Here is a 447,707-nt window from a genome sequence, read left to right on the forward strand (position 1 = left end):
CACGAACGTGCCGATCGGAGACCCGGCTGCCGCCACGACGCGTCCGACGTGCGGGACGTCCCACAGGACGCGGTCGACGCTGCCCACCGTGTAGGCCTCGGCATCCGGCGTCGCGTTGGCATCACCCTGCAGCGCCAACGAGACGGAACCACCGACCTGTCCCACCGCGACCACGCGGTGCGTCACCCGCACGCCGTCGGCCCCGATGACGCTCACGACGTCACCCTTCTCGACCTGGGTGGCGGGCACCTCTCGCGCCAGCGCGAGGGCACCGGACTCGATCGCCGGCGACATGGACCCTGAACGGAACACCAGCGGCTTCACGTCAAAGGCGAGCGCGGCGACTGTGGCGACGATGCTGAGGACACCGAGGACAGCACCGATCCACAACGCCACCTCACGGACGAGGCGGCGCTTGGTCCCGCGGCGGGTCCCGGTCACGGCGCACCGACCTGCTTGGCATTGAAGACGACCAGACCCGTCGCGGTCGTGTTCTGCAGCTCGTTCGGCGCAGCGGCAGGCAGGCTGACCCTGATGCAGATGTTCTGGCTGCCGCCCGTGGCGATCGTCTGCGCCGTGCCGATCACGGTCGTCGATGTGCCGCCCAGCACGGCCGGTGCGTAGGTCTGGGAACCGCTGCACGTGCCGAGTCGATTGCCGCCGGCCTCGGTCCCGGAGTTGGTCGCAGATCCGCTGGTGAAGACATTCCACTGCAGACGGTTCGCCGACGTGACGGGTGCCGTGTTCAGCGTCGCCAGGGTCCCGCTCGCCGTAGCGGAGGCCGTGTACGTGAGCGGGGCTGTGCCGCGGTTGTTGACCTTGACGGTGAAAGCGATGCTCTCTCCCGGGACCAGGCTGGGGACCGCGATGCTGGAATTGAGGTAGGACCCCCCGGGACCGTCGAGGAACGTGTCGTCCAGACCGATGTCCAGCTCACCGGCGCTGATGCTGCCCGTCGACATCGTGGCTGTGTCGGTCCAGTAGGCCATCGTCCCCACGGCACCCAGACCGAGCACCGTGCCGAGCGCGAGCACCGCGCGGATGCGGCCGCTGTGCCGAACCTGAGCTCGGCGAGAGCCCGTGCGCTGACGTCGGGGGGCGGCGTGTTCAGACATGGGTGCTCTCGCTGACGAAGGTCCATCGTCGCACCACGATGGCGCCACCGATCACGCTCGCCCCGAGGGCCAGCGTGAGGGTCCAGAAGCCGACCTTCGCACCGGTGCCGGGCAGGAGCCCACCGCCCGTGCCGTCGCCCTCGAGTGCCTCGGCGAGGGTGACGGTGAACGTCAACGGGAGCCGTCTGGTCTGCGACTGGTTGGTCGCGTCCGGGTCGAACGTGGCGTTGACCTGAACCTCCACCACGTCGCCGCGGGCGATGCTGCCCTGGGTGAGCGGTCCGGTGATGACACCGTTGTCGAGCGCGACCCACGACCCACCGGCCACGCGGGCCTGCAGGTCGATGTCGTCGTCGGCAAGCAGCTCGTCGGTGTCGGCGCTCCGCGCCTCGATCGTCATGAGTGCCGCGGACGGCCCGTTGTTGCGGACGAAGAAGGACGCGGTCTGCGAGTCACCCGGAACCCAGCGGAACGCCGGGTCGAAGACGGGGTCTGGGAGGGAGGAGGACCACGCGGCGCCGTCATCGCTGAACTCGACCTCGTCAGCCGCCTGCGCGGCCGACGGCGCGAGCACGGCCGAGGCCGCAACTGCGGTGACGATGAGGGCGCGGAGCGTCATCGGGACACCTCCTCCTTCCTTCGTTTGCCATTGTCGTGCGATGTGCTGCCTCGGACTGCTCCGAGGAACATCCAGGTTGCGTAGCCCAGCAGAGCTGCTGCGACGACGACGACCGCCGTCTGGCGCTGACTGCCGGTGAGCGCGGTGTTGACGTGTCCGAGGTACGGCACGGAGTACCACAGCTTTCCGCGGATCTGCTCGGGGTTGCGGACGTCGCCGTCGGGAACGTCGTTGGCATCGCCCTGGGTCGTGAACGAGAGGTCGCCGTCGAGGCTGGTGCCCACCGCCACGACACGGTGGGTCACGAATCCCGACTTCCCGGACTCGAGCTGGATCGTCACGACGTCCCCTGTGCGGAGGTCCTCTGGATCGACGGGCTTGACCACCACCAGAGTCCCCGGTGGCAGGTCGGGCTCCATCGAGCCGGTGAGCACCGTGTAGGGCGTCGCCCCCGCGAGGCGGGGGACCACGACCGCGACGACGATCACCAGCACGCACCCCACGATGGCGGCCCAGGCGATGACCTGGGCCGTCCACCGCAGCGGAGCTACCGTGTCGGAATGACGCGACCTCATGGCGACCTTCGCCACCCGGGGTCCTCGCAGGGCGAGGTCCGAGCAGCCGAGGCGATCAGTTCGGGTTGACCTGGGTCAGGGTGACCGTGATGTCGTCGAACTCCGCCAGCAGGCCCTGCATGTCGTTGCCGTTCACGACCGGCACACCCGTCTCGTCGGTGCCGAACGGGATCGTGACATCGATCGTGACGGTGACGGTGGAGCCGTCGTCGTCGGAGGTCACGCTGTCGCCGTTCGCGATCACCCGGTCGTTGGCAACGACTCCCCCGGCGATCGCGAAGGCACCATCGACCTCGAACTCAGCCGAGGTGGCAGCAGGCGTCTCGGTCGGCGTGAAGGTCGTCGGAAGCGCGATCGTGGCCTCCAGGTTGTCGCCGGTCGCCTCGAGGTCGAAGGTGCACACCTTCGAGACGACGTCGCCCGGGACGAACAGCTCGACGGCGTCTCCGGCCGAGGCGCTGCCAACGGCGTAGACCCAGTCATCGCCGCAGTCACCGTCGGTCAAGGTCAAGGTGCCGGCGGTGATGGATCCGCCGTCGGCGTCGCCGTCGGCGGTCCAGTAGGCGAGGGTGCCGGCTCCGCCGAGCAGGAGGACGACCGCAGCGCCAGCGGCGAGTGCGCCCTTGGTGGACTTCTTCATGAGGTGCTCCAGTGAGGTGAGGAATTGGCACGTCGAGGTGACGTCACACCAGTGGAACGGGGAATCAGCCCAGATATGACGCGAGTTCCCGGCACAACCTCCCTCGACATGTGATGCAGCTCATGTTCCGCACCCGCGCCTCCCCCGGACCGCGGAAAGTCAGGGCCACGGGCGCAGGTCCGGTCGGCCGCAGAAAGAACGACGGCCCGCCTCCCCGAAGGGAAGCGGGCCGTCGGTGCTGGAGGTTGCTGCCTACCAGCCGCGGGTCTCGAGGCGGTGGGGTTCGGGGATGTCGGAGACGTTGATGCCGACCATCGCGTCACCCAGGCCACGGGAGACCTTGGCGACGACGTCGGGGTCGTCGTAGAACGTCGTGGCCTTGACGATGGCCTCGGCGCGCTCGGACGGGTTGCCCGACTTGAAGATGCCCGACCCGACGAACACGCCCTCCGAGCCGAGCTGCATGACCAGCGCGGCATCGGCCGGCGTCGCGATGCCGCCGGCGGTGAAGAGGGTGACCGGGAGCTTGCCGGTGGTCGCGATCTCCTTGACGAGGTCGAACGGCGCCTGGAGCTCCTTGGCGGCGACGTACAGCTCGTCGTCGCGCAGGCCCTGGAGGCGACGGATCTCGCCGGTGATCTTGCGGATGTGGGTGACGGCATTGGAGACGTCGCCGGTGCCGGCCTCGCCCTTGGAGCGGATGAACGCCGCACCCTCGGTGATCCGGCGCAGCGCCTCGCCCAGGTTGGTGGCTCCGCACACGAACGGAACGTTGAACGCCCACTTGTCGATGTGGTTGGCGTAGTCGGCCGGGGTCAGGACCTCGGACTCGTCGACGTAGTCGACGCCCAGGGACTGCAGGATCTGCGCCTCGGCGAAGTGGCCGATGCGGGCCTTGGCCATGACCGGGATCGAGACGGCCTCGATGATGCCGTCGATCAGGTCCGGGTCGCTGGCGCGGGCGACGCCGCCCTGGGCCCGGATGTCGGCCGGGACGCGTTCGAGCGCCATGACGGCCACGGCGCCCGCGTCCTCGGCGATCTTCGCCTGGGTCGCGTCGACGACGTCCATGATGACGCCGCCCTTCAGCATCTCGGCCATGCCGCGCTTGACGCGCACGGTGCCCGACTCCTGGGGTCCGACCTCACTGGGGGTGCTGGTGCTCTGTTCGGTGCTCACGACGCGAGTCTATCGAGCGGCCCTCGCCGACCTCACGACGTCCACCATCGTGAGACGGTCGACGACCTTGCGGCGCGGGCGTCCCTGCTCGCGTCCGGCCCGGCGCTCGTGGGCGTCCAGGAGGAGCCAGTCGGCCCGATCCATCGACGCTCCGTCGGTCAGGACAGGCCGCGCACGACCGGCCGGGGCGATGCGCCCCGTCGCCACGTCGGCGAGCAAGGCGTTGACGGTCTCGAGCGAGCACGACTTGTTGGTGCCGATGAAGCCCGTCGGTCCGCGCTTGGCCCAGCCGACGACGTAGGTCCGCGGCAGGAGGTCGCCGGCCGGTTGGGCCAGGACCCGCCCGGCCACGTTGGGGATGCGGTGGAGGGCGGGATCGAACGGCACCCCGGGGATCGGGGTCGACCGGTAGCCCACCGAGCGGAGGACGCTGGTGGTCTCGATGACCTCGCACTCCCCGGTGGGAACGGCCACGACGGTGCCGTCGGGCCTCGTCTCGAGCGCCGTGCGCACGACACGCAGCCCTTCGACCGCGTGCTCGCCCACGACGGCCTCCGGCGCGGCCAGGAAGCGCAGCACGACGCGTCGCCGGGTCGGGTCGATCGCGGGGACCGACCCGTCGCGCAGCAGCGCGGACTTCTGGTCGTCGCCGTCCAGCAGCTCACGCTGCTCGACCACGACGTCGATGTCGGGATGCTGCAGGAGGCCGACCATCTCGGGGACCGTGAAGGCGGCCTGCGCCGGACCGCGGCGGGCCACGAGGACGACCTCGCGGACAGCGCTGGCACGAAGGGCGCTCAAGGCGTGGTCGGCGATGTCGGTGCGTGCGAGCTCGTCCGGCTCACTGAGAACGACCCGGGCGACGTCGAGGGCCACGTTGCCGTTGCCGACCACGACGACCCGCTCGGCCGAGAGGTCCAGCGGCGCCTCCACGTGGTCGGGGTGGCCGTTGTACCAGGCCACGACCTCGGTGGCGGTGGCCGTGCCGGGCAGCTCCTCACCGGGCACGCCGACCTGCCGGTCGGCCGGCGCACCGGTGGCGTAGACCACGGCGTCATGGCTGGCCAGGAGCTCGTCGTGGGTCACGTCGCTTCCGACCTCGACGCCGAGGCGATACTCGAAACCCGGCTGCGCCTCGATCTTGGCGAACAGCTTGCCGATGTCCTTGGTGTGCTGGTGGTCGGGCGCGACGCCAGCGCGCACCAGGCCGTGGGGCGTGGGAAGCCGGTCGAGCACGGTGACCCGTACGCCGTGCTGCTTCAGGAGCTCGTCGGCCGCGTAGAGCGCGGCAGGGCCGGCTCCCACGATCGCGACGTCGAGCGCCGTGCCCTCAGGCACCCGCACGACGGGCGGGACCGGAGCCTGGGCCCGCCGCGTGGCCGACTCGAGGCCGTTGCCCGCGTCCGAGTCGGCGTGGAACAGCGCGTTGAGCTCCAGGAACACGAGCTCGTCGTCGCCCAGCTTGGTGTGCGGCTTGATGGCGCCGACCGGGCAGGCCTTGACGCAGGCACCGCAGTCCACGCACGACACCGGATCGATGTAGACCATCTCCGCCGTGGCGAAGTCGGGCTCGTCAGGGGTCGGGTGGATGCAGTTGACCGGGCAGGCGAAGACGCACGAGGCGTCGCCGCAGCACGGCTGCGTGACGACGTGGGGCACGTCAGGCGGCGCGGGAGGAGACGGCGTCGATCAGTGCGGCCGGCGGCTCGCTGCGGTAGCGCGAGGACCGACCGTCGATCTTGAGCCAGCGCCACATCCGACGCGAGGACCGCGTCATGAGACCGGACTCCTCGGCCAGCATCCGCACGTCGCCGAAGAGGTCGGCGAGGAACTCGCGCGACTGGGGCGAGTCCCAGTACAGCTCGTCGAGCACCTTCTTGGGCACGCCCAGCTGCGTGCGCATCTCCTTCGGCGGGACCAGGATCGCGTCACCGAGCACGCGCATGATGACGGGGTACAGCATCGCGATGACCCACCGCTCGACGCGGCCGAGCCTCGGACCGTTGCGCATGATGAACGCGTGCGCGAACGAGATGTGCCGCGCCTCCTCGGCGACGTGGATCTGCATGATCCGGCCCAGCACGGGCGGGAGCTGCTGGGAGCCGCGCAGGATCTGCTTCTGGGTGTGATCGATCGGCTCCTCACCCGCGAGCACGCCGATGAAGAAGCCCACGGGGAACCGCGAGGCCACGAGCGGCAGGAAGCCGGAGATCGCGCGCATCCAGCGGCGCATGCCCGGGACATCGGCACCGATGCGGTTCACGCACTGCTGGAACATCTGGGTGTGGTGGCACTCCTCGGTCGCCTCGTGCGTGAGGTACCGGAACTCCGCCGAGCCGTTGGGCTGGGTGAAGACGTACTGCATGATGCCGCGGATCAGGATGTTCTCGAACTGCAGACCGACCTTGAGGATGTTGGCCTGGCGCCACATCCCGATCTCGATCTGGCGCTCGACCGGCAGCGCCTTGTACCAGGCGTGCGAGCCGAGCGGGTCGATGCCGTCCGGCAGGATCCAGCGCTCGTCGGTGTGATCGACCTGGAAGTCCGGGTGGTCCCACGGGATGTCGATGAAGGCGTTGAAGTGACGGTCGACCGACGCCTGCGAGAGCTGCTGCAGGGTCTGCTCGTACTCCGCCTTGCTCAGGGTCGGGAGGTCGTCCTGGGTCTGGTCGAGGTCGTGCGCGTCAGTCACGGTCATACCGACAGTATGTGCACGCCACGACCTATGTGTCAACGTTAATGGCACATTCAACGTGCGGCGTGTTGCGACCCTCGTGACCTGCGACGATGCGAGGGCGGAGTCCCCACCACTCAGCCCAGACCGGGGTTCTGGACGGCCTGACGGTGCACGATCGCCATGCGCTGGAAGACCGTGACGAGGCTCGCCACCGCGAGGACCCACAGGGTGATCTCGGTCAGGAAGTCCCAGCCCAGCAGGCCGTTGAGCCCGGTCATGACGAGGATCGCCACGAGGCGGTCGGCGCGCTCGGCGATCCCGCCCTTGGCCTGCATCCCGAGGCTCTCGGCCCGCGCCCGGGCGTACGACGTGAGGTTGCCGAGGACCAGGCACAGCAGGCTCAGGTAGAAGTACCAGCGGATCTCCCCCAGGTCGGCCTCCGCGTGCACCGACACGTAGTAGACCGCGAGCCCACCGAAGATCGCCGCGTCGCCCACCCGGTCGAGCGTGGAGTCGAGGAACGCACCCCACTTGCTCGACGTCCCCAGCTGGCGGGCCATGTACCCGTCCATGAGGTCGCTGAACACAAAGGCGGTGATGAACATGACACCCCAGAAGAGCTCTCCACGGGGGAAGAAGAACAGCGCGCCGAACACCACGCCGACCGTGCCGACGATCGTGACGTGGTCGGGCTTGACGCCCCACTTCAGCAGCAGGTTCGCCGGGTGCGCCAGGATGTTGGTCCAGAACTGGCGGAAGCGTTCGAGCATGGTGCGGTGTCCTCCCGGGACGTCGTGGGTGGGACTCAGGCGTCGTCGGACCAGGCCGCGGCGAGCAGGTCGCGCGTGTCCTCGAGCAGCTGGGGCAGCGTCTTGGTCTGTCCCAGCACGGTCATGAAGTTGGCGTCACCGGACCACCGCGGCACGACGTGCTGGTGGAGGTGCTGCGACAGCGACCCGCCCGCGACCCCGCCCAGGTTCAGGCCCAGGTTGAAGCCGTGGGGCTGCGAGACCCGGCGGATCGCGCGCAGCGCGTGCTGGCTGAGCGACGCGACCTCGGCGGTCTCATCAGCACTCAGCTCGGTGTAGTCGGCCACGTGCCGGTTCGGCACGACCATCAGGTGCCCCGGGTTGTAGGGGTACAGGTTCAGCACGACGAAGCACGAGTCGCCGCGGTGAACCACGAGCTCGGACTGCGCTCCCCCGGCCGCGATCCGGCAGAAGGGGCACGCGGGGTCAGCATCCGCGGCGAGCGCGAGCTCACCCGCGTCGGCCTCGGACTCCTCGCCCCGCACGTACGACATGCGGTACGGCGTGTAGAGCCGCTGCAGCCGGTCTGGTCCCTCGGTCACGTCGGCCACCCTAGTGCGTGGCGGACGCGAGCCGGCGACCCGGAGCGGTGAGCCAGCAACGTTTCCCCAGGGGCGAGTGGTTGCCTGCTCACCGCTTCGATCGAGCGACGGTGAGCCAGCAACCTTCTGGTACCGCCGACAGGTTGCTGGCGCACCGCTCGTCGGACGCGTCCCCAGCCCGAGGCTGTCCCCAGGCGGGCGGGCCTCTCTTTCCCGGGACGTCGGCGTGGCGTGGGCTAGGGACATGCCTCGAGCTCCGCGGATCCCCGACCATCTCCGCCACCGACCGTTCACACGCTCCGAAGCCCTCGAGGCCGGCATGACGTCACGCCAGCTGCAGGGTCGCGAGCTGCGACGGCTGCACCCCGGCGTCTGGGTCTGGACCCGGCACGAGCTGACGCATGGTGACGAGATCGCAGCCGCCCGGCTAGCGGTCCCGAACCGGTCGCGAGTCAGCCATCTGACACGCATCCATCAGCTCGGACTGGACCACGGACCGCCGCGTCCGATCCACCTCTCGATCGTCGGCGACCACCACCTCGACCTCCAAGGCGTGTTCCTGCATCGCACCGAGGTGATGCCGCCGTGTGACGAGGTGGGTGTGATCGGATCCGCGGCGTTCCTGGGGTACGCCGCGTCGGCCCGGGTCATCGACCTCATCGTCGCTGGCGACTGGTTGCTCCATCACGGTCACATGACGCTGGCCGGGCTCCGGGAACTCGCCTGGCGCGACCGTTGGCGACCGGGAGCACGTGAGGCGCTGTGGGTGGCGCCGTACCTCGACGGCGGCGCACGCTCACCGGGCGAATCCGAGACCCGGGTCTTCCTGCAGTTCGCCGGCCTCCCCCGGCCGCACGTGAACGTCCGCCTGGCCGATGAGCCCCACGCGCCGACGTCCGACCTCTGGCTGCCGGAATGGCGCACCGCCGTGGAGTACGAGGGCTCTCAGCACTTTCTCGACCCGGACCAGATCCGCCGTGACATCGGGCGCTACGCCTGGATGCGGTCGCGGGACATCGCCTACCTCCAGGTCACCGGCGCGATGCGTGCACAGCCGAGGGCCATGGTGGTCTCCGCGCACGCCCTCCTGGTCGAGCGCGGCTACCGCGGCAACCCACCTGGGTTCGGACCGATGTGGCGCCTGCTCTTCGGTCGCTGCCCCCGGAAGGCGGTGAGCTGGCAACCTCACCCGGACCTCGAACGGTTGCCTGCCCACCGCCCATCGGCGTGAGCGGTGAGCCAGCAACCTTCAACGGCGGTGAAGGGTTGCTCACTCACCGCTCAACGCCGTCAGACCTGGGTGCGGGACTCCACCGCGGCGACGATGCGGGCCACGGCGTCGTCGAGCGGCACCCCGTTCTCCTGCTCGCCGCTGCGGAAGCGGAACGAGACCGCGCCACCCTCGACGTCGTTGTCGCCCGCCAGGAGCATGAACGGCACCTTCTGGGTCTGGGCGTTGCGGATCTTCTTCTGCATCCGCTCGTCGGACTCGTCGAGCTCGAAGCGGATGCCGGCCGCCTTCAGCCGCTCCCCCAGCGCGCGCAGGTGCTCGGTGTGCCGCTCGGCCACCGGGATGCCGACGGCCTGGACGGGCGCGAGCCACGGAGGGAAGGCGCCGGCGTAGTGCTCGACGAGGACACCCATGAACCGCTCGATCGAGCCGAACTTGGCCGAGTGGATCATGACCGGCTTCTGGCGCGAGCCGTCCGGTGCGATGTACTCCAGGTCGAAACGCTCGGCCGACGGCATGTTGAAGTCGTACTGGATCGTCGACATCTGCCAGGTGCGACCGATCGCGTCGCGCGCCTGCACCGAGACCTTGGGGCCGTAGTACGCCGCTCCGCCAGGGTCGGGCACGAGCTCGAGGCCGGTCTCGAGGCAGACGTCCTCGAGCACCTTCGTGGCGGTGGCCCAGTCCTCGTCGGACCCGATGAACTTGTCGGGCTTGGAGTCGTCACGGGTCGAGAGCTCGAGGTAGAAGTCGTCCATGCCGAAGTCGCGCAGCAGGCTCAGCACGAAGTTCAGCAGGTGCCGGATCTCGTCCGGGGCCTGCTCGGGAGTGACGTACGAGTGCGAGTCGTCCTGCGCGAAGCCACGCACGCGAGTCAGACCGTGGATCACGCCGGACTTCTCGTTGCGGTACACGTGCCCGAACTCGAACAGGCGCAGCGGCAGCTCGCGGTAGGAGCGCTGGCGCGACCGGAAGATCAGGTTGTGCATCGGACAGTTCATCGCCTTGAGGCGGTACGGCTGCCCGTCGAGGTCGAGCGGCGGGAACATGTTCTCGCCGTAGTACGGCAGGTGGCCCGAGGTGTAGAAGAGCTCCTCGCGGGACACGTGCGGGGTGCCGACGTACTCGAAGCCTTCCTCGATGTGACGACGGCGGACGTAGTCCTCCATCTCCCGCTTGATCACGCCACCCTTGGGGTGGAAGACCGGCAGTCCCGAGCCGATCTCGTCGGGGAAGCTGTAGAGGTCGAGCTCAGTGCCGAGGCGCCGGTGGTCGCGACGCTGCGCCTCCTCGATGCGGTGGAGGTGCTCCTCGAGGGCCTCCTTGGTGGGCCACGCGGTGCCGTACACGCGCTGGAGCTGCTTGTTCTTCTCGTTGCCGCGCCAGTAGGCCGCCGCCGAGCGCATGAGCGTGAAGGCCGGGATGCGCTTGGTGGTGGGCAGGTGCGGGCCGCGGCAGAGGTCCTTCCACGCCAGCGATCCGTCGCGCTTGAGGTTGTCGTAGATGCTCAGTCCGCCGTCGCCGACCTCGACGCTGGCCCCCTCGGCGGCGTCGCCTGCGCTCGACTTCAGGCCGATCAGCTCGAGCTTGTACGGCTCGTCGGACAGCTCGGCCCGGGCCGCGTCGTCGTCGATCTCGCGACGGGAGAACTTCTGGCCCTCCTTGACGATCTTGCGCATCCGGGTCTCGATCTTCTCGAGATCCTCGGGCACGAACGGCTCGGGCACGTCGAAGTCGTAGTAGAAGCCGTCGGTGATGGGCGGACCGATGCCGAGCTTGGCCTGCGGGAACAGCTCCTGCACGGCCTGCGCCATGACGTGGGCGGTGGAGTGCCGCAGGATGTCGAGGCCGTCGGGCGAGGCGATGTCGACCGGCTCGACGCTCTGGCCGTCGACCAGATCGGTCGCGAGGTCGCGCAGCTCCCCGTCGATGCGCGCGGCGATGACGTCGGGCGTCTCGCTGAACAGCTGCCAGGCCTTGGTGCCGGGGTCGACGACCTTCGGCTCACCGTTGACGACGACGTTCAGGGACATGACGATCTCCTCGTTCAGCTGGGCCACCCCCACGACTGGGCAGCGCTCTTGGACGTCAGCCTAGCCGCGGACGCCGATCCGTGGAATCGGACCCGGGTGGACGCGGGAGACCCCTAGGATCACTCCGCAGACGTCCAGCACGCCGTTCCCTCTCGGGCGGCCGAACCAGGGGGAACACGTGATCACCTTCTACGTGATCGGCGGCATCGGGATCGCGATCCTGCTGCTCTCGATCGTGCTGGGCGACCTCTTCGACGGGGCGCTGTCCTTCCTCGACGTCGGTGGCGACTTCTTCTCGAGCGCCGCCCTCGGTGGCTTCCTGGGGGCGTTCGGCTTCGCCGGTGCGATCGGGCTCGACGCCACCGACAACGTCACCGCGGCTGTGGGCATCGGCTTCGTCGCCGGCCTGGCGGTCGGCGCCGGGGCCGGACTGGTCTCCGCGCAGCTCCAACGCGGCGGCGACGAGTCCAACGTCCGCACGAGCACCCTGACCGGTCGGACCGCGACGGTCATGAACGCCATTCCCGACGACGGCTACGGCGAGGTCACCATCGGCGTCTCCGGCCACATCACCAAGCTCAACGCCCGGGCCGCCGAGCCCATCCCGGCGGGCACCCCCGTCACCATCACCGCTGTGCTGTCCGCGACCTCCGTCCTGGTCGCCCGTCTGGAGGCCTGACCCGTGATCCTCGACTCCCTCTCCCCCCAGCTGCTGGGCACGATCGGCCTGGTCGTCGTCATCGCGCTGCTCGCAGCCCTGATCACGACCCGCTACAAGGTCGCCGGGCCCAACGAGGCCTTCATCGTCACGGGCCGCGGCGGCAAGTCGGTCCGCAACGTCGAGACCGGCGTCTCCTCGACCGACATCTCCGGCCAGAAGGTCGTCATGGGCGGCGGCGTGTTCGTCATCCCGTTCGTGCAGAAGCTGCACGTCCTCGACCTGTCGTCGCGCCGCATCATGGTGCAGATCCGCGGCGCCGTGTCGGGCCAGGGCGTCAAGCTCAACCTCGACGGCGTCGCGATCGTCAAGGTCGGCGGCAACGAGGACTCGATCCGCGCGGCCGCCCAGCGCTTCCTCTCCCAGCAAGGTGAGATCGAGACCTTCACGCAGGAGACGCTGGCCGGCTCGCTGCGCTCGATCGTCGGCTCCCTCTCGGTCGAGCAGATCATCCGTGACCGCGCGGCCTTCGCCCAGCGCGTCGCCGACGAGTCGGAGAGCTCGCTCACCGGCCAGGGCCTGGTGCTCGACACGTTCCAGATCCAGGACATCACCGACGACGGCACGTACCTGTCCGACCTCGGGCGCCCCGAGGCCGCCAAGATCGGCCAGCTCGCCTCGATCGCCGAGGCCAACGCCCGCCAAGCGGCGGAGCAGGCCCGCATCGTGGCCGAGCAGGAGATTGCGATCTCGCAGCGCCAGCTCGCGCTGAAGACCGCCGAGATCAAGGCCGAGACCGACGCCGCATCGGCCCAGGCCGCCGCGGCCGGGCCGCTCGCCCAGGCCGACCGCGACCAGGCGATCCTCGCCGAGCAGGAGAAGGTCGCCGTCCGTCAGGCGGCGCTCAAGGAGCGCCAGCTCGACACCGAGGTCCGCAAGCCGGCCGATGCCGAGCGGTACCGCGTCGAGACCGAGGCCGAGGGCCGGCGCAACTCGCAGATCTTCGACGCCGACGCCCGCAAGGCCGCCGCCATCGCGTCCGCCGAGGCGGAGGCCGAGGAGGCACGCCTGACCGGTGAGGGCGAGAAGTCCCGCCGTTCCGCGCTGGCCGAGGCCGAGGCGATCGAGGGCGCCAAGCGTGGTGAGGCCGAGAAGGCCCGTCGTGTGGCCGAGGCCGAGGCCCTTCGCGAGGAGGGCAGCGCCGAGGCGTCCGCGATCCTCGCCAAGGGTGAGGCCGAGGCCGAGGCGATGAACAAGAAGGCCGAGGCGTTCGAGCAGTACAACGACGCCGCCGTGCTGCAGATGCTGATCGAGATCCTGCCGAAGCTGGCTGCCGAGGTCGCCGGGCCGATGGCCGCGATCGACAAGCTCACCGTCATCTCCACCGATGGAGCCGGCGAGCTGCCCAAGCAGGTCACCGGCAACGTCGTGCAGACGTTGGAGCTGCTCAAGAACACGACCGGCGTCGACCTGCAGGCCCTGATCAGCGACTTCGCCGACCGGAGCCCGGCCGGCACACCGGCTGCCCCGGCCAAGCCCGTCGCGGAGTGACCCCGCTCGGCGCCTGACTCGACCTCAGGCGTCGACGGTGTCGGCCGGTCGCACCCGCGGCATCGGCAGCAGGAGCGCGGCGGGCGCCCCCTCGGGCACCGCGGGCGCCACGGGGGCGACCGGGTCCACACGCTGGTAGGGCTGGCCGGGCGCCGGACGCCGGTCGGCCTCGCCCTTGTTCGGCCACAGCGACATCGCCCGCTCGGCCTGGGCCGTGATCGTGAGCGAGGGGTTGACGCCGAGGTTGGCCGAGATCGCCGAGCCGTCGGCGACGTGAAGCCCGTCGTAGCCGTGCATGCGCTGGTAGGGGTCGATGACGCCCGTCTCGGCCGTCTCGCCGATCACGCAGCCGCCGATGAAGTGGGCCGTGAGCGGCACGCCCACGAGCTCGCCGACCGAGCTGCCCGGGTGCCCGCCGATCGCGGCGGCGACGTCCTTCGACACGCGGTCGGCCACGGGGATCCAGTCGGGGTTGGGCTCCCCTGCGCCCTGCTTGCTCGTCAGGCGGGAGCCGAACAGACCACGCTTGCGGAACGTCGTGATCGAGTTGTCGACCGACTGCATCACCAGGATCACGATCGACTGCTCGGCCCAGCGCCGCGGAGAGTGCAGCTTGAGCGTGCCCTTCAGGCCCAGCAGGCGGTACCCGCGCAGCACCGCGCGCAGGCGCCCGCCCGGGCCCGGCCGGTCCGGGAGCGCCATGTTCATGAGGCTCAGGGCGCCCGAGCCACGGCCGTAGCGCACCGGCTCCACGTGGGTCACGGCGTCGGGGTGGAACGACGAGGTGATCGCGACGCCCTCGGTGTAGTCGGCGTCCTTGGCCGCCGAGCGTGCCGAGAGGACCGCCTCGGAGTTCGTGCGGCTCAGGGCGCCGAGCTGCTCCGACAGGTGCGGCAGCGAGCGCTCCTTGAGTCGGTGCAGGAGGTCCTGCGTGCTCAGGGCGTTCCCGGCGAAGACGACCTGCTCGGCGGTGAACGTCTTGCGGCGCAGGGGGTTGCCGGTGCGCCGGGTCCGGACCTCGTAGCCACCCGTGTCGAGGGTGCGCACGTCGTGCACCGTGGTCAGCGCGTGGATGTCGGCGCCGTTGTTCTCGGCGAGGTACAGGTAGTTCTTGACGAGGGTGTTCTTGGCGTTGTGGCGGCAGCCGGTCATGCAGGCCCCGCAGTCGAGGCAGGCGTTGCGGTCGGGTCCGGCGCCGCCGAAGAAGGGGTCGCCGAGGTTCGCGCCCGGCTCCTCGCCGAACAGCACGCCCACGTCGGTGGGGTGGAAGGTGTCGCCCACGCCGTAGTCGCGGGCGAGCTGCTCCACCAGGTCGTCGGCCGGGGTGCGGCCGGGGTACGTCGTGACGCCCAGCATCTTCTTGGCCTGTGCGTAGTGCGGAGCGAGCTCGTCGCGCCAGTCGGTGATGTGCGACCAGTGCGGATCGGCGTAGAACGGCTCGAGCGGCTCGTAGAGCGTGTTGGCGTAGACGAGCGACCCGCCCCCGACGCCGGTGCCGCTGGTGATGAGCACGTCCTTGAGCAGCGTGATGCGCATGATGCCGAAGCAGCGGGCCCACGGCGCCCAGAGGTAGCGGCGCAGCTTCCACGACGTCTCGGGGAACTCGTCGTCGGCGAAGCGACGGCCGGCCTCCATGACCCCGACGCGGTAGCCCTTCTCGGTCAGGCGCAGGGCCGTGACGCTGCCACCGAACCCGGACCCCACCACGACGACGTCGTAGTCGAACTGATCAGTCTTCTCGCGCATGTGGTGCACGTTACACGCGCTATTGACACTTTGCCAATAGGGTCGCCAGACTGTCCCGGTGACCATCCCCGCGCCAGCTCCTGCGCGCAGTCCCGCGCACGCTCCCGCCCGTAGCCGGCTCGAGCCGGACGAGCGCCGCCACCAGATCATCGAGGCGGTGCGACCGCTCTACCTGGCGCGCCCCTTCAACGACGTCTCCACGGCCGAGCTCGCCGCCGCCGCGGGCGTCGCCCGCGGCCTGATCAACCACTACTTCGGCTCCAAGCGCGACCTGTTCATCGAGGTCATGCGCTCGTCGATCCGCATGCCGGAGTCGGAGCTGCCCGATCTCTCGCACCTGCCGCTCCCCGAGCGCGTCCGCCTCACGATGGACTGGATCCTCCAAGCCGCCGAGACCTACGGGCAGGCCTGGGTCAGCGTCTCCGGCGCGGCCAACCTGCACGGCGACTCCGACCTCCAGGTCGTCGTGGACGAGGCCGACGACCACGCCGCCCGCCTCACGCTCGATGCGATCGGGCTGCCCGACGACCCCCACCTGCGCGCCCGGCTCCGCGCCACTGCCGCCCTCGTCAAGTCCGTCTGCCGCGAGTGGCTGCAGCGCGGGACGCTGACCCGCGACGAGGCCCTCGACCTGCTCACCGACACCGTCCTGCTGTTCGCCACCAAGGAGAAGACCTCATGACCTCGATCGGGATCATCGGCTCGGGCTTCGGCGCCATCGCCACCGCCGTCGAGCTGACCCGCCACGGACACGACGACGTGCGCCTCTGGGAGCGCTCGTCCGAGCTCGGCGGGGTGTGGCGCGACAACACCTACCCGGGCGCGGGCTGTGACGTGCCATCGCCGCTCTACTCGTTCTCGTTCAACGTCAACAAGGACTGGAGTCGCCGCTACGCCCTGCAGGCCGAGATCCTGGAGTACCTGCGCCGCACCGCCGAGGAGTTCGGCGTCACGCCGCTCGTGAAGTTCGAGCACGAGATCGTCTCGGCCCACTGGACTGAGGACGACCGGCAGTGGGAGGTGGGCTTCGCCTCGGGCGCGACCGAGCGGGTCGACGTGCTGATCAGCGCCGTCGGTCAGCTGTCGCGCCCCAAGCTGCCCCCCATCCCGGGCATCGACGACTTCGCGGGTGAGCAGTTCCACTCGGCCCAGTGGCGCCACGACCTCGACCTCACCGGCAAGCGCGTCGCAGCGGTCGGCGTCGGCGCGAGCGCGATCCAGTACGCCCCACACCTGGCGGAGGCCGCGGAGCACCTGACGCTGTTCCAGCGCTCGGCCAACCACATCTTCCCCAAGCCCGACTCCGCCATCCCCCGCTGGTGGCGCCAGGCGATCCCGTGGGAGCGCGGCGTCTGGTGGTTCTTCGGCGAGCAGTTCTCGCGCGGGCTCGACCTCGGCACGCGCACCGGCCGCGCGATCGCGAAGGTCTGCGACCAGCACCTGCAGCGGTCGGTCACCGATCCCGAGACCCGCGCGGCGCTCACGCCCGACTACCCGCTGGGTTGCAAGCGCATCCTGTTCTCGAACAACTTCTACCCGACCGTGAACCGTCCCGACGTCACGCTGGAGTCCGCGGCGATCACCCGGGTGACCCCGGAGGGTCTCGAGACCGCCGACGGCACGGTGCACGAGGCCGACGTCATCGTCTACGGCACGGGATTCGATGCCCAGGACTTCCTGGACTCGATCGACATCACGGGTCTCGGCGGGCGCAAGCTCGCGGCGCAGTGGGCCGATGGCGCACACGCCTACCTCGGCATGTACGTCCCGGGCTTCCCCAACCTGTTCGTGTCGTACGGACCGAACACCAACCTCGGCGGCGGCTCGATCATCTACATGCTCGAGGCGCAGGCCCGCCACATGCGCCAGGTCCTGGACCGCCTCCGCGCGGGCTCGTGGGAGACCGTCGAGGTCACCGAGGAGGCCGAGCGCGAGTTCGACGAGCGGGTCCAGGAGCGCCTCGGCCTGTCGGTCTGGGGCCAGTGCGACAACTGGTACCGCCACCCGTCCGGCCGCATCACGTCCAACTGGCCCGGCTCGACCAAGCCCTTCGAGCGCGCCACCCGCCACCTCACACCGGAGCACTTCGCATGGTCCTGAACCACGTCGAGACCGAGCCCGACGAGCTCGCGTACCCCGCCGAGCCCTGGGACCTCCACGGCCACGCCCAGGTGGGCGTGTGGCTCGTCCCCAGGCGGGCCGCTCCCCCGCCGCACCACCCCGGGTCGCGACAGATCCGCCTGTTCGGGCATGTGCTGGTGGGTGCCGCGTTCTTCCGCTACGACGACCCCAGCCCGCTGACCTACGACGAGATCATGGCGACCCAGCTCGTGCTTGACGGCTGGCGTCCGCGGGTGTCGATCACGCACATCTGGGTCGACTCCCCCGCGTCCATGGCCGGAGGCCGCGACCTGTGGGCAATCCCCAAGCACCTGGCGCAGTTCGAGCGGGTCACGAACCGCGCCTACACCGCGCGCGGGATCGGCACGCTCACGCTCGCGCGCTGGAAGGCGCTGCCGTTCCGCCTGCCCCTGGGCTTCCGCATCGCCCAGGACCGCGACGGAACCCTGCTGGTGTCCCCCGTGAAGGGATCGGCACGCCTCGGGACCGGGAAGGGCTTCTGGACCTTCGACACCGACGGACCCCTGGCCTTCCTCGCGGGCCGCAAACCCCTGCTGACCCTGACGATCCAGCGGTTCCGCCTGTTCTTCGGTCGGCGCTAGCCACCTCTTCCGGCGGGTGCGGGGTCCGCGAGCGACTACGGCAGCCAGCGCCGTCCGCAGGAGCACGTCCAGTGGGTCACACCCAGCACGGAGGCGGGGCCGAGCTGATGTCCGCGGAAGCGGTGCCACGTCTTCATGACATCCACCATCGCCTGAGGACGTCGCCGGCGCACGTCCGGGGGGGGTCCTAGATCCGCTCGCCGCCGAGAATCTCGACGACCTCCTCGCAGGAGGTGTCGAGGCACTCCACGCCCCAGTTGTCGCCGAAGACCACCCCGGACTCGCCCGGCAGCACCTCCCCGGCGTCCTCGGAGTAGGCGGTCACGTTCTCCGCAGCCGTCCGATACTCCTGGAGCGTCTCGTCGTCGGTGAAGTACACGATCCGGTAGCCATTGCCCTCGACGGTGCAGGTGACGGTCTCGCCGTCCTCCGAGCTCTCCTGGGCTGCGTCCTCGCAGCCCAGCTCGCTCGCAGCCGCCTGCGCCGACTCGACGCTGTCGCCACCGCAGCCGGCGAGCAGCAGGACCAGGGCCAGGGCACCGACGACGAGGGGACGCATGCCCCCATCATGGACGGAGCACCGGGCGCCCGCGTATACCGTCAGGGATCCCCGGCACGGCAGAAGGGCAGAACGTGAACCTCACGGGCGACAGCGTCAGAGATCGACTGCGGCGGCTCAACGACGGCATCCGGGTCCCACCCCACTCGGTCTGGTTGCCGTTCTTCGCGGCCACCGAGGGGGGAAACGTGATCGCCGAGATCGGCGAACGAGCCGACCTGCCTGACGGTGGATCCAGCGTGGCCTACACCGCACTGCTGCCGAAGCGGATCGTCCGGGTCGTGGCGACGGGCACCGGACGGTGGGAGGACCCCCTGAGCGGCGCGCCGGACGACGTCACGGTGCGATCGATCCCGATCGAGGGAGCACTCCTGGAGCTCGAGGGCACCTCCACCGAGCGGTCCGAGCTCGGCAGCGACTTCACGATCCGGACGACCGCACGGCTGACCGTCGACGGCAGCCCGATCTCGGTGCCGTGCTTCCCCGCCTCGCTCCGCGACGACGCCGGCCTCGTCGATGCCTTCACGGGTGCCGTCATCGCGGAGGTCAACCGGGACGCCTCGGCACGTCTGGCCTGAGCCACTGGACGTGAGAAGCCCCGGAGGCCTGATGGCCGTCCGGGGCTTCCCTGCGGGTGGAGCTACTGCATCGTTACTCGAACCTTCAAGTCGAAGTTGATACCAGTGAACTGGTCGAGCGGATCAGCGCTTCACCACGTCCAGCCGACCAGCCTTCCAATAAGAAACCTCAGGCCCCAAAGCTCACTGAAGTTCAGAAGCAGGAGATGGTGACGCTCTACGAACAGGAACTATCGACAGCTGCCTGAATCGCCCCGGCGAGTCCGGAGACTCTGTTCCTTGGGAAGGATGGGGTCATGTCAGGAAGAACGTCGAGGAGGTACCCGGTCGAGCTGCGTGAGCGGGCGGTCCGGATGGTCACCGAGGTCAGGGGTGAGCACGAGTCGGAATGGTCGGCGATGACGAAGGTCGCTGCACTGTTGGGCATCGGGACGCCGGAGACGGGGCGGCAGTGGTGCCGTCGTGCCGAGGTCGACGCTGGAGCGCGTCCCGGTGTGACGTCAGATGAGGCGGCGGAGCTGAAGCGGTTGAAGCGTGAGAACGCTGAGCTCAAGCGCGCTAACGCGATTCTGCGGAGCGCGTCGGCTGTCTTCGCGGCCGAACTCGACCGGCCACAGCGTTGATCGTGCGGTTCATCGACGAGCACGTCGGGAACCGCGAGGACGAGGGTCTGCGATGGGGTGTCGAGTCGATCTGTGCCGTGCTCACCGAGCTCGGCGCGAAGATCGCCCCTGCGACCTACTACGAGCATCGGCGGCGGCCGGCGACGCGACGGGAGGTCCGTGACGCCGAGCTGAAGCCGGCCATCGTCAAGGCCCACGCGCAGAACTACGGCGTCTACGGGGCTCGGAAGGTCTGGCTGACCCTGAACCGCGAACGTGCCATTGGCGCGGACCCGATCGCCCGGTGCACGGTCGAACGGCTGATGGGTGAGCTCGGACTGGCCGGGGCGGTCCGCGGGAAGGTCAAGCGCACCACCACGAGCGATCCGAGGACGCCCAAGCCGCTGGATCTGGTCGGCCGGAACTTCCGGCCGTTGGCGCCTGACCGGCTCTGGGTCGCCGATTTCATCTACGTCTCAACGTGGTCGGGCTGGTGCTACACCGCGTTCGTGATCGATGCCTACGCCCGGCGGATCCTGGGCTGGGCTGTCTCGACCAGCATGACCAGCCGGTTCGTCGTCGACGCCGTTGAGCAGGCGATCTGGACGCGCGGACGCGAGGGCCGAGACCTGACTGGGCTCATCGCCCATCACGATCACGGCGTTCAATACGTTTCGGTCGCCTACGCCGAGCACCTCGCCGCGGCCGGGATCAAGCCCTCGACCGGTGCCGTCGGCTCGTCGCACGACAACGCCCTGGCCGAGTCAGTGATCGGGCTCTACAAGACCGAACTGATCAAACCGCGGCGACCCTGGAAGGGCCTCGATGACCTCGAGATCGCCACCGCCGAATGGGTCGACTGGTTCAACCGCCGACGGCCCTACGAGTACTGCGATGACCTCACACCCATCGAGGCCGAGCAGGCTCACTACGCTCACCACCAGGCACCAGCAGAAGCTGGAGTCTCAAACTAGAAAGTCTCCGGACTCGCCGGGGCGATTCAGGGCAACTGAGGCCGGCGACAAGATGCGCGCAGCGGCCAAGGAAGCGGTTGGGCTCGGCAGCGAGATTCTCAACATCCCGTCCAAGAAGGACGTGACGGTCAGCATCTGGGAGCGCACGATCCGCACCGTCGAGAGCGCCAACATCGAGTCCAAGCGCGACGCTGCAACCGCGAGTCGCGGGTCCGGTCAGAACGCGTTGGGAACTCGCAACTGGCGCGGCGGTCCCACCTGGGTCGGTGAGCAGGGGCCTGAGGTGCTGGACGTTCCCCGCGGCGCGAAGATCCTGCCGAACCACAAGCTCAACGAGCCGAGCACCTGGGCCGGCTTCGGCATGCCGGCGGCGATGGGAGCGCCGGGGCCGTCCACTGCGGTCGACATGTCCGCCGTGGCCTCCGCTGTTGAGCGCGCCGCAGAGAACGGCATGGTCCGAGGATTCGGACACTTCGGCGTCTACTCCGGTCAGAAGTTCCGACTCGTCCTCGAAGGGTGACGGTCTGCCGTCACCGACCAGACAAGAGGTGTCGAATGTGGTGGGTCTCAGCGACCAGGATATTCGGGCGCCCATCCAGGGAGCCGGGGCCATCACCCTGGATCGACACGGCCGAGAGTGCGACGCCGGCATCGAGCAGCTTGGCGATCCGCCCTGCATTCAGTTTGTTCGCGTACCCGGCCTTGCTCGCGGTCCTGGTGGCGCACACGGCAACGGCGTTCGGATCGAACTTGTTGTCCACCTCTCGGACCAGATGCACCATCGTGCCAGGAGTGAAGTCTCCGTCGCGGGCGGCGCGTTCGAAGTAGCTCGTCCCGCGCAGACCGAACGCGAAGATCCCGTGGCGGTAGAGGTGTCGCGACCTCATATTGACGAGGCGATCGTTCACGACGAGGACTAGCTGCCCCTGGTACAGCGACAGCCTGCCGTTGATTCGGCCTCCCGCATCGACGGTAATCGCCGCCGCCTCCTCATCTGCCGTCATGTACTCGGAGCGAGAGATCGAAGCCGATGCGACTGTGCGACCTCGGGTCGGCTCGATCGCTTCGGCGTCCACGTCAGAAGTCTCGGAGCGCGCATCGATCGGAGTCGATTCCGAAGGTGCTGGCGAAGCGAACATCCACCGGATGACCGCGCCAATCATCACGGCCCCAATCACGACAGCCAGAAGGACGAAGGACTCCATCGCCGAAGCCTAAGTTGCGCGACGGTTTCCGTCTGGGTTATCACCTTCATAGGCGCATCGAACGCATGTTCTAATCATCTGATGGAGGTGCCCGACGGAACCCGAGCCGGCTACCCGGCCGTCGAGAGCGATGGTCCCGGCATCGACGTGCCCATCGTCCCCAAGCACGCGCACGTATGGGTCAACCTCACCGAGTACCGCTCCAAGCAGCAGGTACTCGAGTATCCAGGGCTGATCCTCGGGTGGCGACGCGGCGTGAAGGGCTGGGAAACGCACGTCGTCTGGTCCACGCCGCTCACTGACGGCTCGGGGCGAGTCACGGCCCACCTGGCGTGGCTCGGGGCTCATCAGTTGCGGCCGGCATGAGGTTTGTCGAGTTTGCCGAATCGCAGCCGTGCGTCACGTGTCCGTGCCACCATTCCGAGATGACCAGCCTCCCGCCACCGCCTCGACAGTCGCCGCTTCAGGGAACGACGCCTCCACCGATGCCTTCGATGCACAGAGCCGGACCCCCTCAGGAGAACACCGGCTCAAAGGGGGTTCCCGTGTGGGCATGGGCTCTGGGTGCCGCGCTCGTTGGACTCGTGCTTGGTGGCGTACTTGGCGGCGTGATTGGTTACGGAGCGGCATCCGAAGAGATCGAGCAGGCTAAGTCGACTCAAGGATCCACAGCCGCCGAGTTGAATGCCACAGAGTCCGAACTCGAGTCGCTGTCCGGTGAGCTTGACGACCGCTCATCCGAACTTGACCAGCGATCCGCCGACCTCGACACGCGAGAGCAGGAGCTCGTAGCGACTGAGCAGCAGATCGAGGCAAACACCATTCCGGGAGACGGGACCTACCTCGTAGGTACGGATATCCAGCCCGGGCAGTACCGAAGCGAAGGCAACAGCTTCTGCTACTGGGAGAGGACCAGTGGCACTAGCGGTGAGTTCGGCGACATCATCGCGAACGGGACCGTTGAAGGTCAGGGACTCGTGACAGTCGATTCCGGTGACGTCGCCTTCAAGAGCCAGGGTTGCAGCGACTGGATCAAGATCGGCTAGGCAACAGCACGACGCCCCGGCCAGTTGGGAACCCGTCGACCGCAGTTGTTCGTGACGCAGAGCGCGCGAGATGACCTCGACAACCTCGCTTTACGATTAAGGTGCGGGCATGCAGGCAAAGATCGGCTTCTGGGTCCTCGGCGTGCTTCTGCTCGTCGCGGCGTTCTACTTCGGCGTCACGCAGGTCGAGATCGTGGTTCAGGGCGACGTTCTGCAGTGTGGGAATGCCATCGGCACAACGCCAGGCGTCGCTCCGCTCGCCGGGCTTGAGCCGTGCCAAGACGCCGTGATCGACCGGCGCGTCCTCGCCGGATTCATAGCCGCAGGGGGCGCGATGTCGACGCTGTTCGGATTCATCGCCATGCCGAAGCGCGACGAGGATTAACCGATCCCGCGGACAGTAGGCCGGCCGGCCACTAGCCTCACGCCATGCGCCGCACCATCTCCGTATCGCTGCTCGTCATCCTTGCCTTGGCGGGTTGTGGTGGTGGCTCGTCGTTCAGTTCGGCAAAGCAGGCTGCGACGGCCGTCGGTTGTGACGGCGTCGAGGAATCCGAGGTGTTCGGTTCGGACGATGCCGTGCGTTGTGACCTCGGCGGCGACTCCGTCAGGATCGCTCACTTCGACAGCGGCTCTGAGATGGACTCCTACCGCCAGATCGCTGACGCAGCCGAGGATTCGGGCCTCACTGAGGGCGAGATCCTCTACGGCGAGAACATCGCGATCGAGTGCAACGAATCTTGCGACGACGTGCGCGAGGCCATCGACGTCGAGTGACAGGTCGACCCGCGAAGTTCCCTGCGCAACGCGAGCCAGTAGTCCCGGATCCGGGACTACGCTCCGATCCATGCGCGCACAGATCAAAGACACATCCATCACTTTCGACCTCATCCAGACGACCGTCGAGATCGGCGAGCTGACGAAGCTCGCGACGAAGCTCGGGTACTCAGTTGTCGTCGAACCACTCGACGGCCGGAATGACTACGCCGTTCGAATGCTTCGAGTGCACGAGGTGTCGCTCGAGGATGAACTCGTCGCGCTTGCGATCCTCCAGGCCTTCCACGAAGGACAGTCGGGCAGTCTGATGCTGTCGAGGCTGCAGTCGCGACTCGAGAAGCGGCACTTCCCGCTCGATAGGTCGATCCAGGACGTCATGGAAATCGGCGGCGGTCCCGAGCACGAGGGCCACGAGCACGACTAAGCCCCGGTAACGGAGGATTCTCCGTTACCGGGGCCGGTCGCCGTTGCAACCGTAACGGTCGAGGCGTGTCTACATTTGTAGGCGTCGGAAATTTCCGACACTGACATGTCCGCAATTGCGGACGTTGTCAATTGACAACAGCCATCCGCCCTTTCCCTCCATCGCCTTCAGGCGATCCCTGATCACGGTCAGCCCGTCGATCGCCTGCGTCAGGTCCGCCACGCGCGAGTCGCTCTCGATCGTCACGAGGTCGGCACCGACTCGCTCGAAGTCCAACTCAACGACGATCGTCACGGACGCGCTGGGGTTGTTGGGCTTCGCGTTCGGGTATCGACCCGCAAACAACTTCTCCCCGATGCTCCGGTCCACCTCGAAGCGCAGCTCCGACTCGTTGGCGAACAACGCGAACGCGTCCACCTCGATGGCCTGCCAGGGCGCTATACTTCCGCCAGCGGAAGTGACGGATCTGTCACTAATGGGAGATCCCCCAATACCGGCGCTCGCGACTTCGGCTCCATCGCCGAGATCGCAACCTCGAGCGCTCGCCGCGCGTCCACAAGTTGCTCGTACAGACCGTTCCGTGGGCGCAGGGTGCCCTCGGGCCAGTTCGGGGCGTCGGTGGCGATGACGTCGACCGGTTCGCCGTCGATCACAAGAAGGATCAGAACCGTGTCGTGCTCGAAGCCAACGTCCCGCACGCCGGCGTCCTTCAGGACTGCCGACATGTCGGGGCGGCACTCGACATGAACCCGCCACTGCTCATCTGTCGCAGACGTCGCCCGGAAGGATGTCACGTCGAACAGGTCCGCTGCCCCGCTCATGAAGCATCACCCTTCAGTTCGGCCAGCCCGTCGAGCTGGTCCGCCGCCCGGATGAGTGCCGCCGCAAGCGATCGGGCAGCGCCAGACTTCAGGTGTGCGGATCCATCGACCTCGGTTCCGTTGCCATCGTCGTGCTGGAGCTCGATCAACGGCGTCAGGTGAAGCGAGCTCACACCACGCGGGTAGACGCCGTGGAGGTACGCCGAGATGAGGTTGACGGCCACGTAGCTGCCGCGTCCGTCTGAAGCCTTGGACAAGACGCCGTGGCCGACCGCCCCGCGACAGGTGTGCTCTCCGCAGTGCTCCTCGAGCGTGTTGCCGCTTCGACCGTTCGGAAGGACGAAGTCGTTGGCCGTGGAGCACCACGACGGGCAGTGCCCCCAGAGGTCGATCGTGTCGTCTTGGGACTCTGAAACGAGTCGCTGCCGCGCGCCGTCGAAGGTGCCCCGCAGCGGCGTCGGGAACAGGGGGTGGATCTCCACGGCGCTCATGCGACCCTCACCAGATCGGCCAGCGAGACGCCGAGCGCCTGCGCGACCAGATGTACGTCGGCGATCGGCATGCCGGAGACGTCCAGCGCGGTAGTGGACGACGTCCCAACCGAGCCCGCACGCCTCCCCCAGCTCCTTGTAGTCCCAGTCGAGCCGGGTCATCTCGCGGGCGATGTTGCGGGCGACGGTCTCACCGATCGAGGCGTCGGTCGCGCTCGAAAGTGCTGCCATTGCAGTGCTCCTCAGGGGTGAGGAAGCGCTGGCCATTGGACACGTGATGGACACGGTCTGGAATGACAAACGCCTCTGATTCCAGTTTTTCCCTGGAACCAGAGGCGTAGTCGCGGGTGGGCGATACTGGGTTCGAACCAGTGACCTCTTCGGTGTGAACGAAGCGCGCTACCACTGCGCCAATCGCCCGCTGTGCGACAGTCACCTTAGCCCAACGCCGCGGGCCGCCACGAATCCGGGGTCAGCACACGCCACCCCCCAGGCTGGGTCAGCCGTCGAGGCCCCACAGGCCCGGGCTCTGCTCGCTCCCGCGCGCCCACACGTCCTGCAGCTGCCGGGTCAGCGGACCGGGCGCCGCGAGCTCGCGGTCGTCGACCTGCTCGATGGCCTGCACGTCGCGCGTGGTGCCGACGAGCATGACCTCCTCGGCCGCGCCCAGGACCTCGATCGGGTGGTCCTCCTCATGGATCTCGACCTCGCCGGCAGCCCACTCGAGCAGCAGGCCTCGGGTGACGCCGGCCAGGGGCCCGGCCGCCAGCGTGGGCGTGACCACGCGACCGTCGAGCACGTAGACGAGGTTCGATCCCGTGCCCTCGCAGACGTCGCCGCGGGTGTTCGGCATGACGGCCTCCGAGGCCCCGCGAGCGCGGGCCTCCTCGACCATCAGCGCGTTCTCGCCGTACGAGGTCGTCTTGAGGCCCGCGAGGGCGCCTCGCTCGTTGCGGGGCCACGGCACGGTGACGATGCGGCTCACGGGCGGCGGACGGTCGCACGGCTCCGTGACGACGACCAAGGTCTGCGGGCCGTCGCCACGCGGCGATCCCAGCGGTCCCCGCCCCGACGTCACCGTGATCCTGATCCGGCCGAACGGCAGGTCCTGGCCCTCGAGCGTCGCGGCGACCCCGGCGCGGATCGCCGCGGCGTCGGGCGCGCCGATGCCGAGCCCCGTCGCCGAGCTCGACAGGCGCTCCAGGTGGGGCGTGAGCGCGAAGGGGCGCCCGTGCTCGACCTTGACCGTCTCGAACACGCCGTCACCCACGACGAGACCGTGGTCGAGGACGCTCACGGCGCGTTCGTCCGGCGATTCCAGCACCCGTCCGTCGATCCACACCCGCATGCCGTCACGGTACGTGACCCCGGTTTGGGATCGGTGAGGCGTGTGGGCTAATGTTTCCTCTCGGCCTCGCAAGAGGCCAGTGCGGACATAGCTCAGTGGTAGAGCATCACCTTGCCAAGGTGAGGGTCGCGAGTTCGAATCTCGTTGTCCGCTCGGAATCGGGTTGCGGCCCATCCATCGGTGGGTTGGCCGAGAGGCGAGGCAACGGACTGCAAATCCGTGTACACGGGTTCAAATCCCGTACCCACCTCGATGACACAACTGAACACCCACGGGCGATTGGCGCAGCGGTAGCGCGCTTCCCTGACACGGAAGAGGTCACTGGTTCAAACCCAGTATCGCCCACAGCAAGACCCCCGGATTCCTCGCCGATTCCGGGGGTCTTGTCCTTTCCAGGGAGGACGTCGTGAGCTCACGCTGCCCGTGCACCAGCGGTCTGCCGCTCGACGCCTGCTGCGGTCGCGTGCTGGCCGACCACGCCGCCGCAGCGACGCCCGAGCAGCTCATGCGCTCCCGCTTCAGTGCGTTCGCCCTCGGCGACGCCGCGCACCTCCTGCGCACCTGGCACGCCTCCACCCGGCCCGCGACGCTGACCCTCGACGACGCGGTCCGCTGGACGCGACTCGACGTCGAGCGGACTGACACCGCGCTCGTCGAGTTCACCGCCTTCTACCGCGGGCCCGGCGGACCCGGCAAGCAGCACGAGGTCAGCCGCTTCGTGCGCGAGGCCGACCTGTGGTTCTACCTCGACGGCGTGAGCCCGCTCTAGCGTCACCCGCTGAGGGCGGTGGGGCGCACCGCCTGCAGGTCAGGTCGCCGTCGCCGTCCCGGCGGGCCCGGTGGCGGGCCCACCCTCCGGAGCGACGCCGGGCACGCCGACGGGATCGCCATCCGGCTGCTCCTCGGGATGCCGGATCTCGTCGTACGCGGCGTTGATCGCCGCGCCGATCAGCACCGAGATCGACAGCACGTACAGCAGGAGCAGCACCGCGATGGGGGCGGCGAGCGGACCGTAGATCGACGATCCTCCGCTGCTGAAACCCAGGACCCAACGCACGAAGTACGCACCGAGGATCCACATCGCGAGGGTGAAGAATGCCCCGGGCAGCCCCGAGCGCCAGCTCTTCCGGATCGGGACGGCCAGGTGGTAGAGCGAGCACAGGAAGCCGACCGACAGCAGCAGGACCGTGGGCCAGTAGAGCTGGGTCAGGATGTCGACGCGGTCGGGAACCACCGCTTGCACGACGTCGGGCCCGGCGAGCAGCAGGGGGACCAGGACGATCCCGAGGACGAGGGCCACGACGTAGAGACCGAACGACAGCGCCCGCGTCTTGACGATGCCACGGTGTCCGCCGAGCCCGTACATGATCGTGATCGTGTCGATGAACACGTTGAGCGCCCGCGAACCTGACCAGAGCGCGAGCAGGAAGCCGATCGACACGACGTCGAAGCGTCCGCCGCGCAGCACCTCGTCGAGCGTCGGCGTGATCACGGCCTCGACCGTGCTGTCGGTCAGCGCTCGCGACGCGAGATCGATGACCCGGTCCTTGAGCACGTCGACCTGGGCGACCTGGTAGCGCTCAGCGATGAAGCCGATGGCGCCGGCGAGCCCGAAGACCAGCGGCGGCAGGGACAAGATGGCGAAGAACGCCGCCTCCGCCGCGAGACCGGTGACCCGGTTGCGGAAGCAGTTGCTGAAGGCATGGGCCGAGACGCGCGGCACCTGCCTCACGGAGTCCGGCCAGCCTGTGCGGGAGGCCGACATGCGCTCCACCGTATCGGCACCGACCCGCCCGGACCGGGACCTCGGAAGCGCCGCGTCCGGCGGTGCTCGCACGGGTGACTTCGGTACGCTCCCCCGAGGCCCGACCGGGCGGCGATCGTCGCCCTGGCCACCCCGACAGGAGCCTGCCGTGCGCACTCTCACCTCCGCCGCCCTCCACGGCGCGATCATCACGCTCGCCGCCATCGCAGCGCTCCGCGGGACCGACCCGGTCCTCACGGTCGCGGTCGTCGCCCTCGTCGTGGTCCTGCTGACGTGGTTCGCCGCGCTGGCCGGCGACGAGGACGCGAGCAGGGTCGATGCCACCGGGACCCTCGCCGGCCTGACCCTCGCAATCGTCGGTCGGTCGCCGTGGGGCAACCTCCTGCCCGTCCTGGCCGTCCAGGCCGTCGTGGCGGTGGCGATCGGCGGGGCCGCGAACGCCCTCGCCGACCAGCTGGGGCCGACCCTCGTGATCGGCGAGCCGTCCATGGCCGCGGCGGCCATCGCCGCCGCCCTCGCCGGCCTGACCCTGGCGTGGGTCGTCCTGGCCATCGACGGCGCCGCGCCCGCCGCCCTGGCCGGTGTGCCCGCGGTGGTCGCCGGCGGCGTCGGTCCGATCGCCCTGGTCGTCGTCTTCCACCCCGCCGCGACGCTCGGACTGGCCACGGCGGGCCTGCTGCCGTGGGACGTCGCCGCGATCGCCCTCGCGGCGTCGGGTGTCGGCACGGTCATCGGCGCCTATGCGGTCAGCACGCTCCTGCCGGCCACCGACTGAGCCCAGGGCGTGACCCACGCCACACACGGGTGCGCGGTTCCAGTGCCCCGCGGGAGCGCGTCTCACCATCTGGATGGTACGTCCGAATCGTGGGACATTTGTTTGGCGGATCACGCCGGCGCGGACAAACTCGTGCCATGAAGTCCGCACATCCCGTCTGGCTCGTGGAGCGTCTCCACGTCGACCTGGGCCGTGCGCGCTCCTCGATGTGTCGCTGATCCAGCGCCCCCGTTGACCGTTTGATCGTCCGGGCGCGCGGCAGCCGCCGTGTTCCGAGGCCTCGCCGTGCGCTCCTCCCGTGAGGAAGTCCATGGCTCAGTCCGACACCGCCGCATCCCGCCGTCCCCGCCCCAAGCGCGGCGAGGGCCAGTGGGCGCTGGGGTACCGCGAGCCGCTGAACGCCAACGAGCAGTCCAAGAAGGACGACAACCCCCTCAACGTGCGGGCGCGCATCGAGAACATCTACGCGCACCGCGGCTTCGACAGCATCGACCCTGGCGACCTGCGCGGCCGCTTCCGCTGGTGGGGGCTCTACACGCAGCGCAAGGCCGGCATCGACGGCGGCAAGACCGCGACGCTGGAGCCGGAGGAGCTCGACGCCGAGCACTTCATGCTGCGGGTGCGCATCGACGGCGGTCAGCTGAACCTCGAGCAGCTGCGCACGATCGGCGAGATCTCCACGACCTACGCCCGCGACACCGCCGACCTCACCGATCGCCAGAACGTGCAGTACCACTGGATCGACGTCCGCGACGTCCCCACGATCTGGGAGAAGCTGGAGTCGGTCGGACTCTCCACCCAGGAGGCCTGCGGCGACTGCCCCCGCGTCATCCTCGGCAGCCCGGTCGCCGGGGTGTCGAACGACGAGATCATCGACGCCCGTCCCGCGATCGACGCGATCGAGAGCCGCTACATCGGTGACCGGGAGTTCTCGAACCTGCCGCGCAAGTTCAAGTCCGCCATCAGCGGCCACCCCGGTCATGACGTCGTGCCGCAGATCAACGACATCGCCTTCATCGGCGCGGTTCACCCCGAGCACGGCGCAGGCTTCGACGTCTGGGTCGGCGGCGGGCTCTCGACCAACCCGATGCTGGCGCAGCGCCTGGGCGCCTGGGTGCCGATCGACGAGGTGCCCGAGGTCTGGGAGGGCATCGTCAGCATCTTCCGCGACTACGGCTACCGCCGTCTGCGCGCCCGTGCCCGCCTGAAGTTCCTCGTGGCCGACTGGGGCATCGAGAAGTTCCGCGAGGTGCTCCAGACCGAGTACCTCGAGCGTGAGCTGATCGACCTCGACGCGCCCGAGGTCCCGGCCACGCCGGTCGACCACGTCGGCGTGCACCGTCAGAACGACGGCCGCTACTACGTCGGCGTCGCCTCCGCGGTGGGACGCATCTCCGGCACGCTGCTGACCCAGGTCGCCGACGTCGTCGAGGCGCACGGCTCACAGCGGGTCGCCACGACGCCGATGCAGAAGCTCGTCGTCCTGGACGTCGAGGAGGACCGCGTCGAGTCGCTCGTGAGCGCACTGGCCGAGCTGGGCCTCCAGGCCCGGCCCTCGGCCTGGCGCCAGAACACGATGGCCTGCACCGGCATCGAGTACTGCAAGCTGGCGATCGTCGAGACCAAGCAGCGCGGCATCGACCTCGTGAACGAGCTCGAGCAGCGCGTCCCCGACCTCGACACGCCGATCACGGTCAACATCAACGGTTGCCCCAACTCGTGCGCCCGCATCCAGACCGCCGACATCGGCCTGAAGGGCCAGCTCGTGCTCGACGAGAACGGCGACCAGGTCGAGGGCTTCCAGGTCCACCTCGGCGGCGCCCTCGGTCTGCAGGCCGGATTCGGTCGCAAGATCCGGGCCCACAAGGTCACCGGGGCCCAGCTGCCCGACTACGTCGAGCGACTGACCCGCGGCTTCCTCGCCGAGCGCACCGACGGCGAGTCCTTCGCCGGCTGGGTCGCCCGGGCCGACGAGGAGGCCCTGCGATGACCGATCGCGAGATCAGCCCTGCGATGACCGATCGCGAGAACGGGGCAGAGCGATGACGATGCGCGCCGTGCCGTTCCACTGCCCCTACTGCGCCGACGAGGACCTGCGTCCGCACGGCGAGGCGCACGGGGCCTGGGAGTGTCGCAGCTGCATGCGTGCGTTCAAGCTCTCGTTCATCGGCCAGCTCAACCCGACCACGATCACCACCCACGCCCAGCCCTCCACCCCGGGGGCCGAGCACCACGAAAGGGGGACATCATGAGCGCACCTGCACTCATTGCCCTGGCGCACGGCAGCCGCGACCCGCGGTCGGCCAGCACCATCACCGCCCTGACGGAGCTCGTCGCGTGCCTGCGTCCTGACCTCCGGGTGGCCCCCGCGTTCCTCGACCACTGCGACCCGAACCTCGACAGCGTCGTGGACCGGCTCGTGGCCGAGGGGCATTCCGAGATCGTCGTCGTCCCGTTGCTGCTGACGGAGGCCTACCACGCCAAGTACGACGTGCCCGCCGTCGTGGCGGCCGCAGCCCGGCGTCACGAGGGCCTGCGGATCGAGGCGACCGACGTGCTCGGCATCGAAGGTGCCCTGTTCCGCGTGCTCGACCTCCGGCTCCGTGAGGCGCTCAAGGACCGTCGCGTCCGTGAGCTCGACGCCCTCGTGCTGGCCGGTGCGGGATCCACCGATCCCGTGGCCAACGCGGCCATCGCCCGGGCCGCCCGCGCGTGGGGCGCCCACCACAAGCTGCCGACCATCGCGGCGTTCGCGTCGAGCGTGCCACCGGCGGCCGGCGAGGCCGTCCGGGCCCACCGGGCCGACGGACGTCGCCACATCGCCGTGGGCATGCTGTTCCTGGCGCCCGGGGTGCTGCCTGATCGCGTCCGCGAGCTGTCCTACGAGGCCGGGGCCGTCGCCGTCGCCGAACCGCTCGGCGTCAACGAGGAGATCGCCTCGATCATCCTCGCCCGCTACGCCGTCGGTGCCGTTGCCCTGGTGTCGTTCGACCATCTGTTCGCCGGCGCCTGAGCACCTGGCTCACGACCCGGTCGCCGACTCCTCGCCGTCCAGGCGGGCGAGCTCGGTGGCCGGGTCGAAGTCGGCCCGGGGCCAGTCGAGCTCGAGCGATCGCAGCGCCTCGATGAGCACCGTCGCGACGGCCCAGTTGCGGTACCACTTGCGGCCGGCAGGCACCACGAGCCAGGGCGCCGCTGGGGTCGAGGTCCGCTCGACGGCGATCTCGTACGCCCGGCGGTAGTCGTCCCACAGCGCGCGCTCATCGAGGTCGGCCGGGTTGTACTTCCAGAACTTGGTCGGGTCACCGAGCCGAGCGCGAAGTCGTTTGGCCTGCACGTCGCGGTCGATGTGGAGCAGGCACTTGACGACCAGGCCACCGGAGTCGACGAAGCGCTGCTCGAGGTCGATGATCGCCCGGTACCGACGCTCGATCTCCTCGGCCGACGCCAAGGCCCGCACGCGGCCGATCAGGACGTCCTCGTAGTGCGACCGGTCGAACACCCCGAGCTGGCCGACCTCCGGCAGGCGTGCCTCGACGCGCCACAGGAAGTCGTGGGCGAGCTCCTCGGCCGTCGGCTTCCCGAACGACGACAGCACGAGCCCCTGGGGCTCGATGAGTCCACCGACGGCTCCGATCGTGCCGCCCTTGCCCGACGTGTCCATGCCCTGGAGCACCAGCAGGACCTTGCGGGGCGTCGAGCCGGCCCGTCCGCCCGCGTACAACCGTTCCTGCAGGTCGGCCAGCTCCGGACCGAGAGCCGCGAGGGCGGACTTGCCGTCGGCCTTGTCGCCGTCGAACCCGGGGGTCGACCTGGCATCGACGCTCGTCAGGTCGATCGGTCCCGTGGCGGTCAGCAGGGTGCGCAGCTCGGTGGCCATGGAGGCAGTATGTCCGCGCTGATGCCGAACCGCCTGCTCACGGGCGGCGACGGAACTGGGATCACGGTCGTAGGCTGGGGGCATGTACCCCGTGGCCCTGCTCGTGGAACGGGCGCTCAACGACCTCGATGCCGACCAGCTGGTCGCGCTGCACGAGGGATTGGACGAACCCGTCACCTACCACCTGGTTCTCCCGGTCGAGAGCTCCTCGGCCGCGCTCGCCTCGTCGCTCAGCTCGCTCGGCGCGGGCGAGATCGCTCCGGCCGTGGCACCGGAGCTCGTGCTCGACGCGGCCGACGAGGTCCGACGCCAGGGCGCCGACGAGCTCGAGGCCAGTGCGGCGCTGCTGCGCACCCGCGGCCAGGAGGTCGTGCCGCTGCTGACCGAGGAGGACCCGGTCGACGAGCTCGTGCGCGTGGTGCGCGAGCACGCGGCGGCCGAGGCCATCATCCTCACCGAGCCCCATTTCGTGAAGGCGTTCTTCGGGCTCGACTGGTCGGCGCGCGCCAAGCGTGCGCTCGACGTCCCCACCCTTCACCTGATCGAGCACGTTCCCTTCGACGGACAGGCACGCTGACATGAGCAAGCAGGACACCGACCGCACGTACGACGTCGCCAAGACCGACGACCAGTGGCGCCAGGAGCTGAGCTCCGCGGAGTACCACGTGCTCCGCCAGGCCGGCACCGAGCGGCCCGGCTCCAGCTCGTACGAGGCCGACCCGACCGTCGGCGTCTACGCGTGTCGCGCGTGCGGCGCCGAGCTGTTCCGCAGCGAGACCAAGTTCGACGCCCACTGCGGATGGCCCGCGTTCTACGGCCCCCTGGCCGGCGACAGCGTCGAGTACGTCGAGGACAAGTCGATGTTCCGCACCCGCACCGAGGTGCGGTGCGCGACCTGCGGCTCCCACCTCGGCCACGTCTTCGAGGGCGAGGGCTTCGACACCCCCACCGACCAGCGGTACTGCATCAACGGCATCGCGCTGCAGCTGCGCCCCGACGAAGCCTGAGCGCTGCGGTCAGGCGACCGCTGACCCTGACCCACCGCCCCGGCCGCGGGCCGAGCGGAGCGAGGCAGGCGCCCGGGCGAAGCCCGGCCGCGACGAGGACCGAGTCGCGCGCCCTCAGGGCCAGAGCTGCGCCAGCTCGTCCCACGTGCGCTTGCGGCCCGTGTAGAACGGGACCTCCTCGCGCACGTGGCGCCGCGCACGGCTCGCGCGCAGCTCACGCATGAGGTCCACGATGCGGTGCAGCTCGTCGGCCTCGAAGGCCAGCATCCACTCGTAGTCGCCCAGGGCGAACGACGCCACGGTGTTGGCCCGCACGTCCGGGTAGGGGCGCGCCTGCATGCCGTGCTCCTTGAGCATGTCGCGACGCTCGTCCTCGGGCAGCAGGTACCACTCGTAGGACCGCACGAACGGGTAGACGCACACCCAGTCGCGGACCTCCTCGTCGGCCATGAAGGCCGGGATGTGCGACCGGTTGAACTCGGCCGGGCGGTGCAGCGCGGTCTGCGACCACACCGGTGCCATCCGGCTGCCGAGCGCCGTGCGACGGAACGCGTTGTAGGCGGCCTGGAGCGCCTCGGCGGTCGACGCGTGCCACCAGACCATGAGATCGGCGTCGGCACGGATGCCACTGACGTCGTAGCTGCCCCGGACCACGACGTCGTCCTCGGCGAGTCGGGCCACGAGAGCGTCGACCTCCGCCGCCTCGGCGGCACGGTCCGCGTCACCCAGCACGCGATCGAGCCGGAACACCGACCACATCGCGTAGCGGATCGTGTCGTTGATCTCCTTGGCCAGCTTGCCCTGGTTCGGCACGCGCTCAGTCATGACGTCAGTCTCCCAACTCGTCCAACAACCTCGACACGGCGGCCTGGGCCCCGGCCACGACCGCCGCGATCCCGACACCGTCGTAGGCCGCGCCACACACCTCGAGACCCCGGACACCCGAGACGGAGGCACGCACCGTGGCGACGCGGTCCAGGTGACCGACCTCGTACTGCGGGAGGGCCCCGCCCCACCGCTGGACGTGCGTGTCGGCCGGGGCCGGCAGGGGGCCGAGGGCCTGCGTCAGGTCGGCCAGGACGCGCTCGACCATGTCGACGTCGCCGGTCTGCAGGGCGACCGACTCCCCCGCCCGGCCGACCGAGGCGCGCAGGACCGTGCGACCCGAGTCGGCGACCCAGGCCCACTTGTTCGAGCTGAAGGTCGCGGCCTTGACGAACCTGCCGTCGACGGGAGGCACCAGGAAGCCGGACCCGGGCAGCTCGACCTGCTCCTGGAGCACCAGCGTGACGAGCGCGACGCTGGCGTAGTCGATGCCAGCGAGCGCGAAGGCGGCGTCGGGCGCCACCTCGGCCAGCAGCCGCGACGTGGCCGGTGCGGGGGTCGCGACGACGACGGCGTCGGCGAGCACCTCCTCCACGGCTCCGACCGGACCCGCCATGAGCCGCCAGCCCTCGCCGGACCGCTCGACGAGGCGCACGGTGGTACCGGTGCGCACCTCGGCACCGGAGCGCTCGGCCAGGACCTGCGGCAGGGTGCCGACTCCCCCGACGATGCCGGCGAACACCGGAGCGACCGGCGTCCCGGACGCCGCGGAGCGGGCCGCGACCGCCGCGCCGACCGGGTCGTCGCCGAGGGCGAGGACCTGCGGCGCCGCGGCGCGGAGCGAGATCGCATCGGCGTGACCGGCGTAGACGCCCCCGAGCAGCGGCTCGACGAGGCGCTGGAGCACCTCTCGGCCCGCGCGCGCCGTGACGAACTCGCCGACCGAGACGTCGTGGGACGGCACCGGGACGGCCTGCGGCAGCACGTCTTCGACGATGCCGCTCGCCGCCAGCGCGTCGAGGTCGGCGGGGACGCCGAGCACGGTGGGCGGGAGCGGGCGGACCTCGCCGCGGGTCCACACGCCGGCGCTGGTCGTGACGGGGTTCTGCACCCGGTCGGTCAGCCCCACCGCCTCGATCAGACCCACCGCCTCAGGACGACGGGCCAGCACCGACTCGGCACCGAGGTCGAGCTGCACGTCACCGACGTCGCCCGTGAGCAGCTTGCCCCCGATGCGGTCGGCACCGTCGAGCACCACGACCTCGTGCCCACGACGGGCGAGCTCCCAGGCCGCAGTCAGACCCGCGACGCCGGCACCGACCACCGCGACGCGCATCAGCCGGGCTCGTGGGCGTGCACGACGTCGACCAGGCGCGTGAGCGCGTCGGGGTCGGTCTCGGGCAGCACGCCGTGGCCGAGGTTGAAGATGTGGCCGCGAGCCGCTCGGCCCTCGTCGAGGACGCGGCGGGCCTCGCGCTCCACGACCTCCGGCGGCGCGAAGAGCAGGGTGGGGTCGAGGTTGCCCTGGACCGCGTGGTCCGGGCCGATGCGCCGGACCGCCTCGTCGAGCGGGATGCGCCAGTCGACGCCGACGACGTCCGCGCCGGCATCACCCATCGCGCCGAGCAGCTCGCCCGTCCCGACGCCGAAGTGGATCCGCGGCACGCCGAGATCGGCCACGGACGCCAGGACGGCAGCGGCGTACGGCTGCGAGAACGTGCGGTAGTCGGCCAGGCTCAGGGCGCCCGCCCAGGAGTCGAAGACCTGGACCGCCGAGGCGCCGGCCTGCACCTGAAGGCGCAGGAACTGCCCGGCGATGGCGGCGATCCGGCTCATGAGGTCGTGCCAGAGATCCGGATCGGTGTGCATGAGCGCCTTGGTGTGGCGGTAGTCGCGCGACGGTCGGCCCTCCACCAGGTACGAGGCGAGGGTGAACGGCGCACCGGCGAAGCCGATGAGCGGCGTCGAGCCGAGCTCCCCGGTCAGGGCCGTGACCGCGGCCAGGATGGTCGCGACGTCGTCGGGCTCGAGGTCGCGCAGCTGGGCGAGCTGCGCGCGCGAACGGATCGGCTCGGCGATCACGGGTCCGACCCCCGGCACGATGTCGAGATCGACCCCGATCGCCTTGAGCGGGACCACGATGTCCGAGAAGAAGATGGCCGCGTCGACCCCGTGCCGTCGCACGGGCTGCATCGTGATCTCCACGACGAGATCGGTCGTGAAGCACGAGTCGAGCATCGCGATGCCCTCGCGCAGCTTGCGGTACTCCGGCAGCGACCGACCGGCCTGACGCATGAACCAGACGGGCACGTGGTCCGGGGTCTCGCCGCGGCAGGCACGCAGGAAGGGGCTCTCCGAGAGCGGTGTCGTCACCCGGCCAGTCTCTCAGGCGAGTCCGAGCCCGAGCCGCGAGCCCCGTGCTCCCGGGCGACTCCGCGCGCCCGGTTGCGGAGTGTCGACCGGCCCACACACCTCGAGCGCCCTACCATCGCGATGTGGGTGCCCACAGTGAGCTCGGCGGGACGCCGAGCCAGTTCACCGCCGCCGTCGACCAGCTCAGGTCAGCCGTCGTGCGGCCCGAGGTCGTGGTCGACGAGATGCCCGCGCCCACCCGCATCGCCCCGTTCGCGCATGCGATGAGCGGCGAGATCGTGGTGGCCGACGAGGAGCTCGCGGGCGGTCGTTTCATCCTCCTGCACGACCCGGCCGGCCACGACGCCTGGAACGGCACCTTCCGCTGCGTCACGTTCGCCCGCGCTGACATCGAGGGCGACATGGCCGCCGACCCGGTCCTGCCGGCCGTGGGCTGGAGCTGGCTGGAGGACGCCCTGGCGGCGCGGGGCGCGGAGGCCACGGCCGTCGGCGGCAGCGTCACGGTCGTGCACACCGAGGGTTTCGGCTCCATGGTCGAGGACGCGCCCCAGTCGCAGGTCGAGGTCCGGGCGTCGTGGACGCCGCTCACGGGCGTCGGCGACCACCTCTCCGCGTGGGGCGACCTGCTCGCGGCCGTCGCCGGCCTGCCCCCGCTCACCCCCGACGTCGCCTACCTGCCCCGCCGTGGTCAGCGCGGCTCGAGCCTCGGCGGCCGCCCGTGACCTCCTTCGAGCCCGAGTTCCTCGTGCCCCGCTCCCCCGATCCCGGTGAGCAACCGGGAAGGCCCGAGCCGTCCTCCGGCTCGCCATCCGCTGACCAGAAGCCCGCAGACCAGAAGCCCGCTGACCAGAAGCCCGCGCAGGAACCGGCGGCCCCCGATCCCGGCCTCCCGCCCCTGACGCTCCGCGACCCGCTGCCGCCCGTCGTCGACACCGTCGACGCCTACCGCGAGACGTGCCGGGCGATCGCCAGGGGTACCGGCCCCGTGGCGATCGACGCAGAGCGCGCGTCGGGCTACCGCTACTCCCAGCGTGCCTATCTCGTGCAGCTGCGCCGGGTCGGGTCCGGCACGCACCTGGTCGACCCCGTGCCGTTCGACGACCTCACCGACCTCGACGACGCGATCGGCGACAGCGAGTGGATCCTCCACGCCGCCACGCAGGACCTCCCGTGCCTGACCGAGGCGGGCATGCGCCCCCGGGCCCTGTTCGACACCGAACTGGCGGGCCGGCTCCTGAACCTGCCCCGCGTCGGCCTCGCGACCCTCGTCGAGCAGTTCCTCGGGCACAGCCTCGCGAAGGAGCACTCCGCGGCCGACTGGTCCACCCGCCCGCTGCCCGATCCGTGGCTGCTCTACGCCGCACTCGACGTCGAGGTGCTGGTCGAGCTGCGCGACCTGCTGGAGGTCGAGCTCGAGAAGGCCGGCAAGCTCGACTGGGCCCACCAGGAGTTCGAGGCACTGCTCACGTTCACCGGCCCGGCGCCCAAGACCGACCGCTGGCGCCGCACCTCCGGGATGCACCGTCTCCGCGGGCGTCGGAACCTGGGCCTCGTGCGCGAGCTGTGGGAGATGCGCGACGAGATCGCCCAGCGCCGCGACACCACCCCCGGTCGCGTGCTCGCGGACGCCGCGATCGTCGAGATGGCCACGGCCGCCCCCACCGACGTCGACGAGCTCAAGGGCCTGCGCACGATGCGCGGTCGCGGCGCCCGACGCCACCTCAACGACTGGCAACGGGCCATCGACACCGCACTCGCGCTGCCGGAGGACGAGCTCCCGCGCTCCAGCATGCGCGGTGACGGTCCGCCGCCCCCGCGGGCGTGGGCCGAGAAGCACCCGGACGCCGCCGACCGGCTCGCCCGGTGCCGCGACGTCGTGACGACCCTGGCCGACCGGCACGACCTGCCGGCGGAGAACCTCATCTCCCCCGGCCTCGTGCGCGAGCTCGCGTGGGAGCCCCCGGCAGAGATCTCGCCCGACACCGTCGGTGCAGCCCTCGCCGCCCGGGGCGCCCGTCCCTGGCAGATCGAGCTCGTGGGCGCCCTGCTCGCCGAGGCACTCACCGGCTGACACGTATCGTCGTTCGGCATGGGTGACTTCCACCGGCCGGCGCTCCCCGGTCCCAAGGCGTTCCGTGACGTCGTCGGCACGCCCGACCACGCGGAGGCCACCGCCGCGGGCCACCGCATCGCGCACCTGCTGGTGCGCGGCACCGACGGAGCGGCCGACGAGGCCCTGGTCGAGCGGGTCGTGCACCTGGTCGACACCGAGGGCCTCGGCACGCTGGCCGACCTCTGGGCCTCGTGCCCTGCCGACACCGTGGCCGGGTGCCTGTGGCGCCTCTACCTCGTCCACACGTGGGTCCACCGCCAGCCGGACCAGGCGGCGCGGGAGTACGCCGCGGGCGTCGCCCACGCGCCGGTCCAGAACGCCCTGGCGGGTGTCGTCGAACCCCCCACCCCGGACGACGTGGTCCGCCTGGTCGACGCCGTCCTCCGGGGGGTGGTCCGCTCGGACTTCGACGTCACGCTCGACCGGGCCGCGGCGTTCGCCCACGTGGCCGCCGTGGGCCGCGGCCAGCTCGAGAACGGCGATCCGATGAGCGCCGCGCGCCTGTTCGACCTCGCCAAGCAGCTCCGCCACTCCGCCGCCGTCGAGCGTTCGGGGCATCTGTCCTGACACGCTCGCCGCGGGTTGATGGGGTCGTTAGACTGAGCGGGCGCCGGGCTGAGGTAGCCCCGGGTCTCAACATCAGCCGCTACGAGCGGCCACGCGCCGTGAGGCGCTCCCAGCCCGGCGCACCCCCTCGTCCCAGCACGGCGGCAACGGCCCTGGGCCGGGTGTAGCGTCGCCTCGTGCACATCGTCATCATGGGGTGCGGACGCGTCGGTTCGTCCCTCGCGCGCAGTCTCGAGGAGCGCGACCACACGACCGCCGTGATCGACTCCAACGCCGAGGCGTTCCGCCGGCTCGGGCCCACCTACGGCGGCCTCACGGTCACCGGCATGGGCTTCGACCGCGAGGTGCTGCGCCAGGCGGGCATCGAGCGGGCCGACGCCTTCGCGGCGGTCTCCAGCGGCGACAACTCCAACATCATCTCGGCCCGCGTCGCCCGTGAGCTGTTCGGCGTCACGAACGTCGTCGCCCGCATCTACGACGCCGGCCGCGCCGAGGTGTACGAACGACTCGGCATCCCCACGGTCGCCACCGTGCCGTGGGCGGCCGACCAGGTCCTGCGCCGGCTCCTGCCCGCAGGGTCCGAGCCCCAGTGGCGCGATCCCTCCGGCGAGCTGCGCCTCGACAGCGTCTACGCGCCGTTCGGCTGGATCGGTCGACCGATCGCCGAGCTCGAGGAGGCCGCCGGCGTCCGGGTCGCCTTCGTCACACGGCTCGGCAGCGGTGTCGTGCCGAAGGCCACCATGACGATCCAGGAGGGCGACTACCTCAGCGTGTTCATGCGCGACGACCGCGCCGAGGCCGCGCACGCCGTGCTGACCGCCGGACCCGACGCAGGAACCGAGGCCCACTGATGCGTGTCGCCATCGCCGGAGCGGGCGCCGTCGGCCGCTCCGTGGCCACCGAGCTCGTCGAGAACGGCCACCAGGTCCTGCTGATCGACAAGTCACCGGGATCGATCCGGTCGGAGGCCGTGCCCGGCGCCCAGTGGCTGCTCGCGGACGCCTGCGAGCTCTCCTCGCTCGAGGAGGCGCGCCTGGAGACGTGTGACGTCATGATCTCCGCCACGGGTGACGACAAGGCCAACCTCGTGATCAGCCTGCTCGCCAAGACGGAGTTCGCCGTGCCGCGCACCGTGGGACGGGTGAACCACCCGTCGAACGAGTGGTTGTTCGGCGAGTCGTGGGGCGTCGACGTCGCGGTGTCGACGCCGCGGCTGATGGCGGCCCTGGTCGAGGAGGCCGTGGCGGTCGGCGATCTCGTGCGCCTGTTCACGTTCCGCCAGAGCAACACCAACCTGGTGGAGCTGACGATGCCCGGCGACTCGCCCCTCGTCGGCACCCGGGTGGCCGACGTGCCGTGGCCCGGTGACGTGCTGCTCGTGGCGATCCTGCGCGACACGTCGATCCTGAGCCCGGACCGCGACCGGGCCCTCGAGGCCGGCGACGAGCTGCTGTTCGTGACGCAGACCGACGCCGAGTCCGAGCTCGCCGCCCTGCTGGCCCCGAAGGCCTAGCTGAAGGGGTCGGGCCGACCGATCGGGCCGAGGAGCTCCTTGGCCTGGGTCAGGTGCCGGTGCTCGACGAGCACCTCGTACCGCGTGGCGACGACCGTGCGCACGCTGCTGAAGTCGCGACGCCCTCGGGTCGCGGCGTAGCCCAGCAGGCCCCACACGGCGCCGAACCCCGCTCCGACGAGCGCGCTGGTGGCGAGGATCTGGAACAGGCCGCTCTCGGAGGCGAACAGGCCGATGAGCAGGCCGACCAGGACGCCGAGCCACAGGCCGGACAGCGCCCCGGCCAGAGCGACACGTCCGGTCGTGAGGCGGCCGGTGACCCGCTCGACCTGACGTAGGTCCGTCCCGACGATCAGGAGGTTCTGGACGGGGAACTCGGCATCGGAGAGCGAGTCGACGGCCTTCTGCGCCGCGGCGTAGTCGTCGAAGGTCGCGAGGCTCTGCGGGAACTCGAGGGAGAAGATCGGGGACACGTGGACGAGCGTAGTCCGGTCCCCGTGAGGTGCGCGGCTGGCCGGCCCGTCAGGACTGGTCGCTCGCGAGCGGTCCACCCGGCGGCTGGTCGAGGTCGTCGGGGCGGAACGGCGGTGGCGGCGGGGTGGGGTCGACCGGGACCGTCACGGGCGTGGAGTCCCGGCGGAGCACCCACGCCATCAGCAGCAGGGTCGCCACCTGCAGGGGCCAGCCCATCACGACCTTCGCGGTGCCGAGCAGCGCCACCTCGTCGGCGGCGTACAGCGGGTACTGCACGACGACACGCAGGATGCAGGGCAGGGCGAGCAGCCACGTCAGGCGCGCGCACAGCCGCACGAGCCCGCGGTCGCGTCGCCACCCGGTGACGTCGCCGCTGAGGCTGCCGACCAGGAACCCGACGACCGGCCAGCCGACCACGATGCTGCCGATCAGCGCGATCCCGTAGGCGCCGTTGTAGAGGATGCCCGGGAGGAAGACGTCGCGGGCCTCGCCGGAGCGCGAGGCCAGGAATGCACCGATCGCGATCACGACGAGCGCGTTGACGACGAACTGGGGGGTGCTGCGCTGCACGAGGCGCACCGCGAGCAGCACGAGGGCGATGACGACCGCGATGACGATCGACTGACGGAGGTTGTCGGTCACGAGGTACGCCACCAGGAACGCCACGCTGGGCACGGCGCTCTCGACGACGCCTCGCAGGCCACCGAAGGCCTCGGACAGCTGCCGCCGGACGAGCTCCTCGACGGTCTCGACGGTGGGCTCAGGCATCGAGCTCGTACGCGGGGTTGTGGACGACCTTGCGTCCCCCACGGGTGCCGAGCCGGCCGCGCGCCGTGAGCGAGCGTCCCGTGGCGACGCCGGTGATGCGCCGTCGCCCGAGCCACACCAGGGTCACGCTGTCGGATCCGTCGTACAGCTCGGCCTCGAGCGTCGAGATGCCGTCGACGGACCGCTGCGTCACGCTGCGCACGACGCCGTGGATCGCGACCCGCTCGCGCTCGACCGTGTCGGCCATGTGGCAGCAGCCCGATCGCTCGGCGTCGTCGCGGAGGTCGGCGGCGTCGCGCTGCTCGGTCGTGAACCGGTCGAACGCACGGCTGAGGATTCCCGGCATGCCCCGATCCTACGTCGCGTCCGCGCCGGCGTCCGACGTCTCGTCCGGGGCGCTGCCGGCCGCTGGGGCATCGGCCTCCCGCGCCCCGGGCGGGAGCGTGAGGGGCAGCACCTCGCCGGACCGTCGCGCTTCCGGACCCCGCACCACGACGACCCCCCGGAAGACGTCCATGAGGTCGCCGTCGTCGCGGGGATCCTTGGCGACCGGGCCGAGGAACGTGCCGCGGACCGTCCATCGCGGACCGTCGACGCCGACGACCCGGCTGGGCTGGACGGCGGGACCGCCGTCGGGGGTCTTCACCGGGATGACGCACCGGACCTCCGGGCCGAACGGGCCCTCGATCTCCTCGGCCGTGCCGTCACGCTCCTGGACCTCCCGCACGACGTCGGCGCGCAGCTCGTCCCACAGGCCACCGTCACGCGGTGCCGCGAAGACCCGCAGGCGCAGCGCGCCCTCCGGTCCTCGCAGCAGGACCACCGGGACCTGGCCGTCCACATCGTTCGCGGGCCGCTGCACGACGTACCCGGGCGGGACCCTGAAGCGCAGCGTCCCGAAGTCGATCCGTCCCCCCAGCTCCGGCTGGTCGAGGTGGTCCCAGGGGCCGCCGCTGCTCTCGGACTCCCGCTGGGCCGCCGCGACCTCCTGGTCGCGCGCGGCCTGCGCCTCGGTGTCGGTGCCGGTGCCGGTGTCGCGCTCGGCGCCTCGGCGGCGCGGCGAGAAGATCCCCATCAGACGTCCTTCCGGTGCAAGCTCTCGTGTCCCCCGGTCGACCCGTAGCCGCCGGCCCCCCGCTCCGTCGCGTCGAGCGTGTCGACCTCCACGAATCGCGCGGTCTCGACCCGCTGCACGACGAGCTGGGCGATCCGGTCACCACGGCTGACCGTGAACGGCTCCCGCGGGTCGTGGTTGACCAGGACGACCTTGATCTCACCACGGTAACCGGCGTCGATCGTGCCGGGGGTGTTGACGATCGACACGCCGTGCCTCCACGCCAGCCCCGAGCGCGGATGGATGAACGCGGCGTGGCCCTCGGGCAGGGCGATCGCGACGCCCGTGGGCACGAGCTCGCGCTCGCCCGGCGCGATCGTGACGTCGATCGTGCTGACCAGGTCGGCGCCGGCGTCCCCGGGGCGGGCGTACGTCGGGAGCGGGACCTCCGCGTCGAGACGGGTCAGGGGGATGGAGACCATGGCGCCGACCCTAGACTGAGCGGATGAAGCACCGCGAACGACTGACCGCGCCCGTCGGGTGGTGGCTCGGCGCCACGGGCTTCGGCATCACGTGCGGGTGGCTGGTGTTCGTCGCCACCACGCCGGTCTTCGCCACCGTGGCGACGATCGTCGCGGCCGCGATCGGCTACGGGTTCGTCGGCGCCTACGGGGCGCTGCGGGTCGCGGTCGGCAACGAGCTGCACGCCGGACGCGCGCACGTCACCCCGGAGTTCCTGGGGCAGGTGGAGGTGCTCGACCGCACCGCGTACCGCGAGGTCATGGGTCCGCGGGCCGACGTCCGCGCCTGGCTCGCGACCCGGCCGTGGATCGACACCGGTGTACGCGTCACGATCGACGATCCCGCCGACCCGCACCCGTACTGGCTGCTCGGCAGCCGCCGCCCCGATCGTCTGGCTGCCGCCATCGAGGACCTGCGGCAGACTGGGCGCCGCACCACCGCCGGTGGCACACCCCAGAAGGGATCCTGACCGTGGCCAAGAAGCGTCGTCAGCGCACGAAGAACGCGACCCCGTCGACCACTCCGTCGCCCACGCCGAAGCAGGGCCGACGGTCGAAGACCGCGTGGAAGCTCATGGACCGCTCCACCACGCTGGCCGCCACGGTCGCTGCACCGGTGCTCGCCGGCGGGGCCTGGCGCCTGGTGACGGGCCGCAAGCCCCCGACCTCGTCGGACAACCCGGAGGTCGAGATCCGCGAGGCGATCGGCTGGGCCATCGTCGGCGGTGCGCTGGTGCAGGTGGTCAAGGTGGCCGTGCGGCGACAGACGGCGCAGTACTGGGTGGCCTCGACCGGCCACCTGCCCCCGGGCATGAAGGCCGTCAAGGGCGACCTCATGGCCAAGGAGGTCGCCGAGGCCAAGGCCGAGCACACGGCGAGCACGCGCAAGAAGAAGCAGAAGAAGCGCTAGCGCCGAGAATTGCGCCCAGATGTGTGGTCTGACCGCGGTCAGAACGCACATCTGGGCGCAATTCTGGGTGAGAATCCGATCAGAACGGTGGGGCGGACTGCGTCAGTAGGCGCAGTCGCGGCAGATCAGCTGCCCGTTCTTCTTCTCCTCGGCGAGCTGGCTGCGGTGGTGCACCAGGAAGCACGAGCTGCAGGTGAACTCGTCGAGCTGCTTGGGCACGACCTGGACCGCGAGCTCCTCGTGGGAGAGGTCGGCTCCGGGCAGCTCGAAGGACTCGGCCGCCTCGACCTCGTCCTCGTCGACCTTGCCGGAGTTCTTCTCGTGGCGGCGCGCCTTGAGCTCCTCGATGGAGTCCTCGGACTGCTCCTCCTCGGTCTTGCGGGGAGCGTCGTAGTCGGTGGCCATGCGTGTGTTCCTCCAGCGTCAGGCGTACCCGGGTGTGTGGGCTGTCAAGCGACGTCGCGGCCCCCGACCTCGGGTGTGGGTCGAGCGTCCGGCCGGGTGATTGTTGCACACCGACCCCAGCACTGCGTGCGATGCGGCGTCAGAACCCACAAGCGCGCACGAGCGCGAAATATTCCGGTGCGACGTCGGGGTGCGCACCCATGACGAGGCGACGGTCAGGCGGGCCGTCCAGGCCGGACAGCACGGCTCCTGCTTCCGTCGCCACGAGACCGCCCGCGGCGAGGTCCCAGGGGTGCAGACCCTGCTCCACATAGGCGTCGACGGTGCCCTCCGCGAGGGCGCACAGGTCGAGGGCGGCAGCCCCGATGCGACGGACGTCACGGACCTGCGGCAGCAACCGGGTGACCGCCTCGCCCTGCGCGGCGCGAACCTGCGGGTCGTACCCGAACCCGGTCGCGACGAGCAGGTGGGTCAGCGGCGGCGGGGCCGGCGTGGTGATGCGGTGCGGCGTGCCGTCGAGGCGGAACGCCCCGCCACCGAGGGTCGCGCCCCACTCGCGGCCGTCGGCCACGTTGACGACGAACCCGGCCAGGACGTCGTCGCCTCTCCGGGCCGCGATCGAGACGGCGTAGGCCGGCACGCCGTACATGAAGTTGACGGTGCCGTCGATGGGATCGACCACCCACTCGACGCCGCTCGTGCCGACGAGCGTGTCCCCCTCCTCGCCGAGGAAGCCGTCGTCGGGTCGCGCCGCGGCGACCCGGGCCCGGATGAGCTCCTCGCTCGCCCGGTCGATCGCGGTGACGGGGTCGGTCGCGCTCGACTTGGTGTCGGCGACGGGCACCCGACCCTCCGGACGGAGGCGCCGCACGAGAGCCGCGGCCTCCCGACCGACCTCGACGGCCAGGTCGAGCAGCGCCTGCGGCTCCGCGGTCGCGGGACTCACACCAGGGCCGTGCGGGTGGACCGGGGGTTGAGGCAGCAGTTCGCCGCGCAGTGGTCCGTCCACGGCGCGAGCTCCCCCACCGTGACGCGCTCCGGGGACTCCTCGCGCAGCGCAGCCGCACGCTCCACGGTGAGCTCGCGCACCATCTCGATGAAGGCGGGGGCCGTGTCGGGAGTGTCGACGCGGACATAGGCCAGACCCAGCCGCTCGGCCGTGGCCGACGCCTCGGTGTCGAGGTCGAACACCACCTCCATGTGGTCGGAGATGAAGCCGATCGGGACCACGGCGACCGAGGTCACGCCCCGCTCGGCCAGCTCCTCGAGGTGGTCGTTCACGTCCGGCTCGAGCCACGGCACCTGGGGCGGCCCGGAGCGCGAGCAGTAGACGAGGTCGTGCTCGGCGTGCCCGACCGCCTCGCTCACCAGGCGGGCGACCTCGCCGTGCTGGCGCTCGTACGCGAACGCACCGGGACCGCCGGAGGCCTCGTTCATCGAGGTGGGGATCGAGTGGGTCACGAACACCAGGCGCGTGTCGGCCGGCGCCGAGTCGAGGGCGGACCGCACGGCGTCGGTGATCGGTCCCACGAACCCGGGGTGGTTGAAGTAGTGCCGCAGCCGGTGCAGGCGGACGTCGAGGCCCTCGGACGCCTCGAACAGGTCCTCGCGGTACTGGCGGCAGCCCGAGTAGGAGGAGTAGGCGCTGGTGACGAAGCACGCGATCTCGCGATGTCCGTCGGCCGCCATCTGCTCGAGCGTCTCGCGCAGGTACGGGTCCCAGTTCCGGTTGCCCCAGTAGACCGGCAGGTCGATGTCGTGGGCCTGCAGGTCGGCCTCGATGCCGGCCAGCAGGGCACGGTTCGCGTCGTTGATCGGCGACCGGCCGCCGAAGCCGAAGTAGTGCTCACCGACCTCGACGAGTCGTTCACGCGGAATGTCCTTGCCGCGGGTCACGTTCTCGAGGAACGGGACCACTTCGTCGGCGTGCTCGGGGCCCCCGAACGAGACCAGCAGGATCGCGTCGAGCGGTGCAGTGTCACCCATGGCCCCATCGTGTCACCCCCGTCCTCGGACCGCTCTAGAGTGGCCCCCGACCAACAGGAGGACGACCCGTGGCTTCGCCGTACCGCGTCGTGCTCGCGCGCCCCGGCGCCCTCGCGTTCAGCGCGACCGGGCTCGTGTCGCGCCTGCCGCTCTCGATGCTGGGGCTGTCGATCGTCGTGGTCGTCGCGGCACGCACCGACTCCTACGCCTTCGCCGGCACCGTGTCGGCCGCCTACGTGCTGGCCGCCGCGGCGACCGCACCGCTCCAGGGTCGCCTCATCGACACGTGGGGGCAGTCGAGGGTGCTGACCATCTGGGCCCTCGGCTTCGGCACCGGGGTCACCCTGCTCGTCCTGGCGATCGCGGGTGACGCGGCCACGCCGCTCCCCCACCTGGCGGCGGTCGTCGCCGGCGCCGCCACGCCCCAGACCGGCAACATGGTCCGTGCGCGGTGGTCCCACCTGCTGGGCAACCCACGGACGAGCGACCCGAGGGAGCTGAACCCCCGAGAATTGAACACCGCCTTCGCCCTGGAGGCCGTGCTCGACGAGGTCGTCTTCATCGTGGGTCCCGTCCTTGCGACCTGGGTCACGCTCCAGGTCCACGAGTTCGCCGGCATCGGCCTGGCGGGCGTCGCCGGCACGCTCGGCAGCCTCGCCCTCGGCGTCCAGCACGCCACGGCTCCCCCGGTCGTGCGGCGCGCTCCGGGTCCGCGGGTGCCGCTGGACCGTCGCGTCCTCGTGCCGGTCGTGGTCGCCAGCATCGGGATCGGCATCATCTTCGGCGCCGCGGAGGTCGTCGTCGTCGCGCTGACCGAGGAGCAGGGCCGTCCGGGCCTCGCCGGGGTCATGCTCGCGGTCTGGGCCGCCGGCAGCCTGGGCGCCGGTCTGGTCATCGGCCTGCTCCCGGCACCCGAGGACGTCGTCGGTCGGCTCCGCACGTCGCTGATTGCCCTGACGCTCTCGTTCGTGCCGCTCGCCGTCGTCCCGCAGCTGCCGTGGGCCGCGGTATGCCTGTTCGTCGGCGGCGCCGCGATCTCCCCGACCCTCGTGGCGGCCGTGCACCTCGTCCGCGCGAGCGTGCCCGAGGCCCGCCTGACCGAGGCGCTGTCATGGACCACGCTGGGCCTCTCGGTCGGCGTCGCCCCCGGCGCGGCACTGTCCGGATGGGTCGTCGACCACGCCTGGAACGCGTCCGCCGGCTTTCTCGTCCCGCTCGTCGCGGGGGTCGTCGCGACAGGTGTGGCGCTCAGCTTCCGGCTGCCGGAGCGGAGCGACGCCGTCCGGCACTAGGCTGGGGGCGCCATGACCGACGCCCAGCACCTGCCCGCGCGCGCCGTTGACCTGGCGCGCTCCTGGGTCGACTCCTCGCCGCGCCGTGGCCGGGTCGATCCGTCAGCCCGACGCCTGGCCGAGCTCCTCGCCGACGCCGACGGCCTGCAGTTCACGATCGACTTCGTCGACCGGGTCATCCGCCCCGAGGACCACGAGGTCGCCGCCGCCAATCTGCGCCGCCTCGCCCGCCGCCCACCAGGCTTCCTTCCCTGGCACCAGCGCTCCGCCCTCCGTTGGGGTGCCCGCGTGTCACGCGTCGCTCCGGGCTTCGTCGTCCGCACGGCCACGAAGGTCCTGCGCCGACTCGTGGGTCACCTGGTCGTCGATGCGAGGCCCGAGCCGCTCGGCGCCACCATCACCCGACTCACCAAGGGGGGCCACCGGCTCAACCTGAACCTGCTCGGCGAGGCGGTGCTCGGCGAGGGCGAGGCCGCTCGGCGGCGCGACGCGGTCGTCACCCTGCTCGGCCGGTCCGACGTCGACTACGTCTCGGTCAAGGTGTCGTCGGTTGCCAGTCGCCTCTCGCTGTGGGGCTTCGACGCCACCGTCGAGCGCGTCGTCGACCACCTCCGGCCGATCTACGCGGCCGCCGCCGCCAGCGACGAGCCCAAGTTCGTCAACCTCGACATGGAGGAGTACCGCGACCTCGACCTCACGATCGCGGTCTTCACGCGCGCGCTCGAGGCGTTCCCCGACCTCACGGCCGGCATCGTGCTGCAGGCCTACCTGCCTGATGCGCACGATGCCTACGAGCGTCTGCACCGCTGGGCCTATGAGCGCCGCCTCCGGGGCGGGGCTCCCGTCAAGGTGCGCGTCGTCAAGGGTGCCAACCTCGCGATGGAGCGGGTCGACGCCGAGCTCCACGGATGGCCGCTGGCCACCTGGGGCTCGAAGGTCGAGACCGACGCGTCCTACAAGCGACTGCTCGAGAACGCCCTGCGCGCGGACCGCGTCGACGCCGTCCGCGTGGGCGTGGCCGGGCAGAACCTGTTCGACATCGCCTGGGCCTGGCTGCTGGCCGAGGAGCGCGGCGTCACCGAGGCGATCGACGTCGAGATGCTGCTCGGTATGGACGCGGGCCCCGTGCGGGCCGTCCGCGAGACCGTCGGTCGAATCCTGCTCTACACGCCGGTCGTGCACCCCGACGAGTTCGACGTCGCGATCGCCTACCTCATCCGGCGCCTCGAGGAGAACGCGAGCAGCGACAACTTCCTCTCCTCGGTGTTCCGCCTGACCGACGCCGCCACGTTCACGCGCGAGGCCGACCGCTTCCTCGCCTCGATGGACCTGGTGCACCGTGACGCTCCCGCCAGTCACCGGGTGCAGGACCGGCGCCAGGAGACCTTCTCGACCGACGTCGCGACGTTCGGCAACACCCCGGACACCGACCCGGCCGTCGCGGGCAACCGCGCCTGGGCGCTCGAGCAGCTCGAGCGCAGCGTGTACACGACGATGGGCGAGGGCACGATCGAGGAGGCGCGCATCCACGGGCCGGCCGGCCTGGAGACACTCGTGCGCCAGACGCGCTCGGCCGCTCGCAAGTGGCAGGAGCGCGACGTCCAGGTCCGCAGCTGGCTGCTGCACCAAGCGGGTCACGCACTGGCGCACCGCCGCGGCGACCTCGTGGCCGTCATGGCCGCCGAGGCCGGCAAGACGGTGGCCCAGGCCGACGTCGAGGTCAGCGAGGCGGTCGACTTCGCGCACTACTACGCCGAGGCACTGGTGCGCCTCGACGCCGTCGACGGCGCGAAGTTCGAGCCGTCGTCCCTCACGGTCGTGACCCCGCCCTGGAACTTCCCGGTCGCCATCCCGGCCGGCTCGGTGCTCGCCGCCCTGGCCGCCGGCAGCGCCGTCATCATCAAGCCCGCACCCCAGACGCCGCGAAGCTCGGCCGTCGTGGTCGAGGCCCTGTGGGAGGCCGGCATCCCACGCGACGTCCTGCGGCTCGTCACGGTGCCCGAGGGGCCGCTCAGCAAGGCTCTCGTCGCGCACTCCGACGTCGACCGCGTGATCCTCACGGGCGGGTGGGAGACCGCGCGCCTGTTCCGCTCGTGGCGCCCCGACCTGCAGCTGCACGCCGAGACGAGCGGCAAGAACGCCCTCGTGGTCACCCCGAGCGCCGACCTCGACCTCGCCGTCGCCGACCTGGTCCAGAGCGCCTTCGGGCACGCCGGTCAGAAGTGCTCCGCCGCCAGCCTGGCGATCCTCGTCGGGTCGGTCGGCGAGTCGGAGCGCTTCCGCCGCCAGCTCGTCGATGCCGTCAGCTCGATCCACGTCGGGCACCCCACCGACCCGTCGGCCGAGATGGGCCCGCTCGTGGAGCCCCCGGGCGAGAAGCTCCGGGCCGGGCTCACCGAGCTGGGTCAGGGCGAGACGTGGTTGGTCGAGCCCCGTCCGCTCGACGACACCGGGCGCCTGTGGTCGCCGGGCGTGCGCGACGGCGTCCAGGCCGGGAGCGAGTTCCACCGCACGGAGTACTTCGGCCCGGTCCTCGGCGTGATGCACGCGCCCGACCTCGCGACGGCGATCGCCTGGCAGAACGCCACCGACTACGGCCTCACCGCAGGCCTGCACTCGCTCGACCCCGACGAGATCTCGACGTGGGTCGATTCCGTCGAGGCCGGCAACCTCTACGTCAACCGCGGCACCACCGGCGCCATCGTGCAGCGCCAGCCGTTCGGCGGCTGGAAGCGATCGACGGTCGGTCCGACCACCAAGGCCGGCGGGCCCAACCACCTCGTGCGCCTGGGCGGGTGGGCACCGCGGCCGGTCCGCCGCGTCCCTGACGTCGAGCTCTCCGACCGCGTCCTGCAGCTCCTGCAGATGCACGGGCTGACCGACCTGCCCCGCGAGGACCTGGCCTGGCTCGACGTCGCGGCCCGGTCCGACGAGCTGGCCTGGCGTCGTGAGTTCGGCCTGACCAAGGACGTCTCGCGGCTGGCCGCCGAGCGCAACCTGCTGCGGTACCGACCCGTGCCGGTCGTGGCCCGGGTCGAGGGTTCCCGTCGCGACGTCCTGCGGCTCGTGCTGGCCGCCGTCCGCACCGGCGCGCCGCTCGTCGTCAGCAGCGACGTGCGCATGACCGTCACCGGGGCGGAGATCCACGTGGAGGACCACGACGCGTGGCTGGAGCGCCTCGACCGCACCCGGCCCGCGCGCGTACGGCTGGTCAGCTCCTCCCGCGTCGAGGCCGCGCGGCTCGTCGAGGGCGACCCGGACGTCGCATTCATCGAGGGGCCTGTGACCCAGTCCGGTCGCGTCGAGCTGCTGACGTTCCTGCACGAGCAGTCGATCTCGATCACCCACCACCGGTTCGGCAATCCCGTGCCCTCGCTGGCGGGACTGCTCCCGCGCGGACCCCGGGCGTGAGCCACGTGTCGGTGCCGGGCCTTGGGCGGCAGATGAGCCCGGCAGGGGTGCCGGGCCCTGGGCGGCAGATGAGCCCAGCGGCGCGTCCTCCCCGGATCCGCGACGGCCGGGGCGACAATGGCGGGACAGCAAGGAGGCGACATGCGTGAGCTCGGACCGGACCGCTTGAGTGACGACGGCAACGGCCTCGTCGCTCGGGACCCGGCCTCCGGCGAGGAGTTCCGCGTGCCGATCGACGACCGACTGAGCCGCTTGGTCGCCCTCGCCGAGCAGCGCCGTCCGTCGGGCCAGGCCGCCCGCGAGACCACCAGGCCCAGGGAGACCACGATGTCGAACGAACCCCGGATGCAGAGCGCCCGGACCGAGAGCGCCCGGACCGAGAGCGCCCGGACCGAGAGCGCCCGGACCGAGAGCGCACTGAGCCCGCGCGAGATCCAGACTCGCATCCGACGCGGCGAGACCGTGTCGGAGGTCGCCGATGCCGCGGGCGTCCCGGCCACACAGATCGAGGGCTTCGCGACTCCCGTCCTGGCCGAGCGGGCCTACATGGCCGAGCAGGCTCGCGCCACGCCGCTGCGTCGCAAGCACGTCGGCGGCGCGCCCGTCGCGCTGGGCGAGCTGGTCGACGGCTGTCTGGCCGCCACGGGCTTCGTGCCCGACGACGCCGCCTGGGACGCCTGGCGCCGCGAGGACGGCCGTTGGGCGGTCATCGTCACGCCGCGCGGCGAGCCGGCGGCGCACTTCGTGTTCGACGTCAAGAGCCGCTACGTGCTTCCCGCCGACGATGGCGCCCACGGCCTCGTCGGTGACGTCGCCCACCCCGACGAGTCCTCCGACATGGCCCTGGCCGATGCGGTGCGCTCGGGCGAGGTGCGTGCGGACGACGAGCGCTCGGGCGAGGAGCCCGTCCTTCCGGCGGCGCAGGTCGTGGCCGAGGACTACGCGATCAGCGCTCCCGTCGCCTCCCTGAAGGAGGCGCGCGATCGTCGCGCCCTGGAGCAGATGGCCCAGGCCGGCCCCGCCTCACCGGGGTCCGACCACCCCACCGACCAGCTCGACTTCAGCGACCTCGAGGACGAGCACGCCGAGGAGGCCCGCGCCTCGACGGCTCAGCCCGCACCGGAGGAGTCCGACCACCAGTCCGGGCCCGACGCGGAGCCGGAGCCCGAGGCCGAGGCCGAGACCTCCCGGCCCGAGGACCGTCGCAAGCACGAGCGGCGTCGGGTCCCGAGCTGGGACGAGATCATGTTCGGCGGACGCGACGCCTGAGGCCCGGCGCCGGGGTCGTCCTGGGTCGCGTGCCGCTCAGTCGAAGGGCAGGACGTCGGGCGACATCGCTGCGGCCTGCGCGGCTGCGGCCGTCATGCGCCGGCGGTGGTGCCGGCGGCACAGCACCTCGTAGCCGACCTGCGGCGCCGGACGGTCCGGGTCGTCGACGTCGCCCACGACGATGACGTCACCCTCGGTGACCATGATCCCGTTCTCGGTCCGGGCGTTGTGCGTGGCACGCGAGCCGCACCAGCACAGGGTCTCGACCTGCAGGGTCATGACCCGGTCCGCGAGCTCGACCAGGCGGGCCGAGCCCTCGAAGAGACGGGTCCGGAAGTCGGTGAGGATGCCGAAGCAGAACACGTCGATGTCGAGCTCGTCGGCGATGCGGGCCAGGGTGTCGATCTGGTGGGTCGTGTAGAACTGCGCCTCGTCGGCCACGATGTAGTCGATCCGCTGGGCGTGCGTGAGCTCGTGCACCACGTAGCCCCAGAAGTCGAAGGCGGCGTCGACCTCGATGGCCTCGACCGACAGCCCGAGGCGGCTCGAGATGACCCCGGCACCGGCCCGGTCGCGGGACGTGAAGACCCGTCCGTGCCGCGCCCGGGCCCGGTGGTTGTGGTCGACCTGCAGCGCGAGCGTGCTCTTGCCGGAGTCCATCGTGCCGGAGTAGTACGTCAGGTCAGCCATGTCGCCCTCATCCGATCAACCTCATCCGATCAACAGGGGGATCCGGGTCTCGGCGTCGCTCGTGGAGCCGTGGAACCCCGCCATCTCCATCTCCCGGGCGAACTCCCGCGAGCTGAAGACGGCGAAGTCGCCGAGGGCAGCGACGACGACATCGCCGAAGCGGCCGGCAACGGCCGGGTCCAGCGGACCGAACCAGTCCTCGCACTCCGCGCGCAACCGGACCTCGGCGCGGTCGCCCAGCAGCTCGCGCCAACGGGCGGCGACCTGCTCGGGCTCGGCGGTGTGCACGTGGCGGAACCGCGCCTCGCCCGCGATGAGCTCGACGCCGTCGAGCAGGCGTGGGTGCTCGTCGACGTCGAACCGCCCCTCGCGCGGGAGGTCGATCATGCCGTGGTCGGCCGTGACCAGCAGTCGCACGTCGTCCGGCAGATCGGCCCGCAGCCGGGCCAGGTCGGTGTCGATCCGACGCAGCTCGTCACGCCACTCCGGGGACGTGCACCCGTGCTTGTGGCCCGTGTGGTCGAGGTTGGACTCGTAGGCGTACACCGCCGGCCGACCGTCGGCCTCCGCCAGGTCGAGCAGGACGTCGTGGCGCTCCCAGCTCGAGGTCACGCCGTGGTACGGGATGTCGCGCTGGCTGCACTGCGTGAGGCCGGAGCCCTGGAACCGTGCCTCGTTGACGGCGGCCGCGGCCACGCCCTGGCGAGCCATGCGTTCCAGCACCATGGGGTGGGACTGCCAGGCACGGGGGTCGAGCGGCTTGTCCCAGGCGATCGAGTTGAGGCGCTCCCCCGTCTCGGGCACGCGCACGGTGTAGCCCGCGACGCCGTGCTGCCCGGGAGTGACCCCGGTGCCCAGCGAGGTCAGGCTCGTGACGGTCGTGGACGGGATGTTGCTGCGGACCTCGGGCACGGAGTGCAGCCCGGTCAGGAACGGCGCGTGCTCGGCGTTGGCGCGGAGGTTGGCCTCCCCCAGCCCGTCGACCAGGAAGAGGACGTACCCCCGCGCCTGCGGCAGGCCCACGACGTCGACGAGTCCGTCGACCCCCATCGCTGCGCCCACGGACGGCCACAGGTCGTGGATGCGGACGGACACGGGGCTGGACAAGATGGGTCAGCCGCGGCCGAGGGCCGAGGGGCGTGAGGTGACCGACGAGAGGTGGCGGGCGAAGTCGAGCAGCTCCTCGACGGCCTGCCCGCCGTCGCCGGCGCTGGCCAGGCGCAGGGAGAAGTCGTCGCTGCTGACCGATCCGGTGTAGCCGTGGTCGGCCTCGCACTCGGGGTCGTCGCAGCGCGCGGGCTCGAGGTCGACGCGCGACACCGCACCCCAGCCGATCGTCAGCACCGCCTCCTCGAGCTTGCCCGCGGTCGACACGATGCGAGTCACGACGACCGACGCGATGCGGTCGAGACCGACCGCCTCGGACGTCGTGGACGTGTAGGGCCGGGGCACCAGGTCGTCGGGCGGGTGCTCGTCGGTGTGCAGCAGCACGACACGGGTGTCGGTGAGGACGAGCACCGTCATGTGGCGGCGGATCTCGTCGCGGTCGAACGTCGGCTCGTGGTGCGCGACGAACGCCCAGACCTCCTCGCCCGCGAGTGCGTCACGGAGCCCGTCGGCGACGATGTCGGGGTAGTAACCGCTGCGGGAGATCGCGGCGTACAGCTCGCCGGTGCGGTCGTGGGCCATCAGGCCAGCGTATCGCCCAGCGCACCGGCCGGGTTGAGTCGACGGGCGTACCACTCGCCGCGGCGGTCCTGCGTGGGCACGACCTTGGCCCGGGCGCTCAGCACCGTGATGCCGTCGGGGCGCACGACGACGGGCTCGAGGTCGAGCTCGGACACCTCGGGGAGGTCGTCCTTGAGCGCGGCGATGCGCAGCAGGACGTCGTGGATCCGGGGCACGTCGACCGGATCGGAGCCGCGGTAGCCGAACAGCAGGGGCGCGGCCCGCAGGTCGGTGACCATGGTCGAGACGTCGACGTCGGTCAGCGGCGGGATCCCGTAGGTGCGGTCGCCCAGCAGCTCGCTGGGGGCACCGGACAGGCCGAACGACACGAGCGGACCGAACAGTCCGTCCTCGGAGGCGCTGAAGGCCAGCGGGACACCGTCGGAGACCGTGCGCTGCACGTAGAAGCGGGTGTCGGCGCGGACGCCCGACCAGCGCGACATCTCGGCCCAGGCCCGCCGCATGTCGTCGGCGGAGTGGATCGAGCGCCAGATGTGCGCCAGGTCGGGGCGGGCACGCAGGTGCTCGCTGCCCGCCTTCAGGACGACGTCCCACCCGAGCTGCTCGCCGGCGGCGACGGCCTGATCGGCGTCGTGCACGTTGATCCAGGTCCACATGTCGATGCCGTAGCAGTCGAGCAGCTCGTGCACCTGCTCGGTCGACAGCACGGCGCCCCGCGGCGCGAGCTCGAGCACCTGGTCGATCAGGGCACGCGCGTCGCCGGCGCGGATGTCGTCGAACTGGGCGAAGTCACCATGCTCGCGTGAGGCCCACTCGGCGTAGTTGACGACGCGCGCCAGCGCGCGGACCGCGGACTCCGGCGCCGAGTACGACGGCACCGAGCCACGGCCCGCCGAGCCTCCGGCGACGTCCGGGACGCGCAGCAGCTCGGGCACGCCCTCGCTGCCGAGGAAGGTCGACACGATGGGCTTGTCCGACTGCTCGCCGATCGCCGCCAGGACGTCGGCGACCTCCTCGCCGCTGGTGTTGAGCGGCGGGATGTAGACCACGACGAGGGCGTCGACGTGCGGATTGGCCAGCGCGCTCTCGATCGCGGCCTCGAAGTCCTCGGCGTCGGCGGACGCGCCCAGCGAGACGGGCTTGAGCACCTCCAGGCCGGCGGCACTGCCCGCGTCGGCCACGAGCAGGGCCATGGCGTCGGAGTTGCCCACGATCGCGACCCGGTTGCCGCGCGGCAGCGGCTGGTGCGCCAGGACCTGCGCGACGTCGAACATCTCGTCGAGCGTGTCGACCTGGATGACGCCGGCCTGACGGAACATCGCGTCGACGGCGGCCTGCGGCGCGGAGCTGCGACGGACGGTGTGCCCGACCGGCACACCCTGGGTGGATCGACCGGACTTCACGGCGACGATCGGCTTGGTGGCCGCCACGCGACGGGCGATGCGCGAGAACTTGCGCGGGTTGCCGATCGACTCCAGGTAGAGCAGCACGACCTCGGTCGCGTCGTCCTCCTGCCAGAACTGCAGCAGGTCGTTGCCCGAGACGTCGGCGCGGTTGCCCGCGGAGACGAACGTCGAGAGGCCGAGGCCGCGGCGCGACACGGTCTCGAGGATCGCGGTGCCGAGGGCTCCGGACTGGCAGAAGAAGCCGACGCGCCCCTGCGGCGGCATGGCCGGCGAGAGTGAGGCGTTGAGCTGACGGTGCGGCGCGGTATTGATGACGCCGAGGCAGTTGGGTCCGATCAGGCGCAACCCGTAGGAGCGGCACAGGCCGAGCAGGGCGCGCTGGCGCTTGCGTCCCTCGATGCCTTCCTCGGCGAAGCCCGCGGAGATCACGACCAGCCCGTGCACCCCCTTGGCGGCGCAGTCGAGCACGACGTCGGTGACGGACTCGGCCGGCACGGCCACGATCGCGATCTCGACCTCGTCGGGGATGTCCTGGACTGAGGCGTACGCCGGCAGGCCCGACACGGCCTCGGCGCTGCTGTTGACGGCGTAGACCGCGCCGGAGTAGTCGCCCAGCACGAGGTTGCGCACCATGGCCTGGCCGATCGAGTCCTGGCGACGGCTGGCGCCGATGACCGCGATGCTGCGCGCGTCGAAGATGCGGGCGATCGAGGCGGCCTCGGCACGCTGCTCGCGGGCCCGCATGACGCCGACCGCCGTGTCGGTGTTGTCCAGCGGGAAGGTCAGCTGCTGCACCCCGTCGGCGAGCTCGGCCGTGAGCGAGTAGCCCATCTCACGGAAGACCTGCAGCATCCGGGCGTTGCTCGGCAGGACCTCGGCGTGGAACCGCTCCAGCCCGCGCTCGCGACCGGCCTGGGCCAGGTGCTCGAGCAGGAGCTGGCCGATCCCGCGACCCTGGTGCGCGTCCTCGACCAGGAACGCGACCTCGGCCTCGTCGTCGCTCGTGGCGTCGTAGCGACCCACCGCGATGATCTGGCCGTGCAGGGTCATGACGAAGGCGACCCGTCGTTCGTGGTCGACCACGGTGAACCGGCGGACGTCGCGAGCCGACAGGGTCGGGTACGGCGCGAAGAACCGGAAGTACTTGGACTCCTCGGAGACGCGGCCGTAGAACGCGATGAACTCGTCGGAGTCGGCCGCGACGATGGGCCGGAGCTGGGCCACGCGCCCGTCGCGCAGCAGGACGTCGGCCTCCCACTCGGGGACCGGGTGGAGATCCTCCACTTCGGGCGCTTCGGTCACGCGGTCAATCTACCGCCTGCGCCGCCTGGATGGACTCGTGCCGGATCCGCCCGGCGTGGCAGGTGTCGCCTCGTCGGCGCGGACCGCCACAATGGTGGGCGGTCCCGAGCCGCGGGGCGGCAGTGGGAAGGACGGCATGGCACGCAGGACGAGCACGGGCACCGAGGTCGACGACGACTTCGAGGAGCACATCGTCGACACCGACATCCGCGAGGAGATGCGGTCGAGCTTCCTGGAGTACTCCTACTCGGTCATCTACTCGCGCGCCCTCCCCGATGCGCGCGACGGCCTCAAGCCCGTGCAGCGCCGGATCCTCTACACGATGGACGAGATGGGCCTGCGGAGCGACCGCGGCCACGTCAAGTCCGCCCGACCCGTCGGTGAGGTCATGGGTCGGCTCCACCCGCACGGCGACAGCGCGATCTACGACGCCCTCGTCCGGCTCGTCCAGCACTGGTCGCTGCGCGTGCCGCTGGTCGACGGGCACGGCAACTTCGGCTCCCCCGACGACCCACCCGCCGCGATGCGCTACACCGAGTGCCGCATGGACCCGGCCGCCGAGGCCATGACCGCCTCCATCGAGGAGGACACGGTCGACTTCCGACCCAACTACGACGGTCGCGAGACCGAGCCCGTCGTGCTCCCCGCCGCGCTGCCCAACCTGCTCGTCAACGGTGCCTCGGGCATCGCCGTGGGCATGGCCACCAACATCGCGCCGCACAACCTCGTCGAGGTCGTGCAGGCCTGTCGGCACCTCATCAAGCACCCCTCGGCGTCGCTCGAGGACCTGATGCGTTTCATCCCCGGGCCCGACCTGCCCACGGGCGGCAAGATCATCGGGCTCGACGGCGTGCGCGACGCGTACGCCACGGGCAACGGCTCGTTCCGCATGCGTGCCACCGCGCGCATCGACCAGGTCGGCCGCCGCAAGGCCGTCGTGATCACCGAGCTGCCCTACAACGTGGGCCCCGAGAAGGTCATCGAGGCCGTCAAGAAGCTCGTGCAGACCAAGAAGCTGCAGGGCATCGCCGACCTGAAGAACCTCTCCGACCGGCACTCGGGGCTCGAGATCGTGATCGAGGTCAAGAACGGCTTCGTCCCCGAGGCGATCCTCGAGCAGCTGTACAAGATGACGCCGCTCGAGACGTCGTTCGGCATCAACGCGGTCGCGCTGGTCGACGGCCAGCCACGCACCCTCGGGATCAAGGAGATGCTCGAGGTCTACCTCCAGCACCGCTGTGACGTCGTCCGGCGCCGCACCAGCTTCCGGCGCGCCAAGGCCGCCGCGCGCCTGCATCTCCTCGAGGGCCTGCTGCTGGCCCTGGTCGACATCGACGAGGTCATCCAGCTGATCCGCAGCAGCGAGAACCGCAGCGAGGCCCGCGAGCGCCTGATGAGCGTGTTCGACCTGTCGACGGAGCAGGCCGAGTACATCCTCAACCTCACGCTGGGCCGACTGACGCGGTACGACCGCATCGCGGTCGAGAACGAGATCGACGAGCTGCGCCGCACGATCGAGGAGCTCGACGCGATCCTGGCCGACGAGATGCTGCTGCGTTCTGTCGTGGGCGACGAGCTGGCCGCCATGGCCAAGCAGTTCGGCACGCCGCGGCGCACGATCCTGCTGGCGTCGGCCGGCCAGACCGTGACGGCCGCCACCCCCGTCGAGGTCGCCGACGACCCGTGCTGGGCGTTGCTCTCGGCCACGGGGCTGCTGGCGCGCACCGCGGACGCCAGCCCTCCGGGGCCCGCGGAGTCGCGGGCGGCGCACGACGTCGTGGTGGCGGCGGTGCGCACCACCGCCCGCGGCCAGATCGGCGTCGTCACGAGCGACGGCACGGTCCGCCGCGTCTCGGTGCTCGACCTCCCCGCGCTCCCTCCCACCGCGGGTGCACCGTCGGTCCAGGGCGGGGTGCCGGTCGGTGAGCTCGTCGCCACCGACGCTCGCACCGTGACCCTCATGACCTTCGGCGAGGACCAGCCCGGCATCGCCCTGGGCACGCGTCAGGGCACCGTCAAGCGCGTCCGGCCCGACCACCTCAAGGGCCGCGACGAGTGGGAGGTCGTCAGCCTGGCCGCCGGCGACGAGGTCGTCGGCGCCGTCGACCTCGTCACGGGTCACGAGCAGCTCGCCTTCGTCACCTCCGACGCCCAGCTGCTCCACTTCCCGGCCGACCTCGTGCGTCCGCAAGGACGTAGCGGCGGCGGCGTCGCCGGGGTCAAGCTCGCGGCGGGCCAGCACGTCGTCGCCTTCGGGGCGGTGCGCGACCCGGAGGCCGCCCATGTCGTCACGATCGCCGGCAGCAGCGACGCGCTGCCGGGCACCGAGACGGGATCGGCCAAGGTCACGCCGATGTCGGCCTACCCGGCCAAGGGGCGCGCCACCGGTGGCGTGCGCTGCCAGCGGCTGCTCCGGGGCGAGGACGCCCTCGTGGTCGCCTGGGTCGGCGACGGCCAACCCGTGGCCTGCGCCGCGAGCGGCTCGCCCGTGCCACTGCCCGAGGTCGACCCACGCCGCGACGGGTCCGGCACACCCCTGGACCAGCCCGTCCTGGCCGTCGCCGGACCTGCGGGGGCACTCTCGCCCGTGTCAGACTGACGACGTGCGCTCACCCCGACTCGTCGTCCTCGGCGTCCTGCTCCCCGCCCTCCTGCTGGCCGGGTGCTCCGGCTCCGGGGACGCGATCGATCCCGACGAGGCTGCGGGCCGTCTCGACACGGCCGCCGCGGCGCTCGGGGAGGCCGAGCGCATCGACTTCTCCATCGCGGTCGACGGCAGCCTCCCGAGCGGGGTCCGGGGCCTGGAGTCGGCCAAGGGCTTCGGCAACCGCACGCCCGCCTTCGAGGGCGACGTCACGATCGCGGCCGGCGGCACGAGCCTCTCGGCCGAGGTCGTCGCGGTCGACGGGCAGCTGTGGGCCAAGCTCGGCTTCTCGCCCGACTTCTTCACGATCGACCCCGCCGAGTACGGCGCGCCGGACCCCGCCACCCTCATCGGCCTGCCGGGCGAGGGCGTCGTGTCGCTGCTGAGCGACGTCGAGGTCGAGTCGACGAGCCAGGAGCGCGACGGCGAGACCGTCCTCACCGCCATCACGGGGACCGTGCCGGGCGAGATGGTCGCGGCGCTGATCCCCTCGGCCGATCCCGACGCGGACGTCGAGGTCGTCGTCCGCCTCACCGACGACGACGAGGTCCAGGACCTCACCTTGACCGGTGCGTTCTACCCGGACGCCGACGAGGTCACCTACGTCGTCACCGTCACGGCGTCCGACGAGTCGCCCACGATCGAGGCGCCGACCCGCACCGGCGGGGCGTGAGCGGCACGGGATGAGCGATCCCACGGTCCGGGTCGCCACCCGCGGCCTGCTGACCCTCGCGGCCGTCGCGATCGGGTTCGCCGCCGCCGACACCTACGTCGTCGTCCTGGCGCTGCCCGACATGATGTCGGCCGTCGGCCTGGACATCGACGAGCTGCAGCGGGCCGCCCCCGTCGTGTCGGGCTTCCTCCTCGGCTACGTCGCGGTGCTGCCCCTCATCGGGCGGATCGCCGACGTCCGTGGCCGACTCCCGGTGCTGACCGGATGCCTCGTCGTCTTCGCGATCGGCTCGGTCGTCACGGCAGCGGCCTACGACCTCGAGTCGATGGTGGCCGGACGGTTCGTGCAGGGCCTGGGCGGCGGCGGACTCATCCCGCCGACCCTGGCGCTCGTGGCCGACGCCTGGCCACCCGAGCGCCGCGGACTACCGCTCGGCATCGTCGGCGCCGTCCAGGAGCTGGGCAGCGTCATGGGTCCGCTGTACGGGGCCGTCGTCCTCGCGGTCGGCGACTGGCGCGACATCTTCTGGCTCAACGCCGCGGTGGGAGCCCTCATCGGTGCGGCCATCCTGAGCCTGCGCACGGGCGACGCCCCGACCGAGTCCCTGACGGAGGCCCCGACCGAGTCACCACCGGTCCGCGCGGGGCACCGTGACTGGATCGGGCTCGTCCTGGCCCTCGCGGCGCTCGTGGTCCTCGTCGTGGTGATGCTCGAGCCGGCGTCGCTGGCCCGCGGCATCACGTCCGGGCTGGCGTTCATCCCCGTCGTGGGCGAGTCGCGATGGCTCACCCCCCTCGCCCTGGCGCTCTACGCGATCGTCGTCGTGTTCGTGCTGCGCCAGGTCACCGCACGGCGCCCACTGCTCGTGGTGCGCGCCTGGCCCTCGGTGGCCCGGGAGGTCGATCTCCTGGGCGCGGCGCTCATGGCGGTCGCGCTCGGCACCGTGATCGTCTCCTTCGCGTCCGCCGACCCCGAGCAGCAGGCCATCTCCGAGGACGCACCGGTGCTGCTGGCGATCGGCGGTGTCGCGCTGGTGGCGTTCGTGGTTCGCCAGCGCACCGCCCGCCAGCCGCTCATCCCCCGAGCGGCGCTCACGGCGCGGCAGGCCTGGGGCGCCGTGGCCGTGTCGTTCCTGATCGGCGCCTCCCTCATCGCCGCCCTGGTCGACATCCCGCTGTTCGCCCGCCTGACCGTGTACCGCGACTCCCAGCTCGACGCCGCGCTCGTGCTGGTGCGGTTCCTCGTGGCCCTCCCGGTCGGTGCGGTCCTGGGCGGCTTCCTGCTCCGCCGCGTCTCCCCCGCACCGCTGACGGCCGTCGCCATGCTCATGTCGGCGGGCGCGTTCTGGCACATGTCGACCTGGGACGCCACCTCCCTGGAGTCCCCGATCGAGACGCTCTCGCTGGTCGTCGGTGGTCTCGGCTTCGGCCTGGCGATCGCTCCGGTCAACGCGGCCCTGCTCGACCACACGCGTGACGCCGTGCACGGCATCGCGAGCGCGCTGCTCGTCGTGGCCCGCATGGTCGGCATGCTGATCGGCATCTCGGCGCTCACGACCCTCGGCCTGAGGTCGTTCTACGCCGAGGCCGGCGGCATCGACTCCCCCGCCGACGTCTGCGGCGCGACCACGCGCTGCCAGGCCTACGACGACCTCCTCCTCGACGCCGGCATCGCCCAGCTCCACACGGTCTTCGCCGCCGCGGCGGTGCTCGCGCTCGCCGCGGCCGTGCTGGCCCTCGTCGTCCTGCGGAGACCCGCTCGGTAGAGTTTTCCCGATGTCGTGGATCCCAGCGCTGCGCCGCAGCGCCGTGCCCGACCTCGCGCTCGCGGCCGTCGCCGCCTATCTCGTCGTCTGGCTGATGACCACGCCGATCCACGAGGTCGCCGCCGAACGAGGCGTCGCCACGCACGACATCCTCGACGACGCCGTCGGGCTCGGGCTGGTGTGGCTGCTCGTCGCCCTGCTCCTCGTCGTGACCCGGCAACGATGGCTCGTGCTCGCCGCGGTCGTCGGGATCGCGGTCGCGGGGCACGTCGCCCAGCGCGAGAAGCTCACGGTGCTCGGTGAGCCGCTGCTGCCGACCGACCTCGGCTTCCTGTCCAACCCCGACTTCCTGTCGTCGCAGACGAGCACGGCCACGATCGTCCTGCCGCTCCTGGGCGCGGGCCTCGTCATGGCGCTGGCCGTCTGGGCCGACCGGCGTCGCCGACGGCACGTCGCGGGCGCGTCCGAGGCGGTACGCCGGCGCCGCCGGCTCGTGAGCCTCGGACTCGCCCCGGTGCTGGCCCTGACCGTCGCGGTCGCGCTCGACTTCAACCGGCCCGGCAACCCGCTGCGTAGCCTCTACGCCGGGAGCAGCGTCGGCTGCTGTCCGTGGGGTCAGCTCGAGAACTATGCCGCCAACGGCTTCGTGGCCGGGTTCCTGACCAACGTGCCGGGCCTCGCGATGCAGGTGCCCGACGGCTACAGCCGCGAACGGATCGAGGAGATCGTCGCGCGCTACTCCGAGGACCTGCCCGACCGGGACGGGGACACCCCGAGCCTGGCCGACATGGACGTGGTCGTGGTGCTCTCGGAGAGCTTCTCCGATCCGACCCGACTCAGTGGGCTCTCGATCGAGCGTGACCCCCTGCCGCAGCTCCGCGCCCGCGGCGGCGAGGGATGGTCGGGCCAGACCGTGGCGTCCTACTACGGCACCGGCACCTCGACGATGGAGTACCAGGTGCTCACGGGGCAGTCCATCGGCCTGCTCGAGCCGCAGATCTTCTCGCCGTACCAGTCGTTCGTCGCCGGCAGCCGAACCTTCCCGTCAGCGGCCGGCTGGCTCACCTCCCACGGCTCCGAGGCCGTCGCGGTCCACCCGTTCAGCGCATCGATGTACCAGCGTCGGTCGGTGTACGACGCCTTCGGGTTCGACGAGTTCCTCGACGAGGACGACTTCGCGTCGGTGGATCCGCTCGGCGGCAACCCGTTCATCTCGGACGCCGAGGCCTTCGGCCGCACGCTCGAGGTGCTCGACGATGCCACGGCACCAACCCTGGTCAACCTCGTCACGATCCAGAATCACTCACCGTTCTTCGGCTGGTACGCCGGCATGCCCGGGGTCGAGGGGCTGGTCGGCGACGACGACGAGCGCGTCCACCTGGCGACGTGGATCCGCGGGCTGGAGCACAGCGACGCGGCGCTCGACGAGTTCCTTGCCGCTCTCGCCGAACGGGAGCGACCGACGGTGGTCGTCTACTACGGCGACCACTACCCCGGTGTCCTCCCGGCCGACCTGCGGGAGGCCAACGAGCCGATCGGGACGCTCTTGACCCCGGTCCTGCTGTGGTCGAACCTCGACGTCATCGACCCTGGCCGCGACATCGGCGTCGTCGACGCGACCGGCCTGCTGCCGATGGCCGCAGAGATGGTCGGCGCTCCGCTCCCCCCGTACTACCGGCTCCTGCAGCACGTGCAGGACGAGATCGGATCGGTCGGCCGGGGCTTGATCGTGGCCGGAGACGGCACCCCCGTCGACGAGGAGGACCTGTCCGAGGACCAACGTCGCCTGCTCGAGGACTACCGGCTCGTGCAGTACGACTTCTCGGCCGGGAAGGGCTACGGCGTCGAACCCCTCTGGTACGACTGGGTCCCCTGAGCGCGGACCCGGTCGCCAGCGATAATCTTGGACCATGGCCTTCGATGATCTCCTCGCCGCCAATCGCACCTACGCCGACGACTTCCAGAACGGAGGGTTCGACGGCATCGCCAAGGCCGGTGTGGCCATGGTGACGTGCATGGATTCACGCATCGACCCCCTGAAGATGATCGGCCTCGAGCCGGGCGACGCGAAGATCCTGCGCAACCCCGGCGGCCGCGTCACCGACCAGGTGCTCGTCGCCGTCGTGCTCGGCGTCACGCTCCTCCAGGTCCGCCGCGTCCTGGTGATCCAGCACACCCGCTGCGCGATGGCCTCGGCGCCCGAGGCCGAGCTGCAGGCCCGGGTCGGAGCCGCCACGGGCACCGACGCGAGCTGGATGAGCCTTGGCGCAATCACCGACCAGGAGTCCACGATCCGCGCCGACGTGCACAAGATCGAGAGCCACCCGCTCGTCCCGGACGAGATCGAGGTCGGCGGCTTCGTCTACGACGTCGACAGTGGTCTGCTGACGCCGGTCGCCTGAGCCGCCGACCAGGACTCAGTACTTCGCGAACACCTGCACGAAGGTGCGGGGGTGGCCGCACGGCGAGCTCTCGACGAACCCGATCCCCAGGTGGGTGAAGTCGCCGAGCAGGTTCGCCCGGTGCCCTGGGGAGTTGATCCAGGCCTGGACGACCTCGGTGTACTGCTGGCCGCGAGCAATGTTCTCACCCCAGGCTCGCCACCCGCCCGGGATGAGCTGGCCGACGCTCGAGTTGTGCGCGAACACGCAGGTGGACGACATCTGCTGGGCCCAGGCTTGGGCGACCGAGGAGATGGGCGCATTGAGCTGCAGCGGAGCACGACCGTTCGAGGCTCGGAACTGGTTCGTGTCGGTCAGGATCCGCTGGACGACGACGTCGAGGGGCGACGCCGTCACGGCGCCCGTGGCGGCGCTCGTGCGGACCGATGCTGCGGCTCCGGGACGGTTCGCGGTCGCCCGGAACGACAGCGTCGCCCCCAGGTCGCTCTGCCGGACGGTGTAGCCCAGGGACGTGGCGCCCGAGATCGGTGTCCCGTTGCGGAGCCACTGGTACGTGACCGAGGCGGGCTGCGGCGTCCACGTGCCGGGGACACCCCGCAGCCGCGAGCCCACGTAGGCGTTGCCGCTGACGGTGGGCGTCGGCGCCGACGTGAACGGGCCGGACGCAGCACCGTCGCCGCCGCCGAACTGGTCGTCGTACCGGAACAGGAAGGCGGCCATCTGCTCGCGGAGCACGGGCTGCGACGGCCGGAACGACCCGTCGGGATACCCCGTCGAGATCCCCGAGCCGCTGAGCCACTGGATCTGGGTCCGGAACGTGCTGCCGGTCGGGACGTCGCTGAACGATCCGGAGCCACCGCTCGGCGCCGCCTCGAGCGCGCGGAACCGCTGCAGGAACGCCGCCATCTGCTCGCGGAGCACGGGCTGCGACGGCCGGAACGTGCCGTCGGGATACCCCGTCGAGATCCCGGAGTCCGCGAGCCAGACGATCGCGCGGTAGAAGCCGTGCGACGTCGGGACGTCGACGAACGGGCTCGAGGCGGGCAGGTCGCTCACGGCGGGCTCGCCCGCCTGGCGCCACAGGAACACCGCCATCTGCTCGCGCAGCACCGAGGCGCCCGGCCGGAACGACCCGTCGGGGTACCCGGTCGTGATTCCCGTGCCGGCGAGCCAGCCGATCTCGTCGACGAAAGTGTGGGCGTCGGGCACATCGGTGAATCGGGCCGCCGAGGCGGGCGCGGTTCCGGTGGCGACGACGAAACAGGCGGTCAGCGCGACGGTCAAAAATCGATTCAGCATGGTGACTCCTCCCAAAGTCACCTCGACCGTAACCTCCGGGAGGGTCAATCGTTACACCGCGGTTGTCAGCCGCCGGAAGTCGCGTCCTCGGCCTCCGGATCGAGGTCGCCGTCGACCTCCCGCGAGTCGAGCCACCCCTCCGGGACCACGACCCGCTTGGGGGTGCCCTGGCGCCCGCGGGGGCGCCCGAGCTCGGCCGCGGGGAACGGCTCGTCGGTGTCGAGGTCGGCCAGCAGTGCGTCGAGCGCGGCGTAGGACGACACCTTGCCGAGGCTGCTGCGCACGACCGAGCCGGCCGCGAACCCCTTCAGGTACCAGGCGACGTGCTTGCGGAACTCGATGCAGCCGCGCTCCTCACCCATCCACTGCCCGAGCAGCTGGGCATGGCGACGCATGACCGCGGCGACCTCCCCCAGGTTCGGCGTGGTGAGCACCTCGGTGCCCGTCAAGGCCGCGGCGAGGTCGCGGAACAACCACGGCCGGCCCAGGCAGCCGCGGCCGACGACGACGCCGTCACACCCGGTCTCGGCCATCATGCGGACCGCATCGGACGCCTCCCAGACGTCGCCGTTGCCGAGCACGGGGATCGAGGTCGAGGCCTTCAGCTCGGCGATCGCGTCCCAGTCGGCGTGGCCGGAGTAGTGCTGGACAGCGGTGCGGCCGTGGAGGGCGATCGCGGCGCACCCGGCGTCGGCCGCGATCCGGCCCGCGTCGAGGTACGTGAGGTGGTCGTCGTCGATGCCCTTGCGGGTCTTCATCGTGACCGGCACCCCGTAGGGCTGCGCGGCCTCGACCGCGGAGGTGAGGATCCGGCCGAGCAGGTTCGCCTTCCACGGGAGGGCGGCACCACCGCCCTTGCGGGTGACCTTGGGGACGGGGCAGCCGAAGTTGAGGTCGACGTGCTGGACCCCGTGCTCGTCGCACAGGATCGAGACCGCGCGGCCGATGATGTCGGGGTCGATGCCGTACAGCTGCACGGACCGCACCGACTCCGCCCCCGAGAACGTCAGCATCGACAGGCTCGTGCGGTCGCCCTCGACGATGCCGCGGGACGTGATCATCTCGCACACGTACAGACCGGCGCCCTGCTCGGCGCAGAGCTGGCGGAACGCGGCGTTCGTGACCCCGGCCATCGGCGCCAGCACGACCGGGACGGGGACCTCGAGGTCCCCGAGGCGCAGGGGCGCCGCCATGGTCGAGGTGGTCATCCTCCGATTGTCCCACCCGGCGCCGTCAGGTCGGGCGCAGCCACCCGGGGCAGCACGTCACGGCGACCAGGTGATCGCCGAGTCGTCGCCGTCGGGCTGCAGGTCGACCGAGACCAGCGCCTGGCCGGCGGGCACCAGGTAGACCAGGCACAGGTTCGCCGACTCCCCCGGCAGGAAGCTCTCGGGCAGCTGACCGGACGGGCACGGCGCGAAGCTGCCGACGATCGGCGTCGGCGGGAGCAGCATGTCGGAGTCGTCACGGGCGAACACCGGCAGCGCCGCACCTCCGAGCCCGGCCGGACCCTCGTTCACGACCGTCAGGTCGACGTAGAACGGCGAGGAGGCCAGCTGGTCGGGCGTGAGCGAGAAGAAGCGGAAGTCCTCGATGACGCCCCGGCGGACGTTCGCGATCGTCACCGTGATGGCACTCGCGGCCTGCTCATCGACCTGGTAGACCACCGTCGCGGTCTCGCCCGGCTTGCGCTGGGCACCGGGCTTGCTGATCGTGACGCCGTCGGGCACCTCGAAGCCGGCCGGGACCGACGAGACCGGCTTCGGGTCGTCCTCGCCGCCGCCACACGCGGCCACGGGCACGAGCAGTGCCAGGGCGCACAGGACCAGACGAAGACGGCGACGCGACGAGATCACGCCGAGATTGTCACCCCGCGCAGGGTCAGCAGCCGGGGAGGCGCGCCGCGAGCCAGTCACGAACCTGGCTGAGGGCGACGCGCTCCTGCTGCATCGTGTCGCGCTCGCGGATCGTGACGGCCTGGTCGTCGAGCGTCTCGAAGTCGACCGTGATGCAGAACGGCGTGCCGATCTCGTCCTGGCGGCGGTACCGACGGCCGATCGCCTGGGCGTCGTCGAAGTCGACGTTCCAGTAGCCGCGGAGCTCCTTCGCGAGGTCCCGGGCGGCGGGCGACAGCGCCTCGTTGCGCGACAGGGGCAGCACCGCGGCCTTGACGGGAGCCAGCCGGTGGTCGAGCCGCAGCACGGTGCGCACGTCGACGCCACCCTTGGTGTTGGGCGCCTCGTCCTCGGCGTAGGCATCGACGAGGAAGGCCATCATCGAGCGGTTCACGCCGGCTGCGGGCTCGATGACGTACGGCGTCCAGCGCTCGCCCGTGGCCTGGTCGTGGTACGACAGCTCGCTGCCCGAGTGCTGGCTGTGCGTCGACAGGTCGAAGTCGGTGCGGTTGGCGACACCCTCGAGCTCGCCCCACTCCGATCCCTGGAAGCCGAAGCGGTACTCGATGTCGACGGTGCGCTTGGCGTAGTGCGAGAGCTTCTCGGCCGCGTGCTCGTAGAAGCGCAGGTTGTCGGGCGTGACGCCGAGACCGGTGTACCACCCCATGCGCTCGGCGAGCCAGTACTCGTGCCACTGCTCGTCCTCGCCGGGCTTGACGAAGAACTCCATCTCCATCTGCTCGAACTCGCGCGTGCGGAAGATGAAGTTGCCCGGCGTGATCTCGTTGCGGAAGCTCTTGCCGATCTGGCCGATGCCGAACGGGGGCTTCTTGCGGGCGCTCGTCATGACCTGGCCGAAGTTGACGAAGATCCCCTGGGCGGTCTCGGGACGCAGGTAGTGCAGGCCCTCCTCCGACTCGACGGGGCCCAGGTAGGTCTTGAGCAGGCCGTTGAACATGCGCGGCTCGGTCCACTGGCCCTTGGTGCCGCAGTTGGCGCAGACGATGAGGTCCATCGCGACGGTGTCGGGGTCGATCTCGTCCTGCCCCGCCTGTCCGCCCTTCGCCTTCTTCTCGACGTAGGCCTCCTGCAGGTGGTCCTGCCGGTAGCGGCGGTGGCAGCTCAGGCACTCCACGAGCGGGTCGACGAAGGCCGCGAGGTGCCCCGAGGCCTCCCACACGCGGGTGGGAAGGATGACCGAGGAGTCCAGGCCGACGACGTCGTCGCGTCCCTGCACCATCGATCGCCACCACTGGCGCTTGATGTTCTCCTTGAGCTCGACGCCGAGGGGCCCGTAGTCCCACGCCGACTTCGTGCCGCCGTAGATCTCGCCGCACTGGTAGACGAAGCCGCGACGCTTGCAGAGGCTGGTGACGGTGTCGATCGTGGACGCAGGCATAGGTGCAGTTCTCCCGGCTGGATGTCGGCGGGGCGCGCGGCCGTCGTGACGGACCGCTCCCGTGGATCGGGCCAGCGTATCGAGACCGGCGTGACCAGCGGCACCTGCCGTCAGTTTGACAATGGTTCCCATCCGCGTGAACGATAGGGGCATGCGCCGTGCCACCCTGATCGCCCCTGCCCTCCTGCTCTCCCCCCTCCTCGTCGCGTGCGGCGCCGGGGGTGGCGACGGCGGGCCCACCGTGGTGACCTCGGCCTACCCGTTCCAGTTCCTCGTCGAGCGGGTCGCCGGCGAGCACTACACGGTCGAGAACCTGACGCGTCCCGGCGGCGAGCCGCACGACCTCGAGCTGACGCCCCGACAGGTCGCCGACGTGCAGGGCTCGGACCTGGTCGTCTACGTCGACGCGTTCCAGACCGCGGTGGACGAGGCCGTGGAGCAGGCCGACCGCGAGGACGGCACCACGCTGGACCTCGCGAGCGTCGTCGACCTCATCGAGTCCGAGGACGGAGGCCACGACCACGAGGGCCACGACCACGCCGAAGGTGAGGAGCACGCCGAGGACGAGGAGCACGCCGAGGACGAGGAGGGCCACGAGGGCCACGACCACGGCGGCGTCGACCCGCACTTCTGGCTCGACCCGCACCGCATGGAGCTCGCCGCCCGGGCGATCGGCGACCGGATGGCCGAGGTCGACCCCGAGCACTCCGACGACTACACCGCCAACGCCGATGCCCTGGTGACCGAGCTCCAGGACCTCGACGCGGACTACACGGTCGGCCTGCAGACCTGCGAGCTCCGCACCATCGTCACGGCCCATGCGGCGTTCGCCTACCTGGCCGACGCGTACGACCTCGTCCAGGTGCCGATCGCCGGCCTCGAGCCGAGCGCCGAACCGTCCTCGGCCCAGCTCGCCGAGATCAGTGACCTCGTGACCTCCCAGGGCATCACCACGGTCTTCACCGAGCAGCTCGTGGACCCGGCCGTGGCCGAGACCGTCGCGAGCACGACGGGCGCCACGACGGCTATCCTCGACCCGATCGAGGGTCTCAGCGACGCCACCGCGGACGAGGACTACCTGTCCCTGATGCGGAGCAACCTCGACGCGATCCGGGAGGCCAACAGGTGCCAGTGAGCCAGGGCGACCGTGCCGTGCTCGAGGCGCGCGGTGTCACGGTCGACCTCGGCGGCCGGCCCGTGCTGTCAGGGGTCGACCTCGTCGTCGGCCGGGGCGAGGTGGTCGCCGTGCTCGGCGCCAACGGCTCCGGCAAGTCCACGCTGGTGCGGGCCGTCATCGGCCTGGTGCCCCGCCGAACGGGCGAGGTCAGCCTCTTCGGCACCCCCATCGCGCAGTTCCGCGACCGCGCCCGCCTGGGGTACGTGCCCCAGCGCAGCGTCAGCGCAGCCGGGGTGCCGGCCACGGTGCGCGAGGTCGTGCTCAGCGGACGCCTCGCCCGGCGCCGACTCGTCGGTCCCGCGCGGCGCGCCGACCGTGAGGCCGCCGACCGCGCCATCGACCTCGTCGGGCTCACCGACCTGCGCCGGCGGCCCGTCACGGAGCTCTCCGGCGGTCAGCACCAACGCACCCTGATCGCCCGGGCCCTGGCCTCCGAGCCGGACCTGTTGGTCATGGACGAACCCCTGGCCGGGGTCGACGCCGCCAGCGGCCAGGGCCTCGCGCGCACCGTGGCTGATCTCGTCGCGGCGGGCACCGCCGTGCTGCTGGTGGAGCACGACCTCGGCCCCTTGACGGACGTCGTCGACCGGGCCGTCGTGATCGATCACGGCCAGGTCGTCTACGACGGCCCCCCGCAGTCGGCACCCGCCGAGCACGTCCACCACCACCCCCACACCGGCGAGCCCGGTCGGATCGAGCCGCTGCCGCACGAGGGGGTGCTCTGATGCTGGAGCTGTTGAACTACGACTTCATGCAGCGAGCCCTGCTCGCGGCGCTCATCACCGGCATCACGGCGCCGGCGATCGGCACGTTCCTGGTGCAGCGCCGTCTGGCGCTCCTGGGCGACGGCATCGGCCACGTGGCGCTCACCGGCGTCGCGGCCGGGCTGCTCACGGGCACCGCACCGCTGCTCACCGCGGTCATCGCCGCCACGCTCGGAGCCCTAGCGATCGAGCTCATGCGCACCTACGCCAAGACCTCGGGCGACGTCGCGCTCGCGATGCTGTTCTACGGCGGCCTCGCCGCGGGCGTCCTGCTGATCAACCTCGCCGGCGACAGTGCCTCGACCCTCAACAGCTATCTCTTCGGCTCGATCGTCACCGTGACCTCCGACGACCTGGTCGTCGTGGGGGTCCTCGGGGCCCTGGTGCTGGCGGTGGTGGTCGCGGCCACGCCGCAGCTGTTCGCGGTGTGCCAGGACGAGGAGCACGCCCGGGTCAGCGGTGTGCCGGTGCGCCTGTACGGGATCCTCATCGCGGTGCTGGCCGCCGTCACCATCACGGTCGCGATGCGCACCGTCGGGCTGCTGCTCGTGTCGGCGCTCATGGTCGTTCCCGTGGCGGCCGCCCAGCAGGTCGCCCGGAGCTTCCGGGGCACGCACCTGCTCGCGATGCTGCTCGGACTCGTCGCGGCGATCGGCGGGGTCGTGGCGAGCTTCGAGATCGACACCCAGCCGGGCCCCACGATCGTCCTCACCGCGATGCTGTGCTTCGCCGTGCTGGCGGCGGCGCGCGGGGTCATGACGCTCAGCCGACGCTGGAAGAGGCGCCCACTACAGTTGGGCTGAGGAGGATCGAGAGCATGGTCAGCACCCCCCGCAACACCCGTCAGCGTCGCGCCGTCGCCGCGATCCTGGAGGACCTCGACGGCTTCGCGAGTGCTCAGGAGATCCATGATCTGCTGCGCCACCGCGGCGAGTCGGTCGGCCTGTCGACCGTCTACCGCAACCTGCAGGCCCTGAGCGACTCCGCCGAGATCGACGCGCTTCGCAACGACGACGGCGAGACCCTCTACCGGCAGTGCAGCACGGGTCACCACCACCACTTGGTGTGCCGTGCGTGCGGGCGCACGGTCGAGGTCGCCGGCCCCACGGTCGAGCGCTGGGCCGACTCGATCGCCGCCGAGCACGGCTTCGTCGACGTCGCCCACACCCTCGAGATCTTCGGGACCTGCGGCGACTGCCCCCGGTGAGCACTCCCCCATGAGCCCGGCCCCGGCGTCTCGCACCGTTGAGTCCAGCCCCGTGATCGTCCTCTCTCGGGAGGAGTGGTCTCCACGCGCGCAGGCCCATCGCGAGCGCGCCGAGCACTGGACCGTCCCACACCTGCGCCGCCGGGCCTCGGGCGAGGACCACCCCGTCGAGGACTTCCTGTTCGAGTACTACAACTTCTCCCCCGGCGCGCTCGCACGCTGGCACCCCGGCCTCGGCGTGGGGCTCGTCGATTCACCCGACCACGCGGCACTCGGTGCCTACGAGACCGAGGACGGCGTGTCCCGAGTCGATCCGGGGCGCCTGGAGCGGCGTCTGCCCGGCCTGCGATGGACCCATGCGCTCCTGTCGCGCACCCGCGACGCCGAGCCGCGGTGGAGCTGCTTCGGCCTGCACGAGTGGGCCATGGTGCACGGCGCGGCTCAGCAGCGTCGCCACGGCGACCAGCCCCTCCGACTCGGCGCGGCCGGCACCGACGAGGTCGTCCGGTCGCACACGCTGCAGTGCACGCACGTCGACGCGTTCCGGTTCTTCACGCCCGAGGCAGCCCCACTCAACGCCCACCAGCCGACCCGCGACGACCAGCTGCAACTCGAGCAGCCCGGCTGCGTGCACGTCACGATGGACCTGTACCGATTGGCCTTCCGTCTCGTGCCGTTCATCGAGCCCACGGTCGTCCTCGACACCTTCGAGCTCGCGCTCGACGCCCGCCAGGTCGACATGCGGGCGTCGCCCTACGACGTCACCGACCTCGGCCTCGAGCCCATTCCGGTCGAGACGGCCGACGGCAAGGCGGCCTACGTGCAGGAGCAGCGCCGCCTCGCCGGGCTGGCGCAGCCGCTCAGGGAGCGGCTGCTGGGCGCTGTCGGCGAGCTGCTGGACCACGGTTCAGCGCCGTCCGGAGCCTGACGAACCTGGGACCGACCGACATGCAGCCTGACCGGCGAGTTCTCCACAGCACGCTTCCCGATCTCATGGGCTTGTCGGTGGGTGGGTGTTGGGTTTGAGTCATGAGCAGCAACCGGCCGGGTCTGGAGGACCTGAGTGGCATCGCGCGTGACCGCGCGATGGCCGAGGCCTGCGAGTGGCTGGCGATGCTCGACTACCGCGACGGCGAGCTCGACCGCATCGAGGCCTCCGACGCCAGCCCGATGCGCAAGGTCATCGAACGGTCCACCATCGCGGTCGAGATCGGGCTGCACCTCAACCTCTCCGAGGGCCAGGTCATCGATCGACTCGCCGCCGGCGACCGGCTGCGCTGCCAGACACCACGGGTCTGGTTGATGTTCCAGCGCGGGGTCCTCGACGCCGCCCGCGTGCGTGAGATCTCCCTGGCCGTGCGCCGACTCGAGCGCCCCGAGTCCTCCGACCGTCTCGACACCCAGGTCGTGTCCTACGCGGCCACGCACACGCTCACCGAGCTGCGCTCCTGGCTGCGCCGGTTCGTCTCACGGGTCGAGGCCGACCTGGCCGTCGAGCGCGCCAACGCCGAACGCGAGCTGCGGCACGTCGACGTCGTGCAGGCCGACGACGCCATGGCCTGGCTCAACGCCTACCTCCCCGCCCACGAAGCAGCCGCGATCGCCACCCGGCTGCGCAAGGCCGCGAAGGCCGCCCGCGCCGCCGGTGACGAACGCACCCAGGCCCAGCTCCAGGCCGAGCTGCTCACCGAATGGACCCTCACCGCTGAGGAGTCCCAGACCGCCCGCGGCCGAGGGCTCGCGATCGACATCGCCGTCACCCTCGACGCGAAGGTCGCCGCCGGCGCCGAGCCCGGTCACGCCGAAGCGGCCGACGGGTCCTGGGAGGTCCCTGCCGAGTGGCTGCTCGACTCGGCCGTCGAGGGCGACGCCCTCTGGCACCGATTGCTGATCGAACCGATCACCGGCAACACGCTGGCCCACTCGTGCAGCTGCCTCAGCCAACCCTCAGCCACGGGGCGGGCGAAGCCCGCCTGCCGGGCCGTGGCGAGCTCCAGCGAGCTACGGGTTGAGCGCGAGGAACGAGCGCGGCCCGGCACCACCGAGAACCCTGGCCCGACGGACCCACGTCGGGCGACAACCTCGATCCCCGCTGCCGCGGAGACCATGCCCGCAAGGGCCATGGCGTGATCGACGACGTCCTCCGACGCCTCCACCAGATCGAGCAGACACCACCGAACCGACACCGGCTCGCGCCCTACCGACCCGACCCGGTCGCCAAAGAGCTCGCGCACCGCCTCGCCCACCGCACCGACGACGACCTCCTCGCCACAGACAGCGAACTCGCCGCTTGAGCGGGGCGCTCAAGACCGTAGGCTGAGCCGGTGCCGAGCCTCCACCTCACCGACGGCAGGTCACTGACCGGTGCCGAGGTGCACGCGATCTGGACCATCCGCGACCTCGTCTTCAACGTCGAGCAGCGCTGCGAGGACGCCGACCCCGACGCGGTCGACCTCGAGCCGACCACGACACACCTCTGGTACGCCGACAACGGAGGCATCACGAGCTACCTGCGCACCTACGTCACCGCCGACGGGGTGCGCCACGTGGGTCGCGTGTGCACCCGGCGCGACGCCCGCGGCGCCGGGCTGTCGGGCAGCCTCCTGCGCGAGGTGCTGGACCGCTGGGGCCACGCCAGGATCGATCTGGGCGCGCAGGCCTACCTGCACGACTGGTACGCCGGCTTCGGTTTCGTCCAGGACGGTGAGCCCTACGTCGACGCCGGCATCGACCACGTGCCGATGACCCGCGTCCCCCGCTGACCCAGACGCGGCAGGGGTGCCGGGCCCCGGGCGGCGAGGTCGAGCCCGTTCAGCTCTCGGTGAGCTCTTCCGCCGGGTCGCCACCGCCGGACTCGCCGTCCTCGTCCTCGCTGTCGTCGTCGGAGCTCGACTCCTCCAGGTCCTCGTCGGCGCCGAAGGACTCGACCGCGGACGACAACGCGTCCTCCTGGGACGACTCGGCCTCGTTGAGGGCCAGCTCGGCCGCGCCGTACTGCTCGGTGAACTCGAAGGAGTACGACTGGCCGCCGTCGAGCGACGCCGCCGTCTGGTTCAGGTTGTCGAGCACGAACTGCAGCGCGGCGGACGTGAGCTCCGCCGCCTCCTCGTAGCCCTCCGGCACCTCGACGGCCTCGAAGGTGTCCTTGACCGCCTGCATCCCCGGGATCGAGGAGTCGCGCACGGGCTGGCCGCTCGAGAACGGACCCGGACCCAAGAGCTCGCCCGGCGTCCCGCGATCGAGCGCGACGGCGACGGCGTCCTGGAACTCGGTGGCTGCCAGGCGATCCTCGGCCAAGGACTCCAGGACGTCGAGGTCGTCGGAGATCTCCTGCTCGACCTTCGCTGCCGCGGCGTAGTCGCCGGAGTTCTCACGCCCGTACTCGGGCGCGTCTCCGATCGACGGCACGGCATCCTTCGCCTCGGCGATCGCGTCGAGGACGGACTCGTCGTCCGACAGCTCGTCGTCGATGACCGACGCCTGGTCCTCGCGGAAGGTCGCGACCTCGGCGAGGTAGTCGTCGGCGGCACGGTCGGCCGCAGCGATGTCGTTCTGGTGGTTCTGGTGGATCACGAGGACCGCGGTCGTGACCGCGATGCCAGCCAGGACGACCACTCCCAGGACGGAGAAGAGGATGATCTTCGCGCGCGTGCTCATGGCAGAACGGTGGCCGGACGCTCAGGTGGTGTCAAACTCAACCGGCGTCCCGGGGACCTCTCCCCATCGGCGGTTCGGCACTCGCCGGGTCCGACCCTCACGCGGGCAGCACGGCGTCGACCGCGGTCGCGAGCTCGGCGTCGACCGTGAGTCCGTACAGACGAACCCCTTCGGCGGCGATCGCCAGCTGCTCGCCGTAGCTGAACGAGTAGTTCTGCCCCAGTGCCGCGAACGCCACCAGCAGCTCGCACTGGTCGATCACGTTCTGCACGGCAGCCGTCACGGTCCGGGCCAGCTCCTCCTGCCCGCCCGGGACCGGAACTGCCGCGAGGTCCGCGAGCGCGTCCTCGTAGGCCGGGATCACCTCGCGCTCGACGACCGCGGTGTCGCGGATCGTCGACGACCCGGTGATCGTCTCGATGCGGAGGGCCAGTGCCGTGTCGGCGGCCGCGATGAAGGTGCGGGCCACCGCGACGCGGCCGAGCACGTCGACCAGCTCCACGTACGGGTCGGCGAGCGTGGCCTCGAGGTACTGGGCGTCGCGGTACTCCGACGACAGCTCGGCACCCTCACCGTCGACCGGGGGAAGGCGCGGTGGGTCGTCGAGCCGCGCCTGCACCTGGGCCTGGAGGTCGGCGGGCGGGCCGTCGCGTCCGGCCAGGACGATCTCCGCCAGCTCGCCGCGGTAGCGCTCGACCTGCTCCACGAACTCGGCGGCGACCGCGTCGGCCTCGTCGCCGGCCCGCACCTGACGCTGCTGCTCGACGATCACGAGCGCGCCCACCACCGCGACGACGAGCACCGTCACGATCACCGGCAGGACGATCGCGAGCCGTCTCCATCTCGTCATGGCCGTCTCACGCCGAGGCCGTCACGAACCCGCAGGGGCCACTCCGTGCGCCCGCAGACCGTAGGTCAGGGCGTCCGTGAGGGCGATCCAGGAGGCCTCGATCATGTTGGCGCCGACGCCGACCGTGACCCAGGAGTCCTTGCCGTCGGAGGTCTCGATGAGCACCCGCGTGACGGCGTCGGTGCCGTGACCCTGGTCGAGGATCCGGACGCGGAAGTCGGTCAGGTGGAACTGCACGACGTCCGGGTACACCTGCTCGATCGCCAGGCGCAGGGCGTGGTCGAGGGCGTTGACGGGGCCGTTGCCCTCACCGATCACCGCCAGCCGCTGGCCTCCGGCGACGATCTTGACGGTGGCCTCCGCCAGCGCGCCCTCGCGCAGCCCACTCGACTCGGCGATGACCCGCCAGGACTCGATGTCGAAGTAGCGCGGCCGGGCTCCCTCGACCTCCTCGACCAGCAGCAGCTCGAACGAGGCGTCCGCCGCCTCGAAGGTGTAGCCGGACTGCTCGAGCTCCTTGACGCGGTCGGTCAGCCGCGCGAGCCGCGCGGGGTCGTCGGTGAGGTCGAACCCCAGCTCGCGTCCCTTGAGCTCGATCGTCGCGCGTCCGGCCATCTCCGAGACCAGCAGTCGCATGTCGTTGCCGACCAGGGCCGGGTCGATGTGCTGGTACAGGTCGGGGTCGACACGGATCGCGCTGGCGTGCAGGCCCGCCTTGTGCGCGAACGACGAGACGCCGGTGTACGGCTGGCGGGCGAGCGGCGGATAGTTGGTGATCTCGGAGACGGCGTGCGCGATGCGCGTCGCCTCCGCGAGCCGGCCCGCCGGCAGCACCGGTCGCCCGAGCTTGAGCTCGAGATTGGCGACGCACGTCACGAGGTCGGCGTTGCCCGTGCGCTCCCCGTACCCGTTCAGGCAGCCCTGCACGTGCGTGACTCCCGCGAGGACCGCCGCCATCGAGTTGGCGACCGCGCAGCCGGTGTCGTTGTGCGCGTGGATGCCCAGCCGGGCGCCCGTCGCGGCCAGCACGTCGCCGACCACGTCGGTGACCTGGTGCGGCAGCATGCCGCCGTTGGTGTCGCACAGCACGGCGACCTCGGCGCCGGCCTCCGTGGCGGCGCCGACGACCTCCAGGGCGTAGGCGCGGTTGGCGAGGTAGCCGTCGAAGAAGTGCTCGAGGTCGACGAAGACCCGCTGCCCCTCCGCCCGCAGGTGCGAGACCGTGTCGCGCACCATCGCGAGGTTCTCCTCGAGGGTCGTGCGCAGGGCCAGCTCCACGTGGCGGTCGTGGCTCTTCGCCACCAGGGTCACGACCGAGGCGCCGGACTCCCGCAGTGCCGCCACGAGCGGGTCGTCACCCGCCACCGCTCCGGCTCGACGCGTGGCCCCGAACGCGGCGAGCGTCGCGTGCTGCAGCTCGAGCTCCTTGGCCGCCAGCGCGAAGAACTCGGTGTCCTTGGGGTTCGATCCCGGCCAACCGCCCTCGATGTAGCCCACGCCGAGGTCGTCCAGGTGCCGCGCGATGTGCATCTTGTCCTGCACGGAGAGGTTGAGACCCTCCTGCTGGGCGCCGTCGCGCATCGTCGTGTCGTAGACGTGGAAGGTGGGATCGGGAGCGTGGGGGTCGGGTGCGGCGGTCATGGTGTTCCTTCGGCCAACAAAAAAGCCCCCCGGGGATCGGGAGGCGGCGCGCTGGTTCCTGTCGGTCAGGACCCGGCGCGCCCGGCAATGATGATGACGGTGGTCGTCGTGGGGCTCGTCACGGTTCCTGAGTCTAGACTTCGAGCCGATGCTTGCCAAGACGGGACCGAACCGATGACCGTGCCTGTGCCCGACGTCCGTCACAGCGTTCACGCGGTGGTGACCGCCGTGCCGCTCGAGCCGGTCGAGCCGGTGCCGGTGCCCCTGCCGACCGTCGCGCTCCTGCGGCGCTTCGGTGCCGACGCCGACCAGCTCGCCGCGTTCGAGGCGCGGACGCACGCGCGGGTGCTGCACCGGTCCGGGTCGGTCGCGTCCGCCCGGGCCGACGCCGTCGCCGCCCGTCTCGAGGCGCTCACGCTGGCGGCGCAGCACGACGGGCTCGTCGTCGACCTCGCGGTGCCCCGCCTCGTCACGCACACGGTCGACGAGACCGACCCCCACGCACCTCGTCAGTGGGTCGCGCTCGACGTCGACGACGTCCGGGCCACGGGATCCGACGTCGTGTCGCACGGGCTGGCCACCTTCGGCCTGCCCGAGATCCGATGCGCCGACGTGCCGCTCATCGCGCTGGCGGCGACGATCGCGGTCCTGACGGGCCTGACGCACCGGTTGCTCGCCGAGTGGCCGGACAACGACCCGGTGGGTGCCGCCACGGTCACCCTCGCCGACGTCGCCGATGCGCTCGGCGAACCGGCCCCTCCGCGCGACCCCGCGGCGGAGGGCGGCTACGGCGTCGACGTCGCGCTCGCGCTGGTGGGCGACGAGCTCGTGGTGACGATCGAGGGCGACGCCGTGGCCCTCTTCACCTGACCGGCGGCTTCGGGCCCAGGTTCGCCAGCGTCTCGGGCCGCAGGATCCGCTGGAGCTGCTCGGGCGGGAGCAGACCCTTCTCGAGGACCAGCTCCGCGACACCGCGCCCCGTCGCCAGCGCCTCCTTGGCCACGAGCGTCGCGGCCTCGTAGCCGATGAAGGGGTTGAGCGCCGTCACGAGGCCGATCGACCGCTCGACCTCGGCACGCAGGTGCCCCACGTTCGCCGTGATGCCGTCGACGCACCGCTCGGCGAGCACCTCGATGGCCTGCTCGAGCCGGGAGATGCCGGCGGCCAGCGAGAAGCAGATCACCGGCTCGAACGCGTTGAGCTGCAGCTGCCCGGCCTCGGCCGCCATCGACACCGTCACGTCGTGGCCGATGATCTGGAAGGCCACCTGGTTCACGACCTCGGGGATCACGGGATTGACCTTGCCCGGCATGATGCTCGATCCCGCCTGGACGGCCGGCAGGTTGATCTCGCCGAACCCGGCTCGCGGTCCCGACGACAGCAGGCGCAGGTCGTTGCAGATCTTCCCGAGCTTGACCGCGACCCGCTTGAGGGTGCCGGACACCTGCACGAACGCCCCGCAGTCCTGCGTCGCCTCGATCAGGTCGACTGCCGTCTCGAGCGGCAGGTCGGTGATGACGCGCAGGTGGGAGCACGCGATCTCGACGTAGCCCACCGGTGCGTTCAACATCGTGCCGATCGCCGTGGCGCCGAGGTTGATCTCGTGCAGCAGGGCCACGGCCTCCGACAGCCGCGCGCGGTCCTCGGTCAGCATCTGCGCGTACGTGCCGAACTCCTGACCGAGGGTCATCGGGACGGCATCCTGCAGCTGGGTTCGGCCCATCTTGAGCACGTCGTGGAACTCCAGCGCCTTGCGGGCGAAGGACTCCTCCAGCCGCGCCATCGCGGCGAGCAAGTCGCGTGCGGCCAGGATGATCGAGATCTTGACGGCCGTCGGGTACACGTCGTTGGTCGACTGACTCAGGTTGACGTGCTCGTTGGGGTGCAGGACGTGGTGGTCGCCCCGGGCGTGGCCCATGATCTCGAGGGCGCGGTTCGCGATGACCTCGTTGGCGTTCATGTTGGTCGAGGTCCCCGCACCGCCCTGGATCACGTCGACCACGAACTGGTCGTGCCACTGGCCGGCCCGGATCTCCTCGCAGGCATCGCGGATCGCCTCGAACCGGGCGTCGTCGAGCAGCCCGAGCTGGTGGTTGGCGAGCGCGGCGGCCTCCTTGACCGAGGCCAGCGCCTCGACCAGGTAGGGGCTCTCGGAGATCGGGATGCCGGTGATGGGAAAGTTCTCGAGGGCGCGCAGGGTGTGCACGCCCCAGTAGACCTCCGCCGGCACGTGACGCTCCCCGATCAGGTCGTGCTCGAGTCGCGTCACCGGTGCCTCAGGTGTGATGTGCGTCATATCTCGATCAGACCACAGGTCCGAACCACTGCCACGACCCGACACGGGAACAGGCCCGACACGGGAACATCGGGGCCGCACGGCGCCTCTGACTCCATGACCATCCCAGACCGGAGGCTTCACATGTCGCACCAGACGCCCACGCCCACCAAGGACACCACCCGCATCGCCCTCGTCGTGGGCATCGCCCTGACCGCCCTGCTCCTCGTGGGTGTCGGCGTCGTGGCCCTGGTGCTCGCCCTCGGCGGCGGCGACGGCGAGAAGGACGACGACACCTCGGCGGGCCAGACCCCGGAGGACGCGATGCGGGGGTTCATCCAGGCCACGAACGACGCGGACTGCGAGGTCCTCGTCCTCCATCCGGTCACTGACCTCGACTCCGTCGAGGACTGCGAGTCAGAGCTCGACGACGCCCGCGACGAGGCCGACGAAGGCGGCTACGACTTCGACTCGTTCACCCTCGAGGTCGACGACCTCGAGGTGGCCTCCGAGACCGACACCGAGGCCACGATCACGATCGAGGCCACCCAGACCTTCGAGCTCGACGGTGACCCCGAGGAGTACTCGGCCACCTACACCTACGAGCTCGAGAAGGACGGGGACAGCTGGCTCGTGACCGACGTCGAGACGGAGGGAGTGGACGCACCCGAGCCGCGCAGCACCGACGAGGACTGAGCCACCGGCCTCAGACGAGCTGGGTCATCCAGCCGTGGCGGTCCTCGGCCCGGCCGTACTGGATGTCGACCAGGGCTGCACGCAGCTCGGCGGTGACCTTGCCGATCTCGCCCTGGGCGCTGTCGACCTCGCCACCGGCCCAGGCCAGCCGGCCGACCGGGGTGACCACGGCGGCGGTGCCGCACGCGAACACCTCGGTGATCTGGCCGCTCGCCACCCCGTCGCGCCACTCGTCGATCCCGACCTTGCGCTCGACGACCTCGTGGCCGAGGTCGCGGGCGAGCGTCATGATCGAGTCCCGCGTGATGCCCTCGAGGATCGAGCCGGTCAGCTCGGGGGTGACGATCGAGCCGTCGGCCTGCACGAAGTAGAGGTTCATGCCGCCGAGCTCCTCGACCCACCGGTTCTCCACCGAGTCCAGGAAGGCGACCTGCTCGCAGCCGTGGGCGAAGGCCTCCTGCTGCGGCAGCAGGCTGGCGGCGTAGTTGCCCCCGCACTTGGCCGCGCCGGTGCCGCCGGCACCCGCGCGCGTGAAGGTCTCCGAGAGCCAGATGTCGACCGGCTTGAGGCCCGCCCTGAAGTACGCCCCGGCAGGCGAGGCGATGACCGAGTAGGTCACGTGCTGCGACGGCCGCACCCCGAGGAAGACCTCCGAGGCGAACATGAAGGGACGCAGGTAGAGGCTGCGCTCCTCGCCGGTCGGCACCCAGGCGCGGTCGGCCGTGACGAGCTCGCGGATGGAACCGAGGAACCAGTCCTCGGGCAGCTCAGGCAGCGCGAGTCGATGGGCCGAGCGGGCCAGCCGCGCGGCGTTCGCCTCGGGACGGAAGCCCCACACGGAGCCGTCCGCGTGGGCGTAGGCCTTCAGCCCCTCGAAGATCTCCTGCGCATAGTGCAGGACCGCGGTGGCCGGGTCCAGCAGGAGCGGGCCGTACGGGACGACCCGGCCGTCCTGCCAGCCGGCGTCCGGAGTCCACTCGGCGAGGAACATGTGGTCGGTGAAGTGGTTGCCGAACCCGGGATCGGCGAGGACCGCCGACCGCTCGGCGTCCGTGCGCGCAGCGGAGTTCGAGGTGAACGTGCTGGCGAACGGCCCGGTGCTGGAGGACGGAGTGGTCATGAAGGTCACGGTAGTGCTTTCGACGAGGGCGGGACAGGGTGGACGGTCAGCCCACCGATACGCCCGCGGCCAGCAGCGAACCGATGGCCTCCCCCACCTCCTGCGTGGAACGCGCGGCCGTGCCGGCGCCCGAGCGGGCGGCGATGTCGGCCTCGACGGCGGCCGTGATCTCGGCGGCTGCAGCCGGGTGCCCGAGGTGCTCCAGGAGCAGCCCGGCGGACAGGATCGCGGCGGTCGGGTCGGCCTTGCTCTGACCGGCGATGTCCGGGGCCGAGCCGTGGACCGGCTCGAACATGCTCGGCGAGCTGCGGTCGGGGTTGACGTTGCCGCTGGCCGCGAGGCCGATGCCACCGGTGATGGCAGCCGCGAGGTCGGTCAGGATGTCGCCGAACAGGTTGTCGGTGACGATCACGTCGAAGCGTGACGGGTCGGTGGCCAGGAAGATCGTGGCGGCGTCGACGTGCAGGTAGTCGACCGTGACCTCCGGGAACTCCGTCGCGACGGCGTCGACCGTGCGGCTCCAGAGGTGGCCCGCGTGCACGAGCACGTTGTTCTTGTGCACGAGCGTGAGCTTGCGGCGGGGGCGGGCCTGGGCCCGCGCGAACGCGTCGCGCACGACCCGCTCCACGCCGAAGGCCGTGTTCAGGCTCACCTCGGTGGCGACCTCCTGCGGGGTGCCCACGCGAATGGCGCCGCCGTTGCCGACGTACGGGCCCTCGGTGCCCTCCCGGACGACCACGAAGTCGATGTCGCCCCGGTCGGTGACATGGCCGGCGAGCGGCGTCGGGACGCCCGGGAACAGCTTCGAGGGGCGCAGGTTGACGTAGTGGTCGAGCTCGAAGCGCAGCTTGAGCAGTAGGCCCCGCTCGAGCACGCCCGACGGCACGCTCGGGTCGCCGACCGCGCCCAGGAGGATGGCGTCCTGGCCACGGATCTCCTCCAGGACGCCGTCGGGCAGGGTCTCGCCCGTCGCGTGCCACCGCCGCGCCCCGAGGTCGTACTCGGTGCGGGCGAAGGCGAGGCCGTGCCCGGAGGCCACCTGGTCGAGGACCTGGAGGGCCTGGCCGGTGACCTCCGGGCCGATGCCGTCGCCGGGAACGATCGCGAGGTTGTAGGTCTGCGTCATGAACTCATCCTAGGACGACCGGTCTCAGATGCTGAAACCGGCATCTCGCCTTTTGGTCGACGGTCGGATCGTCAGTTGTCGTCGGGACGGTCGGCGTCGGCGAACGCGTCCAGCAGCTCGCTGGCGTCGTCGCGCAGGTGCGCAGGTCCCCACTCGATCACAGGATTGGACATGATGATGCTCCTTCTCGGTTCTGATGGTCAGCGGTCTGACAGACAGCTGGTCCGCGGAACCACTTCGTCGGGGTGACCGACGCGAGAAGGAGCAGATCAGGGTGGTGATCGATGCGATCCTGCAGCGGCTCAGCGGTCCAACGCTGGAACTCCGCGGCAGGAGGTCGGACCTTTAGGAGACCCTGCCGCGGCAAGCGATGGATACGAGCTGCTTCCGCATGGGCAGGACTGTACCCCACCGCCCCAACACCTGCCGACCGATCGGCAACGACTGCGGTCCCGGCGTGTCGGCACGCCGCTTGACGCGTGACAGACTGACGCGGTGTCCTCTCCATTCGACGTCCCGGCGCTGGTCGGACGCACCCTCGACCTCGCCCGCCAGCGCGGGTTCATCACGTCGACGCGCCACGAGACCGGCCGCCTGCTCGCGACCCTGGCCGCCGCACGGTCCGGCACGCTCGCCGAGCTCGGCACCGGCACCGGCGTCGGCTCCGCGTGGCTGTCGAGCGGCGCCGCCGAGGGCACCCGCATCGTGAGCGCGGAGCTCGACCCGTCGCTGGCCGAGGACGTGCAGAAGATCTTCAGCGACGTCGCGAACGTCGACATCGTGTCGGGCGACTGGACCACGCTCGAGGAGTACGCGCCGTTCTCGTTGATCTTCGTCGACGTCCGTGAGGTCATGGCGGAGATCGACCACCTCGCGGCGCTCCTCGAGCCGGGGGGCATCGCGGTGCTCGACGACTTCACCGCCTCAGCGCACTGGCCGCCCATCGTCGACGGCCAGGTCGACACCGTCCGCGAGCAGTGGCTGACCGACGAGCGGTTCGTCGCCGTGGAGCTCCTGATCGACGCCGACGCCAGCCTGGTCATCGCCACGCGGCGCTGACGCACCGCGGGACCCGTCGAGCAGCACCAGGAACACCTGCACGAGCGGACCGATCAGCACGGCGTAGAGAACGGTGCCGACGCCGACCGTGCCGCCGAGCGCGAAGCCGACCGCCAGCACCGTGATCTCGAGCGAGGTCCGCACGACGCGGATGCTCAGCCCGGTCCTGCGGACGATCCCGCTCCACAGACCGTCGCGCGGTCCCGTGCCGAAGTCCGCACCGATGTACAGGGCGCCGGCGAGGGCGTTGCCCACGATGCCGATCGTCAGGAACGACACCTGGACGCCGAGGTGGTCGGGCGTCGGCAGCCACGCCAGCGTGACGTCGGCCGCGATGCCGATCAGGATCACGTTGAGCAGGGTGCCGATGCCCGGACGCTGGCGCAGCGGGATCCATGCCAGCATCACCACGGCCCCCGTCAGGATCACGACCTGGCCGAATGTGAGCGGCACGATGCCGGCGACGCCCTCGTGGAACACGTCCCACGGGTCGAGCCCCAGACCGGCCTCGACCAGGAAGCCCATCGTGGCGCCGTAGAGCCACAGGCCCACCAGGAGCCGGACGAACCGGCCGGCCGGGCTCGTGGGGATCAGGCGCGCCACGGCGCGACCCACTCGTGGTCGTGGCTGCGCGGCGGCGGGACGTCGCCCCGACCGTCGGTGCGGACGAGGACGGCGGTGCGCCAGGTCGTCCAGGACACGAGTGCGAGAAGTGCGACGATCAGCAACATGCCTCCATCGTCGCGCAGATTGGCCTTGCGCTAAATATCCAATTGGGGGAAGGTGGCTTCATGGCAGTGGTCATCTCCGCACGGCGTCTCGCGACCGTCATCGGCGAGCTCGATGACGATGGTCCGGCGTACCTCGAGATCAGCGACCGCATCCGGGTCGCGGCGATGGACGGGCGACTGGCCGACGGCACCCGCCTCCCGAGCGAGCGTGAGCTGGCCTCCGCCCTGCGGGTGAGTCGCACCACGACCACGCGGGTCTACGCCGAGCTCCGCGAGGCCGGGCTGGTCGAGTCGCGTCGTGGCTCCGGCAGCACGATCGCGCTGCCCATGCAGGCCTCCTCCGCCAGCACGCTGATCGGCATGCACGACGACACCGACACGTTGGCCTTCACCTACTCGGCGCCGGTCGGGCCGCCCGGCATGGCGCGGGCCTTCGAGCGCGCATGCGAGAAGCTGCCCGGCCTGCTGGCCACGAGCGGCTACCTGCCCGACGGGCTCCCGGTCCTGCGCGAGCTGGTGGCGCAGTACTACGCCGACCGCGGGCTCCCGACCGATCCTGCACAGATCATCGTCACGAACGGGGCCATGGGCGCGATCTCGCTGCTCGCGCGCACCCTGCTCTCCCCCGGCGACCGGGTCCTCGTCGAGGGCAGCAGCTATCCCCACGCGCACGACGCCTTCGTGGCCGCCGGTGGTCGCCTCTCCCCCCTGCCCGTCGGCGGCTCCCCGTGGGACAGCGAGGCCATGTCGACCACGCTGGCGGCCGGCCGGCACCGACTGGCCTACGTGATCCCCGACTTCCACAACCCCACCGCGGCCGTCATGTCCGGTGAGGAGCGGGAGCGCTGGGCGCGCGAGCTGCGACGCCACGGGGTGACGGCGATCGTCGACGAGTCGATGCGCGAGGTCAACCTCGACGGCATCGACCTGCCGCCCAGCCTCGCCGAGCTCGACCCGTCGGCCGTGGTCCTCGGTTCGTCGTCGAAACCCTTCTGGGGCGGGCTGCGGGTCGGGTGGATGCGCGTGCCACGGTCGATGGTGATGGGCCTGGTGCAGGCCCGCATGATCGACGACCTGAGCTCGTCGGCCTTCGACCAGATGGTCTTCGCCGAGCTCCTGACCGACGGTGGCCAGACGGCAGCGGCCGGGCGAGCGGCCCTGCGTACCGGGCGCGACCACCTGCTCGCCGAGCTGGCCACGCACGTCCCGGAGATCACCGCGCCGTGCCCGGCCGGTGGCCTGAACCTGTGGGTGACGTTGCCCGGCCGCCTGTCGACGCGGCTGTGCGCGGCCGCCGAGCGTCGCCGGCTGCTGCTCACGCCCGGACCGCGGTTCTTCTCGCACGGCGGCACCGCGGGCGAGCGACACCTGCGGCTGCCCTACGCCCACTCCCCCGACCGGCTCACCGAGGGCGTGGCGCGGCTGCGCCTGGCCCTCGACGACGTCCTGGAGGGCCGGGCCGCCGGCTCCTCGCGGGCCACCCCCATCGACCTGATCGCGTAGAGACACCGCTGGGAGTGGCCCCGGTGCGAAACCGAGTGCCACTCCCAGCGGAGCAGTGAGGTCAGTGCTCAGCGAGCGGCGGAACCCTCGACGTAGTCGGAGTCGGTCTGCTTCCACGCGAAGTGCGAGCGCAGGTCCTTGCCGGTGGCCTCGATGGCGTGCCCAGCCTCCTTCTCGCGGAGCTCGAGGAACTCCTTGCCACCGTTGTCCTGGTCGGCGATGAAGCGCTCGGCGAAGGCCCCCGACTGGATGTCGGCGAGGACCTCCTTCATGCGCTCCTTGACCGAGCCGTCGATGACGCGGGGACCGGAGACGTAGTCGCCGTACTCAGCGGTGTCGGAGATGCTCCAGCGCTGCTTGGCGATGCCGCCCTCCCACATGAGGTCGACGATGAGCTTGAGCTCGTGGAGCACCTCGAAGTACGCGATCTCCGGCTGGTAGCCGGCCTCGGTCAGGGTCTCGAAGCCCGCCTGCACCAGGTGCGAGACGCCACCGCACAGGACGGCCTGCTCGCCGAAGAGATCGGTCTCGGTCTCCTCGGTGAAGGTCGTCTTGATGACGCCGGCGCGCGTGCCGCCGATCGCCTTGGCGTACGAGAGCGCGAGGTCCCACGCCTTGCCGGTGGCGTCCTGCTCGACACCGATGATGTCGGGGATGCCGCGGCCGGCGACGAACTCGCGGCGCACCGTGTGGCCGGGGGCCTTGGGGGCGACGAGCACGACGTCGACGCCCTCGGGCGCCTCGATGTAGCCGAAGCGGATGTTGAAGCCGTGGCCGAACACCAGGGCGTCGCCCGCGACGAGGTTCGGGGCGATGTCCTCGGCGTAGACCGTGCGCTGGACCTGGTCCGGCGTCAGGATCACGATGACGTCGGCCTCCTCCACGGCCTCGGCGACGGAGAGGACCTTGAGGCCCTCGGCCTCGGCCTTGGCGCGGCTCGACGAGCCGTCCTTCAGGCCGACGCGGACGTCGACGCCCGAGTCACGGAGGTTGAGCGCGTGGGCGTGGCCCTGGCTTCCGTAGCCGATGACCGCGACGTTGCGGCCCTGGATGATCGACAGGTCGGCGTTGTCGTCGTAGAACAGCTCGGGCACGAGAATCTCTCCTTGGGTGGGGTGGTTCAGCCGGCCTGGGTGCCGGGGACGGCGCGCAGGCTGCGGTCGGTGATGGAACGGGCGCCTCGGCCGATCGCGACGCGACCGGACTGGGCGATCTCGCGGATGCCGAAGGGCTCGAGGACCTTGAGCATCGCGTTGAGCTTGCCGGAGTCGCCGGTCGCCTCGATCGTGACGGCGTCGGTGGCGACGTCGACGACCTTGGCACGGAACAGCTGCACGGTCTCGAGCACCTGGCCGCGCGTGGCGGGGTCGGTCTTGACCTTGATCAGCATGAGCTCGCGCTCGACCGCGGAGTCGGAGTCGAGCTCGACGATCTTGAGCACGTTGACGAGCTTGTTGAGCTGCTTCGTGACCTGCTCGAGCGGCAGCTCGTCGACGTTGACAACGATCGTCATGCGGCTGATCTCGGGGATCTCCGTGGGTCCGACCGCGAGCGACTCGATGTTGAAGCCGCGGCGCATGAACAGGCTCGAGACGCGCGCGAGGACACCGGGGGTGTTCTCGACGAGGACGGAGAGGGTGTGTTGTGTCGTCATGCCGACACCTCCGTGTGAAAGGCAGAGTACGAAGACGTCGTCATGACATCTGGACTGGTCACTCGCTGGCGCTCGCTCATCAGAGGTCGTCGTTCTCCCACTCGGGCGCGAGGTCACGCGCGATCTTGATGGCATCGTTGCTCGTGCCGGCGGCGACCATGGGCCAGACCATCGCGTCGCGCTCGACCACGAAGTCGATCACGACGGGACGGTCGGTGATGGCCATGGCCTTCTCGATCGTGGCGTCGAGGTCCTCGACGGAGTCGCACCGGAGCCCGACGCAGCCGTACGCATCGGCGAGCTTGACGAAGTCGGGGATGCGGCGGGCGCCGATGCTCTCCGGGCCGGTGTTGAGGTCGGTGTTGGAGTAGCGGCCCTCGTAGAACAGGGTCTGCCACTGCCGCACCATGCCCAGCGAGGAGTTGTTGATGACCGCGACCTTGATCGGGATGCCCTCGAGCGCGCACGTGGCGAGCTCCTGGTTGGTCATCTGGAAGCAGCCGTCGCCGTCGATGGCCCAGACGACACGATCGGGATCGGCCACCTGCGCGCCCATCGCGGCCGGGACCGCGTAGCCCATCGTGCCGAGGCCGCCGGAGTTGAGCCACTGGCGCGGACGCTCGTAGTCGACGTAGTGGGCCGCCCACATCTGGTGCTGGCCCACGCCCGCGGCGTAGATCGCCTCGGGACCGGCGATGGCACTCAGCCGCTCGATCACGGTCTGCGGGGCGAGACCCTCGGCGGGCGCGTCGTAGCCGACCGGGTACTTGGTCTTGACCGCACCCATCTGCTCACGCCAGGCGGTGTAGTCGCCCTTCTCGCCGTCCTCGGCCAGGGCCGCCAGGACCACGAGCAGGTCGCTGATGACCTCCCGGCAGTCGCCCACGATCGGGACGTCCGCGTGGCGGTTCTTGGAGATCTCAGCCGGGTCGATGTCGGCGTGGATCACCTTGGCCAGCGGCGCGAAGGAGTCGAGGTTACCGGTCACGCGGTCGTCGAACCGCGCACCGAGGCTGACCAGGAGGTCCGACTTCTGGAGCGCGGACACTGCGGCGACCGTGCCGTGCATCCCGGGCATGCCCAGGTGCAGCTCGTGGCTGTCGGGGAACGCTCCGCGGGCCATCAGGGTCGTCACGACCGGGATGCCGTAGATCTCGGCGAGGCGCAGCAGCTCGGCGGACGCCTCGGCCTTGATGACACCGCCGCCGACGTAGAGCACGGGGCGCTCGGCGTCGATCAGCAGCCGGGCCGCCTCGCGCACCTGCTTGCCGTGCGGATGCGTCGTGGGCCGGTAGCCGGGCAGGGCCAGCTCGTTCGGCCAGTCGAACGTCGTGGTGGCCTGCAGCGCGTCCTTCGCGATGTCGACCAGGACCGGGCCGGGGCGTCCCGTGCCGGCGATGTGGAAGGCCTCGGCGATGACGCGCGGGATCTGCGACGCGTCGGTGACGAGGTAGCTGTGCTTGGTGATCGGCATCGTGATGCCGCGGATGTCGGCCTCCTGGAAGCCGTCGGTACCGATGAGGCTCGACGAGACCTGGCCCGTGATGGCCACGATCGGGATGGAGTCCATGTAGGCGTCCGCGATCGCGGTGACCAGGTTGGTCGCCCCGGGGCCCGAGGTGGCCATGCACACGCCGACGCGGCCGGAGGCGGACGCGTAGCCCTGGGCCGCGTGTCCCGCGCCCTGCTCGTGGCGCACCAGGATGTGACGGATCGAGGAGTCGAACAGCGGGTCGTACGCCGGGAGGATCGCGCCGCCCGGGATGCCGAAGATGACCTCGACGCCGGAGTTCTCGAGGGCGCGGACGAGGCTCTCGGCACCCGTCAGCGTGGGCGTGCTCGTCTCGATCGACGAGAGGTTCGTCTGGCCCGTCATGCGATGTCCCTTTTCGGTCGTGCGGGAGGTGTGGTGCCCGCTTGTCCTGTCACATAAAAAAACCCCTCGGCCGGAACGGCAGACGAGGGAGACGTGCGCCCGGGGAGGGCGGTCACGTCATACGGATACGAGCAGGAGCGCGTGCACGCGACCAGTGTGTCCCGCAGGTCAGGCGTGGTCAAGTTGCGAGACGACCGGTACCACCATGTGGAACGCCAGTCCGGCAGATTCATGCCCGCGCGGACCCCGCCGCACCTACGATGCCCGCATGCCCTCGTCCCGTGTCCGCGTCGCCGGCGCCGCCCTGGTCCCCGTCCTGCTCCTCACGGCCTGCTCCGCCGGCCGCGCTGCGACCGAGGACGTCGAGTCCGGGCTCACCGCGAGCGGATCGCACTTCCCCGTCGCCGAGCAGCAGGCCGCCTGCGCCGCGAAGATCCTCGTGGCGTCCGACCTCTCCGACGAGGACCTGCAGGTCGTGGCCGATGCCGATCCGAAGGCCGAGCTGTCCGCCGATGCCGCCTCGATCCTCGCCAAGGCCCAGGTGAAGGTGCTCCAGGACTGCGCGGTCTGACGGATCCCGCGGTCGCGGGATCGGCGTTCTCGCACTTGAATGGTGCCGCACGACAGCGCGTCGTGTCCTGAACCAGGGGGTTGTCCAGATGAAGAAGACCATGGCCATGGCCACGTCGGCCGCACTGCTCGTGTTCACCGCTGCCTGCGGGGGCGGAGGTCGTCCGTCGGTCGACGAGCTGTCCGAGGCCCTGACGAGCGAGGACAACGTCTTCGGCGCCGTGCTCGACGGCGACCAGGCCGACTGCGCGGCCGAGGCCCTGGTCGACTCCGACCTGTCCGACGACACCCTCCAGGCCATCGTCGACGGCGACGAGGACTACGAGGGCTCGGACGACGAGCAGGACAAGCTCGACGGCCTCTCGACCGACCTGGGCGCCTGCGTCTCCGAGTGACGCAGGCCCGTGGGTCATGGGTCATGGGGAGCGGTCCCTATCGCGGACGGGACCGTCCTCGGCTTGACTGGGCGTCGCGGGCCGATCCGGTGGCCGGTGGGCGTCGTTTTCCGACCCGGCCGACCGGCCACGGGTCACCTGCAGGTTGAATACCGCACAGAAGCGTGGCAGGGGTCCGCGCCAACACCCAGGAGTTCCCATGAAGAAGCTCATGACGGCCGCCGCCGTCTCCGTCATCATCGTGACCTCGGCCTGCGGCGCGGGTCGCCCGAGCGTCGACGACCTCCAGGCCTCGATCCTGGAGCAGGGCGAGTCGCTCGGCATCACCGAGGAGTCGGCCGAGTGCATCGCCGAGAAGGTCCACGAGTCCGACATCTCCGACGACACCCTGAACAAGATCGTCGACGGTGACATCGACGTCACGGGCGTCTCGGCCGTTCCGCAGGACGACGCCGACGCGTTCGAGGCCCTCACCGACGACGTCACCAGCTGCGTCACCGGCTGACACCACTCACGCCAGCCGGCACGAACTGGCCCGGGATCCGCCTTGGATCCCGGGCCAGTTCGCTCTGCGGGGGCCCGTCCGATTGAATGTCGGTGCGCGGCAGGAAGCTGCGACCGACGAAGGGCACTACCTCATGAAGAAGACTCTGGCCACCACCGCGGCCGTCTCGATGCTCGTCCTCACGGCCGCGTGCGGCGGCGGTGGCGATCGCCCGTCCGCCGACGACATCGCCGACGCCATCAAGAGCGACGACAGCTTCAGCAGCGAGGACGCCACGGACGAGCAGGTCGACTGCGTCGCCAAGGCGTACGCCGACTCCGACCTCTCCGACGAGGCCCTCCGGGCCCTGGTCGACGGTGACGAGGACTACGACGCCTCCGACGAGGACGAGGGCGCCGTCGAGTCCCTGACGCCCGCACTCGCGGAGTGCATCGGCGGCTGACGCCGCCCCGTCGCTTCGGCGTGCTGCCGTCTCACCAGGGCGACGGTGCGTAGTCCTTGAGGAAGACGCCGAACAGGTCCTCGCCCGCCTCGCCGCGCACGACGGGGTCGTAGACCCGGGCCGCGCCGTCGACGAGGTCGAGTGGCGCCTTAAAGCCCTCGTCAGCCAGGCGCACCTTCGTCGTGTACGGGCGCTCGTCAGTGATCCACCCCGTGTCCACCGCCGTCATGAGGATGCCGTCGCTCTCGAGCATCTCCTCGGCACTCGTGCGCGTCAGCATGTTGAGCGCCGCCTTGGCCATGTTGGTGTGCGGGTGGCCGGCCCCCTTGTACCGACGGCCGAACTGACCCTCCATCGCCGAGACGTTGACGACGTACGTCCGGCGGGCCGGCGACGCCGCCATCGCCGGTCGCAGACGGCTGACCAGGATGAACGGCGCCACACTGTTGCAGAGCTGCACCTCGAGCAGCTCGAGCGCGTCGACCTCCGAGACGGTCTGCACCCAGCTGTTGGTGTCGACGACGTCCGGCAGCAGACCACCGGCGTCGATGCGGTCGACGTCGGCCGAGCCCGCGGTCAGCGCCAGCGAGGTCAGGGCGTCCGCGGTGGCGGTGTCCCCCGCCAGCACCGGGTGGGCCGACACCGAGCCCACGAGCGAGGCCGGGTGGGCGTCGCTCGTGTGGCCGAACGTCACGAGCTCGACGGGCGACCCCGCCGGCAACGGCGCCGACTCCGCGTCCGAGATCGCCGAGTAGGCGCCCGGCTGCCGCTTGACGGTCTGCGCGGCGTTGTTGATCAGGATGTCGAGCGGTCCCGCCGCGGCCACGTCGTCGGCCAGGCCGATGACCTGCGCCGGGTCGCGCAGGTCGATGCCGACCACCTTGAGCCGGTGCAGCCAGTCCGCCGAGTCGGGCATCTGCGTGAAGCGGCGCACCGCGTCACGCGGGAAGCGCGTCGTGATCGTGAGGTGCGCGCCGTCGCGGAGCAGGCGCAGGGCGATGTACATGCCGATCTTGGCGCGCCCACCGGTCAGCAGGGCGCGCCGACCCGTGAGGTCGGTGCGCGCGTCGCGCTTGGCGTGGCTGAACGCCGCGCACGTCGGACAGAGCTGGTGGTAGAACGCGTCGACCGTCGTGTACTTGGTCTTGCACATGTAGCAGCCGCGCGGCACCAGCAGCTCCCCCGCGGTGGCCCCTGGCGCGTTCGAGACGAGCGGGATCCCGGCGGTCTCGTCGTCGATCCGGCTCGCCGAGCCCGTCGCGGTCAGCTCGATCACGGCACGGTCGGCCGCGTTGACCTCGTCGCGCTTGGACTTGCGGCGCTCGCGCTTGGCGGCCTTGAAGAACCCGCCCGTCGCCCGTCGCAGCGCGACGTACGAGGGGTCGTCCTCGTCGAGCGCGCCAGCCTGGTCCAGGACGCGGAGGGCGGTCGCGAGGTCGTCGTCGGTGAAGTCGGGCACCGGCGAATTCTACGCGGCCGGTCAGCCGGTCATCGCCCCCGGCCGGTCAGCCGGTCATCGCCCCCGGGCGTCAGCCCGTGATGGCCCCCCGGGCGTCAGCCCGTGATGGCACCGTGGGCCGCCGAGCTCACGAGCTTGCGGTACTTCGCGAGCACGCCCGAGGTGTACTTCGGCGGCAGGGGCTCCCAGCCGACCTTGCGGGCGTCGAGCTCGTCGGCGTCGACGGCGACGTCGAGCCGCTTGTTGGCCACGTCCAGGGTGATCTGGTCGCCGTCCTTCACGAAGGCGATCGGCCCGCCGTCGACGGCCTCGGGAGCGACGTGGCCGACACACAGGCCCGTCGTGCCGCCCGAGAAGCGTCCGTCGGTCATCAGCAGGACGTCCTTGCCGAGCCCGGCTCCCTTGATCGCGCCGGTGATGGCGAGCATCTCGCGCATGCCCGGCCCACCCTTGGGACCCTCGTAGCGGATCACGACGACGTCGCCGGCCACGATCGTGCCGGCCTCGAGGGCGTCCATCGCCTTGCGCTCGCCGTCGAAGACGCGGGCCGTGCCGGTGAACACGTCGGAGTCGAAGCCGGCGCTCTTGACGACGGCTCCCTCGGGCGCCAGCGTTCCGTGCAGGATCGTGAGCCCGCCGGTCCGGTGGATCGGCCGGTCGATCGCGCGGATGACGTCGCCGTCGATGCGCTGCTCGATGTGGGCCAGGTTCTCGGCCATGGTCCTGCCGGTGACCGTCAGGCAGTCGCCGTGCATCAGGCCGGCATCGAGCAGGGCCTTCATGATGACGGGGATGCCGCCGACCTTGTCGACGTCGTTCATGACGTAGCGACCGAACGGCTTGAGGTCGCCCAGGTGCGGGACCTTGTCGCCGATGCGGCTGAAGTCCTCGAGCGTCAGGTCGACCTCGGCCTCGCGGGCGATCGCCAACAGGTGCAGGACCGCGTTGGTCGATCCGCCCAGGGCCATGACGACCGTGATGGCGTTCTCGAACGCCTCCTTGGTCAGGATCTGTCGGGCGGTGATGCCCTGACGGAGCATCTCGACGACGGCCTCGCCGGACTTGATCGCGTACTCGTCGCGACGGCTGTCGATCGCCGGCGGGGCGGACGAGCCGGGCAGGCTCATGCCGAGCGCCTCGGCGGCCGACGCCATCGTGTTGGCCGTGTACATGCCGCCGCACGCGCCCTCGCCGGGGCAGATCGCGCGCTCGATCTTGTCGACCTGCTCGCGTGACATCTTGCCGGCCAGGCACGCACCGACTGCCTCGAAGGCATCGATGATCGTGACGTCCTTGCCGTCGACGTTGCCGGGCATGATCGAGCCGGCGTAGACGAAGACGCTCGCGAGGTCGAGGCGCGCGGCGGCCATGAGCATGCCGGGCAGGCTCTTGTCGCAGCCGGCCAGCAGCACCGAGCCGTCAAGGCGCTCGGCCATCATGACGGTCTCGACCGAGTCGGCGATGACCTCGCGGCTGACGAGCGAGAAGTGCATGCCCTCGTGGCCCATCGAGATGCCGTCGGACACCGAGATCGTGCCGAACTCGAGCGGGTAGCCGCCACCGGCGTGCACGCCCTCCTTGGCGCGCTTGGCCAGGCGGTCGAGCGACAGGTTGCAGGGCGTGATCTCGTTCCAGCTCGACGCCACGCCGATCTGGGGCTTGGCCCAGTCGTCGTCACCCATGCCGACCGCACGGAGCATGCCGCGGGAGGCGGTGGCCTCGAGACCGTCGGTGACGGTGCGGCTGCGGGGCTTGATGTCGGGCGTGGTGGGGTTCGCGGGGCGATCGTCGGCCATGAGGCCAGATTACGTCGGGCTACGGCCCGAGCTCGGGCGGGGCCGGAACCCCGGGGACCGCCGGGCAGTCGCCGGTTCCCTCGTCGGCGCGTTCGACGACGTGCCGGCCGAATCCCGGCAGGGTGAAGCGCAGCCTGCCGCGGCCGGCCTCCTCGACGATGCCCTTGTCGATCAGACGGTCACGGGGCACGCCCAGCTTCTCGGAGGCCATCTCGAGGATCCTGGCGATCTCCCCGCGGGCCACGACGGGCTCGCCGGTGCTGGCCATCGCCACGATGAAGCGACGCTCGGCCGGGGAGGCCGCCTGCCAGCGGGCCTCGTACATCTCGGTGACCTGGTCGCTGACACCGACCAGGCCGTGCTCGACGTGGTCGACGGTGATGGTGTCGCCCCGGGCCGGGTCGGCGGCCTCCCACGCGTGGGCCGCGATGAGCTGCAGGAAGTACGGGTGCCCGCCCGCCTGCAGCGCCACGAGGTCGAGCGCCGCCGAGTCCCAGCCGACGCCGAGCTGGGCCGCCGGCTCCAGCACCAGCTCGCGCGACGGGTCCGGGTCGAGCTCACGCAGGCGGACCCATGCCGTGCGCTCGGCGAAGGTCGCCGCCCTGGTCAGCGTGCCCACGACCGAGGGCAGGCCGGCACCGACGACCGCGAGCGGATTCTCCTCCGGGCGACCGCCGAGGGCCTGCACCGCGTTCAGCAGGACGCTCGTGTCGCTCTCGCGGCCCGCGTGCCACTCGTCGACGAACAGGACCAGGCCTGCGCCACCGGAGGCACGGATCCGTGCGGCCGCTTCGTGGAGATGACGTCCGACGGCGGCGACCGACGCCTCGGGCGCCTCCTGGTCGGCCGCGCTGGACTCGACCTGGGCCGTGACCTTGAGGCCGGGCAGGCCCACCTCGGCGCCGAGCGTGCGCCGGCCGGTCGACCGCGACGCGGGCGACCCCGCGAGCGCGGTCCGCGCCAGTCCCTCCCGCACCGCCGCCTCGAGGTCGGGCAGGTACGGTGCGGCCTTCGCGCAGGCGACCCAGGCCGTCACGAAGCCCAGCGCCTCGGCCTCGCGCTGGGCGTGGCGCAGGAGCGAGGTCTTGCCGAGGCCCCGGACCGCGTGGAACACCGTGGGAGCGCCGGCGAACTCGCCGTAGGCGACCACGGGAGCCAGGAAGCGACGGATGCGACGGATCTCGCCCTCGCGCCCGGCGAGGTGGCGCGGCAGGGCGCCGGGCGTGTAGGGCTGCAGGTCCACGGCGCCGCTCCTGACTGTCTGTTACTGACGCTTCTTCAGTAACAGACAGTAACGGCGGCCACCGACAGTCACGGTTGTGACAGCATGCGGTCCATGACCCGCCTCGCCTGGGTGACGGGGGTCGGATTCGCGGCCGCCGACGCCGACCTTCCCCTCCTGACCACCGCAGCCGACCGGGCCGGACTCGCCAGCGAGATCGTGGTCTGGGACGACCCGGACGTCGACTGGGCCTCCTTCGACCTGGTCGTCGTGCGGTCGTGCTGGGACTACGTGCCGCGTCGCGACGAGTTCCTGGCCTGGGCCGACGCTGTCCCGCGCCTGGCCAACCCCGCTGGCGTGCTGCGCTGGAACACCGACAAGACCTATCTGCGCGAGCTCGAGGCCGCCGGCGTCGCGATCGTGCCCACGGCGTGGTCGGTCGAGCACGCCGAGGACCTGCCGTCCGCCGCCGAGTGGGTCGTCAAGCCCACGATCTCCGCCGGCTCGGCCGACACGGCCCGCTGGAGCGATCCCGAGCGCGCTCTCGAGCACGGCCGCTCGCTCCTCGCCGCGGGCCGACCCACGATGACCCAGCCCTACGTCGACGCGGTCGACAGCGAGGGCGAGACCGGCCTGCTGCTGTTCGGCGGCCGGTTCTCCCACGCCTTCCGCAAGGGCGCACTCCTGACCACGGGCGACGATCCTCGCGAGCTGCCCGAGCTCAAGGAGGACATCCGGGCCCGCGAGCCGTCGGCCGAGCAGATCGCCTTCGCCGAGCGCACGGTGACCGTGGCCGCCGAGATCCTCGGCTCCGAGCCGCTCTACGCCCGGGTCGACGTCGTGACCGATGCCGACGGCAGCCTGCGACTCATGGAGCTCGAGCTCGCCGAGCCGTCGTTCTTCCTCGATCACACCGACGTCGGCGCCGACCGGCTGATCCAGGCTGCGCTCGACCTGTTCCGCCGCCCCTAGGCCAGCGGCCGACCGGCGCGGCGCTCGATCCACCGCTGCGCCGCCGCGAATCCGTCGTCGTACAGCGACTGCTGCTGCGCAGGCGTGATGTCGAAGTCGGTCCACCCGACGCCACGCGGCTTCGCGAAGATCGTGCGCTCGGCGTCGCGCGGGTCCTCGACGTGACGGATCTGCGTCGAGTCGACCGTGGTGTGGATCAGGCTGCGGAGCATCGAGATCGGACCGGTCACGGGGACCGCCGGCGCGCGCTCGCTCGCCGGAGAGCTGAGTCGCACCCCGATCGTGGGCCAGCGTGGTGCCGCACCGTCGTCGCGGTCGAAGGCGGCGACCGGAAAGGTCTCGAGCAGGGAGCCGTCGGCCAACGTCGACTCCCCGTGGGCGCCGCGCAGCCGCACCGGCTCGAACATGAAGGGGATCCCGGCCGAGGCCCGCACCGCCGTCGCGACGTCGACGTCGTCAGGCCGCACCCCGTAGGACGGCAGGTCCCACGGGATGCGGAGGACCCGCTGCCGCGAGAGGTCGCTCGTGGACACGACGAGCCGGTACCGCTGGCGCAGATCGGTCGCGCCCGGGTCGAGCAGCAGGTCACCGAACGTCCGCACCCCCAGATCGCCCAGGACCCCGCGGAGCCACTGCGTCAGGTACTCCCCCGGATGCATGCCGAGGTGGAACAGGATGCCCCAGGCGTCGGCCGCGCGCGGCCACCACTGCAGCCACCGCAGGCCGGGCCGGCGGTCCTGCATCAGCGTGTAGTCGAGCGTGCGCATGATGTCGTCGGCGCGCGCCATCGGCTCCCCCGCGTGCCGCATCGCGGCCATCACCGCGCCCACGACGGCCCCCGCGGACGAGCCCGCGACCCGCTCGAACCGCCACCCGGCGTCGTCGAGCGCGACGGCGGCTCCCACCAGGGCGATGCCCTTGACCCCGCCGCCCTCGAGGACGAGATCGGCGGATCCGTGTCGCGCGTCGTGGGGTTCGCCTGCCATGGTCCGACTGTAGAGCCGTGCCGCCGGTGCGAGCGCGTGACAGGATGCTCGCGTGATCCAGCCCGCCCTCGTCCGCTTCCACGACGTCCGCAGCGCCGACGGCACGGTGCTTCGCGCCTGGGGGAACGGCGGATCAGGTCCGGCCGTGCTGATCTCGAACGGGCTGGGCACCAACCCGTACGCCTGGCCCGCTCTCCTGCGCCCCGACAACGGGATGCGGGTGCTGGGGTGGAACCACCGCGGCATCGGCGGTTCGGAGCGCCCCGAGTCGGGCCGCGTCGACATGGATGCCCACCTCGAGGACATGGCGGCCGTCATGGACGATGCCGGCGTCGATTCCGCCGTCGTGGTCGGCTGGTCGATCGGCGTGAACGTGGCTTTCGAGTTCGCCGTCCGGTATCCCGACCGCGTCAGCGGGATCCTGGCGGTCTGCGGCGTCCCGGGCGCCACGTTCTCGACGATGCTCGAACCGTGGCGGGTGCCCCCGATCGTGGCGCAGAACCTCATGGTCGGTCTGGCCCGGCTCTCGACCGTGACCGGTCACGGCCTGGCGCCCGTCACCAGCCGGATCCCCTGGACCCGGTTCTCGGTCAACCTGCTCAAGATGGCCCGCGTGTTCGCGCCGAGCGCCGACGACACGGTGCTGCGCGCCGTCGTGCAGGAGTTCTTCACGTCCCACCCCGCCTGGTACGCCCAGCTGGCGCTGGAGGCGGCCCGGCACGACCGGGTCTCGCTCTCGCAGATCACCGTGCCGACCACGCTCGTGGCCGGCACGAAGGACCTCCTGGCCGGTGCCGGGGCGATGCGCTCGGCCGCCGAGCGCATCCCCGGTGCGCGCTACCGCGTCGTCGAGGGCACGCACTTCCTGCCGATCGAGTGGCCCGAGGTCGTGCTCGAGGAGCTCGAGTGGCTCCTCGAGCGCGTCAGCTGAGCTTCTCGAGGATCAGCTCGCGGACGCGGCCGGCGTCGGCCTGACCGCGCATCTCCTTCATGACCGCGCCGATCAGCGCGCCGGCGGCCTGGAGCTTGCCGTCGCGGATCTTGTCGGCCACGTCAGGGTTGGCCTCGATCGCCCGGTCGACCGCGTCGCCGAGGGCGCCGTCGTCGGAGACGACCTCCAGACCACGGGCCGCCACGACCTCCTCGGGCGTGCCCTCACCGGCGAGGACGCCGTCGAAGACGTCACGCGCGAGCTTGTCGTTGATGCGTCCGGCGTCGATGAGCGCCTGGACCCCGGCGACCTGCTCCGGGGTGATCGGCAGGTCCGCCAGGTCGACACCCGTGTCGTTGGAGCGCCGGGCCAGCTCGCCGAGCCACCACTTGCGTGCGGCCTGGGGCGCGGCGCCCGCCGTGACCGTCGTGGCGACGAGCTCGAGGGCCCCCGCACCGATCGTGTCGCGCATGTCGAGGTCGGAGAAGTCCCACTCCGCCTGGAGCCGCTTGCGACGCTCCGAGGGCGGCTCGGGCAGCGTGCCGCGCAGCTCGTCGACCCACTCGCGCGACGGGGCGACGGGCGCCAGGTCGGGCTCCGGGAAGTAGCGGTAGTCCTCGGCGTCGGACTTCTCACGTCCGGGCGACGTCGTGCCGTCGGACTCGTGGAAGTGACGGGTCTCCTGGACGACCTTCTGGCCGGCGTCGAGGATGCCGGCGTGGCGGCCGACCTCGTACCGGACGGCGCGCTCGACGGAGCGGAAGGAGTTGACGTTCTTGGTCTCGCTGCGCGTGCCGAGGGTGCTTGAGCCGACCGGCTTCAGCGAGAGGTTGACGTCGGCGCGGAGCGAGCCCTGGTCCATCCGGGCGTCCGAGACCCCGAGGGCCACCATCAGGTCACGCAGCTGGTTCACGTAGGCGCGGGCGACCAACGGTGCCTTGTCGCCGGGCACCTCGATCGTGCGCGTGACGATCTCGATCAGCGGGATGCCGGCGCGGTTGTAGTCGAGCAGCGAGTGGTCGGCACCGTGGATACGGCCCGTCGCGCCGCCCACGTGGAGGCTCTTGCCGGTGTCCTCCTCCATGTGCGCGCGCTCGATCTCGATGCGGTAGACCTCGCCGTCGCCCCCGTCTTCAGAAGGCAGAGTGACGTCGGTGTAGCCGTCGAACGCGATCGGCTCGTCGTACTGCGACGTCTGGAAGTTCTTCGGCTGGTCCGGGTAGAAGTAGTTCTTGCGGGCGAACCGGCACCACTCGGCGATCTCGCAGTTGAGCGCGAGTCCGATGCGGATGGCCGACTCGATCGCCTTGGCGTTGACGACCGGGAGCGCGCCGGGCAGGCCCAGGCACACGGGGCAGACCTGGGTGTTGGGCTCAGCGCCGAACTCGGTGGCGCAGCCGCAGAACATCTTGGTGTTCGTGCCGAGCTCGACGTGGACCTCCAGGCCCATGACCGGCTCGTAGCGCGTGAGCGCCTCGTCGAACGGCACCAGCGGGGTCTTCGTCGCGGCGTTCATCGGGCGACCTCCTCGAGGACGGGGGCGGGCACGAGGCGCTCGAGGGCAGCGCCCGCGTTGTACAGACGGTCGTCGGCCTGGGCCGGAGCGAGGAACTGCCCACCGACGGGGAGGCCGGAGTCGTCGGCCAGACCGATCGGCACGCTGATGCCGGGCACACCCGCGAGGTTGGCCGGGATCGTGCAGACGTCCTCGAGGTACATCGCCAGCGGGTCGTCGGACTTCTCGCCGAGACGCCACGCCGTGGTGGGCGCGGTGGGCGAGAACAGCACGTCGACCTGTCCGAAGGCGGCACTGAAGTCCTGGGCGATCAGCGTGCGGACCTTCTGCGCCGAGCCGTAGTAGGCGTCGTAGTAGCCGCTCGAGAGGGCATAGGTGCCCAGGATGATGCGGCGCTTGACCTCGTCGCCGAAGCCGGCGTCGCGCGTGGCGGCCATGACCTGCTCCGCCGAGGGCGACGGGTTGCCCTCGGGCGTGACGCGCAGGCCGTAGCGCATCGCGTCGAAGCGGGCGAGGTTGCTGGAGACCTCGCTCGGCATCACGAGGTAGTACGCCGCGATGCCGTGCTGGAAGCTCGGGCAGGAGACGTCAACGATCTCGGCGCCGGCCTCGGCGAGCTTGGCGACCGCCTCGTCGAAGCGGCGCTGGACGCCCGGCTGGAAGCCCTCCCCACCGAACTCGCGGACGATGCCGATGCGCAGACCGGCGACGTCGCCGCGGCGCGCGGCCTCGACGACCGAGGGCACCGGGGCATCGATGCTGGTGGAGTCCCGCGGGTCGTGCCCCGCGATGACCTCGTGCAGCAGGGCCGCGTCGAGCACCGAGCGCGCCATGGGACCGACCTGGTCGAGGCTGCTCGCCATCGCGATGACGCCGTAGCGCGAGACGCCGCCGTAGGTGGGCTTGACGCCCACGATGCCGGTCATGGCGCCGGGCTGGCGGATCGAGCCGCCGGTGTCGGTGCCGAGCGCGAGCGGGGCCTCGTAGGCGGCGACGGCCGCGGCCGAGCCGCCGCTGGAGCCACCCGGGATGCGGCCGGTGTCCCACGGGTTGCGTGCAGGCCCGTAGGCGGAGTGCTCGTTGGACGAGCCCATCGCGAACTCGTCGAGGTTGGTCTTGCCGAGGATCGGCAGTCCGGCGGCACGCAGGCGCGCGACGACGGTGGCGTCGTACGGCGGGATCCAGCCCTCGAGGATCTTCGACCCGGCCGTGGTGGGCTGGCCCGTGGTGTTGATGAGGTCCTTGACCGCGATCGGCACACCCGCGAGCGTCGGCAGGGTCTCCCCCGCGGCACGGCGCGCATCGACGTCCGCCGCCGCCGCCAGGGCACCCTCGGCATCGACGTGCAGGAAGGCGTTGAGGTCGCCATCGACCATGGCGATGCGGTCGAGCTGGGCCTGGGTCGCCTCGACCGAGGTGACGCTGCCGTCGGCGAGCTGTGCTGCCAGGTCGGAGGCGTGGAGGCGGGTGGTCATGCCTCCTCCCCCAGGATCTTCGGGACCAGGAAGCGGTCCTCCTCGGCTGCCGGGGCGCCGGCGAGCGCCTCGTCGCGGGACAGGCCGGGGGTCGGCTCGTCGGCCCGGAACACGTTGGTGATCGGCACCGGGTGGCTCATGGGCGCGACGTCGGTGCCGGCCGACTCGACGACGCCCTGCACGGCGGCGACGTGGTCGAGGATGGCCGGCAGCTCGGCGCCGAGCCGGTCGAGCTCGGCGTCACTGAGGCTGATGCGGGCGAGGCTCGCCAGGTGGGCGACGTCCTCACGCGAGAGGGGCGACGACATGCGTCTCCTGGGTCGTGGGGTCAGTACCGCGCCATCCTAGTGACACCCGCGCCCTCACCTGACGCGTCACCGGCCGTTCACCCGGCACCCCTACCGTCCGTCCGTGCCCGAGACCCTGCAGATCGATCGGCTCGACGGATTCAGCGTCGACGACTCCGACGACGACGACCCCGTCCTGCTCGACGCCTCCGGCCTCCCGGTCGACACCTGGCGGGAGGGCTACCCGTACGACGAGCGGCTCGACCGCACGACGTACGACCTCGAGAAGCGGCTCCTGCAGATCGAGCTGATCAAGCTGCAGAGCTGGGTCAAGGACACCGGCCAGCGGATCGTGCTGGTGTTCGAGGGACGCGACGCGGCCGGCAAGGGCGGCACGATCAAGCGTTTCACCGAGCACCTGAACCCGCGTGGTGCCCGGGTCGTCGCGCTCGTGAAGCCCACCGACCGCGAGCAGAGCCAGTGGTACCTGCAGCGCTACGTGGCCCACCTGCCGAGCGCCGGGGAGGTCGTGTTCTTCGACCGCTCCTGGTACAACCGGGCGGGCGTCGAGCGGGTCATGGGGTTCTGCACGCCCGACCAGTACACGGAGTTCCTGCGGCAGGCACCGGCGTTCGAGAAGATGCTGGTCAACGACGGCGTGCACGTCGTGAAGTTCTGGTTCTCGGTCTCGCGCGCCGAGCAGCTGACGCGCTTCACGATCCGCCAGATCGACCCGGTGCGGCAGTGGAAGCTCTCGCCGATGGACCTCGCGTCGCTCGACAAGTGGGACGCCTACACGCAGGCCAAGGAGGCGATGTTCCGCAAGACCGACACGCGGCACTCGCCGTGGACCGTCGTGAAGAGCAACGACAAGAAGCGGGCCCGGCTCGAGGCGATGCGCCACGTGCTCCACCGCTTCGACTACCCGGGCAAGGACCACGACGTCGTGCGCACGCCCGACCCGCTCGTCGTGGGCGCTGCGGCGGACCTGTTCGACCCGGACGACGCCGACGTCGACTGACCGGCGAGCGGGACGGCGGACAAGAGATGATGCATCGGGGTCGCCGGGGCAGCCCGGATGCATCATCGCTCGTCGGCCCGCCGCCTGGTCCGTGGCCGCTTGTCCGAACCATCCCGGGGCGGTCAGGTGGTTGGTGGTGGGACCTCAGGCGCGGGCGCGGTTCTGGGCGAACAGTCGCGCGGCCAGCACCAGGATCGTGACGCCGAGGACGATGTCGGCCACGACGTGGGCCTGACGCCACAACGGCATGTCGAGCGCACCCGGGACGGTGTAGTGACCGATGCCGATCAGACCGCTCACCGAGTAGACGGCAAGCCCGACCACGGCAGGCACGACCCGGCCGCGCACGAGGTTCCAGACGCCCCAGGCTCCGAATGCCGTGAAGACGAACCACGCCAGCCCGACCACGGTGTCGCTCGGTGTCGGGATCGTCGCATCGGGTCCCGGGGCGGGGAAGTCGTCGTAGTTCACGTAGTTGTCGACGTAGTGCACGACCGACACCACCACGGCCAGGGCGACGACCAGCAGGATCGCGCGGGTGCCACGCAGCACCGAGGTGCCTCGCGGCGCCGTGGGGTCGGACATGGGGCTCATGCTGCCCTGCCGTCGCCGACCTGACCAGTGGCTGCTGACCCGTGCCTACTGGCCCGTGCGGCCGTCGATCGCCTCGCGCAGGAGGTCGGCGTGCCCGCAGTGGCGGGCGTACTCCTCGATCATGTGCACCAGCAGGTCGCGGATCGTGACGACCTCACCGCCCCGGCGACGGATGACCAGCTCGCGCCCGAGGTCGGACTCCGGCACCTGCGCGAACCACTCCTCGGCCCGGGAGACCTCGGCACGCCACCGGTCGAACGCCTCGGTCACGCAGGCGTCGGTGGGCTCGGCACCGACGAAGTCGAGATCGGCCACCTCGGCGTCACGGAACGGCTGGGGCTCCTCCAGGCCCAGCCCCACCTGAGCGAACCAGAACTGCTCCACGCTCGCCAGGTGCCGCACGAGGCCCAGCAGGCTCATGGTGCTGGGCAGCACGCTGCGGGTCGCGAGCTGCTCGGCAGAGAGCCCCTCACACTTCAGCACGAGTGTGTGGCGGTAGATGCGCAGGTAGTCGGCATAGGTGGCCTTCTCACCGACCGGCTGCTCGCCGTCGCGCGGGTCGGGACCGGACGTGAGCCACAGGTCGGCCATCAGTGCGCGCCGCAGTTCTCCGCGAGGACCCGGACGCGCGACACGCGTCCGGCGGCCAGCCGCGAGGGCGAGGGGACCGGACGGCGCACGAGCTCGCCGCCGCAGTTGGGGCACACGCCGTGCAGCACGTTCTCGGCGCACTCGCGGCACCACGTGCACTCGAACGAGCAGATCAGCACGTCGGTCGACTCCGGGGGGAGGTCGCGGTCGCAGCACTCGCAGCTCGGGCGGATCTCCAGCACGTCAGGACTCCTCGGTCTCGTCGTCGCTCGTCTCCGGCTCGGCCGGCGCCGGAGGGCCTTCGTCGAGCAGCTTCTGGAAGCCGGCCTCGTCGAGGATGGGGACGCTGAGCTGTTCGGCCTTGTCGGCCTTGGAGCCGGCATTCTCGCCCACGACGACGTAGTCGGTCTTCTTGCTGACCGAGCCCGCCGCCTTGCCGCCGCGCTCGATGATGGCCTCCTTGACGGAGTCGCGCGTGTAGCTCTCGAGCGATCCGGTGACGACGATCGTGAGGCCGTCGAGCACCCCGCCGGTGACCGCCTGGCCCGGACCCGGGTGACCGGGGATCTCGAACGGCACGCCAGCCTCGCGCCAGCTGCTGAGGATCTCGGCGTGCCAGTCGACCTCGAGCCAGGCCTTGACCGACTCGGCGATGATGCCGCCCACGCCGTCGACGGCCGACAGCTCCTCGACCGCGGCGTCCTCGATGGCCCTCAACGACCCGAAGTGCTGCGCGAGCGCGCGAGCGGCGACCGGGCCGACGTGGCGGATGTTGAGGGCGACCAGGAAGCGCCAGAGATCTTTGGTTTTGGCCTTCTCGAGCTCGTCGAGCAGCTTGAGCGCCTGCATCGAGAGGATGTGGGTCTCGCTGCCGTCGAACTCCCCGTCCGGGTCGAACGGCGGGTCGTCCTTCTTGCGGCGCAACCGGCGGAACGGTGAGCGCGTGTCGGTGGTGCCGTCGTCGTTGACCCGGGGCGCCCCGGTCTCGGGGTCGCGGACCTCGACGTCGATCCCGAAGAGGTCCTCGGCCCCGAGCGCGAACAGGCCCGCCTCAGTCACGAGCGGGGGCACCTCGGGTCGCGTGGGCCGCGTGAGGGCCGCGGCGGTGACCTCGCCCAGCGCGTCGATGTCGAGCGCCCCGCGCGAACCGATGTGCTCGACCCGACCCCGCACCTGGGCCGGACAGGACTGCGCGTTCGGGCAGCGCAGGTCGATGTCGCCCTCCTTCATGGGGCGTAGCTCGGTGCCGCACTCGGGGCACCCGGTCGGCATCTCGAACTCGCGCTCGGTGCCGTCGCGCAGCTCGACGACCGGACCGAGGACCTCGGGGATGACGTCGCCGGCCTTGCGGAGCACGACGGTGTCTCCGATCAGGACGCCCTTCTCGCGGACGACGTCCTTGTTGTGCAGCGTGGCCTGGCGCACGACGCTGCCCGCGACCAGCACGGGCTCCATCTGCGCGTACGGGGTGGCGCGACCCGTGCGCCCGACCGACACGATGATGTCGACCAGCGTGGTCTGGACCTCCTCGGGCGGGTACTTGTAGGCGATGGCCCACCGGGGCGCCCGGCTGGTCTCGCCGAGCTCGTCGTGCATCGCCAGCTGGTCGACCTTGACCACGACGCCGTCGATCTCGTGGACGATCGAGTGCCGACCCTCGCCCAGCTCGGCGATGCGCGCCGCGACGTCGTCGACGCCTGCGTACACGCGGCTGTTGGGACTGATCGGCAGGCCCCACGACCCCAGGAGGTCGTAGACCTCGCTCTGGGTGTCGACCGGCGGGTCGGGCCAGGCACCGATGCCGTGCACGTAGAGCGACAGCGCCTCGATGCGGGCCAGGCCGGCCTCCAGCTCGAGGCCGGACTTCTTGTGCAGGAGCTGGCGCAGGCCGCCGCTGGCGGCGTTGCGGGGGTTGGCGAAGGCCGGGAACCGGCGTCCGGCACTGATCGCGGCGCGATCGCGGTCGACGCCCCGACCCACGGCGTCGGCCGTCGCGCGCTCGCGCAGGTCGGCCTGGAGGGCGTTGAGCCGGTGGAAGGCCTCGACCGCGATGAACACCTCGCCCCGCACCTCGACCAGCGGCGGGTGCCCCTCGCCCGAGAGCCGCTCGGGCAGCGAGGCGAGCTTGACCGCGTTGGTCGTGACGTCCTCACCGATGCGCCCGTCGCCCCGGGTGGCCGCCGTGACGAGCACGCCGTCCTCATAGCGCAGGGAGATGGCCAGCCCGTCGATCTTGGCCTCGGTGAGCCAGGCGACCGTGCGCGCCGTGGCCGCCTCGGTCTTGGCGCACCAGGCGCGCAGCTCGTCGGCGGAGAACACGTTGTCGAGGCTGAGCATGCGCTCGGCGTGCTCGATGGGGGCCAGGTCGGAGCTCGCCGCGGCGCCGACCCGCTGCGTGGGCGAGTCCTGGCCCTGCAGGGCCGGGAACAGCCGCTCGAGCGCCTCGAGGCGCTGCAGGTCGGCGTCGTACGTGGCGTCGTCGACGAGCGAGGCGTTGCGTCCGTAGTAGGCCTCGCGCGCGGTCTCGATGCGCTCGACCAGCGACTGGACCTCGAGCCGGGCGTCGTCGAGGCTGACCTCAAGGGCCTGTTCCGGATCGGAAGTCTCGGGCGTCGCCGGGGGCGCCGCCCGCGCGCCCTTCTTCCGTGGACTCATGGTCCGAGACTAGTGGCGGGCACCGACGTTCGCCGCGAGCGCGAGGGCCTGCCGGGCCCAGGCCGGGGTGGCGCTGGCGAGCCCGCAGGACGGACTGACGACGACGCGGGGATCGGCCGTCTCCTCGTCGAACCCCAGGCGACCGAGGAAGGACTCGACCCGTCCGATCAGCACCGACGAGGTGGGCACCGTCGCGGGGTCGACCGATGGCACGACGCCCATCCACAGGTCGAGGCCCGCCTCGAACGCCTCGCCCCAGGCATCACTCGGCGGCGTCAGCGCGAGGTCGAACCCGACCGCCGCGAACCCGGCGCCGTGCAGGAGCGCGACCGGCACGTCGCTGGCACAGACGTGCACGACCGGCGTGGCACCCGCGTCGCGCACGACGTCGGTGAGCAGGCGCAGGTGCGCGTCGGCCTCCGGCGGGTGGATCGTGCGGTGGCGACCGAACCCGCTGGCCGTGGGGATCCCGGCGTCGAGCACCGCCGGGAGCGCCGGCTCGTCGACCTGGACCACGAGCTGGGCCTTCGGGAACCGCCGCTTCAGGTCGCCGAGGTGCTCGGCGAGGCCGGCCGCGAGCGACTCGGCGAGGTCGCGTCGGGCGCCGTGGTCGACCAGGATCTTCTCGCCGCGGGCGAGCTCGGCAGTGGCGGAGAGGGTCCACGGTCCGGCGAGCTGCTGCTTGAGAGGTCCCTCGTGATCGGCGCCGAGCTCCTCGAGGGCGTCCAGGTCCTGCGCGAGGAGCGACTCCGCCAGGCGGTGGTCACGCCCCGAGCCGACCCCGACCCGCCAGCCCGCAGGCTGCAGGTCGGCCTGGAGTCCGTCGAGCAGCGCCAGCGAGCGACCGATCATGGCCGCGTGGACGCCGCGGGCCGGCAGCTCGGGCACGAACGGCAGGTCGAGCCCGCCGAGCGACACCTTGGCCCACTCCCGGAAGTCCTCGCCCGGAACTGACCCGACCCCCGTGGCACGCATGGTCTCACCCTAGGGGCGGAGGTGGCGGCGCACTGCGACGGCTGCGGTGCGGCCCGCGCGGTTGGCGCCGATCGTGGACGCCGACGGCCCATAGCCGACGAGCTGCACCCGGGGGTCGACGACGGACTCCGTCGCGGTCGCGCGCGTGGCCCCGAGCTGGATCCCCCCGCGCGAGGAACGCAGGTGCAGCGGCGCCAGGTGCTCGACGTCGGGGCGAAAGCCCGTGGCCCACAGGATCACGTCAACCGGCTCGAACGAGCCGTCGTCCCAGCGCACGCCGTCGGGCTCGACCCGCTGGAACATCGGCCGGCGCTCGTAGGCACCCAACCGCTCGGCCTCCGCCTCCTGCGGCCGCAGCATCAGTCCGGTGACACTGACGACGCTGCGGGGTGGCAGGCCCTGCTGCACCCGTTCGGCGACCATCGCGACGGCCTCGCGCCCCGCCTCGGGGTCGAACCTCCCGGTGCGCCACACCGGCTCGCGCCGCGTGACCCAGAGCGTGTCGGTGACCGGCCGCAGCGCCCCGAGGAACTGCACGGCCGACGCCCCACCCCCGACGACCAGCACGCGCTTCCCGCGGAAGTGCTCGCGGCCGGGGTAGCCCGCGGTGTGCAGCTGCTCCCCCGCGAACACCTCCTGGCCGGGATAGCGCGGGATGAACGGTCGCCGCCACGTGCCGCTGGCGTTCACGAGCGTCCTCGTGCGCCAGGTCCCTCCGCCGGAATCGACCAGCAGGAGCGCCGGGTCGTCGGGGTCCTGCCGCACGTGCTCGACCGGGACGGGTCGCTCGACGGGGAGTCCGTGGTCCTGCTCGTACGCCGCGAAGTAGGCCGGGACGAGCTCGTTGGCCCGCTCCGGCCCGACCGCCGCCGGCAGTGGGGCGTCGGGCAGGTCGGCCACACCGTGGACGTCGGCCATCGTCAAGGCGTCCCACCGGTGCTGCCAGGCTCCGCCGGCAGCGTCGTTCGCGTCGAGGACGACGTGGTCGATCCCGAGCCGGCGCAGGTGGAACGAGGACGACAGGCCGGCCTGGCCGGCGCCGATCACGAGGCTGTCGAGCACCGCCTCGGTCGCCGGGTCCGTCGCCGGGGTCACGCCGGACTCGTGGACCGCCGCCGCGTCCGGGAGATCGTGGCCGAGCCGACGACCCGGGTGCCGTCGTAGACGACGCACGCCTGGCCGGGCGCGATGCCCTCGGCCGGGTCGAGCAGCTCGACGTGGACGGTGCTCGCTCGGTCGTCGTCCACTCCGGGATCACGATCGACACGGACCCGCGCCCGGTGCTCGGCACCGTGGGCGCGCAGCTGCACCGTGCACGTGATCTCGCGGGTCGGCGCCGCGGTGCACCACAGCGGCGAGACGCCGTCGAGCGCGTCGACGAGCAGCTGGTCGCGCGGCCCCACCGTGACGGTGCCCGACACGGGCTCGATGTCGAGCACGAACCGCGGCTTGCCGTCGTCGGCCGGCACGCCCAGGCGCAGGCCGCGGCGCTGTCCGATCGTGAAGGCGTAGGCACCGTCGTGCTCGCGCAGCACCTCGCCGGACTCGTCGACGATCGTGCCCGGACGAGGACCGATCTTCTCGGCCAGCCAGCCCGCGTTGTCGCCGTCAGCTACGAAGCAGATGTCGTGGCTGTCGGGCTTGCTCGCGACCTGCAGGCCGCGCTCCTCGGCCTCGCGGCGCACGTCCGGCTTGGTCGAGTCGCCCAGCGGGAAGTGCGACCGGCTCAGCTGGTCCTGCGTCAGCACGCCGAGGACGTAGCTCTGATCCTTGGCCATGTCGACCGCGCGATGCATCTCGACGAGTCCGTCGTCGCCCGTGCGCACCTGCGCGTAGTGACCTGTCACGACCCCGTCGAACCCGAGGGCGAGGGCCCGCTCCAGGACGGCCGCGAACTTGATCTTCTCGTTGCACCGCAGGCACGGGTTCGGAGTGCGACCGGCCTCGTACTCGCTGACGAAGTCGTCGACGACCGCCTCGGCGAACTCGTCGCTCATGTCCCAGACGTAGAACGGGATGCCGATCGCGTCGGCGGCCCGGCGCGCGTCGTTCGAGTCCTCGATCGAGCAGCAGCCACGCGCACCCGACCGGTACGACTTGGGGTTGCGGCTGAGCGCCAGGTGCACGCCGGTGACCTCGTGGCCGGCGTCGACCGCGCGCGCCGCGGCAACGGCGGAGTCGACACCGCCGGACATCGCGGCGACGAGTCGCAGCCGCGCGCCCGTCATCCCCGCGCCCGTCATCCCCGCGCCCGTCATCGCCGTGCCCGTCATCGCTGCCTCACCGCCCGCGCCGCGCTCGCGCGGTCATGGACCTCGGGCAGGACGGCCAGCACCCGGTCGATCTCGGCGTCGGTGGTGGTGCGGCCCAGGCTGAACCGCAGCGACCCGGCGGCGGCGTCCTCGTCGTAGCCCATCGCGAGCAGGACGTGGCTGGGCTGCGGGACGCCGGCGGTGCAGGCCGATCCGGTCGAGACCTCGATGCCGTGGGCGTCGAACAGCATCAGCATCGCGTCGCCGTCGCAGCCCGGGAACGTCACGTGGGCGACGTGCGGGAGGCGCTGGTCGGGACCTGACGGACCGTTGACCACGGCGTCGGGCACCAGGTGGAGGATGCCGGCGACGAGTCGGCCGCGGAGGGCCTCGAGGCGCTCCGCCTCCGCCGCCTGCGACCGGACCGACACGTCGACCGCGGCGGCGAACGAGGCGACGAGCGGTGCACCGAGGGTGCCCGACCGCACGTCGCGCTCCTGACCACCGCCGTGGAGCAGGGGCATGAGGTCCAGCTCACGCACCGCGAGGAGCGCCCCGACACCGACCGGGCCACCGAGCTTGTGGGCCGTGACGGTCATGGCGTCGAGCCCGCTGGCGCCGAAGTCGATCGCCAGGTGACCCGCCGCCTGCACGGCATCACTGTGCACGGGGATGCCGTGCTGCTTCGCCAGCGCGACGACCTCGGAGATCGGCTGGATGGAGCCCATCTCGTTGTTGGCCCACATCGTGGTGATCGCCGCGACGGCGCGCGGGTCGACGTCGATCGAGTCGCGCAGGTCGTCGAGCCGCAGCACCCCGTGACGGTCGACCGCGGTCGTGACGATGTCGGCCCCCTGCTCCTTGCCGAGCCAGACGACCGGGTCGAGCAGGGCGTGGTGCTCGATCGCGCTGAAGAGCAGGCGGCGGCGGGCCGGATCCTGCGCGTGCCGCGACCAGTACAGGCCCTTGATGGCCAGGTTGTTGGCCTCGGTGCCACCGGACGTGAACACGACCTCGCTGGGACGTGCGCCGAGTCGCTCGGCGATGAGCTCGCGCGACTCCTCGACGACGCGCCGCGCCGCGCGTCCGGAGGCGTGCAGCGACGACGGGTTGCCCGTGTGTCCGAGCTGCTCGGTCAGGACAGCGATCGCCTCTGTCACCATCGGCGTGGTCGCCGCATGGTCGAGGTACACCGGAGGGTGCTGCTCGGGGCTGCGCTGCTCGTGGCTGCGCTGCTCGGGACGGGGGACGCTCATGGTCGTTCCAGCGTAGACCGCACGTTCACGCGCCGGGATCAGGCACAGACCTCGACCACCGCGCGGGCCGCGTCATCGAGCTGGGCGGCGGTGACGGCCGCCCCGAACGTGAAGCGCACGGCGGTCTGCGCGACCTCGCGCTCCAGGCCCATCGCCGTCAGCACGTGGCTGGGCTCGTCGCTGCCGGCGTGGCAGGCCGATCCGCTGGACACGACGACGCCGCGCCGCTCGAGGTCGAGCAGGATCGACTCCCCCGAGCGCCCCGGGAACACGAAGGACGCGCTGCCCGGCAGCCGGTGGACGCGATGGCCCGTGAGCCGGGCCGTGGGCGCGCCCGCGAGCACCTGCTCGACGAAGCGGTCGCGGAGTGCGGCGACGCCCGACGCGTCCGGCCGAGCGGCGCGGACGGCGGCCGCCAGGCCCACCGCCGAGGCGACGTTCTCGGTGCCGGACCGTCGACCGTGCTCCTGGCCGCCCCCGTGCAGGAGTGGCTCGAACCGGACCCGCCGCGCGACGAACAGCACGCCCACGCCCTTCGGGGCGCCGAGCTTGTGGCCCGAGAGGCTGAGCGCCTGCACCCCGAGGCGCGCGACGTCCAGGTCGAGCCATCCGGCGCCCTGCACCGCATCGGTGTGGAAGGGGACGCCCCGCTCGGCCGCGACCGCCGACAGCGCGGCGACGTCCTGCACCGTGCCGACCTCGTTGCTCGCGAGCTGCACGCTCACGACGGCAGTGTCGTCGCGGAGCGCGGCGGCGAGCTCGTCGGGCGCGACCCGCCCGAACGCGTCGACGCCGATCTCGGTGACCTCGAAGCCCTGGCGCGCGAGCCAGGCGGCCGACTCCAGGACGGCCGGGTGCTCGATCGCGCTCACCACGACGTGGCGACCGCGGGTCGAGGCGAGGGCCAGGCCCTTGACCGCCGCGTTGTCGGACTCGGTGCCGCCCGAGGTGAACGTGATCTCCCCCGGCCGCGCGCCGAGGAACGTGGCGACGTCGCGGCGCGCGTCCTCGAGGGCGCGGCGGGCGAGCTCTCCGGGCTCGTGCGTGCTGGAGGGGTTGCCGAACGTGCCGGTGAGGTACGGCCACATCGCCTCGAGCACGTCACGCCGCACCGGGGTGGTGGCGGCTTCGTCCAGGTACACGGTGCTCATTCCCGCCCAGGGCCCGGGACCCCTGCCGGCACCCATCCCCGCCCAAGGCCCGGGACCCCTGCCGGGGTCACCGGGTGATCCTCATGTCGAGGCCCAGGTCGAGCGCGCGGACACCGTGGGTGAGGGCGCCGACGCTGATGACGTCGACGCCGGTCTCGGCGATCGCGCCGACGCTCTCGAGGTTGACCCCGCCGCTGGCCTCGACGATGGCCCGGCCGGCGACGACCTCGACCCCCGTGCGCAGGTCCTCGAGGGCGAAGTTGTCGAGCATGATCGTGTCGACGCCACCGGCGAGCACGGGCTCGACCTGGCCCAGCCGGTCGACCTCCACCTCGAGGTGCATCGTGTGCGGGATCTGGGCCCGGGCGGCCGTGATGGCGGCGGTGATGTCGTCGGTCAGGGCGAGGTGGTTGTCCTTGGCCATGACGGCGTCCGAGAGCGAGAAGCGGTGGTTGTGCCCACCCCCGCAGCGCACGGCGTGCCGCTCGAGGACGCGCAAGCCGGGCGTGGTCTTGCGGGTGTCGACGACGCGCGCCCGGGTGTGGGCGACCGCCGCGACGTACTGCGAGGTCAGGGTGGCGATGCCGCACATCCGCTGCAGGAGGTTCAGCGCGATGCGTTCGCCGCGGAGGATGGCGCGCGCCGGCCCGCTGATCGTGGCGAGCACGTCACCCGCGGCGAACTCCTCCCCGTCATCGATGTGCAGCACGACCTCGACGGTCGGGTCGACCTCGTCGAACACGACCTCGAGCACCTGCACCCCGGCCATGACACCGGGCTCGCGCGCGACGACGTCGGCCGTGGCGACGGCGGCGGCGGGGACGAACACCTGCGACGTGACGTCCCCGGAGGGGGCGTCCTCGGCGAGCGCCGCCACGACGACGGGTCGGATCTGCGCGGGCTCAAGCACGTCGCTCCCCAGCCGCGGTCACCACGACACCGCTGTGGACGCCCGGACCGTCGCCCGGCTCCGGGAAGTCGATCCGGAAGTGCCCACCCCGCGACTCCCGCCGCGCCAGTGCGCTGGCGACGACGGCCTGGGCGACGACGTGCAGGTTGGCGTCCTCGGCCGACTTCGCGTCGGTGGCAGCAGGCACGGACCAGCGCGCGAGCTCGGCGGCGGCGGCGGACAGCCCAGCACCGTCGCGCGTCAGCCCGGCCGCGTCCCACATGAGCTGCTGCAGGTCGGCCCTGCTCGAGAGCACCCCGCCGCTCGGCAGGTGCACGACGATCGGTTCGGCCCACTCCTCGTCGAAGACGTGGTCGGGGACCCCCGCCGGGTCCAGGGCCGCGTCGACGACACGGCGGCCGTAGACGGCGCCCTCGAGCAGCGAGTTCGACGCCAGCCGGTTCGCGCCGTGCAGGCCGTTGCAGGCGACCTCCCCGACGGCGAAGAGCCCCGGCAGCGACGTCCGTGCCCAGAGATCGGTGCGCACGCCACCCATGAAGTAGTGCGCCGCCGGGGTGACAGGGATCGGGTCGCGGTCCCACGCGAACCCCCGCGCGCGCACGGCCGCGTCAATCGTGGGGAAGCGCTTCGCGAGGAACTCCGCGCCGAGGGCCGTGGCATCGAGCCGCACGGGCGCACCCCCCTGCAGCGCCATCTGGGCCGCGATCCCACGAGCGACGACGTCGCGGGGAGCCAGCTCGGCATCCGGGTGGACGTCGACCATGAAGCGGCGTCCACCCGCGTCGACCAGCACGGCGCCCTCACCTCGCACCGCCTCGGACACCAGGTGGTTGCCCGGAGCCGCCAGGGACGTCGGGTGGAACTGGTAGAACTCCAGGTCGGCCGCGACCGCGCCCGCCCGCAGAGCCATTGCCAGGCCGTCGCCCGTGGCCACCGCCGGGTTGGTCGTGTACGGGTACAGCTGGCCGGCCCCGCCCGTCGCCAGGACGACGGCATCGGCGTCGATGCGGTCCCCGTCGAGGAGCGTGACGCCCACGACCCGGCCGTCCTCGACCACGAGGTCGACGGCGGTGGTGTTCTCACGGACCACGACCGACGAGTCACGCAGGCGGTCGATCAGCGCCGCCGCGATCGCCGCACCCGTGGCGTCGCCGCCCGCGTGCAGGATGCGCTCGTGCGAGTGCGCGGCCTCGAGCCCGCGGGCCAGGACGCCGTCGTGCACGTCGAACAGCACGCCGCGGTCGATCAGGTGCTGCACGGCCTCGGGCCCCTCAGCGCAGAGCACCTCGACGGCCTCGTCGTCGGACAGGCCGGCGCCGGCGGCCAGGGTGTCGGCCACGTGCTCGCCGACCGTGTCGTCGCTCGAGGTCACGACCGCGACGCCGCCCTGGGCGAACCAGGTGTTGGACGACTCGAGCGTGGCCTTCGTGAGCAGCGTGACCGAGACACCCGGGCGCCCGTCGGCGTCCAGGGCCGCGGTGAGTCCCGCGACACCGCTGCCGACCACCAGGAGATGAGTCATGAGGAGCTCCTACTTCGGCAGCGCCGCGAGCATGCGCTCGAGCGCGACCTTGGCGTGCGTGGCGACCTCGTCGTCGACCACGATCTCGTTGCGGACCTCGCCCTCGAGCAGGCCGTCGAGCACCCACGCGAGGTAGCCGGGATGGATCCGGTACATCGTCGAGCACGGGCAGATGACCGGGTCGAGGCAGAAGATCGTGCGGTCCGGGTACTCGGCGGCGAGCCGGTTGACCATGTTGATCTCGGTGCCGATCGCGATGACGTCGCCGGGCTCGCTGGCCGCGACGAACTTGCGGATGACGTCGGTCGACCCGGCGGCGTCGGCGGCGTCGACGACCGGCATGGGGCTCTCCGGGTGGACGACGACCTTGACGCCCGGGTGCTCGGCCCTCGCACGGTCGATCTGGGCCACGGTGAATCGCTTGTGCACCGAGCAGAAGCCCGGCCACAGCAGGACCCGGGCGTCACGCAGCTCCTGGGGCTCGACGCCCAGCCCGGGCTTGCGCGGGTTGATCATCGGCATCTGCTCGAGCGGCACGCCCATGGCCTTGCCGGTGTTGCGGCCGAGGTGCTGGTCGGGGAAGAACAGGACGCGCCGCCCCCGCTCGAAGGCCCACTCGAGCACCGTCGCGGCGTTCGACGACGTGCACACGATGCCGCCGTGGCGACCGCAGAACGCCTTGAGCGCCGCCGAGGAGTTCATGTACGTGACCGGGATGACGGAGGCTCTACCGTCTGCCGCCCCCGGCCCGGCACCCCCGCCGGTGCCGTCCGCCGCCGCGTCCTCGTCGGCGTAGAGCTCCATGAGCTCCTCCCACGCCGACTCGACCGAGTCCTCGTCGGCCATGTCGGCCATCGAGCAGCCGGCCGCGAGGTTGGGGAGGATCACGTGCTGCTCGGGAAGCGCCAGGATGTCGGCGGTCTCGGCCATGAAGTGCACCCCGCAGAACACGATCGTCTCGGCCTCCGGCTTGGTGAGCGCGGCGTTCGCCAGCTGGAACGAGTCGCCCACGAAGTCGGCGTGCTGCACGACCTCGTCGCGCTGGTAGAAGTGCCCCAGGATCACGAGCCTGTCGCCCAGCGTCTCCTTGGCGCGGACGATGCGGGCGTGCAGCTCGGCCTCGTCCATGCGCTGGTAGGCCACCGGCAGCTGACCGGGGCGCACGACGGGATCGGGGATCACGTCGTCCTCCGAGGCGCCCGGGCCGTAGCCCGGGCTGAGGTCGAAGGCCCATGGCCCTGCCGCGAGATCGGCGTCGCAGCTGGCCTCGGGCGAGGTAGTGATGAGCTCGTCGACGGAGAAGGTGGTCATCGGGACTCCCTTTCGAAGGACAGGGTGGTGCGGGACGTGGTGGGGTCGTGCCGGTAGAGGGCCGGGGGGCGGTGGCTGAGGCCTTCCAGGCAGCGACCCGTGGCCTGGAGCCGCCCGCGCATCTGGCGGCGGAAGTTCGCCGGATCGAGCTGGCGCCCGAGGACCGCCTCGTAGACCTCCCGCAGCTGCGCGAGCGTGAACTCGTCGGGCAGGAAGCCGTAGGCGATCGGCGAGTAGGTGATCTTGGCCCGCAGGCGGGCGAGGGCGTACTCGACGATGTCGTCGTGGTCGAAGGCCAGGCCCGACACCTCGTCGGCGACGAACCACTCGACGTTCGGGATCGGCACGACCTGGGCATCCTCCTCGGCGCGCACGAGGGCCCAGTAGACGATCGAGACCACCCGGTCGGGCGAGCGGTCGACCCGACCGAAGGCGTAGAGCTGCTCGAGGTAGTGGGGCGCCAGGCCCGTCGTGCGCTCGAGCGTGTGGCGCGCCGACGACGCGAGGTCCTCGTGCGACTCGAGCGGGCCGCCGGGCAGCGCCCAGCGACCCTCGAAGGGCTCACGGATGCGGCGCACGAGCGGCAGCCAGATCGTGGGACTCCCGGTGACGGGGTGGGGACGCAGCGCGAAGATCACGGTGGACACCGCGAGGGCCACCCGCTCGTCGGTCTCGGCGCCGGAGTCACGGGTCGCCGCGAGGTCGGACTGGAGCGTCATGCGTCACCTCCTTCAGGTGCGACTGACTCTAACCCCCACTTAGAGTCAGGTCAACACTAAGTCGGTGACAGGTGTTCACGCGTCCGTCACCCGCGCGCCGGCCGCGTGTTCACCCGCGCGCCGGCTCCCTCGCCGAGCGTCGCGGCGTGTCCGCCCTCACGCACGCCCTGAGCCGCCCCGTCACCCGCAGGTTCCTGGTCGGCGCCGTGCTGACCGCGGCGATCATCGCCCTGGTGGCCGTCCGGACCGGCGGCGGCAGCACGGCATCAGCGACCGACGACGGCACCGCCACGGCACGTCCGGACCGCATCATCCTGAACCCGACGACGGACGCGGCGACGAGCCAGACCGTCACCTGGCGCACCGACGAGGCCACCGAGGACGGTGAGGTGCAGGTGGCGCCGGCGGACGACCCCGACGCGGTCCGCACCGTCGAGGCCGACGAGAGCATCGCCGAGCGCCTCCCCCGCTCCCGCCTGGTCGCACGTCACCACAGTGCGACCGTGACGGACCTCGAGCCCGCGACGGCCTACACCTACCGCGTCGGCCAGGGGGACGACTTCTCCGCGTGGACGACCTTCACCACGGCACCCGCCGCCACCGATGTCGACCCGTGGACGTTCCTGTACTTCGGCGACGCACAGTGGGGCCTGGACGCCGGATGGTCGAGCGTCGTCGACCAGGCCTTCACCCAGCACCCCGCTGCGACACTCGCCCTGACCGCGGGCGACCAGGTCAACGACGGCAACGACGACCACCAGTGGGCGCAGTGGTTCGACGCCGTCGCCCCGTGGGCGGCGACGCGCAGCTTCCTGACCGTCGCCGGCAACCACGAGCTGTACGGCGACGAGGAGATGCTGCGCTACCGCAGCCAGGTGCAGTACCCCCGTAACGGTCCCGAGGGACAGGAGGACCTCACCTACCGCGTCGACGTCGGCGACGTCCGCTTCATCACGCTCGACGGCAACATCACCGACGGGCTGTCGGACCCGACCGACAACGGTCTCGGCGCGGTGCAGGCCGCCTGGCTGGAGGAGCAGCTCGCCGACAACCCGCGCACGTGGACCGTCGTCACGATCCACCAACCGATGTTCTCGGCCTCGAAGCTGCGCGACAACCTCGCCCAGCGCTCATCGTTCCTGCCCCTGCTGGAGGAGCACGGGGTCGACCTGGTGCTGCAGGGCCACGACCACGCCTACGCCCGCGGCCACCTGGCGGAGAACGACGTCACCGGCGGCTACGCCGGCCCGACCTACGTCGTCGCGAACGCGGGCGACAAGTACTACGACCTCGATCCGGCGGACCGCAACAACTGGACGATCAACGATGCCGTGCGCGACGTCGCCGCCGACAAGATCGCGACCTACCAGTCGGTGCGCGTGGAGCGCGACCGCCTGGTGTACACCTCCTACGTCGGCACGGTCGGCGACCCCGGAACGGGTACGGGACCATCGCCGCTGGGCCTCGCGCCCGGTGACGTCCTGGACACCCTGACGGTCACGAAGGACCCCGGAGGCCGACCTTTCGTCCAGCAGTGACGCAGGTCACCGTTGCCAGACGATGAAACGACCCCGTACTCTCCTGATGGAACGAAACGGTTTCGTACCATCGAACGAAGGGCATGCGGGTGGCACCCGACGACGACTCCACCGCCCGGCCCCGGGTCACGGGCGACCGTGAGCTCGAGATCCTCGACGCCACGATCGACGTGCTCGCCGAGGTCGGTTACGACCGGCTGACGATGGACGCCGTGGCCCAGGCCGCCAAGGCGTCGAAGGCCACGCTCTACCGGCTCTGGTCGAGCAAGGCCACGCTCGTCCTGGAGGCGCTGCTGGCGCTGAAGGACCCGCCCGCCGCCGAGCTCGACACGGGCTCGCTGCGGGGCGACCTGCTCGCGACGCACTGTGGCCGGGGCCGGCTGACGGATCCTCGGCTGCGGGCCGTCTTCAGCAGCATCATCACGGCGCTCGGCCACGACGAGGAGTTCGCGGCGGGGTTCCGTGAGCGCTTCATCGGCCCGAAGATCGCCCACTCGCGCGAGATCTACCGGCGCGCCGCCGAACGCGGCGAGCTCCGTGACGGGGTCGATGTCGACCTCGTCGCTCCGGCGCTCGCCGGCATCATCATGCACCGCGAGTTCCTGCTCGGACTCCCCCCGGACGTCGAGGCGATCACCGCCGTCGTCGACCAGATCATCCTTCCGGCCGCCCTGCGGCCCTCACTCCTCCAGGAGAACGCATGACCACGTCCACCCCCGCGAGCGAGACGGGCTCGTCCGAGCCGCAGACCGCGACGCACCAGAACCTGGGCATCGCGCTCGTCGTGATCTGCCTGGCGCAGCTCATGGTGGTGCTCGACGCCACGATCGCCAACATCGCGCTGCCGTACATCGGTGACGACCTCGGCATCGCCCAGAACAACCTGCAGTGGGTCGTGACCGGCTATGCGCTGGCGTTCGGCGGCCTGCTGCTCCTCGGCGGACGCCTCGGTGACCAGTTCGGACGCCGCCGCGTCTTCATGATCGGCCTGATCGTGTTCATCGTCGCCTCGGCGATCGGCGGTCTCGCCCAGAACGAGACCATGCTGCTGTCGTCGCGTGCCCTGCAGGGTCTCGGCGCCGCCCTGGCCTCGCCCGCGGCCCTCGCGCTCATCACGACGACCTTCCCGGCCGGACCGCAGCGCAACCGCGCATTCTCGATCTTCGCGGCCCTCGCCGGCATCGGCGCCGCCTTCGGCCTGGTGCTCGGCGGCTGGCTGACCGGCATCGAGAGCGACACGATCCAGGGCTGGCGCCTGACCTTCCTGATCAACGTGCCGATCGGCCTGGTCGCGGTGCTCCTGGCGCCGCGCTACCTCGACGAGAGCCGCCCGCGCCGGGTCGCGCTCGACGTCCCGGGCGCGATCATCGGCACGGTCGGCATCGTCTCGCTCGTCTACGGCTTCTCCCGCGCCGGCGAGGAGGCCCACGGCTGGAGCGATCCCTTCACGCTCCTCGCGCTCATCGGTGGCGCGGCGCTGCTCGTGGCGTTCGTGCTGGTCGAGCGCACGGTCCGCAACCCGCTGATGCCGCTGAGCCTGTTCGCCGACCGGGCCCGCTCGATCGCCTTCGTGACGATGTTCATCACCCCGGCCGCGATGTTCGCGATGTTCTTCTTCATGTCGCTCGTCCTGCAGAACGTGTCGGGCTGGTCGCCGCTGCACACGGGCCTGGCGTTCCTGCCGTTCACGGTCGGCATGATCGGCGGCGCCACCCTGGCGTCGAACCTCATCACGCGCCTCGACCCCCGCTACATCGTGGGCGCCGGCACGCTGATCTCGGGCTTCTCGTTGCTGATGTTCTCGCGGATCTCGGTCGACGACAGCGCGTCGAACATCCTGGCGGTCGCGTCCGGCGACGCCGGTTTCGCGAGCGACATCGACTTCTGGGTCAAGATCGCTCCGTTCATCGTCACGATGGCGCTCGGCATGGGCCTGAACTTCGTCACGATGACGCTCGTCGCGGTGCACGGCATCCCCGCGGAGGACTCGGGCATCGGCTCGGGCGTGCTCAACACGATGCAGCAGGTCGGTGGCGCCGTCGGCCTGGCCGCCCTCTCGACCGCCGCCGTCCACTTCACCCGCGACAAGGCCGAGAGCATCGGCGCCTCGCTGCAGTCGATGGGCGGCACGCCCCCCTCGGCGGCGGCGCAGAAGGCGATCGACGAGGTCGTCGGCCAGGCGGCGTTCACGGAAGGTGCGTCGCAGGCGTTCCTGATCGGCGCCTTCATGATCTTCGGGGCCTCCGCGCTGGTCTGGGCCTTCATGAACACCAAGCACACCGACCTGCACGCCGACGAGCTCGAGGGCGTCCACGTCGGCTGAGCCCACCTAGCCGAGGACCTCGAGGAACGCCCGCGCCGCCGGGCCGGGGTTGAAGTCACTCCAAGCGAGGTACTCGGTCCGCAACGGACCGTCGACGACCGGGATCACCACGATCCCGGTCGTCGTCGTCATGGCTCGGGCGGGCAGGAGCGTGATCGCAAGCTGGCGGCGGACCAGGTCGCGGAGCAGGTCGATCGCCATGACCTCGAAGGCGACGTCACGGCTGACGCCGGCGGCCCTGAAGGCGAGATCGCTCTGGGCCCGGCCCGGCGTCCCGGCCGGGAAGTCGGCGAAGGTCTCACCCTCGAGGTCGGTCAGCCGCAGCTCGGCGCGACCGGCGAGCCGGTGGCCACGGCCGACCACCGCGACCAGCCGGTCGCCAGCCAACCGCTGCCAGGCGACGCCGCGCGGCTCGCGGTCACCAGGCAGGCCGAGCAGACCGACGTCGACGCGGCCGGAAACGATTCCCGCGATGATCTCGTCGCTGCCCGCCACCTCGAGCGACACACGCACCTCCGGATGCAGTCCGTGGAAGGACGCCAGCTCCGCGGGCACGTCGACCGCCGTCACGGTCGGGATGACCGACACTGTCAAACGACCTCGGACCTCGCCGACGGCCGCTGCGGCCTCGACGACGGCTCGGTCCGCCGCCGCGAGGCTCGCCCGCGCCCCGGGCAGGAACGCCTCGCCCGCGGCCGTCAACGCCACACGGCGACTGGTGCGGGCGAACAACGGAAACCCCAGCTCCTGCTCGACGGCCTTGATCTGGTGGCTCAGCGCCGACTGCACGACGAAGCACCGGACCGCAGCCCGGGTGAAGCTGCCCTCCTCGGCGACGGCGACGACGTACCTCAGTTGCTGGAGCTCCATTGATCCATCGTGGAACATGATCGATGAGATGACAAACATGTATTGGACTCATACATCGGATGCGCCGACGCTGGGATCATGACGTCAACGGCCACCTTCCCCGCAGCTTCCGCGACCTCCGCACCTCCCGGTCGCGCCGGCGTCACCCTCATGACGGCCGCGGCCCCGGCGGTGTGGGGCACGACGTACCTGGTCACGACCGAGCTCCTGCCCGGGGGGCACCCGCTCTTCGCCGGTCTCGTGCGAGCACTTCCCGCCGGGCTGCTGGCCCTGGCGCTCGCCCGCGCTCTGCCCCACGGTGTCTGGTGGTGGCGGACCACGGTGCTCGGCACCCTGAACATCGGCCTGTTCTTCCCGCTCCTGTTCGTGGCAGCCGAGCGTCTGCCAGGAGGGGTCGCGGCGACGCTGGGAGCCACACAACCGATCGTCGTGGCCCTCCTCGTGGTCGTCGTTCTCGGGGAGCGACTCTCCTGGTGGCGTCTGGGTTGGGGGCTGATCGGTGTCGCGGGGGTCGCCCTGGTCGTGCTCGGACCGGCCCGGACGCTCGACCCCGTCGGCGTGATCGCCGGCCTCGGCGGAGCCGCGTCGATGGGCCTCGGCGTCGTGCTGACGAAACGATGGGGACGTCCCGACGGCGTCTCCGCTCTGGGCCTGGCCGGGTGGCAGCTCACTGCCGGCGGTCTCGTGCTGCTGGCGCCGACCCTCCTCGTCGAGGGCGTGCCGTCCGACATCGACTCGGCCGCCGTCACCGGCTACCTGTGGCTCGGGCTCGTGGGCGGGCTGCTGACCTACACCGTGTGGTTCGCGGGGATCCGAAGGCTCCCCGTGACGGCGACCGCGCTGCTCGGCCTGCTCGCCCCGCTCGTGGCGGCGGCCCTCGGCGCACTGGTCGTCGACGAATCGCTCTCAGCCCTGCAGATCGCCGGCTTCGCTCTGGCCCTGTCGGCCATGCTAGCCGGCCAGCTGACTCCGTCGGCGCGGGTCCGCGGGAGGGTCGCATGAGGATCTCGGTGCTCGGCGCCACCGGGATGGTGGGACGCGAGGTCGTCGCCGAGGCCCTGTCGAGGGGCCACGCTGTCACGGCCGTCTCGCGTCGACCGACGGATCTCGCGCTCCGCGGTCGGCTCGCCGTGCAGCGTCGCGACCTGACCGACCGCTCGACCTGGATCGAGCTTTCAGACGTCGACGTCGCCGTCCTCACCGTGCGACTCGCTGCGGGCGACGAGGAGCTGCTCGGTCCGCTGACGGGTCGGGTGCTTGACGCGGCAGCGAGCAGTGGAACCCGAGTGGTTGTCGTCGGGGGCGCCGCGCCTCTGCTCTCCCCTCACGGGGCGGATCTCCTGGTGGCCGACGACCCGGCCTTCGTGCCGGAGGCATGGCGAGCGGTCGCCGCAGCCAGCCTCGCGCAGCTGGAGGCGTGCCGGCGACACGCGTACGAGGCCTGGACGTACGTGAGTCCGCCCGCCCACCTCGAACCGGGCCCCCGCACCGGACTCTAACGCCGTGGGACGACGCACCTGCTGACTGATGCCGCCGGCGACTCCCGGATCACCCCGCCTGACCTGGCGGTCGCCATACTCGACGAGGTCGAGAACCCACGAGACGAGCAGCACGTCACTGTGGCCGCCGTGTCCTGACGCGGGCAGGATGGGGTCATGAGCACCCGGGTGAGCCCCCTCGACGTGATCGACTGGGCGGCGGTCAAGCCGTTCTGGATCGAGGCGTTCGGTGCCGGTGACGACGAGAGCCCGCCCGGCCCGGGCCGTCACGTGTGGCGGGTCGACTCCGGTGACGAGGTGGTCGCGCTCGGCGTCGACCGCGAGTTCGAGACCTGGCTCGGCGACCGACGGGTGCCGACCGCGGGCATCGCCGGCATCACGGTGCCTGCTGAGCACCGAGGCGGCGGCTACCTGCGGCCCCTGTTCGAGACCCTCCTCGGCGCCGCCCGCGAGCGGGGCGCCCTGCTCAGCGGCCTGTACCCGACCTCCTCCGGCATCTACCGCAGCCTCGGGTACGCGCCGGTGGCGAACCTGGACGACATCGCCGTGCCGACCCACCTGCTCGGTGCGCGTGGCGATGCCGCGCCGGTGCGCCGCGCCGGTGCCGGCGACCTGCCTGCGATCGCTGCGGCGTACACCGCCTGGGCCCAGCAGCACCGCGGCCCCCTCACCCGTGACGGCATCTCCTTCCCGGACCCGGCGAAGGCCTACACCGACGGACTGACCGGCGTGACGCTCGCCGAGTCGAGCCCGGGCCAGGTCACGGGCTACGCCGCCTGGGACCGGGGCAAGGGGTACGGCGATGGCGCGGTGCTGACGGTGCGCGAGCTCGTGGCCCTCGACCGACCCTCCCTCGTCGGGCTGCTCCGCACCCTCGGCTCGTTCGCCTCGGTCACGCCGACCACCGTGATCCGCACCAGCACCGCCGACGAGTGGACCGGCCTGCTGCGATCCGACGACTCCCGCGTGCAGTCCCGGAGCACCTACATGGTCAAGGTGCTGGACGTCGTGGCCCTGCAGGCCCTCGCCCCGACGACAGCGATCACGGCCGAGCTGCCGTTCACGTGGCAGGGCACGGCCTACGTGGCCTCGGTGGCTGACGGGCGGGTGGACGTCGCCGAGACGACCTCGGCCACGGCGTCGCGCGAGCTCGACGACACCGCGATCGTGCAGACCCTGTTCGGGGCGGCGGACTCGCGGACCCTCCGCCGCCTCGGCCACCTCACGGGCGACGACACCGACGACGCCATCTGGGACGCGCTCACCGCCGGCCCCAGGCCGGCGATCGCCAACTACTACTGAAGATACTCCTCCAGGTTTGCGCGCAAACTCGGCTCGGGAGGCTCCTTTCGGCGGAGTTTGCGCGCAAATCTGGAGGCGGCATGTCCGTTGGTCGCGCGGAGCCTGCGCCCATCACCTCCGGTCCATGCTGCGTGTCCCGCGCTGTCCGCCGAGCCGCAGATCTAGCGCTCACTGGAAGTCCCTGCTGCGGTGGCGGGCCGACAGCGGGCCGGCTCCGGCGCGGGCGGCGCTCGGGTAGCGGGTCTCGATGCGGTCGACGACCTCGGCGACGAGGTTGACGACCCGTTCGTCGGTGACCTCGACGCGACCCCGGATCACGACGCCAGCGGCCGAGCGGAAGATCCGCTTGTGCCGCTCCCACACCGAGCCGAACACGACGACGTTGAGCATGCCGGACTCGTCCTCGAGGTTCAGGAACGTGACGCCGCCGGCCGTGCCCGGACGCTGACGGTGGGTCACGAGGCCGGCGACCCAGATGCGACGGCCGGACTCGACGCGCCCCTCCTCCTCGGCCAGTCCCTCCTCCTCCGCTCCCTCGGGCCGGGTGGCGAGCACCTCGCCGACCGAGCGCACGCCCTCGGCGGCCAGCAGCTCACGCAGGTGCTCCATCGGATGACGATCGGGGGTGATGCGGGTGGCCCACTGGTCGGCGAGGGTCTCCTCGACCGCCGAGAGGTCGGGCAGCACCGGCGGCGGCGACCACGCTCCGGTGCCCGGCAGCATGTCGGGTGCGTCGGTGAACCCGGCGTTCCACAGGGCCTGCCGCCGGCTCAGGCCGAAGCCGTCGAACGCCCCCGCCGTGGCCAGCGCCTCCATCTGCGCCGACGACAGACCCGTGCGCCGGGCGACGTCGGCCATGTCGGCGAACGGCCGCTCCGCCCGCGCTCCGGCGATGCGGTGGGCCACCTCGAGGCCGATGCCCCGCACGCTGTCGAGACCGAGCCGCACCGCGAAGTGGCCGTCGCGGCGGTGCACGGGCGTGGGATCGGGACCGTGCGGGTCGAACGGACCGGGCGTCGGCTGCTCACGCTCGGCGCACGGCGCGAGCCCCGTGACGCCGGTGACACCCTCGACCAGCGGCTCCAGGTCGGCCTGCGCCGCGGACCGGGCGATGTCGGGGCGCAGGGTCTCGACCCCGTGCCGCCGCGCGTCGCCCACGAGCGAGGCCGGCGAGTAGAAGCCCATGGGCTGGTTGCGCAGCAGCGCGGCGAGGAAGGCGGCGGGGTGGTGCAGCTTGAGCCAGCTGCTGGCGTACACCAGCAGCGCGAAGCTGAGTGCGTGGCTCTCGGCGAAGCCGAAGTCGGCGAACGACTTGATCATGACGTAGATGGCCTCGGCCTCCTCCCCCACGATCCCCTTCTCGGCCATGCCCTCGAAGAGACGCGCCTCGAGCGACTCGATGCGCTCGATGCCGCGCTTGGACCCCATGGCCCGGCGCAGGAGATCGGCCTCGTCGCCCGTGCAGTCGCCCAGCACCATGGCCATCTGCATGAGCTGCTCCTGGAACAGCGGCACGCCGAGGGTGCGCTGCAGCACGGGCTCGACGGCGGGGTGCGGGTACGTGATGGTCTCGTGCCCCGTGGCCCGGCGGATGTACGGATGCACCGCGCCGCCCTGGATGGGGCCGGGCCGGATCAGGGCGATCTCGATCGCGAGGTCGTAGTACCGCCGCGGGCGCAGGCGCGGGAGCGTGCCGATCTGGGCCCGGCTCTCGACCTGGAACACCCCGACGCTGTCGGCCCGGCAGAGCATGTCGTACACGCCCGCCTCGTCCTTGGGGATCGTGTCGAGGCCCCACGACTCCCCCAGGTGCTGCTCGATCAGCCGGAAGCAGTGGTCGAGGGCGCCGAGCATGCCCAGGCCGAGCAGATCGAACTTGACCAGGCCCATCCACTCGCAGGCGTCCTTGTCCCACTGCAGCACGGTGCGGTCGGCCATGCGCGCCCGCTCGATGGGACACACCTCGCCGATCGGCCGCTCGGTCAGGATCATGCCGCCGGAGTGGATGCCGAGGTGGCGCGGGCGCCCGAGCAGCTCCTGGGCGAGGTCGCGCACCGGGGCGGGCAAGGTGGCGTCGGCGTCGATCTCGCGCCACCGCTCGACCTGCGCCGAGAACGCGTCCTGCTGCCCGGCGGAGTAGCCGAGCGCCTTGGCCGCGTCGCGCACCGCCGACCGGGGCCGATACGTGATGACGTTGGCGACCTGGGCGGCGTTGCGGCGGCCGTAGGTGTCGTAGACCCACTGGATGATCTCCTCGCGCCGGTCGGAGTCGAAGTCGACGTCGATGTCGGGCTCCTCCTCCCGGGTGGCCGCGAGGAACCGCTCGAACGGCAGGTCGAAGAAGATCGAGTCGACCGCCGTGATGCCGAGCGCGTAGCAGAGGGCCGAGTTGGCCGACGAGCCCCGGCCCTGGCACAGGATGCCGCGCCGCTTCGCCTCGGTGACGATGCCGTGGACGATCAGGAAGTAGCCCTCGAAGCCCTTCTCGGCGATCACGGCGAGCTCGCGGTCGATGCGCGCCTTCGCGATCTCGGGGGCGTGGGCGTACCGCGCACGGATGCCCTCGTCGGCGAGCTGGCGCAGGTACTGGCGGTCGGTGAGGCCGTGGGGGGTCACGACCGGGAGCCGTGGGGTGACGGCACGCAGGTCGAAGGCGAGCTCGCCGGCCAGCCGCGCCGACGTGGCGACCGCACCGGGGTACCGGGCGAACCGCGCCGCCATCTCGTCGCCGGAGCGCAGGTACGCCGTTCCCGACGGCGGCAGCCAGCCGTCGATCTCGGCCAGGCTGCGCCGTGCGCGCACGGCCGCCATCGCGGCGGCGAGCCGGCCGCCCCCGGGCGTGGCGTGGTGCACGGCCTGCGTGGCCACGACCGCCAGGCCGTGGCGGTCGGCGAGTGCGGCGAGGAGGTCGTTGCGGGCCGAGTCGTCCGGCAGCCCGTGGTCGGTGAGCTCGACCACCACGCCCTCACGCCCGAAGCGCTCGACGAGCTCCAGGAGGGCCCGCTCGGCCGCAGCCGGGCCACCCGCAGCGAGCTCGGTGCGCACGGCGCCCTTGCGACAGCCCGTCAGGACGACCCAGTGGTCGCGTCCACGCCGGGTGAGGTCGTCGAGGTCGTACGCGGGGCGCCCCTTGTCGTCGCCGCCCAGGTGCGCCTCGGTCATGGCCCCCGCGAGCCGGTGGTACCCCTCGGCGCCCCGGGCCAGCACCAGCAGGTGGGTCCCCTCCGGGTCGGCGACCCCGCTCTGTGGACGCTGCAGGCCGAGCGAGAGCTCGGCGCCGTAGACCGTGCTGAGCCCGTGCAGCTGGGCTGCCTCGGCGAACGCCGGCGCCCCGGCGAAGCCGTCGTGGTCGGTCAGCGCCACCGCCTCGAGGCCGAGTCGCACCGCCTCCTCGACCAGGGCGTCGGGATCGCTGGCTCCGTCAAGGAAGCTGAAGCTGCTGTGCACGTGCAGCTCGGCGTAGGGCACCGTGCTGCCGGACCGCTGGATCGTGCGCTCCGGCGGACGCCGCCGGGGCCGCGACATCGGGGCGTCGCGGATGACGTCTTCGGCGCTGATCGGCTTGCCCGACGCGGTGCGCCCGCTGAGCCGTCGCTCGAGCTCTCCCCACGGCAGGTCGGGGTTGTTCCACCCCATCAGCGCCGGCCCGATGGTTGAGGTGCGAGGGCGCCCAGCGCCGGAGCCTCGAAACCACGTCTGACGGTTCCGATGTCCTTTCGAGGCTCGCTCGTTCCTCGCTCGCACCTCAAGGACCGGCTGGGTGGCGGCTCAGTCATAGCGGGCCTCGGTGAACCAGGTGTCGCCGTCGAGGACCAGCAACCAGGCCCGGCCGTCGACGCCGACGACCTGGAAACGGGCGACGCGGCGAGCGCTCGCCTCGTCCCACCACCGCTCGTCGGCGGGCCAGGGGCCCGCCCAGGCCGCGACCTGCTGCCAGGGCTCGGCCGCGGAGACCCGGAACCGCGACGGGTCGGCCGAGACCGCACCCCGCGCCGTGACGAGGATGCGCTGCCCCTCCGCCCCGGCGACGGCGGCCTGGTTCGGTGAGGCGAAGACCGTGGCCGGCGCCGGGGCCGGGATCTGACCGGGCCACGGCCGCTCGGCCGGGCGCGCGACCGGGACGCGCTCGCCCCACGGCGCCGCGTGCACCTGGTCGCCGGGGCCGCGCCCACCCTGCGGGCGCAGCACCTGCACCGCCTCAGGACCGGCCAACGCCTGCACTCGCGCTGCGCCGGCCTCGACCTTGGCGTCGGGGCCCGAGCCGAACAGCGTGTCGGCGTGCTCGCCCACGCTCGAGGTCTCCTCGGGCACGAAGCGCACCGCGCCGATGCCCTCGCGCCAGGCCGATCGATCGTCACCAGCAGCCGCGAGCTGCCAGCGCAGGCGGTCGAGGAGCGCCGGGGCGTCGAACCAGGCGGGGTGGCGCCACGTGCGGGACTGGACCGTGGTGTCGCCGGAGTCGACCTCGATACGCACCGCCGTGACCACGAGTCCGTGCTGGGCGAGCGTCTCGACACACTGCTCCGCCGTGGTGCGCAGGCTGAACACCGCGGCCTCGGAGGTCTCGAGGGGCGGTTCGAACGCCGTGCCGGTCACGAGCTCGGGCGGTGCCTGGCGACGGGCCACGGGCTGCGGGTCCTCGCCCCGGGCGAGCCGGTGCAGCAGTGCGCCGGTGTCGCCGAAGCGGGTGCGCACGTCACCGGGCGCGAGCCGGGCGAACGCGCCGAGCGTGCGAACCCCCAGGCGACGCAGCAGGTCGGCGAGGGCGACGTCCTCGACGACGTCGATGCCGAGCTCGCCCACGAAGTCGGCCGATCCGCCCGGCGGCACGATCCAGACGTCCTGGGTGAGGGCCCGGCGGGCCGCGTGCTCGGCGGCGAAGACGCCGTCGGCGATGCCGCACCGGACGTCCCACACCCCCAGCTCGACGATCCGCTCGGCCAGGACCGCGGCGGTCTCGCGCTCACCCCCGTAGTAGCGCGGGGGCACCCGCAGCGCGCACAGTCCGGGACGGATCGGGGCGACGCCAGGCGTGAGCTCCTCGAGCGCCTCGAGGACGTCGTCGAAGCGCTGCGCCTCGACCTGGGGAGCACGCTCGACCAGGCGCAGCTCGGGGCACCGCGCCTGGGCGTCGCGTCGACGCATGCCGCGCCGGACCCCGGACGCCCGTGCCGCGGGCGAGCAGGCCAGCACCTCCCCGCCGGCGAGCACCGCCGCCGGCACGGTGGCCGGCAGGCCGGCTGCCACGACGGGCCAGTCGGGGCACCACACGACGAGGGTCCTCACGAGGCACCGCGCAGGAGCTGCAACGCGGGCTCTGCCTCGTCCGCCGCCCACGGCCCGGTGGTTCCTGAGGTGCGAGCTTGCGAGCCTCGAAGGGCACCCCCGCCATGAGCAGCGTCCGCCGCCCACGGCCCGACGCCCCCGCCGTGACCCGGGTCGCCGGGGAGCCAGACCTCGCGGCGCTGTGAGACCGCGACGGCGCTGCGCGCCTCGATGACGGCACGCCGCGAGCGCAGGTGTCCGTGCCCGTGACCGACCCCCGACCACTGCGAGGAGACGAGCGAGAGCCGCCCGTCGCACCGGGGCCACTCCCCCCACACGACCAGCACGCACTGCCGGGTGCGCAGGCGCGCCGCCAGCCGGGCGGCGTCGCGCGCCGGGACCCGGGCCGGCGGACGCACCACGACGAGCGCGAGGGAGTCGACCAGTGCCGCCACGACCTCCCACCAGAGCTCGGCGGCATCGGGCACCACCACGAGACGGTCGGTGTCGATGCCGGCCTCGCGGGCCGCTGTCAGGCCGAGATCGGGGCACTCGACGACCCCGCACCACGCACCCGCCGCCGACGGGCCCGAGGCGAGCGTGAGCGCGAGGCTCGCGGCGTCGACGCCGTAGACCCCGCCGACCCGGGGCGTCAGGAGCCCCGCGAGGGCCGGGTGGACCGGGACCGTGGCCGTGTCGACGGGACGCCCCTCGAGGCGTGCCACTCGTCGCCTCAGCTCGTCCAGGTCCACTCGCCCATCATCGAACACTCGTTCGAACAGGTCAAGTCGCGTTTGACCACTTCTGTCACGGCTGGCATGGTCGTAGGGCTCACGATAGCTACGTCTAAGGAGTTGTTCATGGCCACCCCCACGGCCGAAAAACCGTCCTCGACACCCGAGCGGAGGCCGTGGTACTCCTCGGTCGCACCAGGGGTCTTCTACCCCTCGGTCGCCATTCTGCTGACCGTCGTGCTGGCCAGCATCGTCTTCCCGGACAAGACCGGGGAGGTGCTCTCCTCGGCCCAGTCCAACGTGGTCTCCGGCATCGGCTGGTACTACACGCTCGCCGTCAGCGGGTTCGTCGTCTTCGCCGTCTGGATGGGCATCGGTCGCTTCGGTGACATCACGCTCGGCAAGGACGGCGAGTCCCCCGAGTTCAGCCTGAAGGCCTGGTTCGCGATGCTCTTCGCGGCCGGCATGGGCATCGGCCTGGTGTTCTGGGGTGCCGCGGAGCCGCTGACGTTCTACAACGACCCCAAGCCCGGCGTCGACGGCAGCGACGCGGACATCGCGAACGCCGCCATGACCCAGGTGTTCCTGCACTGGGGCTTCCACGCGTGGTCCATCTACGTCGTGGTGGGCCTGGCGATGGCCTATGCGATCCACCGCAAGGGACGTTCGGTCTCCTTGCGCTGGACCCTGGAGCCGATCTTCGGCGACCGGGTCAAGGGGCGGCTCGGCGACGTCGTCGACGTCATCGCCGTGGTCGGCACGGTGGCCGGTGTCGCCACCTCGCTGGGCCTGGGTGTCCAGCAGATCACCGCCGGCATGGCCCAGCTGGGCATCATCGACGCGCCCACCGATCCCATCCGCGTCATCGTGATCGTCGCGATCACGTCGGTGGCGATCGTCTCGGTCGTCAGCGGGGTGGGCAAGGGCATCAAGTGGCTCTCCAACGCCAACCTGACGCTCGCGGCCGTCTTCCTGGTGCTCGTCGCCGCCCTCGGCCCGACGCTCTTCCTGCTGCGCGACTTCGTCCAGAACATCGGCAACTACCTCATCGGCATCGTCCCGCTGAGCTTCGAGACCGGTGCGCTGACCCAGGGTGGCCCGGAGTTCCAGGCCGCCTGGACCACGTTCTACTGGGGCTGGTGGATCAGCTGGGCGCCGTTCGTCGGTGTCTTCATCGCCCGCATCTCCCGCGGACGCACGATCCGTGAGTTCGTCGCCGGCGTGCTGCTGGTGCCCACGATCGTCACCGCCCTGTGGTTCACGGTGCTCGGTGGCACGGCCATCATGCGCGAGATGAACGAGGGTGACCTGGCGGGCGGAAGCTCCGAGAACGTCCTGTTCGAGCTCCTCGACAACCTGCCCGCCGGCGGGCTGCTGTCCGGCATCGCGATCGTGCTGGTCACGATCTTCTTCATCACGTCCTCGGACTCCGGTTCGCTCGTGGTGGACATGCTGGCCTCGGGCGGCGACCCTGAGCCGCCGACGTGGAGCCGGGTCATGTGGGCCGTCATGGAGGGTGCGGTCGCGATCGGGCTGCTCCTGGCCGGCGGCCTGAGCGCCCTGCAGACGGGAGCGATCCTCACAGCGGTCCCGTTCAGCGTCGTGATGATCGCCATGGCCTTCGCGACCTACAAGGCCTTGAAGACCGAGCACCGAGAGATCACCCGCCTGGCCCGTCGCGCCCGTGAGCGCGAGTGGCAGACCGAGCTGGCCGGTCAGGTCACGGAGGAGCTCGTCGACAACTTCGACGACCACCTCGGCGATCCGGTCGACGTGCGGATCAAGCGCGCGATGCGCCGGTCCGACAAGAGCGGGCGCTAGCACCGAACGACGAGGGGCCGTGAACCATCTGGTTCACGGCCCCTCGTCGCGTCTGCGTCACCTGCTGGTCAGTCGTCGACGCCCACCTCGGGCAGGTCGTCGCCGGCCTCCACGGCACCGAGCGGGATCGAGCCGCCGGGGATCGCCTCGAGCAGCGCACGCGTGTAGTCCTGCTGCGGCGAGCTGAAGACCTGCTCGACGGAAGCCGCCTCGACGACGCGCCCGTTCTGCATCACGACGACGTCGTCGGCGATCTGCCGCACCACCGCGAGGTCGTGGGTGATGAACAGGTAGCTGAGGCCCAGCTCGGCCTGCAGGTCGTTGAGGAGCGTCAGGATCTGCGCCTGGACGAGCACGTCGAGCGCCGACACCGCCTCGTCGCAGATCACGACCTCGGGCTCGAGCGCGAGGGCGCGGGCGATCGCGACGCGTTGCCGCTGACCGCCGGACAGCTCGTGCGGGAAGCGCCGCATGACGCTCGTGGGCAGCGCCACCTTGTCGAGCAGGTCGCGGACCTTGGCCTCGCGCTCCTTCGAGGTGCCGATGTCGTGCGTGCGCAGCGGCTCCTCGATCGACCGGTAGATCGTGAACTGTGGGTCGAGCGAGGCGTACGGGTTCTGGAACACGGGCTGCATCTGACGGCGCAGGCGCAGCTGGTCGGCCTTGCTCTCGATGCTCTCCACGTCGACCCCGTCGAACCTGACGGTTCCTGACGTCGGCTCGAGGAGGCCCAGCACCATGCGGGCGACGGTGGACTTGCCCGATCCGGACTCCCCCACGATCGCCGTGGTGGTGCCGCGACGCAGCGAGAACGAGACGTCGTCGACCGCCAGGAAGTCGGACCGCGAGAACGGGCTCTTGCCGGGCAGCTTGAACACCTTCGAGAGGTTCTCGACCGTGATGACGTCGTCCGCACCCGGTCCGGGCGACTCGGCACCATCAGCGACCCCGGAGGCCGCCTCGCCGGCGGCCTGGAGCGCCTGCTCGCGCACCTCGGCCCGGTGCTCGAGTGACGAGAGTCGTTGGGACGCCAGCGAGGGGGCGGAGGCCACGAGCCGCTGCGTGTACGGGTGGTGCGGGTCCTGCAGGATCTCCAGCGCCGGCCCGGACTCGACGACCTGGCCCTTGTACATCACGACGAGATGGTCGGCCCGCTCCGCGGCCAGCCCGAGGTCGTGCGTGATGAGCAGCACCGCGACCCCGAGCTCGTCCGTGAGGGTGTCGAGGTGGTCGAGGATCTGCTTCTGCACCGTGACGTCGAGCGCGCTGGTGGGCTCGTCGGCGATCAGGAGCTTGGGCCGTGCCGCCAGGCCCATCGCGATCAGGGCCCGCTGGCGCATGCCCCCGGAGAACTCGTGGGGGAACTGCCGCGCCCGACGCTGCGCCTCGGGCAGACCCGCCTCCTCGAGCAGCTCGACGACGCGCTGGTCGGCCAGCTTGCCCGAGGCGATGTCGTTCGCCTTGAGCGACTCCTTGATCTGTGCCCCGACACGCCACATCGGGTTGAGGTTCGACATGGGGTCCTGCGGCACGAGGCCGATCGAGGAGCCCCGCAGCGCGATGATGTCCTTCTTGCGCGCCTGGGCGATGTCACGGCCCTCGAACAGGATCTGCCCGCCGGTGACATGCCCCGTGCCGGGCAGCAGCCCGATGATGGCATGCGCGGTCGTGGACTTGCCCGAGCCGGACTCCCCCACGATCGCGACGGTCTGCCCGGGGTACACGGTGAGGTTGGCCCCTCGGACCGCCGGGACCTCCTCCTTGTCCACCCGGAAGGCGACGTCGAGGTCGCGCACCTCCAGCAGCGGTGTGGGCGTCGGCGTCTGCGTCATGACTTGCCCGCCTTCGGGTCGAGGGCGTCGCGGACGGCGTCGCCGAGCAGGATGAACGCGAGGACCGTGAGGGCCAGCGCGCCGGCCGGGACGAACATGACCGAGAGGTCCTGACCGGACCGGACGAGGTTCTGCGCCGCGGAGATGTCGTTGCCCCAGGACACGACGCTGCTGGGCAGCCCGAGACCCAGGAACGACAGCGTCGCCTCGGTCGTGATGAACACGCCGAGCGAGATCATCGCCGTGACGATGACCGGCGCCAGCGAGTTCGGCACGATGTGGCGCATCAGGTTGACGCGCGGCGTGGCGCCGATGGCCTTCGCGGCGTCGACGAACTCCAGGTTCTTGACCTGCAGCACCGAGGCTCGCATCTGACGGGTGATCTGCGGCCAGGCGAACAGGGCGAGCGTGAGCACGATCGCGAGGCTGCCACCCCAGAACCCACGGTCGGGGTTGAGGTTGTTGATGATCGACAGCGTGACGATCGCGGCGAGCAGCAGCGGGATCGCGAAGAAGATGTCGCCCAGGCGCGAGATGATCGCGTCGAGGAAGGTGCCGTAGAAACCGGCGATGGCGCCGGTGACGATGCCGATCAGCGTCACGAGCAGGGTCGTGAGCACCCCGACGAGAACCGACGCACGCGCCCCGTAGAGGGTTCGGGACCAGACGTCGCAGCCCTGCTTGTCGAAGCCGAAGGGCGAGCCTGCGCGAGCATCGGCCAGGCTGTCGGTCAGGACGCAGTAGGCCGGGTCTGCGTCGGTGAACAGTCCCGGCACGGCGAGCACGATCACGAGCAGCGTCAGCAGGCCGGACGAGATCCAGAACAGCGGGTTGCGGCGCAGCCGCTTCCAGGCCTCCTTCCACTGGCTCTCCGGCGCGGCCTCGGTGTCGACGGCGTCGACGTCCTTGAGCGGGGTCTCGGCCACAGGAGCGACCCAGCGCTCTTGGCCCGGGTAGACGTCAGGCATATCGGATCCTCGGATCGAGAACGGCGTACAGGAGGTCGACGAGCAGGCTCGTGGCGACGTACACGAGCACCATGACGGTCACGACCGAGACGACGGTCGGACTCTCGCCGGTGCGGATCGCATCGTAGGCAAGGCCGCCGACACCGTTGATGTTGAAGATGCCCTCGGTCACGACCGCGCCCGCCATGAGGGCACCGAGGTCCGTGCCGAGGTAGGTGACGACCGGGATCAGCGAGTTGCGCAGCACGTGCCGCCGCGTCACGGTGCCCTCGGAGAGCCCCTTGGCGCGGGCGGTGCGGACGTGGTCGGCCAGCAGGTTCTCGGCGACGGCCGAGCGGGTCAGGCGCAGCACGTACGCGAACGACACCAGTCCCAGCACGGTTGCCGGCAGGAGGAGGTTCGTAAAGCTGTCGTTGTTGCCCACCGTGGGCGGAACGAGGTCCCACTTCACCCCGAAGAACAGCTGCATCACGAAGCCGAACACGAAGATCGGGACCGCGATGACCAGCAGCGACGCCACGAGCATCGTCGAGTCGAAGAGCTTGCCCTTGCGGAGTCCGGCGATCGTGCCGGCCAGGACACCGAGGACGAGCTCGATGAACAGCGCCATGAAGGCGAGCTTGATGGTGGTCGGGAAGGTGGTCGCCAGGAGCTCGTTGACCGAGCGGCCCGTGTAGGACTGACCGAAGTCGAAGACGAGGGCGTCCTTGAGGAAGAGCAGCCACTGCACGAGGAACGGCTTGTCGAGGTTGTACTGCGACTCCAGGGCGGCGCGCGTGGCCTCGTTGACCGGCTTGTCACCGAACAGGCCGACGATCGGGTCACCGGGTCGTAGGAAGACCAAGGCGTAGATGATGAAGGTCGCGCCGAGCACGACGGGGATCGTCTGCAGGACACGCTTGGTGATGTACCACCACACGGGTGCCTCCGGGGGTTGGAGTCAGGTCAACATGGGGACGGCTCCCCCGGGTTCGCCGGGAGGGTGCCGCGTGAACGCGTCCTGGTGGGACTGCGCCGGGCGGACCGCGCCTGTGGGGCGACGCCAGGCGTCGCCCCACAGGCGCGATCTCGTCGATCAGCTCGCGAGCGTCAGTTCTTCCACTCGCTGATCGCGTTGGCCTCTTCCCACAGCTCCTTGGCCTTCTCCGGGTTGTACTGGAGGACCTCGTTGCCGGCGATGGTGCCGTTGTAGCCGGGCATGACCGGGGAGCTGAACTCCGTGGCCGGCGTACGGGTGCCGTTGAAGATCTTGTCGCAGATCTCCTCACGGTTGATCGCCATCGAGATGGCCTGGCGACGCAGGCGGCCCTCCTCGCCCTCGAAGTGCGGCGCGTCCTGCGGGATGGTGAAGGACTGGAACACCGAGCCGGGCGAGTTGAACGCCTGGACCTTGTCGTCGGTCTCGAAGGTCGACAGCGCGCTCGCCGGGACCTGCTCCATCACGTCGAGGTTGCCGGCCTGGAGATCGGTGTAGGCCGGGTCGGCGCTGTCAGCGTAGAACTTGAAGGTCAGGCCGGCGTTGGCCGCCGGGACCTCACCCTGGTAGTTCTCGTTGGGCACCAGTGCGATCTCGACGTCGTCCTGCCAGGCGTCGGCGGAGGCCAGCTTGTACTGACCGTTGCCGACGGGGTTGCGCCCGAACGCCTCGAGGTCGTCCCACGCCGATGCCGGCACCGGGTAGAACGCCGAGTAGCCGAGGCGGTCCGGGAAGCTGGCCTCGGGCTGGTTGAGCTCGATCGTGAACGTCTGGTCGTCGACGACCGTGAGGCCCGAGAGGCTGTCGGCCTCGTCGGCCTGCGCCTCGTCGAAGCCCTTGATCGGGTAGAAGAAGTACGAGTTGAGCTGCGAGTTCGCGCCCACCGCACCGTAGTTCCAGGGCGTCACGAACGACTCGGCGTTGATGGGCTCGCCGTTGGAGAACGTCAGGCCCGGCTTGATCTTGACGGTCCAGGTGAGGTTGTCCTCGGACGTGATCGACTCGGCCACGGCGTTGACCGCGGTGCCGTCGTTCTCGTAGCGGACCAGACCTTCCCAGAGCTCGTCAATGATGCGGCCGCCGAGGTTCTCGTTGGTCGCGGTCGGGATCAGGGGGTTCTGCGGCTGTCCGCCGTAGGCCAGGATCGGACCGCCCGCCGGCTTCGTGATCGCACCGAAGTCGGGCATGTTCTGCCACGTGAACTCGACGTTCTCGACGTTGGTCGACGCCGCCCCGGAGTTGTTGGAGTACCACAGCGGGATGGCCGGCAGGTCCTCCAGGAGGATCTCCTGGGCCTGGTCCTGCAGCGCGAACGCCGTGGTGTCGTCCTGCGCGGCGCTGACCTGCTCGAGGAGGTCGTCGAACTCCTCGTCGGAGTAGTCGCCGTCGTTGGATCCTGCGTCGGTGCCGTACAGCGGGCCGAGGTAGTTGTAGATCGACGGGTAGTCGGGCTGCCAACCGGTGCGGAAGGACGTCTCGATCGTGCGCTCGGTGACGTCCGTGCGCAGGTCGTCGAACGTCGCGTACGACTGGCCGGAGGCGTCGATGCCCAGCACGTTCTTGATCTGGTTCGCCGTGGCGTCGGCCCACTCCTTGTGGCCGCCGTCGCCGTTGTAGGCGATGCGGAAGGTGTCCTTGTCGGACCCACCTCCGCCGCATGCGGAGAGCACCAAGGCGCTCGCGGCCACCAGGGCAACGCCCGTGTGGCGGACTCGTCGTGTGAGTCGCATCCATTCCTCCTGTTGATGGGTGGCCCGTGCGGTGGCACGGGCCAGCCGATGAATCCACCATGAGTATCACCAACGGACCACGTCGCAGTAGTCCCGACGGGCTACTTCATCGAATCGACACCGAACCCGCGGTGGACGCGCGTCGACGTCGAACGGTCGCGGACATGACCAGACCCCCGGACCACGAGGGTCCGGGGGTCTGGTGTCGAGCAGGTCGTGCGGTGTCGCTCAGGGGCGAGGATCAGCCCTTGCGCGCGACGATGGCCTCGGTGGCCTGCGGCAGGACGGCCTTGAGGTCGCCCACGACGCCGAAGTCGACGAGCTCGAAGATCGGCGCCTCCTCGTCCTTGTTGACCGCGATGATCGTCTTGGACGTCTGCATGCCGGCGCGGTGCTGGATCGCACCGGAGATGCCGTTGGCGACGTACAGCTGCGGCGAGACGACCTTGCCGGTCTGGCCCACCTGGAACGAGTGCGGGTACCAGCCGGAGTCGACCGCGGCGCGCGAGGCGCCCACGGCGGCACCGAGCGAGTCGGCGAGCGCCTCGACCTCGGAGAAGTCGCCACCGGTGCCACGGCCGCCGGAGACCACGATCGCGGCCTCGGTCAGCTCGGGACGGCCCGAGGCCTCCTTGGGCTTGCTGGAGGTGATCTTGGCGCCCTTGCCCGCGTCGGTGACGTCGAACGAGACGGCCTCGACGGTACCGGCGGCCGAGGCGGCCTCCGGGGAGGTCGAGTTCGGCTTGACGGCGATGACCGGCGCACCCTGGGTGACCTTCGCGTCAACGGTGAAGTTGCCGGCAAAGACGCTCTGGGTGGTGGTGATCGTGTCACCGTCGACGGAGACGTCGACGGCGTCGGTGATCAGACCGGACTCGGTGGCCAGCGCCACGCGGGCGCCGATCTCCTTGCCCTCGGTCGTGGCGGGCACGAGCACCGCGGCGGGGCTCTTGTCGGCGACGAGCTGCGCGAGCGCCTCGGCCTTGGGGGCCACGAGGAACTCGCCGTAGACGGCGTCGTCGAGCTGGTAGACCTTCTCAGCGCCGTACTCGGCGAGCTGCGAGGGGACCTCGGAGCCGAAGACGACGGCCGACGGCTCGCCGATGCGGCGGGCGATCGTGAGGAGCTCCAGCGACGGCTTGGTGACCTTGCCCTCGGGGGCGTCGATCAGCACGAGAACTTCAGACATGTCCCGTTCCCTTTCAGACGAACTTCTTGGAGGCGAGGAACTCGACGAGCTTGGAGCCGCCGTCGCCCTCGTCGGTCACGATCTCGCCGGCGGTGCGCGGCGGGCGGGGCTCATAGGACTCCACGGCGGTCCAGGCGTTGCCCTGACCGACCTCGGAGGCCTCGACACCCAGGTCGGCGAGCGACCACTCGTCGATCGGCTTCTTCTTGGCCGCCATGATGCCCTTGAAGGACGGGTAGCGAGCCTCACCGGTCTGGTCGGTGACCGAGACGACGACCTTGCCGGTCGCCTCGATCTCCTGCGTCGCGGCGTCGCCGTCGCGGCGGATCTTGACCGTGTCGCCGTCGACCGTGATCTCGGACGCGAACGTCACGGCCGGCAGACCGAGGCGCGCCGCGACGAGCGTCGGGACGACACCCATGCTGGCGTCGGTGGAGGCCATGCCGAAGAACACCATGTCGTAGTCGAGCTTCTCGATGGCCTTGGCGAGCACGAGCGAGGTCGCGAACGCGTCGGAACCGGCGATGGCGTCGTCGACGACGTGGACTCCGGCCGAGGCGCCCATCTGCAGCGCCTTGCGCACGGCGTCAGCGGCGTCCTCGGGGCCGACGGTCACGACCGTGACCTCGCCCTCGCCGGCCTCGACGACCTGCAGCGCCTGCTCGACCGCGTACTCGTCCAGCTCGGACAGCAGCCCGTCGACACCCTCACGGTCGACGGTGTTGTCGGACGTGAAGGTTCGGTCGGCCGTCGCATCCGGGACGTACTTGACCGCAACAACGATCTTGGTCACGGGGACCCTCCTGGAAGGTTCGGGATTCACGGCGCCGGGATCGGCGTCGCGGCCACCGGTTCGGTGACACCTGGGGACACTGTGCCACTGCGAAACCAGCGACAGTGAGGCGACCCTCAGCAACCTGCATGTTACCCACTCGTAGCATTCGGGGCGACCGGGGCGCGGCATCGACTGCGTCACACCGGCCCGGCTCCGTCAGTCGTCGTCGGTGCGGGACCGGAGCACGGACTGGGCTCCGAGGCCGATCGCGAGGTACACGATGGAACCCAGGCCCCAGGCCACGAGCGCCTCCTTCTGGGCGGCGTTGGACCCTGAGAAGTCGACCAGACCACCGAGCGGGGCGGTGAGCCCGTCGCAGATCGTGGAGACGACCGAGTAGAACGTGCCGGAGTCCGTGCCGAGCGCTGCGAGCATCGCTCCGACGGCCAGCAGGACCGACAGGATCAGGCCCCCGGCCCCGACGACGGCGGCGAGCACCGTGAGCGGGGACGTACGAGCCGAACCGCCGGCCACGTCGGGAGGCTCGGGCACATCGTCGATGTCGCGGGACTCGTGCCGCGCACGCTGCTTCTCCAGCTTCGCGGCTGCCTTCGCCTCGATCTTGCGCTGCCGGTCTGACGCCTTCTGCTCGCGGGCCGTCGCTCGGGCCGAGACGGCCACGGCCGCCTCGGTGGCACGTCGCTCGACGTCCTCCCAGTCGACCTCCGGCTCGGCGGAGACCTGCTCCTCGACACCAGGCACGTCCTCGACACCAGGCACGTCCTCGGCACCGGGCTCGTCCTCCGGCAGCGAGTCGGTCCGGGTGTCGGCGAGCGCGGCAGCAGCGGCAACCCGCTCGGCCTCCACACGCTCCGCCTCGGCCCGCTCGGCCTCCACACGCTCCGCCTCGGCCTGCTCGGCCGCCAGCTCCTCGGCGATGAGTCGCTCGACCTCCAGGCGCTCCGCCTCCAGGCGCTCGGCCTCCAGCCGCTGGGCCTCGAGCTGCTCCGCCTCCGCCCGCTGCGCCTCCAGGCGCTCCTCGGCCGCGGCCGCGGCGGCGACCGCGGCGAGCTCGGTCGGAGCGTCGTCTGCGGCGAGCTCGCGATCGATCTCGTCCGGCTCCCGATCGCGGGTGACATCGTCGTGCTTCTCGGGCGCCGGCTCGACCACGTCGTCACGGCGGCTCTTCGCCTCGGCGCGCGCCTGCCGGCGCTCGGCGGCAGCGGCACGGCGGGCGTGCTTCGCCGCGGTGCGACGTCCGCGACGGTCAGGCCGCGGGGCAGCGGCCGCAGACGTGTCCACGACCGACAGGTAGCCGTCCTGCGCCGCGTCGACCTCGGGGGTCGGCGGGAGCTGCTCGTCGACCGTCTCGGACTCGGCCGAGCGCTCAGGTGCCGCAGGCTCGACATCGGCCTGCGAGCCCTGTCGTGCGGCCGCACGAGCCTCGCGGCGCGCTTCCTTGGCGGCGGTGCGGCGCGCGCGGACGTCGGAACGCGGCGCGGCGACCTCGGGGGCCGGCACGAGCTGGTCCTCGGGCACCTCGGCGGCGTCCACGGGCGCGGCGGGCTCCACAGCGGTCTTCGGGGCCTGTCGCGCCGACCTGCGGGCCTCGCGGTGCGCCACCTTCTCGGCACGACGCGCCTCGCGCGCCTCGGCCTTCCGCTGACGCGCCAGCTCGCGGGGCGTCGGCTCCGCGGGCTCGTCAGGAGCGGCGTCGGACACCAGGTCGACGGCCGCGGCGGAGTCGTCCGCGTGGTCGACCTCGGTGTCCTCGGTGTCCTCGGTGTCCTCGGTGGCGAGCGGCGGCTCGTGCCGCTCGGCGGACGCGCGCTCCTCGGCCTCGGCCTGTGCGGCCCACTCCCCCGCAGTCGTCAGGCCCGCGAGGGCACGCTGCAGCGGACTCGTGCCGGCGACCGTGCGGCCAGCGACACGTCGCTCGAGACCGTCCGAGTCGGACGGTTCCCGAGGTGCCTCACTTACGTCGAACGACTCTTTTTCTGGTCGGGGAGGTAAGGGCCCCCGACTCACCGCTCACCTCCTGGAGCGATTCGTCCGAGTCGTCGTCGACGGCGTCCCCGCCGTCGTCGATGAACTCGGACGCCGTCGGCGCGGACGGCGCCAGTGGCGTGCCCTTCGCGACCTGGTTCGCCATGACGATGTGCTCCTGGGCGACGCGCTCGGCCTCGGCCTCGGCGGCGGCGACCCACTCCATCGCGGTGCGCTCGGCCTCCTGCAGCTTCTGCTCGGCGGCCTCACGGGCGGCAGCGACAGCCTGGCTCAGGCGCTCCTGCGCCTCACGCTTGGACGCGATCGTGACGCGCTCGGCCTCGGACTGAGCCTGCGCGATCCGCCGCTGGGACTCCGCCTCGGCCGCGGAGGCGACCCGACGGGCCTCCTCCTGCGCAGCGGCCACCTTCTCGGCCGCGGACCGCTCGGCCTCGGCCACCTTGTGCTCGGCGTCTCGGCGGGCCTCCTCGGCAGCCAGCGCCTGCTGGCGCTCACCCTCGGCACGGGCCTGGGCCGCCACACGGGCGGCCTCCGCGGCCTCCGCGGCGACCCGCTCGGCCTCGGCCTGGGCCAGACGCACGCGTTCCTCGGCGATGCGCTCCGCGTCCGCCAGCCGCTGGGCGGCCTCGACGCGCTGTGCCTCCGACTCCTCGGCCAGGCGGCGCGCCTGGGCCTCGGCCTCGGCGACGAGGGACTTCGCCTCGTCGCGCTCGCGAGCGAGCTCGGCCGCAGCCGCCTCGTGCCGGGATGCGGCCTCGGAGGCGAGGCGCTCGGCCTCGACCTTGGCCGCGACGAGCTTCTCCTCGGCGGCGCGCTCGGCGTCAGCGACCCGGACGGCGATCGCGACACGCTCGGCCGCGACCTCCTGGGCGTACTTCTCGGCCTCACCCTTCGCCGCGGCGATGTGGTTGGCCGACGTCTCCTCGGCGTCCCGCACGATCTTGTCGGCCTCGGCCTTGACCTCGGCGAGGCGGCGGTCGGCCTCCTCGCGCTCGGCGGCGAGCTGGGCCCGGGCCGTCTCCCGCTCCTGCGCGGCCTGGCGCGCGACCTCGTCGGCCTTGGCCTGGGCGGCCTGGATGCGACGCTCCGCATCCTCCTCAGCAGCCTTCAACCGCTCCTGGGCCGTGCGCTCGGCCTCGGCCTCGGCCTCGGCGATGCGCTTCTCGGTGTTGCGAGCCGCCTCGTCCTCGGCCGCCTGCACGAGACGGTGCGCCTCGGCCTCGGCCTCGGCGATGCGAGCGGCGGCGGAGCGCTCGGCCTCGGTCTTCGCCGAGGTGACCCGCTCGTCGGACTCGCGCTGGAGCTGAGCGATGCGGGCCGCAGCGGCGGCACGTTCGCTCTGGATGTCACGGTTGACACGCTCGGCCTCGGCCCGGGCCGCGGCGACACGCTCCTCGGCGGCTTCCTCGGCCGCCTGGAGCTTCTGGGCGGCTGCCTCACGCTGACGGATCTCGTCGGCCTCGAGCCGAGCCTCCAGGTCGGCCCGCTCGCGAGCCGCCTCCTCCATGAGCCGGGCCGCCTCGGCCCGGGCCGCGGCGACGCGGCCCTGGGCGGCAGCACTGGCCGCGGCGAGCTTCTCGGCGAAGGTCGGACCGGCCGCCACTGGCGCCGGGGCGACGTAGAGCTCGGACGCCGGCTCGGGCTGCGGCTCGGGCTCGGGCTCGGGCTCGGGGGCACTCTCGGCCACCGGCTCAGGCTGCGGCTCAGGCTGCGGCTCGGGCTCGGGCTCGGGCTCGGGCTCGGGGGCACTCTCCGCCACCGGCTCAGGCTGCGGCTCGGGCTCCGGGGCACTCTCGGCCACCGGCTCAGGCTGCGGCTCGGGCTCCGGGGCACTCTCGGCCACCGGCTCAGGCTGCGGCTCGGGCTCCGGAGCACTCTCGGCCACCGGCTCAGGCTGCGGCTCGGGCTCCGGAGCACTCTCGGCCACCGGCTCAGGCTGCGGCTCGGGCTCCGGAGCACTCTCGGCCACCGGCTCAGGCTGCGGCTCGGGCTCGGGCTCGGGCTCCGGGGTACTTTCTGCCGCCGGCTCCGCGTCCTTCCTGTCCTCCGCGGCCAGCTCGCCGGCGGTGGCGGCGCTCCACAGGCGACCGAACACGGACTCCCGCGGTCCGTCGTCGGCCAGCTCGCGGTCGGCGTAGGGCGACGGGTCGGTGAGCGGGTCGGTGAGCGGGTCCGGGCGGGCCGCGACCTCGGGCTCCTGACCACGCTGGATCTCGTCGGAGATCTCGTCGCGGCTCATCTCGCGCGTCGACTCGCTCGTGTCGTTGCGCTGCGCGGCGGCGTGGCGTGCCGCCTCGAGCTTCTGGGCGAGGGTCTGCGGCTCGGCCGGGGCCGGGGTGGCCTCGACCTCGGCGGAGACCTCCTGGACCTCGGGAGTCTCGTCATCGGACGACTTGCGGGACGTGCGCTCGTCGCGGCGCCGCTTGGCGGCCTCCAGACGCGCCGCCTTGGCTGCGGCACGTCGCTCCCGCGCGGACAACGGCCGACCGGCGGAGCCCGTCGAGGCCGCAGAAGCTCGCTCGTCACCGGAGTCCTCGATCATCTCTGCCGCGACCCGCAAGGGGTCGGAAGCAGCGCTACCGGTCGTCGGCTTCTCGTCTGAGTCGCTCATGACTCCCTTTCCTCGCGGGCATGGTGGGTCACGTCCGCATCAGTATGCCTCAATAGTCACTCGCGTCCATGCAATTCCCGAGCGGGACCCCGGGACGCATCAGGGGTGCTCGAGGCGGGTCACCGCCCGGTGAAGGTCGCCTGGCCCGGACCGTTCTCGACGAACGACGTCATTCCGGCGGTGCGGTCGTCGGTGGCGAAGAGTCCGGTGAACTCCACGCGCTCGATCTCGAGCCCCGACTGCAGGTCGACCTCGAGGCCGCGGTCGACCGCGGCCTTGGCAGCCCGCAGGGCCAGCGACGCACCGCCCACGAACTGGGCGGCCCAGGCGACGGCCTCGGCATGGACGTCCTCGGCCGGAATCACCCGATCGACCAGGCCGATCGCGAGCGCCTCGTGCGCGTCGACGAAACGTCCCGTGAAGATCAGGTCCTTGGCGGTGGACGGTCCGACGAGTCGGGCGAGTCGCTGCGTGCCGCCGGCACCGGGGATGATGCCCAGCAGGATCTCGGGCTGGCCGAGCTTGGCGTTCTCCGCCGCGAACCGCAGATCGGTGCTCAGCGCCAGCTCACATCCTCCGCCGAGCGCGAAACCCGTGATGGCCGACACCGTGGGCTTGCCGATGGCCGCGATGGCCCGCGTGAAGTCCTGGAGCAAGTGAGCATGCCGCACCATCTCCTGGTACGTCATGTCCGCCATCTCCTTGACGTCAGCACCGGCGGCGAACACCCGCTCGCCGCCGTAGACCACGACCGCGGCGACGTCGTCGCGCGTGTCGGCCTCGCGGGCGACCTCGATGAGCTCACGCTGCACCTGGGCGTCGAGCGCGTTCATCTTGGGACGGTCGAGGCGGATCGTTCCCACCCCGTCGGCAACCTCGAGCCGCACGAACTCTCCCACGTCAGTCTCCTCGCCCGCGGCCCTCGAGCCGCTCGTCACGTCGCGGCCCGGGTGGCCCGTCTCGTCGATGTCGCCGAGCATAGGGCGCACCGGCGCGACCGCGTACGGTGGTCGGGGCCCGCGACCCGGGGGCCGCACGAGAGGCAGGCATGGACGCACGCGAGATCGCCGACGACACCGTCACCCTGCGCCCCGAGCGCTCCCAGGCCGAGTTCGACGGCTACAGCGTCTGGGCCGACGGCGAGCGGGTGGGTTCGGTCGCGCTGCGCAAGGAGTCGCGGGCGGGCTGGTCGATCCGGTGGAACGTCGGCACCGGCGACTCCTCCATGCGCTGGGCCCTGCACGCGGTGGGTCTGGCGGTCGACCACGTCCTGGGCGAGCTGGGCGCGGGCCGGGTGGAGGCGCGGATCCCGGTCGACCGGACTGCCGACGTCCGCGCTGCCTCGATCTGCGGTCTGCGTCGCGAGGGCCTGCTGCGGGGGGCCGAGGGCGAGCCCGACCGGGTGCTCATGGCGCGCCTGGCCACCGATCCGCCGCCGCGGTCCCGCGACGGATTCATCGCGATCCTCAACGCCGGACTGCCGACCAAGCGCGTCATCGCCCAAGGGCTCTGGCGCGACCACACGGGTCGTGTCCTGCTGTGCGAGCTGACCTACAAGCAGGAGTGGGACCTCCCCGGAGGTGTCATCGAGGTCGGCGAGTCGCCCGCCGTGGGCCTGCGTCGCGAGCTGCTCGAGGAGCTGGGCCTGGACGTCGAGGTCGGTGACCTCGTCACCGTCAGCTGGCTGCCGGCCTGGCGCGGATGGGACGACGCCTGCATCTTCCTGTTCGACCTCGGGGTGGCCGACGAGTCGATCACGGCGACCATGACGCTGCAGCCCACGGAGATCGCCGCGGTGCACTGGTGCGACGTCGCGACGATCCGCGAGAGGGCCACCAGTGCGGCCATCGAGGTCCTGGCCTCGGTGGAGGCCGGCGTCGACAGCTATCGCGAGGCCCCCCTCGCCCCTGAGTAGGTGACCAGCACGCTGACCTGACGGCGTTCCGCGCTCCCGGACAAGCGGCATGGACCAGAGGGGGGGCGGTGAGCCAGCAACCTTCTGGACGTCAGGTGAGGTTGCTGCGCCACCGGCGCCCATGGTCAGCGGTGACTCACCAACCTCCTGCCCCCGGGAACGGTTGCCTGCTCACCGCGCCAACCCGTGGTGCGCTCCGTGGCCGCTTGTCCGCGGCCACGGAGGGCCGACGGCTCAGCGGGCGCGCCTCACTCGACGGCGACGACGCCGCCGAACTGGCCCAGGACGCGGACGTCGCCCTGACCCGGCGGCACCAGCAGCAGCACCTGGTGGTCGAAGCGCACCGTGCCGGTGCCGGTGATGCCCTCCGGCGCGAGGGCCTTCTGCACGGTCCCGTCCGGGTACGTGACGGTGCGCCCCGTGGTGACCTGGAACTGGTCGGCACGGTGCAGCGTGGCGAAGACCAAGGCGCCTCCGTCGGCCGTGCGCACCGCATACTCCACCGGATCGGCGGTCCACGCCTGGCTGAACGCGACGTCGGCGAGTCCCTGGCTCTGTCCGAACGCGTCGCGCATCTGCTGCAGGAACGCGTCGTCGCGCGCCACGCCGTCGCCGGCCTGCTCCGGCAGGATCGACAGGGTCGAGACGTACGCGTCGACCGCCGCCTGGGGCGACAGGGCCATGCCCCGGTCGTCGTCCGGCGTGACGGCGACGGCATTGGCGTCGCCGCTGGCCCGCAGCTCCGGGAGCACCGCCTCGGCGACGATCTGCGGACTGGCGACGAGGGCCCACGTGTCGACCGAGCTCGCCCGGCTGAACACCTGGACCCGTCGCTCGTCGCCGTCGTCGGTGGAGGCGACCGCCATGAACCACAGCGGATAGGCGCGGAACCGCGGAATGGCGACCTCGTCCGCCCGTAGCGTCGTGGTGCCCGCCCCTCCGTCGACCTGGAAGGCGGCGGTGTCGATGTCGAGCACGCTCCCCCGCTCGACGACCGAGAGCGGCTGGGCCGAGGCGATGTCGACCGCGGCGTTATAGACCTCCCGGTAGCGGGCGTAGACGTCATCGACGTCGGACTCCTCGATGGCGGGCTTGCTCGCCTGGGTGTCGTCGCGCTGGTGCGGCACCATGCAGGCCACGAGCGCCAGGCACGAGATCAGGGCCGTCAGGACTCGCGTGGCTCTCATCGTGACTCCTCGTCCGGCTCGTCGTCGACGACCTCGAACTCGTGCAGCTCGTCCTCGGTCACCTCGTGCTCCACCCCGTCGTCGTCGACCCAGACGTACACGGCCGTCACCTCGTCAGGAGCCGGCTCCGAGACGGCCGCGATCTCGGGCCCCGGGTCCGGGTTCGGGCTGGCGACCGGTTGGGGCGGCTGCTCGTCGACGACCTCGAAGCCGTCGAGCTCGGCCGGGTCGATCTCGTGCTCCACCCCGTGCTCGTCGACGTACACGTAGACCTCGACCTCCTCGACCTCCTCCGCCAGCAGCACGTCGTCGACCGGCTGGTCGACGCGCCACACGTGGCGCCGCCGCAGCAGCACACCGAACCAGGCCAGACCGATGCCGAGCAGGGCGATGCCGGCGCCGCGCCCGAAGCCGCCGCGGATCCCGTAGGCCATCGTGACCTCCAGGCCCGAGAGGTTCGTCGAGCCCACCGCGACGACCGCGATCGAGAGCGGCTCGTCCGGGAGGGTCAGGCTGATGTCGGCCCCGCCGAGGCCGGCCTGGGCGACGAACCACCAGTCGAGCGCCGTCGGCGCGGAGGGGAGGTTGGGCTGACCCTCGACGTCGCGCGTCTCGATCGTCCAGGGCGCCTCGTAGGACGTCACCTCGACCCGGGCGGTGTCCTGCAGGTAGTCCTGGACGTCGACGGTGTTGCCCACGCCCACGAAGACAGGCTTGTCGATCGGGACCTCCACCAGGAGGTCGACCTGCACCCCGACGATCGAGACGACGCCGGGGGCGGTCACCACGGCGGCGGCGTCGGTGTCGATCGCGTGGGGCCCGGTCGTCACCCGACCGTCAGGTCCGAGCACGACCATCACGGCGATGCCGGCGACGGCGATGAGCACGCCGAGCACGGTCAGTGCCCACGCCCCGACCTTGCGCCCCATCGCGCGCACCGTCCCTCCCAGCGAGCCGGCCCGCCCTCGCTGGACCGCTCGGCCGACCCTACCGGCGCGGAGGTGCCTGGAGGTGCGACGCGCGGTCAGGCCGGGCGGATCTCGGACCTGGCTCGGCTCAGAAGAGGGCCGTGGCGAGTCGGCGACGTGCCGTGGCGACGCGCGGGTCGTCGGCTCCGACGACGACGAACAGCTCGAGCAGGCGCTCGCGCACGCGGTCGCGGTCGGACTCCGTGGTGCGTGCGACGAGCTGGATCAGGCGGTCGAAGGCGTCGTCGACGTGTCCCCCGCTGACGTCGAGGTCCGCGACGAGCAGCTGGGCGTCGACGTCACCCGGGACGTCCGCGGCGGCGGTGCGGGCCTGCTGCAGGTCCGCGCCCTGCGTGCGGGCCATCAGGCGCACGCCCGCGAGGCGCTCGGCGACCTCGGCGTCGCCGGGACTCTGGGCAGCGAGCTTCTCGTAGACCGCGATCGCACCGTCGAGGTCGCCGGCGTTGAACGCGGCATCGGCCTCGGCGAACCGCGGGTCGTCCTCCGGCTCCTCCGGCGTCTCGGCCGCGACACCCGGTGCGGGCGCGCGCCCCGTGACCCCGTGCTCGGCGCCGAGCCGGATGAGCTCCTCGAAGTAGCCGCGGATCTGCTCGTCGGGCACCGCGCTCTGGAACAACGGCACGGGCTGGCCCTTGACCAGTCCGACGACGAGCGGGACCGCTTGCGCGCCGAGGGCCTGGCCGATGCCCGGGTTGGCGTCGACGTCGACCTGCACGAGGAGGATCTGACCGTCGTACGTGTTGGCCGCCGCGGCCAGCCGGGCGTTGAACTCGGCGCTCTCGGGCGCGCGGGGCGACCACAGGCTCAGCACGACGAGGTGCTGGAGCGACCCGTCGAGCGCGACCTGCTGGAAGTCGGCCTCCGTGGCGTCGACGACCCAACCACCGGAGGTGGATCCGCCCTGCCCTGGGGCAGGTGCGGCGGGTCGAGCGAGGGCGGACAGATCGAGGGCACCCGGGCGCGAGAAGCTCATGCACCCATCCTAGAGAAGGTGGTGAGGCGGTACTCCCCCGCGCGGTCCGCGCAGGCCCGCACGCTGCACGACACGCTGGATCGTGAGGTCGCGGCGGTCGGGGTCACCGATGAAGCGGATGTCACGCAGGCCCTGCGCCTGGGCGGCCGACTCGAACACGAAGTGGCCGTAGCCGAGCAGGCGACCCAGCAGCGGCTTGTCGACCGTGATGTCGAGGATGCGCGTGATCGGCATCGTCGCGATCTTGACGTTGAAGACGCCCGAGGCTCGGAACACCCGCATGTTGGTGATGACGAACACGTCCCGGCGCTCGCGCGCCGTGACGAAGACGGCGTGGGCCAGCAGCCCGAAGGAGAGCAGCAGGAAGACCCAGCCCCACGAGATCGGGCCGAACAGGGCCAGCAGCCACAGGGCGCCCACGCCGACCAGCTCGACGCTGGGCAGGGCGTAGACGATCGCGTGGTGCCGGACGAGGTCGACGACGTGCTCGCCCTCGTCGGCGAGCAGGTGGCGGTCCACCTGCTGCTCGGGGACGCGCGCGGCCAGCGCTCGGATCATGGACGACCCGCTACTCGAAGAGCTCCTGGACGAAGACCCCCACGTTGCCGAAGGCGTCGATGACGGCGTTGAACGCGCCTTCGACCGCGTCGGCCGCTTCGGTCGGCGCGGTCAGCAAGTAGTAGACGGCAAACCCGATCACGAGCAGCGCCAGAGCCTTCTTCACCACGGGATCATTTCTAGGCCATCGAGCCCGCCGAGCGAGGGAGGCGCGCCGGGCCCGTCAGATCTGGTCGAGGACGACCTCGGCCGCCCGGTACGGATCGGTGGTGCCGCCGAGGACGTCCGCCGCGAGTCCGTCGAGCCGGGCGTCGCCGGAGAGGTGGCCGAACCGGCGGGTGACCTCGCCGAGGGCGATCGCCTCGATCTCGCGGCGCGCCCGTGCGAGGCGCCGGCGGCGGCCCTCCCCCGACGACTCCAGGTGCTCGCGGTGGTCGTCGATGCCCGCGAGCAGCTCCTCGATGCCCTCGCCCGTCGTGGCGACCGTCAGCACGATGGGCGGCTTCCAGGCCCCGTCGGCCCGATCGGTCATCGAGAGCATGCCGCGCAGCTCCCGCCGGGTGGTCGTGGCGCCGTCGCGATCGGCCTTGTTGACGCAGAACACGTCACCGATCTCCAGGATGCCGGCCTTGGCGGCCTGGATGCCGTCACCCATGCCGGGCGCGAGCAGGACCAGGCTCGTGTCGGCGAGGCCGGCGATCTCGACCTCGGACTGCCCGACGCCCACCGTCTCGACCAGCACGACGTCGCAGCCCGCGGCGTCGAGCACCCGCAGTGCCTGGGGGGCGGCTGCGGCGAGGCCGCCGAGGTGCCCCCGGCTGGCCATGGACCTGATCATGACGCCCGGGTCGGTCGCGTGGTCGGACATGCGGATGCGGTCGCCGAGCAGCGCGCCGCCGCTGAAGGGCGACGAGGGGTCGACCGCGAGCACGCCCACCGTGCGCCCCGAGCGACGCAGTGCCGCCACGAGGGCCGACGTCGAGGTGGACTTGCCGACCCCCGGCGATCCCGTCAGTCCGACGACGTGGGCGGAGCCCGTGTGGGGCACGAGCTGCTGGGCCACCTCACGGAGCTTCGGTGAGTCCACCTCGACCAGGGAGATCAGGCGGGCGACGGCCCGGGCCTTGCCCGGACCGTCGCCCCGTGCCGTCTCGACGAGCGTGGAGACGTCGTCGTCACGGCGCATGGTTCTGCTGACCGAGGTCAGGACGGTGCCGTCAGGACTGGGGCACGCGGATGACCAGGGCGTCGCCCTGACCGCCGCCACCGCAGAGGGCGGCCGCGCCGACGCCGCCGCCACGGCGCTTGAGCTCGAGCGCGAGGTGCAGGACCACGCGCGCGCCGCTCATGCCGATGGGGTGGCCCAGCGAGATCGCGCCGCCGTTGACGTTGACGATGTCCTCGGAGATGCCGAGCTTCTTGGTCGAGGCCAGGCCGACGGTCGCGAAGGCCTCGTTGAGCTCGACGAGGTCGAGGTCGGAGGCCGACAGGTCGGCCTTGGCCAGGGCCGCGGCGATGGCGTTGGCGGGCTGGTCCTGCAGGCTCGAGTCCGGGCCGGCGACGTTGCCGTGCGAGACGATCTCGGCGAGGATCGGCAGGCCGAGCTCCTCGGCCTTGGCCTTGCTCATGACCACGACCGCGCACGCGCCGTCGGAGATCTGGCTGGCGGTGCCGGCCGTGATCGTGCCGTCCTTGGAGAACGCCGGGCGGAGCTTGCCGAGCGACTCGGCGGTCGTGTCGCCACGGACGCCCTCGTCGGTGCTGACAACGACCGGGTCACCCTTGCGCTGCGGGATCTCGACCGGGACGATCTCGTCGTCGAAGACGCCGTTCTTCTGGGCCGTCGCGGCGAGCTGGTGCGAGCGGGCACCGAACGCGTCCTGCTCCTCGCGGGTGAACGTCTCGACGTCGACGTTGCGCTTCTCGGTGAGCGAGCCCATCGCCTGGTTCGTGATGGCGTCCCACAGGCCGTCGTACTCCATGTGGTCGAGCATCGTGGTCTTGCCGTACTTGAAGCCCTCGCGCGAGCCGGTGAGGAGGTGCGGCGCCTGCGTCATGGACTCCTGGCCACCGGCGACGATGACGTCGTACTGGCCCGACTGGATCAGTGCGTCGGCCAGGGTGATGGCGTGGATGCCCGACAGGCAGACCTTGTTGATGGTCAGGGCCGGGACACCGAGCGGGATGCCGCCCTTCTCGGCCGCCTGGCGCGCGGGCACCTGGCCGGCGCCGGCGCCGAGGACCTGGCCCATGATCACGTAGTCGACCTGGTCGCCGGTGACACCGGCCTTCTCCAGGGCGCCCTTGATGGCGACGCCACCGAGGTCGGAACCGGACTGGGTCTTGAGTCCGCCGAGGAGGCGGCCGATCGGGGTGCGGGCCCCGGAGACGATCACGGTCTGAGTCATGGATGAGCTCCTTAGAAGGCGGTCCCCGGTGCAGCGGTGCCGAGGACGGTGCGGCCACTTTACCCAGAGGTAACGTGCCGCCGTCGCGGGGCGTGGCTCGGATCACGCCGGCGACGGGTCCCGACCAGCGCCTCCTGGTCGAGGGCACGGCCCACAGAGCGATCCGGATCGTCGGCCGACCCCGCCGGGCGGTTGCCACGACCTGCTCTACGCTGCCCCCATGTCTGCGACCGAGCCCCTTGTCCCCGCACACCTGCTGATCGCGATCGACCACGTCGGCATCGCCGTCCCCGACCTCGACGAGGCGATCAGCTTCTACTCCTCCCTCTTCGGGCTGGAGTCGGTCCACGAGGAGACCAACGACGAACAGGGCGTGCGTGAGGCGATGCTCGCGGTCGGCGACTCCGGCTCCTTCATCCAGCTGCTCGCGCCGCTCTCGCCCGACACCACGATCGGCAAGTTCCTGGCCAAGAACGGCCAGGGCATCCAGCAGCTCGCCTATCGCGTGAGCGACCTCGACGTCGTCTCGGCGACGCTGCGCGAGCGCGGCGCCCGCCTGCTGTACGACGAGGCACGCACGGGCACCGGCGGGAGCCGGGTCAACTTCGTGCACCCGAAGGACGCCGGCGGCGTCCTCGTGGAGCTCGTCGAGCCCGCGACCGACGGCGGCCACTGACCCCTGCGAGACCCGCGTCACACGGAACTCCGTGGCGCGCCATGTTTCCCGCGGGTAACATCGCCGCGACCTACACGACCCTTGGAGGCTCTTCGTGCAGCACATCCTGGACGCGATCATGGCCGGCGACACCGCCGGTGAGGACTTCGCGAACCTTGACGTCCCCGACCACTACCTCGCCGCGACCGTCCACAAGGACGAGGTCGACATGTTCGAGGGTGTCGCCAGCCGCGACAAGGACCCGCGTCAGTCGATCCACGTCGAGGACGTGGCCCTGCCGGAGCTCGGTCCGGGCGAGGCCCTCGTGGCCGTCATGGCCAGCGCGATCAACTACAACACGGTCTGGACCTCGATCTTCGAGCCCGTCTCGACCTTCGGCTTCCTGGAGCGCTACGGCCGCCTCTCGCCGCTGACCAAGCGCCACGACCTGCCCTACCACGTGGTCGGCTCCGACCTCGCCGGCGTCGTGCTGCGGACGGGCCCGGGCGTCACCAAGTGGAAGCCCGGCCAGGAGGTCGTCGCCCACTGCCTCTCCGTCGAGCTCGAGGCTCCCGACGGCCACGACGACACGATGATGGATCCCGAGCAGCGCATCTGGGGCTTCGAGACCAACTTCGGCGGCCTCGCGCACGTCGCGCTCGTCAAGTCCAACCAGCTGCTGCCCAAGCCCGACCACCTGACGTGGGAGGAGGCCGCCTCCCCCGGTCTGGTCAACGCCACCGCCTACCGCCAGCTCGTCTCCAAGAACGGCGGCAACATGAAGCAGGGCGACAACGTCCTGATCTGGGGCGCCTCGGGCGGCCTCGGCGGCTTCGCGACGCAGTACGCCGTCAACGGTGGCGCCAACCCGATCTGCGTCGTCTCCAACGAGGAGAAGGCCAAGATCGTCCGCAGCATGGGCGCCGAGCACGTCATCAACCGTTCCGAGGAGCAGTGGAAGTTCTGGAACGAGGACGGCACCAAGCAGAACCCCAAGGAGTGGCAGCGCCTCGGCAAGAAGATCCGCGAGCTCACCGGCGGCGAGGACATCGACATCGTCTTCGAGCACCCGGGCCGCGAGACCTTCGGCGCCTCGGTCTATGTCACCCGTAAGGGCGGCACGATCACGACCTGCGCGTCGACCACGGGCTTCATGCACGAGTACGACAACCGGTACCTGTGGATGAACCTCAAGCGCATCATCTCGAGCCACTTCGCCAACTACCGCGAGGCGTTCGAGGCGAACCGCCTGATCGACCAGGGCAAGATCCACCCGACGCTCTCGCGCACGTACAAGCTCGAGGACGTGGGCCAGGCCTCCCTGGACGTGCACCACAACCTCCACCAGGGCAAGGTCGGCGTGCTCGCCCTCGCTCCGGAGGAGGGCCTCGGCGTGCGTGACCACGAGAAGCGCGAGCTGCACCTCGACAAGATCAACCGCTTCCGGGGCATCTGAGCCGGACGTTCGATCCAGCAGTTCTCACCGGAGGGCGTGGCCGTGGGCCACGCCCTCCGTCGTCGGTACAGTGGGCGCTGCCCGCCTTTCGTCGTCCTATCCCGCGAGGAACATCCATGTCCGATCAGTCCGGATTGTCGATCTTCGATGCCAGCAAGTCACCGTCGTCGGCCTCGTTCCCGCCGGCGCGCCGGGGTGGCTACGACCCGGACGCGGTCGACGCCTGGGTCCGTTCGCAGTCGGCCGAGCTGTCCAAGGCGGCCAAGGCCGTGCAGGAGGCCAACCGCAAGAACGCCGACCTGACGAAGCAGCTGGAGCAGCTCAAGGACCGGGTGGAGGCCGTCGAGCGCCCCACCTACACCGGGCTCGGCAACCACGCGGCGCAGCTGCTCGGCCTGGCCGAGCAGGAGGCCGACGAGGTCCGCGCCAAGGCGCGCCGGGAGGCCGACGAGACCGTCACGAAGGCCCGCGAGGACGCGACCCTCATGGTCGCCGCCGCGAAGCAGGAGAGCGAGGAGCTGCGCTCCCGCACCACGAGCGAGATCGAGACCAAGCGCCGGGCGCTCCTCGACGAGGCCGAGACCAAGAACGCCGAGGCCCAGGCGTACGCCGCCGACCTGCGCGACCAGGCCGAGCGTGAGGCCGAGCGCCTGCGCGTCGCGGCCGAGCAGGACGCCGAGTCGATGCGCCTCACCGCGACCCGCGAGGTCGAGCAGGCACGGGCCGCCGCGGACCGCGAGGTCTCCGAGGCCCGCCGCGTGCTGGCGGTCGAGAAGGAGCGCCTGGCTCGCGAGGCGTCCGAGAACCACGAGAACGCCGTCGCCAAGACCTCGAAGCTCGTCGCCGACGCGGAGGCTCGGGCCCAGGCCGCCGACGACCGTTCGCGCGAGGTCCTCGGCAACGCCGCCAAGGCTCGCGACGACGCCAGCCGTGAGTCGGCTCAGCTGATCGACAACGCGCGCACCGAGGCCGGCAACATCGTCGCTCAGGCCAGCGCGGAGGCCGAGAACGTGCGCGTCACGACCACCACCGAGGTCGAGCGCCACACGCGGGCGCTGCGCCAGGAGGTGGCCGACCTCGAGCGCAAGCGCGACGGGATCGTGTCGCAGATGGGTCAGCTCCGTGACATCGTCGCGACCTTCGCCCCGTCGGCCGCCCCCGCGGCCGAGGAGGCAGAAGCGGCCGAGTCCTCCGAGCCGCGTGCCGAGGAGCCGTCCACCGACGAGGTCGACGACGTCGAGAAGACCGAGACGGCCGATCCCCAGACCGATCGCCCGGAGGCGCAGCAGGGCTGAGTCAGGCCTGCTGCCCACCGGGGGGCGGGGCGCTCCTCAGGAGCGTTCCCAGCACGGTGTGTGCCAGTGGCGCCGCTCGTCGAGCGCGGAGGCGCTGAGCAGCGCGGCGACCGCCGGCCACACCACGACGTGCCCGGTGCCCGCGGGGATGGGGCGGTGGCATCCCGGGCACGTGTACGGCTTCCCGGAGGTCGCGCCGGTCAGTCGACGGACGTGCCACTCGCGTCCGGCCCGGACCTCCGTGGTCTGGCCCACGACGAGGCGTCGTCCGACCTGGCGGGGCGGTCGTCGGCGAGGCACCCCCCGATCCTAGGCCGGTGCGATGACCTCGGCCGGAGCCGGCACCACCGGGGAGCAGTACCAGCGGACCCATCCGGCGCCGGAGCGTGAGGCCTCGAGCGCCTCGTCGAACGAGACCAGGTCGACCGTGCCGTCGAGCCGCTCGAGCACGATGCTGTCGGCCAGCGAGGGCGCCCGGGAACAGCTGAGTCCACGGGCCTCGACGTCGGCCACGGCCGCCGTCACGAGGTCGGAGGAGCCCGACGGCGACACCGTCAGCTCGCGATCACCCGCGGACTGACGTCCGGCGTCGAACATCGCCAGCGCGACGGCCATCACGAGAGCCGCCGTCGTGACGGTCAACGTGGCACGCCGTACCCACATCGCGACTCGGTGCAGAGTCGTCACGCGCCACCGTCCTGTCTTCCCCTGTCATGACAACGAGGCCGGTACCCCTGGGGTTACCGGCCTCGTCGTACGACGTGGGAGCAGGTCTCAGTAGGTGTGGAAGCCCACCTTGGTCTTGCGACCCAGCTTGCCCTCGGCCACGAGCTTCTCGAGCGTGGGTGCCGGGGCCCAGCCCTCGTGCCCGAACGCACCGACCAGCGTCTGCTCGATCGCGAGCGAGACGTCGTTGCCCACGACGTCGAGCAGCTCGAACGGACCCATCGGGAGCTTGGCGTTCTCCTTGATGGCCGTGTCGATCTCCTCCAGCGTGCCGCCGCCGGCCTCGTGCAGCTTGATGGCGTCGTTGAGGTACGGGAACAGCAGGGCGTTGACGATGAAGCCGGCCCGGTCGCCGCAGGACACGGGGTGCTTGCCGACGTTGAGGCTCAAGGCCTTCGCCGTCTCCGACACCTCGGGCGACGTGGTCTCGGCCGAGACGACCTCCACGAGCTTCATGATCGGCGCCGGGTTGAAGAAGTGGATGCCCACGACGTCGCCCGGACGGCCGGTCTGGGCCGCCAGGTCAGCGATCGACAGCGACGACGTCGTGGTGGCCAGGATCGCGCCCGGCTTGGCGATGCGGTCGAGGTCGCGGAACAGCTCGCGCTTGATCTCGAGATCCTCGGCGATGGCCTCGACGACGACGTCGACACCGCCGAGGGCCTCGCGCTCGGTCGACCCCGTCAGGCGCTCGAGCACCGACGACTTGCCGTCCTCGTCGAGCTTGCCCTTGGCCACGGCCCGATCGAGGTTCTTGGTGATGTAGGCGATGACACCGTCGAGCTTGTCCTGCGAGCGACCCACGTAGGTGACGTCGTAGCCGGCCTGGGCGAAGACCTGCACGATGCCCGAGGCCATCGTGCCCGTGCCGACGACGCCGATGCTCGTGACGTCGTGACGCAGCTGCGGCGTGGGCTCCTCGGCAGCGGCGGCGCCCGCGATGTCGGCCAGGATCGGGGCCGGCACGTGCAGCGGGTCGCCCGTGCTCGCGTGCAGGTCGTTCAGGCCGTCGATGACGGTCTGGGCGCCCAGGCCCTCGATCAGGGCGATGGGTCCGACCGGGTAGCCGCAGCCGAACCGCATGCCCGCGTCGATGTCGGCGCGGGTCGCGTAGCCGCTCTCGAGCATCGTCGCGGCATGGTTGAGGTACGGAAGGACGAGGGTCCGCGCGGTCTCGGCTGCGGGGTCCGAGGCGGTCAGACGGTCGACGATCTCCTGCATGTCTACTCCTGGGTAACGTGAGGGGTCGTGACACACTAGCGTGTGTTTTCCGCCTGACGGACAAGCCGCCGAGGAACTGATCGAGAGGGAGCGGAAGTTGTCACGAACGCAGATCTGGACCACCGGTGCGGCCCTGGCCGCGTGCCTCGTGCTGACGGCGTGCGGCGACGACCAGCCCGATCCGGAGTCCTCCTCGACCCCGTCGCCGACGTCGTCGGCCGAGTCGAGTGACCCGGCGCCCACCGACACCGCCTCCGCGCTCCCCGAGACCGCGTCCGACCTCGTCGGCACCTGGCGCGACGACGCCGCCGACTGGACCGCGTACTTCGAGGACGACGGCACCTTCACGTGGGACTACCAGGGCAACGTCGACTTCCTCACGGGCAGCTACACGCTCGAGGACGGGGTCGTGACGTTCGCCGGGCTCGACGGCAACGACCTCGTCGGCCAGGTCACGCCCGAGGGCCTCGTGTTCGACCTCGGCACCCTCACGCGCCGGTGAGGCAGCACCGCTGATGCGTCTGGTCGTCGCACGCTGTCAGGTCGACTACGCCGGCCGCCTGACCGCCCACCTGCCCCTGGCCACCCGCGTCATCATGGTCAAGTCGGACGGGTCGGTCCTGATCCACTCCGACGGAGGCTCCTACAAGCCGCTCAACTGGATGAGTCCGCCCTGCACCCTGCGCGAGGGCGTCGCTGACGACGGCGTCGCGGAATGGACCGTGTCGGCCACGAAGTCCGACGACACGCTCCGCATCCGCATCGAGGAGGTGCTGCACGACTCCGCGCACGACCTCGGGATCGATCCGGGGTTGCAGAAGGACGGGGTCGAGAAGCACCTCCAGGAGCTGCTCGCGGAGCACACGGCGACGTTCGGCGACGGCATGAGCCTGGTACGCCGGGAGTACATGACCGCGATCGGCCCGGTCGACCTGCTGTGCCGCGACGCAGCGGGAGCGGCAGTGGCCGTCGAGATCAAGCGGCGCGGCGACATCGACGGGGTCGAGCAGCTGACCCGCTACCTCGAGCTCATGAACCGTGACCCGAAGCTGCGACCGGTGCGCGGCATCTTCGCGGCCCAGGAGATCAAGCCGCAGGCCCGCACGCTCGCCACCGATCGTGGGATCGAGTGCCTGGTCGTCGACTACGACGCCCTCCGCGGCATCGACGACCCCAGCCTGCGGCTGTTCTGACGTCCCGGGCCACGACCGGGCGGAGCTTCGCTCAGGCGGCCGTCCCGCCGAGTGCGGACTCCCTCCGGCCACGCCTCGACGACGCGGAGTGCCGCAGGAGCAGGTAGGCCGCGAAGCCCGTGGCGACGCCGGGGACGATCCCCAGGACGAGGCACACCCAGCCGTGCCGCACCTGCAGCTCGCGGCGATCGACGACGATCCAGATCGCCAGGACGGCCCAGCAGCAGAGGACGTCGAGCGAGTACCCGCTCGAGTACGGGTTGACGAAGCCGGCCGCCAGCCCGCCCACGACGTCGCCACCATCGCGGACCAGAGCAGGAACGACGATGGCGGCGAACGCCAGGGCGAAGCCGGCGCCGACGACGGCGATGAGGGTGTAGCCAAGGCGGACAGGGGCCATGGTGAGCTCCGGGTGGTCGCTGGGTCTGGGCCCCGGAGTCTAGTTCGCCACCGCCGCTCCGTCCCGGTTCCGACCGAGGAAGGTTGCGCGGACACGGGGCATCGCGTTGTCTGGGGCCATGGCCGACCTGACTGCGCTCCACCCGGTCCTGGGCCACTGGCGGACGTCCGGTCAGGTGCTCGACGAGCACGGTCACGTCGTGGTGGAGATCTCCGGGAGCGACACGTACACGCTGCTGCCGGGTGGCACGTGGATCGCGCACGAGGTCGACGTCGCGATGGGCGACGGGCACCGAGCCCTGACGCACGAGGTCATCGGCGGCGAGCACCCGGAGGGTGGCTGGCAGATGGTGGCGTTCGACACCGCGTCCGCGCCCAGCACGATGCGTCTGACGCTGGAGGAGCCGGGTCTGCTCCTGCTCCACGGTGTCGGCGTGCGCAGCTGGTTCCGCACCGATCACGGCACCGACCAGATGTGCGCACGGTGGGAGCGTCAGGTCGAGGGTGCGTGGACGAGCTGGATGGACCTGACCTTCGACCGCCTCCCCACCCCCGAGCAATGAGTGCCGCGCCAGACCCGAGTCGGGGGGCCGGGGACGGCGCAGCCCCCGGGGCCACCAGGGCTCCGGGGGCTGCGTGTGGATCGGGTCAGGCGCCGGCCTTGCGGGGCGCGGTCGGGTCGTCACTGACGCCGCTGTCCTCGCGGGCGACCCAGTCCTCGATGCGCTCGTAGTCGCTCGCCGAGCGAGTCACGACGGCCAGCAGGTCGCCCATCTTCGCGACCTCCTCGACCTGCTCCTTGACGAACCACTGCATGAACTGGTCCGACGCGAAGTCGTTCTCGTCACGGGCGATGCGGGTGAGCTCGTTGATCTGGTCGGTGACCCGCTTCTCCTGGTCGAGCGCGAGCTTCACCGGCGCGATGACGTCGGCGAAGCTCATCTCGGGGGCCTCGAGGGCGGGGATGCGGATCTCCGCATCGGCGTCCAGCAGGTACTGGACCATCATCATCGCGTGGTCGCGCTCCTCGGTGGCCTGCTTGTAGAACAGCGCGGCCATCTGCGGCATCGTCAGCGCGTCGTAGTACGCGGCGATCGCGACGTACTGCTGGTGGGCGCCGAACTCGTAGCCGAGCTGCTCGTTGAGTCGTGCGACGAAGGCGGATGAAGCCATGGTGGTGGTCCTTTCCGAAAGGGTCGACCTCGACCGTGCGGTGTACGGTGAGGCGGTGGGGAAGAAGGGCAAGAAGCCGAAGGACAAGTGCTGCGTGAGCAAGCCGCGGTGCAAGCGGTGCCCCATCCAGATGCTCAAGGACGGGACGCTCCCGGACGGTTACACCGTCAAGAAGCGCAAGCTCGTCAAGGTCTCGAAGGGCACGTCGAAGAAGTCGGGCAAGAAGTTCGCCGCAGCCTGATCGTCCCTCTCCTCCTCCCGTGGTCGTCGCCGATCGTCCCATCCGGCGACGCCGTCACACTACTCCCGGCGAAGCCTGCGATTCCAGCAAGGAATGGCTGACCTGCCGAAGGTTCGGCTTGCCTTCTCGGTGTGCTGTGCAGCAGGTGACGGCCCGCGTTACCGTCATGCCATGACCGACATCGCCGCACGCGCCCACCGCCTCCTCGATCTCCACTCCTCCCCCGAGCTCCTGACCGTCGTCAACGTCTGGGACGCGATCACCGCCACGATCGTCTCCGAGGTCGACGGCATCGAGGCCCTCGCCACCGCCAGCCACTCGATCGCCGCGATGTACGGCTACGAGGACGGCGAGAACATCCCCGTCGACCTCATGATCGAGGCCGTCGGCCGCATCGCCGCCGCCACGGACCTGCCGGTCACGGCCGACCTCGAGGCCGGCTACGGCAACCCGGGCGAGACCACCCGCAAGGCGATCGACGTCGGCATCGTCGGGGCCAACCTGGAGGACCAGGTCAAGCCCCTGGCCGAGGCGGTCGCCGCAGTGGAGGCCGTCGTGAAGGCCGGCGAGGCCGCCGGCATCCCCTTCGTGCTGAACGCCCGCACCGACGTCGTCGCGAAGGCCGGCGACCGTCCGCACGACGAGGTCATCGCCGACGCGATCGAGCGTGGCAAGGCCTTCCTCGACGTCGGCGCCCCGGTCGTGTTCGTGCCGGGCCCGCTCTCGGAGGACGACGTCACGCAGCTCGTGGAGGCCTACGGCCCCCAGCGGCTCACGACGATCGGCTACCCCGGGTCGATCCCGCTCGCCCGCCAGGCCGAGCTCGGCGTGGCTCGCGTCTCGTACGGCCCGTTCTCGCAGTCCGTCGCGCTCATGGCGCTGCAGGACCTCACGAAGGACATCGTGGCCGGCGGCGGCCTGCCGTCGAACTTCCGCGTCCTGAACTGACCACTTCTCCCGCTGGCTGTCCCCCTACGACTCCGTCGTGGGAGGTGCCCCCAGTGCGAGTGCGCTCTGGCGCGCGAGCCTCGAAGCCACCAGAGGTTTCGAGGCTCCTCGCAGAGCTCGTCACACCTCAACCAGCGGGATACGGCCTCCCTCAGTCGAGGTCGTTGGCCTTGCGGATCTCGTCGACGACGCGATCCATGATGTCGGTGATGCCGAAGTCCTTCGGCGTGAACACCGCGGCGATCCCGGACTCCTCGAGACGGCGGCCGTCGGAGTCGGGGATGATCCCGCCGACGATGACCGGGACGTTGGTGAGGCCGGCCTCGGCCAGGCCCTTCTGGACGTCCGGCACGAGCTCCATGTGCGAGCCCGACAGGATCGACAGCCCGACGACGTCGACGTCCTCGGCCACGGCGGCTGCGACGATCTGGGACGGCGTCAGGCGGATGCCCTGGTAGATGACCTCGAAGCCCGCGTCGCGCGCGCGCACCGCGACCTGCTCGGCACCGTTGGAGTGACCGTCCAGGCCCGGCTTGCCGACGAGGAAGCGCAGGCGCCCGCCCAGCTGCTCACCGGTGGCGGCGACCTTCTCGCGGACGGCCGTGAGCTCGGCTCCGGCCTCGGCCACGCCGACGACACCCGAGACCCCCGTGGGGGCCCGGTACTCGCCGAACACGCCGCGCAGCGTGTGCGCCCACTCCCCCACGGTGGCGCCGGCGCGCACCGCGGCGAGCGTGGCCTCCATGAGGTTGGTCGTGGTCTTGGCCTCGGTGGCGACCCGCTCGAGGGCCTCCTCGACCGCAGCACGGTCCTGCTCGCTGCGCCACTGCTGGACGTCGGCGATCGCGTTCGCCTCGGCCTTCGGGTCCGACGCCATGATGGCACCGTCGAGATCGGCGGTCAGGGGCGACGGCTCGGTCTCGGTGTACGAATTGACGCCGACGACCTTGAGCTCGCCCGCCTCGATGCGCGAGCGACGCTCGGCGTGCGACGACACGAGGGCCTGCTTCATGTAGCCGGTCTCGACCGCGGCGACGGCACCGCCCATGGCCTGGACTCGGTCGATCTCGGCCTTGGCGCCCTCGACGAGGTCGGCGACCTTGGCCTCGATGACGTGGCTGCCCTCGAAGATGTCGTCGTACTCCAGCAGGTCGGACTCGAAGGCCAGGACCTGCTGCAGCCGCAGCGACCACTGCTGGTCCCACGGGCGCGGCAGACCGAGGGCCTCGTTCCAGGCCGGCAGCTGCACCGCGCGGGCGCGGGCGTTCTTGCTGAGCGTGACGCCCAGCATCTCCAGCACGATGCGCTGGACGTTGTTCTCGGGCTGGGCCTCGGTCAGGCCGAGCGAGTTGACCTGCACGCCGTAGCGGAAGCGCCGCATCTTGGGATCGGTCACGCCGTAGCGGTCGCGGGTGATCTCCTCCCAGAGCTGGCCGAAGGCGCGCATCTTGCACGTCTCCTCGATGAACCGCACCCCGGCGTTGACGAAGAAGGAGATGCGGCCGACGACCTTCTCGAAGTCGGCCTCGTCGACCTGGCCGGAGTCCTTGACCGAGTCGAGCACGGCGATCGCGGTGCTCATCGCGAAGGCGAGCTCCTGGACGGGCGTGGCGCCCGCCTCCTGCAGGTGGTAGCTGCAGATGTTGAGCGGGTTCCACTTCGGGATGTTGTTGACCGTGTACGCGATCATGTCGGTCGTGAGCCGCAGGGAGGCCTCGGGCGGGAACACGTAGGTCCCGCGCGACAGGTACTCCTTGATGATGTCGTTCTGCGTCGTGCCGGCCAGGCTCTCGGGCGGGGCGCCCTGCTCCTCGGCGGCCACCTGGTACATGGCGAGCAGCCACATCGCGGTGGCGTTGATCGTCATGGAGGTGTTCATCTCCTCCAGGGGGATGTCCTGGAAGAGACGGCGCATCGAGCCCAGGTGCGGAATCGGGACGCCGACCTTGCCGACCTCGCCGCGGCTGAGCTCGTGATCGGGGTCGTAGCCCGTCTGCGTCGGCAGGTCGAAGGCGACCGAGAGGCCGGTCTGTCCCTTCGCGAGGTTCTTGCGGTACAGCGCGTTCGACTCGGCCGCGGAGCTGTGGCCAGCGTACGTCCGCATCACCCAGGGCTTGTCCGGAACGATCTTGTCAGGCATGGGGGCAGATTACCGCGCGGTAAACCGGAGGGACACCGCACGAGCGTGATGCGAGTCACCCGGGGGCACTGCCGGCGTCTCACATCGACCTCCCGTCGACTGCGAGGAAGACGTAACAGGACGCGTCCTCGCCGCGACGCCGGCGGTAACGGGACGCTCCTAGCGTCGAGGCCGTCGCCGTCCGACCGCCGGTCGGTACGTCCAAGGAGGAGCCCGATGACCCGCACGTCGCGCGAGGCCGGCCGCCCGCTCCCCTATCCTCGGGGGACGTTCGGCGCGCGGCAGACGCGCCCCATCGAGGACATCGTGGAGGTGCGACCGCGGTGAACCCCACCGGAAGCCGTGGCGGCACGCCGAGCGGGATGGTGCTGACCGGCACCCGCATCCTCGTCACGGCGCAGCGCCGGGCCGCCGACCTCGCGATCGCCCTCGCGCGCCGAGGCGCCGAGGTCGACGTGGCAGCCACCCTGGGTGTGCAGTCCCACTTCGACGAGGAGACCCTGCTCGCCCGCACACGAGCCGTCATCGCCAGCCCCCCGGACCTCGTGGTCATCACGACGGGCATCGGCTTTCGCGGGTGGTGGGAGACCGCGGAGGCCGCTGACCTCACCGAGGACCTTCACGCGGCCCTCGCGCAGGTGCGGCTGGTCGCCCGCGGCCCGAAGGCCCGGGGCGCGCTGCAGACGGTGGGCCTGATCGCCGACTGGGTGGCCGAGTCGGAGACGTCCGCGGAGATCGGCGAGTTCCTCCGAGCTGAAGGCGTCCAGGGGGCTCGCATCGTGATCCAGCACCACGGCGCCGGCGACGACGGGCTCGAGGACGTCCTGGTCGAGGGTGGCGCGCAGGTCACGAGCCTCGTGATCTACCGCTGGGGTCCGCCGCCCGAGCCCGCCGCGGTCGAGCGCGCGGTGCGTGACACCGCGAGCGGCGCGTACGACGCCGTCGCCTTCACCTCCGCGCCCGGCGCGTCCGCCTGGCTCTCAGCCGTCAGAGAGCACGGGGCGAAGGACGCGACCCTCGCGCTCCACCGCGCGGGCCGACTGTCGCTGGCAGCGGTCGGTCCAGTCACGGCCGAGCCGCTCCTGCGGGCCGGGTTCATCCCGCTGGTGCCCGATCGCGGCAGGCTGGGCGCCCTGGTGCGCGCCATGATCGTCCACCTGGGCCATGAGGGCGGCGGTATCCCCACGCCCGCGGGCCGCCTCCGGGTGCACGCGGCGTCCGTCACGATCGACCACGAGCTCGTCCCGCTCTCCCCCACCGGGGTGTGCGTCCTGCGTCGCCTCTGCGCGGATCCCGGTGCCGTCGTCTCGCGCGGTGAGATCTTGACCGCCCTCCCGGGCGAGTCCACGGACCCCCACAACGCCGAGGTCGCGATCGCCCGCGTGCGTGACGCGATCGGCCCCGGCGCCCCGATCCGTACCGTCGTCAAGCGGGGGTACCGGCTCGACGTCCTCGACACGAGGCTCGATTCTGGTCCCGGTTCCGGGCTCGATCCGGGGGTGACCCGATGAACCCGGCCCTGGTCCTGTGCAGCCACGGAACCGCTGACCCCGCCGGCCAGGAGGTGATCCGTCGCGTCGCGGCGGCCGTCCGGCGGGCGGCCCACCCGTTCGAGGTCCACGAATCCGTCGTCGACGTCGAGGACCACCGGCTCGGCGGCGTGCTGGCCGACCTCCGCCGCCCCGCCGTGGTCGTCCCGCTGCTCCTCTCCGGCGGCTTCCACCTCCACCACGACATCACCGAGGCCGTCGCCGACCACCCGGCCGCCGTCGTGGCGCGGCCACTCGGCCCGGAACCGGCGCTCGCCGCTCTCGGAGCACGCCGTCTGCACGACATCGGCGCCACGCACGACGACGTCGTCGTGCTCGCCGGCTCGGGCTCGAGCGACCCGCGGGCCCTGCAGGACGTCGACTCCGCCGCGGCGCTCCTGCGGGCCCACTGGGGCGGAACGGTCCGGGTCGGACACCTCGGGCGCTTCGGCACCCCCGCGGCCGAGGTCGTCGCTGCGGCCCGCCAGGACGGCGCCCGACGCATCGTGGTCGCGTCCTACCTGCTCGCGCCCGGGTACTTCCAGAACACCCTGCTGGCCGTGGGAGCCGATCTCGTCACGGCGCCCCTGCTCAGCGCCTCGCCCGACCACGAGGTCGTCGACCTGGTGGTCCGGCGCTTCGAGCGGGCCGCACGCACCCTGAGCTGGGAACCCCCTTCGACGTTCGACAGCGCCGCGACGGGTTGACGACCGTGTCCGCCACCGGCGGCCACCACTGAGCTTTCTCCCGACCCGGCCCCGCGGCTACTGTCACGACATGGTCAACCTCACTCGGATATACACGCGCACCGGCGACGACGGCACGACCGCACTGGTCGACATGAGCCGCACCTCCAAGAACGACCTGCGGCTCGTGGCCTACGCCGATGTCGACGAGGCCAACAGCCAGATCGGGGTGGTGCAGTCGCTCGGCGAGCTGCCCGACGACGTCGCGACGGTCCTGACCCACGTGCAGAACGACCTCTTCGACGTGGGCGCCGACCTGGGCGCGCCGATCGTGGCGAACCCCGAGTACCCCCAGCTGCGCGTCGAGCCCGACTACGTCGAGCGGCTCGAGCAGTGGTGCGACACCTACAACGAGCAGGTCGAGAAGCTGCGCTCGTTCATCCTTCCCGGAGGCACCCGCGCGGCCGCCCAGCTGCACGTCGCCCGCACCGTGACGCGTCGCGCCGAACGTGCGGCGTGGGCCGCGATCGACGAGCACGGCGAGACCATGAACCCGCTCACCGCGAAGTACCTGAACCGGCTGAGCGACCTGCTGTTCATCCTGGGCCGTGTGGCCAACCACGCGGCGGGCACGGGCGACGTCCTGTGGGTGCCCGGCGGCGAGCGCCAGGCCTAGGCCCTCACTCCGGCTGCGCCGCGCGTCTGGCCAGGACGCGCCCCACGGCCTCGATCGCGTCGACGAGACTCGCGCCGCGACCGACCGCGACGCCCACCAGGAACGTCGTGAGCGGCGCCGCAGGACGCACGACCGCATGCGCGGCGTCGCCCGCGAGGTCGAGCACGGCCTCGACGTCGACCTCGAGGTCCAGGCCGAGCTCGCGCCCCACGTCGGCGGCCCAGGACGCGAGCACCGTGGCCTGGTCGGTCACAGCTCGATCCCGAACCGGGCGGCGTCCTCGCGGCGGTCGACGTCACTGACGTCGACCTGGACCTCCCGCACGTCCAGGCCCTCGACGAGCTCCTGCATGCTTCTTCCCTCCTGCGCGCCGCGCTGCGCGCGCGCCTTCAGCTCGGGACCGGGGTACAGCGCCAGCAGGTGCTGGCGTCGCCCGGTCGTGTCGATCGCCACCGCAGGCCCACCGAGCACACGGAGCTGCGCGAACGCCGCCACGATCTCGGGCACGTCGCTCGCGAGGACCGCCACCAGCGGAGCCGGGTCGACCAGCGTCGCGAGCCCAGACGCCACCGCCGCGGCCGGACCTGCTCCGGGCGGGTCCTCGACCGTGTGAAGCGTCCCGTCGACCGGCGGACGGTCACCGACCACCACGACGCGCCGGGCGTCCGTGACGGCCTCCAGTGCGTGCTCAAGCAGCGTCGAGCCCCGGTGCACCAGCGCGGACTTGTCGATGCCGCCCAGGCGCGAGCCCCGGCCGCCGGCCAGCACGATCGCATCGAAGGTCGGAGGTGTCATGATGCTGATCATGCCGGACCCGTCACGCACGATCGCACCGTCATGACCCCGGGCACCCCCGACGGGGCGGGTCCGGTGACGCCCACCAGCTCCTTGGTCGAGGTCGACGAGCACCAGGAGCGGATCCTGCGCGCTGCGGCTCGGCTCGCCTCCGAGCAGGTCGACCTCCGCTCCGCAGCGGGACGCACGCTGGCCGCCGACGTCGTGGCCGCCCGCGACGTGCCGACGTTCGACAACTCCGGCATGGACGGCTTCGCGGTGCGGTTCGCCGACGTCCGCGATGCGGCGCCCGGGCGGCCCGTCGCCCTGGACGTCGTGGCCGACGTGCCTGCCGGTTCCTCGCTCGATCCCGACCTGCTGCCGGGGCAGGCGGTGCGCATCATGACCGGCGCGGCGATCCCGACGCAGGCCGACACCGTGGTGCCGTTCGAGGACACGCGGGAGGGCCTGGACGCCGGCGTGGAGCGCATCACCGTGCTGTCGGCGCCGTCCGGGCATGGCCGCCACGTCCGTGGCCGCGGCGAGGACGTCGCCACGGGCGACCTCCTGATGCACGGCGGCACGCGCCTGGGGGCGATGCAGGTCGCTGCGGCCCTGTCCGCGGGACACGTCACCGTCGAGGTCAGCCGCACCCCTCGCGTCGCGATCCTGTCGACCGGTGACGAGCTCGTCACGGACGGTTCGGACCTGGCGCCCGGACAGATCCCGGAGTCGAACGGCCCCATGCTGGCCGAGCTCGCGCGAGCCGCCGACGCCACGGTCGTCGAGCTGGGGTCGACCGGTGACGACGACGCGGCGCTGCTTGACCTGATCCGGGAGCTGTCCACGAGGGCCGACGTCATCGTCCTGACGGGCGGGGTCGGCACGGGGGCGCACGACGTAGTGAAGTCGGCGCTCGGTGGCGCGGGACTCATGGACTTCCTCCGGGTGCGGATGCAGCCCGGCAAGCCGCAGGGCTTCGGCGTCACCGCCTCCGGGCAGCTGCTGTTCGGGCTGCCCGGCAACCCCGTGAGCGCTGCCGCGTCCTGGGAGGTCTCCGTCAGGCCGGCACTCCTCGCGCTCCAGGGGCGCTCGGGCCCCGCCCACCGGACGATGCGTCTTCAGGCAGCCACGGGTTGGCCCTCACCGCCGGACCGGCGCCAGTACGTCCCGGTCGTGCTCGACACGACCGACCCGGCCGCCTGGACCGTCCGGCCGGCGTCCGCCGGCCACTCCGGGTCCCACCTCGTGGGGTCCCTCGCGCACGCCGACGCCTGGGCCGTGGTTCCCGCCGACATCAGCCGCGTCGAGGCGGGGATGCTCGTCGAGGTCATGCTCGCCCCCTGAGCCGTCGGCGTTGGCGGGCCGACACGTCACGCGGGAGCGATCTCGACGTGCACCACCCCGTCACGCACCACGACCGGATGCACGGCCACTCGCACGGTCTCGTCGTCGAGGCACACCCCCGTCCGGAGGTCGAACACCTGCTTGTGCAGGGGCGACGCCACGACATCGCGGTCGCCGCGTGTGCCCACGATGCCGCGCGACAGGACCGAGGCACGACCGAACGGATCGTAGTTGTCCAGGGCGAGCACCTCGTCGGCGTACGTGCGGAAGACCGCGACGACCTCCCCACCGACCAGGGCCGCGACCCCGCCCTCGGGGTCGATGTCGTCCAGACGGCAGATCGCGACGAGCCGCTGCGTGGACGGGGCGGTCACGGCCGACCCACCGGGATCGAGCTCCCCAACGAGACCGGGCCCGTGCTGGCCTCCGGCACGATCTGGTCGCGCGTGCTGCCGAAGCTGATGTTCGGGTCGGGGGTGTCGGGCGCGTTGATGAACGAGACGAACCGGCGCACCTTCTCCGGGTCCTCGATCGTGGCCTTCCACTCGTCGACGTAGGTATCAACGTGACGCGCCATCGCCTCCTCCAGCTCGGTGCCCAGTCCCAGGGCGTCGTCGACGACGACCTCGCGCACACGGTCGAGCCCGCCCTCCAGGCTGTCGATCCACGTCGACGTGCGCTGCAGGCGGTCGGCCGTGCGGATGTAGTACATGAGGTACCGGTCGATCAAGCGCACGAGCTGGTCGTCGTCCAGGTCACCGGCGAGCAGCTGGGCGTGGGCCGGCACGGCGCCCCCGTTGCCGCCCACGTAAAGGTTCCAGCCCTTCTCGGTCGCGATCACCCCAAAGTCCTTGCCGCGCGCCTCGGCGCACTCCCGGGCACATCCCGAGACGCCACCCTTGAGCTTGTGCGGCGAGCGGAGGCCGCGGTACCGCAGCTCCAGTGCGATCGCCATCGCGACGGAGTCCTGCACGCCGAAGCGGCACCACGTCGACCCGACGCACGACTTCACGGTGCGCAGGGCCTTGCCGTACGCGTGCCCTGACTCGAAGCCGGCGTCGACGAGCCGTTTCCAGATCGCAGGCAGCTGCTCCGTGCGGGCGCCGAAGAGGTCGATCCGCTGCCCGCCGGTGATCTTCGTGTAGAGCCCGAAGTCCCGGGCCACCTCACCGATCACGATGAGCTTCTCCGGCGTGATCTCGCCCCCCGGGATGCGCGGCACGACCGAGTAGGTGCCGTTGCGCTGGATGTTGGCCAGGAAGGCATCGTTGGTGTCCTGCAGCGTGCGCCGCCCAGGGGCCAGGACGTGACCGTTGAGCTGGCTCGCCAGCACGCTGGCGACGACGGGACGACACACGTCGCACCCCCGGCCGCGTCCGTGCGCCTGCACGATCTCGTCGAACGTGCGGTAGCCGTGGACGAGCACGACGTCGAAGAGCTCGGACCGTGTCATCGCGAAGTGCTCGCACAGCGAGCGGTCGACGACCTTGCCCTGCGACGCGAAGTAGTCCTCGACGATCTTCTTGACCTGCGGCTTGCAGGAGCCGCAGGTCGACCCGGCGGTCGTGCACGTCGTGACGCAGGCCGCGGACTCGCAGCCACCCTCGACCGCGCCCTCGATGTCGCCCTTCGTGACGGTGTTGCAGGAGCACACGACGGCCTCGTCCGGCAGCGCGATGGCGGGCGCCCCGCTGGAGGCGGGGAGGATGAGCTCCTCGGGGTTCGCCGGCAGCTCGATCCGGCTCGACACCATGGCACGGAGGGTGCCGTAGGCGCTGGCGTCCCCCACCAGCACGCCGCCGAGCAGGTGGCGGCCGTCGCCGCTGATGACGAGCTTCTTGTAGATCCCGGCCACGGCGTCGGAGAACACGAGGTCGATGCTGCCGTCAGTGGTGCCGTGGGCGTCGCCGAAGCTCGCCACGTCGACCCCGAGGAGCTTGAGCTTGGTGGACATGTCGGCGCCCGTGAACGTGCCTCCGCCGTCGAGCAGTGCGTCGACCGCGATCTCCGCCATGGTGTAGCCCGGCGCCACGAGACCGTACATGCGACCCTGGTGCGCCGCGCACTCGCCAATGGCCCAGACGTGCGGATCGCTCGTGCGGAGCTGGTCGTCGACCGCGACACCGCCACGCTCGGCCACGACGAGCCCGGCCTGCCGCGCGAGCTGGTCGCGGGGCCGGACGCCGGCGGAGAACACGACGACCTCGAGCGGCACGGTCTCGCCACCGGCGAACGTGATGCCCGTGACGCGCTCCTCGCCCTCGACGCGCCCACCCTCGATCCGCTCCGTCGCAACGCCCGTGTGGATCGTGAGGCCGAGCTTCTCGACGTGGCGGCCCAGGATGCGCCCGCCGGCCTCGTCGACCTGCGCCGACATCAGGCGCGGGTTCATCTCGACGACGTGGGTGTCGAGGCCGAGCTGGCGCAGTGCGTTGGCGGCCTCGAGACCCAGCAGACCGCCGCCGATCACGACGCCGGTGCTCGCGCCGGCTGCCGCGTCCCGGATGGCCTCGAGGTCCTCGATCGTGCGGTAGACGAACGCACCCTCGAGGTCGTGGCCCGGCACGGGTGGGACGAAGGGTGCCGATCCGGTCGCGAGCACGAGCTCGTCGTAGCCGACCGTCTCCCCGTCGTCGAGCGTGACGGTGCGAGACTCGAGGTCGAGCCCGGCGACGTTCGCGCCGAGCCGCAGCGTGACGCGGGGGTCCTCGTAGTCGCCGGACGGCAGGAGGCTGAGGCTGTCGGCCCCGACCTCGAAGAACGACGTCAACGCGACACGGTCGTAGGCCGCACGCGACTCCGCGCCGAGGACGACGATGTCGTACGTCTCGGACAGTCCGCGTTCGACCGCGGCTTGCACGAATCGGTGGCCGACCATTCCGTGGCCGATCACGACGAGGCGCTTGCGCAGGTGTGGACTCATCGGTTTCATCCCTTCACCAGTTGAGACAGGAGGTTCGTGCAGGTCGAGAGGCAACCACCGCAGCCGGTCGTGGCCCGGGTGCTCTCGCGCAGCTCCTCGAGCGAGGAGCACGCCCGGATGCGGCCGACGCTGACCCCGGCGCACGCGCAGACCTCAGCGTCGTCGGGCAGCTCGGGTGGCGCCGAGGGGCGGGGGGTCATCAGGAGCTCGCCCGGCTCGCCCGCCGCGAGGACCGTGCGCTGGTCGAAGGCTTGCGTGATCAGGCCGATCCGGGAGAGGTCACCGACCAACGTCGCCGCGACGATGACTCCCCCGTCGACGACGAGCTTCTTGTGCGTGCCGGTCACCGGGTTGGACACCTGGACGACCTGGCCCTGGGCGGTCTCGGGCTCCCCCAAGACCGCGACGTCCAGGTCGGTCGCCCGCAGGCGCGCGACGGTGCGGTGACCCGTGTAGGTCGCGGGTGAACCGGCGAACCGGTCGCCCAGGATCCGGGCCTGCTCCCACGCGGGCGGGACGAGACCGGGGGTGCGGCCGGAGTGCTCGGCGCAGTCACCGATCGCGAAGATGTGCGGGTCGGACGTCGCGAGCGTGTCGTCGACGACGATGCCACGCCCCGTGACCAGGCTGGCCGCACTGGCCAGGCGGATGCGGGGGCGGCTGCCCGCGGTGAGCACCACGAGATCGGCGTCGAGCTCGTAGCCGTTGTCGAGCCGCAGCCCGGACGGGGTCAGCCGGGTCGCGCGGACGCCGACGTAGACCGCCGTGCCGAGCTGCTCGAGGCTGCGCGCCAGGATGCGGCCGGCCTGGGAGTCGACCTGGTGGCGCAGGACGTGGTCGCCGACCTCGACGAGCTCGGCGCGCATCCCCCGGACGCCGAGCGCCCGGGCGACCTGAAGTCCGAGCAGGCCGCCGCCGACGATCAGCGCACTCGAAGCACTCGACGCGGCCGCGATCAGGCGGTCGCAGTCGGCCAGGGTGCGGAACGCGTGCACGCGCTCGTCCATCACCCCGTCGGCATCGACCAGGCCCCGGATCGGCGGGAGCTCGGGGATGCTGCCGATCGCCAGCACGAGCCGGTCGTAGGGCACCCGCTCGCCGTCGGTGAGCTCGACCTCCTGCGCGCTCCGGTGGATCGCGACGACGCCGGCGCCCAGACGCAGGCCGACGGCGTGCGCCGCGTACCAGCTCGGGCTGCGCAGCGAGATCGCCCCGGGACGGTGGGAGCCCTCGAGCACCGCTGACAGCAGGATGCGGTTGTACGGAGAGCAGGTCTCCTCGCCCAGCACGGTCACGCCCGTGACACCGTGCTGGACGAGCCGTTCCACGAGGGCCACGGCCGCCATCCCGTTGCCGACGACGACGGTCCTCATGTCGTCACCTCGGCGGCGCACACCTTGAACTCGGGCATCCCGCTGGAGGGATCGAGCGCGTCCGACGTGAGCCGGTTGGCACCGACCCAGTGGAACGGGACGAAGACCGTGTCGGGTCGGATCGTCTCGACGACCCGCGCCGGGGCCCGCAGGACGCCGCGCCGCGTGCGGACCGAGACCGGGTCGCCGTCGTGAGCACCGACACGAAGGGCCAAGAACGGGTGCAGCTCGACGAACGGCCCCGTGTCGGGCAGGTCCTTGATCCGCCGCGTCTGCGCTCCCGACTGGTACTGGGCCAGCACGCGCCCGGTGGTCAGGTGCACCGGGAACTCGCCGTCGACCGGCTCGACGGGGCCCGTGTGGTCGACCGCGACGAAACGGGCCAGGCCGTCCGCGTGGAAGAACGACTCCTCGAACAGGCGCGGGGTCCCGGGATGGTCGGCATCGGGGCACGGCCAGAAGACCCCGTCCTCGGCGCGGATGCGCGCGTAGCCGATGCCCGCGTAGTCGGCCCGGCCGCCGGCACTCGCCCGGCGGAGCTCGTCGAAGACCTCCTCGGGGTCGGTCGACCACGTCGACGCCGCGCCGAGACGCTCGGCGATGCCGGCCATCAGCTCGAGGTCGGACCGCACGCCATCGGGCGGCGTGACGGCCTGCTGCCGCAGGATGACCCGGCCCTCGAGATTGGTCATGGTGCCGGTCTCCTCGGCCCACTGCGTCACGGGCAGCACGACGTCGGCCAGGGCTGCGGTCTCGCTCATGACGATGTCGGCCACGACCAGCAGGTCGAGGGCCGCGAGACGCTCGGCGACGCGCGCGGTGTGAGGCGCCGACACGGCAATGTTCGAGCCCAGCACGAGCAGGCTGCGCGGCCCGCCGTCGGTGCCCAGGCTCATGAGCAGCTCGTACGCCGAGAGCCCCTTGCCGGGCAGGCTGTCGGCCTCGACGCCCCAGACACCGGCAACGTGGGCCCGGGCGGCCGGGTCGTCGATCATGCGGTAGCCGGGAAGCTGGTCGGCCTTCTGGCCGTGCTCACGGCCGCCCTGGCCATTGCCCTGGCCCGTGAGGCAGCCGTACCCCGCGAAGGGCCGCCCCGGAAGTCCCAGCGCGAGCGAGAGGTTGACCCACGCGAGCACCGTGGCGGTGCCATCGGCGTGCTGCTCGGCCCCTCGGGCCGTCATGACCATGACGCGGGGCGAGCTCATGAGGAGAGTCGCGAGCTCTCGCAGCTGCGCGACGGCGATTCCGGTCACGCGCTCGACACGCTCGGGCCACCACGCCGCCGCTGCGGAACGAACGTCGTCGAAGCCCGACGTCCGTGTGGCGACGTACTTCTCGTCGACTCCCCCGGCGGCGTCAACGAGGTGCAGCAGCCCCAAGGCGAGCGGCAGGTCGGTGCCCGGCACGGGCTGCACGTGCATGTCGGCGCGATCGGCCGTGAGCGTCCGCCGCGGGTCGACCACCACGACGTGCGCACCGCGCTCCCGGGCACGGTCGAGATGGCGCACCGCCGGCGGCATGGTCTCGGCGATGTTGGATCCCACGAGGACCACGACGTCGGCCTGCTCGACGTCGGCCAACGGGAACGGCAGCCCTCGGTCGACGCCGAACGCCTGATTGCCGGCGCTCGCGGCCGACGACATGCACCAACGGCCGTTGTAGTCGATCATCCGCGTGCCGAGAGCGACCCGTGCGAGCTTGCCCAGCTGGTACGCCTTCTCGTTGGTCAGTCCCCCGCCGCCGAACACCGCGTTCGCGTCGGCGCCGTGCTCGTCGCGGATCACCGCGAGCCGGCCCGCCACCACGTCGAGGGCTTCGTCCCACGACACGGCCGTCCACGCGTCCGTGGCCCGGTCCCGCACGAGCGGCGTCGTGAGCCGCTCGCGCGAGCTGCGGAGCCCTGTCGCGGTCCAGCCCTTGCGGCACAGCGCACCCTCGTTGACCGGGAAGTCCTCGCGGGCCTGCACCGCCAGGGTGCGCCCCTCGCGGACGAGGGTCATGCCGCACTGGAGGCTGCAGTACGGGCAGTGGGTGTCGGTCACTCAGACGTCCCGGTAGAGCGAGGCGGACCTGCGCAGGAAGACCGCCCACGTCACGGCGGCACACACGACGTAGAAGGCCGTGAAGATCCAGAAGGCCGTCTTGGTTGCCGAGAGCGGGTCGCTGACCCAGGGGCTGTTGAACGTGATGGGGATCAGGAAGCCCCCGATCGCGCCGATCGCGCCGACGATGCCCAGGGCCGCCGAGGAACGCTTGCCCTCTGCACGGAGGGCGACGTCACGCTCCGGCGTGCCCGGGCTCGTCGCGTGCTCGGCGTCGCGGCGGAAGATCGACGGGATCATCTTGTAGGTCGAGCCGTTTCCCATGCCGCTGAACACGAAGACCAGCAGGAACGCGGCCAGGAACCAGGGGAAGACGGCGGCATTGGTCTCGACCGCCGACCGCACCGCGTCGGGAAACTGGAACGCCGCAGGATCGGCCGCGATCGTGGCGAGCTGGTCCGGTGTCGGTGGCGCGGGCAGGGTCTGCAGGCGACTCAAGGTCACCAGGACCAGGAGCGTCGACGCGATGATGCCGATGAATGCGACGAGCGTGACCCGGGCTCCACCGAACCGATCGGCCAGCCGACCGCCGATCGGCCGGGTGGCCGAACCCACGAGCGCCCCGAGGAAGGCGTAGAACACGAAGTTGATGCCGATGCCCTCGACGCCCGGGACGGGCTGCCGCCAGAAGTTGAGCTTGATCAACAGCGGCATCGCGGCGGAGTAGCCGATGAACGAGCCGAACGTGCCGATGTAGAGCAGCGACATGACCTGGATCGGACGGTGCGTGATGACGCCGAGCTGCTCGCGGGGACGCGACTCGACACCCTCGAGATTGTCCATGAAGAAGAATGCGCCGAGCGTCGCCACGACCGCGAGGGCGGCGTACAGCCACGCCGCACGCTCCAGGTGAATGCCGCCCTCGCTCGCTTTCACGAGGCCGAAGATCCCGGCACCTCCGACAATGACGGGCAGCAGGAACTGGATCAGGGCGACACCCAGGTTGCCGCCAGCCGCGTTGAGGCCGAGGGCGGCACCCTTCTTGGCGGGCGGGTAGAAGAAGTTGATGTTCGCCATCGAGGACGCGAAGTTGCCGCCGCCGATCCCGGCCGTCGCCGCGATGAGGCAGAACGCCCAGTACGGCGTGCCGGGCTGCGTCACGGCGTAGGCGAACCCGAGAGTGGGCACCAGGAGCAGAGCCGCGCTGACCATGGTCCAGTTGCGCCCGCCGAACCTCGGCACCGCCAGCGTGTACGGGACCCGCAGAAGCGAGCCGACCAGGTTCGGGATCGCGACCAGGAAGAACAGCTGCTCAGGTGAGAACGAGAAGCCCTGCGACACCAGGAACGCCGAGCTCACGCTCCAGATGAGCCAGACGGAGAAGCCGAGGTGCTCGGCGAAGATCGACCACGCGAGGTTGCGCCGTGCGACACGGGCGCCGGTCGACGACCAGAAGGTCTCGTCCTCGGGTCTCCAGTCTCGGATCCACCGCCGTCGCAAGGGTGCGGTCGACGACGCGGTGTCGGTCACGGGGGGCTGTTGCTGGATGGCGGTCATGCGGGCTCCTCGGGGCGAATCGGTCGTACCGATCCTCGGAACCCGCCGTGTCGCCAGTCGTTCCCCCGCGTGCCAGTTGCGTCAAACCTTCCTCACGCGCCCGCGCAGATGACTGTGAGCAGAACGGGCCCGCACGCAGCGACACCCGCCTCCCGGAGTCGGGAGGCGGGTGTCGGAGTGCAGGTGTCAGTGCCAGTCGATGGCCTGGGTGACGACGCCACCCGGCTTCTTGGGGGCGGCGTCTGCCGGGGCGGCGACGCCCAGGACCGGAACGACCGCGACGACGGCGGCGACGATGAGCTTCTTGACCATGCGACTTCTCCCCCAGCTGGAACGAGTCGTCGGTGTCCCGACGATCTGACGATCCTGCCTCGACCGGCGAGAAGTCGTCAAGGACCCGCGTTCAGAGAACGGTGTTGATGCCGCGACCGGGGGGTGACGACTCCAGCCACGACAACAGGCCCGTGAGAGCCGGGGGCGCCAGCGAGAGCCGGAGTCGGCCCTCGGTGCTCACCAGATCGACCACGATCGTCCCGGGCGCGAGCACGTGCGACTCGGCCGTGTCGGGATGGCGGCGACCCGTGATCTCGACCCCGCGTCGCGGCAGCACGACCGACGGCCGCCACGCGAGCGAGAAGGTGCGGTACCACTCCAGGTGGTCGTCGTGGTAGACCGCGGTGCCGATCGACCAGCCTGCCGCGCCCGAGGCCCGGCGGCTGATCGTGAGCTCGAACGCGCCGGAGCGCCGCTCGATCGAGCGACGCCGCACGACCACGAGGGCCAGCAGCACGATGACGAGCAGGAGGGAGTCGACCAGCCACAGCCAGAGCGGCATGTGCGCCTTCTCCCTCCCGCGTCGTCGTCAGGAACGCTGCAGCACGCGCAGCTTGGCCTCGGCGCGCTGGGCGGCGAGGTCGTCGCCGTCCGACTTCGCCTGTTCGAGCTCGGCGCGCGCGTCGGACTCCACGATCTCGTCGGCGAGGAAGGTGTCCTCGCTCAGGATCGACACGCGGTTGTCGGCCACCGAGAGGAAGCCGTCGCCGACGGCCGCCCGCAGGCGCTCGCCGCCGGTGGCCTCGATCTCGACGACGCCCGGCACGAGCACCGACAGCAGCGGCGCGTGGTTGGCGAGCACACCGAGGTCACCCGAGGCGGTGCGGGCGAGGACGCGCACGGCCTCGCCCGACCACACGACGCGGTCGGCCGCGACGAGCTCGACCTGCAACGTGCCTGCCATCAGAAGCTCTTCTGGATCTCGGCCCACTTCGCGTCGACGTCTTCCAGACCGCCACACATGAAGAAGGCCTGCTCGGCCACGTGGTCGTAGTCGCCGTCACAGATCTTCGTGAAGCCGTCGATCGTCTCGTCGAGCGGGACGGTCGAGCCCTCGATCCCCGTGAACTGCTTGGCGACGTAGGTGTTCTGGCTGAGGAAGCGCTGGATGCGACGGGCGCGCGAGACGATCGTCTTGTCCTCCTCGCTGAGCTCGTCGACACCGAGGATCGCGATGATGTCCTGGAGCTCCTTGTTGCGCTGCAGGATGCTCTTGACGCGGTTCGCCGTCTGGTAGTGGTCGTCGGCGATGTAGCGCGGGTCGAGGATTCGCGACGTCGACGTCAGCGGGTCGACGGCCGGGTAGATGCCCATCGACGCGATCTCACGGTTGAGCTCGGTCGTGGCGTCCAGGTGCGCGAACGTCGTGGCCGGCGCCGGGTCGGTGTAGTCGTCGGCCGGCACGTAGATCGCCTGCAGCGAGGTGATCGAGTGACCACGCGTCGAGGTGATGCGCTCCTGGAGCACACCCATCTCGTCGGCCAGGGTCGGCTGGTAGCCCACGGCGGACGGCATGCGGCCGAGCAGCGTGGAGACCTCCGAGCCGGCCTGCGTGAACCGGAAGATGTTGTCGATGAACAGCAGCACGTCCTGCTTCTGCACGTCGCGGAAGTACTCCGCCATCGTCAGCGCGGACAGGGCGACGCGCAGACGCGCTCCCGGCGGCTCGTCCATCTGGCCGAAGACCAGCGCCACCTTGTCGAGGACGCCCGCCTCCTCCATCTCGGCGATGAGGTCGTTGCCCTCACGGGTGCGCTCACCGACGCCGGCGAACACCGACACGCCGTCGTGGTCCTTGGCGACGCGGGCGATCATCTCCTGGATCAGCACGGTCTTGCCGACTCCGGCACCACCGAACAGGCCGATCTTGCCGCCGAGCACGTACGGCGTCAGCAGGTCGATGACCTTGATGCCGGTCTGGAACATCTCGGTCTTGGCCTCGAGCTGGTCGAAGGCCGGAGCCTTGCGGTGGATGCCCCAGGTCTCGCCGACCTCGAGCTCCTCACCCTCCTCCAGGTTCATGACCTGACCGGTGGTGGTGAACACCTTGCCGAGCGTGCGGTCGCCGACCGGGACCGAGATCGGTCCGCCGGTGTCGATGACCGGCGTGCCGCGCACGACACCGTCGGTGGGACGCAGGCTGATCGCGCGGACCAGGCCGTCACCGATGTGCAGGGCGACCTCGAGCGTCAAGGTCTCCTTGGTGCCGGCGACCTCGGTGTCGACCAGGAGGGCGTTGTAGATCTCGGGCATCTGGTCCGAGGGGAACTCGATGTCGAGGACCGGGCCGATGACGCGCGCGACCCGACCGGTGGCACCCGTGGCGGGCGTGGTCTTCTCTTCAACGGTGGCAGTCATGTTCTCTCACTCCTGACCAGCGGCGGCGTCGGCGAGCGCGTTAGCGCCACCCACGATCTCGCTGATCTCCTGGGTAATGCCAGCCTGGCGGGCCTGGTTGGCAGTTCGGGTGTACTTCTCGATGAGGTCCTGCGCGTTGTCGGTCGCGGACTTCATGGCCTTCTGGCGGGCCGCGAGCTCGGAGGCGGCCGCCTGGAGCAGGCAGTAGTAGATGCGGCTGTTGACGTACTTCGGCAGCAGCGCGTCGAGGACCTCGTGGGCCGAGGGCTCGAACTCGTACAGCGGAAGCAGCTCGTGCTCCTCGGGGGCCTCCGTGCCCTCGACGACCTCGAGCGGGAGCAGACGGATCACGTCGGGCTCCTGCGTCAGCATCGACTTGAAGCGGGTGAAGACGACGTGCAGCTCGTCGACCGGTCGGACCTCGACCTCGCTGTGGGCGTCGGACTCGATGTCCTCACCCTCGGCGAACGCCTGGACGAGGGCCTCGCCGATCGTGCGCGCGTCCTCGTACTGCGGCTTGTCGGAAAAGCCCGTCCACGACGTCACGTGATCGATGTCGCGGAACTTGAAGTAGGCCACCGACTTGCGACCGGCGAGGTAGAAGTCGATCTCCTTGCCCTCACCGCGCAGCTTCTCCGCCAGGCGCTCGGTCTCCTTGAGCACGCTCGAGGAGTAGGAGCCGGCCAGGCCGCGATCACTCGTGATGACGAGCACCGCGGCGCGGGTCGGGTTCTCCTTCTCGGTCGTCAGCGGGTGGTCGACGTTCGAGAACGTCGCCACCGCCGAGACCGCCCGGGTCAGCTCACGCGCGTACGGCGCTGCCGCCGCCGCGTGCTGCTGCGCCTTGATGATGCGCGACGCGGCGATGAGCTCCATGGCACGCGTGATCTTCTTGGTCGCCTGGGTCGACCTGATCTTCGCGCGTAGCTCTCGTACCGACGCTGCCATGGGTCAGCCCCGCTTCTGCTTGACGATCTGCTCCTGCTCGACGTCCTCGTCGTCCAGGGCCTCGACGTCCTGCGAGCCCGGCTTGATCGACTGGCCGTCGCTCGTCTCGAACTGGTCGAGGAAGGAGGTGTAAGCGTCCTCGAGCGACGAAGCAGTGTCGTCCTCGAACTTTCCGGTCTCCCGGATCGCGTCGAAGATGCCACTGTGCGAGCGCTTGATGTAGTCGAGGAACTCGGTCTCGAAGCGGCTCACGTCGTCGATCGGGACGTCGTCGACCTTGCCGTTCTGCACGGCCCACAGCGACACGACCTGCTGCTCGACCGCGAACGGCTGGTACTGGCCCTGCTTGAACAGCTCCATGATGCGCTGACCACGGGCCAGCTGGGCCTTGGACGCCGCGTCGAGGTCGGAGGCGAACATCGCGAATGCCTCCATCGCGCGGTACTGCGCGAGCTCGACCTTGAGCGAGCCGGTGACGGCCTTCATCGACTTCTGCATCGCCGCGCCACCGACGCGCGACACCGAGATGCCGACGTCGACCGCGGGACGCTGGTTGGCGTTGAAGAGGTCCGACTGCAGGAAGATCTGGCCGTCGGTGATCGAGATGACGTTGGTCGGGATGTAGGCCGACACGTCGTTGGCCTTGGTCTCGACGATCGGCAGGCCCGTCATCGAACCGGCACCCAGCTCGTCGCTGAGCTTGGCGCAGCGCTCGAGCAGACGCGAGTGCAGGTAGAAGACGTCGCCGGGGTAGGCCTCGCGGCCCGGCGGGCGACGCAGCAGCAGCGACACGGCGCGGTACGCCTCGGCCTGCTTGGACAGGTCGTCGAACACGATCAGGACGTGCTTGCCGGCGTACATCCAGTGCTGGCCGATGGCCGAGCCGGTGTACGGGGCGAGGTACTTGAAGCCGGCCGAGTCGGACGCGGGCGCCGCGACGATGGTCGTGTACTCCAGGGCGCCGGCCTCCTCGAGGGCACCGCGGACGCCGGCGATGGTCGAGCCCTTCTGACCGATCGCGACGTAGATGCAGCGCACCTGCTTGCTCGGGTCGCCCGACTCCCAGAACTCCTTCTGGTTGATGATCGTGTCGATCGCGATCGCGCTCTTGCCCGTCTGGCGGTCACCGATGATCAGCTGGCGCTGACCGCGGCCGACCGGGGTGAGCGAGTCGATCGACTTCAGACCGGTCATGAGCGGCTCGTGGACGCTCTTGCGCTCCATCACGTTGGGCGCCTGGAGCTCGAGGGCACGACGGCCGTCGGTCTCGATGTCGCCGAGTCCGTCGATGGGGTTGCCGAGCGGGTCGACGACGCGGCCGAGGTAGCCCTCGCCCACGGGGACCGAGAGGACCTCGCCCGTGCGGCGGACCTTCTGGCCCTCCTCGATGCCGGCGAAGTCGCCGAGGATGACGACACCGATCTCGCGGACGTCGAGGTTCAGCGCGAGGCCGAGCGTGCCGTCCTCGAACTCGAGGAGCTCGTTGGCCATCGCCGAGGGCAGACCCTCGACGTGGGCGATGCCGTCACCGGCGTCGGAGACGATGCCGACCTCTTCGGTGCTGGCCGCGCTGGGCGTGTAGTCGGCCACGAACTTCTGCAACGCGTCCCGGATCTCTTCCGGACGAATCGAGAGCTCCGTCATGGTGTGCCTGCCTTACTGGGTGGGATGCGAAGACTTCAGCCCGCGAGCTGCCGGCGGGCAGCCTCGAGGCGACTGGACATGGTGCCGTCGATGACGTCGTCGGAGACGCTGACCGCGAGGCCACCGATGACGGACGGATCGACGACGACGTTCAGGTGGACGTCGCGGCCGTAACGGGCCGTGAGCGCCGCGGCGAGCCGGTCGTGCTCGGTCTGGCCGAGCTCGTGCGCGGTGCGCACCTCGGCGAGGAGGCGACTGCGACGCGCGGCGACCAGGTCGGCGAACGCCCCGAGGGTGCGCTCGAACGACGCGGATCGTGCGCGGGCGGCCTGGCGGACGACCGCGACGGTGGCCGGCTGGGCCTTGCCGTCGAGGATCGAGCCGACGAGGTCGGACTTGCCGGCCCCGGGGACCGTGGTGTCGGACAGCGCCGACCGCAGCTCCGGGGTGGAGGTGACCAGGTTCGCCACCGAGAACAGCTCGTCCTCGAGCACATCGACCTGGCCGGCGGCGGCCGCACCCTTGAGGATGGCGACGACGCCGGCGACCTCGAGGCCGTCGGTGAGGTCACGCCCCACACGCCACCGAGCGCCGACCGCGGTGCGGACGACCTCGAGGGTGGCGGCCGAGACGGCCTTCCCGAACACCGACGAGGCGAGACCGCGCTTGGCCTCGTCCTCGGTCGACGGATCGGTCAGGACCCGACGCAGTGCCGGCGAGGAGTCGAGCGAGGCGACGACTCCGAAGAGCTGCTCGCCGAGCTCCGCACCCGAGTCACCGCTCGCGTCGACCGCGGCCAGGACCGTGTCGAGCGAGGCGGCGGAGGCACCGCGGAGTTGCGTGGTGGACATCAGTTGGCCGACTCCTCTTCGAGCTCGGCGATGAAGCGCTCGACGGTGCGCTGGCTGCGCGCGTCGTCGGTGAGCGCCTCGCCCACGATGCGGCTCGCGAGCTCGGTGGCCAGCGTGCCCACCTCGCTCTTGAGCTGCGCCACGACCTGGGCACGCTCGGCCTCGACCTGCGCGTGCGCGGCCGAGGTGATGCGCTGCGCCTCGGCCTGGGCGTCGGCCCGGAGCTCGGCGAGGATCTGCGCGCCCTGCTCCTTGGCCTCCTCGCGGATGCGAGCGGCGTCGTGACGTGCCTCGGCGAGCTGAGCGTTGTACTGCTCGAGCGCCGCCTGGGCTTCCTTCTGCGCCGCCTGCGCCTCCTCGATGCCGCCCTCGATCTCGGCCGTACGCGCTGCGTAGGCCTTCTCGAAGCCCGGAACGACGAACTTGACGATCAGGAAGAGGAGCAGGAGGAAGACGACCGCGCTGAGGACGATCTCCGCGGCGTGCGGGATGAGGGGGTTGAGCTCCTCACCCTCGGTGGCCGCGACGAGTCGAGTCGAGATCATGCGTGAGCCTTCTGTCGGAGTCGGTGGCTGGGGCTACGGACTAGAGAACGAACGCGAGCGCCAGGCCGATGATGAAGAACTGCTCGGCGAGGACGAAGCCGAGGATCGCGAGCTGACGCAGCGTCCCCTGGGCCTCGGGCTGACGGGCGACGCCCGACACCAGCGCGGCGAAGATGAGGCCGACGGCGATGCCGGGGCCGATCGCGGCCAGGCCGAGGCCGATCATGTTCAGGTTGCCGTCCACGGCATTTCCTTTCGTCGTCGGCACGGTACGTCCGTGCCGAAGTTTCGGGTCTGGATGTGAAGTTGTGCCGGTGAGACACCGACGAGCCGATCCGGGTGGATCAGTGCTCGTCGGCGAGCGCCTCACCGATGTACATGGAGGCGAGCAGCGTGAAGACGTACGCCTGGAGGAACATCACGAGGATCTCGAGGAAGCTGATGCCGACGAACAGGATCGCCGACGCGATGCCGGCCGGGATGGCCAGCGTGTTCTCCGAGTGGAGCAGCAGGTACTCCGCGCCGAGCGAGAAGAGCAGCAGCAGGAGGTGACCGGCGAACATCGTGGCGAACAGACGCAGCGTGAGCGTCACGGGACGCAGCAGGATGTTGGAGAGGAACTCCAGCGGCACCAGCAGGATGAGGATGGGGCCCGTCATGCCGGCGGGGACCGTCTCGTGCTTGAGGTAGCCGACGAATCCGTGGCGGGCGATGCCGGCGCCGTTGTAGACGATCCAGGTGATGGCCGCGAGCGCCAGCGGGAAGCCGATGTGCGACATCGACGGGAACTGCACCACCGGGATGAGGCCGTAGTAGTTGTTGACGAACACGAAGGTGAAGATCGCGAACAGGAACGGCACGAAGCGTTGGAAGTCGCTGCTGCCGATGTTGTCGCGCGCGACGCCGTTGCGGACGAATCCGTAGACCATCTCGCCGGCGAACTGGAGGCGGCCCGGGACGACGGCCGCAGGACGCGCGGCGGCGGCGAACAGGGCAGCGATGAGCACCGCGGAGATCGCCAGCAGGATCATCGGCTTGGTGACCTCGAGCGCGCCGACCTCGAAGATCGCCGGGAGGTTGAAGTCGGCCGGGCCGGGGCTCGGGGGGCTCGATGCGGCGGAAAGGCCGGAGGCGAGGGACACTCGGTCTCCTTCTCAGATCATGGCGCGGTCGCGCGACCATGAGTCGCGATCCGGGCGTACGGCCAGCGTCATTGCGAGTCGCAGATCACGTCCTTGACTCGCTGCGGGAAGGCTATCAGGCCCCCTCGGCGAACTCCTACTCGAGGTCGTAGATCGGGGTGCGCGACCGACGGAGGGTCATCAGGTGCAGCCCGATCCACGCCATCGCGGTCACGACCATGGCCGCTGCCACGGCCTGACGCTCCAGGTGCTGGCCGATCCCGTCCTCGTCCAGCAGCACCGCCAGCACGACGATCGCGGCCACCGCCTTGACGGTGAAGAAGCCCAGCGCGATCGGCAGGGACGCCATCGGGTTCTTCTTGGCCAGCGGGTCGAGCAGGCCCGGGCTGGACCCCAGGAACGCCACGACCAGGACCCCGCCGACCAAGGCCCCAGAGAGGGCCTCCCGGCCTCCGATGAAGCCCGCGACGACCGCGGTCACCGCGATCAGGACGAGGCACGGCACGACGACGCGGCGCAGGATCTGCATGGGGCCATGCTCCCATCCCGGGGCACTACCGGTTCCCCGAGGTGGCGAGGTCCGGTTCATCGGATTGACAAGCGGCACGGACCGGCGAGGTGTGCCGTGGGTCAGGCCGCCCTCCGCCTGATCGCTCCCTCACCCGCCCCCTCCCCAGATTTGCTGCCGTATCCACCGAACCATTGAGGAAGAACGGTGGATTCGCGAGCAAATCTGGGCCGGAGTGCCCCCTTGCCGAGGTTTGCAGTTACGGACCGACCTTGGAGCTGAGCTTGGGGGCCAGGATGATCGCGATGCCGCTCAGCACGAGCAGGACCAGGAACGCCACGATCGACTGCCACCCGCTCAGCAGGCTGACCACGACGCTGCCGAACGCGAACAGGCCCGCGACCGCGTACATCGAGAGGACCGCCTGCGGGTGCGAGTGCCCCATCTCGAGCAGGCGGTGGTGCAGGTGCATCTTGTCGGGGCTGAACGGCGAGCGGCGCTCGCGGGTGCGGCGCACGACGGCGAGCAGCATGTCGACGAACGGGATCGCCAGCACCATGAACGGCAGGATCAAGGGCAGCAGCGCCGGCAGGAAGCTCGCGTCGGCGTCGCCGACGCCCTGCGCGAGGCTGCTGGGCGGGAACTGACCGGTGAGGCTGATCGACGAGCACGCCATGACGAAGCCGATCAGCATCGACCCGGAGTCGCCGATGAACATCCGCGCCGGATAGAAGTTGTGGGGCAGGATCCCCAGGCACACGCCGGCCAGGGCGATCGTCAGCATGGCCGCCGCGATCGCACGGGTCTCGCCGTTCTCGACCGCGAGGATGAAGGCGAACACGAAGAAGGCGATGGCCCCGATCGCGACGATGCCGGCCGCGAGGCCGTCGAGGCCGTCGACGAAGTTGACCGCATTGGCCGACCCGACGATCAGCACGATCGTCAGCAGCATCGCCTGCGCCTGGTCGAGCCCGATGAAGGTTCCCGGCAGGGGCAGGTACACGAACTGCACGCCGAGGGCCACCACCACGACGCTCGCGAGCACCTGCCCCGCGAACTTGGTGAGCGCGTCGAGCTCGATCAGGTCGTCGACGACCCCGACGGCGCAGATGAGCGCTCCGCCCGCCAGGATCGCGCGCACGTCGTGGAACACCGTCGCGTCGGCCGAGCCGAGGAACGGGAGGCGCTCGGCGAGCAGCGTGGCCGCCACGAGGCCGCCGAGCATCGCCGGCCCTCCGAAGTACGGCGTGGGGACGGCGTGGACGTCGCGGTCGCGCACGCGGGCCTGGGCGCCCACACGCACGGCCACGAGCCTCGCGATCGAGGCCAGGAGGTACGTGACGCCGAGGGCGATGCCGAAGACGGCGAGGTACTCACGCACCGGCTGGTCCCCCCGCCGGTGCCGTGCCCGGGGCGGGCTCGATCGTGTTGTTGAACCGGTGCAGGTCGGCGAGGTCGACCGCGCCCTGGCGCAGGACCCGGGGCGTCGGCCCCGTGACGTCCAGGATCGTGGACGGGACTCCCCCCGGCGAGGTGCCACCGTCGAGGTAGACCGCGACCGAGTCGCCCAGCTGCTCCCGGGCCTCGGCGGCCGTCGTCGCCGCCGGCTGTCCCGTGCGGTTGGCGCTGCTGACCGCGAGGGGCCCCGTCGCACCGAGCAGCTCGCGGGCGACCACGTCGTCGGGCACGCGCACCGCGACGGTGCGGTGGGTCTCCCCGAGGTCCCAGTCGAGCGAGGCCTGCTGGTGGCACACGACCGTGAGCGCACCGGGCCACATCTCCTCGGTCATGCTGCGGAGCCAGCCCGGGACCTCGGCGACGAGCGCCTCCAACGTCGACGTGGCTCCGATCAGGACCGGCGGCGGCATCGTGCGGTCGCGGCCCTTGGCGTCGAGCAGGCTCTGCACGGCGGCGGGCGAGAACGCATCGGCCGCGATGCCGTACACGGTGTCGGTGGGGACGACCACCAGCTCGCCGGCACGCACGGCGGTCCGCGCCGCCTCGACGCCGTCGCGTCGCTGCGCCTCGTCACGGCAGTCGAAGATCATGGGATCACCTCACCCGAAACAGCAGGGTAGTTCGGCGATCCCATGAGAGAGCCATCGGTGCCCTCGCTGCGCTCGATCACTGGGATCACCTCACCAGAAAGAGCACGGTAGTTCGGCGATCCCATGAGCGAACCGTCGGTGCCCTCGCTGCGCTCGATCACGATGTCACCTTAAGGCGTCAGTCTGCGAGGTCGGTCAGACGAGGCCGTGGGCCGCACCGGCGATCAGGACGAACCTTCCCGCGCGGCCCACCAGGACCGATGCGGCGAACACGACGACCCGCATCCTCGAGGCCCCGGCGAGCACGGCGACGGCGAGCAGCGGCGGGATGCCGATGAAGGCCGACGCGAGCACCGTGACGACGGCGCGGATCGGATCGTCGAGCCACCCGATCAGGACCGCGCCGACACGCTGCACCCCGCGAGCCAGGCGGCCGGTACGAGGCTCTCGTGGCGGCCGGCGGCGACTCAGGTCCCGCCCGGCCCGGGCCGCCTGGAACAGGACCACCTTGCCGACCACGGTGCCGATCGAGAGGAACACGACCATCCAGACGACGTCCATGCCGTCGAGGAGCAGCGCCGTCGCGGCGGCGTACGCCTCGGCGTTCAGGACCGGGATGAGGGCGGAGCCGATGCCGTAGGCCAGGGCCGCCAGCACCACCGCGGCCGTCGTCACACGGCGACCTCGCGGCTCGCCTCGAGCTCCCGGATGCGACCGACGACGCGATGGGCGCTCCAGGCCTTCACGGCGACCTGGGCGATCACGATGACGAGGGCCAGCGGCAGGTTCCCGACGACGACCGCCACGATGATGCCGATGTTGTTGAGCGCCTTCGCCGGGTGCGACCAGTTGAGCTGGTAGACCAGCTCGTCGACCACGGCGAAGTAGTTCGGGCTCACGATGGGCCAGAGCAGGAACGACAGCGACAGCAAGCAGTCGAGCACCATGAAGTTCAGCAGGAAGATCCCCACCGGCACCGCCAGGTCGGGCTGGAGCAGGATCAGGTTGGTCGCGCATACCGCGGTGCACAGGCGGTCGCTCAGGATGTCGTGCACGGCCCCGGCCCGCGTCTCCTGGCCCAGCAGTCGGGCGGCGAGGCCATCGGCGCTGTCGCCGAGGTAGTACACCAGGTAGGCCGCGATGACCCACGGCAGGCGGTCGTCGCTCTGGAGGGCGACGAGGGCCAGACCGAGACTGACGACGGTGCGCACGACCGTGATCGCGTTGGGGACCGTGAGGATCGGGCCGATGCCATCGGCGACCACGGGGGTGCGTGCCACACGAAGACCCTACGCCGCACGACGCCGGCGTGGCGGGACGCGGTACCCGTTCAGGACACGGCGTGGTGGAGCACGAACGCGATCGCCAGGTACTGCAGCGTCCGGCCCGTGAACACCATCAGCGAGAAGAGCCACATCGGCTGCCGGGAGGCGCCCGCCAGGATCGAGACGATCGCGAGCGGAGGGACCATGAACGCCGAGGAGACGAACACCGTCGTGGCCCCGAGGTAGGGCCGGTCGAGCAGGCCGAGCAACCAGTCGCTGAAGGCGCGCACCCGAGCGGTGAATCGGTTGCGGGGCGGCCGGGGCTCGCGGTCGCGCTTGGCGAGTCGTCGTCGCCCCTTGCGCGCGAGGTCGAAGACCACGACCTTGCCCAGCACGGTGCCGACGCTCAGCGACATGATCAACCAGAACAGGAACACCGGGCTCTCGGTCAACGTGCCGAGCACGATGACGTAGGCCTCGGCGTTGAGGAACACCGGCAGGATCGACGAGGCCACGCCGAAGGCGAACGCCGTCGCGACCAGCGCGAGGTCTCCCATGACGGGCAGGTTATCGGCAGCGTCGCGCGGGACTCAGCACCGCACCGGCACCGGCGCTCGCCACGAGATCACGACCGGGCCTCAGCACGGGACCGCGACGGGCTCGCCCGGCGCCTCGAGGTCGTCGACCAGCCAGGCGTCGTCGGCGCGCAGCATGGTCAGCACGATCGACGACAGGACGCAGGTCGTGGAGGCCGAGGAGCCCTGCGCGACGCTCTGCTGCGCGTACAGGGTGACCTCCACCTCGTCGGCGGAGACGGCACGGGGTGACGACGCGAGCACGGAGCCGCTCGAGGAGGCGACGAGCGCGCCGTAGGTCTCGCGCAACCCGTCGATGATCGCGGCGTAGTCGTCCTGGAACGACTCCGTGGCGCCGTCGTCGGCCCAGGCGGCGTCGTCGTCGAGCGTCGTGGCCTTCCACGTCAGGATCTGGGCGGTAAGCTCCTCCGCCACCTCGCGCGCGTCCTGCTCGGCGCCGTAGCGCTGCGCGTCGCCCCGCCACTGCCAGCCCACGACTGCGAGAGCCACCAGGGCCAGGACCAGGCCACCGGCCAGGGCGAGCACGAGGGGTGAGCGTTCCTGGCGACGCAGGCGACTGGCCACCGAGGCCGCGACGGACCGCTCGTCCCGGCCGCTCACGGAGCGAGCACCCCGACCGGACCGGGCGCGTTGGCCGAGCCGCGCTGCTGCAGGCCGAAGTCGGCCGAGCAGCCCCGGGACGTGTCGACCGCGAGCCGCGTCGGATCGGTGGGCACGGGGTCGGGCGCGTAGCGGCAGACCGCCTCGGCGAAGGGCCTGGTGTCGACGAGCATGACGGCGTTGAGGAAGCCACCGTTGATCGTCGACGCGAACTCCGTGAAGCCCTCCGGCAGGTCGGCCAAGAGCTGCCACAGATGGGGCCGGTACGGCAGGGTCATGTCGGTGAACTCGCCCATCGCCGTCAACATGGCCGGGAGCTTGAGCCCCACGGTCGACGTGAAGGAGCGGAGCTCCGTCACCCGTGCCGGGGTGTCCTGCAGCATCGTGCGCAGCTTGGGATCGTAGCCGGCGAGGAACTGGGTCAGGCTGAGAGCGGCGGGCGCCAGCGTGCGCAGCTGCGGCTCGAGCTCGACCCCGGTGCGCAGCACGGTGCCCGAGTTCGCGATGATCCGCTCGGTCTCGGGCCAGTAGGCGTCGAGGGTCTCCAGGATCTGCTGGCTCGAGTCGACGACCGTCGCCAGGTCGTCGGGATCGGCGAACGCGACGCTGAGCTCGTCGAGCGTGACCTGGAGGTCGGCCGGTTCGACCTGCGACATCAGCGTGTCGATCGCGTTCAGCGACTCCGCGATCGTCGTCGGCGTCTCGGTGCGGTCCAGGGCGATCGTGTCGCCGTCGGCGAACACGGAGCCGGACTCGCTCTCCGGCTGGAGGTCCAGGAACTGCTCCCCCGCCGGCGACAGGTTGCGGACGACCGCCCGCGAGGACGCCGGGACCTCGATGCCGGGGTCGAGCGCGAGCTCGGCCTCCACGCCCGTCGCGGTGGTGCGGATCTCGGTGACCTGCCCCACCTTGACCCCGCGGTAGGTGACCGACGAGCGCTCGAACAGTCCGCCCGTCTCGCTGAGCTCCACCGTGACGGTCGTGGGCCGCTGCGCGATCGATCCCCCCAGGAACGACTGGTAGACGTACACGGTCGTCAGGACGAAGACGGCCAGCAGCGCCACGGCGGGGGCCATGAGGCTCAGGGGCAGACGCTTCACGAGGCACCTCCGGTGAGTCCCTTGAGCAGGTCGTCGAGCGGGTTGCCGCCCGGCGCGGTGGCCCCGGGAGCCGGGCTCGAGCCCGGGGTCGGCGCGAGTCCGGTCAGCGTGCTGATGAGCGGCAGCTGGTTGAGGTCCTGGACCAGGTCGGGAGCGATCTCGGGCAGCGGGGAGCCGTCGCTCGACGGAGCGATCAGGCTGAGATCGCCGATGCCGAGTGATCCCCGGAGCGCGAGGTGGGTGTTGAGGAAGGAGCCCGGCACGCCCGACTGCATGCCGGCCACGAAGGCGAGGATCTGCTCCACCCCCGCGTCCAGACGCGGCTCGACCGAGGCGACCTCGGCGAAGATCGGCCCCGCCTGCGCGGCGATGGCCGCGATGTCGTCACGGGTCTGCGCGATCGTGGGCACCACGACGGCCCCGAGCGCATCGATCGACGTCAGGAGGTCGACGAGCGAAGCGGTGTTCTGGTCGAGCACCTGCGCGGCCGGTGCGATCTCGGTCAGGGCCCGGTCGATCGTGCCCTGACGAGCCGCCAGGACGCCGGAGGCCTCGGCGACGGCGGCGAGTGCCGCGTCGATGTCGGCGCTCATGTCGGTGACGGTGGACGCGGTGGAGGTGATGCGGTGCAGCACGTCACGCACGGTGTCCTCGCGACCGCCGATCGCGAGGTTCGTCTCGTCGACGATGGTCTGGATCTGGCTCAGCCCTCCGCCGTTGATGAAGAGCGAGGCCGCCGAGAGCGTGTCCTCGACCGTGGGGGCGGCCGACGACCGGTCGGGGTCGACCCGGGCCCCGTCCTCGAGCAGGGAAGCACCACCGGGAGCTGGGTCGGTCGCGGCTGGGTCGGTCGCGGGTGCGGCCGCAGCAGGGTTCTCCACGACGTCGACGAAGAGCTCGCCCAACGCCGTCGTCGTCCGCAGGCGGAAGTCGGCCGTGGTGCCGATCCGGGTGTCGGTGGCGATGTCCATCGAGACGACGGCCTTCAGGTCCTCGACCCCGATCTCGACGACCCGACCGACCACGACGCCATTGACCTTGACGGAGGCGCCCTGCGCGAGGTTGAGCGCGTCGTCGAACGTGGCGGAGACCCGGTAGGTGTCGCCCGGCATCGACGTGCCGGGCAGCGGGAGGTCGGCGGCGGTGGTGCCGCAGCCCGCCAGGCCCGCGCCGAGGACCGCGACCACGGCGACGCCGACGAGACCCGTCCTGAGCCGGTTCACTGGCGCTCCCCTCGCAGCAGGTCGAGCAGGTCGAAGAGCGAGGCGTTCTCGAGGTCGATGGTCTCGCAGAGGGTCGCTGCGGACTCGCAGACCTCGTGCGCCGTCGAGCGCCCCGGGATGAGGTCGGCGGGCCTGGTCAGGAAGCGCAGTCGTCCGCGGTCGTCGATCGCGTTCGGCAGGTTCTGCGTCACGAGCGGTCCGTTCCTGAGCAGCTGGGTGATGTCCTGCTCATGGGCCACGAGCTCGTCGGACAACGCCACGAAGTCGTCGATCTGGGCTGCGATCTGGTCGCGGTGCGCTGCCGAGAAGTCCGTGAGGCCCTGGAGCATCGCGGTGATCGCGTCGAACGTGGCCTCGATCTGGAGCTTCTGGCCGTCGAGCATGACCGTCGCGTCGGTGACCTGCGTGACGAAGCTGCGCACGAGCGCGTCGTTCGACGCCAGGGTCTGGGTCAGGGTGTCCACGTTGGTCAGGTTCTGCTCGACGGCCGGCATCGTGCCCGACAGCGAGGACAGGACCGTCGCGAGGTCGGAGAGACCGCTGGCGATCGTGCCACCGTTGCCCTGGAGGTTGGCGGCGCTCGCGGACAGCAGGTCGTGGAGCGGCCCGTCGGACCCGCCTGCGCCTCCCTCCGGAGTGCCGAGGGCCGCCGAGACGTCCTCGAGCGATCCGAGCAGCTGCTCGAACTCGACCGGCGTCCTGGTGCGGTCGACCGCGATCACGGCGCCGTCCTCGACCTCGGGGCCGGACGTGTAGGCCGGGGTCAGCTCGACGTAGCGGTCGGTCGCGACCGAGCGCGAGACGATGACGGCTCCGACGTCCTTCGGCAGCTTGACGTCTCCGTCGACCACGATCTCGACGTCGACGTAGGCGCCGGCCGGGGTGATCGACTCCACCGTGCCGACGGTGACGCCCCGGATGCCGACGTCGTTGCCGTGGAACAGGCCGGTCGCGTCCGAGAACTGGACCGTGAGACGGGTCTGGTCCTGGCCGAGGGCGGCGCAGCCCCCGAGCAGGGGCAGGGCCAGCACCAGGGCGAGGATCGGCCGGACCAGGCGTCCGGGCATCGCGCGGCTCATGAGCACTCCCGGCTGGGGCTGAGGCAGAACAGGTTGTCCGGGATCGCCGACGGCACGTGCAGGTCGACCCACGGTCCGTTGCCGGACGCGTTGGCGAGGTACACCGTCATGCTCGACAGGCTCGTGACCGTGGCCAGCACGGTGTCGCGCACCTCGTAGAGGTGGTCGAGCGACGCCGTGAGGTTGACCATGAGCGGGTCGAGGTCGTCAGCGGTGTCGCTCAGGATCCCGCTGACCTCGGTGGCCAGGCTCTGCGCGTCGACGAGGAGCGCGTCGATCGCCGCCTGCCGCGACGTCAGCGCGTCGAGGACCAGGGCCGACTGGTCCAGCAGCACGAGGATCTCGTCCTGCTGGTCGACGAGCGTGCCGGTGAACGACCCGGTGGCCTCGAGCAGCGCCTTCAGCTCGTCGGTGCGCTGGACCGCGGCCGAGGAGAGCGCGGCGACCCCCTCGACGGCGGCCTTCGTCTCCTCGGGCGTGCGCCCCAGGACGTCGGCGAGCACCGTCATCGACTCCGCGAGGACGTCCTCGTCGAGTGCCTCGAGCTGGGTCTGGGCGCCCTCGATGACGTCCTGGAGGTTGTAGGGCACGCGGGTGCGCTCGAGCGGGATCGTGTTGTCGGCCAGGGCGCCGGTGCCCGACGGCGTGACCTCGAGGTAGTGCGTGCCCAGGAGCGTGGCGACCTTGACCGCCGCCGAGGTGCCGCTGCCGATCGCGACGTCGCTGTCGATCGTGAACTCGACGGCCACGGCCTCTTCGGTGAGACGGATCTCGGTGACCTCGCCGACCCCCACGCCCGCGACCTGGACCTCCTCGCCGACCCGGAGGCCCGCGGTGTGCTCGATGATCGCCGTGAGGTGCCGCTTGCCGAAGGTGGCGCTGCTCAGGCCGATGACGAGCAGGCCGAGGACCACGACGCCGATGACGCCGACGAGCCCCACGGCGCGCGGCTCGCGCCACAGTCCGCGCGTGGACCGGGTCATGAGCACACCTCCGAGTACGGGCCGGCCTGGTTGCCGAGGTAGAGGGAGGTTCCGGGCACGACGTCGACCGAGATGATGCAGATGTACATGTTGAGCCAGGTACCGGTGTTGGTGGGCCGGGCGAAGGAGTCGAACCCGAGGGGTGCGGCCTCGAACAGCTCGTCGAGGGCGGCCTGGTGGCCCACGAGGGTGTCGGCGACGTCGCGCAGCGAGGCGATCGTCGTGTCGAGGTCGGGGCGGATCTCCTGCGTCAGCGAGGCCGCGGCCTGCGCCAGCTCCGACACGCCGTCGAACGAGCCCGTCAAGGCGTCGCGCTCGGCGGCGAGCCCGGTCATCAGCGCGGAGAGCTGGTCGACGGTGTTCGTGAACGCCGCCTCCTGGGCCGTGAAGTTCTCGAGCACCGGCGTCAGGTTGGCGAGGACCTCGCCGATGACGTCGTCCTTGGCGGCGAGGTCCTGGGTCAGCGCGGCGGTCTCGGCCAGGAGGGCCTCGACGGTTCCCCCCTCCCCCTGCAGCACGGCGACGATCGAGGTCGCGAGCCGGTTCAGCGCCTCCGGCTCGAGCGTCTCGAACAGTGGCTCGAAGCCGTTCAGCAGCGCCGTGAGGTCGAATCCCGGATCGGTCTGGTCGGTGCCCACGACGTCGCCCGGCTCGACCTCGGCGCCCGCCTGCTCGCCCGGGATCAGCGAGAGGTACCGCTGCCCGAGCAGGTTCTGGTAGCGCACCGAGATCACCGTGGTGTCGGTGACGGCCTGGTCGGCGCCCAGGGTGAACTCCACGCGGGCGCGGTCGGTGCCCTCCAGACGGATCTGCTCGACGCGGCCCACCCGGACGCCGGCCGCGCGGACGTCATCGCCCGGGCGCAGGCCCGAGACCGAGGTGAACTCCGCCGTGTAGCGGGTCGACTCGCCGTTGACCTGGTTCACCATCGTGTTGTAGATGACGAGCATGATCGCGAGCGCGACGGCCGCGAAGACCGAGAACTTGATCCGGACGCCCCAGTTCATCCCTGGTCACCTCCCACGAATCCGCGGGTGAGCAGGTCGCCGATGCCGTTCGGGTCCGCGTCGGCAACCGCCTCGAGCTGGGCCAGCAGGCCCTGGATCTCGGCCACGAGGCCGGTGTCGCCCGTCGGGCCGGGCCCCGGGGCGGACGTCGCGCCGCAGTTCGGGCCGTACGCGCGGTACTCCTCAGGACCGAAGACGGCGCAGTCGGCGCCCGTGTACGGCGGGTCGGTGTTGACGACGATGTCGACCGTCGTCTCGAGGAACCCGCCCGAGGTCGCCCCCGCGTCGGGGTCGGTGAATGACGTCGCGCCGATCGTCGACAGCTCGACGAGCGAGTCGAACGTCTTCGAGAAACCGGCCCGCCGGTCGAACATCGTCTCAACGATCGGCGCCGACTGGTCGAGCGCCTTGATCAGCGCCTGCTGGTTCCCGGCCACGAGGAGCTGCGTCTCGTCGACGAGCGCGTCGCCCCCGGTCAGCACCGTCGCGAGGTCGGCCTGTCGGTCGACGATCGTGCGGGTCGTGACGAAGGAGCTCTCGAGCGAGTCCAGCAGGTCCGGGGAGACGTCGGCGATCGTGGAGAGGTTGGTGGCGAGCAGCTGGAGGTCCTCCCGGACCTTCGGCAGCTGCGGCTCGAGCCGTTCCAGATAGGAGTCGAGGGTGACGAAGGTCGAACCCAGGGACTCGCCGCGACCGTCGAGGGCCTCGGCGAACGCCCCGAGCGTCGTGGCCAGGCGCGCCGGCTCCACGGCCGTGAGGATCTCGTAGCTCGTGTCGAGCGCGTCCTGCAGCTCCCGGGTCTCGGTCGAGGGGTCCTGCGGGATGACGGCACCGGCCCGGAGCGTGTCGCCGGCCGCGCCGCGCTCGGGCGGCACCAGGTCGACGAAGGACGTGCCGAACACCGTGGCCGGCAGGATGCGAGCGGTGACCTCCGCCGGGAGCCGGTCGGCCTCGTCGGGGTCGATCGACAACCCCAGCCTGACCCCGCCGTCGCGGGCGTCGATCGACGTGACCCGACCGACGATGGCCCCCCGGATCTTGACGTCGTTGCCGACCACCAAGGCGCCACCGATGTCGTCGACCTGCGCGGCGACGTCGACCCGGTCGCTGAAGAGTCCACCCTGCGCCGCCACGAAGCCGACGACCGCCAGGCCCAGCACCACGAGCGTCGCGATGCCTCGCTGCACGAGACTGCCCCGGCGGTGCTCGAGGTCGCGTGAGATGTACGCCGCCGTCATGACGTCACCGCGTGGAAGAACGCCACGATACGCGGCACCGCCATGACCCGACCCGGAATGTTCACTCGCTGGCGCTCGCTCATGACGTCACCCCGAGATCCTGACGCCGGGGTCGCCGCCCCAGAAGAGCAGCGTCATGACCATGTTGAGCAGGACGACCACGACGATGCTGGCGCGGATGGCGCGGCCCGTGGCCTCGCCGACGCCCTCGGCGCCACCCTTCGCCATGAAGCCGTACCAACAGTGGATGACCGCGACCGCGAAGGCGAACACGACGATCTTCACGACCGAGAGCAGGACGTCCGACAGGGCGATGAACGTGCCGAAGTAGTGCTCGTAGGTGCCGCTCGGCTGGCCGAACAGCACCGTGACCGCCATCTGCGACGCGAGGTAGGACCCGGCCAGCCCGATCATGTAGAGCGGGAGGATCGCCATCATCGTGGCGATGATGCGGGTCGTGACGAGGTACGGGATGGCCGGCACGGCCATGACGCCGAGCGCGTCGATCTCCTCGCTCGTGCGCATCGAGCCCAGCTGCGCCGTGAACCGGCACCCGACCTGCGCCGCGAGGGCCAGCGCCGCGACGAGCGGGGCCAGCTCGCGGGTGTTGACCACGGCCGACACGAAGCCCGTGAGCGGCGCGAGCCCGATCGTCTCGAGTCCGTTGAAGCCCTCGATGCCGAGCGACGTGCCCGCCGAGAGCGCCAGCAGCACCATGACGCCGACCGTGCCGCCGCCGACGAGGATCGCGCCGGTGCCCCAGCTGATGTCGAGCAGGATCCGGAAGGTCTCGGCCCGGTAGTGCCGCAGGGTCGTGGGCACCGCGGCCACGGCGCGGACGAGGAATGTCGTGAAGGTGCCGATCGTCGCGATCTGGTCGGTGGCGGCGTCCGACGCGCGCCCGACGACCCGGCTCGCCGCGCGGGGGCGACCCACCCGCTCGGTGGTCATGCGATCCTCGCCGGCACGAGCATGACGTAGCCCTGCGTGATCGCGACGTTGACGACGGCGAGCACGATCACCGCGATGACGACGCACTGGTTGACCGCGTCGGCCACGCCCTTCGGGCCTCCGGAGGCGTTGAGGCCCTTGTAGGCCGCGATGACCATGGCGAGGAAGCCGAAGATCACAGCCTTGCCCTCGGCCAGGATCAGGTCGGTCGGCTGCGCGAAGGCGATGAACGACGAGAGGTACGCGCCGGAGCTGACCGAGCCCCCGCCGACGTTGATGACGTAGCCGGTGAGCATCGCGGTGGCCGCGACGACGATGTTGAGCAGGAAGCCGACCGCCATCGCCGCCGCGACCCGCGGGGCGACGATGCGCTGGACGGGGTTGAGGCCCATGACCTTCATCGCGTCGACCTCCTCGCGCACGGTCTGGGCACCGAGCTGGGCGCAGACCGCCGAGCCGACCGCCCCGGCCATGAGCAGCGAGGTGACCAGCGGCGCGGCCTGGCGCAGGATGCCGATGCCGTTGACGGCCCCCGTGAACGAGACCGCCCCGATCTGCGACGCGACCGCGCCCACCTGGATCGCGATGATGATGCCGAACGGGATGGCCACCAGCACGGTGGGCAGGAACGCGACCCGCGTCATGAACCAGGACTGGTCGAAGAACTCGCGCCAGGAGAACCGCCGGAGCACGATGTCAGTGGCGAGGAAGCGCAGCGAGCCGAGGCCCAGGATGACCATGGCCCCGAACGTGTCGATCCCACCCCAGAACTTGCCACCCGCAGATCGCACGAGACCGGACGTCCGCGACGGCTTGCGCCCCACGGTCACGCCGCCCTGCCGTCCCATGCGTCCCCTTCGCGTCGATCCTGCGCTGAGTCACTGTAAACGCGGGTGACCCGCGTCACAACGACTTTGTGCAGAGTGTCCGTCGGAAAATTTGGACGAATGTACCACTCAGGGTCGGTGGGCCGTGACGAAACGCGGCCGCCCGGCCAGATCCGTCCGGTCGCGCACACCGCTCCACCGCTCCGCGAACACCGCCGGAGCCGACTCACCCTGGGCGTCGGCGTGCTCGACAGCCAGGACGCCGCCACGGCGGAGCAGGCGCCAGCTGACCTCCTCGACGACGCGCATCGCGTCGAGCCCGTCGAGGCCCGACCACAGCGCCAGGGCCGGGTCGTGGTCGCGTGCCTCCGGGGCGACGCTCTCCCACGCGTCGAGCGGGATGTACGGCGGATTGGCGACGACCGCGTCGACCGCACCGTCGAGCTCGGGGAAGGCGCCCGCCATGTCGCCCTGCCGCAGGTCGACACCGGTGCCCGCGAGGTTGCGGAAGGCCCACTCCATCGCGCCCTCGTCGAGCTCGACGGCGTGCACCCGGGCCTGGGGCACCTCGTGGACGATGCTGAGCGAGATGGCGCCCGAGCCCGCACACAGCTCGACCACGACGGGCGCCTCCAGGTGCTGCACCTGCTCGATGACCCACCCGGTCATGACCTCGGTCTCGGGCCGCGGCACGAACACGCCCGGCCCGACCTCGACGTCGACGTAGCGGAAGGCCGCGGTGCCGGTGATGTGCTGCAGCGGCACGCGCCGGGCCCGGGCGTCGATCATCTCCAGGAAGGTGCGGCGCTGCATCTCCTGCACCGGCGCGCGTCGGACCATGGCCCGGGGGACGCCGCACACGTGCGAGAGCAGGAGCTCCGCGTCGACCTCGGGCGACGCGACCCCGCCGGCCTGGAGCGTCTCGACGGCCTGCTCGAGGAGACGCTCGGCCTGGCTCCGGACGCTCATGTCGCGTCCGACGCGAGGGCTGCGAGCCGCTCGGCGAGGTCGGCCTCGACGAGGGACGTGATGACGTCGCCCAGCGCGCCGTCCATCACGGCGTCGAGGTTGTACGCCTTGAAGCCGGTGCGGTGGTCCGACACGCGGTTCTCGGGGAAGTTGTACGTGCGGACCCGCTCGGAACGGTCCATCGTGCGGATCTGCGAGCGCCGCGCCTGTGACGCCTCGGCATCGGCCGCGGCCTGGGCCGCCTCGAGCAGCCGGGAGCGCAGGATGCGCAGCGCCTGCTCCTTGTTCTGCAGCTGGCTCTTCTCGTTCTGGCAGCTCACGACGATGCCGCTGGGCAGGTGCGTGATCCGGACCGCGGAGTCGGTCGTGTTGACGCTCTGTCCGCCCGGACCCGACGACCGGAAGACGTCGATGCGCAGATCGGCGTCGTTGACCTGGACGTCGACGTCCTCGGCCTCGGCGAGCACCAGGACCCCCGCCGCGGAGGTGTGGATGCGGCCCTGCGACTCCGTGACCGGGACCCGCTGCACACGGTGGACCCCGCCCTCGAACTTCAGCAGCGCGAACGGAGCCTCGCCCGGATCGGTGGCCTTGCCGGACTTGACCGAGGCCGTGACGGACTTGTATCCACCCAGCGCGGTCTCGGTGCTGTCGAGGACCTCGACCTTCCAGCCACGCGTCTCGGCGTAGCGCGAGTACATGCGCAGGAGGTCGGCGGCGAAGAGCGCCGACTCGTCGCCCCCCTCACCGCCCTTGATCTCGACGATGACGTCCTTGCCGTCGGCGGGGTCGCGTGGGACGAGGAGGCGCTGCAGCCGCGCGGCGAGCCCGGCGACCTGCGGCTCGAGCTCGGCGACCTCGTCGGCGAGCTCCAGCTCGCGAGCCGCCTCGAGGTCGTCGGTGGCCTCCTGCAGCGCACGGTGGGTGCGGACGATGCCCCCGAGCTCGGCGTAGCGCTGCCCGACGCGCTTGGCGACGGCCGGGTCGGCGTGCACCGCAGGGTCCGCGAGCCGGTGCTCGAGGTCGGCGTACTCCTCGAGCAGGGTCGTGACGGCGTCGAACATGCGGGCTCCTGGCGGTGCGGTGCGTGGACCTACGGCGGGGACGGCTGGACAGACGACGACGCCGGTCATCCCCAGACGGGGATGACCGGCGTCGCGGAGCAGCTACTTCTTGCCGTAGCGCTTCTCGAACTTGGCCACGCGGCCACCGGTGTCGAGGATCTTCTGCTTGCCCGTGTAGAACGGGTGGCAGGCCGAGCAGACGTCGGCGCGGAGGGAGCCCTCGGGCGCGGTGCTCTTGGTGGTGAACGAGTTGCCACAGGTGCAGGTGACCTGGGTCTCGACGTACGCGGGATGGATGTCGCTCTTCATGGTGTCCTCTCAGTGACGCTGGGTCGTGCGCAGGGCTGCGTACGTGAACCAGGGCCGACGTCCTATTCTGCCACTCCCCCGGGCCGAAACCAAGCGCAACGGGTCCGTCCGGGCCTCAGGGTGGCGGGCGACACGCGAAGCTCAGGCGGGAAGCAGCTTCTCGATGTCGCCGGCGATCTTGGCGGGCGCCGTGGTCGAGCCGTAGCGCTTGATGACGTTGCCCTCGGTGTCGACCAGGAACTTCGTGAAGTTCCACTTGATCTTCGAGGGGCCGACGCCGCCCTTCTCCTTCTTCAGCCACTGGTAGAGCGGGTGGGCGCCGTCGCCGTTGACCTCGATCTGGGAGAACAGCGGGAAGGTCACGCCGTAGTTCTTCTCGCAGAACGACGCGGTCTCGTCGTCACCGTCGGGGTTCTGGTGGCCGAACTGGTCGCACGGGAAGCCCAGCACGACGAGGCCGCGGTCGACGTAGGTCTTGTACAGCTCCTCGAGGCCCGTGAGCTGCGGGGTGAACCCGCACTGGGTCGCAGTGTTGACGACGAGGAGCACCTTGCCGCGGTAGTCGGCGAGGTGCCGCTCGGCGCCGTCGATTCCGGTGGCGGAGAAGTCATGAGCAGTGGTCATGCCGACCACCCTAGGGTGGACCGCCGAACGTGGCAGATGAGTGTCCACCGCCGAGTAGTTCCAACGGACCAGGTCGAAAGTCCCGCCGGGAACCGCTCCGATGGACCATCCATCGGTAGGTCGGACGGCTCTAGACTCGAGGAGCGACCGGTCGGACCATCTGCGGACCGACCAGGGAGGGTCGTTGAGGGAGAGCATCATGAAGTCCTTTGCCTGCGGGGACGTGGTCCCCGGCTGTGACGCCACCTGGGTCTGCGACACCGAGGACGACGTCCTCCATGCGGTCGCGATCCACGCCCGCGCCGACCACGGCCTGATCGAAGTGCCGGCCGACCTGGTGGACGCCGTCCGGAGCCAGATCCGCGACGTGGCGTGAACGTCTCGCCGGGTTTCACCGACCAGGCGCTCGACCTCGCCGTCGCGGGGCCCTCGGTCGGTCTGCGACCCGTGCTCGACGTCGCCCGGCGGACCGCGGCCGGGTTCGAGGTGGTCCCGCGTGCCGACCTGGACGCGGGCGACGCCACGCGCGCCGGACTGGAGGCGCGCGCCACACTGCCGCCCCACACGTTCCTGACCGTCCCGGTGGCTCCGGACGACCTCGCGGACCCCGCGTGGCCGGACCTCATGACGAGCTCCGGCGACCTCGGTGGTGTCGTGGTGCACCTGGACCGGCCCGAACGGCTCGGCGTGGAAGCCCGCCGTCACCTGCAGGCTGTGCGTGACGCGGGCGCCCTCCTGTCGACCGGGAGCCGCCTCGAGGACCAGCCGTCGCTGAGCACGATCGCCGAGCTGCGACCGGCCATCCTCCGACTGGGCCGCTCCTGGGTGCGTGATCTCGACGTCGACCGCACCAAGCAGGGCGTGCTCGCCGCGATCGGCCGGCTGGCGTCGCAGCTCGACGCGTGGATCCTGGCCGACGACGTCGCGACGGGGGCCGAGCTGGCCGCACTCGCCTCACTCGAGGTCCCCCTGGCGCAGGGTCCCGTCGTCGGCGTCGCCGCGTGGCCGTGGCCCTCGGTCTCGCGCGAGGCGCACCGGGCGCTCCGGAGATCCGCCGACCGCGGCTCCCCTGACCTCACGCTGCGTCACCTCGTGCAGCGCGCCTTCACCGTCCGCGGCGACACCGAGCTCGAAGCACGCCCCGCCGAGCAGGCGGGCCAGGACCTGACCGTGGTCCTCGACGACCGCGGGCGTCCCGTGTCGCTGCTGGTCCGGCGCGCCGGCCGGTGGGCCGCCGAGCGCCCGTTCACGATCCACGTCGACACCACCCCCGAGCAGGCACTCGAACGCGCGCTGCACCGGGTCCCCGGACACGACGACGCCCCGCTGGTCTGTACCGACACAGCGGGGCGCTTCTGCGGGATCCTGCAGCAGGACCGGCTCGTCGCCCACGTGGCGACGAACCGGTCCTGAGCGGTCAGACGAGTCGGCGGACGACCTCGGCGTTCGTGGTGGCAGAGCCGAGACGCTCCAGCACCGCGGCGACAGCGGCCGAGGGGGCCAGCTCCGCGAGCTCGCGACGCCACGCCCGCGCAGCCGCGAGCTCGTCGGCGGACTGCAGGAGGTCGTCGTGACGCGTGCTCGACGCGACCGGGTCGATCGCGGGGAACTGACGCTTCGAGGCGGCGTCCGCGTCGAGCCGCAGCTCGGTCGTGACGGTGCCCCGGACCTCGCCGAGGATGAGCTCGTCGATGCGTGAACCGCTGTCGACCAGCGCGGTGGCCAGGATCGTCAGCGAGCCGCCGTCCTCGAGATTGCGCGCCGCGCCGAGCAGTCGCTTGGGCGCGAACAGCGCAGAGGCGTCGATGCCGTCGGCGAGCACACGGCCCTGGCCGGCAGCAGCCTGGTTGTAGGCACGACCGAGACGCGTGATGCCGTCCACCAGGACCACGACGTCGTGACCGAGCTCGACCAGGCGCTTGGCGCGCTCGATGGCGAGCTCCGCGACGGTCGTGTGGTCGCCCGCGGGGCGGTCGAACGTCGAGGAGATGACCTCGCCCTTGACCGACCGCTGGAACTCGGTGACCTCCTCGGGACGCTCGTCGACGAGCACGATCATGAGGTGACACTCGGGGTTGTTCGCCGTGACGGACGCGGCGAGCTGGCGCAGGACGCTGGTGTTGCCGGCCGCCGGCGGGGCGACGAGCAGGCCGCGCTGGCCCTTGCCGATCGGCGCGAACAGGTCGACGACCCGGCCCACGACGTTCTGCTGGTCGGTCTCGAGGCGAAGTCGCTGCGTCGGGAAGACCGGGGTGAGCGCCTCGAACTCCGAGCGCGCCTTGGCCTCCTCGAGGGTCATGCCGTTGACCGAGTCGACCCGGACCATCGGGTTGAACTTCTCCTTGCGCTCGCCCTCGCGGGGCTGGCGCACCTGACCGACGACCGCGTCGCCACGACGAAGGCCCCACTTGCGGACCATCGACAGGGAGACGTAGACGTCGTTCTCGCTCGGGAGGTAGCCGGTCGTGCGCACGAAGGCGTAGTTGTCGAGGATGTCGACGATGCCGGCCGCGGGGACCAGCACGTCGTCCTCGGCGACCTGCACGTCACCGTCGGCGGCCCGACCGCTGCGGCCGCGGCCGCGACGGTTGCGGCGGCGTCCGCCGGCCTCGTCGTCGTCCTGCGGGCCCTGGTCGGCGGACCGGTTCTGCTGGTCGCCCTGACCCTTCGGGTCGTTCTGGTTCTTCTGGTCGTTCTGGTTCTTCGGGTCGTTCTGGTTCTTCTGCTGCTTGGACTGGCCGCCGTTGTTGCCGCCGCCGTTGTTGCCGCCGCCGTTCTGCTGGCCGCGGCCCTGGCCGCGCTCGGCGCGATCGGCGCGATCGGTCGAGTCCTGGTTGTCGGTGCGGTCCTGCTTCGGGCCGCGGTCCTGCTTGGGTCCACGATCCTGCTTCGGCGCGCGGTCCTGCTGCTCGCCGTTGCCGGCGTCGGCCTGCTTGGCCGCCTTCTCCTGCTTGGCCGGGCGCTCGCCGGCGTCCTTCTTCGGGCCACGGCCGGAGCGGGCCGACTTCGGCGCGTCGTCGGCGGACCCGGTCTCGGGCGCGGGAGTCGTGGTGGCGGGGGCCGCCTTCGGGGCGTCGCCGCGGGCGGCCTTGATCGCGTCGATCAGCGCACCCTTGCGGAGCGTGTTGGCGCCCTCGATGCCGAGCTCGGCCGCGATCTCCTGCAGCTCGGCGATGACCTTGCCGCCGAGCGCTCCACCGCTGGTGCGGCGGGCGGGGCGGGTGGCGGGTGCGTCGTTGGTGGGCTCCTGGGGAGCCTGGGTCGTGTCAGTCACAGATGGGTTTCCCTCTAGACGATGGTCTCGCCACGTCCGCGCGACGGCGGTCAGAGATGAACGAACCGGAAGGTAGGTTCCCGTGGCGTGCCGGGGAGTGTGTTCTCGACTCCGGCGTCACCACCGTATCACCGGACGACGGCGCCCCCGGCGTCGACATCCAGATGGTGCAGGGTCCATCCGTCCGGCAGCGCGTCGTCGATGCCGCGGGCGAAGGCCAGGACCGTGGGCCCGGCGCCGGAGATGACGGCCGGGACGCCCTCGACGCGCAACGAGCGCACGAGCTGGTACGACTCGGGCATCGCGACGCTGCGGTAGGTCTGGTGCAGCCGGTCCTCGGTGGCGGAGATGAGTCGGTGCGGAGCGTGGAGCAGCGCGGCCACGAGCAGGGCCGAGCGTCCGGCGTTGAACACGGCGTCGGCGTGCAGGACCGTCTCGGGCAGCAGGCCCCGCGCCTGCGCGGTCGAGACCGCCGTGGGCGGCACGAAGACCGTGACGGGCACCTGGCAGTCGAGGCGTTCGACGGCTGCCGCCGCGCCGTCGACCCACGAGATCGTGAGACCCCCGAACAGGGCCGGGGCCACGTTGTCGGGGTGACCCTCCAGGTCGGTGGCGAGCTGGAACAGCGCCGCGTCGTCGAGCCGGTCCTCACCCTGCACCAGGGCGCGTGCGGCCACGAGGCCGCCGACGATGGCCGCAGCGCTCGAGCCGAGGCCGCGCCCGTGGGGCACGACGTTGCGGCACGTGAGGCGCAGGCCGGACGGCTGCTCGCCCAGCAGGTCGAAGGCCGCCTGCATCGAGCGCACCACCAGGTGGGTCTCGTCGAGCGGCACCTCCCCCTGGCCGGCTCCGGTCACGTCGATGTGCAGGCCGGAACCGGTGGCCTCGACCTCGATCTCGTCGTACAGGTCGAGCGCGAGCCCGAGCGTGTCGAACCCGGGTCCCAGGTTCGCGCTGGTCGCCGGCACCCGCACGGTGACGGGGCTCGTGCGCACGCTCACCGCAGGCCGGCGGTCTCGGCCGCCGCGTCGACGTCGACGTCGATGACGGCGTCGATCAGGTCGCCCCGGTGCGCCATCGCGGTGTCGATGTCCTTGAGCCCGTGGCCCGTGACGGTGACGGTGATGGTGAGACCGGGCTCGACCTCGCCGGCGGCCGCGGCCGCCAGCAGACCGGCGACCCCGGTGGCCGACGCCGGCTCCACGAAGATGCCCTCGCGCGCGCCGAGCTCGCGCTGGGCCGCGAGGATCTGCTCGTCGTCGACCATGTCGATGCGCCCGAACGACTCGTCGCGGGCGTTCTCGGCGAGGGTCCAGGACGCCGGGTTGCCGATGCGGATCGCGGTGGCCACGGTGTCGGGCTCCGGAACGACCCGCCCGAGCACGATGGGCGCGGCGCCGGCGGCCTGGAAGCCCCAGACCCGCGGCCGGCTCGAGGCGACCCCGGCGGCCTCGTACTCGACGAAGCCCTTCCAGTACGCCGTGATGTTGCCGGCGTTGCCGACGGGCAGCACGTGCAGGTCCGGGGCCCGGCCCAGCACGTCGACGATCTCGAACGACGCCGTCTTCTGGCCCTCGATGCGGATCGGGTTGACCGAGTTCACGAGCGCGACCGGGTACTCCTTGGCGAGCCCGCGCGAGAGGTCGAGGCAGTCGTCGAAGTTGCCGCGGACCTGGATGATGTCGCCGCCGTGCATGACCGCCTGGGCCATCTTGCCGGCCGCGATGCGGCCGTGCGGCACGAGCACGATGGGCGTGAGGCCCGCCCGCGCCGCGTAGGCCGTCATCGACGCGGACGTGTTGCCGGTCGAGGCGCACACGACGGCCTTGGCGCCCTGCGCGACCGCCGCGGAGATCGCCGTCGTCATGCCGCGGTCCTTGAACGAACCGGTGGGGTTCTGGCCCTCGACCTTGACGAAGACGTCGCCCTGGACGACCTGCGACAACCACGCCGAGTGCACGAGCGGCGTGCCGCCCTCACCCAGCGTCTGTGCCACGACGCCGGAGTCGAACGGCAGCCACTCGCGGTACTCCTCGATGACGCCCCGCCACGGCCTGGCCATCACTGACCTCCCTCGACGCGCATGACCGACGAGACACCGCGCACCACGTCGAGGCCGCGCAGGCCCTCGACCGTCGCGGCGAGCGACTCGTCCTCGGCCTCGTGCGTCACGATGACGAGCTGGGCGTCGGAGTCGTGACCCTCCTGGCGCAGGGTGCGGATCGAGACACCGAATCGCGCGAACTCCTGGGCGATCGTGGCGAGCACGCCGGCACGGTCGTCGACGTCGACCACCAGGTGGTACTGCGTGCGCGCCCGGCCGATCGGGACCAGCTCGACGTCGGCGTGCGAGGTCTCGCCCGGCCCGAAGACGTCGCTGACGCGGTTGCGTGCGACCGAGACGACGTCGCCGAGCACCGCACTGGCCGTGGGGGCACCCCCGGCGCCCGGCCCGTAGAACATCAGCTGACCGGCGGCCTCGGACTCGACGAACACCGCGTTGAAGGCGCCGCGGACGCTGGCCAGCGGGTGCGACAGCGGCACCATGGCCGGGTGCACCCGGGCACTGACGGCGGGGCCGTCGGGGGTCTCGATCTGCTCGCAGATCGCGAGCAGCTTGACGACCGATCCCATCTCCGAGGCCGAGCGCACCGCCTCGGCGGTGACCGAACGGATGCCCTCGCAGTGCACGTCGTCGAGGGTCAGGTTGGTGTGGAACGCCAGGCCGGCCAGCAGGGCCGCCTTGGCCGCGGCGTCGTGGCCGTCGACGTCGGCCGTCGGGTCGGCCTCGGCGTAGCCGAGACGCTGCGCCTCGGCGAGCGCCTCGTCGAAGCTCTGCCCCAGGGTCGACATCTGGTCGAGGATGTAGTTCGTCGTGCCGTTGACGATGCCCAGCACGCGGCTCACGCGATCGCCCGCGAGCGACTCACGCAGCGGGCGCACGATCGGGATGGCGCCGGCGATGGCGGCCTCGAAGGACAGGTCGCGCTCGGCCTTCTCGGCGACCGCGAACAGATCGGCTCCCTGGTCGGCCAGCAGCGCCTTGTTGGCCGTGACGACCGAGGCGCCGTGGTCGAGCGCGGCGCGGATGAGGTCACCGGCGGGCTCGATGCCGCCCAGGACCTCGATCACGATGTCGAGGTCGCCCGAACGCACCAGCGCCTCGGCGTCGTCGGTGAACAGCTCCGCCGGCACGTCGAGGTCGCGCTCGCGGGCCACGTCGCGCACGGCGATCGCGACGAGCTCCAGCGGCACCCCGACCCGGCGCGCGAGCTCGTCGGCGTCGCGCGTCAGGCGTCGGGCCACTTCCGTGCCGACGACGCCGCACCCGAGCAGTGCGACGCGCAACGGGTGGTCACGAGGGGGACGATCGACGGAGTTCACGAACACCAGCCTATCGGCGGCCGGCCACAGGTCGTGCGCCGCGCTCCGTACCCCTGGGACGTCACCGCTCGTTGTAACATCGGCCGTCGCACTGGGTCTGTTCACCGGGTCCGATCACGGGCCCGTCCACCGGGGGACTCGAGAGGAGCACGCATGGCAGCCGACAGGTGGCGCAGGGTCCGCAGGTGGGCCCACCGCCGGCGCAAGGCGCTCCTGATCGGCGGGGTCGCGCTCCTCCTCGTCGCGATCGCGGCCTACCTGATCTACGACGCGGCGACCGAGCCGGTCGTCGGCGAGGGCGAGGGGTCCGCCGGAGACCCCTTCGCGATCCCCTCGGGCACACCGACCCTCCCCCCGCCGGGATCGACCGGGCTCGGCAGTCTCGACCCGGCGGACTTCGGGCTTCCGAGCGGCGGCTTCTCGGCCGGGTGCGACAACGAGACGTTCACGATGGGGTTCACGTCGGACGCGCCGATCGCGATTGCGGGCTACCTCACGTCCGGTGGTGAGATGGACTACTACCCCAACGAGTCCACCGGTTCGGTCTCGGTCGTGCAGTGCTCCACGGACCCGTCGGTCCTGATCATCGCCCAGGCCGGCCCCCGGGCCTCGACCATCACCTGCACGACGACCCGCTCGGGTCGGACCGTCGAGTCCAGGACCGCGCCGGGCGCCAACGGCATCGTCTACTGCTACGGCTGAGGTTCAGACGACGTCGAGGGCGAGCAGGTCGTCCTCGGTCTCGCGTCGCACGATGACGCGGGCCTCGCCCTCGCGCACGGCGACGACCGCCGGTCGCGGCACGTGGTTGTAGTTGCTCGCGAGCGAGCGGCAGTACGCACCGGTGCCGGGGACCGCGAGCAGGTCGCCCGGCCCCAGGTCGGCGGGCAGGTACTCGTCCTTGACCACGACATCACCCGACTCGCAGTGCTTGCCCACGACGCGGCTGAGGACCGCCGGCGACTCCGACAGGCGCGAGGCGAGGGTGGCGGAGTAGTCGGCGCTGTAGAGCGCCGGTCGGATGTTGTCGCTCATGCCGCCGTCGACCGCCACGTACCGGCGCGAGGCGCCCCCGTCGAGGGCGACCTCCTTGGTGGTGCCGACCGTGTAGAGGGTGAAGGTGGACGGCCCGGCGATCGCCCGGCCGGGCTCGATCGACAGCTTGGGCACACCGATGTCGAGCGCGTGGCACTCGTCGTCGACGATCTTGGTGATCTCGCGAGCGAGGTCGTCGGGAGCTCGCGGATCGTCCTGCGTCGTGTAGGCGATGCCGAAGCCGCCGCCGAGGTCGAGCTCCGGAAGCGTCACCCCCAGCTCGCGCTCGATCTCGGCGTGCAACCGCAGGACCCGGCGGGCCGCGACCTCGAAGCCGTCGGTCACGAAGATCTGCGAGCCGATGTGCGAGTGCAGGCCCAGCAGCTGCAGACCCGTCGTGCTCGTGATGCGTCGGACCGCCTCGAGCGCCTGGCCGCCCGCGATCGAGAAGCCGAACTTCTGGTCCTCGTGCGAGGTGGAGATGTACTCGTGCGTGTGGGCCTCGACGCCCGCCGTGACCCGCACCATGACCCGGACCGTGGCCCCCAGCTCGTCGACCAGGCGGGCGAGGCGGTCGATCTCGTCGAACGAGTCGACGACGACCCGGCCGACGCCGACCTCGATTGCCCGGCGCAGCTCGGACTCGGACTTGTTGTTGCCGTGGAAGGCGATGCGGGCGGGCGGGAACTCCGCGCGGAGCGCGACGGCGAGCTCGCCGCCCGTGCACACGTCGAGGTTGAGCCCCTCCTGCGCGACCCACCGGGCCGTGGCCACGCAGAGGAACGACTTGCCGGCGTAGAACACGTCGGCCTCGGCGAAGGCGTCACGGAACGCGCGCGCCCGCTGCCGGAAGTCGTCCTCGTCGACGACGTACAGCGGCGTGCCGTGCTCCGCCGCGAGCTCGGTGGCCGACTCCCCCGCGACCGTGAGGACCCCATCGCTCTTGGCCGCGTGACGCGACCAGAGGTGGGTGACGAGCTGGTTGACGTCGTCAGGGCGGTGCAGCCAGGCGGGACCTCGGTCGCCGGCCTGGCCGTGCAGGGCGCCGGCCTCGTGGGAACGCATGGTCACATCCTGTCGCATCACATGCGGTCGGGAGCACCCACACCGAGCAGACCCAGACCGTTGGCCACGACCTGACGCGTCGCCGCCACCAGCACCAGCCGGGAACGGTGCACGTCCGCGACCTCTTCGTCGCCCATCGGCAGGACCCGGCAGACGTCGTAGAACTTGTGGAACTTCGACGCCGTGTCCTCGAGGTAGCGGGCGACGCGGTGCGGCTCGCGCAGCTCCGCGGCCCGGGCCACGAGCCGCGGGTACTCGGCCAGCGCCCGCAGCAGGTCGCCCTCCTGCGGGGTGTCGAGCAGCTCGGGCACCAGCACGTCGACGTCGGGCGTGATGCCGAGGTCGCCCGCGTTGCGCACGATCGACGACAGCCGCGCGTGGGCGTACTGCACGTAGTAGACGGGGTTGTCGCTGCTGCTGCTGGCCCAGAGGTCGAGGTCGAGGTCGATCTGGGAGTCGGTCGAGTAGCGCGCCAGCGCGTACCGCGCGGCGTCGACACCGATCGCTCCGACGAGGTCCTCGAGCGTGATGACGGTGCCGGCGCGCTTGCTCATGCGCAGCGGCTCGCCGTCCTTCAGCAGGTTGACCATCTGGCCGATCAGGATCTCGAGGTTGACGCCCGGCTCGTCACCGAACGCCGCGCACATGGCCAGCATCCGCGAGACGTACCCGTGGTGGTCGGCGCCGAGCATGATGATCGCGCGGTCGAAGCCGCGCTCACGCTTGTCGAGGTAGTAGGCCAGGTCACCGGAGATGTAGGCCGGCTCACCGTCGGACTTGATGACGACCCGGTCCTTGTCGTCGCCGTAGTCGGAGGTGCGCAGCCAGCGCGCACCGTCGCGCTCGTACATCTTGCCGAGCTCCTCGAGGCGGCCGATCGCGCGATCGACGGCTCCGGACTCGTGCAGGTCGTTCTCGTGGAAGTAGACGTCGAAGTCGACCCCGAAGTCGTGCAGGCTCTGCTTGATCTCGCCGAACATCCGCGTGACGCCGTCGGCCCGGAACGTCTCCGTGGCCTCGGCGTCCGGCAGCTCCTCGGCGCCGGGGTGCTCGGCGAGCACGGCGTCGGCGATGTCGTGGATGTACTGGCCGCCGTAGCCGTCCTCCGGGGCGGCCTCGCCCCGGGCCGCAGCGAGCAGCGACCGGGCGAAGCGGTCGATCTGCATGCCGTGGTCGTTGAAGTAGTACTCGCGCGTGACCTCGGCACCGATGTTCTCGAGCAGCCGGCCCAGTGAGTCGCCGACGGCGGCCCAGCGCACGCCACCGATGTGGATCGGACCCGTGGGGTTGGCGCTGACGAACTCCAGGTTGACCTTCTGGCCCGCGTAGACGTCGCTTCGCCCGTAGGCCGCGCCCGCAGCGAGCACCTGGGCCGCGACGACGCCCTGCGCACCGGCTGCGACGCGCACGTTGAGGAAGCCGGGACCCGCGACCTCGACGGCCGCGATCCCGTCGTTCTCCGCGAGCACGTCGGCGAGGTCCTGCGCGAGCTCGCGCGGCGGTCGACCGGCCTTCTTCGCGAGCTTCAGCGCGATGTTGGTGGCGTAGTCGCCGTGCTCCTTGACCTTCGGGCGCTCCACGAGCACCTCGGTGGGCAGCGGTTCCGACGAGCTCAGGCGCCCGTCGTCGGCCAGGCGGCCGAGGGCGGACACGATCACGTCACTGAGCTGCTCGGGAGTCACCCGCGGAGTCTATCGACGCCCGTTCCGGACCAGCTCCGCCACGGTCGCCACGAGGTGGTCAGGGTCGAAGGGCTTGACGACGTACTCGTCGACGCCGGCGTCCCAGCCGCGCTGGACCGAGGCCGGGTGACCCTGGGTCGTCACCATGATCACGGTGAGGTCGCACAGCGCGGGATCGGCGCGGATGGCCTGCGTCGCGGCGATGCCGTCCATGCGCGGCATCATGACGTCGATCGTCACGGCGTCCGGCAGGGACGGTGCGGACCGGAGGATCTCCAGCGCGTCGATGCCGTCGACCGCCTCGTCGACCTCGAAGCCGGCGAGCTCGAGGTTCATCCGGATCAGGAACCGGATCGAGGCGGTGTCGTCGACGACCAGCACACGCCGGCCCGTCCCGACTCCCGTGAGCTCCTCCACCTGTCTCACGGTATCCGCGGTCCGGTAGGCTCGGCGCGGAAACGGACGGTCCGGTGCACGCTGCCGGACGCCGGGCCCCCGTAGCTCAGGGGATAGAGCGCCGCCCTCCGGAGGCGGAAGCGCAGGTTCGAATCCTGCCGGGGGTACTCGCTGGACAGGCCCGGACCCGAGCGGTCCGGGCTTTCTGCGTCTGGTGGGTACTCCCCCGACATGACCGACGAGGACGCCCGCTGGCTCGTGATCGACGGACGCCGGTGGCGGCGCACCGACCCGTCACTGCCGGACGACGTCGTCGAGTCGCTGAAGTCCCACCTCGGACGCGCACGATCCGCGGTCAAGAAGGCGAAGTCGGACGCCGACGAGACGGCGATCCAGGCCGCTCGCGATCGGGTGCAGCTCGCGAAGACCGGGCTCGGCGAGCGAGGCCCGTACTGGTGGGAGGTCGACGAGGCCGACCGCCTCGCCCAGGCCCGCGAGGCACTCCGCCAGCTCGCCGACTGAACCCGCCTCGCGCTGCTAGGACTCCAGGAACTCCAGGACCTGCTGCGCGAAGACGTCGTTGTCGTCGCCCGCGACCATGTGACCCGCCTTGGCCTCTCGGACCACGGCGTGCGGGATGAGCCGCTGCAGCTCGTCAGCGCCCTCCGCCGAAACGACGTCGGACTGGGTCCCGCGGACCAGCATGGTCGGCACCGCGACCTGCGCGGCGGCGGCCCGCAGCCGGTCGCGCCGTGTCGCCCGGCTGGGCTCGTCGCGCACCCCGAGGAAGGCCGGGTCCCAGTGCCAGTGCCAGCGTCCGTCGTCCCACTGGCGGACGTTCTTCCTCAGGCCGTCGAGGTTCGACGGCCGCGGACGGTGCGGGTTGTAGGAGGCGATCGCGTCGGCGACCTCCTCGAGCGACGCGAAGCCGTCGGGCGCCGAGGCCATGAAGTCCAGGATGCGTTGCACGCCGGCCGCCTCGACCTGGGGCGCGACGTCGACCAGCACGAGGGCCCCGGCCTCCACGGCCGACTCGCCCACCGCCAGCAGCGAGGTGATGCCGCCCATCGACGCGCCGACCAGCACCGGCGCGACGTCGAACCCGTCCACGACGGCGGCGAGATCGCCCACCAGGGCGTCCATCGAGTAGTCGCCGTCGGGCGCCCAGGCGCTGTCACCGTGCCCGCGGGCGTCGATCGCGATCGTGGTCCAGCCGGACGCCGCGAAGCGGGCGCCGCTGCGGTGCCAGGAGTGCCGCGTCTGCCCGCCCCCGTGGAGCAGCAGCACGACGCCGCGCTCCTCGGCAGCCGACCACCGGTCGGCGGCCAGGTCGCCGGCCTGGCCGGTCAGGACGAGCTGCTCGGGTCCCACGTCTCCCCCACTCCATGACGAACGGCACGGACCGTCGGGCGGTCACTCACGACGTCTCGCAGGCTAGCCGACACGCACGCGTCCGCGTGGGCCGCACCGGCGGGGAGGGCGGAGACGGCGAGTCGGGCTGATCAGCCTTCGGACGCGAGGTGCTCCGCCAAGGTCACGGGCACGCGGCCGGTCAGGTCGAGCACGTCGCTCGAGAGCACGTCCTGCTCCCCCGACGCGATCGAGGTGTAGGTCGAGACCCAGGCGTCGACCTGCCAGTCCGGAGCCCCGTAGGGCGCGCGCGACGCGTGGGCCTCCGCCACCGTCTCGTCGTGGAACCTCACGGCGGACCCCGTGGCCGCCGCGATCGTGGCGGCCACCTCGGCCATCGTCAGCGACTCGCGCCCCGTGAGCTCGTAGGTGCTGCCGCGGTGGGCCGCGGGATCCTGCAGCACCGTGGCCGCGCACCGGGCGACGTCGGCCCGCGCCACCGGGGCGTAGCGACCCTGCCCCGCAGGACCTCGGATGACGCCGTCGTCGCCGACGAGGTGGGGGGCGAAGTCGAGGTAGAACGAGTCGCGCAGGAACGTCCAGTCCAGGCCCGAGCCTCGCAGGTGCTCCTCGGTCGCCCCGTGGTCGCGTGCCAGCGTGAACACGGCGTCGGGCCCTGCTGCGTGGAAGGACGTGTAGACCACGTGCCGCACCCCGGCCCGGGCCGCGGCGTCGATGAAGGCCCGGTGCTGGTCGACGCGGTCGGCGGTCTCGTGCGCCGAGACCATGAAGAGCACGTCGACGCCCTCGAGCGCCGCGGCGGAGGAGGCGGCATCGGCGTACTCGGAGGCGCGGACCTCCGCGCCGGGAAGTGCCGGCGCGCGGTCGGGCGAGCGGGCCAGGAGACGCTGCGACGCACCGGCATCGGCCAGCAGCCGGGCAACTGCGCCGCCGACCGCACCGGTGCACCCGGTCACGGCGATGACGGGACGGGTCACGCGCTTCCTCCTCGGTCGGGCTGTGCCCGCCACCCTAGGCTGGCGACATGTCGCGCGCCCGAGTCCCCGTCGTCGTCGCGGCCGTGGTGCTGCCCGTCCTCGTCCTCGTCGTCCTGGTGCTGCGGCCGGTCCCCACCGACCCCGAGGGCGCGACGATCGCCCTCACCGCCGACCCCGTGGTCACCGAGGCCGTCCTCGACTCCGTGGCCGCCAACGGCTCCGGCACGCTCGACGTCATCGTCGGCGCTTCGCCGGAGGGCGCTCGTGCGCTGGTCGAGGACGGCACGCTGATCGCCGCACTGTCGGTGGACTTCGAGACACCCAGCGACACCCTGTACCTCGCCGGTGCGAACGGATCGCGCGTCAACGCGGCGGTGGTCGCCGCCGTCGAGGACTCGCTGGCCCCGTTCGACCGCACGATCGCGGTGCAGGACGTGCACCCCGCCGACGTCCCGCAGCACCTCCCCGGGTGGATCGTGGCCGTCGGGCTGCTGGCCGGTGCCGTCCTGGTCCTGGCGCGACGCTGGGCCGGCCGGTTCCTCCGAGGATCCCGACCGCCGCGGCACCTCGCCGAGCAGATCGGCACCGACGCCCTCCTGTACGGCGTGGTGCTCGGCGCCGCCTCCTTCCTGGCCGGGCTGCCCGGATCACCCCCGTCGTGGATCGCCCTCGGGTTCTTGCTCGTCGCGATCTCCGCCGCCGTCACCAGCGCTGCCGTGCGCGTGATCGGCGTCTGGGGTCTCGGCGTCGTGGCGGCACTGTTCGTCCTGCCCACCTGGGTACTGGCTCGGGCGCCGCACCCGCTGCTCCTGCCGACGCCGATCGAGACGGTGGGCAGCTGGATGCCGCACGGGGCGGCTGCCGAGATCGCCGGTCGTCTGGCGCTCTTCGGCGACGGCGCGGGCGGGCGTCCGTGGCTCGTCCTGCTGGGCTGGGCGGTCGGCGGCGTGCTCGTGCTGGCGCTCACGCACCGGCTCACCGCGCCGCGCGCCTCCACGGAGCCTGCGGCGATCGAGGGCTGAGCCGGTTCCCTACAGGAGCCCTTCGCTCCTGAGCCACGCCTCGACCCGCACCATGCCCTCGGCGAGGTCGACCTGCGGCTCGTACCCCAGGAGACGTCGGGCCTTCTCGATCGAGTAGGTCCCCGTGCGGCAGAAGTACCGGACCGAGACGGTGCTGATCTCGGTGCCGGGATCGACCAGGCGTGCCGGCACCGCGGCACCGCCGGCGATCGCGAGGGCGAGCGACGTCGGCAGCAGCACGAGGCGACGATCGAGCATCCGGGAGTAGTGGCCGAAGAACTCCGCCGTCGGCACGCCGACACCCCCGGCCAGCGTGAAGACCTGACCGACCCCCTCGGGCCGGAGCGTCGCCCGGCTGATGCCGTCGACGAGGTCGTCGACGTAGACGGGGCTGTGGATGCCACGACCTCGGGCCGGCAGGAAGAACTGGCGCTTGCGGATCATCTCGACCGGCAGCACGGTCCACGGCCGCGAGGCGGGCCCGTAGACGTCGCCCGGACGGACGATCGTGACGTCGATCTGACCCGCGGCATGGGCCTGGAGCACGACCTGCTCGGACGCGATCCGCGTGTCGACGTAGGGATTGCCGTCGGGACGCACCGGGTGGTCCTCGGTCACGCCGTCGGGGAACCCCAGGTCGGAGAACACTCGGATCGACGAGAGGTGCACGAACCGGGAGACGCCTGCAGCGACGGCAGCGTCCAGCACGTGCCGGGTGCCCACGACGTTGACCTGCCAGGCCTGCTCGAGGGTCGGCGAGTTCGACACGAGGGCCGCGGTGTGGATGACCGCGTCCACCCCCTCGAGCTGGTCCCGCCACCCGTCCGGCTCGCCGACGTTGCCGGCGACGACACCTCGTCCAGGGTCCGCGGCCAGGTCGATCCCCCGGGTCTCGTGGCCGTCGGCGGCGAACCGCTCGATCAGGTGCCGTCCGATGAAGCCGTTCGCGCCCGTGACGAAGATCCGCATGGGGACAGTGTGACGGCAACGAGGCCATCTGACAGTCGATCCGGTCAGATGTTCGGCCTATTCTCCTGACGTGGACCGCACCCGGGAGCTCGCCCTCGTCGCAGCGGGCGGTGCCATCGGCACGCTCGCGCGCTACGGGCTCGACGAGTCGGTCGGCGTCGTGCGGGACCTGCCGCTGTCCACGCTCCTGGTCAACCTGGTCGGGTCGCTCGCGCTCGGGCTGCTGGTCGGGCGCGGCGTGCCCGAACGCCTGCGCCTGATGCTCGGCACCGGCCTGATCGGCGGGTTCACGACCTACAGCGCGTTCGCCGTCCAGGTGCAGGACCTCGGCACGGGAGGCGACATCGCGCTCGGTGCGGCCTACGCCCTCGTGACCGTGCTGGGCGGCTTCGCGCTCGCCGTGGTCGGCCTCCGGTGGGGACGACGATGACCGGGTTCACGCTCGCCCTGGCGGTCGCCGTCGCCGGCGGCGCTGGCGCTGCGCTCCGCCACCTGGTCGACCAGCTGGTGCCGCGACGCGACCGGTTCCCCTGGGCGCTCCTCCTGGTCAACGCGACCGGCTCGTTCTGCCTGGGCCTCCTCGTGTCGTCGACCGCCGACCAGAGCTGGCACGCCGCGGTGGGCACGGGTCTGCTCGGCGGCTACACGACCTTCAGCTCGGCGAGCCTGGACGCCGCGATCCGATGGGTCGACTCCGGCCGGGCCGACGCGATGCGATCGGCCACGGTGATGGCCCTGGCCTGCATCCTCTCGGCGGTCACCGGGGTCGCGATCGGTCGTTGAGCCGTCGCGCTCGCCCGACCGCCGTGTCGGTAGCGTGGGGGCCATGACGACGGAGCACCCCGGCGCCCACGCCTTCGGACTGGCCACCCTCACGGAGGACGGCACGGTCCTCGACGTCTGGTACCCGGAGCCGCGCCTCGGCGCCCCCGGCGACCACGACCACGAGCCCGAAGCACTCACGGCCGCCGGCCGCGACGACGCCGTCCGCGGCGTGCGGGTCCTCGTGGTCCACACCGTCATCGACGACCTCACCCAGGCCCCGGGAGACGCGTACGACGTCTACCTCCGCCTGCACCTGCTCTCGCACCGCCTCGTCCGGCCGCACGGCCAGAACCTCGACGGCATCTTCGGCCTGCTGGCCAACGTCGCCTGGACCTCGCTCGGCCCGGTCGCCGTCCCCGACGTCGGCGCCGCGCGGGCCAGGGCCCGTGCCCACGGCCACCACCTCGCGGTCACGAGCGTCGACAAGTTCCCGCGCATGACCGACTACGTCGTGCCGTCGGGGGTGCGCATCGCCGACGCAGACCGCGTCCGGCTCGGCGCCCACCTGGCCGAGGGCACCACGGTGATGCACGAGGGCTTCGTGAACTTCAACGCCGGCACGCTCGGCCACGCGATGGTCGAGGGCCGCATCTCGGCCGGCGTGGTGGTCGGCGACGGCAGCGACGTCGGCGGTGGAGCCTCCATCATGGGCACGCTCTCCGGCGGCGGCGCGCAGGTCATCAGCATCGGCGCCAACAGCCTGCTGGGCGCCAACTCGGGCATCGGCATCAGCCTCGGCGACGACTGCGTCGTGGCGGCCGGCTGCTACGTCACCGCCGGGAGCAAGGTCACCCTGCCGGACGGCACCGTGGTCAAGGCCCTCGAGCTGTCCGGGCAGGACGGCCTGCTGTTCCTGCTCAACTCCGAGACCGGTCGCCTCGAGGCGCGCCCCCGCGGCGAGCGGGCCGGCATCGAGCTCAACGCCGCCCTCCACGCCAACTGAACCGGAGCACCACCACCTCGTGAAGCTGCGCTGGCTGCTCGCCGGAGCCCTGGGCCTCGCCACGATCACGGTCGCCGCGACCCTGAACGACCGCGAGCCCAACCGCGCCGAGTACTGCGTCGCCGACGTCGAGGGCACTCGTGCCCAGGTCGACCTCGAGCAGGCACGGTGGACGTCCCTCATGGCCGCCATGGCCCAGAACCGCGGTCTGCCGCCGCGGGCCACGACGATCGCGATCGCCACGGCGTACCAGGAGTCGCGGATCCACAACATCGACTACGGCGACCGCGACTCCGTCGGCCTGTTCCAGCAGCGTCCGTCCCAGGGCTGGGGCACCGTCGAGCAAATCATGCAGCCGCCCTACTCGATCGGGGAGTTCTACGACGGCCTGGTCAAGGTCGCCGACTACACCACGCTCGAGATCACGGCCGCGGCCCAGGCCGTGCAGCGCTCCGCGTTCCCCCAGGCCTACGCCCAGCACGAGCCCGCCTCGCGGTCGCTCGCGTCGTCACTGCGGGGGTACAGCCCGGCCGCGTTCACGTGCCAGCTCAACGAGACCGGACGTGGCAGCGCGAGCGCCGTGCTCGCCGACGTCGACGCCGCGTTCGGCAGCCTCGGCGGCGTGGTCCAGGGCGACGACGTCGTGACCCGCTTCACCGGGGCGGCCGAGGACACGCGCATCCGCGGTTGGGCGCTGGCCCACTACGCCGTGGCGAACGCCTCGCACCTCGGGATCACCAGCGTCTCGTTCGACGGTCGCCGCTGGAGCGTCATGGACTCCCCCGACGGCTGGGTCGCGTCGGAGGCCGCGATCGACACCGTGGTGATCCGCACCCGCTGAGCCCGGCTCAGCCGATGTCGCGGCGGAACGTCGTGAGGCGTCCGACCACGGCCAGCACCACGATGTAGGCGACCATGACGACGGCGCCACCCCACTGCGGCAACAGGTCCACGCCACCCCCACCGCCGAACGAGCTGAAGAAGCTCGAGCCGAGCAAGGCATCGGCCGCCGCACCCGGGAGGTACTTCGAGACCTCGCTCGTGGCGTCGAAGGCCCCGAGCGCGACCCGTGCGATGGGCTCGATGAGCTGGGTGAACGCCAGCACGACCACGATGGCCGCCACCTGGTTCGTGAGCACGGTGCCGAAGGCGACGCCCATCATCGTCCATAGCGCCATGACCACGATCGACAGGACCAAGGTCTCGATGACCTCGCTGTCACCGAGGAAGGCGCCGTCACCGGCGAGCGCGAGCACCGGCGCTCCCGCGGCCACGACGGTGGCCGTGGCCAGGACCCCGTAGGCCAGACCCATGGGGATGCTCGACACCAGCTTCGCAACCACGAACAACGTCCGGCGCGGCTCCACGAGCAGGCTGCCCGTGACGGTCTGGTGCCGGAACTCCGATGTGACCGCGAGGCTGCCGATGATGAGGGGGAAGACGTAGCCGATCGGGCTCGTGAGCGCGTAGATGCTCTGCGCGATCTCCTTCGGCGACAGGAACGACGACGGCTGCGTGTCGGAACCGGTGTCGACGGTCAGCGAGAAGCCGAAGACGCCGGCGATGAACGCCAGGTACACGACCATGGCGAGCGCCAGGATCCACCACAGGCGGGTGGAGAAGAACTTGCGGAACTCCGCGACGAGGGCGGCGGTCATGAGGCTCCTCCTGCCGTGGGTGCGGTCGGCGGCGGCGGTGGCGTGGGGTCGACGGGCGGGGGCGGTGTGACCGCTCCGTGGCCCGTGAACTGGCTCGTCGGGGCGTCGGACGACTCGGTGAGCCGCAGGAACACGGCCTCGAGGTCGGCTCCGTGGTCGGCCAGCTGGTGCACCTCGAGGCCCGCACGGTGCAGGGCGGCACCGATCTGGGCGGCATCGACGTCGTGGACCACGTGGTGCTCCAGGTGCGGGTCGACGCGCCAGCCCTGCTCGCGCAGCACCCGGTCCGCAACCTGGTAGTCGACGGTGCGCACGAGCACGTCGTGCGAGGCCAGCTGCTCGAACTCGGCGAGCGTCGAGGCGTGGATGAGCCGGCCGCTGCCGATCACGACGACGTCGTCGACCGACTGCTGCACCTCGGCCAGGACGTGGCTCGAGACGAGCACGGTGCGACCGTCGGCCGCCAGGGCGCGCAGCAGGCCGCGAAGCCAGGCGATGCCCTGCGGGTCGAGGCCGTTGGCGGGCTCGTCGAGGATGATGATCGAGGGGTCGCCCAGCAGCGAGGCGGCCAGGCCCAGGCGCTGTCGCATGCCCATCGAGTAGCCGCCGACGCGCCGCTTCTTGGCGCCGTCGAGACCCACGAGCTCGAGCACCTCGTGGCAGCGCGAGTCCGGGACCCCGGCCTGCGGCGCCAGGGTCCGGAGGTGGCCCAGCCCCGTGCGGCCCGGGTGGAAGCTCGAGGCCTCCAGTGCCGCCCCGACCAGCTGGGCCGGGCGGCGGATGTCGCGGTAGTCGCGCTCCCCGACGATGGCGCGACCCGAGGTGGGCTGCATGAGACCCAGCAGCATGCGCAGGGTGGTGGTCTTCCCGGATCCGTTCGGGCCCAGGAAGCCGGTGACCCGGCCCGGTGCGACCGTGAACGACAGATCGTCGACGGCCGTCACGGCGCCGAAGCGCTTGGTCAGGTGCTCGATGGTGATGGCAGGTGCGGTCACGACTCCCCCGTCGTCGGCATGTGCTCGTGAGCGACCCTATCGAGCCGACGCACCTGGACGCACCTCGACCCGCCCCGCGATGCGAGACGGGTCGAGGTGGCCGATCAGGGGACGGTCAGCCGGCCGAGCCGTGCGGAATCGTGACGCCCACCGCGCGGTTGGCGGCGGACACGACGGCCTCGAGCGAGGCCCGGACGATGTTCGCGTGGATGCCGACGCCCCACACGATCTCGCCGGCGATCTCGCACTCGACGTAGGCGGCGGCGTGGGCGTCGCCGCCGGCCGAGAGCGCGTGCTCGGAGTAGTCGAGCACGCGGATCTCGGCACCGGCCTGGCGCATGCCGTCGACGAAGGCGTCGACGGGTCCGTTGCCCTCGCCCTTGAACGACTGCGTCTCGCCACGGACGACGAGGTCGACGACCTGCTGGTCACGACCGTCGTTCGAGGTGGTCGAGCTGAACGAGGTGAGCGTGTACGGCTCGGTGCGCTCCAGGTACTCGCCGCGGAACGTCGACCAGATCGTGCTGGCGTCGACCTCGCCCGCGTCACCCTCGGACAGGTTCTGGATGACGCGGCTGAACTCGATCTGCAGGCGGCGCGGCAGGTCGAGCTGGTGCTCGGACCGCAGGATGTAGGCCACCCCGCCCTTGCCGGACTGGCTGTTGACGCGAATGACCGCCTCGTAGCTGCGACCGACGTCGTGCGGGTCGATCGGCAGGTAGGGCGCCTCCCACGCGATCTCCGAGACGGGCACGCCCTGGGCGGCCGCCTCACGGTCGAGCGCCTCCAGGCCCTTCTTGATCGCGTCCTGGTGCGAGCCGGAGAAGGCGGTGTAGACCAGGTCGCCCGCGTACGGGTGGCGCGGGTGGACCGGCAGGTTGGTGCAGTACTCGACCGTGCGACGGACCTCGTCGATGTCGGAGAAGTCGACCTGCGGGTCGATGCCCTGGCTGAACAGGTTCATGCCGAGGGTGACCAGGTCGACGTTGCCGGTGCGCTCGCCGTGGCCGAACAGGCAGCCCTCGACACGATCGGCTCCGGCCATCAGGCCCAGCTCCGTGGCCGCCACCGCGGTGCCGCGGTCGTTGTGCGGGTGCAGGCTGATCGCGACGTTGTCGCGCCTGCTGACGTTCCGGCTGAACCACTCGATCTGGTCGGCGTACGTGTTGGGCGTGGCCATCTCGACCGTGGCGGGCAGGTTCAGGATGATCTCGCGACCGTCCTCGGGCTGCCAGACGTCCATGACGGCCTCGCTGACCTCCAGCGAGAACTCCAGCTCGGCGCCCGTGAAGATCTCGGGGCTGTACTGGTAGCCGAACTCCGTGCCGGCCATGTTCTGCTCGGCGTGCTTCATGACGAGCTCGGTGCCACGCGTCGCGATCGCGCGCACCTCGTCACGCGAGGCGTTGAACACGACGCGGCGGAACATCGGGGCCACGGCGTTGTAGAGGTGGATGTTCGCGCGCTTGGCGCCGGCCAGCGACTGGGTCGTGCGCTCGATCAGGTCCTCGCGGGCCTGGGTCAGCACCGAGATCGTCACGTCGTCGGGGATCAGGTCGCCCTCGATCAGCGAGCGGATGAACTCGAACTCGGTCTCGGACGCCGACGGGAAGCCGACCTCGATCTCCTGGTAGCCCATGCGGACGAGCAGGTCGAACATGCGGCGCTTGCGCACCGGCGTCATGGGGTCGATGAGTGCCTGGTTGCCGTCGCGCAGGTCGGTCGAGAGCCAGCGCGGCGCCTGCGTGATGACCTGGCTGGGCCACGTGCGGTCGGGCAGGTCGATCGGCGGGAAGGCCCGGTACCGCTCGATGGGCATGGCGGACGGGGTCTGCGGAGAGACGATGTTGTTCTTCATGGTCGAAATCCTCGAAAAGTGTGCGGTCTCAAGCGATCGGCGATGGCGAGACTCCGCGGCGAGGTGTCCGACCTGATCAGACCTCGACGCGGCAGCGAAGGAGGAGGTTCGCGATACGCATGTCCCGGCTAGCGTAGCAGCATGACGACCCCCACCTCCGCGGACTCCGACCGCTCCACCTCCGGCGCCTACGTCACCGCAGGCGCGGAGTTCGACCGCGACATGGACTACATCCCCGACCGCATCACGCGTGACTCTGACCAGTGGCCCGTCGAGCCGGGGCGCTACCGCCTCGTCGCGGCCAAGGCCTGCCCGTGGGCCAACCGCGCCATCATCGTGCGCCAGCTCCTCGGTCTGGAGGACGTCATCAGCCTCGGTCTGGCTGGGCCCACCCACGATCGGCGCAGCTGGACCTTCGACCTCGATCCCGGCGGCGTCGACCCCGTGCTCGGGTACGAGCGCCTGCAGGAGGCGTACCTGGCCCGCTTCCCCGACTACCCCAAGGGCATCACGGTGCCGGCCATGGTCGACGTCCCCACGAAGCAGGTCGTCACGAACGACTTCCCGTGGATCACGCACGACCTGTTCTTCGAGTGGCAGGAGTTCCACCGCCCCGACGCACCGAACCTGTGGCCGGACGACGTGCGCGAGGAGATGGAGACCGTCATGCAGCGGATCTTCACCGAGGTCAACAACGGCGTCTACCGCTGCGGCTTCGCCGGCTCGCAGGAGACCTACGAGGCGGCGTACGAGCGTCTCTGGACCGCGCTCGACTGGCTCGAGGAGCGTCTGGCCGACCGCCGCTACCTCATGGGCGACGCGATCACGGAGGCCGACGTGCGCCTGTTCACCACGCTGGCGCGGTTCGACGCCGTCTACCACGGGCACTTCAAGTGCAACCGCAACAAGCTCACCGAGATGCCGAACCTCTGGGGCTACGCGCGCGACCTGTTCCAGACGCCCGGCTTCGGCGACAACACCGACTTCGAGCAGATCAAGGCGCACTACTACGTCGTGCAGACCGACATCAACCCGACGCAGATCGTGCCGCAGGGGCCCGACCCGGCCGTGTGGCTGACCCCGCACGGGCGCGAGGGGCTCTGAGCCGCCGACCGCAGGTCAGGCGCCCAGGCGCTGCGTGATGCGTGCCGCGGCGCGCGCGACCTGGGTGCCGAGGTCGGGGAAGCGGCCCGGCTCGATACGAGTCGACGGCCCGGAGATCGAGACCGCGGCGACCGGGGCACCGGTGCGGTCGAGGATCGGCGCACCGACCGAGCTGATGTGGCTCGTCAGCCCGCCGACGTTGACCGAGTAGCCCCGCTCACGGATGTGGGCCAGCTCGGCCCGGATGTCGTCGGGGTCGACGAGGGTGTCGTCGGTGCGCACCTCCAGCGGTCCGCCCAGGTAGCGATCGACCTGGGTGCGGTCCCAGGCGGAGAGGAACGCGAGCCCCGTCGCCGAGGCGTGCAGCGGGATGCGGGCGCCGAGCGGCAGGAAGGCGCGCAGCTGGTGCGAGGTGTCCAACCGTTCGAGCAGCACCAGCACGTCACCGTCCGGTGCGGCGAGATGCACGGTCTCGGTCGTCGACAGCTGGAGCTCGTTCATGACGGGCACCGCGATGTCGCGCAGGCTCTCGCGCGCACCGAATCCCCCGATCACCGAGAGGGCGCGGAGCGTCATGCTCCAGCGCGTCGGCGCGCTGGCCGACGACTCCGCCCACCCCACCTCCTGCAGCGTGAGCAGGCACCGCTGCACGGTGCTCTTGGGCAGCTCGACCTCGCGGGCGAGCTCGGACAGGCCCACGGGCTGCAGCCGCGCGACGCCCTCCAGCACCCGGAACGCGGAGACGACGCTCGTCGTGGCCATGGCTTGCCTTTCGTCCGGGGTGTGTCCTAGGTTACAGCAACGGTCCATCAGTCAGACCATTGTGCCACCAGTTGGACCGATTGTCACGCACCCTCATCCCCGGGAGACGACCCCATGCTCGAACAACTCATCGCGCTCGCGATCTTCGTCGCGGTGTTCGCGATCGCGGCCGTGCGCAACGTCAACATCGGCATCGCGATGTTCCCCGTCGCCTGCGTCGTCGGTCTCTGGATCGCCGACATCGCGCTCGAGGACGTCGTGGCCGGCTTCCCGCTGAGCATCCTGGTGCTGCTGGTCGGCGTGACCTACTTCTTCGGCATCGCGCACAGCAACGGCACGATCGACTGGCTCATCGAGGCCTCGCTCGCGAAGGTCGGCGACCGGGTCGCCCTGCTCCCCACGGCGTTCTTCCTCCTGACCGCGCTGATCTCGGCGATGGGCGCACCGCTCGGCGGCCTCGTCATGGCGCCGATGGGCATGAGCGTCGCGCACAAGCGCGGCATCGACCCCATGCTGATGGCCCTCGCGATGGGCTGCGGTCTCAGCGCCGGCGCCTTCGCGCCGACCAGCCTGTTCGGCATCATCACGTGGGGCACGGCCGACTCCGCCGGCATCGAGCTGAGCCCGCTGCTGCTGTTCGCGGTCGCGGTCGTCACCAACGTCGTGCTGCTCGCCGTCGCTCACCTGCTGTTCGGACGCGGTCGCCGCTCGGCCACGACCCCGGAGTTCGCGAAGGCCATGGTCGCCGGAGGTGAGGCCCGGAGGAACGCCCTGCCGACGTACGGCCAGTCGTCGCTGGACCTCGACACCGGTCGCGCCTCCGACGACGAGCGCGGTCCGGTGGGCCGGCCGACCGGGCTGCAGGCGCTCACGCTCGGGTCGATGGTCGTCCTCGTGGTGCTGGTCGTCGTCCTGGCCCTGCGCGACGCCAACCCCGACATCGGCGTGATCGGCTTCGCCCTCGGCGCCGCGCTGGCCCTCATCGACCCGAGGGCCGGCAAGGCCGCGATGTCGCGCATCGACTGGGGCTCGGTCCTGCTCGTCGGCGGCATCATCACCTACGTCGGCGTGCTGACCCAGATGGGTGTCATCGACCTGCTCGGCGAGAAGGCGGCCGACATCGGCGCACCCGTGATCGCCGCCCTCATGCTGTGCGCCGCCGCCGGGCTCATCTCGGCCTTCGCGTCGACCACGGGCATGCTCGCCGCGCTCGTGCCGCTCGCCCTGCCGCTGATCTCCGAGGGCGGCATCCCCGGCTGGGCCATGATCTGCGCGATCGGTGTCTGCGCGTCGATCGTGGACGTGTCACCCTTCTCCACGGTCGGCGCCACCTACGTCGCCACCACCGTCGACGAGGAGCAGCGACCGCGCATGACGACCCTGCTGACCCGATGGGGCCTGTCGATGGTCGTGGTCGGTCCCGTCGCCCTGACCCTGACCCTGATCCTGCCCGGGATGGCCTTCTCATGACGTTCCTCGCCGCGCTGCGCGACACCACCCGCCCCGACGACGACCAGGCGATCCGCATCGACCAGGAGTCGATCTCGTGGTCCGGGCTGCGGTCGGCGGCGTCGGCCTTCGCCAGGACCCTGGACGGGGCCGGGCCGGTCGCCGTGTGCGCCGAGGCGACGCTCGAGACCGTCGTCGCGGTGACGGGCTGTCTGCTGGCCGGGGTCCCGGTCGTGCCGATCGCCCCGGACTCCGGTCCGGCCGAGCTCGCGCACGTGCTGGACGACTCGGGCGCGACCAGCTGGGTCGGGCCGCACCGCGACGGCGTCTCGCACCAGGTCCGCACGGCCGACGTCCGCCCCGAGGTCGATGTGCCGCTGCCACCTGCGGTCGACGAGGCGACGCTCGCGACGATCCTCTACACGTCCGGGACCACGGGCGCCCCCAAGGGCGTGCTCATGAGCCAGCACGCCCTGCGCGTCGGCATCGAGGGGCTCGCCGAGGCCTGGGGCTGGACCGACGCCGACACCGTCGCGCACGGGCTTCCCCTGTTCCACACCCACGGACTCGTCCTGGGCGTGCTCGGCTCCCTCCACATCGGCTCACGGGCGCACCACACGGGCAGGCCGACGCCCGAGCGCTATGCCGCTGCCGGTGCGTCGATGTATTTCGGCGTGCCCACGATCTGGGGCCGCATCGCCCGCGATCCCGAGTCGGCACGTCAGCTGGGCTCCGCCCGCCTGCTGGTCTCGGGCAGCGCTCCCCTGCCGGTGCCGGTGTTCGAGCGGTTGCGGGAGCTCACCGGCCAGTCGCCGATCGAGCGCTACGGCATGACCGAGACGCTGCTGACGCTCAGCACCCGCGCCGACGGCGAGCGCCGTCCCGGCTGGGTGGGCGTGCCCGTCGCGGGAGCCGAGACGCGCATCCGCACCGACGACGGGGCAGACGCCCCCGCCGACGGCGAGACCATCGGCCGGCTCGAGGTGCGCGGCGACATGCTCTTCGACGGCTACCTGAACCTGCCCGAGGTCACGGCCGAGGTCTTCACCGAGGACGGGTGGTTCGTCACCGGCGACCTCGCCGTCGTCGACAGCGAGGGCTTCCACCGCATCGTGGGTCGCGAGTCCGTCGACCTCATCAAGTCCGGTGGCTACCGCATCGGCGCCGGCGAGATCGAGGCGTCGCTCCTCGCACGCCCCGAGGTGCTCGAGGTCGCGGTCGTCGGTGCGCCCGACGAGGACCTCGGCCAGCGGATCGTGGCCTACGTCGTGGCCGAGTCCGCCGGTGCGACCGACGAGCTCGCCGCGGCCCTCGTGGCCCACGTCGCCGACGACCTGTCCTGGCACAAGCGTCCCCGCGAGGTCATGTTCGTCGAGGCGCTCCCCCGCAACCACATGGGCAAGGTCCAGAAGAAGCAGCTCCTGCCGGGGTGAGTCAGGAGGCCGACCGCGTTAGCGTCGAGGCATGAAGCGCCTGCTCGTGGTCCAGCACACGCCGACCGACAACCTCGCCGCGATCGCCGACGCCGCCCTGGCCGGGGCGAGGCACCCGGACCTCGAAGGCGTCGAGGTGCAGGTGCTGCCCGCGCTGGAGGCGGGGATCGAGGACGTCCTTGCGGCCGACGGGTACCTGCTCGGGACGCCGGCCAACTTCGGGTACATCTCGGGCGCGATGAAGCACTTCTTCGACACGGTCTACGACCACGTGCGCGAGCCGACCGCCAAGCGGCCGTTCTCGTACTGGATCCACGGCGGCTACGACACGACCGGTGCCGAGCGGGCGATGGAGCAGATCACGACGGGGCTCGGCTGGAACCTCGTCGCCGAGCCGCTCGTGTTCACCGGCGAGATCTCGGCCGACCACCTCGAGAACGCCACCGAGCTCGGTGGCACCGTCGCCGCGACGGTGGCTGGCTGAGCTCCCGACGACGGAGGTTTCGAGGCTCGTCGCCGAGAGCTCCTCGCACCTCAACCACCGGTGGTTGAGATGCGAACGCCGCCTGCGGCGTGAGCCTCGAAACCTCCGTCAGCCAGCGGCCGGGCGGAGTGTCGCGCGCTCGGCGGCCATGAGGTCGGCGACGCAGACGCTGCCGGCCATCGAGCCCGCGCCGATCGCGTTCGCGACCGTGGCCATCGCCATGGGCAGCTCACGGTGGTGGGCGGCGTCTCCGGCCGCGTAGACGCCCGGCACGCTCGTGCGACCGACCGCATCGACGAGGATCGAGCCCAGCGGGGAGACCTCGAGCCCGAGCTGCTCGGCGAAGGGCGCCGCCTGGTGGATCGTCGGTGCGACGAACACGCCGTCGAGCCGCACCGGCGCGGCACCGGCCAGGTGCACCAGCACGCCGTCACCGTCCGGCGTCACTCGTTCGACCGCCGCCTCGTGCACCGTCGCGCCGTAGGCGCGGAGCAGGGCGAGGGTCTCGGCGTCGAGGTCCGAGCCGCGCGAGAATGCGTCGAACGTCCGCGAGATCCGTGTGAAGAACCCGGCGAGGTGCAACAGGTGGCCCGGGACCGTGCCGATGACGCCGGCGGCGCCGCCGGCGAGCTCGTTGCCGTGGCAGAACGGACAGTGGGCGACGCCCCGCCCCCAGAGCGCGGCGAGGCCGTCGATCGCCGGGAGCTCGTCGCGGACCCCGGTCGCGAGAACGACGTGCCGCGCGCGATGGATCGAGCCGTCGTCGAGCGTCGCGACGAACTCGCCGGCCCCACCGGTCAGCGTCTCCACCCGGGCCGAGCGGCTGGTCACGGTGTCGTAGTCCGCGATGTCACCGCGTGCGGCAGCACGCAGTGCGTCCGGAGCCTGCCCGTCGTGACCGATGAGGTTGTGCACGTGCCGCTCGGCGGCGTTGCGGTAGACGCCCGAGTCGACGTGGAGCACCGTGCGGTGCACGCGAGCGAGGCTCAGCGTGGCCTGCAGTCCGGCCGGGCCGCCGCCGATCACGAGGGCGTCGAAGGTGGTGGTCATGGGTGTCTCCTCGAGGTCGAGCTTGTCGTCGGGCCCCACTCTGTGACTTCATGTCGACATGAAGTCAAGTGAGACCTGGAGCATCGGCGACACCGCCGCGAAGTTCGGGCTGCCGACGCACGTCCTGCGTCACTGGGAGGACATGGGGCTGCTGCGTCCGGTCCGCGACGGCGGCGGTCGGCGTCGCTACGACCACCAGGACGTCGTGCGCATCGCGGTCGTGGTCCGCAACCGCGAGGCCGGGATGGGGCTCGACCAGATCCGCGTCCTCCTCGACGAGGACGCGCCCGACCGTCACCAGGTGCTGCTCGACCACGTGGCCGACCTGGACCGGCGCATGGCCGAGATGCAGCGCTCGCGCGACATGACCATGCACGCCTTCGACTGCACGCAGCACGACATCACGAGCTGCCCGCAGTTCGCCGGCTTCGTGGCTGACCTCGTGGGCTGAGCCCGGCCGCTCAGCGCCACCTTGCGAGCGAGGCCGGCAGCAGGCGCGCCCGCCGACGTCGGCCCCGCGGAGCTGACGCGAGCAGGTCGTCCACGACGGCGACGGCGTCGTCGCGGGCGGTGGACTCACGCGTCAGCAACCGTCCCTGGTGCGGTCCGTAGCGCCGCTCCTCGAGGACCGAGCGCAGCCGCGCCAACGACTCCCTCGTCTCCGGACGCACGTACCGGTCGAGCACGGCGACGTGCGCCGCCACCGTGGTCGAGGTCTCGGCCGGGACACCGAGGTCCTCGGCCGTGGCCACCACCTCGCGCCACCAGTCGTCGGCCGTCGCGGAGGCACGGAGCCGGCGACGCCGCAGCGCCAGCCGGATCGTGCCGGGCGCGAGGGCCAGCACGAGCAGCACCGCCCCGAGACCCAGCAGCACCTCGCGGCGCAGCTCCTGCACCTCGGCCTGGGCCGCGGCGACGTCGGCCGGGTCCTCGAGCGCGTCCGGCGCAGGCTCGGCCGTGGCCGCCTCGGGCTGGGGCTTCGGCGCAGCGGCCGTCGGCTCCGGCGTCCCGCCGTCAGCGTCCGACGTGCCCTGGCCGTCGACGATCCCCGGCGTGGGCTCGAACTCGATCCACCCGACGCCGTCGACGTAGATCTGCGGCCAGGCGTGGAGCTGGTCGGCCGTGACGCGGTAGCGCTCCTCGTCGTCCTGGCTGTCGGGCCCCGGCTCCACGAGCGAACCCGGCGCGTAGCCGACCATGATGCGGGCCGGCACCCCGAGCGAACGGGCCATGACGGCCATGGCGGACGAGAAGTGCACGCAGTACCCGCTGCGCTCCTCCAGGAAGCGGTCGAGGACCGCCATGCCGTTGCCGTCGTACTCCCCGTCGACCGGGGCGGTCTCGGAGTACGCGAAGGCGCCCGAGCGGAAGAACTGCTGCAACGCCTGGGCCTTGGCGTACGCCCCGACCGCGCTCCCAGCGACCAGCTCCGCGGTGTCGCTGATGGACCCCGGCAGGTCGTCGGGCAGCTCCAGGTACGGATCGAGCCGCGTCGGATAGGTCTCAAGCGCGGTCGCGAGCTGTTGCGCCGTGGGCTGGCGGTCCAGGCTGGTCACGGTGTAGGTCTGGCCGCGCGAGTCGCCAGAGTCCGACCCCAAGGTCAGGCCGGCGCGGTTGGCGTCCCAGTCGCCGACGAGGCCACGCACGTCCACCGCGGGGTACGGGACGGGGAGCATCGTCGTGCGGAGGTCCCGGATCTCGACCTCGACGACCTGAAGATCGACCTCCACGCCCTCGGCGAGGTCGGCTCGGCCCTCCGCGGGACCCGAGGAGTCACGCTCGACCGGCTCCCACGTGTCGCCCGTGAAGTCACGCAGCATCGCGACCGACAGGTAGGGCGGCGGCCCGTCGGTCGTGTACTCGAGGGCCAGTGCGGTCGAGGGGCTCCGCAGATCGTCGCCGAGGCTGAGGATCGGGTTGATCCCGTCGTTGAACGGACCGCTCTCGATGTCGTCGGCGACACCGGTCAGCGAGGAGGTGTCGGGCAGGACTGGCGCCAGCGCGAAGGCCAGGACCACGGCCCCCAGACCCACCGTCAGGGAGGCAGGACCGAGGAATGGCGCCCGGGACCCCGCGCGGGACCCCGCCCGGTCCGCGACGGCCGGCCGCTCCGAGCGGTGCAGGAGAAGCAGCCAGGCCGCGGCCGGAACCGCCAGCACGACGAAGGACGGCACCTCCTCCACGACAACGGCCGGGACCAGGTAGAGCACCAGAAAGAGCACACCGATCAGCGGCACGCCGCGCCGGCGTTGCAGCAGGAGGTCGCCGGCCAGCGCGACGAGCGAGAAGGATCCGGCGGTCACGAGGGTGATGGCGGTGGTCGCATCGACCGGCGGAGCCTGCTCGGCCACGACCGTCCGCGCCCGCGCGAGCAGGTCGACCATCGTCGTCAGGCTCGAGGGCGTGGGGACGAAGCCCAGGGCCAGGGACGCCGGCGCGAAGCCCCACAGCAGGGCGATCACCGCGGTCACGACTCCGGCCGCAACAGCCCCCCGGAGGGCGAGCGCGCGGAACGCGCCGGTGACGAGCAGCACGATCGCGGCGTAGCCGACCACCGTGACCCACCACCACGTGCCGCTGAGCACCGGCACGAATCCTCCGGCGAGCACGGCCATCGCGCCGAGCAGCACCAGGCGCTCGACCAGGAGCCCGCTCCGCGTCACCTCGTCACGCCTTCTCACGACCGACCTCCCGGCCCAGCGCCGTCCAGGCGGTGACGACGTCATCGGTCTCGTCCCAGGCCACGACCCGCCACCCCGCCGACTGGAGCACGTCGAGCACGGCGTCGCCGCTGTCGCCCGCCACCAGGGCCAGGACCTGATCCGACCTCGTCAGGGCGGCCACCCACTGGCGGGCGCGCGCGACGTCGATGACGCCGACCACGGCCAGGACCGGCCGCCGGTCCTGGAGTGCACCCTCGATCGGTCCTCCGCGGCGAGGCGACAGCTCCGCGAGCGCCACGAGGGCGGCCTGCAGCGAGTCGCCTCCGGTCACCACCGCCGGCGACTCGGAACCGGGGACGAGCGTGGCGACCGCGTGGCCGTCATGGGCGAAATGGCTCATCGCCGAGGCGGCAGCGACCAACGCCCACTCGGTCGGACCCGGGTCGGAGCCAGGGTCGACGGCCACCGCCACCTGGTCGACCGTGACGGACTCGTCCTGCCGGACCATCAGCTCGCCCCGGCGGGCCGTGGTGCGCCAGTCGATGCGCCTGGGGGCGTCGCCGGGCTGGTAGGTCCGCGAGACCACGTCGTCCTCACCGTCACCGCGGCGCCGGGCCGTGGCGCGCCCGGACCGCGCCGCGACGGAGCCGTGGACCGCCGACAAGCGGGGCAGCGGCACCCGCCTCGGGAGCACGACCACGTCGACGTCGTCGTCGACCCGGCGCCGACGGACCATGACACCGAACGGGTCCCGGGCCTCGACCACCAGGCGGCCCAGCGCGTGCCGTCCGCGTGACTCCCCCCGCACCCCGACCGCGGCCTCGGCCGAGGCCGTGGACGAGCTGGCCGGACCCACCGATCCGAGCTCGCCCTCCGCCGGTCCCCCCAGCGCTGCGGGAAGGTCGGCCCGCCATCGCAGGTCGAGGCTCTGCAGGGGCGACCGGTTGACGACGGCGACCCGCGCAGTGACGACGGCTCCGTGGTCGAGGGTCCGGGTGGGCGCCGACCGCTCGACCGAGAGCCGGCGGGGCACCAGCAGGACGGCGACGGTCGCGAGCAGCAGCAGGCCGAGCAGCAGGCCCGCCACCGGCCGCAGGGCCTCCACCCGCCAGCGGCCGGCCACGAGCAGCGCGACCAGCGCGATCGTCAGCAGGGCAAGCCCCCGCCCCGTGGGCCGTACGGCCCCCATCAGCGCTGGTGGCGGGCGCCGGCCGGCACCGGGGTGGCCGCGAGCACCCGCGCCACCGCGTCGTCGCCCGTGCCGCGATGCGTGGCGATGCGGTGGGCCAGGACGGGCGAGGCGAGCGCCGCGAGGTCGTCCGGCAGCACGAACTCGCGCCCGTGCACGTAGGCCCGGGCCTTGGCGGCGCGCACCAGGTGGAGTGCGGCGCGCGGGCTGGCGCCCAGGCGGACGTCCGGATCGCTGCGGGTCGCGCGCACCAAGGAGACCCCGTACTGCTCGACCGCGCCGGACGCGTGCACCGCTCGCGCCGCGGCAATCATGGACCGCAGTCCCTCGGCGGTGGTGACGGGCATGATCGCGTCCATGGGGTCGCCCGCGTCGCGGTCGCGCATCATCGCGAGCTCGGCGTCCTCGTCGGGGTAGCCCATCGAGATCCGCGCCATGAAGCGGTCGAGCTGCGCCTCGGGAAGCGGGTACGTGCCCTCCATCTCGACGGGGTTCTGCGTCGCGATGACCGCGAACGGCGAGGCCAGCGGGTGCGTCGTGCCGTCGACCGTGACGTGGCGCTCCTCCATCGACTCCAGGAGGGCCGACTGCGTCTTGGGCGAGGCCCGGTTGATCTCGTCGCCGATGACGACGTTCGCGAAGACCGCGCCGGGCTTGAAGACGAAGTCACCCGACTGCTGGTCGTACACCGCCACGCCCGTGACGTCGGACGGCAGGAGGTCGGGCGTGAACTGGATCCGGCTCACCGAGCACCCGAGAGTCCGGGCGAGGGCCTTGGCGAGCACGGTCTTGCCGACACCGGGCACGTCCTCGATCAGGAGGTGGCCCTCCGCCAGCAGGACGACGAGGGCGGTCTCGACGGCTTCGGACTTTCCGTCGATGACGCGTTCGACCCGCTCGACGATGCTGCTGACCTGGCTCATGCACGTTCCTCACACTTGGGTCTCCATGATGGCCTCCCTCGGTCAACGCTGCCGGTCGACGAGAGGTTCCCCGCGCCAGGATCAGCGCTTCGCGTGCGTCCAGGCGAGCAGGCGGTCCACGGGCCAGGTCGTCACGACCCGGTCGAGCGGCACGTCGGTACCCGCGACGCGAGCGCACCCGTGGTCCAGGAAGTCGAGCTGTCCGGGCGCGTGCGCGTCGGAGTCGATCGACAGCAGGCAGCCCAGGTCGACCGCGAGGCGCAGGAGGTCGTCGGGCGGGTCCGCCCGCTCGGGTCGGGCGTTGACCTCGACCGCGACGTCGTGCTCCGCGCACGCCGAGAACACCGCCTCGGCGTCGAACTCGCTCGGCGGGCGGGTGCCCCGCGAGCCCGTGACCAGCCGCCCCGTGCAGTGGCCCAGCACGTGGGTGTGCGGGTCCTCGACGGCGCGCAGCATCCGCCGCGTCATCACGCGGCGCTCCGAGCGGAGCTTCGAGTGCACGCTCGCCACGACGACGTCGAGGCGGTCGAGCATCGCGGGCGTCTGGTCGAGCGAGCCGTCCTCGAGGATGTCGACCTCGATCCCGGCCAGCAGACGGAAGTCATCGAGCTCTGCGTCGACCGCGGCGACCACGTCGAGCTGCTCGGCCAGCCGGTGGGCCGACAACCCGTTCGCGACCTTCAGCCTCGGTGAGTGGTCGGTGAGGGCGACGTACTCGTGCCCGAGCCAGCGGGCCGTCCGCGCCATGACGTCGATCGGCGACCCGCCGTCGGACCAGTCCGAGTGCACGTGCAGGTCGCCGCGCACAGCCTCTCGGACCGCCTCACCGCCCTCGACGAGCGGGCCCTCGCCCTGCACGCGCAGGTCAGCCAAGTACTCCGGCACGTCCCCCGCCAGTGCCTCGGTGACCACCGTCGCCGTGCGCTCCCCGATGCCCGGCAGGTCACGCAGGCGGCCCGACGCCGCGAGCTCACGGACCCTGGCGGCACTGCGTCCATCCAGCTCGCGCGCCGCCTTCCGGAACGCCTCGACCCGGTACGACGACGCCCGGCCGCGCTCGAGCCAGAAGCCGATCTCGTCCAGTGCCTCGACCGGGTCCATGGACCCATCGTCACCCGACCTCGTCCGGGCCGCGCGCCTAGATGTACTCAGCAGAGACGTTGGTGACGGTGGGGTCTTGTGAAAGGTGAGGACCTCCGGGCTTAGTGGAGATGTCGAAGTCGCCCACAGGCCCAGGAGGTCCTCGTGTCCCACGCTAATGCCCGTTTGAACATTCATGGTCGTCGTCTGCTCGCCAGGCGGGTGATCGATGACGGCCGGCCGGTCGCCCATGTCGCGAAAGAGCTGGGGGTCTCACGGCAGTGCGCGAGCCGGTGGGTCAATCGGTTCCGCACCGAGGGCGAGGCCGGGCTTCGCGATCGGTCGTCGCGTCCGCGTCGCCAGCCGCGGCGAACACCAGCGGTGATCGAGGCCGCGGTGTTGACCCGTCGCCGGACTCATCGTGAGGGCCCCGACGTTCTCGGTCCCGAGCTGGGTGTCCCCGCCCGGACGGTCGGGGCGATCCTGGCCCGTCACCGGGTCCCGCTGCTGCGCGAGTGCGACCCACTGACCGGAGACGTCATCCGCGCCTCGAAGACCACGTCCCGGCGTTATGAGCGCGAGTTCCCGGGCGATCTGATCCACATCGACGTCAAGAAGATCGGCCGGATCCCCGACGGCGGCGGCTGGAGAGCGCACGGTCGCCAGATGGGATCGACCTCCGCGGCCAAGAAGGCCCGCATCGGATTCGACTACGTCCACGCCGCCGTCGACGACCACTCCCGGTTGGCCTATGCCGAGATCCTGCCCAACGAACAAGGACCCACCTGCGCAGACTTCCTGCGCAGAGCCGGCGAGTTCTTCGCCGCGCACGGCATCACGATTCGTCAGGTCATGAGCGACAACGCCCTGAACTACACCCGCTCGAACGACTTCGCCGCCGCCATCGAGGAGCTCGGCGCCAAGCACATCACCATCCGACCGCACTGCCCCTGGCAGAACGGGAAAGTGGAGCGCTTCAACCGCACCCTGCAGGTCGAGTGGGCCTACCGGCAGGTCTTCACCAGCAACACCGCCCGCACCGAAGCCCTTGCACCCTGGCTCGAGCACTACAACAATCAACGACGCCACTCAGCCCTCGGAGGACGACCCCCGATCAGCCGACTGTCATGAACGTGTCAGCCGAGTACACCTAGAAGCCGAGCTTGCGCAGCTGCTTGGGGTCGCGCTGCCAGTCCTTGGCGATCTTGACGTGCAGGTCGAGGTACACCGGCGTGCCGATGATCTTCTCGATCTGACGACGCGAGGTGGCCCCGATCTCCTTGAGCCGGGCGCCCTGCTTGCCGATGATGATCCCCTTCTGGCTGTCACGCTCGACGTAGACGTTGACGCGCACGTCCGTGAGGGGCTTGCCCTCGGGGCGGTCATCGCGCGGCACGATCTCGTCGACCACGACGGCCAGGGAGTGCGGCAGCTCGTCGCGCACGCCCTCGAGCGCCGCCTCGCGCACGATCTCGGCGACGAGCGTCTCGGCCGGCTCGTCGGTCAGCTGGCCGTCGGGGTAGAGGGGCGAACCGTCGGGCAAGGTCGCGATCAGCAGGTCGCGCAGCAGCTCGACCTGACTGCCGTCCTTGGCGCTGACGGGGACGATGTCCTGCCACCGCAGTCCGGCCTCCTCGCCGGCGGCCTGGATCGACATCAGGTGCTGGGCCAACCGGTCCGGCGAGACGAGGTCGGTCTTGGTGGCCACGGCCAGGACCGGCTTCTTGCGCAGGCCGGCGAGCTCCTTGACCAGGTACTTGTCACCCGGCCCGACCTTCTGGTCCGACGGGAAGCACATCGCGACCGTGTCGACGTCGGTCCAGGTGGCGCGCACGAGGTCGTTGAGCCGCTGCCCCAGCGTGTTGCGCGGGCGGTGCAGGCCCGGCGTGTCGACGAGGATCAGCTGCGCGCCCTCGGTGTGGACGAGACCACGGATCGCGTGCCGCGTGGTCTGCGGCTTCGACGACGTGATGGCGATCTTCTCGCCCACGAGGGCGTTGGTCAGCGTGGACTTGCCCGCGTTGGGCCGGCCCACGAAGCAGGCGAAGCCCGATCGGAACCGCGGGCCCTCGTCGGTCGCCTCGGGAGCGGGCATCAGGTGTGCTTGACGGCGTGCACCGTGCCGTCGGGGGTGGCCGAGTAGACCGGGGTCTCCTGGCCTGCCAGCTCGCGGAACGCGTCGAGGTTGACGATGCGGTCCTCGGGACCCACGACCGCGCCGGCCTCCAGGCCCGTGGCCCCCGACGAGACGGCCATCGCGACCGCGAGGTCGAGCGCCTCGAGCTGCAGCACCTCGAGCTCGACGGTCGAGGCGGTGTAGGTGCGGCCGTCCTGGTCGCGGACCGCGGCCCCCTGGGCAGCGCTGGTGCGGGCGCGGGACGCCCGGGCCAGGGTGACCAGCTTGGCGTCCTCCGCCTCGAGTTCGACGCTGTGTTCGTGGCTCATGAGCCTGAGGCTACCGACTCGTCGACCTCGGTGAGTCGCGTCACGCGGACGTGGCCCACCTTGTTGCGGCGACCGGTCGTGCCCTCGGCCAGCAGGTGCAGGCCCAGGGCCTCGGTGTGCGACCCGGGGAGGGGCACCTCGCCCAGGTACTTGGCCAGCAGTCCGCCGACGGTGTCGACCTCCTCGTCCTCGAGGTCGTCGATCCCGGTGAGCTCGGCGAGGTCGTCGATGTCGAGCCGCACGCTGACGCGCCACGAGCCGTCGGTGAGGGCCTCGACCTCGTCGGGCTCGGAGTCGTACTCGTCGGTGATCTCGCCGACGATCTCCTCCAGGATGTCCTCGATCGTGACGAGGCCGGCGGTGCCGCCGAACTCGTCGACGACGATCGCGATGTGGGTGCGGCTGGCCTGCATCTCGCGCAGCAGGTCGTCGACGGGCTTGGTGTCGGGCACGAACAGGCAGGGCCTCATGATCGTGGCGATGCGCTCGACCTGCTCGGCCGTGTGGTTGTCGAACACCCGCTTGGTGACGTCCTTGAGGTAGGCGATGCCGACGACGTCGTCGAGGTTCTCCTCCACGACCGGCAGCCGCGAGTAGCCGCTCTGGAGCGACAGCGACATGACCTTGCGGAGGGTCTTGGTGTGCTCGACCGAGACGACGTCGGTGCGCGGCACCATGACCTCGCGCACGATCGTGTCGCCGAGCTCGAAGACCGAGTGGATCATCTTCGACTCGTCGGTCTCGATGAGCGACGAGGCCGCCGCGAGGTCGACCATCTCGCGCACCTCGACCTCGGAGGCGAACGGCCCGTCGGTGAACCCACGGCCCGGCGTGAGGGCGTTGCCGAGGACGATGAGCCCCTTCGGGATGGGCCCGAGGACCCATTCCAGCGCCATGACCGGCCAGGCGGACCACACCGCGACCGCCTCGGCGCGCTGGCGCCCGAGCGTGCGCGGACCGACGCCGATGAACACGAAGCTGACCAGGCCCATCACGAGCGTCGCCACGACGAACTGCTGCCAGAGGCCCTCGATCTCACCGGCGACGAAGATCGCGGCCAGCACGACCGAGGCCGTCTCGGCGAGGACCCGGACGAGCGTCAGGCTGTTGAGGTAGGGCGCGGGGTCGTCGAGGATCCGCATGAGGCGGGCCGCGCCAGCACGCCCCTCGTCGTCGAGCTCCTCGGCGCGGGCGCGCGAGAACGACGACAGCGCGGCCTCCGTGCTCGTGAGCAGGCCGGCCACGAAGGCCAGAACCACCGCGATGACGGCCGGGGTCCAGCTGGCGGGATCGAACATCGAGGTCAGGGTCCTTCGGGGTCGACGCCGAGCTCGGCCCGCTGCCACTCGACGAGGAGTCGGCCCTGCAGGCCGAACATCTCCCGGTGCTCGTCGGGCTCGGCGTGGTCGTAGCCGAGCAGGTGCAGGATGCCGTGCACCAGCAGGAGGTCGACCTCGTCGGAGGTGGAGTGGCCTGCGGCGGGCGCCTGCTGCTCGGCGATCTGCGGGCACAGCGCGATGTCGCCGAGGTAGCCCTCGGGCGCCTCCTCGTCGTCACGGCCGGGCGTGAGCTCGTCCATCGGGAACGACAGGACGTCGGTCGGACCCTTCTTGCCCATCCACTGCTCGTTGAGCGTGGCGATCGTGTCGGGCTCGACGAGGCGGACCGTGAGCTCCGTGGCCGGGTGCAGGCGCATGCGCCGCATGACGAAGCGGCAGAGTCGGGTCAGGGCGACGACATCGACGCCCGTGCCGGACTCATCGAGGACGTCGACGTTCACTGCGCTCCAGCTCCTCCGCACCGTTCTCGAACTGGTCGTAGGCCGCGACGATCCTGCCCACGAGGCGGTGGCGGACGACGTCCTGTGCCGTCAGCTGGGAGAAGTGGATGTCGTCGATGTCGTCGAGGATGCCCTGGATGATCCGCAGTCCGCTGCGCTGGCCGGTCGGGAGGTCGACCTGCGTGACGTCACCGGTGACCACGACCTTGGAGCCGAAGCCCAGGCGGGTCAGGAACATCTTCATCTGCTCGGCCGTGGTGTTCTGCGCCTCGTCGAGGATGATGAACGCGTCGTTGAGCGTGTTGTGCGTGACGATGAAATCGTCCGTCACGTACAGCGAGTCCTGGGCGCCGACCGAGATGCACACGGTCTCCGATCGACCTGCTGGCTCGATCGACTCGACGAACCGCATCGGACGCCCGCCGCCTGCGAGGTCGTACTTCGCGACCTTCCTCGAGAGGCGGAAGGGCTGGACTCCGGCGGGCAGCCGGATGTCGAGCACGTGCGCGTCGTGGACGTAGCCAACGTCGCGGCCGTTGGCATGACCCGGCTTGCGACCAGCGGCCGGTCTCGTGCGCGCGTACGCGACTCCGCCGAGCGAACGGACCAGATACGTGACGTCGTCACGAAGGCGCTGCGACGTGGTGGTGTACTGCACGCGGCACGTGCGACCGCGCTGCGCCACAGGGCCACCATCGGTGTCCAGCAGTCCCTGCAGGACGGCCAGGCGCACCTCACGGGAGTTGTGCAGGTATACGACGGGGACGAACTTCGTCGAGGACGTCGTGTGGGCCAGCCCGAGCTGACGAATCACCGTGGTGACCGGGTTGGCGGTCCGCAGACCGCCTCGGCCGCCGTCGACGTGACGCAGGACGTAGTCGTACCGGCCCTTGTGCTTCAGCTCGATGCCGGGCAGGCGTCGCTCCAACTCGTCGACCAGCTCGGGGTCGGTCGACGTGAACGACGGTGTCGTTGCGGTCGTGATGCATCCGTCGCCGAGAAGGAGTCCGAGGGCGTAGGGGTCGATCGGGACGTCCTGCGCCTCCATCTCGACCGGGCCGACGACGGGCAGCTCGTAGCGTCGGGCGTGCATCCGGCGCAGGTTACCGACCATCTCCGACGTCTGGAGCGTGCGCGACGTCCCGCGGCGGCGGTCGTCGATCGTGCGGACGGTCCACAGGTGCTCACCGCACGCCAGCGTCGATGCACCGTCCTGCGCCGTCACACGGAACACGTCTCGCTCACCCTGCGGGTAGACCCCGAGGACCGGAGTGGGTCGTCCGTTGCTGCCGGTCACCAGGTCGCCCACCTGCAGCGAACCGATGCGCCGCCAGCCGGTGGGGGTCATGACGGCCCGATCGACCGGCTGCGCGCGGCCACGCATGTACGCCAGGGGCGCCACCTCGATGACGCCGGCCGTCAGGAGCTTGGGGATCGCCTCGGGATCCATCATGTCGTGCAGCGCGTCGTACAGCGGGCGCAGGTACGGGTCGATCTTCTCGCTCAGCGTGCCCGGGAGATAGCCGAGCCGCTCCCCCGCCTCGACCGCAGGCCGGGTCAGGATGATGCGGCTGACCTGCTTGGACTGCAGCGCCTGCACGGCCTTGGCCATCGCGAGGTAGGTCTTGCCGGTGCCGGCCGGGCCGATGCCGAAGATGATCGTGTTCTCGTCGATCGCGTCGACGTAGCGCTTCTGGTTGAGCGTCTTGGGGCGGATCGTGCGGCCGCGGTTCGACAGGATGTTGAGGCTCAGCACCTCCGCGGGCCGCTCCTGCGTCTCGGTGCGGAGCATGCCGACGGTGCGCTCGACGGTCTCGCGGGTCATGCCCTGGCCCGTGCGGACGATCGTGGTGAGCTCGTCGAGGAGCCGCTCGACCAGCGCGACCTCGCCGGGCTCGCCGGTGACGCTCACGCGGTTGCCGCGGACGTGGATGTCGGCCTCGAAGTCGCGCTCGATGAGGCGGAGGAACTCGTCGCCGGCTCCGAAGAGCGCGACCGCATCGATGCTGCTGGGGACCGTGAAGGTGTGGGTGGGGTGCTCAGTCATGGGTAGTTCCAGTCTACGACTCGAATCGCAGACGTCGAGTTCGCGGGCGCGCGCTGATCGAGACTCCGCTAGGACCGGCCGATCCACGGGCCGAGCCGAAGGCGAGGCAGGCGCCCGGGCGAAGCCCGGCACCGGTGAGGAACGAACCGGTGAGACGGCGAGGGACGAGCCGTGCGCCCTAGCCCGGGGGCCAGGTGAGCGAGCGACCCGACAGCACGTGCCCGTGGCAGTGGAAGACCGTCTGGAAGGCGTCGGCGCCGGTGTTGAAGACCAGCCGGTACGAGCCGGTGCCCAGCTCGTCGGCGATCCGACGCGTGTGGGTGATGAGGTCGACGGTGGCCTCCGGGTCGGCCGCGGCAAGGCTCGCGACGTCCGGCTCGTGCCGCTTGGGGATCACCAGGACGTGGGTCGGCGCCTGGGGGTTGATGTCGCGGAAGGCGATCGTGTGCTCGGTCTCGCCCACGACGTCGGCCGGGACCTCACCCTCGACGATCTTGCAGAACAGGCAGTCGTCACTCATGGTCCAGTCCTACCGCACCGGGGACGAGGTCACTCGCCGGCGGCGCGGAAGGCGCTCTTGATGCGACCGAACACGCTGCGGTGCGTGGCACCGAGCCGGGCCTCCGGCCGTTCCTCGCCGCGCAGCGTGGCGAGCTGCTGCAGCAGCTCGCGCTGCTCGTCGTCGAGCTTGTCGGGCGTCTCGACGACGACCGTGACCCGCAGGTCGCCCGCGCCGATGCCGCGCAGCCGGGGCACGCCCTCGCCCCGCACCACGACGACCTCGCCGGACTGGGTGCCGACCTCGACGTCGACCGTGATCGCGTCCGGGCCCTCGTGCTCCTCGAGGTCGGCCCGCAGCGACGGCAGGTCGAGCGTCGTGCCGAGGGCGGCCGCCGTCATGGGCAGCGTGACGTGGCACTCGAGGTGGTCACCCGTCCGCGAGTAGACGGGGTGACGACGCACCTGGATCTCGACGTAGAGGTCACCGGCCGGGCCGCCACCGGGGCCGATCTCGCCCTCGCCGGTGAGCTGGATGCGGGTGCCGTGGTCGACCCCCGCCGGGATCGTGAGCGTGAGGTTGCGACGCGAGCGCACGCGACCCTCGCCGTCGCAGGCGCGGCAGGGGTCGGGGATGACCGAGCCGAAGCCGTGGCACGTGGGGCACGGGCGGGCGGTGCGGATGTCGCCGAGCAACGAGCGCTGCACGTGCTGGATCGCGCCCTGGCCGTGGCAGGTTCCGCACGTGACGGGCTGCGAGCCCTCCTCGGCGCCGCTGCCGTCACACACCTCGCACACGACCGCGGTGTCGACCTTGAGCTCCTGCGTGACGCCGAAGACGGCCTCGGCGAGCTCGACCTCGAGCCGCAGCAGGGCGTCCTGGCCCCGCTGCACGCGCGAGCGCGGCCCGCGCTGCGACGACTGGCCGAAGAACGCGTCCATGATGTCGTCGAAGCTGAAGCCCTGGCCGAAGCCGCCGCCACCGCGCTGGCCGCTCATCGGGTCGCCGCCACGGTCGAAGACCTGGCGCTTCTGCGGGTCCGACAGCACCTCATAGGCCTGCGAGACCTCCTTGAAGCGCTCGGACGCGTCCGGCGCGTCGTTGACGTCGGGGTGCAGCTGGCGCGCGAGACGCCGGTACGCCTTCTTGATCTCCTCGGGGGTCGCAGAGCGGTCCACGCCGAGCAGCGCGTAGTAGTCGGAGGCCATGAGGTGCTTTCGGGCTGGGAGTTCGGTACAGGGTCGGGAGGGCCGTCAGGCGTCGTCGAGCATGCGGCCGACGTAGCGGGCCACGGCCGCGACGGTGGCGATCGTGCCGGGGTAGTCCATGCGGGTCGGGCCCACGGTGCCGAGGGTCGCGCGGCTGCCGTCTCCACCGTAGGCCGACGCCACCACGGCGGTGCCGGCGAGGGTGTCGAGGCCGGTCTCGCCGCCGATGCGGACCGTGACGCCGCCGGACGCCTCGCCGAGGAGCTTGAGCAGCACGACCTGCTCCTCGAGAGCCTCGAGCACGGGGCCGACCGTGGTGTCGAAATCGGCGCCGAACCGGGCGAGGTTGGAGGTGCCGCCCACGACGATGCGGGCGTCGGACCGCTCGTCGGAGAAGGTCTGCGCGAGCGTGGCGACGACCGTGGCCACGACCGGCTGGTCCTCGGGCTCGAACGCCGGGATGAGGTCGGCGACCTTGACGGCGGCGTCGGACAGGCGCACGCCGAGGACGACCGGCAGGATCCGGGCGCGCAGGTCGGCCAGCAGTCGGTCGCCGAGCGGCGACGGGAGATCGACGGTGCGCTGCTCGACGCGGCCCGAGCTCGTGATGACGACGACGAGCACGCGGTGCCCGTCAAGGGCCACGAGCTCGACGTGACGGACCGTCGAGCGGGTGAGGCTGGGGTACTGGACGACCGCGACCTGGCTCGTGAGCTGGGCGAGCACACGCACGCTGCGCTGCACGATGTCGTCGACGTCGACCGACTCCGACAGGAAGCGCTCGATCGCGCGACGCTCGGCCGGCGACAACGCCTTGACCGTGGCCAGGCGGTCGACGAACATCCGGTAGCCCTTGTCGGTGGGGATGCGTCCGGCCGAGGTGTGCGGCTGGGTCAGGTAGCCCTCGTCCTCGAGGACCTTCATGTCGCCCCGGATCGTGGCCGACGACACCCCGAGGTGGTGGCGCTCGACCAGGGCGCGCGAACCGACGGGCTCCTGCGTGGCGACGTAGTCCTCGACGATGGCCCGCAGGACGTCGAGGCGACGGTCGTCGGACATGGGACCTCCCCCTTCGGCGCGTCGCTGGCACTCTCGGTGCTGGTTTGCCAGTCTAGCGTGATGGACTTCAGGCCATGAGGCAGATCGCGCGCACCGCGGACACGATCGTGGTGCCCGGGCGCGACCGCGCCCTCACCTACCGGTCCCGCCGGGTCACCCTGGACGACGGCACGTGGGTCGCGCACGAGTCGCGCGGCGGCTCGCTCAGCTCGGTCTGGGCGGTCGACCTCGGGGACCGCTTCGTCGAGGTCGTGCACCTCGGCGGCGGTCCGCTCGGCGGCGAGCTCGTGGTCGTGGTGCCCGATGCCGACACGGTGCTGCTCGGCGACCTCGTGAGCGAGCCCGCGGGCGAGGTGCCCCCGAGCTGGCCCGTCGCGGTCGACCTCGCGATCGGGCTCACCGGTCCCGGCACGACCGTTCTGTCCTCGACCGGCGAGGTCGCGCGCGAGGACCTCGCCGAGTTCCACCAACGCCTGCTCGGCCTGCTCCACCCGGGATACACCGGGCCCGGCGGCACGGGCGACGGCACCGGGCACGACCATGTCTGACCGGTACGGGCAGGACGTCCTGTCGGGCGACTGGAAGCGCCCGCCCAAGGGACGGTCGACCGACCTGCCCGTCGAGCTGGGGCTGGTCGTCGAGGACGTCACGAGCGGATTCGTCGGCGAGGTCGTCACGATCGACGCCCAGATGGGCATGGTCGTGCTCGAGGACCGCCGCCTGAAGCGCCGCAGCTTCACACTCGGCCCGGGGTACTGGGTCGACGGCAAGCCCGTCACGCTGCGCCCACCCGTCGTGGCAGCCGCCGCGCCGCGCCGCACGGCCTCCGGATCCGTGGCCGGCCCCCGTGAGCGGGCCAAGGTCGCCCAGCCGAGCCGCATCTGGGTCGAGGGCCGCCACGACGCCGAGCTCGTCGAGAAGGTGTGGGGCGACGACCTGCGCCACGTCGGCGTGGCCGTGGAGTACCTCGGTGGCATCGACGACCTCAAGGGCGAGGTCGACGCCTTCGACCCCGGTCCCGGCCGCCGGCTCGGCATCCTCGTCGACCACCTCGTCACCGGCTCCAAGGAGTGGCGCATCGCGCAGACGCTCTCGAAAGAGCCGCACGTGCTGGTCGTCGGCCATCCCTACGTCGACGTGTGGCAGACGGTGAAGCCGAAGCGCCTCGGGCTCGACGCCTGGCCGGTCATCCCCCGCGGCGTCGAGTGGAAGCACGGCATCTGCGAGGCGCTCGGCTGGCCGCACGCCGAGCAGGCCGACATCGCCCGCGCCTGGAAGAAGATCCTCGGCAGCGTGAGCACCTGGACCGACCTCGAGCCGGTCTTCCTCGGCCAGGTCGAGCAGCTCATCGACTTCGTCACCGCCGACGGCCCGGCGTAGCCCGAGCCCCTCCAGATGTCTGCGCGAGCTCGGCTCTGAGCCACCGAACGAGCCGAGCTCCTGCACACATCTGGTGGGTCAGGTCAGCTCGCGGACGACGTGGTCGGCGAGGAGGCGGCCCTTTCTCGTCAGGACCAGACGATCCTCGACCGGCTCCAGGAGTCCGGAGGCGACCAGGTGGGTGTGTGACGGGAGGCCACGCGGGTCGAGGCCGGTGCGCAGGCGGGTGCGGAGCATGACGTCCTCCATGCGGGACGCGTCGGCGTCGATGTCCTCGCCATCGGCCTCGGGCGACTGGCCTGCGTCGAGCCGCTGGGCGTAGGCCGCGGGGTGCTTGACGTTCCACCAACGTCGGCCACCCAGGTACGAGTGGGCGCCGGGACCTATGCCGAGCCACTCACCGCCGGTCCAGTACAGGACGTTGTGGCGGCACTGCGCCGCGTCGTCGCGCGCCCAGTTCGACAGCTCGTACCAGCCGAGTCCGGCCTCCTCGAACATCGCGTCGGCCAGCAGGTACTTGTCGGCCGTCTCGTCGTCGTCGGGCATCACGACCTCGCCGCGGTTGACCTTGCGGGCGAAGGCCGTGCCCGCCTCGACGATCAGGGCGTAGGCGCTCACGTGGTCGGGCTCGAGCGAGACCGCGTGCTCGACCGTGCGACGCCAGTCGTCCATCGACTCCCCCGGCGACCCGTAGATCAGGTCGACGCTGACCTGCTCGAAGCCGGCCTCGCGGGCCCAGCGCACGGCCTCCGGCACGCGCTCGGGGGCGTGCGTGCGGTCGAGCACCTTCAGCACGTGGGGCACGGCCGACTGCACGCCGAACGAGATCCGGTTGAAGCCGCCGGCGCGCAGGATCGCCAGCATCGCGGGGTCGACGGAGTCGGGGTTCGCCTCGGTCGTGACCTCGACATCCGGCGCGAGGCCCCAGGCCTCGTCGATCGCACGGAGGATGCGCACGAGGTCGTGCGCCGCGAGCTGCGTGGGGGTGCCGCCGCCGACGAAGACCGTCTGCACGGTCCGCGGACCGGTCTGCTCGGCGGACCGACGGATCTCGGCGATCGCCGAGTCGGCGTACGTCGCGCGGGTGGCCCCGTCGCCGAGCTCGTCGGCGGTGTACGTGTTGAAGTCGCAGTAGCCGCACCGGACCGAGCAGAACGGGACGTGGACGTACACGCCGAAGCCGGCTGAGGATGACACCCGCCCAGCCTAGGCTGAAGGGTCTCCGGCCCCGACACCCCAGGAGCGACATGGTCCGCTACGCCTACGACGTGCCGGGCTTCGAGGGTCAGGCGCTCGAGGTCGAGGTCACCACGATGGGCACCAAGCGCCTCTTCCTCGACGGCGTGCCCCCGCCCCGCCAGGGCAGCTTCACGCTGACGCGTGACGACGGCACACAGGTCGACGCCCGGTTCAAGGCCGTGAACCTCGGGCTCGACGTCCCGGAGCTCCTGGTCGATGGCCAGACCTACGCGGCGATCGAGCCGCTTCCGGAGTGGCAGGTCGCGTGGGCCGCCGCCCCCGTGCTGCTCGGGTTCGTGAGCTGCCTGGTCGGCGTGGCGGTCGGCGTGCTGGTGGGCTTTGCGAACATCCAGATGTTGCGCCGCATGGAGTCGCGGCCGCGGGCGCTTCTCGCCACCGGTGCCGTGAACGTCGTCGTCATCGGCGGTTGGCTGACCGCCGCCAGCCTGCTGCTGGAGCTCTGACGCCACGCCCGACGGGCGCCGACGGAACGAGGGGGACGGCCGTGGCCGTCCCCCTCGTCTCCTCGTCGAGCCCTGCCGGTCTCAGGACCCGGCGTAGAACCCCTCGAGAACCTCGCGGTAGTTCTGCTCGACGACCTTGCGCTTGACCTTGAGGCTCGGCGTGAGCTCACCGGACTCGATGGAGAGGTCCTGGGGCAGGATCTTCCACTTCTTGATCGTCTCCCAGCGGTTGAGCTTGGCGTTGAGCTCCTCGACGTAGCCGGCGACGAGCTTCTCGATCTCGGGCGACTGGACGACCTCCGTGTACGACTGACCCGACTTGCCGTGGCTCTCGGCCCAGGCCGCGATCGCGTCGGGGTCGAGCGTGATGAGCGCCGAGACGAAGTTGCGGTCGTTGCCGTGCACGATCATCTGGCTGGCCAGCGGGCAGACGCCCTTGAAGACACCCTCGACGTGCGACGGCGCGACGTACTTGCCGCCCGACGTCTTGAAGAGGTCCTTCTTGCGATCGGTGATGCGCAGGAAGCCCTCGGAGTCGAGCTCGCCGATGTCGCCCGTGGCGAGCCAGCCGTCGGCGTCGAGCGTCTCCTTCGTGGCGGTGTCGAGGTTGTGGTAGCCGTTCATGATGTTCGGGCCCTTGATCAGGACCTCGCCGTCAGCGGCGATCTTGATCTCGACACCCGGGAACGGGATGCCGACCGAGCCGAGCTTGAGGTGGTCCGGGTGGTTGACCGTGGAGCCGGCGGACGTCTCGGTCAGGCCGTAGCCCTCGAGAATGATGACGCCGGCGGAGTGGAACCACTCGGCCACGTCGGACGACAGCGCCGCCGAGCCCGAGATGAAGAAGCGCACGCGGCCGCCGAAGCGGTCGCGGACCTTCGAGAACACGAGCTTGTCGGCGAGGCCGTGCTGGAGCCGGAGACCGGTCGGGACGGGCTTGCCCGAACGCACCAGGCGCGAGCGCTCGAGGCCGACCTTCTCGGCCCAGCGGAAGAGCTTGAGCTTGGCGCCGCCCTCCTCCTCCATCATGCCGACGACCCGGCCGTAGGCCTTCTCGAAGATGCGCGGCGCAGCGCCCATGAACGTGGGCTTCACGACGGCGAGGTTGTCGACGATCTTGGTGACGCGACCGTCGATCGCGGCGGGGAACCCGATCTGGAGCTGCGTCATCATCAGCACCTTGCCGAAGGAGTGCGCCATCGGCAGCCAGCGGTACTCGAGGTCGTCGACCGTGAGGATGCCGTTGGCCTGGATGGCCGCACCCTCGAAGACCCAGCCGTCGTGGCTCAGGCGCACACCCTTCGAGCGGCCCGTGGTGCCGGAGGTGTAGATCAAGGTGGCGAGGTCCTCGGGCTTGATCGCCGAGACGCGGTCCTCGACCACGGTCGGGTGGTCGCCGAGGTGGGCCTCACCGATCTTCTCGAGGTCGGCCAGGCTGATGACCCAGTCGCCGTCGGTCGCGCCGTCGAACGTGATGACCTTGGAGATGTCGGGGAGCTCGGACTTCTTCTCGACGAGCTTGGCGATCTGCTCGTCGTCCTCGGCGAACACGATGACGCTGCCGGAGTCCGAGAGGATGTAGGCGACGTCGTCGGAGACGGTCGAGGGGTACACCGTGGTGGTGGCGCCACCGGCGGAGTTGATCGCCAGGTCGGCGAGGATCCACTCGACGCGGGTGCCGGAGGCCACCGCGGCGCGGGCCTCGGGCTCGAGACCGAGGGAGACCAGACCGGCCGCGAGCTTGGTGACCCGCTCACCGACCTCTCCCCAGGAGAGGGAGTGCCAGCGCTCGTTCGCGTCGGGGTAGCGGAAGGCCTCGCGCTGCGGCGTCTCGGCGACGCGGTCGAAGAAGAGGCGGCCGATGCTCGGGGCTCGATCGTCGATCTGGGCCTGTTGCTGCGGGGTCAGAACAAGGGGGCTCATGCGGTCCTCACAGGGCATGGGGGCGTGTGGTGCGGATCACCCTAACGTACCGTCTGCGCAGGTCATCCATGGTTGCGCCCGGCACGTACCGGCGGATGGGCCCGCCTGACACGTCATGGCTCAGGACGGGCCGTCGCCCGTCGAGAGTGCGGCGATGAAGGCCTCCTGCGGCACTTCCACGCGACCAACCATCTTCATCCGCTTCTTGCCCTCCTTCTGCTTCTCGAGCAGCTTGCGCTTGCGGCTGATGTCGCCGCCGTAGCACTTGGCGAGCACGTCCTTGCGGATCGCGCGGATGTTCTCGCGGGCGATAACGCGTGCGCCGATGGCGGCCTGGATGGGCACCTCGAACTGCTGGCGCGGGATGAGCTCCTTGAGCTTGCCCGCGAGCGCCACGCCGTAGGAGTACGCGTTGTCGCGGTGCACGATCGCGCTGAAGGCGTCGACGATCTCGCCCTGCAGCAGGATGTCGACCTTGACCAGGTCGGCGGCCTGCTCGCCCGACAGCTCGTAGTTGAGCGAGGCGTAGCCCTTCGTGCGGCTCTTGAGCGCGTCGAAGAAGTCGAACATGATCTCGCCCATGGGCAGCGTGTACCGGATCTCGACGCGGTCCTCGGACAGGTAGTCCATCGCGACGAGCTGGCCGCGACGCGCCTGGCAGAGCTCCATGATCGTGCCGATGTACTCGCTCGGCGCGAGCACCGTGGCGGACACGACGGGCTCGAAGACCTTCGCGATCTTGCCGGCGTTGGGGTACTCGCTCGGGTTGGTCACGGTGTGGACCGATCCGTCCTCGAGCTCGATGCGGTACACGACGTTCGGCGCGGTGGCGATGAGGTCGAGGTTGAACTCGCGCTCGAGCCGCTCGCGCACGATCTCGAGGTGCAGCAGGCCCAGGAAACCGATGCGGAAGCCGAAGCCCAGCGCGCCGGACGACTCCGGCTCGTAGACCAGGGCCGCGTCGTTGAGCTGCAGCTTCTCGAGCGCCTCGCGCAGCGTCGCGAAGTCGTCGCCGTCGATGGGGTACAGGCCCGAGAACACCATCGGGTTGGGGTGCGCGTAACCACCGAGCGGCTCCTCGGCCGGGCGACCGTTGGCCGTCACGGTGTCGCCCACGCGCGACTGCCGGACCTCCTTCACGCCGGTGATCAGGTAGCCGACCTCGCCGATGCCGAGGTGATCGGCCTTGACGGGCTCGGGCGAGATGACACCGACTTCGAGCATCTCGTGCACCGCACCGGTCGACATCATCTTGATCTTGTCGCGGTGGCTGAGCTTGCCGTCGAACACGCGCACGTACGTGATGACGCCCCGGTAGGTGTCGTAGACCGAGTCGAAGATCAGGGCGCGCGGCGGGCCGTCGGCGTCGCCCGTGGGGGCCGGGACCTCGTCGACGATGAGGTTGAGCAGCGCCTCGACGCCCTGGCCGGTCTTGGCCGAGACCCGCAGCACGTCGTCGGGCTCGCCGCCGATGATGCCGGCGATCTCCGCGGCGTACTTCTCGGGCTGCGCGCCGGGCAGGTCGATCTTGTTGAGCACGGGGATGATGTGCAGGTCCGCGTCCATCGCGAGGTAGAGGTTCGCGAGCGTCTGGGCCTCGATGCCCTGCGCGGCGTCGACCAGCAGGATCGCGCCCTCGCAGGCCTCGAGCGATCGGCTGACCTCGTACGTGAAGTCGACGTGACCGGGGGTGTCGATCATGTTCAGGACGTAGGCCGTGCCGGCGTCGTCACCGTCGGACTTGGTGAACGGCATGCGCACGGCCTGGCTCTTGATCGTGATGCCGCGCTCACGCTCGATGTCCATCCGGTCGAGGTACTGCGCACGGGCCGCTCGCTCGTCGACGACCCCCGTGATCTGGAGCATGCGGTCGGCGAGCGTCGACTTGCCGTGGTCGATGTGGGCGATGATGCAGAAGTTCCGCAGCAGCTCCGGGGCGGTGGAGCCGGGCTGCGGCAGCTTCGTGGCAGGCGTGGGGGGCGTCATGGAGTGGTCACCAGAGGTAGGCCAGGCCCACGTTGACGACGACGAGCGCCGCCACGACGTGGGCGAAGGGGTTGGGGTCGGGACGCTTGCGCGTGCCGTGGGCCAGGCCGACGGCGACCGTGGCGATCACGAGCTTCACGGCCACCTTGGCATGGTTCGGGTCGGCCACGTCATCACTCGCCGACGCGATCGCGACGAGGACGATGCCGAGGAGCCACGCGGCACTGAGCCCGTGGGCCATGAGCCCGTTGATCTTCGGAGACGACAGCACGAGCACGTAGCCGAGCAGGACCGCTGCCCAACTGGCGATGTGCACCCACACCAGCACGTCGTAGAGAGTCTCCATGAGGGCCGATCGTAGTGACCTCCATGGATTTGGGAGGCACCGGAGGCCGGTGGTAGGGTTGGCGGTCGCGCGCCGCGGCGCGCCACCAGACTTCTCCTCCTGCACGTCTCCATCGAAAGAACAGGTACGCCCCGTGGCGAACATCAAGTCGCAGATCAAGCGCAACCGTCAGAACGAGGCGGCTCGCGAGCGCAACAAGTCGGTCCGCTCGGCCCTGAAGACGGCCGTCCGCCGCTTCACCGAGGCTGCCGACGCCGGCAACACCGACGAGGCCAAGAAGCTGGCCAATGAGGCCAACCGTCGCCTCGACAAGGCGGCCTCGAAGGGCGTCATCCACAAGAACCAGGCGGCCAACCGCAAGTCGGCCATCGCCAAGAAGGCGTCCGCTCTCTGAGTCGTTGACACCTCGCACGACCTGACACGACCCCGGCCCCACGGCCGGGGTCGTGTCACGTCCGGGAGGTTTCCGCGGGAGCCGGTCGGACCGGCCATCGCCGGGCGGTGCTGACCCAGCGCACGAGTGCCTCGAGCGGGCCGCGCGCCGCGATGAGCCGCCACAGGAACGCGAGCACGACGAGCAGGAGCACCTGCACCCACCACTCGCTGTAGTAGCCGCCGGTGAACGCGGCGTCGAGCTCGCGATTGGCCCAGGTGAGCACGACGTGCATGACGTAGAGCGTCAAGGTCATCGACCCGGCCGCGCGCAGGGGCGACACGACGCGGGCCGCGACGGCGCTGCGGCACAGCCACAGGCACAGGCCGATCACCAGCACGGCCGAACCGGCCGATCCGATGACGTTCAGGGGCGTGGAGGTGTGCTGGCCCGCGGCCCAGAACCAGGTGGGGTCGAGCGGGTCGTAGGCCGAGCGCGACAGGAACAGCTGCTCCAGCCGCGGCTCGCCCGTGGCGTCGCGGAAGGCCCCGAGGAACAGGGCCGATGCGGCGATCCAGAGGGCCGCGACCGTGGTGACGGCTCCCCCGACCACGAGGCGACGGACGACGACCGCGCTGCGCAGGTCGAGGCGGGCCAGGGCCAGGCCGACCAGGACGTAGCCGAACCAGACGACGGCGGGGTAACCACCCCACAGGAGCAGCGACACCGGCAGCTCCGCGAGACCACCTCCGAACGACGGCTGGATCACGGCGCTGACCGGCTCGTCGACGACCTGGCGCACCGCGTAGAGAACCGCCGGGGACAGGACGCACCACGCGCCGGCGAGGACCAGCAGCGCGCGGGTCGAGAGCCCACGCACCGCCACGGTGGCCGCGATCAGCACCGCGTAGCAGGGCAGGATCACGAGGATCCTGAGGTCGGGCAGAGCGGCGAGCCCCAGTCCGATCACGAGCAGCGCGACCGCACGGCGCACGACGGCGGACCGCGTTCCGACGCCGTCGGGATCGAGCCGCGTCATCAGGCCGATGCTGAGGCCGGCCAGCACGGCGAACAGCGGGGCCGCGCGCCCGGACGCGAGCCACTCCGACACCGGGGGCGTGCCGTAGCCCGTCCAGGGCGGGCCCAGGTGCGCCAGCATCATGCCGAGCAGGGCCAGGGCCCGCGCCAGGTCGATGCCGACGAGGCGGCCGGGCCCCTCGCGCAGGCCCGTCACGCGATCATCCTCGACTCGGGCGCAGGCGCAGCGATGCCACCCGCAGCACCATGCGCTCGGTGGCGTACTCGGCGTCGGCGGTGGCGCCCTTGACGTCGAGGTCGGCCTGGGCCACGGCGGCGAGGGCGCCCTGCAGCCCGGCCGGGTCCCACTGGTTCAGCTGGCGGCGCATGCCCTGGATCTTGAACGGGGGCGCGCCCACGTGCTTGGCGAGCTCGGCGTCGCGCAGGCCCTGCGGTGCCGTGGCGAGGCGCACGAGCTGGCGCAGGCCGGACGCGACGGCCGAGACGATGACGACGGGCGAGGTGCGGGCCGCGAAGGCCCAGCGCAGGCGCTCGATCGCGATGTCGAGGCGGCCGTCGAACACCGCGTCGGCGATCTCGTAGCCGCGCACCTCCGCACGCCCGCCGAAGTAGCGTCGCACGATCTCGACCGAGACCTCCTCGCCCTCGGGCACCGACGCCACGAGCTGGTCGGCGGCGCCGGCCAGGGCGCGCAGGTCGAGACCGATCGCGGTGACCAGGGTGCTCGCGGCCGGCTCGGACATGGAGGTGCCGAGCTGGCGGACCTCCTGCCGCACCCAGGCGGCGTGGTCGCGCTCGTACTTCGGCGGCTCCTGCTTGGCCTCCGACACGATCGAGATCTTGCGGAGCTTGTCGAGCAGCCCGCGTCCCTTCTGGCCACCCCCGTGCACCAGCACCAGCGCGACCTCGGGGGCAGGCTCAGCGGCGTAGGCCAGCAGCTCGGCCTGCACGTCGTCGGCGAGGTCCTGGACGTCGTGGACCACGACGGCGCTCGAGGCACTGAACAGCGAGGGGCTGGTGATCGTGAGCAGCTCACCCGGCACCAGCTGCCCGGCGACGGCCTCGGTGACCTCGCACTCGGGCTCCTGGGCGAGCACCGCGGCGACGGCCCGGCGCCGGGTGCGGTCGGCGAGGAACTCCGAACCGCCCGTGATGAGCAGGATCCTGCCGAAGACCGAGGGCACGGGCCGAGTCTAGTCGCGCGTCAGGACACGCAGCCGACCGTCGCGCACGACGACGCCCAGGTCGCCCTGCAGGTCGGTGCGCCACCACGAGGCCCCGAGACGGGCGAGCAGGTCCAGCGTCGAGGGCGCCGGGTGCCCGTACGGGTTGTCCCGACCAGCACTGAGCAGCGCGACGTCGGCCCCGGTGGCGGCGATGAAGTCCGGGTCCTGGTGGGCGCTGCCGTGGTGCGGGACCTTCAGCACGTCGGCCCGCACGTCCACCCCCGCACGCAGGATCGCGCGCTGGGCCTCGGGCTCGACGTCGCCCGTCAGCAGGAACTCGATCCCGTCGACCTCCAGGCGCAGCACGAGACTCAGGTCGTTGCGGTCCTCCCCCGGCTCGGCGTCGCGCTGCAGCGGCCACACCACCTCGAGCCGCACCTCACCGACCTCGATGACGTCACCCGCCGCCGCCGTGACGACCGGGACGTCCGGGACCTCGGGACCGCCCGACGGACCGGTCACCACCGCGTCGACCTGGCGCCCGCGGACCACACCGGCCCATCCGGCCACGCGGTCGGCGTCCGCGTGCGTCATGACGAGCGCGCCCACGTGCTGGGCGCCCAGGGCGCGCAGGCACCGGTCGACGGGTCCGGGCTCCATGCCGGTGTCGATCACGACGACCCGACCGTCGCCGGCGTCGACCACGAGCCCGTCACCCTGACCGACGTCGCACGCGACGAGCACCCAGTCGTCCGGCGGCCACCCGGGGCTGGGCGGGCGCCACACGAGGACCACGAGCGCCAGGACGACCCCGACCGCCACCGCGGGGCGTCGGAGCATCCACCACAGCACGACGACGCTCACGGGCAGTGCGACAAGGCTGAGCCACCACGGCCCCTCCCAGTCGACCGCGGCACCCTCGAGCCCGCCGGCCGTGCGCCCGACCGCCACGATCCACCGCGCCCCGAACGCCGCCACGGTGCCGGACATCGACCCGAGCGGCTCCCAGACGAGCCACGCCAGGCCCCCGAGCAGACCCGCGACCGTCGTGGGGGCGACGGCCGGTCCCGCCACCAGGTTGGCCAGCACGGCGACCAGTGAGACCTCGCCGCTCAGCGCCACGAGCGCCGGCGTGCACGCGACCTGGGCGGCGAGCGGCACCGCCAGGGCCACGGCGACCCAGCGAGGGCACCATCGCATCCGCTCGACGAACAGTGGGGCGAGCACGACGATCCCGGCCGTGGCACACACCGAGAGCACGAAGCCGGGCGAGCGACCGAGCCACGGGTCGATCGCAAGGAGCCCGATGACGGCGACCGACAACGCCCGGACGCCCCCGGCCGCGCCGATGCCGAGGGCGACGACGCCCACGATCCCCATGGCGGCGGCCCGGAGCACGCTCGGCTCCGGCCGCGCGACCAGCACGAAACCCACGACCGCGAGCACCGCGAGGAGTGACCACCAGCGTCGCCGCACCCCCACGACGCGCGCGACCGCGAGGACGGAAGCCAGCACGATCGTCAGGTTGGTGCCCGAGACCGCCAGCAGGTGGGTCAGACCGCTGCGGCGGAAGTCCTCGTCGAGGTCGTCCGGGATCGCCGCGTCGTCACCGTCGACCAGGGCCGGCACGAGGGCGCGCGGCTCGAGCGGCGCGTGCGACACGGCACCACGCACCCCGGCGCGGACGTGCTCACTCATGCCCCACCACCACGGGACACCGGGCAGGAGCTCCAGGTCGACGACGCGCAGCACGGCGACCTCGTCGGTGTCGTCGGAGCGTGACGCCCGGGCGGAGACGAGCACCGACCGGCCCACCGTCAGCTCGCCGGCCTCGACGCCGGCGGCTGCCTGACCCGACAGGAAGAGCGTGACGGCACCCCCGTCAACCACTCGCCCCAGGCGCGAGCTCGCCTCGCGGACCGAAGCGCTCAGGACGATGCCGTCGCCACCGGGTGCTCGGTAGGTGCGAGCGTCCGTGGTGACCGCGACGACGGCCTCGACCGTGACACCCTGGCCGGCCCACTCCCTCAGCGGAGAACCCTCGACCGCCGCCAGCTGCCACGCGGTCGACGCCAGGACGACCCCCACGAGGCAGGTCGTGACCACCACGACCGGGTGCCGGGCGACGATCATCGCCGTCAGCACGCAGACCCCTGTCGCGCCCAGGGCGACGGTCGACGCCTCTCCGGCAGTCCACGCCGCGAGCGCCCACGCCAGCGCTGCCGCCGGGACCAGGCGCGCGTCGTGGCGTGGCCGCAGTGGTGGCGCGCGCCTCGCGGTCTCGTCAGACGGTGACGAGGTCACGCAGGTCGCCCAGGGTGCCCTCGCCGATGCCGCGCACCTCGAGCAGGTCGTCGACGCTGCGGAAGGGACCGTTGTCGGTGCGCCAGTCGATGATCGACCGGGCCGTCACGGGGCCGACCCCCGGCAGCTCGTCCAGGTCGTCGACCGTGGCGGTGTTGAGGTTCACCGCCCCGCCCGCCGATCCGGTCTCGCCGGCCGGCGAGACCGGCGCGATGCCGACGAGGACCTGCTCGCCGTCGACCAGCTTGCGGGCCAGGTTCAGCGAGGTCGTGTCGACGACCCCGGCCAAGCCGCCCGCTGCCTCGATCGCCTCGTGCACCCGCGACCCGGCCGGGAGCGTCACGATGCCCGGTCGGTGGACGTGGCCCGCGACGTCGACCACGATCTCGCCGGTCTCGACCGGACCGCCCCCGCCCGAGGCGGGGCCGTCGGCCGGGCCGGTCGAGAGTCCGGCCACGGAGGTGCCGGGCGTGCCGGCCGGCGCCGACTGGGGTCGCCCGGACAGGACCGACCAGGCGAGGAGCACGACCACGGCGACCACGACCGCACCGACCACCCGCACGTGGAGCTGCGTGACACGACGCCGGACGTGCGAGCGAGCGGGGTCAGGGCGAGCGGGGTCAGGGCGAGCGGGGTCAGGGCGAGCGGGGTCTGGGCGAGCGGGGTCTGGGCGAGCGGAGTCCGTGGCAGCGGTCGGCACGCCCTGCGCGGCGGAGCCACCGGGGGCCGGGGGCACGTGGTCCTCGAACGACGCCACGAGCTGGGCCAGCCGGCGCCGGGCGATCTCGGCCCGTGTCTCCTCGGTCTCCACAGGTCGACGCTAGGCGCGACTGAGGCCCTGCGGAGGCACGACGACGCCGCCTGTGGACGACGGAGACCGGTGGACGGAGCTGGGCGGAGAGGTCAGTGCGCAGAGTCAGCGCGGAGGAGTCAGTGCGAAGGAGTCAGTGCGGCGTGACGGTGACCGCGACCGTGCCCGGGCCCACGTGGGCGCCGATCACGGCGCCCACCTCGTCGACCGGCAGGGACTCGAGGTCGAGCCGCTTGGCGAGGCGCTCGGCCAGCTGCTCGGCGACCTGGGCGTTCGCCAGGTGCTGCACCCCGATGTCGAACGCGGCGTGCTGCTCGGCGGCCTCGGCGGCGAGGGTCTCCATGCGGGCGATGGCCTTGCCGGAGGTGCGCACCTTCTCGAGCGGCACCACGAGGCCGTCGGTGATCGTGAGCAGGGGCTTGACGGCGAGGGCCGATCCGATCAGGGCACCGACCGCGTTGACGCGGCCGCCCCGGCGCAGGTACTCGAGGGTGTCGACGTAGATCAGGGCCGTGGAGTCCTGGCCGGCCACGCGCGCGACCTCCGCGACGTCCTCGGCACTGACGCCCTCGCCACGGGCCCGGGCGGCCAGGCCCGCTGCGAAGCCGGTGGCCAGACCCACCTGACGCGAGTCGACCACCGAGACCGGCACCGGTGACCGCTTGGCCGCCAGCGTCGCCGAGTCGAGCGTGCCCGACATCCGGCTGGACAGGTGGACCGAGACGATCGCGGTGGCCCCCTGCTTCGCCAGGGCCTGGTAGACCTCCGCGAACTCGTCGGGGTTGGGGCGCGAGGTGCTGACGGGCACGAAGTCCTTGAGGGCGGCCGCGATGATGTCGGCCGAGGCGTCGGCACCCTCGGTGTACGTGTCGGCACCCACGATGACGCTCAGCGGCACGACCGCGATGCCCTCGCGCTCGGCATCGTCCGGATCCAGGGAGGCCGTCGAGTCGGTCACGACCGCGACGCCCCCGGGGAACGCCGCGGACTTCTTCGTGCGTCGCTTCCCGGCCATGGGAGAACCGTACAGCGGGACGTGCCGCCGGCTGGTCGACCGGCGGATCCACGACCGAGCCGAAGGCGAGGCGAGCGCCCGGGCGCAGCCCGGCACCGGTGAGGAACGAACCGGTGGAACGGCGAGGTACGAGCCGTGCGCCTCAGACCACGATGTTGACGAGCTTCGGCGCGCGAACGATGACCTTGCGGACCTCGCGGCCGTCGATCGCCCGCTGCACGTTCGCCTCGGCGAGGGCCAGCTCGGTGAGCTCCTCCTCGGTCGCCGTGGCCGACACGTCGAGCTTGGCTCGAACCTTGCCCTGCACCTGCACGACGCACAGCACGGTCTCGTCGACCAGGTGGGCGGGATCGGCCACGGGGTACGGAGCACGGACGATCGTGGCATCGTGACCCAGTCGGGCCCAGATCTCCTCGGCCAGGTGCGGCGCGAAGGGGGCCAGCATCAGTGCCAACGGCTCGACCGCGGCGCGCGCCGTGATCTCGGCCTTCGTGAGGTGGTTGGTCAGCTCGATGAGCTTCGCGATCGCGGTGTTGAACCGGAGGCCGTCCATGTCGGCGGCGACGCCGTCGATGGTCTTGTGCAGGACCTTGAGCGTCGCGTCGTCGAGCGGGTCGTCGGTGACGAGGGTGCCGCCCGTCTCCTCGTCGGCGACGAGGCGCCAGACCCGCTGCAGGAAGCGCTGCGCGCCGACCACGGCCCGGGTCTCCCACGGTCGCGAGACGTCGAGCGGTCCCATGCTCATCTCGTACACGCGGAACGTGTCGGCGCCGTAGGCGTCGTACATGTCGTCGGGCGTCACGACGTTCTTGAGCGACTTGCCCATCTTCCCGTACTCGCGCTGGACGGGCTGGCCGTCGAACGTGAACGTCGACTCGCCGCTGTCCGACACCGTCTCGACGACCTCGTCGGCCGGCACGTAGGTGCCGCGGGCGTCGGTGAAGGCGTACGCCTGGATGTAGCCCTGGTTGAAGAGCCGGTGGAACGGCTCCTCGCTCGAGACGTGGCCGAGGTCGAACAGCACCTTGTGCCAGAAGCGGGCGTACAGCAGGTGCAGCACCGCGTGCTCCACGCCGCCGACGTACAGGTCGACGCCCCCGGTCTGGCCGGCAGCCTTCGGGCCCAGCCAGTAGGCCTCGTTCGTGGGCGAGGCGAGCTGGCCGGCGTTGGTCGGGTCGGTGTAGCGCAACTCGTACCAGCTGGAGCCGGCCCAGTTGGGCATCGTGTTGGTCTCGCGACGGTAGGGCTTCGGGCCGTCGCCGAGGTCGAGCGTGACGTGGACCCACTCTTCGGCGCGGCCCAGCGGCGGCTCGGGCTCGCTCGTGACGTCGTCGGGCTCGAAGGTGCGCGGCGAGTAGTCGGGCACCTCGGGCAGCTCGACGGGCAGCATCGAGTCGGGCAGCGCGATGGGGTGGCCGTCCTCGTCGTACACGATCGGGAACGGCTCGCCCCAGTACCGCTGGCGGCTGAACAGCCAGTCGCGCAGGCGGTAGGTCGTGGTGCCGGTGCCGTGGCCGTGCTCCTCGAGCCACGCGATGATGCGCGTCTTCGCCTCCTCGACCGCGAGGCCGTCGAGGCTCACCTCGGCGTTGCTGGAGTTGACCAAGGTCTCCCCCTCCAGCACCTGCACGCTCGGGAGGCCGAGGACCTCGGCGAACTCGGCGTCGCGGGCGTCGCCGTCGGGGACGGCCATGATCGCGCCAGTGCCGTAGCCCATCAGGACGTAGTCGGCCACGAGCACCGGGACCTGCTCGCCGTTGACGGGGTTGGTCGCGGTGCTGCCGGTCAGCACGCCGGTCTTCTGCTTGTCGGCCTGGCGATCGACGTCGGTCTTGGCGGCAGCGGCCTCGCGGTAGCTGGCGACCGCCTCGGCCTGCTCGGACGTCGTGAGTGCGTCGACCAACGGGTGCTCGGGCGACAGCACCATGAAGGTCGCGCCGAACAGCGTGTCGGGCCGGGTCGTGAAGACCCGGATCGCGCCGGCCGACGAGGAGAAGTCGACGTGCGCGCCGTGCGAGCGCCCGATCCAGTTGCGCTGCATCTGCTTGACCGGCTCCGGCCAGTCGACGCGGTCGAGGTCGTCGATCAGACGGTCGGAGTAGGCCGTGATGCGCATGTTCCACTGGCGCAGGTTGCGGGTGAACACCGGGAAGTTGCCCCGCTCGGAGCGTCCCTCCGACGTGACCTCCTCGTTGGCCAGCACGGTGCCCAGGCCCGGGCACCAGTTGACCGGCGAGTCCGAGACGTAGGCCAGGCGGTGCTGGTCGATGACCGCGGGGTCGTCGGTGCCCAGCTTCTCGATCAGCTCGCCGATCGGCCGCGCCTTCTGCAGGTCGGGGTCGAACCACGAGCCGAACAGCTGCAGGAAGATCCACTGCGTCCAGCGCACGAAGTCGGGATCGATCGTGGCGAACGAGCGCCGCTCGTCGTGCCCCAGGCCCAGGCGCCGCAGCTGGCGGCGCATGTTGACCATGTTGGCCTCGGTGTTGACCCGCGGGTGCTCGCCCGTGGAGATCGCGTGGATCTCGGCGGGGAGGCCGAACGCGTCGTAGCCGAGGGCGTGCAGCACGTTCTTGCCGAGCATGCGCTGGTGGCGCCCGACGACGTCGGTCGCGATGTAGCCGAGCGGGTGCCCGACGTGCAGACCCGCACCCGAGGGGTACGGGAACATGTCCATCAGGAAGTACTTCTCGCCCGGCTCGCCGGCACCGGGATCCGCGAGGTCACCCTCCGGGTTGACCGCGTGGAACGTGCCCTCGGCCTCCCAGCGGTCCTGCCAGCGCTGCTCGATGTCCGCCGCGAGCGCAGCGGTGTACCGGAAGCTCACGCCTGGCTCGCGGGCGTGACGTCGTTCAGGGCGGGCATGAGCTCGGGCAGCTGGTTGTCGAACATCGACAGCGCCGCGCCGATCGCCATGTGCATGTCGAGGTACTGGTAGGTGCCCAGACGGCCGCCGAACAGGACCTGCGGCTCGGCCGCGGTGCGCTCGCGGTACGCCAGGAGCATCTGGCGGTCCTCGGGGGTGTTGACCGGGTAGTACGGCTCGTCGTCACCCTCGGCGAAGCGCGAGAACTCCCGCATGACCACGGTCTTGTCCTTCGGGGCGTCCCGCTCGGGGTGGAAGTGACGGAACTCGTGGATGCGGGTGTAGGCGGTGTCGGCGTCGGCGTAGTTCATGACCGGGGTGCCCTGGAAGTCGCCGACCGGGAGCACCTCCTGCTCGAAGTCGAGGGTGCGCCACGAGAGACGGCCCTCCTCGTAGTCGAAGTAGCGGTCGACCGGACCGGTGTAGACGATCGGCAGCTGACCGAGCGTCTGCGCCTTGCTGGCGTCGTGCGAGTCATCGAAGAAGTCGGTGTCGAGGCGGATCTCGATGTTCGGGTGGTCGGCCATGCGCTCCAGCCACGCGGTGTAGCCGTCGACCGGCAGGCCCTCGTGGGTGTCGTTGAAGTACCGGTTGTCGTACGTGTAGCGCACGGGCAGGCGGCTGATGATCTCCGGCGGCAGCTCCGTCGGCGAGGTCTGCCACTGCTTGGCGGTGTAGTCACGGATGAACGCCTCGTAGAGCGGGCGGCCGATCAGGCTGATGCCCTTCTCCTCGAGGTTCGACGCCGTGGCCGACTCGAACTCGCCGGCCTGCTCGGCCAGCAGCGCGCGCGCCTGGTCGGGCGAGTGCGCCGAGCGGAAGAACTGGTTGACCGTGCCGAGGTTGATCGGCAGGGGGTACACCTCGTCCCGGTGGACGGTGTAGACGCGGTGCACGTAGCTCGTGAACGCGGTGAAGCGGTTGACGTACTCCCACACGCGCTCGTTGGAGGTGTGGAACAGGTGGGCGCCGTAGCGATGCACCTCGATGCCGGTCTCCGGCTCGAACTCGCTGTACGCGTTGCCACCGAGGTGGGAGCGCCGGTCGATGACGACGACCTTCTGACCGTGCTCGGCCGCACGCTCGGCGATCGTGAGTCCGAAGAAGCCCGAACCGACGACGAGCAGATCAGCATTCACCACGGAAGTTCCTTTGTCGTTGGAGGACGTCGAGCGTGCGAGGCGCAGCCGTCAACGTTACCGGAGGCCGCGGGCTACACTCGCTCCGACCATCAGGGCGCCGCCGGTGCCGGAGCGCATGAGGAGAGCAAGTGTCGGTTCGCACGGCTGATCCGGTGCCCGAGATGGTCGACCCGGGTCGCGGACGCGGCCTCGTCGACGTCGCGCGACGCCGTTATCTCCTGCACCTGCTGACCCGCAAGGACGTGCAGGTCCGCTATCGCGGATCGGCGCTCGGCTGGGCCTGGTCGTTCGTCAAGCCCGCGGCCCTGTTCACGGTCTACTTCCTCGCCCTGGGCGTGTTCCTGCGGCTGAACGACTCGATCGAGCGGTACCCCGTGTACCTGTTCTCGGGCCTGATCCTGATCAACCTGTTCAGCGAGGCCTTCATCAACTCCACCCGGTCGCTGGTCGACAACGGTGCGCTGATCAAGAAGATCTACCTCCCGCGGGAGCTGTTCCCCGTGGCCACGATCTACGTCGCGATCGTGAACTTTCTCCCGCAGGTCGTGATCCTGCTGGGGGTGTGCCTCGCGGTCGGGTGGTCGCCCTCGATCGTCCAGGTGCTGGGTGTCCTCCTCGCGATCGTGATCGTCACGGTCTTCGCGCTGGGCCTCGGCATGCTGTTCGGTGCCGCCAACGTGGCGTTCCGCGACGCGCAGAACTTCGTGGAGCTCATCGTGATGGTGGCGCCCTGGGCCTCCCCCGTGCTCTACCAGTGGGACATGGTCAGGAACGTCGTCCCCGACTGGCTGTTCACGCTCTACCAGCTCAACCCGCTCACGTCCGCCGTGAACCTGATGCACCACGGCTTCTGGCAGCCCACGACCGACGGCGGCCGCATCGCTCCCGACGTCTGGCTCTACGCCGGCATCGCCCTCGTCACCTCGATCGCCACGCTCGCCCTGGGGCAGCTCGTCTTCCGCCGACTGGAGGGTCGCTTTGCCCAGGACCTCTGAGGGACCCACCCGCGTCACCGAATCCACGGCGATCGTCGTCGAGGACGTCCGCAAGACGTTCCGCCTGCGCCACACGCACTCGCTCAAGGAGGCGTTCGTCGCCAAGCTGCGCGGCAAGGTCGTCACCTCGACGTTCGACGCGCTTCGAGGCGTCGACTTCACCGTCGAGGCCGGCGAGTCCGTCGCGCTGCTCGGGTTCAACGGGTCCGGCAAGTCGACGCTGCTCAAGCTCGTCTCCGGCGTGCTGCGTCCCGACGCCGGCTCGATCCGCACCCGCGGCCGCATCGCCGGCCTGATCGAGGTCGGTGCCGGGTTCCACCCCGATCTGTCCGGTCGCGAGAACGTCTACCTCAACGCCGCGATCCTCGGCATGAGCCGCGACGAGATCGACGCGCGCTTCGACGACATCGTCGAGTTCAGCGAGATCGAGAAGTTCATCGACACCGAGGTCAAGCACTACTCCTCGGGCATGTTCCTGCGCCTGGCGTTCTCGGTTGCGATCCACACCGAGGTCGACATCCTGCTGGTCGACGAGATCCTCTCGGTCGGCGACGAGCCGTTCCAGAAGAAGTGCCTGGCCCGCATCCGTGAGCTGCACGAGGCCGGCCGCACGCTGGTCGTCGTGAGCCACGACCTCGACATGGTCGCCCGCCTGTGTGACCGCGGCATCCTGCTTTCAGGGGGCGAGGTGAAGTTCGACGGGCCCGCCACCGAGGCCGTCAGCCGCATGCGCGACGCCGCCCCGACCTTCACCGACGTGCCGACGTCACACCCGTTCTTCAGCCACATCGAGTGGGCGTCCTCCGAGGGCGTCGCCACCGGGTGGACCGTCGACGGCCAGCGCGAGTTCCGCCCGGCCGAGCCACTCGACCACGCAGCCCTCGCCGGTTTCCTCAAGCACTTCGGCGGCCCGTCGGGCCATCGAGCCACGGGCGCCGGGGCACTGGAGGCCGTCTCCACCGACGCCGGGGCCACCGCCGACCGCGCCGCCTTCGCCGCCCTCGTCCACGAGCTCGCCGGATCCCCCGCGGTGGCGTTGCCGAAGAAGCCGCGGTTCATCGACGTCGCCCCCGATCACGAGCACGCCGTCGCGATCGAGTGGCTCGCCGCCACCGGCATCACCGCCGGGTGGTCGGTGCCGGCCGGCATGGAGTTCCGGCCCGAGACCGCGCTTACTCGTGAGGCGGCCGTGGTGTTCCTGCACCGCTACCGCGACTGGGCCGCGCGCCAGAAGGACGTCCGCGCACCCGACCCGACCTGAGCTTCGCGAAGTCGGGGCGTCAGACGTCGCCGCGGTCTCGCAGGAACGTGCTGTCGTAGGGGGTCTCGAGACCGGGCACGAGCGGGGAGTCGGTCGTGCCGATCGAGACGAACCGACCGTCGCCCGAGATGGCCCCGCCGCCGTGACGACCGTTGCCCTGCGCGCCCGCCGTCGTGACCGACACGCGCTCGGTGACGCCGGTCCGACGATCGTGCACGAACACGTCCTCGCGGTTGTTGGTGTCCCCCGCCACGAGGTTCGGCCGGTAGGACGTGAACATCACGTAGCGTCCGTCGTCCGAGATCGCCGGGGCGAAGCCGCCCGCGGAGCCACCGGGCTGGCCGGGCGTCGCCGGGGCGAGGCGCGCCGTCACGCCCGTCCTGATGTCGTGCGTGAACAGGTCCGAGTCCGCGTTCGTGTCGCCGGGGACGAGGTTCGCGCCAGTGGAGCCGAAGACCACCAGGCCGGAGTCCGAGATCGCGACCTCGCCCGACTGGCCGCCGTAAGCGGGCGTCTGCGCGCCGCCGGTCGACACCGACACCCGCTTGGTCACCCCGGTGGTGCGGTCACGCACGAAGACGTCATCGGCCTCGTTGGTGTCGCCCGGCACGACGTGGGCCGCCTGCGTGACGAAGGCGACATACCGGCCGTCGGCCGACATGTCGAACTGACTGACCTGCTGGTGGCCCGCTGGCTGGCCCACGGTGGAGACGGACGCCAGCTCCGTCACCCCTGCCTGTCGGTCACGGACGTAGACGTTGTTGCCCGCCCCGGAGCGGTTCGTGTCAGGCGGCAGGAGGTCGGCGAGCGAGTGGAACGCGACGTACCGTCCGTCGTCGGAGACCACCGACCCGAAGAGGCTCGAGTCGGAGGGCGACTGCTCCTCGTTGCTCTTGACCGACACCAGCTCCGTGACCCCGGTGGTGCGGTCGTGCAGGAAGATGTCCTCCCTGGCGTTCACGTCGCCGGGCACGAGGTTGCTCGCCGGCGACGCGAACGTCACGAACCGGCCGTCGGCCGACATGTGCGGCGCCCCGTAGCGACTCACGTCGGTGTTGCCCTGCACGCCCGTGCTCGAGACCGACACCCGCTCCGTCCGGCCGGTCCACGTGTCGCGCACGAACACGTCCGACGCCTGGTTCGTGTCACCCGGCACCAGGTCGGTGCGCGTCGACGTGAACAGGACGAGGCGTCCGTCGGTCGACATTGCGACGGCGCCATCGGTGCCGGCGAACGAGGTCCTCACCGCGTGGTCGAAGCGGAACATGAAGGCGGCCATCTGCTCCCGGAGCACGGACTGCGTGCCGCGGAAGGTCCGCGTGCCGCCGGGCTCCGCGTAGCCCGTGGTGACCTCGGTCGTCGCGAGCCAGCGGATCTCCCGCTCGAAGGTCTCACCCGTGAACACGTCCGTGAACGAGGAGGTCGCTCCCGTGGGCACGGGTGGCTTGGCGCCGTCGTCCTGCCAGGTCCAGAACCGGTAGAGGAACGCCGCCATCTGCTCGCGCAGCACCGGCTGCCCTCCACGGAAGGTGACGGTGCCGTCCGTCCCGGTGTAGCCCGTCGTCACCTGGGTCGACTGCAGCCAGACGATGGCTCGGTAGAAGGCGTGCGTCGTCGGGACGTCGGCGAACGGGGACTCCGAGGGCAGCGTGACGTCGGGCTCGCCCGCCAGGCGGTAGAGGAAGGCGGCCATCTGCTCACGCAGGACGGGCGCCGACGGGTCGAACCGTCGTGCGGGCGGCGAGGTGTACCCGGTCGTGATGCCCCGCTCGGCAAGCCAGGAGATCTCACGGTAGAACGTGTGCTGGCGCCCCGAGCTGGGTCCTGGAACGTCCACGAACGGCGACGTGGGCGACGGCGTGTAGGCCGTCGCGGCGTCGATCCCCGACGCGGAGCCCGCCGGGAGCACTCCGAGCAGAACCGCGCACAGCAGCACCACTCCCGATACGTTCAGCCGCCCGATCATGGCCACATCAAAGCGCACACGAGGCTCACAGGAGCCTGATTTGGGCGATGTGCACCCGTCGCAGGACGGACGCCTCGCGTCAGTCGGCGAGACGGAAGTCGGCGAAGTCGAAGCCGGGCGACACCAGGCAGCTCACGAGGGCGTCGGCGTCGGACGCCACGGTGCGCTGCCACACCCCGGACGGCACGAGCACCTGCGGCTCGGCCTCGACGGCGCAGGTGCGCCGCTCGACGTGGGCACCGGGCTGCTCCCCCGCGCCGGCGAGCTCGAGGCCGACCGCTCCGGACTGGGCGATCCAGAGCTCGTCGGAGGCCACGACGTGCCAGGCCGACGACTCCCCCGCCGGCAGGAAGAAGTGGATCAAGGTGGCCGTCGCGCGAGTCCGGCCGTCGGGCAGCGTGACCTCGACGGGCGAGCGCCAGGTCTCGCGGAACCAGCCACCCTCGGGATGCTGCTCCAGGCCGAGCCGCTCGATCTCGCTCACGAGAGTGCCCCTTCGATGTCGGGACGGCGCTCGCGGAACGCCGCCAGGCGGTCGCGCGTGCGCTGCGGCTCACCGCGCGTCTGCAGGTTGAGCATGCCCGGGTCGCCGCGCTCGATGCCGGCGGCGATCCGCTCGGTCGCGGTCGTCATGCGGCGCTCCACCGCGTCGAGCAGGGTCATCGGGCCCCACTCGGCGTAGGCGTCGACCACCAGGTCGAGGCGTCGCGCGGTCTCGGCGGCCCCGATGTCGCGGTACAGCGGGATGCCGGTCCAGCACAGGAAGGCGAGGTCGTCGATCGGGTCACCGGGACCGGCGAGGTCCCAGTCGATCATCGCGACGAAGTGGCCGCTCTGGATGATCCAGTTGTAGGCGCCCGGGTCGTTGTGGCAGACGATCTGGCCCGGCTCGAGCGCGACCGGCTCGGTCCCCGTCTGCCGCCAGACGCGCGGGCCGTCGGGGCGGTAGGAGTCGACCAGGTCGTGGAAGTCGCGCAACCAGCCCACCGCCTCGACCAGGACGCCGTCGAGCACGACCTCGTCGTCGACGGGCACACCGCGGCCCTCGACGTAGGAGAGGATCTCGCGCCCGTCGTCGTCGACGCCCCCGACGTGCGGGATGCCGCCGAGGCCCTCGGCCGCAAGCCACTCCAACAGCTCGTGCACGGCCGGCGTCCAGGGGCCGGTGGGCCGCCGGACCGTGCGGCCGACCTTCCAGACCCCGCCGGAACCACCGGGCAGGTGCTCGGGAACGGGGTCGACCGGCGTGGGTTCTCCGGACGGGGCGACGTCGCGTGGCACCCTGTCATCGTGTCACACAGCCACGGTCACGGACCCGTCGACAGCGGGCCCGCCCGCCCCCAGCTCGCCCGCACACTCGGAGGTGTCGTGGCCGCCATCGCGGTCGCCACGGGCATCGCGATGGCCATTCTGTGGCCGTCGTCGGACGACGTCCCTCGTGACATCGACCCGTTCGGCGGCGAGGGCGTCTCGACCGTCGAGGCCACCGTCACCTCGCTCGAGCCGTTCGACTGCGGCAGCACCGGCCAGGTCGACATCGACAGCACGCCGACGGTGGCCGGCAGCTGCGCGAACGTCACCGCCGAGGTGAAGAGCGGCGACGCGACCGGCCAGACCGCGGAGTTCCAGCTCAACTCGACCAACTTCGTGGCCGGGACCGTCTCCGAGGGCGACCAGGTCCGGCTCGTCCAGTACGAGATCGAGGACGGGTCGTTCGGCTACGAGTTCCGCGACTTCGTGCGCGGTTTCCCCCTGGCCGCGCTGGCCATCGTCTTCGCGGTGCTGGTCGCGCTGATCGGCCGCTGGCGCGGCCTCTTCGCCCTGGTCGGCATCGGGGTCACACTCGTCGCACTGGCGACGTTCGTGCTGCCCGGCATCCTCACCGGCCAGTCACCACTCCTGATCGCGGTCGTGGGCTCGACCGGCATCATGATCGCGGTCCTCTACCTCGCGCACGGCATATCGATCCGCACCACCTCGGCGCTGTTCGGCACGCTGTTCGGCATCGCGTTCACGGCAGCCGCGGGTGCCATCGGCACCGACTGGTCGCACCTCACCGGCCTCACGTCGGAGGACGACGCCCTCCTGCTGGCCACCGCGCCCCAGCTGCAGATGCAGGGGATCGTCGCGGCGAGCATGGTGATCGCCGGGCTCGGCGTCCTGAACGACGTCACCGTCACCCAGGCCAGCGCCGTGTGGGAGCTCCGCGCCCTGCAGCCCTTTGCATCGGCGTGGGAGCTGTTCCGGTCCGCGATGCGCATCGGGCGCGACCACATCGCGTCCAGCGTCTACACGCTCGTGTTCGCCTACGCCGGTTCGGCCATGACCGTGATGCTGCTGATCACGGCCTACCAGCGTGGCCTGGTCGACGTGCTCACCAGCGGTGAGATCGCCCAGGAGGTCGTGCGCACGCTCGTCGGCGCGATCGGGCTGGTCCTCGCGGTCCCGGTCACGACCGCGTTCGCCGTCTGGCTCGCGCCGCCGGCGCAGGAGGAGCCGGAGGAAGCCGGGAGGCGGGTGCGACGCCCGGAGAACGCGTAGGCTTTCGACATGTCCTGGTTGGAGCCCGTCCTCGTCATCGGGGGCATCCTCGTCGCCGGGTTCCTCGCGGTCTGGCTCTTCCAGCGCTCGCTCGACCAGCCCGGTGGTCGCGCCGGTCTCGGCACCGGCGGCAACGGACTCGGCCTGGTCGAGAACATCTTCAGTCCCGGACGTGGCGATGCCCGCGAGGACCTCGAGAGCCAGAAGAAGGCCGGCGCGGTGCTCCCCTCCGCCGACGACGAGAAGCCCCGCACCGACGCGGTCTTCGACGACGAGGGTCAGCTCCGCAGCGTCACCCTCCGCCGGGTGCAGCCCCCCGCCGAGGACTGACTCAGCCCCACCTGACTCAGTCCCACGAGAGCCCGGCGGCCTCGATCGCCTCGCCGAGCAGGCGCAGGGCCCTCGGGCCGACGCCGTGCAGCGCGCCGATCTCGGCCCGCGAGCGTGTGGCCAGCTCGGCCAGCGTGGCGATGCCGGCGCCGTGGAGCGCCGCCGTGGCTGGTCGGCCGATCGACCGCGGGAGGTCGCCGTCGACCGACACCGTGTGGGCCGAGGTCGGGGTGAGCCGGTCCGGAGCACGGTGTGCCCAGGCGCGCCCGATCACGGCGTTGGCCTGCATCCCGTTCATCGCGTCCAGTGGAATGACCACTCCGACCGTGCGGGATCCCGCCTTCACGAGGCTCGATCCGGGGATGTCGACGAGCACGTTCTCGGCGTCATCGGCCGGCAGGTGCAGCTCGATGGCCGAGCGGTCCGCGGCGACGGCCAGGAACTCCTGGCCGTCGACCGCGAACGACTCGACGCCAGCTTCGGTCCGCGACACCTCAGCCAGCCGCTTCACGGCGGTCCGCACGTGGGCGAGCGTCGTCATGCAGTCGAAGATATCGATGTCGGCACCGCAGTGACGATGACGGAGTCGCGGAACCCGCGCCGGCCAGCGGTCTCGACGACGGGGCCGGTGCAGGTCACGATCGTCAGGCGCCGCTCGCCCGTGGTGGTGAAGTAGTCCGGCTCCATGGCCTTGTCCCGCGAGGTCTGCAAGGCCGTGACGACCCACTCCCGGAGCGTGCCGGCCTCGTCACGCGTGAAGATCCTCGACCCTGGCGGGATGCGCGCGAGCTCGTGCAGCGCACCGTCGACGCCGCCGGCCTCGACGTGACCAGCGAGGAAGGTCGAGCCCTCGGTGGCCCCGAGGGCTGAAGAATGCTCGTCCCACCCCACGACAGCGGGGTCGGTGGGGATCTCCAGCGCACCGTCGCTGACGCCCACCGGGCTCAGCGCGGCGTACACGTCGAGCGCCGGGATGAAGATCGTGCCCGGCTCGAGGTCGTGCGGAGCCGTGGACCTCGTCGTCCGCGGACCCTGCGGGTGGGCGTTCGGGGCCGTGAACGCGCTGACGGGCTCGGGGCGGTCGTCCGGCCAGCCGAGCACCACGAGACCAGCACCGACGAGGACCGCGACGAGTGGCCCGACGAGCAGACCACGCCGGACGAGCCGCTCACGCATCGGACGCCACGCCTCGCCGCAGCTGCCAGATCGACGTACCGGCACCTCCGGTCATGAGCAGCAGTCCGAGCACGAGCCAGATCGGGACCGACGCGTCGGTCGGGCTCCCCGCCGGGACGGCCGGGGTGTCGGGCACGAACAGGATCGTCTCGGCCGGGAGGCCGGCCTCGTCGACGGCCGCGGCTCCGATCAGCTTGTCGTGCACCGGGGTCCACGCGACGACGAAGGTGGCGCACAGCGCCTGACCCCCGTCGATCACGGTGGCGCTCGACGTGTGCACGCCGTCGGTGACGGTCGGGATCGGCTCGATCTGACCGGTCTTGGTCGCCTGACCCCAGTCGACTGCGGTGCAGGCGCCGTCGACCGGTGGTGCCGTGAGGACGTCGCCCGTGATGGTGCCCGGCATGTCCTGCGTGCCCGAGACCGTGATGACGTCGCTGAGCTCGCCCCCGAGGTAGGTCGTGCTCGCCTGGGCCACCGTGGCGATCGCCGGCTCCGCGACGAGCCCGGTCTCGGTCTCCAGACCGGGCGGCGAGTAGAGCTCGGTACCCGGTGCGTCGTCGAAGGCGAAGATCTCCGACCACGTGTAGCACCCGAGCTCGGTCACGGTGACCGGCGACGTCACGACCGCACCGTCGCCGGTGAACGCCATCGCCTGGGTGCTCAGCTCCTTCGCCTCGTTGGCAGCGATGAGCTCGGACCAGCGCTCCGTGCCGAGCCAGCAGCCGAGCTCCGGGTCGGGTGCGACCGGCCCCCACAGCGTCGCCTCGAAGGTGCCCGTGGCACCCGCGGTCCCGGAGATGTCGACCGTGTCGTGGAAGGACCCGCCCGGGGCGACGACGACGGAGCTGATCTGCGTGACGGCCTCGGGGGTGCGAGCGACGGTCGTCTGCTCGATCCGGCCGGCTGCGTGGTCGACGCGGTAGATCTCCTCACCTTGGCTGTTGGTCGCGACCAGGGACTCGCCGTACGAGTAGCAACCACCCTCGCGAGGAACGAACTCCCCCACGCCGACGAGCTGCTGCTGCCCCTCGGAGACGGTGATGGGTCCGAACTCGTGGGCGATGGGCGCCGCGCTCCAGCTCACGTCGCCGCACCTGCCGTCGACCGGGGCGACGGGGCCGTGGACCCGGCCGGTCAGCACGGTGCTCGTCGGCCCCAGCCCGTCGTGGTCGTACACGGTGCCGACGACCGTGACGGTGTCACTGATGGGTTGTCCGACCATGACCTCCTGACGACTCACCTCCGTGACGACGTCGGGCGGCGGTGCGACGAGCGAGGTCTCGGTGCCGACCCCGTAGCGGCCTCGGAACCCGAGGTTCCGTGGACTCGGCGCGTCGTCGGGCTCGCCGTCGATCTCCTCCTGCCACACGAAGTAGCCCGCCGCCGGCAGGGTCAGCGCGGGAGTCTCGACCGTGGCTGATCCGGCCTCGTCGACCGTGACCTCGTACTCCGCCGTGCCGACGACGGGGGTGCCCTCCGGCGCCTCCGCCGACTCGGTGGGCTTCTCGGCCAGGGGCCCGTAGAGGGTCGAGCGCCCCGTCACGGTCGACGACGGACGGGCGCCTGTGATCGTGATGCGGTCGTGCACCTCGGCGCCGGGCTCGGCCACCGTGACCACGCTGGTGTTCGTGACCGCCGAGGGGCGGTACTCGAGCACCGCGAGCTCCGCGCCGGTCGAGCCGGTGAGCGGCTCGTCGCCGACACGCGTCGTGATCATCTGGTGCCCCGGGCTCTCGGCCGGGTGCGAGTGCACGTCGTTCGACGGGACGGTGGTCGACGCCGTGACCGTGAACTCGCCGTTGCCGGTGCTGCGCAGGTTGAGGGTCTGGGGGGCTCCGGTCGACGTGATCGTGATCGTGCTCGTGCCGGTGGCCTCGAAGACGACCGGTCCGGAGATCGCGAGGTCGATCGCCCGGCTGGGCATCCAGGCACCCGGAGCCTGGATGCCCACGCCGGTGAGCTGCCAGGTCTGCCCGGGTGTCGGCGAGCTGGAGGCGACGCTGAGCGGGATCGAGCGCGCCCCTGCGTAGGCGGTGGCCTCGGCGACGATCTGGTCGACGCGCGCACGGACGCCGACGTCCGGTGTGGCGTTCTTGTGGTTGTTCGGGACGGCGGGGTCGTTCTTCACGATCGTCGCGATCGCCGCGCCGGTGGTGTCATCCAGTCCCGAGCCGTCGGGACCGGCCACGTGGAGCGCCCACGCCGCGAGCGGCGCGTGGACCCGGCTCGGCGGGGTCGTGACCGTGGGTGCGGCGCGCCCGTTGCCGGTGCACACGCCGATGACACCCTCGAACGTCTCCACGCCGACGTACGTGGCGGCGTGGGCCTGACCCGCGACCCTCACGCCGGCCTCGGACGCGGAGCCGGTGACCACCAGGCCCGCTCCCACGACGAGGCACGCGAGGAGACCTCGCATCGCGTTATTCCATGACGATGGTGATGACGTCCCGTTGGCGTTGTTCCGGTGCTTGCTCATCATGTGGCCTCTCGTCCGCTGGAGCACTCCGACGGACGCTAGGGCGGGAGCACCTGGCTCCGCGCCCGACCTGAAGCCGCCTGTGGACGAGTTACGCCTGTGGACATCGACTCCCCGGGCGCGAGGCCGTCGGACGGCAGCGCGGCTCAGATTCGCAGGTCACCCACAGGACAAGCACAGGGCTCACCGACACGGGCCATGTCCTATGGGTGTCGCCCCGCACCCACCCGTTCCCCGAATGTCAAAGGACCCCCATGTCTGTGTTCGCTTTCATCGCCGCCGATCTGGTCGCGATCGGCCTGATGGTCTTTGCGTTGTACTTCCCCCGCCACCGCCGACGCGACCTGATCGTCGCATTCCTGTCGATCAACGTCGGCGTCATGGGAGTCACCTACGCGATGGCCACGGCTGAGCTGTCGCTCGGTTTCGGTCTCGGCATCTTTGCTGTGCTGTCGATCATTCGCCTGCGGTCCACGGAGATGGACCACGCCGAGATCGCCTACTACTTCACCGCTATCGCGCTCGGTCTCCTCGGCGGCTTCCCCTCGATCTCACCGCAGGTGAGCTTCACGCTGATGGCCGTGCTCCTGGGGGTCATCGCGGTGGGCGACAGCCCTGCGCTGCTCCCCCGCACCCGTCAGCAGACGATGGTCCTGGACCGTGCCGTGACCGACGAGGCAGTGGCTCGTGACCTGCTTGGCGCCATCCTGAGTGCTCGCATCGACCGCGTGACGCTGCGGAAGGTCGACCTCATTTCCGAGAGCACCGTGTGCGACGTGCGGTTCACCCTCCCCAGCGCGAGCACGGCCCTCGACACTGCTCCGGATGCTCGCGTGGGCTCTGACTCCCCCGCGTCCACAGCCGTCACCACGTCCGGGGCTCTTCAGTGACGACCTGGCTGGACACCGTGCGGGCGCTGCCAACCCTGACGCTCGGCGAGGTGGAGGAACAAGCTGCCCTGCAGACCAGGGTCGACCGCAAGTACGTCGTGACGGCCGCCGCGTGGGGCAACGCTCTGGCCTCGCTGGGCCACGAGCCGAGGGTGCTCCACATCGAGGGTCGTCGCAGCTTCCGGTACTCGTCGACCTACTACGACACGGCCGACCTGGACAGCTACCGGGACGCAGCTCGCGGAAGGCCGCACCGCTACAAGGTGCGCACCAGGCGCTACCTGGACACTGGCGGGAGCGCAATCGAGGTGAAGATGCGCTCGGCCTCGGGCACCACGGTCAAGAGTCGGCAGTGGCTCGACGCGAGCACGGTCCCGGACGGGAACCTGCTGCCGGCTGAGGCCGCCACCTTCGTCGGCGGGTTCGATCGGATCGGCGAGGCGGCCTACCGAATGTCGGAGGTACTGACCACGTCCTACCACCGGGTGACCTTGGTGACCGACGACGCGCGGGTCACCGTGGACCGCCAGGTTACGGCGACCGACTGCCGTGGTCGCCACATGGACTACGGCGACCTGTTGATCGTTGAGTCAAAGGCGGCCGGCGCGGCCGGCGCGGCCGATCGTGCCCTGTGGGCCAGCGGCTCTCGTCCCTCACGTATCAGCAAGTACGGGACGTCCCTCGCCGTCCTGCGTCCAGAGCTCCCCTCGAACAGGTGGTCGCGGGCCATCCGCCGAGACCTGCCCGCTCCCGCACCACTCGCGGCCGTCTGAAAGGCCTGACATGAACCAGCACCACAGCCCCTTCCTCGCTGGCCTCGTCGTGACCGCGACGCTGATCTTCAGCGGCTGCAGCGCCGGCACCTCCGAAGCGGCCGACACCGCTTCATCGGTGACGGGCCCGGTTGCCGAGGTGAGCTACGACGACCTCGGCATCGACGATGCGGACCTGTCGTTCGACCTGACCGAGGCCATCGACGTCACCCTCGACGACGGCGCATCCGCGGCCGGCAACGGCGTGAGTGTCGACGGCGACACCATCACGATCGATACTGCCGGAACCTACCGGCTCCACGGCACGCTGACATCGGGTTCGATCACGGTCGACGCCGGCGAGGGGGTCGTCAGCCTCATCCTCGACGGCGTCGACATCACGGCCGCCGACGTGGCCGCGATCAACGTGGTCGAGGCAGACCACGTCGTGGTCTGGCTCGCCGACGGCAGCGACAACAAGCTCGCCGATGCGGACGGGACCACGGTGGACGAGACAGCCGAGGACGCACCCAATGCCACGCTGTTCTCCCGTGCCGACCTGTGGCTTGCCGGGACGGGATCACTGTCGGTGACCGCCCATGCGGCCGACGCGATCACCTCCAAGGACTCCCTCGTGGTCACCGGCGGCGACGTCACGGTCGTCGCGGCGGACGACGGTGTACGAGGAAAGGACCATCTGGTGATCACGGGCGGAAGCCTCTCGTTGAACGTCGAGGGCGACGCCCTGCGCTCGGACAACGAGGCAATCACCGACGATCCGGATGCAGCGGTGGGTGTCATCTGGATCGACGGAGGAAGTCTCGACCTCGTCGCCGGCTCCGACGCGATGGATGCTGCACGTCAGGTCACGGTGCAGAGCGGCACGGTGAAGGTCGCCGCGGGCGACGACGGCATTCACTCCGACAACGTGCTGCGCATCGCGGGCGGCGAGATCGCCATCACCGAAAGTGTCGAAGGCATCGAGGGCGCGTACATGTACCTGTCCGGTGGGACCGTGACCGTGGTGTCCAGCGATGACGGCATCAACGTGTCCGGTGGCGTGGAAGAACTCACCGACTCGACCGAGGAAACCGCCGATCGCGCGGCCGTCGGACCCGACGCGGCCGTCGGACCCGATGCGGCCGGTGGGCCCCCGGGCAGTGGCCCACAGGTCGACACCCAGGACCCCACAGCGGAACCGGCCTCCGATCTCGCGTCAGTCACGGTCGCAGCGATGGACGGCAGCGGCTTCGGAGGGCCGGCCGAAGGTGACAACGGCGACCGCTTCCTGGAACTCAGCGGCGGAACCTACGTGATCGACACGACCAGCGACGGCGTGGACGTCAACGGCTCCCTGGTCATGACGGGCGGCACCCTGGTGGTCTCCGGCACCGAGGACGTCCGCAACGGCGCCCTCGACGTCGACGACTCGTTCACGATCTCCGGCGGGACCCTGGCCGCCAGCGGGATGGCCACGATGGCGGTCGCACCGGGTCAGGACTCCACCCAGGCGACTCTCGCACTGACGTTCGGCGGTACGGTGCCGGCCGGCACGCTGATCACCATCGCCGACGACGCCGGGACGCAGATGGCGTCCTTCACCACCCCGAAGGCATCGAACTCATACATCTACTCCTCCGATGACCTCCGGGGCGGGAACGGCTACACCATCTTGGTCGGCGGTCAGGTCACGGGGACGGCGACCGGGTGGTTGGTGCTTGGCGGCACGGCATCCGAGGGCTACGGGATCGGCACGGTCGTCGCGAGCGGGTAGGTGCCCCGTTTCGGCGCCCGTGAGCGCCCGATCGGTCCCGCTGGGAGGATGGCCTGATGCGTCACGCCACAGCACCGCTGCTCGCCGTCACGGTGGGTCTGGTGCTCGCCGACTCGGCGATCGTGACGCTCGCGCTGCCGGAGATCCTGTTCCGTCTCGACGCCACGGTCGGCGAGGTCGCCTGGGTCCTGATCGCCTACAACCTGGTGCTCGCGCTCGGCGCCGTGCCCGCGGCGTACGCGTTCTCCCGGGCGCAGCCGCGCATCTTCACCGCGATCGGCATCGCCGTGTTCGCTGGCGCCTCGGCCTGGTGCGCCTTCGCCGACTCGATCGAGGTGCTGATCCTCGCGCGGTGCGTGCAGGCAGTGGGCGGCGCGCTCGCGCTGGTGGGCTGCCTCGAACAGCTCGTGGTCGAGCGTGGGGAGCGTCGCGGGGTCGCGTGGTGGGTCGCCGCCGGCGTGATCGGCACGGCGGTCGGCCCCGTGGCGGGCGGACTCCTGACTCAGGCGATCTCGTGGCAGGCGATCTTCGTGGTCCAGGTGCCGTTCGCCGTGCTCGCGGTGCCGGCGGCCCTGGCGGTGCGTTCGGCGCCGACGCCGGTGCTGGAGCGGCACCGCCCGGCGATCCGCGCCAACCTGACCCTCGCGCTGCTCTCGGCGGCGCTCACGGCCGCGTTGTTCCTGCTGGTGCTCCTGCTCGTCGAAGGCTGGGGCCGCTCCCCCGCCACGGCAGCGCTGACCGTCTCGGTCGTGCCTGTCGCGGCACTGGCCGCGCGTCCTCTGGCCCGGCTCTTCCGCCCGCCGCCGCAGGTCGAGATCGCGGTCGGGTGCGTGCTGGTCTCCGGTGGCCTCGTCGCGCTGGCGATCCCCCCGTCGTCGAACCTGATCTGGAGCGTCGCGCCGCAGGCGCTCGTCGGGCTCGGGCTCGGCATGACGGTCGACCAGCTCACCTCACGGGCCATGGAGATGCGCCTGCCCCGGGCCGACCACGCGGCATGGACGATCGGCGCGCGGCACGTCGGCGTCGTGCTGGGGCTCGCGATCCTCACGCCGGTCTTCACCGCCGACCTGCAGGACGCTCAGGAACCCGCCCAGCAGGCCGTCACGTCGCTCGTGCTCGACTCCCCCCTCCGGGCGCAGGACAAGATCGCGGTCGCCGAGGCCCTCGGTGGCGCGTTGACCGACCAGCAGGGGCAGGTGCCGGACCTGGCACCCGCCTTCGACCGTCTCGATGTCGACCCCGGTGAGCAAGCCGCGGTCGACCGGCTCGAGCGGGACCTCGACGACCAGCTCGAGCGCGCCGCGACCCGCGCCTTCCGCGACTCGTTCCTGATCGGCGCCGCTCTGGCCCTGGCGGCACTGCTGACTCTCGTGCCCCTGCGCCGCCGGAGGGCCGCATGAACCCGGCGGCGCGGTGGGCCGGTCTGCCGGTGCTCGCGTTCGTCCTCGTGACTGCCGTGATCGGCGTGCAGGTGGCCAACGGCGGCGGGTCCTACGAGCCGCTACGTCCCGCCGATCCGTGCGCCGAGCGCGAGGTCACCTCTCGCTCAGACGGGGTGGAGGGCCTCACCGAGCAGCTGGTGCTGATCGCCGTCGACGAGGCGGCGTGCACCCTGCAGGTCAGCCGCGAGGAGCTGACTCTGCGGCTCGCTCAGCCCGGCGACCGCACGGATGCCGAGATCGACGCGCTCCGCGATGGGCTCACAGCCGCGGTCGCGCGCCTGGAGGCCGACGAGACCCTGCCCCCGGCGTCGAGCCTGGTCGACGAGGTGCTCGACTCGGCGGACCTCAACGGCTTCCTGAAGTCCGCGATCCGCGCGCTCCCGGACGGCGTGATCGACACGGCCCTGAAGACCGACGACGTCCTCACCCGGGCCATCGCCGACCTCGACATCCGCGACCTGCTGGAGAACCTGACCGACCAGGACGACCTGGAGCGCCAGGTCGGCGTGGCCGTCGAGCAGGCCGTCAAGGACTCGCTCGTCGATCGCCTCCGCGACGTGTTCTGAGGGTCGACCTCCGCGGCCAGCACTGGTTGACTCGACCCATGAAGGTCGAACGCGTCGTCCCGAACCTCCTGGTCGACGATCTCGCCGCAGCGGTCCGCCAGCACACCGACGTGCTCGGCCTGCACGTCGTGATGGACCACGGCTGGATCGTGACGCTCGCCGATCACGACGGCCACCAGCTCAGCCTGATGACGAGCGACGCGACGGCCCCGGTCAGCCCCGACGTGTCCGTCTTCGTCGACGACGTCCACGCGGCGCTCGCCGCAGCCGGGGAGGCCGGCGTCGAGATCGTCCATCCGCTGACAGCAGAGCCCTGGGGCGTCACGCGCTTCTTCTACCGCGACACGTCAGGGCGGGTCGTGAACGTCGGTTCGCACACCTGAGCCTGCTCGCGGGAGCCGCACTCAGTCGATCGGTGGGTCGGACGGCCCCGCCTCGGGCGGCCGTGGCTGGTCCTCACGGTGCAGGCGGACGGCTACGAGGGCGACGTCGTCCTCGGGGCGACCGGGCAGCATGCGGCGAAGCACCTCGTCGCACGCGCTCTCGAGGTCGAGCCCCTCGGCGACGAGATCACGCAGCACGCCGGCCAGGCGCGCGATGCCCTGCTCCACGCCCTCACCACGGCGCTCGACGAGCCCGTCGGTGTAGAGCAGCACGGTGGCGCCGCGCGGCAGGCTGACGACACTCTCGGTGCGCGGGGCGTCGGGGAAGAGCCCCAGCAGCATGTTCGTCTGGTCGGCCCACAGCTCCCGCACCTCGACCGCGGTCTCAGGCACGGGGGCGGCGAGGTCGGCCGGGTCGACCACCCCCTCGTCGCCGCGCACCATCACGACCAGGGGCGGCGGGTGGCCGGCATTCGACCACCGCATCCGGGTGACCCCGTCGGCGCGCTCCTGCTCGGTCTGCTCGAACCGGGCCACGACGGCGCTGGCCGAGGAGTCGACGCGCAGGCCGTCGATGACCGCGTCCATGCGGCGCAGAACGTCGGCCGGCCCCTCGTCGGTCGTCATCGCGATCCCGCGCAGCAGCGACCGCATCTGCCCCATCGCCGCGGCCGAGGCCGTGTCGTGCCCGATCACGTCGCCGATCACGACGTTGGTGGCACCACCGGGCTGCAGGAACGAGTCGTACCAGTCGCCGCCCACCTGCACGGCCTCGGCTGCGGGCTCGTACCGCACGACGACGTGGAGGTGGTCGGGCTCGGGCGGCGCGGTCAGGAGGCTGCGCTGCAGGGCCTCGGCCATGTCGCGCTGTTCCACGAACGCTCGGGCGTTGCCCAGGGCCAGGCCGGCCCTGCTGCCGATGTCGGCCAGGACGTCGAGGTCGTCACGGTCGAACGGGGCCCGCCCAGCGGCGCGGAACAGCGTGATCAGTCCCGTCGTGCGCCCGTGTCCCCGCAGGGCCATGATCACGGCCGACTCCGGCGCGAGTCCGCGGTAGACGTCTCGCGCGGGACCGGGCTCGAGCACGGCGGAGATCCGCTCGGTCGCGCCCGACTCGATCAGGACCGGGTCGGCCCCGCGGAGCACGGCGAACAGGAAGGCGTCGTCCTGCAGCGCGGGCAGGCGCGACGCGGCGTACTGGTCGACGGCCGGCTGGAGGTCGGGATCGGCGTGCCAGGCACCGATGTCGCGCAGCTGGCGTCGAAAGCCGGACGACCCGGGCTCGCCGTCGACGATCGTGACGAGGCACCAGTCGCACAGCTCGGGGACCAGGAGCGCGGCGAGGCGCGCGACCCCGGCCTCGGGATCCATCGTGTCGTTGAGGGCCCCGGAGACGGCCGCGACCAGGGAGCTGCGCCGGGCGTGGCGCTCCAGGGTCTCCTGGGCCGCACGGCGCTCGGTGATGTCGAGGAAGTAGACCGACAGGCCGTCGGGCGTGGGCCACGCCCGGACCTCGTACCAGTCGTCGAGCGGCGGCGGGTAGTACGCCTCGAACGAGACCGACTCGTGATGGGCCGCCGCGCGACGGTAGCTCCACTCGAACTCGGTGCCCAGTGCGTCGGGGAAGAGCTCCCAGATGTTCTGGCCGACGGGATCGGAGCTGATGGCACCGAGCAGCCGCTGGGCGACCGGGTTGACGTACGTGAACCGCCACTCGCGGTCGAGGGCGAAGAAGGCGGTCGGCATCGCCTCGAGCACCTTGAACGCCCGTGTCTCCTCGTCGGTTCCGGCTCCGCTGTCGATCGCGGCACCGACGACCCGGGCGGCGGTGCCGTCGGTGCCCGCGAGGGCGCGGCCGCGCGCACGGATCCATCGCAGGCGTCCGCTCGGCAGGGTGACTCGGTACTCGGCCTCGTACTCCCCCAGGGACGCGATCGCCACGGAGAGGGCGCGACCGACGCGGTCGCGGTCGTCGGGGTGGACGTACTCGTTGAAGGCCTCGATCGTGCCCGCGAACGCGGCGCGGTCGCGCTCGAACAGGTCGAGCAGCTGGTTGTCCCAGCGGAGCTCACCGGTCGCGAGGTCCCAGTCGAAAACCCCGACGCCGGCGGCCTCGACCGCGAGGGCGAGCCACGGCGCGTCCTCGGCGTCCGACGCCCCGAACGGGGTCAGCCCCGCTCCCGCCATGGTGTGTCCCGTCTCGAGGTCGACTGCGACGACGGGAGAGAACCGTGGCGACGTCACCGGGTCGCCACCGCCTCTCCCGGAGCGATGTTCGACGTCGATCCTATCGTCCGCCCACGTCGTCCACCGACGTCCGCACCACGGCCATGCTCCGACGCGCCACGTGCGCCGATCAGGCCTAAGGTGACGACGGTGCGGGGGTGAGCGCCCCGCGGACGAGGAGGACGGCGTGGCAGCGACGGGCGTGATGCAGCTGCCTTTCGCCTCGCGATCCTTGCGCACGGCCCGCCACGAGCTGATGACCTTCCTGGCGCAAAACGGCGTCCGTGCGATGGTCGCCAACGACGCCCTGCTCGTGCTGGGTGAGCTGGCGGCCAACGCCGTCCGGCACGGGGCCCCGCGGCCTGACGGCACCTTCGAGGCCCGGTGGGCGCTCCGCGACGACGGCCTCCTGCTGAGCGTGCAGGACGGCGGCGACAGCGGCACGGTGCACGTCATGCACGTCGACGAGTCGGCCCTCTCCGGCCGCGGGCTCGCCATCGTCGACCTGCTCGCCGACCGTTGGTGGATCGAGCGCGACAGCGGAACCCGCATCAGCGCCGTGCTGAAGCTCTGAGACGGCGCCGACTCAGGACGGCCGATCGACCAACGCCCTATCGTTCCTGCATGGAACAGGAGCCGCGCCGCCAGGAGATCGACTGGCGCACGACGCTGATCTTCTGCTTCTGGATCACCTCCCCCGTGCTGCTACTCGCGATCTACCTGCTGGGAGTGGAGTTGCTCACGATCGTCGCGTTCAGGAACTTCGGCGAGTAGCCGCTCCCGCTCCGGGCGACATCCCGCCCTCGACCGTCCGAGTCGTTCAGGCGCGGACGGGCCACCCGATCTCGGTCACGCCCTCGCCACCGGGCACACCCGCGAGGTAGGTCTCGCGGATCGGGCCGTCGAGGCTCACCTCGTACTGCGCCACATGTGCTCCGAGCTCGGCGTAGACCTGCCCGATCGTGGCGTCTGACCCCGAGTGGGTGGCCACCGCCAGCACCGTCGCCGGCAGCACCTCGTACTCGACCCGACCCATGGCGACGACATGGTCGACCGCTGCGATGGGACGGAACAGCGCCACATCCCCGGCCTCGTCGCGGATCAGCTCGGTCGACCACAGACCGCCGAGCGCGCCCGTCGGCTCCAGGCCGGAGCTCTCGACAGCACGGTCGAGCTCGATCTGGGCGGCCGTGAACCATTCGCCCAGGTCAGTCAGGTCGATCACGTCGCGCACCACCAGCGCCGGTGTCGCGTCGACGACGCGGCGCTCCACCGCGGCGGCGGGCGACCCGGACGCCAGCAGACTGCGCAGCGCGGTCACGGCGTCGCGGGTCTCCGCCAGCCGTTGCTCCATGCGCTGAAGGTGCGCCCCGATGAGCTCGGACCGCACCGACTCCTCGGCGGACAGCACCTGCGAGATGACGTCGAGCGGCATCTCCAGCGAGCGGAAGTGCCGGATCAGCTGGGCATCGGCGACCTGCTCCACGCTGTAGGACCGGTACCCCGTGAACGTGTCGACCTCAGCGGGTTCGAGCAGCCCGAGCCGGTGGTAGTGACGCAGCGCCTTGGCGCTCAGGCGCGTGGCCCGGCTGAAGTCACCGATCGTCATGGTCGAGGTCACGACCCCATCCTTGACCCTCCCCCTGGGGGAAGGTCCATCGTGGGCCCCACGGCGCTCCCGAACGCCGTCAGCTCCATCGACGTCTCGCCACACCAGGAGGAACCATGACCGCTCCCACCACCACCCTGCCCACCGCCGTCAGCGACTACTTCGCGCTCTCCGAGGGCACCGACCGCGCCGAGACCATCCGCGTGTTCGTACCCGATGCTCACGTGACCGACGACGGCCACGACTACCGCGGACGTGAGAAGGTCCTGGCCTGGCTCAACGGTCCGGCCAGCGAGTTCGAGACCACCTCGACCCGACTCTCGGCCGAGTCCACCGGCGACGTCACGACGGTGACGGACCGGTTGACCGGCAACTTCCCCGGCGGCCAGGTCGACCTGCGGTTCGCGTTCACCCTCGACGGCTCCGGGCTCATCCAGCGCCTGAGCATCAGTGTGTAGGCCAGAGCCTCGTCGAGCATCCCGATTCGCGCCTTGAAATGGGACGCCCCCGACCGGAGTCCGCTCAAGCGCCGTCCTCCGCCAGTGCCGCAACCGGCAGCCAGTCGGCGCCCAAGAGGTGAGCGAGGTCGGTCAGCCCGGTGGTGTCGCTTCCTGCCGTGTCCGAGGCGGCGGCGATCCGCTCCACCATGACCTTGCCGACCTGCTCCTCCACCGTGCCCTCCGCGTACGCGATGTGCCACGGGGAGACCTGGTGGTCGCGGTGGGTGCGGCCGGTCACCTGGCGTCCGGCGATGCCGGAGAACCGTGCCTGGTGGAAGATGCCGACCCGCGGATCGGTGCTCGCGGTGCGGCCGCCGGGCAGGGTCTCGCCGGCATGCAGGCTGATCGAGGCGACGGTGGTGAAGACGCAGACCTTCGCCTCGCCGGTCTGGAACCGGAGCCGCTCGGCCTCGACGTCGAACCGGTCGCGGCCGTAGATCGTGGCGACCTCGATGCCGGACTCACGCAGCCGGTCGGTGATCGGGTCGGCAGCGGTCGCGACGAACTCGACCGAGCACGCGACCTGACGTTCGGCCTGCACCTGCTGGTCGATCCAGGCGACGGTCGAGTCGACCCGGATCAGTCCGGCCTTCTGCCGGAAGCGCAGCAGCGCCGACCGGCCCTTGGCGACGTTGCGACCGCGTCGGGCGATGTCCATCTCCCGACAGAACTCACCCCACTCGGCCTCGTAGGCCGTGCGCTCCGCCGGGGTGAGCGTCACCGGCATGCCGGAGATCTGCACCGGCCCCCACGGCGCCGCACGGTGCAGCATCGCCGGGGGGCGCTCGTCGGCCAGCCAGCCGCGCACCAGGGTGAGGTCGGCCCCGCGGCGCGCGGGGTCGGCGGTCCACGCTGCCCCGTAGCGCCCCTTCTCCACCCCCACGCCGTGGCGCTCGAGCGCAGCGGCGAACGCGGTCCCGGGCTGCGTCGCCGAGGTCCACTCCCGCATCGGCTCGCCGAGCACCTGCGCATAGGCCGGAGCGAGGTAGGGCAGCTCGAGCGGCGTGTGCCCGGGCGTCGCCGTCGTCGCGATGACGAACGGCGCCGCGTCGTGCGCCTTCCCGTGGCCCGAGATCCGCGCCCAGTGCTTCCACCGCTTGGTCGTCGTCCGTCGCAGCGCGTGTGCCTCGTCGGCGATGATCACGTCCCACGTGCCGGTGATCTTCTCCAGCCGGTCCCACGTGATGACGACCCACTCCAGGCCGCCGTCCCCCAGGGCCGAGATGGTGCGGCACCAGTGCCCGATCGTGATCGCGGCGGGCCGGTCGGCGACCACCAGAACCCGTCGGGCCCCGCGGAGGTCGCCCACCGCGAGCGCGCCGAGGACGGCCGAGATCGTCTTGCCGACGCCGGGCTCGTCGGCCAGCAGGAACTGCCGTCCCCCCGCCGCGGCGCGCGCCGCGATCGCGTCGGCCGCCTCGAACTGGATCCGCCGGGGCTCGAGCGGTTCGGACGGCTCGGGGTCGGGAGGCGTGGGGTCGTCGGGATTGAGGGAGTTCTCGATGAACCGGCCGAGCGTGTGGGGCCCCGGGGCGTAGGGCGCGAGGTGCGCCGGCAGCGCGCGGCCGACGTGCAGGTGGGTCTTGACCACCGGGTGCCAGGTCGCCCCGTCGACCTGAGTGCCGTACGGGACGTCGAGCACCCACACCCGCTCCCCCGGGCCCGCGGTCGGCACGGGCCGCGCCGGCTGGCGCGTCCCGCCGCGGCGCGACGACCCCCGTGAGCGAGCACCGCCCCGGCGAGCACCGGATCGACGAGGACTGGCCACCCCCGGACGCTACCGGGGTGGCCGGCCCGAACCGTGCCGCCTCGCCCAGGGCTCAGCGCCGAGCGCGGGGCGAGTTGACCCGCCGCGTGGCCGGCGCGCTACGCGGGTCGTCGGGCCAGGCGTGCTTGGGGTAGCGCCCGCGCAGATCGGCCCGCACGCCCGGGTAGCCGGTGTCCCAGAAGGAGTCCAGGTCCGCCGTGATCGCCGCCGGGCGCCGGGCGGGTGACAGCAGGTGCAGCAGGAGCGGGACCCGGCCGCCCGCGAGGACCGGCACGGTGTCCCAGCCGAAGACCTCCTGCAGCCGGACGGCCAGCACGGGCTGCTCCTGGGCGTAGTCGATCCGTACGCTCGAGCCGCTGGGGACCTCCACGCGCTCCGGGGCCAGCTCGTCGAGGCGACCCGCCTGGGGCCACGGCAGCAACGCCCTCAGCGCGGCGCCGACGTCGATGCGGCGCAGGTCCTGGGCCGAGCGCACGCGCGCCAGCTGCGGTCCCAGCCACGTCTGCAGGTCCTGCGTCAGTGCGGCGTCACCCACGTCGGGCCACGGGTCGCCGAGAGCCCGGTGCAGGAAGTCGAGCCGGGCCCGCAGCGCCGTGGCCGACTCCGACCACGTGAACAGCTCGATCCCGTCAGCCTCCACCGCCTCCCGGATCGCCGCGGCCACGGCCAGCGCCGGTGGATCGCTGATCGGGACGGAGCCCAGCTCGATCGCACCGAGCAGCGTGCGCCGCCGCGCGAGCACCCGCCCGCCGGTCCAGCTGACGTCGTCCACCTCGGTCCACGACGAACCCGCTGCCTCCAGCGCCAGGTCCTCGGTGATCGGGGCTGCCGCGCGGATCCGGGCCTCACGCTCCCCGGGGCGCCGATCGGCGTCGCCGATCGCGAGCCACTCCAGGCCGGCCATCGGGCCCGGGTCGCGCCGGTCGAGGGCGGCACCCGTGCCGGACGTCATCAGGTAGCTCGAGCCACCGGGGCGCTTGCGCGCGATGCGATCCGGGTGGGCCAGGGCCACCACCAGGCCCACGGCCACATCGTCGGTCAGGGTTCGGGGGTCGTCCCGCGATCCGCCCTCGCCACGCTCCGACCTCGCGATGGCCTCGAGCCGCGTGACCTGGCTGCGCCAGGAGCCGGCCCGCCGGTCGCCGCGCAGCGACCGGAGCGCGGCCACCAGGTCGGCACCGGGAGCACGGACGTCCTCGCTGAGCATCGCGACCACCTCCGCGGCCCGCGTGGCGCCGACGAGACCGGCACCGTCGATCAGGGCCCGGGCCAGCCGGGGGTCGACGGGCACGGCCGCGATCACCCGTCCCCGCGCGGTGGCGCGGCCGTCCTCGGTGATCGCTCCCAGGTCCGTCAGCACCTGCCGCGCCGCCGCGACCGCGTGCACCGGTGGCTGGTCGAGCAGCGTCAGGTCCCGCGCGTCGCCGCTACCCCAGCACGCCACCTCCAGGGTGAAGGCCGTGAGGTCGGCGGTGGCGATCGCCGGTGCCGGGTGGGGCACCAGGTGCGCGTGCTCGGCCTCCGACCAGCAGCGCAGCACGGTCCCCGGTCCGAGACGACCGGCGCGCCCCGCTCGTTGCTCGGCCGCGGCCCGGCTGACCGCGACGGTCACGAGGGATGCCAGTCCGCGGCGGTGGTCGGTGCGCGGCTCCCGCGAGAACCCGGCGTCCACCACGACGCGGACGCCGGGAACCGTCAGCGACGACTCGGCGATCGCGGTCGAGACGATCACGCGGCGCCGCGGTCCCTCACTGAGCGCCCGGTCCTGCTCGGCACCGGGGAGCCGTCCGTGCAGGGCGTGCACATCGGCGTCCACACCGGCCAGGCGACGCCTGACCGCCTCGACCTCACGGACGCCCGGCACGAAGACCAGGACGTCGCCCCCGTGCTCGGCGATGGCCCGGCGCACCGTCGCGGCGACGTGGTCGTGGAACGCCGGGGTGATGCCGCGGTCGTCGGTGCGGCGGGCCCCCGGCGGAAGCGGGGACCAGACGGTGGCCACCGGGTGCAGGGCGCCCGGGACGCGGATCACCGCAGCGCCCCCGAGCAACGAGGCCGTGCGCTCGGCCTCGATCGTCGCCGACATCGCCACCAGGGCCAGGTCCTCGCGCAGGGTGGCCCGGACGTCGATGAGCAGCGCCAGGGTGAGGTCGGCGTCGAGATGGCGTTCGTGCACCTCGTCGAGCACGACGGCACCGACGCCGGCCAGCTCGGGGTCGTGCTGGAGCCGCCGGAGCAGCAGGCCGGTGGTCACGACCTCGACCCGCGTGCGGCCGCTGGTGCGCCGGTCGCCGCGCACCGAGTACCCGACCGTCTCCCCCACCGGTTCATCCAGCAGGTGCGCCAGCCGGCGAGCGGCAGCGCGGGCCGCGATGCGACTCGGCTGGGTCACGACGACCCGTCCCTCGACCACGCCTGCGACCGCGGGCGGCACCAGGGTCGTCTTGCCGGTGCCGGGTGGTGCCTGGACCACCGCGACGCTACGGGTCCGGAGCGCGTCCTCGAGCGCCGCCAGGCCCGCCGTGACCGGCAGGTCAGGGGGCGCGGCGAGCAGCCTGCTCAGCGGGTCGGACACTCCTGCAGTCTGCCCGACGCGCCACGCAGGACGGCGATGTCGACCTGGGTCATCATGGGACGCATGTCGTCGATCCCCGAAGACCTCGCCGTGTGGCGTCGCCTCCAGGACGCCAGGCAGCCGAACCCGCTCTCGGAGAGCCTGCGCTTCCCGGCCGACGGCGAACGGCCCGCAGCCCTCGACACCGGGTACCTGACCGACGAGGACCGCGCGAACCCCGACATCGCCGCCAGCACCCGGGCGATGGAGGAGACGACTGCGCTCATCACCTGGGTCGCCGAGAACGTCGAGGAGGGCGTGGCCTTCGGCTACTGGCGCGGCCCGGGCGGCCTCCCGCTCGACGCCGCTCCCGTGGTCGCGCTCGACACCGAGGGGCAGCTCGAGCTGCTGCGCGGCGCCACGCTCAGCGAGGCCCTCGTCGACGAGTACGGCCAGTGGTCGCACGAGGACTACACCGCCCTGGTGGCGGAGTGCCGGTCGCGGGGTGTCGCGATCAGCGCCGACGACCCCGACGACCTGCTCGAGCCCGATGTGACGCCCACGCCCTCGGAGCACCACGAGGCCCGCTACCGGGAGCTGCTCGGCGGCGACTGACGCGTCAGTCGAAGCGCGGACGCAGGTGCTGGCGCATCTCCTGGAAGTTCGACGGCCGGGTCTTCCACCGCTCCTCGTCGGTCTCCTCGAAGGTGACCTCGCAGCGGCCCGTGCTCCGTTCCAGCTGCACGAGGAACGCCACCGGCCGCGGCTGCCCCGCTGCGACGTGGCTGGCCAGAAAGGCGTTCACGGCCGCACCGATGGCCCTCCAGCTGCAGGCCACCGGCGACACCGACCCGTCGGACGCGTACGCGTAGCCCGACGCGTTGCGATAGCCCTCGCCGAGCTCCAGCACGATGGCCAGCGACTCCCAGTCCCCGACCTGGCCGCGCAGCTGCGTTGCCAGGGACGGCTCGTCGATGGCCCGGGCCAGCGCGCGAAGCAGTGCAGCGGTGACGTCGTCGGACACGGCGTTGCTCAGCTCCCCAGGACGCGACGGACACGGACGGACGTTCGTGCGCCCGGGCGATCGCGGGCTGGTCACCCTCAGCATCGCACGCACGTCCATGCGAGGTCCCCCGCAGGATCCGTCGGAGCGCTGCCGCTACCGAGCGGCCGCCAGCAGGTCCTCCGAGACGTCCCAGAGGCGGCGCGCGTCCTCGGGGTCCAGGGCGTGCGGGAGGACGCCGTGGATGCCGTCCAGCTGGTCGACGACGGCGGCTTCGTGGCAGTCCTCGAAGTAACGACCGCCCACGCCCTCCACGAGCGGCGAGACCGCGAGGAACACCGAGGTGGCCGCACCCTGCTCGGTGGTCTTCATCCGGAACAGCCCGGCGGCCTGGGCCTGCTGCGCCTGCTGCTCGGCAGCGGCTCGCTTCTCGGCCGACCAGTGACGCTGCAGGGGCGTCCAGATGCCACCGGGCATCAGCGCGTTGGCGGTGATCCCGTCCCCCGCCCACCGCCGGGTGGCCTCGACGGCGAAGAGCGAGTTGGCCGTCTTGGACTGGCCGTAGGCCAGACCGGGGTCGTAGTCGCGGCGCTCGAAGAACAGGTCGTCGAAGACGATCGGGGACGCCGCGTGGCCACTGGACGAGACCGAGACGATCCTCGCCCGGTCGGCCGCAGCGAGCGCCCGGTGGAGGCCGGTCGCGAGGGCGAAGTGACCGAGGTGGTTGACGCCGATCTGCGTCTCCCACCCCTGGGCGGTGACGCCGAACGGGGTCTCCATGACGCCGGCGTTGTTCACGAGGAGGTCGAGCGGTCCGGTCCAGGCGCTCGTCAAGGCGTCGACCGAGGCCAGATCGGCCAGGTCGAGCGCCACCACCCGGACGTAGGTCCGCCCGCTGGTGCCAGCGATGTCGGCGGCCACGCGGCCCCCTGCCGCTTCGTCGCGCACCGCCAGGGTGACCTGGGCGCCGGCGTGCGCCAGGGCCCGAGCGGTCTCGACGCCGATGCCGGACGCCGCGCCGGTCACCAGCGCGCGACGGCCCGTGAGGTCGACGCCCTTGACGACCTCGAGGGCCGTCGTGGTGTCGTCGAACGGGCTGCTGATCAGGTCGGAGGAGGCCATGCCAAAATCGTACCAACTAGTTGGTTGGTCTTAGGGTGGACCCATGCGCAGAGACGGGGACGCGAGCCGCCGACGACTCCTGGCCGCGGCCACGGAGGAGTTCGCCACCCATGGGCTGGCCGGCGCGCGCGTCGACCGCATCGCCGGGACCGCCAAGGTCAACAAGCAGCAGATGTACGCCTGGTTCGGGTCCAAGGACGGCCTCTTCGACGCCGTCTTCGCCGCGCAGCTGCACCGCATCGTCGACGCGGTCCCGTTCACCGCGGACGACCTCCCGGGCTACGCCGTCGCCCTCTACGACAGCTACCTCACCGATCCGGAGATCATCCGCCTGGTCGGCTGGAACCGGCTCGAGCGCGTCCCGGTCGGCGACCTTCTGGCCGGCCACGGCGCCCTCACCGAGCCCAAGCGGGCCGCGCTCGAGCAGGCTCAGGCCGACGGGCTGGTGGTCGACACCGTCACCCCGGACCTTCTCTACGCCATGGTGATCGGCATCGCCGGTTCGTGGTCACCACTCAGCGGCACCCTCACCGCCGCCCCGGACGACGACGAGGGCGCCCACCGTCACCGACGCACCGCCCTGCGCGAGACCGTCGCCCGGGCCTTCGTGCCCGACCGCGGCTAGGCGTCGCGGACGTCGCCGGCGTCCCCTCGGCCCGCGCGGCGCTACGGTGGGCGTGCCCGGTTCACCGACCACGTCGAGGATGACCACCATGTCGCACGTCGCTCCCCAGAAGGTCGTGCTCCACGGACACGAGCTCTCCTACGCCGACAACGGTGAGGGTCCTGTCGTGCTGTTCATCCACGGCATCCTCGGCTCGCAGCAGCAGTGGTCGCACCTGGTCGACCGGATGGACGATGACCACCGCGTGGTGCTGCCCGACCTGTTCGGTCACGGCGAGTCGGCCAAGCCCGTGGGCGACTACTCGCTCAGCGCCCACGCCGCCACGATGCGCGACCTGCTGGACCACCTCGGCGTCGAGCGCGTCACCCTCGTGGGGCACTCCCTCGGCGGCGGCATCGCAATGCAGTTCTTCTACCTCTTCCCCGAGCGGGTCGAGCGCCTCGTGCTGGTCTCCAGCGGCGGCCTCGGCCGCGAGGTCAACGTCGTCCTGCGCGCCGCGACCCTCCCGGGCGCCGCCCAGGTGCTGAGCGTCGCGGCGTCGGCGCCCGTGCTCTCGCAGGTGGAGGCCTTGGGCAACCTCGCGACGAGGGCCGGCTGGCGGCCCGGTGCCGACATCAGTGCGATCTGGAAGGGATTCAGCTCCCTCGGCGACCGCGAGAGCCGCCGCTCGTTCCTGGCCACGACCCGTGCCGTGATCGACATCGGCGGGCAGAGCATCAGTGCTCACGACCACCTCGAGGACTCGCTCCCCATCCCGACGCTGATCGTGTGGGGCTCGAAGGACCACATGATCCCCGCCTCCCACGCGCGCAGCGTCGAGCAGTCGCTGCCGGAGTGCCAGGTCGAGATCTTCGACGGTGCGGGCCACTTCCCCCACCTGGACGACCCCGACCGGTTCGCCCGGCTGCTGCGCGACTTCATCGCGTCCGGTGGGACCACCGACGGCTCGACGCGCGCCGACTGATCAGACGTCGAGCGTGCGGACCCTCCGGGTCACGTGCGTACCGACCTTCTCGAGGAAGACGATCTCCCCGAACTCGAGGGTCGACCAGTCGTCGACCTCCTCGGTCAGGGGCTCGGAGGCGAAGACCGCGGCCGTGGCCTGGTCGACCGAGCACGTCCGGAAGCCGTAGGTCGTGTCGTCGTGCTCGAAGTCACGACCCATCAGCAGGTACATCGGCTCCAGGAGCATGCCGAGCGCGAACTCGTCCGTGCCCGGCTCGGCCTGCCGCAGCTTCCGCCAGTCACCCTCCGGGTCGCTCTCGCCGCGCAGGCCCGTCCCGGTGTTGACGCCGATGACTCGGCCGGGCGAGACGAGGGCCATCTTCAGCTTGGCGAGCCCGCCCAGGTCGAGGTCCTGCATGGCCTGCACGACGAGCCGTACCAGCTTCTCGACCGCCCGCTGGACGTCGTCGTCGCTGTCGCCCTCGAGCAGGGACAGCAGCAGGACGTAGAGGAACTCAGTGTCAGTGGTGCCGCTCATCTGCTCCAGGTACCGGTCCTGGCAGTGCGCCAGCAGCTCGCGCTGCAGCAGCTTCCAGCTCGGCAGGTCGCCGTTCTGGGCGACGATCCACGGCGTCTCGCGATAGGAGAACGGATGACAGTTCTCGTCGGCCAGGACGGTGAGCGAGTTGTAGTCGGCCGCCCGCACGTGGGCCAGCAGCGTACTGGCCTGCAGGCTGGGCACGATGGTCTCGACGTTGTCGTCGTAGAAGGCCGCCATCGGCCGGTGGTAGAGCAGCGGCTCCTCCGGCTTCAGGAGGTGCTCGCTCCAGATGCCGAAGCCCCACCCGGCGAGCTGGAGCTGGGGATGCCGCTCCGAGTCGAGGGTCTGGTTGACGAGGCTGTTCTCCGGCTTCAGGAGGAGGTTCTCGAGCGGGATCTCCGGTCCGATGTAGGCGAGAACTCGGCACATGCGCTTCCCTCACTGACGATGGTCTGGGGCGGGGACGTCGCCGCAGGTGCTGCCCGCTGCCGCCTCTCCCGGCGGTCGCGCCCCGAGACTACTTCTCGGACTCGCGGACCGCAGCGAGGGCGCCGCACACCGTCAGCACGGTGACCGCCGCGCACGCCAGGAACGTGCCGAGCTCCCCACCGCGCACCGACACGAAGGCCCCGAACGCCCCGGCCGCCGCGCACACCGCCAGCACCACGGCGTTGGCGCGCAGCGCGAAGCGCGCCCACGGGGGTCGTCGTCGCATCGGCACGGCCTCACCTGCTGTCCTCGTCCACGAGCAACCTAGACGCGCCCCGGCCGATCCGCAGGCGGACGAGCGGCGTCACCCCCGCCCGCTTAGCCTGAGGCATGGGCATGAAGAAGAGGGCCGGAGCACTGGGTGTCGCCAAGATGGTCTACGACCAAGCCCGCAAGCCCCAGAACCAGGCACGGATCAAGCGAGCGGTCGAGCAGGTCAGGTCCCGGCGAAACCAGGGCCGGCCGCGCTGAGGTCGAGCCGCTCCCGACTCGCCGCGAGCCGCGCCAGCGACTCGCGCACGGCGGCCGGGTCGTCGTCGAGCCCGCGCAGCTGCTCCTCGAGCGCGTCGAGCTGCCGCCCGAGCTCCTCGTGCACCCCGCCCTCGTCCGTGCCGTACGCCAGCTCGTCGATCGCCTGCAGGAATCGCGCCACCAGGGCCGGGCTGTCGGCGCCGTGATGGCGCATCGGCGACAGCGACGCGTGGATGCGGTCAGCCGGTAGCACCTGCGCCGTGACAACGCGCAGGTCGCCCGCCTCGTCGGCCAGACCAGCCGGAAGCTGCGCCATCGCCGCGGTGCGCGCGGTGATGGCACTCAGGTGGCCGAGGGCGTGCACGGCCGTCGTCGGGTCGTTCACGCCGGGCGAGAGGGCCCGGAGGGCGATGTCGAGGATCTGCTGGACACCGAAGTCGACGTCCTCCGAGGCCGTGCGCTCGTACCCGACCACGTGGGCGCAGCGCACGGCGTCCTCGATCGCCTCGACGGCCTCGTGATCGGGCGCCGGCGCCTGCGCACTGCTCCACCAGTAGGCCAGCGGCGTGCCTGCCACCACGTTCTCGCCCACGAGCCGGGCCTCCTGGATCACGATGCGCCGCTCCGTCGCCGACTCCAGGAGTGCGAGACGGTCGCGGCTCGTGACGAAACCGCTCTCCGAGGCCGTCACGGCGTGGCGGTCCGACGGCACGAGGATCACCCCGTCGAAGGCGACCGCCGCGCTGTGCCGCTCGGACTCGCGATCGATCACGTCCTCGGTCTCGGCATGGATGTCCTTGAGGATGGTCTCGACCCGCAGCTGCGCCGCGAGGTGAGCCAGGAACAGCACGAGCATGACCATGCTCACGAGCGTCAGGACGAACGCCAGCGTGACCGAGACGCGCGGCACGAACTCCGCCACCGAGTCGTCCTGGGACCGGATCGTCCGCAGCACCGTGATCGCGAACGCGAACGTGCCGAGGAAGGTCGCGAGGGTCCAGTGCACGTGTCGGTCGCGGGCGAACATCCGCAGCACCCGCGGCGACGCCTGGCTGCTGGCCAGCTGCAGTGCCACCACGGTGAGCGAGAAGGTCAACGACGTCGCCGTGATGAGCGATCCCGCGATCGACGACAGCACCGAGCGTGCGGTGTCGGCACCGCCGTTGAACACGAAGGAGTCCACGCCCAGCGGCAGGGCCTCGTCGACCAGGAGGTCGATCCGCGGCAGCGCGAGGCCCACCGCGACGGCCACCAGGATCACCGCGACCGGGATCGGCCACAGACGTGACTCGACCGACTCCGACAGACGCGCCCAACCACCCCGCCTCCTGGCGCTGGCAGCACGTTGTCCCGACGTAGGCCGACTCACGACACCCGACTTCCCCTCAGACGTTGAACCTGAACTCCACGACGTCGCCGTCGGTCATGACGTAGTCCTTGCCCTCCATGCGCACCTTGCCCACGGACTTGGCCGCGTTCATGCTGCCGGCCTCGACGAGGTCGTCGAACGAGACGATCTCGGCCTTGATGAAGCCGCGCTCGAAGTCGGTGTGGATCACGCCGGCGGCCTGCGGGGCGGTGGCGCCCTTCGGGATCGTCCAGGCCCGCGACTCCTTGGGCCCGGCCGTCAGGTAGGTCTGCAGGCCGAGCGTGTCGAAGCCGACGCGGGCGAGCGCGTCGAGCCCGGGCTCCTCGACGCCCATGTCGGCCAGCATCTCGGCGCGCATCTGCTCGGCGTCCTCGTCGTCGCCCAGCTCGACCAGCTCGGCCTCACCCTTGGCGTCGAGGAAGATCGCCTCGGACGGCGTGACCAGGGCCCGCATGCGGTCCTTGAGCTCGTCGTCGGCCAGCTCGTCGGCGTCGCAGTTGAAGACGTAGATGAAGCGCTTCGAGGTCATCAGGTGCAGGTCGCGCAGCAGGTCGAGGTCGAGCCCCGCCTTGAGCACGCCGGTGCCGGCCTCGAGCGACTCCTTGGCCTTCTGCGTCTCCTCGAGCACGGGCACGAGCGACTTGTCCTTGCGCGACTCCTTGTCGAGGCGCGGCAGGGCGTTGTCGACGGTCTGCAGATCGGCCAGCACGAGCTCGATCGAGATCGTCTCGATGTCGCTGCTGGGGTTGACCTCGCCGTCGACGTGCGTGACGTCCTCGTCGCGGAACACGCGGGTGACCTGGCAGATCGCGTCGGACTCGCGGATGTGGGACAGGAACTTGTTGCCCATGCCCTCACCCTCGGAGGCGCCGCGCACGATGCCGGCGATGTCGACGAACTGCACCGTGGCCGGGAGGATCTTTTCCGAGCCGAAGATCTGGGCGAGCTTGCCGAGCCGCTCGTCGGGCACCCCGACGACGCCGACGTTGGGCTCGATCGTGGCGAACGGGTAGTTCGCGGCGAGCACGTCGTTCTTGGTCAGGGCGTTGAAGAGCGTGGACTTGCCGGCGTTGGGCAGGCCGACGATGCCGATGGAGAGAGCCACGAGGAGCCAGCCTACTGGGCGTGCTGCGACCGGCCGAATCGCCGCCGGGTCAGGACGTGGCGAGACGGAACGCGCGCAGCGAGGAGTTGTACCAGTCGTCGCGGATGCCGAGGTCGGTCATGCCCAGGCGCCGGCACACGGCCTGCGACGCCTCGTTGGCCGGATCGGTGACGGCGTGCACCTCGCCGATGCCGCCGGCGGCTGCCCGCTCGACCAGCGCCCGAGCGGCCTCGGTCGCGTAGCCGCGCCCCTGGACCTCGGGGAACAGGTGCCACCCGATCTCGACGTCCTGCCGATCCGATCCCGAGCTGGGTGGCAGCGGCACGAGCAGGGCCACGCCCACGGGGTGGGTCTGCCCCTTCGGCACGATCGCCAGCATGGCCGTCGAGGGATGGGTGCCGGCACGTCCGGGCTGGTTGGCCAGGCCCTCGCGCACCTCCTCGCGGGCCCGGGGGCGGCGGGGGCCGCTCCAGCGCGCGACCTCGGGCCGCGACCACAGGTCGGCCAGCACGTCGAGGTCGTGCCGCGTGAACCGGCGCAGCACGAGCCGCTCGGTCTCGACGTGCGTGAGGTGCTCGGAGCGGAGCCGGAAGTGGTGGCCATCGCCGCCGTACCAGGGGTCGGGTCCGATGCCGAGGTCGTCGGCGCCGAGCCGGACGGCCACCGCGGCCGACGGCTCGTTGTGGGGGTACATGCCGATCACGAGCTCTTCGTGGCCCGCCACGAACGCCTGCGCGGCGAGGAGGCGCGCGGCCGCCGTGGCGTGTCCGCGACCGTGGGCGTCGGGGTGCAGGTGCCAGCCGAGCTCGTACTCACCCACGAAGCCGCCGTCGAGGCGCGAGCACCGCGACACGAGCACGCTGCCGACCACGCGGCCGGACGCCGCCTCCTCGATCGCACGCCGGGCGGCCAGCGGGTCGCCGGCCTCCTCGGCGAGGTAGCCGTCGATCCGTTCCCGCGCCTCGGCCTCACTGGCCATGAGCCGGAACGGCGGGTTGTCGAGCCACCTGACGACCTCGAGCCGGGAGTGGATCGCCAGCACGTCGGCCGCGTCGGCGTGCTCGAAAGGGCGGAGCCTGAAGCGGTCGGTCGTGACCTCGGGATACCAGCCCCGCTGCTCCTGGTCGGGCTCGTCCGTGGTCGACACGGCCCCAGTCTGCCTCTCGCGTCCGACGAACCGTCCGACCCGGGGCCTACGGTCGAGACATGGCTGGAATGGCAGCGCCCGCTGCCCTCGCGCAACGCGACCTCACCCTCGTGGGTGCGGCGTGCGGTGCGGTGCTCCTGATCGGGGCCGCCGCCCTGCTCGACCTCACCGACGGCCGCGTCGGCGTCGTCACCTCGATCGGCGTCGTGCTGGCGTCCCTCACGGTGCCGCTCGCCGTGGCCCCGCACCAGCTGTGGAACACCCTGTTCGCGCCACCGGTGCTCCTGATCGGCACCCTCGTGGTCGTCGCGATCGTGGCGCCGGGCGCCATCGCCCCCGAGGGCATGCCGGATTCCGCAGGCCCGGCCGGCCGGGTGCTCGCCGGCACCGTCGCCAGCGGCGTCACCCTCGCGCTCGCCGAGGTGCTGGCCCTGGCCGCCATCGGTCTGCGCCGCCTCGGCCTGCACTGAACCACCCGGCTGAGTGGTTTCGAGGCTCGCGCGCCAGAGCGCGCTCCCACCTCAACCAGCGGGGTTGGCGGACGTCCGCCCCTTGAGGTGTGAGCGAGGAACGAGCGAGCCTCGAAAGGGGTTCCTGCACCACCGGGTGACCTAACCGGTCTCCTCGTCGACGAAGCACCAGCGCCACGCCTCGCCCGGCTCGAAGCTGCGCATGACCGGGTGCCCGGTCTCCTCGAAGTGCCCCGTGGCGTGCTTGCCCTCCGACGAGTCGCAGCACCCCACGTGCCCGCACTGCATGCAGATCCGCAGGTGCACCCACGTCGCCCCGTCGCGCAGGCACTCCTCACACCCGGTGGGCGTCAGCGGCGCGGGCACCTCGCACGCCTCCCGCAGGTGCTCGCAGGCACCGGCCGGGTCGTACGTCGACCGCAGGTCGACCTCCCGGTCGACGGTCGACTCGTCCTCGGCCAGGCGGTCGAGAATCGACTCCTCCACGTCGAGGGCGTTGAGCACGCGCTGCAGCACCGACTGGTCGACGGTGCCTTCGCCCCGGATGCGGATGAGCTCCTGGCGCTCACGTGCGAGCGTGGCCGCGCGCGCCCGGCTGTACTGCGCCGCCGGGGTCTCGGCGCTGCCGAGCCGCTCCCAGATCGCGTTGGCACGGTCCTGGGCTCGGGTCCGCAGGCGTTCCAGCACGTCGTCCGAGACGGTGCCGGCGATCTCCTCGTCGAGGTAGCGCAAGCCGGCGTTCGCGGCTGCCTGGTGCACCGTCGCCTCGGTGAGGTGGTCCTCGTGCCGGTCGGGACCCTGCACCCCCAGCACCCGCACGAGCAAGGGCAGCGTCAGGCCCTGGAGCAGCAGGGTGCCCACTGTCACGACGAAGGCGATCATGACGAGCACCTCGCGCTGCGGGGTGTCCTCGGGCAGCAGGAACACCGCCGCCAGCGTGACCACGCCGCGCATGCCGGCCCAGCCGATCAGCAACGGCACGGTCCAGTGCGGCGCCGGGTCGGCCCGCCGCACCGCCGGGATGAGACGGGGCAGGTAGGTGGCCGGGAAGACCCACACCAGCCGCGTGCCGATCACGGCGGCCAGGATGACCAGGCTCACCACCGCCACGCGCCCGGCCGAGAGCTCGCTGTCGCCCACGTCAGCCACGATCGACTGCACCTGCAGGCCGATCAGCAGGAACGTCGTGTTCTCCAGCACGAACGAGATCGTCGCCCAGTTCATCCGCTCGAACAGGCGCGACGTGGCCGACTGGATGATCGGCGAGGTGTGACCGATCAGCAGTCCCGCCACCACCACAGCCAGCACGCCCGACGCATGCGCATCGGTCCCGGCCCAGTGGATCTCCTCGGCCGTCACGTAGGCCAGCCAGGGGGTCAGCAGCGAGAGGGAGACGTCGGTGAGGTCGTCGGTGATCCGCCGGCGCACCTGAATGACCACGAACGCCACGACCACGCCGATCAGCACGCCACCCAGCGCCGAGACCAGGAACTCGACGCCGATCTCGAACAGGCTCACCGAGCCCGCGATCGCCGCGATCGAGGTGCGCAGCAGCACGATCGCCGTGGCGTCGTTGACGAGGCTCTCGCCCTCGAGGATCGTGACGACGCGGCGCGGCAGACCGATGCGGCGGGCGACGGCGGTGGCGGCCACGGCGTCGGGCGGCGCCACGACCGCACCCAGCGCGAATCCCACGGCCAGGGGCACGTCGAGGAGCGCACTCGCCAGGAACCCGATGACCGTCGTCGTCACGATGACCAGCGCGATGCTCAGCAGCGCGATGGGACGACGATTCGCGCGGAAGTCGACGAGCGGCGTGCGGATCGCGGCCGCGTAGAGCAACGGCGGCAGCAGGCCGACGAGCACGATCTCCGGCGTCAGCTCCACGTCGGGGATGAACGGCACGTACGAGCCGGCGATACCGAACACGATCAGCACCAGCGGCGAGGCGACGGGCAGTCGGCCCGCGAGGGTCGAGACCGCCACGGCCAGGCTCACGGCGACGACGATGGTCAGGGCGGTGTCCACGAGAGACATCGTGACACCGACCCCATCACCCGCGGGAGATCAGCGGCGAATCGGGATCCTCAACCGATTCCGGAGGCCTCCGTGGCGAAGCGGTGAGATAGCGACCCCTCCCTCCGGCCGGCGGTGGATGAGTGACCTCAAGCCGGCCGCAAGAGGTTACTCACTCACCGCCCGGCGTGGGGAAAGGTCACTCACTCACCGCCACCCCGGGCGGGAGGTCACGGACTCACCGCCCGCCCGCCTGACAGGATCGGTCCCATGACCGTCATCAAGATCAACGCGATCACCGTTCCGCAGGACTCCGGCGACGAGCTCGCGCACCGCTTCGCCGCGCGTGCGGGTGCCGTCGACGACGCCGAGGGGTTCGAGGGCTTCGAGCTGCTCAAGCCGACCGACGAGCGCGACCAGTGGCTCGTGCTGAGCCGGTGGCGCGACGAGGAGAGCTTCCAGGCCTGGGTCGCCTCACCCGCCTTCGCGCACGGGCACCGCTCGGCTGCCGAGCGCAGCGGCGGCGAGGCCCCGAAGCCCGTGTCGACCCACAGCGAGATCTGGAGCTACGAGGTCGCCGGCGGCTCTGAGGGCTGAGCCCTCGGGGTCGGTCAGGCCTTGGTGGAGATGCCGGCCGACTTCATGTCGCGACGCAGCTCCGGCGGGAGCGCGAAGATGAGGCTCTCGTCGGCCGTGCGGATGGCACGGGCGTCGCCGATGCCCCGCTCGGCCAGGTAGCCGAGCACGTCCTGCACGAGGTCGTCGGGAACCGAGGCGCCCGACGTGACGCCCACGGTCGAGACGCCCTCGAGCCAGGCGTCGTCGATCTCGGAGATGTCGTCGATGCGGTACGACGCCGCGGCTCCGGCCTCGAGCGCGACCTCGACGAGGCGCACCGAGTTGGAGCTGTTGGCCGAGCCCACGACGATCACGAGGTCGGCGTCCTTGGCGATCTCCTTGACCGCGACCTGACGGTTCTGCGTGGCGTAGCAGATGTCGTCGGACGGCGGGTCCTCCAGCTGCGGGAACTTCTCACGCAGGCGGCGGACCGTCTCCATCGTCTCGTCGACGCTGAGCGTGGTCTGCGAGAGCCACGACAGGGCCGTGCCCTCGGGGAACTCGAGGGCATCGACGTCGTCGGGGTGCTCGACGAGGGTGATGTGGTCGGGTGCCTCACCGGCGGTGCCCTCGACCTCCTCGTGCCCCTCGTGGCCGATCAGCAGGATCTGCTTGCCCTCCTGCGCGAAGCGCCGGGCCTCGTGGTGCACCTTCGTGACGAGCGGGCACGTGGCGTCGATCGTCTTCAGGCTGCGGTCGGCGGCCTCGGCGTGCACCATCGGCGAGACGCCGTGGGCCGAGAAGACGACCGTGGCACCCTCGGGCACCTCGTCGAGCTCCTCGACGAAGATCGCGCCGCGGTCGGCGAGGTTGTTGACGACGTGCTTGTTGTGCACGATCTGCTTGCGCACGTAGACCGGTGCGCCGTAGAGGTCGAGGGCCTTCTCGACGGTGATGACCGCGCGATCGACGCCAGCGCAGTAGCCGCGCGGGTCCGCGAGGAGCACCTGGCCGCCGAGAGCGGGCATGCCGAGGGATACCGAAGAAGACATGTCACCATCCTAACGGCCCGGTGGCGAGCGGACCTCGTCGTCGGAGGCTCCCTCTAGGGTGGCCGCCATGGCCCTCGACACCAGCGCGGACTCCCCCGCCCCGCTGCGCACGATCTCGCAGGCCGTCGGCGAGTACATCGGCCGCCTCGGAGCGGTGTGGATCGAGGCCGAGGTGGCGCAGATGAACCGCCGTCCCGGCATGTGCTTCCTCACGCTGCGCGATCTCGAGGCCAAGGTGTCGATGGGCGCCAAGTGCCACGTGAGCGTGCTCGACGCCTGTGCCGCACCCGTCACGGCCGGTGCTCGCGTCATCGTGCACGCCAAGCCCACGTTCTACGGCCCCAACGGCAGCCTGTCGCTCGACGTCCGCGAGATCCGCCCCGCCGGTGAGGGCGAGCTGCTCGCCCAGCTCGAGCGCCGCAAGCAGCTGCTCGCCGCCGAGGGCCTGTTCGAGCCCCGCTGGAAGAAGACGCTCCCGGTGCTGCCCGGCGGCATCGGCCTGGTCACGGGGCGCGAGTCGGCCGCCGAGCGCGACGTCCTCGAGAACGTCCGGCTCCGCTGGGACGCCGCACCAGTCCGCGTCATCCACGCGCTGATGCAGGGTGCCGAGAGCGCTCGTGCCGTGATCGCCGCCGTCGCCGAGCTCGACGCCGACCCCACCATCGACGTCATCGTCGTGGCCCGCGGTGGCGGCTCGGTCGAGGACCTCCTGCCGTTCAGCGACGAGGCGCTGGTGCGGGCCGTGTTCGCCTGCACCACCCCGGTGGTCTCGGCCATCGGTCATGAGCCCGACACCCCGTTGCTCGACCTCGTCGCCGACCTGCGCGCCTCCACACCCACCGACGCCGCCAAGCGCATCGTCCCCGACGCCCGGCTCGAGCGCGAGGCCGTCGCCTCGATGCAGCAGCGAAGCCACCACGCCGTGCGCCAGATGCTCGAGCGCGAGAGACACGGTCTGGCGGCGATCCGCAGCCGGCCCGCGCTGGCGCGCCCCACCACGCTGGTCGACGCCCAGGCCGAGCTCGTGCTCACCGCGCGCGACCGCTCCCGCCGCGCCCTCGAGCAGCGGCTCGACCGCGCTCGCGACGAGGTCGGCCATCATCTGGCCCGGGTGCGCGGGTTGTCGCCGCTGGCCACCCTCCAGCGCGGCTACGCCGTCGCGCAGACCACCGAGGGGCACGTCGTCACGTCGGTGCACGACGTGCCCGAGCGGCTGCACGTGCGCCTCGCCGACGGGCACGTCTCCGTCGTGCGCACCTCCGTCCACCCCGACCCGCAGGAGAACGTCGATGACTGACCAGCCCGAGATCAGCTACGAGCAGGCCCGCGACGAGCTCATCGCCACGGTGCAGCGTCTCGAGACCGGTGGCACCACGCTCGAGGAGTCACTCGCCCTGTGGGAGCGCGGCGAGGAGCTGGCCCGCATCTGTCAGACCTGGCTCGACGGTGCTCGCGAGCGGCTCGCCGCGGCCAGCGGCACCGCGAGCGACGCCGAGACCGACTGAGTCAGCTGGTCGTCAGGCGACGCACGAAGTCCTCGACGTCCTCGAGTGGCGCCGTGCTGGTGGTCACCAGGGTCGTCACCTCGGGCGTCTCCTGCACCAACGTGACGGACTTGCCCGGACCGTCGAAGCGCTGCCACACGACGCCGTCGATGTCGAGCGTGCCCGCCTCCTCGGCGCCCTCGGCGTGGGTCTGGACGAGGTCGTCGACCGACTCCTTCTCCTGCTCCAGCCCGATGTACCGGTCCTCGTCGGTCAGCACGCCCAGGTGCCACGCCTGGGTGCCGGTCGGGGCGAACCTCACGCCGTTGACGCGCCAGTCGTCGGGCAGGTTGGCCGGGGCGAGCAGCCCGTAGGTCGCGACGTCGCGGGCGCTCTCGGCCGTGGCGGCGTACGGCACGCTGTCGCCGATCGGGTCCTCGGGGGTGTCGGTCTGCAGCAGCCCGAACACCCAGATGCCCAGCACGATGATCGAGAGCACGACGACGCTGCGGACGACGTCGCCCATCGACGGGTTGCCCCGTGACCGCTTCGGTGCCGGCTGACGCTCGCTCATGCCGTCACGCTCAGTCGGTCTGGCCGCTGCGACGCCAGCGGATGCCGGCCTCGATGAAGTCGTCGATCTCGCCGTCGAGCACGGCCTGCGTGTTGCCGCTCTCGTGCTCGGTGCGCAGGTCCTTGACCAGCTGGTACGGGTTCAGCACGTAGTTGCGCATCTGGTCGCCCCACGAGGCATTGGCGTCGCCGCGCAGCTCGTCGAGGTGAGCCCGCTCCTCCGCCTTCTTCAGGGCGAGGAGCTTGGCCTTCAGGATGACCATGGCGCTGGCCTTGTTCTGCAGCTGGCTCTTCTCGTTCTGGCAGCTCACCACGGTGCCCGTGGGCAGGTGGGTCAGGCGCACGGCCGAGTCGGTCGTGTTGACGCTCTGGCCGCCGGGCCCGCTCGAGCGGTAGACGTCGATGCGCACCTCCTCCTCGGGGAGGTCGATCTCGTCGGTCTGCTCCAGCACCGGCACGACCTCGACCGCGGCGAACGACGTCTGTCGGCGGCCCTGGTTGTCGAACGGCGAGATGCGCACGAGGCGGTGCGTGCCCGACTCGACCGAGAGCGTGCCGTAGGCGTACGGGGCGCGGACCGCGAACGTGGACGACTTGATGCCAGCGCCCTCGGCCCACGACGTGTCGTAGACCTCGACGGGGTACTTGTGGCGCTCGGCCCAGCGCGTGTACATGCGCTGCAGCATCTCGGTGAAGTCGGTGGCGTCGTCGCCGCCGGCGCCGGAGCGGATCGTGACGATCGCCTCTCGCTCGTCGTACTCGCCCGAGAGGAGCGTGCGGACCTCGAGGCTCTCGACCGCCGTCTGCAGGCGGCGGATCTCGTTCTCGGCCTCCGTCAGGGAGTCGGCGTCGCCCTCCTCGCGGGAGAGCTCCACCAGCACCTCGGCATCGTCGAGGCGCTGACGCAGGGACTCGACCCGCTCGACCTCGGCCTGGAGCACCGACAACCGGCCGGTCACCCGCTGCGCGTTGGCCTGGTCGTCCCAGAGGTCGGGGGCGCCGACCTGCTCCTGGAGCTCGTCCATCTCCATCCGGAGCTTGGGCAGGTCGAGGACCTTCTCGATCGACGTCATCGTCTGATCGAGTTCCTTGATGAGCTCGGAGAAATCAACGGCAGCCACGTGCTGAGGCTACCGCGTGGGGTCAGATGCTCTTGCGGCGGAACTCCGGCGACTGCGTGGGACCGTTCGCGCCGTGCGACTTCTCGCTGCCGTCGCGCTCGGCGCTCTCAGCCGTCGCGTGGTGCTTGTCCTTCTTCTTCTCCAGCGCCTCGCGGAACTTGGCCTTCATGTCGGACTTGGGGTCGTTCTGCGCTGATTCGGCCATGTCCGCACCCTAGACCCCCCCAGCAGGACAGAGCCCTGATCAGGACGGGGCCTTGCTCAGGACAGGGCCTCGGCCACGATCGCCATGGCGTCGGCGATCGCTGCGTCGACCGTGCCGGCGTCCTGCGCGTCGCGCGAGGTCAGGATCGCGACCACGATCGGCGCACCTCCCGGCGGCCAGACCACGGCGATGTCGTTGCGCGTGCCGTAGGACGCGGAACCGGTCTTGTCGGCGACCTCCCACCCGGCGGGCACGCCCGCACGGATGACGGCGTCACCGGTCGTGTTCCGGCGCATCAGATCGAGCAGGGTGTCGCGGGCGCCCTGGTCCGCCTCGCCGAGCGTGTAGTGCTCCAGCGTCGCGACCATGGCCCGGGGCGTGCTCGTGTCGCGATCGTCGCCGGGCACGGCCTCGTTGAGCTCGGGCTCGGTGCGTGAGGAGCTCGTCACGTCGTCGCCCGTGGCGCGCAGGGCCTCCTGGAGCCCGGGCGGGCCGCCGACCAGGCCCAGGAGCGGGTTGGCCGCCGCGTTGTCGCTGAATCGCACCGCGCCGTCGGCGAGCTCGCCGACCGTCATGGTGGTGCGCCCCTGCGCCAAGGCGTCCTTGACCGTCGGCGCGTACTCCTCCAGGTCGTCCGTCGAGATCGGCACCTCCTGCTCCAGGACCCTCGTCGACTCCTGCTCGAGCAGCGCACCCACGAGGAACGCCTTGATGGTCGAGGCGAAGGCGAAGCGCTCGTCGGGCCGGTGCTCGACGCTGTCGCCCGATCCGGTGTCGAGCGCGCAGACCCCGAGTCGCACGTCGTGGGTCTGCTCGACCGCCACAAGGTCGTCGGAGCGGTCGATCACCGAGCCGGCGGACGTCTCGTTCGTCGCGGGCCGCGGTTCCGGCGATTCCTCCCCGCCGCTGCACCCCGACGCCGCGATCAGCAGCACCAGCACCGTCGACACCACCCCGAGCCCCCGCATGGCACCACTCCACCACAACCAGGGACGCTCCCGGCGACGCCGCACGACCCCCACGGCTCGCGGGATGGGTGCGTGATGCACCAAGATGGTGGCCCAGGAGCGGGAACATTCCTCGCGATGGGCCTCTCTGACGTTCGAACCGTCCCCGAGCCGAAGGCGCGCCCATGTCATCCCAGGTCCCCGGCCCTCCGCCGTCCGAGCCCAGCCCGCAGGGCGCTCCGCTCCCCCCGGCTCCCGGCCAGAGCCCGCCGGCTCCGCAGTACGGAGCGCCCGCGCCCCAGTACGGCGGTGGTGGCCACGGCGGTCCCGGCGGATTCCCGCAGCAGCCCGCTCCGGGCGGTGGCGGCGGCGGAAGGACCGGACTCATCATCGCGATCGTGGCGGCCGTCGTGCTGCTGGTCGCGGGCGCGGCCACGGCCCTGATCATCCTGCTCACCGGCGGCGATGACGAGGGCGACGACACCGACGACGACACCTCGCAGAACGACGACGAGGCCTACGTGACGACGGTCGAGGACTACTTCGCCGCCTACGACGACGGCGACTGCGACACGATCCTGGACCTCTACCCTGACCAGTTCGACGACGTCGAGGAGTGCGAGGACGAGTACCCGTACACCGATCCGGACGATGTCGAGATCGAGATCAGCTCGCTCGAGGCCACCGACGTCGACGACGACGCCGACCCGACCGAGGCCACCGTCGAGGTCTCGTTCACCGAGTTCGACCTCGAAGATGACGACGAGGACGACTACACCGTCGAGTTCACGCTCGAGAAGGACGGCGACGACTGGATCATCACCGAGTACGACTCGGTCTGATCGCGGCGCGACGACCCTTAACCCCACACCCCGAACAGAAGGAACGGCGTCACCACCATGAGCAACGATCCCAGCATCCCGCCCCCGCCCGGCGCGAACACCCCTCCCGGCCAGCCGCTTCCGGGCCAGCCGACTCCGCCACCGGGCCAGGCCACGCCGCCACCGCCCGGCGGCTACCCGCCGGCCGGCTTCCCGCCGCAGGGCAACGCGACGCCTCCCGGAGGCGGCGGAGGCAAGAAGACGGGTCTGATCATCGGTGCGATCGTCCTGGCCCTGCTGCTCATCGGCGGCGCCATCACGACGGTCCTGCTGCTGACCGGGGGCGACGACGACGATCCGGATCCGAAGCCGACGAACACGACCTCGGAGGACCCGGACGACGAGCCCACCGACGATCCCGACGACGACGAGGTCGACCTCGACGACGGCCCGTGGGTCGACACGGTCGAGGACTTCACGACCTCCTACTACGACGGCGACTGCGCCACGCTCCTCGAGCTGGCCCCCGACAACTGGCCCGACGAGGCCGCCTGCCTCGCCGAGATCATGCCGGGCACGTTCGAGCTGCTGGACTACGACATCGAGACGACCGATCTCGATGACGAGCAGGATCCGACCGAGGCCACGGTCGACATCGACTACACCATCGAGCAGATCTCGACCGGTCAGACGCAGTCCTACGTGACGACGTTCACGATCGAGGACGTCGACGGCGACTGGGTCGTCACGAACTTCCAGACGGACTGATCGACCTTCGCCGGACCGAGCTCACCCGGGCTCGGTCCGGCGAAGTTGTCCGGACGCCTCAGCCACGATCGTGGTGGCCGAGGTCAGGCCTGGTGGGGCGAGCGGCAGCGTGATGTCACGCTCCAGACGCACCGTCACGGTGTCGCCGTCGAGTCGCACCGCGACCACACGGACCCCGGTTGAGCCGGCCACGTGCTCGGCCACCCGGGCACGGGCCGCGTCAGGGTCGATGACCGTCACCCCCGCGGTGTAGAACGCGTCGAGGTCGAGCGCGTCCGCCGCCGCCACCACTGCCCCGTCGGCGAGGCCGTTGAGCCGCTGACGTTCGAGGAACGCATCCGACGCGTTGACCACGACGACCGCCAACAGGCCGACCACCGCGAAGAACCCGATGGTCACGAGCGTGATCTGGCCGCGGTCAGACCTGGTTCGTCGCGCACTCATCGCCGACCCTCGCGGAACGTTCCGTAGGCATGAGTGTGCGTGGCGTCGACCGAGATGACGCCGAGGTCGTCGCCCAGCACGGTCGGCAGCAGCGGCAGCGGTTGGTCGACCGCCACCACGACTCGCACGCTCGAGCCGGGCAGCAGACAGTCGGCCGGGGTGGGCAGGCAGACGACGTCGATCACAGCCCCGGTGACGCCGTGGTCGGCCAGCGCCACCCGCGCGGCCTGGTCGGCGCGCACCTGGGCCGTGGCGACGTCAGGCGCCCGCACGAACGCGCGCCCCGCCGCCTGGCTCGCGGACGACACCGCGAAGGCTGCCCGTTGTGCCTCGAACACCGACAACAGCACGTAGACGAGCGGCACGAGCAGCAGGACCGTCAGCCAGACGAACTCGACCGTCGCCGCACCGCGCTCGCGGCGGCGACGGGAGCTCACGGTGCGACCTCGCTGACCGCGTGACCGGTGACCTCCACCGTCATGCCAGGACCCAGAAGACCGAGCGCCGGCACCTCGCTCACGACGGTGACCTCCACCCCGGGCGACCCGGCCACGGTCGTGGGTGCCACCGCGATCGAGCGGACGAAGCGTTCGCCGATGCCCGCCTCCACCTGCGTCCGTGTCCGTTGCTCCCCCGCACCCGGTGGCGCGTCGAGCGCGGCCTGGGCGCGGGCGCCCTCGGCCGCTGCCGCCGTCGTGACGTTGCGTACGTGCATCACCAGGGCCACCTGCATGATGCCGAGCACCAGGGGGATGACGACCAGCATGACCAGCACGAAGTCGACGACGGCGGCACCCGAGTCGTCGCACCTGCCGCGCTGCTGCTCAGCCACCGACTGAGGCGAGCGCCTGCTCGAGGATGCGCGCCAGCTCGGGGCCGGCGATGGCCGTCAGCAGTGCCACGATCCCGGCACTCATGACCGTGATCATGACCCAGCCCGGTACGTCGCCGGCGTCGTCGTGGCGACGTCGGCGGACGAAGTGGTGCACGACGGTGCGAGGCCGGACGATGGGGTGTCTGGTCATGGTGTTCCTCTCAGTTTCCGGACGTGAGCTGCAGGCCGACCACGCCGGGATAGAACGCGAACACCACCGTGACCGGAAGGATCGCGAAGACCACCGGGACCATCATCAGGACCTCGCGGCGCCCGCCGGACTCGATCAAGGAGCGACGCGCGGACTCACGTGCGTCGGCCGCCTGGGCGTGCAGGACGTCGACCAGTGGGGTGCCGCGCTCGACGGCACCGGCCAGTGCCTCGGCGAACCGGGAGATGCTGCCGACCCCGGTGCGAGAGGCCAGGGCGTCGAACGCCTCGGCGACCGTGCCGCCGGCGTGGACGTCGGCCATGACCCGGCGCAGCTCATCGGCAAGCTCGCCGTGGGCGAGGGCCGAGACGCGCTGCACCGCGACGGTCGGGCTCTCGCCGGCGGCAACGGCCAGCGCCAGGAGATCGGCGATGGTGGGGAACTCCTGCTCCATCGCGCGCTCACGCTCCACGACGCGACGCGTCAGGTCGCGATCACACCACCAGGCGGCGGCCAGTGCGCCCACCCAGCAGAAGACGAGGAGCGCCACTGGCGCAGTCGGGCGACGCGCGGCGACGAGGAGGCTGATCGCGATGCAGATGCCCGAGGCCGCGCCGACCCACCGGAGCTGACGGAGCCGGAAGTCCTCGACGCGCACCGCGGACCCGAGGCGGTCCAGACGCCGTCGGACGTCGTCGTCGCCTCCGATCGCCGTGACGACGGCCGTGCCGATCGCTCGCAGGCGGTCCGGGAACGACACCGACACGGAGTCGTCGGCCGGGATCGGCGACACGTCACGGACGTAGGGCGCGACTCGGTCGAGCAGCGCCGGACGGCGGGTGCCCGCCCACCCGGCGCCGAGCAGCACCACCCCGAGGGCGAACGCCCCGGCCATCGCTCCGCCCGTCGCTGGCGTGATCACGCGAACACCCGCCGCTCGCTCGGCAGTCGGCCGATCCGCATCATCAACCGGTACGCCACGACGCACACCACGGCCCCGCCGACGACGATCAGCCCACCGGTCGGCGTGGAGTAGCGGTCGACGACGTCGGATCGCCCCGCCATGCTCAGCAGGACCAGCCACGGCGCAGCCACCGCGAGCCGCGCTCCGTTGACGGTCCACGACTGCCGCGACTCCAGCTCGCCACGGGTGCGAAGGTCGTCGCGGAGGAAGCCGGAGAGCGAGCGCAGGACCCGGCCGAGGTCCCGGCCGCCCACGTGACGGGTCAAACGCAGCGCCTCGACGACCCGGTCGCCGGTGGGATCGGCCAGGCGCGACTTCAACCGGTCGAGAGCGTCGTCGAACCGGCCCGACGAGGCGTGGTCTCGTCCGAACTGCGCGAAGTACGGCCGCAGCTGCTCCGGGCCGCGCCGACCGAGGGCCGCCACGGCCTCGGGCAGGGACATGCCCGCCCGCACGCCGGCGGCGAGGTGGTCGACGACATCGGGCCACGCGGCCCTCCGCTCCCGCAGCAGCCGTTCGCGTCGGCCACGCCGGACGGCGCCCGGCAGCACCGAGGCGAGCTGGCCCACACCGAGCCCGATCGTGGGTGAACCAGTCAGCCCAGCCGTGACGACCCAGGCGCCGGCGGCGCACCCCGCACCGGATCCGATGCTGCGCCACGCCACCGGAGACCGTCGGGCCGAGACTCGGCGAAAGCGTCCCGGATTCGGCGTGGACCACCACGAGACGATCAGCGTGAGCCCGAGGCCGACCACCAACCCGATCAGAACCCCCACGAGCCACCTCCGAGCAGGGAGTCGAGGTCAAGCCCGGCGCGCTCGAAGGCGTCGCGGCGGGCGGGCCGCCCCACGGCCCGAACGAGGTCGCCGGAGCGTCGTTCGAAGACCGGTTCGCTCTCGACGCTGCCGGACTCGACCCGGCCCGTGACGGCGACGACCTCCTGCACGGCGCGACGGCCGGAGGAGTCCATCGCGGTGTGGACCACGAGATCGACCGTGCTGGCGACGGTCGGCACCACGAACCCCGCACCGATGTTCTCACCGGCGAGCAGCGGGAGGGTGCTGAGCTTCATCAGCGCCTGGCGCGCGGAGTTCGCATGGATCGATGCCAGTCCCGGCAGCCCGGAGTTCAGCGCCAGGAGGAGGTCGAGGCACTCCGCCGCCCGCACCTCGCCGATGATGAGGCGACTCGGGCGCATGCGCAGCGACTCCTTCACCAGCGCGCGGAGGTCGATCTCGCCGTTGCCCTCGAGCCCGGGTGGACGACACTGGAGCTGGACCCAGTCGGGGTGGGTGATCTGCAGCTCGTAGACCTCCTCGGCCGAGACGACACGTTCGTGTCCCGGGATCGCCCCAGCAAGGCAGTTGAGCAGCGTGGTCTTGCCGGCCTGGGTGGCGCCGGAGACGACGATGTTGAGGCCAGCCACCACGCTGCCGCGCAGGAACCGGGCCGTCGCGGTGTCGAGGGTGCCGAGGTCGACGAGTGCCTCGAGGTCGTGGGCCCGGGCGACGAACTTGCGAATGTTGACCGCGGTGAAGCCATTCGAGATCCCGTCGAGCACGACGTGGAGGCGATGTCCGCCGGGGAGGTTGGCATCGACGAAGGGCTGGCTCACGTCGAGGCGCCGGCCCGTGGTCGACAGCATCCGCTCGACCAGCTCGCGCACCCCGTCGGCCGTGAGGATGATGCTCGTCAGCTCGTGCCGACCGCCGCGGGCCACGAACACCCGGTCCGGCGCGTTGATCCAGATCTCCTAGGGCGTTGCTACCGGCTCCGTTCACGCCACGTCGGAGGTCGTCCACCCTCGCGCCAGATCACGAGTCGGAGATCAGCGAGAAGCGCAGTAGTGGCCGCAGCGTGCGCTGCAACAGCATCGCGCGCGATGTGCTTCTTGTGAAGGAGAGCATCGGTGATCGTCACGAGCGTCCGGTTGGCGCGTGACATCGCTTCGTCGATGCGTTGGGCTTCCTCGAGCGTGAGCCACTTCTGCCCGGGGAAGTCTGGAGCAGGTTCGGCCACGTAGGGCTCGTCCGCGTTAAGCCGACCCTCGCGGCGTCGCGCCCGCATTCGACCCGTCCAACGTTTGCGCATGGCTCTGTGGAAGATGCATCGCGGTGAACGACCTTCGGCCGGGCGACTGGTCGCGTCGGGGAACAGCGAGCAATCAACACACTCGCGGTAGTCCTGCTCATCGTTACTCACGCTGTTTACGCCTGCAGGCAGATCGCTCAGCACTCGCTGTAATCACGGCACGATCCTATGTATCCCTACCGTCAACCGTCTGCCGTGTGCACTGCATTAACGCTGATTAACGCAGTTTTGGTCCCTGCGGCGTGTCGACTGGACTCGTCCGGCGGTCGGACGGGAACGTCCGGTCATGTCGAGCCGCCACCACAAACACGTCTACGGACTGCGCGGGCTTCGAGCCCTTCTGAGAGACGGACGGTTTGTGGTGGTCGCTGGGTATGGCGAACGACCCCGTGAGATGCCGCACCTTGAGTGCTCTGCCCTAGACCGATGCGCCAACCCAACAGGCTCGGAACCCACAGGAAGGAGAGGTCCTTGACCTCACCGGCCAGCACTGCGTTAGCAGTCCCGAGCCGCCGTCACGAAACCGCTTCAGATCTCCCGCACCGTGAGTGCTTCGTTGAGAGCGCGGGTCGTGTCGGTCGCTGGAGGCTGCTGAAACGGCCATGTGAGATGTCGTGCCCTGAGCACTGATTGACGTAGGTCGCCGCCAGTGGCCTCCACCCTTCCACCGGCGACTCCACACCCGCTGAACCACCCACAGAACGGAGATACACCCATGCCCGCATACGTCGGAATCGACTGGAGTGAGTCCTACCAAGACTGGGCTGCTGTCGACCACGAAGGCACCAAGATCGAGGGAGGACGGTTCCTCGAGACACCGGACGGCTTCGATGACTTCGAGGCCCGCATCAGGGCTCTCGCTGACCCCGAGACCGGCACCCTGCCCACGATCGCGATCGAGACCGAGAAGGGCCTGACGGTCGCCAACCTGCGTCGTCGGGGCTACGCCGTCTACGCGATCAACCCGCTCAAGGTCTCGAACTACCGCACGCGCAAGGCAACGAGCCGCGGCAAGAGCGACAAGGGCGACGCGATGATGATCGCCAACATCGTCCGGACAGACCCCGACGACCACCGTGCGCTGCCGAACATCACGCCGAGCGGTCACGCGATGACCGTGCTGTCCCGCGCCCATCAGGACGAGATCTGGCGTGTCACGTCGATCGCGGCCGAGATGCGCAGCGTGCTGCGTACCTACTACCCGACCGCCCTCGAGGTCTATCCCACCAAGACCCTCGTCAGCGACGAAGCGCGCACCGTCCTCCGGGCCCTGCCCACTCCGACGGCTGCGGCCGCGAAGCGCGCCGCCGGGTGGAAAACTCTGCTCCGCGACTCAGGTCGGGTGAAGTACATCGACCGAGACGCCGCCCGCCGCATCGAGTCATTCCGGGCGCCGACCCTGCGGGTCGACCCCGTCGAGGAGGCCGCGCTCGGCGCCCGACTGCAGGCCCTCATCACCACGCTCGACGGCGCCGTCACCGCGCAGCGCACCATCGAGGAGCAGATGATGAACGCCGTCCGCCAGCACCACTACTACCCGCTGCTGCAGCCGATCGTCGGCATCGGGGACACCATCGCCGCCCGACTCCTCGGCGAGATCGGCGACGACCCCTACCGGTTCGACAACAAGAACTCGATCCGTTCCTACGCGGGGACGGCGCCCATCACTCGAGCGTCCGGGAAGTCCATGGTCGTCAACCGGCGCCGCGTGAAGAACAACAGGCTCAACAACGCGATGTACATGTGGGCCTTCAGCGCCGCCCGCTTCTCTCCCGGCGCAAAGATGCACTACGGCGTTCGCCGGGAGCAGGGCGAGCGCCACGCGGCCGCTCTGCGCAACCTCGGGAACCGACTCATCGGCTGCCTCTGGCACTGCATGACCACCGGCGAGGTCTGGGACGAGCACCGCGTCTGGGGCCACCGCTACACCCTGCCGCCCGCCATGCCCCTCACCGTCGACCTCGACAGCGAGGAGATGCGTCTCGAGACCACTCTCGAGGGCTTCGACGCGGCCATGGAGGCCGCCGCCGAGACCGCGTGACCCGACACGACGCGAAGGACCCCAGCACGAGCAATCGTGCTGGGGTCCTGTTCGCTGAACCACCACTGCCGCAGCGTCCAATGAGTACTCGAGGCACAAGCCCTCGGTGTCTCCACAACACCTCGGGAACCTCCTCGCGGAGGCGGACACTTCAAGCGGTCAAGCGGAGTCGGAATGAGTCTAGTCCCAGCCCTTGCCGGTCACAATCAACACGGACGGTCAGCCTGCCGTCAGAGTGCGGTGGCTACGTGAGATGTCTCGACCGACGGGTCATCGACCAACGGCTGCAGCACCCCGAGCCCGGCGACGTCGGCGACCAGTCGAGCGACCTCGACGTCGGTCTCGTCGAGCGTGCGCACCGCCCCGGTCAGGCTGGCCCGCTCGTGATCGGCCACGACGTCCTGGGCCGCCTGCCGCACCGCGGCCGGATCGGCACGCGGGTCGATCCGGCGCTCCCGCACCAGCTCACGGACGCGCGTCGTCAAGGTCGTTGCAGGATCCACCCCAGATCCCTTTCCTCGGAAAGTCGTGCCGACGAGACTGGCCCGACCCCCGCAAACCCTGCAACCACCCGAGACGGGGGCTGTGGACAACGAGGTCAGGGTAGGTCACCGGACCGAGTTTTCGAGGCTCGCGCCGTGGGCGGCACTCACACCTCAACCGGAGGTGGGGTCTCGATCAGACTCTCGCCCGGCTGATGACGAATCGGTGGACTCCGAGTCCCGCCCACCAGGCCGCGATCGCCACCCATCCCCAGCCCACGTACGCCTCACCGTCAGAGATCGACCACACGCCGAGTCCCGCGAACGCAGCCCCGAACAAGAACGCCCCCACCACTGAATCACCGAAGCGAGCATCTTCCGTTGGTCCGCGTGACCCAGACACTCCGCCGTCCGGGTGATCCGGGCGCCAGGACTTGTAGATCCAGTACACCGCCGCCATCCCGGTCACGGCAGCCCAGAACCCATACAGCCAGAAGATGTCCCCCGCAATGACCTGCATCCCGACCAACAGGAAGGTGAGGACCGCGTAGCCCCATGCCCTGGACCGCGACGACGGGCCTCCGCGTCGCAGATAGTCCTCGAACACCCTTGGCTCCTGTTCGTTCCGTCCTGACAGAAATGTAGGACGAACGTGTCAGTTCCGCACCAGCGCCGAAGCCACGTGCTTAGGCTCTCGCCCGTGCAGTTCCTTGCCCACGTAGCCATCGGCGCTGCGATCGCCCTGCTCGCACCGTGGCTCGAGCGCACGTACCGGGCCCGCTACGGCAGTGACGATGGCGACGGGGAGACGAAGTTCCTGGTCGGCGCCGGAGTCTGGTACCTGATCTTCGAGCGATAGAGCGCGTGCGGCGCCACGGGAACACCGACGTCGACTGCTCCGCCGCTCGAGGTCGACGACGAAGGGGTGTCTCGAAAGGGCTCCCTCAGCCCATCACCCGACCGAGGTTTCGAGGCTTGCGCCGCAGGCGGCGTTCGCACCTCAACCACCGGTGGTGCAGGAGCGCCGCGGGCGGCCTCCCCCGCTCGACCAGCGGGGACGGTCAGGCGTCGAGGGCGTCGTCGACGGTGTCGAAGACCTGGGGGGTGTAGTCCTCGGACGGGGTGTCGTCACCGGGCTCGCTGACGTCGACGTCGGGGTCGGGCAGGAGTCCGTCGGGGTCGACGAGTCGCACCTCGTGCCCGTCGATACGCAGGCGACGGATGCCCTCCAGCAGCATGCGCCGTGCGACGTCGTGCACCCGGTGCACGCGGTGCAGGTCGATCACCACCACGCCGTCATCCTCCGGCTCGGCCTCCAGGCCGCGCAGCACGCGCTCGGCCTCGATGAAACGCAGGTCGCCCGCCACCTCGTGCACCGAGGGCGCGTCGTCGGCCTGGGCCTTGGGCACCCGCACGACCGACCGGGCCGACTCCGGTGCCTCCATGAGGTGGAGGCCCATGTCGGCCGAGAGCTTCTCGAACGTCCGCACGCCCCGGCTGCTGTTGCCGTGCTCGTCGAGCCGCGGCGAGAACACCGCGATGCCGACCTGCCCGGGCAGCACGCCGATGAGCCCGCCGGCCACGCCACTCTTGGCCGGGATACCCACCGTGGTGAGCCAGTCGCCCGCCGCGTCGTACATGCCGCAGGTCGCCATGACGCTGAGCACCTGGCGGGTCACGCCGGGCTCGAGCACGCGAGTGCCGTCGGGCGCCACGCCGTTGGCGGCGAGCACCGACGCCATGCGCGCGAGGTCCTCGACCGTCACCGAGACCGAGCACTGGCGGATGTAGCCGCGCACCACGTCGGCCGGGTCGTCGGTCAGGGTCCCCACCGTCTTGAGCATGTACGCGATCGCCATGTTGCGGTCGGAGGTCGAGAGCTCGGACTCGAACACCTGCTCGTCGACCGACAGGTCGCGGCCGGCCAGGCGCGAGTACAGGTCGACGATGCGCTCCGAGCGCTTGTCGGCGTCGTCGCCCGCCACCAGGGCGTGGGCCGCGATGGCACCGGCGTTGATCATGGGGTTGCGCGGCCGTCCGGTCGACGGCTCGAGCGAGATCTCGTTGAACGCGTCACCCGACGGCTCGACGTCGATCCGCTCCAGCACTCCCGCGAGGCCCTGGTCGTGGATCGCCATGGCATAGGTGAACGGCTTGGAGATCGACTGGATCGTGAACTCCACGTCGGCGTCACCGGCGCTGTACACCTGACCGTCGAGCGTCGCGATCGCCACCGCGAAGCGGTCGGGGTCGGCGCCCGCCAGCTCGGGGATGTAGTCGGCGACCGCCCCGTCGTCCTCGCCGCAGATCTCGAGCAGCTCGGCCAGGTAGTCGTTCATGGGCGCCTTCATGCCCCGATGCTGTCACGGGCTTCGGCAAGGATGACCCCATGAGGTCCGATCTCGCGCCCTGGCGCCTGGGTCCGCAGCTGCTGGCCGCCGACCCTCCGGGTCGCCCACGGCCCGACACCCCCGCCGGACCTTCGGGTCGCCCACGGCCCGACACCCCCGCCGGTGTCGTACGGCACTTCGGCGCCGTCCAGTCGCAGGAGCACCTCTGGGCCCCGTGGGCGGTGGGTCGCCGGTGCGGAGCCACGTTCACCGAGGTGCTCGACGGGCTCTGGCCGGCCGGAGTCGTCCGCACGCACGTCCTGCGCACCACGTGGCACTACGTGCACACGGCCGACCTGCCGTACGCCATCGCCGCCACCTCCGACCGCGTGATGCGCCAGGTCCTCGCCACCATGCGGCGGGCCGGCCTCGACGAGGCTCGACTCCTCGCAGCCAGCGAGGTCGTCACCCAGGCGGTGCGCGAGAGGCCCGGTTGCACGCGTGATCACATCGCCGAACGCCTCCGGGAGGCCGGGTACGAGGAAAAGTCCAGCCGGCTCGCTCACGTCGTGATGACCGCTGAGCTGCGGGGCGAGATCGGGGGCGAGCGTCGCCCCGGTCAGCACGAGTACTACCCGCTCGAGCTCGCCCCGCTCCCCTCCTTCGACGACTCCCTCGCCTGGCTCGCCCGCACCTACGCGCGCGGTCACGGACCGTTCACGGCCCACGACCTCGCCTGGTGGTCGAGCCTCACGGTCTGCCAGGCACGCACCGCGATCGAGCTGGCCGACCTCCGGCCCGCCACGGTGGCCGGTCAGGACCTCTGGTCGCTCGGCGAGCCCGTCCTCGTCGACGTGCCGCCGGTGCTGCTGCTGCCCAACTTCGACGAGGTCATCTCCCACGTCCGCGACGCGACGGTCAGGGCCGACGTCGGCCCCGGCTACGACGAGGCCATGTTCGCCACCGGGCTGCTGTTCCTCGACGGGCGCCTCTGCGGCCACTGGCGTCGCACCGTCACGGGCGACCAGGTCGCGGTCGAGACCACCGCGAACCGTGATCTGACCACGTCGGAGCGTCGTCATCTGACCGCCGAGATCGACCGCTTCCGCGCGTTCGTGACGGGCTGAACCAGGCGCCGCGCGACCTCGACCGCAGGCCGCCGACACCGTCTACTCGTGGGTAGTTCCCACACGGTCGGGCCGGCGCGCGCGAATGTCGTCACGACACTGTGAACCCGGGAGTTCGGCCGAGGTCCGGCGCGTTAGGGTGAGCACACATCCCCTGTGTTCACCGCGCTATTCGGAAGAGGCGATCTGGGCCGTGGCCGAGTCCTCCACCACTGACAACTCCAACTCCCCCCAGCCTGACTTCGGGCCCAATCAGTGGCTCGTGGAGGAGATGTTCGAGCGCTACCAGGCCGACCCGAAGTCCGTCGACGGCGAGTGGGCCGACTTCTTCGCGAAGGGCGGCACGCCCGACGGCGGATCCGCCGCGACCGCCACGAACGGCGCCACCCCGGCCAAGACCCCCGCGAAGGCCGCTGCGGCCACCGCGAGCGCGAACCAGTCCACGGCCGCCACCGCGCCGAAGGCCGAGCCCACGGTCGTCACGCCCACCAGCACCACGCCGGCCGTCTCCAACGGCACGGTGCCCGACGGATCCAGCAAGTCCCCCGTCGCCAAGGCCTCGCCCACCGTGGTGAAGTCCACCACCGCCGCCACCGGTGTCGCGCCCGCCACCACGCCGCCCACCGACCCCGGCGAGGTCGAGAAGGTCGTGCTGCGGGGCGCCGCCGCCCGTACCGCCCAGAACATGGACGCCAGCCTCGCGGTGCCCACCGCGACCTCGGTCCGCTCCGTGCCGGTCAAGCTGCTCTTCGACAACCGCACGGTCATGAACAACCACCTCGCCCGCGCCCGCGGCGGCAAGGTCTCGTTCACGCACATCATCGGCTACGCCGTGGTCCGCGCCGTCGCCTCGCTGCCGGAGATGAACACCGGCTACGAGACCAACGACAAGGGCAAGCCGGTCCAGCTCAAGCCCGAGCACGTCAACTTCGGCCTCGCGATCGACCTCCAGAAGCCCGACGGCAGCCGCCAGCTGCTCGTGCCGAGCATCAAGGCCGCCGAGACGATGAGCTTCGCGCAGTTCTGGCAGGCCTACGAGGTCATGGTCAAGAAGGCCCGCGACGGCAAGCTCGAGGTCTCCGACTTCCAGGGCACCACGGTCTCGCTCACCAACCCCGGTGGCATTGGCACCAACCACTCCGTACCGCGTCTGATGGCCGGCCAGGGCGTCATCGTCGGTGTCGGCTCGATGGAGTACCCGCCGGAGTTCCAGGGCGCGTCCGAGCACACGCTCGCGCAGATGGCGATCAGCAAGATGATGACGCTGACCTCCACCTACGACCACCGCGTGATCCAGGGCGCCCAGTCGGGTGAGTTCCTCAAGCGCGTCCACCAGCTGCTGATCGGCGGCGAGGGCTTCTACGACGAGATCTTCCGCGCGCTGCGCATCCCCTACGAGCCCATCCGCTGGGCCCAGGACATCGCCGTCAGCCACGACGACGACATCGACCGCCAGGCCCGCGTGCTCGAGCTCATCCACGCGTTCCGCGTCCGTGGTCACCTCATGGCCGACACGAACCCGCTGGAGTACAAGCAGCGCAGCCACCCCGACCTCGACACCGCGTCGCACGGCCTGACGCTGTGGGACCTCGACCGCGAGTTCCCCACCGGTCCGTCGTTCGGCGGCGAGCGCCGCTACATGAAGCTGCGCGAGATCCTCGGCATCCTGCGCGACTCGTACTCGCGGACGATCGGCACCGAGTACATGTACATCGAGGACCCGGCGGAGCGTCGCTGGTTCCAGGAGCGCCTCGAGCGCGGCTACACCAAGCCGCCGCGCGAGGAGCAGCTCCGCATCCTGGCCAAGCTCAACGAGGCCGAGGCCTTCGAGACGTTCCTGCAGACCAAGTTCGTCGGTCAGAAGCGCTTCAGCCTCGAGGGCGGCGAGACCACGATCCCGCTGCTCGACGAGATCTGTGAGGAGGCCGCCGGCGACGGCCTCGAGGAGGTCTGCATCGGCATGGCCCACCGCGGCCGCCTCAACGTGCTGGTCAACATCGCTGGCAAGAGCCCCGGCGCGGTCTTCCGCGAGTTCGAGGGCAACATCGACCCACGCACCGTGCAGGGCTCCGGCGACGTCAAGTACCACCTGGGCGTCGAGGGCGAGTTCACCTCTGAGCACGGCGACACGATCAAGGTCTCGGTCGCGGCCAACCCGTCGCACCTCGAGGTCGTCGACCCGGTGCTCGAGGGCATCACCCGCGCCAAGCAGGACGTCCTGAACCGCGGCGAGGAGTTCCCGGTGCTGCCGGTCCTCGTGCACGGCGATGCCGCGTTCGCCGGTCAGGGGGTCGTGGCCGAGACGCTCAACCTCTCGCAGCTGCGTGGCTACCGCACCGGTGGCACGATCCACGTCATCGTGAACAACCAGGTCGGGTTCACCACGAGCCCGTCCTCGTCGCGCTCCTCCACGTACTGCACCGACGTCGCCCGCATGATCCAGGCGCCGGTCTTCCACGTCAACGGCGACGATCCCGAGGCCTGCATCCGCATCGCGGCGCTCGCCTACGAGTACCGCAAGACGTTCCACAAGGACGTCATCATCGACCTCATCTGCTACCGCCGTCGCGGCCACAACGAGGGCGACGACCCGTCGTTCACCCAGCCGCTGATGTACGACACGATCGAGAAGAAGAAGTCGGTGCGCAAGCTGTACACCGAGGCCCTCGTCGGTCGTGGCGACATCACCATGGGCGAGGCCGAGGCGGCACTGGCCGACTACCAGGCCCGACTCGAGCGCAACTTCAAGGACGTCAAGGACGCCGAGCACTCCGACCTCGACTACACGCGCACGCCGGACTACCCGGAGAAGCCCGAGCTGCCCGGCGCGCTGCAGACAGCGATCACGCCCGAGGTGCTCAAGGCGATCGCGGACTCGTACACCAACGTCCCGGAGGGCTTCACGGTCCACCCGAAGGTCCTCCCGCAGCTGCAGCGTCGCGCCGCGTCGATCACGGCCGGCCCGATCGACTGGGGCACGGGCGAGATCCTCGCGATGGGCTCGCTGCTGCTCGACGGCCGTCCGGTCCGCATGGCTGGTCAGGACTCGCGTCGAGGCACCTTCTCGTCGCGCTTCGCCACGATCATCGATCGCCAGAACGCCGACGAGTGGACCCCGCTGTCCAACATCGCCGAGGACCAGGCGCCGTTCTTCATCTACGACTCCCTGCTGAGCGAGTACGCCGCGCTGGGCTTCGAGTACGGCTACTCGGTCGCTCGACCCGAGGCACTCACGATCTGGGAGGCCCAGTTCGGCGACTTCATCAACGGCGCCCAGTCCGTCATCGACGAGTACCTGTCGTCGGGCGAGACGAAGTGGGGCCAGAAGTCCGGCGTCGTGCTGCTCCTGCCGCACGGCTACGAGGGCCAGGGCCCCGACCACTCGTCGGCCCGCATCGAGCGCTTCCTGGCGCTCGCGGCGAATGACGAGATCACGATCGCCCAGCCGTCGTCGCCCGCGTCGTACTTCCACCTGCTGCGCAAGCACACGCTGGAGGCCGAGCACCGTCCGCTGGTCGTGCTCTCGCCGAAGTCGATGCTCCGCAGCAAGGCCGCGGCGTCGCAGCCCGACGAGTTCACGAGCGGCACGTTCCGCCCGGTGATCGGCGACGACAAGATCGATCCCGAGCAGGTCGAGCGCGTGCTGCTCGTCACCGGCAAGCTGACGTGGGAGCTCCTGGCCGAGCGCGAGAAGCGCGAGGACACCCGCACCGCGATCGTGCGGGTCGAGCAGCTCTACCCGCGTCCCGCCGCCGAGCTGGCCGCCGAGCTCAGTCGCTTCCCGAAGCTCAACGAGGTTCGCTGGGTCCAGGACGAGCCCGAGAACCAGGGCGCCTGGCCGCACGTCAAGCACCACTTCACGGGCGCCTTCGACGGCGCACCGCTGAAGGGCGTCACGCGGCCCGAGTCCTCCACGACGGCCGTGGGCTCGCACCCGCGCCACGTCGCCGAGGCGCGCGAGCTGCTGGACCGCGCGTTCGCCTGAGCCGACGGAGCACGCATGTACTTCACCGATCGTGGGATCGAGGAGCTGCAGTCGCGCCGGGGTGACGAGACCGTCACCCTGGCGTGGCTCGCCGACCGGCTGGGCGAGTTCGTCGACACCAATCCCGAGTTCGAGGTCCAGATCGAGCGCTTCGCCACCTGGCTAGCGCGCCTGGACGATGACGATGACGAGGTCTGACCGAGCTCGGCGAGGGAACGGCCGAGTCAGGTCGAGTGATCCACAGCCGAAGGCCGTCTGACTGTCGAGGCCCGGTCGGCTGAGGCACCCGTCAGCCGACCGAGGTTTCGAGGCTCGCGCGCCAGAGCGCACTCGCACCTCAACCACCGGTGGCGGGGCAGACCTCAACCACCGGTGATCGGCTCAGCCGACGCGTCGCGCCAGCAGCGTCGCGTCCTCGATCTCGACGCTCTTCCCGTCGCGCTCCACGACCCGCGGCCGCTCCTCGACGACGAGCACCTCGACGTCCTCCGGCAGCGCGGGGAGCAGGTCGGCCGCGTGCCACATGGCGTCGTGCTGCCTGCGGGAGAGCTGCTCGAACACCTCCGACGGCGCGTGACCCACGACGAGAAGGTGGCCGCCGGGCGCCACCGCTCCCGCCAGCCGGCGGACGACATCGACCATCGCGGCTCCGGGATGCAGGAAGTGGGTCGTCACCAAGTCGAACGAGCGCCCCTCGGCCTCGAACGCACGCGCATCGACCTGCCACCAGTCGGTGCGGTCGGCCACGCCGGCCGCGGCCGCGTGCTCGGCGGCGCGGGCCAGGCCCTCGGACGAGAAGTCGGCGCCGGTGACGGTCCATCCCTGCTGGGCGAGCCAGATGACGTCGCCACCCTCGCCGCATCCGAGGTCGAGTGCGGTGCCCGGCTTCAGGGTCGAGATCTCGGTGACGAGCTGCGGATTCGGCTTGCCGCTCCAGATCTTGTCGCCGGTGGAGTACCGCTCGTCCCAGCCCGGGACCTCGAAGTAGTCGGCGGCGTCGCGGTCGTGGGCGTTGTCGTGCTGATGCTCGGTCATGGGTCCAGCCTTCCGGCCGGGCCCGGTCGTGGCAACTTCCTTTGCCGTTGTGGCAAGATCGCGGCCATGGACGACCAGATCGAGCAGGTGCTGGACGGCGTCGGCCCTCGCCTGCGTGCCCTGCGGGTCGCGCGCGGGGCGACACTCGCCGATCTCGCCACCGACACGGGCATCTCGGTCAGCACGCTGTCACGGTTGGAGTCCGGGCAGCGCCGTCCGAGCCTCGAGCTCCTGCTGCCCCTGTCGCGCGTGCACCAGGTGCCGCTCGACGAGCTGGTCGACGCCCCGGAGACCGGCGACCCCCGCGTCCGGGCCAAGCCGGTCGTGCGTCACGGTCGCACGTTCATCCCGCTGACCCGCCGCCCCGGCGGGTTGCAGGCGTTCAAGATCATCATCCCGCCGCATGACCCGCCCGAGCCCTACGCACCGAGGGTGCACGAGGGCTACGAGTGGATCTACGTCCTGTCCGGGCGACTGCACCTCGAGCTCGCCGGCCAGGTCACGGACGTCGGTCCGGGTGAGGTCGTCGAGTTCGACACCCGAACGCCGCACGTCGTGGCGAACCGGGGCGACATCCCGGCCGAGATCCTCGGCCTGTTCGGCCCGCAGGGCGAGCGGATGCACGTCCGTTCAGGGCAGTAGACCCGCGGTCAGCGCGTCAGGACGATCTTGCCGAACAGCGAGCCGTCGATGACCTTGGCCAGGCCGTCGGCCGCCTGCTCCATCGGGATGACCGAGTCGATCAGCGGACGCAGGCCCGTGACGTCGAGGAACTGCGCGAGCCGGTGCAGCTCGTCGCGGGTGCCCATCGTGGAGCCGTGCACGCGCATCTGCTGGAAGAAGATCCGCGTCAGCTCCGCCGGCGGGGCATCGCCCGAGGTGGCTCCGGAGATCACGATCGTGCCGCCGGGACGCATCGCGCGCACCGAGTGCGACCACGTGGCGGCGCCGACCGTCTCCATCACCGCGTCGACCTTCGACGGGAGACGGGCCCCCGACTCGAAGACCTCGTGCGCGCCGAGCTCGAGCGCCTTGGTGCGCTTGTCCTCGTCACGGCTCGTGGCGTAGACGCGGAATCCTGCCGCGGCCGCGAGCGAGATGAGCGCCGTCGCGACACCGCCACCGGCACCCTGCACGAGGACCGTGTCGCCCTGCTTCAGGTCCGACTGGGTGAAGAGCATGCGGTACGCCGTGAGCCACGCCGTCGGCAGGCACGCGGCCTCCTCGAACGACAGGCCGGCCGGCTTGGCGATCACGTTGCGACGCGGCACCGCGACCTTGTCGGCGAAGGTGCCGGCGTGCCGCTCCGACAGCAGCGACCGCTTCGGGTCCAGCGTCTCGTCACCGCGCCACGAGGGGTCGCTGATGACCGAGTGCACGAGCACCTCGTTGCCGTCCTCGTCGTACCCGGCGGCGTCGCAACCGAGGATCATCGGCAGCGACTCTGACTTCAATCCCACCCCGCGCAGGCTCCACACGTCGTGGTGGTTGATTGAGGCGGCCTTGACCGTGACCGTGGTCCAGCCGTCCGGCACCTCCGGATCGGGGCGCTCGCCGACGACGAGTCCGGCCAACGGGTCGTCGGGATTGATGGATCCGGCGTAGACGGCGAACATGCGTGAGCCTTTCAGTACGGGCGGCGCGCCACGCCCTCGCGGCGCGCGGTGTCGGTGACGGCGCGCGACACGGCCTGGGCCACGCGCGGGTCGAACGGCGACGGGATCACGTAGCCCTCGTGCAGGTCGTCGCCGACCAGGTCGGCGATCGCCTGGGCGGCCGCGAGCTTCATGCCCTCGGTGATGCGGGTGGCGCGCACGTCGAGCGCACCTCGGAAGATGCCCGGGAAGACGAGGACGTTGTTGATCTGGTTCGGGAAGTCCGAGCGGCCCGTGGCCACGACGCGGGCGTAGCGCTGCGCCACCTCGGGGTGCACCTCGGGCGTCGGGTTGGCCATCGCGAAGATGATCGCGTCGGGCGCCATCTGGGCGATGCCCTCCTCGGGCGTGGTGCCGCCCGAGACCCCGATGTACACGTCGGCGCCGTGCAGGGCGTCCACGATCGTGCCCGGGCGCGCGTACTCGGCGGACTGGTCGGCGATCCACTGCTTGGCGACGTTCAGGTCGCTGCGGCCCCCGTGGATCACGCCGGACCGGTCGGTGACCTGGATGCGACGCACGCCCGCGGCCTGCAGCATCTTCATGATCGCGGCGCCGGCGGCGCCGGCCCCCGAGATGACGACCTTGAGCTCGGTCATGTCGCGCTCGGTGAGTCGCACCGCGTTGATGAGTGCCGCGAGCGTGACGACCGCCGTGCCGTGCTGGTCGTCGTGGAAGACCGGGATGTCGAGGCGCTCGATCAGGCGCTGCTCGATCTCGAAGCAGCGTGGTGCCGAGATGTCCTCGAGGTTGATGCCGCCGAAGGACGGTGCGAGCCGGGCCACGGTCTCGACGATCTCGTCGACGTCGGTCGTGGCGAGCGCGATCGGGATGGCGTCGACCCCGCCGAACTGCTTGAACAGGACGGCCTTGCCCTCCATGACCGGCATCGACGCGGCCGGACCGATGTCGCCCAGGCCCAGCACCGCGGTGCCGTCGGTCACGACGGCCACGGTGTTGGAGACCCACGTGTACTCGTGCGCGACCTCGGGATCGGCGTGGATCGCCTCGCACACGCGGGCGACACCTGGCGTGTACGACATGGAGAGGTCGTCGGAGTCACGCAGCGGGACCGTCGCGGCGATCTCCATCTTGCCGCCGCGGTGCAGCGAGAAGACGGGGTCGTCGGGGTCGAGGGGCGTCGTGATGTCGATGTCGGTGGCAACCATGTGTGCTGTGGGGCTCGAGTCTTGGGAGAAGGGAACGACTGAGGTCGTGCGGCTCGGGACACCGGAGGGATCGAGCCTCGGCGGAGCAGGTGGCGCGGAACGCCCGGAACGGGGGCAGGTCGTGCCCGTCATCCATCGTGCCACAGGCCCCTGTCAGGGCTGGTCAGGACCCTTCGCTCGCCGCGCGCTCGACGATCGCTCGGTTGACCGGGGGCGCAAGCACGCAGACCAGCACGACGAGGGCGGCCAGACCGGCGCCCAGCGGCAGGTAGCGCACCGCCAGGACATCGCCGTCGACGTTGCGCAGGCTCCACGCGATCAGGAGCTGCAGCAGCTGCGTCATGACGATCGGTCCTCGCGCGCCGTGGCGACCCCGCAGCAGCAGCACAGCGGCCACGAGCTGCGTGCCGCCGTAGAGGAGGAAGAAGACGGCGACGCCCACGCCGACCGCCACACGTTCGCCGTTGATCGAGCCGAGATCGGCGACGGCCAGCGCGATGACGGCCAGTGCCTCCACCGTGACGACGGCAGCCGCGACCGTGAGAAGGCGGCGGACGGTCGGAGGCCAGGTGTCGGACACGGCGCCAGCCTACGGAATGGCAGCAGAACGAGGAGTGAGGCAGGCCTGTGTGACGGATCGAACACGATCTGAATTGCTACATCCTTGTAAACAGTCCGGTTTGTTGAAATCATCATGAACAAGCGCGTTCACGAGGGATTTTCCTTCCAACATCTGGACAAGAGCCCTCGCGCCACACTTTACTTTTCACATCGCTACCCGAAGTTCTCGGGAAGGAGCATCCGCCATGGATTGGCGCCACAAGTCGGCCTGTCTCGACGAGGACCCGGAGCTCTTCTTCCCGATCGGCAACACCGGGCCCGCGATCATGCAGATCGAAGAGGCCAAGCTCGTGTGCCGTCGGTGCGACGTCAGCGACCAGTGCCTCACCTGGGCCCTCGAGTCCGGTCAGGACCACGGCGTCTGGGGCGGTCTGAGCGAGGACGAGCGTCGCGCTCTCAAGCGCCGCAACGCTCGCGCCCGCATCCGCACCGCCTGAGCCGCGCCCCCGCTACGCGTCGAGCGTGATCGACACGGTCGTCCCGCCACTGGGGCGCCGTTCGAACGTGAGGGTGCCGTCGAGCTCGGTCTGCACCAGCGCGGTCACGATCGACAGCCCGAGGCTGTCGCCGGTGCGGAAGCCCTCGGGCATGCCCACCCCGTCGTCACTGACGCGCAGCCGGATCCGGTCACGGATGCGGTTCGACGCCACCGTGATCTGACCTCCGCCGTCGCCGAACGCGTGCTCGGCGGCGTTCTGGATCAGCTCGGTCAGCACCATCGACAGCGGGGTGGCGACCTCGCCCGAGAGCTGGCCGAACGACCCGATCCGGGTCGCGACGATCGACCGCTCCCCCGCCACGTCCAGCACCGTGCGCAGGAGCCGGTCGGCGATGTCGTCGAAGTCGACCACGTCACCGAACGACTGGCTCAGCGTCTCGTGGACCAGGGCGATCGAGCCGACCCGTCGCTCCGCCTCCTGGAGCGCGTGTCGCGCCTCGTCGGTCGACATCCGCCGAGCCTGCAGGCGCAGCAGCGCGGCCACGGTCTGCAGGTTGTTCTTGACCCGGTGATGGATCTCGCGGATCGTCGCGTCCTTCGTCATCAGCTCACGCTCGCGAAGGCGCAGCTCCGTGACGTCGCGCAGCAGGATGAGCGCGCCGGCCGGACGTCCCGACGACGTGAGCGGGATGCGTCGGACCCGCAGCGAGGCCGCCGCGTTCTCGAGCTCGCCTGAACCGCCCTCCAGACCCACCAGCAGGCCGGGCACGGCGTGGCGCGGGGTCCGGCGGTCCATCAGGCCGGCGGTCACATCGACCATGCGGGTGCCGATCAGGTCCCCGACGAGGCCGAGCCGGCGGTACGCCGAGAGCGCGTTCGGGCTCGCGAAGCGCACGAGCCCGTCGGGCCCGGTGCGGACGAAGCCGTCGCCGACCCGGAGCAGGTCGACGACCGTGGAGCGGTCGGCGGACTCCGGGAACTCGCCGGAACGGATCATCTCCAGCAGGTCGCCGGCCACGTCGAGGTACGCCGACTCCAGCGCACCGGCGCTGCGGAGGCCCGGTGCCTCGCGGCGGCGCTCGACGACGGCGATGATCCGCCCGTCGCGCCGCACCGGCACGAACTGCGTGGAGCGACCCGCCGCGTCGACCTCGCCGTCGACCGTGACACCTCGGACGAAGGCGCGCTCGACGAGCGGGGCGGACCCCGACGGCAGTGAGACCCCGACGACGTCCTCCAGCAGGGCCGTCGGTCCGGTCGTGGGCCGCACCTGGGCCACGGCACACACGGCGGACTCCTCCGCCTCGGGCACCCACAGGACGAGGTCGGAGAACGCGAGGTCGGCGATGAGCTGCCAGTCGGCGACGAGGGCGTAGAGCCAGCGGGCGTCGTCGACGGACACGGCACTGCGCGAGCGCGTCATGTCCTCGAGCTGGCCCACGGGGTCACCCTACGTGGCACGATGGGAGCGATGACCGAGTCGACCTGGCTGTCCGTGCGCACGACCGGCATGGACGTGCCCGCCGACCGACCGCTCGACGCGATGACGGCCGAGCTGGTCCAGATGCTCGGCGACCCGTCCCCGCGACTACGCGAGGAGCTGGCGTACCCGATCCTCACGGCGTGGCTGCAGCGCGGCGTCTACGACGACCTGCTCAGCGGGCTCGGCGACGGGATCGTGTCGGGCCTCGGGTACGGCCTGGGGCGCGACGGCACCCCCGACGAGGACGGCGCCGAGGACTCCTCGGTGATCCGTCGCTCGTACAGCGCCCTGATGCTGGCCGAGATCGTCGGCCGCGACAACGACGTCCACCTGGTGCAGGCCGCGTCGGTGCTGGCGTGGGGCGACGCCGCCACGAGCTGGTACGTCCGCGAGCTCGACCACCGGGGCTGGATCCCGGAGATCGGCTGGGCCCACGCGATCGCCCACGGCGCCGATCTGCTCGCGGCGTTGGCGCGCTCGCGTCACTTCGGGGCCCTCGAGCTCACGGTGCTCCTCGACGTCGTGGCCGACCGCGTCCTGGCACCCACGGCCTACGCGTGGCGCCACGGCGAGGACGACCGACTCGCCTTCGCCGTCATGACCCTGCTCCACCGCAACGCCCTGGACACCTCGCTCGTCGAGCCCTGGCTCGCCCGGCTCGGCGCCGGCCTGCAGCCACCCCGGACCCGTGGACACCTCGACGCCGAGTGGCCCACCACCGAGGCGCGCAACACCTCCGCGTTCCTGCGGGCCCTGCACCTGCAGCTCGCCCTGGGCGTGCAGGGCCGCTCGGACCTGCGGGGTGATGCCGACCTCTTCGCCGAGCAGCCCGCCGGCCGGGCCGACCTGTTGCTCGCGGTGCTCGACCAGATCCGTTCCGAGAGCCCGTGGCTCTACCGACCCACCTCACGCACGCCCGTCCCGCCGGGCCGATCCGCCACCTTGTAACCTCCGTCACATGACTGACGAGCCGGTACACGGTGGAGTGATCGCGACCGAGGTCGCCCGGGCGCACGGCGTCGAGGCGATGTTCACGCTCTCGGGGGCGCACGTGTTCCCGATGTACGACGGGGCCGTGAAGGCGGAGCCGCCGATGCCCATCATCGACGTCCGCCACGAGCCGTCGGCCGTCTTCGCCGCCGAGGCCATCGGCAAGCTCACCCGCAAGCCGGGCCTCGCCGTGCTGACCGCCGGCCCCGGCGTCACCAACGGCGTCAGCCCCATCGCGCAGGCGCAGTTCGCCGGTTCCCCGCTCGTCGTGATCGGCGGCCGCGCACCCGACAACCGCTGGGGCCAGGGCAGCCTGCAGGAGCTCGACCACCCGCCGATCCTCGAGACCATCACGGCGCTCTCCACGACGGCCCGCACGACGGCCGACATCGGCCCCACGGTCGACGACGCGTTCCGCGTCGCGGGGTCGTCGCACCGCGGTCCCGCGTTCCTCGACGTGCCGATGGACCAGTTCTTCGGCACCGCGTCCCGTCACACCACCGCGGGCGCCGTCGACCCGATCGAGCCCGACGCCGACGCCTTGGCCACGGTCGCCGACCTGCTCGCCGGTGCCCAGCGCCCGCTGCTGATCCTCGGCACCGACGTGTGGGCCGACGGCGCCGAGGAGGCGGCGCTCCGCCTCGTGACCGAGACCGGCATCCCCGTCATCGCCAACGGCATGGGGCGCGGCATCGTGCCCGGCGGCCACTCGCAGCTCGTCACCAAGGCCCGCTCCGCCGCGCTGAACGGGGCCGACCTCGTGATCGTCGTGGGCACGCCACTCGACTTCCGTCTCGGCTACGGCGTGTTCGGCGGCAAGGAGGACACCACCCCGGCGCGGGTCGTCCACCTGGCCGACTCCCCCGCCCAGGTCTCGACGCACGCCGAGCTCGCCGCGAGCGCCTCCGGCGACCTGACGCGCGTGCTCGACGGCGTGCTGTCCGGTCTGCAGTCCACGAGCGGCGCCAAGCCCGACTGGTCGGGGTGGCTCGCCGACCTGCAGGACCAGGTCAAGGCCGGGGTCGAGCGCGACAACGCCCTGCTCACCGCCAGCGCCGACCCGATCCACCCCGCCCGCATCTACGGCGAGCTGCTCCCCCGACTGGCCGATGACGCCGTCGTGATCGGCGACGGCGGCGACTTCGTGTCGTTCGCCGGCAAGTTCGTCGAGCCGAGTCGTCCGGGCGGATGGCTGGACCCGGGGCCGTACGGCTGCCTCGGCGCCGGCCTCGGCGCGGCCATCGCCGCGCGCATCGCCCGCCCGTCGAGCCAGGTCGTGCTGCTGTTCGGCGACGGTGCCGCCGGCATGTCGCTGATCGACGTCGACACGCTGGTGCGCCACAACCTCCCGGTCGTCATGATCGTCGGCAACAACAGCGCGTGGGGTCTCGAGAAGGGGCCCATGCAGATGCTCTACGGCTACGACGTCGCGGCCGACCTCGCCCCGGGCACGCGGTACGACCAGGTCGTCACGGCGCTCGGCGGTGGCGGTGAGCTCGTGACCGACCCGAAGGAGATCGGCCCGGCCATCGACCGCGCCTTCGCGTCCGGCATCCCGTACCTCGTCAACGTGCTCACCGACGTCGACGCGGCCTACCCCCGGGCCACGTTCGGCATCTAGTCAGCCGCGAGAGCCACCAACAAAGTCGCTCCTCGCCACCAACAAAGTCGCTCCTGACCACCAACAAACTCTCTCGCGAGGGGAACGTCAGCGGCGGGTGGTGCGGACGGCGGTGGTGCGCTCCTTGCGCCAGTAGCCGGCGATGTCGCACGTGCCGCGGGCGTAGCCGTGCGCCCGCGCCCAGCGACGGATCGGCTTGAGCACCCCGGCCTCGCCGGCGGCCCAGAGGAACACCCGACGGTCGGCCGGGAGCACCAGCGCATCGAGGTGACGACCGAGCACGTCGTCGCCGGCAGCGGCGACGTCCGGATCGTCCAGGTGCAACCACGTCACCGACACCCCCGGGCGCAGCGCGAGCTCCTGCTCCTCGGCCGCGTCCGGCACGAGCACCGCCACGAGGGCTTCGGTCCCGTCGGCGAGCTCCTCCAGCCACCGCGCCACGGCCGGCAGGGCCGTGTGGTCGGCCAGCAGGACGAGCGTGTCGGCATCCGGCACCACCTCGAGCGACGACTTCGGCCCGGCGACCCAGAGGGACTCGCCCGGCTCGGCCCGCTGGGCCCAGTCCGAGGCCAGGCCGCCGGGGTGCACCACGAAGTCGACCCACACCTCAGCAGCCACCGGGTCGTACCGGCGGATCGTGTAGTCACGGTGCGGCGGGAACGGTCGCGGCCAGTCGAGCGTCGCACCGTCGGCGGCCAGCACCGGCGGGCGGATCGTGCCGTCGGCGTCGGGGAACACGAGCTTGACGTGCTCGTCCGGGACGCCGCTCGAGAACCCGGCCAGACTGGGGCCACCGAGGACCACCCGCACCATGCGCGGCGTCACGATCTCGCGCCGGATCACCTCGAGCTCGCGGACACCGCGGGTCTGATCAGCACCTGGCACGGACCCATTCTGCCCCCACCCAGAAGGTGAGGGTAGCCTCATCTGGTGGGGACGGGGAGCAGGACGACGCCGGCGACGGTGCGCACCTCCCGCCAGATCCTCTTCGGCCCGATCACCCACCACCGCCGCCTGATCGCCAGTGGCACCCCCCTCATCGTCCTGTGGCAGATGTGCGAGGCCCTGGTCCCGGTCATGATCGGCGTGACGATCGACGTCGGCATCGAGACCGGCGAGCTCCGGCCGTTCCTGCTCTCGTGCCTGGCGATCGTCGTGATCTTCACCTTCCTCAGCTACGGCTACCGCTTCGGCGCGATCTTCATGAACCGCGCGGTGCAGCTCGAGTCGCACCGCATCCGACTCGAGATCGCCGACAAGGCCGTGCAGCCGGCCGACGACCCGAAGCTCGCCGGTGAGTGGCTGTCGCTCGCCACCTCCGACGCCGACAAGGTGTCACTGCTGGTGCGCCAGTTCGGCTTCACTGTCGCGTCCCTCGTGACGGTGACCGCCACCGCGGTCTACCTCACGCGCACCGACATGACCCTGGCCCTGGTGATCCTGTTCGGCCTGCCCATCACGGTCGGGATCACCCAGCTCGTCTCCCCCGTCGTGGCCCGCCGCACCGACCGCGAGCAGTCAGCGATCGCGCGCGTCGCCGGCCTCGGTGGCGACCTGGTCGCAGGCCTGCGCCCCCTCAAGGGCATCGGTGCCGAGGACGCGGCGAGCCGCCGGTACCGCGGCGCGAGCCAGGCGGCCCGGACCTCCAGCATCGTCACCGCCCGGTCCTGGGGCTACATGTCCGGACTCACGACCCTGGTCTCCGGACTCTTCCTGGCCGTCGTGGCGTGGTTGGCCGGCTCCAAGGCCATCGAGGGCGACCTGACGCTCGGCGAGCTCGTCGCGATCGTGGGCCTGACGCAGTTCCTCGCCGAGCCCATCTCGATGCTGGGCGCGCTCTCGGCCCAGTTCGCCGCCAGCACCGCGTCGGCCCGCCGTCTCCACACGGCCCTCGCGACCCCGGTGCGGGTCCGGGACGGTCCCGACCACCTGCCGCCGGGCGTCCCGCGCGACCTGAGGTTCGACGGCGTCACGACCCCCGCCCTGACCGGGGTCGACCTGCGCTGCGGTCCCGGCCAGCTCGTCGCCGTGGCCTGCGACAGTCCCGACAGCGCCGACTCCCTCGTGGCCCTGCTCGACGGGTCGGCCGCCCCGAGCGGCGGCTCGGTCTCGATCGCCGGCGTCGACCTGCAGAACCTGGCGGGCGTCGACCGCCGCGCGACCCTCCTGGTGGTCCCGCACGAGGCCAACCCGCCGGAGGGCACGATCCGGTCGGCGATCGACCCGGACGGCACCCTCGATGCCACGACCCTCGACGAGGTGCTGACGGCGTCGGCGGCGCACGACGTCGTCGCGGCCCACCACGACGGCCTGGACCACGCGGTCCGGTCCGGCGGCAGCAGCCTCTCGGGCGGCCAGCGCCAGCGCCTCACGATCGCGCGCTCGCTCGCCGTGTCCCCGCCCGTGCTCGTGCTCCGCGACCCCACGACCGCGATCGACGCCGTGACCGAGCAGCAGATCGCCCGCGGGCTGCAGGGCCGGCTGGGGCGCGAGACCGCGACGCTCGTCGTCACGACCTCACCGACCCTGCTGGCCGCTGCCGATCACGTCGTCTGGATCCGGTCGGGACGCGTCGCCCGCGTCGCCCCGCACCACGTGCTGCAGGAGGATCCGGAGTACCGCGAGGAGGTGCTGCGATGAGCGCCCCGATCCCGGCACGCGAGCTTCTCCCCGTCGCCACCGGACGCGACACGACTCGCCTGGTCGCCCGCCGGTTCCGCCGACGTCCTGGCGCAGTGGCGCTGGCGGTCGCGGCGTTCCTGCTCACGGGAGCCGCCGGAATCGTCGCCCCGCGCGCCCTCGGCGAGATCGTTGACCTCGTGCAGACCGGCGGTGACTCCGGCGACCTGATGCTGCCCGTCCTGGCGATCGTGATCGCCGCCGTGGTCGGGGCGATCGCCGCCTCGGCCGCCGTGGGCGCTCTCGCCCAGGCCACGATCCCGGTGCTCGCGGAGCTGCGCGAGGACGTCCTCGACCGTTCTCTGCACCTGGACTCGGGGCAGCTGGAGAAGGCCGGCACAGGCGACGTCATGGCCCGGGTCGGCGACGACGTGCGCACCGTGACCGACTCGCTCGACGAGGCGGTCCCGGTGCTGCTGACCTCGCTCATGGCGATCGTGTTCACGGCCGGTGGCCTGTTCGCGCTCGACTGGCGACTCGGGCTCGCGGGCGCACTCGCGGTGCCCGGCTACGTCGCTGCGCTGCGCTGGTACCTCCCCCGGTCAGGTCCGGTCTACCGCGCCGAGCGCGTCGCGCAGGGCGAGCGCGCCGAGGCCCTCATGTCGACTCTCGAGCACGCACCGACGATCCGCGCGTTCGGCCGGGAGGGACCGGCCCTGGGCGAGATCGACCGCACCTCGGTCAACGCCCGCGAGCTCGCGCTGCGGACCTTCTGGGTGCTGATGCGCTACGGCGCGCGCATGAATCGTGCTGAGGCGATCGGTGTCCTGATCATCTTGACGGCCGGCTTCGTCCTCGTGCGCGAGGACGTCGTCACGGTCGGTGCCGCGACGGCCGCCGCCCTGTACTTCCATCGCCTGTTCAACCCCATCGGCGGCGTGCTGTTCGTGTTCGACGACGTGCAGTCCGCCGGGGCGTCGCTCACCCGACTCGCCGGCGTCGCGCTGCTGCCCGAGCAGGACGACCGCGTCGGGGCCCTCGACGGACCGGCCCGTCTCGAGCTGCGGGGCGTCGGGCACGCGTGGGAGCCGGGCACCCCCGTGCTGCACGAGGTCGACCTCGTCGTCGAGCCGGGTGAACGGGTCGCCGTCGTGGGCGCCAGCGGCGCCGGCAAGTCGACCGTCGCGGCGATCGCGGCGGGGCTGACCTCCCCGACCTCCGGTCGGACGTTCCTGGCCGGTCGCGACGTCGACGACCTCGGCACGGCCACCGTGCGCCGGCACGTGGCGGTCGTGAGCCAGGAGGTGCACGTCTTCACCGGGACGGTGCGCGACAACCTGTCGCTGGCCGACACCGAGGCCGACGACGACGCCCTGCTCGCCGCGCTGGAGGTCGTCGGGGCGCGTCGCTGGGCCACGGCACTGCCCGAGGGTCTCGACACCCGGGTGGGCAGCTTCGGCCACGCCCTCACGAGCGCGCAGGCCCAGCAGCTCGCCCTGGCCCGAGTCGCCCTCCTCGACCCGCCGTTCGTCGTGCTCGACGAGGCCACCGCGGAGGCCGGGTCGTCCGGCGCCCGCGACCTCGAGATCGCCGCCTCCGAGATCGTGCGTGGCCGGACCGCGCTCGTGGTGGCTCACCGGCTCACCCAGGCCCAGAGCGCCGACCGCGTCGTCGTGATGGACCACGGACGCATCGTCGAGGTGGGCACCCACGACGAGCTCGTCGCCGCCGGCGGCCAGTACGCGACCCTCTGGCACGCCTGGTCGGGTTCGTAGACTTCCCCCATGGCCGTCCTGACCCGCACCGTCACTGCCGACGACACCGCCCTTGCCGTGGGGAGCGGCGACCTGGAGGTGCTCGGCACGCCGGTCGTGGTCGCCTGGTGCGAGGCGGCGACCTGCGCGGAGCTGGAGCTCGAGGCTCATCTCACGAGCGTCGGCACCCACGTCGACGTCCGACACCTGGCCCCGTCGCCGATCGGGACGATGGTCGAGGTGCACGCCGACGTCACCGAGCGGACCGACCGGGTCGCCACGTTCGCCGTCGAGGCGCGCGACGGTGACACGGTCGTCGCCCGCGGCACGGTCGTGCGGGCGATCGTGGACCGGGAGCGATTCCTCGGCCGCCTCTGACGTGTGCGACCATGGGGGGTCAATTCTTCGAGGAGGATCCCATGGGCAAGACCGGACGCAAGCGCCGCGCACGCCGCAAGAAGGGCGCGAACCACGGCAAGCGCCCCAACGCGTGACTTCTGCGTGAGACACGAAACCCCCGCAAAAATGCGGGGGTTTTGTCGTGTGGCACCACGGGCGAGCGAAGCTCGGTGCCTCACTCGATGATGCGGGTCTCGGTGATCGTGGTGCGCGTGACGCGAGAGCCATCGATCTCGACCTGCACGGCGCGGATCGACTGCAGCACCTTCTGGCGCAGGGGCTCGGGCGCCGCCTCCTGGCAGGAGCGCGACACGAGACTGCGCACGACCTGCTCGAGGTCGTACTCGGTCAGGCAGTCGCTGCAGCTGTCGAGGTGCGTCTGCACCTCCTCGCAGGAGGCGTCGTCGATCTCGCGGTCGATGAACAGGTAGAGGTTCTGCAGCGCGTCGCCGCAGTCGGGTCCGTCACAGCTCATGACGTCACCTCCGCCGTCGCCGGGGCCGCGCCCGCCATGCCGCGGTCGCGGGCGTAGTCGGCGAGCAGCTCGCGCAGCTGGCGACGCCCTCGGTGCAACCGTGACATCACGGTGCCGATGGGCGTGTCCATGATCTCCGCGATCTCCTTGTACGGGAAGCCCTCGACGTCGGCGAGGTACACCGCGTAGCGGAAGTCCTCCGGCAGCGCCTGCAGCGCGTCCTTGACGTCGGAGTCGGGGAGGTGCTCGAGCGCCACCATCTCGGCCGACTTGAGGCCGGTCGAGGTGTGCGCCGCGGCCGCGGCGATCTGCCAGTCCTCGATGTCCTCGCTGACCTGCTGCGGCTGGCGCTGCTTCTTGCGATACGAGTTGATGTAGGTGTTGGTGAGGATCCGGTACAACCAGGCCTTGAGGTTGGTGCCGGGACGGAACTGGTGGAACGACGAGAACGCCTTGGCGAACGTCTCCTGCACGAGGTCCTCGGCATCAGCCGGATTGCGCGTCATCCGCAGTCCGGCCGAGTACAGCTGGTCGAGGTACGGCAGCGCGTCGGTCTCGAAGCGCGCCTGGCGCTGCTCCGGGCTCTCGTCGGCACTGGTCGTGTCGGCCGTGCGGTCGATGTCATCCATTGGGGTCGATCGTACCGGCCGAACCGTGGATGGTGCTTCGCAGACGGGCATGAGTCCTCCTTCCCGATCGTCAACGACGACCGTCGGGGACCTATTCCGCGGGAAGCGGCCGCAGCAGCTCCGGTCCGTTGTTACGCACGTTGTTGACCGCGGTCGATACCGGCCAGGCCTGGAGCCGCCCCGGCGTGGCCGGCTGGAGGAGGGCGAACAGCTCGTGCTTCGGGTGCGGGGCCGGGTCGAGCCAGGCGTCGAGATGCTCGGTCGGCACGAGCCAGGGCGCGCGATCGTGCAGGCGCCCGTCCTCGCCCTCGGCCGCGGTCGTGAGGATCGTGAAGGTCACGAGCCACTCGGCCTCATCGCCGTCAGGCACGTCGGCGTCCTTCGGCTTCCAGAACTCGTAGAGCCCGGCGACGCCCAGGCCCTCGCCCCCGCCGTCCGGCGTGCGGCCCGTGATGAAGAAGGGCTGCTTGGGCGGCTTGCCGGCCCCGGTGTCGGGGCCCTGGTACCACTCGTAGAAGCCGTCCAGCGGGACGACGGCGCGACGCTTCGCGAACGCCCGCTTGAACGACGGCTTCTCGTCGACGGTCTCGGACCGGGCGTTGATCATGCGGTTACCGATCGAGACGTCCTTGGCCCAGCTCGGCACCAGTCCCCACTTCGCGGTGAGCAGCTCTCGCGTGGTCGCAGCGGAGTCGTCGGCGGTTCGCGCGATGACGAGCGGCGCGCGCTTGGTCGGCGCCATGTTGAAGTCGGCGCCGATCTCGTCCGCACCCGCGGCGAGGTCCGCCCCGAAGTCGTCACTCAGCTTCTGGGGGGTTCGGGTCGTGGCGTAGCGGCCGCACATGCTGCCAGCGTGGCAGACCGGCCCGCTGCGGACCACCCGCTGCGGAGCTGCTCCGTGCAGAGCTACTCCGTGAGTCGGGACAGCAACCAGGTCACGGCGTCGGCGTCGACCGGCAGCCGCTCGACCCACACGCGCGGCTCGGGCTCTCCCGCCAGGCCCTCGCGCAGGAGGCGTGCCAGCACTGCCAGTCCGACGGCGTCGGCGTCATCGGCGTGCGTGAACGCGGTGAACCGGTCCGGCGCGAGCCGGGCGACGGTCTCGTGCGCCGGGAACGCCACGGCGAGCGCGTGCCCGACCTCGAGTCCCCAGAGGTCGTCCTCGAGCGCATGGGCCCCCCGACGCCCCAGCTCGACGACGACCAGCACGTGCGACACCGCGGGCTCCCATCCGCGATGTCCTGCCTGCCGGTACACGTCATCGAGCCGGGTCCGCAGGTGCGGCACCGACGTGAGTGCCGTGAGCGGATCATGACAGTCCGCGTCGGCGGCGGGAGACGGAGCGCTCCCTGTCCACGCCTCCACCACCGAGCGAACTGCCACGTAAGGGGGTTCGCGACCAGGACTGAGGTCGGCCATCGTCTCGATCGCCTCCACCAGCGAGATCCCGTGCGACGCTGCACTCGCTCCCACCACGAGTGCAACGTCGACCAGGGACTCCCGATCACCGAGAACCGCACGGGCGAACGCGGCGGTCGCGACGTCGTAGTCGTTCATCCGGCCCTCCCTCGATCGTGCTGTTCTCATCAGGGGAACGGCGCCGGTCCACGGTCGTGACGCGACTTCGCGAACATTTTTTCCCGCTCGCTCGAGGACCCACGCCGTGGGACCTTGGTCCCTACTTCGCCCAACCGCGTGACATGGACCCTCCATCAGTCGTTGAATGTTGGGGAGAGAGGGAGGCGCGTGAGCAATTCCGGGAGCGGAGCCGCAGCGGTCGACGACGTCGTCGACCCCGCGAGCATGTCCGACGCCGCTCTCATCGCCGCCGTGCGCTCGGGCGACACCGTGGCCTACGGCACCCTCTTCGAGCGTCACCGCACGGCCGCCAATCGCCTCTCCCGCCAGCTCGTCTCGGGACCCGGCGCCGACGACCTGGTGTCCGAGGCGTTCCTCAAGGTCCTTGGTGTCCTGCAGCGCGGGGCCGGGCCCGACGAGGCCTTCCGCGCCTACCTCCTGACCGCCGTGCGCCGCCTCCACATCGACGGCATCCGCTCCGCCAAGCGTGAGCGCTCCACCGACGACGAGGCCGAGCTCGACCGGGCCGTCGAGTTCGTCGACCCCGCCGCCATGGAGTTCGACCGGGGCGCCGCCGGCGAGGCGTTCCGCTCGCTGCCGGAACGCTGGCAGCTCGTCCTGTGGCACCTCGACGTCGAGGGTCAGAACCCGGCCGAGATCGCACCGCTGCTCGGCATGGCCCCCAACAGCGTCTCCGCCCTGGCCTACCGCGCCCGCGAGGGCCTGCGCCGCGCGTACCTCCAGCAGCACCTCGCGCCCACGCTCGACGCCGAGTGCCGCGATGCCACGAGCAAGCTCGGGGCGTACGTCCGCCACGGCCTGGCCGCCCGGGACACCCGCAAGGTCGAGACCCACCTCGACACGTGCGCCCGTTGCACCGGGCTGCACCTCGAGCTGCGTGAGGTGAACTCGAGCCTCGCGGCCGTCCTCGGCCCCGTCGTGCTCGGCGCCGCGGCCACGGGCTACCTCGGCACGGCCGTCTCCATCGGCGGTCTCGGCGTCCTCGGCGCCGGCACGGCTGCCGGACTCGCGATGTCGACCAAGACGATCATGCTCGAGACCGCCCGCGTCGCGTCAGCCCCCGCCCGGCTCGCGGTCGGCACGAGCCTGGTCTCGTCGACCCCGGCCGCCGTCGCCACGGTCGCCCTGGCCGGCGCCGCCACGGTCGGCGTCGTCGCCACCACCTCCGCCGTCACGGACCCGGCCACGATGCCGGTCACCGCACCGATCCAGGACACGTCGCCGGTCGTGCTCGACGACGGCATCCGGATCACCCAGCCCACGCCGAGCCCCACGCTCCCGGCGCCGACCGCCACCGAGCCGGTGTCGGAGCCGGAGGAGCCCGACGAGACGGACCAGCCCGACGAGACCGACGAGTCCGAGCCGACCCCCGAGCCGACCCCCACGCCGACCGCCGACGCCGACCTCGACAACGACGAGGACTCCCCCGGCGAGGGCGAGGGTGAGACCGAGCCCCCCGCCCCGCCGCCCCCGCCCGTCGTCGGCACCGACTTCGCGCTCGGCACGCCATCGGTCGCGAACGACCGCATCGGACTCCAGCGGACCATGACGGTGCCCGTCACCGGCACCACGACCGGCGGCGTCCCGGCCGACCGTTCGGTCTCGGTGCGGGTCGACTTCGACCGGACCGTGCAGCTGCGCGCGGTTCCTGCGGGCTGGACCTGCTCGGGCGCACCCCGCACCTGGGTCTCGAGCGTCACGTGCTCCACGACGGTCGCCGCGGGCGGCGACGCACGGTTCGCGCTGTCCTTCGCGGGCATCCGACCGGCCGGCACGGTCACGCTCGTGGCCGACGAGGACCCCGACTCCGGCAACAACACGGGCGCCTTCGTGAGCCCGTCGATCCTGCTGCTGTTCTGAGCCGCGCCCGCGACGGGTTGCCGGTACGCCGTGATGCGGTAGACAAGGACCATGACAGTCCTGCGCACGGTGGCCCGTCCGATGCTCGCCTCGATGTTCGTCGTGGGGGGCATCAACTCCCTGCGTCATGCGAAGGCGCTCGCGCCGGCCGCACAGCCCGTCTCCGACGCCCTGGCGCCGCTCGCGCCGCAGCTGCCCGTGACCCCCACGAACGTCGTGCGGGCCCACGGTGCCATCAGCCTCCTGGGCGGTCTCGCGCTGGCCACGGGCCGGTTCCCCCGCCTGGCCGCGCTCCTGCTCGCCGGCAACCTCGTGCCCACCACGGTGCAGGGCCACAAGTTCTGGACCGAGTCCGACCCGGCCGCCCGGTCGAACCAGCAGGTCCACTTCTTCAAGAACCTCTCGATGATCGGTGGCCTGCTGATGTCGACGCTCGACCCCGACCCGCACAAGAAGATCCTGGTGCGCCGCGCCAAGGACAAGGTCGTCGAGGCCAAGGACACCGTCGCGGCGCAGATCTCGCGCTGAAGCCTCGAGATCGTCCGCTGCGGCACGGCAGCCGTCGCGGACGCTACGCTGGCCCGCGATGACTGAACCCCTGCCGTGGCTGGCTCCCACACCCCGTGAACCCGTGGTCGGCCAGATCATCGTGCCCGGTTCCAAGTCGCTGACCAATCGTGCGCTCGTGCTTGCCGCGGTCGCCGAGCGCCCGTCGGTCCTGACCCGCGCCCTCGGCTCCCGCGACACGAACCTGATGATCGGCGCCCTCACGGCCCTCGGCGCCCGCGTCGACCGTGACGGCATCGACTGGACCGTGCACCCGATCGACCCGTCGCTCGAGGCGCCCGTCACCGTCGACTGCGGCCTGGCCGGCACCGTCATGCGGTTCGCCCCCGTGCTGGCCGCGCTCGGTTCGGCGCCGGTCACGTTCGACGGCGACGAGCGGGCACGGGAGCGGCCCATGGCCGTCACGATCTCGTCGCTCCGCGCGCTCGGCGTCAAGGTCGACGAGCACGGCGACGCCGGCCGGCTGCCGTTCACGGTGCACGGCACGGGCCGGGTCGAGGGCGGGCCCGTCACGATCGACGCCTCGGCGTCGAGCCAGTTCGTCTCCGCCCTGCTGCTCGCCGCGCCGCGCTTCGCCCACGGCCTGGACCTCACCCACCAGGGGCCGCCCATGCCGTCGGCCCCGCACGTCGCCATGACGGTCGAGCAGCTGCGGGCCCGAGGCGTGCAGGTCGACACCCCCGGCGGCCACCGCTGGACCGTCGCCCCGGGACCGGTCGCCCCGCTCGACACCGAGATCGAGCCCGACCTGTCCAACGCGGGCGTGTTCGTGGCCGCGGCCCTGGTCACCGGCGGCGAGGTGCGCGTCCGCAACTGGCCCTCCTCGACCGACCAGGCCGGCGACGCCTGGCGCGACCTCGCCGTGGCCTTCGGCGGCTCGGCGGAGCTCGACGGCGACGACCTGGTGGTGACCGGGCCCCGAACCCTGTCCGGCGTCGACCTCGACCTGGGCGACGTCGGGGAGCTCGCGCCCGTCGTGGCCGCTGTCGCGGCCCTCGCCGAGACCCCCTCGCGCCTCACCGGCATCGCGCACCTGCGCGGCCACGAGACCGACCGCCTCGCGGCGATCGCCACGGAGTTCAACCGGCTCGGCGGCGACGTCGAGGAGCTCGACGACGGTCTGGAGATCAGGCCTCGCCCGCTCCACGGTGACGTGTTCCGCACGTACCACGACCACCGCATGGCCCACGCCGCCGTCGTGCTCGCCCTGCGCGTGCCGGACGTCTTCGTCGAGAACGTCGTCACGACGGTCAAGACGTACCCCAACTTCGCCCCTGTCTGGGAGCGGCTGGTCGACGCATGAGTCGACGCGACGACGACGAGCACGCGCGCTTCGAGCGGCCGCGACGACGCACCCGCCCCCGCACGAAGGACCGGCCCGATTACTCGGGTCTCCCGCTCGGACGGGTCGTCACGGTCGACCGCGGCCGGTACACCGTGCAGGTCGAGGAGGCGCAGGCCGACGGCAGCCAGGCCGATGTCGGGGCCGCCGTCACGGCGTCGAAGGCCCGCAGCATCCGCGGTGTCGTGGTGGGCGACCTCGTGCGGCTCGACGGCGACGTCTCGGCCGACGAGGGCACGCTGGCCCGCATCGCCGAGGTCCTCCCGCGCACCACGGTCCTGCGCCGCACCGCCGACGACGACGACCCGATCGAGCGCATCGTCGTCGCCAACGCCGACCAGCTCGTCGTCGTCACCGCCCTGGCCGACCCGCCACCCCGACCAGCCCTGGTCGACCGCTGTCTCGTCGCGGCGTACGACGCCGGCATGGACCCACTCGTGATCCTGACCAAGTCCGATCTCGCCTCGCCCGACGACATGATCGCCGCACTGTCCCCACTCGACGTGCCGGTGCTGGTGATCGGCCCGGGGGCCGACCTCGATCCCGTGCGCGCGGCCCTGGCCGACCGCACCAGCGTGCTGCTGGGACACAGCGGCGTGGGCAAGTCGACCCTCGTCAACCAGCTCGTGCCCGACGCCCTGCGGTCCACCAGCCACGTCAACGCCGTCACGGGCCGCGGGCGCCACACGTCCAGCTCGGCCGTCGTGCTCGACCTGCCCGGCGGCGGACGCATCGTCGACACCCCCGGATTCCGCTCGTTCGGGCTCGCCCACGTGCAGGTCGACCAGATCGTGCGCGCCTTCGCCGACCTGAACGCGCTGACCCGCGACTGCCCGCGCGGCTGTCACCACAGCGGCGATGACCCCGAGTGCGCGCTCGACGTCGCGGTCGCCGAGGGACACCTCGCCCCGGCACGACTCGCGTCGTTCCGACGCATCCTTCAGAGCCGCGAGCAGGTCTGACCACTACCGTGGCCCTCATGGCCCACTCGTACGCCGACGACCTGCGTCTCGCGCACGTCCTCGCCGACTCCGCCGACAACCTGTCGATGGATCGATTCGGGGCGATCGACCTCGAGGTCTCGACCAAGCCCGACATGACCTGGGTGACCGAGTCCGACCAGGCCGTCGAGGAGGGCATCCGGCGCACGCTCCGCACGGCCCGCACCCGCGACGCCGTGTTCGGCGAGGAGGGCGGGGCCCAGGAGGGTGCCGCCTCGTCGTCGCGCCGCTGGATCGTCGACCCGATCGACGGCACCTCCAACTTCGTGCGCGGCGTCCCCGTCTGGGCCACGCTCATCGCGCTCGAGGAAGAGGGCGAGATCGTCGCCGGGGTCGTCTCGGCACCGGCCCTCGGGCGCCGGTGGTGGGCGCACAAGGGCAGCGGCGCCTTCACGGGCAAGTCGGTCATGAACGGTCGCGAGATCCGCGTCTCGCGCGTCGGTGACCTCGCGAGCGCGTCGCTGTCGTTCAGCTCGGCGCCGAGCTGGGAGGACATCGGCAAGGCCCAGGCCTTCGCGGCCCTGACCCGCCAGTGCTGGCGCACCCGCGCCTACGGCGACTTCTGGTCGTACGTCCTCGTGGCCGAGGGCGCGGTCGACATCGCGGCCGAGCCCGAGCTGAACCTGTGGGACATGGCCGCGCTCGACGTCATCGTGCGCGAGGCCGGCGGACGGTTCACGTCCCTCGCCGGTCGCGACGGGCCGTGGGGCGCCAACGCGATCGCCACGAACGGTCGCCTCCACGACGCTGCTATGGCCTACCTCGGGCACTTCCCCGACACCGAGCCCCACGGTGACGGCTGGGACGACGAGGCCGAGCCTGAGGTCGACCGCCAGCGCGATCTCGGCAACGTCCTCGACTTCGATCGCTGAGCCGGGTCGTTCGCCCACGGGCTCGGCTCCACTTGTCGTCGATGCGTTAGCGATATATCGTTAACGCATCACCCATGCATCGTCGATGGCGTCGACCCGCCGCGCTCCGCGGCGCCCGGGTCCGTCTCGACCCAGGACCGGAGGCCTCCCGTGCACCCGCACCACCAGCACCCCGAGCACGACCACCAGCACCCGTTCCGGACCGACGGGCATCGCGAGGCGGGCGCCCGCCGCGGCGGCCCGCACCCCCGAAGCGACTTCGCCGGACTCGGGGAGTTCCGTGACCTCGGCCGGGGCAGCGGGCGCGGTCGCCGTCGCCGTCGCGGCGGCGACGTCCGCGCCGCCGCCCTCCTGCTGCTCGCCGAGCGGCCGCGCCACGGCTACGACCTGATCCAGGAGATCAAGGAGCGCAGCGACGGCATGTGGTCACCGAGCCCCGGCTCCGTCTATCCCGTCCTGCAGCAGCTCGAGGACGAGGGCCTCGTCGAGTTCGACCGTGTCGACGGCCGCAAGACGGCCTCGCTCACCGCAGCCGGACACACCTACGTCGAGGAGCACGCCGACGACCTCGGCACGCCCTGGGCCACGGCCAAGGCCGGTAGCGAGGGCGTGCCCGAGCTCGGCCAGGCCCTGCGGTCCCTGATGGGCGCGTTCCGACAGGTCACGTCCGACGGCACGCCCGACCAGCGGCGCCAGGCGGCGACCCTCCTGGAGGACACGCGGCGGGGCCTGTACCGGATCCTGGCCGGCGACCAGGCCTGACCCGACTCACCCTCGGCCGTGACCTCGATCACCGGCCGTGATCCTGCCTGACGGTAGGATACGATTGATCCGTCAGGCAGATCCATCGGCACGAAGTCGCGTCCGCTGGTACCTCGCCTGGCGCGTGCGGTGCGCGCACACGGAGGAGCAGTACCGCTGACGATGATGGTCCGGGACCAGGACGATGCGACAGCCCGGGGTCGCGCAGGTCGCGATGCGGTCGCGACCACCTCGCCGCACCAGGTCGATGCAGTCGGCGGCGACGATGCCCAGCCACGACTCGACGCCGGGTCCCCACAGCCGTCGCCTCACGTGCAGCTCGCCTCGCCCGTCGAGGTCCAGCCCCCAGGACGGCGCGGATTCGGTCTCGTGGCGGTTGACCACCGCGAGCGACGAGGCCCGGGGCCGCGCGAGGAGGATCTGCTCGACCGCGCCCCGCATCTCGCGGAGGGCATCCATCCGCTCACCGTCGACGGCCAGGTCGTCGCCCAGCTCACCCCGTGCCGACGTGGCCGCCACCGCCACGAACCACGCAGCCGCCGACGCCACCTCCGCGAGGGCGTCGCGCTCGTCGGGCGCGGCGACCACGGAGTTGACCAGCACGAGGGACGGGCGGACCTCAGCCGCGTCACGCGGCACGTCGAACTGCATGCCGGACGCTAACATGCCGCTTGTACCGTCGCGTCGATCAACTGAGACATCTGCCTCGTTCCACTTCCGTGCGGCGCCCTGTCGCCGTACGGTGGAATGTCGTCTCCCCGATCCGAGGTCTGTCCCATGCTCCTCACGAACCGGCTCACCAGGCTCGTCGTGATCACCGTCGTCGCCACGCTGAGCGTGGCGGCGATCATCACCTTCGCCTTCACGTCCGACGCGATCGGCGACCGCGGCCCCCGCGCCGAGGCCAAGTCCGACCGACCGACGGTCTCGGTGACGCCCACCGCCGGTGCGCCGGCCTCCGCCGCCGTCACGGCCGAGGCTGCTCCGCGGCCGGCCCCCGAGCCGGACGAGACCGCCGCGCCCACCACGCAGGCTGGCTCCGGCGCCGCCTCACCGCAGCCCGGCAGCGACCGCCCCGCGACACCGGCCAGCACGCCGGCACCCACGGCAGCACCGAAGCCCCCCACCAACGCCACCCCGGCACCCACGACGCCGGCGCCCACGGCGCCGCGCCAGTGCTACCTCCTGGTCCTGCCGATCCCCTGCAGCTGAGACCTCACCCCTGGGGCAGAGTGGGTCCGTGCTCGAGATCGTCCTGACCGCCGTGGCCGTGGTCCTCGTGGCCGTGCTCGCCGTCGTCGCCCTCGGCGCCTGGCGCTTCCTGCGCGCCACCCGCAGCGCCCGTCGCCGTCTGCGGCAGCTCGGTGGTCATCGGGAGGTCGCCGTGCTGCTCGGGCGTGCCTCCGTGGGGCGGGACCAGAGCCCGACCGTCGGCACGCTGGTGCGCACCGACGACGTGGTCGTCCTCGTGCCCGCCACGGCGGGCTCGGAGGTCCTCGTCGCCCGCGACGACCTGACGGCGGCCTCCACCACCACCAGCTTCCTGGGGCGCTCGTTCGGCGAGCCCGTCCTCCTCCTGACGTGGGAGGAGCACGGGCTCGGCGACGCCGTGGCGCTGCGCGTCGGTGACCCGCAGACCTGGATCACGGCGCTGACGCGTCCAGTGGCCTAGCCAATAGGTCAATGTGACGAACGTCAATACGATGGCGTCATGTCACGCCTGGAATCGCCCCGCCTCCAGCAGCTCAAGCCCGTGCAACGCCCGCGGCTGTACGAGCAGGTCGCCGGCCAGATCACGGAGTGGATCACCACGAACGGGGTCCGCTCCGGCGACCGGCTGCCCCCCGAGCGCGAGCTCGCGACCCAGCTCGGCGTCAGCCGCGCGACGATCAGCCAGGCCCTCGTCGCGCTGGAGGTCGTCGGGGCCGTCGTGGTCCGCCACGGCGACGGCGCGATCGTGACCGACGTCGCCGGCACCCCGCGGATCGTCGAGGCGATCCGCGCCCACGCGAACCGGCTGCCCGAGATCATCGACGCCCGCGACGCCCTCGAGTCGAAGATCGCCGCACTCGCCGCCGAGCGTCGCACCGACGCGCACCTCGCCGAGATCGACGCGGCGCTGGACGCCATGGAGGCCGACATCGACGCCGGCGGCCGCGGCGTCGAGGGTGACGAGCTGTTCCACGCGGCCGTCACGGGCGCAGCGGCGTCCGGGCTGCTGTCGAAGATGATGCGCGAGATCGGGGAGCTCGTGCTCGAGACCCGGATCGAGTCGCTCGGGCAGCCCGGCCGGCCGCGCGAGTCGCTCGCGGCCCACCGTCGCATCGCCGACGCCATCCGCGCCGGGGACCCGGCGGCCGCCGCAGCCGCGATGCACGCCCACGTCATGCGGGTCAGCGACGTCGCGATCCTCCACGACGAGGGGTAAGTCCCCCTCGAGCTGCTGGCCGTCTCAGACTCCGTCGCCCGCCACGCTGTCTCGTCCGTGGCTGCTGGTCCGAGCAACCACAGCTGCCGCTAGCCGGGCTCGATGGCGTCGGCGCGACGCGTCACCGACTCGATGCGGACCGTCAGGTCCTGCAGCTCGTCGAGGATCGCCGTGGCGGTCCAGAGCCGCTGGCTGCGGCGACCCTTCGCGGTGAGCACGCCCGCCGCCTCCAGACGGTCGATGCCGTGACGCAGCTCGGCGCCGGTGTAACCCGTCTGCTGCGACGCCAGCTCGGTCGTGAGGATCGGCTCGGCGACCAGCAGCCGAAGGAGCCTGGACTCCGGGCTGCCGACCACGACACCGCCGAGGGCGTCCTCCCACTCGCGGCCGATCTCGTGCAGGCTCGAGGCGGTGCGGCGCGACTCGTGGCTCGCGATCAGCGTGGCGTTCGTGAGCATGCCCACGAGCGGCCGGGCGTGCCCCCGGCGGTAGGCGCCCAGCGCGTCGAAGTAGCGGTCGCGGTGCGCCACGATGCCCGAGGCGATCGGCACCGTGAGGTTCTTGGTGGCAAGGCGCCGACGCAGCACGGCATGGATCAGGGTGCGTCCGATCCGTCCGTTGCCGTCGACGAACGGGTGGATCGACTCGAACTGCGCATGCACCACGGCCGCCTGCACGAGGACCGGCACGTCGTTGCGGTTGGCGTACGCGAACAGGTCGTCGAGGAACCCGGTCACGGAGTCCGGCGGCGGCGGCACGAAGAGCGCGTTGCGCGGCGAGTAGTCGCTGCCCCCGATCCAGTTCTGGACCGTGCGCAGCTGGCCCGCCTTGGGCGCCATGTCGGGATGGCGACGGAACAGGGCGTGGTGGGCACCCAGCATCGCCTCCTGGCGCAGGGTCCCCGTGCGCCCGGCGTCGGCGATGACGTCGGCGAGCGCGTGGGTGGCCGCGGCCATCGAGACCGCCGAGGCATTGGCTCTCTTGCCGTGCATGGCCTTGGCGTAGTCGCCCAGGCTCGCCTCGATGTTCTCGATCTTCGACGACGACACCGACTCGGTGCGCAGCAGCAGCTGGTTCAGCGCCCCGAGCTTGCGACCGTGCGTCAGGTCGAGCTGGGCGAGGCCGGCCAGCGCCGAGTCCATCGTGACCTTCAGCGAGCGGTCGTACGGAAAGTCCAGCTCCGCGATCAGGGGCGGACGCTGCACGACGATCTCGCGCACCGTGCGGTCGGCCTTCGGGCCCTGCTGCACGGTCTGTGACCACGGCACGACCTCGTCGGCGTGCGGGGCCCAGTCGAGAGGCAGGTCGGCGTCGGGCGTCACGGGACCAGTCTGGCAGCCCGCTCCGCGGCCGCGGCCAGGTCGCCGCGCCACGGCAGGCCGTGTCCGGGCACCACGAGGTCGGCCTCGAGCCTCCCGAGCCGCTGCAGGGAGTCGCGCGCTGCCGGTCGGTCGTGGTCGAAGAACTCCGGCAACAGCTGGGGTCCGGAGCGGTTCGAGAGCGGGTGTCCGGTCACGAGCGCGTCGCCCGTGACCACGACACCGGCCTCGGGCAGCAGGTAGGCCGTGCTGCCCGAGGTGTGACCCGGCAGGTGCACCGGGACCGGTCCGCCCGGCAGGTCGAGCGGCCCCTCGCCGGGGAAAGGCTCGGCGTGCGCGACGAACGGAGGTTGCGTGGCACCGGCGCGGCTGATCGCGAGCGACCAGCGCAGCACGGCCGGTCGCCAGGCCCGCGTGAGCACGTCGGCGGTCGTGGCGCTCTCGTGCCGCTCCCCCGTGGCGTTGGGCACCTCGTCGGCGTGCATGAGGGCCGGTGTTCCGAAGTGCTCGTGCAGGTGGTTCAGGCCACCGACGTGGTCGACGTGCGCGTGCGTGACCAGGGCGGCGCGCACGTCCTCGGGCCGGTGCCCGATCGCCGCGATCGACGCCAGGAGGGTCTCGAGGTCCCCGGGGTAGCCGGCGTCGATCAGCGTCAGCTCACGACCGTCGCGGACCAGGACCCAGTTGACGGCGGTCCCCTCCGCGCAGAAGACGTCCCTCGCCAGCCGGACGATGCTCATCGGTGGGCCAGCAGCCACGGCAGGAGGTGCTCGGCCGCGAGTGGAGCCAGGGGCAGGTCGCCCGGCGCCGCGGGATCGACCCAGCGGGACTCCTCGATCTCGGCCGCCACGCGGTGATCGGCCGACGCGAGCTCGAGCAGGAAGACGTGCGCGACCAACGCATGGCCGGGCTCGTTCGCCGCGTCCGTCTCGAACGTGCCGAGCGGCTGGAGCGCCGTGCTCTCGACGAGCAGCCCGATCTCCTCCTGGAGCTCGCGCACCAGCGCGTCCCGCTGCTCCTCCCCCGCCTCGGGCTTGCCGCCGGGGTTCATGAACGCCGCCGTGCCGCGCTTGCGGACGAGCAGGGTCCGGCCGTCGGGACGCACCACGACGGCCGCGACGACCTCGATGAGCGGAGGGGGGACGACGGGCGACGGGCTCACGGCACCATGATGGCCCCATGACGATCGGCACCCCACTCAGCCCGAACGCGACGCGCGTCCTCCTTCTCGGAGCCGGTGAGCTCGGCAAGGAGGTCACGATCGCGCTGCAGCGGCTCGGCGTCGAGACGATCGCGGTCGACCGCTACGCCGACGCCCCGGCGATGCAGGTCGCGCACCGCAGCCACGTCGTGGACATGACCGACGCGGCAGCCGTCCGGGCCGTGGTGGAGACCGAGCGCCCGCACCTCGTCGTGCCCGAGATCGAGGCCATCGCGACGGACGCCCTGCTGGCGATCGAGGCCGACGGCCTGGCCACCGTGATCCCGACGGGTCGGGCGACCTCGCTGACGATGAACCGCGAGGGGATCCGCCGGCTCGCCGCCGAGGAGCTCGGACTGCCGACCTCGCCGTACCGCTTCGCCGACTCCGCCGAGGAGCTCGCCGCCGGCGCGGAGGCCGTGGGCTTCCCGTGCGTCGTCAAGCCCGTCATGTCGTCGTCGGGCAAGGGCCAGAGCCTCGTGCGCGGACCGGGCGAGGTCGCGGATGCCTGGGCGCACGCCGCGACGGGCGGCCGGGTCGACTCCGGACGCGTCATCGTGGAGGGCTTCGTCGACTTCGACTACGAGATCACCCAGCTCACGGTCCGCGCCGTGGGCCCGTCCGGCGACGTCGAGACCTTCTTCTGCGACCCGATCGGCCACCGCCAGGTCGACGGCGACTACGTGGAGTCCTGGCAGCCGCAGGCCATGACGCCGGCCGCCCTGGCGGGCGCGCGCGACGTGGCAGCCCGCATCACCGCCGCGCTCGGCGGACGGGGCCTGTTCGGGGTCGAGCTCTTCGTGCGCGGTGACGAGGTGATCTTCTCGGAGGTCAGCCCGCGACCGCACGACACGGGTCTGGTGACCCTCGCGACGCAGCGGCAGAACGAGTTCGAGCTGCACGCCCGCGCGATCCTGGGCCTGCCCGTCGACCCGACGCTACGCCGGCCGGGCGCCTCAGCCGTCGTGTACGGCGGGGTCGAGGGCGTCGGCGTCGCGTTCGAGGGCGTCGCAGAGGCCCTCTCCGTCCCCGAGAGCGACCTGCGCCTGTTCGGCAAGCCCGAGAGCTTCGTCCGCCGGCGCATGGGCGTCGCGGTCGCCGGCGCCGACACCACCGACGAGGCCCGCGCCCGGGCCACCGAGGCGGCGTCGAAGGTGCGTCCCGTCAGCTGAACGAGCCGTGGCGGCCCTGGCCGCCGGCGAACCGGGACGCGCCCTCGGTCGCCTCCTGGAGGGAGACCAGCCCGTGCTCCCACTCGCGGTCGATCGCGCCCGGCAGGTCCAGGCCGTCCTGCTCGTAGGTCGAGAGCCGGTCGCGGCGCAGGCAGGTCTGCGGGAACGCGGCCAGCTGGCCCGCGAGCTCCACGGCCGCGTCGAGGACGCCGCCCGGCTCGCTCACCCGGTTCGCCAGACCGATCGAGAGGGCCTCGTCGGCCTCGACCGACCGCCCGGTCAGGACGAGGTCGAGCGCGCGGGAGTGGCCGATCAACCGCGGCAGGCGCACGGTGCCGCCGTCGATCAGGGGCACGCCCCAGCGGCGGCAGTAGACGCCGAACACTGCGGCGGGGTCGACGACGCGGAGGTCGCACCACAGCGCGAGCTCGAGCCCGCCCGCGACCGCGTGGCCGTCGACCGCGGCCACGACCGGCTTGCCCAGCAGGAGCCGGGTCGGCCCCATGGGCCCCGGGACGTCGTCTCCCCCGGGCGGCTCCACGTGCATGCGTCCGGCGCTCACCGCACCGAGGTCGGCGCCCGCGCAGAACGTGCCGCCCGCGCCCGCCAGGACCGCGACGCTCGCGGAGTCGTCCGCGTCGAACGCGCGGAACGCGGCGTGCAGTGCGTGGGCGTGCTCGGTGTCGACCGCGTTGCGGACCTCGGGTCGGTTGATGGTGACGACCGTGACCGGTCCCCGGCGTTCGACGTCGATGCTCATGACGGCACCTTTCCAGAGAGACCTAGGCTCGCACCATGGCCACCCTGATCCTCGTCCGCCACGGCCGGACGACCGCCAACGCGTCAGGCGTCCTCGCCGGTCGCACCCCGGGCGTCCTGCTCGACGAGACCGGCGAGGAGCAGGCCGCCCGAACGGGCGAACGGCTCGCCGTCGTGCCGCTCGCGGCGATCGTCTTGAGCCCGCTCGAGCGCTGCCGCCAGACGACCGAGGAGATCCGCCGCCGCCAGGCCTCGCCCCCCGAGGTCACGGTCGAGGAGGCCATCTCCGAGTGCGACTACGGCGACTGGCAGGGCCGGTCGCTGGTCGACCTGGCCGGCGAGGACATGTGGGAGACCGTGCAGCGCCATCCGTCCGCCGCGGCGTTCCCCGGTGGGGAGTCGATCCACGCGATGCAGTCACGCTCGGTCGCGGCGGTCCGTGCCCACGACGCCGCCGTCGAGGCCGCGCACGGCACCGGCGCGGTGTGGGCCGCGGTGAGCCACGGCGACATCATCAAGGCCGTCGTCGCCGACGCCTACGGTATGCACCTCGACCTGTTCCAGCGGGTCCAGGCCGACCCCGCCTCGGTCACGATCATCCGGTACGGACGATCGCGCCCCCACGTGATCAGCGTCAACACCCACGCGGGTGACCTCGCCTGGCTGGCCCCGACTCCCGGGGCGGACGGGCCCGAGGAGGACGCCGCGATCGGCGGCGGGGCCGGGCCTGCGGCGACTCCAGGGGGACGCTCCTAGCATGGGAAGCATGTCCCCCACCGTGCATGCCTTCGACTGGCCGGACCGCTTCGTGGTCGGCACGGTCGGCGAACCCGGTCAGCGCACCTTCTTCCTCCAGGTCAAGACAGGCCTCGACGTCCTCAGCGTGTCGCTCGAGAAGCAGCAGGCGGCAGCCCTGGCCGACCGCATCGACGAGGTGCTCGACACCCTGAAGGCCGAGGAGGGCAACCCGTTCAGCGTCCCCGACGGCACCCCGGTCGAGCTCGACGACCTCGACCCGCTCGACGAGCCGGTCGACGAGCTGTTCCGCGCCGGCACCATGAGCCTCGGCTGGGACCCCGCGACCTCGCAGATCGTGATCGAGGCCTTCGCGATCGCGGAGATCGAGCTCGAGGACCTCGCCTCCCAGCTCGACGCCGAGGTCGTCGAGCTCGATCTCGAGCCCGACGAGCTCCTGCGCGTCAAGATCCCCGTCGGCAGCGCGCGGGCGTTCGCGAAGCGGGCCCGCGACGTCGTGGGGGCCGGCCGACCGGTGTGCTCGCTCTGCGGCGAGCCCATGGAGGACGGCCACGTCTGCGAGCTTCCCGACGGGTTCCGGTGAGTCCCGACCTCGCCCATGACGAGCTGACGCTCACGGCGCAGATCCGCTCCGCGTCGAACGTGACCCTGGCCGGACGGATCGGCGAGGGCGAGGGCGCCGTCGACGTGGCCTACAAGCCCGTGACCGGCGAACGGCCGCTGTGGGACTTCCCGGACGGCACGCTGGCCGGCCGTGAGGTCGCCGCGTACCTCGTGTCGGAGGTCATGGGCTGGGATCTCGTGCCGCGCACGTGGCTGCGTGACGGTCCGCTCGGACCCGGCATGGTGCAGCTGTGGCGGGAGTCGGACCTGACCCAGGAGGCCGTCACGATCGTCCCGGCCGGGCAGCTCCCGGACGGCTGGCACCATGTCTTCGACGGTCTCGACGCGCAGGACAACGTGGTCTCCCTCGTGCACGAGGAGTCCGTCGTCTTGCGTCGCATGGCGGTGTTCGACGTCGTGGTCAACAACGCCGACCGCAAGGGTGGTCACGTGCTGGAGATGCCCGACGGCCACCGGCACGGCATCGACCACGGGCTGACGCTCCACGCGGAGCCCAAGCTGCGCACGGTGCTGTGGGGCTGGGTCGGCGAGCCGCTCACCGACGAGGAGCTCGCGGGCGTCGACCGCGTCCGGGACGCGCTCGTCGGCGACCTCGGCGCAGCCCTCACCGAGCACGTGACCGCCGAGGAGGTCGAGGCCCTCGCCGCACGGTGCGACCACCTGCACGCGACGGCCACCTTCCCCACGCCGAGCGGCCCCATGCCGGCCGTCCCCTGGCCGCCGTTCTAGGTCGTGCGGATCCGCGCCGCCGTCACTGAGGCGAGCAGGGCCACACTGGCCGCGAGACCGACGAGCAGGGCCGCTCCGGCGACGGGTGCGGAGTCGACGAAGCCGGCGAAGACGACGCTGCCGACCGCGAGCACGGCGCTCGCCGCCAGGTAGTCGTTGAGCTGCAGCGCCGACGCGCTGACGCCGTACCTCCCGTCCACGGACGCGTCGAGCACGAGCACCGAGATGGTCGAGAAGGCCATGCCGATGCCCAGCCCGGCGACGCCCCACGCCGCGATGGGGAGCACGAGCGGTACCTCCGGCACGGCGGCCAGGATCGACCCCGCGACACCGATCGCGACCAGGCCCGCACCGAGGCGGACCCGCAGGATCTTGTCGGCGAGGCGGTCCCACCGCGCCGAGAGGACGGCGCCGACGCACCAGGTGAACGCCCCCGACGTCAGCACCGCGCCGACCGCGACGAGCGGCAGGTCCCGGCCGAGGACCAGCAGCAGCGGCAGGTTGACCTCGGCGAGCGTGAACGACGCACCGACCGCGCCGCGCGTCCCGATCATGCTGGGCACACCTCGAGCACCGCTCCAGGCGCCGCGCGGCAGGAGACGCACGCCTGCACCGATCGCCACGGCGAGCCCGCCCCCCACGAGGATCGGCCAGGCAGCGAGACCGCGTTGGCCTCCCGCACTGACGGCCAGCACGCCGCTCGCCGCGAGCGACGCCAGCGCGATGCGCCGGCCCGACAACGGGTTCGTGCCACCCGGCTGGTGCACGACGCCGGCGGAGCGGACGAGCCACCAGGCCCCGATCGCGAGGACCGGGACGCCGAGGAAGACCCACCGCCACCCGACGGTCGCGGCGATCCCCGCCGCGATGCTCGGGCCGATCACGGCCGGCAGCACCCACGCACTCGTGAGGATCGCGAAGACCCGCGGCCGCATCACGCCGGGGTAGGCCTCGGCGATCACGACGTAGAGCGCGACACCGAGCGCACCACCACCGGCGCCGTGCAGCAGCCGCCCGGCGATGAAGAGCGGCATCGACGGTGCCAGCCCGGCGACCAGCACGCCGGCACAGAACACGACGAGGCCCACGTTGAGCACCGGCACCGGACCGACCCGGTCGGCCGTCGGTCCGGCCACGACCAGCGCGAGGATCGACGTGGCCAGCGGCGCTGCGAACGCCACCGCGTAGAGCGACAAGCCGTCGAGGTCGCGCACGACCTCGGGCATGACGGTCGCGACCGCGAGGGCCTCGAAGGCGAACAGGAACGCCAGCGAGAAGACCCCGAGCGTCACCCCGGCGTGCTGACGGCCCCACGGGGAGTCCACCACGGGGCGAGCGTCCTCGACGGTCACCGCTCCGCGCCCACCGCGAGCACGACCTTGCCGGTCGTCCGACGCTCCTGGAGGGCCCGGTGTGCCGCGGCAGCTCCGGCCAGCGGAAAGGTGGTGACGAGTGGCACCCGGGAGCCGTCAGCAGCCGCGTCGAGCGACTCGCGCTCGAGCTGGGGCAGGCGGGCGAGGAGCGTCGGACCGAGCACGTCGACGACCGGTCGGTCAGGGTCGTCGTACGCGTTCTCCTCGCCCGAGGACCACCCGTAGCGGACGATCCGTCCGCCGGGCGCGAGTCGCTCGTAGAGCGCCTGTCCGACCGGCCCGTTCACGGCGTCGAGGACGATCGTCGGCTCCGGCACCAGGTCGACCCAGCCGTCGGCCAGGTAGTCCACGGTCACCTGGGCGCCCAGCGTGCGGACGAGCTCGACCTTCGCGGGACCGCCGGCGAGCCCGACGACCTGAGCACCTGCCGCCACGGCCGCCTGCACCAGCAGCACCCCGAGACCGCCGGCGGCGGCCGTCACGGCGACCACGTCGCCCGGCCCGAGCTCCGCCAGGTCGAGGATCGCGGTCGCAGTGCGTCCGGTCCCGATCGCGGCGACCGCGAGCTCGGCCGTCAGGCCCGCCGGGATCGCGTGCGCCCGGTCGGCAGCCACGACGGCCTGCTCGGCGTACCCACCGCCCGTCGGTCCGAGGTGGGCGACGACGCGCCGACCCAGCCAGGCCGCGGACACGCCCTCCCCCACGGCGTCGACCGTGCCGGCGACCTCCCGCCCCGGCACGGTCGGCAGGTCCGGTCGCGCCATCGGCCCGAAGGACTCCCCTGACCGGATCGACGTGTCGAGGAGGTGCACGCCGACCGCCTCCACCTGGACGCGGAGCTGACCCGGGGCGGGTCGCGGGTCGGGGACCTCCTCGAGCACGAGGACGTCGGGAGGGCCGAACTCATGATGTCTGATCGCTCGCATGGACTGATGCAACAACCTCAACTAAAGTTGAGGTCAAATGACCACGACACGCCACCTCATGACCCCCGGAGACGTCGCGACCCGATCGGGTGTGGCGATCTCGGCGCTGCACTTCTACGAGCGCAACGGGCTCATCGAGAGCGAACGCACGACCGGCAACCAGCGCCGCTACCGCCGCGACGTGCTGCGCCGCATCGGGTTCATCCGGGTGTCGCAGCGCGTGGGCATCCCGCTCGCCGACATCGCCGCCTCCCTCGCGACCCTGCCCGACGGCCGCACCCCCACCAAGCAGGACTGGGCCCGGCTGTCACGCACGTGGCGCACCGAGCTCGACGCCCGCATCAACCGGCTCGAGTCGCTCCGCGACGACCTGGACGGGTGCATCGGGTGCGGCTGCCTGTCGCTGCGCTCGTGCACGCTGTACAACCCCGACGACGTCCTGGCCGAGCGGGGCACCGGAGCGATCCGGCTCGACCGGGATCAGGACTCCGGTGGTCGCGGCCGGTAGACGAGGGTCACCAGCACGACCGACACGATCATCAGCAGGAACCAGGCCACGAACTTCGTGAGGGGCACGAGCTCCCAGCCGTCGAGCTGGCTCGGGTAGAACCACGCCCCTGCCGCGGTCGCGACGTTCTCGGCGACCCAGATGAAGAACGCCACCAGGCCGAACGCCACGACGACCGGCATGCGGAGCACGTGACGGTGCACGCGGAAGTGCATCGTGCAGCGTCCCCACAGCAGGACCACCGCGGCGAGAAGCACGTAGCGACCGTCGAGCACGTAGTGGTGCGTGAAGAAGTTGACGTAGATCCCGAGGGCCACGAGTGCCGACGCCCACACCGGCGGGTACCGGTCGAAGCGCAGGTCGAACAACCGCATGACCCGCACGAGGTACGACCCGACCGCGGCGTACATGAAGCCGCTGTAGAGCGGGACCGACCCCAGGTGCAGGACGCCGCCCGCCTCGTAGCTCCACGAGCCGACCGAGGTCTTGAACAGCTCCATGCCGGTTCCGGCGACGTGGAAGAGCACCACGACCCAGAGCTCGCGAGGTCGTTGCGGTGGAGCGCGGCGTCGTCCGGCCAGGTCAGCGCCGTGACGACGAGCACGAGCAGCAGCAGTGCACCGAACACACAGGCCCAGGCCTGCTTGACGCCGAAGACGAGGAGCTCGACGACGTACCCGCGCCACCCGGTCGACGGCGCCACCTCGAGGTGTGACCGCGCCCAGCGCAGCAGGCGCCGCTCCAGCGAGGTCGCGTCGCCCCCGGCCCCCTCCAGCATCGGCCCAGCCTACGAGAGGGGGGTCACGAGCTCGCCGCGCTCGAGGAACGCCGCGACGTTGGCGAGCACCAGGTCGGCCATCGCTCCACGCGTGTCGTGGGTGGCCGAACCGACGTGCGGGGCCAGGACGACCGAGTCGAGCGCTCGCAGCTCCCGTGGCACGTCCGGCTCGTCGGCGAAGACGTCGAGTCCGGCGCCGGCGATGGTGCCCGCCGTCAGTGCCGCGATCAGCGCGGACTCGTCGACCAGGCTGCCGCGGCCGACGTTGACCAGGTGCCCGTCGGCGCCGAGCGCCTCGAGCTCGGGCGCACCCACGAGCGGGTCCCCGCCACCGGGGGCCGCCAGCACCAGCACGTCGGCCCACTCGGCCAGGTCGCGGACCGAGGAGAACCACGGATACGCGACGTCGGCCTCGCGCCGGTTGCGGTAGCCGATCTCGCAGCGGAACGCGGTGAGCCGGTCGGCGATCGCCTGCCCGATCCGGCCGAGTCCGACGACGCCGACCCTGCGCCCCGTCACGTGACCCGTGAGCGGGTACGTGCCGAGCGTGACCCAGCTGCCGGCCCGCACGTAGCGGTCCGAGTCGCTGATCCGCCGCACCGAGTCGATCAGCAGACCGATCGCGAGATCGGCCACCGCGTCGGTCAGGACGTCCGGCGTGGTGCTCACCACGATCCCGCGCTCCCGGACGGCGTCGAGATCGATCGAGTCGTAGCCCACACCGAAGCTCACGATCGCCTTCAGGTCCGGCAGCTCACCGATCTGCTCCGCCGTCAGGCCGTGGGCGGAGGTCGTGACGGCCACCGTGACTCCCCGCTCCGGCTCCGTCACGGCCCCGTGACGGAGCACGAGTTCGTCAGCGAGATCGGACTGCAACGGAGCGGCGATCAGCACGGGTGACGACATTCCTCGACGCTAGCAACGGTGACCACGACGCCGACCCCCGGCGGCGGGAATGCCCCGCTGACCTAGCCTGACGGCATGTCGCTCAGCATGTCCCTCGCCCGTGCCGTGCTCGCGCGCCGGCCCAAGACCCTCACCTCCGTCGAGTCCGCGCAGAAGCGCGTGGCCGAGCGTGAGGGCCCGGCCGAGGTCTCACGCCGGCTCCGCAGCACCTGCGACGTGACGACCGAGACGGTGGGCGGGTTCCCGGTCATCACGCTGACGCCCCGCGCGAAGGGCACGGGGACCGAGCTCGTGTACCTGCACGGCGGTGCCTACGTGGCGGCGATCATCCCGGCGCACTGGGCGTTCCTCGGCAAGATCGTCGCGCGGACCGGTGCCACCGTCACGGTGCCGCTCTACGGCCTGGCACCCGAGCACACGGTCGACGACGCGTTCGCGTTCGTGCCGCCCGTGCTCGAGGCGGTGCGTCAGCGTGCCGCGGGTCGGCCCGTGTACCTCGGCGGCGACTCCGCCGGCGGCGGGCTCTCGGTGAGCCTGGCGCTGCACGGCCAGCAGGTCGACGGTCTGGTGCTGATCGCCCCGTGGCTCGATCCCTCGGCCTCCAACCCGGTGGCCCCCGGTCTGGTCGAGGTCGATCCGATGCTCGACATCCCCGGGGCCGCGTGGGCCGGACGACAGTGGGCCGGCGCGCGCGAGGCCACCGACCCACGGGTGAGCCCGATCTTCGCCGACCCAGCCGGCCTCCCGCGCACCCTCGTGCTCCAGGGTGGGCACGACGTGCTGCTGGCCGACTCGCTGAAGTTCTGCGAGCGCGCCCTCGACACGGGCGTCGACCTGACGTTTCACGTCGAGCCCAGCGGTTTCCACGTGTACCCCGCGGCGACCTTCACTCCAGAAGGCCGCCGGGCCGTCCGCCTGATCGCGGACTTCATGCGTCGCTGAGTCAGTCGCGCTCGAGCGGCCGCGACGCGTCGGACGTCCAGGCGGTCATCGAGCCGTCGTAGATCGCGACGTCGCCGCGACCCAGGCCCTGCAGCGCGAAGGCGACCGCGGTGGCCGCGATGCCGCCGCCGCAGTACGTGACCGGTGCGACGTCGGGGTCGAGCGCTCCGACCGACTCGAACAGCGGGCGCAGCTCGTCGGCGGCGCGCAACCGACCGCTCTCGTCGACGAGCTCGTCGAACGGGACGTTCACGCTGCCCGGGATGCGGGCATCGGCGAAGGACTCACGCGCGAGCGAGTTGATCAGCAACGTCGACCGGTCGTGGGTGGCTGCCTCGACGTCCGCGGTCGTCACGACGCGCTCGGATCGACGTGTCGCAGTGAACGTCGCCGCCGGGTAGCTCGCGCCGCCGGCCGCGACCGGCAGACCTGCGTCCTTCCAGGCCTGGAGACCTCCGTCGAGCACCACGACGTCGTCATGTCCCTCGAGGCCGAGCTGCCACCAGAGGCGCGTCGCCCAGATGCCGTTGACGTGGTCGTAGACGACGACGGTGTGGTCGTTGCCGATGCCGAGCCCGCCGACGACCTCGGCGAAACGCTCCGACGGCACGGCCGCGAACGGCGCCTCACCGTCGTGCTCGGTCAGGTCGAGGGCCTGGTCGGCGAACGTGGCACCGGGCACGTGGGCCTCGCGGTACGTGTCGCGACCGGACTCGGTGTGGGCCCCGTTCTCGTCGAACGTGAGGTGCACCGTGGCGTCGACGACGCGGATCGTGGGGTCGTCGAGGCGCTCCTGGAGCCACGGGGCGTCGACGAGGCGGGGGTGTGCAGCGGTCATGTCTCGAGCCTGGGGATCGTGCGGGCCGGTCAGTGCAGGACCTCGACGACCTCACGGGCCACACCTGCGGCGGACTGCGGGTTCTGGCCCGTCACGAGGCGGCCGTCGACGACGACGTTCTCGGTGAAGTTCGGGCCGGTCTGCACCGTCGCACCGAGCTCGGTGAGCCTCGTCTCGAGCAGGAACGGGACGGCGTCGGTGAGGCCCGCCGCCTCCTCCTCGTCGTTGGTGAAACCGGCGACCTTCTTGCCGGCGACGATCGAGCGACCGCTGCCCAGCGTGATGCCGGTGAGGGCCGCGGGCCCGTGGCAGACCGCCGCGACGACGCCGTCGTTCTCGTAGATCGTGCGAGCCACGGACCCGACGCTGGGATCGCTCGGGAAGTCCCACATCGCCCCGTGGCCGCCCACGAAGTAGACGGTGTCGTAGTCGGTGGCGCTGATCTCGGAGAGGCGCTTGGTGTCCGCGAGCTGCTTCTTCACAGCGTCGTTCTCGAGGAACTCGACCTGGATCGGATCTTCCTCGTCGCGTCCGTCCTCGGGCGGCTGGCCGCCGGCGATCGAGACGAGGTCGACGTTCCACCCGGCGTCGGTGAAGACCTTCCACGGGTGCGCGGCCTCGCCGACGAAGTAGCCGGTCTTGCGCACGCCACCGAGGTCGTCGTGGCTGGTCAGGACGAGCAGTGCGTTGCGAGAGGTCATGACTCCACGCTAACCACGCCGCCTGACGACGCAAGACGGCATGATTCAGGCGCGGGCGGTGAGCAGGCAACCCCTCGAGTCACTCATGACGTTGCCCACGCACCGTCGGATCCGCCCCGTCGTCAGTCGTCCGCCGGAACGGGCTCGTCCCGGACCCGGCTCAACGCCACCGCGGCGAGGGCCGTGGTGATCGGCACCGCGGCGATCAGGCCGAGCGTGGCCACGAGGCTGCGCACGATCTCCTGCGCGAGGAACTGGTCCGTCACGGCCTCGGCGAGCGAGCCGTTGTCGGCCACCACGAGCACCAGCACCGGCAGCGACGACCCGGCGTACGCGAGGATGATCGTGTTCACGACCGAGGCGATGTGGGCCCGCCCGACGCGGTTCGCGGAGCCGTAGAGCTGCCGGAAGCCGTACCCGGGATTGGCGCGGGCGAGCTCACCCACCGTGGCCGCCTGCGTCACCGTGATGTCGTCGAGCACGCCGAGCGAACCGATCACGATGCCGGCGAGCAGGAGCCCGCGCATGTCGATGTCGTAGTTCGTCCCGACCGCCTCCGACAGGTCGTCCGTCACGCCCGTGAGGTGCAGGCCCGCCACCGCCACGTACGCCAGCAGACCGGTCAGGACGAAGCTGGCCACGGTGCCGAGGAGCGCCACCGTCGTCGCCAGCGTGAAGCCGTGCGTCAGGTAGAGGACCGAGAGCATGATCGCGGCCGAACCCACGAGGGCCACCAGGATCGGCGACTCCCCGTCGAGGATCGCCGGGACGATGAACCACAGCAGCACCGCGAAGGTCACGACCAGGCCGGCGAGGGCCGTGATCCCCCTCCACCGTCCGAACGCGAACAGGGCCAGCGCCGAGGCGAGTACCAGCAGCCACAGACCCGTGCCGCGCTGCAGGTCGACGACCGAGTACACGTCCCCGTCGGGGGTGTCGCTCACCAGCACGACGACCGAGTCGCCCTCGCCGATCTCGGGCGCACCGCTGCCGTTGGGCAGGTCGACCTCCACGTCGCGGCCCGCGGCGTCGCCGTCGAGCAGCCGCACCTGTGCCGTGCCGCACCCGTTGGTCTCCCCCGTCAGGCCGTCCTCGCACGACACGCGGTCAATCGAGGTGACCTTGCCGGCGACCTGCGTGCCGGCGGCGTCCTCGGCCCCCTGCGTGTCGCCCGACGGCCACAGCCACACCATCGCAGCGAGCGTCAGGAGCGCGATGGGCGCGATGACGAGCAGCGCGATGGTCCGCAGACGGCGGGACTCGGGGGCGGCGTGCGCGTGGCCTCCGGTCATGCGCCCACGCTAGACGACCCGCAGTGGCCCCTGGGTCACGCGCCACTCAGCCGCCGATCTTCGTCGGCAGGCCGCTCGACACGCGCGCCCCGGGCCGACGGGTCCGCCATCGACGAGGCGGACTCCCCCACCGTGTGAGGAAGTCCGCCTGCCGAGTCGGTCGTGCGCTGGTTCAGCCCAGGACGTCGGACGCGGAGACGTCGCCGTCCGCGTCGTCGATGGCCTTCGCCAGGCGGTCGACCTGGTCGCCGTCGAGCGTCACGCCGGCCTCGTCGAGGCCCTTGCGCAGCTCCTCGGCCACGGTGCCCTCGGGGGCGCCGTCCTGGTAGTTCGCGACGCGGTCGACGACGTTCTGGATGGCGGTCAGCTGTTCATCGGTGAGAGTGCTCATGGTGGCGATGTACCCGCGTCACCGTCCTCCATGCGTGAACCGGCACGGGGCGGGTACCTCCTGTCCATGAGCACCCCCTCGCACCCCGACGCCGGCCCCGGCACCGACGGGCACGCACCGGTCGACCCGAAGACCTCCCCGGACACCGAGCCGGACACCGACACGCCCCCGACCCAGCCGTCCCCCGACGCCTCCGAGGTCGAGGACGGCAAGCCCGAGAAGCCGCTCGAGCCCGACGCGGGCTCCGACGACGACGGCCCCGACGGCGCGCAGACCCTGCCCCCGGACCCGACCGGCGAGCCGTCGACCTGACCCGATGTGGTGCGTCGCTGCGGAGATCGCGGTTGACTGAGGCATGCGAGCCATCTGGAAGGGCGCGATCAGCTTCGGTCTGGTCTCGGTGCCCGTCAAGGTCTACAGCGCGACCTCGTCGCACGATCTCCCCCTGCACCAGGTGCACGCCGAGGACGGCGGGCGCATCAAGTACCAGCGTCGGTGCGAGGAGTGCGGGAAGGTCGTGCCGTACGAGGACATCGACCGCGCCTACGAGGAGGGCGGCCGCCGCGTCGTCCTGAGCGACGAGGACTTCGACCTGCTCCCCGCCGAGCGCGACCACGAGATCGAAGTCGTGCAGTTCGTGCCCGCCGACCAGGTCGAGATCCTCCGGCTCGACAAGGCGTACTTCCTCGAGCCGGAGGACAGGGCCCTCAAGCCGTACACCCTCCTGCGACGCGCGCTCGAGGACACCGACCGCACCGCGATCGTCCAGTTCGCCCTGCGGCGCAAGACCCGTCTGGCCGCGCTGCGGGTGCGCGGCGACGTCCTGGTGCTGCAGACCATGCTCTGGGACGACGAGGTCCGGTCGCCGGCGTTCGACGTGCTGGGCACCGCCCCGAAGCTCTCGCAGCGCGAGCGCGACATGGCCTCGCAGCTCGTGGAGTCCATGTCGGACGACTTCGACCCGGGCGCGTTCACCGACGAGTACCAGGAGCAGCTGCGCGACCTGATCGCCCAGAAGCTCGAGAAGGGCGACGACGCCGAGGTGCTCGTCACCGACGACAGCGGGGACGACTCCGGCGACAACGTGATCGACCTGATGGAGGCGCTGGAGCGGAGCCTGTCGACGAAGTCCGCCGCGAAGAAGGCGCCCGCGAAGAAGGCAGCCGCCAAGAAGACTGCGGCCAAGAAGTCGGCGGCCAAGAAGGCCACGGCCAAGAAGACCGCCAAGAAGGCCCCCGCGAAGAAGACTGCCACCAAGAAGACTGCGGCCAAGAAGAAGTCGGCGTGACGTGGCACCTGCCGTCACGACGGAGATCGGCGGTCGTCAGCTCCGGCTGACCCACCCCGACAAGGTGCTGTACCCGGCGAGCGGGACGACCAAGGCCGACGTCATCCGGTACTACGTCGAGATCGCCCCGTACCTGCTCCCCCACGTCACCGGGCGCATCTTGACCCGCAAGCGCTGGGTCGACGGGGTGGGCACCGAGCGCGCGCCCGGCGAGGTCTTCTTCGAGAAGAACCTGCCCGACTCCGCTCCCGAATGGATCCCCCGGGTCGAGATCGCCCACCGGGACCACCGCACCCGGTACCCCCGCTTCGAGGAGCCGGCGGCGCTCGCCTGGGCGGGTCAGGTCGCGGCACTCGAGCTGCACGTCCCGCAGTGGCGCGTCGGTGCCGACGGCGCGCACGAGAACCCCGACCGCCTGGTGCTCGACCTCGACCCCGGACCGGGGGTCGGGCTCCCGGAGTGCGTCGAGGTCGCGAAGCACGCCCGCACGCTGCTGAAGGACATCGGACTCGACCCGTATCCCGTCACCAGCGGCAGCAAGGGCCTCCACCTCTACGCCGCGCTGGACGGCTCGAACGACTCTGACGCGATCAACGCCTTTGCCAAGCGTCTGGCCCAGGCGCTCGAGGAGCAGTTGCCGGACCTCGTGGTCTCGTCGATGCGCAAGACCGACCGCCAGGGCAAGGTCCTGGTCGACTGGAGCCAGAACAACGGCAACAAGACGACCATCGCGCCCTACTCGCTGCGCGGTCGCGACGAGCCCTACGTCGCGGTCCCCCGCACGTGGCGCGAGCTGAACGACCCCGACCTCCGCCACCTGCGGATGGACGAGGTGCTGGCCCGCATGAAGCGCCGCAAGGACCCGATGGCGGCCCTCGGCCACGCCGTGGGAGCCGGCGCCGGCGACGAGACCGACCTGCTGCGCGAGTACCGGTCCAAGCGCGACGCCCGCCGCACGCCCGAACCGGTCCCGGCCACCCCGGCCCCCGCGGGTTCCGGCGAGGGCCGCCTGTTCGTCGTCCACGAGCACCACGCGAGCAGCCTCCACTGGGACCTGCGCCTCGAGCGCGACGGCGTGCTGCGGTGCTGGGCGCTGCCCAAGGGCATCCCCGACGACCCGAAGCGGAACCGGCTCGCGGTGCCCACGGAGGACCACCCGCTGGAGTACGCGACGTTCGAGGGCACGATCCCGCAGGGCGAGTACGGCGGCGGCGAATCGCTGATCTGGGACACCGGCGAGTACGACACGGAGAAGTGGAACGACGGCGAGGTCATCGTGACCCTGCGCGGCAGCCGCGACGGCGGTCTCGAGGGGCAGCCTCGACGGCTCGCTCTCGTGCGCACGGGCAAGAAGAACTGGCTCGCCCACGTCATGGACCTGAAGGGGTCGTCCAACCGGGGCTCGCTGCGCGAGGCCGCGGTCGAGCCGATGCTGGCCACGCTGGGCTCGGCCGCCGATGTCGAGCACGACGGCGACTGGGCGTTCGAGCTGAAGTGGGACGGTGTCCGCACGATCGCGGTCCTCGAAGGGCGCGACGTCGCCCTGTTCAGCCGCTCGGGGCGCAAGGTCGCCGCGACGTATCCCGAGGTGACCGAGGGCCTCGGCAAGCTGCGACCGGATCAGTCCCTCGTGCTGGACGGCGAGATCGTCGCACTCGGCCGGCGCGGCGCGCCGGACTTCTCGCTGCTCCAGCACCGGATCCAGCTCACGGGCGACGCCGAGATCGCGGCCGCCCGCGACGAGGTGCCGGTGAAGTTCCTCGTGTTCGACGTGCTGCGGGCCGGAGGCAAGGACCTCACGGGATCCGGTTACGCCAAGCGCCGCGGGGTCCTCCAGGAGCTCGGCCTCGACGACCTCGATCACGTCGAGGTGCCGCCCGCCGTCGAGGGTGATCTCGACGCCGCGACTCGGCTCAGCCGGGACCGGGGACTCGAGGGGGTCGTGGCCAAGCGCCTCGGCTCCCGCTACCTCCCGGGACGGCGGTCCGGGTCGTGGATCAAGATCAAGCACCTCTCGGCCCAGTCGGTCGTGATCGGTGGGTGGCGACCGGGTCGGGGCAGGCGCTCGGGCTCGATCGGGTCGCTCCTGCTCGGCGTGCCCGAGGACGGCGGGCTGACCTACGTCGGCCGGGTCGGGAGCGGATTCGACGAACGCACGCTGCGTGACCTCGAGCGGAGGCTCGGTCGGTCCGAGCGCAAGACCTCACCGTTCGCCGACGTCCCGAAGGACGCCGCGAGCGACGCCCGGTGGGTCACGCCGCGGCTCGTCGGCGAGGTCACCTACGCCGAGCTGACGCCGGCCGGGCACCTGCGCCACCCCGCCTGGAAGGGCCTGCGGACGGATCTGGAGGCCGCCGACGTCGCGTGGGAGGCCCCCGCCACCTGACCGAGGCCTCGCAGTGCGGGCGGAGCCCCGCCCCTTGAGGCGCGAGTGAGGAACGAACGAGCCTCGAAAGGGGTACCCGAGCCCACCACCTGACCGAGGTTTCGAGGCTCGCGCGCCAGAGCGCACTCACACCTCAACCACCGGGCGAGGGCGGAGCCCCGCCCCTTGAGGTGCGAGTGAGGAACGAACGAGCCTCGAAAGGGGTACCCGAGCCCACAACCTGACCGAGGTTTCGAGGCTCGCGCGCCAGAGCGCACTCACACCTCAACCACCGGGCGAGGGCGGAGCCCCGCCCCTTGAGGCGCGAGTGAGGAACGAACGAGCCTCGAAAGGGGCACCTCAGCCCCAGGGCGGTGTCAGCCGCCGACGACCTCGGCGATCTTGGCGTTGAACGCCTCCAGGTCGTCGGGGTTGCGCGAGGTGATGAGGTCCCAGCCGCGGCCCGGGCAGTGGAAGACGGTCTCGTCGACCCAGGTGCCTCCGGCGTTGACGATGTCGGTCCGCAGCGTCGGGAACGACGTCAGCGTCTTGCCGGGCAGCACCCCGGCCTCGACGAGCGCCCACGGTCCGTGACAGATGGAGGCAATGGGCTTCTTCGCCTCGGCGAACGCGGTCACGAGCGCAACCGACGCGGCGTCGCCGCGGACGTGGTCGGCGTTGACCGTGCCGCCGGGGATGACCAGCGCGTCGAAGTCGGCGACGTCGACATCGGCCACGGTGGCGTCGGGATCGAACGTCGCGTCCTTGTCGGTGTCGCCCACCATGGACTGCACCGGCTCGAGCTTCGGCGCGACGTGGACGGCGGTTCCCCCGGCCTCGCGGATCGCGGCGATCGGCGACTCCAGCTCGGCCTTCTCCACGCCTTCCTGCGACGTGAGGACGGCGATCTTCTTGCCCTGCAGCGTGCTCATGCGAGCTCCTCCCGGATCGGGTGCATCGATTGCGTCACGATCGACGCTAACCGTCCGGGCCCAGCGCGCACGTCGGCGCGGCGAGGGCATGAAAAAAGGAGCCTCGCGGCTCCTGCTACTTCAGGTTATATCCCGTCCGGGGGCTTGCCGCAAGGCCCCGCGGACCCCCCAGAATGGCCGACCGTGCCGGGATACCGGCCGTCCTGAGGGGGAATTCATGGGTCATCGTCCGACGTCCGTCACGAGTCCGTTCGCGCTGCCCGACCGGCTGGCCGCCAAGTCGGTGCCGTCGCTGATCGGGGCCGACGAGGTGCACCTCGCTGGCATCGCGACCAGCCTGGCCGACCAGGTGGGGGAGCTGTCCGAGCAGCTCGACCAGGCGCGTCGGCTCGTGGCGCGGGAAGGAACGGCCGCGGTCGAGCGCGACCAGGAGGTGCACCGGCTGACGGCCCGCCTGCGCACGCTGCGCCGGTTCGGGCTCGACCTCTGCCTCGGTCGCATGGTCGCCGAGGACGGCACAGCGACGTACGTCGGACGGCTGGGGCTCACGTCGGGCACCGGTGAGCGGCTGCTCGTCGACTGGCGCTCACCCGCGGCCGAGCCCTTCTTCGGTGCGACCCACGGCCACCCCATGGGTCTGGCGAGCCGCCGGCGCTTCCGCTGGACGCGCGGCCTCATCACCGACTACTGGGACGAGGTCTTCTCACCCACCGGCCTCGGGAGCACCGCTTCCCTCGACGACCGGTCGGCGTTCGTCGCGAGTCTCGGCGCGAGCCGGTCCGACCGCATGCGCGACGTGCTCGGCACGCTGCAGGCCGACCAGGACGCGATCATCCGTGCCGGGGCCGCCGGTGCGCTCGTCGTCGACGGAGGTCCCGGCACCGGCAAGACCGTCGTGGCCCTGCACCGCGCCGCGTACCTCCTGCACGCCGACCCACGCCTGCGGCCGGGACGCGGCGGCGTGCTGGTGGTGGGGCCGCACGAGCCGTACCTGGCCTACGTCGACGACGTGCTGCCCAGCCTGGGCGAGGACGGCGTGCGCACCTGCACCGTGCGCGACCTCGTGCCCGAGGGGCGCGACGCGAGCCCCGAGCACGACCCGGAGGTGGCGCGCCTCAAGGCCGCCGTCGAGCTCGTGCGGGCGATCGAGCCTGCGGTGGCGCTGTACGAGGAGCCGCCGACCGAGCCGCTGGACGTCGAGACGCCGTGGACCACGGTGCGCCTACGCGCCACGGACTGGGCGGAGGCCTTCGGCGCGGCCGACCCCGGGACACCCCACAACGAGGCGCGCGACCAGGTCTGGGACGCGCTGGTCGAGATCCTTGCCGACCTCCACGTCACGGGCGGGTTCGACGAGGACGGGGTCGAGGACGAGCGACCCCCGATCGAGCCGCTGCGTCGCGCGCTCGAGCGGAACGCCGCCCTGGTCGACGCGTTCGACCGCGCCTGGACCGTCGTCGAGCCTGCCGATCTCGTCGCCGACCTGTGGTCGGTGCCCGCCTACCTGCGTCACTGCGCTCCCGGTCTCACCGCGGACGAGGTGAACCTGCTGGGACGTGACGACCCGTACGCGTGGACGACGTCCGACCTGCCCCTGCTCGACGCCGCGCGTCGACGCCTCGGCGACCCCGACTCCTCGCGGCGCCGGCGCGAGCGGGAGAGGACCCTGGCCGCGGAACGTGCGCAGATGAACCTGGTGGTCGACGAGCTCATCGCGAGCGACGACTCGGAGCTGCTGCTGATGCGGACGCTGCGCGGTGACGACATGCAGGTGTCGCTGGAGGACGAGGCCGCGGTGGACGCCGTCGACCCCGACACGCTCGTCGGCCCCTTCGCCCACGTCGTCGTCGACGAGGCGCAGGAGCTCACGGACGCCGAGTGGCAGATGGTGCTCGCGCGGTGCCCGTCGCGAAGCCTGACGATCGTGGGCGACCGCGCCCAGGCACGCCACGGCTTCGCCGAGTCGTGGCAGGAACGCCTGGCGCGCGTCGGGGTGGACCGAGCCAGGGTCGCGTCGCTGACGATCAACTACCGCACCCCGTCGGAGGTCATGGAGGAGGCGGAGCCGCTCATCCGCGCCGCCGTCCCGGACGCCAACGTGCCGACGTCGGTCCGCGCGTCGGGCGTCCCGGTCGAGCACCGGCCGGTGTCCGACCTCGCCGCGGTCCTGCGCGACTGGCTGGCGTCGGGCGACGAGGGTGTCGCGTGCGTCATCGGCTCGGCGGCTCCCGCGCTCCCGGTCACGTCGGAACGGGTTCGATCACTCACGCCCGCGCTCGCCAAGGGCCTGGAGTTCGATCTCGTCGTGCTGATCGACCCGGAGAGGTTCGGGACGGGCACCGAGGGTGCCGTCGACCGGTACGTCGCGATGACCCGCGCGACCCAACGACTCGTGGTCCTGACGTCGTCCGCTGGCTGAGAACCCCTGTCGAGGCTCCTCGTTCCTCGTCGCACCTCACGGGGCGGAGCTCCGCCCGCCACCCGTGGATCCACGGGCCGAGCCGCAGGCTCGCCTTGCCGGGTTTGCCGGGCCGTGGTTCCGTGGAGGAACAAGTCAACGCTTCACCGGTTGAGCCTCCAGCCGTTTCCCTTCCTCGAGAACGGAACGTGCCATGTCCTCTCACACCACGCTTGACGAGCAGTCGAACCTGCTCCTCGCCCAGGCCCGCGACGAGCTGTCGCCGCGCCGCGAGGCCCTCCAGAACGAGGTCCTCGAGAACAATCTCGCGCTCGCTCGCCGCCTCGCCCGCCGGTACAACGGTCGCGGGGTGGCCTCCGACGACCTCGAGCAGGTCGCACGTCTGGGCCTGTTGAAGGCCGTCCGACGCTTCGACGCCGACCGGCGCTCCTTCACCGCCTACGCCGTCCCGACGATCCTCGGTGAGCTCCGTCGCCACTTCCGCGACAGCGCCTGGGTCGTGCGGCCCGGACGCCACCTGCAGGAGGTGCAGGCCGCTGCGAACGTGGCCCGCGAGGACCTGCGCAGCGAGCTGTCGCGGGACGCCACGCCGGCCGAGGTGGCCGAGCGCATCGGCGAGAGCGAGGGGTCGCTGCGCGAGGCCGACTCCGTGATCGGCGCGTTCTCGCCGCGATCGCTCGACGCCCCGGCGCCGGGTGACAGCACCCCCTTCGGGCACACGATCGGCTCGATCGACCGTCATCTCGAGCGCGCCGAGGACCTGCAGGCCGTCGGGCCGAGCGTGCGCCAGCTGAGCCTGCAGGACCGGCGCCTGCTCGGCATGAGGTTCGTCGAGGGCCGGACGCAGGCCGACATCGGCCGCGAGCTGGGGATCTCCCAGATGCAGGTCTCGCGACGCCTCAGCGCCGTGATCGAGCGCATCCGCGACGACATGGGCCTCACGCAGCTGGCCAGCTGAGCCACGTTCGCGCGGACATCGTGCATGAACCGCCCACAGCGGGGTACTCCCCCGACGACCTCGATGGAAGGAACGACATGACCGTCGCACCGCCTGAGCCTGACCAGCCGGTCAAGCCCGTCGAACCGGGCATCCCCGGAGCCGAGCCCGTGATCGAGCCGGGACTCCCCGGCCCCGCCGATCCGGACGTCGCGCCCGAGCCCCAGACCGAGCCGCGTCCCGACGGACCCGCCGCTCCCTGAGACCCCCGCATCACGCATGCGGGGAAGGCCCTGACCCGATCACTCGGGTCAGGGCCTTCGTTCATCCGCGGTCGGGAGCTTCAGAGACGGTTGAGCACCGTGACCATGTCGTCCTCGGTGTCGCTGCCGATCTTCTCGAAGACCAGCTTCACCACCGGAGCGGCGAGCTTCGCGGCCCCACTCATCTCGATGACGGCGGTGTAGGTGATCTCCGAGCCGTCGCCCGACGCCACGACCTCGATCGTGTCGGTCGTGTCGGCGGTCTCGTTCGTGCCGTGGAAGACGACCTTGGCGTCGGTGAGCTCGGTGAGCTCGTAGACCAGCTCGGTCGAGACGCCGGCGATCTTCGAGGTGTTCTTCCAGGTGCTGCCGACGGCGACCGGGCCGTCGTCGAGACGCACGCACTTCTCGGTGCCCGGGTCCCAGTCCTCGGCGTTCGCGAAGTCCTTGAGGTAGTCCAGCATGACGGCAGGACGGGGGTCGACGGTGAACGTTCTGCTGATGGTGGTCATGGTCAGGGAGTACCCGCCGAGCACCGGGCTCAATCAGCTAGAGGCGTCGCCAGGCGACGACGATCGCCGCGGCCGTGACGGCCAGCACCGCGAGCTGCGGCCCGCGGGCGACGACTCCGTCCTTGGCCTGCGCCGCCACGTGCGACGGTGCCAGCCGGTCGCCGAGCTCGTCGATCGTGTCGGCCAGGTGCTCACGGGTCCGCTCGATGTCGGCCTCGATCTCGGACGCGGACGCTCCCGGTCCGGGACGCTCGGTGGCGCTCATGCGTGCTCTCCCTTGGCTGCGGCGATGTCCTTCTTGACGTTCTCGGCCGTGTGCGGCGGTCCGACCTCCTGGATCTGCTTCACGCCCAGCATCGCCCCGGCGCCAGCCGCGACGAACAGGACGCCCGCGACGATGAGCGCCGCGAGCCACACCTCGACGACCAGGGCGAGCGCGGCGACCGCGGCGGCGACCAGGGTCCCGAATCCGAGCACGGCCAGCAGGCCGGTGGCGCCGAACAGGCCGGCTCCGAGGCCGGCATGCTTGACGCTCTCGCGGATCTCGGCCTTGGCCAGCTCCACCTCGTCGTGCACCAACCGGCTGGTCTGCTCCGTCAGCTGGACCGCGAGCTCGCCGACCGTCGCGTCGTGGAGCGGGTCACGATCAGCCATGGTCGGCCTGCGTGGAGTTCTCGGGCGAGCTCGACAGGGGGTCGCCGTGCGACTTCGGGGTGGTGCCGCTCGGAGCACCCGGCACCGAGGTGTCAGGACCGGTGGCGTCGTCGGAGGAGACGACGTCCTTGACCTTGTCCCGAGCACCGGCGGCGGCCTCCTGGGCCTTCTCCTTGACGACCGGCACCTGCTCGGCCGCGTAGTCCTGGGCCTGGGCGGCAGCCTTCTGCACCCGCGGGTTGGCCTTCACGCCGTCGACCGCGGACACGATTTGCTCGTACCGCTCGCGCCCGGCGCGGCTGCCGAGCACGTAGCCGATGCCAGCGGCCGCCAGGATCGTGGTCTTCCTCAGCATGGTTCCTCCTGGAATGAGACGGCGGACCGACTGCCCGCCGATTGGTGCACCCGTACCCGCTGGTCCCGGGACCATGCGCGGGTGACGCCGCTCACGCCTCTGACAGACTGATGAGCAGTCAACGAAAGGTGCATCACATGCAGCAGGTCAAGGCCGTCATCGCGCGCGCGAAGGGGGCTCCGGTCGAGCTCGTGACGATCAACGTGCCCGATCCCGGTCCGGGCGAGGCCGTCGTGCAGGTCCAGGCGTGCGGGGTCTGCCACACCGACCTGCACTACCGCGAGGGTGGCATCAACGACGAGTTCCCGTTCCTGCTCGGCCACGAGGCCTCGGGCCTGGTGGAGGCCGTCGGCCCCGGCGTCACCGACGTCGCGCCCGGCGACTTCGTGGTGCTGAACTGGCGGGCGGTGTGCGGCGACTGCCGTGCCTGCAACCGTGGTGAGCCGCAGTACTGCTTCAGCACGTTCAACGCGACCCAGAAGATGACGCTCGAGGACGGCACGGAGCTCTCCCCCGCGCTCGGGATCGGCGCCTTCGCCGAGAAGACCCTCGTCGCCGCCGGCCAGTGCACCAAGGTCGACCCGTCGGCGCGTCCTGCCGCCGTCGGCCTGCTGGGTTGCGGCGTCATGGCCGGCATCGGGGCCGCGATCAACACCGGCGGCGCCACCCGTGGCCGGTCCGTCGCGGTCATCGGCTGCGGAGGCGTGGGCGTGGCGGCGGTCGCCGGCGCCGCGCTCTCGGGGGCGAGCCCGATCATCGCCGTCGACATCGACGCCAACAAGCTCGAGACGGCCCGCAAGCTCGGCGCGACCCACACGGTCGACTCCTCGAAGGTCGACCCGGTCGAGGCGATCAAGGAGATCGCGGCCCAGACGTACCCGGGCGCCGAGGGTGCCGACATCGTGGTCGAGGCCGTCGGCCGCCCCGAGACCTGGAAGCAGGCCTTCTACGCCCGGGACCTCGCCGGCACCGTCGTCCTCGTCGGCGTGCCCACCCCGGACATGACCGTGCCGGAGCTGCCGCTGATCGACGTCTTCGGACGCGGCGGCTCGCTCAAGTCCAGCTGGTACGGCGACTGCCTGCCGAGCCGCGACTTCCCCATGCTCGTCGACCTCTACCAGCAGGGACGCCTCGACCTCGACGCGTTCGTGACCGAGGAGATCGCGATCGACGGTGTCGAAGCCGCGTTCGAGCGGATGCACCACGGCGACGTCCTGCGATCGGTCGTGGTGCTCTGATGGCCGCGCGCATCGACCACGCCGTCACCAGCGGCATCTTCAGCCTCGACGGCGAGACCCACGAGGTCGACAACAACGTGTGGGTCGTCGGCGACGACACCGAGTGCGTCGTGATCGACGCCCCGCACTCGGTCGACGACATCCTCGCGCTCGTCGGCGAGCGCACGCTGACCGCGATCGTCTGCACCCACGCCCACGACGACCACGTGCGCGTGGCCCCGGAGCTGCGCGAGCGCACCGGTGCACCGATCTACCTGCACCCCGACGACCGTCCGGTGTGGGAGCTGACCCACGGCGACGCGATCATCTGGGACCACGACCTCGCCGACGGCCTCACGATCGAGGTCGCCGGCACGTCGCTCACGGTGCTGCACACGCCCGGCCACGCGCCGGGCGCCGTCTGCCTGTCCGCCCCCGAGCTCGGTGCCGTGTTCACCGGCGACACCCTGTTCAACGGCGGCCCCGGCGCCACCGGCCGCTCGTTCAGCGACCGGCCCACGATCGAGGCGTCGATCCGCGCGAAGCTCTTCGCCCTGCCCGACGAGACCGTGGTGCACACCGGCCACGGCGACGACACCACGATCGGCGCCGAGAAGGCCAACCTCGACGGCTGAGCGCTGGACTCCCCCCAACCGGTCGTTGAGGTGCGAAGGCGCTCTGGCGCCTGAGCCTCGAAACGCTGGTCACATCGATCTTCGATGGTCACCACAGTCGTTGTGCTGGCCGAGGTCTCGCCCTTCGAGGCTCCTCGCAGAGCTCGTCGCACCTCAGGACCCAGCTCGCGCGCCAGAGCGCGCTCACACTGGGGGCACCTCCCACGACGGAGTCGTAGGGGGACAACCACCGGTGGGTGCGTCCGCCTCCGGGTCGACGACCACGCCGTCACTGCGCTGGGCGATCTCGGTCTCGGAGGGGTCGGAGTGGAGGCGGACCTCGTCAGGAACGGCGTTGACCGCGAGGGCGTCCTCCGGCGTCCAGTCCTTCGGGTCCTTCTGGCTCGGGTCGATGGGAGTCATGGCGTCGGGGTACCCGCTCGACCCCGGTTCACGCGAGAGCCAGCTGCTCGATCCGACGCAGCGCGATCAGCACGACCGGCGCGTAGGCCGGAGCCCAGACCGGGATGCCCATGCTCAGCCGGGTGCCGGCGCCGGACGCCTCGACGGCGTGGGTCGTGGCGGGCACACCCGCGACCTTCCACGACCACCGACGTCCCGGCACGACCGTGGTGAGCTCGAACGGCAGGGCCGGGCCGACCGCGGGCCAGACCCGACCCGTCGCGCCGGTCACGAACTCCCCGTCGATCTCGGCCCGCCTCACGGTCGGCCCCCAGAGCGGCCACGCCGCCAGGTCCGTCAGCAGGTGCCAGACACGGTCGGGGTGCGCGGCGACGTCGCGAGAGAGGATCAGCACCCCTCCAGCATCGCCGCCGCGCACCGATCGCGCGCCCTGACGCTCAGACGCTCGCCGTGACCTTCTCCGCGTCGACGGTGCGCGCGAGGTGCGGCCGGTGCAGGTTCTCGCCCTCGATGTCGACGTTTGGCAGGATCTTGTCGAGCCACTTCGGCAGGTACCAGGCCTTGTCACCCATCAGGTACATCAGGGCCGGGATCAGCACCATGCGGATGACGAAGGCGTCGAAGATGACCGCCGCGGCGAGCGCGAAGCCCATCGACTTGATGATCGGGTCGTCCATGAAGATGAACCCGGCGAACACCGCCGTCATGATCAGCGCGGCCGCCGTCACGACGCGGGCGCTGTTGCGGAACCCGTCGACGACCGCCTCGCGGTACGTCGCCCCGTGCACGTAGGCCTCGCGGATCCGCGTGACGAGGAAGACCTGGTAGTCCATCGCGAGCCCGAACACCACGCCGACCAGGAAGATCGGGATGAAGCTCACGATCGGCTGGCCCGGGAACAGTCCGAAGAGGCCTTCCTGGAACAGCGCCACGGTCGCCCCCAGCGTGGCCATGATCGAGAGCAGGAAGCCCAGCGTCGCAGTGAGCGGCACGAGGATCGACCGGAACACGATCATGAGCAGCAGGAACGCCAACCCGATCACGATCGCGAGGTAGATCGGCAGGGCGTCGGCCAACTTCTCCGACACGTCGGTCTGGATCGCGGTCAGGCCCGTGACACCGACCGTCGTGCCCGTCTCGGACTCGATCTGGGCCTCGCCGTCGCGCAGCGACTGCAGGAGGTCCTCGGTCGCGGGGTCCTCGGCACCCGAGGAGGGCTCGACCAGGACCATCGCGCCGTTCTCGTTGCTCGTGACGACCATCGCGCTGGTCACGTCGTCCTGACCGGCGGCCCAGGCCGCGACGGCCTGGTACCCGGCCTGCTGCTCCTCGGGCGAGGCGACGTCGCGGGCGTCCACGACGACCAGCATCGGCGAGAGTCGACCGGGGCCGAACGCCTCGGTCACCAGGTCCGAGGCCTCGCGCTGGGTCGTGCCCTCGGCGGCGGTGCTGTCGGTGGGCAGCGCCAGACGCATGTCCTGGATCGGGAACGCGAGGGCCCCGAGGCCCGCCACCACGACGAGCACCGCGACGATCGGCGCCTTGCCCACCGCCCGGGCCCAGCGGACCCCGTTGTTGAGGATCACGCCGCCGGCCTCACGAGCGGGTCGGTAGCGGCGGAACGTGCCGCCGAACGACTTCGACTTCAGCATCCCGAGGATCGCGGGCAGGAGGGTCAGCGCCACGAGGACGGCGACCGCCACGGTCACTGCCGCGCCGATGCCCATTGCGGTCAGGAACGAGATGCCGACGACGCTCAGCGCGACGAGCGCGATGATCACGGTCAGACCGGCGAACACCACGGCCGACCCGGCAGTGCCGACGGCGACGCCGATGGCCTCCTGGCGGTCGTCGGTGTGGTCGAGCTCGCCGCGGAACCTCGCCAGGATGAACAACGTGTAGTCGATGCCGACGGCCAGGCCCAGCATCACGGCCAGGGCCGTCGTCGTCGACGGCACCTCGATCACCGCGGTCATCGCCGTGATGCCGGTGACCCCGACGGCCACGCCGATCAGCGCGGTGATGATCGGCATGCCGGCCGCGACGAGGGAGCCGAACGTCAGCGCCAGCACGACGATCGCGAGCGCGATGCCGATGAGCTCGGCGGACGCACCACCGGCCTCCATGACCTGCATCGCGGGGCCGGACACCTCGACGGTCAGACCCGCGTCCCGCGCGGTGTCCATGAGTTCGAGGACCTCGTCCTGCATCTCGGGCGTCACCTCGAGCTGGGTGGGCTCGTCGAAGGTGAACGAGATCGTGCCGATGCGGCCGTCGTCGGACAGCGGGGTCGCCGAGGCGATCTGTGCCTGCGCCGCCGCGAGCGCGGCGTCACGGTCGAACGGCTGACCTGCGGCGGTCGCCTGCGACTCGGCCTCGTCGATCCCGGCCGTGACCTGGGCCTCGAGGCCCGCCGCACCTTCGACCGGACCGACGACGCCCTCCACGACGGTGTCGAGCGAACCGAGGTCGGTGACCAGGGTGCTCACGGCGTCCGCGTAGGGCTCGTCGGCGAGGGTGCTGCCGTCGGGGGCGGCGACGACGATCGTCGCGGACGGGGCGTCCACGGCGGCCGAGTCGGGAAAGAGCTCCTGCTGGAGCTCGGCCGTGTCGACGGACTCCACGCCCGGGATCGAGAAGGTGTTCGACATCGGCTTGGACAGCAGTCCGGCGCCGGCGCCGAGGGTCACGAGGGCGATGACCCACGCGGCGAGGAAGAGTGGCCAGCGCCGGTAGGCGGTCTTGCCGAGTCGGTAGAGCAGGGTGGCCATGTCAGGGATCTCCTGGGTAGGTGGCTGATGGGGGGAAAGCTCAGGGGCGGGTGACGACCATGGCGGCCTCGAAGACCCGGGCGTAGTGCTGGGCGAGACTGATGCTGTCGTCCGCGAGGGACTGGTCGAGCGCGATGTCGAACAGGCTGAGTGCGAGCGTCGCGACCAGGCGGACCGTGAGCGGTTCGACGTCCTCCCCCTCGCGTTGGGCGATGCCGTCGGAGAAACGCTCCATGACCTCGGCGAACCGCTCGTGGACGGCGGCGTGCAATCGGGCGTCGGAGCGGATGAGCCGACGGACCTGCGCGACCTCGGCCGGCGTGGGGCCCTCGTCGTCGAGCAGCACGACGATGAGCTCCTTGACGTCGGTCAGGAGGTGACCCGTGGGACCGCCCCGCATGAAGGTCTCGACGAGCTCGGACTCGGGCGGCTCAGAAATCCCCAGGACCGCGTCGACCTTGCCGGGGACGTAGTTGAACAGGGTGCGACGAGACACCCCGACGCTCTCGGCGAGCTGGTCCATCGTGAAGCCGTCCAGCCCGTGCTCGTCGGCCAGGCTGCGGGCGCAGGACGAGATGGCACGCAGCGTGCGCTGCCGCCGCACCTCGTTTGCACTCTTCGCCATGTAGTGCAGTCTTGCACTCTGATGGCTGGAGTGCAATCGGCCGGAGGTGTGAATCACGTCTCCCCCTCGCGGACCGAAAAATGTCGCGCAAGGATGTCGAGAACCGACGAACGGCTCCGACCCCGGGGTGAGAGCGACCATCAGGTCGCCGCACACAAGGAGAAGATCATGGCCAAGTACCTGCTGCTGAAGCACTACCGCGGCGCACCCGCCGCCAGGAACGACGTGATGATGGACCAGTGGTCGCCCGAGGAGGTCTCGGCGCACATCCAGTACATGAACGACTTCGCCGCCAGGCTCGAGGGCACGGGTGAGTACGTCGACGGCCAGGCCTTGGCGCCGACCGGGCTGTGGGTGCAGTACGACGGCGAGGGCAAGCCCCCGGTGACTGACGGTCCGTTCGCGGAGACCAAGGACCTCATCGCCGGATGGATGATCATCGACGTCGACACCCCGGAGCGAGCCGTCGAGCTCGCCGGCGAGCTCTCCGCCGCACCCGGCAAGAACGGCGAGCCGATCCACGAGTGGCTCGAGGTCCGCCCGCTCTACGGCGAGCCGCCGCTCGTGCAGGACTGATGGAGCCGTCGTTCGACCCCGCCACCATCCGGGCGCTGGCCCCGCAGGTCCTGGCGATCCTCGTCCGCCGCGGAGCCGGTTTCGCGGCGGCCGAGGACGCCGTGCAGGAGGCGCTCGTCGAGGCGTGGCGCTCGTGGCCGGACGATCCGCCGCGCGACCCCAAGGGCTGGCTCGTCACGGTCGCCTGGCGACGCCACCTCGACGCCGCACGGTCGGAGATCTCCCGCCGCCAGCGGGAGGAGCGGGTCGACGCCGAGCCCGAGCCAGGACCGGCCGCACCGGCCGACGACTCGCTGCAGCTCTACTTCCTGTCCGCCCACCCGTCGTTGACCCCGTCCTCGGCGGTCGCGCTCACCCTGCGCGCGGTCGGGGGACTCACGACCCGGCAGATCGCGGACGCCTACCTGGTGCCGGAGGCGACGATGGCCCAGCGCATCGTCCGCGCCAAGCGCACCGTCTCGAGTGTGCGTCTCGACGAGCCCGGCGACGTGGGCACCGTGCTGCGCACGCTCTACCTGGTGTTCAACGAGGGCTACTCCGGCGACGTCGACCTCGCGGCCGAGGCCATCCGGCTCACCCGCCAGCTCGCCGTCGCGGCCGACCACCCCGAGGTCTCCGGACTACTTGCGCTCATGCTGCTGCACCACGCCCGACGCCCGGCGCGTACCGCGTCCGACGGCTCGCTCGTGCCATTGGCCGAGCAGGACCGCACCCAGTGGGACACCACCTCCATCACCGAGGGCGTCGCGATCCTGCAGCTCGCCCTGTCGCGCGACCGCCTCGGCGAGTTCCAAGCCCAGGCGGCGATCGCCGCGCTCCACGCCGACGCCCCCACGTTCGAGGAGACCGACTGGGCGCAGGTCGTCGACTGGTACGACGAGCTCGTCAGCCTCACCGACAATCCGGTCGCGCGCCTGAATCGGGTGGTCGCCCTCGCCGAGGCCGACGGGCCTCGGGCCGGACTCACGGCGCTGGCGGAGCTCGACGCCTCGCTCCCCCGGTACACGGCCGTGGCCGCGCACCTTCACGAGATGGACGGCGCCCTCCCCACCGCGGCACGGCTCTACGCCGAGGCGGCGACCCGCGCGACCAGCACGGCGGAACGCGACCACCTCACCCGTCAGGCCGCCCGGCTCAACACGACGACCCGATGAGGACACTCAGGCGCCGACCGCCTCGTCCAGGCCCGCCGCCGGGTCGGCCAGCAGGTCGAGCAGGATCTCCTGGACGACCTCCAGCACGTCGGCACCCGGCGCGACGCTCGCCGCGAAGCCCGACAGGTACAGCAGGTTCTTGAAGAACAGCACGAGGTCCTTGGGCATGCGGAAGCCGTTGCGGGCCAGGACCTGAAGCAGACGCCCGAGCGTGATGCCGAGCTGGTCGAACGTCACGGCGCCACGCGACCGGTCCTGCAGGAGGTCCAGCTCGACCTGGAGCTCGGCGACGAGGGCGTCGATCTCGGCGTCCTTCGCGATCGCACCGAACGACTGCATCGCGGTGATCTGCCCGGCCGCGTCGTTCATGGCCCACGCCGTCAGGTACTCGACCAGGCCCGCACGCTGGGCCGGGTCGAGCCGTCCCGCGATGCCGAAGTCGACGAGCGAGAACGACCCCGTCGCCTCGTCGACCAGCACGTTGCCCGCGTGCAGGTCACCGTGGAACACGCCGTGCTTGAGGGTCGCCTCCACGACGCCCTTGATGCCCAGGTGCAGCAGGCGGTCGCCGTCGAGGTCCGCCGACGGGTCGAGGCGCGAGTACGAGACGCCCGGCAGGAGCTCCATGACGAGGACCCGCTCCGTGACCATGCCGGGCAGCGGTCGCGGGGCGTGCATGTGGTCGGCACCGAGGGCCTCGAGCACGGCGCTCGAGTCGACGAGGTTCGCCGCCTCCAGACGGAAGTCGAGCTCCTCGAGCGCGAGCTGGGCGAACAGCTCGACGAATCCCGTGAGGTTCGCGGCCCGGGTGCCCTCGTGCAGCTTCTCGGCCGCGGCCGCGGCGATCGCGAGGGTCTCGATGTCGGCGCGGAAACGCCGGCGCAGGCCAGGACGGCGCACCTTCACGACGACCTCGGTGCCGTCGACCAGCCGACCGCGGTGCACCTGGCCGATCGAGCCCGCCGCGAGCGGCGTCTCGTCGATCCACTCCAGCTGGGAACGGGTCGGCCCCAGCTCGCGCTCGACGACCTCGAGCGCGACCCCGGGCGGCAGTGCGGGTGCCTCGTCGCGGCACCAGGCGAAGGCCGTGACCCACTCGTCGGGGAGCAGGCCGTCGGCGGTGGCGATGAACTGGCCGAGCTTGACGTACGTGGGCCCACCGGCCCGCACCAGGCGTTGCGCGCGCTCGAGCGTGCCCGCACTCGCGTTCGGCGGCTCGACACGCAGGCCCACCGCGGCCGACGCGGCACCGAGCAGCTGGATCGGCACGTCCGGTGCCGCGGTCGTGACGATCCGCCACCCCATCGAGAACAGCGACCCCAGCGTGTCGGGCCAGAGCCGGGGCGTCGCCAGACGCTTCGCGTCGCGGGCCACGACCGCGCGCTGGTCGACCGCGTCGTGGTGCCACTGCAGGGCCTGCTGCGTCAGCCCGGGCATCGCGGCCAGCCGCTCCGACCGGCGGATCAGGACGTCGATGCTGGGCGGCGGCGGGAGGATCATGACATCGACAGTGACACATACCGACGGTATGGCGCGAGACATGTCGGGCGTGCGTCCGGTCACGCGTCGGGCGTCACACCGGTCAGGCGGCAGCCGCGCGCGCCGCCAGGACCTTGGCCATGTTCTGCTCCGCCCACATCTTGAGGTCGTGCACGACACGCTGCAGGTCCTGCCCCAGCTCGGTGAGCTCGTAGTCGACGCGGACCGGCACGGAGGCGGTGACGGTGCGCGTCAGAAGTCCGTCGCGCTCCAGCTCGCGAAGCGTCTGCGTCAGCATCTTCTGGCTCACCCCCACGATGGCCCGGCGCAGCTCACTGTGCCGCTTCGGGCCGTCGGCCAGGGCCGTCAGGACCAGGCACACCCACTTGTTCGCGATGACGTCGAGCAGCTGGCGGGACGGGCAGCTCGCCAGGTACGCGTCGAACTCGACCTTCGCCTCCGCGCGGCGCTGGGCCGCGGTCGTCGTCGCCATGGGAACCCCTTCGTGACCTAGGCACTTTTAGGTGCCTACTTACTTCTCGTTCCTTTGCTTCCTACGGTGACAGGACCGGAACACCACGTCAAGAACGGAGAGCATCATGCGCATCGTCATCCAGAACACCCTCGGCGGACCCGAGGTCCTCGAGGTCGTCGAGACCAGCAGCCCCGTGCCCGGCCCCGGCGAGGTCCGCGTCACCGTCGGAGCCATCGGGGTCAACCCCGTCGACGCCGCCGTCCGCGCGGGCCACTTCCCACTCCTCGGCGAGCCGCCGTTCACGGTCGGCTGGGACGTGGCGGGTCACGTCGACGCCGTCGGCGAGGGCGTGACCGGGCTCGCGGTCGGCGACCGCGTCTTCGGCATGCCGCACTTCCCGAGCTCGGCCGCTGCCTACGCCGAGCAGGTCGTGGCTCCGGCGGACGAGCTGGTCAAGACACCCGACGGCACCGACGACGTGCATGCCGCAGCCCTGCCCCTCGCTGCCCTCACGGCCTACCAGGCACTGGTGGAGGTCGCGGACGTCCGCGCCGACCAGCGCGTGCTGGTGCAGGCCGGAGGCGGTGGGGTCGGACACCTCGCGATCCAGATCGCGAAGGCGCGGGGCGCCGAGGTCGTCGCGACCGCCAGCCCGGCCAAGATCGAGGCGGTCACGAGATTCGGCGCCGACCAGGTCGTCGACTACACCTCGGCCGACTTCACCGAGGTCGTCGCCCCGGTCGACGTGACGATCGACCCCTTCGGCGGCGACAACATCATCCGCTCGCTCGCCGTGACACGCAGCGGTGGCGTCGTCGCGTCCCTGCTCGACTTCGACGACGCGGCCGCCGCCACTGCCGCGGAACGAGGGGTTCGACTCGTCCGCATCGGGGTCGTTCCGAACCGGGAGTCACTGAAGGCGATCGCCGACCTGGTCGCCGACGGTCGACTCTCCGCCCACGTCCCCGCCACCTTCCCGATCGAGAAGGCCGGCGACGCCCACGCGGAGCTGGCGAACGGTGTGCTGGGCAAGCTCGTGCTCCTGCCCTGAGGCCCGGGGCTGTTCAGGGACCGGCCCGGTCCGTCGTCAGGCGAGCTCCTCCACACGGAGGTCGAAGGCGTTCACCAGCGCGCGGGCCAGGGCCGGCTCCTGATGCTCGAGCAGCATCCCGACCCGGCGGCCGAGCTGCGCGACATCGACGGTCTGGATGTTGTCGCACGAGATGACGCCGGCCGCATCGAGACCGTTGGCCGGTCCCACCGCCACCTCGGTGGAGAGTCCTCGCACGATCGACGTGACCGGCGCGACGGTGATCGAGGTCATCGCGCCCAGCGCGATCTCGCGCGTCAGCACCACGGCCGGTCGGGTCTTGTCGAGTTGCACGAGATGGATCGAGCGCATCAGTCGAGGATCGGGTAGACCCGACCGTCTGCGTTCGGCCCGGACCACGCAACCGGCTCCATCGTGCGATAGATCTCAGCATCGTGCTCCGCGGCGACCTGTCGCTGGTACCGACGCAGAGCGCGTGTGGTGACCGCGGCGCGGGACCCACCGCCCGCGGTGACCTGCTCGTCGAGCCAGGCCACGAGCTCATCGGGCAGGCGAACGGCGATCTGCGTGCTCATGGGACCGACGGTACCAATCTGGGATGCACCTGTCATGGGTCAAGCCTGTCGTCGTCATGCATCCGCGTCCACCGGGCTTCCCCAGGCGAGTCCTACCCCGGCAGAACTGTGGAAACCGGTACCTGTCCGGGCCGGCTCTCCCCCGACACTGCCGGAATGACACCTGATCTCGAACGCCCCATCCGAACCGTGCGCGACCTCGCGAAGGTCTGGGAGTTCATCGACGGAGGCCATGGCTACGACGCCCCGCAGATGTTCGCCGTCTACATCGACGCCGAGGACCGCCTCCTGCCCACCGTGGTCCAGATCTACGACGACGAGCTCGAGGACGGTCCCGACGAGGAGGCGATGCGGCAATTTCTCGGTGTCCACGACGCCGTCCTGTGCGGGGGCGAGTCGGGCGCGTCGGTCGCCGTGATGCGTGCCCGCCCTGGAGCGGCCGGCCTCACCAAGGACGACCGTGCCTGGTGCGCCATGACCCATCGCCTGATGAGGGACCTGCGGTGCGGCGCCAGGCCGTTGTTCTTCGCGACCGACCGGTCCGTCGGCACCGTGCCTCCCGACGCCCTCGTCGGCGGATGATCACCCGAGCCGGGGGTACTCCCCCGACATGAGCACCTCTGACATCGACCGCCTGGTGGAGCTGACCCAGGACTCCCGCTCCTGCATGCTGACCACCGTCGACTCCGGCGGCACCCTGATCAGCCGACCGATGGCCCGCCAGGACGTCGACGTCTCGACCGAGCTGTGGTTCATCGCGACGCGCGACTCCCGCAAGGTCGGCCACATCCAGGCCGACCCGACAGTGTCGGTCACCGTCAGCACCGACAGCTCGTGGGTCTCCCTGGCGGGCAAGGCCGAGGTCGTCGACGACCTCGACACGCTCCGCGAGCTCTGGAGCACGTTCGCCGAGGCCTGGATCCCCGAAGGACCCGAGGACCCCAACGCCATCCTGATCCGCGTCGACGTCGAGTCGGCCGAGTACTGGGACAACCCCGGTGGACGCGTGGCCACGGTCATCAGCCTCGTGAAGTCCAAGATCACGGGCGAGCCCTATGACGGCGGCGACCACGCGAAGATCGCTGACGTCTGAGGCCTCGCGGTCGTACCCTGACTAGGTGCACCGGATCTTCACCACGGCGGTCAAGGACGTCTACCCCCACTACGTCACCAAGGTCGAGCGCAAGGGCCGATCGAAGGCCGAGCTCGACGAGGTCATCACGTGGCTCACCGGGTTCGACGACGCCGAGCTCCAGCAGCACCTGGACGACGGGACCACGTTCCTGGACTTCTTCGACGCGGCCGACCTCAACCCGAACACCGCCCTCATCACGGGGTCGGCGTGTGGCGTGAAGGTGCAGGAGGTCGAGGACCCCCTGATGCAGAAGATCCGCTACCTCGACAAGCTCGTCGACGAGCTCGCCAAGGGCAGGGCCATGGAGAAGGTCCTGCGGAGCTGAGGGCGACAGCGCTCCCGGTCGACCCGACCAAAGGCCGCGAATGTGCTGCAGTGCCAGTGGAAAAGTCTTGTCCTCGAACGTCTGTTCAAGTACAATGGACTCATGGCCTCCTCCTCGTTCCCGACGTTGCGCGACCTGCGTCGTGTCACGCGGGAGCGGGCGAAGGCGGAGGCTGCGGAGTGGGCGGCGATGGTCGGGTACCGCGATGGTGCGCTGACCCGGTTGCGCCGTGATGCCACGCCGATGCGGCAGATGCTGGAGCGTTCGGCCGTCACCCTGCAGATCGCCGCCGAGACCGGAATGTCGGAGGGGCAGGTCGTCCACCGTCTCGCTGCGACCGATCGGGTCATCGAGCACGGGCCGAAGGTCTGGGTCGCGTTCGGTCGCGGACACCTCGACGCCGGCCGGGTGCGGGAGATCTCGCTGGCGATCGAGAAGCTCGAGCGCGACGACTCACGCCAACGTCTCGACGACGAAGCCGTCCCCTATGCCCGCACCCACACCGTGGCCGAGCTGCGCCGCTGGTTGCGCCGGTTCGTCGCGCGGGTCGAGGCCGACCTGACGGGCGAGCGGGCTGAGACCGAACGGGCCAAGCGGCACGTGCGGGTCGAGCACACCGACGACGGCATGGCCTGGTTGCAGGCCTACCTGCCCTCGCACCAGGCCGCAGCGATCGAGACCCGCCTCGAACGACTCGCCAAGACCCACCAAAGCACCGACAAGGCCGACGGCATCAAGCGGTCCCATGCGCAACGCCGTGCGGACCTGCTGGTCCACGTGCTGACCTCGGCCCCGACCGACCACCTGCCCGGCACCCCCCGGCCTGCGGTGCGACATCGCGGTCACGATCGACGCCGCCGTGCTCACCGGGGCCGTCGACGGACCCGTCGAGGCCGCCGACGGGTCCTGGCAGGTCCCCGCCGACTGGCTCCTGGAGTCAGCGTTCGCCGGCGAAGCGTTCTGGCACCGCATGCTGCTGGACCCCATCACCGCCGACGTCCTGGCCCACGAGTACACGGGCTACAGCCCACCGGAGATCCTCAGACGGGCCCTGACCTTCAGGTCCGGAGTCTGCACCACACCCGGATGCCTCACCCCGGCCGAGAAATGCGAGCTCGACCACCACATCCCGTGGCCCGAAGGCCCGACCCGGGGCAGCAACCTGCGATGGCGATGCAAACCGCACCATGCCTACAAAGGCCACGACATCACACCCGCACTCCTGGACCACCTCCGCGACACCGGACCCGGACGCGCCCTCACGATCGAGCTCAAGCTCGACGACGCCGCCTAGCTCTTGGCGCTGCCCTCGACCTCGTCAGCAACCGTCGTGCTGGTGTCAGGACCCGTGCTGTAGGCCAGGACTTCTTCGACCTCGACGTGCTCGGGCTCGTCGGCCGGGCGGCTGGCGCGGGCGGCGACGTCGGCCGGCGTCGGGACCGCACTCGGGGCGGCCTTCTTGGCAGCGGACTTCTTGGCGGCCGGTGCCTTCTTCGCAGCCGGAGCCTTCTTGGCGGCCGGTGCCTTCTTGGCGGGCGCCTTCTTCGCGGCAGGCTCCGGGGCCACCTCCACCTTCGCCGCCTTCGGCGCGGTGCGCGGCGGGGCCGGGTTGGGCGCCGGGACGGGCGAGCTGTCGCCTCCGCCTCCGCCGCGGACGGCCGAGATGACCGAGGCCACCGTGTTCAGTCCGGTGTGCACGACACCGAGGGCGGTGTGCTGCACGATTCGGGCGGGGCGGGTCAGGACCGAGCGAAGCATCGAGGAACCTTTCGAGGGGGAACAGATGACTCAGCCGTACCCCGCCCACGGCGTCTCACCCCTCCAGGCGCCGGGGGTTTCGTCACACCCGGCGCCTGAGCCTGGGCAACCTCAGAGGATGTTGCCCAGGAACGGCAGCACGAGCTGGCACGGCACCGGCCGGGGGTTGGCCGGGTCGAGGGCGTTGAGCACCAGCGCGGCAGCCACCGGATCCGCGACGATCTGGAAGTGCTCGCTCAGGTCGAGGGCGCAGTAGTCCTGGACGATCTGGTTGGTCATGCCGGGCTCGATGCCGCTCGTGAACGGGATCACGAGCTCGTCCAGCCGGGTCACGATGTTGGTGTACGTGATGCCAGGCACCGCAGGCCCACCACCGGAGCGCATCTTCTCGATGAACGGGGAGCCTGTCAGGAGCTGCGGGCCCGCCGCGAAGAGCGGCTGGAGGGCGGCGTTGATGACCGGCGTGACGCCGAACGGCGTGCCGAGCAGGCTGAGCGTGGCCAGTCCGGCGACGTCAGTGCCGTGCCACAGCGGCGCGATCGAGACGTACTTGCCGATCTTGGCGGCACCGTCGAGGAACTTGGCGTAGTAGTTCGGCATCAGCGTGCCCTCGGAGTGGCCCAGGATGTCGACCTTCTCCGAACCCGTGGCCGCCAGCACCTGGTCGACGAACACCGACAGCTGCTCGGCGCTCTCCTCGATCGCCCCGAAGCCGCCGAAGACCTGGTCGTAGGGCGGCGAGACGACGTTCTTGACCTGGCCGTAAGTCAGCGCATAGACGCAGTAGCCCTCGTTCGCGAGCAACGGCGCGTACGTCTGCCAGTTGGTGGCCTTGCTGCCCGTCAGGCCGTGCACGAGCACGACCGGGGTGGGGTGCTCGGCCGACGGCTGGCAGGACCAGTCGTTCGCTCCGGGCGGATCGGCGTCCAGTCCGAGGCCGGCGATCACGGCCGGCAGGAGGAACGAGTACGGCACGGGCAACGGCGGCTCGGGCGGTGCGGCCTGGGCGGGCGAGGCGGTGAGCCCCGCAACCAGCGCGAGCGGGGCGAGGATGGCGCCCAGGATTCGGGGTGTGCGCATGACGTGGAGCCTCCGTGTGAGATCGGTAACACGAAGTTACACCACGAGAGCCGGACCGGCCGACTCGTGCGCTTGGCCCTCCGCTGCCAGGTGCCTCAGGAGCCGGCCGGCGAGTCGCTCGCCGTGACGTTCGCGCCCGTGGCGGTGGCTCGCACCGCCCACGGACGAACGGCTCACGTCGTTCAGCGCCTGGCGCACAAGTCTCAGGATCACGTGACCTCGGAGCGACGCAGGGAGAGCAGCCCGACGACGAGGGGCACGACGATCCAGATCAGCGTGGTCGAGCCGAGCATCGCCCACTCGCGGGCGCTGTCCATGGCGCCCTCGAGCAGCGCCACCTGCGTCTCGTTCCAGTCGACCCACGGCTGCAGCTCCTCGAACCACGGGCGCAGCTGGGCCAGGAGCAGCAGGACGCCCGGCAGCACCAGGGAGACGACGAAGTAACCCACGATCGCTGCCGCGGAGCTCCGCAGCACGACACCGAGCGTGAAGCCGATCGCCATGCCGATCAGGTTGAAGAGCACCATCTGCAGCGCCATGGTCACCGAGATGTCCCAGACGATGTCGACGCCGGCGAGCGCCGACCCGATCACGTTGCCGAGGGCGCCCACCACGAAGGCGAGGGCCACGGACCCGAGACCCACCACCAGGGTCGCGGCCGCCTTGGCACCGATGACGCGTCCGCGACTCGGCACGAGCGTGAAGGTCGTGAGGCCGCTGCGCTGGCTCCACTCGCTCGTGACGGCCAGGATCGCGATGATCGGCAGGATCAGCGACATCGGGAACCCGCTCGCCCTCGTGAAGCTCTCGTAGGTGACGTCGCTGTCGGGAGCGAGGACGACGACCGAGCCGGCTGCGATGGGCGTCAGGAGGCCGATGCTGACGAGCAGCCAGAATCCCGAGCGGGTGCTGAACATCTTGCGGAGCTCGACGCGGGCGAGCCGGGTGGCAGGGATCGTCGTGGCGTTCATGCCGCCGCCCCTTCGCGCTGGGTGTCGGCCGTGAGCGACAGGAACATGTCTTCGAGCCCGGCCCCCTCGGCGGACCGGAGCTCGGTGAGGGCGATGCCGGCGGCGAGGGCCACGGCTCCGATCCGGGCAGGATCGGCGTCCGTGCGGAGGGCCCCGTCGCCGGCGATCGTGCTGGGGATCCCGGCTCGTTCGAGGGCGTGAGCGAGGTCGTGCGGCTCCGTCGAGCGGACCAGCGTCCCGGCTGCCGCCAGGAGCTCGTCCTTGCTGCCGGAGGCGACGATCCTGCCGTGGCCGATCACGACCAGGTCATCGGCGATGACCTCGATCTCGTGCAGCAGGTGCGAGGACAGCAGCACCGTGCCACCACGGCCGGCGAAGTCCGTCAGGAGGTCACGCATCCACCGGATCCCGGCGGGGTCGAGACCGTTGGCGGGCTCGTCGAGGATCAGCACCCGTGGGTCGCCGAGCAGCGCAGTGGCGATGCCGAGACGCTGACGCATTCCCAGGGAGTAGTTCCGCACACGGCGCCTGGCTTCCGTGGGGGTCAGGCTCACGAGCTCGAGAATCTCGTCGACCCGGCGGCGGGGCAGGCCCATCGTGTCGGAGGCGATGGTGAGGATCTCGCGACCGGTGCGACCGGCGTGCTGGGCCGAGGCGTCGAGGAGGACCCCGACCTCGAGGCCGGGGTTGGGCAGGTCGACGAACCGGACGCCGTCGATGGTGGCCGAGCCGGACGTCGGAGCGGTCAGACCCACCACGAGGCGCATCGTGGTGGACTTGCCGGCGCCGTTCGGACCGAGGAACCCGGTCACGCGGCCCGGCCGGGCGGTGAAGGAGACGTCGTCGACGGCGGTGAAGCCGGCGTACCTGCGGGTCAGGGAGTCAACGGTGATCATGGGGTCAAGCCTCGCGACATCGCGACGTGCGCGTATCGGTTGATCGACCGGTCTTGACCTGACCGAAAGTACGAGCGGCCGCTAGTCCCGCACCCGGCCGGTCTCGTAGCCCCACATGGCGATCTCCACCCGGTTCCGCGCACCGAGCTTGGCCATGAGGCTGCCGATGTGGGTCTTCACCGTGCTGAGGCTGATGTGCAGCTCCGCGGCGATCTCGGCATTGGTGCGACCCCGCGCGATCGTGAGCAGCACCTGCTCCTCACGATCGGTGAGCGGGTCGATCGGCTGCGCGGGAGGTGCGGCCTGGCCTGTGCGCGCGAACGTCGACAGCAGCCGGCGCGTGATGCTGGGCGAGATGAGCGAGTCACCCCGGGTGGCGGCGCGGATCGCCTCGCCGAGCAGCTCGGCTCCGGCGTCCTTCAGCAGGAACCCGGTGGCACCGGCCGCCAACGCACCGTGCACGTACTCGTCGAGGTCGAAGGTCGTGATCACGACGACCGCGACGGGGTCCACCACGCCCGGGCCGGCGAGGAGGCGGGTCGCCTCGACGCCGTCGAGGAGGGGCATCCGGATGTCCATGAGGCACACGTCGGGACGGAGCTCGCGGGCCAACCGCACCGCCTCCTGCCCGTCGCGGGCCTCCCCCACGACCTCGATGCCGTCCAGGGTGCCGAGGATCAGCCGCAGTCCGGTGCGCACGAGGTCCTGGTCGTCGGCCACCAGCACCCGGATGGTCATGCCGACACCCGCAGCGGCAGCGTCGCGCTGACCGACCAGCCGCGACCCGGGCCCGGGCCTGCCTGGCACACCCCGCCCAGGAGCAGGGCACGTTCGGTCATCCCGGTGAGTCCGAACCCCGCCTCGGGGTCCGGGCCGGCGGGAACCGGATCACCGTCGTCGTGGACGAGGAGGCTGACCGAGGACCGGTCGCCGGTGACGCGCACGTCGACCACGCTCGCGTTCCGGGCGTGCCGCAGCGCGTTGGTGACCGCCTCCTGGGCGATGCGGAAGACGGCCGCGTCGAGCGCCGCCGGGAGCGCGGCCACGTCGCCCGAGACCGTCACCTCCACGCGCGGGCCGCCGGGCGCGACCCCGGACAGTCGATCGAGGTCGGCCAGCCCGGGCTGGGGGGCGTAGTCCACGGGAGCCTCGTTGCGCAGGACACGGACCATGGACCGCATCTCGGCCAGCGTGCGCGTCGCCTCCACCTCGATCACCTCCAGCGCCTCCAGCGGTGCCAGCGGACTGGTCGCCGCGAGCGCGCGCCCGGCCTGGGCGTGGATGGCGATGGCCGAGACGTGGTGCGCCACGGTGTCGTGCAGCTCGCGCGCCAGCAGGATCCGTTCCTGCGACTTCACCTGCTCCAGCCGTCGCTCGCGGACGCCGTGCTGGGAACGCACGGCCCACCCCAGGGCGACGGCGGAGAGGAGCACCGCGAACCCGCCGATCGCCTCGGCGAACCCGGTCCAGCTGACGAAGATCGCCAGGGTGGCGGGGACCAGGATGATCCCCAGACCTGTCACCGCCTCGCGACCGGAGCCCCACCGGAACACCGAGTACGGCAGCAGCAGGACGTAGAGCATCGTGTACACGTCGAGCGCCGGCGCGTCGGCCACGACCAGGCCGATGTCCACGAGCGCGATCAGGCCGAAGGTGGTGGCGACCACGGCGAAGGGGTGTGCCCGTCGCGACAGCAGGAGCGGCGCCAGGCCGACGGTCAGCACCACCGAGAGCACGGGGACCGGCATGTCCTGCCTCAGGACACCCTCCAGCACTGCCAGGACCATCACGGACACCACCAGTGCCCAGTCCCGCCGCAGCCGGACCGGCGGGGCCAGGGGCCGGGGCTCGGCCAGCAGGGAACGCAGTGGAGTGCTCACCCGCTCAGCGTAGGGACGCCAGGCCCCCGGCGGACCATCCGAAAGTCTGATCCAGGAATGACGAAGGCCCGGGCCCCAGTTTTCACTGGAGACCCGGGCCTCACTGGTAGCGGGGACAGGATTTGAACCTGTGACCTCTGGATGTGATCAGAAGCCTGTCCCGGACTACTTCAACTCTCGGGTCCCCTTGGAAAACCTCGGGTTCTTGAGGAGGTTCCCCATCGGACGCCTCCAACTGTATCGGAACGTCTCGGGACAGTTGCCTATCGTTTCTGATGATCTTCTGATGACGTGTTGAATCTCTGGCCGGCTAGGATCGCTCGACTCAGACCGACAACAACGGCGCCGTATACGTACATGGCTGGTGCTTCCGACCCGTCGTTGACTCGGGTTTCAGCCCGAAGGTGAGATCCGGGGATGCGGCTCAGCAGGGCATGCCGTCCCAGCCGCTGGCTCCGTGATGCATTCCGGGATTGTGGTCGCGGGACTGCCCCGAGTTTGGTTGACACTCGGGGTTTGTGCTGATTAGGCCGCGGTTGCGGTCGTGTAGATCATCTCAAACTCGGTCGGGGTGAGCTTGCCGAGGGCGCGTTGTCGGCGTCGTCGGTTGTACTTGGTCTCGATCCAGCGGACCATCGCAAGGCGGAGTTCGTCGCGGGTGTCCCAGCGGCGGGTGTTGAGGACGTTCTTCTGCAGGAGGGCGAAGAAGCTCTCCATGCTCGCGTTGTCCCCGGCGCCGTAGGAGCGGCCCATCGAGCCGACCAGCCCATGGTTGGCCAAGAGGGCCTGGGTGCGTTTGGCCCTGAATTGACCGCCCCTGTCCGAATGACACACCGTGGCCTCTGGTGCGCGCAGCGCGATCGCGTTGCGCATCGCCGACTGCGCCAACGATGCCTTCATCCGGGTGTCGATGGAGTAGCCGACGATCCTGTTGGAGAAGACGTCCTTGATTGCGCAGATGTAGAGCTTGCCTTCGCGGGTGGGGTGTTCGGAGATGTCCCAGAGCCAGACCTTGTTCGGGGCGTCGGCGACGAACTCGTGCCGGACGACACCGTGCTCGTCGACCACGGCCAGAAGGTCGTCGTGCGGCGGCGGCCCGGTGCTGCCGGCCTTGGACCGCTTCTTGTGGTGCGAGGCGGTGATGCCAGCGACCTGACAGAGCCGGTGGACGCGGTTCTCACCGACAGTGATGCCGTGCTCATCGGCGAGCTCGTCGGTCAGGAACCGGTAGCCCAACGTGGCGTCGTCCTCGTGGAGGTCGTAGAGCACGTCGATGAGGTGCGCGTCGTCGAAGTCACGCTGGCTGACGGGGTCCTTGAGCCACTTGTAGTACCCCTGGGTCGAGAGCCCCAGGACCCTGCTCGCCACCGCGACCGGCACCCGAACAGGGGCGCCGGCCGCGGCCATCTCGCGGACGAGCGGGAAGGCTATTTTCCCGGCAGATTAGCCTGCGACAGATACGCCGCAGCCCGCCGCAGGACCTCGTTTTCCTGCTCGAGCAGCCGGATCCGCTTCTTGGCCTCACGCAGCTCGGCACGGTCGGCCTCGGTCAGCCCGGGCCGGTGACCGTCCTCGATGTCGGCCTTCTTCAACCAGTTCGACAGGGTCCCTTCAGAGATCCCGAAGTCCTTGGCGATCTGCGACAACGGAGCCTGGCCCTGACGGGCCACAGCCACGACATCGTCGCGGAACTCCTTGGGATAGGGCGCTGGCATGGCGACATCCTCTCCTGCGAGGAACGAATCCTCACACGTCAGGTGTCAACCAAACCGGGGGCAGTCCCCGCCGCTAAGTCCCATGGTCTGAGCACAGGTGGATACGTGTTGGCCGAAGTTCCCCGACCCTGGATCCGCCTGCGCGGCGCTCGGCAGAGCGATGAGCAGGCCGATTGCGAACGGAAGTGCGACGAGGGTGGTCTTGGTCATGTCTGATGTCCTTCGATACCCGAGAGAGGCCGACTGCCCGCTCTCGTTGAGGTCCGCTCGCGACTTATGCCGCGAGAACGTCGCCGGCTCAGCGTTTGCTACCGAGCAGGACGGCCTTACGTGCTTCGTACTCCTCGTTCTCGAGCTCGCCGCGGGCGAAACGCTCGTCGAGGATGTCCATCGGGTCACGGTGAGCCGTCTGGTTGATCGGCGCGCTGTTGCGGTCGCCGCGACCGTTGCTGGTGCCTCGGAAGATCATGATGCCGGCGAAGATCACGGCGCCCCAGAACAGGCTCATCATCAGGATCATCGCGATCCAGTTCCCGGTGTCCATGCCTCCGTTGTTGTACCAACCCATCATTGTGCTCAGCTCCTTGGTTGTTCGTTGTCTCCACTGTGCTCTCCGGACCACGGCTGCCCGGTCGTGGTTCTGTGAAGGTTCACTGAAGAAGTGGTCCACTGCCGTGCAGGGCGTGATCCCAGCTGCTCTCGGCTGGCACCATGAAGGCCATGTCCAACCCCAACGCTGCCGAGCCCACGGTCCAGGTGGCGGAGGCGACGGCGTCGTCCCAGCGGCCACCATCTGGCATGCGGGCCTTGGTGGTGGAGGACGAAACCTCGTTGGCGAACCTGATCGGTAGCTACTTCGAGCGCGACGGGTTCGAGGCCTCCATCAGCCACGACGGCCTACAGGCGGTGGCGCTTGCCCGCGAGGTCGATCCCGACGTCGTTGTCCTCGACCTGGGGTTGCCGAGCCTGGACGGGGTCGAGGTCTGTCGTCAGATCCGGACCTTCTCGGATGCGTACGTCGTGATGCTCACCGCGCGCAGCGACGAGATCGACACCCTGATCGGCCTTTCTGTCGGCGCCGACGACTACCTGACCAAGCCGTTCAGTCCCCGCGTATTAATGGCACGGGTGCACGCGATGCTGCGCCGTCCCAGACAGTCACGAGAGCTCGCCGACCCCGGTGACCCCCTGGCCGAGGTGCGGACATTTGGCGCCTTGAGCATCGATACCGACGGGCGCGATGTCTGGCTCGACGGCGTACCCGTCGCTCTCACCCGGACCGAGTTCGACCTGCTGGCGGCATTGTCGGCCCGCCCCCGGATGGCCTTCAGCCGGCGCCAGCTCATCGACGACGTCTGGGGCCCCTCCTGGGTCGGGGACGAGCACCTGGTCGACGTCCACATCGGCCACCTGCGCCGCAAACTTGGCGACGACGCAGCGGACAGCCTCTACGTCCGCACGGTGCGCGGCGTTGGCTACCGGATGGGAACTGGCCAGTGAGCGCCGAAGGCCGAGTGCGGTGGGGTTTCGCCTCGCGCCTCCTCTCGGCCCAAGCCTTGGTGCTCGTCGCTGGAGCCGTGACGACGTGGGTCGTCGCGTCATTCGTTGGGCCGAGCATCTTCCGTGACCACCTGCACCGGGCCGGGGTCTCACACACGTCGGCCGAGGGCCGGCACGTCGAGGAGGCCTTCAGGGCTGCCCTGCTGATCTCGATCTCGGTCGCGCTCCTGGCCGCAACCATCACCGCGCTGGCAGTGACGTGGTACTTCACCCGCCGCGTGAAGCGTTCGATCGGCCAGGTGGCCTCGGCGGCCTCCGAGGTCGCTGCCGGACGCTACGACGATCGGGTTGCCGACCCCGGTCTCGGAGTCGAGTTCGCCACGCTCGCCGACAGCTACAACTCTCTGGCCCAGCGGCTCGGGAACGTTGAGGGGATTCGGCGGCGGATGCTTGCTGACCTCGCCCACGAGATGCGGACCCCCCTGGCGACCGTGGAGGCACATCTGGAGGCCGTCGAGGACGGCGTCCGCAGCCTTGATGAGGACACCCTCACCGTGATCCGCCTCAGCACCCGCAGACTCGGCCGACTCGCCGAAGACATCGCAGCGGTCTCCCAGGCAGAAGAGGGCACCCTCGACATCCACCGACAAGCCATCGAGGCAAGCGCCTTGGCCTCGGCAGCATCCGAGGGTGCCCAAGACCGCTTCACGGCGAAGGGCGTCCATCTCGGCACCCACCTGAACACTCACGACTCGGTGCTGGCTGACCCGGACCGCATCGGCCAGGTCCTGAGCAACCTGCTCGACAACGCCCTGCGTCACACCCCGACCGGGGGCAGCGTCACGCTGGGCTGCCGCCGCCACGACCGATGGGTCGAGTTCGTGATCGCCGACTCCGGGGAAGGCATCGCACCCGAGCACCTGGCCCATGTCTTCGACCGGTTCTACCGGGTCGACACAGCCCGGGATCGCAACCGAGGCGGCTCTGGAATCGGGCTGAGCATCAGCAAGGCCCTCGTCGAGGCGCATGGCGGCACCCTCACCGCGCTCAGTTCCGGCCCTGGACACGGCGCGACGTTCACTGTGCGGTTGGCCCCGGCCAACCGGTAGCCAGCGCGAGTTCGACCCGACGCCGGGCGCCGCTCTTCAGCGAATCTTCACAAGATCTCCGCCGGATCCCCGGGCCACGCACGTCAGGCTTTGAAGGCCGAGCGAACAGTTCGGCGCGCACCTGACATGTCGCCGGGATCCACAGCTCTGGCGGCCGAACCCGACCACTCAGCAGGAGACACCTCGATGAAGAAGGCGCTCGGCGTCACGGCTCTCACCGTCGCAGTCACGCTCGCCCTCGCCGGATGCGGGAGCAATGACACGACTGGCTCCAGCGCCAGCACGGGTGGTCACAACCAGCAGGACGTCGCGTTCGCGACTGACATGATTCCGCACCACCTGCAGGCCGTGCAGATGGCCGAGATGGCTCAGACCCAAGCCTCATCGAACGACGTGAAGACCCTGGCCGATCAGATGAAGGCCGCCCAGGGCCCCGAGATCGACACCATGACGCAGTGGTTGAAGAGTTGGGGCGAGGACGTCCCGGATGAGTCGATGGGTGGCATGGACGGCATGGACTCGGGAAGCAACGACAGCATGCCGGGGATGATGTCGGACCAGGCCATGAGCGAGCTCGGCGCCGCGACCGGCGACACCTTCGACCAGATGTGGCTCGAGTCGATGATTGCCCACCACGAAGGCGCCGTGCAGATGGCCGACACCGAGATCGCCGACGGCAAGGACCCCGATACCGTCGCTCTCGCGAAGTCGATCAAGGCTGCACAGACGACCGAGATCGCCACGATGAAGAAGATGCTCACGCCCTGACCGTTGAGCGAACCGCTGCACCCTGTGGACCTTCGTCAGATCTTCACCAAACCAGGGTCAGAAGTCGAAGCGAACAAATCACGATGGTGGGTGTGGTGATCCGGCTTCCATGAGGGATCCGGCGTCGACTTGGAGGAAACCCATGCAGGAGATCTCGCGCCGCGGTCTGTTCCTCGGCGGGCTGGCGGTCGCCGGGACCGGCGCCCTGGCCGCATGCTCAAACGGGCCCGGGACAGCACAGACGAACTTCGCCACACCCTCACGCCTGCGGCCTCTCGCGGGCCAACGAGTGGTGCAGCACCAGCTGACCGCCAAGGCGACATCGCTGGACCTGGGCGGCACCACGGTCGACACCTGGGCGTTCGGTGACACCGCACCAGGGCCGCTGATCCGCGCCACAGCTGGTGACATGTTGCGGATCCAGGTCGACAACCAGCTTCCGACTGACACTACGGTGCACTGGCACGGCATCGCGTTGCGCAACGTCGCGGACGGGGTTCCTGGCCTGACTCAGGATCCGATCGCTGCCGGCTCGTCGTATCTCTACGAGTTCACTGCTCCGGATCCCGGCACATATTTCTACCACCCCCATGTCGGAGTCCAGCTCGACCGCGGCCTCTACGGACCGCTGATCATCGACGACCCCCACGAGCCGGGCGACTACGACTTGGAGTGGGTGGTCGTACTCGACGACTGGGTCGACGGCACCAGCCGCACCCCCGACGACGTGCTGGCCGACCTCACCGGCATGTCCGGAGACGACACGGGCTCCATGGGCGGGATGGACATGGGCGGGATGTCGATGGGCGGCGACCCGCCCTTCGGTGACGCCGGCGACGTGACCTATCCCCACTACCTGATCAACGGCCGCGTCCCGACCTCCCCCGACGTGCTGCGTGGCAAGCCCGGACAGCGGGTCCGACTACGGATCATTAACGCCGGTTCTGACACCATCTTCACCCTCGCTCTGAGCGGTCACCGTCTCACCGTCACCCACACCGACGGGTTCGCGGTCCAGCCCCGGGACGTCGGTGCTCTCTACCTCGGGATGGGCGAACGGTACGACGCCACCGTCACCCTCGGCGACGGCGTGTTTCCGCTCATCGCGGCGCCGTACGGCAAGGAAGGCCAAGCCATGGCGCTGATCCGGACCGGATCCGGTGCCGCACCAGACCCCGCCATCCAGATCGCCGAGCTAACCGGCCCCATCCTCCAGGGCGCCGACCTCCAGCCAACGCAGGCGTCACGACTCTCAACCAGGGAACCGGACTCCACCCAGATGGTGCATCTGAGCGGCCAGATGGCGCCGTACCGGTGGGCCATCAACGGAGCCCCCTACGGCGAGAACGACCCCCTCCTGATCAACGAGGGCGACCGGGTCCGCCTGGAGCTGATGAACATGACCCAGATGACCCACCCGATGCACATCCACGGCCACACGTTCGCGCTGCCCAGCGGGCTGAGGAAGGACACCGTCCTGATCAAGCCGATGTCCTCGCTCGCGGTGGACCTGCAGGCCGACAACCCCGGCAACTGGATGACCCACTGCCACAACATCTACCACGCCGAGGCCGGCATGATGATCGCCCTCAAATACCGGACCTGACCCCGATGTTGGCAATTGGGCCACCAACCACATAGGGGCATGCTCATCTCATGACCCGTGACACCGAGGACCGGACAATGAACCCATCGCCTCAGCTTGTGAAGGACCCCGTTTGTGGCATGGACGTGGACAGTCTGACGACCGAGCACAGTCTGGAACACGAGGGTTCGACGTATCACTTCTGCTCGGCGCACTGCCGGGCGAAGTTCGAGGCGAACCCGGGTGACTTCCTCAACCCGCCGACCGTGCCGACAGCCCCGGACGCTGAGGCGGACGGCGCAGTGGACGGAGCCGTGGAGTACACGTGCCCCATGCACCCGGAGATCCGGCAACCTGGACCGGGCGCGTGTCCGATCTGCGGTATGGCGCTTGAACCCGTCACGGTGACTGCCGACACCGGCCCCAGCCCCGAGTTGGCCGACATGACCCGGCGGTTCTGGATCGGCCTGGTCTTGTCGGTCCCGGTGCTCATCCTCGAAATGGGCGCCCACCTGGTTCCGGCGCTGGACGACCTGGTCAGTCCGACGGCCTCGACCTGGATCCAGTTCGTCCTGGCGACCCCGGTCGTGTTGTGGGCCGGCTGGCCGTTCTTCACCCGGGGATGGACCTCGGTACGCACGATGCAGCTCAACATGTTCACCCTGATCGCGATCGGCACCGGTGTCGCCTGGCTCTACAGCGTGGTCGCCACGTTCGCGCCGGGCGCCTTCCCCGAGGCGTTCCGCAGTATGGGCGGCACCGTCGATGTGTACTTCGAGGCCGCCGCTGTCATCACCGTGCTGGTGCTGCTCGGCCAGGTTCTGGAGCTGAGGGCCAGGGAGCAGACCTCGGGAGCGATCAAGGCCCTCTTGGACCTCACCCCCAAGACCGCGCACCGGATCACCGATGACGCTGGCGAGGAGGACGTGAGCCTGGAGGTGGTGCAGATCGGCGACCGACTGCGTGTCCGCCCCGGCGAGAAGGTCCCCGTCGACGGCATCGTCGAGGACGGTCGTTCCTCCCTCGATGAGTCCCTGGTCACCGGGGAGTCCATGCCCGTCACCAAGACCACCGGCGACACCGTCATCGGCGGCACCCTGAACCAGACCGGGTCCCTGGTCGTCCGAGCCGACAAGATCGGCCGCGACACGATGCTGGCCCGCATCGTCCAGATGGTCGCCGAAGCCCAACGCTCCCGCGCACCGATCCAGCGGATGGCAGACCGAGTCGCAGCCTGGTTCGTGCCCGCGGTCCTCGGTGTGGCCCTGCTCGCGTTCATCGCCTGGGCCGCCATCGGGCCGGACCCCCGCCTGGCTCACGCCCTCATCGCCGCCGTGTCGGTCCTGATCATCGCCTGCCCCTGCGCACTGGGACTGGCCACACCGATGTCGATCATGGTGGGGGTGGGCCGAGGAGCCGGCGAAGGTGTCCTGATCAAGAACGCCGAGGCGCTCGAACTCATGGAGAAGGTCGACACCCTGGTCGTCGACAAAACCGGCACGCTGACCGAGGGACGCCCCTCGGTCACTCAGATCGTCGCGGCCCCAGGCTTCGACCGCGACAGTCTGCTCAGACTCGCCGCGGGCGTCGAGAGCGCCTCAGAACACCCCCTCGGCAGAGCAGTCGTGGAAGCAGCAAACGCCGCCGGCCTCACCATCCCAGAGGTCACCGACTTCGACTCCCCCACCGGCAAGGGCGCCCTCGGCACCGTCGAGAGCCAGCAGGTGGTCCTGGGCAGCGCGGGGTTCCTATCCAGCCACGACATGGACGCCACGTCCATGACCGAAGAGGCCGATGAACTCCGCGCCGATGGTGCCACCGCCATCTTCATGGGCGTTGAGGGGACCGTGGCTGGCATCTTCGCGATCGCCGACCCCATCAAGGACACCACCGCAGACGCCCTGGCCGCGCTGCGGGACGAAGGGATCGAGGTGGTCATGCTGACCGGCGACAACCGGGTCACCGCTGAAGCGGTCGGACGACGCCTGGGCATCGACCGGATCGAGGCCGAGGTCCTCCCCGACCACAAGAGCGACATCGTCAAGCAACTCCGCGACGAGGGACGAGTGGTCGCGATGGCCGGCGACGGCGTGAACGACGCCCCCGCCCTGGCAGCTGCCGACGTCGGGCTGGCCATGAGCTCGGGGACCGACGTCGCGATGGAGAGCGCCGGAGTAACCCTGCTCAAGGGCGACCTGATCGGGATCGTGCGCGCCCGCAAGCTCTCCCAAGCCACCATGTCGAATATCCGCCAGAACCTCGTGTTCGCCTTCGCCTACAACACGGCCGGCATCCCCGTGGCCGCCGGAATCCTCTACCCCACCTTCGGGATGCTGCTCTCCCCGATCATCGCCGCCGCCGCCATGTCGCTGTCCTCGGTCAGCGTCATCACCAACGCCCTACGCCTACGAACGCGCAATCTGGGATAGGCGACTCGCCCAGCTCAGGCTGAGGGCTGTTCGTCGGACGCACAGTCCCCGACCCGGTCTCAGCTGGAGGTTCGATCGCGCCCGGGCGGCTGAGGCTTTCCGCCGGGGGCCGGCGGCGGTCATAGTCCGAGGTCCTTGCTTGAGGTCGTGGCGAGCGCCTCCATGGGTCGGATGTAGCGGTTGACGAGGACGGAGATGTCTTTGTGGCGAGTTTGGGTGGCGATCCGGTGGAGTGGGACACCCGCGAGTGCTGCTTTGGTGGCGTGTCCGGCGCGTAGGGAGTGGGCGGTGATCCGGGTTCCATCGAGTCCAGCCGCGATGGCGCGTTCTCGGAGCATCCGGGCCACGACGTGGTTTCCGAGCGGCTGGTCGCTGATGCGGCTGCACCAGATCCGCGAGAACAGCGGGCCTGGCTGGTGGCCTCGGACCCTGAGCCACGCGCCTAGTGCGGCGACGGGGTCGGTGGCCGCGTGGCTGCCGTGGGCCACGGCCACGACCTGACCTTGACCCTCCTGGTCGGTCTTGGAGTGCCGGATGCTGAACAGGATGCCGCCCGGTTTGGTCTCGACGTCGGCCAGGGTGAGGGCGACCAGTTCGGAGCCGCGCATGGCTGAGGCGTAGCCGAGCAGGATGATCGCGGCGTCGCGTGCTCCGATGGGGGTGCTGCGGTCGATCGCGGTGATGATCTGGCGGATCTCGGGGACGGTGAGCGGCCGCGCGAGGCGCCGCGGTGCGGTGCCATAGGTGCGGCGCAGGCCGAGGCGGACCTGGCGGACGAGCTCGTCCTCGGCTGGGTTGGCCAGGTCGCGCTGGCGGTGCATGTGCCGGATGGCGGTGCAGGCCATGTTGAGGGTGGCCACCGCGGTGCCGGTGGCGGCGCGTTCGACCAGGTAGGCGGCCAGCGCATGGGGGTCAGCCGGGAGCGCAGGGATACCTCGGCCTGCGCACCAGCGTTGCCAGACCCGCCAGGTGTGGGCGTAGAGGATGCGGGTGGATTCGGCATGGGCGGCGTCGAGCGCGGCAGCGATCCGCACTGCGTCGTCCACGGTCAGACCAACTGGGAGATCCTCCGAACGGCGTGAGGAGGACACGGTCACGGTGCGTGCGAGGGCGAGGGTGGTGGTCATGGCCGGGTTGTACCGGCGGACGTCGCACTCCCCCGGCCCGGACCAGGAGGACGGCCAGAAGCGCGGCGCTGGTGCTTACGTCGGTAAGCGCTGACTTTTCGATGACGCGTCAAATCCGAGCACCGATCAGGCCGAGTCCCGCCGCCTTGGCCCGGACATGGACGGCGCGCCTCGGAGGGCCCGAGACGTCGGCTCCGACCGTGTAGCGATGAGACTACAGTCGTCCGGATGGGATGGATGATCAGCTCGGCTGGCCTGTTCGTTGTCCTGGTAACACTGTGGGACATCTTCCACACCCTGTGGCACCCCGGCGGGTTCGGCCGGCTCTCCCAGTGGGTGTTCCAGCTCGTGTGGCGGGTCACCAAGCACGTGGTGCCCAGCCTCACGCGGCAGCTCGCTGGGCCCATCGGCATCCTCGGGGTCGTGATGCTGTGGACCGGTCTGATGGTGATCGGCTGGACGCTGGTCTATCTACCCCACATGCCCGAGGGCTTCTACTTCGGATCCGCACTCAGCCCCGAGCAGTCTTCCGACGCGTTGGCTGCGCTGTACCTGTCGTTGGTCACCCTGGCAACGCTCGGCTTCGGCGACGTCACCCCGGCTGACCCTGGCCTGCGCCTACTGACACCCTTCGAGGCCTTGCTCGGGTTCGTCCTCTTGACCGCCGCCATCTCCTGGATCCTGCAGGTCTACCCCGCCTTGGGCAGGCGCCGTTCAGTCGCGAAGCGGTTGAGCATTCTGCGCTCCGGCCAAGCGACGGACGTCGTGGCCGGCGGAGAGCCCTGCGTCGCCAGCCGCATGCTGGAAGCCGTGACTGAGGGCGTGATCCAGGTCGAGACAGACCTCCTGCAATATGCCGAGTCGTACTACTTCCTCGAGGAGGAGGAAGAGATGTCGCTGGCCGCGACCCTCCCCTACGCGCTGGAGATGGTGGACGCCGGAAGGGCGTCATCCTCGCGGGAGGTGCGCCACGCAGCCGAGATGCTCGCTGCGGCCGTCGAGAGCCTCGCAGGGAGGGTGGACCGCGCCTACCTCGGGACCGGGTGCCCGACCCCGGAGGTGCTCGCGTCCTACAGCTCCGACCACGGGTTCGGTCGGCACGCATGATGACGGAGGCTCCGGGAACGGCTCTTCCATGACCCTCGATGTGCTGCTCATCGCGGTCGGTGCGCTCGGTGTGCTGGTGGCAGCCTTGTCTGCGCGCATCAGGCGGCTGCCGCTGTCCGAGCCGCTCCTGGCGTTGGTGGTAGGCGTGTTGCTCGGCCCCGAGGTGTTCGGTGCCTTGCCTCTGCCACCGATCACCGCCGAGCAGGGGGTCGTTCACGACGCGACCCGGGTCCTCCTGGTGATCTCGGTGATCGGGGTCGCGCTGCGCTACCCCTTCGGTTCGGTGCGCTCACAGCTGCGGCCGGTCGTGATCCTGCTGTTGGTGGCACTGCCGGCCATGGCTCTGATCTCCACGGGCCTGACCGCCGGCATCCTCGGAGTCGCGCTGGGAGCTGCGCTGATGCTCGGTACGGCGATCTGCCCTACCGACCCGGTCCTGGCATCCAGCGTGGTCACGGGCAAGCCCGCCGAGGAGGACCTGCCCTCACGTGATCGGCAGATCCTCTCCTTGGAATCGGGCGCCAACGACGGTCTCGCGCTGCCGTTCGTGCTCGCCGCTGTGGCCCTCGCGGGACCCATGACCGCGGGGGAAGCCGTGGCCGAGGCGCTGTGGCAGGTGCTGGGCGCGGTCGCCCTCGGGGTGCTCGCCGGTTGGCTCGGCGGTCGCGCCTTGCGGGCCGGCGAGCAGCATGGGGCGACGTCCCACGGCCCGATGCTGCTGTTCACCGTCCTGCTCGCCCTGCTCGTGCTAGGCCTGTCGGGCGTGCTCCACCTCGACGGTGTCCTGGCCGCCTTCGTGGCCGGTCTCGCCTTCAACCTGACCAGCACCGGCAGCGAGCGGACGGCGGACCTGGAGATCGACGAGGCGGTGAACCGGTTTGCGGTCCTTCCGATGTTCGTCCTGCTAGGCGCCACCCTTCCGTGGACTGCGTGGGACGAGCTGGGCTGGGCCGGAATCCTTCTCAGCCTCGCCGTGCTCCTGCTGCGTCGAATCCCCGTACTGCTACTGCTCAAGCGTCCGCTCCACCTCGGCTGGCCGGACGCGCTGTACCTGGGTTGGTTCGGACCGGTCGGTGTCTCGGCCGTGTTCTACCTGACCCTCGAGGCCCAGGAGCTCGATCTACCCGACATCGTCCTGGGCGCCGGGATCATGATCGTGGTCGCGAGCACCGCGGCCCATGGCCTGACGTCCACGGACGGACGCCTGCTCTACCGACGCCTGACGAGCGAGACCACAGCCGGGCAGGAGCACCAGGCATCCGGGTGAGGGCGCTCGTGCCAAGATCGGGGACATGGCTATCGACCCGCGAGGCGCCGACCTGAAGCGCTATCTCCAGGAGGACGCCGGCGGACCGGTCGTGATGCTGAATCTGTTGCGGTTCGCCGAAGGCGGTCGCGACCTATACGACCAGTACGCCCGAGCTTTGGAGACGACGTTCCTCCCGCGATACGGCGGTGAAGTCCTCTTCGCGGGCGATGGGTCGACGTCGCTCGTCGCCGAGACGGGACAGAGCTGGGACGCCGTCCTGCTAGTGCGCTACCCCTCGCGAGATGCGTTCACCCGGATGGTCGCCGATCCGGAATACCAGGAGGTGACTGACCTCAGGAGCCGAGCGCTGACCGAGGCGGTTCTTCAGTCGACGACTCCATGGGCCTGAACCGCTGCGGGTGCGGTTGACGACTCCCGTGCGACCCCGGCGGGTTGGGACGGCCCCTGGCTCAGGTGATGATCTGCCACAGCAGTCCTGCGCCGATGCCGAGCAGGACGCTGAGGAGCGCTGTGACCGCAGCCGCGGATGCTGAGAAGACCTTCGGCGCGAAGACTGTGCGTTCTCCGGACTCCGCAACCTCGCCGGACGGTCGTTGGCTATAGACCGGTGCGATCCAGCGCAGGTAGTAGAACAGGCTGGCCACGGTGTTGACGAAGACGGCTACGACGAGCCAGGGATGGCCCGCGTCCCAGGCGGCGGCGGTCGTGGTGAGCTTGCCCGCGAAGACGATGGTGGGCGGGGTCCCGACCAGTCCGAGCAGGGCGACCACCAACGACGCTCCCAGCCAGGGATGCGTCCGACCCATGCCCCGGTAGGAGTCGAGGTCTCTGTGCACGGGCAAGGCAGTGGTGACTGCGAAGGCGGACAGGTTGGTGATCGTGTAGCCGGCGAGGTACAGCAGCAGTGACGGGAGCGCGAGGTCGGTGCGGCCGGCGACTGCGACGGGGACGAGCAGGTAGCCGACCTGGCTGACGGTGGACCAGCCGAGCAGCCGTCGGGGGTCGGTCTGCCAGTAGGCGGCGAGGTTGCCCAGCGTCATGCTGGCCACGGCCAGCAGCCCGACCAGGAGCGGCCAGGGCAGGGTGTCCGGGAGCGTTGCGACGAGTCGGTAGGCGGCGATCACGGCGCCGATCTTGGGAATGGTGGTGAGGAAGGCGGCGACTGCTCCCCCGGCACCTTGGGCCGCGTCCGGCACCCAAAAGTGGCCGGGGACCCCGCCGGCCTTGAACATCAGCCCGCCCAGCACGGCGACGACACCTGCGGCCACCGCCCCGGCCGGGGCGTCAGCGAGACGACGTGTGAGGTCGGCGTACGAGGTGGTGGCAGTAACGCCGTAGAGGATGGTGACGCCGGCCAGGAGCAGGATGCCGAACAGCGCACCGATGAGGTAGGTCTTCAATGCTGCCTCGGCGGCCTGCGGGGTGCGCGCGATGCCGATCAGCCCGTAGAGCGGGATGCTGGCGAGCAGGAACCCGACGGCCACGATGAGCAGGTCGTCAGCGCCGGCGAGGATGAGCGTGCCGGTCGTGGCGAACAGCATCAGGGCGTAGGTCTCGCTCTCTCGGGGCGAGCCATCGATCTCGTCGGAGGCCAGGACCAGGACAACGAGGGCGCCGAGAGCGGCCACGATCCGTGCGACGCCCGTGGTCACATCGACCGCGAAGGTGCCTTCCATCGCCATCTCCGCCGGACCCGCGAAACTGGTGGCAGCCGCGGTCGCTGCCGCGAGGAGGGCCACCGCCGCCACGACACGCGTGACCCACTGACGGTCGCGCGCGAGGAAGGATCCACTGAGCAGCACGACGAGCCCGCCGAGGAACAGGATGATCTCGGGCAGGAGCAGCAGTGGCCGCATCTCCATCGAACCCAAGGCCGGTTACCTCCCTACCAGGTCGATGAGTACCTCGGAGGCCGGTTCGATGACGTCGAGCAGTGGTCGGGGGAACACGCCGATCAGCACCGAGAGCAACAGAAGGGACCCCACTGACCAGAGCTCGGCGGGATGCAGGTCGCCGAACCCGGTGGACTGTCCGCGGGTTTGCCCGGTGAAGATGCGCTGCAGGGCGCGCAGGAACAGCGCGGCGGTGATCAGGATGCCGACGACCGCGATGGTGGTCACCGGGGCGGCGGCGATGCTGCCGGTAAAGATCTGGAACTCGGCGATGAATCCGGAGAAGCCGGGAAGGCCCAGCGAGGCGAAGGCGCCGAGCGCGAACAGTGCGGCGAACCGGGGCGCCGGCGCCGCCAGCCCGCCGTAGGCGTCCATGTCGTAGCTGCCGGCGCGGTCGTGCAGGACACCAGCGAGCAGGAACAGCGCACCGGTGATCAGGCCGTGGCTGACCATCTGCGTCACGGCGCCGGTGACGGCGATCGAGCGTGCTTCGGCGGTGTCCCCGGCGACCAGGCCCGCTGCGCCGACGGCGAGCGCGATGTAGCCCATGTGGTTGACCGAGGTGTAGGCGATCATGCGTTTGAGGTCGGTCTGCGCGAGGGCGACCAGGGCGCCGTAGATCACCGAGACGATGCCGACGACGATGATCACCCAGGCCCACGCCCGCCACGCATCGGGGAGCATCGGCATCGCGATCCGCACGAACCCGTAGGTGCCCATCTTCAGCAGCACCCCGGCCAGCACTGCCGAGCCGACGGCGGGGGCGTCGGTGTGGGCGGGTGGCAGCCAGGTGTGGAAAGGGACGGTCGGCGTCTTGACTGCCAGGCCGATCAGGATCGCGGCGAGCACCAGGCCCCCGGCGGGCGAGGAACCGGCCAGGGGTGTCTGCTCGGACAGTTCGACCATGTCGAAGGTGTGGGGGTCGGCGGCGATGTAGAGGCCGATGAAGCCGACCAGCAGCGCCAGGGAACCGAGGAAGGTGTAGAGGAAGAACTTCAACGCCGAGCGGGCGGCGTCGCCGTGGCCCCAGCCGGCGATCACGAAGTACATCGCGACGATGGACAGGTCGAAGAAGACGAAGAACAGGATCAGGTCGGCGGAGACGAACAGGCCCATGCTGACCGACTGCAGGAAGAGGAAGAGCGCCGCCTGCAGGCGTGGGCGGTCGGTCTCGCGAAGGGCGTAGACCGCGCAGGCCACAAAGATCACCGCCGTCATCGCGATCAGCGGCAACGACAGGCCGTCGACCCCGATGTGATAGCTGCTGTTGACGCCCGGGATCCACTCGGCCCGCTGCTCGAACGCCAACTGTCCCTCTGCGGGGGTCTCGTACTGCCACCACACCACGACCACCAGGGCCAGGTCGACGGTCGCGACGGCCACCCACGACCACCGTGCGGCGGCGTCACTGAGCCGGGGCAACAGGACGAGTGCCAGGGCCGCGGCCAGGGGCAGGAAGACGATGAGACTGAGCACGTTCACCTCACTGTGAGGAGGAGCAGGACGCCGATCGCGAGCACCGCGACGGCTTGGATGTAGTACTGGTGCAGCTGTCCGGTCTGCGGGCGTCGGGCGAGTCGGCCCAGGCCGCGTGTCCAGGAAGCGACGCGCTCGACCGTTCCGTCGAGCCACCGGTTGTCACCGCGGGCGCTGCGCTCGGCAGCGCTCATGGATCCCCGCGAGACCGCCTCGACACTTCCGTCGACGACCGTGTCGTCGAAGGCGGCCATGCCGCGGGCCGCGGTGAGGGCGCCCGTCGCCGACCGGGTCACCACCCGGTCGAGCACGTGGTCGTCGAAGCGCGCCAGCCGCTCGGCGATCCGTACGGTCGGGCGTACGACGACCACGTGCGCGATGTGCTCGAGTCCGAGCCACCCCAGCGCCCAGCGCGGCTCTGGAACACGACGGCGCCACCACACCAACCCGACCACGGCCAGGGCGATCAGGGCCGAGACGGCGAGTTCCAGCGGTGCCGGGTGAAGCGGCTCCTCCGCCATCGTCCGGGCGACCGTGTCTCCGACAGGCGGGAGGGCGAGCACTCCCAGGACGAGGGCGCCGAGCGCCAGCACGACGAGCGGCGCCTGCTCCAGCGGACCGACGTGGCGGGTGCCCTGCTGCTCCTCGTCGTGGTGCCCCTCGACCTCGGCATGCTCCTCCAGCGGCACCGGCCGCCACACGACCATCAGGATCTTGCCGGCGTACGCGGCCGAGAGCGCCGCGGCTGCGAGCCCGACGGCGTAGAGCAACGGCGACTCCTCGAGCGCCGCAGCGAGCACGGCGTCCTTGGTGGCCCAGAGCGCCAGCGGGGCCACTCCTGCCAGCGACAGTGCGCCGGCCGTGGCAGTGACTCCGAGCAGCCGCCAGCGACGCGCGGCGCCCCGGAGCCCGGCGAGGCGTTTGGTGCCGAGCGCGGTGAGCCACGCCCCGGCAGCCAGGAACAGCAGCGCCTTGGTCGAGGCGTGCGCGACGAGGTGCGCGGCTCCCCCGCTCACCGTTCCCAGGCCCGCGGCCATCACCACGAAGCCCAGCTGGGCCGCGGTCGATGCCGCGAGCAGCTGCTTGAGGTCGCGCTGCGCCACCGCGACCGCGCCGAGCAGCAGAGCCGTCGCGGCGCCGATCCATGCGGCTGCGCCGGCGGCCCACCCGGTTGCCGTCAGGAGCGGCTCGACGCGGAGCAGGAGGTAGCCACCCATGGCGACCATCGCCGCCGAGTGCAGCAGGGCCGACACCGGGCTGGGGCCCTCCATGGCCCGCGACAGCCAGAATGAGAACGGCAGCTGCGCCGCCTTGCCGAGCGCCGCGACCAGCAGCCCCGCTGCGATCACGTGTCGCCAACCCGCGCTACTCTCCGCCAGGTCGGCCAGCGCCAGTCCGGATCCGCCCGCCACCGCCGCTCCCGCAGCGACGTACATCCCGACGTCGGCCGTGCGGGTGGTCACGAAGGCGGTCACACCGGCCGAGACCCGTTGGTCGTCTCGCCACCAGAAGCCGATCAGCGCGAACGACGTCGCGCCCATCACCTCCCACGAGAAGAGCAACGCGGGCAGGCTCTGCGCCGTGGCCGTCACGAGCGCGGCGGCGGCGAACAGCAGCATCAGCCCGTGGAACCGCGCCTGCGACTCGCGGATCTCGCCAGCGGAGAAGATCACGACCAGCAGCGTGACCACGGCGACCATTGGCACCACCAGCGCGGAGAGTGCGTCGACCCCTAGCGCGAAGTCGCTGCCGGCCATGAAGGGCACCGATACCTCCGGGCGGGCGAACGCCACGATGAGTGCCAGCACCGCGGTGAGGGTGCCGGTGACCAGCGAGACGACCGCGGCGGCGCGTTCGAGCCGTGACAGCGCCAGCGCGGCACCGATGACGGCGGGAAGCAGGACGAGCAGCCACAGCGCGCTCTCGGTCAAGGTGCGTGTCACCGGCGGCTCACCCCGAAAGATCCGCGGCCATGTCGGTCATGTCCGAGTGCCGTTCCCGGTGCAGAAGGGTGGCGACGGCGAACCCCATCGCCATCTCCAGCGTCATCGCAGCGATGATCACGAGCAGCAGAACCTGACCGGTGGGGTGCGGTGCGAGGAACCACCAGAAGCCACCCGCGGCGAGGATGAGCGCGTTGATCATCAGCTCCAGGCCCATCATCACCATCACCACGACCTGCTGGGAGATCGCGCCGTAGAGGCCGATGGCGAAGAGTGCCGCGGCGATGAGCAAAGTCGCATCCAGCGTCATCGGCCCACACCCCCCGGCTGAGGGTCGTCGGTCGGCCGCCGCTTCAGGTCGTCCCCGAGACGGTCGTAGCGCGTGCGGTGCGCAGCCAGCACCACCCCAGCGACGATCGTGGCAACCATGACCGGACTGATGACCGCCATCACCAGCATCTTCGGCCCCATCAGCTCCTCACCGAGAGCCATCGTGACGTCGGCTGGTGGGCTGCCACGGCGCTCTGGCCAGTCGATGAGCAGGATGCCGGCGGCGAGCCCGACGAAGGTCGTGAGGGCGACGGCAAGTGCGGTCTTGTTGCCGTGCACCATGCTCATCGGCATCAGCGCGGGGTTCATCCCCATGAACATGACCATGTAGACGGCCATGATGGCCATCTCCATCACCATCATCAGGATCGTCACCACGCCGACGTAATTCTGCTGCAGGAACAACACCAGCACCCCGACCGCTACGAACGAGAGCGCGAGGGCGTACGTCGCCCGCGCCATCGAATCGACGTAGAAGACGGCAGCGCCTGCGAGGACGGCCACGATGCCCAACCCCCAGAACGCGATGTCGACGACCATGCTCATCCCCTTCCCGCTGCGACGACGGCAACGATCAGGTCCTGCACGAGCACCGCCGGCAGGAGCACTAGCCAGCCGACCTCCGTGAACTTGTCGGGCCGCAACGCCGGCACACGGCGGCGGACCCACACCAACACCGTCAGCAGGACCACGGTCTTGAGCAGCACCCAGGCCCAGCCCGGCAGCAGCGGGCCGGCGCCACCACCGAGGAACATCGGCACCGCGAACGCGGCGCCCGCCGCCAGCAGCGCATAGCGTCCCGCCTCGAACACCAGCCGGTCGACGCCGGACAGCTCGGCGCGCACACCGCCAGCGATATCGGTGCCGATCGCCGGCGCGAACGGCCCGCTCACGGAGAACGCGACGACACCGAGCAGGTAGACCAGGAACGCCACCGGCATCCACACCGCGAACCAGAGCTCGGCTTGTGCCCCCGCGACCTGTCCGACGTTGAGGCTCCCCGCCGCGATCGCCGGGGCGACCAGCGCGAACATCAGCGGCAGCTCGTAGCCCAGGCCATGTGCCAGGAAGCGGTAGCCGCCCACCAACGGGTACGCCGAGTTGGCCCCCCATCCGGTCAGCCACACCACCGCCCAGGCCAGGACGTCCATGGCGTTGAACCACATCACGCCGACGTCTAGGTCGAAGATCGTCCACTCCCCCAGCGGCACCACCGTCACCATCAGGGCCGCAGTCACGAGCAGTCCCGATCCGCCGGTCCGCCAGAGCAGGTTGTCGGCCTCGACGGTCGTCCGGCGTCGCTGGCGCAACAGCCGTGCGGTCTCCCCGAACGGCCGCCCCAGACCGCCCGCCACGCCACTGACTCGCGCGGACAACGCACCATCGAGGGCTGCAGCGAAGAGCGCCAACGAACCCAGGATCAGCAGCGCCAGGATCGCCCAGCCGCCGGGAACCACCGTCACCCCGGGGGTGATGGCCCCGGCCGCGAGCGTCCACTCAGACATGCGAGGCCCCGCGCTCCGCTGCGCCGGACTGCAGCTCATGAAGGTCCAGGCTGGCGAGGACCAGTCGTGCGGTGGCCAGGTCGAGACCGGTCACCAGTCCACCCAGCTGGTCAGTGGAGGCGCGCTCGCCGCCCACGTCGGTCTCCGCCTCCTCCAACATGCGCAGCAGGCGGTGATAGGTGTCGCCAGCCAGCGTCGTCGGGAGCCCGTGCTCGCGAAGGTCCTCCTCGCTCAGCGGCCGGACCCCGCGCAACGACCAGCGCAGCACCCGCGACCGGCGGATCCGACGGACCAGACGAGCGGTTCGTGCGGACGCTTCGGCGTCTGGCCCGCCGCCGAGCAGGCAGTCGCGGATCACACGGGCCTCCGCAGCAGCGTCCCCCCATCCGGCTAGCGCGAGCAGGGCGACGATGTTGTCCATCCGGCGCGCCGTGGCATTCCGGGGTGACACGGCGTGCGACATCCCGGCGTCGAGGAACTCTGCCTCCGCCTGGATGACGACGTCACCCTGCAAGGCGCAGCACAATACGAGGCCGGCCGGCCAATGCGGCAGAACCGGGCCGAGGCGCACGTTCAGCACGTCCATCTCCAACCCGTCACGGTCCTCACCGCCCTCGGCGAGAGGGATGCCACCAGGCGACATCTCCATGTCGCCGTGGTCCATGTCGCCGTGGTCCATGTCGCCGTGGTCCATGTCGCCGTGGTCCATGTCGCCGTGGTCCATGTCGCCGTGGTCCATGTCGCCGTGGTCCATGTCGCCGTGGTCCATGTCGCCGTGGCCCATGTCGCCGTGGCCCATGTCGCCGTGGCCCATGTCGCCGTGGCCCATGTCGCCGTCGGTCAGCAAGTCCTGGGCGGCCGGGCGGCTCTGTGCATCGCTGCGATGATGGGTCGTGTCGAGCAGACCGGCGTAGGCGTCGTCGAGACGCGTCAACGCCTCGTCCCGATGCCACACCTCGACTCGCACGCGGGGGCCTGGCAACTGGTGCCACACCTGCTCGACCGCCTCGGCGAGCCGGGGTCCCATCTCTCCGCAGACCGCCAAGACGTCTGCGTCAGCTGGAGAGGAGGCAAGCGTCCAGCCTCGCTCGATAATGGCCCGTTCGACCGCTGCCCGGGTCTGCCAGTGTCCCGGCGCCTCGACCACGAGTACGTGTGCGTTCCTGGCTGCGCGCCGCTCGAGCTCGACAATCAGACCCATCGCAGCGCGCCCTCCCGCCACGCCCACACAACCGCGACGAACAACGCGGCGAGGAAGAGGAACATCTCGAGGATCGCCGTGCTCCCCAGCTCTGCGACAACTACGGCCCAGGGATACATGAAAAGCATCTCCACGTCGAAGGCGAGGAACAACAACGTGGCCAGGTACCAACGGACGTGGTACCTGGACAGCGCGTGCTCATTTGGCTGCCAGCCCGACTGGTAGGGAAGAACGACCAGCGGATCCTTCGAGACCGCGACCAGCCGGTGCACCAGGTACGCCATGAACACGACCAGCAGCACACCAGTCGCCAGGATGATCAGCCCCGTGTACATCGCGCTCCCCTCTGTGACCTCTCCGGAATGTTGAACTCAGGATGGTTTGCAGACCTCGAGATATCGAACCCCGGAACCGGTCAGCGCTGCGGCTCGATCCCCAACAGACCGAGCGCCGCCAACATATGGTGGAGTTTGTCGAGGTCGCCGGAGGCGCTGCCCTCGAAGTCCGGAACGGGACGCTGGCGGGCTTCCTCCTGCGTGGTGGCCGGGCCATTCTCCTCGATGTCCTCGACCAGCCAGTCCATCTCCTTGATCTCCTTGCGCTGGGCCTTGATGATCCCGTCGGCCAGCTCCCGGACACGTACGTCGTCGATGTCGGCCCGCTCGCTGGTCAAGATGGCGATGGAGTGGTGCGGGATCATCCCGTTCATGTAGGCCTGGTCGTCGACCAGGACCTGGGACCGGGAGAGGTAGAGCCCACCGGCACCGAGCAGCAGCGCGACTGCGACGAGCACGACGTTGTAGGCGCGGTTCTTGTACATCATGCTGCGCATGAACGCGAACATCACCAGCGCCATGGCGCCAGCCATGAGCAGCGCCATGTAGAAGCGCTCTTCGCTCCACCGCACATGGTCGAGAGCGAAGACGTTGGAGTACATCAAGACGAACATCACCGCCGTGGAGGTGGTGATCATCAGCCCGAACCGCACATACATTCGCCGCTCGTGAGCCTTCCGCTGGTTCTCGTTCTCGCCTTCGTTCGACTCGGTTGCCTCGGACGGTTGCTGGGGGTGCTGCGATGACATGGGATGCGTTCCTTCCGTTTGTGGGACGGGTCTGCGGTGGTCGCTTGTCGGGTGGGAGTCAGCCCTCGTCGTCGACCGGAGCACGCGACATCTCGATGAGCTGACGCAGGCAGTGCTGTCGAAGCGGTTCGGGGAACCCCTCGGCCAGCCGGTAGTAGACGACCCGACCGTCCTTGCGCCGCGTCACCAGTCCAGCGGTGCGCAGCACCCGAAGGCCGTAGGAGACCGCGTCCTCGCTCACCGACAGCGCCAGGGCCAGGTCGCCGACGCAGAGCTCCTCGACCACGTCGAGGGCGTACAACAACCGTGCGCGTGTGGGATCGGCCATCAGCGACAGCACGCTGGTGAGCCGGTCCCCCTCCTCGGCCGAGGGCAGACGCTCGCGCGCCATCGCTACCCGCTTGGGGTCGACCGGATGCTGGTGGCGCATGCCACCTCCGCCGCTCGAGTCGGGATGCTTACCCGACGCCGTCGCGTCCACGTCAGTCATGCCGGTGACAGTACCCACATATCCGTGTGGCCATGCGGATATATCTCGGCAGCTGGGTAACCCCACGGGTCTGCCCCGCCACAACGGCGGGCTAAGGAGGCGAGAATGGGGCTCGACCCTTGACCCTCGTCGGTCTCGCCCTCGTCGCGTGCCTCGGCGCCTTCATCGGTGTGGGTCTCTTCGACACCCGGTTCTGAATCCCCTGGTTCTTCTCCACGCTCACGCCGATCCCGAAGACCGCGGTCGACAGCAGCATCAGTCACGCGATCAGGGCCGCTACCCCGTCGGGGCGTGCTCATGCGTCGGCGCCGGGCTTTCTGGCCGAGAGCTCGACGCCGACCGGTCCCACCTCCGTCGCACAGGACTCTCGGCGCTGCTGACGTCGCTGATTCCCGACCGCCAGTCCCCACCCGGCGCACGCATAATGAACCGAGGACTACTCGATGACGGGTCGATTCTCTCGACGTCGGTTATCGCAGGGTCAGGACGATCTCTTGGTCGGGCTCGAGGCGGAGGTCAGCCGGGTTTCCCGTGACCTTGGCGCCGTTGCTGGTGAGCTGGACCCGTTGCCCGGGCTCCGCGCGTACGCCGCCGATCTGTTGTGGGGTCAGTGCCACGCCCCACTGGGTGAAGAGCTGGGCGAGCGTGAACACCTCGCCCACGGAGTCGGCCTCGATGTGGATCGTTCCGTCGCCTTCGTGGGTGTGCAGCGCTGACATGGCACCCGTGGTCGGGTCGACGCCGATGTTGGGCGGAATCGGTACCTCGGCGCCGTCGATGATGACGCGGAGTCTGGGGTGGTAGTGCTCGGCGGTGCCCATCGGGCCCAGGTCGAGTCCGGCGGCTGCCACTCGTTCGGCAACGTCAACGGGGGCCGGCCAGGGCGGAACTGCTGCATCGTCCGGTGTCGGAGTGCTGTCGGAGTTCGGCGTCGAGATCGCCGGATCCGCGCTCGGGTCGTTGCGGTCGGTGTCGCTAGCGCAACCGCTCAGGCCGACGACGGCGGTGAGTGCGAGGGCTGCGTACGAGCGGCGTTTCATGCAGACGGCTTCCTATCTGGGAAGGATCGAGGGCTCAGCCACCGGGGCGTGGTGGCAACGTACTGGTCCCAGTCCGCACCGAACTTGCCGGCCATCGCGCGTTCCTCGGCTTCGATCTGTGCCTGGTTGATGAGGAGGACGAAGCCGGCTGCCGGGAGCAAGCCGAGCGTCGAGCGGCGGGCCACGGCGTTGGCCACGAGGACGCCGGCCATGGCGACGTACATCGGGTTGCGGGTGAGCAGGAAGGGCCCGTCGCTGACCAGTTGGCTGGCGCGCTCCGGGGCGAGGGGGTCGACCGTGGTCTCGTGGTGTCGGAAGGCCCTGACGGCCCAGGCAAGGAAACCGAGACTCGCCGCCAGGATCATGCCGGCCAGGCCGCGTGATGTCCGGCTCGGGCGACGACCCCTGGGAAGCCCCCGCTGCGCCAGAAGTCCGGCGGCAAGCCAGCCGAGTGGCGGAACTCGCTGAGGCTCACCAGCCGAGTTCATGGCATTGCTTCCCTTTGACGGCTTCGACCTGCAGAGTCGCGTGCTCAATGTGGTGGCGCTCGGCAAGGGCGCGCTGCGCCGACACCAGCACCGTCTGTGCACTCGCACCGTCGTCGACGACCAGGTGAGCGGTGGCGACGGCCATCCCGGAGGTCAGCGTCCAGATGTGGAGGTCGTGGATGTCGGCGACTCCGGGCACGGATTCCAGGTCGGCGACGACGTCCTCGAGTTCCATTCCCTCCGGGATGTGCTGACCAAGGACCGCGAGTACCTGGCGGCCGAGGACGACGGCGCGTACGGCGACGAAGATGCCGATGGCCAGCGCGACGATCGTGTCCCACAGGCCGTTGCCGGTCCCTGCGACCAGGAGCCCGGCGACGATGACGCCCACGCTCCCGGCGGCATCGGAGACCACCTCGAAGTAGGCGCCCTTGACGTTCAGCGACTCCTTGGACCCCGCGCGCAGCAGCATCATCGTCACCACATTGATGGCCAGGCCGATCACGCCGACGACGAGCATGGCGGTCGAGCTGACCTCAGCGTCTGCGTTGATACGTGCGACCGCCTCGACCACGACGTACACCGAGACGCCGAGCATGATCACCACGGTCAGGCCGGAGGCGAAGACCTCGGCTCGGTAGGAGCCGTAGGTGCGACGACCGGTCGAGTCTGGTCGGGTGGCGATCTTGGTGGCCACCAGCGCGGCACCGAGGGCGACGACGTCGGCGGCCATGTGGCCGGCATCGGAGATCAGCGCCAGCGAGCCGGAGATCACACCGGTGACGAGTTCGATGACGAAGAAGGCCGCGACCAGGACGAACGCGGCGGCCAGGCGAGTCCGGTAGCGACCGCCGGTGTGACCGGCCGGCGACCCGTGCGAGTGTCCCGCGCCCATCAGCGCTTCTCGTCGTCGCAACAGCCGTCGTTGCAGACAGCCTCCTCAGCGGCCCCGGCCGGAGTCGCGGCGCAGCAGTTCTCGCCGCGCCACGCCTCGCGGCCCTCCTTCACCGCGACCGCGGCGATCACGAGCCCGGCGATGGGGTCGGCCCAGGACCAGCCGAGCGTGGCGTTGAGGACCAGGCCGACGAGCAGAACCGCGGACAGGTAGGTGCACAGCAGTGTCTGGGTGGAGTCGGCAACCACCGCGTTGGAGCCGAGCTCGCGTCCGGTGCGCCGCTGGGCCCAGGACAGGAACGGCATAACCACGAGCGAGAGGGACGCCAGCGCGATGCCGACGGGTGAGGCGTCGGGTTCTGCGCCGGTCACGAGTGCCCGCACCGACTCGAAGCTGACGTAGGCCGCCAGGGCGAAGAACGAGACCGCCATCAGCCGCAGCGCGGTCCGCTCGCGCGACTCGGGCAGGGCGTGGCGGAACTGCCACAGGATGATCAGGCCGCTGCTGACCTCGACGACCGAGTCCAGCCCGAAGCCGATCAGCGCGATCGACCCGGCGACCACTCCGGCGGTGATCGCGATGACGGCCTCGACGACGTTCCAGGTGACCGAGGCGCCGGCGAGCAGCTGGGCCCGGCGACCGAGCTGCTTGCGTCGACCGGGGTCGGCGGTGAAGGTCGGCATCCCGAGATTGGCGCTCACCGCGCGGCTCCCTCGCCGTAGACGGGGCAGAGCGTGACGGCGTCGCCGGTGGCCGCAAGCAGCTCCTCGGCGGCCGCGAACACCTTGAGAACCGAGTCCGGATGGGTCAGGGAGAACATCGACGAGCGTCCCACCGGCCGCGACTCGACCAGTCCGCAGTCGCGCAGGCACGCGAGGTGCTTGGACACCGTCGACTGGGCCAGCCCCAGGTGCGCGGTCAGGTCGGCGACCTTGTGCTCTCCGAGCAGAAGGTGCCGCAGGATCGCCACCCGCGAGGCGTCGCCCATGCCACGGAAGAGGCACGCTGCCGCGCGCGCCGCAGCGGTTTCGTCGATGCCCGCAGCGAGGGAGTCACTACCAACTTTGATCGCCATATGACGATGATAGCGCCGGTGGCGACAGAGCGGTCAAATCTTTGCTGCGAGGGGACTGGACGGTGCGCTGCAGGCGACGCTCGGTCGGCCGCTTCCTGGCCGCGTGCGGCGTGACGCTGATCCAGTGGAGCTGGCGTCACAGTCCGAGGTCCCTGCTGGAGGTGTTCTCCAGGGCCTGGATGGGCCGGATGTAGCGGTTGACGAGGACGGTGAGGTCCTTGTGGCGGGTCTGGGCGGCGATGCGGTCGAGAGAGACGCCGGCCAGCGCTGCGGTAGTGGCGTGCCCGGCGCGCAGTGAGTGGGCGGTGATGCGGGTGCCGTCGAGTCCGGCGGCTTGGGCGCGGGCGCGGAGCATCCGTGCGGGCACGTGCCCCGAGAGGCGCTGCGAGCTGATGGTGTTGCCCCAGATTCGCGTGAACAGCGCGCCGGGCTCGTCGCCGCGGACAGTGCGCCAGGCATTGAGTGCGGCAACCGGGTCGGTCAGTGCGCGCTGGCCGTGCGCCACGGCTACCTGCTGACCGTGCCCTTCGGGATCGGTCTTGGATTGCCGGATGTTGAGCAGTAGCCCGGCGGGGTTGTGCTCGACGTCGGCCAGGTCAAGGGTGACGAGCTCGGCGCGGCGCATGGCGGAGGCGTAGCCGATCAGGATGATCGCGGCGTCGCGGATGCCGTGCGGGCTGGTCCGGTCGATGGCGCCGACGATCTGGCGGATCTCCTCGACCGAGAGCGGTCGGGCGAGCCGCCGAGGTGCGGCGCCGTACGTGCGGCGCAGGCCGCGGCGGACCTGGCGGACGACCTCGGAGGCGATCGGGTCGGCGGCTCCGGTGGTTCGGTGGACATGTCGGATGACGGTGCAGGACATGTCGAGGGTGCCGGTGGCGCGGCCGGCTTCGGCGCGTTCAGTCAGATAGGCGCACACGGCGAGTGGGTCGGCGGGCACGGCGGCGACGTCCCGATCGGTGCACCAGCGTTGCCATTGGCCCCAGACCACGTCGTAGAGGCGCCGGGTGCCGTCGGTGCGGGCGGCGGCGAGGGCCTCGCCGATGCGTGCGGCATCGACGGGCGTGATCCCGGCGCGCGTCAGGTGAGGGTCGTCTGTCGTCGTGGAGGCGAAGGTGGGGCGGGCGTTGGCCGGCAGCGCGGCGAGCATGAGCGTGTTCATCGCCCTGTCGTAGCGGCGCCGTCGAAGCCACCGGCGTGGGGGCTGGGCCGAGGAGGCGCGCATCGCGAGCGCGTTGGTCACATAAGGCTGACTTTGTGATGACCGAGTCAAGTTAGAAAGCTTTCAGGCTCGGTTCCCCAGAGGGAACCGAGCCTGAATTTTGTAGCGGGGGCAGGATTTGAACCTGCGACCTCTGGGTTATGAGCCCAGCGAGCTACCGAGCTGCTCCACCCCGCGTCGCTCGCTCCACTTTACAGACCGGTGACGGGAGAGCCAAATCGGGGTGCCTCCGATACCGTCGGGCGAGTGATCGCAGAACGGTACGAGCTCGAGGAAGAGATTGGCCGCGGCGGCATGGGCGCGGTGTGGCGCGGCCGTGACACCCGCCTCGGACGGATCGTCGCGCTCAAGCGCCTCGGCGAGATCGGCACGGCCGACGGCCCGGGACGCGAGCGCGCGCACCGCGAGGCGCTGCTGGCGGCACAGCTCAACCACGCCAACATCGTGTCGGTGCACGACCTGGTCGAGGATGACGAGGGCTGGACCTGGCTCGTCATGGAGCACGTGTCCGGCATCACGCTGTCGCAAGCCATCGCGAAGGGCTCGCTGCAGACCGCGGCGATCGCGCGGATCGGCCGTCAGGTCGCCGAGGCCCTCGCCGCCGCGCACGCTGCCGGCATCTCGCACCGCGACGTCAAGCCGTCCAACATCCTGCTGACCGGCGACGGCACGGCCAAGCTCTCCGACTTCGGGATCGCCCGGGGCGAGGGCGACGCCGCGATCACGCGGACAGGGCAGGTGACTGGCTCTCCCGCCTATCTGCCGCCCGAGGTGGCGCGAGGCAGGAACGGCGGACCGGCCGGCGACATGTGGTCGCTGGGCGCCACCCTGTTCCACGCCGCGAGCGGCCACACCCCGTACGCCGGCGAGGGCGACGGAGTCGCGGTGCTGTTCCGCATCGTCCACGAGCCCGCGCCCCGCCTCGCCGACCGCGGGGGCCTGACCGACCTCGTGGCCGAGCTGATGACCCACGATCCCGAGGCACGACCCGACGCCGCCAGCACTGCCATCGCCCTGGCCGTCCTGGCCGGCGACTCCCGCTCGGAGGCCACGCAGGCCATCAGCCCGCTCGCCGGCGGAGCCGCACCCGACTCCGAGGCGACCTCGGTGATCGCCGCTGCCGCGGCGGCCCCGGAGTCCGCGACGGCCGCGCATCCCGTGGTCGAGCCGGAGCCCGTGGACCGTCGGGCCCGGAAGAGCTCGACGCCGTGGATCATCGCCGGCGTCCTGGCGGTGGTGCTGCTGCTGATCGGCGGCCTGGTCATCGGTCTGGGCGGAGACGACGACACGCGAGCCACCAGCTCGGTGACCCAGGCGGAGCTCGACGCCTTCGGGCGCGAGTTCGTGGAGACGGCCGCCTCCGACCCCGATGCGGCGTTCGAGATGCTGACGCCCGAGGCGCAGGCCGTGGCGGGTGGCATCGAGGCGTTCCGTGACTCCTGGGAGCCGGCCGCAGGGGCTTCCGTGACGGAGGTCGTGTCCGACGCCACAGCCGGGACCGTGTCCGTCGCCTGTCAGTGGACGGTGGAGACGAGCCGCTCGGCGTTCACCATCCGGTCCAGCACCGCCGACGAGGCCGTCGAGCCGCCGGACCCTGCGCCCACCACGACGACACCGTCACCCACGCCCACCCCGACGCGCAAGCCGACCCCGACGCCCACGCCCTCGCCGACCCCGACGCCGACGCCCACGCCCGAGGAGGAGGAGACGCCCGAGCCTGAGCCCGAGGCCGAGACCGTCACCCGTACGGTCACGCTGCACGTCGTGCGCGACGGCGACCGCCTCGTGGCCGACCAGTACTCGCAGCGCTGACGTCGGGTCTCTCCGCTACCGTCGGACGCGTGATCGCAGGACGCTACGAGCTCGAGAGCGAGATCGGACGTGGTGGCATGGGCGCCGTGTGGCGCGCGCACGACACCCTGCTCGGTCGCACCGTCGCGCTCAAGCGCCTCGGCGGTGTGGGCACCTCCGACGGCCCCGATCGCTCCCGCGCCCACCGCGAGGCCACGCTCGCGGCCCGGCTCAACGAGCCCAGCGTGGTCGCGGTGCACGACCTCGTGGAGGACGACGAGGGCTGGTCGTGGCTCGTCATGGAGCTGGTGTCCGGCCACACGCTCTCGCACGAGGTCGCGGCGCACGGCGCGCTGCCCGCGACCCAGGTCGCCTCGGTCGGCCGCCAGGTAGCCGATGCGCTGGCCGCCGCCCACGCGGCGGGGATCGTGCACCGGGACGTCAAGCCGTCGAACATCCTGTTGACCCCCGAGGGCACCGTGAAGCTCTCGGACTTCGGCATCGCCCGCGGCGACGGCGACGACGCGCTGACCCGCACGGGCCACGTGAGTGGCTCTCCCGCCTACCTGCCGCCGGAGGTCGCGCGTGGCGAGCGCGGCGGACCCGAGGGCGATCTCTGGTCGCTCGGCGCGTCGCTGTTCCACGCCGCGAGCGGCCGCGCGCCGTACGCCTCCCCCGACGGCGAGGCCTCGAACGCCGTCGGCACCCTGTTCCGCATCGTCCACGACGACCCGCCGCGCCTGGACGGCAACGGGCCACTCGCTGCTCTCGTCGCCCGGCTCATGAGCCAGGACCCGGACCGTCGGCCCACTGCCGCCGAAACGTCGACCGCACTCTCGCTCGTCACGGCTGAGGCCGACCCGGACGCGACGCAGGCCCTGGTCCCGCCTCCCCCGGTGTCGGACGGCGGAACTGCCGTCATGGGGCTGCCTCCGGTCCCGATGCCGACTCCCGACCTCCCCCAGCCCCCGCGTCGTGGGTCCTCCGGCCGGGGCCGTCGCCGGATCGTGCTGCCCGCCGTGGGGGCCCTCGCGGTGGTGCTGCTCGCCGCCATCGCGCTCAGCCTGGGCGGCGACGACTCGGCGGACGTCGCCGACGCGAGCGAGAACGGCACTCCTCCTCCTGCTCCCACGGCAGAGGAGATCGACGCCTTCGTCCGTCAGTACGTCACGACGTCGGCCGCCGACCCGGGCGCAGGATTCGCCCTGCTGACCGAGGACGCTCGCGACGGCGTCGGCGGCTTCGAACCGTTCCAGGCCTCATGGGTCTCGATGCCGGGAGTCACGGTCGCCGCGATCACGACCGACCCCGCCACCGGAGGCGCCGCCGTCACGCTCCAGTACACCGTCACCTCGACCGTGGAGGTGCCGGTGGAACCGGATGACAAGAAGGGCAAGAAGAAGGACGACGAGGACGACGACGACGAGGACTCCGGTCCGGGCACCCGGACCGAGACCGTGTCGGAGACGTTCACCCGCTCCCTGCAGGTGACGGTGACCCGCGACGGCCCGGACCTCAGGATCGACCGCAGCTCGATCAGCTGACGACCGCGCTGCCGATCACCGAGTTCGGCCGGAACGACACCGGACCGCCACGCTGGGTGGGGCGCACCAGGTCGAACCCGGCCGTGGTGACCACGGTCCACTCCGACGGCGCCTCGGCGTGACCCAGCACGGCCCCACGAGGCGCGTGCTCACGCACGGCGCCCTCCGCACAGGCCGTGTGGCACGGCGGGAAGAGGAACTCCCCCGCCGTCGCCTCCTCCGTGGATCCGAGGAACGCGATCGGCCGGGTCAGGACCTCGGCGCAGATGCCACAGATGCGACTCAGCGAGCACCGGATCGCCCGCGCCTTCACGACCGTGTCGTGGCGGCCGCCGTCCGCGTCGTCGACGCAGGCGAACGGCAGGCGCACGCCGTCGACGACGGGCCGGTCCAGCCCCTCGATGACGCTCACAGGATCGAGGCTGCGGCGTTGGTCCACCGCCCCAGCTCGGACCGGCGATCGGGACGCTCGTCGTCACGCAGACGACCCTTGCGCGCCGGCGACGGCGGCGGGGTCGCGTCGTCCTTGGTGCGGCGGTTCGGCAGCGACAGCTTCAGGATCGTGCGCATGACCTGGCCGTACTGCTTGTGCAGCGGACCCGTCGTGTACGGGATGCCATAGCGCTCGCAGATGTCCTTGACCTTGACCGAGACCTCGGCGTACCGGTTGCTGGGCAGGTCGGGGAACAGGTGGTGCTCGATCTGGTAGCCGAGCTGACCGCTCATGAGGTGCAGGAGCTTGCCGCCCTCGAAGTTGGCCGAGCCGAGCATCTGGCGCAGGTACCACTCGGCGCGCGTCTCGTCCTCCAGCTCCTCCTCGCTGAAGTGCACCGCACCGTCGGGGAAGTGGCCGCAGAAGATGATCATGTAGGACCAGAGGTTGCGCACCACGTTCGACGTCGCGTTGGCCGTGAGCGTGTGGAAGAACGCCGGGCCGGTCAGCGCCGGGTAGACGACGTAGTCCTTGAGCGCCTGACGGCCGACCTTGTCGCCGATCTGCTTGAGCTGCTTCTTGAGCAGCTTCGGGTCCTTCTTGCCCTTGCGGATCGCCTCGATGTCGAGGTCGTGCAGGGCCACGCCCCACTCGAACAGCAGCGCCAGCAGCGCGTTGTACACGGGCTGACCGAGGTTGTACGGCGTCCACTTCTGGTCGCGGCTCATGCGCAGGATGCCGTAGCCCACGTCGTTGTCGTGACCGAGCACGTTGGTGAACTGGTGGTGGATGTAGTTGTGCGAGTGCTTCCACTGCTCGGCGGGCTGGGTCGTGTCCCACTCCCAGTTGCTGGAGTGGATCTCCGGATCGTTCATCCAGTCCCACTGGCCGTGCATCGTGTTGTGGCCGATCTCCATGTTCTCGAGGATCTTGGCCGACGACAGCATGACGGTGCCGAGCAGCCAGGCCGGCGGGAACATGCTCGCGAACAGGGTGATGCGTCCGGCGACGGCGAGGCGACGCTGCAGCGTGATGACGCGCAGCACGTAGTCTCGGTCGGCCTGGCCGCGGGAGGCCTCGACCTCGGCGCGGATCTCGTCCAGCTCGCGCCCGATCGCGTCGACCTCGTCGTCGGTCAGATGGGTGTACTCACGCACGTCGGCATAGGCCACGGTGTGCTCCTTCGGATGGTGAGTGGATCAAGGTTCTAGAGGGACAACGTGCAGTCGCCGACGGCGACGGACACGCAGGTCTGGATGTACTGGCCGGGCTCGCCGTGCTCGTCGCCATTGCGCAGGTCGCGGACGCGACCGGCAGCCAGGGGGACGTCGCACGTGTGGCAGATGCCCATGCGGCAGCCGAACAGCATGTTGACGCCAGCCCGCTCCCCCGCCTCGAGCAGGGTCTCGGCGCCGTCGACCTCGACGGTCGGGCCGCCCACGCCGAACGTGGCCGTGCCACCGGCGTCGCCACCGTCGACCCGCTGCAGGGTGAAGCGCTCGACGTGGATGTTCTCCTCGAGCCCGGCCTCGGCGTAGTGCTCGGTGAACGCGTCGAGCATGGGGCCGGGACCGCAGGCCCACGTCTCACGCTCGCGCCAGTCCGCGCACACGTCGTCGAGCTGCTCGGCGGTGAACATCCCGTCGGTGTCGGTGAACCGCTCGTGGAACGTGAACGAGGGGTACCGCAGGGCGAGGACGCGCAGCTCGTAGAGGAACATCATCTGCTCCTCGTTGACGGCGGAGTAGACCAGCTCGACGTCGGGCATGTGGTCACGGCGATCGAGCGTGCGCAGGATCGACATGACCGGCGTGATGCCGCTGCCGCCGACGACGAAGAGCATCTTGGCCGGCGGGGGCTCGGGCACCGTGAAGTCGCCCTGGGGGGCCGCGAGGCGCACGATCGTGCCCGGCTCGACGCCCTCGACGAGGTGGTTGGAGAGGAAGCCCTCGGGCATCGCCTTGACGGTGATGCTGACGGTCTTGCCCTCGACCAGGGGCGGCGACGACAGCGAGTAGGAGCGCCAGTGGTACTTGCCGTCGACCTCCATGCCGATGCCGATGTACTGGCCCGGCTTGTGGTTGAAGGTCCATCCCCAGCCCGGACGGATCACGAGCGTGGCCGACCGGTCGGTGACCGGTTCGACCCGCTCGATCCGGCCGCGCAGCTCGCGCGCGGACCACAACGGGTTGACCAGACTGAGGTAGTCGTCGGGGTGCAACGGGGTCGTCAGCGCCTTGCCCACGCGCCGGACGCTGCGCAGCACCCGGGACCTCTCGATCAACGAGTCCGCCACGTCGACACCCCTTCGCCCAGACCGATGTTTCCGCCACTGTGACACCCGGTTACATCTCGGGCAAGCCGAAAATTGACGCCGCGACAACGCCGCAGGTCAGAGGGGGTCCGCGTGCGCGACGTCACGGCGCGAGGCACGGTGGTCACGTCACGTCCACTTCGACGAAAGGTCCCTCGTGCCGACTCTCGAGTCCAACGACATCACCCTCAGCTACACCGACTCAGGCGGCGACGGCCGGCCCGTCGTCCTGATCCACGGCTGGCCCCTCAGCGGCGCGTCGTGGTCAGAGCAGGTCCCGGCCCTCACCGCTGCCGGGTACCGCGTCATCACGTACGACCGCCGAGGCTTCGGCGAGTCCGACAAGCCCGACGGCGGCTACGACTACGACACGTTCAGCGAGGACCTCGCCGGAGTGCTCGACCACCTCGACGTCGCCGACGCCACGCTGGTCGGCTTCTCGATGGGCGGCGGCGAGGTCGCGCGGTACCTCGGTGCCCGCGGTTCGGAGCGGATCAGGTCGGCCGTGCTGGCCGGTGCCGTGCCTCCGTTCCTGCTCAAGACCGACGACAACCCCGACGGTGGTCTCGGCGACGAGGACGTCGACGGCATGAAGAAGGGCGCCACGGACGACCGCGCCGGATTCCTCGACGGATTCCTGACGAACTTCTTCAGCGCCGACGGCGACCTCAAGGTCACCGAGGAGCAGCGTCAGGAGGCACTCGCCCTCTCCGCGCCCGCGCGGGACGAGGCGGTCGTGGCCTGCATCGACGCGTTCGGCCGCACCGACTTCCGTGCCGATCTGGCGAAGATCGACGTTCCCGTCCTCGTGATCCACGGCGACGCGGACGCGATCGTGCCGTTCGAGGTCTCCGGCCAGCGATCGGCGGAGTCGCTCGCGAACGCGACCCTGCACGTCGTGAAGGGCGGCCCGCACGGCTTCAACGTGAGCCATGCCGACGAGCTCAACACCGCGCTGCTCGACTTCCTCCAGAAGTAGTCGGCCGGAAGCACCGGCACAGCACGACGAAGGCCCCCTGGATCTCCAGGGGGCCTTCGTCGTTCGAGCGTCTAGGACGCCGGCTGGTCCAAGGACGCGGTGGCCCCGGTGATCGCCGTGTTCACCTCGGCGAGCCTCGCCTGGTAGCCCGCGAGGTCGCCGGCAGCCAGCGCGTCCTGGGCCGCGTTGTAGGCCGCCGAGGCCTCGGCGAGCCACTGCGCCGTGGTCTTCGTCCCGGGCTGGGCCGGCGGCTGGTCGGTGTCGCCGCCGTCGTCCACGCCCGGGTCATCGACCGGGATGTCGGGCGCCTGCAGACCCAGCGCGTTGGCCAACGCATCCTCCAGGGTCGTGCCGAAGCCGACGTCCTCGCCGAACGAGACCGCCACGAACTGCAGCACGGGGAACGAGCCGTCGCCCGCGCTGCGCTGGATGTAGACCGGTTGCACGTAGAGCAGGGCTCCGCCCACGGGCAGCGTCAGCAGGTTGCCGCGCAGGATGCTGGCCTCGTTCGACTGGGCGAACGGCAGCAGGGCCTGGGTCACGGCGCTGTCGGTCTCGAACTGGTTGGCGATCTGGGACGGACCCGGCACCTGCGTGTCGCTCGGCAGCTGCAGGATCTGCATCGTGCCGTAGTCCTCGCTGGAGGCCTCGGAGTTGACCGACACGAACGACGCCAGGTTCTGACGGCTGTTCGGCAGGAACACGCTCGTGAGCGAGAAGTTCGGCGTCTGGTCGGCGCCCGGACGGCTCATCGTCAGGTAGTACGGCGGCTGCAGCACTCCCGAGTCACCGCTCTGGGTCGGGTCGCTCGGCACACGCCAGCGCTCGCCGTCCTCGTAGAACGTCTGGGCGTCGGTCACGTGGTACCGGGCGAGCACGTCGCGCTGCACCTTGAACAGGTCGACCGGGTAGCGCAGGTGGCTCATCAGGTCGTCGCTGATCTCGGACTTCTTCTCGACCGAGTCGGGGAAGACCTTCATCCACGCCTCGAGGATCGGGTCCTTCTCGTCCCACTCGTACAGCGCGACGCTGCCGTCGTAGGCGTCGACCACGGCCTTGACCGAGTTGCGCATGTAGTTGATCTCGTCGGACGGCAGTGCCGCCTGGGCACTGTTCTGCGTCAGCGTGTCGGCCGTGGCCGTGCGCAGCGACCGGTGCTCCGAGTACGGGAACGAGTTGCTCGTCGTGTAGCCGTCCACGATCCAGACCACGCGACCGTCGACGACGGCCGGGTAGACGTCGCCGTCGACCGTGAGCCACGGCGCGACCTTCTCGACGCGCTGACGCGGCTCGCGGTCGTAGAGGATCTTGGACTCGGAGTTCACGCGGTCCGACAGCACGATGTTCGGCTCGTTGAACTTGACCGCGTACAGCACCTGGCGGAAGAGGCCGCCGATGCCGACGCCACCGTCGCCGTCGTAGGTGTTCTGCGTCGCCTGCGCGTCGCCGTCGGTGCCGGCGTCGTCGGCGGCGTCACTGGAGCTGCCACCACGCGGGATGTCGACCTCGATCGGATCGGCGCCCTCGGGGCGACCGACGATCGAGTAGCTCGGCGAGTTCTCGCCGAAGTAGATGCGCGGCGGAATGTCGGTCTCGATCTGACCGACGGGCGGGATGTCCTGCACGGCCCACACGGGCTCACCCTGCTCACCGCGCTGGTTGCCGTACGCGGCGATGACGCCGTAGCCGTGCGTGTAGACCGTGTGGTCGTTCGACCACGTGCGCTGGCTCTCCTGCAGACCGGCCAGGTCGACCTCGCGCGCGGCGATGATGACGTCCTGCGGGACGTCGCTGCCCTCGAGGAGGTAGCGGTCGACGTCGAGGGTCTGCGGGACGGTGTAGTAACCACGGACCTGCTGCAGCTGCTGGAACGCGTCGGAGATGAGCGTGGGGTCGAGAAGGCGGCTGCTGACCCGGGACTCGGCCGATCCCGCGAGCTCCTCGGGCGTCAGCTCGGTCTTGGCCGTGTAGTCCTCGGTCTCGGAGTCGGCCACCCCGTAGGCCTCGCGCGTCGCGTCGATGTTCTTCGCGATGTACGGGCCCTCACGGTCCGGCTCGGACGGGCGGACCTGGAACGACTGCATCGCGTACGGCCAGATGCCACCGATCACGATGGAGGCCACCAGCAGGCCCGCCAGCCCCAGGCCGGGCAGGACCCACGACTTCAGGAAGATCATCGCGAAGAACAGCAGCGCCACGACGATCGCCACGATCGCGAGCACGTTGCGCGCGGGGATGCGGGCCATCGCGTCGGTGTAGCCGATGCCGTCGAACAGCGACGAGTTGCCGACCGCGTACCCGTAGCGGTCGAGGTAGTAGCTGAAGGCCCGCAGCAGCAGGCCGATGCCGACCACGACCGACAGGTGCACCTGAGCGGCGCGCGAGACGTGGATGCCGCCGATGACCCGGATGCCGCCGAAGACGTAGAGCGTGAACGCCGTGACGATGAACGCCACGACGACGGTCGTGAACCCGAACGTCGACAGGAAGCGGAACCACGGGTAGTCGAAGACGAAGAACCCGATGTCGCGCGAGAAGTGCGCGTCGGTCACGCCGAACGAGCCGCCCGCCCGCCAGAGCTGGAACGTCTGCCACTGGCCCTGGGCGACCGAGCCCGCGAACGCCGCGAGCACCAGCGCGCCGACGATCGTGATGGGACGCAGGATCGGCGACAGCGCCTGGCGGTACCGGAACGCCGGGTCGTCACGCCGGATCGGCGGGTTCTCGGGGCGGAAGCGCCACGCGAGGTAGGCGCTGCCGACGACGAACAGCGCGAACAGCAGACCGAAGGCCGCGAACATGCCGATGCGCGTCAGCAGCACCTTGGTGAAGACGTCGGTGTAGCCGACGGACTTGTACCACAGGCGGTCGGTGTAGATGTTCGTGAAGATCGACCCGAGGAAGATCAGCACGGCCACCGTGACGAGCGTCGGCACCAGCACACGGCGGCGTCGCTCCGGGGCGTTCTGGACGGGCTGGTCGGGGGTACCGAAGATGTCGCTCACAGCGTCACTGGGCTCCTGCGTAGGGATGAGTCCGTGGATCCCGAACTGTACGTCACGCGTCCCCAACGAGGGTCTGGCCGAGCAGCGCCACCAGTCCGGGGACCAGGTCAGGGCCCTCGAGCAGGTCGGAGTCGGAGTCCTCGTCGGGCGCACCGCGGCCGCGCACGGCGCTGTGCGAGGTCCCGCCGCGGAGCACCGCCGCGACGAGCCTGACCTCCTGGCGGTCCGGGTGGGCCGCCAGCACGGCCGCAGCCTCGGCGGGGTCGTCGGGCAGGCCCTCCTCGGCCTCCGGCGGGACCATGAACCGCTCGATCACCGCGGCGCAGCCGTGCACCTCGTCGGGCCAGGTCAGCCGGGTCAGGGCCGACTCGAAGTCGTCGGCGGGCACGCCGTCCTGCTCGATCGGCGTGAAGGAACCGTCGGAGCCGTCGCCGACCTGGTCGGCCAGCGCCGGCTGCTTCGCCACGAGCTCGGCGGTGCGGACCAGCGCGAACAAGCGGGGTGGCTGGTCCCAGCCCGCCTCGGCGACGTGCTGCTCGATCTCGAGCGCGGCGCGGCGCAGGGGCGAGTCGGGGTGGAGCTCGAGGACCCCGTCGTCGCCAGGGAGATCACCAGCGGGAGGCAGTGTGGTCATGAGCAGCTCGGGACCTTCGCGTCGGGATCCTCGGCGAGCGTCTCCAGCGAGGCGATCGCGTCGTCGAGGTCGGTGATCTTGACCAACGTCATGCCGAAGTCGTCGCCGTCCTCGGCCTCGGCGCAGTTGTCGGCGGGCACGAGGAAGACCTCGGCACCGTCGGCGTTCGCGCCTGCCATCTTCTGGCGCACCCCGCCGATCGGGCCGACCACGCCGTCCGGGGAGATCTCGCCCGTGCCGGCGATCCGCCGGCCGCCCGTCAGGCTGCCGGGAGTCAGCAGGTCGTAGATCGCGAGGGCGAACATCGTGCCGGCGCTGGGCCCGCCGACCGAGTCGCCCACGTTGTTGTCGATCTGCACGGGCAGGTCGAACCGCGAGGCGAGGCTGACGCCGATCCGCGGGACCTCGGGGTCGTCCGCGGCGGGCTTGGTCGTGATCGCGACGTCCTGCGGCGCACCGTCACGCTCGACCGAGAGCGTCACGACGTCACCCGGCGTCACGGCCGAGACCGCCTCGACCGCCTGCTGGGGCGTGGCGACGGCCGAGCCGTCGACCGCGACGACCACGTCGCCGCTCTCCAGGAGGTCGACCGAGGCGCCGTCCTCCGCGACCTCGCCGATCTCCACCTGCTCGGGCACCTCGTAGCCCAGCGCCCGAAGGGCCGCGACCGTCGAGTTGTCCTTGGAGGACGCGAGCTGCGCGGCCGACTGGGCGTCGGACTCCTCGGCGGTCTCGCCCTCCGGGTAGAGGAAGTCCTTCGGCACGACCCGGACGTCGGAGTCGAAGTAGGCCAGCAGGGCCTCGCTGAACCCGACCTTGCCGTCCGGACCGGTGACCGACACGGTCGTGAAGTCGAGCGCGCCGTCGGTCGGGTACGTCGCCACACCGCCCTCGACGGCGAGCATCGGCTCGCCGTTGAACTCGCCGAGGGTGTCGAACACCGGACCCGGCTGCAGGGTCGCGTACGGCACCGGCAGCATGAACGCGACGATCGTCAGCAGGATCGTGGTGACGGCGGCCACCACGACCGTGACGTAGCGGCGGCTGACGGAGGGTTCGAAGCCGATCCAGGGATCGTGATCGGGCTGTGGAGGGGTCAGGGACACGGGCCCACGATAGGGCCGCACTGGTTGGGGTGAGCCGGATATCGTGGCTCCATGTCAGACCATGACGCAGACCGCCCCGACGACTCCGGCGACGACACCCCGCAGAACCCTTTCGCGGGCACGCCGTTCGAGGCCCTCTTCTCGCAGTTCGGCATGCCCGGACAGTCCGGCGCAGCCGGCCCGTCCGGATTCCTGCCGAACGGTCCGTCCGGGGGTGCGGCACCCGACCTCAATGCCCTGATGGCCCAGGTCCAGCGGATGTTCCAGCCCCACGACGGCACGGTCGACGCCTCGGTCACGCTCGAGGTGGCTCGCCACACCACGGCGGGAGCCGGACCCGATCCGTCGCCCACCGCCGCCGAGCAGGCCGCCGTGGCCGACGCGGTGCAGCTCGCTGAGATGTGGCTCGACCACGCCACCGAGCTGCCGCGCGGCGCCACCACCGCGGCCCCGTGGAGCCGTGCGGAGTGGATCGAGCACACCGCCGACACGTGGCACACCCTGGCCGAGCCCGTCGCCGAGCACGTCGTCGAGGCGATGAGCCAGGCCATGCCCGACGAGATCAAGGCCATGGCTGGCCCCCTGATCGGCATGCTGTCGCAGGCCGGGAGCGCCATGTTCGCCCAGCAGCTCGGACGCGGCCTCGGTGAGCTCGCCGGCGAGGTGCTCAGCTCGACCGACATCGGACTCCCGCTCGGACCCACCGGCGTCGCCGCCGTGCTGCCGGCCAACCTCGCCGCGTTCGGCGACGGGCTCGAGCTGCGCACCTCGGACGTCCTGCTCTACGTCGTGCTCCGCGAGTGCGCCCACCACCGCCTGTTCGCGGCAGCACCGTGGCTCAAGGGCGCCCTCGTGACCGCCGTCGAGGAGTACGGCCGCGGCACCCGGATCGACCTGGAGGCCATCGAGCGTCGGGCCGCCGAGTTCGACCCGTCACGACCGCAGGAGATCGTCGACGCGCTGCAGAACGGCCTGTTCGACCCCGAGCCCACTCCCGACCAGCAGCAGGCGCTCGCACGGCTGGAGCACCTGCTGGCCCTCGTCGAGGGCTGGGTCGACGAGGTCGTCACGCAGGCCACGCACGACCGCATGCCGGCCGCCGTCGCGCTCGCCGAGACGATGCGTCGCCGTCGCGCCAGCGGCGGACCCGCGGAGCAGACCTTCGCCAGCCTCGTCGGGCTCCAGCTGCGGCCGCGGCGTCTGCGCGACGCCGTCAACCTCTGGGCGGCCGTGCGCGACCGTCAGGGCGCCGAGGCCCGCGACCGCTTCTGGCAGCACCCCGACGTGCTGCCCGGGCCTGCTGACCTCGACGACCCGCTGGGCTTCGCCGAGCCGCGCTCCACGGAGGACGGCGCCGACCCGTTCGACGACGAGCTGCGTCGCCTGCTCGACGACGACGCGTGACCGAGGACCTCCACGCCGACGCCGTCGCGACGCTCACGGCGTGGCGGGCCCCCGACCACGAGCAGGAGCGCCTCCGCCAGACCTACCTCGCGGTGCTGGCCGAGCGCGACGACGCGATGTACCGGTCGAGCCGCCCCGACCACCTGACGGGCAGCGTCCTGGTGTTCTCGGCCGACCACCGGCAGGTCCTGCTGACGTTGCACGGCAAGGCGGGTCTGTGGCTCCAGACCGGCGGCCACTGCGAGGAGACCGACACCACGCTCGCCGGTGCGGCCCGGCGCGAGGGCGTCGAGGAGTCCGGCATCGACGACCTCGCGATCGACCCCGTCCCGGTGCTCCTGTCCCGGCACGCGGTGCCGTTCTGCGTGCCGGGTGGGCACCACCTCGACGTGCAGCTCGTCGCGGTCGCGCCCCAGGGCGCCACGGCGGTGCGGTCCGAGGAGTCCGAGGACCTGCGCTGGTTCGGCGTCGACGACCTGCCCGCCGCCACCGACGACGACGTGCGACGCCTCGTCAGCGCTGGTGGGCGACGCCTTCGAGGAAACCCCTAGCGCGTTCGGCCCGCGGAAAGCGACCGAGCTCCTGCCAGAACTCGGGCGTGTGACCGCCGGGCACCACGAGGTGCACGAGCTCGTGGAGCAGGACGTAGTCGACGACCCATTCCGGCAGGTCGCGCACGTGGTGCGAGATCCGGACCTCGCCCGTGGACGGGGTGCACGACCCCCAGCGGGCGTGCTGGTTGGTGACCCAGCGCACCGAGGAGGGTCGGGCCCGGCCGTCGAGGTACCGCGCCGACAACCGTGCCGCCCGACCCAGGAGGTCGTCGCCGCTCAGGACCTCTCGCTGCTCGCGTGCGGTGACCTTGGCGACGAGCGAGTCGACGAGCCGCTGCTCCTCGGTGGGGTCGAGCCCGGCGGGCACCATGACGACGAGACGGTCCCCCTCGCGCCGCGCCTGCACGGTGCGCCGACGGCGGGCCGAGCGCCGGATCTCCACGTCCTCCACGACGCCGAGGGTACGAGGTGGGACCGACGGCCGCCGCCACTTGCCCACACCGTGTCCACCGGTGCGTCCACACCGCACGCGGCGATTCCCCCAGGCCGTCCCCAGGTTTATCCACAGCGGTGGACAGAGATTTCCGGAAACGCTTGACGCATTGCCTCCCCCGTCGTAGGCCTCGCTGACCCTATGCTCCCATGTGACCGGCGTCACAACGACGTCGGCGAACGAAGGAGTCGACCATGTCGGAGACCTGGAGCGGTGAGTTCTACTGCGTGAAGTGCCGCGAGAAGCGCGAGGCCAGCGGCTCGATCGAGGTCAACGCGAAGGGCACCAAGCTCGCCAAGGGGGTCTGCCCGGTGTGCTCCACGAACCTGACCCGCATCCTGGGCAAGGCCTGACCCGCGCCGTCTGGACGCCGGCTGTGGACGACCGCGTGACGCGCCGGGCCGGCGACCCGAGGCTGGGCGCATGGTCCGACGCCCCGCACTCGCCCCTGGCACCCACCTGACCCGCCACGACGCCCGCCGGCTGCGCCTCGGGTCGCACCCCGGCGTCGTCGTCGACGACTCCGCACTGCTGCGTGCCGTGGTGGCCGCCATCGACGGCGTGCGGACCCGCGACGTCGTCTGCGCTGCAGCCGCCGAGACCGCGGGGTGCCAGCTCGACGAGGCACAGGCGCTGCTCGACGACCTGGTCCGTCGCGGCGCCGTCGTCGACGCGCAGGCGTGGATCAGGTGTCGGGCGCCCCGGGACGAGGTCGCCGCGGCGGTGCTGCGCGGCCGCGACCCGGCCGCCATGACGGCTCGCGCACGCACGGTGCTGGCCGTGCACGCCGGGCCGGGATGTCACGACCTCGCCGACCTGGTGCGGCTCGGGGCCCGCATCGGCGGACTCGCGGTGCGCGCCGACCGCCCGGCCGACGTCCTGGTCGTGCTGACCGCGGGTGAGCCCCACCGCGACACGGTCGAGGCGCTCGTGGGCACCGGAGCCACGGTGCTGCCCGTCGTGCTCGACGAGGGCCGTTGCGTCGTGGGCCCCTGGATCGACGCGGGGCGCACCCCCTGCCTGCGCTGCGCCGATCACGCCCGCGCCTCGTGGGCCACCGGGTGGGCCGGACACTGGCCGTCGCTGGACCGTCCGGACCGCCCGCACGCCGTCGGCGCGGAGCTGGCCCAGGCCGTCGCCGCCCTGGTCGTGTCGGACGTCTTGGCCGCCTGCGACCGCCAAGCGGTCAGGACGGTGGGAGCCCGACTCACGATCGGACCCGAACCGACCCGCGCCACGCGCCTGGCCGTGGCCTTCCATCCGGACTGCCCGTGCCACCTGCTCACCACGCACGTCGCGGAGTCGCCCGTATCCTGAATGCGTGGCACAGGGCGATGACAACGACGGCCGCAAGAAGGGCGTCATGCCGGGCAGCGCCTTCGGGCGCACCGCTCGCCTCGCCGCGCTGCCCGTGGGCTTCGCGGGGCGCGCCACCCTCGGTGTCGGCAAGCGCATGGTCGGCCGCCCGGCGCAGGCCGTGCTGACCGACGTCCAGCGTCGTACCGCCGACCAGATCTTCTCCGTCCTGGGCGAGCTCAAGGGCGGCGCGATGAAGTTCGGGCAGGCCATGAGCGTGTTCGAGGCGGCCCTGCCCGACGAGCTGGCCGGGCCCTATCGCGAGGCGCTCACCAAGCTGCAGGACGCCGCTCCCGCGATGCCGGCCTCCACGGTGCACGGAGTGCTCCAGAACGAGCTCGGCGACTTCTGGCGCGACCGGTTCAGCTCGTTCGACGACACGCCCGTCGCTGCGGCCTCGATCGGTCAGGTCCACCGCGCCGTGTGGGCCGACGGCCGCGACGTCGCCGTCAAGATCCAGTACCCCGGCGCCGCCCGTGCCCTCCGGGCCGACCTGCGGCAGATCGCGCGGCTGTCGCGCCTGTTCTCGGTCCTCGCCCCCGGTCTCGACGTCAAGCCCCTGATCGCCGAGCTGCAGGCGCGCGTCGAGGAGGAGCTCGACTACTCGCTCGAGGCCGCGTCCCAGACGGTCTTCGCCACCGCCTACGCCGGCGACCCCGTGTACGCCGTGCCCGGCGTCGTGGCCCACACCGAGCGGGTGCTGGTCACGGAGTGGCTCGAGAGCACCGGATCCCTGGCCCAGGTCATCGCGAGCGGGACCCAGCAGGAGCGCGACACCCACGGTGAGCAGTTCGTGCGGTTCCTGATCGGCAGCCCGCGCCGGTGCGGCCTGCTGCACGCCGACCCCCACCCCGGCAACTTCCGCACGTTGGCCGACGGGCGGCTCGGCGTCGTCGACTTCGGTGCCGTCGCGCGCCTCGAGGGCGGGTTCCCGCCCGCGATCGGCACCCTCCTGCGCAAGGCCGTGTCGGGCGACGCCGAGGCGGTGTCGCAGGGCCTGCGCGACGAAGGCTTCATCCGGGCCGGGGTGAAGATCGACCCCGAGACGCTCGCGGCCTACGTCGGACCGTTCTTCGAGCCCGCCACGGTCGACGAGTTCAGCTTCAGCCGCGCGTGGCTGCGGGAGCAGATGACTCGCGTCACGGCGCCGGGGGCCGAGGGCATGGGTACCGCGATGAAGGTCAACCTGCCGCCCGAGTACCTGTTGATCCACCGCGTCTGGACCGGGGCGATCGGGGTGCTGAGCCAGCTCGAGGCCACCGCGCCCTTCAAGCAGATCCTCGAGGAGGAGCTACCGGGCTTCGCCGACGATGTCGAGCAGTGACTCGCCGAACTCGTCGAGCTTGCGTCGTCCGACACCGCTGATGCGCAGCAGCGCGGGCCCGTCGGCGGGCTTGACCTCCGCGATCAGCTTCAGCGTGTTGTCGTTGAACACGACGTAGGCCGGCACCTTCCGGTCGGTGGCGACCTCGGTGCGCCATGTGCGCAGGCGCTCGTACAGCTCCTCGTCGTAGGTGACGGGGCAGTCGGCGCAGCGTCCGCGCTTGCGGTCGGCCGACGTCGCGAGCACCTGGCCGCACACCGGGCACGTGCGCACCTTGCGGTCGGCGCTACGACTGGCGCGGGCCGCATGACCGGCCGGCAGCAGCGGGTCGAGGAAGCGGGTGGGGTTGCGCTTGGTGCGGGCCGTGGCCGTGCGGGCCGTGGCCCAGGTCAGGTACAGGTGGCGCCTGGCGCGCGTGACGCCGACGTAGAACAGCCGGCGCTCCTCCTCGACGGCCTCAGGGGTCTGCGCGTGGATGATCGGCAGCATGCCCTCGTGCAGGCCCGTGCAGAACACGGCGTCCCACTCCAGGCCCTTCGCCGAGTGGAACGTGGCCAGGGTGACGCCGTCGGCCGTGGGGGCGTGCGCCGACTCCGCGCGTCGCTCGAGATCGGCGACCAGGGCGGACACGGTGGCCTGGGGGTCGGCCTCGACGAAGTCGGCCGCCATCGTGGTGAGCGCGTGCAGCGACTCCCACCGGTCGCGAGCGGCACCGGTGCCCTTGGGGGCCTCGTCGGGATGGCCCATCCCGGCCAGGACCGCGCGGACGTCGCCCATGAGGTCACCGGAGTCGGCCGCCGCCGCGGCGCCGCGCAGGAGCGTGACGGCCTGGCGCACCTCGGCCCGCTGGAAGAAGCCCTCGACACCTCGGAGCATGAACGGGACGCCGCGCGAGCCGAGCGCCTCCTCGAAGGCCTCCGACTGCGCGTTGATGCGGAACAGGACGGCGGCCTCGCGGTACGGGACCCCGCGACGGTTGAGCGCCACGATCTCGTCGGCCACGGCCTCGGCCATCGAGGCCTCGTCGGCGTAGCCCGTGTAGTCGACCGGGTCACCGGCCGGGTTCTGCGGCTGGAGCGTGACGCCCGTGCGCTGCGACCCACTGAACACCGCGTTGGCCGCGGCCACGATCTGCGGCGACGACCGATAGTTGCGCACCAGCTCGACCCGGGTGGCGTCGTCGAACCGGCCGGCGAAGGTGCGCAGGGCGGCCGGCGACGCCCCCGCGAACGTGTAGATGGTCTGGTACGGGTCGCCCACGACGCAGACGTCGGAGCGACCGCCGAGCCAGAGGTCGAGCAGCGTGGACTGCAATGGGTTGACGTCCTGGAACTCGTCGACCACGAACCAGCGGTACTGGCTCCGGACCTGAGCCGCGATGCGTTCGTCGGAGTCGAGCATCGAGGCGGTGAAGAGCAGGATGTCCTCGAAGTCGATGACCCGGCGCTCGCGCTTGATCTCCTCGTACGCCGCGTAGGTGGCCCCCACGTCGCCCAGGTCGAGGTCGCCGACCACCCGGCCGGCCGCCCGGCCCGTGTAGTCGTGCGGCACGACGTTGCTGACCTTGGCCCACTCGATCTCGGAGGCGAGGTCACGGATGACGGCGTTGTCGCCGCGCAGCCCCACGCGGCGAGCGGCGCCGGCCACGAGGGCGAACTTGGAGCCGATGATCTCCGGCAGGTCGCCCCCGTAGAACTGCGGCCAGAAGTAGCGCAGCTGCCGCAACGCGGCCGAGTGGAACGTGCGGGCCTGCACGCCGGGCGCACCGAGCTGCGAGAGCCGGCCGCGCATCTCCCCCGCGGCCCGGGTGGTGAACGTGACCGCCAGGACCTCCTGCGGCTTGTAGACGCCGGTGTCGACGCCGTACGCGATGCGGTGCGTGATCGCCCGGGTCTTGCCCGTGCCTGCACCGGCGATGACGGCGACGGGACCCTTGAGGGCGACCGCGACCTCGCGCTGCTCGGGGTCGAGTGCGTCGAGCAGGGGGTGGGACGTCGTGCTGATGCGAGGCTCCTGGGAGGAATCAGATGCTGGGGGGCGTGGTTGACTCAAGCGTAGAGGTCGAAGGAGACAGTCCATGAGTGAGACGTTCACGATGTACAGCACCCCGTGGTGCGGCTACTGCCACCGGCTCAAGGGCCAGCTCAAGCGCGAGGGCATCACGTTCGACGAGGTCGACATCGAGCAGGTCCCCGAGGCCGCGAAGCTCGTCGAGAAGGCCAACAACGGCAACCAGACGGTGCCGACCCTGGTCTTCGCCGACGGCAGCGCGCTGACCAACCCGTCGGTCGCCCAGGTCAAGGCCCAGCTGGCGCTCGCCTGAGGGTCGCGGGCCCCGCTGGTCCTTAGCGCTCCTCGAGGGTCACGTCTCCGGAGTCGGTCTCGATCGCGATGAACCCCTCGGAGCCGTCGCCGCCCGGCTCGAGGTCGGACTCGACGTCGCCGGAGTCGGCCACGGTGACCACGTCGTAGGTCACGTCGCCGGCCGGGACCACGACGTCGACGTCGCCGGAGTCGGTGGTGGTCTTGAGGCCGAGCGGCTGCTGCGCGAACGCGAGGTCGACGTCGCCGGAGCTCGTCGTGACGCCCAGGTCGACCATGACCAGGTCGCTGCCGGTGACGTCGCCCGAACCGGTGCGAATCGTCGCGACGCCGTCGATGCCGGCGAGGTCGACGTCCTGGCCGGAGGCCTGCAGCTCGAACTGCGCGCCGGCCGGCACGCCGATCGTGACGCTGCCCCCGCACCCCGGGATCAGCAGCGGCTGGCAGCTGGCCGTCAGCAGGATGTCGCCGCCGGTCTGCTCGGTCTCGTAGTCGGTGCCGAGCCAGCCGCCGACGACCTCGGCGTCGACCGTGATGTCGTCGGCGGACGCCGGGACCACGCGGACGTCGAGGTTCTCGACGACGAACCGCAACGGTTGCGTCGGATCGGCCGTGAAGGTCTCGGCCGTCGTCTCGGTGGTGCGCGTGAGGCGACCGACGCCCAGGACGAGACCGACGACCAGCAGCACCACGACCGCCGTGGCGGCCACCGTGATGAGCGTGCGCGACAGCGGCGACCGCGGGTCGGTCAGGTCGTCGATCTCGGGCTCGACCGGGTCGAACGTGCTCACGCCGAGCCCTCAGGACCCGCGACCTGGGGCTCCGAGCGGACCTCGGGCGTCGGTGCCTTCGAGCGTCGGGACACCTTCTCGGGCCGCTCCGTCTTCTCGGCCGCGGTCACCTGGACCGGAACGACGTCCGGCGCACCCATCCGGGCGGCATCTGCGGTCTCGTCGTCGGGCATCGTCTGGCTCTCGCGCTCGGCCTCGACCCGCTTCAGGTAGTGCTCGACCTCACGGCTGCGCTGCGACTTGCTCCACCCCAACGTGCGCCCCATGAGATCGGCGACCTCGACCGCGACGTCGGTGCCCCGGTCGAAGGTCTCGAAGGAGATCCGGGTGCGCCGCGCAATCATGTCGTCCAGGTGGCGGGCGCCCTCGTGCGTCGTGCCGTACACGACCTCGGCGCGCAGGTAGTCGTCGGCGCCACCGAGGGGATCGCCGAGGTCGGGGTACTTCCGCACGAGGTCCAGCAGCTCGAGCGTCAACGATCCGTAGCGGTCGAGCAGGTGCTCGATGCGCCCGACGCTGAGGCCCGAGGAGCCGGCGAGCTGGTGCCGCTGGTTCCACATCGCCTCGTACCCGTCGGCGCCGAGCAGCGGGACGTCCTCGGTGCACGACGGCGGCACCTTGCGGTCCAGGTCGGCGCTCATGGCGTGCACCGCCGCGTCGATCGCGTCCTTGGCCATGATCCGGTACGTCGTGTACTTGCCGCCCGCGATGACCACGAGGCCCTGGGTGCTGGTGGAGACGGCGTGCTCGCGCGACAGCTTGCTCGTGGCGTCGGACTCCCCCGCCAGCAGCGGCCGGAGGCCCGCGAAGACACCCTCGACGTCATCGTGCGTGAGCGGCTCGACGAGCACGGCGTTGACGTGGTCGAGCAGGTAGTCGATGTCGCTGCGGCTGGCGGCCGGATGGTCCTTGCTGAGCGACCAGTCGGTGTCGGTCGTGCCGATCATCCAGTGGCGTCCCCACGGGATGACGAACAGGACCGACGTCTCGGTCCGCAGGATCAGGCCGGACTCGCCGCGGATCCGGTCACGGGGGACGACGAGGTGGATGCCCTTCGACGCGCGGACGTGGAACTGCCCGCGCTCGCCCGCGAACGACTGCGTCTCATCGGTCCAGACGCCCGTGGCGTTGACGACCTGACGCGCGCGGACGTCGATCTGATGGCCCGTCTCGAGGTCGGCGACGCGGGCGCCGACGACGCGGCCGCCCTCACGCAGCAGGTCGACCACGCGCGCCCGCGTGGCGACGTGCGCGCCGTAGGCCGCCGCGGTGCGGGCGATCATCATGGTGTGGCGGGCGTCGTCGACCTGCCCGTCGTAGTAGTGCAGCGCACCGACCAGCGCGTCCTTGCGGAGCGCCGGCATGATCCTGCGCGCCCCCCGACGGGTCAGGTGCGTGTGGTGCGGGACGCCGCGCGACCGCCCCGACAGGCGCGCCATCGTGTCGTACAGCAGGACGCCGGAGCCGGCGTAGAAGCGCTCCCACACGCGGTGCGTGAGCGGGTAGAGGAACGGCACCGGCTTCACGAGGTGGGGGGCGAGCTTCTCGATCAGCAGGCTGCGCTCGGCCAGGGCCTCCGCGACCAGGCGGAAGTCGAGCATCTCGAGGTACCGGAGGCCGCCGTGGATCAGCTTGCTCGAGCGACTCGACGTGCCCGATGCGAAGTCGCGCGCCTCGACCAGTCCCACCGAGAGACCGCGGGTGGCCGCGTCGAGCGCGGCGCCCGTGCCCACGACCCCGCCACCGATCACCAGCACGTCGAGGTGCTGGGTGCCCATCGCGTCGAGCGAGGCCTGGCGGAGACGGGGAGACAGCGCTACCGATCGCATGGCCCCCAGTCAATCAGGCTCCGGCCGTGCCCACACCCGCTAGACCCAGCCGTGGGTGCGCTCGACGGCCTTGGTCCACTGCGCGTGCGACGACTCCCGCTGACCGTCGTCCCACTGCGGGGACCACTGCTTGCTCTCCTGCCAGTTGTCGACGAGCTCCTCGCAGCTCGTCCAGAAGCCCACGGCGAGCCCGGCCGCGTAGGCCGCGCCGAGCGCCGTGGTCTCCGTCACGACGGGGCGGCTGACCTCGACACCGAGCACGTCGGCCTGGATCTGCATGCAGAGGTCGTTGGCCGTGACGCCCCCGTCGACCCGCAGGATCGAGAGCTCGAGGCCCGCGTCGACGACCATCGCGTCGACGACGTCCTTGCTCTGGAAGCAGATGGCCTCGAGTGCGGCGCGGGCGATGTGGGCCTTGGTGTTGAACCGCGAGAGGCCCACGATCGCGCCCCGCGCGTCGGGCCGCCAGTGCGGCGCGAAGAGCCCCGAGAACGCCGGCACGAAGCACACCCCGCCCGTGTCCTCGACGCTCGCGGCGAGCGTCTCGGTCTCGGCGGCGTCGTCGATGATGCCGAGCTGGTCGCGCAGCCACTGCACGGCCGATCCCGTGACCGCGATCGATCCCTCCAGCGCGTAGACCGGCGCCTCGCCCCCCAGCTGGTAGCCGAGGGTCGTGAGGAGCCCGTGGCTCGAGCGCACGATCTCGGTGCCGGTGTTGAGCACCAGGAAGTTGCCGGTGCCGTAGGTGTTCTTGAGCTCCCCCGGCTTGAAGCAGGCCTGCCCGACGAGGGCGGCGTGCTGGTCGCCGAGGTCGCCCGCGAGCCTGACCTCGCCGCCGAACGGACCGTCAGGGAGCGTCGTGCCGTAGACCTCCGAGGACGACCGGATCTCGGGCAGCATCGAGCTCGGGACGCCGAAGACGTCGCGCAGCTCGTCGTCCCAGGCCAGCGTCTCGAGGTCCATCAGCATCGTGCGGCTGGCGTTCGTGACGTCGATCAGGTGCTGGCCGCCGTCGGGACCGCCCGTGAGCCACCACAGCAGCCAGGTGTCGATCGTGCCGAAGATCGCGTGGCCGGCCTCGGCGTCCTCGCGCACGCCGTCGACGTTCGCGAGGATCCAGGCGATCTTGCCGCCGGCGAAGTACGCCGCGGGCGGCAGGCCGGACCGGTGCCGGATCAGGTCGCCATGCTTCTCGTCCGCCTCGGCGGCGATCTCGGCCGTGCGGGTGTCCTGCCAGACGATCGCGTTCGTGTAGGCCTTGCCGGTGCGGCGGTCCCACACGACCGTGGTCTCACGCTGGTTGGTGACGCCCACGGCCACCAGGTCGTCGTGGGTGAGGTCGGCGCCCGCGAGCGTCTCGCGGATGCACAGCTCGGTGTTGCGCCAGATCTCGGCGGGATCGTGCTCGACCCACCCGGCACGCGGCAGGATCTGCTCGTGCTCGACCTGGTGCCGCGCCACCTCGGCGCCGGCGTGGTCGAACACCATGAAGCGTGTACTGGTGGTGCCCTGGTCGATCGCTCCGACGTACCGGGCTCGGTCGGAGGAGGCCTGCGTCATGGGGGCAGCCTAGTGACGCAGGCCACCTTCCGGCAGCAGGATTCAGCTCACGGCGCGGAGCGTCTCGACCAGCGGCGTGGTCGGGCGACCGATCAGGGTCGCGAGGGTGCCCGGCGTGGCGGCCAGGTGGCCCTCGGCGATGTGGCCGTCGGTCGCGACCACGAAGTGGACCGACCCCTCGTCGAGGCCCGCGCCCGTGAGGATCTCGGCGTGCTTGGCCGCGTCGACGTCCAGCACCGACACGTCCTGGTCGATGACCTCGCCGATCGCGGCGGCCAGCTCGGCCTGCGTCCAGGCGACGTCGCCCGACAGCTCGTAGACCCGCTCCGGCGAGTCCGACGTGACCACGACGGCGGCAGCCGCGGCGAAGTCGTCGCGTGACGCGCTGGCGACCCGGCCGTCGCCGGCGCTCGTCACGACCGCACCGGAGGCGCGCGCCGCGTCGATGCTGGGCGCGTAGTTCTCGTGGTACCAACCGTTGCGCAGCAGGCTGTGGGCCAGGCCGGAGTCGGCGAGCAGCGTCTCGGTCTCGACGTGCTCGGGGGCGACCAGAAGCGGCGAGCCGTCGGCGTGCAGGACGCTCGTGTAGGCGATGAACGAGACACCGGCGGCCTGGGCGGCCTCGATCACGTTGCCGTGCTGCACGGCGCGCTGGCCGATCTCGTTGCCCGAGACGAGCACGACCTTGTCGACGCCCGCGAACGCAGCGGTGAGGGCGGGCACGTCGGTGTAGGTGGCGACGCGGATCTCGACGCCCTGCTCGGCGAGCGGGGCGGCCTTGGCCTCGTCGCGCACGACCGCGACGAGCTCGGACGCGGGGACGCGCTCGAGCAGCTGGGCGACGATGCGGCGGCCGAGCTGGCCGGTGGCTCCGGTGACGGCGATGGTCATGGGGTGCTCCTGAGGTTGGGGGGTTTACTACTTTCCAGACGTTAGCACTTACTTTCCAATAGCACTACCCATGGGTTAGCATGACGCCAGGAGGTCGACCATGAGCGCACCCGACTACGACGTGTTCGCGACGCAGTGCCCGTCCCGCGAGACGCTCGAGCTCGTCACGAGCCGCTGGGGCACGCTGACCCTCGCCGCCCTGAGCGACGTCGAGAGCGCCCGGTTCGGGGAGCTGCGCCGCCGGATCGACGGCATCAGCGACAAGATGCTGTCGCAGACCCTCAAGCAGCTGCAGGCCGGCGGACTCGTCTCGCGCGCCGAGCACGACACGCTCGCCCAGCACGTCGACTACGCCCTGACCGACCCCGGCCGCACCGTGGCCGCCTCGGTCATCGCGTTGGTGCAGTCGGTCTACCGCGTGCAGCCCACGCTCGCCTGACCCGCGGGGGTGGGGCGGTGAGTTAGCCACCTTTCGGACCCCTCCCGGGGGTGGGCCAGGTGCGTTGGGTGGAACACTCACCGCCCCCCGAGCCGCGGGCCCTCAGAACACGCCGGTGACGGCCTTGGAGAGCTCGTTCGCGCCGACCCCGAGCAGCGCGATCTTGAACAAGGTCCCGAGCACGACCGCCCACAGCAGCGCGTAGCCGAACTTCGCACCGGCCGTGAGCGTCGCGACGAGGTCGCCGGCACCCACTCCCGTGCCGGCCACCACCAGGCCGGGCCCGATGAGCCGCCACCGCGCCTTGACCTCGCCCGTCCCCTGCTCTCCCCCGTGATTCGTCATCGATCCACCGTAGGTTGTGACCGTGAGCCACACCACTGACCACCGCGACGTCGTGATCGTCGGAGGCGGCCACAACGCCCTCGTCGCCGCGACGCTCCTGGCCCGCGCCGGCCTCGCGGTGACGGTGCTGGAACGGCTCGAGCACGTGGGCGGGGCCGCGGTGAGCGCCCGGACCTTCCCCGACCACGACGCCCGCCTCTCGCGGTACTCCTACCTCGTGAGCCTGTTCCCCGACCGGCTCGTCGCGGAGCTGGGCCTTCGACTCGAGCTGCGCTCGCGCGACACGGCCTCGTTCACGCCCTACGTCCACCCCGACGGGACCCCGGACGGGTTGTTGGTCAGCGCCGACCCGGCAGCGACCGCCGAGTCGTTCCGTCGCCTCACTGGCGGCTCCACCGAGATCTCGCAGTGGCGTGACTTCTACGGCGACGTCGAGGAGCTCGCCGCGGTCGTCGCGCCCACGCTTCTCCGTCCGCTCCCCCGCGCGAGCGACCTGCGCGACCGCACCGATCCGACGACCTGGTCCGAGGTGGTCGAGCGACCGCTCGGCGAGGCGATCGAGGCGCGGTTCGCGAACGACCTCGTGCGCGGGGTCGTCGCGACCGACGCCCTGATCGGCACGTTCGCCTCGCTGCACGAGCCGTCGTTGGTGCAGAACCGCTGCTTCCTCTACCACCTGGTCGGCAACGGCACGGGCGAGTGGCGCGTGCCCGTCGGTGGCATGGGCGCCGTCACGGGCGAGCTCGAGCGCGTGGCCCGCGAGGCGGGTGCCGAGATCGTCACCGCCACCACGGTCGACACCGTCCGGCCGGACCACGACGGAGTCACCGTCACGGCGGGGCGACGCACCTGGCGGGCCGGTCACGTGCTCTCGGGCGTGGCTCCCGCGGCGCTGGCCGAGCTCCGGGGGACCCCGTCCGCACCACCACCCGAGGGATCGCAGCTCAAGGTCAACCTGCTGCTCTCACGACTCCCCCGCCTGCGCAGCGGGATCGACCCGGCGATCGCGTTCGCCGGCACCCTGCACCTGGGCGAGTCCCTCACGGAGCTCGAGGCCGCGTACGCCGAGGCCGCCTCCGGACACCTCCCCACACGCGCGTCGGGCGAGGTCTACTGCCACACCCTGACGGACCGCAGCATCCTGGGCCCGGAGCTCGCGGCGACCGAGGCGCAGACCTTGACCTACTTCGGGCTGCACACCCCACCGTCGACGCTCCCCGATGCGGCCGCGGCGCAGGAGGCCTACGCCCGGGTCGTGGCCGCGATCGACGAGCACCTCGCCGAGCCGCTGACTCCCTTGGTCCTGGGCGTCGAGGTCAAGACGCCCAGCGACGTCGAGGCCGCGCTCGCGATGCCCGGCGGGCACATCTTCCACGGGGACCTGGCCTGGCCCTGGCTCGACGACGACGAGACCGCCGACACCCCGGCCGAGCGGTGGGGCGTCGCCACCGAGCACCCGCGCGTGCTCGAGTGCGGCAGCGGCGCGCGCCGCGGTGGGGCCGTCAGCGGCCTGGGTGGCCACGCAGCCGCCGCGGCGATCGTGGAGCACCTCGGGATCGGCGACCTCGACCTGTCCTGAGCCCGGCGCGGGGGCCCGCCCGATTTCAAAACGGCGGCCTCGGCTGGTAACGTTCTTCCCCGCGCACCCCTAGCTCAATTGGCAGAGCAGCTGACTCTTAATCAGCGGGTTCTCGGTTCGAGTCCGAGGGGGTGTACCACCGAAGGGCCGGAGCTCCTGAGCTCCGGCCCTTCGTCATTCCTCGGGGTGATCAGTCTGCCGTGCGGGCGAGGTAGATCGTGGCGGTCGACGTGCCGCCGGTCAGTCGGTTCGGGAAAGTCACGACCTCCGCCCGCGCCTCGCGGAACGACCCCGCCAGCGTGCGCAGGAAGTCCTCGTCCGGGGCGTCGTCGGACCACAGTGCGAAGACACCACCGGGGTGGAGCAGGTCGTTGATGCGCGCCAGCCCGGCCTCGGTGTAGAGGTCCGCGTGGCTCGGGTGCAGGTGGTGGCGCGGCGTGTGGTCGACGTCCAGCACGATCGCGTGCCACCGACGACCGGGACGCTCGGCATCGAGCTCACCACCGGCGCGGACCCCGGCGAAGAAGTCGCCGTGGACGAGCCGACACCGGTCGTCGGTCGTCAGGAGCGCCCCGGCGGGGATCAGGTGACGGCGGTGCCAGTCGATCACCTCGGGCAGCGCGTCGACGACGACCAGGTGGCGGACCCGCGAGTCCTCCAGCACGGTGACCGCGGTGCAACCCAGCCCGAGGCCTCCCACCACGACGTCCATCTGGGCGAACGTCGAGTCGGCCATCGCGAGCGTGCCGAGCGCGGTCTCGGAGACCGTGAAGAGGCTCGACATCAGGAACTCGTCGTTGAGCTTGATCTCCAACAGGTCCTGGCGGGCGATCGGGTCCCACCGTTCACGCAGGATCAGCTCACCCATGGGTGTCTGCTGGACGTCGATCTCCCGGAACATGGCCACGGGACGATCATGGACCCTGCCCACAGTCCCACCACAGCCCGGCGCCAGTCGGTTCCGATCCTGGCTTCCTACGGTGACGTCATCCCCCCTGATGTCGTCCGAGAGGAACCCCGGTGTTCACCACCTACCTGAGGCGCGAGCTGAGCGGTCGCCGCAAGCAGACCGTGATCGTCGCGATCGGCCTAGCCGTCGCCATCACGCTCGTCATCGTCGTCAACGCGTTCGCCGCCGGCGTGCGCGACGCCCAGAGCGAGGTGCTGGAGTCCGTGTACGGCGTCGGCACTGACGTCACCGTGACCCAGGCCGCCGAGCCCGGCACCGGCGGAGCCGGCCAAGGAGACCGGTTCGAGTTCGAGGACGGTGCCGGGGAGACCACCGACGGCACCACCCAGCTCTCCCAGCAGCGCCTGAGCACTGCCATGGGGACGACAGCCTTCGCATCGTCGAACCTCGCGGCCATCACCGACCTCGACGGCGTCGCCGCTGCGGCCGCGAC

455 protein-coding genes, 7 tRNA genes and 6 pseudogenes (2 of these 468 cut by a window edge) are annotated in these 447,707 nt (G+C 71.1%); 185 read left to right on the forward strand and 283 right to left on the reverse strand.

The features are described from left to right. The 10 genes from V6S66_RS09020 to V6S66_RS09065 all read right to left on the reverse strand — a co-directional run. Nucleotides 1-441, reverse strand: partial view of a signal peptidase I gene (locus V6S66_RS09020; RefSeq protein ID WP_334206406.1) — the start only. Its footprint begins 588 nt before the window's first position; 441 of the gene's 1,029 nt are visible here — the first part of the coding sequence; it begins with the start codon at nt 439-441; its stop codon lies beyond the left edge, outside the window. Beyond that, nucleotides 438-1,115 carry a SipW-dependent-type signal peptide-containing protein gene (locus tag V6S66_RS09025; RefSeq protein ID WP_334206407.1) on the reverse strand — a complete coding sequence of 226 codons (678 nt, stop codon included), beginning with the start codon at nt 1,113-1,115 and terminating at the stop codon, nt 438-440. Before V6S66_RS09025 ends, V6S66_RS09020 begins: the two co-directional genes overlap by 4 nt. Then, nucleotides 1,108-1,734, reverse strand: a complete 627-nt coding sequence (locus tag V6S66_RS09030) for a hypothetical protein (protein WP_334206408.1) — start codon at nt 1,732-1,734, stop codon at nt 1,108-1,110. Before V6S66_RS09030 ends, V6S66_RS09025 begins: the two co-directional genes overlap by 8 nt. Beyond that, nucleotides 1,731-2,309 (reverse strand): signal peptidase I, encoded by a 579-nt coding sequence (locus tag V6S66_RS09035; protein WP_334206409.1) that lies wholly within the window; start codon nt 2,307-2,309, stop codon nt 1,731-1,733. The genes V6S66_RS09030 and V6S66_RS09035 overlap by 4 nt, the downstream gene beginning before the upstream one ends. A 55-nt stretch (nt 2,310-2,364) precedes the next feature. Beyond that, on the reverse strand, nt 2,365-2,949 hold the full coding sequence (locus V6S66_RS09040; RefSeq protein ID WP_334206410.1) for an alternate-type signal peptide domain-containing protein: 585 nt from the start codon (nt 2,947-2,949) through the stop codon (nt 2,365-2,367). 252 nt (nt 2,950-3,201) lie between these two features. Next, nucleotides 3,202-4,128, reverse strand: coding sequence for a pyridoxal 5'-phosphate synthase lyase subunit PdxS (gene pdxS / locus V6S66_RS09045; protein WP_334206411.1), 927 nt, complete (start codon nt 4,126-4,128; stop codon nt 3,202-3,204). Nucleotides 4,129-4,137: 9 nt separating this feature from the next. Further along, entirely contained in the window at nt 4,138-5,787 is a 1,650-nt protein-coding gene (locus V6S66_RS09050; protein WP_334206412.1) for an FAD-dependent oxidoreductase, read from the reverse strand. A 1-nt stretch (nt 5,788) separates the two neighbouring features. After that, a complete protein-coding gene (locus V6S66_RS09055; protein WP_334206413.1) occupies nt 5,789-6,826 on the reverse strand; it encodes an AurF N-oxygenase family protein in 1,038 nt (345 codons plus the stop codon). 113 nt (nt 6,827-6,939) lie between these two features. After that, a complete protein-coding gene (gene pgsA, locus V6S66_RS09060) occupies nt 6,940-7,575 on the reverse strand; it encodes a phosphatidylinositol phosphate synthase (RefSeq protein WP_334206414.1) in 636 nt (211 codons plus the stop codon). A 35-nt stretch (nt 7,576-7,610) separates the two neighbouring features. Beyond that, entirely contained in the window at nt 7,611-8,156 is a 546-nt protein-coding gene (locus tag V6S66_RS09065; protein WP_334206415.1) for an HIT family protein, read from the reverse strand. Between the two features lie 244 nt (nt 8,157-8,400). Between V6S66_RS09065 and V6S66_RS09070 the strand changes: the two genes are divergently transcribed. Then, on the forward strand, nt 8,401-9,387 hold the full coding sequence (locus tag V6S66_RS09070; protein ID WP_334206416.1) for a hypothetical protein: 987 nt from the start codon (nt 8,401-8,403) through the stop codon (nt 9,385-9,387). Nucleotides 9,388-9,446: 59 nt separating this feature from the next. On the opposite strand, the gene thrS is transcribed toward V6S66_RS09070, so the two are convergent. Beyond that, entirely contained in the window at nt 9,447-11,420 is a 1,974-nt protein-coding gene (thrS, locus tag V6S66_RS09075) for a threonine--tRNA ligase (RefSeq protein ID WP_334206417.1), read from the reverse strand. 178 nt (nt 11,421-11,598) lie between these two features. Here thrS and V6S66_RS09080 point away from each other — a divergent pair, with 178 nt between their 5' ends. Both V6S66_RS09080 and V6S66_RS09085 read left to right on the forward strand, forming a co-directional pair. Next, nucleotides 11,599-12,099, forward strand: coding sequence for an NfeD family protein (locus V6S66_RS09080; protein ID WP_334206418.1), 501 nt, complete (start codon nt 11,599-11,601; stop codon nt 12,097-12,099). Between the two features lie 3 nt (nt 12,100-12,102). Then, nucleotides 12,103-13,629 (forward strand): flotillin family protein, encoded by a 1,527-nt coding sequence (locus V6S66_RS09085; protein WP_334206419.1) that lies wholly within the window; start codon nt 12,103-12,105, stop codon nt 13,627-13,629. A 24-nt stretch (nt 13,630-13,653) separates the two neighbouring features. On the opposite strand, the gene V6S66_RS09090 is transcribed toward V6S66_RS09085, so the two are convergent. Next, entirely contained in the window at nt 13,654-15,375 is a 1,722-nt protein-coding gene (locus V6S66_RS09090; protein WP_334206420.1) for an FAD-dependent oxidoreductase, read from the reverse strand. Between the two features lie 58 nt (nt 15,376-15,433). Here V6S66_RS09090 and V6S66_RS09095 point away from each other — a divergent pair, with 58 nt between their 5' ends. From V6S66_RS09095 to V6S66_RS09105, 3 genes are read left to right on the forward strand one after another with little or no spacing between them, the layout of a single operon-like run. Further along, nucleotides 15,434-16,057 carry a TetR/AcrR family transcriptional regulator gene (locus V6S66_RS09095; protein ID WP_334206421.1) on the forward strand — a complete coding sequence of 208 codons (624 nt, stop codon included), beginning with the start codon at nt 15,434-15,436 and terminating at the stop codon, nt 16,055-16,057. After that, entirely contained in the window at nt 16,054-17,475 is a 1,422-nt protein-coding gene (locus V6S66_RS09100; RefSeq protein ID WP_334206422.1) for a flavin-containing monooxygenase, read from the forward strand. Before V6S66_RS09095 ends, V6S66_RS09100 begins: the two co-directional genes overlap by 4 nt. Further along, nucleotides 17,466-18,098: an acetoacetate decarboxylase family protein gene (locus V6S66_RS09105; protein WP_334206423.1), complete on the forward strand. Its 633-nt coding sequence runs from the start codon at nt 17,466-17,468 to the stop codon at nt 18,096-18,098. The genes V6S66_RS09100 and V6S66_RS09105 overlap by 10 nt, the downstream gene beginning before the upstream one ends. A gap of 187 nt (nt 18,099-18,285) precedes the next feature. Here V6S66_RS09105 and V6S66_RS09110 read toward each other — a convergent pair whose 3' ends face one another. Further along, nucleotides 18,286-18,657, reverse strand: coding sequence for a hypothetical protein (locus tag V6S66_RS09110; protein WP_334206424.1), 372 nt, complete (start codon nt 18,655-18,657; stop codon nt 18,286-18,288). Between the two features lie 74 nt (nt 18,658-18,731). On the opposite strand from V6S66_RS09110, the gene V6S66_RS09115 reads away from it, so the two are divergent. The 3 genes from V6S66_RS09115 to V6S66_RS09125 all read left to right on the forward strand — a co-directional run bounded on the left by V6S66_RS09115 (nt 18,732) and on the right by V6S66_RS09125 (nt 21,331). Continuing rightward, a complete protein-coding gene (locus tag V6S66_RS09115) occupies nt 18,732-19,235 on the forward strand; it encodes a hypothetical protein (RefSeq protein ID WP_334206425.1) in 504 nt (167 codons plus the stop codon). 296 nt (nt 19,236-19,531) lie between these two features. Next, nucleotides 19,532-20,811 (forward strand): IS3 family transposase gene (locus V6S66_RS09120; protein ID WP_334206426.1). Its coding sequence is split into 2 segments (ribosomal slippage): nt 19,532-19,823 and nt 19,823-20,811, totalling 1,281 coding nucleotides; the frame shifts between segments, so codons are not numbered across the junction. Nucleotides 20,812-20,863: 52 nt separating this feature from the next. Beyond that, a complete protein-coding gene (locus V6S66_RS09125; RefSeq protein WP_334206427.1) occupies nt 20,864-21,331 on the forward strand; it encodes a hypothetical protein in 468 nt (155 codons plus the stop codon). Between the two features lie 10 nt (nt 21,332-21,341). On the opposite strand, the gene V6S66_RS09130 is transcribed toward V6S66_RS09125, so the two are convergent. Then, nucleotides 21,342-22,016: an HIRAN domain-containing protein gene (locus tag V6S66_RS09130; protein ID WP_334206428.1), complete on the reverse strand. Its 675-nt coding sequence runs from the start codon at nt 22,014-22,016 to the stop codon at nt 21,342-21,344. 81 nt (nt 22,017-22,097) lie between these two features. On the opposite strand from V6S66_RS09130, the gene V6S66_RS09135 reads away from it, so the two are divergent. From V6S66_RS09135 to V6S66_RS09155, 5 genes are all read left to right on the forward strand, one after another. After that, entirely contained in the window at nt 22,098-22,382 is a 285-nt protein-coding gene (locus V6S66_RS09135) for a hypothetical protein (protein WP_334206429.1), read from the forward strand. 59 nt (nt 22,383-22,441) lie between these two features. After that, the gene (locus V6S66_RS09140; RefSeq protein WP_334206430.1) at nt 22,442-23,062 is read left to right on the forward strand and encodes a hypothetical protein; all 621 of its coding nucleotides are present in this window, start codon (nt 22,442-22,444) and stop codon (nt 23,060-23,062) included. Nucleotides 23,063-23,171: 109 nt separating this feature from the next. Further along, entirely contained in the window at nt 23,172-23,447 is a 276-nt protein-coding gene (locus V6S66_RS09145) for a hypothetical protein (RefSeq protein WP_334206431.1), read from the forward strand. Nucleotides 23,448-23,491: 44 nt separating this feature from the next. Then, complete coding sequence (locus V6S66_RS09150) at nt 23,492-23,839, forward strand: hypothetical protein (RefSeq protein ID WP_334206432.1); 348 nt, start codon at nt 23,492-23,494, stop codon at nt 23,837-23,839. Nucleotides 23,840-23,909: 70 nt separating this feature from the next. Continuing rightward, a complete protein-coding gene (locus V6S66_RS09155) occupies nt 23,910-24,263 on the forward strand; it encodes a hypothetical protein (RefSeq protein WP_334206433.1) in 354 nt (117 codons plus the stop codon). 69 nt (nt 24,264-24,332) lie between these two features. Here V6S66_RS09155 and V6S66_RS09160 read toward each other — a convergent pair whose 3' ends face one another. The 5 genes from V6S66_RS09160 to V6S66_RS09180 form a co-directional block, all read right to left on the reverse strand. Further along, nucleotides 24,333-24,680 (reverse strand): hypothetical protein, encoded by a 348-nt coding sequence (locus tag V6S66_RS09160; RefSeq protein ID WP_334206434.1) that lies wholly within the window; start codon nt 24,678-24,680, stop codon nt 24,333-24,335. A gap of 20 nt (nt 24,681-24,700) precedes the next feature. Beyond that, nucleotides 24,701-25,084 carry a hypothetical protein gene (locus V6S66_RS09165; RefSeq protein WP_334206435.1) on the reverse strand — a complete coding sequence of 128 codons (384 nt, stop codon included), beginning with the start codon at nt 25,082-25,084 and terminating at the stop codon, nt 24,701-24,703. After that, nucleotides 25,081-25,575, reverse strand: a complete 495-nt coding sequence (locus tag V6S66_RS09170) for a hypothetical protein (protein ID WP_334206436.1) — start codon at nt 25,573-25,575, stop codon at nt 25,081-25,083. Before V6S66_RS09170 ends, V6S66_RS09165 begins: the two co-directional genes overlap by 4 nt. Nucleotides 25,576-25,923: 348 nt before the next feature. Further along, nucleotides 25,924-25,995: transfer RNA gene (locus tag V6S66_RS09175), tRNA-Val, on the reverse strand. Between the two features lie 79 nt (nt 25,996-26,074). Next, complete coding sequence (locus tag V6S66_RS09180; RefSeq protein ID WP_334206437.1) at nt 26,075-26,923, reverse strand: aminotransferase class IV; 849 nt, start codon at nt 26,921-26,923, stop codon at nt 26,075-26,077. Between the two features lie 81 nt (nt 26,924-27,004). Between V6S66_RS09180 and V6S66_RS09185 the strand changes: the two genes are divergently transcribed. From V6S66_RS09185 to V6S66_RS09200, 4 genes are all read left to right on the forward strand, one after another. Next, nucleotides 27,005-27,076, forward strand: a tRNA-Gly gene (locus V6S66_RS09185). A 26-nt stretch (nt 27,077-27,102) separates the two neighbouring features. Next, nucleotides 27,103-27,173 (forward strand) — tRNA-Cys (locus V6S66_RS09190). Nucleotides 27,174-27,196: 23 nt separating this feature from the next. After that, nucleotides 27,197-27,268: transfer RNA gene (locus V6S66_RS09195), tRNA-Val, on the forward strand. A 61-nt stretch (nt 27,269-27,329) separates the two neighbouring features. Then, a complete protein-coding gene (locus V6S66_RS09200; protein ID WP_334206438.1) occupies nt 27,330-27,692 on the forward strand; it encodes a YchJ family protein in 363 nt (120 codons plus the stop codon). A 39-nt stretch (nt 27,693-27,731) separates the two neighbouring features. Here V6S66_RS09200 and V6S66_RS09205 read toward each other — a convergent pair whose 3' ends face one another. Next, complete coding sequence (locus V6S66_RS09205; protein WP_334206439.1) at nt 27,732-28,688, reverse strand: YihY/virulence factor BrkB family protein; 957 nt, start codon at nt 28,686-28,688, stop codon at nt 27,732-27,734. Nucleotides 28,689-28,836: 148 nt separating this feature from the next. On the opposite strand from V6S66_RS09205, the gene V6S66_RS09210 reads away from it, so the two are divergent. The 4 genes from V6S66_RS09210 (at nt 28,837) to V6S66_RS09225 (ending at nt 32,476) form a co-directional block, all read left to right on the forward strand. Continuing rightward, the gene (locus tag V6S66_RS09210; protein ID WP_334206440.1) at nt 28,837-29,463 is read left to right on the forward strand and encodes a hypothetical protein; all 627 of its coding nucleotides are present in this window, start codon (nt 28,837-28,839) and stop codon (nt 29,461-29,463) included. Between the two features lie 310 nt (nt 29,464-29,773). Further along, on the forward strand, nt 29,774-31,453 hold the full coding sequence (locus V6S66_RS09215) for a nitrite/sulfite reductase (RefSeq protein WP_334206441.1): 1,680 nt from the start codon (nt 29,774-29,776) through the stop codon (nt 31,451-31,453). Between the two features lie 52 nt (nt 31,454-31,505). After that, complete coding sequence (locus V6S66_RS09220) at nt 31,506-31,715, forward strand: hypothetical protein (RefSeq protein ID WP_334206442.1); 210 nt, start codon at nt 31,506-31,508, stop codon at nt 31,713-31,715. Then, the gene (locus V6S66_RS09225; protein ID WP_334206443.1) at nt 31,712-32,476 is read left to right on the forward strand and encodes a sirohydrochlorin chelatase; all 765 of its coding nucleotides are present in this window, start codon (nt 31,712-31,714) and stop codon (nt 32,474-32,476) included. Before V6S66_RS09220 ends, V6S66_RS09225 begins: the two co-directional genes overlap by 4 nt. A 9-nt stretch (nt 32,477-32,485) precedes the next feature. Here V6S66_RS09225 and V6S66_RS09230 read toward each other — a convergent pair whose 3' ends face one another. Further along, nucleotides 32,486-33,343 carry a PPK2 family polyphosphate kinase gene (locus V6S66_RS09230; protein WP_334206444.1) on the reverse strand — a complete coding sequence of 286 codons (858 nt, stop codon included), beginning with the start codon at nt 33,341-33,343 and terminating at the stop codon, nt 32,486-32,488. 82 nt (nt 33,344-33,425) lie between these two features. Between V6S66_RS09230 and V6S66_RS09235 the strand changes: the two genes are divergently transcribed. Together V6S66_RS09235 and msrB are read left to right on the forward strand one after the other, a co-directional pair. Next, nucleotides 33,426-33,920 (forward strand): hypothetical protein, encoded by a 495-nt coding sequence (locus tag V6S66_RS09235; protein WP_334206445.1) that lies wholly within the window; start codon nt 33,426-33,428, stop codon nt 33,918-33,920. A 1-nt stretch (nt 33,921) separates the two neighbouring features. Beyond that, nucleotides 33,922-34,350, forward strand: coding sequence for a peptide-methionine (R)-S-oxide reductase MsrB (gene msrB / locus V6S66_RS09240; protein WP_334206446.1), 429 nt, complete (start codon nt 33,922-33,924; stop codon nt 34,348-34,350). 114 nt (nt 34,351-34,464) lie between these two features. Here msrB and hemQ read toward each other — a convergent pair whose 3' ends face one another. Genes hemQ through hemE form a run of 3 tightly spaced genes read right to left on the reverse strand, consistent with a single transcriptional unit; the run spans nt 34,465 to nt 37,548 of the window. Further along, on the reverse strand, nt 34,465-35,175 hold the full coding sequence (gene hemQ / locus V6S66_RS09245) for a hydrogen peroxide-dependent heme synthase (protein ID WP_334206447.1): 711 nt from the start codon (nt 35,173-35,175) through the stop codon (nt 34,465-34,467). A gap of 4 nt (nt 35,176-35,179) precedes the next feature. Beyond that, nucleotides 35,180-36,511: a protoporphyrinogen oxidase gene (gene hemG, locus V6S66_RS09250; protein WP_334206448.1), complete on the reverse strand. Its 1,332-nt coding sequence runs from the start codon at nt 36,509-36,511 to the stop codon at nt 35,180-35,182. After that, entirely contained in the window at nt 36,511-37,548 is a 1,038-nt protein-coding gene (gene hemE / locus V6S66_RS09255; protein ID WP_334206449.1) for a uroporphyrinogen decarboxylase, read from the reverse strand. Before hemE ends, hemG begins: the two co-directional genes overlap by 1 nt. 122 nt (nt 37,549-37,670) lie before the next feature. On the opposite strand from hemE, the gene V6S66_RS09260 reads away from it, so the two are divergent. From V6S66_RS09260 to V6S66_RS09280, 5 genes are all read left to right on the forward strand, one after another. Beyond that, on the forward strand, nt 37,671-38,270 hold the full coding sequence (locus V6S66_RS09260) for a DUF3000 domain-containing protein (protein ID WP_334206450.1): 600 nt from the start codon (nt 37,671-37,673) through the stop codon (nt 38,268-38,270). Continuing rightward, nucleotides 38,267-39,619 carry an HRDC domain-containing protein gene (locus V6S66_RS09265; protein ID WP_334206451.1) on the forward strand — a complete coding sequence of 451 codons (1,353 nt, stop codon included), beginning with the start codon at nt 38,267-38,269 and terminating at the stop codon, nt 39,617-39,619. Before V6S66_RS09260 ends, V6S66_RS09265 begins: the two co-directional genes overlap by 4 nt. Nucleotides 39,620-39,637: 18 nt before the next feature. After that, entirely contained in the window at nt 39,638-40,228 is a 591-nt protein-coding gene (locus V6S66_RS09270; protein ID WP_334206452.1) for a hypothetical protein, read from the forward strand. Between the two features lie 176 nt (nt 40,229-40,404). Next, entirely contained in the window at nt 40,405-41,079 is a 675-nt protein-coding gene (locus V6S66_RS09275) for a potassium channel family protein (RefSeq protein ID WP_334206453.1), read from the forward strand. Beyond that, nucleotides 41,079-41,741, forward strand: a complete 663-nt coding sequence (locus V6S66_RS09280) for a potassium channel family protein (protein WP_334206454.1) — start codon at nt 41,079-41,081, stop codon at nt 41,739-41,741. The genes V6S66_RS09275 and V6S66_RS09280 overlap by 1 nt, the downstream gene beginning before the upstream one ends. Here V6S66_RS09280 and V6S66_RS09285 read toward each other — a convergent pair. Genes V6S66_RS09285 through dut form a run of 5 tightly spaced genes read right to left on the reverse strand, consistent with a single transcriptional unit; the run spans nt 41,738 to nt 44,519 of the window. Further along, complete coding sequence (locus V6S66_RS09285) at nt 41,738-42,214, reverse strand: general stress protein (protein WP_334206455.1); 477 nt, start codon at nt 42,212-42,214, stop codon at nt 41,738-41,740. The two genes, V6S66_RS09280 and V6S66_RS09285, sit on opposite strands and share 4 nt — an antisense overlap. Before the next feature lie 49 nt (nt 42,215-42,263). Further along, nucleotides 42,264-42,983: a DUF3159 domain-containing protein gene (locus tag V6S66_RS09290; RefSeq protein WP_334206456.1), complete on the reverse strand. Its 720-nt coding sequence runs from the start codon at nt 42,981-42,983 to the stop codon at nt 42,264-42,266. Beyond that, nucleotides 42,976-43,329: a DNA-binding protein gene (locus V6S66_RS09295; protein WP_334206457.1), complete on the reverse strand. Its 354-nt coding sequence runs from the start codon at nt 43,327-43,329 to the stop codon at nt 42,976-42,978. The genes V6S66_RS09290 and V6S66_RS09295 overlap by 8 nt, the downstream gene beginning before the upstream one ends. Before the next feature lie 9 nt (nt 43,330-43,338). After that, nucleotides 43,339-44,058, reverse strand: coding sequence for a DUF3710 domain-containing protein (locus tag V6S66_RS09300; RefSeq protein ID WP_334206458.1), 720 nt, complete (start codon nt 44,056-44,058; stop codon nt 43,339-43,341). Next, on the reverse strand, nt 44,058-44,519 hold the full coding sequence (gene dut / locus V6S66_RS09305) for a dUTP diphosphatase (RefSeq protein WP_334206459.1): 462 nt from the start codon (nt 44,517-44,519) through the stop codon (nt 44,058-44,060). Before dut ends, V6S66_RS09300 begins: the two co-directional genes overlap by 1 nt. 23 nt (nt 44,520-44,542) lie before the next feature. On the opposite strand from dut, the gene V6S66_RS09310 reads away from it, so the two are divergent. Together V6S66_RS09310 and V6S66_RS09315 are read left to right on the forward strand one after the other, a co-directional pair. After that, nucleotides 44,543-45,028: a DUF3093 domain-containing protein gene (locus tag V6S66_RS09310; protein ID WP_334206460.1), complete on the forward strand. Its 486-nt coding sequence runs from the start codon at nt 44,543-44,545 to the stop codon at nt 45,026-45,028. 2 nt (nt 45,029-45,030) lie between these two features. Further along, nucleotides 45,031-45,468, forward strand: coding sequence for a DUF4235 domain-containing protein (locus V6S66_RS09315; RefSeq protein ID WP_334206461.1), 438 nt, complete (start codon nt 45,031-45,033; stop codon nt 45,466-45,468). Nucleotides 45,469-45,570: 102 nt separating this feature from the next. On the opposite strand, the gene V6S66_RS09320 is transcribed toward V6S66_RS09315, so the two are convergent. The 3 genes from V6S66_RS09320 to V6S66_RS09330 form a co-directional block, all read right to left on the reverse strand. Beyond that, nucleotides 45,571-45,873 (reverse strand): DUF4193 domain-containing protein, encoded by a 303-nt coding sequence (locus tag V6S66_RS09320; protein ID WP_334206462.1) that lies wholly within the window; start codon nt 45,871-45,873, stop codon nt 45,571-45,573. Between the two features lie 139 nt (nt 45,874-46,012). Then, complete coding sequence (locus V6S66_RS09325; protein WP_334206463.1) at nt 46,013-46,819, reverse strand: inositol monophosphatase family protein; 807 nt, start codon at nt 46,817-46,819, stop codon at nt 46,013-46,015. After that, entirely contained in the window at nt 46,816-47,859 is a 1,044-nt protein-coding gene (locus tag V6S66_RS09330; protein WP_334206464.1) for a ferrochelatase, read from the reverse strand. The genes V6S66_RS09325 and V6S66_RS09330 overlap by 4 nt, the downstream gene beginning before the upstream one ends. 68 nt (nt 47,860-47,927) lie before the next feature. Between V6S66_RS09330 and V6S66_RS09335 the strand changes: the two genes are divergently transcribed. The 3 genes from V6S66_RS09335 (at nt 47,928) to sepH (ending at nt 53,831) form a co-directional block, all read left to right on the forward strand. Beyond that, nucleotides 47,928-49,151 (forward strand): MFS transporter, encoded by a 1,224-nt coding sequence (locus V6S66_RS09335; RefSeq protein WP_334206465.1) that lies wholly within the window; start codon nt 47,928-47,930, stop codon nt 49,149-49,151. 12 nt (nt 49,152-49,163) lie between these two features. Beyond that, nucleotides 49,164-52,562 (forward strand): bifunctional proline dehydrogenase/L-glutamate gamma-semialdehyde dehydrogenase, encoded by a 3,399-nt coding sequence (locus tag V6S66_RS09340; protein ID WP_334206466.1) that lies wholly within the window; start codon nt 49,164-49,166, stop codon nt 52,560-52,562. Between the two features lie 141 nt (nt 52,563-52,703). Then, nucleotides 52,704-53,831, forward strand: coding sequence for a septation protein SepH (gene sepH, locus V6S66_RS09345; RefSeq protein WP_334206467.1), 1,128 nt, complete (start codon nt 52,704-52,706; stop codon nt 53,829-53,831). 36 nt (nt 53,832-53,867) lie between these two features. Here sepH and V6S66_RS09350 read toward each other — a convergent pair whose 3' ends face one another. Genes V6S66_RS09350 through V6S66_RS09365 form a run of 4 tightly spaced genes read right to left on the reverse strand, consistent with a single transcriptional unit; the run spans nt 53,868 to nt 58,918 of the window. Continuing rightward, nucleotides 53,868-54,521 (reverse strand): thymidine kinase, encoded by a 654-nt coding sequence (locus V6S66_RS09350; RefSeq protein WP_334206468.1) that lies wholly within the window; start codon nt 54,519-54,521, stop codon nt 53,868-53,870. Nucleotides 54,522-54,542: 21 nt separating this feature from the next. Then, nucleotides 54,543-55,628: an alkaline phosphatase family protein gene (locus V6S66_RS09355; RefSeq protein ID WP_334206469.1), complete on the reverse strand. Its 1,086-nt coding sequence runs from the start codon at nt 55,626-55,628 to the stop codon at nt 54,543-54,545. A gap of 6 nt (nt 55,629-55,634) precedes the next feature. After that, nucleotides 55,635-56,210 (reverse strand): DUF5998 family protein, encoded by a 576-nt coding sequence (locus tag V6S66_RS09360; protein WP_334206470.1) that lies wholly within the window; start codon nt 56,208-56,210, stop codon nt 55,635-55,637. Beyond that, nucleotides 56,210-58,918 (reverse strand): bifunctional acetate--CoA ligase family protein/GNAT family N-acetyltransferase, encoded by a 2,709-nt coding sequence (locus V6S66_RS09365; protein WP_334206471.1) that lies wholly within the window; start codon nt 58,916-58,918, stop codon nt 56,210-56,212. The genes V6S66_RS09360 and V6S66_RS09365 overlap by 1 nt, the downstream gene beginning before the upstream one ends. A 136-nt stretch (nt 58,919-59,054) precedes the next feature. On the opposite strand from V6S66_RS09365, the gene V6S66_RS09370 reads away from it, so the two are divergent. From V6S66_RS09370 to V6S66_RS09390, 5 genes are read left to right on the forward strand one after another with little or no spacing between them, the layout of a single operon-like run. Further along, a complete protein-coding gene (locus V6S66_RS09370) occupies nt 59,055-61,517 on the forward strand; it encodes a DNA gyrase/topoisomerase IV subunit A (protein ID WP_334206472.1) in 2,463 nt (820 codons plus the stop codon). 4 nt (nt 61,518-61,521) lie between these two features. Further along, a complete protein-coding gene (locus V6S66_RS09375) occupies nt 61,522-62,235 on the forward strand; it encodes an LppX_LprAFG lipoprotein (RefSeq protein ID WP_334206473.1) in 714 nt (237 codons plus the stop codon). Nucleotides 62,236-62,245: 10 nt separating this feature from the next. Next, entirely contained in the window at nt 62,246-64,000 is a 1,755-nt protein-coding gene (locus V6S66_RS09380) for an MFS transporter (RefSeq protein WP_334206474.1), read from the forward strand. 10 nt (nt 64,001-64,010) lie between these two features. Continuing rightward, nucleotides 64,011-65,876, forward strand: a complete 1,866-nt coding sequence (locus V6S66_RS09385) for an LTA synthase family protein (protein ID WP_334206475.1) — start codon at nt 64,011-64,013, stop codon at nt 65,874-65,876. A 34-nt stretch (nt 65,877-65,910) separates the two neighbouring features. Further along, nucleotides 65,911-66,402 carry a beta-class carbonic anhydrase gene (locus V6S66_RS09390; protein ID WP_334206476.1) on the forward strand — a complete coding sequence of 164 codons (492 nt, stop codon included), beginning with the start codon at nt 65,911-65,913 and terminating at the stop codon, nt 66,400-66,402. 15 nt (nt 66,403-66,417) lie between these two features. On the opposite strand, the gene V6S66_RS09395 is transcribed toward V6S66_RS09390, so the two are convergent. The 4 genes from V6S66_RS09395 to V6S66_RS09410 all read right to left on the reverse strand — a co-directional run bounded on the left by V6S66_RS09395 (nt 66,418) and on the right by V6S66_RS09410 (nt 70,995). After that, entirely contained in the window at nt 66,418-67,701 is a 1,284-nt protein-coding gene (locus V6S66_RS09395; RefSeq protein ID WP_334206477.1) for an S-layer homology domain-containing protein, read from the reverse strand. A gap of 65 nt (nt 67,702-67,766) precedes the next feature. After that, a complete protein-coding gene (gene dusB / locus V6S66_RS09400; RefSeq protein ID WP_334206478.1) occupies nt 67,767-68,909 on the reverse strand; it encodes a tRNA dihydrouridine synthase DusB in 1,143 nt (380 codons plus the stop codon). 57 nt (nt 68,910-68,966) lie between these two features. Then, nucleotides 68,967-69,557 (reverse strand): hypothetical protein, encoded by a 591-nt coding sequence (locus tag V6S66_RS09405; RefSeq protein ID WP_334206479.1) that lies wholly within the window; start codon nt 69,555-69,557, stop codon nt 68,967-68,969. A 25-nt stretch (nt 69,558-69,582) separates the two neighbouring features. After that, nucleotides 69,583-70,995: a glycine--tRNA ligase gene (locus tag V6S66_RS09410; RefSeq protein WP_334206480.1), complete on the reverse strand. Its 1,413-nt coding sequence runs from the start codon at nt 70,993-70,995 to the stop codon at nt 69,583-69,585. A 151-nt stretch (nt 70,996-71,146) separates the two neighbouring features. Between V6S66_RS09410 and V6S66_RS09415 the strand changes: the two genes are divergently transcribed. The 8 genes from V6S66_RS09415 (at nt 71,147) to V6S66_RS09450 (ending at nt 76,905) form a co-directional block, all read left to right on the forward strand. After that, nucleotides 71,147-72,130, forward strand: coding sequence for a metal ABC transporter substrate-binding protein (locus V6S66_RS09415; RefSeq protein ID WP_334206481.1), 984 nt, complete (start codon nt 71,147-71,149; stop codon nt 72,128-72,130). Further along, nucleotides 72,127-72,897: a metal ABC transporter ATP-binding protein gene (locus V6S66_RS09420; protein WP_334206482.1), complete on the forward strand. Its 771-nt coding sequence runs from the start codon at nt 72,127-72,129 to the stop codon at nt 72,895-72,897. Before V6S66_RS09415 ends, V6S66_RS09420 begins: the two co-directional genes overlap by 4 nt. Beyond that, on the forward strand, nt 72,897-73,739 hold the full coding sequence (locus V6S66_RS09425; protein WP_334206483.1) for a metal ABC transporter permease: 843 nt from the start codon (nt 72,897-72,899) through the stop codon (nt 73,737-73,739). Before V6S66_RS09420 ends, V6S66_RS09425 begins: the two co-directional genes overlap by 1 nt. A 14-nt stretch (nt 73,740-73,753) precedes the next feature. Further along, nucleotides 73,754-74,143: a Fur family transcriptional regulator gene (locus V6S66_RS09430; RefSeq protein WP_334206484.1), complete on the forward strand. Its 390-nt coding sequence runs from the start codon at nt 73,754-73,756 to the stop codon at nt 74,141-74,143. Nucleotides 74,144-74,195: 52 nt separating this feature from the next. Then, nucleotides 74,196-75,071, forward strand: coding sequence for a 3-methyladenine DNA glycosylase (locus V6S66_RS09435; protein ID WP_334206485.1), 876 nt, complete (start codon nt 74,196-74,198; stop codon nt 75,069-75,071). A gap of 101 nt (nt 75,072-75,172) precedes the next feature. Then, entirely contained in the window at nt 75,173-76,273 is a 1,101-nt protein-coding gene (locus V6S66_RS09440; RefSeq protein ID WP_334206486.1) for a DUF222 domain-containing protein, read from the forward strand. After that, nucleotides 76,270-76,437 (forward strand): hypothetical protein, encoded by a 168-nt coding sequence (locus V6S66_RS09445; protein ID WP_334206487.1) that lies wholly within the window; start codon nt 76,270-76,272, stop codon nt 76,435-76,437. The genes V6S66_RS09440 and V6S66_RS09445 overlap by 4 nt, the downstream gene beginning before the upstream one ends. Before the next feature lie 30 nt (nt 76,438-76,467). Continuing rightward, on the forward strand, nt 76,468-76,905 hold the full coding sequence (locus tag V6S66_RS09450; RefSeq protein WP_334206488.1) for a GNAT family N-acetyltransferase: 438 nt from the start codon (nt 76,468-76,470) through the stop codon (nt 76,903-76,905). Nucleotides 76,906-76,954: 49 nt separating this feature from the next. Here V6S66_RS09450 and V6S66_RS09455 read toward each other — a convergent pair whose 3' ends face one another. From V6S66_RS09455 to cimA, 3 genes are all read right to left on the reverse strand, one after another. Then, nucleotides 76,955-77,800 (reverse strand): hypothetical protein, encoded by an 846-nt coding sequence (locus tag V6S66_RS09455; protein WP_334206489.1) that lies wholly within the window; start codon nt 77,798-77,800, stop codon nt 76,955-76,957. 97 nt (nt 77,801-77,897) lie between these two features. Continuing rightward, complete coding sequence (locus V6S66_RS09460; RefSeq protein WP_334206490.1) at nt 77,898-78,650, reverse strand: hypothetical protein; 753 nt, start codon at nt 78,648-78,650, stop codon at nt 77,898-77,900. Between the two features lie 21 nt (nt 78,651-78,671). Continuing rightward, nucleotides 78,672-80,291: a citramalate synthase gene (gene cimA, locus V6S66_RS09465; protein WP_334206491.1), complete on the reverse strand. Its 1,620-nt coding sequence runs from the start codon at nt 80,289-80,291 to the stop codon at nt 78,672-78,674. Nucleotides 80,292-80,465: 174 nt separating this feature from the next. Here cimA and V6S66_RS09470 point away from each other — a divergent pair, with 174 nt between their 5' ends. Beyond that, nucleotides 80,466-81,161, forward strand: coding sequence for a hypothetical protein (locus V6S66_RS09470; RefSeq protein ID WP_334206492.1), 696 nt, complete (start codon nt 80,466-80,468; stop codon nt 81,159-81,161). Here the strand turns inward: V6S66_RS09470 and V6S66_RS09475 are convergent. Next, complete coding sequence (locus V6S66_RS09475) at nt 81,154-82,587, reverse strand: aspartate ammonia-lyase (RefSeq protein WP_334206493.1); 1,434 nt, start codon at nt 82,585-82,587, stop codon at nt 81,154-81,156. The two genes, V6S66_RS09470 and V6S66_RS09475, sit on opposite strands and share 8 nt — an antisense overlap. Before the next feature lie 123 nt (nt 82,588-82,710). Here V6S66_RS09475 and V6S66_RS09480 point away from each other — a divergent pair, with 123 nt between their 5' ends. Beyond that, complete coding sequence (locus tag V6S66_RS09480; protein ID WP_334206494.1) at nt 82,711-83,262, forward strand: hypothetical protein; 552 nt, start codon at nt 82,711-82,713, stop codon at nt 83,260-83,262. 10 nt (nt 83,263-83,272) lie between these two features. Here V6S66_RS09480 and V6S66_RS09485 read toward each other — a convergent pair whose 3' ends face one another. Both V6S66_RS09485 and V6S66_RS09490 read right to left on the reverse strand, forming a co-directional pair. Next, on the reverse strand, nt 83,273-84,382 hold the full coding sequence (locus tag V6S66_RS09485) for a branched-chain amino acid aminotransferase (RefSeq protein ID WP_334206495.1): 1,110 nt from the start codon (nt 84,380-84,382) through the stop codon (nt 83,273-83,275). Between the two features lie 46 nt (nt 84,383-84,428). Further along, nucleotides 84,429-85,508 carry a 3-isopropylmalate dehydrogenase gene (locus tag V6S66_RS09490; protein ID WP_334206496.1) on the reverse strand — a complete coding sequence of 360 codons (1,080 nt, stop codon included), beginning with the start codon at nt 85,506-85,508 and terminating at the stop codon, nt 84,429-84,431. Nucleotides 85,509-86,003: 495 nt separating this feature from the next. Between V6S66_RS09490 and V6S66_RS09495 the strand changes: the two genes are divergently transcribed. Further along, nucleotides 86,004-86,567 (forward strand): O-methyltransferase, encoded by a 564-nt coding sequence (locus tag V6S66_RS09495; protein WP_334206497.1) that lies wholly within the window; start codon nt 86,004-86,006, stop codon nt 86,565-86,567. A gap of 84 nt (nt 86,568-86,651) precedes the next feature. Here V6S66_RS09495 and V6S66_RS17030 read toward each other — a convergent pair. Together V6S66_RS17030 and V6S66_RS09500 are read right to left on the reverse strand one after the other, a co-directional pair. Further along, nucleotides 86,652-87,092: pseudogene (locus tag V6S66_RS17030) on the reverse strand (YczE/YyaS/YitT family protein); the annotation flags it as partial. Nucleotides 87,093-87,157: 65 nt separating this feature from the next. After that, nucleotides 87,158-87,298, reverse strand: a complete 141-nt coding sequence (locus V6S66_RS09500; protein WP_334206498.1) for a hypothetical protein — start codon at nt 87,296-87,298, stop codon at nt 87,158-87,160. A 60-nt stretch (nt 87,299-87,358) separates the two neighbouring features. On the opposite strand from V6S66_RS09500, the gene yczR reads away from it, so the two are divergent. Next, nucleotides 87,359-88,801 carry a MocR-like transcription factor YczR gene (gene yczR, locus V6S66_RS09505; RefSeq protein WP_334206499.1) on the forward strand — a complete coding sequence of 481 codons (1,443 nt, stop codon included), beginning with the start codon at nt 87,359-87,361 and terminating at the stop codon, nt 88,799-88,801. A gap of 68 nt (nt 88,802-88,869) precedes the next feature. Here yczR and ilvC read toward each other — a convergent pair whose 3' ends face one another. From ilvC to V6S66_RS09520, 3 genes are all read right to left on the reverse strand, one after another. Further along, nucleotides 88,870-89,895, reverse strand: a complete 1,026-nt coding sequence (gene ilvC / locus V6S66_RS09510; RefSeq protein ID WP_334206500.1) for a ketol-acid reductoisomerase — start codon at nt 89,893-89,895, stop codon at nt 88,870-88,872. Nucleotides 89,896-89,921: 26 nt separating this feature from the next. Beyond that, on the reverse strand, nt 89,922-90,455 hold the full coding sequence (gene ilvN, locus V6S66_RS09515) for an acetolactate synthase small subunit (RefSeq protein WP_334206501.1): 534 nt from the start codon (nt 90,453-90,455) through the stop codon (nt 89,922-89,924). A 79-nt stretch (nt 90,456-90,534) separates the two neighbouring features. After that, the gene (locus tag V6S66_RS09520; RefSeq protein WP_442885900.1) at nt 90,535-92,331 is read right to left on the reverse strand and encodes an acetolactate synthase large subunit; all 1,797 of its coding nucleotides are present in this window, start codon (nt 92,329-92,331) and stop codon (nt 90,535-90,537) included. 268 nt (nt 92,332-92,599) lie between these two features. Here V6S66_RS09520 and V6S66_RS09525 point away from each other — a divergent pair, with 268 nt between their 5' ends. From V6S66_RS09525 to V6S66_RS09540, 4 genes are all read left to right on the forward strand, one after another. Further along, nucleotides 92,600-92,902, forward strand: a complete 303-nt coding sequence (locus V6S66_RS09525; RefSeq protein ID WP_334206502.1) for a hypothetical protein — start codon at nt 92,600-92,602, stop codon at nt 92,900-92,902. 88 nt (nt 92,903-92,990) lie between these two features. Continuing rightward, complete coding sequence (locus V6S66_RS09530; RefSeq protein WP_334206503.1) at nt 92,991-93,296, forward strand: hypothetical protein; 306 nt, start codon at nt 92,991-92,993, stop codon at nt 93,294-93,296. A gap of 199 nt (nt 93,297-93,495) precedes the next feature. Then, complete coding sequence (locus V6S66_RS09535; protein ID WP_334206504.1) at nt 93,496-93,801, forward strand: hypothetical protein; 306 nt, start codon at nt 93,496-93,498, stop codon at nt 93,799-93,801. Between the two features lie 133 nt (nt 93,802-93,934). Then, on the forward strand, nt 93,935-94,243 hold the full coding sequence (locus V6S66_RS09540; RefSeq protein WP_334206505.1) for a hypothetical protein: 309 nt from the start codon (nt 93,935-93,937) through the stop codon (nt 94,241-94,243). Nucleotides 94,244-94,274: 31 nt separating this feature from the next. Here the strand turns inward: V6S66_RS09540 and V6S66_RS09545 are convergent, their stop codons facing one another. From V6S66_RS09545 to V6S66_RS09555, 3 genes are all read right to left on the reverse strand, one after another. Continuing rightward, entirely contained in the window at nt 94,275-95,702 is a 1,428-nt protein-coding gene (locus V6S66_RS09545; RefSeq protein ID WP_334206506.1) for an SDR family NAD(P)-dependent oxidoreductase, read from the reverse strand. A gap of 95 nt (nt 95,703-95,797) precedes the next feature. Next, nucleotides 95,798-97,498 carry a dihydroxy-acid dehydratase gene (gene ilvD, locus V6S66_RS09550; RefSeq protein WP_334206507.1) on the reverse strand — a complete coding sequence of 567 codons (1,701 nt, stop codon included), beginning with the start codon at nt 97,496-97,498 and terminating at the stop codon, nt 95,798-95,800. Nucleotides 97,499-97,517: 19 nt separating this feature from the next. Continuing rightward, nucleotides 97,518-98,741: an ATP-binding protein gene (locus V6S66_RS09555; protein ID WP_334206508.1), complete on the reverse strand. Its 1,224-nt coding sequence runs from the start codon at nt 98,739-98,741 to the stop codon at nt 97,518-97,520. 93 nt (nt 98,742-98,834) lie between these two features. On the opposite strand from V6S66_RS09555, the gene V6S66_RS09560 reads away from it, so the two are divergent. Then, complete coding sequence (locus V6S66_RS09560; protein WP_334206509.1) at nt 98,835-99,692, forward strand: ATP-grasp domain-containing protein; 858 nt, start codon at nt 98,835-98,837, stop codon at nt 99,690-99,692. Here the strand turns inward: V6S66_RS09560 and V6S66_RS09565 are convergent. After that, nucleotides 99,689-100,678, reverse strand: coding sequence for a patatin-like phospholipase family protein (locus V6S66_RS09565; protein WP_334206510.1), 990 nt, complete (start codon nt 100,676-100,678; stop codon nt 99,689-99,691). The genes V6S66_RS09560 and V6S66_RS09565 overlap by 4 nt on opposite strands. A gap of 52 nt (nt 100,679-100,730) precedes the next feature. Here V6S66_RS09565 and V6S66_RS09570 point away from each other — a divergent pair, with 52 nt between their 5' ends. Further along, the gene (locus V6S66_RS09570) at nt 100,731-101,609 is read left to right on the forward strand and encodes an alpha/beta fold hydrolase (protein ID WP_334206511.1); all 879 of its coding nucleotides are present in this window, start codon (nt 100,731-100,733) and stop codon (nt 101,607-101,609) included. On the opposite strand, the gene gatB is transcribed toward V6S66_RS09570, so the two are convergent. From gatB to gatC, 3 genes are read right to left on the reverse strand one after another with little or no spacing between them, the layout of a single operon-like run. Then, nucleotides 101,602-103,125, reverse strand: coding sequence for an Asp-tRNA(Asn)/Glu-tRNA(Gln) amidotransferase subunit GatB (gene gatB / locus V6S66_RS09575; protein ID WP_334206512.1), 1,524 nt, complete (start codon nt 103,123-103,125; stop codon nt 101,602-101,604). The two genes, V6S66_RS09570 and gatB, sit on opposite strands and share 8 nt — an antisense overlap. Continuing rightward, nucleotides 103,122-104,600 (reverse strand): Asp-tRNA(Asn)/Glu-tRNA(Gln) amidotransferase subunit GatA, encoded by a 1,479-nt coding sequence (gene gatA / locus V6S66_RS09580; RefSeq protein ID WP_334206513.1) that lies wholly within the window; start codon nt 104,598-104,600, stop codon nt 103,122-103,124. Before gatA ends, gatB begins: the two co-directional genes overlap by 4 nt. After that, a complete protein-coding gene (gene gatC / locus V6S66_RS09585) occupies nt 104,597-104,908 on the reverse strand; it encodes an Asp-tRNA(Asn)/Glu-tRNA(Gln) amidotransferase subunit GatC (RefSeq protein WP_334206514.1) in 312 nt (103 codons plus the stop codon). Before gatC ends, gatA begins: the two co-directional genes overlap by 4 nt. A 103-nt stretch (nt 104,909-105,011) precedes the next feature. On the opposite strand from gatC, the gene ppk2 reads away from it, so the two are divergent. Continuing rightward, entirely contained in the window at nt 105,012-105,908 is an 897-nt protein-coding gene (gene ppk2, locus V6S66_RS09590; RefSeq protein ID WP_334206515.1) for a polyphosphate kinase 2, read from the forward strand. A 144-nt stretch (nt 105,909-106,052) separates the two neighbouring features. On the opposite strand, the gene V6S66_RS09595 is transcribed toward ppk2, so the two are convergent. The 13 genes from V6S66_RS09595 to V6S66_RS09655 form a co-directional block, all read right to left on the reverse strand. Beyond that, the gene (locus tag V6S66_RS09595; RefSeq protein WP_334206516.1) at nt 106,053-106,493 is read right to left on the reverse strand and encodes a hypothetical protein; all 441 of its coding nucleotides are present in this window, start codon (nt 106,491-106,493) and stop codon (nt 106,053-106,055) included. Between the two features lie 54 nt (nt 106,494-106,547). Beyond that, nucleotides 106,548-107,093: a DinB family protein gene (locus tag V6S66_RS09600; RefSeq protein WP_334206517.1), complete on the reverse strand. Its 546-nt coding sequence runs from the start codon at nt 107,091-107,093 to the stop codon at nt 106,548-106,550. Next, the gene (locus V6S66_RS09605) at nt 107,093-107,335 is read right to left on the reverse strand and encodes a DUF1272 domain-containing protein (protein ID WP_334206518.1); all 243 of its coding nucleotides are present in this window, start codon (nt 107,333-107,335) and stop codon (nt 107,093-107,095) included. Before V6S66_RS09605 ends, V6S66_RS09600 begins: the two co-directional genes overlap by 1 nt. Before the next feature lies 1 nt (nt 107,336). Further along, nucleotides 107,337-109,748: an NAD-dependent DNA ligase LigA gene (ligA, locus tag V6S66_RS09610; protein WP_334206519.1), complete on the reverse strand. Its 2,412-nt coding sequence runs from the start codon at nt 109,746-109,748 to the stop codon at nt 107,337-107,339. A 9-nt stretch (nt 109,749-109,757) separates the two neighbouring features. Continuing rightward, on the reverse strand, nt 109,758-110,723 hold the full coding sequence (locus V6S66_RS09615) for a methionine synthase (RefSeq protein WP_334206520.1): 966 nt from the start codon (nt 110,721-110,723) through the stop codon (nt 109,758-109,760). A gap of 9 nt (nt 110,724-110,732) precedes the next feature. Next, nucleotides 110,733-111,818, reverse strand: coding sequence for an NAD(P)-binding domain-containing protein (locus V6S66_RS09620; RefSeq protein ID WP_334206521.1), 1,086 nt, complete (start codon nt 111,816-111,818; stop codon nt 110,733-110,735). Continuing rightward, a complete protein-coding gene (gene mnmA, locus V6S66_RS09625; RefSeq protein WP_334207252.1) occupies nt 111,815-112,936 on the reverse strand; it encodes a tRNA 2-thiouridine(34) synthase MnmA in 1,122 nt (373 codons plus the stop codon). The genes V6S66_RS09620 and mnmA overlap by 4 nt, the downstream gene beginning before the upstream one ends. Before the next feature lie 56 nt (nt 112,937-112,992). Further along, nucleotides 112,993-114,231 carry a cysteine desulfurase family protein gene (locus V6S66_RS09630; RefSeq protein WP_334206522.1) on the reverse strand — a complete coding sequence of 413 codons (1,239 nt, stop codon included), beginning with the start codon at nt 114,229-114,231 and terminating at the stop codon, nt 112,993-112,995. A 38-nt stretch (nt 114,232-114,269) separates the two neighbouring features. Beyond that, complete coding sequence (locus tag V6S66_RS09635) at nt 114,270-115,382, reverse strand: cysteine desulfurase family protein (RefSeq protein WP_334206523.1); 1,113 nt, start codon at nt 115,380-115,382, stop codon at nt 114,270-114,272. Between the two features lie 67 nt (nt 115,383-115,449). After that, on the reverse strand, nt 115,450-116,292 hold the full coding sequence (nadC, locus tag V6S66_RS09640) for a carboxylating nicotinate-nucleotide diphosphorylase (protein WP_334206524.1): 843 nt from the start codon (nt 116,290-116,292) through the stop codon (nt 115,450-115,452). Continuing rightward, nucleotides 116,285-117,814 (reverse strand): L-aspartate oxidase, encoded by a 1,530-nt coding sequence (nadB, locus tag V6S66_RS09645; RefSeq protein WP_334206525.1) that lies wholly within the window; start codon nt 117,812-117,814, stop codon nt 116,285-116,287. Before nadB ends, nadC begins: the two co-directional genes overlap by 8 nt. 9 nt (nt 117,815-117,823) lie before the next feature. Continuing rightward, on the reverse strand, nt 117,824-119,125 hold the full coding sequence (gene nadA / locus V6S66_RS09650; protein WP_334206526.1) for a quinolinate synthase NadA: 1,302 nt from the start codon (nt 119,123-119,125) through the stop codon (nt 117,824-117,826). Further along, nucleotides 119,122-119,844 carry an NUDIX hydrolase gene (locus V6S66_RS09655; RefSeq protein WP_334206527.1) on the reverse strand — a complete coding sequence of 241 codons (723 nt, stop codon included), beginning with the start codon at nt 119,842-119,844 and terminating at the stop codon, nt 119,122-119,124. Before V6S66_RS09655 ends, nadA begins: the two co-directional genes overlap by 4 nt. Nucleotides 119,845-119,990: 146 nt before the next feature. On the opposite strand from V6S66_RS09655, the gene V6S66_RS09660 reads away from it, so the two are divergent. From V6S66_RS09660 to V6S66_RS09670, 3 genes are all read left to right on the forward strand, one after another. Beyond that, on the forward strand, nt 119,991-121,382 hold the full coding sequence (locus V6S66_RS09660) for a metallophosphoesterase family protein (protein ID WP_334206528.1): 1,392 nt from the start codon (nt 119,991-119,993) through the stop codon (nt 121,380-121,382). An 83-nt stretch (nt 121,383-121,465) separates the two neighbouring features. Next, nucleotides 121,466-122,086, forward strand: coding sequence for a TetR/AcrR family transcriptional regulator (locus tag V6S66_RS09665; RefSeq protein WP_334206529.1), 621 nt, complete (start codon nt 121,466-121,468; stop codon nt 122,084-122,086). Further along, nucleotides 122,083-123,705, forward strand: coding sequence for a DHA2 family efflux MFS transporter permease subunit (locus V6S66_RS09670; RefSeq protein ID WP_334206530.1), 1,623 nt, complete (start codon nt 122,083-122,085; stop codon nt 123,703-123,705). Before V6S66_RS09665 ends, V6S66_RS09670 begins: the two co-directional genes overlap by 4 nt. Before the next feature lie 6 nt (nt 123,706-123,711). On the opposite strand, the gene V6S66_RS09675 is transcribed toward V6S66_RS09670, so the two are convergent. After that, nucleotides 123,712-124,575: a LysR family transcriptional regulator gene (locus tag V6S66_RS09675; RefSeq protein WP_334206531.1), complete on the reverse strand. Its 864-nt coding sequence runs from the start codon at nt 124,573-124,575 to the stop codon at nt 123,712-123,714. 78 nt (nt 124,576-124,653) lie between these two features. On the opposite strand from V6S66_RS09675, the gene V6S66_RS09680 reads away from it, so the two are divergent. From V6S66_RS09680 to V6S66_RS09690, 3 genes are all read left to right on the forward strand, one after another. Continuing rightward, nucleotides 124,654-125,577 (forward strand): EamA family transporter, encoded by a 924-nt coding sequence (locus tag V6S66_RS09680; protein ID WP_334206532.1) that lies wholly within the window; start codon nt 124,654-124,656, stop codon nt 125,575-125,577. Beyond that, on the forward strand, nt 125,574-126,074 hold the full coding sequence (locus V6S66_RS09685; RefSeq protein ID WP_334206533.1) for an NAD(P)-dependent oxidoreductase: 501 nt from the start codon (nt 125,574-125,576) through the stop codon (nt 126,072-126,074). Before V6S66_RS09680 ends, V6S66_RS09685 begins: the two co-directional genes overlap by 4 nt. Nucleotides 126,075-126,230: 156 nt before the next feature. Beyond that, nucleotides 126,231-127,376 carry a GNAT family N-acetyltransferase gene (locus tag V6S66_RS09690; protein ID WP_334206534.1) on the forward strand — a complete coding sequence of 382 codons (1,146 nt, stop codon included), beginning with the start codon at nt 126,231-126,233 and terminating at the stop codon, nt 127,374-127,376. Between the two features lie 168 nt (nt 127,377-127,544). Here the strand turns inward: V6S66_RS09690 and V6S66_RS09695 are convergent, their stop codons facing one another. The 3 genes from V6S66_RS09695 to V6S66_RS09705 all read right to left on the reverse strand — a co-directional run bounded on the left by V6S66_RS09695 (nt 127,545) and on the right by V6S66_RS09705 (nt 133,393). After that, on the reverse strand, nt 127,545-131,012 hold the full coding sequence (locus V6S66_RS09695; RefSeq protein WP_334206535.1) for an error-prone DNA polymerase: 3,468 nt from the start codon (nt 131,010-131,012) through the stop codon (nt 127,545-127,547). 132 nt (nt 131,013-131,144) lie between these two features. Further along, nucleotides 131,145-132,662: a DNA polymerase Y family protein gene (locus V6S66_RS09700; RefSeq protein WP_334206536.1), complete on the reverse strand. Its 1,518-nt coding sequence runs from the start codon at nt 132,660-132,662 to the stop codon at nt 131,145-131,147. Beyond that, a complete protein-coding gene (locus V6S66_RS09705; RefSeq protein ID WP_334206537.1) occupies nt 132,659-133,393 on the reverse strand; it encodes a hypothetical protein in 735 nt (244 codons plus the stop codon). Before V6S66_RS09705 ends, V6S66_RS09700 begins: the two co-directional genes overlap by 4 nt. 108 nt (nt 133,394-133,501) lie before the next feature. On the opposite strand from V6S66_RS09705, the gene V6S66_RS09710 reads away from it, so the two are divergent. Next, nucleotides 133,502-135,196: a BCCT family transporter gene (locus tag V6S66_RS09710; RefSeq protein WP_334206538.1), complete on the forward strand. Its 1,695-nt coding sequence runs from the start codon at nt 133,502-133,504 to the stop codon at nt 135,194-135,196. Nucleotides 135,197-135,264: 68 nt separating this feature from the next. Here the strand turns inward: V6S66_RS09710 and V6S66_RS09715 are convergent, their stop codons facing one another. From V6S66_RS09715 to V6S66_RS09755, 9 genes are all read right to left on the reverse strand, one after another. Then, nucleotides 135,265-137,028, reverse strand: coding sequence for an ABC transporter ATP-binding protein (locus V6S66_RS09715; protein ID WP_334206539.1), 1,764 nt, complete (start codon nt 137,026-137,028; stop codon nt 135,265-135,267). After that, nucleotides 137,025-137,996: an ABC transporter permease gene (locus tag V6S66_RS09720; RefSeq protein WP_334206540.1), complete on the reverse strand. Its 972-nt coding sequence runs from the start codon at nt 137,994-137,996 to the stop codon at nt 137,025-137,027. The genes V6S66_RS09715 and V6S66_RS09720 overlap by 4 nt, the downstream gene beginning before the upstream one ends. Next, nucleotides 137,989-138,915: an ABC transporter permease gene (locus tag V6S66_RS09725; protein ID WP_334206541.1), complete on the reverse strand. Its 927-nt coding sequence runs from the start codon at nt 138,913-138,915 to the stop codon at nt 137,989-137,991. The genes V6S66_RS09720 and V6S66_RS09725 overlap by 8 nt, the downstream gene beginning before the upstream one ends. 170 nt (nt 138,916-139,085) lie before the next feature. Then, nucleotides 139,086-140,702: an ABC transporter substrate-binding protein gene (locus tag V6S66_RS09730; RefSeq protein WP_334206542.1), complete on the reverse strand. Its 1,617-nt coding sequence runs from the start codon at nt 140,700-140,702 to the stop codon at nt 139,086-139,088. 241 nt (nt 140,703-140,943) lie between these two features. Continuing rightward, nucleotides 140,944-141,891: an electron transfer flavoprotein subunit alpha/FixB family protein gene (locus V6S66_RS09735; RefSeq protein ID WP_334206543.1), complete on the reverse strand. Its 948-nt coding sequence runs from the start codon at nt 141,889-141,891 to the stop codon at nt 140,944-140,946. Between the two features lie 13 nt (nt 141,892-141,904). Next, entirely contained in the window at nt 141,905-142,684 is a 780-nt protein-coding gene (locus V6S66_RS09740; protein ID WP_334206544.1) for an electron transfer flavoprotein subunit beta/FixA family protein, read from the reverse strand. Between the two features lie 198 nt (nt 142,685-142,882). Further along, on the reverse strand, nt 142,883-144,694 hold the full coding sequence (locus tag V6S66_RS09745) for a hypothetical protein (protein WP_334206545.1): 1,812 nt from the start codon (nt 144,692-144,694) through the stop codon (nt 142,883-142,885). Beyond that, entirely contained in the window at nt 144,639-147,284 is a 2,646-nt protein-coding gene (locus tag V6S66_RS09750; RefSeq protein ID WP_334206546.1) for a hypothetical protein, read from the reverse strand. Before V6S66_RS09750 ends, V6S66_RS09745 begins: the two co-directional genes overlap by 56 nt. Nucleotides 147,285-147,403: 119 nt before the next feature. Beyond that, nucleotides 147,404-148,264 (reverse strand): enoyl-CoA hydratase/isomerase family protein, encoded by an 861-nt coding sequence (locus tag V6S66_RS09755; RefSeq protein ID WP_442885921.1) that lies wholly within the window; start codon nt 148,262-148,264, stop codon nt 147,404-147,406. A 68-nt stretch (nt 148,265-148,332) separates the two neighbouring features. On the opposite strand from V6S66_RS09755, the gene V6S66_RS09760 reads away from it, so the two are divergent. Continuing rightward, nucleotides 148,333-149,199: an NUDIX hydrolase gene (locus V6S66_RS09760; protein ID WP_334206547.1), complete on the forward strand. Its 867-nt coding sequence runs from the start codon at nt 148,333-148,335 to the stop codon at nt 149,197-149,199. A gap of 248 nt (nt 149,200-149,447) precedes the next feature. Here V6S66_RS09760 and V6S66_RS09765 read toward each other — a convergent pair whose 3' ends face one another. The 7 genes from V6S66_RS09765 to V6S66_RS09795 form a co-directional block, all read right to left on the reverse strand. Further along, a complete protein-coding gene (locus tag V6S66_RS09765; RefSeq protein WP_334206548.1) occupies nt 149,448-150,386 on the reverse strand; it encodes a hypothetical protein in 939 nt (312 codons plus the stop codon). Continuing rightward, complete coding sequence (locus V6S66_RS09770) at nt 150,383-151,315, reverse strand: hypothetical protein (RefSeq protein WP_334206549.1); 933 nt, start codon at nt 151,313-151,315, stop codon at nt 150,383-150,385. Before V6S66_RS09770 ends, V6S66_RS09765 begins: the two co-directional genes overlap by 4 nt. Nucleotides 151,316-151,442: 127 nt before the next feature. Beyond that, a complete protein-coding gene (locus V6S66_RS09775; RefSeq protein WP_334206550.1) occupies nt 151,443-152,348 on the reverse strand; it encodes a tetratricopeptide repeat protein in 906 nt (301 codons plus the stop codon). A 9-nt stretch (nt 152,349-152,357) separates the two neighbouring features. Beyond that, entirely contained in the window at nt 152,358-152,906 is a 549-nt protein-coding gene (locus V6S66_RS09780) for a PH domain-containing protein (RefSeq protein WP_334206551.1), read from the reverse strand. Nucleotides 152,907-152,916: 10 nt separating this feature from the next. Continuing rightward, a complete protein-coding gene (locus V6S66_RS09785; RefSeq protein ID WP_334206552.1) occupies nt 152,917-153,075 on the reverse strand; it encodes a hypothetical protein in 159 nt (52 codons plus the stop codon). Between the two features lie 54 nt (nt 153,076-153,129). Further along, on the reverse strand, nt 153,130-154,092 hold the full coding sequence (meaB, locus tag V6S66_RS09790; RefSeq protein ID WP_334206553.1) for a methylmalonyl Co-A mutase-associated GTPase MeaB: 963 nt from the start codon (nt 154,090-154,092) through the stop codon (nt 153,130-153,132). A 31-nt stretch (nt 154,093-154,123) separates the two neighbouring features. After that, nucleotides 154,124-155,314, reverse strand: coding sequence for an acetyl-CoA C-acetyltransferase (locus tag V6S66_RS09795; protein WP_334206554.1), 1,191 nt, complete (start codon nt 155,312-155,314; stop codon nt 154,124-154,126). A gap of 220 nt (nt 155,315-155,534) precedes the next feature. On the opposite strand from V6S66_RS09795, the gene mce reads away from it, so the two are divergent. The 3 genes from mce (at nt 155,535) to V6S66_RS09810 (ending at nt 158,720) form a co-directional block, all read left to right on the forward strand. Further along, entirely contained in the window at nt 155,535-155,990 is a 456-nt protein-coding gene (gene mce / locus V6S66_RS09800) for a methylmalonyl-CoA epimerase (protein WP_334206555.1), read from the forward strand. Between the two features lie 94 nt (nt 155,991-156,084). Then, nucleotides 156,085-157,425, forward strand: coding sequence for a crotonyl-CoA carboxylase/reductase (gene ccrA / locus V6S66_RS09805; RefSeq protein WP_334206556.1), 1,341 nt, complete (start codon nt 156,085-156,087; stop codon nt 157,423-157,425). A 116-nt stretch (nt 157,426-157,541) separates the two neighbouring features. Further along, entirely contained in the window at nt 157,542-158,720 is a 1,179-nt protein-coding gene (locus V6S66_RS09810; protein WP_334206557.1) for a DivIVA domain-containing protein, read from the forward strand. Nucleotides 158,721-158,756: 36 nt separating this feature from the next. On the opposite strand, the gene V6S66_RS09815 is transcribed toward V6S66_RS09810, so the two are convergent. From V6S66_RS09815 to V6S66_RS09825, 3 genes are all read right to left on the reverse strand, one after another. Further along, a complete protein-coding gene (locus tag V6S66_RS09815; RefSeq protein WP_334206558.1) occupies nt 158,757-159,020 on the reverse strand; it encodes a hypothetical protein in 264 nt (87 codons plus the stop codon). 9 nt (nt 159,021-159,029) lie between these two features. After that, the gene (locus V6S66_RS09820; protein ID WP_334206559.1) at nt 159,030-159,407 is read right to left on the reverse strand and encodes a hypothetical protein; all 378 of its coding nucleotides are present in this window, start codon (nt 159,405-159,407) and stop codon (nt 159,030-159,032) included. 87 nt (nt 159,408-159,494) lie between these two features. Then, nucleotides 159,495-160,667: a 3-hydroxyacyl-CoA dehydrogenase family protein gene (locus V6S66_RS09825; protein WP_334206560.1), complete on the reverse strand. Its 1,173-nt coding sequence runs from the start codon at nt 160,665-160,667 to the stop codon at nt 159,495-159,497. A 97-nt stretch (nt 160,668-160,764) separates the two neighbouring features. Between V6S66_RS09825 and V6S66_RS09830 the strand changes: the two genes are divergently transcribed. Together V6S66_RS09830 and nucS are read left to right on the forward strand one after the other, a co-directional pair. After that, entirely contained in the window at nt 160,765-161,169 is a 405-nt protein-coding gene (locus V6S66_RS09830; RefSeq protein ID WP_334206561.1) for a hypothetical protein, read from the forward strand. A 13-nt stretch (nt 161,170-161,182) separates the two neighbouring features. Beyond that, nucleotides 161,183-161,860 carry an endonuclease NucS gene (gene nucS, locus V6S66_RS09835; protein ID WP_334206562.1) on the forward strand — a complete coding sequence of 226 codons (678 nt, stop codon included), beginning with the start codon at nt 161,183-161,185 and terminating at the stop codon, nt 161,858-161,860. Between the two features lie 31 nt (nt 161,861-161,891). On the opposite strand, the gene V6S66_RS09840 is transcribed toward nucS, so the two are convergent. Next, nucleotides 161,892-162,260, reverse strand: coding sequence for a DUF2834 domain-containing protein (locus V6S66_RS09840; protein ID WP_334206563.1), 369 nt, complete (start codon nt 162,258-162,260; stop codon nt 161,892-161,894). 118 nt (nt 162,261-162,378) lie between these two features. Here V6S66_RS09840 and V6S66_RS09845 point away from each other — a divergent pair, with 118 nt between their 5' ends. Further along, nucleotides 162,379-162,822, forward strand: coding sequence for a hypothetical protein (locus tag V6S66_RS09845; protein WP_334206564.1), 444 nt, complete (start codon nt 162,379-162,381; stop codon nt 162,820-162,822). Between the two features lie 85 nt (nt 162,823-162,907). Here V6S66_RS09845 and V6S66_RS09850 read toward each other — a convergent pair whose 3' ends face one another. Further along, nucleotides 162,908-163,432 (reverse strand): ferritin, encoded by a 525-nt coding sequence (locus V6S66_RS09850; protein ID WP_334206565.1) that lies wholly within the window; start codon nt 163,430-163,432, stop codon nt 162,908-162,910. Here V6S66_RS09850 and V6S66_RS09855 point away from each other — a divergent pair. Together V6S66_RS09855 and V6S66_RS09860 are read left to right on the forward strand one after the other, a co-directional pair. Continuing rightward, nucleotides 163,431-163,673, forward strand: coding sequence for a hypothetical protein (locus V6S66_RS09855; RefSeq protein WP_334206566.1), 243 nt, complete (start codon nt 163,431-163,433; stop codon nt 163,671-163,673). The genes V6S66_RS09850 and V6S66_RS09855 overlap by 2 nt on opposite strands. Nucleotides 163,674-163,844: 171 nt before the next feature. Next, nucleotides 163,845-164,621, forward strand: a complete 777-nt coding sequence (locus V6S66_RS09860; protein ID WP_334206567.1) for an isocitrate lyase/PEP mutase family protein — start codon at nt 163,845-163,847, stop codon at nt 164,619-164,621. Between the two features lie 151 nt (nt 164,622-164,772). On the opposite strand, the gene V6S66_RS09865 is transcribed toward V6S66_RS09860, so the two are convergent. Next, entirely contained in the window at nt 164,773-166,761 is a 1,989-nt protein-coding gene (locus V6S66_RS09865; protein WP_334206568.1) for a protein meaA, read from the reverse strand. 323 nt (nt 166,762-167,084) lie between these two features. On the opposite strand from V6S66_RS09865, the gene V6S66_RS09870 reads away from it, so the two are divergent. The 3 genes from V6S66_RS09870 to V6S66_RS09880 all read left to right on the forward strand — a co-directional run bounded on the left by V6S66_RS09870 (nt 167,085) and on the right by V6S66_RS09880 (nt 169,652). Further along, a complete protein-coding gene (locus V6S66_RS09870) occupies nt 167,085-168,272 on the forward strand; it encodes a uroporphyrinogen-III synthase (RefSeq protein WP_334206569.1) in 1,188 nt (395 codons plus the stop codon). Beyond that, on the forward strand, nt 168,269-168,997 hold the full coding sequence (locus tag V6S66_RS09875) for a sirohydrochlorin chelatase (RefSeq protein WP_334206570.1): 729 nt from the start codon (nt 168,269-168,271) through the stop codon (nt 168,995-168,997). Before V6S66_RS09870 ends, V6S66_RS09875 begins: the two co-directional genes overlap by 4 nt. 70 nt (nt 168,998-169,067) lie before the next feature. After that, a complete protein-coding gene (locus tag V6S66_RS09880) occupies nt 169,068-169,652 on the forward strand; it encodes a cob(I)yrinic acid a,c-diamide adenosyltransferase (protein ID WP_334206571.1) in 585 nt (194 codons plus the stop codon). Between the two features lie 4 nt (nt 169,653-169,656). Here V6S66_RS09880 and V6S66_RS09885 read toward each other — a convergent pair whose 3' ends face one another. Both V6S66_RS09885 and mobA read right to left on the reverse strand, forming a co-directional pair. Then, a complete protein-coding gene (locus tag V6S66_RS09885; RefSeq protein WP_334206572.1) occupies nt 169,657-169,905 on the reverse strand; it encodes a DUF6457 domain-containing protein in 249 nt (82 codons plus the stop codon). Continuing rightward, the gene (gene mobA, locus V6S66_RS09890; RefSeq protein ID WP_334206573.1) at nt 169,902-170,477 is read right to left on the reverse strand and encodes a molybdenum cofactor guanylyltransferase; all 576 of its coding nucleotides are present in this window, start codon (nt 170,475-170,477) and stop codon (nt 169,902-169,904) included. The genes V6S66_RS09885 and mobA overlap by 4 nt, the downstream gene beginning before the upstream one ends. A gap of 12 nt (nt 170,478-170,489) precedes the next feature. On the opposite strand from mobA, the gene V6S66_RS09895 reads away from it, so the two are divergent. Then, nucleotides 170,490-171,773, forward strand: a complete 1,284-nt coding sequence (locus tag V6S66_RS09895) for a molybdopterin molybdotransferase MoeA (RefSeq protein WP_334206574.1) — start codon at nt 170,490-170,492, stop codon at nt 171,771-171,773. 26 nt (nt 171,774-171,799) lie between these two features. Here the strand turns inward: V6S66_RS09895 and nirD are convergent, their stop codons facing one another. From nirD to V6S66_RS10070, 35 genes are all read right to left on the reverse strand, one after another. Beyond that, on the reverse strand, nt 171,800-172,147 hold the full coding sequence (gene nirD / locus V6S66_RS09900) for a nitrite reductase small subunit NirD (RefSeq protein WP_334206575.1): 348 nt from the start codon (nt 172,145-172,147) through the stop codon (nt 171,800-171,802). Then, nucleotides 172,144-174,696: a nitrite reductase large subunit NirB gene (gene nirB, locus V6S66_RS09905; protein ID WP_334206576.1), complete on the reverse strand. Its 2,553-nt coding sequence runs from the start codon at nt 174,694-174,696 to the stop codon at nt 172,144-172,146. Before nirB ends, nirD begins: the two co-directional genes overlap by 4 nt. Before the next feature lie 5 nt (nt 174,697-174,701). Continuing rightward, a complete protein-coding gene (locus V6S66_RS09910) occupies nt 174,702-176,069 on the reverse strand; it encodes an FAD-dependent oxidoreductase (protein WP_334206577.1) in 1,368 nt (455 codons plus the stop codon). After that, nucleotides 176,066-178,111, reverse strand: a complete 2,046-nt coding sequence (locus V6S66_RS09915; protein ID WP_334206578.1) for a molybdopterin oxidoreductase family protein — start codon at nt 178,109-178,111, stop codon at nt 176,066-176,068. The genes V6S66_RS09910 and V6S66_RS09915 overlap by 4 nt, the downstream gene beginning before the upstream one ends. Continuing rightward, nucleotides 178,112-179,668, reverse strand: a complete 1,557-nt coding sequence (locus V6S66_RS09920) for a nitrate/nitrite transporter (RefSeq protein ID WP_334206579.1) — start codon at nt 179,666-179,668, stop codon at nt 178,112-178,114. A 186-nt stretch (nt 179,669-179,854) separates the two neighbouring features. Continuing rightward, nucleotides 179,855-179,980, reverse strand: a complete 126-nt coding sequence (locus V6S66_RS09925; protein ID WP_334206580.1) for a hypothetical protein — start codon at nt 179,978-179,980, stop codon at nt 179,855-179,857. Between the two features lie 91 nt (nt 179,981-180,071). After that, a complete protein-coding gene (locus V6S66_RS09930; RefSeq protein WP_334206581.1) occupies nt 180,072-180,503 on the reverse strand; it encodes a DUF2550 domain-containing protein in 432 nt (143 codons plus the stop codon). Between the two features lie 27 nt (nt 180,504-180,530). Then, entirely contained in the window at nt 180,531-180,905 is a 375-nt protein-coding gene (locus V6S66_RS09935) for a F0F1 ATP synthase subunit epsilon (protein ID WP_334206582.1), read from the reverse strand. Continuing rightward, nucleotides 180,905-182,359 (reverse strand): F0F1 ATP synthase subunit beta, encoded by a 1,455-nt coding sequence (atpD, locus tag V6S66_RS09940; protein ID WP_334206583.1) that lies wholly within the window; start codon nt 182,357-182,359, stop codon nt 180,905-180,907. The genes V6S66_RS09935 and atpD overlap by 1 nt, the downstream gene beginning before the upstream one ends. 6 nt (nt 182,360-182,365) lie before the next feature. Further along, nucleotides 182,366-183,307, reverse strand: coding sequence for a F0F1 ATP synthase subunit gamma (locus V6S66_RS09945; RefSeq protein ID WP_334206584.1), 942 nt, complete (start codon nt 183,305-183,307; stop codon nt 182,366-182,368). Between the two features lie 3 nt (nt 183,308-183,310). Then, nucleotides 183,311-184,951, reverse strand: a complete 1,641-nt coding sequence (gene atpA / locus V6S66_RS09950; protein WP_334206585.1) for a F0F1 ATP synthase subunit alpha — start codon at nt 184,949-184,951, stop codon at nt 183,311-183,313. A gap of 35 nt (nt 184,952-184,986) precedes the next feature. Further along, nucleotides 184,987-185,802, reverse strand: coding sequence for a F0F1 ATP synthase subunit delta (locus V6S66_RS09955; protein WP_334206586.1), 816 nt, complete (start codon nt 185,800-185,802; stop codon nt 184,987-184,989). Beyond that, complete coding sequence (locus V6S66_RS09960) at nt 185,802-186,347, reverse strand: F0F1 ATP synthase subunit B (protein WP_334206587.1); 546 nt, start codon at nt 186,345-186,347, stop codon at nt 185,802-185,804. Before V6S66_RS09960 ends, V6S66_RS09955 begins: the two co-directional genes overlap by 1 nt. Nucleotides 186,348-186,387: 40 nt before the next feature. Beyond that, entirely contained in the window at nt 186,388-186,591 is a 204-nt protein-coding gene (locus V6S66_RS09965; RefSeq protein WP_290583972.1) for an ATP synthase F0 subunit C, read from the reverse strand. A gap of 100 nt (nt 186,592-186,691) precedes the next feature. Further along, a complete protein-coding gene (gene atpB, locus V6S66_RS09970) occupies nt 186,692-187,489 on the reverse strand; it encodes a F0F1 ATP synthase subunit A (RefSeq protein WP_334206588.1) in 798 nt (265 codons plus the stop codon). A gap of 136 nt (nt 187,490-187,625) precedes the next feature. Further along, a complete protein-coding gene (locus V6S66_RS09975) occupies nt 187,626-188,018 on the reverse strand; it encodes a hypothetical protein (protein WP_334206589.1) in 393 nt (130 codons plus the stop codon). Nucleotides 188,019-188,256: 238 nt separating this feature from the next. Then, nucleotides 188,257-189,378 carry an MraY family glycosyltransferase gene (locus tag V6S66_RS09980; RefSeq protein ID WP_334206590.1) on the reverse strand — a complete coding sequence of 374 codons (1,122 nt, stop codon included), beginning with the start codon at nt 189,376-189,378 and terminating at the stop codon, nt 188,257-188,259. Next, entirely contained in the window at nt 189,371-190,045 is a 675-nt protein-coding gene (locus V6S66_RS09985; protein ID WP_334206591.1) for an L-threonylcarbamoyladenylate synthase, read from the reverse strand. The genes V6S66_RS09980 and V6S66_RS09985 overlap by 8 nt, the downstream gene beginning before the upstream one ends. Beyond that, the gene (locus V6S66_RS09990) at nt 190,042-190,206 is read right to left on the reverse strand and encodes a hypothetical protein (RefSeq protein ID WP_334206592.1); all 165 of its coding nucleotides are present in this window, start codon (nt 190,204-190,206) and stop codon (nt 190,042-190,044) included. Before V6S66_RS09990 ends, V6S66_RS09985 begins: the two co-directional genes overlap by 4 nt. Before the next feature lie 34 nt (nt 190,207-190,240). Beyond that, nucleotides 190,241-190,720, reverse strand: coding sequence for a VTT domain-containing protein (locus tag V6S66_RS09995; RefSeq protein WP_334206593.1), 480 nt, complete (start codon nt 190,718-190,720; stop codon nt 190,241-190,243). After that, nucleotides 190,717-191,325, reverse strand: a complete 609-nt coding sequence (locus V6S66_RS10000) for a CDP-alcohol phosphatidyltransferase family protein (protein ID WP_334206594.1) — start codon at nt 191,323-191,325, stop codon at nt 190,717-190,719. The genes V6S66_RS09995 and V6S66_RS10000 overlap by 4 nt, the downstream gene beginning before the upstream one ends. Nucleotides 191,326-191,375: 50 nt before the next feature. Next, complete coding sequence (locus V6S66_RS10005; RefSeq protein ID WP_334206595.1) at nt 191,376-191,867, reverse strand: hypothetical protein; 492 nt, start codon at nt 191,865-191,867, stop codon at nt 191,376-191,378. A gap of 81 nt (nt 191,868-191,948) precedes the next feature. Continuing rightward, a complete protein-coding gene (locus tag V6S66_RS10010; protein ID WP_334206596.1) occupies nt 191,949-192,506 on the reverse strand; it encodes a hypothetical protein in 558 nt (185 codons plus the stop codon). Continuing rightward, the gene (locus tag V6S66_RS10015) at nt 192,503-193,606 is read right to left on the reverse strand and encodes an MlaD family protein (RefSeq protein ID WP_334206597.1); all 1,104 of its coding nucleotides are present in this window, start codon (nt 193,604-193,606) and stop codon (nt 192,503-192,505) included. The genes V6S66_RS10010 and V6S66_RS10015 overlap by 4 nt, the downstream gene beginning before the upstream one ends. Beyond that, on the reverse strand, nt 193,603-194,829 hold the full coding sequence (locus tag V6S66_RS10020) for an MlaD family protein (RefSeq protein WP_334206598.1): 1,227 nt from the start codon (nt 194,827-194,829) through the stop codon (nt 193,603-193,605). The genes V6S66_RS10015 and V6S66_RS10020 overlap by 4 nt, the downstream gene beginning before the upstream one ends. Then, nucleotides 194,826-195,908 carry an MCE family protein gene (locus V6S66_RS10025; protein ID WP_334206599.1) on the reverse strand — a complete coding sequence of 361 codons (1,083 nt, stop codon included), beginning with the start codon at nt 195,906-195,908 and terminating at the stop codon, nt 194,826-194,828. The genes V6S66_RS10020 and V6S66_RS10025 overlap by 4 nt, the downstream gene beginning before the upstream one ends. Further along, nucleotides 195,905-196,891 (reverse strand): MCE family protein, encoded by a 987-nt coding sequence (locus V6S66_RS10030; protein WP_334206600.1) that lies wholly within the window; start codon nt 196,889-196,891, stop codon nt 195,905-195,907. The genes V6S66_RS10025 and V6S66_RS10030 overlap by 4 nt, the downstream gene beginning before the upstream one ends. Beyond that, nucleotides 196,888-197,898, reverse strand: coding sequence for an MlaD family protein (locus V6S66_RS10035; protein WP_334206601.1), 1,011 nt, complete (start codon nt 197,896-197,898; stop codon nt 196,888-196,890). Before V6S66_RS10035 ends, V6S66_RS10030 begins: the two co-directional genes overlap by 4 nt. Further along, nucleotides 197,895-199,136 carry an MCE family protein gene (locus V6S66_RS10040; RefSeq protein WP_334206602.1) on the reverse strand — a complete coding sequence of 414 codons (1,242 nt, stop codon included), beginning with the start codon at nt 199,134-199,136 and terminating at the stop codon, nt 197,895-197,897. Before V6S66_RS10040 ends, V6S66_RS10035 begins: the two co-directional genes overlap by 4 nt. Nucleotides 199,137-199,223: 87 nt before the next feature. After that, nucleotides 199,224-200,087 (reverse strand): ABC transporter permease, encoded by an 864-nt coding sequence (locus tag V6S66_RS10045; RefSeq protein WP_334206603.1) that lies wholly within the window; start codon nt 200,085-200,087, stop codon nt 199,224-199,226. Then, a complete protein-coding gene (locus V6S66_RS10050) occupies nt 200,084-200,935 on the reverse strand; it encodes an MlaE family ABC transporter permease (RefSeq protein ID WP_334206604.1) in 852 nt (283 codons plus the stop codon). The genes V6S66_RS10045 and V6S66_RS10050 overlap by 4 nt, the downstream gene beginning before the upstream one ends. A gap of 108 nt (nt 200,936-201,043) precedes the next feature. Next, nucleotides 201,044-201,883 carry a peptide chain release factor N(5)-glutamine methyltransferase gene (gene prmC / locus V6S66_RS10055; RefSeq protein WP_334206605.1) on the reverse strand — a complete coding sequence of 280 codons (840 nt, stop codon included), beginning with the start codon at nt 201,881-201,883 and terminating at the stop codon, nt 201,044-201,046. Continuing rightward, nucleotides 201,880-202,947 carry a peptide chain release factor 1 gene (gene prfA / locus V6S66_RS10060; RefSeq protein ID WP_334206606.1) on the reverse strand — a complete coding sequence of 356 codons (1,068 nt, stop codon included), beginning with the start codon at nt 202,945-202,947 and terminating at the stop codon, nt 201,880-201,882. Before prfA ends, prmC begins: the two co-directional genes overlap by 4 nt. Nucleotides 202,948-203,049: 102 nt before the next feature. Continuing rightward, nucleotides 203,050-203,256, reverse strand: coding sequence for a 50S ribosomal protein L31 (gene rpmE, locus V6S66_RS10065; RefSeq protein ID WP_334206607.1), 207 nt, complete (start codon nt 203,254-203,256; stop codon nt 203,050-203,052). 141 nt (nt 203,257-203,397) lie between these two features. Next, nucleotides 203,398-203,880 (reverse strand): glutathione peroxidase, encoded by a 483-nt coding sequence (locus V6S66_RS10070; protein WP_334206608.1) that lies wholly within the window; start codon nt 203,878-203,880, stop codon nt 203,398-203,400. A 199-nt stretch (nt 203,881-204,079) separates the two neighbouring features. Between V6S66_RS10070 and V6S66_RS10075 the strand changes: the two genes are divergently transcribed. Both V6S66_RS10075 and V6S66_RS10080 read left to right on the forward strand, forming a co-directional pair. Further along, on the forward strand, nt 204,080-204,256 hold the full coding sequence (locus tag V6S66_RS10075) for a DUF1059 domain-containing protein (RefSeq protein ID WP_334206609.1): 177 nt from the start codon (nt 204,080-204,082) through the stop codon (nt 204,254-204,256). Then, the gene (locus V6S66_RS10080) at nt 204,253-205,293 is read left to right on the forward strand and encodes an EAL domain-containing protein (RefSeq protein ID WP_334206610.1); all 1,041 of its coding nucleotides are present in this window, start codon (nt 204,253-204,255) and stop codon (nt 205,291-205,293) included. Before V6S66_RS10075 ends, V6S66_RS10080 begins: the two co-directional genes overlap by 4 nt. Before the next feature lie 4 nt (nt 205,294-205,297). Here the strand turns inward: V6S66_RS10080 and rho are convergent, their stop codons facing one another. From rho to V6S66_RS10100, 4 genes are all read right to left on the reverse strand, one after another. Beyond that, nucleotides 205,298-207,154, reverse strand: a complete 1,857-nt coding sequence (gene rho / locus V6S66_RS10085; protein ID WP_334206611.1) for a transcription termination factor Rho — start codon at nt 207,152-207,154, stop codon at nt 205,298-205,300. A gap of 128 nt (nt 207,155-207,282) precedes the next feature. Continuing rightward, nucleotides 207,283-208,149 carry a homoserine kinase gene (gene thrB, locus V6S66_RS10090; RefSeq protein WP_334206612.1) on the reverse strand — a complete coding sequence of 289 codons (867 nt, stop codon included), beginning with the start codon at nt 208,147-208,149 and terminating at the stop codon, nt 207,283-207,285. Nucleotides 208,150-208,151: 2 nt separating this feature from the next. Then, nucleotides 208,152-209,216 carry a threonine synthase gene (thrC, locus tag V6S66_RS10095; RefSeq protein ID WP_334206613.1) on the reverse strand — a complete coding sequence of 355 codons (1,065 nt, stop codon included), beginning with the start codon at nt 209,214-209,216 and terminating at the stop codon, nt 208,152-208,154. Next, on the reverse strand, nt 209,216-210,538 hold the full coding sequence (locus tag V6S66_RS10100) for a homoserine dehydrogenase (protein ID WP_334206614.1): 1,323 nt from the start codon (nt 210,536-210,538) through the stop codon (nt 209,216-209,218). The genes thrC and V6S66_RS10100 overlap by 1 nt, the downstream gene beginning before the upstream one ends. A gap of 153 nt (nt 210,539-210,691) precedes the next feature. On the opposite strand from V6S66_RS10100, the gene V6S66_RS10105 reads away from it, so the two are divergent. Further along, nucleotides 210,692-211,240: a hypothetical protein gene (locus V6S66_RS10105; RefSeq protein ID WP_334206615.1), complete on the forward strand. Its 549-nt coding sequence runs from the start codon at nt 210,692-210,694 to the stop codon at nt 211,238-211,240. Nucleotides 211,241-211,243: 3 nt separating this feature from the next. On the opposite strand, the gene lysA is transcribed toward V6S66_RS10105, so the two are convergent. The 3 genes from lysA to V6S66_RS10120 are packed head-to-tail and all read right to left on the reverse strand — an operon-like array spanning nt 211,244 to nt 214,737. Further along, a complete protein-coding gene (gene lysA, locus V6S66_RS10110; RefSeq protein ID WP_334206616.1) occupies nt 211,244-212,638 on the reverse strand; it encodes a diaminopimelate decarboxylase in 1,395 nt (464 codons plus the stop codon). A 17-nt stretch (nt 212,639-212,655) separates the two neighbouring features. After that, a complete protein-coding gene (gene argS / locus V6S66_RS10115; RefSeq protein ID WP_334206617.1) occupies nt 212,656-214,320 on the reverse strand; it encodes an arginine--tRNA ligase in 1,665 nt (554 codons plus the stop codon). A 9-nt stretch (nt 214,321-214,329) separates the two neighbouring features. Beyond that, on the reverse strand, nt 214,330-214,737 hold the full coding sequence (locus V6S66_RS10120) for a response regulator (protein ID WP_334206618.1): 408 nt from the start codon (nt 214,735-214,737) through the stop codon (nt 214,330-214,332). Between the two features lie 74 nt (nt 214,738-214,811). On the opposite strand from V6S66_RS10120, the gene V6S66_RS10125 reads away from it, so the two are divergent. Continuing rightward, a tRNA-Arg gene (locus tag V6S66_RS10125) sits at nt 214,812-214,883 on the forward strand. A gap of 64 nt (nt 214,884-214,947) precedes the next feature. Next, on the forward strand, nt 214,948-215,238 hold the full coding sequence (locus tag V6S66_RS10130; protein ID WP_334206619.1) for a hypothetical protein: 291 nt from the start codon (nt 214,948-214,950) through the stop codon (nt 215,236-215,238). Between the two features lie 15 nt (nt 215,239-215,253). On the opposite strand, the gene V6S66_RS10135 is transcribed toward V6S66_RS10130, so the two are convergent. Together V6S66_RS10135 and V6S66_RS10140 are read right to left on the reverse strand one after the other, a co-directional pair. Continuing rightward, nucleotides 215,254-216,087: an alpha/beta fold hydrolase gene (locus V6S66_RS10135; protein WP_334206620.1), complete on the reverse strand. Its 834-nt coding sequence runs from the start codon at nt 216,085-216,087 to the stop codon at nt 215,254-215,256. Between the two features lie 131 nt (nt 216,088-216,218). Then, the gene (locus tag V6S66_RS10140; RefSeq protein ID WP_334206621.1) at nt 216,219-217,064 is read right to left on the reverse strand and encodes an SDR family oxidoreductase; all 846 of its coding nucleotides are present in this window, start codon (nt 217,062-217,064) and stop codon (nt 216,219-216,221) included. 47 nt (nt 217,065-217,111) lie between these two features. Between V6S66_RS10140 and V6S66_RS10145 the strand changes: the two genes are divergently transcribed. Next, entirely contained in the window at nt 217,112-218,086 is a 975-nt protein-coding gene (locus tag V6S66_RS10145; RefSeq protein ID WP_334206622.1) for a hypothetical protein, read from the forward strand. A 9-nt stretch (nt 218,087-218,095) separates the two neighbouring features. Here V6S66_RS10145 and V6S66_RS10150 read toward each other — a convergent pair whose 3' ends face one another. Further along, nucleotides 218,096-219,055 (reverse strand): NAD-dependent epimerase/dehydratase family protein, encoded by a 960-nt coding sequence (locus V6S66_RS10150; protein WP_334206623.1) that lies wholly within the window; start codon nt 219,053-219,055, stop codon nt 218,096-218,098. A 70-nt stretch (nt 219,056-219,125) separates the two neighbouring features. On the opposite strand from V6S66_RS10150, the gene V6S66_RS10155 reads away from it, so the two are divergent. The 4 genes from V6S66_RS10155 to V6S66_RS10170 are packed head-to-tail and all read left to right on the forward strand — an operon-like array spanning nt 219,126 to nt 221,664. Continuing rightward, nucleotides 219,126-219,485, forward strand: a complete 360-nt coding sequence (locus V6S66_RS10155; RefSeq protein WP_334206624.1) for a fluoride efflux transporter FluC — start codon at nt 219,126-219,128, stop codon at nt 219,483-219,485. After that, nucleotides 219,482-219,838: a fluoride efflux transporter FluC gene (locus V6S66_RS10160; RefSeq protein WP_334206625.1), complete on the forward strand. Its 357-nt coding sequence runs from the start codon at nt 219,482-219,484 to the stop codon at nt 219,836-219,838. The genes V6S66_RS10155 and V6S66_RS10160 overlap by 4 nt, the downstream gene beginning before the upstream one ends. 43 nt (nt 219,839-219,881) lie before the next feature. Next, nucleotides 219,882-220,823 (forward strand): 2,3,4,5-tetrahydropyridine-2,6-dicarboxylate N-succinyltransferase, encoded by a 942-nt coding sequence (dapD, locus tag V6S66_RS10165; protein WP_334206626.1) that lies wholly within the window; start codon nt 219,882-219,884, stop codon nt 220,821-220,823. A gap of 19 nt (nt 220,824-220,842) precedes the next feature. Continuing rightward, on the forward strand, nt 220,843-221,664 hold the full coding sequence (locus V6S66_RS10170; protein ID WP_334206627.1) for a hypothetical protein: 822 nt from the start codon (nt 220,843-220,845) through the stop codon (nt 221,662-221,664). A 7-nt stretch (nt 221,665-221,671) separates the two neighbouring features. On the opposite strand, the gene V6S66_RS10175 is transcribed toward V6S66_RS10170, so the two are convergent. From V6S66_RS10175 to leuA, 3 genes are all read right to left on the reverse strand, one after another. Further along, the gene (locus tag V6S66_RS10175) at nt 221,672-222,481 is read right to left on the reverse strand and encodes an ABC transporter permease (protein WP_334206628.1); all 810 of its coding nucleotides are present in this window, start codon (nt 222,479-222,481) and stop codon (nt 221,672-221,674) included. After that, a complete protein-coding gene (locus V6S66_RS10180) occupies nt 222,478-223,476 on the reverse strand; it encodes an ATP-binding cassette domain-containing protein (RefSeq protein WP_334206629.1) in 999 nt (332 codons plus the stop codon). Before V6S66_RS10180 ends, V6S66_RS10175 begins: the two co-directional genes overlap by 4 nt. A gap of 115 nt (nt 223,477-223,591) precedes the next feature. After that, complete coding sequence (gene leuA / locus V6S66_RS10185; protein WP_334206630.1) at nt 223,592-225,334, reverse strand: 2-isopropylmalate synthase; 1,743 nt, start codon at nt 225,332-225,334, stop codon at nt 223,592-223,594. Nucleotides 225,335-225,475: 141 nt separating this feature from the next. On the opposite strand from leuA, the gene V6S66_RS10190 reads away from it, so the two are divergent. Beyond that, the gene (locus tag V6S66_RS10190; protein WP_334206631.1) at nt 225,476-226,438 is read left to right on the forward strand and encodes a glutathione S-transferase family protein; all 963 of its coding nucleotides are present in this window, start codon (nt 225,476-225,478) and stop codon (nt 226,436-226,438) included. A gap of 15 nt (nt 226,439-226,453) precedes the next feature. On the opposite strand, the gene V6S66_RS10195 is transcribed toward V6S66_RS10190, so the two are convergent. Further along, the gene (locus V6S66_RS10195) at nt 226,454-227,200 is read right to left on the reverse strand and encodes an IclR family transcriptional regulator (protein ID WP_334206632.1); all 747 of its coding nucleotides are present in this window, start codon (nt 227,198-227,200) and stop codon (nt 226,454-226,456) included. 114 nt (nt 227,201-227,314) lie between these two features. Between V6S66_RS10195 and V6S66_RS10200 the strand changes: the two genes are divergently transcribed. The 3 genes from V6S66_RS10200 to V6S66_RS10210 are packed head-to-tail and all read left to right on the forward strand — an operon-like array spanning nt 227,315 to nt 230,566. Then, nucleotides 227,315-228,670, forward strand: a complete 1,356-nt coding sequence (locus tag V6S66_RS10200; RefSeq protein ID WP_334206633.1) for an SLC13 family permease — start codon at nt 227,315-227,317, stop codon at nt 228,668-228,670. Continuing rightward, a complete protein-coding gene (locus V6S66_RS10205; RefSeq protein ID WP_334206634.1) occupies nt 228,667-230,082 on the forward strand; it encodes an acyl-CoA synthetase in 1,416 nt (471 codons plus the stop codon). Before V6S66_RS10200 ends, V6S66_RS10205 begins: the two co-directional genes overlap by 4 nt. A gap of 31 nt (nt 230,083-230,113) precedes the next feature. Continuing rightward, nucleotides 230,114-230,566 (forward strand): flavodoxin family protein, encoded by a 453-nt coding sequence (locus V6S66_RS10210; protein WP_334206635.1) that lies wholly within the window; start codon nt 230,114-230,116, stop codon nt 230,564-230,566. Between the two features lie 108 nt (nt 230,567-230,674). Here the strand turns inward: V6S66_RS10210 and V6S66_RS10215 are convergent, their stop codons facing one another. Continuing rightward, complete coding sequence (locus V6S66_RS10215) at nt 230,675-231,616, reverse strand: NAD(P)/FAD-dependent oxidoreductase (protein ID WP_334206636.1); 942 nt, start codon at nt 231,614-231,616, stop codon at nt 230,675-230,677. Between the two features lie 58 nt (nt 231,617-231,674). Between V6S66_RS10215 and V6S66_RS10220 the strand changes: the two genes are divergently transcribed. Then, nucleotides 231,675-232,067 carry a helix-turn-helix domain-containing protein gene (locus V6S66_RS10220; RefSeq protein ID WP_334206637.1) on the forward strand — a complete coding sequence of 131 codons (393 nt, stop codon included), beginning with the start codon at nt 231,675-231,677 and terminating at the stop codon, nt 232,065-232,067. Between the two features lie 10 nt (nt 232,068-232,077). Here V6S66_RS10220 and V6S66_RS10225 read toward each other — a convergent pair whose 3' ends face one another. The 4 genes from V6S66_RS10225 to V6S66_RS10240 form a co-directional block, all read right to left on the reverse strand. After that, on the reverse strand, nt 232,078-234,279 hold the full coding sequence (locus V6S66_RS10225) for a transglutaminase family protein (RefSeq protein WP_334206638.1): 2,202 nt from the start codon (nt 234,277-234,279) through the stop codon (nt 232,078-232,080). A 4-nt stretch (nt 234,280-234,283) separates the two neighbouring features. After that, the gene (locus V6S66_RS10230; protein ID WP_334206639.1) at nt 234,284-235,468 is read right to left on the reverse strand and encodes a DUF58 domain-containing protein; all 1,185 of its coding nucleotides are present in this window, start codon (nt 235,466-235,468) and stop codon (nt 234,284-234,286) included. Continuing rightward, on the reverse strand, nt 235,468-236,391 hold the full coding sequence (locus V6S66_RS10235; protein ID WP_334206640.1) for an AAA family ATPase: 924 nt from the start codon (nt 236,389-236,391) through the stop codon (nt 235,468-235,470). Before V6S66_RS10235 ends, V6S66_RS10230 begins: the two co-directional genes overlap by 1 nt. Nucleotides 236,392-236,472: 81 nt before the next feature. Then, nucleotides 236,473-237,492 carry a PHP domain-containing protein gene (locus V6S66_RS10240; protein WP_334206641.1) on the reverse strand — a complete coding sequence of 340 codons (1,020 nt, stop codon included), beginning with the start codon at nt 237,490-237,492 and terminating at the stop codon, nt 236,473-236,475. Between the two features lie 144 nt (nt 237,493-237,636). On the opposite strand from V6S66_RS10240, the gene V6S66_RS10245 reads away from it, so the two are divergent. After that, a complete protein-coding gene (locus V6S66_RS10245; RefSeq protein WP_334205258.1) occupies nt 237,637-238,602 on the forward strand; it encodes an IS481 family transposase in 966 nt (321 codons plus the stop codon). A gap of 19 nt (nt 238,603-238,621) precedes the next feature. Here V6S66_RS10245 and era read toward each other — a convergent pair whose 3' ends face one another. The 10 genes and pseudogenes from era to hrcA form a co-directional block, all read right to left on the reverse strand. Continuing rightward, nucleotides 238,622-239,566: a GTPase Era gene (era, locus tag V6S66_RS10250; RefSeq protein WP_334206642.1), complete on the reverse strand. Its 945-nt coding sequence runs from the start codon at nt 239,564-239,566 to the stop codon at nt 238,622-238,624. Beyond that, a complete protein-coding gene (locus tag V6S66_RS10255) occupies nt 239,566-239,916 on the reverse strand; it encodes a cytidine deaminase (RefSeq protein ID WP_334206643.1) in 351 nt (116 codons plus the stop codon). Before V6S66_RS10255 ends, era begins: the two co-directional genes overlap by 1 nt. Beyond that, on the reverse strand, nt 239,913-241,214 hold the full coding sequence (locus V6S66_RS10260) for a hemolysin family protein (RefSeq protein ID WP_334206644.1): 1,302 nt from the start codon (nt 241,212-241,214) through the stop codon (nt 239,913-239,915). The genes V6S66_RS10255 and V6S66_RS10260 overlap by 4 nt, the downstream gene beginning before the upstream one ends. Nucleotides 241,215-241,219: 5 nt before the next feature. Beyond that, nucleotides 241,220-241,696 carry an rRNA maturation RNase YbeY gene (gene ybeY / locus V6S66_RS10265; RefSeq protein ID WP_334206645.1) on the reverse strand — a complete coding sequence of 159 codons (477 nt, stop codon included), beginning with the start codon at nt 241,694-241,696 and terminating at the stop codon, nt 241,220-241,222. Continuing rightward, nucleotides 241,674-241,997: pseudogene (locus V6S66_RS10270) on the reverse strand (PhoH family protein); the annotation flags it as partial. The pseudogene V6S66_RS10270 and the gene ybeY, both read right to left, overlap by 23 nt. A 252-nt stretch (nt 241,998-242,249) precedes the next feature. Further along, nucleotides 242,250-243,080: pseudogene (locus V6S66_RS10275) on the reverse strand (LAGLIDADG family homing endonuclease); the annotation flags it as partial. Then, a pseudogene (locus V6S66_RS10280) lies at nt 243,069-243,743 on the reverse strand (PhoH family protein); the annotation flags it as partial. The pseudogenes V6S66_RS10275 and V6S66_RS10280, both read right to left, overlap by 12 nt. 178 nt (nt 243,744-243,921) lie before the next feature. Beyond that, a complete protein-coding gene (locus V6S66_RS10285) occupies nt 243,922-244,263 on the reverse strand; it encodes a histidine triad nucleotide-binding protein (RefSeq protein WP_334206646.1) in 342 nt (113 codons plus the stop codon). Nucleotides 244,264-244,292: 29 nt separating this feature from the next. Beyond that, complete coding sequence (gene dnaJ, locus V6S66_RS10290; RefSeq protein ID WP_334206647.1) at nt 244,293-245,450, reverse strand: molecular chaperone DnaJ; 1,158 nt, start codon at nt 245,448-245,450, stop codon at nt 244,293-244,295. A 45-nt stretch (nt 245,451-245,495) separates the two neighbouring features. Next, nucleotides 245,496-246,509 (reverse strand): heat-inducible transcriptional repressor HrcA, encoded by a 1,014-nt coding sequence (gene hrcA, locus V6S66_RS10295; protein WP_334206648.1) that lies wholly within the window; start codon nt 246,507-246,509, stop codon nt 245,496-245,498. A gap of 74 nt (nt 246,510-246,583) precedes the next feature. Here hrcA and V6S66_RS10300 point away from each other — a divergent pair, with 74 nt between their 5' ends. Next, nucleotides 246,584-247,057 carry a hypothetical protein gene (locus tag V6S66_RS10300; RefSeq protein WP_334206649.1) on the forward strand — a complete coding sequence of 158 codons (474 nt, stop codon included), beginning with the start codon at nt 246,584-246,586 and terminating at the stop codon, nt 247,055-247,057. Next, on the forward strand, nt 247,050-247,889 hold the full coding sequence (locus tag V6S66_RS10305; RefSeq protein WP_334206650.1) for a DUF3097 domain-containing protein: 840 nt from the start codon (nt 247,050-247,052) through the stop codon (nt 247,887-247,889). The genes V6S66_RS10300 and V6S66_RS10305 overlap by 8 nt, the downstream gene beginning before the upstream one ends. A 78-nt stretch (nt 247,890-247,967) precedes the next feature. On the opposite strand, the gene hemW is transcribed toward V6S66_RS10305, so the two are convergent. Beyond that, nucleotides 247,968-249,086: a radical SAM family heme chaperone HemW gene (hemW, locus tag V6S66_RS10310; RefSeq protein WP_334206651.1), complete on the reverse strand. Its 1,119-nt coding sequence runs from the start codon at nt 249,084-249,086 to the stop codon at nt 247,968-247,970. 50 nt (nt 249,087-249,136) lie between these two features. Here hemW and V6S66_RS10315 point away from each other — a divergent pair, with 50 nt between their 5' ends. Continuing rightward, nucleotides 249,137-249,592: a hypothetical protein gene (locus V6S66_RS10315; RefSeq protein WP_334206652.1), complete on the forward strand. Its 456-nt coding sequence runs from the start codon at nt 249,137-249,139 to the stop codon at nt 249,590-249,592. 81 nt (nt 249,593-249,673) lie between these two features. Here V6S66_RS10315 and V6S66_RS10320 read toward each other — a convergent pair whose 3' ends face one another. From V6S66_RS10320 to V6S66_RS10330, 3 genes are all read right to left on the reverse strand, one after another. Continuing rightward, nucleotides 249,674-251,515, reverse strand: coding sequence for an AMP-dependent synthetase/ligase (locus V6S66_RS10320; protein ID WP_334206653.1), 1,842 nt, complete (start codon nt 251,513-251,515; stop codon nt 249,674-249,676). A gap of 120 nt (nt 251,516-251,635) precedes the next feature. Beyond that, nucleotides 251,636-253,501 carry a translation elongation factor 4 gene (gene lepA / locus V6S66_RS10325; RefSeq protein WP_334206654.1) on the reverse strand — a complete coding sequence of 622 codons (1,866 nt, stop codon included), beginning with the start codon at nt 253,499-253,501 and terminating at the stop codon, nt 251,636-251,638. A gap of 7 nt (nt 253,502-253,508) precedes the next feature. Next, nucleotides 253,509-253,847 (reverse strand): hypothetical protein, encoded by a 339-nt coding sequence (locus V6S66_RS10330; RefSeq protein ID WP_334206655.1) that lies wholly within the window; start codon nt 253,845-253,847, stop codon nt 253,509-253,511. Nucleotides 253,848-253,980: 133 nt separating this feature from the next. Between V6S66_RS10330 and rpsT the strand changes: the two genes are divergently transcribed. Then, complete coding sequence (gene rpsT, locus V6S66_RS10335; RefSeq protein WP_290584107.1) at nt 253,981-254,241, forward strand: 30S ribosomal protein S20; 261 nt, start codon at nt 253,981-253,983, stop codon at nt 254,239-254,241. A gap of 55 nt (nt 254,242-254,296) precedes the next feature. Here rpsT and V6S66_RS10340 read toward each other — a convergent pair whose 3' ends face one another. The 7 genes from V6S66_RS10340 to glf all read right to left on the reverse strand — a co-directional run bounded on the left by V6S66_RS10340 (nt 254,297) and on the right by glf (nt 264,559). Then, nucleotides 254,297-255,454, reverse strand: a complete 1,158-nt coding sequence (locus V6S66_RS10340; RefSeq protein WP_334206656.1) for a DUF418 domain-containing protein — start codon at nt 255,452-255,454, stop codon at nt 254,297-254,299. A 4-nt stretch (nt 255,455-255,458) separates the two neighbouring features. Next, nucleotides 255,459-256,442: a DNA polymerase III subunit delta gene (gene holA, locus V6S66_RS10345; RefSeq protein WP_334206657.1), complete on the reverse strand. Its 984-nt coding sequence runs from the start codon at nt 256,440-256,442 to the stop codon at nt 255,459-255,461. Nucleotides 256,443-256,451: 9 nt separating this feature from the next. Further along, nucleotides 256,452-258,728, reverse strand: coding sequence for a ComEC/Rec2 family competence protein (locus V6S66_RS10350; protein WP_334206658.1), 2,277 nt, complete (start codon nt 258,726-258,728; stop codon nt 256,452-256,454). Then, nucleotides 258,709-259,539 (reverse strand): helix-hairpin-helix domain-containing protein, encoded by an 831-nt coding sequence (locus V6S66_RS10355; RefSeq protein WP_334206659.1) that lies wholly within the window; start codon nt 259,537-259,539, stop codon nt 258,709-258,711. Before V6S66_RS10355 ends, V6S66_RS10350 begins: the two co-directional genes overlap by 20 nt. Before the next feature lie 133 nt (nt 259,540-259,672). Next, nucleotides 259,673-260,554, reverse strand: coding sequence for a DegV family protein (locus V6S66_RS10360; protein WP_334206660.1), 882 nt, complete (start codon nt 260,552-260,554; stop codon nt 259,673-259,675). A 142-nt stretch (nt 260,555-260,696) separates the two neighbouring features. Continuing rightward, on the reverse strand, nt 260,697-263,381 hold the full coding sequence (gene leuS, locus V6S66_RS10365; protein WP_334206661.1) for a leucine--tRNA ligase: 2,685 nt from the start codon (nt 263,379-263,381) through the stop codon (nt 260,697-260,699). After that, the gene (gene glf / locus V6S66_RS10370; protein ID WP_334207254.1) at nt 263,378-264,559 is read right to left on the reverse strand and encodes a UDP-galactopyranose mutase; all 1,182 of its coding nucleotides are present in this window, start codon (nt 264,557-264,559) and stop codon (nt 263,378-263,380) included. Before glf ends, leuS begins: the two co-directional genes overlap by 4 nt. A gap of 131 nt (nt 264,560-264,690) precedes the next feature. Between glf and V6S66_RS10375 the strand changes: the two genes are divergently transcribed. Beyond that, nucleotides 264,691-265,557, forward strand: coding sequence for an ABC transporter permease (locus tag V6S66_RS10375; RefSeq protein WP_334206662.1), 867 nt, complete (start codon nt 264,691-264,693; stop codon nt 265,555-265,557). Next, nucleotides 265,541-266,818: an ATP-binding cassette domain-containing protein gene (locus tag V6S66_RS10380; protein WP_334206663.1), complete on the forward strand. Its 1,278-nt coding sequence runs from the start codon at nt 265,541-265,543 to the stop codon at nt 266,816-266,818. The genes V6S66_RS10375 and V6S66_RS10380 overlap by 17 nt, the downstream gene beginning before the upstream one ends. A 19-nt stretch (nt 266,819-266,837) precedes the next feature. Here the strand turns inward: V6S66_RS10380 and V6S66_RS10385 are convergent, their stop codons facing one another. The 3 genes from V6S66_RS10385 to V6S66_RS10395 all read right to left on the reverse strand — a co-directional run bounded on the left by V6S66_RS10385 (nt 266,838) and on the right by V6S66_RS10395 (nt 270,065). After that, entirely contained in the window at nt 266,838-268,784 is a 1,947-nt protein-coding gene (locus V6S66_RS10385) for an S-layer homology domain-containing protein (RefSeq protein ID WP_334206664.1), read from the reverse strand. Nucleotides 268,785-268,863: 79 nt separating this feature from the next. Then, the gene (locus V6S66_RS10390) at nt 268,864-269,268 is read right to left on the reverse strand and encodes a cupin domain-containing protein (protein WP_334206665.1); all 405 of its coding nucleotides are present in this window, start codon (nt 269,266-269,268) and stop codon (nt 268,864-268,866) included. Next, nucleotides 269,265-270,065 carry a phosphotransferase gene (locus V6S66_RS10395; RefSeq protein ID WP_334206666.1) on the reverse strand — a complete coding sequence of 267 codons (801 nt, stop codon included), beginning with the start codon at nt 270,063-270,065 and terminating at the stop codon, nt 269,265-269,267. The genes V6S66_RS10390 and V6S66_RS10395 overlap by 4 nt, the downstream gene beginning before the upstream one ends. 9 nt (nt 270,066-270,074) lie before the next feature. Between V6S66_RS10395 and V6S66_RS10400 the strand changes: the two genes are divergently transcribed. After that, nucleotides 270,075-271,325 (forward strand): YibE/F family protein, encoded by a 1,251-nt coding sequence (locus V6S66_RS10400; protein ID WP_334206667.1) that lies wholly within the window; start codon nt 270,075-270,077, stop codon nt 271,323-271,325. 9 nt (nt 271,326-271,334) lie between these two features. Beyond that, nucleotides 271,335-271,655 carry a hypothetical protein gene (locus V6S66_RS10405; protein WP_334206668.1) on the forward strand — a complete coding sequence of 107 codons (321 nt, stop codon included), beginning with the start codon at nt 271,335-271,337 and terminating at the stop codon, nt 271,653-271,655. 16 nt (nt 271,656-271,671) lie between these two features. Here the strand turns inward: V6S66_RS10405 and V6S66_RS10410 are convergent, their stop codons facing one another. From V6S66_RS10410 to V6S66_RS10420, 3 genes are read right to left on the reverse strand one after another with little or no spacing between them, the layout of a single operon-like run. Next, entirely contained in the window at nt 271,672-272,196 is a 525-nt protein-coding gene (locus V6S66_RS10410) for a hypothetical protein (RefSeq protein ID WP_334206669.1), read from the reverse strand. Beyond that, nucleotides 272,193-272,831 carry a class F sortase gene (locus V6S66_RS10415; protein ID WP_334206670.1) on the reverse strand — a complete coding sequence of 213 codons (639 nt, stop codon included), beginning with the start codon at nt 272,829-272,831 and terminating at the stop codon, nt 272,193-272,195. The genes V6S66_RS10410 and V6S66_RS10415 overlap by 4 nt, the downstream gene beginning before the upstream one ends. Next, nucleotides 272,824-275,250: a hypothetical protein gene (locus V6S66_RS10420; protein ID WP_334206671.1), complete on the reverse strand. Its 2,427-nt coding sequence runs from the start codon at nt 275,248-275,250 to the stop codon at nt 272,824-272,826. Before V6S66_RS10420 ends, V6S66_RS10415 begins: the two co-directional genes overlap by 8 nt. Nucleotides 275,251-275,564: 314 nt before the next feature. Between V6S66_RS10420 and V6S66_RS10425 the strand changes: the two genes are divergently transcribed. From V6S66_RS10425 to V6S66_RS10450, 6 genes are read left to right on the forward strand one after another with little or no spacing between them, the layout of a single operon-like run. Beyond that, nucleotides 275,565-276,200, forward strand: coding sequence for a DUF4956 domain-containing protein (locus tag V6S66_RS10425; RefSeq protein ID WP_334206672.1), 636 nt, complete (start codon nt 275,565-275,567; stop codon nt 276,198-276,200). Next, entirely contained in the window at nt 276,197-276,973 is a 777-nt protein-coding gene (locus V6S66_RS10430) for a polyphosphate polymerase domain-containing protein (RefSeq protein WP_334206673.1), read from the forward strand. Before V6S66_RS10425 ends, V6S66_RS10430 begins: the two co-directional genes overlap by 4 nt. A 10-nt stretch (nt 276,974-276,983) precedes the next feature. Beyond that, on the forward strand, nt 276,984-278,726 hold the full coding sequence (locus tag V6S66_RS10435) for a carbohydrate-binding domain-containing protein (protein WP_334206674.1): 1,743 nt from the start codon (nt 276,984-276,986) through the stop codon (nt 278,724-278,726). Nucleotides 278,727-278,782: 56 nt separating this feature from the next. After that, the gene (locus tag V6S66_RS10440) at nt 278,783-280,126 is read left to right on the forward strand and encodes an MFS transporter (protein ID WP_334206675.1); all 1,344 of its coding nucleotides are present in this window, start codon (nt 278,783-278,785) and stop codon (nt 280,124-280,126) included. Beyond that, nucleotides 280,123-280,734, forward strand: coding sequence for a hypothetical protein (locus V6S66_RS10445; RefSeq protein WP_334206676.1), 612 nt, complete (start codon nt 280,123-280,125; stop codon nt 280,732-280,734). Before V6S66_RS10440 ends, V6S66_RS10445 begins: the two co-directional genes overlap by 4 nt. Before the next feature lie 38 nt (nt 280,735-280,772). Further along, nucleotides 280,773-281,117, forward strand: a complete 345-nt coding sequence (locus V6S66_RS10450) for a VOC family protein (RefSeq protein ID WP_334206677.1) — start codon at nt 280,773-280,775, stop codon at nt 281,115-281,117. A 21-nt stretch (nt 281,118-281,138) separates the two neighbouring features. Here V6S66_RS10450 and V6S66_RS10455 read toward each other — a convergent pair whose 3' ends face one another. Further along, complete coding sequence (locus V6S66_RS10455; protein WP_334206678.1) at nt 281,139-283,304, reverse strand: SpoIIE family protein phosphatase; 2,166 nt, start codon at nt 283,302-283,304, stop codon at nt 281,139-281,141. A 226-nt stretch (nt 283,305-283,530) separates the two neighbouring features. On the opposite strand from V6S66_RS10455, the gene V6S66_RS10460 reads away from it, so the two are divergent. Both V6S66_RS10460 and V6S66_RS10465 read left to right on the forward strand, forming a co-directional pair. Then, nucleotides 283,531-283,917 carry an ATP-binding protein gene (locus V6S66_RS10460; RefSeq protein WP_334206679.1) on the forward strand — a complete coding sequence of 129 codons (387 nt, stop codon included), beginning with the start codon at nt 283,531-283,533 and terminating at the stop codon, nt 283,915-283,917. A gap of 50 nt (nt 283,918-283,967) precedes the next feature. Next, the gene (locus V6S66_RS10465) at nt 283,968-284,117 is read left to right on the forward strand and encodes a hypothetical protein (protein WP_334206680.1); all 150 of its coding nucleotides are present in this window, start codon (nt 283,968-283,970) and stop codon (nt 284,115-284,117) included. A 46-nt stretch (nt 284,118-284,163) separates the two neighbouring features. Here the strand turns inward: V6S66_RS10465 and V6S66_RS10470 are convergent, their stop codons facing one another. Beyond that, nucleotides 284,164-284,964, reverse strand: a complete 801-nt coding sequence (locus tag V6S66_RS10470) for a MerR family transcriptional regulator (protein ID WP_334206681.1) — start codon at nt 284,962-284,964, stop codon at nt 284,164-284,166. A gap of 104 nt (nt 284,965-285,068) precedes the next feature. Here V6S66_RS10470 and V6S66_RS10475 point away from each other — a divergent pair, with 104 nt between their 5' ends. Next, nucleotides 285,069-285,410, forward strand: a complete 342-nt coding sequence (locus V6S66_RS10475) for a nuclear transport factor 2 family protein (protein WP_334206682.1) — start codon at nt 285,069-285,071, stop codon at nt 285,408-285,410. Between the two features lie 64 nt (nt 285,411-285,474). Here the strand turns inward: V6S66_RS10475 and V6S66_RS10480 are convergent, their stop codons facing one another. Together V6S66_RS10480 and hrpB are read right to left on the reverse strand one after the other, a co-directional pair. Beyond that, on the reverse strand, nt 285,475-287,127 hold the full coding sequence (locus V6S66_RS10480) for a helicase (RefSeq protein ID WP_334206683.1): 1,653 nt from the start codon (nt 287,125-287,127) through the stop codon (nt 285,475-285,477). A 145-nt stretch (nt 287,128-287,272) separates the two neighbouring features. Beyond that, nucleotides 287,273-289,795, reverse strand: a complete 2,523-nt coding sequence (hrpB, locus tag V6S66_RS10485; protein WP_334206684.1) for an ATP-dependent helicase HrpB — start codon at nt 289,793-289,795, stop codon at nt 287,273-287,275. A gap of 36 nt (nt 289,796-289,831) precedes the next feature. Between hrpB and V6S66_RS10490 the strand changes: the two genes are divergently transcribed. After that, nucleotides 289,832-290,389, forward strand: a complete 558-nt coding sequence (locus V6S66_RS10490) for a hypothetical protein (RefSeq protein WP_334206685.1) — start codon at nt 289,832-289,834, stop codon at nt 290,387-290,389. 4 nt (nt 290,390-290,393) lie between these two features. Here V6S66_RS10490 and V6S66_RS10495 read toward each other — a convergent pair whose 3' ends face one another. Both V6S66_RS10495 and V6S66_RS10500 read right to left on the reverse strand, forming a co-directional pair. Further along, nucleotides 290,394-290,798: a hypothetical protein gene (locus V6S66_RS10495; RefSeq protein ID WP_334206686.1), complete on the reverse strand. Its 405-nt coding sequence runs from the start codon at nt 290,796-290,798 to the stop codon at nt 290,394-290,396. A gap of 135 nt (nt 290,799-290,933) precedes the next feature. Continuing rightward, entirely contained in the window at nt 290,934-291,899 is a 966-nt protein-coding gene (locus V6S66_RS10500; protein WP_334206687.1) for an SDR family NAD(P)-dependent oxidoreductase, read from the reverse strand. A gap of 43 nt (nt 291,900-291,942) precedes the next feature. Between V6S66_RS10500 and V6S66_RS10505 the strand changes: the two genes are divergently transcribed. Together V6S66_RS10505 and V6S66_RS10510 are read left to right on the forward strand one after the other, a co-directional pair. Next, nucleotides 291,943-292,524: a TetR family transcriptional regulator gene (locus tag V6S66_RS10505; RefSeq protein ID WP_334206688.1), complete on the forward strand. Its 582-nt coding sequence runs from the start codon at nt 291,943-291,945 to the stop codon at nt 292,522-292,524. A gap of 88 nt (nt 292,525-292,612) precedes the next feature. After that, nucleotides 292,613-293,488, forward strand: coding sequence for an alpha/beta fold hydrolase (locus V6S66_RS10510; protein WP_334206689.1), 876 nt, complete (start codon nt 292,613-292,615; stop codon nt 293,486-293,488). Here V6S66_RS10510 and V6S66_RS10515 read toward each other — a convergent pair whose 3' ends face one another. The 5 genes from V6S66_RS10515 to V6S66_RS10535 form a co-directional block, all read right to left on the reverse strand. Beyond that, nucleotides 293,489-294,439, reverse strand: a complete 951-nt coding sequence (locus V6S66_RS10515) for a class II glutamine amidotransferase (RefSeq protein WP_334206690.1) — start codon at nt 294,437-294,439, stop codon at nt 293,489-293,491. A gap of 88 nt (nt 294,440-294,527) precedes the next feature. After that, nucleotides 294,528-294,731, reverse strand: coding sequence for a hypothetical protein (locus V6S66_RS10520; RefSeq protein ID WP_334206691.1), 204 nt, complete (start codon nt 294,729-294,731; stop codon nt 294,528-294,530). A gap of 204 nt (nt 294,732-294,935) precedes the next feature. Then, entirely contained in the window at nt 294,936-296,339 is a 1,404-nt protein-coding gene (locus V6S66_RS10525; protein WP_334206692.1) for a DUF2254 domain-containing protein, read from the reverse strand. 16 nt (nt 296,340-296,355) lie between these two features. Further along, nucleotides 296,356-297,444, reverse strand: a complete 1,089-nt coding sequence (gene ychF, locus V6S66_RS10530) for a redox-regulated ATPase YchF (protein ID WP_334206693.1) — start codon at nt 297,442-297,444, stop codon at nt 296,356-296,358. A 49-nt stretch (nt 297,445-297,493) separates the two neighbouring features. Continuing rightward, the gene (locus tag V6S66_RS10535) at nt 297,494-298,591 is read right to left on the reverse strand and encodes a GNAT family N-acetyltransferase (RefSeq protein ID WP_334206694.1); all 1,098 of its coding nucleotides are present in this window, start codon (nt 298,589-298,591) and stop codon (nt 297,494-297,496) included. A gap of 59 nt (nt 298,592-298,650) precedes the next feature. Between V6S66_RS10535 and V6S66_RS10540 the strand changes: the two genes are divergently transcribed. After that, complete coding sequence (locus tag V6S66_RS10540) at nt 298,651-299,061, forward strand: hypothetical protein (protein ID WP_334206695.1); 411 nt, start codon at nt 298,651-298,653, stop codon at nt 299,059-299,061. 141 nt (nt 299,062-299,202) lie between these two features. On the opposite strand, the gene V6S66_RS10545 is transcribed toward V6S66_RS10540, so the two are convergent. Next, nucleotides 299,203-301,098 (reverse strand): Na+/H+ antiporter, encoded by a 1,896-nt coding sequence (locus V6S66_RS10545; protein ID WP_334206696.1) that lies wholly within the window; start codon nt 301,096-301,098, stop codon nt 299,203-299,205. A gap of 249 nt (nt 301,099-301,347) precedes the next feature. On the opposite strand from V6S66_RS10545, the gene V6S66_RS10550 reads away from it, so the two are divergent. Next, a complete protein-coding gene (locus V6S66_RS10550) occupies nt 301,348-301,674 on the forward strand; it encodes an antibiotic biosynthesis monooxygenase family protein (RefSeq protein WP_334206697.1) in 327 nt (108 codons plus the stop codon). Nucleotides 301,675-301,688: 14 nt separating this feature from the next. Here the strand turns inward: V6S66_RS10550 and V6S66_RS10555 are convergent, their stop codons facing one another. Beyond that, the gene (locus V6S66_RS10555) at nt 301,689-302,687 is read right to left on the reverse strand and encodes a 4-hydroxy-3-methylbut-2-enyl diphosphate reductase (protein WP_334206698.1); all 999 of its coding nucleotides are present in this window, start codon (nt 302,685-302,687) and stop codon (nt 301,689-301,691) included. Between the two features lie 67 nt (nt 302,688-302,754). On the opposite strand from V6S66_RS10555, the gene xseA reads away from it, so the two are divergent. Both xseA and V6S66_RS10565 read left to right on the forward strand, forming a co-directional pair. Beyond that, nucleotides 302,755-303,984, forward strand: coding sequence for an exodeoxyribonuclease VII large subunit (xseA, locus tag V6S66_RS10560; protein WP_334206699.1), 1,230 nt, complete (start codon nt 302,755-302,757; stop codon nt 303,982-303,984). Continuing rightward, nucleotides 303,977-304,192, forward strand: a complete 216-nt coding sequence (locus V6S66_RS10565) for an exodeoxyribonuclease VII small subunit (RefSeq protein ID WP_334206700.1) — start codon at nt 303,977-303,979, stop codon at nt 304,190-304,192. Before xseA ends, V6S66_RS10565 begins: the two co-directional genes overlap by 8 nt. Before the next feature lies 1 nt (nt 304,193). Here the strand turns inward: V6S66_RS10565 and V6S66_RS10570 are convergent, their stop codons facing one another. The 4 genes from V6S66_RS10570 to bla are packed head-to-tail and all read right to left on the reverse strand — an operon-like array spanning nt 304,194 to nt 307,038. Further along, nucleotides 304,194-304,745, reverse strand: coding sequence for a DUF4245 domain-containing protein (locus tag V6S66_RS10570; RefSeq protein ID WP_334206701.1), 552 nt, complete (start codon nt 304,743-304,745; stop codon nt 304,194-304,196). A 10-nt stretch (nt 304,746-304,755) separates the two neighbouring features. Continuing rightward, nucleotides 304,756-305,865 carry a peptide chain release factor 2 gene (prfB, locus tag V6S66_RS10575; protein ID WP_334206702.1) on the reverse strand — a complete coding sequence of 370 codons (1,110 nt, stop codon included), beginning with the start codon at nt 305,863-305,865 and terminating at the stop codon, nt 304,756-304,758. Nucleotides 305,866-305,887: 22 nt separating this feature from the next. Next, nucleotides 305,888-306,070, reverse strand: a complete 183-nt coding sequence (locus tag V6S66_RS10580; RefSeq protein WP_334206703.1) for a DUF5302 domain-containing protein — start codon at nt 306,068-306,070, stop codon at nt 305,888-305,890. Nucleotides 306,071-306,126: 56 nt separating this feature from the next. Beyond that, complete coding sequence (bla, locus tag V6S66_RS10585) at nt 306,127-307,038, reverse strand: class A beta-lactamase (protein ID WP_334206704.1); 912 nt, start codon at nt 307,036-307,038, stop codon at nt 306,127-306,129. Between the two features lie 164 nt (nt 307,039-307,202). Between bla and V6S66_RS10590 the strand changes: the two genes are divergently transcribed. Together V6S66_RS10590 and V6S66_RS10595 are read left to right on the forward strand one after the other, a co-directional pair. After that, complete coding sequence (locus tag V6S66_RS10590) at nt 307,203-307,859, forward strand: hypothetical protein (RefSeq protein ID WP_334206705.1); 657 nt, start codon at nt 307,203-307,205, stop codon at nt 307,857-307,859. Nucleotides 307,860-307,916: 57 nt separating this feature from the next. After that, on the forward strand, nt 307,917-308,606 hold the full coding sequence (locus V6S66_RS10595) for a hypothetical protein (RefSeq protein WP_334206706.1): 690 nt from the start codon (nt 307,917-307,919) through the stop codon (nt 308,604-308,606). Nucleotides 308,607-308,627: 21 nt separating this feature from the next. Here the strand turns inward: V6S66_RS10595 and V6S66_RS10600 are convergent, their stop codons facing one another. The 7 genes from V6S66_RS10600 to V6S66_RS10630 all read right to left on the reverse strand — a co-directional run bounded on the left by V6S66_RS10600 (nt 308,628) and on the right by V6S66_RS10630 (nt 312,789). Continuing rightward, a complete protein-coding gene (locus V6S66_RS10600) occupies nt 308,628-309,050 on the reverse strand; it encodes a pilus assembly protein TadG-related protein (RefSeq protein ID WP_334206707.1) in 423 nt (140 codons plus the stop codon). Then, nucleotides 309,047-309,487 carry a hypothetical protein gene (locus V6S66_RS10605; RefSeq protein WP_334206708.1) on the reverse strand — a complete coding sequence of 147 codons (441 nt, stop codon included), beginning with the start codon at nt 309,485-309,487 and terminating at the stop codon, nt 309,047-309,049. Before V6S66_RS10605 ends, V6S66_RS10600 begins: the two co-directional genes overlap by 4 nt. Then, complete coding sequence (locus V6S66_RS10610) at nt 309,484-309,882, reverse strand: TadE family protein (protein WP_334206709.1); 399 nt, start codon at nt 309,880-309,882, stop codon at nt 309,484-309,486. The genes V6S66_RS10605 and V6S66_RS10610 overlap by 4 nt, the downstream gene beginning before the upstream one ends. Continuing rightward, nucleotides 309,875-310,075, reverse strand: a complete 201-nt coding sequence (locus V6S66_RS10615) for a hypothetical protein (protein WP_334206710.1) — start codon at nt 310,073-310,075, stop codon at nt 309,875-309,877. Before V6S66_RS10615 ends, V6S66_RS10610 begins: the two co-directional genes overlap by 8 nt. Nucleotides 310,076-310,085: 10 nt before the next feature. Then, complete coding sequence (locus tag V6S66_RS10620; protein WP_334206711.1) at nt 310,086-310,997, reverse strand: type II secretion system F family protein; 912 nt, start codon at nt 310,995-310,997, stop codon at nt 310,086-310,088. After that, entirely contained in the window at nt 310,994-311,704 is a 711-nt protein-coding gene (locus V6S66_RS10625) for a type II secretion system F family protein (RefSeq protein ID WP_334206712.1), read from the reverse strand. The genes V6S66_RS10620 and V6S66_RS10625 overlap by 4 nt, the downstream gene beginning before the upstream one ends. A gap of 98 nt (nt 311,705-311,802) precedes the next feature. Continuing rightward, nucleotides 311,803-312,789: a CpaF family protein gene (locus V6S66_RS10630; protein ID WP_334207255.1), complete on the reverse strand. Its 987-nt coding sequence runs from the start codon at nt 312,787-312,789 to the stop codon at nt 311,803-311,805. 1,056 nt (nt 312,790-313,845) lie between these two features. Here V6S66_RS10630 and V6S66_RS10635 point away from each other — a divergent pair. After that, nucleotides 313,846-315,171 carry an IS110 family transposase gene (locus V6S66_RS10635; RefSeq protein ID WP_334206713.1) on the forward strand — a complete coding sequence of 442 codons (1,326 nt, stop codon included), beginning with the start codon at nt 313,846-313,848 and terminating at the stop codon, nt 315,169-315,171. Nucleotides 315,172-315,401: 230 nt separating this feature from the next. On the opposite strand, the gene V6S66_RS10640 is transcribed toward V6S66_RS10635, so the two are convergent. Both V6S66_RS10640 and V6S66_RS10645 read right to left on the reverse strand, forming a co-directional pair. Continuing rightward, nucleotides 315,402-315,674 carry a hypothetical protein gene (locus tag V6S66_RS10640; RefSeq protein WP_334206714.1) on the reverse strand — a complete coding sequence of 91 codons (273 nt, stop codon included), beginning with the start codon at nt 315,672-315,674 and terminating at the stop codon, nt 315,402-315,404. Nucleotides 315,675-315,849: 175 nt separating this feature from the next. Then, the gene (locus V6S66_RS10645; RefSeq protein WP_334206715.1) at nt 315,850-316,260 is read right to left on the reverse strand and encodes a hypothetical protein; all 411 of its coding nucleotides are present in this window, start codon (nt 316,258-316,260) and stop codon (nt 315,850-315,852) included. A gap of 93 nt (nt 316,261-316,353) precedes the next feature. Between V6S66_RS10645 and V6S66_RS10650 the strand changes: the two genes are divergently transcribed. Next, the gene (locus V6S66_RS10650; protein WP_334206716.1) at nt 316,354-316,512 is read left to right on the forward strand and encodes a hypothetical protein; all 159 of its coding nucleotides are present in this window, start codon (nt 316,354-316,356) and stop codon (nt 316,510-316,512) included. 202 nt (nt 316,513-316,714) lie between these two features. Here the strand turns inward: V6S66_RS10650 and V6S66_RS10655 are convergent, their stop codons facing one another. Continuing rightward, nucleotides 316,715-318,004, reverse strand: a complete 1,290-nt coding sequence (locus V6S66_RS10655) for a glutaminase (protein WP_334206717.1) — start codon at nt 318,002-318,004, stop codon at nt 316,715-316,717. Between the two features lie 38 nt (nt 318,005-318,042). On the opposite strand from V6S66_RS10655, the gene V6S66_RS10660 reads away from it, so the two are divergent. The 3 genes from V6S66_RS10660 to V6S66_RS10670 all read left to right on the forward strand — a co-directional run bounded on the left by V6S66_RS10660 (nt 318,043) and on the right by V6S66_RS10670 (nt 323,293). Further along, nucleotides 318,043-319,110 carry a DNA glycosylase AlkZ-like family protein gene (locus V6S66_RS10660; RefSeq protein ID WP_334206718.1) on the forward strand — a complete coding sequence of 356 codons (1,068 nt, stop codon included), beginning with the start codon at nt 318,043-318,045 and terminating at the stop codon, nt 319,108-319,110. A 193-nt stretch (nt 319,111-319,303) separates the two neighbouring features. Continuing rightward, nucleotides 319,304-323,095: a multifunctional oxoglutarate decarboxylase/oxoglutarate dehydrogenase thiamine pyrophosphate-binding subunit/dihydrolipoyllysine-residue succinyltransferase subunit gene (locus V6S66_RS10665; protein WP_334206719.1), complete on the forward strand. Its 3,792-nt coding sequence runs from the start codon at nt 319,304-319,306 to the stop codon at nt 323,093-323,095. 15 nt (nt 323,096-323,110) lie between these two features. Continuing rightward, entirely contained in the window at nt 323,111-323,293 is a 183-nt protein-coding gene (locus tag V6S66_RS10670) for a DUF6104 family protein (RefSeq protein WP_334206720.1), read from the forward strand. 183 nt (nt 323,294-323,476) lie between these two features. Here V6S66_RS10670 and V6S66_RS10675 read toward each other — a convergent pair whose 3' ends face one another. Then, nucleotides 323,477-324,130 (reverse strand): class I SAM-dependent methyltransferase, encoded by a 654-nt coding sequence (locus tag V6S66_RS10675; protein WP_334206721.1) that lies wholly within the window; start codon nt 324,128-324,130, stop codon nt 323,477-323,479. Between the two features lie 66 nt (nt 324,131-324,196). On the opposite strand from V6S66_RS10675, the gene V6S66_RS10680 reads away from it, so the two are divergent. Beyond that, the gene (locus V6S66_RS10680) at nt 324,197-324,772 is read left to right on the forward strand and encodes a helix-turn-helix domain-containing protein (protein WP_334206722.1); all 576 of its coding nucleotides are present in this window, start codon (nt 324,197-324,199) and stop codon (nt 324,770-324,772) included. A gap of 8 nt (nt 324,773-324,780) precedes the next feature. Here the strand turns inward: V6S66_RS10680 and V6S66_RS10685 are convergent, their stop codons facing one another. The 3 genes from V6S66_RS10685 to V6S66_RS10695 all read right to left on the reverse strand — a co-directional run bounded on the left by V6S66_RS10685 (nt 324,781) and on the right by V6S66_RS10695 (nt 327,534). After that, nucleotides 324,781-325,746, reverse strand: coding sequence for a zinc-binding dehydrogenase (locus V6S66_RS10685; protein WP_334206723.1), 966 nt, complete (start codon nt 325,744-325,746; stop codon nt 324,781-324,783). An 11-nt stretch (nt 325,747-325,757) separates the two neighbouring features. After that, nucleotides 325,758-326,954, reverse strand: a complete 1,197-nt coding sequence (locus V6S66_RS10690; protein ID WP_334206724.1) for an NAD(P)-dependent malic enzyme — start codon at nt 326,952-326,954, stop codon at nt 325,758-325,760. A gap of 163 nt (nt 326,955-327,117) precedes the next feature. Continuing rightward, complete coding sequence (locus V6S66_RS10695) at nt 327,118-327,534, reverse strand: hypothetical protein (protein WP_334206725.1); 417 nt, start codon at nt 327,532-327,534, stop codon at nt 327,118-327,120. Between the two features lie 226 nt (nt 327,535-327,760). Between V6S66_RS10695 and V6S66_RS10700 the strand changes: the two genes are divergently transcribed. Then, on the forward strand, nt 327,761-328,012 hold the full coding sequence (locus tag V6S66_RS10700) for a WhiB family transcriptional regulator (RefSeq protein WP_290582968.1): 252 nt from the start codon (nt 327,761-327,763) through the stop codon (nt 328,010-328,012). A 12-nt stretch (nt 328,013-328,024) separates the two neighbouring features. On the opposite strand, the gene V6S66_RS10705 is transcribed toward V6S66_RS10700, so the two are convergent. Then, nucleotides 328,025-329,455, reverse strand: coding sequence for a sensor histidine kinase (locus tag V6S66_RS10705; RefSeq protein WP_334206726.1), 1,431 nt, complete (start codon nt 329,453-329,455; stop codon nt 328,025-328,027). Between the two features lie 30 nt (nt 329,456-329,485). Here V6S66_RS10705 and V6S66_RS10710 point away from each other — a divergent pair, with 30 nt between their 5' ends. Together V6S66_RS10710 and V6S66_RS10715 are read left to right on the forward strand one after the other, a co-directional pair. Continuing rightward, nucleotides 329,486-330,445: a DUF2785 domain-containing protein gene (locus tag V6S66_RS10710; protein WP_334206727.1), complete on the forward strand. Its 960-nt coding sequence runs from the start codon at nt 329,486-329,488 to the stop codon at nt 330,443-330,445. Between the two features lie 10 nt (nt 330,446-330,455). Continuing rightward, nucleotides 330,456-332,108 carry an acetolactate synthase gene (locus V6S66_RS10715; protein ID WP_334206728.1) on the forward strand — a complete coding sequence of 551 codons (1,653 nt, stop codon included), beginning with the start codon at nt 330,456-330,458 and terminating at the stop codon, nt 332,106-332,108. Nucleotides 332,109-332,195: 87 nt separating this feature from the next. Here the strand turns inward: V6S66_RS10715 and V6S66_RS10720 are convergent, their stop codons facing one another. Further along, entirely contained in the window at nt 332,196-332,993 is a 798-nt protein-coding gene (locus V6S66_RS10720) for a siderophore-interacting protein (protein ID WP_334206729.1), read from the reverse strand. A 45-nt stretch (nt 332,994-333,038) separates the two neighbouring features. On the opposite strand from V6S66_RS10720, the gene V6S66_RS10725 reads away from it, so the two are divergent. Genes V6S66_RS10725 through V6S66_RS17035 form a run of 4 tightly spaced genes read left to right on the forward strand, consistent with a single transcriptional unit; the run spans nt 333,039 to nt 336,975 of the window. Further along, nucleotides 333,039-334,748 carry an ABC transporter ATP-binding protein gene (locus V6S66_RS10725; RefSeq protein WP_334206730.1) on the forward strand — a complete coding sequence of 570 codons (1,710 nt, stop codon included), beginning with the start codon at nt 333,039-333,041 and terminating at the stop codon, nt 334,746-334,748. Then, nucleotides 334,745-336,502 carry an ABC transporter ATP-binding protein gene (locus V6S66_RS10730; protein ID WP_334206731.1) on the forward strand — a complete coding sequence of 586 codons (1,758 nt, stop codon included), beginning with the start codon at nt 334,745-334,747 and terminating at the stop codon, nt 336,500-336,502. Before V6S66_RS10725 ends, V6S66_RS10730 begins: the two co-directional genes overlap by 4 nt. A gap of 9 nt (nt 336,503-336,511) precedes the next feature. Then, entirely contained in the window at nt 336,512-336,859 is a 348-nt protein-coding gene (locus V6S66_RS10735; RefSeq protein WP_334206732.1) for a thioesterase family protein, read from the forward strand. Nucleotides 336,860-336,900: 41 nt separating this feature from the next. Beyond that, the gene (locus V6S66_RS17035; RefSeq protein WP_369797015.1) at nt 336,901-336,975 is read left to right on the forward strand and encodes a 50S ribosomal protein bL37; all 75 of its coding nucleotides are present in this window, start codon (nt 336,901-336,903) and stop codon (nt 336,973-336,975) included. An 80-nt stretch (nt 336,976-337,055) separates the two neighbouring features. Here the strand turns inward: V6S66_RS17035 and rsrA are convergent, their stop codons facing one another. The 4 genes from rsrA to V6S66_RS10755 form a co-directional block, all read right to left on the reverse strand. Beyond that, nucleotides 337,056-337,355 carry a mycothiol system anti-sigma-R factor gene (gene rsrA, locus V6S66_RS10740; RefSeq protein ID WP_334206733.1) on the reverse strand — a complete coding sequence of 100 codons (300 nt, stop codon included), beginning with the start codon at nt 337,353-337,355 and terminating at the stop codon, nt 337,056-337,058. After that, the gene (locus V6S66_RS10745) at nt 337,352-337,984 is read right to left on the reverse strand and encodes a sigma-70 family RNA polymerase sigma factor (protein ID WP_334206734.1); all 633 of its coding nucleotides are present in this window, start codon (nt 337,982-337,984) and stop codon (nt 337,352-337,354) included. Before V6S66_RS10745 ends, rsrA begins: the two co-directional genes overlap by 4 nt. A gap of 91 nt (nt 337,985-338,075) precedes the next feature. Further along, entirely contained in the window at nt 338,076-338,828 is a 753-nt protein-coding gene (locus V6S66_RS10750; protein ID WP_334206735.1) for an SOS response-associated peptidase, read from the reverse strand. Between the two features lie 62 nt (nt 338,829-338,890). Further along, nucleotides 338,891-339,541: a hypothetical protein gene (locus V6S66_RS10755; RefSeq protein ID WP_334206736.1), complete on the reverse strand. Its 651-nt coding sequence runs from the start codon at nt 339,539-339,541 to the stop codon at nt 338,891-338,893. Between the two features lie 189 nt (nt 339,542-339,730). On the opposite strand from V6S66_RS10755, the gene V6S66_RS10760 reads away from it, so the two are divergent. The 6 genes from V6S66_RS10760 to V6S66_RS10785 all read left to right on the forward strand — a co-directional run bounded on the left by V6S66_RS10760 (nt 339,731) and on the right by V6S66_RS10785 (nt 345,987). Beyond that, nucleotides 339,731-341,443: a sigma-70 family RNA polymerase sigma factor gene (locus V6S66_RS10760; protein ID WP_334206737.1), complete on the forward strand. Its 1,713-nt coding sequence runs from the start codon at nt 339,731-339,733 to the stop codon at nt 341,441-341,443. Nucleotides 341,444-341,494: 51 nt separating this feature from the next. Next, nucleotides 341,495-341,971, forward strand: coding sequence for a DoxX family protein (locus V6S66_RS10765; RefSeq protein ID WP_334206738.1), 477 nt, complete (start codon nt 341,495-341,497; stop codon nt 341,969-341,971). Between the two features lie 58 nt (nt 341,972-342,029). Beyond that, nucleotides 342,030-343,313, forward strand: a complete 1,284-nt coding sequence (gene aroA, locus V6S66_RS10770; RefSeq protein WP_334206739.1) for a 3-phosphoshikimate 1-carboxyvinyltransferase — start codon at nt 342,030-342,032, stop codon at nt 343,311-343,313. Continuing rightward, a complete protein-coding gene (gene rsgA, locus V6S66_RS10775) occupies nt 343,310-344,314 on the forward strand; it encodes a ribosome small subunit-dependent GTPase A (protein ID WP_334206740.1) in 1,005 nt (334 codons plus the stop codon). Before aroA ends, rsgA begins: the two co-directional genes overlap by 4 nt. Nucleotides 344,315-344,331: 17 nt before the next feature. Next, on the forward strand, nt 344,332-345,225 hold the full coding sequence (gene hisN / locus V6S66_RS10780) for a histidinol-phosphatase (protein WP_334206741.1): 894 nt from the start codon (nt 344,332-344,334) through the stop codon (nt 345,223-345,225). Nucleotides 345,226-345,375: 150 nt separating this feature from the next. Continuing rightward, on the forward strand, nt 345,376-345,987 hold the full coding sequence (locus tag V6S66_RS10785; RefSeq protein ID WP_334206742.1) for a PadR family transcriptional regulator: 612 nt from the start codon (nt 345,376-345,378) through the stop codon (nt 345,985-345,987). A gap of 72 nt (nt 345,988-346,059) precedes the next feature. Here the strand turns inward: V6S66_RS10785 and V6S66_RS10790 are convergent, their stop codons facing one another. Continuing rightward, entirely contained in the window at nt 346,060-346,638 is a 579-nt protein-coding gene (locus V6S66_RS10790) for a CGNR zinc finger domain-containing protein (protein ID WP_334206743.1), read from the reverse strand. Nucleotides 346,639-346,764: 126 nt separating this feature from the next. Here V6S66_RS10790 and V6S66_RS10795 point away from each other — a divergent pair, with 126 nt between their 5' ends. The 3 genes from V6S66_RS10795 to V6S66_RS10805 are packed head-to-tail and all read left to right on the forward strand — an operon-like array spanning nt 346,765 to nt 348,415. Continuing rightward, nucleotides 346,765-347,199, forward strand: a complete 435-nt coding sequence (locus V6S66_RS10795; protein ID WP_334206744.1) for a hypothetical protein — start codon at nt 346,765-346,767, stop codon at nt 347,197-347,199. Nucleotides 347,200-347,227: 28 nt separating this feature from the next. Continuing rightward, entirely contained in the window at nt 347,228-347,659 is a 432-nt protein-coding gene (locus tag V6S66_RS10800) for a hypothetical protein (RefSeq protein WP_334206745.1), read from the forward strand. A gap of 39 nt (nt 347,660-347,698) precedes the next feature. Then, on the forward strand, nt 347,699-348,415 hold the full coding sequence (locus V6S66_RS10805; RefSeq protein ID WP_334206746.1) for a FadR/GntR family transcriptional regulator: 717 nt from the start codon (nt 347,699-347,701) through the stop codon (nt 348,413-348,415). Nucleotides 348,416-348,504: 89 nt separating this feature from the next. On the opposite strand, the gene V6S66_RS10810 is transcribed toward V6S66_RS10805, so the two are convergent. Genes V6S66_RS10810 through V6S66_RS10820 form a run of 3 tightly spaced genes read right to left on the reverse strand, consistent with a single transcriptional unit; the run spans nt 348,505 to nt 350,896 of the window. Beyond that, nucleotides 348,505-349,737 (reverse strand): Fic family protein, encoded by a 1,233-nt coding sequence (locus V6S66_RS10810; RefSeq protein WP_334206747.1) that lies wholly within the window; start codon nt 349,735-349,737, stop codon nt 348,505-348,507. Then, nucleotides 349,734-350,474: an MBL fold metallo-hydrolase gene (locus V6S66_RS10815; RefSeq protein ID WP_334206748.1), complete on the reverse strand. Its 741-nt coding sequence runs from the start codon at nt 350,472-350,474 to the stop codon at nt 349,734-349,736. Before V6S66_RS10815 ends, V6S66_RS10810 begins: the two co-directional genes overlap by 4 nt. Beyond that, the gene (locus V6S66_RS10820; protein ID WP_334206749.1) at nt 350,471-350,896 is read right to left on the reverse strand and encodes an NUDIX hydrolase; all 426 of its coding nucleotides are present in this window, start codon (nt 350,894-350,896) and stop codon (nt 350,471-350,473) included. The genes V6S66_RS10815 and V6S66_RS10820 overlap by 4 nt, the downstream gene beginning before the upstream one ends. 17 nt (nt 350,897-350,913) lie before the next feature. Between V6S66_RS10820 and purT the strand changes: the two genes are divergently transcribed. Then, nucleotides 350,914-352,107, forward strand: a complete 1,194-nt coding sequence (gene purT / locus V6S66_RS10825) for a formate-dependent phosphoribosylglycinamide formyltransferase (protein ID WP_334206750.1) — start codon at nt 350,914-350,916, stop codon at nt 352,105-352,107. Here purT and V6S66_RS10830 read toward each other — a convergent pair. Next, nucleotides 352,100-352,867 carry a crotonase/enoyl-CoA hydratase family protein gene (locus V6S66_RS10830; protein ID WP_334206751.1) on the reverse strand — a complete coding sequence of 256 codons (768 nt, stop codon included), beginning with the start codon at nt 352,865-352,867 and terminating at the stop codon, nt 352,100-352,102. The genes purT and V6S66_RS10830 overlap by 8 nt on opposite strands. A gap of 35 nt (nt 352,868-352,902) precedes the next feature. Here V6S66_RS10830 and V6S66_RS10835 point away from each other — a divergent pair, with 35 nt between their 5' ends. The 3 genes from V6S66_RS10835 to V6S66_RS10845 are packed head-to-tail and all read left to right on the forward strand — an operon-like array spanning nt 352,903 to nt 354,975. Further along, entirely contained in the window at nt 352,903-353,622 is a 720-nt protein-coding gene (locus V6S66_RS10835) for an MSMEG_4193 family putative phosphomutase (RefSeq protein ID WP_334206752.1), read from the forward strand. Between the two features lie 10 nt (nt 353,623-353,632). Next, a complete protein-coding gene (locus V6S66_RS10840) occupies nt 353,633-354,205 on the forward strand; it encodes a DUF3090 domain-containing protein (RefSeq protein ID WP_334206753.1) in 573 nt (190 codons plus the stop codon). Then, nucleotides 354,202-354,975 carry an SCO1664 family protein gene (locus V6S66_RS10845; RefSeq protein WP_334206754.1) on the forward strand — a complete coding sequence of 258 codons (774 nt, stop codon included), beginning with the start codon at nt 354,202-354,204 and terminating at the stop codon, nt 354,973-354,975. The genes V6S66_RS10840 and V6S66_RS10845 overlap by 4 nt, the downstream gene beginning before the upstream one ends. Here the strand turns inward: V6S66_RS10845 and V6S66_RS10850 are convergent. Both V6S66_RS10850 and V6S66_RS10855 read right to left on the reverse strand, forming a co-directional pair. After that, complete coding sequence (locus V6S66_RS10850; protein ID WP_334206755.1) at nt 354,972-356,303, reverse strand: MFS transporter; 1,332 nt, start codon at nt 356,301-356,303, stop codon at nt 354,972-354,974. The genes V6S66_RS10845 and V6S66_RS10850 overlap by 4 nt on opposite strands. Nucleotides 356,304-356,323: 20 nt before the next feature. Continuing rightward, entirely contained in the window at nt 356,324-357,274 is a 951-nt protein-coding gene (locus V6S66_RS10855) for a zinc-binding dehydrogenase (protein WP_334206756.1), read from the reverse strand. Between the two features lie 37 nt (nt 357,275-357,311). On the opposite strand from V6S66_RS10855, the gene soxR reads away from it, so the two are divergent. Beyond that, nucleotides 357,312-357,782 (forward strand): redox-sensitive transcriptional activator SoxR, encoded by a 471-nt coding sequence (gene soxR, locus V6S66_RS10860; RefSeq protein WP_334206757.1) that lies wholly within the window; start codon nt 357,312-357,314, stop codon nt 357,780-357,782. On the opposite strand, the pseudogene V6S66_RS10865 reads toward soxR, so the two are convergent. Further along, nucleotides 357,755-358,560, reverse strand: a pseudogene (locus tag V6S66_RS10865) (DUF817 domain-containing protein). The gene soxR and the pseudogene V6S66_RS10865 sit on opposite strands and share 28 nt — an antisense overlap. 9 nt (nt 358,561-358,569) lie before the next feature. Then, nucleotides 358,570-359,466: a 2-hydroxyacid dehydrogenase gene (locus V6S66_RS10870; protein WP_334206758.1), complete on the reverse strand. Its 897-nt coding sequence runs from the start codon at nt 359,464-359,466 to the stop codon at nt 358,570-358,572. Between the two features lie 75 nt (nt 359,467-359,541). On the opposite strand from V6S66_RS10870, the gene V6S66_RS10875 reads away from it, so the two are divergent. Further along, nucleotides 359,542-360,408: an alpha/beta hydrolase fold domain-containing protein gene (locus V6S66_RS10875; RefSeq protein WP_334206759.1), complete on the forward strand. Its 867-nt coding sequence runs from the start codon at nt 359,542-359,544 to the stop codon at nt 360,406-360,408. A 1-nt stretch (nt 360,409) separates the two neighbouring features. Here V6S66_RS10875 and V6S66_RS10880 read toward each other — a convergent pair whose 3' ends face one another. From V6S66_RS10880 to V6S66_RS10895, 4 genes are all read right to left on the reverse strand, one after another. Then, nucleotides 360,410-361,246: a sulfurtransferase gene (locus tag V6S66_RS10880; protein ID WP_334206760.1), complete on the reverse strand. Its 837-nt coding sequence runs from the start codon at nt 361,244-361,246 to the stop codon at nt 360,410-360,412. Nucleotides 361,247-361,275: 29 nt separating this feature from the next. Further along, nucleotides 361,276-361,947, reverse strand: coding sequence for a type 1 glutamine amidotransferase domain-containing protein (locus V6S66_RS10885; protein ID WP_334206761.1), 672 nt, complete (start codon nt 361,945-361,947; stop codon nt 361,276-361,278). 122 nt (nt 361,948-362,069) lie between these two features. Next, nucleotides 362,070-363,239 (reverse strand): YibE/F family protein, encoded by a 1,170-nt coding sequence (locus V6S66_RS10890; protein ID WP_334206762.1) that lies wholly within the window; start codon nt 363,237-363,239, stop codon nt 362,070-362,072. Nucleotides 363,240-363,411: 172 nt separating this feature from the next. Then, the gene (locus V6S66_RS10895) at nt 363,412-363,630 is read right to left on the reverse strand and encodes a hypothetical protein (RefSeq protein WP_334206763.1); all 219 of its coding nucleotides are present in this window, start codon (nt 363,628-363,630) and stop codon (nt 363,412-363,414) included. 66 nt (nt 363,631-363,696) lie between these two features. Here V6S66_RS10895 and V6S66_RS10900 point away from each other — a divergent pair, with 66 nt between their 5' ends. The 3 genes from V6S66_RS10900 to V6S66_RS10910 are packed head-to-tail and all read left to right on the forward strand — an operon-like array spanning nt 363,697 to nt 367,304. Further along, a complete protein-coding gene (locus tag V6S66_RS10900) occupies nt 363,697-363,942 on the forward strand; it encodes a hypothetical protein (protein WP_334206764.1) in 246 nt (81 codons plus the stop codon). Nucleotides 363,943-363,985: 43 nt separating this feature from the next. Further along, nucleotides 363,986-364,918 carry a non-homologous end joining protein Ku gene (gene ku, locus V6S66_RS10905; protein ID WP_334206765.1) on the forward strand — a complete coding sequence of 311 codons (933 nt, stop codon included), beginning with the start codon at nt 363,986-363,988 and terminating at the stop codon, nt 364,916-364,918. Nucleotide 364,919: 1 nt separating this feature from the next. Next, complete coding sequence (locus tag V6S66_RS10910; protein ID WP_334206766.1) at nt 364,920-367,304, forward strand: ATP-dependent DNA ligase; 2,385 nt, start codon at nt 364,920-364,922, stop codon at nt 367,302-367,304. Nucleotides 367,305-367,660: 356 nt separating this feature from the next. Here V6S66_RS10910 and V6S66_RS10915 read toward each other — a convergent pair whose 3' ends face one another. After that, nucleotides 367,661-368,215: a type 1 glutamine amidotransferase domain-containing protein gene (locus V6S66_RS10915; RefSeq protein ID WP_334206767.1), complete on the reverse strand. Its 555-nt coding sequence runs from the start codon at nt 368,213-368,215 to the stop codon at nt 367,661-367,663. A 217-nt stretch (nt 368,216-368,432) separates the two neighbouring features. Here V6S66_RS10915 and helR point away from each other — a divergent pair, with 217 nt between their 5' ends. The 3 genes from helR to V6S66_RS10930 all read left to right on the forward strand — a co-directional run bounded on the left by helR (nt 368,433) and on the right by V6S66_RS10930 (nt 371,834). Then, entirely contained in the window at nt 368,433-370,634 is a 2,202-nt protein-coding gene (gene helR / locus V6S66_RS10920; RefSeq protein WP_334206768.1) for an RNA polymerase recycling motor ATPase HelR, read from the forward strand. 193 nt (nt 370,635-370,827) lie between these two features. After that, a complete protein-coding gene (locus V6S66_RS10925; protein WP_334206769.1) occupies nt 370,828-371,592 on the forward strand; it encodes a sigma-70 family RNA polymerase sigma factor in 765 nt (254 codons plus the stop codon). 77 nt (nt 371,593-371,669) lie between these two features. After that, nucleotides 371,670-371,834 (forward strand): hypothetical protein, encoded by a 165-nt coding sequence (locus V6S66_RS10930; protein ID WP_334206770.1) that lies wholly within the window; start codon nt 371,670-371,672, stop codon nt 371,832-371,834. Between the two features lie 80 nt (nt 371,835-371,914). Here V6S66_RS10930 and V6S66_RS10935 read toward each other — a convergent pair whose 3' ends face one another. From V6S66_RS10935 to V6S66_RS10950, 4 genes are read right to left on the reverse strand one after another with little or no spacing between them, the layout of a single operon-like run. Next, nucleotides 371,915-372,346, reverse strand: a complete 432-nt coding sequence (locus tag V6S66_RS10935; protein ID WP_334206771.1) for an SRPBCC family protein — start codon at nt 372,344-372,346, stop codon at nt 371,915-371,917. Nucleotides 372,347-372,383: 37 nt separating this feature from the next. Next, the gene (locus tag V6S66_RS10940; RefSeq protein WP_334206772.1) at nt 372,384-372,611 is read right to left on the reverse strand and encodes a DUF3618 domain-containing protein; all 228 of its coding nucleotides are present in this window, start codon (nt 372,609-372,611) and stop codon (nt 372,384-372,386) included. After that, nucleotides 372,608-373,000, reverse strand: a complete 393-nt coding sequence (locus V6S66_RS10945; RefSeq protein ID WP_334206773.1) for a phage holin family protein — start codon at nt 372,998-373,000, stop codon at nt 372,608-372,610. The genes V6S66_RS10940 and V6S66_RS10945 overlap by 4 nt, the downstream gene beginning before the upstream one ends. Then, nucleotides 372,993-373,355, reverse strand: a complete 363-nt coding sequence (locus V6S66_RS10950) for a hypothetical protein (protein ID WP_334206774.1) — start codon at nt 373,353-373,355, stop codon at nt 372,993-372,995. Before V6S66_RS10950 ends, V6S66_RS10945 begins: the two co-directional genes overlap by 8 nt. Before the next feature lie 137 nt (nt 373,356-373,492). On the opposite strand from V6S66_RS10950, the gene V6S66_RS10955 reads away from it, so the two are divergent. Both V6S66_RS10955 and V6S66_RS10960 read left to right on the forward strand, forming a co-directional pair. Beyond that, nucleotides 373,493-374,593 (forward strand): S-(hydroxymethyl)mycothiol dehydrogenase, encoded by a 1,101-nt coding sequence (locus V6S66_RS10955; RefSeq protein ID WP_334206775.1) that lies wholly within the window; start codon nt 373,493-373,495, stop codon nt 374,591-374,593. Beyond that, nucleotides 374,593-375,207, forward strand: coding sequence for an MBL fold metallo-hydrolase (locus tag V6S66_RS10960; RefSeq protein WP_334206776.1), 615 nt, complete (start codon nt 374,593-374,595; stop codon nt 375,205-375,207). The genes V6S66_RS10955 and V6S66_RS10960 overlap by 1 nt, the downstream gene beginning before the upstream one ends. Nucleotides 375,208-375,390: 183 nt before the next feature. On the opposite strand, the gene V6S66_RS10965 is transcribed toward V6S66_RS10960, so the two are convergent. The 4 genes from V6S66_RS10965 to V6S66_RS10980 are packed head-to-tail and all read right to left on the reverse strand — an operon-like array spanning nt 375,391 to nt 379,005. Continuing rightward, entirely contained in the window at nt 375,391-375,609 is a 219-nt protein-coding gene (locus V6S66_RS10965; protein ID WP_334206777.1) for a hypothetical protein, read from the reverse strand. Between the two features lie 28 nt (nt 375,610-375,637). Beyond that, entirely contained in the window at nt 375,638-376,003 is a 366-nt protein-coding gene (locus tag V6S66_RS10970; RefSeq protein ID WP_334206778.1) for an SRPBCC family protein, read from the reverse strand. A gap of 43 nt (nt 376,004-376,046) precedes the next feature. Beyond that, nucleotides 376,047-378,380 (reverse strand): MMPL family transporter, encoded by a 2,334-nt coding sequence (locus tag V6S66_RS10975; protein ID WP_334206779.1) that lies wholly within the window; start codon nt 378,378-378,380, stop codon nt 376,047-376,049. A 40-nt stretch (nt 378,381-378,420) separates the two neighbouring features. Further along, on the reverse strand, nt 378,421-379,005 hold the full coding sequence (locus V6S66_RS10980) for a TetR/AcrR family transcriptional regulator (RefSeq protein WP_334206780.1): 585 nt from the start codon (nt 379,003-379,005) through the stop codon (nt 378,421-378,423). A gap of 168 nt (nt 379,006-379,173) precedes the next feature. Here V6S66_RS10980 and V6S66_RS10985 point away from each other — a divergent pair, with 168 nt between their 5' ends. Together V6S66_RS10985 and V6S66_RS10990 are read left to right on the forward strand one after the other, a co-directional pair. After that, nucleotides 379,174-379,581 (forward strand): YciI family protein, encoded by a 408-nt coding sequence (locus V6S66_RS10985; RefSeq protein ID WP_334206781.1) that lies wholly within the window; start codon nt 379,174-379,176, stop codon nt 379,579-379,581. Further along, nucleotides 379,581-380,735, forward strand: coding sequence for an RNA polymerase sigma factor (locus tag V6S66_RS10990; RefSeq protein ID WP_334206782.1), 1,155 nt, complete (start codon nt 379,581-379,583; stop codon nt 380,733-380,735). Before V6S66_RS10985 ends, V6S66_RS10990 begins: the two co-directional genes overlap by 1 nt. A 6-nt stretch (nt 380,736-380,741) precedes the next feature. Here the strand turns inward: V6S66_RS10990 and V6S66_RS10995 are convergent, their stop codons facing one another. Both V6S66_RS10995 and V6S66_RS11000 read right to left on the reverse strand, forming a co-directional pair. Continuing rightward, nucleotides 380,742-382,235, reverse strand: coding sequence for an ABC1 kinase family protein (locus V6S66_RS10995; protein ID WP_334206783.1), 1,494 nt, complete (start codon nt 382,233-382,235; stop codon nt 380,742-380,744). 82 nt (nt 382,236-382,317) lie between these two features. Then, entirely contained in the window at nt 382,318-382,707 is a 390-nt protein-coding gene (locus V6S66_RS11000; RefSeq protein WP_334206784.1) for a winged helix-turn-helix transcriptional regulator, read from the reverse strand. A 106-nt stretch (nt 382,708-382,813) separates the two neighbouring features. Here V6S66_RS11000 and V6S66_RS11005 point away from each other — a divergent pair, with 106 nt between their 5' ends. After that, nucleotides 382,814-383,740 carry an NADP-dependent oxidoreductase gene (locus V6S66_RS11005; protein ID WP_334206785.1) on the forward strand — a complete coding sequence of 309 codons (927 nt, stop codon included), beginning with the start codon at nt 382,814-382,816 and terminating at the stop codon, nt 383,738-383,740. 36 nt (nt 383,741-383,776) lie between these two features. Here V6S66_RS11005 and V6S66_RS11010 read toward each other — a convergent pair whose 3' ends face one another. Further along, entirely contained in the window at nt 383,777-384,091 is a 315-nt protein-coding gene (locus tag V6S66_RS11010) for a type II toxin-antitoxin system PemK/MazF family toxin (RefSeq protein WP_334206786.1), read from the reverse strand. Next, the gene (locus V6S66_RS11015; protein WP_334206787.1) at nt 384,091-384,315 is read right to left on the reverse strand and encodes a ribbon-helix-helix domain-containing protein; all 225 of its coding nucleotides are present in this window, start codon (nt 384,313-384,315) and stop codon (nt 384,091-384,093) included. The genes V6S66_RS11010 and V6S66_RS11015 overlap by 1 nt, the downstream gene beginning before the upstream one ends. A gap of 156 nt (nt 384,316-384,471) precedes the next feature. On the opposite strand from V6S66_RS11015, the gene V6S66_RS11020 reads away from it, so the two are divergent. The 5 genes and pseudogenes from V6S66_RS11020 (at nt 384,472) to V6S66_RS11040 (ending at nt 387,069) form a co-directional block, all read left to right on the forward strand. After that, complete coding sequence (locus V6S66_RS11020) at nt 384,472-384,897, forward strand: hypothetical protein (RefSeq protein ID WP_334206788.1); 426 nt, start codon at nt 384,472-384,474, stop codon at nt 384,895-384,897. Between the two features lie 28 nt (nt 384,898-384,925). After that, entirely contained in the window at nt 384,926-385,408 is a 483-nt protein-coding gene (locus tag V6S66_RS11025) for a pyridoxamine 5'-phosphate oxidase family protein (RefSeq protein WP_334206789.1), read from the forward strand. Between the two features lie 25 nt (nt 385,409-385,433). Next, nucleotides 385,434-385,775 carry a DUF2200 domain-containing protein gene (locus V6S66_RS11030; RefSeq protein ID WP_334206790.1) on the forward strand — a complete coding sequence of 114 codons (342 nt, stop codon included), beginning with the start codon at nt 385,434-385,436 and terminating at the stop codon, nt 385,773-385,775. A gap of 189 nt (nt 385,776-385,964) precedes the next feature. Next, nucleotides 385,965-386,504, forward strand: a pseudogene (locus tag V6S66_RS17040) (DUF222 domain-containing protein); the annotation flags it as partial. A 130-nt stretch (nt 386,505-386,634) separates the two neighbouring features. Then, entirely contained in the window at nt 386,635-387,069 is a 435-nt protein-coding gene (locus tag V6S66_RS11040; RefSeq protein ID WP_334206792.1) for an HNH endonuclease signature motif containing protein, read from the forward strand. Here the strand turns inward: V6S66_RS11040 and V6S66_RS11045 are convergent. The 8 genes from V6S66_RS11045 to V6S66_RS11080 all read right to left on the reverse strand — a co-directional run bounded on the left by V6S66_RS11045 (nt 387,066) and on the right by V6S66_RS11080 (nt 394,619). Next, nucleotides 387,066-387,533, reverse strand: coding sequence for a hypothetical protein (locus V6S66_RS11045; RefSeq protein ID WP_334206793.1), 468 nt, complete (start codon nt 387,531-387,533; stop codon nt 387,066-387,068). The two genes, V6S66_RS11040 and V6S66_RS11045, sit on opposite strands and share 4 nt — an antisense overlap. A 111-nt stretch (nt 387,534-387,644) precedes the next feature. After that, on the reverse strand, nt 387,645-388,613 hold the full coding sequence (locus tag V6S66_RS11050) for an esterase/lipase family protein (RefSeq protein ID WP_334206794.1): 969 nt from the start codon (nt 388,611-388,613) through the stop codon (nt 387,645-387,647). 209 nt (nt 388,614-388,822) lie between these two features. Further along, nucleotides 388,823-389,584: an ABC transporter permease subunit gene (locus V6S66_RS11055; RefSeq protein ID WP_334206795.1), complete on the reverse strand. Its 762-nt coding sequence runs from the start codon at nt 389,582-389,584 to the stop codon at nt 388,823-388,825. Next, the gene (locus V6S66_RS11060; protein ID WP_334206796.1) at nt 389,581-390,480 is read right to left on the reverse strand and encodes an ATP-binding cassette domain-containing protein; all 900 of its coding nucleotides are present in this window, start codon (nt 390,478-390,480) and stop codon (nt 389,581-389,583) included. Before V6S66_RS11060 ends, V6S66_RS11055 begins: the two co-directional genes overlap by 4 nt. Nucleotides 390,481-390,561: 81 nt before the next feature. Continuing rightward, the gene (locus V6S66_RS11065; RefSeq protein ID WP_334206797.1) at nt 390,562-391,218 is read right to left on the reverse strand and encodes a response regulator transcription factor; all 657 of its coding nucleotides are present in this window, start codon (nt 391,216-391,218) and stop codon (nt 390,562-390,564) included. Then, nucleotides 391,215-392,360 carry a sensor histidine kinase gene (locus V6S66_RS11070; RefSeq protein WP_334206798.1) on the reverse strand — a complete coding sequence of 382 codons (1,146 nt, stop codon included), beginning with the start codon at nt 392,358-392,360 and terminating at the stop codon, nt 391,215-391,217. Before V6S66_RS11070 ends, V6S66_RS11065 begins: the two co-directional genes overlap by 4 nt. A 525-nt stretch (nt 392,361-392,885) precedes the next feature. After that, a protein-coding gene (locus V6S66_RS11075) for an IS3 family transposase (RefSeq protein WP_334204730.1) occupies nt 392,886-394,075 on the reverse strand; the annotation gives its coding sequence in 2 pieces (ribosomal slippage) (nt 392,886-393,794 and nt 393,797-394,075; 1,188 coding nt in all). A gap of 298 nt (nt 394,076-394,373) precedes the next feature. Continuing rightward, nucleotides 394,374-394,619 carry an SHOCT domain-containing protein gene (locus V6S66_RS11080; protein ID WP_334206799.1) on the reverse strand — a complete coding sequence of 82 codons (246 nt, stop codon included), beginning with the start codon at nt 394,617-394,619 and terminating at the stop codon, nt 394,374-394,376. 254 nt (nt 394,620-394,873) lie between these two features. Here V6S66_RS11080 and V6S66_RS11085 point away from each other — a divergent pair, with 254 nt between their 5' ends. From V6S66_RS11085 to V6S66_RS11105, 5 genes are all read left to right on the forward strand, one after another. Beyond that, entirely contained in the window at nt 394,874-395,575 is a 702-nt protein-coding gene (locus tag V6S66_RS11085; RefSeq protein ID WP_334206800.1) for a response regulator transcription factor, read from the forward strand. A 278-nt stretch (nt 395,576-395,853) separates the two neighbouring features. Further along, complete coding sequence (locus V6S66_RS11090) at nt 395,854-396,684, forward strand: sensor histidine kinase (RefSeq protein WP_334207256.1); 831 nt, start codon at nt 395,854-395,856, stop codon at nt 396,682-396,684. A gap of 186 nt (nt 396,685-396,870) precedes the next feature. Further along, nucleotides 396,871-397,452: a DUF305 domain-containing protein gene (locus V6S66_RS11095; protein WP_334206801.1), complete on the forward strand. Its 582-nt coding sequence runs from the start codon at nt 396,871-396,873 to the stop codon at nt 397,450-397,452. 142 nt (nt 397,453-397,594) lie between these two features. After that, nucleotides 397,595-399,058, forward strand: a complete 1,464-nt coding sequence (locus V6S66_RS11100) for a multicopper oxidase family protein (RefSeq protein ID WP_334206802.1) — start codon at nt 397,595-397,597, stop codon at nt 399,056-399,058. Between the two features lie 77 nt (nt 399,059-399,135). After that, nucleotides 399,136-401,466, forward strand: coding sequence for a heavy metal translocating P-type ATPase (locus V6S66_RS11105; protein WP_442885922.1), 2,331 nt, complete (start codon nt 399,136-399,138; stop codon nt 401,464-401,466). Between the two features lie 119 nt (nt 401,467-401,585). Here the strand turns inward: V6S66_RS11105 and V6S66_RS11110 are convergent, their stop codons facing one another. Continuing rightward, on the reverse strand, nt 401,586-402,593 hold the full coding sequence (locus V6S66_RS11110; RefSeq protein ID WP_334206804.1) for a tyrosine-type recombinase/integrase: 1,008 nt from the start codon (nt 402,591-402,593) through the stop codon (nt 401,586-401,588). Nucleotides 402,594-402,821: 228 nt separating this feature from the next. Between V6S66_RS11110 and V6S66_RS11115 the strand changes: the two genes are divergently transcribed. From V6S66_RS11115 to V6S66_RS11125, 3 genes are read left to right on the forward strand one after another with little or no spacing between them, the layout of a single operon-like run. Further along, a complete protein-coding gene (locus V6S66_RS11115; RefSeq protein WP_334206805.1) occupies nt 402,822-403,700 on the forward strand; it encodes a potassium channel family protein in 879 nt (292 codons plus the stop codon). A 28-nt stretch (nt 403,701-403,728) separates the two neighbouring features. Continuing rightward, a complete protein-coding gene (locus V6S66_RS11120) occupies nt 403,729-404,967 on the forward strand; it encodes a cation:proton antiporter domain-containing protein (protein ID WP_334206806.1) in 1,239 nt (412 codons plus the stop codon). A gap of 25 nt (nt 404,968-404,992) precedes the next feature. Further along, nucleotides 404,993-405,358 carry a DUF1330 domain-containing protein gene (locus tag V6S66_RS11125; protein ID WP_334206807.1) on the forward strand — a complete coding sequence of 122 codons (366 nt, stop codon included), beginning with the start codon at nt 404,993-404,995 and terminating at the stop codon, nt 405,356-405,358. Nucleotides 405,359-405,419: 61 nt separating this feature from the next. Here V6S66_RS11125 and V6S66_RS11130 read toward each other — a convergent pair whose 3' ends face one another. From V6S66_RS11130 to V6S66_RS11210, 17 genes are all read right to left on the reverse strand, one after another. Further along, nucleotides 405,420-406,832, reverse strand: coding sequence for an NADH-quinone oxidoreductase subunit N (locus V6S66_RS11130; RefSeq protein WP_334206808.1), 1,413 nt, complete (start codon nt 406,830-406,832; stop codon nt 405,420-405,422). A 15-nt stretch (nt 406,833-406,847) separates the two neighbouring features. Then, complete coding sequence (locus V6S66_RS11135) at nt 406,848-408,338, reverse strand: complex I subunit 4 family protein (RefSeq protein ID WP_334206809.1); 1,491 nt, start codon at nt 408,336-408,338, stop codon at nt 406,848-406,850. Between the two features lie 2 nt (nt 408,339-408,340). Beyond that, nucleotides 408,341-410,281 carry an NADH-quinone oxidoreductase subunit 5 family protein gene (locus tag V6S66_RS11140; RefSeq protein ID WP_334206810.1) on the reverse strand — a complete coding sequence of 647 codons (1,941 nt, stop codon included), beginning with the start codon at nt 410,279-410,281 and terminating at the stop codon, nt 408,341-408,343. Nucleotides 410,282-410,288: 7 nt separating this feature from the next. Beyond that, nucleotides 410,289-410,591 carry an NADH-quinone oxidoreductase subunit NuoK gene (locus V6S66_RS11145; RefSeq protein WP_334206811.1) on the reverse strand — a complete coding sequence of 101 codons (303 nt, stop codon included), beginning with the start codon at nt 410,589-410,591 and terminating at the stop codon, nt 410,289-410,291. Beyond that, the gene (locus V6S66_RS11150; protein ID WP_334206812.1) at nt 410,588-411,151 is read right to left on the reverse strand and encodes an NADH-quinone oxidoreductase subunit J; all 564 of its coding nucleotides are present in this window, start codon (nt 411,149-411,151) and stop codon (nt 410,588-410,590) included. Before V6S66_RS11150 ends, V6S66_RS11145 begins: the two co-directional genes overlap by 4 nt. A gap of 2 nt (nt 411,152-411,153) precedes the next feature. Then, complete coding sequence (locus V6S66_RS11155; RefSeq protein WP_334206813.1) at nt 411,154-412,116, reverse strand: NADH-quinone oxidoreductase subunit H; 963 nt, start codon at nt 412,114-412,116, stop codon at nt 411,154-411,156. Further along, nucleotides 412,109-413,317, reverse strand: coding sequence for a hypothetical protein (locus tag V6S66_RS11160; protein ID WP_334206814.1), 1,209 nt, complete (start codon nt 413,315-413,317; stop codon nt 412,109-412,111). The genes V6S66_RS11155 and V6S66_RS11160 overlap by 8 nt, the downstream gene beginning before the upstream one ends. After that, a complete protein-coding gene (locus tag V6S66_RS11165) occupies nt 413,308-413,652 on the reverse strand; it encodes an NADH-quinone oxidoreductase subunit A (RefSeq protein WP_334206815.1) in 345 nt (114 codons plus the stop codon). The genes V6S66_RS11160 and V6S66_RS11165 overlap by 10 nt, the downstream gene beginning before the upstream one ends. 80 nt (nt 413,653-413,732) lie before the next feature. Next, a complete protein-coding gene (locus tag V6S66_RS11170; RefSeq protein ID WP_334206816.1) occupies nt 413,733-414,401 on the reverse strand; it encodes a DUF305 domain-containing protein in 669 nt (222 codons plus the stop codon). A gap of 58 nt (nt 414,402-414,459) precedes the next feature. Further along, nucleotides 414,460-414,891 (reverse strand): ArsR/SmtB family transcription factor, encoded by a 432-nt coding sequence (locus tag V6S66_RS11175; protein ID WP_334206817.1) that lies wholly within the window; start codon nt 414,889-414,891, stop codon nt 414,460-414,462. Between the two features lie 470 nt (nt 414,892-415,361). Then, the gene (locus V6S66_RS11180; RefSeq protein ID WP_334206818.1) at nt 415,362-415,742 is read right to left on the reverse strand and encodes a hypothetical protein; all 381 of its coding nucleotides are present in this window, start codon (nt 415,740-415,742) and stop codon (nt 415,362-415,364) included. 185 nt (nt 415,743-415,927) lie between these two features. Further along, a complete protein-coding gene (locus V6S66_RS11185; protein WP_334206819.1) occupies nt 415,928-416,296 on the reverse strand; it encodes a methyltransferase family protein in 369 nt (122 codons plus the stop codon). A 106-nt stretch (nt 416,297-416,402) separates the two neighbouring features. Next, nucleotides 416,403-417,314, reverse strand: coding sequence for a cation diffusion facilitator family transporter (locus tag V6S66_RS11190; RefSeq protein ID WP_334206820.1), 912 nt, complete (start codon nt 417,312-417,314; stop codon nt 416,403-416,405). Next, on the reverse strand, nt 417,314-418,015 hold the full coding sequence (locus tag V6S66_RS11195) for a cation diffusion facilitator family transporter (RefSeq protein WP_442885901.1): 702 nt from the start codon (nt 418,013-418,015) through the stop codon (nt 417,314-417,316). The genes V6S66_RS11190 and V6S66_RS11195 overlap by 1 nt, the downstream gene beginning before the upstream one ends. Further along, nucleotides 418,012-418,389, reverse strand: coding sequence for an ArsR/SmtB family transcription factor (locus V6S66_RS11200; protein ID WP_334206821.1), 378 nt, complete (start codon nt 418,387-418,389; stop codon nt 418,012-418,014). The genes V6S66_RS11195 and V6S66_RS11200 overlap by 4 nt, the downstream gene beginning before the upstream one ends. Before the next feature lie 136 nt (nt 418,390-418,525). Beyond that, nucleotides 418,526-419,632, reverse strand: coding sequence for a tyrosine-type recombinase/integrase (locus V6S66_RS11205; RefSeq protein WP_334206822.1), 1,107 nt, complete (start codon nt 419,630-419,632; stop codon nt 418,526-418,528). A gap of 82 nt (nt 419,633-419,714) precedes the next feature. Next, nucleotides 419,715-419,788 (reverse strand) — tRNA-Met (locus V6S66_RS11210). 69 nt (nt 419,789-419,857) lie between these two features. Between V6S66_RS11210 and V6S66_RS11215 the strand changes: the two genes are divergently transcribed. Next, a complete protein-coding gene (locus V6S66_RS11215) occupies nt 419,858-421,423 on the forward strand; it encodes a serine/threonine-protein kinase (RefSeq protein ID WP_334206823.1) in 1,566 nt (521 codons plus the stop codon). Nucleotides 421,424-421,452: 29 nt separating this feature from the next. Further along, complete coding sequence (locus tag V6S66_RS11220) at nt 421,453-422,946, forward strand: serine/threonine-protein kinase (RefSeq protein WP_334206824.1); 1,494 nt, start codon at nt 421,453-421,455, stop codon at nt 422,944-422,946. Here V6S66_RS11220 and V6S66_RS11225 read toward each other — a convergent pair. Genes V6S66_RS11225 through V6S66_RS11235 form a run of 3 tightly spaced genes read right to left on the reverse strand, consistent with a single transcriptional unit; the run spans nt 422,939 to nt 425,675 of the window. Beyond that, entirely contained in the window at nt 422,939-423,358 is a 420-nt protein-coding gene (locus V6S66_RS11225; RefSeq protein WP_334206825.1) for a hypothetical protein, read from the reverse strand. The genes V6S66_RS11220 and V6S66_RS11225 overlap by 8 nt on opposite strands. Further along, complete coding sequence (locus V6S66_RS11230) at nt 423,355-424,551, reverse strand: fatty acid desaturase family protein (protein WP_334206826.1); 1,197 nt, start codon at nt 424,549-424,551, stop codon at nt 423,355-423,357. Before V6S66_RS11230 ends, V6S66_RS11225 begins: the two co-directional genes overlap by 4 nt. Nucleotides 424,552-424,586: 35 nt before the next feature. Next, nucleotides 424,587-425,675: a ferredoxin reductase gene (locus V6S66_RS11235; protein WP_334206827.1), complete on the reverse strand. Its 1,089-nt coding sequence runs from the start codon at nt 425,673-425,675 to the stop codon at nt 424,587-424,589. 175 nt (nt 425,676-425,850) lie between these two features. Here V6S66_RS11235 and V6S66_RS11240 point away from each other — a divergent pair, with 175 nt between their 5' ends. Beyond that, a complete protein-coding gene (locus V6S66_RS11240; RefSeq protein ID WP_334206828.1) occupies nt 425,851-426,672 on the forward strand; it encodes an alpha/beta fold hydrolase in 822 nt (273 codons plus the stop codon). A gap of 71 nt (nt 426,673-426,743) precedes the next feature. Here the strand turns inward: V6S66_RS11240 and V6S66_RS11245 are convergent, their stop codons facing one another. The 3 genes from V6S66_RS11245 to V6S66_RS11255 are packed head-to-tail and all read right to left on the reverse strand — an operon-like array spanning nt 426,744 to nt 431,417. Next, nucleotides 426,744-429,677, reverse strand: a complete 2,934-nt coding sequence (locus V6S66_RS11245) for a UPF0182 family membrane protein (RefSeq protein WP_334206829.1) — start codon at nt 429,675-429,677, stop codon at nt 426,744-426,746. Nucleotides 429,678-429,729: 52 nt separating this feature from the next. Beyond that, a complete protein-coding gene (locus V6S66_RS11250) occupies nt 429,730-430,311 on the reverse strand; it encodes a PPA1309 family protein (RefSeq protein WP_334206830.1) in 582 nt (193 codons plus the stop codon). Further along, nucleotides 430,308-431,417 carry a YlbL family protein gene (locus tag V6S66_RS11255; RefSeq protein WP_334206831.1) on the reverse strand — a complete coding sequence of 370 codons (1,110 nt, stop codon included), beginning with the start codon at nt 431,415-431,417 and terminating at the stop codon, nt 430,308-430,310. Before V6S66_RS11255 ends, V6S66_RS11250 begins: the two co-directional genes overlap by 4 nt. Before the next feature lie 51 nt (nt 431,418-431,468). On the opposite strand from V6S66_RS11255, the gene V6S66_RS11260 reads away from it, so the two are divergent. Together V6S66_RS11260 and V6S66_RS11265 are read left to right on the forward strand one after the other, a co-directional pair. Further along, nucleotides 431,469-432,821 carry a zinc-dependent metalloprotease gene (locus tag V6S66_RS11260; RefSeq protein ID WP_334206832.1) on the forward strand — a complete coding sequence of 451 codons (1,353 nt, stop codon included), beginning with the start codon at nt 431,469-431,471 and terminating at the stop codon, nt 432,819-432,821. Then, nucleotides 432,818-433,372, forward strand: a complete 555-nt coding sequence (locus V6S66_RS11265) for an NUDIX hydrolase (protein WP_334206833.1) — start codon at nt 432,818-432,820, stop codon at nt 433,370-433,372. Before V6S66_RS11260 ends, V6S66_RS11265 begins: the two co-directional genes overlap by 4 nt. Here V6S66_RS11265 and V6S66_RS11270 read toward each other — a convergent pair. Continuing rightward, nucleotides 433,335-433,826, reverse strand: coding sequence for a M48 metallopeptidase family protein (locus tag V6S66_RS11270; protein WP_334206834.1), 492 nt, complete (start codon nt 433,824-433,826; stop codon nt 433,335-433,337). The genes V6S66_RS11265 and V6S66_RS11270 overlap by 38 nt on opposite strands. A 236-nt stretch (nt 433,827-434,062) precedes the next feature. On the opposite strand from V6S66_RS11270, the gene V6S66_RS11275 reads away from it, so the two are divergent. The 3 genes from V6S66_RS11275 to V6S66_RS11285 all read left to right on the forward strand — a co-directional run bounded on the left by V6S66_RS11275 (nt 434,063) and on the right by V6S66_RS11285 (nt 436,548). Further along, nucleotides 434,063-434,221 (forward strand): DUF5679 domain-containing protein, encoded by a 159-nt coding sequence (locus V6S66_RS11275; RefSeq protein ID WP_334206835.1) that lies wholly within the window; start codon nt 434,063-434,065, stop codon nt 434,219-434,221. A 70-nt stretch (nt 434,222-434,291) separates the two neighbouring features. After that, the gene (locus V6S66_RS11280) at nt 434,292-435,185 is read left to right on the forward strand and encodes a hypothetical protein (RefSeq protein WP_334206836.1); all 894 of its coding nucleotides are present in this window, start codon (nt 434,292-434,294) and stop codon (nt 435,183-435,185) included. A 4-nt stretch (nt 435,186-435,189) separates the two neighbouring features. Continuing rightward, complete coding sequence (locus V6S66_RS11285) at nt 435,190-436,548, forward strand: ABC1 kinase family protein (protein ID WP_334206837.1); 1,359 nt, start codon at nt 435,190-435,192, stop codon at nt 436,546-436,548. On the opposite strand, the gene V6S66_RS11290 is transcribed toward V6S66_RS11285, so the two are convergent. Continuing rightward, nucleotides 436,516-438,600, reverse strand: a complete 2,085-nt coding sequence (locus V6S66_RS11290; protein ID WP_334206838.1) for an ATP-dependent DNA helicase UvrD2 — start codon at nt 438,598-438,600, stop codon at nt 436,516-436,518. The genes V6S66_RS11285 and V6S66_RS11290 overlap by 33 nt on opposite strands. Before the next feature lie 25 nt (nt 438,601-438,625). On the opposite strand from V6S66_RS11290, the gene V6S66_RS11295 reads away from it, so the two are divergent. Next, nucleotides 438,626-438,871 (forward strand): mycoredoxin, encoded by a 246-nt coding sequence (locus tag V6S66_RS11295; protein WP_334206839.1) that lies wholly within the window; start codon nt 438,626-438,628, stop codon nt 438,869-438,871. Nucleotides 438,872-438,893: 22 nt separating this feature from the next. Here the strand turns inward: V6S66_RS11295 and V6S66_RS11300 are convergent, their stop codons facing one another. The 4 genes from V6S66_RS11300 to V6S66_RS11315 are packed head-to-tail and all read right to left on the reverse strand — an operon-like array spanning nt 438,894 to nt 443,941. Then, nucleotides 438,894-439,661, reverse strand: coding sequence for a DUF4097 family beta strand repeat-containing protein (locus V6S66_RS11300; protein ID WP_334206840.1), 768 nt, complete (start codon nt 439,659-439,661; stop codon nt 438,894-438,896). After that, nucleotides 439,658-441,490 (reverse strand): glycerol-3-phosphate dehydrogenase/oxidase, encoded by a 1,833-nt coding sequence (locus V6S66_RS11305; RefSeq protein WP_334206841.1) that lies wholly within the window; start codon nt 441,488-441,490, stop codon nt 439,658-439,660. The genes V6S66_RS11300 and V6S66_RS11305 overlap by 4 nt, the downstream gene beginning before the upstream one ends. Before the next feature lie 39 nt (nt 441,491-441,529). Next, nucleotides 441,530-443,050 (reverse strand): glycerol kinase GlpK, encoded by a 1,521-nt coding sequence (gene glpK, locus V6S66_RS11310; protein WP_334206842.1) that lies wholly within the window; start codon nt 443,048-443,050, stop codon nt 441,530-441,532. Nucleotides 443,051-443,092: 42 nt separating this feature from the next. After that, the gene (locus V6S66_RS11315; RefSeq protein ID WP_334206843.1) at nt 443,093-443,941 is read right to left on the reverse strand and encodes an SDR family oxidoreductase; all 849 of its coding nucleotides are present in this window, start codon (nt 443,939-443,941) and stop codon (nt 443,093-443,095) included. Between the two features lie 100 nt (nt 443,942-444,041). Between V6S66_RS11315 and V6S66_RS11320 the strand changes: the two genes are divergently transcribed. Further along, on the forward strand, nt 444,042-444,380 hold the full coding sequence (locus tag V6S66_RS11320) for a winged helix-turn-helix transcriptional regulator (RefSeq protein ID WP_334206844.1): 339 nt from the start codon (nt 444,042-444,044) through the stop codon (nt 444,378-444,380). A 102-nt stretch (nt 444,381-444,482) separates the two neighbouring features. On the opposite strand, the gene V6S66_RS11325 is transcribed toward V6S66_RS11320, so the two are convergent. Then, entirely contained in the window at nt 444,483-444,725 is a 243-nt protein-coding gene (locus V6S66_RS11325) for a hypothetical protein (RefSeq protein ID WP_334206845.1), read from the reverse strand. Nucleotides 444,726-444,747: 22 nt separating this feature from the next. On the opposite strand from V6S66_RS11325, the gene V6S66_RS11330 reads away from it, so the two are divergent. Next, on the forward strand, nt 444,748-446,304 hold the full coding sequence (locus V6S66_RS11330; RefSeq protein WP_334206846.1) for a phytoene desaturase family protein: 1,557 nt from the start codon (nt 444,748-444,750) through the stop codon (nt 446,302-446,304). A 63-nt stretch (nt 446,305-446,367) separates the two neighbouring features. After that, nucleotides 446,368-446,443 (forward strand) — tRNA-Lys (locus V6S66_RS11335). A 51-nt stretch (nt 446,444-446,494) separates the two neighbouring features. Here V6S66_RS11335 and V6S66_RS11340 read toward each other — a convergent pair. Next, complete coding sequence (locus V6S66_RS11340) at nt 446,495-447,205, reverse strand: spermidine synthase (protein ID WP_334207258.1); 711 nt, start codon at nt 447,203-447,205, stop codon at nt 446,495-446,497. Between the two features lie 119 nt (nt 447,206-447,324). Between V6S66_RS11340 and V6S66_RS11345 the strand changes: the two genes are divergently transcribed. After that, nucleotides 447,325-447,707: the start of an ABC transporter permease gene (locus tag V6S66_RS11345; RefSeq protein WP_334206847.1), read on the forward strand. Its footprint extends 1,087 nt past the window's final position; 383 of the gene's 1,470 nt are visible here — the first part of the coding sequence; its start codon is at nt 447,325-447,327; the stop codon falls past the right edge of the window.

The sequence above is a fragment of the Aeromicrobium sp. Sec7.5 genome (assembly GCF_036867135.1).
Classification (GTDB): domain Bacteria; phylum Actinomycetota; class Actinomycetes; order Propionibacteriales; family Nocardioidaceae; genus Aeromicrobium.

Bases quoted from the DNA above. Each gene is read 5' to 3' on its own strand.
- V6S66_RS11150 (WP_334206812.1), bottom strand. From the start codon at position 411,151: ATGGTCGTCGACATCGCGTTCTGGGGGTTGGGCATCGTGGCCGTCCTC.
- V6S66_RS09170 (WP_334206436.1), bottom strand. From the start codon at position 25,575: ATGAGCGCCGTGGAGATCCACCCCCTGTTCCCGACGCCGCTGCGGGGC.
- V6S66_RS09140 (WP_334206430.1), top strand. From the start codon at position 22,442: ATGACCAGCCTCCCGCCACCGCCTCGACAGTCGCCGCTTCAGGGAACG.
- V6S66_RS10680 (WP_334206722.1), top strand. From the start codon at position 324,197: ATGGACGACCAGATCGAGCAGGTGCTGGACGGCGTCGGCCCTCGCCTG.
- V6S66_RS09030 (WP_334206408.1), bottom strand. From the start codon at position 1,734: ATGACGCTCCGCGCCCTCATCGTCACCGCAGTTGCGGCCTCGGCCGTG.
- V6S66_RS10700 (WP_290582968.1), top strand. From the start codon at position 327,761: ATGGATTGGCGCCACAAGTCGGCCTGTCTCGACGAGGACCCGGAGCTC.
- V6S66_RS10300 (WP_334206649.1), top strand. From the start codon at position 246,584: ATGAGGCAGATCGCGCGCACCGCGGACACGATCGTGGTGCCCGGGCGC.
- V6S66_RS09730 (WP_334206542.1), bottom strand. From the start codon at position 140,702: ATGCGACTCACACGACGAGTCCGCCACACGGGCGTTGCCCTGGTGGCC.
- V6S66_RS09125 (WP_334206427.1), top strand. From the start codon at position 20,864: ATGCGCGCAGCGGCCAAGGAAGCGGTTGGGCTCGGCAGCGAGATTCTC.
- V6S66_RS10855 (WP_334206756.1), bottom strand. From the start codon at position 357,274: ATGCGAGCGATCAGACATCATGAGTTCGGCCCTCCCGACGTCCTCGTG.
- V6S66_RS10735 (WP_334206732.1), top strand. From the start codon at position 336,512: ATGGCCGTCCTGACCCGCACCGTCACTGCCGACGACACCGCCCTTGCC.
- V6S66_RS10590 (WP_334206705.1), top strand. From the start codon at position 307,203: ATGTCATCCCAGGTCCCCGGCCCTCCGCCGTCCGAGCCCAGCCCGCAG.
- V6S66_RS09280 (WP_334206454.1), top strand. From the start codon at position 41,079: ATGCGTGTCGCCATCGCCGGAGCGGGCGCCGTCGGCCGCTCCGTGGCC.
- V6S66_RS10940 (WP_334206772.1), bottom strand. From the start codon at position 372,611: ATGAGCGCCACCGAGCGTCCCGGACCGGGAGCGTCCGCGTCCGAGATC.
- hisN (WP_334206741.1), top strand. From the start codon at position 344,332: ATGGCCCACTCGTACGCCGACGACCTGCGTCTCGCGCACGTCCTCGCC.
- V6S66_RS10880 (WP_334206760.1), bottom strand. From the start codon at position 361,246: ATGACCGCTGCACACCCCCGCCTCGTCGACGCCCCGTGGCTCCAGGAG.
- V6S66_RS09470 (WP_334206492.1), top strand. From the start codon at position 80,466: ATGACCGTGCCTGTGCCCGACGTCCGTCACAGCGTTCACGCGGTGGTG.
- V6S66_RS11185 (WP_334206819.1), bottom strand. From the start codon at position 416,296: ATGATCCTGGCGGCGAGTCTCGGTTTCCTTGCCTGGGCCGTCAGGGCC.
- prmC (WP_334206605.1), bottom strand. From the start codon at position 201,883: ATGAGCGTCCGGAGCCAGGCCGAGCGTCTCCTCGAGCAGGCCGTCGAG.
- V6S66_RS09770 (WP_334206549.1), bottom strand. From the start codon at position 151,315: ATGGGGCGCAAGGTCGGGGCGTGGGCACTGACCGTGCTCGGCGTGCTC.
- V6S66_RS09350 (WP_334206468.1), bottom strand. From the start codon at position 54,521: ATGGCTGACCTGACGTACTACTCCGGCACGATGGACTCCGGCAAGAGC.
- V6S66_RS10635 (WP_334206713.1), top strand. From the start codon at position 313,846: ATGCCCGCATACGTCGGAATCGACTGGAGTGAGTCCTACCAAGACTGG.
- V6S66_RS09595 (WP_334206516.1), bottom strand. From the start codon at position 106,493: ATGTCCGACCCCACGGCGCCGCGAGGCACCTCGGTGCTGCGTGGCACC.
- V6S66_RS10420 (WP_334206671.1), bottom strand. From the start codon at position 275,250: ATGCGAGGTCTCCTCGCGTGCCTCGTCGTGGGAGCGGGCCTGGTGGTC.
- V6S66_RS11260 (WP_334206832.1), top strand. From the start codon at position 431,469: ATGTCAGACCATGACGCAGACCGCCCCGACGACTCCGGCGACGACACC.
- V6S66_RS09215 (WP_334206441.1), top strand. From the start codon at position 29,774: ATGGCTCAGTCCGACACCGCCGCATCCCGCCGTCCCCGCCCCAAGCGC.
- V6S66_RS09750 (WP_334206546.1), bottom strand. From the start codon at position 147,284: ATGAGCGACTCAGACGAGAAGCCGACGACCGGTAGCGCTGCTTCCGAC.
- V6S66_RS10930 (WP_334206770.1), top strand. From the start codon at position 371,670: ATGACCGTCGCACCGCCTGAGCCTGACCAGCCGGTCAAGCCCGTCGAA.
- V6S66_RS10235 (WP_334206640.1), bottom strand. From the start codon at position 236,391: ATGAGCCAGGTCAGCAGCATCGTCGAGCGGGTCGAACGCGTCATCGAC.
- V6S66_RS11060 (WP_334206796.1), bottom strand. From the start codon at position 390,480: ATGATCACCGTTGACTCCCTGACCCGCAGGTACGCCGGCTTCACCGCC.
- V6S66_RS11190 (WP_334206820.1), bottom strand. From the start codon at position 417,314: ATGGGCGCGGGACACTCGCACGGGTCGCCGGCCGGTCACACCGGCGGT.
- V6S66_RS09310 (WP_334206460.1), top strand. From the start codon at position 44,543: ATGAAGCACCGCGAACGACTGACCGCGCCCGTCGGGTGGTGGCTCGGC.
- V6S66_RS09090 (WP_334206420.1), bottom strand. From the start codon at position 15,375: ATGCGCGAGAAGACTGATCAGTTCGACTACGACGTCGTCGTGGTGGGG.
- V6S66_RS10815 (WP_334206748.1), bottom strand. From the start codon at position 350,474: ATGAGCATCGTCCGGCTGGCGAGGGACGTCTTCTGCGCGGAGGGGACC.
- V6S66_RS09840 (WP_334206563.1), bottom strand. From the start codon at position 162,260: ATGGCCCCTGTCCGCCTTGGCTACACCCTCATCGCCGTCGTCGGCGCC.
- V6S66_RS09230 (WP_334206444.1), bottom strand. From the start codon at position 33,343: ATGGCCACCGAGCTGCGCACCCTGCTGACCGCCACGGGACCGATCGAC.
- V6S66_RS09055 (WP_334206413.1), bottom strand. From the start codon at position 6,826: ATGACCGTGACTGACGCGCACGACCTCGACCAGACCCAGGACGACCTC.
- V6S66_RS11340 (WP_334207258.1), bottom strand. From the start codon at position 447,205: ATGTTCCGGGAGATCGACGTCCAGCAGACACCCATGGGTGAGCTGATC.
- V6S66_RS09180 (WP_334206437.1), bottom strand. From the start codon at position 26,923: ATGCGGGTGTGGATCGACGGACGGGTGCTGGAATCGCCGGACGAACGC.
- V6S66_RS11275 (WP_334206835.1), top strand. From the start codon at position 434,063: ATGTCGGAGACCTGGAGCGGTGAGTTCTACTGCGTGAAGTGCCGCGAG.
- V6S66_RS10040 (WP_334206602.1), bottom strand. From the start codon at position 199,136: ATGACGGCGGCGTACATCTCACGCGACCTCGAGCACCGCCGGGGCAGT.
- V6S66_RS09925 (WP_334206580.1), bottom strand. From the start codon at position 179,980: ATGGTCAAGAAGCTCATCGTCGCCGCCGTCGTCGCGGTCGTTCCGGTC.
- V6S66_RS09540 (WP_334206505.1), top strand. From the start codon at position 93,935: ATGAAGAAGACTCTGGCCACCACCGCGGCCGTCTCGATGCTCGTCCTC.
- V6S66_RS09765 (WP_334206548.1), bottom strand. From the start codon at position 150,386: ATGAGAGCCACGCGAGTCCTGACGGCCCTGATCTCGTGCCTGGCGCTC.
- rpmE (WP_334206607.1), bottom strand. From the start codon at position 203,256: ATGAAGAGCGACATCCATCCCGCGTACGTCGAGACCCAGGTCACCTGC.
- V6S66_RS09145 (WP_334206431.1), top strand. From the start codon at position 23,172: ATGCAGGCAAAGATCGGCTTCTGGGTCCTCGGCGTGCTTCTGCTCGTC.
- V6S66_RS10035 (WP_334206601.1), bottom strand. From the start codon at position 197,898: ATGAACTGGGGCGTCCGGATCAAGTTCTCGGTCTTCGCGGCCGTCGCG.
- V6S66_RS09685 (WP_334206533.1), top strand. From the start codon at position 125,574: ATGAGGATCTCGGTGCTCGGCGCCACCGGGATGGTGGGACGCGAGGTC.
- thrS (WP_334206417.1), bottom strand. From the start codon at position 11,420: ATGTCCCTGAACGTCGTCGTCAACGGTGAGCCGAAGGTCGTCGACCCC.
- V6S66_RS11110 (WP_334206804.1), bottom strand. From the start codon at position 402,593: ATGACCACCACCCTCGCCCTCGCACGCACCGTGACCGTGTCCTCCTCA.
- V6S66_RS11065 (WP_334206797.1), bottom strand. From the start codon at position 391,218: ATGACCATCCGGGTGCTGGTGGCCGACGACCAGGACCTCGTGCGCACC.
- yczR (WP_334206499.1), top strand. From the start codon at position 87,359: ATGGCAGTGGTCATCTCCGCACGGCGTCTCGCGACCGTCATCGGCGAG.
- V6S66_RS10595 (WP_334206706.1), top strand. From the start codon at position 307,917: ATGAGCAACGATCCCAGCATCCCGCCCCCGCCCGGCGCGAACACCCCT.
- nirB (WP_334206576.1), bottom strand. From the start codon at position 174,696: ATGAGTCCACACCTGCGCAAGCGCCTCGTCGTGATCGGCCACGGAATG.
- V6S66_RS10540 (WP_334206695.1), top strand. From the start codon at position 298,651: ATGGCTGGAATGGCAGCGCCCGCTGCCCTCGCGCAACGCGACCTCACC.
- sepH (WP_334206467.1), top strand. From the start codon at position 52,704: ATGCGTGAGCTCGGACCGGACCGCTTGAGTGACGACGGCAACGGCCTC.
- V6S66_RS09845 (WP_334206564.1), top strand. From the start codon at position 162,379: ATGGCCGACCTGACTGCGCTCCACCCGGTCCTGGGCCACTGGCGGACG.
- V6S66_RS11200 (WP_334206821.1), bottom strand. From the start codon at position 418,389: ATGGCGATCAAAGTTGGTAGTGACTCCCTCGCTGCGGGCATCGACGAA.
- soxR (WP_334206757.1), top strand. From the start codon at position 357,312: ATGACCACGACACGCCACCTCATGACCCCCGGAGACGTCGCGACCCGA.
- V6S66_RS10240 (WP_334206641.1), bottom strand. From the start codon at position 237,492: ATGGACCCGGTCGAGGCACTGGACGAGATCGGCTTCTGGCTCGAGCGC.
- V6S66_RS10995 (WP_334206783.1), bottom strand. From the start codon at position 382,235: ATGATCCTCCCGCCGCCGCCCAGCATCGACGTCCTGATCCGCCGGTCG.
- V6S66_RS09675 (WP_334206531.1), bottom strand. From the start codon at position 124,575: ATGGAGCTCCAGCAACTGAGGTACGTCGTCGCCGTCGCCGAGGAGGGC.
- msrB (WP_334206446.1), top strand. From the start codon at position 33,922: ATGAGCAAGCAGGACACCGACCGCACGTACGACGTCGCCAAGACCGAC.
- era (WP_334206642.1), bottom strand. From the start codon at position 239,566: ATGCCCGCTCCCGAGGCGACCGACGAGGGCCCGCGGTTCCGATCGGGC.
- V6S66_RS09520 (WP_442885900.1), bottom strand. From the start codon at position 92,331: ATGACGGGCCAGACGAACCTCTCGTCGATCGAGACGAGCACGCCCACG.
- V6S66_RS10455 (WP_334206678.1), bottom strand. From the start codon at position 283,304: ATGGCGGGAGCGGGGCTGACCCCGTTCGGGGCGTCGGACGCCGAGGAC.
- V6S66_RS09775 (WP_334206550.1), bottom strand. From the start codon at position 152,348: ATGAGCTTCTCGCGCCCGGGTGCCCTCGATCTGTCCGCCCTCGCTCGA.
- prfA (WP_334206606.1), bottom strand. From the start codon at position 202,947: ATGTTCGACGCCGTCACGACCCTGCTCGAGGAGTACGCCGACCTCGAG.
- helR (WP_334206768.1), top strand. From the start codon at position 368,433: ATGGGTCATCGTCCGACGTCCGTCACGAGTCCGTTCGCGCTGCCCGAC.
- atpD (WP_334206583.1), bottom strand. From the start codon at position 182,359: ATGACTGCCACCGTTGAAGAGAAGACCACGCCCGCCACGGGTGCCACC.
- V6S66_RS09655 (WP_334206527.1), bottom strand. From the start codon at position 119,844: ATGACGCTCCAGTCCGACCTCGCGGCGACCCGTGACTCCGGCGCCGAG.
- V6S66_RS09380 (WP_334206474.1), top strand. From the start codon at position 62,246: ATGAGCGATCCCACGGTCCGGGTCGCCACCCGCGGCCTGCTGACCCTC.
- V6S66_RS09100 (WP_334206422.1), top strand. From the start codon at position 16,054: ATGACCTCGATCGGGATCATCGGCTCGGGCTTCGGCGCCATCGCCACC.
- V6S66_RS09135 (WP_334206429.1), top strand. From the start codon at position 22,098: ATGGAGGTGCCCGACGGAACCCGAGCCGGCTACCCGGCCGTCGAGAGC.
- V6S66_RS11120 (WP_334206806.1), top strand. From the start codon at position 403,729: ATGACCCTCGATGTGCTGCTCATCGCGGTCGGTGCGCTCGGTGTGCTG.
- V6S66_RS09615 (WP_334206520.1), bottom strand. From the start codon at position 110,723: ATGCGTGCCACGGGGGTCGGGTCAGTTCCGGGCGAGGACTTCCGGGAG.
- V6S66_RS10670 (WP_334206720.1), top strand. From the start codon at position 323,111: ATGTACTTCACCGATCGTGGGATCGAGGAGCTGCAGTCGCGCCGGGGT.
- V6S66_RS09825 (WP_334206560.1), bottom strand. From the start codon at position 160,667: ATGCAGGAGATCGTCGACCGTCTGACCGCCTCGGACCCCGCAGCCGAG.
- V6S66_RS09475 (WP_334206493.1), bottom strand. From the start codon at position 82,587: ATGACGCACATCACACCTGAGGCACCGGTGACGCGACTCGAGCACGAC.
- aroA (WP_334206739.1), top strand. From the start codon at position 342,030: ATGACTGAACCCCTGCCGTGGCTGGCTCCCACACCCCGTGAACCCGTG.
- V6S66_RS09110 (WP_334206424.1), bottom strand. From the start codon at position 18,657: ATGCGTCCCCTCGTCGTCGGTGCCCTGGCCCTGGTCCTGCTGCTCGCC.
- V6S66_RS09235 (WP_334206445.1), top strand. From the start codon at position 33,426: ATGTACCCCGTGGCCCTGCTCGTGGAACGGGCGCTCAACGACCTCGAT.
- V6S66_RS10945 (WP_334206773.1), bottom strand. From the start codon at position 373,000: ATGGCTGATCGTGACCCGCTCCACGACGCGACGGTCGGCGAGCTCGCG.
- V6S66_RS09395 (WP_334206477.1), bottom strand. From the start codon at position 67,701: ATGCTGAATCGATTTTTGACCGTCGCGCTGACCGCCTGTTTCGTCGTC.
- V6S66_RS10190 (WP_334206631.1), top strand. From the start codon at position 225,476: ATGACGACCCCCACCTCCGCGGACTCCGACCGCTCCACCTCCGGCGCC.
- V6S66_RS10320 (WP_334206653.1), bottom strand. From the start codon at position 251,515: ATGAGCCCCCTTGTTCTGACCCCGCAGCAACAGGCCCAGATCGACGAT.
- V6S66_RS09760 (WP_334206547.1), top strand. From the start codon at position 148,333: ATGGACGCACGCGAGATCGCCGACGACACCGTCACCCTGCGCCCCGAG.
- V6S66_RS10360 (WP_334206660.1), bottom strand. From the start codon at position 260,554: ATGGCCGGGAAGCGACGCACGAAGAAGTCCGCGGCGTTCCCCGGGGGC.
- V6S66_RS09460 (WP_334206490.1), bottom strand. From the start codon at position 78,650: ATGACGAGATGGAGACGGCTCGCGATCGTCCTGCCGGTGATCGTGACG.
- V6S66_RS10965 (WP_334206777.1), bottom strand. From the start codon at position 375,609: ATGACTCCCATCGACCCGAGCCAGAAGGACCCGAAGGACTGGACGCCG.
- lepA (WP_334206654.1), bottom strand. From the start codon at position 253,501: ATGACGCCCCCCACGCCTGCCACGAAGCTGCCGCAGCCCGGCTCCACC.
- V6S66_RS10260 (WP_334206644.1), bottom strand. From the start codon at position 241,214: ATGTTCGATCCCGCCAGCTGGACCCCGGCCGTCATCGCGGTGGTTCTG.
- V6S66_RS09985 (WP_334206591.1), bottom strand. From the start codon at position 190,045: ATGATCTTCGACTGCCGTGACGAGGCGCAGCGACGCGACGGCGTCGAG.
- V6S66_RS11280 (WP_334206836.1), top strand. From the start codon at position 434,292: ATGGTCCGACGCCCCGCACTCGCCCCTGGCACCCACCTGACCCGCCAC.
- V6S66_RS10005 (WP_334206595.1), bottom strand. From the start codon at position 191,867: ATGGGAGACCTCGCGCTGGTCGCGACGGCGTTCGCCTTCGGCGTGGCC.
- V6S66_RS10215 (WP_334206636.1), bottom strand. From the start codon at position 231,616: ATGACCACCACCTTCGACGCCCTCGTGATCGGCGGCGGCCCGGCCGGA.
- V6S66_RS09860 (WP_334206567.1), top strand. From the start codon at position 163,845: ATGACCGACATCGCCGCACGCGCCCACCGCCTCCTCGATCTCCACTCC.
- V6S66_RS10745 (WP_334206734.1), bottom strand. From the start codon at position 337,984: ATGGATGACATCGACCGCACGGCCGACACGACCAGTGCCGACGAGAGC.
- V6S66_RS09720 (WP_334206540.1), bottom strand. From the start codon at position 137,996: ATGCCTGACGTCTACCCGGGCCAAGAGCGCTGGGTCGCTCCTGTGGCC.
- gatB (WP_334206512.1), bottom strand. From the start codon at position 103,125: ATGAACGCCGCGACGAAGACCCCGCTGGTGCCGTTCGACGAGGCGCTC.
- V6S66_RS10935 (WP_334206771.1), bottom strand. From the start codon at position 372,346: ATGACCACCATCAGCAGAACGTTCACCGTCGACCCCCGTCCTGCCGTC.
- V6S66_RS11100 (WP_334206802.1), top strand. From the start codon at position 397,595: ATGCAGGAGATCTCGCGCCGCGGTCTGTTCCTCGGCGGGCTGGCGGTC.
- V6S66_RS09480 (WP_334206494.1), top strand. From the start codon at position 82,711: ATGTCGCACCAGACGCCCACGCCCACCAAGGACACCACCCGCATCGCC.
- V6S66_RS10285 (WP_334206646.1), bottom strand. From the start codon at position 244,263: ATGAGTGACGACTGCCTGTTCTGCAAGATCGTCGAGGGTGAGGTCCCG.
- V6S66_RS11010 (WP_334206786.1), bottom strand. From the start codon at position 384,091: ATGCGCTCGATCCATCTCGTGCAACTCGACAAGACCCGACCGGCCGTG.
- V6S66_RS10160 (WP_334206625.1), top strand. From the start codon at position 219,482: ATGACCGGGTTCACGCTCGCCCTGGCGGTCGCCGTCGCCGGCGGCGCT.
- V6S66_RS10660 (WP_334206718.1), top strand. From the start codon at position 318,043: ATGAGGTCCGATCTCGCGCCCTGGCGCCTGGGTCCGCAGCTGCTGGCC.
- V6S66_RS09635 (WP_334206523.1), bottom strand. From the start codon at position 115,382: ATGAGCACCGTGTACCTGGACGAAGCCGCCACCACCCCGGTGCGGCGT.
- nucS (WP_334206562.1), top strand. From the start codon at position 161,183: ATGCGTCTGGTCGTCGCACGCTGTCAGGTCGACTACGCCGGCCGCCTG.
- dapD (WP_334206626.1), top strand. From the start codon at position 219,882: ATGACGACGGAGCACCCCGGCGCCCACGCCTTCGGACTGGCCACCCTC.
- V6S66_RS10500 (WP_334206687.1), bottom strand. From the start codon at position 291,899: ATGGCCTCCTCCGACCTGATCAGCAGCCCGTTCGACGACACCACGACG.
- V6S66_RS10050 (WP_334206604.1), bottom strand. From the start codon at position 200,935: ATGGGACGGCAGGGCGGCGTGACCGTGGGGCGCAAGCCGTCGCGGACG.
- V6S66_RS11320 (WP_334206844.1), top strand. From the start codon at position 444,042: ATGAGCGCACCCGACTACGACGTGTTCGCGACGCAGTGCCCGTCCCGC.
- V6S66_RS11165 (WP_334206815.1), bottom strand. From the start codon at position 413,652: ATGTACACGGGGCTGATCATCCTGGCGACTGGTGTGCTGCTGGTCGTG.
- V6S66_RS09920 (WP_334206579.1), bottom strand. From the start codon at position 179,668: ATGACCGCCATCCAGCAACAGCCCCCCGTGACCGACACCGCGTCGTCG.
- V6S66_RS09535 (WP_334206504.1), top strand. From the start codon at position 93,496: ATGAAGAAGCTCATGACGGCCGCCGCCGTCTCCGTCATCATCGTGACC.
- V6S66_RS11145 (WP_334206811.1), bottom strand. From the start codon at position 410,591: ATGACGCTGGATGCGACTTTGCTCATCGCCGCGGCACTCTTCGCCATC.
- V6S66_RS09150 (WP_334206432.1), top strand. From the start codon at position 23,492: ATGCGCCGCACCATCTCCGTATCGCTGCTCGTCATCCTTGCCTTGGCG.
- V6S66_RS09855 (WP_334206566.1), top strand. From the start codon at position 163,431: ATGGTGGTGGTCCTTTCCGAAAGGGTCGACCTCGACCGTGCGGTGTAC.
- V6S66_RS10915 (WP_334206767.1), bottom strand. From the start codon at position 368,215: ATGAGCACGCTGCAGGGCAAGAAGATCGCCGTCCTCACGTCGCAGGAA.
- xseA (WP_334206699.1), top strand. From the start codon at position 302,755: ATGGCCCTCGACACCAGCGCGGACTCCCCCGCCCCGCTGCGCACGATC.
- hemG (WP_334206448.1), bottom strand. From the start codon at position 36,511: ATGCGCGTCGCGGTGGTCGGTGCCGGCGTCGCGGGTCTGACTGCGGCC.
- V6S66_RS09960 (WP_334206587.1), bottom strand. From the start codon at position 186,347: ATGATCTCGACTCGACTCGTCGCGGCCACCGAGGGTGAGGAGCTCAAC.
- V6S66_RS10255 (WP_334206643.1), bottom strand. From the start codon at position 239,916: ATGAGCCACGAACACAGCGTCGAACTCGAGGCGGAGGACGCCAAGCTG.
- V6S66_RS11045 (WP_334206793.1), bottom strand. From the start codon at position 387,533: ATGCTTCGCTCGGTCCTGACCCGCCCCGCCCGAATCGTGCAGCACACC.
- hemQ (WP_334206447.1), bottom strand. From the start codon at position 35,175: ATGACTGAGCGCGTGCCGAACCAGGGCAAGCTGGCCAAGGAGATCAAC.
- V6S66_RS10960 (WP_334206776.1), top strand. From the start codon at position 374,593: ATGGCCGCGCGCATCGACCACGCCGTCACCAGCGGCATCTTCAGCCTC.
- V6S66_RS10615 (WP_334206710.1), bottom strand. From the start codon at position 310,075: ATGACCAGACACCCCATCGTCCGGCCTCGCACCGTCGTGCACCACTTC.
- ku (WP_334206765.1), top strand. From the start codon at position 363,986: ATGCGAGCCATCTGGAAGGGCGCGATCAGCTTCGGTCTGGTCTCGGTG.
- V6S66_RS09715 (WP_334206539.1), bottom strand. From the start codon at position 137,028: ATGACGCAGACGCCGACGCCCACACCGCTGCTGGAGGTGCGCGACCTC.
- lysA (WP_334206616.1), bottom strand. From the start codon at position 212,638: ATGCGTTCCCACGAGGCCGGCGCCCTGCACGGCCAGGCCGGCGACCGA.
- V6S66_RS11105 (WP_442885922.1), top strand. From the start codon at position 399,136: ATGAACCCATCGCCTCAGCTTGTGAAGGACCCCGTTTGTGGCATGGAC.
- V6S66_RS09165 (WP_334206435.1), bottom strand. From the start codon at position 25,084: ATGAGCGGGGCAGCGGACCTGTTCGACGTGACATCCTTCCGGGCGACG.
- V6S66_RS09525 (WP_334206502.1), top strand. From the start codon at position 92,600: ATGCCCTCGTCCCGTGTCCGCGTCGCCGGCGCCGCCCTGGTCCCCGTC.
- V6S66_RS11080 (WP_334206799.1), bottom strand. From the start codon at position 394,619: ATGGACACCGGGAACTGGATCGCGATGATCCTGATGATGAGCCTGTTC.
- gatA (WP_334206513.1), bottom strand. From the start codon at position 104,600: ATGACCACCCGCCTCCACGCCTCCGACCTGGCAGCACAGCTCGCCGAC.
- V6S66_RS09360 (WP_334206470.1), bottom strand. From the start codon at position 56,210: ATGGCCCACGACCGCACCGGCGAGCTGTACGCCGCGATCTCCCGCAGC.
- V6S66_RS11000 (WP_334206784.1), bottom strand. From the start codon at position 382,707: ATGGCGACGACGACCGCGGCCCAGCGCCGCGCGGAGGCGAAGGTCGAG.
- purT (WP_334206750.1), top strand. From the start codon at position 350,914: ATGACGATCGGCACCCCACTCAGCCCGAACGCGACGCGCGTCCTCCTT.
- V6S66_RS09415 (WP_334206481.1), top strand. From the start codon at position 71,147: ATGCGCCGTGCCACCCTGATCGCCCCTGCCCTCCTGCTCTCCCCCCTC.
- pgsA (WP_334206414.1), bottom strand. From the start codon at position 7,575: ATGCTCGAACGCTTCCGCCAGTTCTGGACCAACATCCTGGCGCACCCG.
- V6S66_RS10440 (WP_334206675.1), top strand. From the start codon at position 278,783: ATGCGTCACGCCACAGCACCGCTGCTCGCCGTCACGGTGGGTCTGGTG.
- V6S66_RS09455 (WP_334206489.1), bottom strand. From the start codon at position 77,800: ATGAGCACGCGCGCGAAGATCATCCTCTTCTCCGTCCTGGGAGTGGTC.
- V6S66_RS09955 (WP_334206586.1), bottom strand. From the start codon at position 185,802: ATGTCCACCACGCAACTCCGCGGTGCCTCCGCCGCCTCGCTCGACACG.
- V6S66_RS11305 (WP_334206841.1), bottom strand. From the start codon at position 441,490: ATGCGATCGGTAGCGCTGTCTCCCCGTCTCCGCCAGGCCTCGCTCGAC.
- V6S66_RS10840 (WP_334206753.1), top strand. From the start codon at position 353,633: ATGTCCCCCACCGTGCATGCCTTCGACTGGCCGGACCGCTTCGTGGTC.
- V6S66_RS09105 (WP_334206423.1), top strand. From the start codon at position 17,466: ATGGTCCTGAACCACGTCGAGACCGAGCCCGACGAGCTCGCGTACCCC.
- V6S66_RS09795 (WP_334206554.1), bottom strand. From the start codon at position 155,314: ATGACTCAGACCGTGATCGTCTCCGGGGCCCGCACCCCGATCGGCCGC.
- glpK (WP_334206842.1), bottom strand. From the start codon at position 443,050: ATGACGCAGGCCTCCTCCGACCGAGCCCGGTACGTCGGAGCGATCGAC.
- V6S66_RS10150 (WP_334206623.1), bottom strand. From the start codon at position 219,055: ATGCGGATCTTCGTCACGGGCGCGAACGGCTTCATCGGACGGCACCTG.
- V6S66_RS10130 (WP_334206619.1), top strand. From the start codon at position 214,948: ATGACCGACGAGGACGCCCGCTGGCTCGTGATCGACGGACGCCGGTGG.
- V6S66_RS09295 (WP_334206457.1), bottom strand. From the start codon at position 43,329: ATGCCGGGAATCCTCAGCCGTGCGTTCGACCGGTTCACGACCGAGCAG.
- V6S66_RS09530 (WP_334206503.1), top strand. From the start codon at position 92,991: ATGAAGAAGACCATGGCCATGGCCACGTCGGCCGCACTGCTCGTGTTC.
- V6S66_RS09910 (WP_334206577.1), bottom strand. From the start codon at position 176,069: ATGAGGACCGTCGTCGTCGGCAACGGGATGGCGGCCGTGGCCCTCGTG.
- V6S66_RS09875 (WP_334206570.1), top strand. From the start codon at position 168,269: ATGAACCCGGCCCTGGTCCTGTGCAGCCACGGAACCGCTGACCCCGCC.
- V6S66_RS09205 (WP_334206439.1), bottom strand. From the start codon at position 28,688: ATGTCGGCCTCCCGCACAGGCTGGCCGGACTCCGTGAGGCAGGTGCCG.
- V6S66_RS10410 (WP_334206669.1), bottom strand. From the start codon at position 272,196: ATGACGACGCTCGCCCACGTGCGGACCGCCGTGAAGCGGCTGGCTGAG.
- V6S66_RS09865 (WP_334206568.1), bottom strand. From the start codon at position 166,761: ATGCCTGACAAGATCGTTCCGGACAAGCCCTGGGTGATGCGGACGTAC.
- V6S66_RS10450 (WP_334206677.1), top strand. From the start codon at position 280,773: ATGAAGGTCGAACGCGTCGTCCCGAACCTCCTGGTCGACGATCTCGCC.
- V6S66_RS09695 (WP_334206535.1), bottom strand. From the start codon at position 131,012: ATGGGGTGGAACAACCCCGACCTGCCGTGGGGAGAGCTCGAGCGACGG.
- V6S66_RS11155 (WP_334206813.1), bottom strand. From the start codon at position 412,116: ATGTCTGAGTGGACGCTCGCGGCCGGGGCCATCACCCCCGGGGTGACG.
- V6S66_RS11095 (WP_334206801.1), top strand. From the start codon at position 396,871: ATGAAGAAGGCGCTCGGCGTCACGGCTCTCACCGTCGCAGTCACGCTC.
- V6S66_RS10510 (WP_334206689.1), top strand. From the start codon at position 292,613: ATGTCGCACGTCGCTCCCCAGAAGGTCGTGCTCCACGGACACGAGCTC.
- V6S66_RS09300 (WP_334206458.1), bottom strand. From the start codon at position 44,058: ATGGGGATCTTCTCGCCGCGCCGCCGAGGCGCCGAGCGCGACACCGGC.
- V6S66_RS11130 (WP_334206808.1), bottom strand. From the start codon at position 406,832: ATGGAGATGCGGCCACTGCTGCTCCTGCCCGAGATCATCCTGTTCCTC.
- V6S66_RS09340 (WP_334206466.1), top strand. From the start codon at position 49,164: ATGACCGACGCCCAGCACCTGCCCGCGCGCGCCGTTGACCTGGCGCGC.
- V6S66_RS10425 (WP_334206672.1), top strand. From the start codon at position 275,565: ATGTCTGTGTTCGCTTTCATCGCCGCCGATCTGGTCGCGATCGGCCTG.
- V6S66_RS09690 (WP_334206534.1), top strand. From the start codon at position 126,231: ATGAGCACCCGGGTGAGCCCCCTCGACGTGATCGACTGGGCGGCGGTC.
- V6S66_RS10975 (WP_334206779.1), bottom strand. From the start codon at position 378,380: ATGGCCACCCTGCTCTACCGACTCGGCAAGACCGCCTACCGGCGCTGG.
- V6S66_RS09880 (WP_334206571.1), top strand. From the start codon at position 169,068: ATGGTCAACCTCACTCGGATATACACGCGCACCGGCGACGACGGCACG.
- V6S66_RS11125 (WP_334206807.1), top strand. From the start codon at position 404,993: ATGGCTATCGACCCGCGAGGCGCCGACCTGAAGCGCTATCTCCAGGAG.
- V6S66_RS09735 (WP_334206543.1), bottom strand. From the start codon at position 141,891: ATGTCTGAAGTTCTCGTGCTGATCGACGCCCCCGAGGGCAAGGTCACC.
- V6S66_RS09975 (WP_334206589.1), bottom strand. From the start codon at position 188,018: ATGCAGATCCTGCGCCGCGTCGTCGTGCCGTGCCTCGTCCTGATCGCG.
- V6S66_RS10870 (WP_334206758.1), bottom strand. From the start codon at position 359,466: ATGTCGTCACCCGTGCTGATCGCCGCTCCGTTGCAGTCCGATCTCGCT.
- V6S66_RS10175 (WP_334206628.1), bottom strand. From the start codon at position 222,481: ATGACCGCCGCCCTCGTCGCGGAGTTCCGCAAGTTCTTCTCCACCCGC.
- V6S66_RS09850 (WP_334206565.1), bottom strand. From the start codon at position 163,432: ATGGCTTCATCCGCCTTCGTCGCACGACTCAACGAGCAGCTCGGCTAC.
- V6S66_RS11015 (WP_334206787.1), bottom strand. From the start codon at position 384,315: ATGAGCACGCAGATCGCCGTTCGCCTGCCCGATGAGCTCGTGGCCTGG.
- gatC (WP_334206514.1), bottom strand. From the start codon at position 104,908: ATGTCGTCGCCCCTCTCGCGTGAGGACGTCGCCCACCTGGCGAGCCTC.
- thrC (WP_334206613.1), bottom strand. From the start codon at position 209,216: ATGGCCAGGCCGTGGCGGGGCGTCATCGAGGAGTACCGCGAGTGGCTG.
- V6S66_RS09810 (WP_334206557.1), top strand. From the start codon at position 157,542: ATGTCCGATCAGTCCGGATTGTCGATCTTCGATGCCAGCAAGTCACCG.
- V6S66_RS09600 (WP_334206517.1), bottom strand. From the start codon at position 107,093: ATGGCCGACCTGTGGCTCACGTCCGGTCCCGACCCGCGCGACGGCGAG.
- bla (WP_334206704.1), bottom strand. From the start codon at position 307,038: ATGCGGGGGCTCGGGGTGGTGTCGACGGTGCTGGTGCTGCTGATCGCG.
- rsgA (WP_334206740.1), top strand. From the start codon at position 343,310: ATGAGTCGACGCGACGACGACGAGCACGCGCGCTTCGAGCGGCCGCGA.
- V6S66_RS10765 (WP_334206738.1), top strand. From the start codon at position 341,495: ATGACAGTCCTGCGCACGGTGGCCCGTCCGATGCTCGCCTCGATGTTC.
- V6S66_RS09780 (WP_334206551.1), bottom strand. From the start codon at position 152,906: ATGATCCGAGCGCTGGCCGCGCGCGTCCCCGAGCAGCAGGTGGACCGC.
- V6S66_RS10210 (WP_334206635.1), top strand. From the start codon at position 230,114: ATGAAGCGCCTGCTCGTGGTCCAGCACACGCCGACCGACAACCTCGCC.
- V6S66_RS10985 (WP_334206781.1), top strand. From the start codon at position 379,174: ATGGCCAAGTACCTGCTGCTGAAGCACTACCGCGGCGCACCCGCCGCC.
- V6S66_RS10305 (WP_334206650.1), top strand. From the start codon at position 247,050: ATGTCTGACCGGTACGGGCAGGACGTCCTGTCGGGCGACTGGAAGCGC.
- V6S66_RS11005 (WP_334206785.1), top strand. From the start codon at position 382,814: ATGCGCATCGTCATCCAGAACACCCTCGGCGGACCCGAGGTCCTCGAG.
- V6S66_RS10405 (WP_334206668.1), top strand. From the start codon at position 271,335: ATGTCCTGGTTGGAGCCCGTCCTCGTCATCGGGGGCATCCTCGTCGCC.
- dnaJ (WP_334206647.1), bottom strand. From the start codon at position 245,450: ATGGCCTCCGACTACTACGCGCTGCTCGGCGTGGACCGCTCTGCGACC.
- V6S66_RS09560 (WP_334206509.1), top strand. From the start codon at position 98,835: ATGACCCGCCTCGCCTGGGTGACGGGGGTCGGATTCGCGGCCGCCGAC.
- V6S66_RS10385 (WP_334206664.1), bottom strand. From the start codon at position 268,784: ATGATCGGGCGGCTGAACGTATCGGGAGTGGTGCTGCTGTGCGCGGTT.
- hrcA (WP_334206648.1), bottom strand. From the start codon at position 246,509: ATGTCCGACGACCGTCGCCTCGACGTCCTGCGGGCCATCGTCGAGGAC.
- V6S66_RS09040 (WP_334206410.1), bottom strand. From the start codon at position 2,949: ATGAAGAAGTCCACCAAGGGCGCACTCGCCGCTGGCGCTGCGGTCGTC.
- V6S66_RS10230 (WP_334206639.1), bottom strand. From the start codon at position 235,468: ATGGGGGCCGTACGGCCCACGGGGCGGGGGCTTGCCCTGCTGACGATC.
- V6S66_RS10580 (WP_334206703.1), bottom strand. From the start codon at position 306,070: ATGGCCGAATCAGCGCAGAACGACCCCAAGTCCGACATGAAGGCCAAG.
- V6S66_RS10990 (WP_334206782.1), top strand. From the start codon at position 379,581: ATGGAGCCGTCGTTCGACCCCGCCACCATCCGGGCGCTGGCCCCGCAG.
- V6S66_RS09370 (WP_334206472.1), top strand. From the start codon at position 59,055: ATGGCACGCAGGACGAGCACGGGCACCGAGGTCGACGACGACTTCGAG.
- V6S66_RS10315 (WP_334206652.1), top strand. From the start codon at position 249,137: ATGGTCCGCTACGCCTACGACGTGCCGGGCTTCGAGGGTCAGGCGCTC.
- V6S66_RS11170 (WP_334206816.1), bottom strand. From the start codon at position 414,401: ATGTCATCGCAGCACCCCCAGCAACCGTCCGAGGCAACCGAGTCGAAC.
- V6S66_RS11020 (WP_334206788.1), top strand. From the start codon at position 384,472: ATGACACCTGATCTCGAACGCCCCATCCGAACCGTGCGCGACCTCGCG.
- V6S66_RS09565 (WP_334206510.1), bottom strand. From the start codon at position 100,678: ATGGCAGGCGAACCCCACGACGCGCGACACGGATCCGCCGATCTCGTC.
- V6S66_RS10655 (WP_334206717.1), bottom strand. From the start codon at position 318,004: ATGAAGGCGCCCATGAACGACTACCTGGCCGAGCTGCTCGAGATCTGC.
- V6S66_RS09410 (WP_334206480.1), bottom strand. From the start codon at position 70,995: ATGCCTGCGTCCACGATCGACACCGTCACCAGCCTCTGCAAGCGTCGC.
- V6S66_RS11050 (WP_334206794.1), bottom strand. From the start codon at position 388,613: ATGCGCACACCCCGAATCCTGGGCGCCATCCTCGCCCCGCTCGCGCTG.
- V6S66_RS10490 (WP_334206685.1), top strand. From the start codon at position 289,832: ATGTCGACCTGGGTCATCATGGGACGCATGTCGTCGATCCCCGAAGAC.
- V6S66_RS09500 (WP_334206498.1), bottom strand. From the start codon at position 87,298: ATGTTGCTGATCGTCGCACTTCTCGCACTCGTGTCCTGGACGACCTGG.
- V6S66_RS09665 (WP_334206529.1), top strand. From the start codon at position 121,466: ATGCGGGTGGCACCCGACGACGACTCCACCGCCCGGCCCCGGGTCACG.
- V6S66_RS09425 (WP_334206483.1), top strand. From the start codon at position 72,897: ATGCTGGAGCTGTTGAACTACGACTTCATGCAGCGAGCCCTGCTCGCG.
- V6S66_RS09070 (WP_334206416.1), top strand. From the start codon at position 8,401: ATGCCTCGAGCTCCGCGGATCCCCGACCATCTCCGCCACCGACCGTTC.
- V6S66_RS10830 (WP_334206751.1), bottom strand. From the start codon at position 352,867: ATGAGCATCGACGTCGAACGCCGGGGACCGGTCACGGTCGTCACCATC.
- V6S66_RS10895 (WP_334206763.1), bottom strand. From the start codon at position 363,630: ATGAGCACTCTCACCGATGAACAGCTGACCGCCATCCAGAACGTCGTC.
- V6S66_RS10445 (WP_334206676.1), top strand. From the start codon at position 280,123: ATGAACCCGGCGGCGCGGTGGGCCGGTCTGCCGGTGCTCGCGTTCGTC.
- V6S66_RS10200 (WP_334206633.1), top strand. From the start codon at position 227,315: ATGCTCGAACAACTCATCGCGCTCGCGATCTTCGTCGCGGTGTTCGCG.
- V6S66_RS10790 (WP_334206743.1), bottom strand. From the start codon at position 346,638: ATGCAGTTCGACGTGCCGCGTGACGCGGCTGAGGTCCGCCCGTCCCTC.
- V6S66_RS09895 (WP_334206574.1), top strand. From the start codon at position 170,490: ATGACCCCGGGCACCCCCGACGGGGCGGGTCCGGTGACGCCCACCAGC.
- V6S66_RS10950 (WP_334206774.1), bottom strand. From the start codon at position 373,355: ATGCTGAGGAAGACCACGATCCTGGCGGCCGCTGGCATCGGCTACGTG.
- atpA (WP_334206585.1), bottom strand. From the start codon at position 184,951: ATGACGGAGCTCTCGATTCGTCCGGAAGAGATCCGGGACGCGTTGCAG.
- V6S66_RS09710 (WP_334206538.1), top strand. From the start codon at position 133,502: ATGGCCACCCCCACGGCCGAAAAACCGTCCTCGACACCCGAGCGGAGG.
- V6S66_RS10415 (WP_334206670.1), bottom strand. From the start codon at position 272,831: ATGCGTGAGCGGCTCGTCCGGCGTGGTCTGCTCGTCGGGCCACTCGTC.
- V6S66_RS10330 (WP_334206655.1), bottom strand. From the start codon at position 253,847: ATGGAGACTCTCTACGACGTGCTGGTGTGGGTGCACATCGCCAGTTGG.
- ilvD (WP_334206507.1), bottom strand. From the start codon at position 97,498: ATGGCCGACGATCGCCCCGCGAACCCCACCACGCCCGACATCAAGCCC.
- V6S66_RS10105 (WP_334206615.1), top strand. From the start codon at position 210,692: ATGGCAGCCGACAGGTGGCGCAGGGTCCGCAGGTGGGCCCACCGCCGG.
- V6S66_RS10890 (WP_334206762.1), bottom strand. From the start codon at position 363,239: ATGACCGGAGGCCACGCGCACGCCGCCCCCGAGTCCCGCCGTCTGCGG.
- V6S66_RS10075 (WP_334206609.1), top strand. From the start codon at position 204,080: ATGAAGTCCTTTGCCTGCGGGGACGTGGTCCCCGGCTGTGACGCCACC.
- V6S66_RS10465 (WP_334206680.1), top strand. From the start codon at position 283,968: ATGGAACAGGAGCCGCGCCGCCAGGAGATCGACTGGCGCACGACGCTG.
- V6S66_RS09320 (WP_334206462.1), bottom strand. From the start codon at position 45,873: ATGGCCACCGACTACGACGCTCCCCGCAAGACCGAGGAGGAGCAGTCC.
- V6S66_RS09430 (WP_334206484.1), top strand. From the start codon at position 73,754: ATGGTCAGCACCCCCCGCAACACCCGTCAGCGTCGCGCCGTCGCCGCG.
- V6S66_RS11175 (WP_334206817.1), bottom strand. From the start codon at position 414,891: ATGACTGACGTGGACGCGACGGCGTCGGGTAAGCATCCCGACTCGAGC.
- nadA (WP_334206526.1), bottom strand. From the start codon at position 119,125: ATGACCACCTTCTCCGTCGACGAGCTCATCACTACCTCGCCCGAGGCC.
- V6S66_RS11315 (WP_334206843.1), bottom strand. From the start codon at position 443,941: ATGACCATCGCCGTCACCGGAGCCACCGGCCAGCTCGGCCGCCGCATC.
- V6S66_RS09330 (WP_334206464.1), bottom strand. From the start codon at position 47,859: ATGGGTGACACTGCACCGCTCGACGCGATCCTGCTGGTCTCGTTCGGG.
- dut (WP_334206459.1), bottom strand. From the start codon at position 44,519: ATGGTCTCCATCCCCCTGACCCGTCTCGACGCGGAGGTCCCGCTCCCG.
- V6S66_RS09270 (WP_334206452.1), top strand. From the start codon at position 39,638: ATGGGTGACTTCCACCGGCCGGCGCTCCCCGGTCCCAAGGCGTTCCGT.
- V6S66_RS10515 (WP_334206690.1), bottom strand. From the start codon at position 294,439: ATGTGCCGAGTTCTCGCCTACATCGGACCGGAGATCCCGCTCGAGAAC.
- V6S66_RS10675 (WP_334206721.1), bottom strand. From the start codon at position 324,130: ATGACCGAGCATCAGCACGACAACGCCCACGACCGCGACGCCGCCGAC.
- V6S66_RS10030 (WP_334206600.1), bottom strand. From the start codon at position 196,891: ATGACCCGGTCCACGCGCGGACTGTGGCGCGAGCCGCGCGCCGTGGGG.
- V6S66_RS10750 (WP_334206735.1), bottom strand. From the start codon at position 338,828: ATGTGCGGCCGCTACGCCACGACCCGAACCCCCCAGAAGCTGAGTGAC.
- V6S66_RS09225 (WP_334206443.1), top strand. From the start codon at position 31,712: ATGAGCGCACCTGCACTCATTGCCCTGGCGCACGGCAGCCGCGACCCG.
- V6S66_RS10475 (WP_334206682.1), top strand. From the start codon at position 285,069: ATGACCGCTCCCACCACCACCCTGCCCACCGCCGTCAGCGACTACTTC.
- V6S66_RS09385 (WP_334206475.1), top strand. From the start codon at position 64,011: ATGTCGTGGATCCCAGCGCTGCGCCGCAGCGCCGTGCCCGACCTCGCG.
- V6S66_RS10145 (WP_334206622.1), top strand. From the start codon at position 217,112: ATGTCGCGCGCCCGAGTCCCCGTCGTCGTCGCGGCCGTGGTGCTGCCC.
- V6S66_RS10070 (WP_334206608.1), bottom strand. From the start codon at position 203,880: ATGACCACTGCTCATGACTTCTCCGCCACCGGAATCGACGGCGCCGAG.
- V6S66_RS09485 (WP_334206495.1), bottom strand. From the start codon at position 84,382: ATGACCACTCCGTCCTCCAGCACCGGGCCGTTCGCCAGCACGTTCACC.
- V6S66_RS11115 (WP_334206805.1), top strand. From the start codon at position 402,822: ATGGGATGGATGATCAGCTCGGCTGGCCTGTTCGTTGTCCTGGTAACA.
- V6S66_RS10730 (WP_334206731.1), top strand. From the start codon at position 334,745: ATGAGCGCCCCGATCCCGGCACGCGAGCTTCTCCCCGTCGCCACCGGA.
- mce (WP_334206555.1), top strand. From the start codon at position 155,535: ATGTCTGCGACCGAGCCCCTTGTCCCCGCACACCTGCTGATCGCGATC.
- V6S66_RS10875 (WP_334206759.1), top strand. From the start codon at position 359,542: ATGTCGCTCAGCATGTCCCTCGCCCGTGCCGTGCTCGCGCGCCGGCCC.
- ilvN (WP_334206501.1), bottom strand. From the start codon at position 90,455: ATGACGACACAACACACCCTCTCCGTCCTCGTCGAGAACACCCCCGGT.
- V6S66_RS10570 (WP_334206701.1), bottom strand. From the start codon at position 304,745: ATGAGCGAGCGTCAGCCGGCACCGAAGCGGTCACGGGGCAACCCGTCG.
- V6S66_RS10955 (WP_334206775.1), top strand. From the start codon at position 373,493: ATGCAGCAGGTCAAGGCCGTCATCGCGCGCGCGAAGGGGGCTCCGGTC.
- V6S66_RS10755 (WP_334206736.1), bottom strand. From the start codon at position 339,541: ATGAACGACTACGACGTCGCGACCGCCGCGTTCGCCCGTGCGGTTCTC.
- V6S66_RS09025 (WP_334206407.1), bottom strand. From the start codon at position 1,115: ATGTCTGAACACGCCGCCCCCCGACGTCAGCGCACGGGCTCTCGCCGA.
- V6S66_RS09035 (WP_334206409.1), bottom strand. From the start codon at position 2,309: ATGAGGTCGCGTCATTCCGACACGGTAGCTCCGCTGCGGTGGACGGCC.
- V6S66_RS10690 (WP_334206724.1), bottom strand. From the start codon at position 326,954: ATGGTTGCCACCGACATCGACATCACGACGCCCCTCGACCCCGACGAC.
- V6S66_RS09755 (WP_442885921.1), bottom strand. From the start codon at position 148,264: ATGCTCGGCGACATCGACGAGACGGGCCACCCGGGCCGCGACGTGACG.
- V6S66_RS10195 (WP_334206632.1), bottom strand. From the start codon at position 227,200: ATGGCCACGACGAGCGTCGTCTCCGCGTTCCGGGTGCTGGAGGGCGTC.
- dusB (WP_334206478.1), bottom strand. From the start codon at position 68,909: ATGACCACCTCGACCATGGCGGCGCCCCTGCGCCTCGGGGACCTCGAG.
- cimA (WP_334206491.1), bottom strand. From the start codon at position 80,291: ATGACCGCCGCACCCGACCCCCACGCTCCCGATCCCACCTTCCACGTC.
- V6S66_RS09155 (WP_334206433.1), top strand. From the start codon at position 23,910: ATGCGCGCACAGATCAAAGACACATCCATCACTTTCGACCTCATCCAG.
- V6S66_RS09935 (WP_334206582.1), bottom strand. From the start codon at position 180,905: ATGGCAGGCACGTTGCAGGTCGAGCTCGTCGCGGCCGACCGCGTCGTG.
- V6S66_RS10555 (WP_334206698.1), bottom strand. From the start codon at position 302,687: ATGTCTTCTTCGGTATCCCTCGGCATGCCCGCTCTCGGCGGCCAGGTG.
- leuA (WP_334206630.1), bottom strand. From the start codon at position 225,334: ATGAAGAACAACATCGTCTCTCCGCAGACCCCGTCCGCCATGCCCATC.
- V6S66_RS10435 (WP_334206674.1), top strand. From the start codon at position 276,984: ATGAACCAGCACCACAGCCCCTTCCTCGCTGGCCTCGTCGTGACCGCG.
- V6S66_RS09220 (WP_334206442.1), top strand. From the start codon at position 31,506: ATGACGATGCGCGCCGTGCCGTTCCACTGCCCCTACTGCGCCGACGAG.
- V6S66_RS10710 (WP_334206727.1), top strand. From the start codon at position 329,486: ATGACCGAGTCGACCTGGCTGTCCGTGCGCACGACCGGCATGGACGTG.
- V6S66_RS11325 (WP_334206845.1), bottom strand. From the start codon at position 444,725: ATGACGAATCACGGGGGAGAGCAGGGGACGGGCGAGGTCAAGGCGCGG.
- V6S66_RS10565 (WP_334206700.1), top strand. From the start codon at position 303,977: ATGACTGACCAGCCCGAGATCAGCTACGAGCAGGCCCGCGACGAGCTC.
- V6S66_RS09130 (WP_334206428.1), bottom strand. From the start codon at position 22,016: ATGGAGTCCTTCGTCCTTCTGGCTGTCGTGATTGGGGCCGTGATGATT.
- V6S66_RS10900 (WP_334206764.1), top strand. From the start codon at position 363,697: ATGAGCACCCCCTCGCACCCCGACGCCGGCCCCGGCACCGACGGGCAC.
- V6S66_RS09290 (WP_334206456.1), bottom strand. From the start codon at position 42,983: ATGCCTGAGCCCACCGTCGAGACCGTCGAGGAGCTCGTCCGGCGGCAG.
- V6S66_RS11085 (WP_334206800.1), top strand. From the start codon at position 394,874: ATGCGGGCCTTGGTGGTGGAGGACGAAACCTCGTTGGCGAACCTGATC.
- V6S66_RS10550 (WP_334206697.1), top strand. From the start codon at position 301,348: ATGACCGTCATCAAGATCAACGCGATCACCGTTCCGCAGGACTCCGGC.
- V6S66_RS10505 (WP_334206688.1), top strand. From the start codon at position 291,943: ATGCGCAGAGACGGGGACGCGAGCCGCCGACGACTCCTGGCCGCGGCC.
- V6S66_RS11250 (WP_334206830.1), bottom strand. From the start codon at position 430,311: ATGACCACACTGCCTCCCGCTGGTGATCTCCCTGGCGACGACGGGGTC.
- V6S66_RS09390 (WP_334206476.1), top strand. From the start codon at position 65,911: ATGGCCTTCGATGATCTCCTCGCCGCCAATCGCACCTACGCCGACGAC.
- V6S66_RS11055 (WP_334206795.1), bottom strand. From the start codon at position 389,584: ATGAACGCCACGACGATCCCTGCCACCCGGCTCGCCCGCGTCGAGCTC.
- V6S66_RS09490 (WP_334206496.1), bottom strand. From the start codon at position 85,508: ATGACGCAGACCTACAACCTCGCGATCGTTCCCGGCGACGGCATCGGC.
- V6S66_RS09630 (WP_334206522.1), bottom strand. From the start codon at position 114,231: ATGAGCGTCCCCCGTCCCGAGCAGCGCAGCCACGAGCAGCGCAGCCCC.
- V6S66_RS10205 (WP_334206634.1), top strand. From the start codon at position 228,667: ATGACGTTCCTCGCCGCGCTGCGCGACACCACCCGCCCCGACGACGAC.
- V6S66_RS10885 (WP_334206761.1), bottom strand. From the start codon at position 361,947: ATGACCTCTCGCAACGCACTGCTCGTCCTGACCAGCCACGACGACCTC.
- V6S66_RS10545 (WP_334206696.1), bottom strand. From the start codon at position 301,098: ATGTCTCTCGTGGACACCGCCCTGACCATCGTCGTCGCCGTGAGCCTG.
- V6S66_RS10025 (WP_334206599.1), bottom strand. From the start codon at position 195,908: ATGAGCCGCGCGATGCCCGGACGCCTGGTCCGGCCGATCCTCGCCCTG.
- V6S66_RS10805 (WP_334206746.1), top strand. From the start codon at position 347,699: ATGTCACGCCTGGAATCGCCCCGCCTCCAGCAGCTCAAGCCCGTGCAA.
- meaB (WP_334206553.1), bottom strand. From the start codon at position 154,092: ATGCGCCGTGACGACGACGTCTCCACGCTCGTCGAGACGGCACGGGGC.
- V6S66_RS09680 (WP_334206532.1), top strand. From the start codon at position 124,654: ATGACGTCAACGGCCACCTTCCCCGCAGCTTCCGCGACCTCCGCACCT.
- V6S66_RS11025 (WP_334206789.1), top strand. From the start codon at position 384,926: ATGAGCACCTCTGACATCGACCGCCTGGTGGAGCTGACCCAGGACTCC.
- V6S66_RS10045 (WP_334206603.1), bottom strand. From the start codon at position 200,087: ATGACCACCGAGCGGGTGGGTCGCCCCCGCGCGGCGAGCCGGGTCGTC.
- rsrA (WP_334206733.1), bottom strand. From the start codon at position 337,355: ATGAGCTGTGACGGACCCGACTGCGGCGACGCGCTGCAGAACCTCTAC.
- V6S66_RS09930 (WP_334206581.1), bottom strand. From the start codon at position 180,503: ATGCCGCTCTGGCTGTGGCTGGTCGACTCCCTCCTGCTCGTCATCGTG.
- V6S66_RS09440 (WP_334206486.1), top strand. From the start codon at position 75,173: ATGAGCAGCAACCGGCCGGGTCTGGAGGACCTGAGTGGCATCGCGCGT.
- ligA (WP_334206519.1), bottom strand. From the start codon at position 109,748: ATGAGTCCACGGAAGAAGGGCGCGCGGGCGGCGCCCCCGGCGACGCCC.
- V6S66_RS10715 (WP_334206728.1), top strand. From the start codon at position 330,456: ATGACTGACGAGCCGGTACACGGTGGAGTGATCGCGACCGAGGTCGCC.
- V6S66_RS10835 (WP_334206752.1), top strand. From the start codon at position 352,903: ATGGCCACCCTGATCCTCGTCCGCCACGGCCGGACGACCGCCAACGCG.
- V6S66_RS10925 (WP_334206769.1), top strand. From the start codon at position 370,828: ATGTCCTCTCACACCACGCTTGACGAGCAGTCGAACCTGCTCCTCGCC.
- V6S66_RS09670 (WP_334206530.1), top strand. From the start codon at position 122,083: ATGACCACGTCCACCCCCGCGAGCGAGACGGGCTCGTCCGAGCCGCAG.
- V6S66_RS11295 (WP_334206839.1), top strand. From the start codon at position 438,626: ATGAGTGAGACGTTCACGATGTACAGCACCCCGTGGTGCGGCTACTGC.
- V6S66_RS10685 (WP_334206723.1), bottom strand. From the start codon at position 325,746: ATGTTCGCCGTCTACGCCGGATCCATCAATCCCGACGACCCGTTGGCC.
- V6S66_RS11160 (WP_334206814.1), bottom strand. From the start codon at position 413,317: ATGGGTCTGATTGTCGAGCTCGAGCGGCGCGCAGCCAGGAACGCACAC.
- V6S66_RS10980 (WP_334206780.1), bottom strand. From the start codon at position 379,005: ATGGCGAAGAGTGCAAACGAGGTGCGGCGGCAGCGCACGCTGCGTGCC.
- V6S66_RS09945 (WP_334206584.1), bottom strand. From the start codon at position 183,307: ATGGCAGCGTCGGTACGAGAGCTACGCGCGAAGATCAGGTCGACCCAG.
- V6S66_RS10795 (WP_334206744.1), top strand. From the start codon at position 346,765: ATGCTCCTCACGAACCGGCTCACCAGGCTCGTCGTGATCACCGTCGTC.
- V6S66_RS10220 (WP_334206637.1), top strand. From the start codon at position 231,675: ATGAAGTCAAGTGAGACCTGGAGCATCGGCGACACCGCCGCGAAGTTC.
- V6S66_RS10600 (WP_334206707.1), bottom strand. From the start codon at position 309,050: ATGAGTGCGCGACGAACCAGGTCTGACCGCGGCCAGATCACGCTCGTG.
- nadB (WP_334206525.1), bottom strand. From the start codon at position 117,814: ATGACTCATCTCCTGGTGGTCGGCAGCGGTGTCGCGGGACTCACCGCG.